Here is a 461,373-nt window from a genome sequence, read left to right as displayed (position 1 = left end):
CGGCAAGCCGGTGCCGTCAGGCGGGTCCGGGCTCAAGGCCTACCGCCGCCAGGTCCAGCTCGTGCTGCAGGACCCGACCAGCGCGCTCAACCCGGCCCACACCGTCTACGAGGCCGTCGCCGAGGGGCCCCGGATCCACGGCCTGCGCGACGAGCGCGCGGTCGTGCACCGGGCCCTGGAGGCCGCCGAACTGCGGCCCGCGGAGAAGTACGCCGACCGGCTCCCGCACGAGCTCTCCGGCGGCCAGCGCCAGCGCGTCGTGATCGCCGGGGCCCTGGCGCTGGAACCGTCCGTGGTGGTGGCCGACGAGCCGGTCGCGTCGCTGGACGCGTCCGTCCGCGGCGAGATCCTCGGGCTGCTGCTGCGGCTGCGCCGCGAGCTCGGCCTGGCCGGCCTGGTGATCACCCACGACCTCGGGCTGGCCTGGAACATCGCCGACCGCGTCGCCGTGATGTACCGCGGCGAGCTCGTCGAAACCGGGACCGTCGAACAGGTCCTGCTCGACCCGCACCACGAGTACACGAAATCCCTGCTGGCCGCCCTGCCCGGCGGCACCGCCCAGCGCCGGACCGCGCAGGCCTGAAACCGCGGTGCCGGGCTCGTCCCACCGAAACCCGGCACTGCGGAAAGGTCACCTCGGCCAGGTGTGTAACCTCCGAACGGAAATGGCGACCACCACCGACCCCGCGCAGACGTCCTCGACCGGACTGGCCGAGCGACTCCTCGTGCCCTCGCGATTCCCGTACCGCACGATCGCGATGGGCACCGTCGGCAGCACGCTGCTCATGCTCGCCGCCTTCGGCGCCGGCGGCATCCTGATCAAGGACCCCGTGCTCGGCCACGGCCCGCTCTCGTGGATCCGCTACGGCCACGGGCGCATGCTCGCCAACGCCGTCCTCTACACCGGCTTCGGCCTCGTGGTGTGGGCGTGGGTCCGGCTCGGCCGCTACGTCCTGCAGGGCCGCGTCGGCAGCCGCCCGATCCTGGTCGCCGCCGGCTGCTGGATGGCGCCGCTGCTCATCTCGCCGCCGCTGTTCACCCGCGACGTCTTCTCCTACCTCGGCCAGGGCGCCCAGCTGCTCTACGGCCTCGACCCGTACGCCAACGGGCCCGCCGAGCTCGACGTGCTGCCGAACGTGGTGCAGAACGTCCACCCGCTCTGGCAGACCACCCCGGCGCCGTACGGGCCGCTGTTCCTGCTGATCTCCAAGGGCGTCGTCGCCGTCTCCGGCGACAACATGATCCTCGGCGTCATCCTGATGCGCCTGGTCCTGCTGGTCGGCCTGGCCGGCACGCTGTGGGCGCTGCCGCGGCTGGTCAAGCACCTCGGCGGCAAGCTCCCGGTCGCGCTGTGGCTCGCGGTGGCCAGCCCGATGATGGTCATCCACCTCTTCGGCGGCCCGCACAACGACCTGATGATGCTCGCGTTCCTCACCATCGGCGTCCTCGCCGCCCTGGAACGCAAGCACGTCCTCGCGGTCGTCCTGGTCACGATCGGCATGCTGATCAAGCCGACCGCGGCGATCGCGCTGCCGTTCATCGTCTGGATGTGGGCCAACCACATGGCGGGCGAGTCGAAGGTCCGCAACTTCCTGCGCGCCGGCGCCGCCTCGGTCGGGCTGTTCCTGCCGGTGTTCGTCGCCGGCACGTGGATCTCGCTGGGGTCGCTCAACCTCGGCTGGTGGTCCGGTCTCAAGGCCCCGCAGCTCATCGCGAACTGGCTCAACATCCCCACCGGCATCGGCGAGGTCTTCTACAACCTCGTGCACCTGGTGGTGGACGTCCAGGTCTCGCCGTTCGTCACGGTCGCCCGCGCGGCGGGCATGCTCCTGCTGGTCGCCTTCGGCGTCCGCCAGTGGTGGCTGGCCCGCGGCGGCGGCCACGAGGCCGTCTACCGCGCCGGCATCTCGCTGCTGGCGGTGGCGATCCTCATGCCGCCGACCCTGCCGTGGTACTTGACCTGGGGTTTCGTGCTGCTGTCGGCGTTCAAGTGGCAGCCCCGCCACCTCGCGGTCGTGGTCGCGGTCGTGGTGTTCGTGACGCTGGTCTACTACCCGACGGGCGAGCAGGCCCTGTACGACTGGTGGTTCATCGCCCTGGTCGTCGTGGCGAGCCTCTACTCGGCGGCGTCCCTGCTGCGCCCGGACCCGCTCGGGCTCATCGACGCCTGGCGCCGCCCGGAGAAGTTCATCCGCGACTAGGCGACCGAATACCGTCGCTGTACCGGGTCTGCCGCGGCTTGTCGTGAGTGTTTAGGAGGGTTAGAACCCTCCTAAACACTCACGACCCGGCCCAGCCGCGCCAGGTGTGGACCAGGGTCGAGACCACCGCGTGCTCTGGCGGACGCTCCGCGTACTGCTCGTACTTCGCCTCCAGCCACGAGATCGGCTCGGCGCGGTCCGCGTCGGTGAGGACCCTCGCCACGCCGTCCGCGCGGGTCCACCACAGGCGTGACCAGTCCTCGTCGTAGCCGTCGGTCAGGAAGCTCACCGACGGGTTCTCCGCGATGTTCGCCAGCCGACGTAGTGCCGTCGTCGACTTCGGCTTGTGGTCCACCGCGAAGACGATCCGGTCGCCGTGCACCGCGAACGTCACCGGGACCAGGTGCGGCACCCCGGCCGCCGACGCCGTCGCGAGCCGCGCGACTCGCGAAGCCGCGAAGCGAGTGCGGGCTTCCGAAGGAGGCAGCCTCATGTCAGCGCCGGGGCGTCGAACGTCAGCGTCCCCAGGTCCGCGTCCAGGGTCACCGGCACACCCAGCGGCAACGTCGGCGACGACGCCACGTGCCCGAACCCGAACTCGCCCACCATCGGCACCCCCAGCGGCCCCAGCCGCTCCAGCAGCAGCGCCTCGACGTCCGCCGGTGCGCCGCACGCCGCCCACGAGCCCAGCACGATCCCGCGGACGCCGGTGAACCAGCCGCTGCGCAGCAGCTGCGTCAGCATCCGGTCCAGCCGGTAGACGCTCTCGGTGACGTCTTCCAGCAGCACGACCGCGTCGCGCGCCGACCCGTGCTCCGGCGTGCCGATGCCGCCCGCCAGCAACGACAGGTTCCCGCCTACGAGCGTCCCCGACGCGCGGCCCGGCACCAGGGTCGAAGCCGCGGTGCCCCGCACGACGAGATTGCGCTCCGGCTCGAACAACGCGCGCCGCAGGTGCTCCACCGCGACGTCGTCGAACAGCACGCTCGCCGGCATCGGGGAGAACAAACTGGACAGTCCCAAGTGGACATCCACCGCCCGGTGCAACGCCGTGACGTCACTCGACCCGGCCAGCACCTTCGGCCCCGCCGCGCGCAACGCCGTCCAGTCGACCAGGTCCAGCATCCGCTGCACGCCGTACCCACCGCGCGCGGCCAGCACGCACCGCACCCCCGGGTCGCACCACGCCTCGGTGAACTCCGCCGCCCGCGCGGCGTCCGAACCGGACAGGTACGGCGGCGACCCCGCCGACGCGCGCACGCACGGCCCGATCCGCAGCTCGACACCCCAGCCGCGCAGCACCGGCAGCGCCTTCTCCAGCAGGTCCGCCGGCACCGGCCCGGCCGGCGCCACCAGGGCGAGCGTGTCGCCCGCCCGCAACCGCGGTGGCCTCATCGCGACAGCTCCAGCCGCGGCACACCCGGCGCCTCGAACCCGAACACCTGGCCGTAGAAGGACAATTCGGCCTCCAGCGCCGCGACGATCGTCTCCGCGCGGCGGAACCCGTGCTGCTCACCGGGGAACCGCTGGTAGGCGTACGGGATCCCGCGCCCGGCCAGGCCGGCGACGAACCGGTCCGCCTGCTCCGGCGGGCAGATCCGGTCCTCCAGGCCCTGCTGGAACAGCACCGGCCCGGCCAGCGCCCCGGCGTTCGCCAGCGGCGACCGGTCCACGTAGCGCTGCCGGTGCGCGGGCAGCGACCCGACCAGGCCCTCCAGGTACCGCGACTCGAAGTCGTGCGTCTCGCCGCCGTCGCCGGTCCACCCGGCGAGGTCCACGATCGGGTACATCACGGTCCCCGCGCGGTAGGTCTTCGTCGTGGTGAGCGACGCCGCCGCGGTGAACCCGCCGGCGCTGCCGCCCCGGACCGCCAGCCGCTCGCCGTCGGCCAGCCCGGCCGCCACCAGCGCCTCGGCCACCGCGACGCAGTCGGCGACGTCGACGACACCCCACTGCTCACGCAGCCGCTCCCGGTAAGCGCGGCCGAAGCCGGTCGAGCCGCCGTAGTTGACGGCCGCGACGGCGAACCCGCGGCTGGTGAAGTACGCGATCTCCAGGTCCAGCACCGGCAGGTGCTGCCCGGTCGGGCCGCCGTGGACGTGCACCAGCAGCGGCGGCACCGCGCCCTCGGGCGCGATGAACTCCGGGTTGGACGGCGGGTAGAGCACCACCGGCACGGTCTCGCCGCCGGTCGTCGTGAAGACCCGCTCGTCCGGCACCGGCACGTGGGCCACCGCCAGCTCCGGCTGCTCGGTCAGGTCGGTGAGCAGGTCCGCGTCGATCGCGTAGTGCACAACGCCGGCCTCGCGGATCGGCCCGGCCGCGATCCCGGCGACGCCGTCGTCGTAGGCGGCGAGCCCGGTGCTCGACCACGCCGTCAGCTGGTGAGCCACGGTCGTCACCGACCCGGCCGCCTCGTCCAGCACGGCCAGCCGGCTCGACGCCAGCACCGCGTGCCGGCCGCCGCCCAGCGGCACGAACCACCGCGCACCCGGCTTCCAGAGCGGCCCGCCCAGCTCCTGCTCCACCGGCGCGAGGTTGGTCAGCGTCCCGTCGAGGCCGACGCGGTGCAGGTTCCACCAGCCGTCCGGGTCCAGCAGCGCCAGCAGCGTGTCCGCCGACTCCCACTCGACCTGGCAGACGGACACGTCCGCGCCGCCCGCGACCACCCGGTGCGGCCCGAACGTCCCGTCTTCGCCCACGGGCGCGACGCACAGCTCGGTGCCGTCCCACGGCATCGCCGGGTGGTCCCAGCCGAACCACGCCGCGTGCCGCCCGTCCGGGGACAGCTTCGCCGCGGTCAGGAAGTGGTGGCTCGCGCCCAGCACCCGCTCGGCGCCGTCGGCCACCGCGATCGCGACCAGTTCGCGTTCGATGTCGGCCGGGCGCTCGCCGACACTGCGCTCGCGCACCGCCCAGACCTCACCGGGCCGGCCCGGTCCGAGGTCGCCGTAACGGACGGCCTGGGGCCGCGCGGGCTCCGGAGTGAGCGCCACCACACCTTCGGGCCGCTGGGCGTACACCCGCTGGTCGGCCCAGTGCGTGAACACCACCACACCGCCGACGGCCACCCACGGCCTCCCGCCGTACTCGTGCAGCCGGTTGCGGACGTTCCACGGCGCCGGGAGCACGTCCTCGGTCCCACCGCCCGGCACCGCGCGCACGAGGGCCACGCGACCCTGCTCACCAGGCCTTGCTTCGGCCCACCACACTTCTTCGCCGACGACGTCGAGCCACTGCGGGCCGCCGCCGGCGGCGGCCACCTCGGCGGCGGTGATGGGCGAGGACCACGTTCCGTACGGGGAGATCGGAGACACCCCCAGAGGCTAGCGGCCCGGGAACGAGGGGCGGCGGATGCCGATCATGCGCCGGTGGCCTAGGGTCGTTGGTGCTATGTCTCGCGTAATCCACGTCTTCCGCCAGCCGGATCGCTTCGTCGCCGGCACCGTCGGCGAGCCCGGCGACCGCACCTTCTACCTCCAGGCCTCGGAGGAAGTGCGGACGATCAGCGTCTCCATCGAAAAACAGCAGGTCGTCGTCCTCGCGGAACGCCTCGGCTCGCTGCTCGAGGAGGTGGCGAGCCGCTTCGGTGCCGACGTGCCCGACGACGCGCCCGACGACCTCGTCGACCTCGAGCCGCTCACGGTGCCGGTCGAGGAGGAGTTCCGCGTCGGCACCATGGGCCTCGGCTGGGACGCCGACAGCAGCGCCGTCGTCATCGAGCTGCTCGCCATCACCGAGGGCGAGGTCGACGAAACGGTCGTGCTGGACGACACCGAAGAGGGCCCGGACGCCGTCCGCGTCTTCCTCACCCCGGCCGCCGCGCGGGCCTTCGCCGAGCGCGCCGACCGCGTCGTCAACGCCGGCCGCAAGCCGTGTCCGCTGTGCGCCGAGCCGCTCGACCCGGCCGGGCACATCTGCCCCCGGCAGAACGGCTACCGGCGCGACACCGACGCCGGCGAAGACTGACCATGGCCGACACGCCGGTGGCACAGCCGGACCCGGCCGACCCGGCGTCGCGTGAGCTCGTCACGCACGGCCGCATCGACGTCGAGGGCCGGCTCGTCGACGCCTCCAACGTCACGCTGTTCTGCGCCATCGAGCTCGACGGCGTCACCGGCACCGTGGTGTACAAGCCGGTGTCGGGGGAGAAGCCGCTGTGGGACTTCCCCGACGGCACGCTCGCCGGCCGCGAGGTCGCCACCGCGATCATCGCCGAGGCCAGCGGCATCGGCGGGATCCCGCCGACCGTGCTGCGCGACGGCCCGTTCGGCCCCGGCATGGTCCAGCTGTGGATCGAGACGACCGAGGACGACCTGGTCGAGGTCCGCGCCCCCGAGGAGCTGCCCGAGGGCTGGCGGGTCGTGCTGCACGCCCACGATCGGTTCGGCGAGCCCGCGGTGCTGGCCCACGCCGACCACCCCGGGCTGCGCGACCTCGCCGTGCTCGACATCGTCGTCAACAACACCGACCGCAAGGGCGGGCACCTGCTGCCCGGCGTCGACGGCCGCGTCTACGGCGTCGACCACGGCATCTGCCTGCACACCGACCCCAAGCTGCGGACCGTGCTCTGGGGCTGGATCGGCGAGCCGGTGCCGCCGGACACCGTCGAGAAGCTGCGGAAGCTGCGCTCGGAGATCGACGGGAAGCTCGGCGAACAGCTGGCCGAGCACATCACCAGGTTCGAGATCCGGGCCCTGGCCGAGCGCACCGACCTGCTGCTCGCGGAAGGCATCTTCCCCGAGCCCGGCGACGACTGGCGCGCGGTTCCCTGGCCCCTGTTCTGATGACGGCGGTCCTCGACGACGCCGCGCGCGCCCGGCTCGTGACCCGCTTCGGCGCGGCCGTGGCCGGCCCGTGGTGCGACGCCCTCCCGGACCTGGTGGCCCGGCTGAGCGCCCGCTGGGGGCTGGAGGTGCGCGAGGCCCGGCCCGGCAACACCGGCCGCACGCTGCTGTGCACCGGCCCCGGCGGTGACCTGCAGGTCCTGAAGCTGACCCCGGACCCCGAGATCGCCCGGCTCGAGGCCGCGGGGCTGCGCGCGTGGACCGGCTGCCCCCGCGCCGTGCAGGTCCTCGACACCGATCTCGACGCCGGCGCCATCCTGCTCGAAGGCCTGGTCCCCGGCACCGAGCTGCGTGGCCGGGACGTCCCGTGGGCCGAGATCGGCGACCTGCTCACCCAGCTGCACGGCGTCGCACCCCCGGCCGGCCTCCCGTCGCTGACCGACCGGGTGACGTTCATGTACGACATCACCGACCGCACCGTTCCCGGTTCGGCGGCCGAGCCTCACCTGACCCGCGAACTGCTGGCCAGGGCCCGGGACCGGGCGCTCTCCCTGGCCGCCACCGGGGGCTCGATCGCGGTCGTGCACGGCGACCTGCACCCCGGCAACGTCCTCGACGCGGGCCCCGGCCGCGGCGTGGTCGCCATCGACCCGCGCCCCAGCGTCGGGGACCCGGCCATGGACGCCGTCGACTGGGCCTTCCTGCCGATGGCGGCGGGCGGCACGATCGACGACGGCATCACCCTGCTCGCGCCGCACGTGCCGCACCTCGACGTCGAGCGCGTCCACGCCTGGTGCGTCGCGCTGGCCCCGCTGCTCGCGCACGGCCCGCTGCGCCGCGGCGAGCACACGCCGTTCACCGACGCCCTGCTGCAGATGGCGCGCTGACCGGCGTGGCGTCACCCACCGGGGTCGCTCCGGCCACTACCTTCGCTGGTCGTGCGCTCCCACTCCTATGACGACGTGCTCGCCGGCCGGCGCCGCAAGAAGGTGCCGGAAGTCCCCGCCGAGCCCGGCCTGGTCGTCGAAGACCCGGCCAGCGGGTTCTGCGGTGCCGTGATCAAGATCGAGTACGGCAACGTCGTGCTCGAAGACGGCAAGGGCCGCCACCGCGTGTTCCCGCTCGAGCCCGCCGGGTTCCTGCTGGAGGGCAAGCCGGTGACGCTCGTGCCGGTCAAGACGGTGCAGGCGCCGGTCAAGCAGGTGTCGGCGTCCGGTTCGGTCAAGGTCCAGGGCCTGCAGGCGCGCGTCGCCCGCGACTCGCGGATCTGGGTCGAGGGCAAGCACGACGCCGAGCTGGTCGAACGCGTCTGGGGCCACGACCTGCGCGTCGAAGGCGTCGTCGTGGAACCGCTCGACGGCGTCGACGTGCTCTCCGACCGGATCGCCGAGTTCGGCACCGGCCCCGGCCGGCGGCTCGGCGTGCTGGTCGACCACCTCGTGCCCGGCAGCAAGGAGTCCCGGCTCGTCGCGGGCGTCCGCGACGAGAACGTGCTGGTCACCGGCCATCCGTACATCGATGTCTGGGAGGCCGTGCGGCCCGGGGCGGTCGGGATCAGGGCGTGGCCGAAGATCCCGCGCGGCACCGAGTGGAAGCAGGGGATCTGCGACGCGCTCGGATGGGGGCAACCTTTCGAAGGCTGGCAACGTGTCCTGAGCGGGGTGAGCAGTTTCCGCGACCTCGAGACCCCGCTCATCGGGGCCGTGGAGCGGCTCATCGACTTCGTCACGGAGCCGACGACGGAGCCGGCTAAAGAAGGCTGAATGTCTGATTTGTCCAAGGTCACGCGTGGGTCACGTCCCGTCACTCCGCCGGTGCTAACCGGCACGATCTGAGAGCATGAAGCCATGGCATGGGCAGTGGTCTGGTTGATCGTCGGCATCGCCCTGATGATCGCGGAAGTCCTCTCCGGCGACTTCGTGCTGATCATGCTCGGCGTCGCCGCGTTGTTCGGTGCGGGCTCCGACGTGCTCACCGGCAACCTGCTGATCGACGCCGTCGTGTTCGCCGTGACCTCGGTCGGGATGCTCGTGCTGGTCCGGCCCGCGCTGAAACGCCGGTTCTTCGCCGGCACCGGCCACCGCACCGGCATCGACGCGCTCATCGGCGCCCGCGCCGTCGTGGTGTCCACAGTGGATTTCGAAGCGGGGCAGGTGAAACTCGCCGGGGACGTCTGGTCCGCGCGCAGCATTTCCGAACAGCACGAGCCGATCGCCCCCGGGACCGCGGTCACCGTGGTCGAGATCGCCGGGGCCACCGCCGTCGTGTCGGCCGAGCTGTGAGCCTCGGCCTGGTGCGCGTGCCCGAAGGCCGGGCCGCGGTGATCGAGCGCCTCGGGCGGTTCCGCACCGTGCTCGGCCCCGGCCGGCACTTCGTGACCCCGTTCGCCGACAGCGTCCGGGCCCGCGTCGACCTCGGCGACCAGATCCTGTCGTGCCCGCCACGGGCCGTCGAAGCGGGTGACGGGCACGAGGTCCTCGTCGGGTTCGAGGTCACCTTCGCCGTCACGGACCCGCGGCTGGCCACCTACGAAATCGGCAACCCGGCCGTCGCGATCGAACAGCTGACCCTGACCGCGCTGCGGCAGGAGACCGGGCTGACGACCGCCGAGCGTGCCGTCGCCGCACCGGAGGACCTGCACCGTACAGTGTGGACGGTCCTGCACGACACCACGGGACGCTGGGGGATCACCACCAAGGAGCTCGAGCTCACGGTGCGTCCGCCCGCGGCACCCGGAACGCCGTCAACCGCGCAAGAATGGTACTAGGTAAGGAGAAGGTCTCTTGGGGACAGCAGCGCTCATAGCCGTCATCGCGGTGGTCCTGTTCGTGATCATCGTGGTGGCCAAGGCGATCATGGTCGTGCCGCAGGCGCAGTCGGCCGTGATCGAGCGGCTGGGCCGGTTCCGCACAGTGGCGTCACCGGGCCTCACCTTCCTGGTTCCGTTCCTGGACAAGGTACGGGCCCGGATCGACCTGCGCGAGCAGGTCGTCTCGTTCCCGCCGCAGCCCGTCATCACCGAGGACAACCTGACGGTGTCGATCGACACCGTCGTGTACTTCCAGGTCACCGACTCGCGTGCCGCGGTCTACGAGATCTCGAACTACATCGTCGGTGTCGAGCAGCTCACCACCACCACGCTCCGCAACGTGGTCGGCGGCATGAGCCTCGAGCAGACGCTGACCTCGCGCGACTCGATCAACACCCAGCTGCGCGGCGTGCTCGACGAGGCGACCGGCCGCTGGGGCATCCGCGTCGGCCGCGTCGAGCTCAAGGCGATCGACCCGCCGCCCTCCATCCAGGACTCGATGGAGAAGCAGATGCGCGCCGACCGTGAGAAGCGCGCCATGATCCTCACCGCGGAAGGTCAGCGGGAGTCCGCGATCAAGACCGCGGAAGGCCAGAAGCAGAGCCAGATCCTCTCGGCCGAAGGTGCCCGCCAGGCCACCATCCTCGCCGCCGAGGCCGAGCGGCAGTCGCGCATCCTGCGGGCGCAGGGTGAACGCGCCGCGCGCTACCTGCAGGCGCAGGGCCAGGCGAAGGCGATCGAGAAGGTGTTCGCCGCGATCAAGGCCGGCCGCCCGACGCCGGAGGTGCTGGCCTACCAGTACCTGCAGACGCTCCCGCAGATGGCGCAGGGCGACGCGAACAAGGTCTGGATGATCCCGAGCGACTACGGCAAGGCCCTCGAAGGCTTCGCCCGCGCGCTCGGCGCTCCGGGCGACGACGGCGTCTTCCGCTACGAGCCGGCGAAGGACGACGACGTCCCGGCCAAGCCCGAGCTCGAGGACGAAGAGGTCGCCGACTGGTTCGAGACGAAGAGCGACCCGAAGGTCGCCGAAGCCGTCGCGGCCGCGGAAGCCGTGGCGCGCCAGGAGGTCCCGGCGCTCGGGGTGCCGAGCAGCGCGCCGCCCGCGCGGCCGCAGATCCCGCGTCCGCAACAGCAGCAGCAAGCTCCCGCGCCGGAGCCCGAGGCGGACGAGGACCGCGGCACCGAGGTGACCCCCGCACCGCCGAAGCAGGCGTCGACACCGCCCGCCGGCCTGCCCCAGCCGCAGTCGCCCCTGCAGTCGCAGCAGCACTCCGGTCCGCCGCAGGGTGGGTCCTACCAGGGCCCGCCGCCGCAGACCCCGCCGCCGGGGCAGTTCGGCGGCCAGCAGCAGAACCCGGGCAGCGGGCCGTTCCCGCAGCAGCCCCCGTTCGGTGGCCCGCGCCGCTGACGTCTGGTCCGTGAAGGCCTCCTTACCGGCTCTTATGGCCGGTAAGGAGGCCTTCGCGGCGTTTCAGGCCCGGCGGTAGACGCTCGCGTCGTCGATGTCGGCGTGTGAACGGTCCTTCAGCCAGATCACGCACACCACCGAGACGATCGCCGACAGCACGATGTAACCCGAGATCGAGTACGGCGTCCCGGTCTGGTGCAGCAGCCACGTCGCCAGAAGCGGCGCCGGCCCGCCCGCGAACACCGACGCCAGCTGGTAGCCCAGGCCCGCGCCGCCGTAACGCAGGTGCGTCGGGAAGCTCTCGCCGATGAGTGCGGCCTGCGGGCCGTACTGCAGGGCGTGCGGGATGAACGACACGACGACGATCACGAACACCAGAGCGTGCCCGCCGCTGGTCAGGATCGCGAAGTAGGGGAACGCGATCAGCCCGGTGAGCACCACCCCGGTCAGGTAGACCTTCTTGCGGCCGTACCGGTCGGACAGCTGCGAGAACAACGGGATCATCAGCAGCTCCAGCGCGGCGCCGACGAGCACCGCGTTGAGCACGAACGTCTTGCTGAAGTCGTGGCGCGCCACGACGTAGATCAGCACGTAGCTGGTGAACAGGTAGAACGGCATCTGCTCGCTGAAGCGCACCCCGGACGAGAGCAGGATCTCGCGCCAGTGCTGGCGGATCGCGTCGAGCACCGGCGTCTTCGCGGTCTCGCCCTTCTCGATGAGCTTGGCGAACATCGGCGTCTCGAGGATCTTCAGCCGGATCACCAGGCCGATCGCGACCAGGATCAGGCTGGCCAGGAACGGCAGCCGCCAGCCCCAGGAGTCGAAGGACGCGGGGGAGAGCGTCGCCGAGAGCAGCGTCATGCCGCCGGTGCCGAGCACCAGCCCGACCGGCACGCCGATCTGCGCGAAACTGCCGAGCAGCCCGCGTTTCTTCTGGTCGCCCCACTCCATCGCGAGCAGCACCGAGCCGCTCCACTCGCCGCCGATCGCGATGCCCTGGACCAGCCGCAGCAGCACCAGGATCAGGGGTGCCGCGAACCCGATCGCCGCCGTCCCGGGCAGCAGCCCGACCACGCCGGAGGAGATGCCCATCAGCAGCAACGTGACGATCAGCGTCGTCTTGCGCCCGATCCGGTCACCCCAGTGCCCGAAGATCGCGGCCCCGACCGGGCGGGCCGCGAAGCCGACCGCGTAGGTCGCGAACGACTGCATCGCCCCGGCGTAGGCGCTCGACGCGGGGAAGAACAGGTGCGGGAAAACCAGGGCGGCCGCGGTGTTGTAGAGGAAGAAGTCGTACCACTCGATGGTCGTGCCGATCGAGCTCGCCAGCGCCGCACGCCGTACTTGCACCCGCCCTGACTTGCTGTCCGGCTCCACCTTGTGAGTGATTCCATTGTCTCCGAGGACCATCTATCAACACCTCCGGTGACCGACGTCACACAACAGTGTGACGGTCCTCGACGAATTCGGCGATCGATGACCGAGAAGTTGTTCAAGCCGTGAAGGACTCCCGGCGCGCGCGAAAACCTCGCGCGGGGTCGATGCCGCGCCGGTTACCTTCACCTCATGGCGCGCCGGGTTATGTACCTCCAGCTCAAGACGGGTTACGACACCGATCGCGGCCCGTCGTGGATTGCGTGGGTCCGGTTCTCCAAGACCTGGCAGACGGCCTACGTCCACGGCCGCACCCTGCGGCGCTGGTGGGGCCTGTCCTCCGCCAACTTCGTCGACGTCGACAGCGGCGAAGAGTTCTGGCTGTCCGGGCCGAAGCGCGATCGGACCGACGGTCGCTACGGCCCCGGCTCGCCGGCGGTCGACGCTGACGCGGCCGGTCCGTACGAGGCGTTCCTCGGTGGGGTGCCGCTGCCGGGCCGGGAGCGCGGCTGAAACTTGCCGAATCGGCAGGTTTGCAGATTCGGCAAGTTTCTGTACCTTGGAGTCATGGACCTCGACACCGGCGGCCTCCGTGAGCGCAAGAAGCAGGAGACGCGCGTCGCGCTGAGCTGGGCGGCCATCCGGCTCACCGTCGAACGGGGGCTGGACAACGTCCGGGTCGAGGACATCGCCGCCGCGGCCGGGGTGTCCACCCGGACCTTCAGCAACTACTTCGGCAGCAAGGGCGAGGCCATCGCGGCCCGGCAGTACGACCGGTCGCGGGCCATCGCGGCCGCGCTGCGCGAGCGGCCGGCCGGGGAGCCGCTCTGGGAGGCCGTCACCCACGCCGTGCTGACCGGGTTCGCGCTCGGCGAGCAGGGGCAGGGACGCGCGCCGGACCAGGCGTGGATCGAGGGCGTCCGGCTGATGGTCGCCGAGCCCGCGCTGCAGGGCGAGATGCACAAGGCGGTGACCGCGGGGGAGGCCGAGTTCGCCCTCGCCGTCGCCGAACGCACCGGCACCGATGCCGCCACGGACGTCTACCCGCAGCTGGTGGCGGCCGTGGTCGGGGCCGCGCACCACGTCGTGATCCAGCAGTGGCTCGGCACCGACCCGCCGCCGTCGATGGAAGCCCTGCTGCGGGACGTGTTCGGCCGGCTCGCCGCCGGCCTGCCCGAACCGCGCTGACCTATCGCACCACCTGGGGCGCCCGGCACCCGCCGGGCGAGTTCGTCATGCCCTTTTCTTTCCACTGCAAGGAGCTTCGCCATGGAAGACGTCGTCATCGCCGGAGCCGGACCCAACGGCCTCATGCTCGCCTGCGAGCTGGCCCTGGCCGGAGTCCACCCGATCGTCCTCGAGGCACTGCCCGAACCGAGCCCGACGCCCCGCGCGAACGGGCTCGTCGGCCAGGTCGTGCGCCTGCTCGACCGCCGCGGCCTGCACGAGCGGCTGGCCGGCCCGATCGGCCCGCCCGTGCCCGCCTTCGTGTTCGGCGCCCTGCGGCTCGACCTCACCCTCGCCGAGCCCAACCCGCTGAACATCCTCCCCGTCCCGCAGCGGCGGATCGAAGCCGCACTCGGTGAGCGCGCGGCCGAACTCGGCGTCGAGATCCGCCGAGGCCACGCCTTGACCGGCCTGACCCAGGACGACGAGCAGGTCACCGTCGAGGTCGCCGGCCCGGACGGGCCCTACGCGCTGACCACGCGGTACGTCGTCGGCGCGGACGGCGGCAAGAGCGTCACCCGCAAGCTCGCCGGGATCGGGTTCCCCGGCGTCACCGACGATCGCACGATCTCCTACAGCGCGAGCGCCACCGTGCCCGCGGACATGATCGACGCCGCGACCGGCGGCCTGCGCGTGCCGGGTCACGGCGTGATCCCGCCGCTGTTCCACTACCGCACCGAACACGGGCTCTTCGTCTACGCGCCGCTGGCCGCGGGCACGGGCGTCACCGCCATCGAGTGGGGCGACGACGCCGAGGACGACGAGGACCGCCCGGTGACCCTCGACGAGGTGCGCGCGAGCGTCCACCGGGTTCTCGGCTTCGACCTGCCGATCGGCCCGCCCGACGGCGACGGCCCGCACCTGCTGCGCCGGCTGAAGGGCCGCAACACCCGGCTCGCCGACCGGTTCCGCGCCGGTCGTGTACTGCTGGTCGGCGACGCGGCGCACGTCCACTCCGCGATCGGCGGGCCCGGGCTCAACCTCGGTCTGCAGGACGCGGTCAACCTCGGCTGGAAGCTCGCCGCCGAGATCGGCGGCCGGGCGCCGGCCGGGCTGCTCGACACCTACGAGGCCGAACGCCGCCCGGTCGCGGAGCGGGTCGTCATGCACTCCCAGGCCCAGTCGGCGCTGATCGCGCCGGGCAGTGACGTCACGGCGCTGCGGGAGCTGTTCGGCGAGCTGCTGCGGCAGCCGAGCACCGTGCAGCACATCGCGGACCTGATGTCCGGCGCCGACATCCGCTACGAGCCGGGCACCGCCCACCCGCTCGACGGCCGCTGGGCCCCGGATCTGGTGCTGGCAAACGGGATCCGCCTCGCCGAGCTGACCAGGACGGCCCGGCCGCTGCTGCTCGACCTGACCCCGGCGGCCTCGCTCGGTGACGAGGTGACCGGCTGGGCCGGCCGCGTCGACGTCGTCACCGGGAAGGCCGGCCAGGAGGCGACCGCGATGCTGATCCGGCCCGACGGGTACGTCGCCTGGGCGACGAGCGCGACGGATCCCGACGACACCGATCGGAAGGCCCTTCGGGCGGCTTTGGAGCGGTGGTTCGGCAGCCCGGTTGACATGTAGGATATCTCCTACGTATTGTCGGGCGCATGCCGGTCAACGACGACGTCTTCGCCGCACTGGCCAGCCCCGCCCGGCGGGAGGTGCTGCGGCTGCTGCTCGACGGCCCGATGGCCGCGGGCGCGATCGCCGAGCGGTTCGAGATGGCCCGGCCCAGCCTCTCGGAACACCTGCGGGTGCTCCGGGAGGCCGGCCTGGTCGACGAACAGCGCCACGGCCGCAACCGCGTCTACCGGCTGGAAGCGGCCCCGCTCGAAGAGGTCGCGGACTGGCTCACCCCGTACGAACGCTTCTGGCGCGGCAAACTCGCCAACCTGCGTGACCTGCTCGACCGGGAAGAGGACCTGTGACCGACGACGACCCGACCGCGATCCACGTCGACCAGTTCTTGGCCCACCCGGCCCGCAAGGTGTGGCGCGCGCTCACCGAACCGGACCTGCTCGAACGCTGGATCAGCATGCCCAACGACATCAAACCCGTGGTGGGGCATCGGTTCCAGCTGCTGGCCGAGCCGGTGCCCGCGGCCGGGTTCGCCGGCGGGCCGGTGGCCTGCGAGGTGCTCGAAGTCGAGCCCGAGCGCAAGCTCAGCATCCGCTGGGGTCCGCAGTGGACGGTCACCTGGCGCCTCGAACCCGAAGGCACCGGCACCCGGCTCTTCCTCAGCCACGAGGGGTTCGACCCCGACGACGAGTTCCAGCGGATGTCCCGGCGGATCATGGGCGGCGGCTGGCGCTCCCACGTGCCGCGGGCCCTGGCCCGGCTGCTGGACACGCTGACCGACGAGGCACAGCTACCATCGGGTGGTGACCCCCGCCGCCGCTGATCCCACCGAGTCGAAGCCGCTGCGAGCCGACGCCCGGCGCAACCGGGCCCGCGTGCTGGAAGCCGCCGAGAGCGTCTTCGCCACCAAGGGCACCGGGGCACCCACCGAAGAGGTCGCGCGCGCCGCGGGGGTCGGCATCGGCACCGTCTTCCGGCACTTCCCGACAAAGGAAGCCCTCCTCGAAGCGGTGCTCTACGCGCGGCTGCAGCGATTCGTCGACGAGGCCGAATCCGTCGTCGCGGCGGAGTCCGGCGACCCGGGTGGCGCGTTCTTCGCGTTCCTGACCAGCTGGATCGAGATGTCGAGCGCCAAGAACGCCTACTTCGAAGCACTCACCGCGGCCGGCGTCACCGTGCCGAAGACGGAGTCCGACATCGGCGCGCGGCTGATCGAGTCGCTCGGCGTGCTGCTCTCGCGGGCACAGGGTGTCGGCGCGGTCCGCGACGACCTCGTCGTCGGCGAGCTGATCACGGTGATCATCGGCACCGCGCGGGCCGCCGAGTACGCCGGCCCGGACGCGCGCCTGCGCGACCGGGCCGTGGCGATCCTCTTCGACGGCCTCCGCCCCCGCGCGTCAGCGGGGGAGCGCGGCTGAGCCGATCGGCTCCAGCGTGGGCCGCTTCGCGGTCATCGTGTCCCCGGACGACTCACCGCGCAGCCGGCGCCGCACCCACGGCACGGCGTGCTCCTGGGCCCACCGGAGGTTCCGGCTGCGGCGCTCGGCGGGGCTGAGCACCTCGCGCGGGCCCAGCACGGCCGCGGTGAGCGGGTGCGTCACGCCGAGGGCGTCGAGCACCGCGATGGCGACCTCGGTGTGGCCGAAAGCGTTGAGGTGCAAGCGATCCGGCGCCCAGCGCCGCCGGTCGCGCAGCTGCCGCATGCCCCACATGTCCACCAGCAGCGCGTCGTGGCGGGCCGCGATACCGCGGACGTGCTCGTTGTAGATCGCGACCCGGCCGCGGATCGTGCGGAACAGCGGGTCCTCGACGCCGTCGACCCCGGTGAACAGCACCAGCCGGGCCCCGGTCGCGCGAATCCGGGCGACGGCGGTCTCGTAGGCGTCCATCAGCGCGTCGATGTCGACCTTGGGCCGCATCAGGTCGTTGCCGCCCGCGTAGAGCGTCACGAGGTCGGGCGCCATGGCCAGGGCCGGCTCGAGCTGCTCGGCGAGCACCTGCCCCATCAGCTTGCCGCGGATGGCGAGGTTGGCGTACCGGAAGCCCGGCTCGTGGGCCGCGAGCTCCTCGGCGGTGCGGTCGGCCCAGCCGCGCACACCGTTGGGAGCGGCCGGATCGTCGTCCCCGACGCCTTCGGTGAACGAGTCCCCCAGTGCTACTAAGCGCTTGCTCATGAGATCCAGTCTAGGCAGCGACGCCGATCACCCGGAGACCCGGTTCCGCTCCGGCGTGGTACGAGACGTCCTTCCTGATGGTCCTCGCCTGTCGCGCGGAACTAGGCCGTGAGCTGCCGGGCGCGGTGGTCGGCGACGTGGACGCGGGTCGCGCAGCGGGTCGAGCAGAAGCGGCGGCGGCCGTTGCGCGAGGTGTCGACGTACGCCGTTTCGCAGCCGTCGCGGCCGCAGATGCCGAGCCGGTCCGGCGCTTCGCAGACCAGGTGGGCCAGGCCGCCGGAGGTGTAGGCGCGGACGCGGCCGACCGGGCCGGCGTCCTCCTCGGAGTAGTGCAGGTGGGGCGGCTTGCCGTCGTGGCTGGTGATGTACGGCCGGCACGCCGACTCCGTGAGCAGCGCGTTGACGAGGTCGACGCGCTCGGCCGGCGTCGCGGCGAACACCGGCCGCAGCCGGGCGGCCCAGGCGCCGATGCGCGCGGCCTCGTCGCCGGTCAGCGCGGCGATGGACATGCCGTTGCCGGCCATCGCGTCGAACAGCTCGCTGGCCGACCCCGCGTTGACCAGGTCGGCGGCGACCTGTGCGGCCGGTCCGCCGTAAGGGTTGAAGTGCACTGAGTCATTACAGCACGATCGGGGGTATGGACACCACCCGCTGCCCCCGCTGCGGCTGGCCGCTCGCCGAACTGCCCGCGGCCCAGCCCGTTTCCCACCGGCTCGAGTACGTGCGCTGCGTCTGCGGCAGCTGGCTCGCGCGCCTCGACGGCGAAGTCGTCGGCGCGACGAAAGGGCAGCTGACCCGGTGAGTCAGAGGTCGAGCACGCCCGCCGCGTTGTCGTCCCACTGGTCGACCCGGCGGATGTACTCGTACAGCGCGCGGCTGCCGCGCACCCACCGGCCCTGGTCGGCGATCGCGAGGTCGTCGGCCCCGGCGCGGCGGGCCTCCGTGGCGAACCCGGACCGCAGGGAGTGCCCGGTCACCGGGTACGGCAGCCCGGCGCGGACGCCGGCCCGGGTGAGGATCTGGTTGACGCCGGTCGTGCTCAGCGCCGGCACGCCGACGTTGCCGTGCCGGTCGACCCGGCGGAACGCGGGCCCGTCGCCGATCCCGGCGCCCGAGCGCCACGCGTGCCACGCCCGGACCGGGTCGGTGTCCGGGCTCTCCCGCCGCGGCACGACCATGTCACCGGTGCTCTTGCCGTGCCGCACGGTGATCGCCAGGCCCCGGTCGTCGACCGGCTCGACGTCGGTGACCAGCAGATTCGCCAGATCCGAGCACCGCGCGGCGATCGGGAACCCGATCAGCAGCATCGCCCGGTCGCGCGCGCCGGCGAGGGTGTCCGGGCAGGCCCGCGACATCGCCCGCAGGTCGGGGAGGGTGACCATGGTGGCCTTGCCGCGACCGAGCTTGACGCCTTCGCGCGCGAGCCGCTGCCGGTAGCCCTTCAACGCCCGCCAGGCCGCCCGGCTCGCCTCGGTGTCGATGACGACCTTGTGGTGCCGCAGCCCGGCGAGCGCGCCGGTGAGCCGCCGTTCGATCGTCGACGGCGCCGCCGGGGCGGCCCGCTCCGGCACCTCGGGTACGACACGTTCGTCCGGGCGCAGCGTCCGCCCGCGTTCGAGCCACACGACGAACCCGGTCAGCGCGCCGATCGACGCCGACAGCGGCGGGATCCCGGCCTCGGCGGTGTAGTCCTGCCACACCTGCCAGTCCTGCGCGTAGGCCTTGAGCGTGTTCGGCGGCCGTTGCCCGTCGACGTGCCGCGTGGCGGCCTCGTCCAGCAGCGCGAGCCGGTCCGCCGGACTCGCGGCGGCCAGGGCCGCGTCGGTCACCGGTTCCAGGTCGCCAGGCACCCGCCGAGGTTACGGGATGTCGATCTCCGCGGGCCGGAGCCCGCGCGGGTCGTCGTGCCATGATCCTGCCGTGACACACTACCTGCTCAGCATCTACCAGCCCGACGGCCCGACCCCGCCGCCGGACGTGCTCGCCGAGGTCACCGGGAAGCTCGACGCGCTCAACGCCGACCTCAAGACCGCCGGGGCCTGGGTGTTCGCCGGGGGACTGCACCCGCCGTCGAACGCCACCGTGGTGCGGGCCGGGGACCCGCTCCGCACCGACGGGCCCTTCGCCGAAGGCCGCGAACACCTCGGCGGGTTCACCATCATCACCGCGCCCGACCTCGACGCCGCCCTGGCGTGGGGCCGCCGGCTCGCCGACGCCGTCGCGCCGCTGCCGGTCGAGGTGCGGCCCTTCGCCGACGGCACATGAGCGTCGAACGCGTCTTCGCCGCCGAGTACGGGCGAGCGGTGTCCGTGCTGGTGCGGGTCTTCGGGAACATCGACATCGCCGAGGAAGCCGTCCAGGACGCGTTCGCCGAAGCCGTCCGGCGGTGGCCGGAGTCCGGGCAGCCACCCAGCCCGGCCGGCTGGATCATCACCACCGCCCGCAACCGGGCCGTCGACCGGCTGCGCCGCGAGTCCGCGCGCGAGGACAAACACGCCCAGGCCGCGCTGCTGCACGCCGAGACCGAGTCCGTCGTAGAGGGCGCCGTGCCCGACGACCGGCTCCGGCTGATCTTCACCTGCTGCCACCCCGCGCTGGCCCCCGCCGCCCAGGTCGCGCTCACCCTGCGGCTGCTCGGCGGCCTGACCACCGCCGAGATCGCGAGCGCGTTCCTGGTCGGCGAGGCCACGATGGCCCAGCGCATCGTCCGCGCGAAGAACAAGATCCGCGACGCCGGCATCCCGTACCGCGTCCCCCAGGACACCGACCTGCCCGACCGGCTGGCGGCAGTGCTGGCCGTGCTCTACCTGATCTTCACCGAGGGCTACACCGCCAGCGCCGGCGCCGACCTGGTCCGCGAAGACCTGTGCCGTGAGGCGATCCGCCTCACCCGGGTCCTCACCGGCCTGCTGCCGGACGAACCCGAGGTCTGGGGCCTGCTCGCGCTGATGCTGCTCGTCGACTCCCGGCGCGGCGCCCGCACCACCGCCGACGGCGACCTCGTCCTCCTGGCCGATCAGGACCGCGCCCGCTGGGACGCGGGCCTGATCGCCGAGGGCCAGGGGATCGTCCGCCGCTGCCTGCGGCGGAACCAGCCGGGCCCGTACCAGATCCAGGCGGCGATCAACGCCGTCCACAGCGACGCCCCCACCGACTGGGCGCAGGTCAAGCAGCTCTACGACCAGCTCCTCGCGCTCACCCCGACTCCGGTGGTGGCGCTGAACCGGGCGATCGCCGTCGCCGAGGTCGAGGGGCCCGCCGCCGGGCTCATCCTGGTCGAGGACCTCGACCTCGGCGGATTCCCGCTCTACCACGCGATCCGAGCGGACCTGCTCGAGCGCCTCGGGCGCCGGCAGGACGCGGTCACGGCGTACACGACGGCGATCGAGCTGACCGGCAACGCCGCGGAAAGAGCGTTGCTGGAACGAAAACTCGCCGCGTGCGGCTAGCGTGTCACCAGCTCCAGCCACGTTCGGCCGGCGGCGTCCAGACGTTCGCCTTCTGCAGGTACGGGAAGACCTCGCCCATCAGCCGGATCTGCTCGGCGTCGTACATCACCGGCAGGAACATGAACCCGCGGACGCCGGTCTCGTGGTGCAGGTCCAGCAGCTGCTCGGCGACCGTCTCCGGCGAGCCGACCAGCACCTTGCTGCCGCACGCGAGACCGATCGTGCGGGCGATGTCGTCGAACTCGCCCTCGTAGTTCTCCTGGTAGGTCTCGCTGCCGCCCATCAGTTCCGTCGCGATGTCGCGGGCGGCGCCCATGTCGAGCGAGTCGCGGACCCACTCGAACTTCTCCTGGGCCTCGGCGTCGGTCCGGCCGAGCAGCACGCCGACCGCGCCGGCCATGTTGACGTCCAGCGGTGACCGCCCGGCCGCTTCGGTGCGCTCGGCGAGCGAGTCGACGGTCTTGCGGACCTTCGAGTAGTCGTCGGGCAGCGGGGTGAACGCGAAGTCGCAGGTGCCCGCGATCAGCTCCTGCCCGGCGGCCGAGACGCCGGCGTTGAACAGGCACGGCCACGGTTGCTGCTCGATGTGCGGGCCGATCAGGCTGCCGCGCAGGTCGTGGTACTCGCCGTGGAACTCGACGTGCTCACCGCGCGCGGCCCACAGCGTCTTGACCGCTTCGACGGCTTCGGTGGTGATCTTGTAGCGCAGGTCGTGGTCGGTGTCGGTGGGCGCGCCGAGGAGCTCGGCCTCCGGCGTCTTCCAGCCGGGCACGATGTTCCAGCCCCAGCGGCCGCCGCTGAGCGCGTCCAGGTTGGCGCCGAGGCGGGCGATGACGCCGGGGGAGAGGTAGCGGGTGTGCATGGTGGTGACGACGCCGATGTGCTGCGTTGCGGCCATCACGACGGGTGCGTAGATCGGCGCCGAGATGTGCGGCTGCGCGTGCCCGATGCGCGCGCTGTTCTCGCCGTGGGTGATGTAGCCGTCGGCGAAGAAGACGTAGTCCATGCCGATGTCCTCGACCCGGCGGGCCAGGTCCATCTGCGTGGCGGGGTCGAGGGCGTCCGGGTTGCGGTCGGCGACCGCCTTGGACGTCGCGGTGGGGGTCGGCGAGCTGAGCCACATGAAACCGAATCGCAGCTGCCCGTCGGGGAGGCGGTCCTTCGTGGTGCCACGGGACATGCGCATCTCCTATCGGATAGTCGTTCTTCTTTCAGGTCAACGGGAAACGCCGAAAATCACTTGGCGTGTTCGAGATCCGCGCGCAGGTATTCGGCGGTGTAGGACTTCTTGTCCTTGAGTAGCTTCTCCGGCGTGCCTTCGAACAGCACCCGGCCACCGTGGCGGCCGGCCTCCGGGCCCAGGTCGATCACCCAGTCCGCGTGCTTGACGACGTCGAGGTCGTGCTCGATCACCACGACCGTGTTGCCGCCGTCCACCAAGCGGTCGAGCAGGTCCAGCAGGTGCCCGATATCGGCCATGTGCAGCCCGGTGGTCGGTTCGTCGAACAGGTAGACGTTGCCGGTCTCGCGCAGCCGGTGCGCGAGCTTGACCCGCTGCCGCTCACCGCCGGACAACGTCGAGAGCGGCTGGCCCAGCGTCAGGTACGACAGCCCGACCTCGGTCAGCAGTTCCAGCTTCTTCGTGATCGGCTCTTCGGTGAAGTAGCCGAGGGCTTCCTCGACGGTCAGCGCGAGCACGTCGACGATGTTCTTGCCCCGCAACGTCTTGTCCAGCACCTCGGGGCGGTAGCGCCGGCCGTCGCAGGCCTCGCAGACGGTCGTCACCGGGTCCATGTAGGCCAGGTCGGTCTCGATGACCCCGCGGCCCTTGCACTCCGGGCAGCCGCCCTCGGAGTTGAAGCTGAACAGCCCCGGCTGCGCGTTGTTGGCCTCGGCGAACAGCTTGCGGATCACGTCCATGACGTCGAGGTAGGTCGCCGGCGTCGACCGCGTCGAAACCCCGATGGCCGACTGGTCGATCATCACCGCGTCCGGGTGCTGCCGGCGGAACGAGCCCGAGATCAGCGTGCTCTTGCCCGAGCCCGCCACCCCGGTGACCACGGTGAGGACGCCGGTGGGGACGTCGACCGACACGTCGTGCAGGTTGTGCAGGTCGGCTTTCTCGATCGGCAGCTGCCCGGTCGGCTCGCGGAAGCCCTCCTTGAGCCCCGGGATGTGCGTCAGGCACTTGCCGGTGAGCGTCGAGGAGCGGCGGAGCTGCTTGACCGTGCCCTCGAACACGACCTCACCGCCGTGCGTGCCCGCGCCGGGGCCCATGTCGACGACGTGGTCGGCGATGTCGATGACGTCGCGGTCGTGCTCGACGACCAGCACCGTGTTGCCCTTGTCCCGCAGCGCGCACAGCAGCTCGTTGAGCCGGTGCACGTCGCGGGGGTGCAGCCCGACGCTCGGCTCGTCGAAGACGTAGGTGAGGTCGGTGAGGCTGCTGCCCAGGTGCTTGACCGTCTTGAGCCGCTGGCCCTCACCGCCCGAGAGCGTCGAGGTCTCCCGGTCGAGGCTGAGGTAACCCAGCCCGATCGACTCGACGCGTTCCAGCGCCGCGAGCGCGCCCGCGAGCACCGACTTCGCCGCCGGGATGTCGATCGCCTTCAGCTCGGCGATCAGCTCGCTGACCTCCAGCGCGCAGTGGTCGGCGATGTTCTTGCCGCTGATCTTCGACGCCAGCGCAGCCTGGTTCAGCCGGCCGCCCTTGCAGACGGCGCACGGGCCGGCGGCGACGATCTTCTCCACCTCGCGGCGGTCGCGCTCCTTGAGCGTGTCGAGGCCGTTCTTGAGGTATCGCCGGTTGAGCTTGACGACGACACCCTCGTACTCGTTCGAGTAGTTCTGCCGTTTGCCCGAGCGGTCCACCCGGAAGCCACCGCCGTGCAGCAGCAGCTCCCATTCCTTCTTCGTGAACTTCTTCAGCGGTTTGTCCGGATCGAACAGTCCGGACTGCGCGTAGAGCTGCCACATGTAGGTGCCGATCGCGAACAGCGGGGAGTCCAGCGCGCCCTCGTTGAGCGTCTTGTCGCGGTCGATCAGCAGGTCCAGGTCCAGCTTGGTGGTCTTGCCCAGGCCCTGGCACTCCTCGCACATGCCCTGCGGGTCGTTGAACGAGTACAGGTTCGACGACCCCGCGCTCGGCTTCCCGTAGCGGGAGAACAGCACACGCAGCATCGCGTGGATCTCGCTCATCGTGCCGACCGTGGAGCGGGCGTTGCCGCCGATCGGCTTCTGGTCCACCACGATCGCCGTCGACAGGTTCGACATCCGTTCCGCGCGCGGGCGTTCGTGCTTGGGCAGCCGGTTGCGGATGAACCAGCTGAAGGTCTCGCTGAGCTGGCGCTGGGACTCGACCGCGATCGTGTCGAACACGATCGACGATTTCCCCGAGCCCGATACGCCGGTGAACACGGTGATCTCGCCCTTGGGGATGCAGAGCGAGACGTTCTTCAGGTTGTTCTCACACGCACCTTCGAGCACGATGTGGCCGCCGGTGCGGCGGGTCTGCCGGTTCGCCATGACCTGCGCCTCCTCGTCCCGGGGCCGAAGCCACGCGACCCGGTGGTCGATCGGACGATTGATTGCCTTCGGGCAATCACTTTACCATCCCGAGTCCGTCACGGCCGGGTGACGGACCGGCGGCAGGTGTATCGCGAGCGCCGTATGGCCTGTGCGCGAACGGAAGATGATATCCTCGGGCTTTCCGATTGCGGTGCGCTTTCCCTCGAAAGCGGAGGTGGGTTATGACCAAGTTCCACGGTTCCCCGACCGCTCCGCCGGGCCCGCCCGGCGAACTCGAGAACGCGTTGTCGTACATGCAATGCGTGCTGGTGGCGCGGCGTACGCGCGCGACGCCGGAGAAGATCACCTGGTCGCAGTACGACGTGCTCGAAACCCTGCGGATCCACGGCCCGCTGACGCCGTCGGCGATCGGCGAGTCCCTGGGCATCTCGCGCCAGAGCACGTCCAAGGTGCTGCGCGTGCTCAAGGACCAGTTCCTGATCGAGCAGGCCTCCCGCGGCACCGACCGGCGCGAGCAGACGACCTCGCTGACCGCCGAGGGCGAAGAGTTCCTCATGCGGGCCGCTCAGGGCCGCCGCGAGACGGCCAAGGTCGCCGGCGTGGCGCTCACATCGGGCGAAGCGCAGCTCTTCGCCGAGCTCTGCCAGAAGGTCGCCGACGCACTGCACTCCACACCCCAGCCTTTCCCGCTTCGCGACGTCTGATCCGCGCGGTCACGCCTGGCCCCCAGACGCTCACGTCCCGTTACGGTTTCCCCGGCCGTGACCGGCTCAAACGCGCTCGCGCCGACGTCACCCCTTGTGCACGCCGGCGCCCGCGTGGCGCCTCTCCGCCGATCGGACCAGTGCGCACCGCTGACCGTCGGCAATCCACATCGGATTCCCGCGCCCGGGTTGCCGTGACCGCAATGGCCGGTACCGTACGCGCGCGAATTCGCGGCGATAAACAATTTCTCGGGTAATCGTTTTCAGGCGATAAAGGCAACGCTGGGTCATTGATATTGCCCGCGGTTGACAGGCTTCCGGGCCGTTTGCATACTGGTTGCTGAAAAGAAATCATCTCGCCTGAATTGATCATTAGTGCCGCTTCCTTGCGGTAAAGGCGATCGCCATCGGCACCGAACAGGGGGATCCATGCCCGTCGACGGGAACCCGGCCGTGCCCGAGCTTGTGCTGCCACGGCTGTTCGAACGCGCCGCCGCGCTGCGTCCACATCGGACGGCGCTGAGCGGTGACGGCCCCGAAGTGTCCTATGCGGACCTCAACGCCCGCGCCAACCGGCTGGCCCGGACGCTGCGCCTGACGCAGGTGCGTGACGGCGCCCCGGCCGGCCTCTACCTGGACCGCTCGGCCGACCTCGTCGTCGCGCTGCTCGCGGTGCTCAAGGCGGGCGGCTGCGTCGTCCCGCTCAACCCGGCCTACCCGGCCAAGATGATCCGCCACATCGTCGAGGAGACCGGCCTGCGCACGGTGGTCCACCAAGGACAGCCGTCGCTGGCGGAGGCGGACCTGCCGGTCCGGCAGGCGCACGTCGCCGACCTGATGAAGGAAAGCGCGTCCCAGGAGGACCACAACCTCGACCAGGCGCCGGCCGCCGAAGACGACGCGTTCGTCCTGTTCACCTCCGGCTCCACCGGCCGGCCCAAGGGCGTCCGGCTCGCCCACCGCGGCCTCGCCCGGCTCGCGGTCGCGGACCCGAAGCTGACGATCACGCCGGACGACTGCCTGGTGCAGCTGGCCGCGTTCTCGTTCGCCGCGTCCGGCAACGAGTTCTGGCTGACCCTGCTCAACGGCGCCGAGCTCGTCCTGCTGCCGCCCGGCCTGCCGTCGCTGTCCGACCTGCGTGACGTGATCACCAAGCACGGCGTGAGCGTGCTGAGCCTGCCTTGTGGACTGTTCAACCTCTTGGTCGACAACGAACTCGACGCCCTGCGGCAGCTGCGCGTGATCATGGTCAGCGGCGACTTCCCGTCCCCGGCGCACCTGGCGACCGCGGCCGAGCACACCACCGCCGCGATCTTCAACGGCTACGGCTGCACCGAGAACTCCGCGATCTCCTCGCTGTACCCGATCACGCCGGCGGTCCGCGACCTCGACCGGGTGCCGGTCGGCAAGCCGCTGACCGGCGTCACGATGGACGTGCTCGACCAGGACCTCAAGCCGTGCCCGCCCGGCGACGTCGGCGAGCTGTGCATCGGCGGCACCGGCGTCGCCAACGGCTACCTGAACCTGCCGGAGGCTCAGGCCGAGAAGTTCGTCGACGGCGGCACCCGCTACCGCACCGGCGACCTCGCCCGGCTCACCCCGGACGGCGACGTCGTCCTGGTCGGCCGGTCCGACAGTCTCGTGAAGATCCGCGGGTTCCGTGTCGAAACCAGCGCCGTGGAACTCGCCCTGAAGTCCTTCGACGACGTCGAGCACGCCGTGGTCAAGGCGTTCGGGAACGAAGCGAACGAAAAGAGCCTCGTCGCGTTCTACACGACGTGGAGCGGGCAGGAAATCGGCACCGGCGAACTGATCGCGCAGCTCGCCGATTCCCTGCCGGAGTACATGATCCCGTCGGACTTCCGCCGGCTCGACGCGATGCCGGCGAACCTCAACGGAAAGATCGACCGGGCCGCACTGCACGACCCGCGCGCCCGTTCGTCGGAAGATCCCCGAGCAGAAAAGGAGCAACGCATGTCGAACCCTCTCGAAACGGTCATTCTCCAGATGTGGCGCGACATCATCGGCAGTGACGACTATTCGGTCACCGACCCGTTCGTCGGGCACGGCGGCAATTCCCTGCACTTCGTGAAGTTCGCTTCCGGCCTGCAGTCGGTCTTCGCGGTCGAGGTCCGGCCCGAGGACGTCTTCCGGCACGGCACCGTCCGCAAGCTTGCCGAGCACGTCGAGTCCCTGCGGGCCGGCGCCGCCGCCAGGTGAGCGGCAGACCGAACCGACGCACGGGGGGCCGCGATGATCGGAGAGGTACTGACACCATGGAGAACCCACTCGAGTCGGTGATCCGCCGGGCCCGTTCCGGCGTCACCGCCGACGGTGTGGCCGGTCACGAGCAGTTCGCCGGGCTGCTCGGTGCGCTGCTGGGGATCACTCTGGGGGCCGAGGACGTCCGGCGCCACGAGGACCCCGCGGACCTGGCCCGGCACATCGACGACCTGCGCGGCGGCCCGCCCGGCCTCACCGCGAGCCACGACAGCGGCCCGGCCCCCGCCTCCTACGGCCAGCGCGGCATCTGGTTCATCGACCAGTACTCGCCGCGGCCGGCGGCCTACAACGCGCCGTTCGTGTTCACCGTCAAGACCCCGCTGGACACCGCCGTGCTGCAGGAGAGCCTGCGGGCCGTGCTGGCCCGGCACGAGATCCTGCGCACGACGTTCACCGCCGACGGCGGCGAGGTCTTCCAGCAGGTCAACCCCGACCCGGCCGCCGACTTCTCGACCGTCGAATTGAGTGTCGAGCGGCCGCTGGACGACGTCGTCGCCGAGGTCGTCGACACCGAGTTCGACCTGGGGAACGGCCCGCTGGTCAAGGTGGTCTGCGCGGCCGAGCCGGACGGGCCGACGCACGTCGTCTGCAGCATCCACCACATCGTCTTCGACGCGGCCTCGGCCGGGGTGTTCCTCACCGAGTGGTTCACCCGCTACCACGCCGCGCTCGCCGGGGACCCGTTCGACGAGGGCCCGGACCGGCCGCAGTACCGCGACTTCGCCCGCCGGCAGCGGGAGACCGTCCGCGACGACAAGCTGGCCGACCTGCTGGGGTACTGGGAAGAGCGGCTCGCCGGGCCGCTGCCGCTGCTGGACCTGCCGACGGACCGGCCGCGGCCGCTGGAGCAGTCGCACCGCGGCGACATCGTCCGGTTCGACCTCCCGCCGGAGCTGACCGAGCGGGTCCGCGCCCTGGCCGCCGACGAAGGCGTCACACTGTTCATGCTGCTGGAAGCCGCGTACGCGGCGTTCCTGCACCGGCACACGCGCCAGGACGACGTCCTGATCGGCAGCCCGGTCTCGCTGCGGGACCTGCCCGAGACGGCCGGGATGCTCGGCTACTTCGTCAACATGGTCGTCTTCCGCCACGGCGTGCGCGGTGACCAGCCGCTGCGGGAGCTGTACGCGCAGGCCGGCACCGAGATCACCGAAGCCCTGCGGCACAAGGACGCGCCGTTCGAGAAGGTCATCGAGCGCGTCAACCCGCCCCGCAGCCCGAGCCACGCACCGGTCTTCCAGACCATGTTCGTGCTGCCGGACTCCGACTGGGCGGCCCTCGACCGGCTCGGCCTGGACGCCGACCTCGACCTCTACGTCAGCCGCAGCTCGAAGTACGACCTCTCGTTGATCGTCGAGCAGGACGGCACGGCGCTGCGCGGGGTGTTCGAGTACGACACGGCGTTGTTCGACCGCGAGACCGTCGAGGAGTTCGGCGACCGGTACGTCCGGCTTCTCGAAGCGCTCGTCGCGAACCCGGGCGGCACCGTCGGTGAGCTGGGGCTGTTGTCGGACGCGCAGGAGCAGGAGGTGCTCGCGTGGTGCGCGCCGCCGGTGGAGGACACCACCCGCCGTCCGGTCGCGGAGCTGTTCGAGACGCAGGCCGCGGTCACCCCGGACGCGCCCGCGCTGGAACACGGCGACCGCGTCCTGACCTACCGCGAGCTCAACGGCCGCGCCAACCGGCTGGCCCGTGACCTGCGGGCGAAGGGCGTCGGACGCGGTGACCGCGTCGGCATCCACGTGCCGCGGTCGCCGGACATGGTCGTCGCGCTGCTGGGTGTCCTGAAGGCGGGCGCGGCGTACGTGCCGGTCGACCCGTCGTACCCGGCCGAGCGGATCGAGTACATGCTCGAGGACTCCGGCGTCGCGCTGGTGCTGGAGTCGGCGGACGCGGAAGCCACCGACGAGACCGATCTGGGGCGGCTGAAGACCGGCGACGACGAGATCTACGTCATCTACACCTCCGGTTCGACCGGGCGTCCCAAGGGCGTCGTGCTCACCGAAGCGACGGTGACCAACCTCGTCGAGTACCAACGCCGGACGTCGCCGATCGGCGCGACCGGGCGGACGTTGCAGTACATGACCTTGTCGTTCGACGTCTCGGTGATGGAGATCCTGGGGACGCTCTGCGCCGGTGGCACGCTCGTGCTGATCGACGAGGACCTGCAGAAGGACCTGCACCGGCTCAGTGGCTTCCTGCGTGACCACCGGATCTCCCGGACCTACCTGCCGTACGTCGCGGTGCAGCAGCTGGCCGCGGTCGCCGAGGACAAGCCGTTCCCGGACCTGGTGGAGGTCGCCTCCGTCGGCGAACAGCTGGTGATCACCCCGCAGATCCGTGCGTTCTTCGCGCGGCGGCCGGAAATCCGGTTCCTGAACATGTACGGGCCGTCCGAGACGCACCTGGCGTCCGCGCACGAGCTGAGCGGCGACCCGGCCGGCTGGCCGGAGGCGCCGTCGATCGGCGGCCCGATCGGGGGCCTGTCGATGCTGGCCCTCGACGACGGCGGCCGGCTCGTCCCGCCCGGGGTGCCGGGGGAGCTGTACCTCGGCGGCGACCTGGTCTCGCCGGGCTACCACGGGCTGCCCGAGCAGACCCGTGAACGGTTCGTGGAGACGCCGTTCGGGCGCCTCTACCGCACCGGCGACCTGGTCCGCTACGACCGGCACGGCGAGTTCGACTACCTCGGGCGCGCCGACACCCAGATCAAGATCCGCGGCTACCGCGTCGAACCGGCCGAGGTCGAAGCGGCGTTGAACGAGCTGCCCGAGGTCAGCGCGTCCGCGGTGGCCCCGGTGACGTTCGGCGCCGGCGACCGCCGCCTGATCGGCTACCTCGTCACCGAACGGGAGCCCGACCCGGTGCGGGTGCGGGCCGCGCTGTCCGGGACGCTGCCGGACTACCTGGTGCCGTCCCACTTCGTGCGGCTCGCCGCGCTGCCGATCGCGCCCAGCGGCAAGATCGACCGCAAGGCACTGCCGGACCTGTTCGACCCGGGCACGACGACCGCGTCGCGGCCACCGGAGACGCCGACCGAGCAGGCCATCGCCGAAGCGTGGACCGACCTGCTGGGCACCGGCGGGGTCGGCCTGGACGAGGACTTCTTCGCCGCGGGCGGCCACTCGATCCTCGCCACCGAGCTGATGTACCGGCTGCGCAAGCGGTTCGACGTCGACGTGCCGCTGCGGGTGCTGTTCGACAACCCGACCGTCGGCGGGATGGCCGCGCGCATCGACGCGCTGCGCTCCGGCGAGGACACCGGCGACCGCGTCGACCTGCGGGCCGACGTCCGGCTGCCGGACCACGTGCGCGTCGCCGAGGGTGCGCCGATGGCCACCGCCGAGGACGTCCTGCTCACCGGCGCGACCGGGTTCCTGGGGATCCACCTGCTGCGCGAGCTGCTCACCGAGACCACCGACCGGGTCCACTGCCTGGTCCGGGCCGCCGACGCCGACGCCGCGTGGGACCGGATCGCCGCGACGGCCGACCGCTACGGCATCGGGAAGTCCCTCGATCGCGACCGCGTCACCGCCGTCCCCGGCGACCTCGCCGCCGAGCGGCTGGGACTGTCCGAAGCGGACTACGACGACCTCGCCCACCGCGTGGGGACCATCCACCACACGGCGGCGCACATCAACTTCGTCGCGCCGTACGCCTCGGTCAAACAGGCCAATGTGGACGGCCTGGCCCGGATCGTCGAGTTCGCCGCGTCCGGGCCGGTCAAGCCGGTGCACTACACCTCCACGGTGGCGGTGTTCTCGCCGAAGCCGCGGTCCGAGGCGATCACCGAGGACGACGTCCCGGACGATTCCGACGACCTCACGATCGGCTACACCCAGAGCAAGTGGGTCGCCGAGGAGGTCGCGCGGCTGGCCCGTGACCGCGGGGTGCCGGTGACGATCTACCGCATCGGCCGGATCGCCGGCGACAGCGAAACGGGGGCGCTGCAGTCCGAGGACTTCCTCTGGCGGCAGGTCAAGAGCTTCCTCGCCCTCGGCGTCGTCCCGCCGCCCGAGGAGCACGACACCGACCTCCTGCCGGTCGACTTCGTCGGCCGCGCGCTGGTCCGGCTGGCGAAGGCCCGTCCGGCGGAGAACGGCACCTGGCACCTGTTCAACCCCGGCATCAAGACCTTCGACGTCGTTTACGAAGCCATTCGCGAGCTGGGTTACCCGCTGCGCGAAATCCCGGTCGAGGAATGGCGCGCGGCGCTGGCCGACCGGGACAACCCGTTGTCCGCGATGGCCCCGCTCTACCAGGAAGGGGCCCTCGACATCGGCGACAACGTCTACGGCAACGAGCGCACCGGGCGCGAGCTCGCCCGGCTGGGCCTGTGCTGGCCGGAGATCACCCCGGCCGTGTTCACGAAAATGATCGGCTATTTCCGTGAAACGGGCGAATTCACCGGCTGACGCCGATTCGTCCCCGTGCTCCCGATATCCGGCTCAAGCAAGGAATGCGTGATGAGGAAGACGCTGCCCGCACGAGCCCGGCCGGTCCTGCACCGCGCCGCCGATCAGTGCGACGAGACTCTGTCCGACTACCCCGCCGCCCAGCAACCCGACTGGCCCGACCCGGCCGAGCTCGCCGGCGTCCGCGACACGCTGTCCGAGCGTGAAGACGTCGTCGGCGCCGCCGAGGTGCTGCAACTGCGGTCCCTGCTGGCCCGCGCCGCCGAAGGCGAGTTCTGCGTGCTTCAAGCGGGTGACTGCGCCGAAGACCCGGCCGACACCGGCGTCCGGGCCGTGGCCCGCAAGATCGGCATGCTCGACACGCTCGCCGAGGTGATGCGGGTCGGCTCCGGTCGCCCGGTCCTCGAGGTCGGCCGGATCGCCGGCCAGTACGCCAAGCCCCGCTCGCAGAACGTCGAGAACGTCGACGGCCACGAGCTGCCCGTCTACCGCGGCCCGATCGTCAACAGCCCCGAACCGACCGCCGAAGCCCGGCGGCCCGACCCCACCCGGATCCTGGACGCGCACGACGCCGCGCTCGGCGTCCGCGCGTCGATCGGGCGCCTCGGCCGGGGTACCGGAGCCGAGCCGGCCGGCCGGATCTGGACCAGTCACGAAGCCCTGCTGCTGGACTACGAGGTCCCGCTGGTGCGCCGGATGCCCGGCGGCCGCAGCTACCTCGCCTCGACGCACTGGCCGTGGATCGGCGAACGCACCCGGCGCTCGGACGGCGCCCACGTGCACCTGCTGTCCACTGTGGTCAACCCGGTGGCGGCGAAGGTGAGCGCGAAGGCGCCGATCGAGGACGTGCTGAAGCTCTGCGGGCAGATCGACCCGTTCCGCACGCCCGGGCGGCTCACGCTGATCCCGCGGTTCGGTGCCGCCCGCATCGGGGAGCTCGCACCGCTGGTGCGGGCGGTGCGCGACGCCGGGCACCCGGTGCTGTGGCTGTGCGACCCGATGCACGGCAACACCGTCGTCGCCGACGACGGGCTCAAGGTCCGCTGGCTCGAGGACATCATGAACGAGCTGCGCCAGTTCGTCCGGATCGTCACCGGCGAGGGCGGCGCGTGCGCCGGGCTGCACATGGAGGCCTCGCCCAGCGAGATCTCCGAATGCCACGGCGCCGGCATCACCGCCGCCCGCGGGCCCGGCTACACGACGCTGTGCGACCCGCGGCTCAACCTCACCCAGGCCGTCGCGCTGACCGCGCACTGGCAGCCCGAGGCGGCCCACGAACTCAGGACGGAGCTGGCGTCATGACCGTGACCCTCGTAACCGGAGCCGGCAGCGGGATCGGCGCCGCCACCGCGACCCTCCTGGCCGAACGCGGCCACACCCTCGCCTTGTTCGACCGCGACGAGGACGCCCTCACCCAGGTCGCGAAACCCCTGCTGGACGACGGCCGCAGCGTCGAGACGCACGTCGTCGACGTCACATCCAGCGCGGAGGTCGACGCCGCCGTCGAGCGCGTCGAGACCGGCTTCGGGCCGATCAGTGGCCTGGCGAACGTCGCCGGGGTGCTGCGGATGGGCCGGGTGGCCGAGCTGTCCGACGAGGACTGGAACGAGACGTTCGCGGTCAACGCGACCGGTGTGTTCCACGTCTGCCGGGCGGTGTCCCGCCGGATGGCGGCGCGCAAGAGCGGCTCGATCGTCACGGTGGCGTCCAACGCCGCGGGGGTGCCGCGCAGCCACATGGCCGCCTACGCCGCGTCGAAGTCCGCCGCGACCAGCCTGACCCACAGCCTCGGCCTGGACCTCGCGCCGCTCGGCATCCGCTGCAACGTCGTCGCGCCCGGCTCGACCGACACGCCGATGCTGCGTTCTATGTGGACGGACGACACCGGGCGGCAGGCCACGGTCGACGGCGACCCGGGCCAGTTCCGCCTCGGCATCCCGCTGGGCCGGATCGGCGTGGCCGAGGACGTCGCCCGCAGCGTCGCGTTCCTGCTGTCGGACGAGGCCCGGCACGTCACCCTCGCCACCCTGCTCGTCGACGGCGGCGCGGCCCTCGGCGCCGTCTGAAGGAGGCCTGATGACCGGCATCACGATCGAACCGTACGACCTGCCCACCACCGTCCCGGCCAGCACCGCGACCTGGCGGCCCCACCCGGGCCGCGCGGCCCTGCTGATCCACGACATGCAGCGCTACTTCCTCGGCTTCTACCCCGAGGACGGCGAACTGCGGCGCACGCTCGTCCGCAACGTCGTCCAGGCACGGGAAACGGCCGACCGGCTGGGCATCCCGGTGTTCTACACCGCCCAGCCCGGCTCGATGACACCCGAGGACCGCGGGCTGCTGCAGGACATCTGGGGCCCGGGCATGAAGGCCACCCCGGCCGACCGGCAGGTGATCGACGAACTCACGCCGACACCGTCGGACGTCGTGCTGACGAAGTGGCGCTACAGCGCGTTCCACCGCACCGACCTGCTCGACCGGCTGCGCGCGGCCGGTCGCGACCAGTTGATCGTCTGCGGGATCTACGCGCACGTCGGCTGCCTGGTCACCGCCGTCGAGGCGTTCACGCACGACATCGAGACGTTCTTCGTCGCCGACGCGGTCGCCGACTTCGGCCCGGACGAGCACCGGCTCGCGGTGGACTACGCGGCCCGCAACTGCGCCGTCGCGACCACCACGGCGGCGCTGGTCGGCGAGCTGGAAGGGGCGGTGGTCACGTGAGTCCCCTGCCCATCCGCGCGGGCTCGCCGTACGCGATCCTGCACCGGCCCGGCAGCGGCCGCGGCGACCAGGTCGAGATCGTCTCCGGCCCGGTCCGCACCGCCGAGCGGCTGGCCGACCTGACCCTGGACGACGGCTCGTGGGAAGGCCGGGGCCGGCACACGAAGCTGGTCCTGCTCCCGTACCGGCAGCTCGCCGAGCGCGGTTACGACTGCCCGGACGACCAGGTCCCGCTGCAGGTGATGGACATCGAGGCCCAGACGACGCTCACCGTCGCCGAGACCCTCGCGGCGCTGCCCGACGGCGTCCCGCCGCTGGAGGACCGCGCGTTCGACCTCGGCGACGACGAGTACGCCCGCACGGTCGAACGGATCCTCGACGACGAGATCGGGGCCGGCGAGGGCGCGAACTTCGTGCTCTCCCGCAGCCTGCGCGGCCGGTTCCCCGGCTTCGACGACGACGTCGCACGGGCGGTCTTCAAGCGCCTGCTGGGTGCGGAAGCCGGGGCGTACTGGACGTTCCTGGTCTTCACCGGCGAGCGCTACCTGCTCGGCAGCACGCCGGAGCAGCACGTCCGGCTGTTCGACCGCACGGTGACGATGAATCCGATCAGCGGCACCTACCGCTACCCCGAGGGCGGCGCCGACGCCGGAGGCCTGCTCGAGTTCCTCCACGACGAGAAGGAAGCCGACGAGCTCTGCATGGTCGTCGACGAGGAACTGAAGATGATGGCCGAGCTGTGCGACCGCGGCATCCGGGTGTCCGGGCCGCGGCTGCGGCGCATGTCGCGGCTGGCCCACACCGAGTACTCCCTGGAGGGCGAGACCGGCCGGCCGCTGACGGAGGTGCTGCGGCACACGCTGCTCGCGCCGACCGTCACCGGCAGCCCGCTGGTCAACGCCTGCCGCGTGATCCGCCGGTACGAACCGAAGGGGCGCGGCTACTACAGCGGCGTCATCGGGCTCGTCGGCAGTGACGACGACGGCCGCCGCTCCCTGGACTCGGCGATCCTCATCCGCACCGCGGACATCTCGCCGGGCGGCGACGTCCGGCTGGCCGCCGGGTCGACGATCGTGCGCGAGTCGGCGCCGCTGTCGGAAGCCGCCGAGACGACGGCGAAGGTGTCGGCCGTCCTGAAGTCGCTCTCCGGCGAAACCCGCGCCGCCACGGCTTCGCCATCGCCGTCGACCTCGTCCGACGAGGTGCGTTCGGCGTTGAAGGCACGCAACGACGGGAAGTCCCGGTTCTGGCTCGACGGCGCCCGGCCCGGCACCGGGTCCCGGGTGCGGATCACCGTCGTCGACGCCGAAGACGCGTTCACCTCGATGCTGGCCTACCAGCTCAAGTCGGTGAACTGCGACGTGACGACCGTGCCGTGGGACGCGGGGGAGTTGCCGGAGAACGATCTGGTGCTGCTCGGCCCCGGGCCGGGCGACCCCAACGACGTCGGCGGCGCGAAGGTCGGCCGGCTGCGCGCGCTGGCCGCGGACCTGCTGCGCGAAGGCCGTCCGCTGGTCGGCGTCTGCCTGGGCCACCAGGTGCTCTGCGCCGAACTCGGGCTGCCCGTCCAGCGGCTCGCGCGGCCCAACCAGGGCCGTCAGGCCCACGTGACGATCGACGGGACCCGCCGCGCGGTCGGGTTCTACAACAGCTTCGCCGCGCGGACGGCCGACGACCGCGTGGCGGTGCCCGGCCGGGCGCCCGCCGACGTCGTCCGCGGGCTCGACGACCAGGTCATCGGCCTGCGCGGGCCGGGACTGGCGACCATCCAGTTCCACGCCGAGTCCTTCCTCACCGAGGACGGTCCGGCGATCCTGCGCGACGTCGTCGACCACGCGACCGAAGGAGGCAGCTCATGACAGCGACCGCCCCGGCGTTCGACCGCGCCCGGCTGAGGACCTTCCTCGGCCACTTCACCACCGGCGTCACCGTGGTGACCTACCGGCGCGGCCCGATGGTGCGCGGCGCGACCGTCAACGCGTTCACGTCGGTGTCGCTGGACCCGCCGCTCGTGCTCGTCTCCCTGGACCGGCGCAGCCGCTCGGTGCAGCACCTCGGCGACGGGCCGTTCGTGGTCAACATCCTCGCCGAGGACCAGCAGGACGTGGCGATGCACTTCGCGGGCAAGCCGCTGGCCGACGACGACGTGCCGTGGGTCGACCTCGACTCGCCGGTGCCGCGGCTGGGCGGCACGGTCGGGCACGTCGAGTGCACCCCGTGGCGCGCCTACGACGGCGGCGACCACGTGCTGCACGTCGGCGAGGTGACCGGCCTCGACCTGGCCGGCGGGCGGCCGCTGCTGTTCTTCGGCGGCGAGTTCCCGCGGCTGGCCGAAGACCCCGAAGCACCGCACTGGTCGTGGTCGCTGGACGACCCGACACCCCAACGATGGGAGGCAGGCAAGTGAGCGAGACGACGACCCGGCCGTTGACCGGGGACGAGTACCTGGAAAGCATCCGCGACGGCCGCGAGATCTGGGCCTACGGCGAACGCGTCGACGACGTGACCAAGCACCCGGCGTTCCGCAACACCGCCCGGATGACCGCGCGGCTGTACGACGCGTTGCACGACCCGGAGAAGCAGGACGTCCTGACCACGCCGACCGACACCGGCAGCGGCGGGTTCACGCACCGGTTCTTCCGCGCGCCGAGGTCCGCACAGGACCTCATCGGCGACCGGGACGCGATCGCCGAGTGGGCCAAGATGAGCTACGGCTGGCTGGGCCGCAGCCCGGACTACAAGGCGAGCTTCCTCGCCACCCTCGGCGTCGACCCGGGTTACTACGGCGAGTTCGAAGGCAACGCGCGCCGCTGGTACGCCGAGGCGCAGGAGAAGGTCCTCTTCTGGAACCACGCGATCATCAACCCGCCCGTCGACCGGCACAAGGCGGCCGACGACGTCGGGGACGTGTTCGTGCACGTCGAGGAGGAGCGCGACGACGGCCTGGTCGTCAGCGGCGCCAAGGTCGTCGCGACCGGTTCGGCGCTGACGCACGGCAACTTCATCGCCCACTACGGGCTGCCGGTGAAGAAGCGCGAGTTCGCGCTGGTGGCGACGCTGCCGATGGACTCGCCGGGGCTGAAGCTCATCTGCCGGCCGTCCTACGCGCTGCAGGCGGACACGACGGGCAGCCCGTTCGACTACCCGCTGTCGAGCCGGCTCGACGAGAACGACACGATCTTCGTGCTCGACAAGGTGAAGATCCCCTGGGAGAACGTGTTCGTCTACGGCGACCAGGCCAAGGCGGCGACGTTCCTGTCGGCGTCGGGGTTCCTGAACCGCTCGACGTTCCACGGCGTGACGCGGCTGGCCGTGAAGCTGGACTTCCTGGCCGGGCTGCTGCTCAAGGGCGTCGACGTCACCGGCACCAAGGACTTCCGCGGCATCCAGACCCGCATCGGCGAGGTCATCGCGTGGCGGAACATGTTCTGGGGCCTGAGCGACGCGATGGCGCTCAACCCGGACCCGTGGAAGGACGGCGCGGTGCTGCCGAAGCTCGACTACGGCATGGCCTACCGCTGGTTCATGACGATCGGCTACCCGCGGGTGCGGGAGATCATCCACCAGGACCTGGGCAGCGCGCTGATCTACCTGAACTCGCACGCCAGCGACTTCCAGAACCCGGAGCTGCGGCCCTACCTGGACAAGTACGTCCGGGGCTCGTCGGGCTACGACGCGGTCGAGCGGGTCAAGCTGATGAAGCTGATCTGGGACTCCGTCGGCACGGAGTTCGCCGGCCGCAACGAGCTCTACGAGCGGAACTTCTCGGGCAACCACGAGAACGTCCGGATCGAGATGCTCACCGCCCAGCAGGCGTCCGGGCAGGTCGACGGCTACAAGGGCTTCGCCGAGCAGTGCCTGGCCGAGTACGACCTCGACGGCTGGACCGCACCGGACCTGATCAACCCCGATCGGCTCTGACGTGAGCCACGACGTGACGGAGGGCCTCCCCGCGGTGCGGGAAGGCCCTCCGGTCGTGCGTCTGTCAGCTGGTTCCTCAGCTTTCGACGAGCATCAGGCAGAACCCGTCGTGGCCGCGGCTGCCGACGGTCTGCACGGTCGTCGCGGTGACGCGCGGCTCGTCGGCCACCAGCTGGTTGAACCGGCGCACGCCCTGCACCGCCGGGTTGGGGCTGTCGGCCTCGATGACGAGCCCGTCGAGCACCACGTTGTCCACGACGATGACGCTGCCCGGGCGAGTCAGCTTCAAGGCCCAGCCGAAGTACTCCGGGATGTTGGCCTTGTCGGCGTCGATGAACACGAGGTCGAACGGCTCGCCGCCCGCCAGCTGCGGCAGGGTGTCGAGCGCCTTGCCGACGCGCAGGTCGACGACGTCGGACAGGCCGGCGTTGTCGATGTTGCGCTGCGCGACCTCGGCGAAGGACGGTTCGGCCTCCAGTGTGGTCAGCGTGCCGCCCGCCGGCAGCGCGCGGGCCAGCCAGATCGCGCTGTAGCCGCCGAACGCACCGATCTCGAGGATGCGGCGCGCGCCGTGGGTGCGGGCGAGCAGGTGGAGGAACTTGCCCTGGTTGGGTGCCACCGCGATCTCCGGCAGCCCGGCCTCGGCACTGGCCTTGGCCGCGAGGTCCAGGGCGGCGTCGTGCTCCACCATCAGGTTCGAGGTGTAGGTGTCGATTTTCGTCCACTGGTCTTCGCTCATGTCTCCCGATGTTACTTGAGGAAGGCGCGCGACTATAGGGATAATGGATTATTTTTCTCGTCAGGTTGATTTCCTGGAGGCAACCACTGTAGTCTCGAAGGAGATCGGGCGGTTGTTTCGCCGCCGCCCCCGATGATCGATCAAGGCCACTCTCCGAGGCGCCGTCTGGGAATGCTTTCCCGGCGCCGGAAGAAAGGATGGCGACATGTCCGAGAACGCCGTGGCGACCCTCGAGTCGCCCCGCCTTGCCCCGCTCCGCGCGGCCGCGTTCCACCACCTGGGGATCCAGACCGCCGATCTCGCCAACTGCGTCTCCTGGTACCAGGAGTTCTTCGGCTGCAAGGAAAACTGGAACCTCGACGAGTTCTCCGAGCTGACCACCAGCCGGCTGCCGGGCATCGTCAAGCTCGTCGAGCTGCGGGCCGGCGGCACCCGGTTCCATCTCTTCGAGCGCGCGGGCGAAGGCAGCGAACCGCCCGAGCCCGGCAACGCGCAATTCCAGCACGTCTGCATGGAGGTCGGCTCGCCGGCGGAAATGTCCGCCTGGCAGCGGCACTGGACCCGGTTGTACGAATCCGGCCGATTCCATTTCACGCGCGACGAACCGGCGACGGAGATCGTCACCGACGACGACGGCGTGCAGAGTTTCTACGCATTCGACGTGAACGGCCTCGAATACGAGTTCACCTGGATTCCGGAGGCCGCGTCATGACCGTTCCCGTGCTGACCGAGGTCCCCGTGCGCGAGGGGTGGGACTTCGGCGACTTCCCCTACGGCCTCGAACCGCTGACCATCCCCGACGCCGGCACCGAGCCCGGCGGCGACGGCCCCTGCTCCCGCTTCGCCGGCCTGTGCACCCACCTGGAGCACATCTCACGCAGCGGCGTGCCGGGCCCGGTCGAGCCCGTCGAGTCGTCCGACCGGCTGTACTGGTTCCGCTGGATCACCGGCCACCAGGTGACGTTCGTGCTGTGGCAGCTCGTCGCCCGCGAGCTGGCCATGGCCGAGCGCGGCGAGCGTGATCGCGAGGCCGCGCTGGCCTCGGCGGCGCTGTTCACCCGCGGCTTCAGCGCGATGCTGCTCTACACCAGCTCGACGCCGATCGACGTCTACCACGAGGTCATCCGGCCGAGCATGTTCCTGCAGCACCGCGGGTTCAGCGGCACGTGGGCGCCGGACTTCGCCCCCGTCCGCGATCTCTACCGCGGCAAGGGCCTGCCCGATGACGACTCGCCCGGCGTCCAGGCCCTGCGCGACGAAGTCGGCTTCTACCAGCGCGTCCACGGCGGGATCGCGGCCAAGCTGGTGCCGAGTGGACGGTCGCTGCTGCAGGACGCGGCGGGCGCGGCCGAGGCGCCGCACCCGGACGTGCTGAGCGTCGTCTACGACAACTACTTCATGACGCTGCGAGCGCCGACGTCGCTGCCGGACGTCGTGGCCCAGCTGCTGCGGCGGCTCAACGCCGTGGCGCTGGACGTCACGCAGAACGGCGTCGACGCGGTGTCCGACGCCGAGGACCCGCCCGCCGAGCTGACCAGTCCCGAGGTCCGCTCCTGCGAGGCCGGGTTCGTCGGTCTCCTCGCCGACGTCGCGGCGTGCGCGGCCGGCTCCCCGGCGGACTGAGCCGTGCGCCACGGCATCGTCCTGCTGCCCGAGCAGCGCTGGTCCGCCGCGCGGGACCGCTGGCGCCGCGCCGAAGAGCTCGGGTTCGACCACGCCTGGACCTACGACCACCTGATGTGGCGCTGGCTGCGCGACGAGACCTGGTTCGGCTGCCTGCCGACGCTCACCGCCGCGGCCGGGGTGACGTCGAAGATGCGGCTCGGCTCGCTCGTCGCCACCCCGACGTTCCGCCACCCGGTGCCCTTCGCCAAGGAGCTGATGACGCTCGACGACATCTCCGACGGGCGGCTGATCTGCGGCGTCGGCTCCGGGGCCGGCGGGTACGACGAGAGCGTCTTCGGCGACGGGCCGGAAGGCAGCCGGGCCGGGCGGTTCGCGGAGTTCCTCGAGCTGACGGACCTGCTGCTGCGCCAGCCGGTGACGTCGTACGAGGGCGAGTACTACCGCTGCGAAGGCGCCCGGATGGTCCCGGGCTGCGTGCAGCGCCCGCGGCTGCCGTTCGCGGTCGCCGCGACCGGCCCGAAGGCGATGGGCCTGGCCGCGCGGTACGCCGAAACGTGGATCACCGCGGGCGCGCCGGGCCGGTTCGACGCGCGGCGCTGGGACCTGGTCGTGCCGGAGCTGAAGGACCAGCTCCGGGCGTTCGAAGACGCCTGTGCCGCGGCGGGCCGCGATCCGGCGTCGGTGGGAAAGCTGCTGGTGACCGGCGCGACCGTCGGGGGTGTGCTGGATTCGGCGCAGTCCTTCCGGGACGCCTCGGGCACGTTCGCCGACCTCGGCTTCACCGACCTCGTCGTGCACTGGCCCCGGCCGTCCGAGCCCTACCACGGGGACGAGCGGGTCCTCGACGAGCTGGACCTGGCCTGAAAGGAGCAGCATGCCCGTGTACGAGATCGTCAACATGTTCGCCGACCACGTCTACGCCGGCAGCGCGCTCGGCGTCGTCCCGCGGGCCGGTGACCTCGACACCGCGGGCATGCAGGCGCTGGCCCGCGAGATCAACCACACCGAGACGGCGTTCGTGCTGCCCCCGACCGGGACCGGCGCCGACTACCGCGTCCGCGTCTTCACACCCGAAGCGGAGTCGCCGTTCGGCGGGCATTCCAGCGTCGGCACGGCGGTGACGCTCGCGCGGCTGGGCCTGGTGCCCGCCGGGCGGGTCGTGCAGGAGTGCGGGCCCAAGCTGCTGCCCCTGGACGTGTCCGCCGAGGCGGGCAAGATCACCGCGAACGACCCCCTGGCCAGCCAAAAGCTGGATGCCGGGGTTCTGCTCGGCGCCGTCGGCCTGCCCGCCTCCGTGGCCGGCGGCGCCCTTCCCGCCGCCTGCGGGTTCGGCCCGGCGTTCCACTTCCTGCCCGTGCGCGCCGACGCCGTCGCGGCGGCGAAGCCCGACTTCGCGCGGATGGCGGCCGCCGACCTCGCCGACGTCCTGGTGTTCAGCTGGGACGCCGCGACGAACACCGCGCACGGCCGCCTGTTCGCGCCCGGCTACGGGATGCCCGAGGACCCGGCCTGCTCGTCGGCCGCGCTCGGTCTGGGCGTCTGGCTCGTCGAAGCGGGGTGGTTCCCGGGAGGCGACTTCACCCTGCGCCAGGGCCGTGAGCAGGGCCGTCCGTCCACTTTGTACTGCTCGGTCCAGGTCGCCGACGGCCGGCCGGTGTCGGCGTCGGTCTCCGGCGCCGTACTGCCCGCGGGCACGGGTGAGCTGGCCGATCCGGACCGCGAGAAGGGAAGCTGACGTGCTCGACCGACCCGAACTGCTCGGCACCCGGGGTGCCGTCTCGTCCACGCACTGGCTCGGCTCCGCCGCCGGGACGGCGATGTTCGACCTGGGCGGCAACGCCTTCGACGCCGCCGTCGCCACGGCGTTCGTCATCCAGGTCGTCGAACCGCACCTCAACGGCCCGGGCGGCGACGTCCCGATCCTGGTGCACGACGGCGCGACCGGCGAGGTCGAGGTGATCTGCGGCCAGGGCCCGATGCCGGAAGCCGCGACGCCCCAGGCGTTCCGCGACCGCGGCGTCGACGCGATCCCCGGCTCCGGCCTGCTCCCGGCGGTCGTGCCCGGCGCGTTCGGCGCGTGGCTGCGGCTGCTGCGCGACCGCGGGCGCCTCGACCTCGGCACCGTCCTCGCCCCGGCGATCGCCTACGCCGAAGACGGGTACCCGCTGCTGCCGAAGGCGGCCGACATGATCGACGTCCTCGCGCCGCTGTTCCGCGAGGAGTGGACCGGCTCCGGCGAGGTGTACCTGCCCGGCGGCCGGTCGCCGAAGCCCGGCGCACGGATCTGCAACAAGCCCCTCGCCGCGACCTACCGGCGGATCGTCGCCGAGGCCGACGCCGCCAAGGGCGGGCGCGAGAACCGGATCGACGCCGCGATCACCGTGTTCTACGAAGGGTTCGTCGCCGAGACGATCGCCGACTTCCTCGCCACGGCCGAGCCGCTCGACTCCACCGGCCGCCGCAACAGCGGCCTGCTCACCGGCGACGACCTGGCCGCGTGGCGACCCACCATCGAGCAAACGGTCAGCGCCGACTACCGCGGCCACACCGTGCACAAGGCGGGCCCGTGGTCGCAGGGCCCGGTGTTCCTCCAGCAGCTGGGGCTGCTCGAAGGCTTTGACCTGGCCGCAATGGACCACGGCGGCGCCGACCACCTCCACACGGTCGTCGAGAGCGCGAAGCTCGCCTTCGCCGACCGCGAGGCCTTCTACGGCGACCCGGCCCACACCGACGTCCCGCTCAAGGAACTCCTGGATCCGGCGTACGCCGCGGCCCGGCGTGAGCTGATCGGCAGGAAGGCGTGCGGTTCATTGCGTCCTGGCATGGACGGCTGGTTCCCGGAACCGCCGCTGCCCGGCGAGCCGGACGCCGACTGGCGCGCCCAGCTCGCCGACGGGATCCCGGCGGTCGTGAAGCTGACCGCGGCCAAGGGCGACACGTGCTGCATCAGCGCGTCGGACCGCGACGGCAACATGGTCGTCGCCACCCCGAGCGGCGGCTGGCTGAAGAGTTCCCCCGTCATCCCCGGCCTCGGCTTCCCGCTCGGCACGCGCGGGCAGATGGCGTTGCTGGACGAGGGCCACCCGAACACGGTCGCGCCGGGCAAGCGCCCGCGGACCACGCTGAGCCCGACCCTGGTCACCAAGGACGGGCGCCCGCACCTGGCGTTCGGCACGCCGGGCGGCGACCAGCAGGACCAGTGGACGCTGAACTTCTTCGTCAGCCACGTCGACGGTGGCCTGCGGCCCCAGGCGGCTGTGGAGCAGCGGGCGTTCCACACCGACCAGGTGCCTTCGTCGTTCGCGCCGCGCTCGGCCCGCCCGAACCGCCTGGTCGTGGAGAACAGCTGCCCGCCGGAGGTGGTCGCGGAGCTGCGGGCGCGCGGCCACGACGTCGCCCTCGCCCCGGACAAGTCCCTGGGCAAGGTCTGCGCGACGGGGTTCGACGGCGACCTCGTCCTGGCCGCGGCGAGCCCGCGCGGGCAGCAGGCCTACGCCGTCGCCCGCTGAGACCGGAGGTGTCGTGGTGAAGTCCGTACTGGAACTGTCCCCGAGCCGGCGTGCGCTGGCCGAAGTCACCGACGAGCTGGGCCGGGGCCGGCCCGCGGTCGTCCACAACGGACGCGAAGCGGTGTTCGTGCTGCCGCTGGCCGAGGTCTCGGCGCCGGGAGTGGCCTTCCTGGTCCGCCACGGCTCGGGTCTGCTGATCGCGGCCCTGCCCCGGAGCCGCTGTGACGACCTTGGCTTGCCGAGGATGTGGGGCGCGTTCGAGCAGCCGTCGGACTACTGCGTCACGGTCGACGCCGCGGACGGCATCACCACGGGCATCTCGGCGACCGACCGCGCGACAACACTCTCGCGGCTGGCCGACCCGTCCGCGGCCCCGGCGGACTTCCAACGGCCGGGGCACGTGATGACCCGCGCGACCCACCCGGACGGCGTCGTCGGCCACGCCGGCTTCCCCGAAGCGGCGGCCGACCTGGCGGACCTGGCCCACTGCGGCCCGGCGGCGGTGTACACGCACATCGTCAGCCCGCTCGACCCGACACGGCTCGCCAAGCCGGAAGAGCTGGACCGGCTGCGCGGCGACTGCGCGTTGCCGGCGGTGAGCTTGGCGATGCTGCGCGGGTTCCGGACCCAGCTGGCTTCAGCCGCGTAGCCGGGCGTTGAGCCGGGCGGCTTGGCGGGTGAGGTGGTCGCGCTCCGGCACGCTGGCCGCCGCCCGGGCGGCGTCGGCGTAGAGCCGGGCCGCGCCCGCCGTGTCGCCGTCGCGCTCGTGGAGGTACGCCGAGACGGCCGTGTAGCGCGGCAGCGCGGGGTCGAGATCCGCCAGCGCCGCGAGGCCGGCGCGGGCGCCGTCGGCCTCGCCGACCGCGACGGCCCGGTTGAGCCGGGCCACCGGGCTGCCGGTGAGACGCACCAGCTCGTCGTACCACTCGACGATCTGCACCCAGTCGGTCTCCTCGGCCGTCTGGGCATCCGCGTGCAGCGCGGCGATGGCCGCCTGGGCCTGGAACTCGCCCAGGCGGTCGCCGGTCAGCGCCGTCTGGAGGATGTCGACGCCCTCGGTGATCAGGCGGGTGTTCCAGCGGCTGCGGTCCTGCTCGGCCAGCGGCACGAGACTGCCGTCGGGCCCGGTCCGCGCGGGACGCCGGGCGTGGTGCAGCAGCATGAGCGCGAGCAGGCCCGCGACCTCTTCGTCGTGGGTCCCGACCGCCAGCTGACGGGTGAGCCGGATCGCCTCGGCGGCCAGGTCGACGTCACCGCCGTAGCCCTCGTTGAAGACGAGGTAGAGCACGCGCAGCACCGTGGTGAGGTCGCCGGTCCGGGTGAGCCGGACGCCCGAGACGGTCTTCTTGGCCCGGCTGATCCGCTGGGCCATGGTCGCTTCCGGCACCAGGTAGGCCTGCGCGATCTGGCGCGTGGTCAGGCCGCCGACCGCGCGCAGCGTGAGCGCGACGGCCGACGCCGGGGTCAGCGACGGGTGCGCGCACAGGAAGTACAGCTGGAGCGTGTCGTCCACGGCCGCACCCGGCTCGGGCGCGGGCTCGTCGTCGACGCGTTCCTCGCGCTGCCGCCGGGACGTCTCGGCGCGGGTGGCGTCGAGGAACTTGCGCCACGCCACGGTGATCAGCCAGCCCTGCGGGTCGCGCGGCACCTCGTCCGGCCACGTGCGCAGTGCCTCGATCAGGGCGTCCTGCACGGCGTCCTCGGCCGCCGCGAAGTCGGCGCCGCGCCGGACGAGGATGCCGAGCACGGTGGGGGTGAGGGTCCGCAGCAGGGCTTCGTCCACGGACGTCACTCCGTGATCGTCGGGGGCGCGGTCAGGAACGGGCGCACCTCGAGCCACTCCTGGATCGGCGTCCCGCCGGCACCCGGCGCGGCGGACAGCTCGCCGGCCAGCTCGAGCGCGCGCTCGTAGCTGTCGACGTCGATGATCGTCCAGCCGGCGATCAGGTCCTTGGTCTCCGCGAACGGCCCGTCAGTGACCGGCGGCCGTCCCTCGCCGTCGGACCGGACGAACGTGCCGTCGGGGGAGAGCGGCCGGTGTTCGACGAACTCGCCGGTGCTCTCGAGCCGGTCGGCGAAGTCCTGCATGTACTGGACGTGGGCCGTGAGCTCCGCCGGCGTCCACTGGTCCATCGGGACGTCGTTGACCGCGGCCGGGGCGCCCCGGTAGTGCTTGAGCAGCAGGTACTTGGTCATGGTGATCTCCTTCGCGAGGTGGTCTTCGGGGTTCAGGCGCTCTGCCGCGCGGCACGTTCGTGCATCAGCTCCTCGACGGCGCTGGGCAGGGTCTGCTCGAAGTCGATGAGCTTCGCCCAGGTCGGGGTCACGACGATCCGGACCATACCGTCGTAGAGGTCACGCACCTCCGCCTCCCACTCGACACGCTGCTCGGGCGTCATCTCGTAGGTGCCGTTCATCTGCAGGTACTCCTCCGGGATGCCGTCGACGACGTCCAGTTCGGCTTGGCCGCGGATGAGCAGGATCTTGGGCGGGTGCACCTCGGTGTCGATCGTGAGGGCGACCGCCGGGTTGACGCGCAGGGCGTGCAGCTTGGGGGCGTTCTTCGGGGTGCAGAGGACGATCTGCGAGCCGGTCCAGGTGAACCCGATCGGGATGGTGCGCGGGGTGCCGTCCTTGGCGACGTAGGCCAGCCGGGTCAGGTCGCGGGCCAGCAGCTCCTGGCTGTACGGGCGGTTCAGGATCTCGGTGATCTCGGTCTGGTGCACGGTTCCTCCAGTGGTCGCTGTCGCCCCTGGGACGGAGCCGGTCCCGCATTCTCGACATCACCGCGGGGGACGGGTCCCGAAATTTTTCGCGGCCCGTCCTAGAGTGCGGCGACTCCAACCGAAGACGGGGGCAGAACATGACTTCCACCAGGCAGGACGGCGACACCTGGGACCTGGCGTCCAGCGTCGGCACCACGGCGACCGCCGCCGCGGCGGCCCGGGCGATCGCGACCCGCGAGGACAGTTCGCTCTTCGCCGACCCGTTCGCCGAACCACTCGTCCGGGCGGTCGGCGTCGACCTGCTCACCCGGCTGGCGTCCGGCGAGCTGCCGCCGGGCGACCTGGTCGAGCAGGTGGCGATCGACGTGGCCAAGGTCCGCGGCAAGTTCTACGACGACTTCTTCCTCGACGCGGCGAACGCGGGCATCACGCAGGCCGTGATCCTGGCTTCGGGGCTGGACTCCCGCGCGTACCGGCTGCCCTGGCCGGCCGGGACCGTGGTGTACGAGCTGGACCAGCCGCAGGTCGTCGAGTTCAAGACCCGCGCACTGGCCGAGCTGGGCGCCAAGCCCACCGCCGACCGGCGAGTGGCCGCAGCCGACCTGCGCGACGACTGGCCGGCCGCCCTGCGCAACGCCGGTTTCGACCCGGCGCGGCCGACCGCGTGGAGCGCCGAAGGCCTGCTGGGCTACCTGCCACCGGAGGCCCAGGACAGCCTGCTGGACACGATCACCGAACTCAGTGCGCCGGGCAGCCGCGTGGCCACCGAAAGCCGCCCCAACCCGAAGCCGGGCGAGGAGGACCGGACGAAGGAGAGCCTGAACCGCGTCTCCGAGCGCTGGCGCGAGAGCGGTTTCGACCCGGGCATGGCCAAGCTGCGCTACTTCGGAGACCGCAACGAGGCGGCGCCCTACCTGGCGGCCCTGGGTTGGGCCCTGTCCGGAAGCACGGTCGGAGACCTGCTGGCCGCCGTCAACCTCCCACCCTTGCGGGAGGACGGCCTACGGCTGGGGAACGTGCGCTACATCAGCGGCACGTTGAACGAGACGCCGAACTAGCACCCACAGCCTTGCCGAGGGGTCGTGAATGTCTAGTCGAGTTCCAGCGGGCTTGCTTTCGGTGACCCACCGGTTCCGGTGCCGGCTGCGGTCTGTGGTTGCCGAGGCTGGTGTGGTTGCCGGGTCTGCCGCGGCTTGTCATCTGTGTTCAGCCGGATCGTGTGGCTGGCGTTCGGCACGCGGCAGTTCCGCACCGTCGCGACAGTCGGCTACTAGCGGACCAGCGTTCGGCCACCTACCGGAACACCGCTGGTCCGCGTCACGCAGGTCCGGCACCCCGCCACCGTAGGCCAACCCCACCGCACCAGAAGTCACACGCGCCACACCGGTACCGGTCGTGAGTGTTTAGGAGGGTTCTAACCCTCCTAAACACTCACGACAAGCCGCGGCAGACCCGATCAGCGCGCGGGGGCGGGTGGGGTGAGTCAGATCGCGCGGCCGTCAGACCCGGTCAGCGCGCGGGGGATGGAACAGATCGCGGCCGCCGTCATCGAGCGGCGCGCGTTGGCCGTCGCGTCGTCCGGCGGCGTGTGCGGGCCCCGGGGAGGGGGGTCCTAGTTTTTGAGAGCCTCTTTGCGCCCCTCCAAGCCTCAAGGCTTCTCCAGGCTCATCTGAGTTTGGATATGTAACCTTATCCGAACTCAAGCATGCTGTTAGTTAGCTTTTGATTTTGAACAGATGTTTCTAGTTCTAATCAGAAGGTTTGATAAAGTCTCCATCATGACGGAAGATGCTGGTCAGGCTCGGGTTTGCGAGTACCGACGGTGTGGGGCGGCTCTGCCGCCCGCCGTGGGCCGGGGGAGCCGGGCGCGGTTCTGCCAGGACGGGAAGACCTGGGGGCGGCGGAACCTCACCTGCCGTGACGCCGAAGCCGTCTTGGCCGACGCCGAGTCCCTGCGTGAGAGCGACACCGCACTTGACGACACGGCCGTCACGGCGTTGTCCGGGCAGGTCGACCGGGTGCTCGAACCGGCCCGCGGGCTCGTCGAGACGCTCACGACGCTGCGCCACCAGCTCGAAGCGACCACCACCACCGCCCTCGCCGAGCGGGACGCCGCTCTGGCCGAGGCCGACGAGCACCGGCTCCAGCGCGGCCGGGCCGACGCCGAAGCCGCCCAGGCTCGCGACGTCGCCGAAGAAGCCGTGCGGCAGGCGGCCGTCGCCGAGAAGGAGAAGACCGCCGCCGGTCGGGAACGGGATCAGGAGCGCGCCGTCCGGAAGGCCGCCGTGCAGGAGCAGCAACGCGCCGAGGGGCAGCTGGCCGCCGTGCGGGATGAGCTCGCCCGCGTCGCCGAGCGGGCCGAGGCTGCTGCGACCCTCGCCGGGGAGCGGGCCACGACCATCGCCACCGTCACCGCCGAACTCGCCGCCACCCGGACCGCGCTCGACGTCGAACGCGGCCGTGGTCAGGACGCCAACGTGCGAGCGGAAGCCGCGACGGCTCGCGCGGAGGCCGCCGAAATCCGAGCAGAAGCCGTCTCACAGAAGCTCGACGCCGCACGCGAGGAGTACGCGAAAGCCCGTCAGGAAGCTGCCGACCGGGCCCAAGCCGACGCGGACCGGACCCTAGCCGACGTCGAACGGCTCCGCGCCGGCTTCGACCAGCGGCTCGCCGAGGTGCAGGCGTCCCACGAGCAGACCGTCCGGTCCATGCACGAGACCACCACGAACCTGGGCGCCGAGCTGCGCACCAGTACCGCCCGGGCCGACGCCGCCGACCACCGGCTGAGCCAGGTCCGGGCAGCCCTGAAGGCCGAAGAAGTCTCAGCAACACTTAAGCAGTTACTTGACCAATGAGCCGAGCGAGCCTAACTTAAGTACATGCTTAACCATGACGAGTCGCTGGACCTCGTGTTCCGCGCTTTGGGGGACCGGACGCGGCGGGCTCTGGTGGAGCGGCTCGTGCGCGGTCCGGCGTCGGTCAGCGAGCTGGCCGCGCCGCTGCCGATGTCGCTCGCCGCCGTCGTGCAGCACCTGCAGGTGCTCGAAACGGCCGGGATCGTGCACTCGGAGAAGGTCGGCCGGGTGCGCACCTGCCGGATCGTGCCGGAGGTGCTGCGCGCCGGCGAGCACTGGCTCGGGCACCAGCGCACCGCGTGGGAGAGCAAGCTCGACCGGCTCGGGGACTTCCTCGAGCCGGGTGACTCGGAAGGAACGTCGTCATGACCGTCACGCACAGCACGTTCACCCTGGAACGCACCTACGCCGCGACACCCGCGCGGGTGTTCGACGCCTGGGCGGACCCCGCCGCCAAGGCCCGCTGGTTCGGCGGGGAAACCCACGCGCTGGACTTCCGCACCGGCGGCAGCGAGGTGACCACGGGCACCGCGCCGAACGGCACCAAGCTCGAAGCGGCCTCGACCTACCACGACATCGTCCCCGACGAGCGGATCGTCTACTCCACCACGCTGACCGGCGGCGACACCCTCGCCACCGTCTCGACGACGACGATCGAGCTGCTCCCCGACGCCGCCGGAACCCGCCTCGTCCTCACCGAGCAGGGCACCTTCCTCGACGGCGCGGAGGAACCCGCCTGGCGCGAGCAGGGCACCGGCGACTGGCTGGACAAGCTGGGCGAGGAGCTGAAGTGACCCCGACGGCGCTGATCGAGTCCCGCGTCGCGGCCGTAGCGGCGAAGGACCTCGACGCACTCCTGGCCTGCTACGCCGAGGACGTCACGTTGTTCGACGCGGTCGGTCCGTTGCGCGACACGGGCCGTGAAGCGGAACGGGCCCGGCTGCGGGAGTGGTTCGGCGCCTACCGATCCCCGATCGAGCTGGACATTCGCGACCTGGACGTCGTCGCCGACGGCGATGTCGCCTTCGCGTCCTACCTGTTCCGCGTGCGCGGCACCATGCTCGACGGAACCGCCGTGGCGATGTGGGTGCGCTCGACTGCCGGGCTCCGCCGCGACGATGATGGCTGGAAGATCGTCCACGAGCACAGCTCGGTCCCGTTCGACGGCGCCACCGGCGAAGCGCTCACCCGGCTGCGGCCCGGGTCCGGTACTGCTGCGGGCTGACGCCGAACTCGCGTTTGAAGGCCGTGCTGAGGGCGAACGCGCTGCCGTAGCCGACCTGGTGGGCGACCGCGCCGATCGTCGCTTCCCGTTGCTGGCGCAGGAAATCCGCGGCCAGCGCGAGCCGCCAGCCGGTCAGGTAGGCCATCGGGGTCTCGCCGACGGTCGTGGCGAACCGGCGGGCCAGCGCGGCCCGGGAGACGCCGGTGTCGGCGGCGAGTTTCGCGACCGTCCACGGCTCGGCCGGCTGGTGCTGCAGCAGCCGCAACGCCTGGCCGACGATCGGGTCGTCGTGCGCGCGGTACCAGGCGGGCGCGCTGGTGTCGGGCCGGTCGAACCACGCCCGCAGCGCCGCGATGAGCAGCAGGTCCAGCAGCCGGTCGAGGACGGCTTCCTGGCCCGGGACGTCCCGGCCGATCTCGCCGGCGAGCAGCCCGACCAGCGGCGTCGGCCAGTCGGTGGCGCGCAGGACGATCAGCACCGGCAGCGCCGCGAGGAGCCGTTTGCTGAGCTCGCCCTCCATGCCGTAGGTGCCGGTCAGCAGCACGACCGGGCCGTCGGTGCCGTGGCCCCAGGTCCGGACGCCGAGGTCGGCGTAGTCGGTGAGGTGCCCGCCGTCGGGCGTGCGGCATTCCTGCCCCGGCATGATGATCGCCTGCGGCGGTGTCCCGGGGTGGTCGGCGACGACGTACGGGTCCGGGCCACGCGCGATCGCGACGTCCCCTTCGCGCAGCTGGACGGCTTCGCCGCCGTCGGGCACGATCCACGCCTCGCCGCGCACCACCGACACGACCGTCAGCGGCGCCCGGTCTTCGATGCGCAGCGACCACGGTGGGGTCAGCACCGACCGCAGCAGGAACGCGCCGTGCGCGCGGGGGCCGTCGAGCAGGGCGGCGAGCGGGTCCATGCGCCTGAGTGTAGACGCTGGAACATGCCATCGAGGCTGTGAACTATGGAGAGTCTCACCGCGGCCCGGTTGACTCACGGCCATGACAACGAACTTCCTTGTGGTGGGCGGCACGGGCAAGACCGGCCGCCGGGTGGCGGACCGGCTGCGCGAGCGGGATCTGCCGGTGCGGATCACGTCCCGGCGGGGCGCGCCGCCGTTCGACTGGGCCGACCGCGCCACCTGGGCGCCGGTGCTCGAGGGCATCGACGCCGTCTACCTGACCTACTACCCCGACCTGGTCGTGCCCGGCGCGGCCGACGACATCCGCGCGTTCACCGAGCTGGCCATCGCCGAGGGCGTCCGGCACCTGGTGCTGCTCTCGGGCCGCGGTGAGGAGGAAGCCGAGGCGTGCGAACGGATCGTCGCTGCGGCCGACATCGGCTGGACCATCCTGCGCTGCAGCTGGTTCGCGCAGAACTTCAGCGAGCACTTCCTGCTCGACGCCGTCCGCGGTGGCGAGATCGCGTTGCCCGCGGGGATGGTGGTCGAGCCGTTCCTCGACGTCCGCGACATCGCCGACGTGGCGGTGAAGGCGCTGACCGAACCCGGCCACACGAGCCGGCTCTACGAGCTGACCGGGCCGCGGCTGCTGACCTTCGCCGACGCCGCCGCGGATATTGCGGCCGCGTCGGGGCGGGATGTCCGCTATGTTCCGGTTTCCGCCGAGGACTACGCCGCCGCGGCCGTCGGCTACGGCGTGCCGGCGGAAGAAGCCGAGGCGCTGACAGAGCTGTTCGCCCGGGTGCTCGACGGGCGCAACGAGTCGGTGACGCACGACGTCGACCGGGTGCTGGGCCGCCCGGCGACGGACTTCGCCGACTTCGCGCGGGACGCGGCGGCGACCGGGGTCTGGGCCCGGTGAAGGGGAAGGTGACACCGATGTCGACGGTGGTTTTGGTGGCCGCGCTGGTCGCGGCCGGGTTGCTCGCGGGGCTGTTCTACGCCTACTCGTGCTCGGTGCTGCCGGGCCTGGCGCGCGGTGACGACAAGACGTTCGTGGAGGCGATGCGCGGGATCAACGTCGCGATCGTCAACCCGGTCTTCATGCTGACGTTCCTGGGCGCGCCGCTGCTGGCAGGGGTGGCGATCTTCCTCAACCCCGGGCCGCGGCCGTGGGTGATCGCGGGGTTCGTGTTCCTGGTGGCGACGCTGGTGATCACCGCGACGCTGAACATCCCGCTCAACAACGCGCTGGAGAACGGCGGTGACGACTACGCGACCTTGCGGGCGCAGTTCGAGACGTCGTGGGTGCGCTGGAACGTGCTGCGCACCCTGGCGAGCACGGCGGGCTTCGGCTGCCTGGTCGCCGCGGTCCTCACCCGCCGTGGCTGACCCCTCGTGAGTGCGTAACAGTGTTAGAACACTGTTACGCACTCACGAGGCACGTCAGTCGGCGAGGCGGAAGAGCAGGTCGGTGACCCACTGCGCGGGGTCGGGTACCTCCAGCGGGTTGGTGCGCAGCACTTCCAGGCGGCAGCCCCATTCCTCGCCGTCGGGTCCTTCGGTGCGATCCCACGTGACGCCCTGCTCCGCGCCCCAGGCCAGCACCGACGAGGTGGCCGCCGCCAGGCCGGCGGGCGCGCCGACGTAGGTGTCGAGGACGTACTTCCCGGCCGGCAGCTCGTCGGTGAACGCCGGTTCCGCCGGGGCGAAGTCGCCCTCGATCGGGACGCCGGCCTCGACGGTGAACCGCATCCCGGGGTGGATGACGCGGTAGCGGAAGAACGGCGCGCCGGCCAGGGCGATCCCCTGCCCGGCCAGCGTGCCGATCAACGGCGGCAGCCGGTCGGCGATCCGCGGGAACTCCGCGACGGCGAGGGTGGCGCGCTCGGCGACGTAGCCCTGGGCGGGCAGGTCCACGACGGACGGCATCAGGCGAACTCCTCGGCCGGGCGGATCGGGCGGACCTCGATACTGCCGTAGGTCGCCGCGGGGTGCTTGGCCGCGATGTCGAGGGCTTCGTCGAGGTCGTCGCAGTCGAGGACGACGTACCCGCCGACCTGCTCCTTGGCCTCGGTGAACGGGCCGTCGGTGAGCAGGACCTCGCCGTCGCGGACGCGGATGGTGGTGGCTTCCGACGGCGGGCGCAGGCCGCCCCCGCCGCGGATCTTGCCGCGGCGGTCCAGGTCTTCACCCCAGCCGTCGCAGCCGTCGTACTGGTGTCCTTCGGCGGTTTCGTCGCCGCAGATCATGAGCAGGTACTGCATTCAACGTCCTTCCAGGACTTCACGCAGGCGCACGGCGAAGGCGGCGGGCTCGGCGAGGAACCCGCCGTGGTTGCCGGGGAACGGCTCGGCGGTCAGGCCGAGGTCGGCGGCGAGGCCCAGGCCGGCTTCGTGGGCGGGCAGCCCGACGGCCTTCTCGCCGACGCCGACGACCAGCCGGGTGGTTACCGCGCGCAGGGCGTCGAGGTCCGGGTCGTAGGCGCCGATGGCCGCCATGAGGTGGCCGAAGAAGTAGGCGAAGTTGCCTTCCATCACCTTCATCCGGGCGAGCTCTTCGGGCGACGGGTCGGTGGGCGGGGTGATGTCGAAGCCGCTCATCTTCGCGAACGCGCCGATGGCGGCGCCGATGCCGTGCTCGCGGTAGATCGCCGGGATGTCGGGGCCGTCGAGCACGCCCGGGCCGAGGTACCGCGTGACCGGCGGCTCGTGCAGGACGACGGTGCGGACCTGGCCGGGGTGGCGCACGACGTGGTTGAGCATGGTGATGGCGCCGCCGCTGTTGGCAAACACTTCAGCCGGCCCGTCGCCGATCTCGGCGAGCAGGCGGTGGACGTCGTCGGCGTGCTCGCGCAGGGTGTGGTCGCCGGGTTCGCCGTCGAGGGGGCTGCGGGAGATGCCGCGGGGGTCGAACGTGACGACGGTGTGGTCCTCGGCCAGCAGCGGCCGGATCGGGGCGAAGCCGGTGGCGTCGGCGGGGCCGCCGGGGATCAGCAGCAGGACGGGGCCGCTGCCGGTGACGTCGTAGGTGATGCGGGCGCCGGGTACGGCGAGGGTGCGGGTGGTCATGGCGTCTCCTCGGATCGGGGTTCGCCTACCCGACGGATGGGATCGGCCGGAACAGACACCGTTTCGGAAATTCTTCGGGTGAGGTAGCTGCGCTCGGCAGCGGTCGTGGCCAAGTCCCGGGCCGTGGCGTACCAGTGTGCGGCCTCGTCGTGGCGGCCCAGCCTGCGGAGGAAGTCGGCGCGGGTGGCCGGCAGCAGGTGGTAGCCCTCGAGCGCCTCGGTCAGCTCGTCGAGGAGGGCGAGCCCGGCGAGAGGGCCGTCGGCCATGCCGACGGCGACGGCCCGGTTGAGTGCGACGATCGCGCTGGGAACGAACTTGCGCAGCTCCCGGTAGAGACCGGCGATCTGTGCCCAGTCGGTGTCGGCGGGTGTGACGGCGGCGGCGTGACAGGCCGCGATGGCGGCCTGGATCTGGTACGGCCCGGGCTGCCGGCGGCGCAACGCCGTCTCCAGCAGCTGCGTGCCTTCGGTGATCAGCGCGGTGTCCCAGCGCGTGCGGTCCTGCTCTTCGAGCGGCACGAGTTCGCCGTCGGGGCCGACGCGGGTGGCGCGGCGGGCGTGTTGCAGCAGCATCAGCGCGAGCAGGCCCAGGACTTCGGGTTCGTCGGGCATCAGCCGGGCCAGGACGCGGCCGAGCCGGACGGCTTCGGCGGCGAGGTCGGGGCGGAGCAGGTCGGGCCCGGCGGTGGCGGAGTAGCCCTCGTTGAACGTCAGGTAGAGCACGCCGAGCACGGCGGCGGTGCGTTCGGGCAGCAGGTGTGCGGGCGGGACGCGGTAGGGGATCCGGGCGTGGCGGATCTTGCGCTTCACCCGCACGAGCCGCTGCGACATCGTCGCTTCCGGGACGAGGAAGGCGCGGGCGATCTCGGCGGTGCTGAGCCCGGCGAGCGTGCGCAGCGCGAGCGCGACCTGGGCTTCGGTGGCCAGCGCCGGGTGGCAGCAGGTGAAGATCAGCCGCAGCCGGTCGTCGGGCACGTCACTGTCGTCGGAGACGTCGGGGTCTTCGGGGATGTGCATGCGGCCGGCCTCCCGGAGCTTGGCGGCGCCGAGGGTCTCGCGCCGGAGCCGGTCGGTGGCGCGGTTGCGCGCGGCGGTGGTGAGCCAGGCGCCGGGCCGCTTCGGGACGCCGTCGCGGGGCCAGGTGCGCAGGGCGAGCGCGAAGGCCTCCTGCGCGCACTCTTCGGCGAGGTCCCAGTCGCCGGTGATCCGGATGAGCGTGGCCACGACCTGGCCCCACTCCTCGCGGAACGCCTCGGCGACCGCAGTCTCGACGTCCACCACCGCTCCTCCCGGTCGCTGTCACCGTCCCGACGAACGGCCCGGCCCCGATTCGACAGCTACCCGGTCGCGGCGGCGTGGCAGGCGCCGAACCCTTCGGCGCGCACGACGATCCGGCCGCCTTCGACGCGGACGGCGGTTTCGGTGGCGTCGCTGACCGCGGTGACACCGGCGGCCGCGGCGAGCGTGCCCGAGGCGTCGCAGACGATCCGCAGCCGCGGCTCCCGGGGCGGCGCCACAGCCTGGTCGAGGCAGCCGCGCAGGTCGGCGACGGCGAGGCGGGTCAGCGGGGCGAGTTCGCCGGGGTCGCTGGTGACGAGCGCGACGGTGACGTCGGCCCCGGTACGGACGGCTTCCTCGAAGGCGGCGGCACGGTGCAGGCCGAGGACCGTGACGACGCCGTCGCCAGGCCGGACGGTCTCGCCGGTGAGCAGGTCGGTCCCGGCGGGCGGGTGCCACGGCTCGTCGACGCGCCGGGGCCGGGAGGTGATCGGCGGTTCGGCCGGCCAGTCGTCGTCGAGGCCCAGCTCCAGGAGCCGCTCACAGGCGGTGACGATGTGGAACGGCTCGCCGAAGCCCGGTGCGGCGGCCGCGAGCTGGCTCGCGCCGTGCAGCGTGGTCAACGCGGCTTCGGCGACGCGCACCAGGCGTCCGCCAGGGCGGAGGCGTTCGAGGGCGAGGCCGAGCAGGATCGCGTCGATCCGCATGAGCTGCGCGAACGGCCGGCGGGTGTGCTCGTCGGCGAGGATCTCCGGCAGCAGGTCGCGGGTGAGCCGGGCGTCCTCGCTGTCGCTGTCGGTGGCCAGGGGGAGCCGGGCGACCCAGGCGCGGGCGAACGCGGCCAGTGCGTCCGACGCGCTGGGGTGCGACGGCGGCGTGGCGGGCCGGGGTGCGTGTTCGGCGAGGTCGGCCAGTACCGCGAAGTACAGAGCGCGTTTGCCGGGGAAGTTGGAGTAGACGGCGCCGCGGGTGAGCTCGGCGCGCTCGGCGATGACGTCGATCTTGGCGTCGCGGAAGCCGCGCCGGGCGAACTCGTCCCGGGCGGCGGAAAGCACCTTCGCGCGGTTGCGCACCTGCGTTTCCGCTCTGCTGAGTCCGGCCATCGTCCTCCTTGCCCCGGTGTTGCCGGTCAAGATACCGTGACCATCCAGATGACAAGACCATCTGATCTTAACATTTGGAGTCCCCGATGATCCCCGAGATCGACCTGACCGACCTCAAGGTGCTCACCGACCCGTTCACCGCCTACGACCAGGCGCGGGAGGCGAGTGCGGTGGCGCGGCTGGTGATCCCCGGCTTCGGCCCGTTCTGGGCGCTGACCCGCTACGCCGAGGCCCGCGCGATGCTGAGCGACCCGCGGTTCGAGGTGAAGCCGGAGAGCTTCATGCGCCCGCCGGGCATCCCCGAGCACTGCCTCGAGTACATGCGGACCATGGCCGAGCAGGACGGCGCCGAGCACCTGCGGCTGCGACGGCTGGTGGCGCCCGCCTTCACCCCGAAGCGAGCCGCGCAGTTCCGCCCCAGGCTGGCGGCCATCACCGGACACCTGCTCGACGAGCTGCCGTCCCATGCCGAGGACGGCGTCGTCGACCTGGTCCCGCACTTCGCCCGGCCGCTGCCGATGGACGTCATCTGCGAGCTGGTCGGCATCCCCGCGGCGGACCGGCCGCGCTGGCGCGAGTACGGCGCCGCGGTCGCCGGCGGGGTGGGCCAGGACTTCCTCGCGGCCATCCCGGTGATCATCGAGGGCGCGAAGGACGTCGTCGCGCGCAGCCGCGCCGAGCCGGGTGACGACCTCATCGGCGACCTCGTCCGCGCCCAGGACGGTGACCGGCTCACCGACACCGAGCTGGTCACCCTGGTCTGGCACCTCATGCTGGCCGGGCAGACGCCGGTCAACCTCATCGCCAACGCCGTCGAAGCCCTGCTCGCGCACCCGGACCAGCTCGCCCTGCTGCGCGCGGATCCGGCGTTGTGGCCGGGCGCGGTCGAGGAGCTGATGCGGTGGTGCAGCCCGCAGCTGCTGACCACGCCGAGGTTCGCGCGCGAGGACGTCGAGATCGACGGCACCCTGATCCGGGCGGGTGAGCGGGTGACCGCGGCGATGGTGGCCGCCGACCGTGACCCGCGGGTGTTCGACGGCGCCGACCGGCTCGACGTCACCCGGTCCGGGCCGGCGCAGCTGGGGTTCTCGCACGGCCCGCACTTCTGCCTGGGCGCGTCGATCGCGCGGGTGCAGGCGGAGGTGGCGCTGTCGGGACTGTTCACGCGGTTCCCGGACCTCGCGCTGGCGGTCGACGACGTGCCGCGCGCGCCCGACGGCGGGACCTGGCGGCCGTCGGCGCTACCGCTGACCCTCTGAGCGGGCGTTGATCAGCGTCTCGATGCCGTCGAGGACGCGGGCGAGGCCGAAGTGGAAGCTGTGGGCGGCGTCGGACGCGGCGTTGTGCGTCTCGCCGGCGGCCTGGCCCACGCGGGAGGCGAGGGGGTAGTTCGCCGCGTCGGCGGCCGGGATGCCGGCCAGCACCGGCGCGGCGCGCGCCCACCACTGCGCGTCGGTCAGGCCACTGGCGCGGACCAGGCGGGCGGCGTCGACCGAGGTGCGCGCGGTGGCGCGGACGAGGCCGTTGACGATGGTGATCACGGAGTCCATCTCGACGTCGTCCAGGCCGATGCCGTCGATCGCGCGCAGCTCGTGCTCGTACCTGGCGAAGGTGTGCGGGCCCAGGACCGAGCGGGTGGTGGCGGCTTCCAGCAGCCAGGGGTGGCGGTGGAAGTGGGCCCAGGCCGCTTCGGCGATGGCGGTCAGCGCCGCGCGCCAGCCGAGGCCGGGTTCGGGGGCCGGCAGCTCGCCACGGGCGTGGTCGATCATCAGCTCGACGAGCTCGTCCCGGCCGGGGACGTAGGTGTAGAGCGACATGGGGGAGACGCCGAGGTGGTCGGCGACGCGGCGGATGGTGACGGCGTCGAGGCTGTCGGCGTCGGCGATCGTGATGCCGGCCTTGACGACGTCGGCCGTGGTCAGCTTGGGTTTCGGGCCGCGTCGCGGTGGCGCGGAGACGCCCCAGAGCAGCTCGATCCCCCGTCGCGGGTCACTGCCGCCGTCGTCCTCGGTGCTCACGCCGTTCATTCTGCCCATTCGATCCCCGTACGTCGTACAGAGTTGTGCTAACCTCTTCTTCGTACACAGTACAGAGTTAAGGGGGAAGATGACTCCGCAGATCCAGGCCGAGGGCCTCCGCAAGCGCTACGGCGCCGCGTACGCCCTCGACGGGTTCGATCTGTCGGTCCCGGCCGGCACGCTGCACGGCCTGCTGGGACCCAACGGCGCGGGCAAGACCACCGCCGTCCGCGTCCTGAGCACGCTCCTGCGGCACGACGACGGCGTCGCGCGCGTGGCCGGCTTTGACGTCGCCACCGAACCGGCGAAGGTCCGGGCGGCGATCGGCGTCGTCGGCCAGCAGACCGCCGTCGACGAACTGCTCTCCGGCCGGCAGAACCTCGTGTTGTTCGGCCGGCTGCACCACCTCGGCCGCCGCGAAGCCACCCGCCGGGCCGACGACCTCCTGGCGCGGTTCGACCTCGCGGACACCGGGTCGAAGCCGGTGTCCGCGTACTCCGGGGGCATGCGGCGACGCCTCGACCTGGCCGCGTCGCTGCTCGCGGCACCGCGAGTGCTGTTCCTCGACGAGCCGACGACCGGGCTGGACCCGCGCAGCCGCATCGAGGTCTGGCGCGCGGTGCGGTCCCTGGTGGCCGACGGCACGACCGTCCTGCTCACCACCCAGTACCTCGAAGAAGCCGACCGGCTGGCCGACCGGATCTCCCTCGTCGAGCACGGCCGCGTCATCGCGGAAGGCAGTCCGGTCGAGCTGAAGGGGTCCCTCGGTGCGACCCGGATCGAGCTGGTCCTGACCGATCCGGACGTCGTGGGCGCGGCGACGGCGTTGCTCGCCCGGGTCACCGGGGCCGAGCCGGTCACCGAGGAGCTGCGGGTGAGCGCGCCGGCGGCGCCGTCGATGCTGATCGACGTCGTGCGCGAGCTGGCGGTGACCGAGCTGGCGTTCGCCGACGTGGCCCTCCGGCACCCGACGCTCGACGAGGTGTTCCTGGAACTGACGGGGGTGACGTGATGACCTGGGCGATCACCGACGGCTGGACGCTGACCCAGCGCTACCTCGCGCACCTGGCCCGGCGCCCGGCCCGGCTCGTCACCGTGGTGGCGTTCCCGATCCTGATGGTGCTGATCTTCGCCTACCTGCTCGGCGGCGGGATGACCGTGCCGGGCGGCGGCTCCTACCGCGAGTTCCTGATGCCGGGGATGTTCGGCATGACCATGGCCTTCGGCCTGTCGGGCACGATGATCGCGGTGCTCGACGACGCCACCAAGGGCGTCACCGACCGCTTCCGGTCGCTGCCGATGGCGCCGTCGGCGGTGCTCACCGGCCGGGTCGCCGCGGACCTCGTCAACGCCGTCCTCGCGCTGGCCGTGCTGGTGGGCTGCGGGTTCGCGGTCGGCTGGCGCCCGCACGGCAGCCTCGGCGAGACGCTGTCCGCGCTCGCGCTGCTGCTCCTGCTGCGGGCCGCGCTGGTGTGGGCCGGGATCTACCTGGGCCTGCTGACCACGGACCCGTCGATGGTGACGCTGGCCCAAACGCTGGAGTTCCCGTTCGGGTTCCTCTCCAGCGCGTTCGTCGCGACCGCGACGATGCCGGCGTGGCTGGGAACCGTGGCCGAGTGGAACCCGTTGTCCTCCACGGTGACAGCGGCGCGGGTCCTGTTCGGCAACCCGGGGGTGGTGGGGACGTCCTGGGTGAGCACGCACCCGGTGGTGATGGCGGTGGTCTGGCCGCTGGTCCTGCTCGCGGTGTTCGTGCCGCTGTCCGTGCGCCGATTCGGGAGGCTGGGGAACTGAACGCCGATTTCCTGCCGGGGGAACCGCCACGAGCGGGCCACCTGGTGCTCGACGACAAGTCATTGTCCATGGTGGACGGTCTGCGGGCGTTGCTCGCGAGCGACGACCCGGAGCCATCCGTCGTGTTCTGGGCGACGGCGGCGAAGGCCGCGCTGCGGCTGGTCGCCGCGGGACGGCTGCTGCCGGGGGTCACCGAGGCCGGGCACGACGCCTGGCGCGTCGGCCCGCTGCAGCCGGCGGAGGCCGCGTGGCTGCGTGACCTGGCCGCCGCGATGCCTGCCGATGACCGGGCGCCGGGGCCGTTGCTGCGGGCTTTCCTCGACGCCGTCGCCGACACGCTGCCCCGCACGCCTGCCGCAGCGAAGGCCGCCGGGACGAAGTTGTTCGCCGCGGTCGCGCCCCAGCGGGCCGACGTCGTCCGGGACTGGGCGGACGAGCTGGCCGCGGGCCTCGACTCGGGCATCCGGGTGTCGTTGCGCGTCGAGGCCCCCGACGGCTTCGACGCCGGCCGCTACCGGGCCGTGGTCCAGGTGCACAGCCTCGCCGATCCCGGGCAGATCGCGGACGCGGCGGAGCTGTGGGAGACGGGCCGGTTCGGGCCGCGGGCCCGCATCGACGTCGTGCTGGCGTTGCGGCGGGGTGCGCAGGTGTGGCCGGCGCTGAGCCCGCTGCTGACCTCGGCCGTCCCGGACGAGCTGGCGCTCGCGGGGGACGACCTCACCGAGCTGGTCGCGGCCGCGGCCCCCCGGCTGACGGCGACCGGGATCGACGTGCACTGGCCCGCCGAGCTGGCCGGTTCGCTCACCGCACGGGCCGTCGTGGCCGCCGGGGACGCCCCGGGTGACCTGCCGTCGTTCTTCGGCGGCGGCCGGGCCCTGGCCTTCGACTGGCAGCTCGCCCTCGGCGACGAGGTCCTGACCGAGGCCGAACTGGACGCCCTCGCCGAGGCGCGCCGCCCGGTGGTGCGGCTGCGCGACCGCTGGGTGCTGATCGACCCGGCGTTCGCGGCGAAGGCCCGCGAGCGGACGCTCAAGCCGCTGACCCCGGTCGACGCGCTCGGCGCCGTGCTGAGCGGCACCACCGAGATCGACGGCGAGCACGTCGAGGTCGTCACCGAAGGCTGGCTGGCCGACCTGCGGGAACGCCTGGCCGCGCCACCGGAACCGCCGGTGCCGCCGTCCGGGCTGGCCGCGTCGCTGCGGGACTACCAGCTGCGCGGGCTGCAGTGGCTGGCCACGGTCACCGAGCTGGGGCTCGGCGGGTGTCTCGCCGACGACATGGGCCTGGGCAAGACGGTCACGCTGATCGCGCTGCACCTGCACCGGGCGGCCGGCCCGACGCTGGTGGTGTGCCCGGCGTCGCTGCTGGGCAACTGGGAACGCGAGATCCGGCGGTTCGCCCCGGGCGTGCCGGTGCGCCGCTTCCACGGCGCGGCCCGGTCGCTCGACGACATCGAGGACATCGGCGGCTTTGTCCTGACGACCTACGGGACGCTGCGGACCGATCCCGCGCCGCTGGCCGGCGTGCGGTGGGGGCTGCTGGTCGCCGACGAGGCCCAGCACGTCAAGAACCACCGCTCCAGCACGGCGAAGGCGTTGCGGCTGGTGCCGGCGTCGGCGCGGGTGGCGTTGACCGGCACGCCGGTGGAGAACACGCTCTCGGAGTTGTGGGCGATCCTCGACTGGACGACGCCGGGGCTGCTGGGGTCGCTCTCGGAGTTCCGGGCGCGCTGGGCGAAGCCGATCGAGGCGGGTGACCCGGTGACGGCGGAGCGGCTCGGAAGGCTGCTGCGGCCGTTCCTGTTGCGGCGCCGCAAGTCCGACCCGGGGATCGCGCCGGAGCTGCCGGCCAAGACCGAGACGGACCGGCCGGTAGCGCTCAGCCCGGAGCAGGTGGCGCTGTACGAGGCGGTCGTGCGGGAGATGATGGCCGACATCGCCGCGAGCGACGGGATGGCGCGGCGTGGGCGGATCGTGAAGCTGCTGACCGCGTTGAAGCAGATCTGCAACCACCCGGCCCAGTACCTCAAGGCACCCGGCGGGCGCTCCGGCAAGCTGGAGCTGCTCGACGAGCTGCTGGACACCATCCTCGCCGAAGGTGGAGCGGTGCTGGTGTTCACCCAGTACGTCGCGATGGCCCGGCTGCTGGAGCAGCACTTGGCCACCCGCGGGATCGGCACGCAGCTGCTGCACGGCGGTACGCCCGTGCCGCGACGCGAGGAGCTGGTCGAGCGCTTCCAGGCCGGCGCGGTGCCGGTGTTCCTGCTGTCGCTCAAGGCGGCCGGCACCGGGCTGAACCTGACGCGCGCCGATCACGTCGTGCACTTCGACCGCTGGTGGAACCCGGCCGTCGAAGACCAGGCGACCGACCGGGCGTACCGGATCGGGCAGACCCGGCCGGTGCAGGTGCACCGGCTCGTCGCCGAGGGCACCGTCGAGGACCGGATCGCGGCGATGCTGCGGGAGAAGCGGGCCCTGGCCGACGCGGTACTGGCCGGGGGCGAGGCGGCGCTGACCGAACTGTCCGACACCGAGCTCGCGGAGCTCGTCGAACTGAGGAGCCGCGGATGAACGACGACCGCGTGCGGGGCTTCCCCGCGTTCGGGACGACCGGGACGCGCGGGCGGTTCGCGACGTCGTGGTGGGGCCGGGCGTGGGTGAGCGCGATGGAGGACACCGCGCTGGACCTGCGGCAGCTCAAGCAGGGCCGCCGGTACGCCGCGGCCGGGCTGGTCGGGCCGATCACGGTGAGCCCGGGCCGGATCGCGGCCGTGGTCGACGACGTGGACGGCGGCCCGTACCGCACCCAGCTGAGCCTGGCGGAGCTGTCCGAAGGGGACTGGGTGCGGTTCCTCGACCGGGTCGCGTCGCGCGCCGGGCACCTGGCGGCGTTGCTGGACCGGGACATGCCGCCGGACCTGGTGGCGGCGGCCGACGACGCCGGCGTCCACCTGCTGCCGGTGATCGGCGACCTCGACCCGGAGTGCGACTGCCCGGGCTGGGAGCTGCCGTGCAAGCACGCGGCGGCGTTGTCGTTCCAGGCGTCGTGGCTGCTGGACGCGGACCCGTTCGTGCTGCTGCTGATGCGCGGCATGGGCGAGCGGGAGATCCGGGAGGAGCTGGAGAGCCGGACCGCGCCCGGCGAAGACGTCTCCGCCGACGTCGACCGGACGCCGGGAGAGCTGCCCGACCTGGCGGAGTTCCGGCCCGCGGGGGCGCCGTCGATCCCGGCGGCGCCCGGGGTGCCCGCCGAGGCGTTCGCGCTGCTGGTGGCCAACGCCGCGACGCAGGCCGGCGCGGCGCTGGCGGGGGAGCCGTGGCCCGGCCGCCGGCAGGACACCGTCCGGCTGGCCGCGCAGTTCCCGGCCACACGGCTGGGTGACGGCCCGGAGTTCGAGCGGGCGGTGGCGGCGTGGACGCACGGCGGCCGTGCCGGGCTCGACGTGCTTGACACAACGTGGACGCCGCCGAAGCCGGTGCTCGCGGCCGCGCGGGCCGCGCTCGCCGACGTCGACCCGGTGTTCGAGCGCAACCACTGCACGCTCGGCGAGACGCAGCTGCGCCTGGACCACCAGGGCCGGTGGCACCCCTACCGCCGCGAAGGCGACGTGTGGTGGCCCGCCGGGCCGCCGGAGACCGACCCCGGTCTGCTGCTGGGCTGAAAAGCGCCGTAATTCCCGGTATCCAGCGCGAACCTCGCTGTCTCCTGTCCCGTGACGGCGGCTTCCGCCGGGCCACTGGGGGTGCGGGCGCGCGGGCTCCTCCCGCGCGCCCGCCCGGTCCGCTTTTGTCGGTGCCCGGCGCTAGCGTGCGCGGCATGGACCTCGCCGCCGATCTGCACCGCTACCTCCAGGACTCGCGGAACAGCCTGCTCGCGTCGCTGGACGGGCTGAGCGAGTACGACGTCCGCCGCCCCATCACGCCGACGGCGACCAACCTGCTGGGCCTGGTCAAGCACCTGGCCGGCGTCGAGTTCGGGTACCTCGGCGACAGCGTGGGCCGCCCCACTCCGGTGCCGCTGCCGTGGGTCGAAGACGCGTCGATCTGGGACAGCGCGGACATGTGGGCCACGGCCGGGCAGACCCACGAGGAGCTGATCACCCTCTACCGCCGGGCGTGGCAGCACTCCGACGAGTCGATCGCCCAGCTGCCCTTGGACGCCCCGGCGTCGGTCTCGTGGTGGCCGGAGGAGCGCCGGCGGACGACGTTCGGCTCCCTGCTGGTGCGCGTCGTGGCCGAGACCGCGCAGCACGCCGGCCACGCGGACATCATCCGGGAGACGATCGACGGCCGCCCGGGCGCCGACCACGACGTCGCCGGCGACGCGGACTGGTGGACCCACCACCTCGCCCGCGTCCAGGAGGCCGCCGACCAGCACGCCCAGCCGGGGTCGTGAGTGGTTAGGGCGGTTAGAACCGCCCTAACCACTCACGACCGGGGTGACCGCGTAGTCCTTGACCGTCATCGAGTCGTGCATCCGCACGCCGCCGGTGTTGAGCTTCGCGATCGCCCGGGTCAGCCCGGCCGGCAACGCCGACACCAGCTGCCCGCCACGCGCGAGCGCCCAGACCCCGGCGCGCGAACCCGGGATCAGGCTCCGGGCCGCGCCGAGCGCGAAGGCCCGGCTCTTGCGGACCAGGTCGCCCATCTCCCGTTCGTAGGCGGCGAACGCCCGCGCGTGGTCACCACCCACCGCGGCCAGCTCGCCGGCCAGGACGTACGCGCCGAGCACGGCGAGGCTGGTGCTGCCGCCGACGGCCGGGCCCGGGCAGTACCCGGCGTCGCCGACCAGGGTGACGCGGCCCTGGGACCAGGTGTCGCGCTGCAGCTGGGTGATCGAGTCGAAGTAGAAGGTGCGCTCGCCGGCCAGTTCGGCCAGCCAGCCGTCGACCTGCGGATGCATCCCGGTGAAAGCTTCCCGGAGCAGTAGCTTCTGCCGCGCGACGTCGCGGTGGTGGTAGTCGAGCGGCTCGTCGCGGCGGAAGAGGAACACCGCGCGGGCCTCGTCCATGTGCCGGGCGCTGTAGATCGCCGCGGTGCGCCCGGCGCCGAGGTGGGCGACGGTCTCACCGTCGAGGCCGAGGGTGCCGGGCAGGGACAGGACGGCGAGGTAGGCGCCGATGAACCGGGTCTGCCCGGCTTCCTCACCGAAGACCAGGCGCCGCACGTTCGAGTGCAGGCCGTCGGCGCCGACGACGACGTCGAACTTGCGAGGCGCGGCGTGGTCGAAGGTCACCGAACCGTCGGGGGAGATGGCGGTGATCGAGTCGCCGAACAGGTACTCGACGTCGTCGCGGCCGGCGTCGTAGTAGATCTCGCTGAGGTCGTCGCGCATGACTTCGACGTGCCGGTCCGAGGTGGCCTGGAAGAGCTTCGCCAGGTCCACCCGGGTCGGCCGGCGCGTGCCTTCCCGGTGCAGCGTCATCCGCGTGGTGCCGGTGGCCAGGGCCTCGACCCGCGGCAGCACGCCCATCCGTTCGGTGATGTCCATGGCCGGGCGGAAGAGGTCGACGGCGTGGCCGCCGGTCTTGCGCAACGCCGGCGCGCGTTCGACGACGGTGACGTCGAAGCCGTACCTGGTGAGCCAATAGGCCAGCACCGGACCCGCGATGCTGGCTCCCTGGACGAGTATCCGCATGAGCACCTCCCTGACTTAACGGTAGGTAAGGTGTACCACGAGTCCTTACCTATCGTTAAGTCAGTTATGCTGGGCCGGTGCCGAAACCCTCCTCCGACACCAAGCAGCGCATCCTGGCCACCGCACGCGACCTGTTCACCCAGCAGGGTGTGCAGCGCACCAGCCTCCAGGACATCGCCGACGTCCTCGGCATCACCAAACCCGCGCTGTACTACCACTTCCAGTCCCGCGAAGACCTGGTGCGCAGCATCGTCCAGCCCCTGCTCGACGACGGCGAGAAGTTCCTGGTCGAGCAGGAAGCCCGGGGCGACGCGCCGGTGCGGGAGCTCATCGAGGGGTTCTTCGACTTCAACTACCGCCACCGCGAAGACGTCATCATGCTGCTCACCGAGACGCCGACCCTGGCCGACCTCGGGCTCATCGACAAGGCCCTGGCCTGGCGCACCCGGCTCACCGAGCTGATCAGCGGCCCCGAACCCACCCTCGAGCAGGCCGCCCGCGCGATCCTCGCCCTCGGCGGCCTGCAGGACGTCTGCATGCAGTTCCCCGACGCCCCCGTCGACGAACTGAAGGCCGCGGCGGTCACTGCGGCCCTCGACGCCCTCGGCCGCTAGCGGACCGCGGCACGCTCGATGATCGCGCCCGTGTCGACGCCGGCCGGCAGCGTGCCGAACGCGATACCCCAGTCACCGCCGAAACGCGACGCGCAGAACGCGTCCGCCACCGCCGGGTCGCCCTGGCGCACCAGCAGCGACCCCTGCAGCACCAGCGCCAGCGACTCCACCAGCCGCCGCGCGCGGTACTCGATCCCGTCCAGGTCGGTCAGCTCCTTGCGCACCCGGTCGACGGCGTCGTCCAGCCGCGCGTCACCCCCGGCGGCCAGCTCGACCTCCTCGAAGAACGCCGCCACCGACTCCGGCTGCCGGCCCATCGCCCGCAGCGCGTCCAGCGCCGCGACGTTGCCCGAGCCCTCCCAGATCGACATCAGCGGCGCCTCGCGGTAGAGCCGCGGCATGCCGGACTCCTCCACGTACCCGTTGCCACCGAAGCACTCCAGCGCCTCCGCCGCGTGCGCCGGCGCCCGCTTGCACACCCAGTACTTCGACACGGCCAGCCCGAGCCGCCGGAACGCCTGCTCCCGCGGGTCGCCGGGCCGGTCGCCCGCGGCCGCGAGCCGCATCGCCACCGTCGTCGCCGCTTCGGACTCCAGCACCAGGTCGGCCAGCACGTTCGCCATCAGCGGCTGGTCGACCAGCGCCTTGCCGAACGCGTAGCGGTGGGTGGCGTGGTGCACCGCGCGCACCGCGCCCAGCCGCATCCCCGACGCGCTGCCGAGCGCGCAGTCGAGGCGGGTGTTGTTGACCATCTCGATGATCGTGCGGACCCCGCGGCCCTCTTCGCCGACGAGCCAGCCGACGGCGTGGTCGTACTCGATCTCCGACGACGCGTTCGACCGGTTGCCCAGCTTGTCCTTCAGCCGCTGCAGCCGGATCGGGTTGAGCGAGCCGTCGGGCAGGACGCGGGGGAGCAGGAAGCACGACAGTCCGCCCGGCGCCTGCGCCAGGGTGAGGAACATGTCGGACATCGGCGCGGAGGTGAACCACTTGTGCCCGACGAGGGTGTAGCTGCCGTCCGCGGACGGCGTCGCCGTGGTGGTGTTCGCGCGGACGTCCGAGCCGCCCTGCTTCTCGGTCATCGACATGCCCGCGATCAGGCCGCGCTTGGACGTCGGCTCCCGCAGCCCGAAGTCGTACTCGGTCGCCGCCAGCAGCGGCTCGTACCGCGCCGCCAGCTCCGGGTTCGCCCGCAGTGCCGGGATCGCCGCGTAGGTCATCGAGATCGGGCAGCTGTGCCCGGCCTCGACCTGGCCCCAGACGAAGAACTTCGCCGCCCGCGCCGCGTGCGCGCCTTCACGCGGGTCACGCCACGGCGTCCCGTGCAGCCCGTGCTCGACCGCGACGGTCATCAGGTCGTGCCAGTGCGGGTGGAACTCGACCTCGTCGATCCGGTGGCCGTAACGGTCGTGGGTGCGCAGCACCGGCTCGTGCTCGTTGACCAGCCGGCCCCAGTCCTGGGCCAGCTCGCTGCCGGCCAGCCGGCCCAGCTCGTGCACCTCGGCCGCGGCCCAGCCCGCCCCGGCCCGCTCGAGGCCGTCCAGCAGCGCCGGATCGGCGGCGACGTCGTGGCCGTTGAGCGGCGGGACCTGGTTGACGACGTCATGCGTGGCGGGCATCGGAACCTCCTAGAGCGCGAAGGACGAACGCGCGCAGAGCGCCGACGTCCTGTTCGTTTCCACTGGTCAACGGGCCGATAAGCACCTCGGCGGCAGCCCCCACGAGCGCGGCCGCGGTGATCCGGCCGTCCTGCGGCGGCAGCGAGCCGTCCCGCACGCCGGCGGCGACGTGCTCGGCGACGACGTCGGTGAACGCGCGCCGGAACTCGAGCCGTTCGGCGTCGATGAGCGCGTCGACCGGCTCGGCCAGCAGGGCGTAAGCCTGCCGGGGAGCCTTCAGGGCGCGCTGGGCGAACGTCTCGAACACGGCCAGCACCCGCTCGGCGGGCTCGTCCAGCCCCGCCGACGCCGCCCGGACCGCCTCGACCTCCCGCGTCACGACCTGCCGGAACACGTGCACGACCAGGTCGGCCTTGGTGGGGAAGTGGCGGTACACACTGCCGACGGCGACGCCGGCCCGCTCGGCGACCGCGGCGACGGAACAGCCGCTGTAGCCGCGCTCGGCCAGCTGCCGCGTCGCGGCGGAGACGATCGTCTCGCGCTGCGCGTCGAGGCGTTCCTGCACCTTCGGGGTGCGGCGGTAGGGCACGTCAAGAAGTGAAGCACTGATTCATTGCTTCAGTCAACGCTCCAAGACGGCCTTCGCGCCCCGGACCTCCGCCTCGACGTCGGCTCGCAGCTTGCGCCGCAGCATCGGCTCGAGCAGCGGGCGCGGCGAAGTCGAACCGGTCGGGGGAGCACGACGTCCACCTGTTCGCCGGGGGTGAGCGCCATCCGCGAGGTGACCTTTGGGCCCGTACCCCGGGAGCCCGAGGCAGGGCCGAGCGGAACCGGAGCCAGGTGACGTCCTCCTCACGGCGGCCCCAGTCGATCGGCCCCAGCTTGTAGGTCGACCCGCCGCGTAACGCCGTGGGTCCATGACCTCGACGAGCCCATCCCACCTCTTCGCCACCCTCTACCGCCGCGGCACCGCCTGGATCACCACCCTGCGGGACCAGGGGAGAGCCGACGTCACCGATCCCGAAGCCACCGCCGCCGTGCTCGTCGCCGCCTGGACCGACCACGCCGTCACGGCCCTCAACCTGCGCTCCTGAGAAACCGTTCCACCGCACCAGGGGAGCGCAGCTCCACGACGTCCACACCGGACTCCGCCAGCACCCGCCGCAACCCCGGCAACGACCGCCGCCGGTACCCCAGCACCCACCACCAGAAGTCCGCCCGCTCCCGGCCCCGCCGCACCGCCCGCCAGACACACCGCACCAGCGAGAAGTTCAGCAACACCACCGTGTCCGCCACCGCCAGCCGCACCTCAAGCACGTCGTACGGCCCGAGATCACCCTCCAGCACCCACCGCGGCCCGGCCACCAGCTCCCGCTGCCGCGTCACCCACTCCACCCGCGACAACCCCGCGAGCCCGGCCGCCCAGAACACCGCGTCCAGCTCCACCACCGGCAACCCGCACACCACGCCGAGCCGCCGCGCGAACGTCGACTTCCCGGCGCCACCACGCCCCAGCACCAGCACCCGCTCCACCCCGCCATCCTCACCCGGACTTGCCCTGGAGCGCACTCCAGCTCCTACGGTCGAAACCATGGGCACCCCTCAGCGCCAGATCGGCTCCGGCTTCGACGCCACCAGCACCACGACGGACGTCCTCCACGGCATCGACCTCACCGGCAAGCTCGCCCTCGTCACCGGCGGCTACTCCGGCATCGGCCTCGAAACCACCCGCGCCCTCGCCGGCGCCGGCGCACACGTCGTCGTCCCGGCCCGCCGCCCCGACGTCGCCCAAGAAGCACTAACCGGCATCACCGGCGCCGAGGTCGGCGAACTCGACCTCGCCGACCTCGACAGCGTCCACACCTTCGCCGACCGCTTCCACGCCACCGGCCGCCGCCTCGACATCGTCATCACCGGCGCCGGCATCATGGCCACCCCCGAAACCCGCGTCGGCCCCGGCTGGGAAGCCCAGTTCGCCACCAACCACCTCGGCCACTTCGCCCTGGTCAACCGCCTCTGGCCCGCCATCACCGACGACGCCCGCGTCATCGCCGTCTCCTCCCGCGGCCACCACTTCTCACCGATCCGCTGGACCGACCCCCACTTCCAGACCGGCTACGACAAGTGGCTCGCCTACGGCCAGGCCAAAACCGCCAACATCCTCTTCGCCGTCCACCTCGACCGCCTCGGCCAAGCCAGGGGAGTGCGCGCCTTCGCCCTGCACCCCGGCTCGATCCTCACCCACCTCACCCGCCACATCCCGCACGACGAACGCGTCGCCCAAGGCTGGATCGACGAAAACGGCACCCCCAGCGCCTACTTCAAGACCCCCGAAGCCGGCGCCGCCACCCAGGTCTGGGCCGCCACCTCACCCCGGCTCGACGGCCTCGGCGGCGTCTACCTCGAAGACTGCGACATCGCCGAACCCGCCCCCGCCGGCGACGGCGTCACCGACGTCGGCCTCCGCCACGGCGTCCGGCCCCACGCCACCGACCCCGCCGAAGCCGACCGCCTCTGGACCCTCTCGGCCGACCTCACCGGCGTCGACGCCTTCGCTACTTCCCGGTGATCACACCCACCGCGATCCCCAGGATCGCCGTGTTGTAGACGAACGACACCACGCTGTGCGTCAGCACCGTGTACCGGATCGGCCGCGCCCGCACCTCCACATCGGACGTCGCGAACGACGTCCCCACCGTGAACGCGAAATACGCGAAGTCCAGCAAATTGGGCCGCTCCGTCGCCGGGAACCGCAACCCCGGCTCCGGCGCGGCCTGGTAGTGCAGGTGCGCATAGCGGTCCGCGTACCCGAAGTGCAGCAGGATCCACGCCGCCAGCACCGCCGGCACCGCACTGATCTGCAGCACCGACGCCATCTCGTCGTCCTCCTCGGCGATCGCGTTCGCCACCAGGATCAACCCACCCGCCGTCATCCCGACCACACTCACCACCAGCGTCGCCGCGAAGTTCCACCGACGCCCCAAAAGACTGTGCAACCACGACGGCTCCACCTCGTCACCCACCAGCCGGTACCGCCGGATCCGCACCCACCGCGACACGATCGCCACCAGCGCGAACACGTCCCACGCCAGCAGGAACACGACGTCCAGCCCGGTGTTCGGCGCGATCAACCACCCCAGCCCCAGCAACACCAGCAGGAACTCCGCGCACCGGTACCAGACCCTCCGCAGCCACCGCATCGCGCGAAACTAACGGCCCCACGCCCCGACGGCACCCGGGATCACCTGGTCAGGTGGCCCGGGGGACCAGCGCGACCAGATACCGGCAGGGGAGCGACCCCGGGTTCTCGAACACCCGGTCCGGCGCGGACCCCAGCTGCAGGCAGTCCCCGGCGTCCAGCTCGTGCACCTCGGCACCCTCCCGCATCCGCAGGTGCCCGGCCAGCACCCAGATCTGCTGGTGCAGGAACGTGCTCGCCCGCAACGGCACCGCCGCACCCGCCGGCAGCTCGATCTCCACCAGCTCCAACGGCCGCCCGGACGCGGGGGAGACCGACCGGCGCCGGTACCCGGAATCCGGATCCACCCACACCGGCTGCTCCGCCGCCCGCACCAACCGCCGCTCGTCACCCTCGGCCCGCGCGATCAGCTCCGTCAGCGTCATCCCCAGCGCGGACGACAGCTTCGCCAGCAACGCCGCCGTCGGCTGGACGTCACCCCGCTCGATCTTCCCGATCATCGCCCGGGACACCCCGGAATCCTCGGCCAGCACGGCGACGGACAGGCCTCGGGACGTCCGCGCCGCGTGCACGGTCGCCGCCAGCCGAAGAGTCAGGGGATCGGTCATCACTTGATACTATACGACTCAATATGGCTACCATAGGAGCCATGAAGGTCCGAGACGCCACACCGGACGACGCAGCCGCCTGCGCCGCCATCTACGCGCCCTACGTCACCGACACGGTGATCTCCTTCGAAACCGAACCACCCGACACCGGAGAAATGACCCGCCGCATCGCCGGCGCGCACGCCTGGCTCGTCCTCGAGGAGGATGGACAGGTACTGGGGTTCGCCTACGCCGGCCCGTTCGCCAAGCGCGCCGCGTACCGGTGGTCGTGCGAGACGAGCATCTACCTGGAACCAGGCCGACGCCGCACAGGCGCCGGGCGCGCGTTGTACGAGGCGTTGTTCAGCAGACTGCGGGAACGCGGATACCGGCGGGCGTTCGCCGGGATGGCGATGCCGAACGACGCGAGCGCCGGGCTGCACCGCGCACTGGGGTTCGAGCCCGCGGGCGTCTACCGCAAGGTGGGCTGGAAGCACGGAGCCTGGCGTGACGTCGCCTGGGTCCAGAAGGACCTCTCGGACGACGAGGGAGCGCCAGATCCCGGTTACTTGACATAATGTACATTATCGGCACTAGGGCGGTGCCCGCGGCGGACACCCAAGAGGGGCGAAAGAAGCCGAACTCGGCGGGGGTTCTTCGTCAGGACGGCTTCTCCTGAGAGAACGGCCGGGAGTGACGCGTCGGTGCCGACGTACGGAGTCTCCTGAGCCTCAGGGGCACGAGGGAGGGCTCCTTGGGACCGCGAGAGACATCCCCTGGAGCCGCGGATCCGATGTCCCGTCACCCGACCGTAAAACGTCACGGTGACGAAACTAGAGTACGCAATGTTAGGCCGAACGCACGTCGTCGGGACTTGGCGGGCTCATCGGGAGCCATCCTCCGGGTCCGCCCTCGGCCAGCTTCAGGCCCGGATGCCCTCAAGCGACAGTCGAACATGTGTGCGTATGCCCCGCGGGCTGTCAGATGAGCCGTCAGAGGGCCTCGAAGGCCGTCAGGCGAGATCCGGGATCCCCCGGGAGCGGATTCCCGTCGATTCCGACATTTCATGCATAATTGCCATTATGCATGAAACTGGACGGGACCCGGTGAGCGGAATTGTCGGTGCCGTACGGTACAAGATCCACCATGAAGGTTTCCGAGGCCCAGCAAGCCTTCTTCGCCGCCCGCCGGCCGCGCAAGGACTCGCCGCACACCACTGACGCCTACCGCCGGGATCTGGCCGGGATCACCACTCTCCTGGTTTCGGAGCTCGGCCGCCCCGCCGAGGACCTGGCGGTCGCCGACCTCACCGGGCAGGCGCTGCGCTCGGTGTTCGGGGTCTTCGCGGACGGGCACGCGAAGAGCTCGGTGCTGCGGGCCTGGTCGACGTGGAACCAGTTCCTGACGTTCTGCGTGGCGGACGGGCTGCTGGCGGGCAACCCGATGGGTGCGGTGGCGCGGCCGCGGACGCCGGCGTTGACGCCGAAACCGTTGCGGGGTGAGGAAACCCCGGAGCAGCTCCTGTCGGCGGCGGCCGCCGGTTCGCGGCGGGCGCGGGACCCGTGGCCGGAGCGGGACGTGCTGGTGATCGCGCTGGGGCTGGTGGCGGGACTACGGGCGGCGGAGATGCGGGCGCTGACGCCGCGGTCGCTGGTGGGGCGCGCCGGTGAGCTGCGGTTGCACGTGAAGGGGAAGGGCAGCCGGGATCGGTCGATCCCGGTGCAGCCGGTGCTGGCGGAGCTGATCGAGCGGTACCGGGAGTCGTGCCGGGTGCGGTTCCCGGGGGTGCGGTCCTCCCCTGGTTCGCCGTTGCTGGTGGACCGCGCGGGCGAGCCGATCGGCCGGGGCGCGCTGGAGTACCTGGTGAAGTCGTGTTACCGGGGCGCGGGTCTGCACGACCGGGTGCCGGTGGGCGCGAACCTGCACGCGTTGCGGCACACGTTCGCGACGCGCTTGGCGGAGGACGGCGCGACGGCATCGGAGATCATGGCGCTGCTGGGTCACGCGAGCTTGGCGACGAGCCAGAACTACATCGAGGCAACGGGCCGAGAGCAACGCGCGGCGGCGGCGAGCAACCGCACGTACCGCGCCCTGGACGGCTTGAGCTGACGGCAGCTCAGGCAGTTTCTGCGGGTGGGGGCTGTCGAGCGAGCCCGGTCAGCTGAGTTCTGCGGACTGTGGGGCATCAACGGCGCGAACGGGCCAGTCGTGCAGGCCGCGCGAACGGCCCGTTCGCGCGTTATCGGGCACGAACGGGCCACTCGTACCACGGTGGGGGCCGCGATCCATGCATGCCTGGAGCAGACAGCGCCTGGCCGACTGTCCCCCGTCAGCTTTCTCCCCGTCAGCTTTCCGACGGGCGGTCGGGAGTTCCCTGTGCGACCGCGCCGAGCCGGGTGCGCCGCTCGGCTCTCTTGAGAGGCACCTCACGGGAGTGGTCTTCGTGTGCGTTACCCCAGCACTCGCTCCCCTGGCCAGGTCCGTGCCATGCCCCCGGTGCGCGGGCGACTCTATCTCGCACGAGCGGTCCATTCACGCCAAGCTGTGTGTGCGAATGGACCGCTCGTGCGCCACATCAGGCGCGAACGGGCCACTTGTGCCATGCCCCGAGGACGCGAACGGCCCTCTCGCACTTAGGCCGGTGCACGAGCGGCCCGTTGGCTCCCTGTCGCACGCGCGAACGGGCCAGTCGCGCCGACCCAGGCGCGAGAGGGCCACTCGCGCTCTGCCCCTACGCGCCAAAGGGCCAGTCGTGACTGCCGTGCACGTGTCCCCTTGAGCGTTGCTCACACGCGAACGGTCACTCGCGCTCGGCTCGGCGCGTGAGAGGGCCAGTCGTGCACGTGTCCGCTTGCGCGTTACCTCACACAAACAGCCACTCGCGCACTGGCCGCCGTGGGTCAGCGGAGTTGTTCGAGGTCCTTGGCTGCTCGGGCGATGTCGGCGGCGAGGCCGCGCAGCTCTCCCGCGTCGGCTCCGTCGTCCGCTGCGGTGACGATGTCCTCGGCGGCGCAGCGGAGCTGGAACAGGCGATCTTGCAGTGCGGCGATCTCCGTGTCGGAGAGCACGACCGCGTCTTCGGGGAGGCCGCTGCGCTGCAGAGCTGTCCGGCGTTCGTAGGCGCGCTGGCGGCAGGACTGACCGCAGTAGCGTCGGCGGCGGCCGACGTTGCCGCCTTCGGGGAGGCGTCGGCCACACCAGCCGCAGTGCTTCGGGGCGCCGCGGCGGGCCGGGGCCAGGTCGTCCACGGGTGGCTGGGCTAGTTCGGCGGCTTCCCTCACCCGGGAGACCCTAGCTGGCCATCGTCTGCTCATGCCGGGGTCATGGCGGAAGTGCACACTTGGGGGATGCGCGCGTCCTTCCCGTACCTGGCCGATCCGCTCCCCCGTGCCTTCGCGCACCGTGGCTGGCACCTCGACGAGCTGGCGGGGCTGGAGAACTCGCTGCCGGCGTTCCAGCGGGCGTTCGCGGAGGGGTACCGGTACATCGAGACGGACGTGCACGCGACGGCGGACGGTGTGGTGGTAGTGCACCACGACACGCACCTGGACCGGACGACGGACGGGTCGGGGGCGATCGCGTCGCAGACGTGGGCGCAGCTGAAGAACGTGAAGGTCGGGGGCAAGGTCGCGCTGTCGCGGCTGGAGGACGTGCTGGAGGAGCTGCCGGAGGCGCGGTTCAACATCGATGTGAAGGTCGATCGGGCGGTGGAGCCGTTCGTGGAGGTGCTGGAGCGGACGGGTGCGCGGGACCGGGTGGCGGCGGCGTCCTTCTCGGACGCGCGGCTGGCGCGGTTGCGGAAGCTGGCGGGGCCGGAGCTGGTGACGGCGGTCGGGCCGCGGTCGGTGCTGGCCCTGTGGGCGCGCGGGAAGCTGCCGTTGCTGCCGCTGGGCGGGCTGGTGCTGGGGGTGATGGCGCAGGTGCCGGTGCGGCAGGGGGCGTTGCGGGTGGTGGACAAGTCGTTCGTGTCGATGGCGGGGCGGTCCGGGATCGAGGTGCACACGTGGACGATCGACGATCCGGCGGAGATGCGGACGCTGCTGGACCTCGGGGTGCACGGGATCGTGACGGACCGGCCGGACCTGCTGCGTGAGGTGCTGATCGAGCGGGGCACCTGGCAGCAGGCGTGACGGGAATTTTGTCCACCTGTTCGCCGGAGTGACCGGTTCGCGCCGGTCTCGCTAGCGTGGGTTTCCGCCCGGTTCCGGGCTTCCTTGGGGAGGGAATCCATGCGAAGACGTGCTGTTGTGCTGCTCTGCGCCGTGCTGGCGTTGCTGGGTCTGGTCGCTGTGCCGGGTGAGGCGGCGGGGCCGCCGCCGAATTCGGAGCCCTACACGGCTCCGGTGGATCAGCCGTTGTCGCTGGACGAGTGTCATGTGGACACGCGGCACGGCTATTACGTGAAGAGCGCCTTCGGGGCGTGCTGGTTCACGGAGCTGAAGTTCGCGCACTACGCGTGCCCGGAGCCGGCGTGCGCGGTGGACGGGACGGCGTCGGCGTACGTGTTCTCGACGCTGAACGTGCTGAAGGACTCGCGGCAGGTGGCGATGGCGCACCGGCTGGTGAACTGGCGGACGGACAACGTGGCGGACACGGCGCGGTTCGGGGTGTCGATCCTGTGCGGGCCGCCGACGGGTGGCGCCGGGTTCTGTGACCGGTCGGTCGTGCCGGTGGTGAAGAGCATCGCGGAGTGGAAGGCGGCGCCCGACGTCACGGAGGTGTTCTCCCTGGACGGCGAGGACCCGCCGGCCACGGGGGCGTCGGCGGCGGTGGCCGCGGAGAAGCGGACGTCCTACATCGTGTCGTCGCGGCTGGTGGCGGAGACGGACGATCGGTTCACGCTGACCGGGTCGTCGATGGGGACGGGTGTGCGGTGCGACGTGGCGCGTCAGTCGGATCCGGCGTACGTGCGGGGTGCGGATTGCGTGCTGCGGACGTGGTTCACGCCGATGTTCGACTTCTCGGCGGGTGAGCTGCCGATCGCGGAGACGGGGCGGTTCGTGCGGGACGTCGCACCGGCCGGGCGGTACGCGGGTTATCCGGGAACGTCGGGTGGGTCGGCCGGGTTCACCGGGCCGCAGAACCGGTTGTTCTACGACGTCGCGGCGCGTGAGGCGCACCGGGTGGCGGCGGAGGCGAGGTGTGCGAGTACGTGGGGGCCGTTCTGGAACCGTCACTCGGGTGGGCTGACCAACGTGTGCGGTGCGTATCCGGTCGACGAGAGCGTGCAGGGTGCTTCGGCGACGTCGTCGTTCACGGTGCGGCCGGTGCTGGACACCGACCACGCGGAGTTCCAGCGGCGGTTCACCCGGTTCCTGGCGGAGAACCACGTGCTGGACGGGGACGGGTACTACTTCTATCCCCTGCCGTGACGTCCGGTCCGGGCCGGGGGCAGCTCCCCCGGCCCGGCGCCGGCGTCAGCGGGGTGGTTTGCCGTTCCAGGCGGCGTCCCAGGTCTTGGGGCCGAGGAGGCCGGAGTCCTTGATGCCGTTGGCGCGCTGGAGGGCGAGGACGGCTTCCTTGGTCTTCTCGAGGTAGCAGCCGGTGCCGGTGAAGCCGTAGCCGAAGGCGTTCATGCGGAGCTGGAACGTCTTGAGCGGGGCGGCGCAGTCGCCGTAGGCGTAGACGACGCCGGGCCAGGCGGGTTTGCCGCTCGGGGGTGGCGGGGTCGGTGCGGGGGCCGGTCCGCCGCCACCGATGTAGGCGGAGTCGGCGTAGCTGGGGACGCGCTTGCTGCGGGCGTCGCCGTCGCCGGAGAGCTTGAGCATGCCGGCGCACTGCCAGGGCTGCCAGCCGCGCATCCGGTAGAGGTAGAGGGCGCGGTAGTCCTGTTCGTGGGCGGCGGCCTGGTCGGGGCGGCCGGCGCCGCCGACGCTGCGCCAGGTGGGGAGGTCGAACTGGTAGGCGCCGTAGTAGCCGTTGCCGGTGTTGGTGGCGTAGCGGCCGCTCGACTCGCACATGCGCAGCTTGGCCCAGGCGCTCGACGCGGGGTCCGCGGAGGCGATGGCGGGAACAGTCAGCTGCAGACCCAAAGCGGCGAAGGCGAGAAGCAAGATTCTCGCCACGGTGCGTCGGCGGTTGTGGATCATGCGAGCACAGTAAGAGGGTGCCCCTTTGACCACAAGAGACACACTGCTAGCACGAGTCTCACACGAAACACCGTTCACCCCGCCGAGCGACACGCCGTGACGCGTCGAATGTGATTGCCACGGAAGTGGCGGATGATCACGGTGCGACGAACCGGACACGGTTTCGTCGAACTTCGGGACCGGCGGCGGTACCGCCCAGTAGTCTCCCCGCTGACCTGGACGTTCTTGACCCTGAGGAGCCGTGGATGACGCTGGCCGGAACGCGCTCGACCAAGCGCGAGCGCTGGGGCTGGTATTTCTACGACTGGGCGAATTCGCCGTTCTATTCGTCGACGACGACGGTGTTCGGCGCGCTCTACATGAGCACGATCGCGGCCGAGGACGCGAAGTCGAACTTCACCCTTAACGGGGACCACGCTTGTGTCGACGCGTCCGGCGCGTCGGACACGCTGCACAACTGCGACGTGAGTTTGTTCGGGCTGCACTTCCCGGCCGGCTCGACGTGGGGTTACCTGCTGTCGGTGGCGACCGTGGTGCAGGTGCTGGTGCTGCCGATCGCGGGCGCGGTGGCGGATCGGAGCCGCAACAAGCGGCGGATCCTGGGCGGGTTCGCGTTCCTGGGCGCGGCCGCGGCGGCGGCGATGTTCTTCATGGCCGGGTCGGACTGGCAGCTGGGTGCGGCGTTGTTCATCGTGGCGAACATCGGGTACGGCGGCTCGCTGGTCGTCTACTACTCGTTCCTGGTGGACATCGGCGGGCCGGACGAGCGGGACGACATCTCGGCGAAGGGCTGGGCGTTCGGGTACCTGGGCGGTGGCCTGGCGCTGGCGTTGCAGCTGGGGTTCTACCTCGGCCACGACGCCTTCGGGGTGTCCAAGGGCACCGCGGTGCAGATCTGCTTCCTGACCTCGGGCCTGTGGTGGGCGTTGTTCACCGTTCCCTCGGTGCGGGCGCTCCCCCGCAACCACACGCCGGTGGATGTCGCGCCGGGGACGTCGGTGCTGCGGGCGGGGTTCGGCGAGCTGCGGCGGACGATCGTCTCGGCGAAGGCGTTCCCGCTGACGCTGGCGTTCCTGGGCAGCTACCTGATCTTCACCGACGGCATCACCACGGTGGTGGCGGTCTCGGCGCAGTACGGCAAGGACGAGCTGCGGTTCGGCGACGAAGTGCTGATCATGACGATCCTGGTGATCCAGTTCGTGGCCTACCTGGGTGGCACGCTGCACGGGCTGGTGGCGCGGCGGTACGGGGCGAAGCGGACGATCCTGGGCAGCCTGGTGCTGTGGATCGTGGTGCTGGTCGGGGCGTACTTCATCCAGCCTGGGAAGGTGGTGCAGTTCTTGGCGGTGGCGGTGGGGATCGGGCTGGTGCTGGGCGGGACGAACGCGCTGTCGCGGTCGCTGTTCAGCCAGATGATCCCGCAGGGCAAGGACGCGCAGTACTACTCGCTCTACGTCGTGGGCGAGCGCGGGACGTCGTGGCTGGGGCCGCTGGTGTTCGCGGGGGTCGGGCAGGCGACGGGGTCGTTCCGGCTGGCGATCGTGGCGCTGGTGATCTTCTTCGTGGCCGGTCTGGTGCTGGTCGCGCTGGTCCCGGTGCGGCGCGCGATCGTGGCGGCGGGCAACCGTCCGCCCGAGGTGCTGTAGTCCCCGATAGGGTCGACTGTCGTGACCTCGCTGAACGACCGGGCCTCCGGCCCCGATCCCACGGACGCGCTGTCGTCGGTTCCCGCGGCCGGTTCGCGCCGCGGGACGCCGCCGGTGGGCCGGCTGAAGTTCTGTTACGGGCCGATGGACTGCGGGAAGTCGACGCTGGCGCTGCAGATCGACCACAACCACGCGCGCCAGGGCAGACGGGGGCTGGTGCTGGTGCGCCACGACCGCTCGGGCGCGCCGCAGATCTCCAGCCGGATCGGGTTGAGCCGGCAGGCGGTGGAGGTCGGTGAGGACACCGACGTGCGTGACCTGGTGCGACAGGAGTGGGCGCGCGGGCAGCACGTGGACTACGTGGTGGTGGACGAGGCGCAGTTCCTCTCCCCCGGGCAGGTCGACCAGCTGGCCGAGCTGGCCGACGAGGTCCAGATCGACGTCTACTGCTTCGGGATCGCGACGGATTTCCGGAGCAAGCTGTTCCCGGGGGCCGCACGTCTGTTCGAACTGGCGGACGAGCTGCAGCCGGTCCAGGTGGAGGTCTTGTGCTGGTGCGGGCTGACCGGGCGGTTCAACGCGCGGGTGCTCGACGGCGAGGTTGTGCGCGAAGGCGATACGGTGGTCGTGGCAGATACCGAACAATCCGTAGTTGAAACTTCAGCTTCAGCACGATTTGAGGCCGAAACGGCTACTTTGCGTTATCAGGTATTGTGTCGTCGCCACTTTCGGGCGGGTGACCTGGGGCCCGTTACCGCTCATCACGGTCAGTTACGGTTGACCTGAGAGATGCCCGAGTAGCCCATCCGGGGGATATCAGCACTAAGAAGGCCGTATTGACGTCACGCCGGAGCGCGAAATGCCTCCTACTAGTGGAAGCTGATCCCGGCGGGTGACGCAGCTCATCGTGAGCAACGACATGGTGAACCGGGAATCCCCGGAGATCCTGAGTCGTTGCATAGGGTGAGCACCACCCTGGCTCCACCCCGGAGCTGACTGAAAGGACCCATCATGGCCGACCGTGTTCTTCGTGGAAGCCGGCTGGGAGCGGTCAGCTACGAGACCGACCGCAACCACGACCTCGCCCCGCGACGCACCGTGCGCTACGCCTGCCCCAAGAACCACGAGTTCGAGGTGCCGTTCTCCGACGACGCCGAGATCCCGACGGTGTGGGAATGCCGGCTGCACGGCAGCGAGTCCGAGATCGTCGATGGCGGGCAGCCCGAGCAGAAGAAGGTCAAGCCGCCGCGGACCCACTGGGACATGCTGCTTGAGCGGCGCACCATCCCCGAGCTCGAGGACCTGCTGAACGAACGTCTCGCCGAGCTGAAGGGCCGCCGGACCTCCCGGTCCGCGTGACCTCTTCGGGACTCGGCTCGTAGCCTGCTCCCACCACAACGGAAAGGCCCCCGCGACCTCCCCCCGCGGGGGCCTTTCGCATGCCCGCACACCGGCTGCCTGGGCCCTTCGGTCGTGAGGGGCACCCTCAGGGACGTACAAGCCCTGAGGGTGCCCCTCACGGCTAACGGCTGAACGGGCCTTCCAGGGCCGCCCACTGCAGGAGCATGATCGTCTTGGCGTCGGCGATCTCCCCCGTGCCCACCATGGCCAGGGCCTCCTTGAACGGCAGCTCGACCACCTCGATGTCCTCCCCCTCCTCCGCGAGCCCGCCGCCGGCGCCGCGCTCAGCCGGGCGGTACGGCGCCGCGTAGCAGTGCAGCCGCTCGGTGACCGAGCCCGGGCTCGTGTAGACGTCGAACACGTGCTCCAGCTCACCGATGCGGACGCCGGTCTCCTCCTGCGCCTCGCGGCGGATGGCCGTCTCGGGGTCCTGGTCGTCCAGGAGCCCGGCCGCGGCCTCCAGCAGCATCCCGTCGGGGTGGTCGTTGACGTAGACCGGGTAACGGAACTGCCGGGTCAGCAGCACCGTGGCGCCCTCGAGGTCGTAGAGCAGCACGGTGGCGCCGTTGCCGCGGTCGTAGGTCTCGCGCTGCTCGGTCGTCCGGTGCCCGTCGCCGTGGTCGTAGACGAACGTCGTGCGGCGCAGCACGTGCCAGCCGGCCGCGAGCAGTTCGACGTCGGTGACGCGCACCCGCGGGTTCCGGTCCAGGTCGCGGCCCGCCCGGTCGAGGCCGGTGCGGCCGCGGTGGTCGGGGACGTCGAGGCCGGGCACGCTTGTCGAAGGGGTCATGCCGCGACCATAATGTGCACGACTCGGAACGAACAAGGAGGATCGTGCATGTTGGTCGGGGAACGCCGCGAGCTGCTGCTGGGCCGGCTGGCCGCCGAGGGCAAGGTGCTGGCCAAAGACGTCGCGGCCGAGCTCGGCGTCTCGGAGGACAGCATCCGCCGTGACCTGCGGGACCTCGCCGCGGCCGGCCTCTGCCAGCGCGTCTACGGCGGGGCGCTGCCCGTCTCCCCCGCCGTCGCCGACTACGCGAGCCGGACGTCGATCGCCGTCGCGGGCAAGGACCGGGTGGCCGCCCTCGCCGCCGGCCTGGTCCGGCCGGGGTCGACGGTCATCCTCGACGGGGGGACCACGTCCCTGGCCGTCACGAAGGCGCTGCCCCGTGACCTGGTGGCGACCGTCGTGACGCACAGCCCGACCGTCGCCGCCGCGTTGCTGGACCACGACGGCATCGAGGTGTTCCTGCTGGGCGGGCGTCTGTTCCGGCACTCCGCGGTCACCTGCGGCGCCGCCGCGGCCGAGGCCGCCCAGGCGATCAGCGCCGACGTCTTCCTGCTCGGCGTCACCGGCGTCCACCCCGAGGCCGGCCTGACCACCGGCGACGCCGAGGAAGCCGCGATGAAGCGGACGCTGGCCCGGCGCGCGGCCGACACGTACGTGCTGGCGAGCGCCGAGAAGCTCGGCGCGGCGTCGCGGTGCGCGGTCTTGCCCTTCGCCGACGTCGCCGGAATCATCACCGACGCCGACGAGACCGATCCGAACGTGCGGAAACTTGCAGAACTCGGCGTCGAGCTGCGGCTCGCCGGCCACTGAGGGGGAACCACATGACCGAGCACCGGGTGAAGTTCGCGGCGCTGTTCGACGCCGAGGTCCGGCCGCACAACGAGCGCTTCCGGGCCGCGGCGGCCGTCACCCGCGGCGAGGACGTCCTGGACGTCGGCTGCGGCACCGGCGAGTCGACGCGGGAGGCCGCTCGGGCGTCGGTGACCGGGACCGTCCTCGGCGTCGACGTCTCGGAGGCGGCGATCGCGACGGCCTCAGAACGCGGAGAAGCCACGTTCGCGGTCGCCGACGCGCAAACGCACCCGTTCCCGGCCGCGCGGTTCGACGTCGCGCTCAGCCGGTTCGGCTCGATGTTCTTCCCCGACCCGCCCGCGGCCTTCAGCAACATCGCGCGCGCCCTGCGGCCCGGCGGGCGTGTGGTGCTGCTCGTCTGGCAGGAGCGCGACCGAAACGAGTGGTACTCCGTGCTCCACGACGCGCTGGCGCCCGGCACGACACCGCCACCCGCCGGATCGCACTTCTCTCTCGGCAATCGGGAGCGCACGCGGGCGCTGCTCGAAGGCGCGGGCTTCACCGGCGTCGAGTTCACCGAAGTGCGCGAACCGGTCTGCTACGGGCCCGACACCGCGACCGCGGTCGAGTTCACCCTCGGCCTCAAGGACGCGAAGGAACTGCTCGCCGGGCGGGACGAAGACGCCGCCGTGGATCGGCTGCGCACGGCGTTCACCGCGCACGAGACCCCCGACGGCGTCTTCCTCGGCTCCAAGGCCTGGATCGTGACGGCGCTCAGCCGCGCTTGAACAGCCGCTTCAGCTGCTGTGTGCGGCGCTGCACGCCCCACGTCGCCACCCGCAGGAACGCCTCGCGGATGATCGAGCCGCTCATCTTCGACTCGCCGATCTCGCGCTCGGTGAACGTGATCGGCACCTCGACGATCTCGAACCCGGCGTCGGCCGTGCGCAGCGTCAGGTCGATCTGGAAGCAGTAGCCGTGCGAGTTGACCTCGTCCAGGGCCAGCTTCTCCAGCACCGGACGCCGGTACGCGCGGAAGCCGGCGGTGATGTCGCGCACGCGCATCCCCAGCGCGAGCTGCGAGTAGACGTTGGCGCCGCGGGAGAGGATCTGCCGGTTGACCGGCCAGTTCACCACGCTGCCGCCGGGCACGTACCGCGAGCCGATGGCCAGGTCGGCGTCGCCGACCGCGTCCAGCAGCCGGGGCAGGTCCTCGGGCGCGTGCGAGCCGTCGGCGTCCATCTCGACGATGGTGTTGTACTCCCGGGCCAGGCCCCACCGGAACCCGGCGATGTAGGCGGCGCCCAGGCCGGACTTCTCCGTCCGGTGGAGCACGTGGACGCGCTCGTTGGCCGCGGCGCGCTCGTCGGCGAGCTCACCGGTCCCGTCCGGGCTGCCGTCGTCCACGACCAGCACGTCCACATCCGGAAGTGCCTTGTGCAGGCGGTCCAGGATCGGCCCGAGGTTCTCCCGCTCGTTGTAGGTCGGGATCACCACCAGCACCGGCTCGATTCCCCGGGCCCCCCGCGGCGCCTGCGACATCCGTGCTCCTCCGATATCCCCGGCGGTCAGTCCGCCGTGTCCCCTGCCGTGCCGGCGCTGCTGCGCCGGGTGCGAAAACGGAGTACGAGCCCGCCGGCCACCCCGGCGATCGCCAGTGCCAGCAACCCGTACTCCGTCCACGCACCGAGTCGATCCGACAGCGTAGTCTGCGTGCGCAGCGGCACGCGCCCGACCAGGGAGTCGGCCGTGAAAAGGCCGGTTGAGCTGGTGATCGTGCCGTCGGGCGCGACGATGGCGCTGACCCCTGAGACGGCGGACACCACGACCGACCGGCTGTGCTCGACCGCCCGCAGCCGCGACATCGCCAGCTGCTGCACGCTCATCTCGCTGTCCCCGTACCAGGCGTTGTTGGTCGGCACGACCAGCAGCTCGGCCCCGTCGCGCACGGCGTCGTGGGCGGGGTAGTCGAACGCGGCCTCGTAGCAGACGAACACCCCGACCTGGGTACCGGCGACGCCCAGGGTCTGGTTGGCGCCGTCGCCCGGGACCATGTCGACGGTCTCCTGGTCCACGAACGGCGTGACGAGCGCGGCGAGCTTGCGGGCGGGCACGTACTCGCCGAAGGGCACCAGCTGCTGCTTGGCGTAGCGCTGCCCGGGCCCGGTGTTCGGGTCCCAGACGATGACGGAGTTCTGGATGTGCCGGTCCGGCAGCACGTAGAGGGCGCCGATCAGGGCCGGGACGCCGAAGTTCGCGACGAGCTGGTCGACCTGCGGGTCCGGGCCGTTGACGGTGGTGGCGCTCTCCGGCCACAGGATCAGGTCCGGCTTCGGGACCTTCCCGGCGCGGATGGCGTCCAGCAGCCGCTGGCTTTCGGCGATGGTGTTGCGGCGCAGCAGGTCCCGCTCGCCCTGCAGCGCGAGGCCGATGTCCGGGGCGTTGCCCTGCACGGTGGCGATGGTGCGCTCGCCGTCCTGGGCGGCGGTCCCGATGGTCGGCCACAGCGCCAGGCCCGCGACGACGGGCAGCACTGTGCCGACGGCGGCCAGGACGTTGCGCCGGGCGCGCAGTGCGGGCCGGAGCGCGGCACGGGTGTCCCAGAGGCGGCCGGCGAGCGCGGCGAGGCAGAAGCCGCTGAAGACGACGGCGAGGCCGACCAGCGGCGCGCCGCCGATGGAGGCGAGCGGCAGGAACGCGCCTTCGGGCTGGCTGAACGCGACCCGGCCCCACGGGAACCCGCCGAAGGGGAACCACGCGCGCGGCGTCTCCATCGCGATGAAGATCAGCGCACCCCACAGCGGCGCGAGCGGCAGCCGGGCCACCAGCGTGATGAGCCCGCCCGCCAGGCCGTAGTAGAGCGCCAGCGCGCCCGACAGGCCGAGCCACGGCCACGGGCCGAAGTCCGGGCCGAGGAAGTCCAGCAGCCAGGTCAGCAGCGGCAGGAAGAAGACGAGCCCGAACGCGAAGCCGTAACCGAACGCACCCCGGAAGCTCCGGCCGCGCAGCACGAGCGCGAACCCGGCGAAGGCGAGCGGGGCGAGCCACCACAGCGGGCGCGGCGCGAAGCTCAGGTAATAGGCGAAACCGGACACCAGCGCGCCGGCCAGCCGCAGCAGCCACTCTCGTGGGAAGCGCCGGGTTCGGGTGGGTTGGTGCGAAGCGCCCGGTTCGGGGTCCGCCACGGTGACTGCCACAGGTGCTGACTCTAGGTGCCCGGCGTGAAGTCGTCGTAGACGACCTCGCCCGCGCGCACCGTGCGCAGGCAGCGCGGCAGCTCCGCACCGGGCTCGAGGCGCGGCAGCGGCGGCACGCCGGCGCGCGGGTCGGTGGACCAGCGCTGCACCCGGGTGTCCGGGGTGGCGACGACGAGGTCGGTCGCGTCCCAGATCGCGTAGTGCGCCGGCGCGCCCGGGGCCAGGCTCCCGGTGATGCCGTCGTTGACGCCGGCGGCGCGGTGCCCGGCCCGGGTGTGCGCGGTGAACGCCGCGCGCGGTGACAGGCCCGCACCCGGCGTCCGGTGGTAGGCGGCCGCGCGGACGCTCGCCCACGGGTCCAGCGGCGTGACGGGCGCGTCGGAGCCGAAGGCGAGCATGACGCCTTCGGCGGCCAGGGCGGAGAACGGGTTGAGCCCGGCCGCGCGGTCGGCGCCCAAGCGTTCGGCGTACATCCCGTCCGTGCCGCCCCACGCGGCGTCGAACAGCGGCTGCATCGAGGCGACGACACCCCAGCCGGCGAGGATCCGGGCCTGCTCGGCCGTGACCATCTCCAGGTGCTCCAGCCGGTGGTGGCTCGCGGCGAGGGCACGCTGGCCGACCTGCTTCTCGGCCAGGCGGAAGCCTTCGACGACCTCGGCGGTCGCGGCGTCGCCGATGACGTGGAACCCGGCCTGCAGCCCGGCTTCGGTGCACGCGGCGAGGTGCTCGCCGATGCGGTGGGCGTCGAGGTAGAGCGCCCCGGAGCCGTGGTGGTCGGCGTAGGGCTCGCTCAGGGCGGCGGTGCGGGAGCCGAGGGCGCCGTCGACGAAGAGGTCGCCGGCCAGCCCGCGCAGGCCCAGTTCGCGGGCGGTGTCGACGGCGCCGAGCTCGCCCCAGTAGCCGACGACCTCGGGCGCGTCCGGGCCGGCGAGGGCCAGGAGCGCGGCGAGGTCGTCGCGGCCGGAGATGTCGGGGCCGGCGCACTCGTGGAGGCTGGCGATGCCCTGTTTCGCGGCTTCGGCAAGGAACGCGCGCTGGGCGCGTTCACGCTGCTCGGGCGTGACGGCGGCGCGCACGGCCGCGCGGACGGCGTGGTGGGCGTCACGGGTCAGCGGGCCGTCGGGCGACCAGCCGTCGGCGCCGCGGGCGGCCGGGGCCAGCTCGACCAGCGCGGTCGAGACGAGGGCGGAGTGGACGTCGACGCGGCTGAGGTAGACCGGGGCGCCGCCGGCGGCGTCGTCGAGTTCGGTGCGGCTGGGCAGCCGCGGGTCGGTCCAGGCGGTCTCGTCCCAGCCGTGGGCCAGCAGGACCTGCCCGGGGACGACGGCGTCGCGGACGGCGGCCAGCAGCCCGGCGCGGTCCCGGACGGCGGTGAGGTCGAGGCCGGTCAGGTGCAGGCCGGTGGCGGTGGCGTGGACGTGCGCGTCGACGAACGCCGGGGCCACGAAGGCGCCGTCCAGGTCGATGGTCTCGGCGCCGGGGTGCAGCGCGCGGGCCGGGCCGTCCTGGCCGGCCCAGACGACGGTGCCGCCGGTGACCGCCATGGCCGTGGCGTCCGGGCCGGCGGGGGTGTAGATGCGCCCGCCGAGCAGGAGCGTGGTGTGTTCGTCCGTCACGCCCTGAGTCTGCTCCGGCCTGCCGACCCCTCCGCCACCTGGGGGAAGATCCGCGAGCATGCAGGAAGATTTACTCCGTGAGAACGTTATGACAGGATATTTTGACGCCTAACCGACGACTGGGAGTACAAGTGACTGCGATCCAGGAACCTGTGACACCTGCCGCCGCCATCGACCAGCCCTACGAGTACGCCCGCGCCGAGCTGGTGGAACCCGACTGGCGCCGCTTCCCCGGCTGGCACGGCGTGACCGACGCGGAGTGGCGTGACGCCCAGTGGCAGCGGGTGCACTGCATCCGCAACGCCAAGCAGCTGCGCGCCCTGATGGGCGACCTGCTGGAGGACCGCTTCTACGACGACCTGGCCGCCGACCAGCGCGAGATGGCGACCATGTCGATGCTGCTGCCGCCGCAGATGATCAACACGATGGCGCCGACGGCGGGCACCGACCCGGCGAAGGTGACCGAGGCGTTCTACCGCGACCCGATCCGCCGCTACATGCTCCCGGTCAAGAGCGACCGCGACACGACGTGGCCGAGCCACCCCCACTCGGAACGCGACTCGCTGCACGAGGCGGAGATGTGGGTCGTCGAGGGCCTCACCCACCGCTACCCGACCAAGGTGCTGGCCGAGATGATCTCGACCTGCCCGCAGTACTGCGGCCACTGCACCCGGATGGACCTCGTCGGCAACTCGACCGAGCAGGTCGAGAAGCACAAGCTGACCCTCAAGCCGGTCGACCGCCAGGACGCGATGATCGCGTACCTCAAGAAAACCCCGGGCGTGCGCGACGTGGTCGTCTCCGGCGGCGACGTCGCCAACGTGCCGTGGCCGCAGCTCGAGTCGTTCCTCATGCGCCTGATGGACATCGAGACGGTCCGCGACATCCGCCTGGCGACCAAGGCCCTGGCCGCGCTGCCGCAGCACTGGCTGCAGCCGAAGGTCGTCGAAGGCCTGGAGCGCGTCGCCGTCACCGCCCAGCGCCGCGGCGTCAACCTGGCGATCCACACCCACGTCAACCACGCCCAGTCGGTGACCCCGCTGGTCGCGGAGGCCGCGCAGACGGCGCTGAACGTCGGCGTCCGCGACGTCCGCAACCAGGGCGTCCTGATGCGTGGCGTCAACGCGACGCCGGCGCAGCTGCTGGACCTGTGCTTCGCACTGCAGGGCGAGGCGAACATCCTGCCGTACTACTTCTACATGTGCGACATGATCCCCAACGCCGAACACTGGCGGGTGTCGGTGCACGAGGCCCAGGAACTGCAGCACGCGATCATGGGCTACCTCCCGGGCTACGCCACGCCGCGCATCGTCTGCGACGTGCCTTACGTCGGGAAGCGCTGGGTACACCAGCTGGCCGACTACGACCGCGAGCTGGGGATTTCCTACTGGACCAAGAACTACCGCACCGGCATCGAACTGGACGACCCGGAGGCGTTGAACCGCCGCTACCCGTACTACGACCCGATCTCGACGCTTCCGGAGGCGGGCCGGACGTGGTGGGCCGGGCAGGCCGGCTGACGCCGCTCACGCGATCGGGACGCGCGCCGGGCTCTCGGCCAGGTGCGCGACCCGGCGCAGGGTGGGGCGGTCGATGATCTCGCCCAGTGCCGCCATGAAGCGGGGCTCGTCCTCGGGTGCGACCACTTCCGCGCACACCTTCGCCACCATCACCATCAGCGTCAACGAGGTCCCGCCCAGGGAGTAGAAGTCGCTGTCCGGGCCGATGTCGCGCTCGGGCAGGCTCAGCGTCGTGGCCCAGATCGCGGCCAGCGCCGATTCGGTCGGGCCCGCCGGTTCGGCCGTGGGGACGTCCGCCGTCGCGAACGGGTCCGGTAGCGCGTGGGCGTCGACCTTGCCGCTGGGCGCCAGCGGGAGGTCGGGCACCGCCACGAACACCAGTGGCACCAGGTGCTTCGGCACCCGGGCGGTCAGGTGGGCCGTGAGGTCGGCCGGTAGCACGTCCCCGGCGCAGACGACGTAGGCGCACGGGACGCGGTCCGTGTCGCCGGGGCGGCTTCGGGCGACGACGGCCGCGCGGCTGATCGCGGGGTGGGTCTCCAGCGCGTGCTCGATCTCCGCGGGTTCGACGCGGTGGCCGAGCACCTTGATCTGGTCGTCGCCGCGGCCGAGGTAGTCCAAGGCGCCCGACGGCAGGACGCGGGCGTGGTCGCCGGTGGCGTACGCGCGGCTGCCGTCGGCCAGGCGCACGAACAGTCGCTCGGTGAGGTCCGGCCGGCCGCGGTAGCCGCGGACGGTCTGCGCGCCGCTCAGGTGGATCGCGCCGACCTCGCCGGCCGGGACGGCGGCGCGCCGGTCGTCGAGCAGGTGCACCGTGACGTTGTCGGCAGGCCGGCCGATGGGGACGGCGGCGCCGAGGTCGGTGGCGGGGTCGTACTCGTGGACGACGCAGCCGACGGTGACCTCGGTCGGCCCGTATTCGTTGATGACGCGGCAGTCCGGCCCGAACGCCGCCCGCGCCGCGGCCGCGGTCCGCACCGCCAGCCGTTCGCCGCCGACGATCGCGAGCCGCACGCCCGGCGCGGTGATCCCGAGCCTGGCGATCAGCTCCAGGTGAGACGGCGTGAGCTTGACCGAGTCGACGCCGCTGTCGCGCAGCATCCGCGTCAGCCCGACGTGGTTGGGCTCCTCGGCGAACACCGCGACGCTGCCGCCGGCGAGCAGCGGCAGCAGGATCGCGGTGATCGGCAGGTCGAAGGCGAGCGAGGTGAACAGCGGGAACCGGGTCGCAGTACCGATCCGGTACTCGCGGATCGCCCACCGCACGTAGTTGACGACGTGCCGGTGCTCGACCTCGACGCCCTTCGGCCGCCCGGTCGACCCGGACGTGTAGATCACGTACGCCAGGTCCTCGGGCGCCACCGGCACTCCCGCAAACGCCGCACGCCGGTCGTCCAGGGTGATTCGCGTGCAGCCGTCGGGCGTGCACGGCCGGTGGGCGTGGGACGCGGGGAGCAGGCACGCGGCCGCCCCGGCGTCGGCGAGCAGGTCGGCCAGCCACGCGTCCGGGTGGTTCGGATCCAGCGGGAGGTAGGCGGCGCCGGCCTTCAGGACGCCCCAGAGCCCGGCGAGGGTGGCCGCGGTGCGCTCGGCGAGCAGGCCGACGAGGTGGCCCGGCCGCACGCCCCGCTCGACCAGGGTGTGCGCCACGGCGTCCGACCGGGCGTCCAGCTCGGCGTAGGTGAGGGTCGTGTCCCCCTCGACGACGGCGACCGCGCCGGGCGTCCGCGCGACTTGGCGGGCGAACAGGCTCACCAGCGTCTCGTCGACCGCTGGGGTGACCGGGCCGCGTAGTTGGGCCTCGGGTGGGGAAAGCGCCTCCGCGATGCCGTCGAGCAGGGCCTCCGCCCGGTCCGCCAGGCCGTCGACGTCGTCGCCGGAGATGATGATCTCGGTGCGCCCGCCGACCTCGACGATCGTGAGCACCGGCGTGATCAGCAGCCCGCACACCGGCAGCGAGTAGACGGTCGTCGCGGTGAAACCGCCGGCCGTGTAGTCGGCCAGCTCGACCAGGCCCAAGTGGCTCAAGGTGAAGGCGGGCCCGGGTTTGCCCTTGACCGCCGTCGTGGTGTCCACAGTGGACAACATGGCGCGCCAGGCCGGGAGCGGCACCCGGTCGAGCAGCCACAGCAGCGCCGGGTGCGGGTAGCCGCTCAGGTGCTGCTCGTCGCCGACCAGCCGCAGGAGCGTCTCCTGCGTCCGCTGCCACGTCGAGCCGGGCGGCACGGGCAGGGTCAGCTGTGAGGTCAGCGGGCCGGTCGAGAAGCCGCCGGGCAGGTGCCGGCGCAGGTCGACCGGGACGATGAACGTCGCGGGGTCGAGGCCGCACAGCTCCGTCAGCGCCGTCGCGATCTTCGCCACCGCGGCCGGGTGCCGGCCGTCGACCGTGCGCCGCCGGAAGAAGTGCCCCCGCGCGGCCAGTGGGGCACGCCCGCGCAACGGCGGCGCCGCCGTGGGCTTGGCCGGTCCGGGGCCGGCACGGGGACCGAGCAGGTGCTGGACGTCGCGCATCGTCGTACGCGCGTCGGGTCCTGTCGGGGCTTCGCCACGCAGCGCGCGGAAGACCTCGCCCGCCCAGAGCAGCGCGCCCTTGCCGTCCATCAGGGAGTGGTGGACGCGGAACACGACGGCCGGGCGCGCGCCGGTGAGCAGGACGACCTCGCTCATCGGCTCACCGCCGGCCCCGGTCAGCGGCCGCTCCAACGCCGGCTCGCCCGCGAACGTCACGCGGTCGACGCGGTCGCCGTCGAGCGTCCGGACCGCCGGGGGCCGGCCGCTGTCGAGCCACCGGCCGCCGCGGCGGGTCAGCCGCGACCCGTGGCAGGTGCGGGCCGCGCGCCCGACCGCGTCGGCCAGCGCCGCCGGGGCCAGGCTCCCGGTGCCCTCGACCACGACCTGGATGCACATCGGCGCGACCGGCGGGGTGGCGAGCAGGAATCGCTCGGAGAAGAAGATCCGCTCGGTCACTGAAGGGTTCCTTCCGGGTCGGCCGGCAGCTCGCCAAGCCAGGTCCGCACGGCCTCGGCCGTCGCCGCGACGTCGCGGCTGCTCAGGGAGAAGTGGTCACCGGCCAAGGTGATCTCGTCGTGCGCGACCGGCCAGCGCGTGTGCCACTCCTCGTCGGCCAGCGGTTCCAGCTCGGGCGGCCCGGCCAGCGCGTCGGTGGGCCGCAGGACCAGGGTCGGCGCGGCGAGCGGGCTCGGCCGCCAGCCCTGCAGCATCAGCGTGTACACCGAGGACGCGGTGATCTTCTCGAAGTCGAGGTCGGCCGAGTCCGGCATGGCCGCGTACTGGTGGCTGAGGAACCGCAGCATCCGCGACGGCACCTCGTCCGGCACGTAGGTGTCGACCAGGACGACGGCCACCGGGATCGTGCCCGTCCGTTCCAGCTCGGCCGCGACGGCGGCGGCCAGCACCCCGCCCGAGGACATCCCGAACAGCGCGAACGGCTTTCCGCCGGCGCACCGGAGCGTGGCCTCGGCGAGCGCGGCCACCAGCACGTCGAACCCGGCCGCAAGGGGCTCGCCCGGTGCGTACCCGGGCGTGACGACCAGCGAAAGGTCGCTGACGCCCCGCAGTTCGTTGGCCAGCCTGCTGAAGTTCAGCACGGCGTCCATCGCCGCCAGCGGCGCGAAGCAGATCAGGTGCGGTCCTTCGTCGCCTTCGGCCAGCCGGACGATCCGCGTCCCGCCGTCGAATCCGGCCGCACTGTCGAAAGTGGACCGTGCGGCGGCCGCGGTGGCGCCCAGCAGCTCCATCTCCCGGCCCTTGCCCTGCTGCAGCAGGGTCCGGTAGATGTCGCCGAACGTGGGCCCGCCGGACGCCGGGGCCGCTGTGGTGTCGACCCGGGACGCCAGCAGGTCCGCCAGGGCGGTGGCGTTTTCGAGGTCGTAGACGACGGTGGCGGGCAGCCGCTGCCCGGTCGCGGTGGCGAGCCGGTTGCGCAGGCCCACCGCCGTCAGCGAATCGAACCCGAGCTCCCGGAACGGCCGGTCCGCGTCGATCGCCTCGATCGAGCGGTAGCCCAGCTCGGCCGCGGCCTCGGTGCGGACGAGCTCGACCAGCACCGCGAGCCGGCCGGCCCGGTCCAGCCCAGCCAGCCGGGTGGTGAGGCCGGTCCCGGCCGCGGCGGCCGTCGCGGTGCGGCGGACGCGCCCGACCAGGCCGCGCAGGATCGGCGCCACCGTCCCGCTCGAGCGGGCCTGGGCCCGCAGCCCGGCGACGTCGATGCCGACCGGCACCACGAGCGGCCGGGGCGCGGTGAGGCCGGCGTCGAACAGCCGCAGGCCCTGCGCGGCGTCCAGTGCCGTCATCCCCGACCGCGCCATCCGCGCGAAGTCGGCTTCGCCGAGGTCGCCGGTCATCCCGCTGGCCTGCGCCCACAGGCCCCACGCCAGCGAGACGGCCGGGTGCCCGGCGGCGCGGCGGCGGGCCGCGAGCGCGTCGAGGAACGTGCTGGCCGCGGCGTAGTTGCCCTGCCCGGCGCTGCCGAGCAGGCCGGACACCGACGAGAACAGCACGAACGCCGTCAGGCCGAGGTCGCGGGTCAGCTCGTCGAGGTGCACCGCCGCGTCGGCCTTCGGGCCGAAGACGGTGTCGATCCGCGCCGGGTCGAGCGCGGTGATCACGCCGTCGTCGAGCACGCCCGCGGCGTGCACCACGCCGGCCAGCGGCGCGTCCGACGGGACCCGGGCGAGCAGGTCCTGCACCTGGTCGCGGTCGCCGACGTCGCACGCCACCACCTCGACGCGCGCCCCCAGCTCCCGCAGCTCGGCGCCGAGGTCCGCACCGCCGCCGCGGCGCGAGACCAGCATCAGGTCGCGGACGCCGTGTTCGGTCACCAGGTGCCGGGCCACGAGCGAGCCCAGCGTGCCGGTGCCGCCGGTGATCAGCACCGTGCCCTTCGGGCCGAACGTGCAGGGGAGGTCGTCGGCGGACTCCGACGTCCCGGCCGCCAGCCGGGGCACGAGCACCCGCTCGTCCCGGACGACGATCTGCCACTCGCCCGCGTCGGTGACCGGCGTGACGACGTCCGGCGGCAGGTCGCCGTCGGTGCCGAGGTCGGCGAGCAGCACGCGGCCGGGGTTCTCCGTCTGCGCCGCGCGCACCAGGCCCCACACGGCCGCCGCGACCGGGTCGGCGGTCTCGGTGGCCACGGCGTTCCGGGTGGTGACGACCAGCCGGGTGTCCTCCCGGGCCGGGTCGGTGAGCACGGTCTGCAGGGTCGTGAGGACGTCGGCGAGCACGGTTCGCACCCGCCGCGGTGTGGGCTCGCCGTCTTCGCCGGCGCCGGGCCGCAGCACCAGCCACGGCGGGGCGCCCGCCTCGGCCAGATCCGCCGGGCCGTCGAGGAAGACGGCGTCCACCGGCGGACCGGCCGGGACCGGCAGCACCGTCCAGTCGATGCCGAAGAGCCCGTCGGTCCCGCGGTCCGGGCCGGTCGTGAGCTGGTCGGGCGAGACGGGCCGGGTCACCAGGGAGCCGACCGAGAGGACCGGTTCGCCCGCGGTGTCGGCGAGGTCGATCGCGACGCCGCCGTCGGCCGGGGTGAGCCGGACGCGGACGGCGCCGGTGGCCGTGGCGTGCACCGCGACACCGGTCCACGCGAACGGCAGCGAGACTTCGCCGCTGTCCCCCGGCGCCAGCATGGGCGCGTGCAGGGCGGCGTCGAGCAGGGCCGGGTGGAAGACGAACCCGCTGCCACCGGCCTGCGGCGGCAGCGTCACTTCGGCGAAGATTTCGTCGCCGCGCGTCCAGGCGGCGGTCAGGCCGCGGAAGGCGGGGCCGTAGTCGTACCCGCGGGCGCCGAGGGTGTCGTACAGCTCGCCCACCTCGATCGCTTGCCCGCCGGTGGGCGGCCACTCACGCAGCCCCGCACCGGCGGGCACCGTGGTCTCGGCGAGCGTCCCGGAGGCGTGCCGGGTCCAGTCCGCGCCGTCGGTCTCGTGCCGCGAGTGGATCACGACGGCCCGGCGGCCGTCCGGTTCCGCGGCCGCGCCGACGACGACGTGGACACGCAGAGCGGTGGTCTCGGGCACCAGCATCGGCGCCTCGATCACCAGCTCTTCCAGCACCGACGCGCCGACCCGGTCGCCGGCTTGAACGGCCAGTTCGACCAGCGCCGCGCCCGGGACCAGGACGACGCCGTGGGCGGCGTGGTCGGCCAGCCACGGGTGCGTGGCCAGTGCGAGCCGCCCGGTCAGGACGACACCGCCGGTGTCCGGGTCCTCGACCGCGGCACCGAGCACCGGGTGCGCGAGCGCCGTCTGACCCAGGCCGGCCGCATCGGTGGCGGCCTGCGGCACCAGCCAGAAGTGCTCGTGCTGGAACGCCGACGTCGGCACGGCCGCGACCGACCCGGTCGCCGGGCTCGCGGGCCACCGGACGGCGACACCGCGGACGAACAGCTCCGCGAGGGACTCCAAGAACCGGCCCCGGTCGCCCTGGCCGCGCTGCAGGGTGCCACACACAACGGCGTCGCGCACTCCCGCGTCGTCCAGGGTCTCCCCCAGCGCCGTGGTCAGGACCGGATGCGGCCCGACCTCGACGAACACCCGGAACCCGCGTTCGGCCAGCGTTCGGGTGGCGTCGGCGAACCGCACCGGGTGACGCATGTTCTCGTACCAGTACCGGGCGTCCAGCTCCTCGCCGTCGGCCCAGTCGCCGGTCGTGGTGGACAGCAGCGGGATCTCGGCGGTGCGCGGCGCGAGGTCCGCCAGCTGCGTGAGGACGCGCTCGCGCAGCGGCTCGACCTGGGCGGTGTGGGCGGCGAAGTCGACGCCTTCCGGCCGCCAGCGCATGATCCCCGCCTTGGCCAACCGGCGCTCGACGGTGTCGATCGCCTCCGAGTCGCCAGAGAGCGTGACCGAGTCGGGCGCGTTCACCGCGGCGATCGACACCCGGTCGGCCAGGTCTCCGAGCAGCGGCTCGACCACGTCGGCCCCGGCCAGCACCGACAGCATGGTGCCGTGCCCGGACAGCTCGTCGCGGATCAGCTTGCTGCGTACGGCAATCACCTTCGCGGCGTCCTCGAGGGACAGCGCCCCGGCGACGCACGCCGCGGCCAGTTCGCCCTGCGAGTGGCCGACCACGGCGTCAGGTCGCACGCCGGCGGACTGCCACAGCGCGGCCAGCGAGACCAGCACCGCCCACGACACCGGCTGGACGACGTCCACGCGGTCCAGGCCCGGCGCACCGGGTGCCCCGGCGATGACGTCGGAGAGCGTCCAGTCGAAGTGCGGTGCGAGGGCGCGTTCGCACTCGGCCATCCGGGCGGCGAACGCGGGCTCGGTGCCGAGCAGGTCGCGGCCCATGCCGGCCCACTGCGTGCCCTGGCCGGGGAAGACCAGCACGGTCCCGCCCGCGGTGGCCGGGACGACGGCCCCGGTGCGCACCCCGGTCACCGACCGGCCGCCGGCGACGCCGCGCAGGCCGTCGATCGCCGTCTCGACGTCGCCGGCCACGACGACCGCGCGGTGGTCCCACGCGGCCCGGCCGGTCAGCAGCGTGCGGGCCACCTCGGGCAGCGACGCGTCTCCGTCGGCGGTCAGGAAGTCGGCCAGGCGCTCGGCTTGCGCGGCCAGGCCGCGGGCCGACCGCGCCGACAGCACCACGGGCACCGCTGTGCCGTCGCCGGCGTCGGCCGGGGCGGGCGGCGGGCCCTGTTCGAGGATGACGTGCGCGTTGGTGCCGGAGACGCCGAACGATGACACGCCTGCGCGGCGCGGACGGCCGGGCTCGGGCCAGGCGACCTCGTCGGTCAGCAGCCGCACGGCACCCGACTCCCAGTCCACTTTGGACGACGGCGTCGTGGCGTGCAGCGTGCGCGGCAGCACGCCGTGCCGCATGGCGAGGATCATCTTGATCACGCCGGCGACGCCCGCGGCGGCCTGGGAGTGGCCGATGTTGGACTTGAGCGAGCCGAGCCAGAGCGGCTCGGCGCGCTCCTGGCCGTAGGTCGCGATGACGGCCTGCGCTTCGATCGGGTCACCGAGCATGGTGCCGGTGCCGTGGGCCTCGACAGCGTCCACTTCGGACGGACGAAGGCCCGCGTTGGCCAGCGCCTGGCGGATCACCGCCTGCTGAGCCGGGCCGTTCGGCGCCGTCAAGCCGTTCGACGCGCCGTCCTGATTCACGGCCGTGCCCTTGACCACGGCCAGGACCGGACGTCCTTCGCGGCGCGCGTCGGACAGCCGCTGCAGCACCACGACGCCGACGCCCTCGGCCCAGCCGGTGCCGTCGGCGTCGTCCGAGAACGACTTGCACCGGCCGTCGGCCGACAGCGCGCCCTGGCGGGAGAACTCGACGAACGTCGACGGCGACGCCATCACCGTCGCGCCACCGGCCAAGGCGACCGAGCACTCGCCGGAGCGCAGCGACTGGGCCGCCAGGTGGATCGCCACCAGCGACGACGAACACGCCGTGTCCACCGTGACCGCCGGGCCCTGCACACCGAGCACGTACGACACCCGGCCCGCGGCGACGCTGCTCGCCGAACCGGTGCCCAGCAGGCCTTCGAGTTCCGCGGACCGGACGCCCGCGCCGTAGCCCTGGTACATCAGGCCGGTGAAGACGCCGACGTCCTGCCCGCGCAGCGACGTCGGGTCGACCCCGGCGCGTTCGAGAGCCTCCCACGACGTCTCCAGCAGCAGCCGCTGCTGCGGGTCCATGGCCAGGGCCTCACGCGGCGAGATGCCGAAGAAGCCGGGGTCGAACAGGCCCGCGTCGTGCAGGAAACCGCCGGAGCGGGTGACCGAGCGGCCCGTCGCGTCCGGGTCGCCGCCGAGCAGCGCCCCTAGGTCCCAGCCGCGGTCCTCGGGGAACGCCGACACGGCGTCGCGGCCCTCGTGGACCAGGTCCCACAGGCCGTCCGGGGTCGCCACGCCGCCGGGCAGCCGCACGCCCATGCCGACGATGACGATCGGGTCGTCGGCGAGTGCGCCGGCCGCGGCCGTCACCACGCGGACGTCGTCCTCGCCGACCAGTTCGCCGAGCAGGTGCCCGGCGAGCGCGGCGGGGTTCGGGAAGTCGAACACGACCGTCGCGGGCAGCGTGACGCCGGTGGCCGTGCTCAGCCGGTTGCGCAGTTCCACCGCGGTCATCGAGTCGAACCCGGCGTCGCGGAACGCCGTCGAGACCGCCATCGGGTCGTTGCCGCCGAGCACGACGGCGGCTTCGGCCCGCACCAGGTCGGTGAGCAGCGTCCGCTGCGCGTCGGCGTCCAGACCGGACAGCCGGGACAGCACGCCGCCGGCCGCCGCGGTCCGGTCCGCCGGGCGGCGGACCTTGCCGACGATCTCGCGCAGGGTCGCCGGCAGCACGCCGGCGCGCGCGTGGCCACGCAGGACCGGCAGGTCCAGCGCGAGCGGTACCAGCACGGCGCGGTCGGCGGACAGTGCGGTGTCGAGGGCGCGCATGCCCTGCTCGGCGTCGATCGCCTTGATGCCCGACCGCGCCATCCGCGCGGTGTCCGCCGCGCCGAGCCCGCCGGTCATGCCGCTGCCCTCGGCGGCCCAGAGGCCCCAGGCCAGCGAGATCGCCGGGTGCCCGGCCGCGCGGCGGCGGGCGGCGAGGGCGTCGAGGAACGCGTTGGCCGCCGAGTAGTTGCCCTGCCCGGCGCTGCCGAGCGTGCCGGCGACGGAGGAGAACAGGACGAACGCCGCCAGGTCCAGGTCGCGGGTCAGCTCGTCGAGGTGGCTCGCCGCGTCGGCCTTCGGGCCGAACACCGTGGCCAGCCGGTCGGGGTCGAGGGTGCCGATCATGCCGTCGTCCAGCACGCCGGCGGTGTGCACGACGGCCGTCAGCGGCGCGTCGGCCGGGACGGCGGCCAGCAGCCCGCGGACCTGGTCGCGGTCGGCGACGTCGCAGGTCACGACGTCGACCCGCGCACCCAGTTCCCGCAGCGACGCGGCCAGTTCGGCCGCGCCGTCGGCGGCGAGCCCGCGCCGGGAGGCGAGCACCAGGCTGCGGATCCCGTGTGCGGCCACGACGTGCCGGGCCACGACCGCGCCCAGCGCGCCGGTGCCGCCGGTGATCACGACCGTGCCCGCCGGATCGAGGGTGGCGACGTCCGTCCGCTCGGCGGCGACGCGGTTCAGGCGCGGGACCCACACGGCGTCCGCGCGCACGGCGATCTGCCACTCCTGCGCCGACGCGGCGCCCGCGAGGACGTCCATCGGCGCGTCCCCGGTGTCGAGGTCGGCCAGCAGTACGCGGCCGGGTTCTTCGGCCTGGGCCGCGCGCACCAGCCCCCACACGGCGGCGAGCACCGGGTCGGCGACGGTCCCGGCCGCGTCGACGGCGCCGTGGGTGACGACGGCGAGCCGCGCGTCCCGCAGGTCCGGGTCGGCCAGGAACGCGCGCAGCACGGCCAGCACGTCGGCGGTCGCCTCATGCAGCGACGTTCCGCCGGCCACGGGCAGGACGTACCAGTCGGCGCCGGTCAGGTCGTCCGGGCCGGCGATGCCGCGCACGACGCCGGGTTCGGCGACGGCCGGTTCGGCCCAGGGGACCCAGTCGAGGCCGAACAGCAGGTCGTCACGCCGCGGCGGGACGACCTGCAGCGGGCGGCTCACCACGGACGCCACCGACAGGACCGGCGCCCCGGTTTCGTCGGTCAGGTCCACCGAAATCCCGGAGGCGGCCGGGGCGACGCGCACGCGCAGGCGGTCCGCGCCCGGCGCGTGCAGCGCGATCCGGTTCCAGGCGAACGGGACGCCGAGGGCGCCGCCGCTCTCGTCCCCGGCGAGGAAACCGGCGTGCAGGGCGGCGTCGAGCAACGCGGGGTGCAGGGTGAACCCGCGCGCCTCAGCCGTCTCGGGCAGGGTCAGTTCCCCGAAGGTCTCCGGGCCGCGGCGCCAGGCGGCGGTCAGCCCCTGGAAGACCGGACCGTAGTCGTAGCCCTGTTCGGCGAGCAGGTCGTAGAAGTCTTCCAGGGCAACGGGTTCCGCGTCCGCGGGCGGCCACGGCGTGGTGTCGGGCAGGGCGGCGGTCACGGTCGGCGTCAGGTAGCCGGTGGCGTGCCGGGTCCATTCGACGTCCACAGCGGACACGTCGTCGGGCCGCGAGTGCACCGCGACCGCGCGGCGGCCGAGGTCGTCGACCTCGGCGACGACGACCCGCAGGTCCAGGGCGCCGGTCTCCGGGACGAGCATCGGCGCCTCGATCACCAGCTCGTCGAGCATCGGGCAGTCGCCGTACGCGCCGGCCCGCAGTGCCAGCTCGACCAGCGCGGCCCCCGGCACCAGCAGCACGCCGCCGACGACGTGGTCGGCCAGCCACGGCTGCAGTTCACGTGAGACGCGGCCGGTCAGCGCGAAGCCGCCGCCCGGGATCTCCACCGCCGCGCCGGCGAGCGGGTGGTCCAGCGCCGCCTGGCCGAGACCGGCGGCGTTGCCGCCGGTGGCCGGGCGCACCCAGTACTCGGTGTGCTGGAACGCCGTGGTGGGCACCGGAACCACGCGCCGCGGCCCCGCGAGCAGCGCGGACGCGTCGACGCCGGCGTCGCGCACGAACAGCTCGGCGAGCGCGGTCACCGCGGTGGCCACCTCGGGCCGGTCGCGCCGGGTCAGCGCGACCGCCGGGGTGCCGGCCGCCGCGACCAGGGCCGACAGCACCGCGTCCGGGCCGAGTTCGAGCACCAGCGCGGGCGAGCGCCCGGCGATGGTGGTGACGACGTCGGCGAACCGCGTCGTCCGGCGCGCCTGGGCCGTCCAGTGGTCCGGGGAGCCCAGGTCGTCGGCGAAGGTGCCGGTCACCGCGGAGACGACCGGGATGGCCGGCGGCTGGTAGCTCAGGGTTTCGGCGACGGCCCGGAACTCGTCGAGCATCGGGTCCATCAGCGCGGAATGGAACGCGTGGCTCACCGTGAGCGCCGACGTCTTGCAGCCCTCGGCGGCGAGCCGGCCGGCGACGGCGTGCACCGGCTCGTGCTCACCGGAGAGCACGACCGACTCGGGCCCGTTGACCGCGGCGATCGAGACGTGCCCGTCGACCGCCTCGATGGCCTTGAGCGCGTCGCCTTCGGTGGCCGCGACGGCGACCATCGCGCCCCCGGCGGGCAGCGCCGACATCAGCCGGCCGCGAGCGGCGACCAGTTTCGCCGCGTCCGCCAGCGAAAGCACCCCGGCGACGTGGGCCGCGGTCAGCTCACCCAGCGAGTGCCCGGCGAGCAGCTTCGGCCGGACGCCCCACGAGCGCACGAGCCGGAACATCGCCACCTCGACGGCGAACAGCCCGGCCTGGGTGAACGCCGTGTCGTCCAGCAGCGCGGCCAGATCGGTGCCCGGCTCGGCGAACACCACGTCCCGCACGGCAGGCCGGCCGTCGAGGTGCGCGTCCAGCGCGGCACAGACCTCGTCGAACGCCTCCGCGTACACCGGGTAGGCGTCGTACAACTCCCGGCCCATCCCGGGCCGCTGCGCGCCCTGACCGGTGAACACGATCCCGACACCCGAGGTCTCGGGATCGACCTCGCCGCGGACGACGCCGGGGCCGTCGACGGCGGTCAGCCCGGCCACCGCGGCGTCGCGGTCACCCGCGAGCACCACGGCCCGGTGTTCCCACACGGCCCGCGACGACAGCAGCGAACCGGCCACAGCCGCGAGGTCGTGCCCCGCCTCCAGGTGCGCGGCGACCCGGGCCGCCTGCGCCGTCAGGCCACGCCGGGAGCGCGCCGACACCACGACCGGGACGATCGCCGGCGCATCCGGCGCCGCCTCGACGACCGCAGCAGGCGCCTGTTCGACGATCACGTGCGCGTTGGTGCCGCTGACCCCGAACGACGACACCGCCGAGCGACGCGGCCGGCCCAGCTCGGGCCACGCCGTCTCTTCGGTGAGCAGCCGCACCGCACCGGCCGTCCAGTCCACTTTGGACGACGGCGTGTCGACGTGCAGCGTCTTCGGCAGCAGCCCGTGCCGCATGGACAGGACCATCTTGATCACCCCGGCCACACCGGCGGCGCCCTGGGTGTGCCCCACGTTGGACTTCAGGGAGCCCAGCCACAACGGCGTTTCCCGGTCCTGGCCGTAGGTCGCGAGCACGGCCTGCGCCTCGATCGGGTCACCGAGCGTGGTGCCGGTGCCGTGCGCCTCGACGGCGTCGACGTCCGCTGCGGCCAGCCCGGCGTCGGCCAGCGCCTGGCGGATGACCGCCTGCTGCGCGGGCCCGTTCGGCGCGGTGAGGCCGTTGGACGCGCCGTCGGAGTTGACCGCGCTCCCCCGGACCACGGCCAGCACCTCACGGCCTTCGCGGCGCGCGTCGGACAGCCGCTGCAGCACCAGCACCCCGACGCCCTCGCCCCACGCGGTGCCGTCGGCGGCCTCGGCGAACGACTTGCACCGGCCGTCGGCGGCCAGCCCGCGCTGGCGGGAGAACCCGATGAACGGGCCCGGGGTGGCCATCACCGTCGCGCCGCCGGCCAGCGCCATCGTGCACTCACCCGAGCGCAGCGCCTGCGCGGCGAGGTGGATCGCCACCAGCGACGACGAGCACGCCGTGTCCACCGTGACCGACGGGCCCTGCACCCCGAGCACGTAGGAGACGCGCCCGGCGGCCGCGCCGCCCGAACCGCCGGTGCCCAGCAGGCCTTCCAGGCCATCGGCCTGGGCGCCCATGCCGTAGTCGTAGTACATCAGGCCGGTGAACACGCCGACCCGCTGCCCGCGCAGCGACGTCGGGTCGATCCCGGCGCGCTCCACGGCCTCCCACGACGTCTCCAGCAGCAGCCGCTGCTGCGGGTCCATCGCCAGGGCTTCCCGCGGCGAGATGCCGAAGAAGGCGGGGTCGAACTGCCCGGCGTCGTGCAGGAAGCCGCCGTGGCGGGTGTAGGTCTTGCCCGCGGCATCCGGATCGGGGTCGTACAGGCTCTCCGCGTCCCAGCCGCGCCCGGACGGGAACTCGGTGATCCCGTCCCCGCCGCGACGCAGCAGGTCCCACAGGTCTTCGGGCGTGGCCACCCCGCCGGGCAGCTTGACGCCGATCCCGACGATGGCGATCGGGTCGTCGGCCGCCGCCGTGCGCACCGCGACCGTGGTGCTGGGGGCTTCGGGAGCCGCGTCGCCGGCCAGCTCACCGTGCAGGTGCTCGGCCAGGACGGCCGGGCTCGGGTAGTCGAACACGACGGTCGCGGGCAACGTCACGCCGGTGGCGGCGGTCAGCCGGTTGCGCAGCTCGACCGCGGTCAGCGAGTCGAATCCGGCGTCGCGGAACGCCTTCGCCACACCGATCCCCGCGCCGCTGCCGAGGACGACGGCGGCTTCGGTGCGCACCAGCTCGGTCAGCGCGGCCAGCTGCCCGGCGGCATCGAGGCCGGCGAGCTCGGCGAGCAGGCCGGTCGACGCCGACGCCGCCTGGGCGGTCCGGCGGCCGCGGCCGGCCACGCCCCAGAGGATCGACGGCAGGACGCCCGAACGGGCGTGCCCGCGCAGCACCGGCAGGTCCAGCGCGACCGGCACGAGCACGGCGTCGTCGGCGGTCAGCGCCGCGTCGAGCAGGCGCAGGCCACGGGCGGCGTCGAGCCGGGTCATGCCGGAGCGGTCGACGCGGGCGTCGTCGGCCTCGCCGAGGCCCGCGGTCATGGTGCTCGCCTCGGCCCACATGCCCCAGGCGAGGGACACGGCCGGGTGCCCGGCGGCGCGGCGGCGGGCGGCCAGCGCGTCGAGGAAGGCGTTGGCCGCGGCGTAGTTGGCCTGCCCGGCGCTGCCGAGCACCCCGGCGACCGAGGAGTACAGGACGAACGCGCTCAGGCCGAGGTCGCGGGTCAGCTCGTCGAGGTATACCGCCGCGTCGGCCTTCGGGCGGAACACGGCGTCGACGCGGGCGGCGTCGAGGGCGTCGAAGGTGCCGTCGTCGAGCACGCCGGCGGTGTGCACCACCGCCGTCAGCGGCGCGGCCGCCGGGGCGTCGGCGAGCAGCGCGCGGACCTGCTCGCGGTCGGCGACGTCACACGCCACCAGCCGCACCTCGGCGCCGAGGTCACGCAGCTCGGCGGCCAGCTCCGCCGCACCGGGCGCGGCCGCGCCGCGCCGCGAGGCCAACAGCAGGCTCCGGACGCCGTGGACCGTCACTAGGTGCCGGGCCACCAGGCCGCCGAGGGTGCCGGAACCGCCGGTGACGAGCACCGTCCCGGCCGGGTCGAACCCGGCGAGCCGGTCGGTGTCCGGGAGCGTCTTTTCCAGGCGGGGCACCAGGATCCGGCCGTCACGGACGGCGAACTGGCTCTCCCCCGCGTCGATCGCCGCAGCGAGCGCGCCGCCGACGGTGTCCTCGGTGTCGGCCAGCACCAGCCGGCCCGGGTTCTCCAGCTGGGCCGAGCGGATCAGGCCCCAGACCGCCGCGGCCGCCGGATCGGCCGGGTGCGTACCGAGCGGGTCGACGGCGCCGTCGGTGACGACGATCAGCCGGGCGCCTCGCCACTTGTCGTCGGCGAGGAACGCCTGGACGGTCTCGAGCACGGTGGTCACCGCGGCCCGGGCGTCGTCGGGGAGCTGCGTGGTGGTCACCGGCAGCAGGAGCAGATCCGCTTCACCCTCGCCCGCCAGGTCGGCGGGGCCGGTGATCGTCTTCGTGGGGACGGCGTTCTGCTCGCCCGCCGCGGGCAGCTCGGTCCAGGAAACCCGGTAGAGGGCGCCGATCCCGGGTCCGGCGTCGAGCTTCGCGGCGGTGACCGGCCGGCTGACCAGCGAGCCCACCGACAGCACCGGCGAGCCCGCCGGGTCGCTCAGCTCCACCGCCATCCCGCCGTCCGCGGCGGGGGTGACGCGGACGCGGACCGTGGTCGCGCCGGTGGCGTGGACGGCGACGCGGTTCCACGCGAAGGGCAGCTCGATCCCGTCGCGCTCGCCCGAGCCCGCGGTGACGAGCGCGGTGTGCAGCGCCGCGTCGAACAGGGCCGGGTGGATCGCGAACCCGTCGTCGGCCGCGGCTTCCGGCAGGACGACCTCGCCGAACAGGTCCGGCCCGTGCGACCAGACGGCGGTCAGGCCCTGGAAAGCCGGCCCGTAGCCGTAACCGTGGTCGGCGAGCGCGGTGTAGAAGCCGTCGAGGTCCAGTGGGAGCGCGCCGTCCGGCGGCCAGACCGCGGGTGCCGCGGCGGCGGCCGGCACGGCGGTGCCGAGGAACCCGGCCGCGTGCCGCGTCCAGCTCGCGTCGCCGGTCTCCGGGCGGGTGTACACCGAAACCGCGCGGCGGCCGGTCGCGTCCAGCTCGCCGACGACGACCTGCAGGCGCAGCACGGCGTCCGCGGGCAGCAGCAGCGGCGCCTCGATGACGAGTTCGTCGAGCACCGGGCAGCCGACGTCGTCGCCCGCGCGGACGGCGAGTTCGACCAGCGCGGTGCCGGGCACGAGCACGACCCCGCCGATGGCGTGGTCGGCCAGCCACGGCTGCAGGGCCCGCGACAACCGGCCCGCCAGCGCGACGCCGTCGGAGCCGGGTGTGTCCAGCACCGCGCCCACGAGCGGGTGCGCGGCCGACGTCAGGCCCAGCGCCGCGGCACTGCCGGACTCCTGGGGCTCCAGCCAGAACCGCCGGTCCTGGAACGCCGTCGTCGGCACCGGGACCAGGGCCCGCGACGCCGGCAGCAGCGCGGTCCAGTCGACGTCCTCGCCGCGGACGAACACCTCGGCCAGCGCGCGGATCGCCGCCGCCACCTCGGGCCGGTCGCGCCGGGTCAGCGCGACCGCGGAAGGGGCGCCGGGCAGCGCACCGGCGAGCCCGCTCAGGACGCCGTCCGGGCCCAGCTCGACCAGCAGCGACCGGCCGGCCAGCGCGTCGACGGCGTCGGCGAACCGCACCGGGCGGCGGACCTGCTCGACCCAGTGTTCGGGCGTGGCGCAGTCGGCGGTGACGGACACCATCGAGACCACCGGGATCGTCGGCGGCCGGTACTCCAGCGTCTCGGCCACGGCCGCGAACTCGGCCAGCATCGGGTCCATCAGCGGCGAGTGGAACGCGTGGCTGACGGTCAACGTCTTCGTGCGGCAGCCGCGGGCCGCGAACGCCTCGGCGACCGCGTGCACGGCGTCGTGCTCACCGGAGATCACCACGGATTCCGGCCCGTTGACGGCGGCCAGCGACACGCGGCCGTCGAGCGCGGCGACGACGTCCTCTTCGGACGCGGCGATCGCGACCATCGCGCCGCCGGCAGGCAGTGCCGACATCAGCCGGCCGCGGGCGGCCACCAGTTTCGCGGCGTCCGCCAGGGACAGCACCCCGGCGACGTGGGCCGCGGTGATCTCGCCCAGCGAGTGGCCCGCGACCGCGCGCGGCCGGACGCCCCACGAGCGGACCAGCGCGAACATCGCCGTCTCGACCGCGAACAGCCCGGCCTGGGTGAACACGGTGTCGTCCAGCAGCGCGGCGAGGTCGGTGCCCGGTTCCGCGAAGACGACGTCGCGGACCGGCGGGTGTTCCGGCAGGTGCCGGTCCAGCTCGGCGCAGGCCGCGTCGAAGGCAGTGGCGAACACCGGGAAGGCCGCGTGGAGTTCCCGGCCCATCCCGGCGCGTTGCGCGCCCTGGCCGGTGAACAGGACCGCGACCCCGGCACCGGCGGGGTCCGCTTCGCCCCGGATGGCGCCGCCTTCGCGCAAGGCGGTCACGGCCTGGCCGGGCTCGTCGGCGAGCACCACGGCGCGGTGTTCCCACGCGGCCCGGGCGGACACGAGTGAACCGGCGACGTCGGTGAGGCGGACGTCCGGCGTCGCGGCCAGGTGGGCCGCCAGCCGTTCGGCCTGTGCGGCAAGACCGGCTTCGGAACGGGCCGAAACGACCAGCGGCACCGGGCCGGCGGGCTCGGCGGGCCGGTCGGCGACCTCGGCGTGCGGCGGCTGTTCGAGGATGACGTGGGCGTTGGTCCCGGAGACGCCGAACGACGACACGGCGGCCCGGCGCGGGTGGCCGGTCTCCGGCCACGGGGTCTGCTCGCCGAGCAGCCGGACCGAACCCGCCGTCCAGTCCACATGGGACGACGGCTCGTCCAGGTGCAGGGTCTTCGGCAGCACGCCGTGCTCGAGAGCCAAGATCATCTTGACCACGCCCGCGACCCCGGACGCGGCCTGGATGTGACCGAGGTTCGACTTCAGCGCGCCGAGCAGCAGCGGCTGGTCGTCGGACCGGTCCTGCCCGTAGGTCGCCAGCAGCGCCTGGGCCTCGATCGGGTCGCCCAGCGTCGTCCCGGTGCCGTGGGCTTCCACGACGTCGACGTCCGATGTGGACAGTCCGGCGTTGGCCAGCGCCTGGCGGATCACGGCCTGCTGCGCGGGACCGTTCGGGGCGGTCAGGCCGTTGGACGCACCGTCGGAGTTGACCGCGGTGCCCTTCACCACCGCCAGCACGCGACGGCCTTCGCGCAGCGCGTCGGACAGGCGCTGGAGCACGACGACCCCGGCGCCCTCACCCCACGCGGTGCCGTCCGCGGCCTCGGCGAACGGCTTGCAACGCCCGTCCGGGGCGAGACCACGCTGGCGCGAGAACTCGACGAACGTCGCCGGGGTCGCCATCACGGTCACACCGCCGGCCAGGGCCATCGAGCACTCACCCGAACGCAGCGCCTGCGCCGCGAAGTGCATCGCCACCAGCGACGACGAACACGCCGTGTCCACCGTGACCGACGGACCCTGCACGCCGAGCACGTACGACACCCGCCCGGCGACGACGCTGGTCGTCGAGCCGGTGCCCAGCAGGCCGTCCAGCCCGGTGGTCCGCGCGCCCAGCCCGTAACCCTGGTAGGCGGCGCCGTGGAAGACGCCGACGTTCTTGCCGCGCAACGAAACCGGTGAGACGCCGGCGCGTTCCAGCGCTTCCCAGGACGTCGTCAGCAGCAGCCGTTGCTGCGGGTCCATGGCGAGGGCCTCGCGCGGCGAGATCCCGAAGAACTCCGGGTCGAACAGCCCGGCGCCGGTCAGGAAGCCGCCGTGGCGGACGTAGGTCTTGCCGGAGGCGTCCGGATCGGCGTCGTAGAGGTCGCCGAGATCCCAGCCGCGGTCGGCGGGGAACGGCGCGATCGCGTCGCCGCCGTCGAGCAGCAGCTCCCACAGGCCTTCGGGGCTGTCGATGCCGCCGGGCAGGCGCAGCGCGGTCCCGACGATGACGATCGGATCGTCGTCGGCAGCGGTCGCGGCCGACGCCACCACGGCGGGCGCGGCGGACCCGACCAGTTCGGCGTGCAGGTGCCCGGCCAGCGCTTCCGGGTTGGGGTAGTCGAAAACGGCCGTGGACGGCAGGTTGACGCCGGTCTTCACGGTGAGCCGGTTACGCAGCTCCACCGCGGTCAGCGAGTCGAACCCGGCGTCGCGGAAGGCCCGCGACGCGCCGACACCCTCGGCGTCGCCGAGCACAACGGCGGCCTCGGCGCGGACCAGGTCGGTCAGCACCGCGAGCTGTTCGGCGGGGTCGAGCCCGGCGAGCCGGTCCGGCAGGCCGCCGGTCGGGTCGCCGTCGCGCGCGGCCCGGCGGACGCCGCCGACCAGGCCGCGGAAGATCGCGGGCAGCACACCGAGCCGGGCGTAGTCGCGCAGGATCGCCGGCTCGAGGACCACCGGGACCAGGGCCGCGCGGTCCGCGCCGAGCGCGCTGTCGAGCAGCCGCATGCCGTGCTCGACGTCCACCGCGCCGATGCCCGAACGGGCCATCCGCGCGGTGTCGGCGGTGTCGAGCCGCCCGCCCATACCGACGCGGGCCCACATGCCCCAGGCGAGCGACACGGCGGCGTGCCCGGCGGCGCGGCGGCGGGTGGCGAGCGCGTCGAGGTAGGTGTTCGCGGCGGCGTAGTTGCCCTGACCGGGACCACCGAGCACACCCGCGGCGGAGGAGAACAGCACGAACGCGGCCAGGCCGAGGTCCCGGGTCAGCTCGTCGAGGTGGGTGGCGGCGTCGACCTTGGGCCGGAACACGCGGTCGACCGCGGCGGCGTCGAGCGAGGTGACGACGCTGTCCTCCAGCACCCCGGCGGTGTGCACGACGGCGGTCAGCGGCGCGGGCAGCCCGGCCAGCAGCGCCCGGACCTGGTCGCGGTCGGCGACGTCGCAGGCCACGATCTCGACGCGGGCGCCCAGGTCTCGCAGCTCCGCGGCGAGTTCCGGCGCGCCGTCGGCGTCCGGGCCACGACGGGACGCGAGCACGACGATGCCGCAGCCGTGGGCGGTGATCAGATGCCGGGCGACGACGGCGCCGAGCGCGCCGGTGCCACCGGTGATCAGCGCGGTGCCGGCCGGATCCAGGGCGACAGCGGGTGGGCCGGTGGTGACCCGGGCCAGCCGCGGCACCCACGTGCCGCTGTCCCGGACGGCGAGCTGCCCCTCACCGGCGGCGACCGCGGCGTCGAGGGTCGCCGTGTCCGGGATCCCGTCGGCGTCGGCGAGCAGGAGACGGTCGGGGTGTTCCGACTGGGCGGAGCGCGCCAGCCCCCACACCGCGGCGGCGACCGGGTCGACGGTCTCGCCGTCCCGGGTGGCGACGGCGTTGCGGGTGAGCAGGACGAGCCGGGTCCCGGCCCAGCGCGGCTCGGTGAGCAGCGTCTGGATCGCTCTGAGCGCGATGTCCACAGTGGACCGGGCGCGTTCGGGTTCGGTGCTGCCGGTACCCGCGGGCACCGGCAGCAGGACGTAGTCCGCGGCCGTGGTCGTCTCGGTGAGTTCGGTGACGACCTGCGACATCGAGTCCGATGCAGCCGCAGGCACGTCGAGGGGTGTCCAGTCGACGCCGAAGAGGACGTCGGTGGGGTGGGTGGCGGCCGCTTCCGTCCGCTGGTGGCGGACCGTGGCGGCGGTGAGCACGGGCAAGCCGTCGGGGTCGGTCAGGTGCAGCGCGACGCCGTCGCCGGCCGGGGTCAGCCGGGCCCGCACCGTGCGCGCGCCGGTGGCGTGGATCGCGACGTCGGTCCAGGCGGCCGGGGTCAGCGGGGCGGTGCCGGGGTCGGTGACGAGCACCGGGTGCAGTGCGGCGGCAAGCAGGGCCGGGTGGATCGCGAAGCCGTCGGTGGACAGCGTTTCGGGCAGGGTGAGTTCGGCGTACAGCTCCGAGCCGCGGCGCCACAGGCCGCGCAGGGCCTCACCGAAGTCGTAGCACCCGGTCAGGTCGACCGGTTCCGCGCCGGACGGCGGCCATTCGCCGGTCGCGGCGGCGGGTGTGGCGACGCCCGTGCCGAGCCGGCCGGTGGCGTGCTTGGTCCAGGACGCGCCGTCGGTGTCGGGCCGGGAGTGGACGCTGACCTCGCGCTTTCCGTCGTCGGCGGCCGCGCCGACGACGATCTGGACACGCCGGACCTCGTTCTCCGGCAACGCGACCGGAGTGTCCACAGTGAACTCACGCAGGGTCGGGCAGCCCACGTGATCACCGGCACGGATCGCCAGTTCGACCAGCGCGGCGGCCGGCAGAACGGTGACATCGGCGACGACGTGGTTGGCCAGCCACGGGTGCAGCGACCGCGAGATCCGGCCGGTCAGCACCACGCCGCCGGTCTCGGGGGCTTCGACGACGGCGCCTAGCAGCGGGTGCCCGGCCGCGGTGAGCCCGGCCGCCGACACGTCGGCGAGGCCGGTGCCGGCGGGCAGCCAGTACGTCCGCTCCTGGAACGCCGTGGCCGGCAGCCGTCGCAACCGGCGCGGCCGCGAGGCGAGCGCGGCCCAGTCGACGTCACCGCCGCGGACGAACACCTCGGCCAGCGCCGTGAGCGCGGACGTCACTTCAGGCCGGTCCCGCCGGGTCAGCGCGACCGCGGCTGGCCCGCTCGGCAGGGCAGCAGCGAGTCCGCTGAGGACGCCATCGGGGCCCAGCTCCAGCAGCACGGGCCGCGGGCCGAGGGCGGCGACCGCGTCGGCGAACCGCACCGGGCGGCGGACCTGCTCGACCCAGTAGTCCGGGGTGGACAGTGCACCGGCGCGGTCGCCGGTCACGGTGGAGGCGACCGGGATGACCGGCTCGGCGTAGGTCAGCCGCGCGGCGACCTCGCGGAAGTCCGCCAGCATCGGGTCCATCAGCGGCGAGTGGAACGCGTGGCTCACCGTCAGGGCCTTCGTGCGGACCCCGCGCGCGGCGAACAGCTCGGCGACGGCGTGCACGGCGTCGTAGTCACCCGAAATCACCACGGACTCCGGGCCGTTGACGGCGGCCAGCGCGACGCGGTCGCCGAGCAGCGGGACCACGTCGCGCTCGGGCGCGGCGATCGCGATCATCGCGCCGCCGGCGGGCAGCGCGGACATCAGCCGGCCGCGGGCCGCGACCAGCGTCGCCGCGTCGGGCAGGGACAGCACGCCGGCGACGTGCGCGGCGGTCAGCTCACCCAGCGAGTGCCCGGCCACGATCTCGGGCCGCACCCCCCAGGTTTCGACGAGCCGCGTCATCGCGACCTCGACCGCGAACAGCCCGGCCTGGGCGAACACGGTGTCATCGAGCAGGGCCGCGAGGTCGCTGCCCGGCTCGGCGAACACGACGTCCCGCACCGGCGGCAGGCCGGTCAGGCCCCGGTCCAGCTCGGCACACACCGCGTCGAACGCCTCGGCGTACGCGGGGAACGCGGCGTACAGCTCCCGGCCCATCCCCGGCCGCTGGGCGCCCTGGCCGGTGAAGAGCACGGCGATACCGGGTGCGGCCGGGTCGGCGACGCCTCGGACCACGCCGGTGCCGTCGAGGGTGCGGAGCCGTCCGGCTGCCTCTTCGACGTCGGTGGCGAGCACGACGGCGCGGTGTTCCCATACCGTGCGCGAGGCGATCAGCGAACCGGCGATGGCGCCGAGATCTGTGCGTCCGGTTAGATGGTCCGCGAGCCGCTTGGCCTGGTCGTTCAGACCGGTTTCCGATCGAGCGGACACCACCAACGGCATCAGTCCGACGCTGGGCTCGTCGTCCACAGTGGATTCGGGAGCGGCTTCGAGGACGACGTGAGCGTTGGTGCCCGAGACTCCGAACGCCGACACCGCCGCGCGACGCGGCCGGTCGAGCGCGGGCCACGGCGTCGGCTCGGTCAGCAGCCGCACGTCGCCGGTCGTCCAGTCCACTTTGGACGACGGCGCGTCGACGTGCAGGGTCTTCGGCAGCACGCCGTGCTTCAGTGCCATGATCATCTTGATCACGCCGGCGACCCCGGCCGCGGCCTGCGTGTGCCCGACGTTGGACTTCAGCGACCCCAGCCAGAGCGGGGTTTCCCGGTTCCGGCCGTAGGTGGCCAGCAGGGCCTGGGCTTCGATGGGGTCGCCCAGGACCGTGCCCGTGCCGTGGGCTTCCACGGCGTCGACGTCCGATGTGGACAGCCCGGCGTTGGCCAGTGCCTGCCGGATGACGCCCTGCTGGGCCCGGCCACTGGGCGCGGTCAGGCCGTTGGAGGCGCCGTCCTGGTTGACGGCGGCGCCCTTGACCACGGCGAGGATCTCGCGGCCTTCGCGGCGCGCGTCGGACAGCCGCTGCAGGACGACGACGCCGGCGCCCTCGGCCCAGCCCGTGCCGTCGGCGGCCTCGGCGAACGACTTGCAGCGGCCGTCGACGCTCAGGCCGCGCTGGCGCGAGAACCCGACGAACACGCCCGGGGTCGCCATCACCGTCACGCCGCCGGCCAGCGCCAGCGAGCACTCGCCCGAGCGCAGCGCCTGGGCGGCCAGGTGGATCGCGACCAGCGACGAGGAGCACGCCGTGTCCAGGGTGACCGACGGCCCTTCGAGGCCCAGCAGGTACGACACGCGCCCGGCCGCGACGCTCGACGCCGTCCCGGTCCCCAGCAAGCCCTCGAGGCCCGGCTCGCACGAGCCGACGCCGTAACCCTGGAAGTACAGGCCGCTGAAGACGCCGACCGGTTGTCCGCGCAGCGATCCCGGGTCGATGCCCGCGTACTCCAGCGCTTCCCACGACGTCGTCAGCAACAGGCGCTGCTGCGGGTCCATGGCGAGGGCTTCGCGCGGCGCGATCCCGAAGAAGCCGGGGTCGAAGTCGCCCGCGTCGTGCAGGAAGCCGCCGGAGCGGGTGTAGGTCGTGCCCTCGACGTCGGCGTCGGGGTTGTAGAGCGCGTCGAGGTCCCAGCCGCGGTCGGCCGGGAACCCCGAAATGGCGTCGCCGCCGGCCTCGAGGAGGTCCCACAGCGATTCGGGGCTGTCCACGCCGCCGGGCAGGCGCAGACCGGCGCCGACGATGACGATCGGGTCGTCGGTGACCGTCACCGCGGCGACCGGGGAGGTGACCACGGTGTCCACGCCGAGGATTTCGGCGTGCAGGTGCTCGGCCAGCGCGGCCGGGTTCGGGTGGTCGAACACGACGGTCGCGGGCAGGGCGACGCCGGTGGCGGTGACCAGCCGGTCGCGCAGTTCGACGGCGGTGAGCGAGTCGAAGCCGACGTCGCGGAAAGCACGCGTCCGGCCGATGGCGTCCTCGCTACCGAGGACGAGCGCGGCCTCCGCACGGACCAGCGTGGTGAGTTCAGCGTGCCGAGCGGCGGCGTCGAGGCCTTCGAGCCGGGCACGCAGCCCGCTGGTGACCGACCGATCAGCGACGATGGCCGCTTCGGCGGCGTCGATGGCGTCCCGCGCGTCGGGCAGCCCACGCAGGAACGGGCTCGGCCGGGCCGCGGTGAAGATCGGAGCGAAGCGGGGCCAGTCCATGGCCGCGACGACCACGGCGGCCCGGTCACCGCGCAGCACGCGGTGCAGCGCGGTCAGGGCCAGGTCGGGTTCCATGGTCAGCACCGCGCGCCGGCGCAGCCGTTCGGTGTCGGCCGCGGTGCCGACAACACCGGTCCCGGCCCACGGCCCCCAGGCGACGGCGAGCGCGGGCTTGCCACGGTCACGACGAGCCTCGGCCAACGCGTCGAGGTAAGCACTGGCGGCGGCGGGCGCGGACTGCCCGGCCGAGCCCCACACGCCGACGACGGAGGAGAACAGCACGAACGCGTCAAGCGGGTGGCCGTCGAGGAGTTCGTCGAGGATCGCGGCACCCTCGACGCGGGCGGCTACGGCCTTACTGAACCCTGCTACGTCGTGGTCGGTCAGCGCGGTCGCATCAGCGGCTGCCCCCGCGGCGTGGACGACCGCGTCGGGCGGGTACTGGGCGATCACGGCGGCGACGGCGTCCCGATCGGTGACGTCGCAGGCCACGGTCGTGACACGGGTGCCGGGCAGGTCCGGCGCGGTGCCGCCCCTGCTGAGCAGCACGAGGTGCTCGGCGCCGGCGTGGGCGAGCCAGCGGGCGACGTGGCCGCCGAGCGCGCCGGAGCCACCGGTGACCAGGACGGTGCCGCGCGGCCGCCAGCCTTCGGTATTGGTGTCCTCAACACGGGCCAGACGACGGGCGAAGGTGCCATTCGCGCGGAGGGCGAGCTGGTCTTCGCCGCCGTCCGCGGTCACCAGGGCGACCGCGCGGGCGGGCAGGTCACCGTCCACTTCGGACGGGAGGTCGAGCAGACCACCCCAGCGGCCCGGGTGTTCCAGCGCCGCCGCCTGGCCGAGGCCCCACAGCTGCGCCGCCCGCGGATCGGGCGCGGTGTCGGCGGGCCCGGTACGCACGGCACCGCGGGTAACGCACCACATCCGCGCGGCGCCCCCGGCATCCGCCAAGGCCTGCACGGCGACGACCAGCTGCTCCGCCCGCCGGGGCAGACACACGACGCCATCGACGGGCCCGGCTTCGGCAATCCGCGCGGCGAGCGTGGCGCGATCCAGGGAGAGTTCAACGACGATGCCGCCGACCGGACGGGCATCGGCAATTCTCGCCGCGCGATCCGGCGGCAGGTCAGCCGCGGCACCGCCCACCGGCACGGCTACCGAGCTGGCTTCCGCAGTCCGCTCGGGAATTTCCGAGGCTAGCGTGGCGCGGTCCGCCGAGAGATCAGCCGCGGCACCACCGAGGCGCTCGGCACCGGCGAGCTGCGTGCGGTCCGCCGAAACACCGGCAGCCGTCCCGGCGAAGGCTGCGGCCAGTGTGCCGTCGTCGTCGGGGTCGACCAGTACCAGCAAGCGGCCGGTCGCGGGACGGGTGGTGGGCTCGGTGATCTCGTCCCAGGTGACCTCGTAAGTCCAGTCTCGGACCGCGGAGTCGTCGCGGCGGGCCGCTCGCCAGCGGGACAGGACCGGGGGGACCGCTGCTAGCGCGGCCTGGTCGTCGGGGGCCAGTACGGGGTCCAGCGTGGCTGCGTCGCCGGTTCGGGCGGCGCGCCAGAAGGCGGCGTCCTCGCCTTGGTCCGGTGTGGCCGTGGGTTCGGCCGTGAGCCAGAAGGGGCGGCGACGGAACGCCGTCGTGGGCAGGCGCACCGGGTGGGCCGGACGGGGCACTATCGCGCCCCACTCGACGGCGGCGCCGCGGACGAACAGCTCGGCCAGAGCGGTCAGAGCGGTAGTGGGCTCGGGACGGTCCCGGCGGGTCAGCGCGACCGCGGGCGGGGCGTCCTCGACGGACTTCGCCATCGCGGTCAAGACGCCGTCCGGGCCGAGTTCCAGCAGCACCGAGACCGGGAGGTCGCCGAAAGCCGAGAGGGCGTCGGCGAAGCGCACGGTTTCGCGCGCCTGGCTGGTCCAGTACTCGGGCGAGCAGAGGTCGGCGGAGAGGGCGCCGGTCACCGCGGAGACGACCGGGATGGCCGGGGTTCGGTAGGTGAGTGTTTCCGCTACTGCGCGGAACTCCTCGAGCATCGGGTCCATCAGTGCCGAGTGGAAGGCGTGGCTCACCGTCAGCGCGCGGGTCCGGTGGCCGCGGGCCGAGAGGGCCTCCGCGGCGGCGCGCACGTCGTCCGCCGGGCCGGACAGCACCACGGCCGTCGGGCCGTTGACGGCGGCGATCTCTACCGGTCCCCCGTGCTCGGCCAGGACGGCGCGGACCTCGGCTTCCGCCGCGGCGACGGCGATCATCGCGCCGCCCGCGGGCAGGGCCGACATGAGCCGGCCGCGGGCGGCGACCAGCTTGGCGGCGTCGGCCGCCGACCACACCCCGGCGACGTACGCCGCGGTCAGCTCGCCTAGCGAGTGCCCGGACACCACGCGCGGACGCACGCCCCACGACTCGGCGAAGCGGTACATCGCCACCTCGACGGCGAACAGAGCGGCCTGCGTGTACGCCGTGTCGTCCAGCAGCCGGGCGAGGTCGGTGCCGGGCTCGGCGAACACCACGTCCCGCAACGAGACGCCGACGTGCGGATCCACGTCGGCGCCAGGCTCGGCGAGCAACGGGACGGCCAGGTGCGGGTCGAGGTCGGCGCAGATGGCGTCGAACGCCGATGCGAACGCCGGGAACGTCTCGTACAGCTCCCGGCCCATTCCGGCGCGATGCGCGCCCTGGCCGGTGAACACGACGCCGACCCCGGCGGAGTCAGCCTCGCCGAGCACGACACCCGGGTGAGACTCACCCGCCGCCAAAGCACGCAGGGCAGCGAGGGGGTCGGCGGCCACCACCACTGCGCGGTGTTCCCACAGCGCCCGCGACGACACCAGGGAACCGGCGACGGCCGCGAGGTCGTCTTGCGAGTCGAGCGCCGTCGCGAGCCGGTCCGCCTGTGCGGCCAGCGCCTGCGGTGAACGCGCCGAGAGCACCAGCGGCACGATCGCCGGCGCAGACGACGTGGGCGCAGGTGGCACAGGGGCCGCCTGCTCCAGGATGACGTGTGCGTTCGTTCCCGACACCCCGAACGACGACACCGCCGCCCGGCGCGGGCGGTCCAGCGCCGGCCACGGTGTCTCCTCGGTCAGCAGCCGCACCGCGCCGGCCGTCCAGTCCACTTGGGACGACGGTGCGTCGACGTGCAGTGTCTTCGGGAGGATGCCGTGCCGAAGGGCCAGGATCATCTTGATCACGCCCGCGACGCCCGCCGCGGCCTGGGCGTGGCCGATGTTGGACTTCAGGGAACCCAGCCACAGCGGGGTTTCCCGGTGCTGACCGTAGGTGGCCAGCAAAGCGTCGGCCTCGATCGGGTCGCCCAGCGCTGTGCCCGTGCCGTGTGCCTCGACCGCGTCGACGTCCACTGTGGACAGCTTGGCCGCCGCGAGGGCCTCGCGGATCACCTCTTCCTGGGCGAGGCCGCTCGGGGCGGTCAGGCCGTTGGACGCGCCGTCCTGGTTCACCGCGGTGGCCCGCACCACGGCCAGGACCTCACGCCCTTCGCGCACCGCGTCGGACAAGCGCTCCAGCACGAGCACGCCGACGCCCTCGGCCCAGCCGGTGCCGTCGGCGGCGTCGGCGAAGGACTTGCAGCGGCCGTCGGCGGCCAGGCCGCGCTGGCGGGAGAACTCCAGGAACACCCCGGGCGTCGCCATCACCGTGGCGCCGCCGGCGAGCGCCAGCCGGCACTCCCCCGCGCGCAGCGACTGGCCCGCGAGGTGCATCGCGACCAACGATGATGAACACGCCGTGTCGACGGTGACGGCCGGACCGCGCAGGCCTAAGACGTACGAGACGCGGCCCGCCGCGACGCTGCCCGCGGAGCCGGTGGCGAGCAGCCCCTCCAGCTCCACGGGCGCCGCACCGCCGCCGTAACCCTGGTAGGACAGCCCGGTGAACACGCCCACACGCTCGCCGCGCAACGTCGTCGGGGCGATGCCGGCGTACTCCAGCGCTTCCCACGACGTCTCCAGCAGCAGGCGCTGCTGCGGGTCCATGGCGAGGGCCTCGCGCGGGGAGATGCCGAAGAACTCCGGGTCGAACGCGGGCGCGTCGGCCAGGAACCCGCCGGAGCGCACGTAGGACTTGCCCGCCGCGTCCGGGTCCGGGTCGTAGATCCCGTCGAGGTCCCAGCCGCGGTCGGCCGGGAACGACGTGATCCCGTCGCCGCCGCGCCGGAGGAACGCCCACAGCCCGGCGGGATCGGTCACCCCGCCCGGCAGCCGCACGCCGATGCCGACCACCGCGATCGGGTCGTCGGCCGCCTCGGCGGTCAGGGCGGCGTTGGCCTTCGTCAGCCGCGCGTTGTCGAGCAGCGCCTTCCGCAGCGCCTCGACGAGCTTGGCATCGGGCGTGCCCACGGGTCCTCCGGTGGTCATGAGTCGGTTCCGTCCAGTGCGAGGCGCACGAGTTCGTCGACGTCCATGCCCGCGATCAGGGCCTCGTCGTCGGGTTCGGGTGCGGGCGGTTCGTCGGGGGCCGGCAGCGCGAGCCGGGTCAGCAGGTGCCCGGCCAGCGCCGTGGCGTCGGCGTAGCTGAAGACCACCGTCGCGGGCAGCGTGAGCCCGGTGGCCGCGGCGAGCTTGTCGCGCAGCTCGACCGCGGTGAGCGAGTCGAGCCCGACGTCCTTGAACGCCCGGAGCACGCCGATCGGCTCGACGCTGCCCAGCACCGCGCCCGCCTCCGCCCGGACCAGCTCGATCAGCACCTCGAGCCGGTCGGCGGCGGGCAGTTCGGCCAGCCGCGACCGCAGGTCCGCACCCGCGCCGGGCTCGGTGCCGACGGTCAGGGCTTCGCGGACCTCGGGCAAGCCGCCGAGCAGCGGGCTCGGCCGGGCCGCGGTGAAGATCGGCGCGAACCGCGGCCAGTCCATCGCCGCCACGACCACCGCCGGCCGGTCCTGCCGCAGCACCCGGCCCAGCGCGGCGAGCGCGGGCCCGGGGGCCATGGTCAGCACGGCCCGGCGGCGCAGCTCCCGCTCGATGTCGCCGTGGCCGGCCATGCCGCCGCCCGACCATGGTCCCCAGGCGACCGCGTGCGCGGCGAGCCCGCGGGCGCGGCGAGCGTGCGCCAAGCCGTCGAGGTAGCTGTTGGCCGCGGCGTAGGCGCCCTGCCCCGCCGAACCCCAGACCCCGGCGATCGAGGAGAACAGCAGGAACGTGTCCAGGGGTCGGTCGCCGAGCAGCTCGTCGAGGATCGCGGCGCCGTCGACCTTGGCCGAGAGCACCTTGGCGACGTCCGCGGCCTCGTAGTCCTCGATCAACGTGGCCTCGCTGTTGACGCCGGCCGCGTGGACGACGGCGTCCGGCGGGTAGGCGGCCAGGACGGCGGCGACGGCGTCGCGGTCGGCGATGTCGCAGGCCACGACGTCGACCCGGGCCCCGGCGTCGGTGAGATCCGCGACCAGGGCCGGTACGCCGGGTGCGGCGTCGCCGGCCCGGCTCAGCAGCACCAGGTGCTCCGCGCCGTTCCCGGCGAGCCAGCGGGCGACGTGCCCGCCGAGCGCCCCGGTCCCGCCGGTGACGAGCACGGTCCCGCGGGGAGTCCACTCCGCGTCGGAATCCGAGGTGTCCGGGGCGCGGTGCAGGCGGCGGGCGAACACACCCGCGGTCCGGACCGCGACCTGGTCCTCGCCGCTGCCGCCGGTCAGCACGGCGACGACGTCGGCCAGCAGCCGGGAGTCCGCGACGGCCGGCACGTCGACCAGCCCGCCCCACAGGTCCGGGTGCTCCAGCCCGGCCACCTGGCCGAGCCCCCAGATCAGCGACGCGCGCGGGGCGACGACGTCGGCGTCCCCGGTGGCGACCGCGGCCCGGGTCAGGGCCCACAGTCGGCCGCCGGCCCCGGTGGCGCGCAGGGCCTGGATCGCCACCACCACCTGCTCGACCCGGTCGGACAGGCACAGCACGCCGTCCACCGCGCCGGCCGCGGTGATCCGGTCGGCCAGCTCGTCGCGGTGCGGCGACAGGACGACGGTCTTCGTGGTCATCCCGGCCGCCGCGAACGTCGCCGTGACGCCGTCTTCGGCCGCGCCGGGGTCGGTCAGCAGCAGCCAGGTACCCACGACGGCCCGGCCGGGCAGCACCCGGTCCCAGCCGATCCGGTAGGTCCACTCGCGCTGCTCGGACTCGGCCCGGCGGGCTTGGCGCCAGCGCGCCAGCAGCGGCAGAGCGGCCGCCCACGCCGCGGCGTCGCCGGTGTCCGCCAGCGACGAGACGTCCCCGGAGTCCACCGCCTGCCAGAACTCAGCGTCGGCCGCGTCGACGACCGTGGTGTCGGCGGGCTTGAGCCAGAAGTGGCGGTGCTGGAACGCGGTCGTCGGCAGCGCCACCGGACGCGGCGGGGCCGGGACGAGCGCGCTCCAGTCGACGTCGATGCCGCGGACGAACAGCTCGGCCAGCGCGGTGCGCGCGGTGTCGGCCTCCGCGTGGTCGCGGCGAGTCAGCGCCACCGCGGGTGCGACGCCGTCGAGGCTGTTGGCCAACGTGCTCAGCACCGTGTCGGGCCCGAGTTCGAGCAGCACCGACAGCGGTCCCATCGCGGTGACGGCGTCGGCGAAGCGCACCGGGCGCCGGGCCTGCTCGGCCCAGTAGCCGGGTGTGCCGAGGTCGTCGGTCACCGTGCCGGTGACGGTCGAGACGACCGGGATCGCGGCGTCCCGGAAGGTCAGCGTCTCGGCGACCGCGCGCAGGTCGTCGAGCACCGGGTCCATCAGCGGCGAGTGGAACGCGTGGCTCACGGTCAGCGCCTTGGTCCGGCGGCCGCGTGCGGCGAACTCCGCTGCGACGGCGTGCACCGCCTCGGCGGCACCGGACACCACGACGGACTCCGGCCCGTTCACCGCGGCGATGGACACGTCGTCACCCAGCACGGCGAGGACGTCGGCCTCGGCGGCCTCGATCGCGACCATCGCGCCACCCGGCGGCAGCGCCGACATCAACCGGCCGCGCGCCGCGACCAGCGTCGCCGCGTCTGCCAGGGAAAACACCCCGGCGACGTGAGCAGCGGTGATCTCGCCCAGCGAGTGCCCGGCGAGCACCTTCGGCCGGACACCCCACGACTCGACGAGCCGGAACATCGCCACCTCGACGGCGAACAACCCGGCCTGGGTGAACAGCGTGCCGTCCATGTCCTCACCGAACACGATTTCCCGCAGGGAAATACCCAGCAACGGATCGAACTGCGCGCACACCGCGTCGAACGCCGCCGCGTACGCCGGGAACGTCTCGTACAGCTCGCGGCCCATGCCCGGCCGCTGCGCGCCCTGCCCGGTGAACAGGATCCCGACGCCGCCGGCGGCGGGATCGATCTCACCGCGGACGACCCCGGTGCCGTCGCGCAGTGCGGCCACGGCCTCGTCCCGGCCCAGCGCCGGGACGACGAGCCGGTGCTCCCACGTCGTCCGGCCGGCCACCAGCGAGCCCGCCGTCGCGGCGAGGTCGGCGCCGTCCTGGAGGAACCCGGCCAGGCGCGCGGCCTGCTCGGTCAACGCACGGGCCGACCGAGCCGACACGACCAGCGGCACCGGCCCGGAAGCCACAGTGGACAATTCGGACACCGCGGGCGCCGCTTCCAGGATGACGTGGGCGTTGGTGCCCGACACCCCGAACGCGGACACGGCGGCCCGGCGCGGCGTCGTGCGCTCCGGCCACGCCGTCTCCGCGGTCACCAGCGACACCGCCCCGGCCGACCAGTCCACCTGCGACGACGGCTCGTCGGCGTGCAACGTCTTCGGCACCAGGCCGTGGCCCAGCGCCAGCACCATCTTCACGACCCCGGCGACACCGGAGGCGGCCTGGGTGTGGCCGAGGTTCGACTTCAGCGCGCCGAGCAGCACGGGCTGTCCGGCGTCGCGCTGTCCGTAGGTCGCCAGCAGGGCCTGGGCCTCGATCGGGTCGCCCAGCGTCGTACCGGTGCCGTGGGCCTCGACGACGTCGACGTCCGAAGTGGACAGACCGGCGTTGGCCAGCGCCTGCCGGATCACGGCCTGCTGCGCGGGGCCGTTGGGGGCGGTCAGGCCGTTGGACGCGCCGTCCTGATTGACGGCCGTTCCCTTCACCACGGCCAGGATCTCGCGGCCGTCGCGCAGCGCGTCGGACTGCCGCTGCAGCACCAGGACGCCGACGCCTTCGGCCCAGCCGGTGCCGTCGGCGGCGTCGGCGAATGCCTTGCAGCGGCCGTCCGCGGACAGCCCGCCCTGCCGGGCGAACTCGGCGAAGACGCCCGGTGACGCCATCACCGTGGCGCCACCCGCCAGCGCCACCGAGCACTCGCCCGAGCGCAGCGACTGGGCCGCGAGGTGCAGGGCCACCAGCGACGACGAACACGCCGTGTCGACGGTGACGGCCGGGCCGCGCAGGCCGAGCACGTAGGACACCCGGCCCGACAGCACGCTCGACGACGTCCCGGTCAGGGCGTATCCCTCGCTGCTGCCGGCACCCTCGTGCAGCCGCGTGCCGTAGTCCTGCGCGGCGGCGCCGGTGAACACGCCGACGTCGTGACCGCGCAGCGAAACCGGGTCGATCCCGGCGCGCTCCAAGGCTTCCCACGACGTCTCGAGCAGCAGCCGCTGCTGCGGGTCCATGGCGAGGGCCTCGCGCGGGGAGATGCCGAAGAACTCCGGGTCGAACAGCCCGGCGTCGTAGAGGAATCCGCCGCGGCGGGCGAACGACCCGGTGGAGCCGACGTCCCAGCCGCGGTCGGCCGGGAACTCCGCGATGGCGTCGCCGCCGCGGCGCAGCAGTTCCCACAGGCCGTCCGGGCTGGTCACGCCACCCGGCAGCCGGACGCCCATGCCCACGATCACGACCGGGTCGTCGGTGCTGATGACGGCGACGGCTGCGTCGGCCGCCGGTTCGGTGCCCGCGAGCCGCGAGCCGAGGTGATCGGCGAGCGCGGCGGGGTTCGGGTGGTCGAACACCAGCGTCGATGGCAGGGCGAGCCCGGTCGCCGTCGCGAGCCGGTTGCGCAGGTCGACGGCGGTCAGCGAGTCGAAGCCGGCGTCGCGGAACGCCCGGGAGACGCCCGGTGCCGCGCCGCCGAGGACCACGGCCGCTTCGGCGCGGACCAGCTCGACCAGCACCTCGCGCCGGCCGGCCGCGTCGAGCCCGGCCAGCCGGGCGGCCAGGCCGGTGCCGGCCGCCGAGGCGGTGGCGCGGACGTGCCCGACGATCTCCCGCAGCAGCGCCGGCACCGGTCCGGTGCGGGCCTGCTGCCGCAGTGCGGCGACGTCGAACACCACCGGCACCACCGCGGGCCGGGTCGTGGCCAGCGCGCTGTCCAGCAGCCGCAGCCCGTGTTCGGCGCCGATCGGTTTCATGCCCGAGCGCGCCAGCCGCGCGGTGTCGGCCGCGGCCAGGTCGCCGGTCATCCCGCTCGCCGGCGCCCACAGGCCCCAGGCGAGCGACGTCGCGGCGTGCCCGGCGGCGCGGCGGCGTTCGGCCAGCGCGTCGAGGAAGGCGTTCGCGGCGGCGTAGTTGCCCTGGCCGAGCCCGCCGAGGGTGCCGGAGGCGGAGGAGAACAGGACGAACGCGGCCAGGTCGCGGTCGCGGGTCAGCTCGTCGAGGTGGACCGCGCCGTCGGCCTTGGGCCGGAACACGGTGTCGATCCGGTCGGCGTCGAGGGCGGCGAGGACGCCGTCGTCGAGCACGCCCGCGGTGTGCACGACCGCCGTCAGTGCCGCGTCGGCCGGGACCCGCGTCAGCAGTGCGCGCACCTGGTCTCGGTCGGCGATGTCGCAGGCGACGACGTCGACCCGGGCGCCGAGCCCGGTCAGCTCGGCCCGCAGGTCTTCCGCGCCGTCGGCGCCGGGGCCACGGCGGGAGACCAGGACCAGGCTGCGGACGCCGTGCGCCGCCACCACGTGCCGGGCCACCAGCGCGCCCAGCGTGCCGGTGCCGCCGGTGATGAGCACGGTGCCCGCCGGGTCGAGTTCAGCCGGCTTGTCGTCGGTGGTGGTACGCCGCAGCCGCGGCACCCAGGCGCGGCCACCGCGGACGGCGACCTGCCCTTCGCCGGCGGCCACCGCGGCCGCGAGACCGGCCTCGTCGTCGAGATCGGCGAGCAACAGCCGGTCCGGGTGTTCCGACTGCGCCGAGCGCACCAGCCCCCACACGGCCGCGGCGACCGGATCGGGCACCTCGTCGGCGACGCTCACGGCGCCGCGCGTCACGACCGCCAGCCGGGCGTCCGCGTAAGCCGATTCGGCCAGGAAGCCTTGCACCTCAAACAGAACGTGCTCCAGCGCCTGCCGCACCCGCTCCGGCTCGGTTCGCGAGGGCGCGCCGGTGTCGACCCGCAGCACGAACCAGTCCGGAACCTCGGCGAGGTCCGCGGCGCCGGTCAGCTCCACCGGGGACACCGCCGGAACCGCGGCCGGTTCGGGCAGCGGGATCCAGTCGAGGGTGTAGAGGCTCGTCTCGCGAGCGGTGGAGTTCGTGAGCTGGATCCGCCGGGTGTGCACCGACCGCGCCGAGAGCACCGGCTCGCCCGCCGGGTCGGTCAGGTCGAGCGCGTGCCCACCGTCCCCTGTGGACACGAGGTGGACGCGGACGGTGGTGGCGCCGGTGGCGTGGACCGTCAGGCCGGTCCAGTCGGCGGCCGCCACCGGGTCCGTCCCGGCGCGGGCCAGCACGACGTGCGTCGCGGCGTCGAGCAGGGCGGGGTGGATCGCGAACCCGGCGGGTTCGACGTCCTCGGGCAGGGTGACCTCGGCGAAGAGGTCCTCGCCGCGGGCCCAGGCCGCTCGCAGGCCGCGCCCGTGGGGGTGGCCCTGAGCGGCGAGGCGGTCGCAGCAGTCGTCGACGTCGAGGGGCTCGGCTCCGGCCGGGGGCCATTCCGGCGTCGACGCCGGACGCGGCGCCGGGTCGGTGCCCAGGGTCGCGGTGGCGTGGCGGGTCCACGCGGTGTCCGTGCCGTCCGGGCGCGAGTGGACCGTGACCGGGCGCTTGCCGGTCTCGTCTGCGGCACCGACCGACACCCGCAGGCGAGCCGGCGCCACGAGCGGGGTTTCGATCCGCAGGTCGTCGACCACCGGGCAGCCGGCGTGGTCGCCCGCCTGGATCACCAGCTCGACGAGCGTGCCGGCGAGCCACGGGTGGGTGGCCGGCGAAACCCGGCCCGTCAAGACGAGCCCGCCCGTCTCCGGGATGTCGACGACCGCGCCGAGCAGCGGGTGCTCAGCGGTCTCCAGCCCGGCCCCCGCGACACCGTCGGCGGCCGCGTGGAGCCAGAAGTGCTTGCGCTGGAACGCCGTCGTGGGCAGCGCCGTCCGGCGCGCCGGGACCAGGCCGGTCCAGTCGACGTCGGCGCCCTCGGCGAACACCTCGGCCATGGACCGGACGAACCGGGCACGGTCGCCCTGGTCACGCCGCAGCGTGCCGGCCACGATCGCGCCGGGCTCACCCAGGGCGTCCTGCACGCCGGTCGTCAGCACCGGGTGCGAGCTGGACTCGACGAACACGCCGAAGCCCTGCTCGCCCAGCGCCTTCACGGCGTCGGCGAATCGGACGGGTTGGCGCAGGTTCCGCAGCCAGTAACCGTCGGCGACCGGCTCGGTGACCCAGCGATCGTCGACTGTGGAGTACCACGGAACCGACGGCGCGAGCTGGACGACGTCGCCGAGCGCGTCGGCCAGCTCGTCGGCGATCCCGGCCACCTGGACGGTGTGGGACGCGTAGTCCACCGGGATCAGCCGGACGCGCACCCCGCGCTCCTCGTAAGCCGAGCGCAGGCCGTTCAACGCCTCGGGTTCGCCCGCCAGGACCGTCGACGACGGCGAGTTCACCGCGGCGATCTCCACGCGGCCGGCCAGGTCTTCGACGTCGTGGGCCGCTTCGTCGCCGGAGATCCCGACGGCGAGCATCGCGCCGTGCCCGGACAGCCGGGCGGCGATCAGCAGGCTGCGCCGGGCCACGATCTTCGCCCCGTCTTCGAGGGACAGCGCGCCGGCGACGACGGCCGCGGCGATCTCGCCCTGCGAGTGCCCGACCACGGCGTCGACCCGCAGGCCGACGGACCGCCACAGCGCCGCGAGCGACACCATGACGGCGAACGACACGGGCTGCACGACGTCGACCCGGTCGAGGGCGTCCCGGTCGCGGACCACGTCGGCGAGCGACCAGCCGACGTGCGGCGCCAGCGCGGCCGCGCACTCGGCCATCCGGGCCGCGAACACCGGCTCGGTGTCCCACAGGTCCGCGCCCATGCCCGGCCACTGCGCACCCTGGCCGGCGAAGACCAGCGCGGTCTTGCCGGGAGTCCGCGCGACGCCGTGGACGACGCCGGGGTCCGGCACGCCGTCACCCAGGCCGCGCAGGCTGTCCGCGGCCTGGGTGACGTCCGTCGCGAGCACCACCGCGCGGTGCTCCCAGAGAGCGCGATCCGACAGCAGCGACGCGGCCACCGCGCCGAGGTCGCCGTGACCGGTGACCCAGTCCGCCAGCGAACGCGCCTCGGCCGCCAGCCCGGCTTCCGACCGGGCCGACACCACGATCGGGAGCACGTCACCGGTGGGCTCGGGCGCGGCAGGCACCTCGGCCGGGTGCTGTTCGAGGATGAGGTGGGCGTTGGTGCCGGAGACGCCGAACGACGAGACACCGGCCCGGCGCGGCCGCCCGGCCTCGGGCCACGGCGTCGTGTCGGTCAGCAGCCGGACGGCGCCGGATTCCCAGTCCACTTTGGACGACGGCGTGTCGACGTGCAGCGTCCGCGGCAGCGTCCCGTGCCGCATGGCGAGGACCATCTTCAGCACACCCGCGACACCCGCGGCGGCCTGCGCGTGCCCGATGTTCGACTTGAGCGAGCCCAGCCACAGCGGCTCGTCGCGCTCCTGGCCGTAGGTCGCGATCAGGGCCTGGGCCTCGATCGGGTCCCCGAGGGTGGTGCCGGTGCCATGCGCCTCGACAGCGTCCACTTCGGACGGCCGCAGGCCCGCGTTGGCCAGCGCCTGACGGATCACCGCCTGCTGGGCCGGGCCGTTGGGGGCGGTCAGGCCGTTGGACGCGCCGTCCTGGTTGACGGCCGTGCCGCGGACGACGGCCAGGATCTCCCGGCCTTCCCGTAGCGCGTCGGACCGCCGTTGCAGCACCACGACGCCGACGCCCTCGGCCCAGCCGGTGCCCCCGGCCGATTCGGCGAACGCGCGGCAACGGCCGTCGCCGGACAGCGCGCCCTGGCGAGCGAACTCGGTGAACATCGACGGCGACGCCATCACCGACGCCCCGCCCGCGAGCGCCACCGAGCACTCGCCGGAGCGCAGCGACTGCGCGGCCAGGTGGATCGCCACCAGCGACGACGAACACGCCGTGTCCACCGTCACCGCGGGACCCTGCACGCCGAGCACGTACGACACGCGGCCCGCGGCGACGCTGCTCGCCGACCCCGTGCCCAGCAGGCCTTCCAGCTCCGCCGACCGCACCCCGGCGCCGTAGCCCTGGTAGGCCAGGCCGGTGAAGACCCCGACGTCTCGCCCGCCCAGGGAGGACGGGTCGATCCCGGCTCGTTCGAGGGCTTCCCACGACGTCTCGAGCAACAGCCGCTGCTGCGGATCCATGGCCAGGGCCTCACGCGGCGAGATGCCGAAGAAGCCGGGGTCGAACGAGCCCGCGTCGTGCAGGAACCCGCCCGAGTGCGGGTGGGTGTCGCCGAGGTCCCAGCCGCGGTCGGCGGGGACCGCCGAGATCGCGTCACGGCCGGTCCGCAGCAGCTCCCACAGCTCGTCCGGGGTCGCGACGCCGCCCGGCAGCCGGACGCCCATGCCGACGATGACGACCGGATCGTCGGTCACGGCGGTGTGCGCCGGGGCCGCCACGGCGGTCGCGCCGAACAGCTCGCCGTCGACGAACCCGGCCAGGGCGCGCGGGGTCGGGTAGTCGAACACGACCGTCGCGGGCAGCCGGACGCCGGTGGCCTTGGTGAGCCGGTTGCGGAGTTCGACCGCGGTCAGCGAGTCGAACCCGGCGTCACGGAACGCCCGGGCGGCGCCGATCCCGCGGCCGCCGCCGAGGACGATCGCGGCTTCGGCGGTGACGAGGTCGGTCAGCGCGGCCAGCCGCTGTTCGGGGTCGAGCCCGGTCAGGCCGGCCAGAACGCCGGTGGCGGGCGCGGCGGTGTGCGCGGTGCGCCGGCCGGGGCCGGCCAGCTCGCGCAGCATCGGGGCCATCGGTCCCGACCGTGCCTGCGCGCGCAGAGCGGGCAGGTCGAGCACCATCGGCACGAGCAGCGCCGCCGGACTGGCCAACGCGGCGTCCAGCAACGCCATGCCATGCGCGGCTTCGACGACACCGAGGCCGGACCGCGCCATGCGGGTCGTGTCGGCCGCCGCGAGGTGCCCGGTCATGCCGCCGTCCTGGCGCCACAGGCCCCAGGCGAGCGACGTCGCGGCGTGCCCCGCGGCGCGCCGGCGCACGGCCAGCGCGTCGAGGAACGTGTTGGCGGCGGCGTAGTTGCCCTGCCCGGGCCCGCCGAGGACGCCGGAGGCGGAGGAGAACAGGACGAACGCGGCCAGGTCGCGGTCGCGGGTGAGCTCGTCGAGATGGACGGCCGCGTCGACCTTGGGCCGGAACACCGTGTCCACGCGCTCGGCGTCGAGGGCGGCGACAACGCCGTCGGCCAGGACCCCGGCGGTGTGGATCACCGCGGTCAACGCCGGTATCCCCGCCAGCAGCGCCCGCACCTGAGCGCGGTCGGCCAGGTCGCACGCGACCACTTCGACGTCGGCGCCGTGCTCCCGCAGTTCCGCGACCAGCTCCGAAGCACCGTCGGCGGCCGGGCCACGGCGGGAAGCGAGAACGACGCTGCGCACGCCGAGGTCGACGACGTGGCGGGCCACGAGCGTGCCGAGCGCGCCGGCGCCGGTGATCAGCACCGTCCCGGCCAGGTCGAGCGTGCGCGGCACGGTGAGGACGTTCTTGCCGACGTGCTGGGCCTGGGCCATGTGCCGGAACGCGGCGACGGCGTCGCGGACGTCCCAGGTGGTGAAGGGCAGCAGCCGCAGCGAACCGGCCTCGAAGAGGTCGACCAGCTTGGCCAGCATCCGCCCGATCAGCGGCGGACCGCCGTCGTAGAGGTCGAACGCCCGGTACATGACGCCGGGGTGGGCGTCGCGGATGTCGGTCTTGCCCATCTCCAGGAACCGGCCGCCGTCGGCCAGCAGCCCCAGCGACGCGTCGACGAACTCCCCCGCCAGGGAGTTCAGCACGACGTCGACCGTGCCGAACGCCGCCGCGAAGTCCAGGGTGCGCGAGTTCGCGATGTGGTCGTCCGGGATGCCCATCCCACGCAGCACCTCGTGCTTACCCGGGCTCGCCGTGGCGAAGACGTCGGCGCCGAGGTGGCGGGCCAGCTGGACGGCGGCCATCCCGACGCCACCGGCGGCCGCGTGGATCAGGATCTTTTCGCCCGGCCGCAGGTCCGCCAGCTCGACCAGGGCGTAGTACGCGGTCAGGAACGCGACCGGCACGGTCGCGGCCGCCTCGGCGGACCACGACTCCGGCACCCGGGCGAGCAGGTCGGCCTCGGTCACCGCGACCGGGCCGAAGCTGTGGCCCATCAGGCCGAACACGCGGTCGCCGGGCTTCAGGCTCGTGACGTCCGGGCCGATGGCCGTGACGACACCGACGCCCTCGGCACCGAGCCGGGCCGTATCGCCCGGGTACAGGCCCAGCGCGGTCAGGACGTCGCGGAAGTTCAGGCCGGCGGCCCGGACGGCGAGCCGGACCTGGCTGCCCGTCAGGGTTTCCGGCAGCTCGGGGTGCGGCAGCAGGGCCAGCGCGTCGAGGGTCTTGCCGCCGGTCGTCGCCAGCGCCCACGACGTGGTCCCGGCGGGCACGGTCAGCTCACCGGCACCCGCCCGCACCAGCCGCGGCACGAGAACCCGGCTGTCACGCAGGGCGAACTGCGTCTCGCCGGTCTCGACGAACGCGGCGATCCCGGGCACGAACTCGGCCGGGGCATCGAGGTCGGCGAGCACGACCCGGTCGGGGTGCTCGGTCTGCGCGGTCCGCACCAGGCCCCAGACGGCCGCGGCGACCGGGTCGACGTCCTCGGTGCCCGTGGCGACGGCGCCGGTCGTGGTGACGACCAGCTTGCTGTCCACTGTGGACGCGTCGGCCAGGAACGCCTGCAGGACGGCGAGGACCGTGCCGACGGCCGTCCGCGCCCGCTCGGGCTCGGACTGCTCGGGAGCACCACTGTCGACCGGCAGCACCAGCCAGGGCGCCGGTTCCGTGACGTCGGCGGCCGTCGTGACGTACCGGACCTCCGCGGGCCGCGTTTCCGCCTGCGGCAACGCCGTCCAGGTGACGGCGAACATCGCGTCGTCACCGGTGGCGGCCGGAGCCTGCATCGGCCGGCTGACCAGCGAACCCAGCGCCAGCACGGGCGCGCCGGTCTGGTCGGCGACGGTCATCGCCACCGAGCCGTCGGGCAGCTCCGAAACGTGGACGCGCACGCTGCGGGCGCCGGTGGCGTGCACCGCGACGCGGTTCCACGCGAACGGCAGCGCGACGGGCGATCCGTCGTCCGGGCCGAGCCCGACCAGCGCCACGTGCAGCATCGCGTCGAGCAGCGCGGGGTGGACGGCGAACCCGGCGGGGTCGGCGATCTCGGGCAGCGTCACCTCGCCGAAGAACTCACGGTCACGCGTCCAGGCCGAGGTCAGGGCCTGGAAGGCCGGCCCGTAGCCGTAGCCGCGCGCGGCGAGGGTGTCGTAGAAGCCGGTCACGTCGACCGGCTGGGCACCGGCGGGCGGCCAAGTGGACAACGGCGTCGCGGGGACGGGTTCGGTGGTCAGCCAGCCGGTCGCGTGCCGGGTCCAGCCGGGTGCACCGTGCTCCGGGCGGGAGTGGACGGCCACCTCGCGGCGGCCGGTCTCGTCGGCCTCGCCGACGATCACCTGCACCCGCAGGGCCGCGGCGCCGGTGAGCACCATCGGCGTCTCGACGACCAGTTCGTCGACGACCGGCACGCCGCACTGGTCGCCCGCCTGGACAGCGAACTCGACCAGGGCCGCCCCGGGGACGAGCACCACGCCGTCGATGGCGTGGTCGGCCAGCCACGGCTGCAGCGCCGTGGACAACCGGCCGGTCAGCACGGCACCGCCGGTGCCGGGGGCCTCCATCGCCGCGGCCAGCAGCGGGTGGTCCAGGGACACCTGGCCGAGGCTCGTGGCGTCGCCGGACGTGACGGGGGCCAGCCAGAACCGGCGGTGCTGGAACGCGGTCGTCGGCAGCGCCACGGCGTGCCGCGGGACCGGGACCAGCGCGGTCCAGTCGACGTCGTTGCCCCGCACGAACAGCTCGGCCAGAGCGGTGACGGCGGTCTCGGCCTCGGGCCGGTCGCGCCGGGTCAGCGCGACACTGGGCGTGTCGACCAGCGACGTGAGAACGCCGTCCGGGCCCAGTTCCAGCAGCACCGAGAGCGGTCCCATCGCGGCGACGGCGTCGGCGAAGCGCACCGGACGGCGCACCTGCTCGACCCAGTACTCCGGAGTGCGCAGGTCGTCGGTGAGCGTGCCGGTGACCATCGACACCACCGGGATCGACGGCGGCCCGTAGGTCAGGGTTTCGGCGACCACGCGGAACGCGTCGAGCATCGGGTCCATCAGCGCGGAGTGGAACGCGTGGCTGACCGTCAGCGCCTTGGTACGGCGACCGCGGCCGACGAACTCCGCCGCGACCGCATGCACCGCATCCGCGGCACCCGAGATGACGACCGAGTCCGGCCCGTTGACGGCGGCGATGGAGACGCCGTCGGTCAACGCGGCCAGCACGTCCGTCTCAGACGCCTCGATGGCGACCATCGCGCCGCCGGGCGGCAGGTCCGACATCAGCCGGCCGCGCGCCGCCACCAGCTTCGCCGCGTCCTCGAGCGATAGCACGCCCGCGACGTGCGCCGCGGTGATCTCGCCGAGCGAGTGCCCGGCCAGGACCTGCGGCCGGACGCCCCACGACTCGGTCAGGCGGAACATCGCCACCTCGACGGCGAACAGCCCGGCCTGCGTGAACAACGTGTCGTCGAGCAACGCCGCGACGGCGGAACCCGCTTCGGCGAACACGACGTCGCGCACCGGGACGGTGTCGCCCAGGCACCGGTCCAGCTCCGCGCACACGGCGTCGAACGCGTCCGCGAACACCGGGAACGTCTCGTACAGCTCGCGGCCCATGCCCGGCCGCTGCGCACCCTGGCCGGTGAACAGCACGCCGACGCCGCTGACGGCGGGATCGACCTCGCCTCGGACGGCGGTCCCGTCACGCAGCCCGGCGAGGGCACTCGCGTGGTCCCGGGCCACGACGACCGCGCGGTGTTCCCACCGGGAGCGCGACGACAGCAGGGAACCGGCGACGGCGGCGAGGTCGGTGCGGTCCGAGAGGAACGCCGCGAGCCGGTCGGCCTGCTCGGTCAACGCCTCCTCGCTGCGCGCGGACAGGACGAGCGGTACGACCGGAACGTCCACATCGGACTCGATTCGGTCGGCGGCAGGCGCCTGTTCCAGGACGACGTGGGCGTTCGTGCCGGAGACGCCGAACGACGACACCGCGGCCCGGCGCGGCGCACCGAGGTCCGGCCACGCGGTTTCCTCGGCGAGCAGCCGTACGGTCCCGGCCGACCAGTCGACCTCGGCCGACGGCTCGTCGGCGTGCAGCGTCCGCGGCAGCACGCCGTGGCCGAGCGCGAGCACCATCTTGATCACGCCCGCGACGCCCGCCGCGGCCTGGGTGTGCCCGATGTTCGACTTCAACGCACCCAGCAGCAGCGGCCGCGTCGCGTCCCGGTCCTGGCCGTAGGTCGCGATCAACGCCTGCGCCTCGATCGGATCGCCCAGCACCGTGCCGGTGCCGTGGGCTTCCACCGCGTCGACGTCCGACGCAGCCAGACCGGCGTTGGCCAGCGCTTGGCGGATCACCGCCTGCTGGGCCGGGCCGTTGGGCGCCGTCAAGCCGTTGGACGCGCCGTCCTGGTTGACCGCGGTGCCCTTGACCACGGCCAGGACCTCACGGCCGTCGCGGACCGCGTCGGACAGTCGTTGCAGCACGAGGACACCGGCGCCTTCGGCCCAGCCCGTGCCGTCGGCGGCCGCGGAGAACGCCTTGCACCGGCCGTCCGCGGACAGCCCGCCCTGGCGGGAGAACTCCACGAACACGCCGGGCGAGGCCATCACCGTCACACCGCCGGCCAGCGCCAGCGAGCACTCACCAGACCGCAGCGACTGCGCCGCCAGGTGCAGCGCGACCAGCGACGACGAGCACGCCGTGTCCACCGTGACGGCCGGGCCGCGCACGCCCAGGACGTACGAGATCCGTCCGGAAAGGACACTCGGTGACGTCCCGGTCAGCGCGAAGCCCTCGCTGTCGCCGAGGGCGCCGCCGTAGCCCTGCGGCGACGCGCCCGCGAACACACCGACGTCCTGCCCGCGCAGCGACTGCGGGTCGATCGCGGCCCGTTCGAGGGCTTCCCACGACGTCTCGAGCAGCAGGCGCTGCTGCGGGTCCATCGCGACGGCTTCGCGCGGCGAGATCCCGAAGAACTCCGGGTCGAACAGGGTGGCGCCGCTCAGGAACCCGCCGGACCGGGTGGTGGAGGGCGTGTCGACGTCCCAGCCGCGGTCGTCCGGGAAGGCGGAGATAGCGTCGCCGCCGCGGCGCAGCAGGTCCCACAGGTTCGCCGGGCTGCCCACCTCGCCCGGCAGCCGGACACCCATGCCGACGATCACGATCGGGTCGTCCGTGGTCACCATCGCGGCGGCCACCGGCGCGGCCTCCTGGACCACGCCGGACAGCTCGGCCAGCAGGAAGTCGGCCAGCGCGCCGGGGTTCGGGTGGTCGAAGACCACGGTGGACGGCAGCGTCAGCCCGGTCGTGGCGGCCAGCCGGTTGCGCAGGTCCACGCCGGTCAGTGAGTCGAAGCCGACGTCGCGGAACGCCCGCGACTCCGGGAGCGGGGTGTCGCCGCCGAGCACGACGGCCGCTTCGGTCCGCACCAGTTCCACGAGCAGCGCGCGCCGGGCGGCGGTGTCGAGGCCGGCCAGCAGCGTCGGCACGCCGGTGACCGCCGCCGTGTTGGTCGCGGTGGCTCGGACGTGCCCGACCACGGTCCGCAGCAGCGGCGAGAGCGCGGCACCCGAGCGGGCCTGGGCCCGCAGCGCCGGGACGTCCAGCAGCATCGGCGCCAGCACGGCACGGGCCGAGCCGAGCGCGAGGTCCAGCGATCGCATGCCCTGCGTCTCGCCGAGCGCCTTCATGCCAGAACGCGCCATCCGCGCGGTGTCGGCGGCGCCGAGGTGCGCGGTCATCCCGCTCGCCGGGGCCCACAGACCCCACGCCAGCGACGTCGCCGCGCGGCCCGCGGCTCGCCGCCGGGTCGCCAGCGCGTCCAGGAACGCGTTCGCGGCGGCGTAGTTGCCCTGTCCCGGGCCGCCGATCAGGCCGGACACCGAGGAGAACAGCACGAACGCGGCCAAGTCGTGGCCGCGGGTCAGCTCGTCGAGGTGGATCGCGCCGTCGGTCTTCGGCCGGAAGACGGTGTCGAGCCGGCCGGCGTCCAGGGCGGCGATGACGCCGTCGTCGAGAAGCCCGGCGAGGTGCAGCACGCCGGTGAGCGGCGCGTCGGCCGGGACGTGCGCCAGCAGCGCGCGGACCTGCTCGCGCTCGGCGACGTCGCAGGCCACGACGTCGACGCGGGCGCCGAGCCCGGTGAGGTCGGCCCGCAGGTCTTCGGCGCCTTCGGCCTCAAGGCCACGACGCGACGACAGCAGCAGGCTGCGCACGCCGTGCTCGGTGACGAGGTGCCGGGCGACGACCGCACCCAGCGTGCCAGTGCCACCCGTGACAAGCACGGTGCCCGCGGGGTCCAGCACCGCCTTGCGCTCGGCTTCGGCGGTGAGCCGGGTCAGGCGCGGCACCCACACGACGTCGTCGCGCACGGCGAGCTGCCACTCGCCGGCGGCGGCCGCACTGGCCAACAGGGCGGCGTCGGTGAGGTCGCGGTCGACGTCGGCCAGCAGGATCCGGCCGGCGTCCTCGGTCTGCGCGGCGCGCACCAGGCCCCACACCGCCGCCGCGACCGGGTCGGCGTCCCCGCCGAGCGGGTCCACCGCGCCGCGGGTCAGCACGGCCAGCCGCGCGTCCGCGAGGTTCGGGTCGGCCAGGAACGCTTGGAGCACCAGCAAAACCTGGCCCGTCGCGGCCCGGATGCCTTCGGGTGTGGCGGGTTCGGCCGGGACGGGCAGCAGGTACCAGTCGGCGGGCTCGGCGAATCCCGCGGCGTCCTGCACGGTCCGCGTGCGCCCGACAGGGGCCGCGACCAGGTCCGGGAGCGCGAGCCAGTCGAGGCCGTACGACGAGTCGGCCGGTTCCGGCCGCACCGCGCGGACGCGGCCGGTCGTCACCGAGGCCACGGACAGCACCGGCTGCCCGGCGAGGTCGGTCAGCTCGGCGGACCAGCCGTCGCCTGCCGGGGTGAGGTGCGCCCGGACGACGGTCGCGCCGGTGGCGTGCAGCGTGACGCCGGTCCACGCGACCGGCAGGTCGCCGCCGATCGCCTGCAGCGCGGTGTCCAGCAACGCCGGGTGCAGCGCGAAGCCTGAGGAGTCGACTGGCTCCGGCAGCGTGACCTCGGCGAACAGCTCGCGGCCGCGGCGCCAGGCGGCCGTGAGGCCTTGGAAGGCCGGGCCGTGCTCGGTGAGAACGTCGACGGCCTGAGCGCCTGACGGCGGCCACTCTTCAGCGGGCGCTGCGGTGGTGAGCGCGGTGGAGAGGATGCCGTTGGCGTGGAACGTCCACGCGGCGTCCTCGGTCTCCGGCCGGGTGTGGACGGCGATCGGGCGTCGTCCGGTGTCGTCAGCGGCTCCGACCACGACCTGGACGCGCAGGGCGCCGTCCTCCGGCAGGACCGCCGCGGAACCGGCGTCGAAGCGTTCCAGGGTCGGGCAGCCGGTGTGGTCGCCGGCCTGGATCGCGAGTTCCACCAGGACCGCGGGCGGGAGCAGGCGCGCGCCGTCGACGACGTACTCGCCGAGCCACGGCTGGCGGGCCGGGCTGAGCCGGCCGGTGAGCACCAGGGTGCCGGTGTCCGGGGTGTCGACGACGGCGCCGAGCAGCGGGTGGCCGGCGTCGACAAGGCCGGCACCGGCCGCGTCGCCGGTGGCCGCCTCGGGCCGCAGCCAGAAGTGCCGGTGCTGGAACGCCGTCGTCGGCATCGCCGAAGACGCGCGGCGGGCCGGCAGGAACCCGGCCCAGGTGAGGTCGACGCCCCGGACGAACACCTCGGCCAGCGACCGGACGAACCGCGCGCGGTCGCCCTGGTCGCGCCGCAGCGTCCCGGCCACGACGACGTCGGTGCCGGCCAGGGTGTCCTGCACGGCGGCGGTCAGCACCGGGTGCGAGCTGGACTCGACGAACACGCCGAAGCCCTGCTCCCCCAGCGCCTTCACGGCGTCGGCGAACCGGACGGGCTGACGCAGGTTGCGCACCCAGTAGCCGGGTTCGAGCGGGCCGGTCACCCACGCACCGTCCACAGTGGAGTACCACGGGATGGCGGGCGCGGCCGGTCCGGTGCCGCTCAGGACGGCGGTCAGCTGCTCGGCGACGCCGGCCACCTGGACGGTGTGCGAGGCGTAGTCCACCGGGATCAGCCGCGTCCGGACGCCACGGGCGTCGTAGCGGTCGCGGACCTCCGCCAGCGCCGCGGGTTCGCCCGCGAGCACCACGGCGGACGGCGAGTTCACCGCGGCCAGCTCGACCCGGCCGTCCCAGGCCGTGAGGTCGACGTCGTCCGCGCCGGTCGCGATCGAGAGCATCCCGCCGTGGCCGGAGAGTTCTTCGCCGATCACCTTGCTGCGCAGCGCCACGATCCGCGCCGCGTCAGCCAGGGACAGTGCGCCGGCCACGCAGGCTGCGGCGATCTCGCCCTGCGAGTGCCCGACGACGGCGTCCACGCGCAACCCGGCCGAACGCCACAGCGCGGCCAGCGACACCATCACCGCCCACGACACGGGCTGCACGACGTCGACCCGGCCGAGGGCCGCGGCGTCCCGGCCGCGCACGACGTCGGACAGGGACCAGTCCACATGTGACGCCAGGGCGGCCTCGCACTCGGCCATCCGCGCGGCGAACACCGGTTCGGTGGCCCACAGGTCCGCGCCCATGCCGGGCCACTGCGCGCCCTGGCCGGGAAAGACCAGCACGGTGCGGCCGGTGTCGGCGCCGGCGACGCCACGCACGACCTCGGGTGCGGTGAGCGCCCGCAACCCGGCCACTGCCTCGGCGGCGTCCGCGGCCACGACGACGGCGCGGTGCTCCCAGCGCGCCCGTGCCGCACCCAGCGAACCGGCCACACCGGCGAAGTCGCCGTCGGCGGCCAGGAATCCGGCCAGCTGATCGGCCTGCGCCGCGAGTCCCGCCTCGGTCCGGGCCGTCACCACGACCGGCGTGACGCCTGGCTCGTCCTCGGCGGCCGGAACGCCCTCGGGGCCCTGCTCCAGGATGATGTGCGCGTTGGTGCCGCTGACGCCGAACGACGACACCGCACCGCGACGCGGGCGGCCCAGCTCGGGCCAGGACGTCTCTTCGGTCAGCAGCGCGACGGACCCGCTCGACCAGTCGACCTTCGCGGACGGCTCGTCGATGTTCAGCGTCTTCGGCAGCACGGCGTGGCCCAGGGCGAGGATCATCTTGATCACGCCGGCGACCCCGGCAGCCGCCTGCGCGTGCCCGATGTTGGACTTCAGCGAGCCCAGCCAGAGCGGGACGTCACGATCACGGCCGTAGGTGGCCAGCAGCGCTTGGGCCTCGATCGGGTCGCCGAGCGCGGTGCCGGTGCCGTGCGCTTCGACGGCGTCGACGTCCGAAGTGGACAGTCCGGCGTTGGCGAGTGCCTGGCGGATCACGGCCTGCTGGGCCGGGCCGCTGGGCGCGGTCAGCCCGTTGGACGCGCCGTCCTGGTTGACGGCGGTGCCCTTGACGACGGCGAGGATCTCGCGGCCGTCGCGGACGGCGTCCGAGAGCCGCTGCAGCACGAGCACGCCGACGCCTTCGGCCCAGCCGGTGCCGTCGGCGGCCGCCGCGAACGGCTTGCAGCGGCCGTCCGGGGACAGCGCGCGCTGGCGGGAGAAGTCCACGAACGGCATGGGCGTGCCCATGATCGCCGCGCCGCCGGCCAGCGCCGTCGTGCACTCGCCCGAGCGCAGCGCCTGCGCGGCGAGGTGGATGGCCACCAGCGACGACGAACATGCCGTGTCGACCGTCATCGCCGGGCCGCGGACGCCGAGGACGTAGGAGACCCGGCCGCTCGCGACGCTGCCGGTGCCGCCGATCGAGAGCAGGCCGTCGAGGTCCGCGTCGCGCGCGCCCTGCCCGTAGTTCTGGTACGAGAGGCCAGTGAAGACGCCGACGTCCTGCCCGCGCAGCGACGTCGGGTCGACGCCCGCCCGCTCCAGGGCCTCCCACGAGGTTTCCAGCAGCAGCCGCTGTTGCGGGTCCATGGCCAGGGCCTCGCGCGGCGAGATGCCGAAGAAGCCCGGGTCGAACAGGGCCGCGTCGCGGAGGAAGCCGCCGGAGCGGGTGTAGGACTTGCCGACCGCGTCGGGGTCGGCGTCGTAGAGGCCGTCGACGTCCCAGCCGCGGTCGGCCGGGAACGCCGAAATCGCGTCGCCGCCGGTGCGCAGCAGCTCCCAGAGGCCGTCCGGGGTGGTGATCCCGCCGGGCAGCCGGACGCCGATGCCGACGATCGCGATGGGCTCGTCGGTCGCCGTGACGGTGGCTTCGGCCGTCGTCACGGGCGCCGGGCCGGTGGTCAGCTCGGCCTCGAGGTGGGCGGCGAGCGCGACCGGGTCGGCGTGGTCGAACACGACGGTCGGGGACAGCGCGAGCCCGGTCACGGCCTGCAGGCGGTCACGCAGCTCCACGGCCGTGAGCGAGTCGAACCCGGTGTCGCGGAACGAGCGCCGCGCGCCGATGCCTTCACCGGCGCCGAGCACGTCGGCGGCTTCGGTGCGCACCAGACCCACCAGCAGCGCCGACCGGGCGTCGGCGTCGAGGCCGGCCAGCCGGGCGCGCAGGTCGTCGGCGGCCGAACCGGCCACCGGGGTGTCCGCGCCGGCGAGGGCCCGCAGGAGCGGGCTGGGGCGCCGGGCGGTGACCAGCGGGACGAACCGCGCCCAGTCGACGGAGGCGATGACCACCGCCGGGCGGTCGTGGCGCAGCGCGTGCGCCAAGGCGGTCAGGGCGAGGTCGGCGTCCAGCATCGGCAGCACACCGCGGCGTGCCCACTCGTCGGCGGAACCGGCGTGCCGGACGTCCGGGCTCGACCACGGGCCCCAGGCCACGGCGAGGGCCGTCCGGCCGCGAGCGCGTCGCGAGTGCGCGAGGGCGTCGAGGAAGCCGGTGTTCGCCGCGGCGGCCCCCTGGCCCGCCGACCCCCACACCCCGGCCACCGAGGAGAAGAGCACGAAGGCGTCGAGGTCGGGCAGGAGTTCGTCGAGCAGCGCGGCAGCCGCGCCGGCCGCGAAGTCCGCCGGGGCGAGGTCGACGGCGGCGGTGACATCGCCGGTGACGGCCGCGGTGTGGACCACCGCGTCCGGCGGGTACTCCGCGAGCAGCGCGGCGACGGCGTCGCGGTCGTCAGGGGCGCAGGCCGCGAAGGTCACCCGGACGCCGTCCGGCATGGCGGGCGGTGTGGCCGCGTCGCCGCGGAAGTCCAGCAGTACCAGGTGTTCCGCGCCGTCGGCGGCGAGGCGTTGGAGGACCGGTGCGGCGACGCCGTCGGTCGCGGTGGTGACCAGGACGGTGCCGCGCGGGGTCCAGCCCGCGCCGGACGGCGCTTCGGGTGCCGGGACCAGGCGGCGGGCGAACACACCGGCTGGGCGGATCGCGAGCTGGTCTTCGGCGGGGGTGCCGGTGAGCACGGCGATCGCTTCGGCCGGGTCGGTGGCGTCGACGATGCCACCCCACAGCTCGGGGTGTTCGAGTGCGACGGTCTGCGCGAGGCCCCAGAGCGCCGCGGCGTGCGGGTCCGGGGCGGGGTCGGTTTCTCCGGTGGTGACGGCGCCGCGGGTGACGCACCAGAGCCGCGCGGTCGTCCCGGTGGCCACCAGCGCGCGCACCGCGGTCACCAGGTCGGCCACGGTGTCTGGCAGGCACACCACGCCGTCGACCGGACCGGCCGCGGCGATTCGCTCGGCCAGGTCGGCCGCGGCCGGGTCGAGGGTGATCGCGTCGAGGGTCGTGTCCGCGCCGGCTAGGACCAGCCAGCGGCCGCTGAGCGGCGAGACTTCGTGGCTGACGGGTTCCCACTCGACCTGGTAGGACCAGGAGCGCACGGCCGACTCGTCCTGCTGGTCCTGCCGCCACCGTGACAGCGCGGCGAAGGCGGTTTCGAGGGCGGCGGGGTCGCCGTGGGTCGCGCTGTTCCCGGCTTCGACGGACTGCCAGAACGGCGCGTCGGCGTCGACGATCCGCGCCGCCGGGGGGTCGGCCCAGAAGCGACGGTGCTGGAACGCCGTGGTGGGCAGCGGCACCACGCGGCGCGGGGCCGGTACGAGCGCGGCCCAGTCGACGTCGTTGCCGCGCACGAACAGTTCGGCCAGCGCGAGGACGGCCGTCTCGGGTTCGGATCGATCCCGCCGGGTCAGCACAACCGCAGGCACGCCGAGGGCGTCGGCGAGCGACGTGAGAACGCCGTCCGGTCCCAGCTCCAGCAGCACCGACAGCGGTCCCATCGCGGTGACGGCGTCGGCGAAGCGCACCGGACGGCGCACCTGCTCGACCCAGTACTCCGGGGAGCGCCAGTCGTCCGTCACGACGGCACCGGTCACGGTGGACACCGCCGGGACCGTGGATTCTTGGTAGGTCAGGGACTCGGCGACCGTGCGCAGTTCGTCGAGCACCGGGTCCATCAGCGGTGAGTGGAACGCGTGACTGACCGTCAACGCCTTGGTCCGGCAGCCGCGGGCGGCGAACTCCGCCGCGACCACGTGCACCGCCTCGGCGGCACCGGAGACGACCACGGCTTGCGGTCCGTTGACCGCCGCGATCGACACCACGCCGTCGAGGGCCGCGAGCACGTCGGCCTCGGCCGCCTCGATCGCGACCATGGCGCCACCCGGCGGCAGGTCGGCCATCAGACGGCCGCGCGCCGCGACCAGCTTCGCCGCGTCGGCCAGGGAAAGCACCCCGGCGACGTGCGCGGCCGTGATCTCCCCCAGCGAATGCCCGGCGACCACCTTCGGCCGCACACCCCACGACGTCACGAGCCGGAACATCGCGACCTCGACCGCGAACAGGCCCGCCTGCGTGAACAGCGTGCCGTCCAGCTCGGTCCCGAACACGATCTCCCGCAGCGAAACCCCCAGCAGCGGGTCGAGTTCCGCGCACACCGCGTCGAACGATTCCGCGAACACCGGGAACGTCTCGTACAGCTCACGGCCCATGCCCGGCCGCTGCGAGCCCTGGCCGGTGAACAGGACACCCACACCGTCCACGGCGGGATCGACCTCACCGCGCACGACACCACGGCGCAGCCCGGCGGACGCGACGGTGCGCAGGCCGTCGAGGGCCCGGTCGCGGTCCGTGGCCACGACGACCGCGCGGTGCTCCCACACCGCGCGCGACGAGACCAGCGCCCCGGCGACGGCGCCGAGATCGGTGTCGAGGGCGGTCAGCAGCCGGTCCGCCTGCTCGGCCAGCGCCCGCTCGCTGCGGGCCGACACGACCAGCGGCACGATCCCGGCCACCGGCTCGGCGTCCACAATGGACTCGACAGGAGGCGCCTGTTCGAGGATGACGTGGGCGTTCGTGCCCGAGACGCCGAACGCCGAGACACCGGCGCGGCGCGGGCCGTCACCCTCGGGCCAGACCGTCTCCTCGGTCAGCAGCCGCACGGTGCCGGCCGACCAGTCCACCTGGGCCGACGGCCGGTCGACGTGCAGGGTCCGCGGCAGGGTGCCGTGGCGCAGGGCGAGGATCATCTTGATCACGCCCGCGACCCCGGCCGCGGCCTGCGTGTGCCCGATGTTCGACTTCAACGCGCCCAGCAGCAGCGGGCGTGACGCGTCCCGGTCCTGGCCGTAGGTCGCGATCAACGCCTGCGCCTCGATCGGGTCACCCAGCACGGTGCCGGTGCCGTGCGCTTCGACCGCGTCCACTTCGGACGGGCGCAGACCGGCGTTCGCCAGGGCTTGGCGGATCACCGCCTGCTGGGCCGGGCCGTTGGGCGCCGTCAAGCCGTTGGACGCACCGTCCTGGTTGACGGCCGTGCCCTTGACCACGGCCAGGATCTCCCGGCCTTCACGCCGGGCGTCGGACTGCCGCTGCAGCACCAGGACACCGATGCCCTCGGCCCAGCCGGTGCCGTCCGCGGTGTCGGAGAACGCCTTGCACCGCGCGTCGGCCGAGAGCCCGCCCTGCCGCGCGAACTCGACGAACACGCCGGGCGAGGCCATCACCGTCACACCACCGGCGAGCGCCAGCGAACACTCACCGGAGCGCAGCGACTGCGCCGCGAGGTGCAGCGCGACCAGCGACGACGAGCACGCCGTGTCGACCGTCAGCGACGGCCCCTGCGCGCCGAGCACGTAGGACACCCGGCCGGAAAGGACACTCGGTGACGTCCCGGTCAGCGCGAAACCCTCGCCGGGCCCGGTCACCTCGTGCAGCCGCGCGCCGTAGTCCTGCCCGGCCGCGCCGGTGAACACGCCGACGTCGCGGCCGCGCACCGAAGCCGGATCGATCCCGGCCCGTTCGAGGGCTTCCCACGACGTCTCCAGCAGCAGCCGCTGCTGCGGGTCCATCGCCACGGCTTCCCGCGGCGAGATCCCGAAGAACTCCGGATCGAACAGGCCGGCGTCGTCGAGGAACCCGCCGAGCCGCGCGAACGACCCGGCCGGGTCCAGGTCCCAGCCGCGGTCGGCCGGGAAGCCCGAAATGGCGTCGCCACCGCGACTCAGCAGGTCCCACAGGTCTTCGGGGCTGGTCACGCCACCCGGCAGCCGGACGCCCATGCCGACAACCACGATCGGGTCGTCGTCGGCGGCCGTCGCGGCTTTCACCGGCGTGGCCGCCGGGGTCACGCCGGACAGCTCGGCGTCCAGGTACCCGCCCAGCGCGCCGGGGTTCGGGTAGTCGAACACCACGGTCGTCGGCAGCACCAGGCCGGTCGCCGCGGCGAGCCGGTTGCGCAGGTCCACGGCGGTCAGCGAGTCGAAGCCGACGTCGCGGAACGCCCGCGACGCGGCCTGCGGTGCGCTGCTGCCGAGCACCGCCGCCGCCTCGGAGCGCACCAGCTCCACGAGCGACGCCCGGCGCGCGGCGGCGTCCAGTCCGGCGAACCGGCTACCCGTGGCGGACCCGGTGTGGGCGTCACGGCGGACGCGGCCGACGATGCCGCGCAGGATCGACGACACCGCTTCGGTGCGGGCTCGCCGGCGCAGGGCCGCGACGTCGAGCACCACGGGCACGACGAGCGGCCGGGACGCCGAGAGTGCGCTGTCGAGCAGGCGCAGACCCTGGTCCGGGTCCAGGGCACCGATGCCGGTGCGGGTCACCCGGGCCAGGTCGGCGTCGCCGAGGTGATCGGTCATGCCGCCGGCCGGGGCCCAGAGGCCCCACGCGAGCGACACGGCGGCCTGCCCGGCCGCGCGGCGGCGAGCGGCGAGCGCGTCGAGGAAGGCGTTGGCCGCGGCGTAGTTGGCCTGGCCCACGGTGCCCAGGACCCCGGCCGCCGAGGAGAACAGGACGAACGCGGTCAGGCCGACGTCGCGGGTCAGCTCGTCGAGGTGGACGGCGGCGTCGACCTTCGGCCGGAACACGACGTCGAGCCGGTCCGCGTCGAGCGCGGTGACGACGCCGTCGTCGAGCACGCCGGCGGTGTGCACGACCGCCGTCAGCGGCGCGTCCGCGGGCACCCGCGCCAGCAGCGCGCGGACCTGCTCGCGGTCGGCGACGTCGCAGGCGACGATCTCGACGCGGGCGCCGAGGGCCCGCAGTTCGTCGCGCAGTTCGGTGGCGCCGTCGGCCGCCGGGCCGCGGCGCGAAGCCAGCACGACGCTGCGCAGCCCGTGGGTGGCGACCAGGTGCCGGGCGGCGAGCGCGCCCAGCAGGCCCGTGCCGCCGGTGATCAGGGCGGTGCCGGCGGGGTCCAGCACCGGTTCCGGCGCCTCGGCGGCGATCGGGACCAGGCGCGGCACCCAGCGGGCGCCGTCGCGGAACGCCACCTGCCACTCGTCGCGGCCGACGAGGTCACCGAGTGACGCCGGGACGCCTTCGGTGTCGGCCAGCAGCAGCCGGCCGGGGTGCTCCGCCTGGGCCGAGCGCACCAGGCCCCACACCGCCGCCGCGACCGGGTCGACGCCGACCGCGTCCCGGGTGGTGACGACCAGCCGGGACGCGCCGAGAGCCGGGTCGTTCAGGAAGGCTTGCAGGACGGCCAAGACATCGCCGACCGCGGAGCGGACCCGCTGCGGTTCGGGCGTGCCGTCGTCGCCGGGCACCGGCAGCACGAGCCAGTCCGCGGCCGGGCCGTCGAGGTCGGCGACGCCGGTGATCGTCCGGACCGAGCCGTCCGGGATGCTCCCCGCTTCGGGCAGGGCGGTCCAGGTGACGCCGTACAGCTCGTCGCCCGCGCGGGCGACGGCCGGACGCACCGACGTGCCGGTCACCGCGGCCAGCGACAGAACGGGGGCGCCGAGTTCGTCGGTCAGTTCGGCCGAAACACCGCCACCGGCGGCCGGGGTGAGCCGGACGCGCACGGCCGTCGCGCCCGCCGCGTGCAGGGTCAGCCCGGTCCACTCGGTGGGCTGGACCGACGCGCCACCGAGGCCGAGCTGCAGCGCCGTCTCGAGCAGCGCCGGGTGGATGGTGAAGCCGCCGGTATCGCCCGGCAGGCGGACCTCGGCGAACACGTCGTCACCCCGGGTCCACAGCGCTGTCACGCCGTCACCGGCGTCCGCCTGTTCGGCACCGGCGGGCGGCCACGGGCCCGGTTCCGTCGACGGCGGGCGGACGTCGTTGCTCAGCACGCCGCTGGCGTGCAGAGTCCACTGTGGACTCCCGGTGTCCGGGCGTGAGTGGACGCTCACGGGCCGGCGGGCCGAGTCGTCCGGTTCCCCGACGACGACCTGGATCCGGACGGTCGTGTCCGGCGGCAGGAGCAGCGGCTCGTGGACGCTCAGCCGGTCGAGCGCGGGCGCGGCGACTTGGTCGCCGGCCCGGATCGCCAGCTCGGCCAGCGTCGAAGCGGGCACCAGCGGCTCATCGGCGAGCCACGGCTGCGCCCGGTGCGACAGCAGGCCGGTCAGCAGGACTCCGCCGCCGGTGGCGGTTTCGACGACGGCCCCGAGCAGCGGGTGGTCTACGGCGCCCTGGCCGAGGCCGGCCGCGTCGCTCACCGTCTCGGGCAGCAGCCAGTAGTGCTCGCGGCGGAACGCGGTGGTCGGCAGGCCGGACAGCGCCGGCCCGGCCGGGACGATGGTGGCGGCGTCGAGCGCGACGCCGCGGACGAACAGCTCGGCGACCGAGCGGACGAACCGGGCCCGGTCGCCCTGGTCGCGTCTCAGGGTGCCACCGGTGACGGCGTCGACGCCGGCCGCCGCGAGGGTGTCCTGGACGCCGGCGGTGAGCACCGGGTGGGAGCTGGACTCGACGAACACGCCGAAGCCCTGCTCCTCCAGCGCCGTCACGGCCTCGGCGAACCGGACGGGCTGCCGGAGGTTGCGGACCCAGTAGTCCGCCGCGACCGGGCCGGTCACCCACTGACTGTCCACAGTGGAATACCAGGGTGTGGTGGGCCGGGTGGCCGCGACGTCGCCGAGGACGTCGAGGAGTTCTTCGGCGATCCCGTCGACCTGGACGGTGTGCGAGGCGTAGTCCACCGGGATCAGCCGAGCGCGGACGTCCCGGCTCTCGTAGGTCTCCTTCAGGGCTGCGAGCGCGGCCGGTTCACCGGCCAGCACGACCGCCGACGGCGAGTTCACCGCGGCGATCTCGACCCGGCCGCCCCAGTCCTCGATGTCCCGGGCGGCTTCGGCACCGGACGTGCCGACGGCCAGCATCCCGCCGTCGCCCGCGAGCCGGTCGCCGATCAGCGCGCTGCGCAGGGTGACGATCCGGGCCGCGTCGGCCAGTGACAGCGCGCCCGCGACGCACGCCGCGGCGATCTCTCCCTGCGAGTGGCCGACCACGGCGTCGACGCGCAGTCCGGTGGACTGCCACAGCGCGGCCAGCGACACCATCACGGCGAACGTGACCGGCTGCACGACGTCGACGCGGTCGAGCGACGGCGCGTCCGGCGCCTGGCGGACGACGTCGGCGAGCGACCAGTCCACGTACGGCGCCAGCGCGCGGTCGCACTCGGCCATCCGCGCCGCGAACACCGGCTCGGAGTCCCACAGCCGCGCACCCATGCCCGGCCACTGGGCCCCCTGGCCGGGGAAGACGAGCGCGACCTTGCCGGAAGCGTCGGCGATCCCGCGCACAACGTCCGGTCCCGGCACGCCTTCGGCGAGATCGCCGAGCCCGGCCCGCACGTCGCCGAGCACGACGGCCCGGTGTTCCCACAGGACCCGCGACGACATCAGGGCACCCGCCACGGCGGCCTCGGCCGGCGCGTCGGGACCGTCGAGGAGCGTGGCGATCCGCCCGGCCTGGGCGGTGAGCGCGTCGGCCGACCGGGCCGAGATCACGAGCGGGACCTGGCGACGTCCGACGCTGCGAGGAGCCTTCACCGGCGGGCCCTGTTCGAGGATGACGTGCGCGTTGGTCCCGGAGACGCCGAACGACGACACCGCCGCGCGACGCGGCCGGTCGGTCTCCGGCCACGGCCTCTGCTCGGTCAGCAGCCGGACGGCACCCGCCGTCCAGTCCACTTTGGACGACGCCGTGTCGGCGTGCAGCGTCTTCGGCAGGACGCCGTGGCGCATCGCGAGGACCATCTTGACCACCCCGGCCACGCCGGCGGCGGCCTGGGCGTGGCCGATGTTGGATTTGAGGGAACCCAGCCACAGCGGGGTTTCCCGGTCCTGGCCGTACGTCGCCAGCAGGGCTTGCGCCTCGATCGGGTCGCCGAGGGTGGTACCGGTGCCGTGGCCTTCGACGGCGTCGACGTCCGATGCGGCCAGCCCGGCCTGGGACAGGGCCTGGCGGATCACCGCTTCCTGGGCCGGTCCGTTCGGCGCGGTCAGGCCGTTGGACGCGCCGTCCTGGTTGACCGCGATCCCCTTGACCACGGCGAGGATCTCGCGGCCGTCGCGCAGCGCGTCGGACCGTCGCTGCAGCACCAGGACGCCGACGCCTTCGGACCAGCCGGTGCCGTCGGCGGACTCGGCGTAGGCCTTGCAGCGGCCGTCGGCGGCGAGCCCGCGCTGGCGGGAGAACTCGACGAACGTCGACGGCGTCGCCATCACCGTCGCCCCGCCGGCCAGCGCCATCGAGCACTCGCCCGACCGCAGGGCCTGCGCAGCGAGGTGCAGCGCCACCAGCGACGACGAACACGCCGTGTCGATCGTGACCGCCGGGCCGCGCAGGCCCAGCACGTAGGACACCCGGCCGGTGGCGACGCTGCCGGTGGACCCGGTCGCGAACAGCCCTTCCAGGCCTTCGGTGCGCGCCCCGGTGCCGTAGTCGTGGTACATCAGGCCGGTGAAGACGCCGACGTCGCGGCCGCGCACCGAAGCGGGCGCGATCCCGGCGTGTTCCAGCGCCTCCCAGGAGGTTTCCAGCAGCAGCCGCTGCTGCGGGTCCATCGCGAGAGCCTCGCGCGGCGAGATGCCGAAGAACTCGGGGTCGAACAACGCCGCGTCGTGGAGGAAGCCGCCGGAGCGGGTGTAGGACTTGCCCGGCACGTCGGGGTCCGGGTCGTAGAGGTCCTCGTCCCAGCCGCGGTCGGCGGGGAACTGCGAGATCGCGTCGCCGCCGCGGGCCAGCAGGTCCCACAGGTCGGCGGGCCCGGCGACGTCGCCGGGCAGCCGGACGCCCATGCCGACGATGACGACCGGGTCGTCCTCGGCGACGGCTTCGGCCGGTGCCGGTTCGGGCACCGCTTCGAGTTCGGCGTACAGCTCGCTGTGCAGGTGCTCGGCGAGGGCGGTGGCGTTGGGGAAGTTGAAGGCGACGGTCGGCGGCAGCCGCACGCCGGTCGCGGCGGTGAGCCGGTTGCGCAGGTCGACCGCGGCCAGGGAGTCGAACCCGGCGTCGCGGAACGCCTGGACCGGCCCGAGGGCCGCGGCGTCACCGAGCGCGCCGCCGGCTTCGGTGAGGACCAGCTGCAGAAGCGCCTCGACGCGCGCGGACGCGTCCAGCTCGACGAGCCGGGGCACCAGGTCGCCGGTACTCGCTTGGACGGTGCGGCGGACCGGACCGGCGAGGTCCCGCAGCAGTGGCGAGACGACCGCGCCGGGCCGGGCGAGGTCGAGGACGGCGGTGACCACCGACGCCTGTGAAGCGCTCGCGGCGGTGTCGAGCATGCGCAGGCCGCGGGCCGGGTCGATCAGGCCGAGGCCCGAGCCGAGGATCCGGGCGGTGTCGGCCGTGCCGAGGGCGCCGTTCATGCCGTCGAGCGCCCAGAGGCCCCAGGCGAGCGAGACGGCCGGGAACCCGGCAGCGCGACGGCGGTGCGCGAGCGCGTCGAGGAAGGTGTTGGCCGCCGCGTAGTTCGCCTGCCCGGCGCCGCCGAGCACGCCCGACACGGACGAGAACAGCACGAACGCGCGCAGGCCGAGGTCGCGAGTCAGCTCGTCGAGGTGAACTGCGGCGTCGGCCTTGGGCCGGAACACGGCGTCAACGCGGGCGGCGTCGAGATCGGTCGCGACGCCGTCGGCGAGGACGCCCGCGGTGTGCACGACCGCGGTCAGCGGCGCATCGGCGGGGACGCTCGCGAGCAGCGCCCGCACCTGCGCGCGGTCGGCGACGTCGGCCGCCACCACGTCGGCTCGGGCGCCGAGGTCACGGAGTTCGTCGCACAGCTCGCGTGCGCCGGGTGCGCCGAGGCCGCGCCGGGAGGCGAGCAACACGCTGCGCGCGCCGTGGACGGTCACCACGTGCCGGGCGACCGCCGCGCCGAGGGCGCCGGTACCGCCGGTGATCAGCACGGTCCCGGCCGGGTCGAGCCACTCGCCGACGGGTTCGGCGGGCAGCGCGGTCAGTCTGGGGACGCGGAATTCGCCGTCGCGCAGGGCCAGCTGCCATTCGCCGCTCTCGATCGCACCGACCGGCAGGGCGGCATCGGCCGCACCGAGGTCCACGAGCGCTACGCGGCCGGGATTCTCGGTGCTGATCGAGCGCACCAGGCCCCAGACGGCCGCCGCAGCCGGGTCGATCGTCTCGTCCGCGACCGCGTTGCGGGTGGTCACCACCAGGGTGGTCGCCGCCCAAGCGGGCTCGGTCAGGAGCGGGCGCGCGACCGCCAAGACCCCGGCGATCGCGGCGCGGGCCCGGTCCGGGTCCGTGGCACCGGCCGGGACCACCGGCAGCACGAGCCACCGCGGCGGGTTCGCCGCCAGGCGCGTCAGGTCCTCAGAGCCCGAGATTGCTTGTACCGCAACGGTTTCCGAAGGGGCTCCGGCGGGCAGCGGGAGCCACTCCACGCCGTGGACGACCTCGGCCGCGCCGGACAGGGTGGCGCGGGCGACGGGACGGCTGATCAGCCCGCCCACCGACGCGACCGGCGCTCCCGACGGGTCGGTGAGGTCGAGCGAGACCGCGCCGTCGTCGGCCGGGGCGAGCCGGACGCGCAGCTCGCGGGCGCCGCCGGCGTGCACGGCGACCCGGCTCCAGGCGAACGGCAGGGCGATGCCGTCGTCGTCGGCCGGGGTTTCGAGGCCGGTCAGGTGCAGGGCGGCGTCGAGCAGCGCCGGGTGGAGCACAAAACCCGCGATGTCGGCCGGTTCCGGGAGTACGACTTCGCCGAACAGCTCCGCGCCGTCGCGCCAGGCGGCCGTCAGACCGCGGAACACCGGGCCGTAGCCGTAGCCGCGCTCGGCGAGGACGTCGTAGAGGTCGTCGAGGGCCACCGGTTCGGCGCCGGCGGGTGGCCAGGCCTCGCCGGAAACCGCCGGGACGGCCACCGCAGGAGCCAGGTAGCCGGAAGCGTGCCGGGTCCACGAGCCGCCCTGGTCGGGCCGGGCGTGGACGGCGACCTCGCGGCGTCCGTCCGCCGCGGCCGCGCCGACGACGACCTGGATCCGCACCGCGGCGGTCTCGGGCACCGGCAGCGGGGCTTCGACGACGAGTTCGTCCAGCACCGGGCAGCCGACGTGGTCGCCCGCCCGGACGGCCCACTCGACCAAGGCCGCGCCGGGGACGACGGCCACGCCGTCGATGCGGTGCTCGGCCAGCCACGGCTGGGCCGCGTGCGACGCCCGTCCGGTCAGCGTGACGCCGCCCGAGGCCGGGTCTTCGACGACGACGCCGAGCACCGGGTGCCGGGCCGCGTCCAGGCCGAAACCGGCGGCGTCGCCGGCGGGTGCCGCGTCGAGCCAGTACCGGCGGCGCTGGAACGCCGTGGTGGGCAACGGAAGCGGCCGCCGGGCGGGCGCGAGCGAAGTCCAGTCGACGTCGTTGCCGCGCACGAACACCTCGGCGAGCGCGGTCAGCGCGGTCTCGGCCTCCGGCCGGTCCCGGCGGGCCAGCGACACGGCGGGCGCGACGTCGTCGAGGGCGTTGGCCAGCGCGCTGAGCACGCCGTCGGGGCCCAGTTCCAGCAGCACCGAGACGTCCGGCATGGCGCGAACGGCGTCGGCGAACCGCACCGGGCGGCGCACCTGCTCGGACCAGTAGTCCGCGGTCAGCGGCTCGCCGGCCATGCCGGTCACCGACGACACCACGGTGAGCGCCGCCGGCCGGTGGGTCAGGGTCCGCGCGACCGCGCGCAGGTCGTCGAGCACCGGGTCCATCAGCGGCGAGTGGAACGCGTGGCTGACGTCGAGGGTCTTGGTCCGCACGCCGCGCTCGGCGAACCCGCCGGCCACCGCGTGCACGGCGGTGGCGTCACCGGAGACGACGACCGCCTCGGGGCCGTTGACGGCCGCGATCGAGACGCCCTCGACCAGCTCGGCGACGACGTCGGCTTCGGGCGCGGCGATGGCGACCATCGCGCCGCCGGTGGGCAGCGCGCCCATCAGGCGGCCGCGGGCGGCGACCAGTTTCGCCGCGTCGGGCAGCGAAAGCACCCCGGCGACGTGCGCCGCGGCCAGCTCGCCCAGCGAGTGGCCCGCGACCGCGACCGGCCGCACGCCCCACGACTCGACCAGCCGGAACATCGCCACTTCGACGGCGAACAAGCCGGCCTGCGCGAACGTGGCATCGTCGAGCGGCCCGTCGAAGACGGCCTCCCGCAGCGGTACCGGGCCGGCCAGGTGGGTGTCCAGTTCGGCGCAGACGTCGTCGAACGCCGTCGCGTAGGCCGGGAACCGCTCGTAGAGGCCCCGGCCCATGCCTGGCCGGTGCGCGCCCTGGCCGGTGAACAGCACCCCGACCCCGCGCCCGGCCGGGTCGGCGACCCCGCGGACGGCCAGGTCACGCAGCCCGGTCACGACGTCATCGCGGCCCCCGGCCACCACGACCGCGCGGTGTTCCCACGCCGACTTGGCCGCGAGGGCACCGGCGGCCGCGGCGAGATCGGTGGCACCGGCCAGGAAGTCCGCGAGCCGGCCGGCCTGCGCCTCGAGCCCGGCCGCCGACCGGGCGGACACCACGACCGGCAGCAGATCCGGCACCGTCGTGTCCACTTCGGACTCAAGAGGCAGGCCCTGTTCGAGCACGACGTGCGCGTTGGTCCCGCTGATCCCGAACGACGAGACGCCCGCGCGCCGCGGCCGTCCGGTGTCCGGCCACGCCGTCTCCTCGGCCAGCAGGCGCACCGCACCGGCCGACCAGTCCACTTTGGACGTCGGGGCGTCGGCGTGCAGCGTCTTCGGCAGCACGCCGTGGCGCATCGAGAGCACCATCTTGATCACGCCCGCGACCCCGGCGGCGGCCTGGGCGTGCCCGATGTTGGACTTGAGGGAACCCAGCCACAGCGGCGTTTCCCGGTCCTGGCCGTACGTCGCCAGCACCGCCTGCGCCTCGATGGGGTCGCCGAGGGTGGTGCCGGTGCCGTGCGCCTCGACGGCGTCGACGTCCGAAGTGGCCAGTCCGGCCGCGGTGAGCGCGTCGCGGATGACCGCTTGCTGGGCCGGGCCGTTGGGTGCGGTGAGACCGTTGGACGCGCCGTCGGAGTTGACCGCCGTCCCGCGGACCATCGCGAGCACCTCACGGCCTTCGCGCCGGGCGTCGGACAGCCGCTGCAGCACCAGTACTCCGACGCCTTCGGCCCAGCCGGTGCCGTCCGCGTCGTCGGCGAAGGACTTGCACCGGCCGTCGGGCGCCAGCCCGCGCTGGCGCGAGAACTCGACGAACGGCATCGGCGACGTCAGCACCGTGACGCCGCCGGCCAGCGCCAGGCCGCATTCGCCGGATCGCAGCGACTGCGCGGCGAGGTGGATCGCCACCAGCGACGACGAGCACGCCGTGTCGACGGTGACCGCCGGGCCGCGCGCGCCGAGGACGTAGGACACCCGCCCGGACAGCACACTCGACGACGTCCCGGTCAGGACGTAACCTTCGCCGCCCGAGGCGGCCGCGCCGGTGCCGTACCCCTGGGCGAGCGCGCCGACGAAGACGCCGGTCCGGCTGCCGCGCAGCGACACCGGGTCGATGCCCGCGCGTTCCAGGGCCTCCCAGGAGGTTTCCAGCAGCAGCCGCTGCTGCGGGTCCATCGCCAAGGCCTCGCGGGCCGAGATGCCGAAGAACCCGGCGTCGAACATCGCGGCGTCGGGCAGGAACCCGCCGTGGCGGGCGTAAGACTTGCCGGGCGCGTCGGGGTCAGGGTCGTAGAGCCCTTCGGGCCAGCCGCGGTCGGCCGGGAACGGCGTCATCGCGTCGCCGCCGCGGCGCAGCAGGTCCCACAGGTCGTCCGGGCCGGCCACGCCGCCGGGCAGCCGGACGCCGATCCCGACGATCACGACCGGGTCGTCGGCGGGCGCCACGGCGATGGCCGGCGCGGCGGTTGCTTCGACCGTGCCGAACAGCTTCTCCAGCAGGTGATCCGCCAGCTCGACCGGGCTGGGGTGGTCGAAGACGGCGGTGGTGGCGAGGGTGACGCCGGCGCGGGCGGCCAGCCGGTTGCGCAGTTCGACGGCCGTCAGCGAGTCGAAACCGACGTCCCGGAACGCCCGCGTCGGGGCGATCGCGCCGCCCCCGCCGAGGATCACGCCGGCCTCGGTGCGGACGAGGTCGATCACCGCGGTCCGCCGGGCGGGGCCGGCCAGGTTCGCGAGCCGGGCGGTGAGGGTCCCGGCGCCGCTGTCGTCCGGGGTGCGCGCGGCGCGGCGGACGCGGCCCACCAGGTCACGCAGCAGCGCCGGCAGCGTGCCGGTGCGGGCCTGCTCGCGCAGGACGCCGAGGTCGGGGGTCACCGCGACCAGCGCGGGACGGGCCGAGCCGAGGGCGACGTCGAGGGCGGCCAAGCCGTCGGCGGTGCCGAGTGCGCCGATGCCGGTGCGGGCCAGCCGGGTGCGGTCGGCGTCGGCGAGGTGGCCGGTCATCCCGCTGGCGTCGGCCCACAGGCCCCAGGCGACCGACACGGCCGCGTGGCCGGCGGCCCGGCGGCGGGCGGCGAGGCCGTCGAGGAACCCGTTGGCGGCGGCGTAGTTGGCCTGCCCGGCCGTGCCGAGCACGCCGGCGACGGACGAGAACAGCACGAAGGCGCTCAGGTCCAGGTCGCGGGTCAGCTCGTCGAGGTGCGCGGCGGCGTCGGCCTTGGGCCGGAACACCGCGTCGACCCGGTCCGCGTCGAGCGTGGCGATGACGCCGTCGTCGAGGACGCCGGCGGCGTGCACGACGGCGGTGAGCGGCGCGTCGGCCGGGACGGCGGCCAGCAGCGCCCGGACGTCGTCGCGCTCGGCGGTGTCACACGCGACGATTTCGACACGGGCGCCGAGGTCGCGCAGGTCCGCGCACAGCTGCGCGGCGCCGTCGGCGGCCGGGCCGCGGCGGGAGGCGAGCAGCACGCTGCGGACGCCGTGCTCCTGCACGAAGTGACGGGCCACCAGCCCGCCGAGGGTGCCGGTACCGCCGGTGACGAGCACGGTGCCGCCCGCGTCGAGCGGCCGCGGAATCGTCAGGACGTTCTTGCCGGTGTGGCGGCCCTGGGCCATGTGCCGGAAGACCTCGGGTGCGCGCCGGATGTCCCACGCGGTCAGCGGGATCAGCCGCAGCGCCCCGGCGCCGAACCGCTCCAGCAGGTCGCCGAGCAGTTCCGCGACCCGCGGCGAATCGAGCTGGATCAGGTCGTAGGCCTGGTAGGCGACCCCGGGGTGCTCGCGGGCGACCTGCCCGGCGTCGCGGATGTCGTTCTTGCCCATCTCCAGGAACCGGCCGCCGCGCGGCAGCAGCCGCAGCGAGGCGTCGACGAACTCGCCGGCCAGCGAGTCCAGCACGACGTCCACGCCGGTGCCGCCGGTGATCGTGAGGAAGCGCTCTTCGAACTCGAGGGTGCGGGAGCTGGCGATGTGGTCGTCGTCGAGGCCCATGTCCCGCAGCAGGGCGTGCTTACCGGGGCTTGCGGTGGCGAACACCTCGGCGCCCAGCAGGCGGGCCACCTGCACGGCGGCCATCCCGACACCGCCCGCGGCCGCGTGCACCAGGACCTTCTCCCCCGCCCGCAGCCCGGCCAGGTCCTGCAGGCCGTAGAGAGCGGTGAGGAACACGACCGGCATCGACGCGGCCTGCTCGAACGTCCACCCGGCGGGCACACGCGCCAACCGACGGGCGTCGGCGACGGCGATCGGGCCGAAGCCGCGGGTGAACAGCCCGAGCACCCGGTCGCCGACGGCGAGATCGGTGACCCCGGGCCCGGTTTCGAGGACGACGCCGGCGCCTTCGCCACCCATCTCCGCCGCACCCCGGCGCATGCCGAGCCCGGCGAGGACATCCCGGAAGTTCAGACCGGCCGCACGCATCCCGACCCGCACCTGCCCGGCGGACAGGGGGTCCGCCAGTTCCGGGCAGGGCAGCAGGGCCAAGCCGTCGAAGGTGCCGGTACCGGTGGTGTCGAGCACCCACGGCACATCACCGGCGGGCGGCGTCAGGTCGGCGGGGCCGGGCCGGGCGAGGCGGGGGACGCGGATTTCGCCGTCACGCAAGGCGAACTGCGGCTCACCGGCTGCGGTGACGACCGGCAGGACGGCCGTGAGCACGTCCGTGGCAGCGGTTTCGAGGTCGGCGAGCACTATCCGGCCCGGGTTCTCCCGCTGCGCGCTCCGGACCAGGCCCCAGACAGCAGCGGCCGCCGGGTCGGGTGCGGCGTCGGCGAGCCCGGTGGCGACGCCGCGCCGGGTGACGACGACCAGGCGCGTGTCCGACGTCTCGGACTCGGCGAGAAAGCGTTGCAGCACCGTGAGAACGGCGTTGACCGCCACACGCGCATCGGCCGGGTCCGGCTCGACCGGGAAGACGAGCCAAGGGGCGGCGACGTCGCTGGCGCCGGTGATGATCTGTACGGCGTCGGCGGGCAGCGGTTCGGCGGTGCCCGCCGGGAGGGCGGGCCAGTCGACCGTGAAGACCGGGTCGGCGCCGGCGGGGGCCGCGCCGATCTGCGTCAGCGGGATCGGCCGGGTGATCAGCGCGCCCACCGAGAGCAGCGGATCGCCCGCCATGTCCGTCAGCGTCACGGCGTGGCCGCCCTCGGCTGGCGTGACGTGGACCCGGGCCGAACCCGCGGCGGTGGCGTGGGCGACAACGTCGTGCCATGCGAACGGCAGGGCGATCTCGCCCTCGGGTGCCGGGCCCGCGGCCAGCAGGGTCGTGTGCAGCGCGGCGTCGAGCAGCGCCGGGTGGATCGCGAACCCGGCCGGGTCGGCCGGCTCCGGCAGCGTCACCTCGGCGAAGTACTCGTCCCCACGCCGCCACGCGGCGGTCAGGCCGCGGAACACCGGGCCGTAGTCGTAACCACGGGTGGCGAGGTCGTCGTAGAAACGTTCCACAGCGAGGAGTTCGGCTCCGGCGGGTGGCCACTCGGCCGGTGCGGGAACCGTCGCCGGTTCGGGGGTCAGGACGCCGGTGGCGTGGCGGGTCCATTCGCGGCCCGGCTCGTCCGGGCGGGAGTGGACGGCCACCTCGCGGCGGCCCGCGTCGTCGGCGGCGCCGACCACTACCTGGACGCGCACCACCGCCGTCGGCGGCAGCGGCAGGGGCGCCTCGACGATCAGCTCGGCCAGTACCGGGCACCGGGTCCACTCGCCGGCCTGGATGGCCAGCTCGGCCAGCGCCGCGCCGGGCACCAGCACGGTCCCCGCCACCGCGTGGTCGGCGAGCCACGGCTGGGCGGCCAGCGACAGCCGGCCGGTCAGCACGACGCCGCCGGTGTCCGGCGTGTCGATCGCCGCGCCCAGCAGCGGGTGCGCGACGACGGTCTGGCCGAGGCTCTCCGGGTCGGTGCCGGTCGAGGCGGGCGCCCAGTAACGCGTGCGCTGGAACGCCGTCGTCGGCAGCGCGGCCCGGCCGGTGCCGGGCAGGAACGGGCGCCAGTCGACGGCCACGCCGCGGACGTGCAGTTCGGCGGCCGAGCGCAGGAACCGCTCGCGATCGCCCTGGTCACGGCGCAGCGTGCCGCCGACCAGCGCGCCGGTCACCCCGGCCCGCTCCAGGCCCTCCTGAATGCTCGACGTCAGCACCGGGTGCGACGAGACTTCGAGGAACACCCGGAAACCGTTGCCCGCCAGCGCGTCGACGGCGTCGGCGAACCCGACCCGGCCACGCAGGTTGCGGAACCAGTAGCCGGGTTCGACCGGGCCGTCGGTCCACGAACCGTCCACTGTGGAGTACCAGGCGATCTCCGGCGCGGTCGCGCCGACGTCGGCCAGCAGCGTGGCGAGTTCCGCCTCCACGGCGTCGACCTGGGACGTGTGCGACGCGTAGTCGACGTCGATCCGGCGCACGCGCACCCCGTGCTCGCGGTACGCGGCCTCGGCCCGGTCCAGCGCGGCCGGTTCACCGGCCAGCACCACCGCGGACGGCGAGTTGACGACGGCGATCTCGACGCCGTCCGGCAGGTCACGGGCCGCGTCCTCGGCGCTCACCGCGACCGACAGCATGCCGCCGCGCCCGGCCAGGCGGGCGGCGATGACCTGGCTGCGCAACGCGACCGTGCGCGCGGCGTCGGCCAGCGACAGCGCGCCCGCGACGCAGGCCGCCGCGATCTCGCCCTGGGAGTGCCCCAGCACGGCGTCCGGCCGGATCCCGCAGGCCCGCCACAGCGCGGCCAGCGACACCATCACCGCGAACGACACCGGCTGCACCACGTCCACCCGGGCCAGCGACGGCGCGCCCGGCGCCTCGCGGACGACGTCGGCCAGCGACCAGTCCACGAACGGTGCCAGCGCAGCCTCGCACTCGGCCATCCGCGCGGCGAACACCGGCTCGGTGTCCCACAACCGCGCGCCCATCCCGGCCCACTGCGCGCCCTGGCCCGGGAACACCCACGCGACCTTGCCCGGCCCGGCCGGATCGGCGGCGCCGGTGACGGCGAACGACGTCGGCTCGCCGGCCGAGACGCCGCGCAGGCCGTCGATCGCGTCCGCGTGCCCGTCGGCGACGACGACGGCCCGGTGCTCCCACCGCGCCCGGGTGCCGAGCAGGGCGTCCGCGACGGCGCCGAGTGCGGGCGCGTCTTCGAGGAGCGTGGCCAACCGACCCGCCTGGGCGGCCAGGCCGGCTTCCGAGCGCGCCGAGACGACCAGCGGAAGTACTCCCGACGGTTCGGTGTCCTCGGCGGGCGACTCGGTGGCCGGTGCCTGTTCGAGGATGACGTGGGCGTTCGTGCCGCTGATGCCGAACGACGAGACGCCCGCACGGCTCGGCCGTCCGGCGTCGGGCCAGCCGGCCGGTTCGCTCAGCAGCCGGACGGCGCCGGCCGACCAGTCCACTTTGGACGACGCCGTCCCGGCGTGGAGGGTCTTCGGCAGCAGCCGGTGCCGCAGGGCGAGGACCATCTTGATCACACCGCCGATGCCGGCGGCGGCCTGGGTGTGCCCGATGTTGGACTTGAGGGAACCCAGCCACAGCGGGGTTTCCCGGTCCCGGCCGTAGGTGGCCAGCAGTGCGTTGGCCTCGATCGGGTCGCCGAGCGTGGTGCCGGTGCCGTGCGCCTCGACGGCGTCGACCTCGGCCGCGGGCACCCCGGCGTCGGCCAGGGCCTGCCCGATCACCTGCTGCTGGGAGGCGCCGCTGGGTGCGGTGAGGCCGTTGGACGCGCCGTCCTGGTTGACCGCCGAACCGCGGACCACAGCCAGGACTTCACGGCCGTCGCGCCGCGCGTCGGACAGCCGCTGCAGCACCAGCACCCCGGCGCCCTCGGCCCAGCCGGTGCCGGCGGCGTCGTCGGCGAACGAGCGGCACCGCCCGTCCGCGGACAGGCCGCCCTGCTTTTCGAACTCGACGAAGACGCCGGGTGACGCCATTACCGTGGCGCCGCCGGCCAGGGCGAGCGAGCACTCCCCCGCCCGCAGCGCGCGGACGGCGAGGTGCAGCGCCACCAGCGAAGACGAGCAGGCGGTGTCGACGCTGATCGCCGGCCCGCGCGTGCCCAGGACGTAGGAGACGCGCCCGGACAGCACGCTCAGCGACGTCCCGGTCAGGCCGTACCCGCCGGTGTCGCCGGAGCTTTCGTGCAGCCGGGTGCCGTAGTCCTGCGCCATGCCGCCGAGGAAGACGCCGGTCGGGCTGTCCCGCAGCGTCGTCGGGTCGATGCCGGCGCGCTCCAGGGCCTCCCACGACGTCTCGAGCAGCAGCCGCTGCTGCGGGTCCATGGCGAGGGCCTCGCGCGGCGAGATGCGGAAGAACGCGGCGTCGAAGTCGCCGGCGTCGTGCAGGAAGCCGCCGCCGCGGCCGGTGGCCAGGACTTCGGCGCTCCAGCCGCGGTCGGCCGGCATGGCCGACACCGCGTCGGCGCCGTCGCGCAGCAGGGTCCAGAAGGACTCGGGCGAGTCGATGCCGCCCGGGTAACGGCAGCCGATGCCCACGATGACGATCGGATCCTCGTCGTCGCGGGGCTGGGTCTCGGGTTCGACGGCGGCCGCTTCGACGTCGGGCTGAAGGAACGCGCCGAGCCGCGCCGGTGTGGGGTGGTCGAACAGGACGCTGCTGGTCAGGGCGCGGCCGCTCGCGGCGCTGAGCCGGCCGGCGAACTCGACGAGCGTGGCGGAGTCGAACCCCAGCTCCTTGAAGGTGGCCGCCGGTTCCAGACTGTCCACATCGGACATCCCGAGCACGGCCGCGCACTCCCGCCGCACCAGCGCGCGGAGGTCCCGCTGCGGCTCGGCGGGCTCGTCGAACTCCTCGGGTTCGACGGCCGTCGCGGCGACGCGCGGGGTGTCGTCGATCCAGTAGCGCTCGCGCTGGAACGCGTACGTCGGCAGCGCGATCCGGGTGGCGCCCGGGTACACGGCCGCCCAGTCGAGGTGCCCGCCCGCGGCGTACAGCTCCGCCATCGACGTCGCGAAGCGCGTCAGGCCGCCCTGGTCGCGGCGCAGCGTGCCGACCGAGACCAGCGGGACGCCGGCCGCCTGCGCGATGTCGCGGACGTTCCCGAGCAGCGCCGGGTGCGGGCTGACCTCGACGAACTCCGTGAAGCCGTCCTGGCACAACGCCGTGACGGCGCCGAAGAAGTCGACGGTCGCCCGCGAGTTGCGGTACCAGTAGGTCGTGTCCAGCCCGGCGGTGTCCAGGGGGCCGCCGGTCACGGTGGAGTAGAAGCGCAGAGGCGAACTGCGCGGGTGCAGCTCGCCGAGCGCGGCGACCAGCGGCGCCTCGATGCGTTCGACCAGCGGCGAATGCGAGGCGTAGTCGACCTTCAGCCGCCGCAGCCGGATGTCTTGGCCGTCCCAGGCCGCCATCAGCTCGTCGAGCGCCTCGGTTTCGCCGGACACGATGACCGACGCGGGCCCGTTGACCGCGCCGATCGACAGCCGGCCCATCCAGCGCTCGATCCGTTCGCGCACGACGTCGACGGGCAGCGCCACCGACACCATGCCGCCGACGCCGCGCATCACCTCCGACGCGACCCGGCCGCGGGCCGCCACGATGCGGGCGGCCTCGTCCAGGGACATCGCGCCGGCCACGCAGGCCGCCGCCAGCTCGCCCTGCGAGTGCCCGACGACCGCGTCCGGCTCGACGCCGTGCGCACGCCACAACGCCGCGAGGGAGACCATGACGGCCCACATCACCGGCTGGTTGACGGCCGAGTCGGCCATCGACGGCGCGCCCGGCTCGTCCCGCAGCACGGCGAGCGCGGAGAACCCGGTCAGCGGCGCCAGCACGCGGTCGCAGTCGGCCAGCGACTCGGCGAACGCGGGCGCGGTGTCGAGCAGCTCCACGGCCATCCCGGCCCACTGGGTGCCCTGGCCGGGGAAGACGAACACGGTCCGCCCGCGGGCCGCCCGGCCCGGTTCGGCGACGGCGCGCACGCAGTCCGTCGTCGGCCGGTCTTCGGCGACCGCGCGCAGGGCGTCGGTCAACTCGGCCGTCCCGGTGCCGACGACCGCGGCCCGGACGCCCAGCGAAGCCCGCGTCGTGGCCAGCGAGAACCCGACGTCGGCGACGGACGCGTCCGGGTGGGCGTCGAGGTGCTCGGCCAGCCGGGCCGCCTGATCGCGCAGCGCGGGCTCGGAGTGCCCGGACAACGGCCACAGCACCGGCCCGGCCGCATCGGCGGCAGGCTCGGTGTCGGGTACTTCGCCGGCGCCGAGGACGACGTGGGCGTTGGTGCCGCCGACGCCGAACGACGAGACGCCGGCCAGGACGGCGTCGCGGTCCGAAGGCCACGGCATCGTCTCCCGGACGACCCGCAGGTTCGCCTCGGCGAAGGGGATTTCCGGGTTGGGGCGCGCGAAGTTGAGGCTGGCGGGCAGGACGTGCCGGTCGACCGCGAGCGCGGTCTTGAGCAGCCCGACCATGCCGGCGGCGCCTTCAAGATGGCCGACGTTGGTCTTCGCCGAGCCGATCCACAGCGGCTCGGTCCGCCCGGCGCCGTGGACCGTGCCGAGCGCGCCGGCTTCGATCGGGTCGCCGACGCGGGTGCCGGTGCCGTGCAGCTCCACGTACTGGACGGCCGCGGGCGCCACTCCGGCGCGGCGGCAGGCCGCGGCCAGCACGCGTTCCTGGGTTTCGCGGCCGGGGGTGGTGAGCCCGTCGGTCGGGCCGTCGTTGTTGACGGCGCTGCCGCGGACGACGCAGTAGACGTGGTCGCCGTCGCGCCGCGCGGCGGCCAGGGGCTTGAGCACGACGACTCCGCCGCCCTCACCACGGACGATGCCGTTGGCGCGGTCGTCGAAGACGAAGCAGCGCCCGTCCGGCGACAGCGCGCCGAGCGCGGCGACGGCCTGCGTGCTTTCGGCGGCCAGGTTCAGCTGCACGCCACCGACCAGCGCGGATTCGCAGTCACCGGCCCGGATGGCGGTGCACGCGAGGTGGACGGCGACGAGTGCCGACGACTGCCCGGTGTCGACGGCCATGCTCGGGCCGGTGAACCCGAACCGGTGCGAGACGCGGTTGGCGATGATGGCGCGGTTCGCACCGGTCATCGCGTAGTGCCCGACGGGCCCGCCGGCGCGGTGGTGCAGGATCGAGTAGTCGTCCGAGGTGACGCCGATGTAGACGCCGATCTCGTGCCCGCGCAGTGCATCGGGCGCGAACCGGGCGTCTTCGAGGGCTTCCCAGCCGAGTTCGAGGATCAGCCGCTGCTGCGGGTCCATCTCGCGCGCTTCCCGCGGCGAGACGGCGAACAGCCGCGCGTCGAACCGGTCGACGTCGGGCAGGTAGCCGCCCCGGCGTGGCAGCCCGGGCCCGTCGGGGTAGTGCCGGCCGGCGGGCACGTCGCCGACGGCGTCGACACCGTCGCGCAGCAGGTCCCAGAACCGCGCGGGACTTCCGGCGCCGGGGAGCCGGCAGGCGAGGCCCACCACCGCGATCGGCTGGGGATCCCCGGAGAGGGTTTCGGACACGGTGCCACCAGCCCGGCTCAATGCGTCTCCCGTTGCTCACCTGCACGCCTGCTCATCGCAGAGGTCGAGGTAAAGGATCGGCTGATCGAGGCCGGGAAAACCGCAGTCTTGCCCGCGTGGGAACGTCCGGAAAGCTACGAGTGCACGACGACCGGGAAGCCCGGGGAGATGAGGGAGGCCGTCTCGGTGGCCGCGGCGAGGATCTCGTCGTCGGTCAGGTCGAGCCCGTGCGAGCCCATGACCGCGAGGTTGACGCTCATCATCGCCATCCTGATCTTGAGCCGGTCCAGCTCCGACGCGCCCGGCTCGGCCAGCAGCGACGAGATCTTCTGCAGGCGGTCCAGCGCGCCGCCGTGGTCGGGCTTGAGGTCGCGCAGCGCGGCCTGGTTGGCGATGGCGAACCGGGCGAAGCCGAGGCCGTCGTCCATGATGAGGCCGAACCAGCCGGCCGCTATCCTGGCCGAGCGCTCCGGCGAGTGCGGCTGCCCCTCGGCCCATTCGATGAGCGCGTCGAGCGTGGTCAGCCGGTCTTCGAACAGGCTGCGGACGATCGCTTCCTTGCTTTCGAAGTGGTAGTACAACGCGGCCTTGGTGATGTCGAGCTGCTCGGCGATCTGCCGCAACGACGTGGCCTCGTAGCCGTGCACGGTGAACAGGTCCAGCGCGACGCGCCGGATTTCGGCGCGCCGGTCGCCCGCTGCCTTGCGTTGCTGCGCCATGGGCGTGGCTCTCCTGGTTGCTCGATCGATCCGCGGGTCCATGATAACCCGTTGCTTACCTTCCGGCCGGTCAGTACTCTCACTACTGACCGGCCGGAAAGTAAGTTGACCATCCCGTGAAGGATCCCGCCCCATGACGACAGAGACCACCGGCGAGGCCGCCCCGCCCGACACCGCGGCCGCGGCCACGGCGCCCGCCCAGTTCACCCACCGGCAGATCATGGTCACCATGAGCGGCCTGGTCATCGCGATGCTCCTGGCGATGCTGGACAACATGATCGTCGCCCCGGCGCTGCCCACGATCGTCGGCGACCTCGGCGGCCTGAGCCACCTCGCCTGGGTGACGACCGGTTACATCCTCGCCTCGACGGCGTCCACCCCGATCTGGGGCAAGCTCGGCGACCTCTTCGGGCGGCGCATCGTCTTCGTCTCGTCGGTCGTGGTGTTCCTCGCGGGCTCGGCGCTGGCCGGGATGTCGCAGAACATGGGCGAGCTGGTCGCCTTCCGCGCCGTGCAGGGCCTCGGCGCCGGCGGCCTGATGGTCGGCGTGCTGTCGATCATCGGCGAGATGATCCCGCCGCGGGAACGCAGCAAGTACATGGGCCTGATGATGGCCGTCATGCCGGTCGCGATGATCGGCGGCCCGCTGGCCGGCGGCTTCATCACCGACAACTTCTCCTGGCGCTGGGCCTTCTACGTCAACCTGCCGCTCGGCGCGGTCGCACTGGTGGTCTGCTGGCTCACCCTCGCCAAGCTCCCCCGCGGCACCGGCAAGGCGCGCATCGACTGGCTCGGCGCCGGCCTGCTGACCGTGTGGATCACCACGCTCGTCCTGATCACCAGCTGGGGCGGCACGCAGTACGACTGGGCGTCACCGCAGATCCTCGGCCTCGCCGTGGTGACCGTGGCCGCGTTCATCGCCTTCGTGATCGTGCAGCGCCGGGTGGCCGAGCCGATCATGCCGCTGCGGGTGTTCGGCAACGTCAACTTCACCCTCTCCGGCGGGCTGGCGTTCATCTCCGGCTTCGCGATGTTCGGCGCGGTCACGTTCCTGCCGCAGTTCCAGCAGTTCGTGCAGGGCTCGTCGGCGACCAACAGCGGGCTGCTGCTGATGCCGATGATGATCGCGGCCATGGTCGTCTCCCTGGCCAGTGGCGCGATCATCAGCAAGACCGGGCGCTACAAGATCTTCCCGATCATCGGCGGCATCCTGCTCACCGCGGCGCTCGCCCTGTTCGCGACCCTGGACATCGACACGTCGAAGACGACGACCGCGATCTACATGGTCGTGCTCGGCGCCGGGATGGGCTGCCTGATGCAGACGTCCACGCTGATCGCGCAGAACAGCATCGAACTGCGTGACATCGGCGCGGGCACGGGCGCGGCGACCTTCCTGCGCAACATGGGCAGCTCGCTCGGGGTGGCGCTGCTGGGCGCGATCTACACCAGCTCGCTGAGCACGTCCCTCACCGGGGGCGCCGGCTTCTCCGCGAGCGGCAACCAGATGACCCCCGCCATCCTGCACAAGCTGCCCGAAGCCGCGCAGCACATGTTCAAGGTCGCCGTCACCGACAGCCTGGGCACGATGTTCATCGTGGCCGCCTCGGTCGCGGCGGCGGGCATCGTCATCGCGTTCTTCGTCCGCCAGATCCCGCTGCGGGGCCGCGCTCCCGCCGAGACGGCGCTCCAGGAAGTCTGACGACTCGGTGAGCGTTCCGATCGGAACGCTCACCGAGTCCGTCCGTCATCGCAGCTTCGTCGGCGGTGTGGTGCCGGTCCGTTCGTCGCCGTAGCTCAGCCAGGTGCCGATCGGAGCACGCTGACCGACGCCCGGACGGCTGTAGTCGCACACGCCGCCTGGGAACGCCGCCCGCAGCCGGGTCCGCTCCGCTGTCGTGAAGGTGACCGGGTAGTCGCGGAAGTTCAGCGGCTGGAGCCGGCACTTCAGCACGTCGAGGGACAGGCTCTCCCCCGCGACCATCCGGGTGTTGGCCGCCACCGGATACTGCGCGCCGCACTGGCCGCTCGCCGGGTACGTCAGCTTCTCGGTGATCCGCGACGTGGCGGAGAGGTAACACCCGTCGCCGAGATCGCCCGGCCGGTTTGCCAGCACCTTCTGCTGGTGGCTCCGGTGTGAGCCGTCGGCGTCGATCGCGGTGAGCCAGCGGTCCATCGCGTCGAGCTCGTAGACACTGGCGGCCGCCGCTTCGGCGCCGGTGGCGTGGTTTTCGATGATGACCTGGTTGCCCGCGGTGCCGTTGGCCCGCAGAAGCCGTTGCCGCATCACGTAAGACCACTCGGTGGTGTGGATGTCGTTGCCGAACCCGGCCAGGTCGAGATCGGTCCGCTGGTCGATGATCGGCGTCTCCCGCAAGCCCTGCGACGCCGAGTTCACGAGGTCGTCCGCGTACACCGTGTTGAGTGCCTTCGGGTCGGCAGCGATCCGCTGCGCCACGGGCTTTCCGGTGTAGTCGAGGCCGCCGATCGCGGCGTTGAGGTCCACGAACTGCGCCGCGGTGATCGTCCCGGCCTTCAACGCGGCCAAGCCGTACTGCACCCCGGTGGTGTCCAGCGGGCTGCGCACGAACCCGGTCTTCGGGTCACGGCCGATCTGGTTGGCCAGCTGCTCGTTCGAGTTGCACTTCACGCCGCGCGGGTTGGTGACCGGATCCCAGCGTGCCGCGACCGGGATGGCCGCGTTGCAGCTGTCGGTCGCGGTGGCGCGGCTGGCGAAGGTCTGGTCCCAGGAGACGCAGGTGTCGTAGCTGGTGAAGCCGGCGACGGCCTGTTTCTGCGCCGCGGTGAACGACGCGCCCGCCCCGGCGAAGTACCGGTCCAGCAGGCGGCAGTCCGACACCGGGCCGCCGGTGCTCAGCGGGTCCGGGAACGAGACGCCGGGGATGATGCCGTCGACGATGCCGGGGTAGTTCTCGGCGATGTCGTACTGCTGGATCGCCCCGCCCGAGCCACCCCAGCCGATGGTGTGGGCGACCGGGCCGTAGGTCTCGACGAAGTGCTCCTTGACCATCATCGCCGCTTCGGCGGAGATGATCGGGCTGCAGTTGTTGTCGAGCACGTTCAGGCTCGACGACGTGACCGCGTAACCCTGGGCCAGGAACAGGTCGTTGACGACCCCGCCGGTCGAGTTGCCCTGGTGGTAACCCGCGTTGCAGCCGCCGCCGAAGGTGTAGACCAGCTTCCCGTTCCAGCTCTTGTCCGGCGCGACGGGCGACGGCGCGCCGTCGTAGAGCGCCGCCATCTCGTAGACGGCGCGGTCGATCGTGCCGCGCTCGACGCGGACGACGTACGGCACCGCGTGCCCGCCGACCGTGGCCGTCGCGAGGTCCGCGGGCCGGGTCGCCGGGTCCGCCAGCGGCGCGAACGCCCCGGCGGTGGTCTTGTACTGGTAGCTCACCTGGGTCGGCGCGCTGCACAACGGCTGGGACGCCGCGGGCAGGCCGAACGCCTGGGTCTCGCAGTAGAACGGGCGCTGCTGCGAGCCGGAGAAGACGGGCCCGGTGATCGGATGGTTCGTGACACGCAGGCTCGCCCGCTGGTCCGGACCGTGCCCGGTCGTCCGGGCGCTCAGGTCGTTGGCCCCGTCGCGCAGGCCGGTGACCAGGCCGAGCAGGCTGCCGTCCGGCTGGGCGTGGAAGCTCGAGGTGACGTCGTGGCCGTTGTCGCTCACGGTGACCCGCGCCCTCGCCGGCGGGACGACCTTGACCAGCACCTGTCCCCCGCTGACGAGCGCGGGCCGCGGGTTCGACACCGTCTCGATCGTCAGCTGCCGCCCGGGCGGAGCGCCGGCCACCGCGGTCGCGGTCCCCATCAGGAGGACGGGTGCGGTCAGGGCCGCCACCACGACGGATGAGCGCAAAGTACGGTTGGCCACCAGACACCCCGCTCGCTTGTGGCATCGCGTCATCGCGACACCGGGCAGCTGCCGGTATAGCACCTGCGGCCCGGCCGGAACAACATCCGGTATCCGTTGTGGAAGAACCGAAAAGTCCGGTTCGGACGCTGGGACCGGCACCCGGGCGAGCGGTCCGGGGCCTTCGCCGACCGGTACCCGAACCGGCCCGGCGGTGGGGGCCGCATCGCCCGAGCGGACTAATTGCCTGGTGGAAGGGGGTAAAGCTGATTGACCCGCCGCACCGTTGGGTACTTCTGCGGCACAGCGAAACCCACCGGCCGCGGCGCCTTTCGCCGGATTGCCGCACGCCTCGCCCACCCGGAGACCATCATGAACGACTCAGGAGCTTGGCACGACCAGTTGCAGCGTCAGCAGGAAGCGATCCAGCGCAAGCGCCGGGAAACCGCCACGACCGGCACCGTCACCCCCACCCGGTGACGGCGGTCAGTCCACAAAGGAGTATCGGCCCGAGGCCCGCCTTTCCCCGTCCGCAGCGGGGTTCAGGCGGGCCTCGTTCATGGCGGCCCGAGTGATCCGGCAGGTCACCGCAGGCCGGCGGTCGGGCCCAGCAGCTCGGTGAACACCGTGATCGCGCGGTCGATGGCGTCGTCGTCGACTCCGGCGTGGGTGACCGCGCGGATGCGGTCGGTGCCCAGCTCCTCCACCTTGATGCCGCGGCGGCGGGCCGCCTCGATCAGGGTGCGGGTGGTGTAGCGGTCGTCGCGGACCTTGAAGAACACCATGTTCGTCAGCGGCGGGCCCGGGTCCAGCCGGACGCCCGGGACGCGCGAGAGGCCACGGGCCAGGCGGGCTGCGCGGGCGTGGTCGTCGGCCAGGCGCTCGGTCATCTCCGTGAGTGCGACGATGCCGCAGGCCGCGATCATCCCGGCCTGGCGCATGCCGCCGCCGAGCATCTTGCGCATCCGGCGGGCCGCCGCGATCGTCACGCGGTCGCCGACCAGCACCGAGCCGATCGGCGCGCAGAGACCCTTCGACAGGCAGATCTGCACGGTGTCGGCGTGCTTGGCGATCTCCGCCGCGCTGACGCCCAGCGCCACCGCGGCGTTGAACAGCCGGGCGCCGTCGAGGTGCAGGGCGACGCCGTGCGACCGGATCAGCCGCGACACCTCGCTCAGGTAGTCCAGCTGCAGCGGCAGCCCGCCGCAGCGGTTCTGCGGTGTCTCCAGGCTCAGCACCGCCGGCGGCGCGATCTGCGGGTCGCTGCGGTCGACCGCGAGCGCCTCGGCGATGGCGGCCGGGTCGATGGTGCCGTCGGCGAGGTTGGGCAGCGGGTCGTAGACGATGCCGCCGCACAGCGACGCGCCGCCCGCTTCGTAGACGTAGACGTCGGACTCGTGGCCGACGATCGCCTTGCCGCCGCGCGGGCAGTGGGCCAGCAACGCGGTCAGGTTGGCCATCGTGCCGCTCGGCATCAGGCAGCCGGCCTGCTTGCCGAGCAGCTCGGCCGAGAGCTGTTCGAGGCGGTCCACGGTCGGGTCCTCGCCGTAGACGTCGTCGCCGAGCGGGGCGCGGGCGACCGCCTCCAGCATGGCCGGGGTGGGCAGGGTGAAGGTGTCGCTGCGGAGTTCGACGTGCGTGCCCTGGGCGGGCACGGCTTCCGGGCGCAGGGTCGCGAGGTCGTCGGCGAAGGTCGTCACAACAGGCTCCTAAGAGGTCAGCGGGTGGCCATGCGGTCGCGGAGGCTCCGCGGGCGCATGTCGGTCCAGACGGCGTCGATGTGGGCGAGGCACTCGTCACGCGGGCCGGTGACGCCGGCGCTCAGCCAGCCGGGCGGCAGGTCGCGGCCGGCGGGCCAGATCGAGTACTGGTCCTCGTCGTTGCGGACGACGGTGAACGTCATGACGTGCTCCGGGTGTCGATGAGCGAGCGGACGGCGTCGTCGAGGCCGATCTCGGCCTGGCTCCAGCGCCAGCGGCGTTCCTCGACGGCGGCGCGGATGCGGGCGAACGCCGTCTCGGCCTCGGTGACGGCGGCGAGCACGGAGTCCCGCGCCGGGCCGCCACCGTGGGCCGCGTGCTGGGCGACCTCGGCCGGGTCGAGCGCCGCGAGGACGTGCTCGGGCTGCCCGGCCAGCCGCGTCCGGGCGATTTCGTGCAGCGGCAGCCCGGCGTCGAGGGCCTCCTTGGCGATGGCGCCGACCTCGTGGTGCGCCTGCCGGAACGGCATCCCGGCGTCGACGAGCCGCTCGGCCAGGTGGGTGGCCGCGGTCTGGCCGTCGACGGCGCGTTCGTACATCCGCTCGGGCACCGGTTCGGCGCCTTCGACGACCAGTCGCAGCAGGACGACCGCGTCGGTGGCCGCTTCGAGCGCCGACCACGCCGGGGCGACGGCTTCGGTGCCGACGGCGATGGCGTTGGTGAACCGCGCGGTGGCCATCGCGCTCGCCGACGCGGTGAACGCGCCGAGCGGCGCCAGCGCCCGGCCCTGGACGTGCTCCAGCAGGAACGGGTTGCGCTTCTGCGGCATCATCGAGCTGGACCCGACGACGTCGTCGGCCAGCCGCAGCAGCCCGGCCTCGGCGCTGGTCCAGGCCTGCAGGTCGTGCGAGACGCGGCAGAGCAGCACCCCGAGCACGGTGGCCGCGGACAGCTGCCGCAGCACCAGGTCCCGCGACGCGACGGCGTGCAGCGAGTTCGCCAGCGGCGCCGCGAACCCGAGCAACGCCGTGGTGCGGTGCTGGTCGACCGGCAGCGACGTTCCGCCGACCGCGCCCGCGCCGAGCGGGTTCTGGTCGAGCTCCGCGCCGGCCTGCCACAGCCCTTCGACGTCGCGCACCAGCGCGCTCGCCACCCCGGCCAGGTAGTGGCCGTAGGTGATCGGCACCGCGGGCTGGTGGTGGGTGTAGGCGGGCATGGTGACGCCGGCCCAGCGCCGCGCGCGTTCCAGCAGGGCGCGGCCGAGGGCGTCGGACTCGGCGAGCAGCCGCTCGTGCGGTTCCCGCAGCCGCAGCCGCACGACGGTGGCGTTGAGGTCGTTGCGGGACCGTCCACTGTGGAGGATCCCGCCGACTTCGGCGCCGAGGGTGTCGATCAGGTAGGACTCGTAGGCGAGGTACCGGCCGCGGGGCGCGGGGACCTCGTGCAGCGGCGCGAACCGGTGCGCCCGCAGGTCTTCGATGCCGGCGAGGAGCTCGGCGGCGCGGCCGGCGTCGACGATGCCGCGTTCGGCGAGCATCACGACGTGGGCGCGGTCGACCTGGCTGATCAGGCCGAGCTCGGCGGCGACCGGGTCCGCCGCGGGGGCGGTGTCGCGGTCGAAGAGGATCTCCCGCGCCGCGGCGGCGACCGGGCTGCTCAGCCGTCCGGTGCCACTGCTGCTCGGTGCCGGTCGTGAGTGGTAATGCGGGTCAGAACCCGCATTACCACTCACGAGGCCGCTGGAGGCGATGGTCATCGGGGTGCTCCTTCCGGGGTTTCCGGGTGGGGTGCGGGACCGTCCGGGTCCCGTTCGTCGCCCGCGCGGTCGGCGTGGGCTTCGGCGGTCTGCGCGACGGTGGCGATCAGGAACCGCAGCGTCATCGGGTTTCTCCTCGGGGGATCAGGGCGGCGCGCAACCGGTTCAGCCCCGCCACCGCGGCCGCGCGGCCGGCGCGGGGCCGGTCCGCGACGGCCAGCACGTACCCGGCCCGGTCGCGGTAGTCCCGGGCCGGGCGGACGACGGTGCCGTCCGGCCGGGACAGCCGGGCTTCCACCACTCCGGGCACGGCGCCGGCTTCGGCGACCGCGTCCCCCGCCGCGACCACCGACGCCGACGACGCGGTCAGGAACCGCAGCGAGGCGCACACCCGCCGGTCCGGCCGCAGGTGCGGGTCGTCCCCCAGCACCGCCGCCACCTGCGCCGCCACCAGGTCGACGCCGGTGGCCGCGCGGACCAGTTCCGGGATCATCCCGCCCGCCAGGCGGGGGTTGACCTCCATCAGCCGCGGGCCGTCCGGCGTGAGCCGGATTTCGACGTGCGCGGCCCCGAACCCGAGGCCTAGCGCGGCCACCGCGGCCCGTGCGGTGTCGGCCAGCGCGGTCTCGTCCGCGGGTGGCAGCGCGGCCGGGGCGTCGTGGCCGACCTCGACGAAGAACGGCGCCGGCCCGAGGTGCTTGCGGACGATCGCCACGACGACGTCGCCGAACAGCTCGACCGAGTACTCCGGCCCGCTCGCGTACGGCTCCACCAGCACCTGCGCCGGCACCGGCAGGCCGCGTTCGTTGTGGGTCACCGAAAGCAGCGCCGCCGCCTGGGAGGCCACCGATTCGGGTGTCTCGCACCGCAGCACCCCGACGCTGCCCGAGCCCTCGGCCGGCTTGAGCACCACGGGGAACTCGGTGGCCGCCGCGACGGCCGCGGCCACCGACGTCACGACCGTGCACTTCGGGGCCATCGCCGCCAGCGCGGCCCGCTGGTGCGCCTTGTTGCGGCAGTCGGTGACGGCGTCCGGGTCCGGGCCGGGCAGGTCCAGCTTCGCCGCGATCCGCGCCGCGACCGGGATGAAGTACTCCGAGCTGGTCGTCACCCCGGCTGGTTCGCCGATGTCGGCGGCGAGGACCGCGCACGGGTCGGCCGTGTCGCACTGGACGACGCGGACGCCGTCCTCGGCCGCGTACGGGTAGCGGTGGGGGTCGGCCGCCGCCAGCACCGGCTCGTAGCCGAGCTCGCGGGCGCGGCGGGCGAACAGCCGGCCGGTGCCGGTGGTGTTGCTTTCGACGAGCAGCAGGGTGCGCATCACGCCGCCACGTCGGGAACCAGGCGGCGCCGGCCCCAGTTCAGCCAGCTCCACGAGCCGCCGGGCTCGGTGGGGGCGACGACCTCGTACGGCTCGGCCGCGCCCGGGTGGGCCAGGCCCTGGGCTCGCAGCCAGTCGTCGGAGTAGACGGTGTCCTGGTAGCGGTAACCCTCGTCCGGCAGCAGCGCGACGACGGTGGCGTCCGGGTGCTGCCGCGACCACCAGTCGGCCACCTTGAAGGACGCGCCGCTGGTCGGGCCCATGAACAGGCAGTGCCGCGCGTACAGCTCGCGGGTCGCGGCGAACGCCTCCGCGGCGCCGATCCAGTGCACCTGGTCGTAGCTTTCGTGCGCGACGTTGGGCGGCACCAGGCTGTTGCCGAGCCCGCGCAGCACGCGCGGGCCGTCGGGCTGGCCGAAGATCGCGCTGCGCTGGGTGTCGACGCCGATCAGGTTCAGCTCGGGGGCGAGCATCCGCAGGAACGAGCTGGTGCCGGACGTCGACCCGCCGGAGCCGACCGCGCCGACCAGGCAGTCCGGCACGCCGATCGTCTCGGCGAGCTGCTCGGCGACCAGCGCGTAGGACGCCGGGTTGTCGGGATTGCTGTACTGGCCCGGCACCCAGTGGTTCGGGTACTCCGCGCGCAGCTCCTCCAGCCGGTCGAGCCGGGCGCGCTGGAACCCGCCGACCGGGCTGGGCTTCGGGCAGATCTCGACGCGGGCGCCGAGGTGCTCGAGCCGGCGCTTCAGCGGCGCGTCGATCGCCGGGTCGCCGACGATCGTGAGCGGGTAGCCGCGCAGGCGGCAGACCATCGCGAGGCCGAGGCCGAAGGTGCCCGACGACGTCTCGAGCACAGTGGTGCCGGGGCCCACTTCGCCGCGTTCCTCGGCGCGGTCGAGCATGAACCGGGCGGGCAGCAGCTTCATCAGGCCGAAGGCGGCGACGTGGAAGCCGGGCCGGATGCGGATGATCCGGGGCAGCTCGGTGGCTTCCACGACGGACCGGCTGACAGCGTGGCTGAGGGGAGCGGCAAGGGTCATCGGACTCACCTTTCGGTTTCGAACTGCCAGGTTTCGGTCACGTCGAGCCGGGTCGCGGCGAACTCCAGCCGGGCCGGGGTTTCGCCGTCGGCCGCGTCGAAGATCAGGCCGGCGACGTCGCCGCTGTGTGCGACCTGCACGCCGGCGGCCCCGGCGGCGCGGGCGACGGCGAGGATGTCGTCCAGCCCCGGGATGGGCAGGTGGCGCTGGTTGAGCAGGGTGCTGGCGGTGGCCACGCGGCCGAGCAGCCGCGCGTCGCCGTCGCCGATGGCTCGCCGCAGCAGGCCGCGCAGCGGGCGGAACGCCTCGATCTCCCAGGACGTGTAGCGCGCGGGCGGGAGTTCCAGGGTGTCGACGCCGCGGCCGCCCGGGCTGGTGCCGAAGCCCAGCACGGCCAGCGGCATCAGCTCGCCGAGGTCTTCGATCGGCTCGCCCTCGCGGTGCGCGAAGACCACCGCGCGGCCGCCGTACATCAGGGAGTCGGACGCGGTTTCGGCTTCGACGGCGAGTGCGCCGACCTCGGCCGGGGTGAGCCGGCGGCCGGTCGCGGCGAGCACCGCGCCGATCGCCGACGTCACGTCCGCCGTCGACGACCCGAACCCGCGGCAGAGCGGGATGTCGCTGGTGATGTCGAGCAGCCCGCCCGGAACCGGGTGCCCGAGCCGGGCCAGGGTCAGGTCGGCGGCGCGGCGGGCCTTGCTGCGCCACGCGGGCCGCACGGTCGTGCCGGTGTCCTCGGTGGGCAGGAACGTCGCGCGGGTGCTGTAGAGCGGGCACGGCAGCGTGACCAGGCCGCGGCGCAGCTTGTCGCCGGTGACGAAGACCCCTTGCAGGATCTCGCCGTGGTGGGCGTCGACGCGGAAGCTGCCCGCGCGGGGGTCGGTACTGTGCTGATCGTTACCAATCCGACCACGGTCACGGCCGAATGGTTTTGTAGCAACGGTTACGTGGCGCGCGAGGGTCGGCCTACCTTTGGTCGGACTGGTAACAGGGGCGGGGGCCGGTGCGGCGACCGCGAGGTCCTCGGTCATGGCGTTCTCCTTCACTCGTCGGCGGTCACGGCCAGCCCGGCCAGCACGGCCGCCGCCAGCTCCGCCACGTGCGGCGGTTCGACCATGTCCCAGTGGTGCCCCGAAACCGGCGTCACCGTCAGCTCGCCGCGCGTGCGGGCGCGCCAGCTCTCCGGGCGCACCTCCGGGCGGCCCTTCACCGGGTGGGTGCCGGTGGAGGTGATCAGGTGGATGCCGGTGTCGACGACCGCGCGGCAGCGGTAGGCCTCGACCGCGTCCTTGCCGGCCAGGTAGACCCGGGCCATCTGCTCGACCACGGCGTTGCCCGCGACTTCGGAGACCATGCCGCGGTCTCGAGCCTCGGCGAGCATCTCGTCCAAGGTGTCAGTGCTTGCCGCGCCCGGCTTGAGCTTCAGGATCGCCTCGCCGAACCAGGCCAGCGGGTCGCTGGTGTCGATGTCGGGCAGCGGGTTGCCGTAGTCGTCGACGCCGAGGACGGTCGCGTCGATGACGCACAGGTGCTCGACCGCGCGACCCGCTTTTTCCAGCTGCGCGGCCATTTCGAAGGCCACCGACCCGCCCTGCGACCAGCCGGCGAGCCGGATCGGGCGGTCCCCGGCGACCGGCAGGAGGTCGGCGACGAACCGGGCGGCCAGCTCTTCGATGGTGTGGACCGGGTCTTCGCCGGGTGCGAAGCCGGGGGCCTGCAGGCCGAACACCGGCAGCGCCGGGTCCAGCTCGGCGACCAGCTGCAGGTAGGGGAACGGGCTGCCCGCGGTGGGCGGCAGCAGGAACAGCGGCGCGACGCCGGTGCGGCCGGGCGAGAGCGGCACGACCAGTCCCCCGCCGCTGTCCCCGGCGCGGATGTGGTCGGCCAGCGCCCGCACGGTCGGCGCGCGGAACACCTCGGCCAGCCCGACGGTGGCGCCCAGTTCGGCCTTGATCCGGTCGACCAGCACCACGGCCAGGAGCGAGTGCCCGCCGACCGCGAAGAAGCCGTCGGTGACGCCGACGCGGCGGCTGAGCAGGTCCTCCCACAGCTTCGCGAGCGCCATCTCCAGCTCGTCGCGCGGCAGGACGCCGGACGTCGAGACCGGTGTGGCGTCCGGCGCGGGAAGGGCGACGCGGTCGATCTTGCCGTTGGACGTCAGCGGCAGCGTGTCCAGCGTGGTCAGGGTCGACGGGACCATGTACTCCGGCAGCCGCTCGGACAGGTGGGCCCGCAGCGCGTCGGCGTCCACTGTGGACGGTGCGACGTACCCGGCGAGGTCGCCGTCGCGGACCACGGCGACCGCTTCGGTGACGCCGGGGCCGCCGACCAGCGCGGCCTCGATCTCGCCCAGCTCGATGCGGTAGCCGCGGACCTTGACCTGGTGGTCGGTGCGGCCGACGAACTCCAGCCGCCCGTCCGGCAGGTACCGGGCCAGGTCACCGCTGCGGTAGAGGCGGCCCGGGCCGAACGGGTTGGGCACGTACTTGGCCGCCGTCAGCCCCGGGCTGCCGGCGAAGCCGCGGGCGACCCCGGCGCCGCCCGCGTACAGCTCGCCGGTGACGCCGACCGGGACCAGGCGCAGGTGCTCGTCGAGCAGGTAGACCTCGGTGTTCCAGATCGGCCGGCCGACCGAGATCGGCGTGCTGACGCACTCGGCGGCGGGCAGCAGGTTGATCACGTTGGCCACGGACGTCTCGGTGTGGCCGTACTCGTTGGCCACGACGACGTCCGGTGCGTTCTCGCGCCAGAACTCCAGGGCCTCGGCGGTGAGCTGCTCGCCGCCGACGACCAGGTGCGCGGCCGCGGCCGCCGCCTCGGGTTCCAGACAGCGGCGCAGCGGTTCGAGGTGGGCCGGGGTGAGCTTGACGAAGCTGAACTTCCGGCCGCTGGACAGCACGTCCGCCAGGCCGGCGACCGGGTGTTCGTCCTCCGGGACCAGCGTCACGGTCGTGCCGCACAGCAGCGGCAGGAACAGGCCGGTGACGGTGAGGTCGAAGGCGAGCGAGGAGTGCACGGGCGCGCCGTCGCCCTCGTCGGCGCGGTAGGCCTGGCGGCACCAGTCGAGGTAGTGCAGCACGCCGCGGTGGCTGATCATCACGCCCTTGGGCCGGCCGGTGGAGCCGGAGGTGTAAATGACGTAGGCGAGGTTCTCCGGGTCGACGACCGGGTCCTGCCACGGCGCCGGGTCGTCGGCCACGGCCTCGTCCGCGAAGACGACCACCTCGCCGAGGTTCTCGTCGGCGTACCGGCGGGTGGTGACGAGCACGCGGGCGCCGGCCTGGCGGAGCATGTACTCCTTGCGGTCCTGCGGGTAGGCCGGGTCGAGCGGGATGTAGTGGCCGCCGGTCTTGAGGACGGCCAGCAGCACCGGCAGCAGCAGCGGGCCGCGCTCGCAGAGGACGCCGACCGGGGTTTCCACGCCGACGCCCTCGGCGCGCAGCCGCTGGGCCAGCCGGGTCGCGCGGGCCTCCACCTCGGCGTAGGTCAGCTCGACCGCACCGCAGCGGACGGCGATCGCGTCCGGGTTGGACAGCGCCTGTTCGGCGATCCGGCCGTGCAGGGTGCCGCGCAGGTAGGGCTCGGCGGTGGCGTTCCAGGTGTCCAGGAGCAGCGTGCGCTCGTCGGCGCCGAGGACGTCCACTTCGGACAGCCGGGCGGCGGGGCGGGCGGCCAGCTCGGTGAAGAGGCGGACGAAGTGCTCACCCATCCGCGCCATCCGGACCTGGTCGAACAGCGCCGTCGCGTACTCCAGCACGCCGGCCACGGAGCCGTCGGCCTGGCGGACGAAGGAGATCATCAGGTCGAACTTCGCCGTCGACGACTCCTGGTCCACCGACGACACCGTGAGGTCGCCGAGTGCGGCTTCGCCTTCGGAGGCGTCGTAGACGGCGAACATCACCTGGACGACCGGGGTGTGCGCGAGGTCGCGTTCCGGGGCGAGCTCCTGGACGAGCCGTTCGAAGGGCAGGTCCTCGTGGGACTGGTCGGCCAGCCGCGCCACCTTGACGCGCTCGGCCAGCGTCGCGAAGTCCGGGTCGCCGGAAAGGTCGCCGCGGGCGACGACGGTGTTCACGAAGAACCCGACCATGTGCTCCAGCTCGGCCCGCGACCGGCCGGCGACCGGAGTGCCGACGGCGATGTCCTCGCGGCCGGTGTGCCGGCCCAGCACCACGTACGCGGCGGCGAGCAGCGTCATGAACGGCGTCGCGCCGACGGCTTTGCCCTGGTTCAGCACGGCTTCCGCCGCGGGTGCGGGGATGGTGAACCGGACCGACGCGCCGTGGTGGTCGCGGGTGGCCGGACGCGGCCGGTCCGCCGGCAGCTCGAGCGTCTCCAGGCCGGCGAGCCGGTCCTTCCAGTAGGCGAGGTCGGCGTCGTGGACGTCCAGCCGGGACTGCTCCCAGACGGCGAAGTCCGCATAGGACAGTGCGATCGGCGGCAGTTCGGCGCCGGTGTAGAGCTTGCGCAGGTCGTCGAGGAGGACCGGCAGGGACCAGCCGTCGCAGGCGATGTGGTGGACGTTGAGCGCCAGTACGTGCCGCTGCGGCGTCTCGCGGACCAGCATGGCGCGGAACACCGGGCCGTTGGCCAGGTGGAACGGGCGGCCGACGTACTCCGCGAGCACCGCGTCGACGTCGCCTTCGACCACCGGCAGCTCGACCGGGGCCGGGGCGCCGATCACCTGACGCGGCTTGTTGTCCTCGGCGACGTAGGTGGTGCGCAGGATCTCGTGCCGCGCCACCAGGGCGTCGAGGGCGCGCTGCAGTGCGTCGACGTCGAGGTCGCCGTCGAGGCGGAGCAGGAGCGGCACGGCGTACTCGGCGCTGTCCGGGTCGAGGCGGTCGAGGAACCACAGCCGCTGCTGGCCCGCCGACAGTGGCAGCGGGACGTCGCGGTCGGCGCGGCCGAAGGTGCGGACCGGCGCGGTGGTGCGTCCACGCAGCCGCCGGGCGAGCACCGCGGCCCGCAGCCGGGCCGCCCGATCGGCGTCAACAGCGTCGCCGGCGGGGCGGGTGTCGAACGTGGTCATGCGCTGGCCTCCTCGGTGAGGGAGTCGAGGAGCTCCTGCTCGGACATGCCGGCGAGCTCGGCCTCGATCTCGGTGTGGACCACCGCGGCGAGCGCGGTGACCGTGGTGGTCTGGAAGAGCACGGGCAGGGAGAGGTCCACCCCGAACGCGGCCTGCAGCCGCATGCGGACCTTGGCGGCGAGCACGGAGTGCCCGCCCAGTGCGAAGAAGTCGTCGCCGAGCCCGACGCGGGGCACGCCGAGCACCTCGGCCCAGATGTCGGCGATCAGCTGCTCCTCGGGACTGCTGGGGGCGACGTAGTCCGCCGTCTCCTCGGCCGGTTCGGGCAGCGCGGCCCGGTCGAGCTTGCCGCTGGCGTTGACCGGTAGCGCGTCGAGCACGACGAACGCGGACGGCACCAGGTGCTCCGGCAGGCGCTGGGCCAGGAAGGTCCGCAGGTCCGCCGTGCTCACCTCGCCGACGACGTACGCGACCAGGCGCTTCTGTCCGGCTGGGTCGGGTTTGGCCAGCACCACCGCGGCCGTGAGGGCCGGGTGGGCCCGCAGCGCGGACTCGACTTCGCCGAGTTCGATGCGGAAGCCGCGGATCTTGACCTGGTCGTCGGTCCGGCCGAGGAACTCCAGGTCCCCGGCGCGGGTGCGGCGGACGAGGTCGCCGGTGCGGTACATCCGCCCACCGGCCGGGTTCGCGACGAACCTGCTCGCGGTGAGCCCCGGACGGCCGAGGTACCCGCGGGCCAGGCCGGGGCTGGCGACGTACAGCTCCCCCGCGACGCCTGGTGGCACCGGCTGGAGCCGGTCGTCCAGCACGTACGCCTGGGTGTGCTTGAGTGCACGGCCGATGGTCACCTGCCGGCCCGGCACCAGCGGTTCGCTGACCGTGGAGACGACCGTGGCTTCGGTCGGGCCGTACATGTTGAGCATCCGGCGGCCCGGTGCCCACTTCGCGACCAGCTCGGGCGGGCAGACGTCGCCGCCGACGACGACCGTGCGGAAGTCCGGCAGGTCCGGGTCCTCGACGGTGGCCAGGGCCGCGGGCGGGATCAGCGCGTGCGTGACGTGTCCTTCGGCGAGGACGTCCCGCAGCTGGTCACCGAGCAGCGGCCCCGGCGGCGTGACGACGAGTGCGGCGCCGGTCATCAGGGAGGCGCACAGTTCCAGCACCGAGGCGTCGAAGCTCGGCGACACGTACTGCAGCACCCGGTCCCCCGGGCCGACCTGGTAGGCGTCGATGGTGTTGGCCACCAGCGTGCCGAGGCCGGCGTGGCTGACGACGACGCCCTTCGGCCGTCCGGTGGAGCCCGACGTGTAGATCACGTACGCCGCGTTCTCCGGCTTGACCTCGACGTCCAGCGGACCGTCGTCCATTGTGGACTCCGGCAGCTCGCGGAGCGTGAGCACCGGGTCGGCGTCGTCGAGCATGTATCGGATGCGCTCCTCCGGGTAGCTCGGGTCGACCGGGAGGAACGCGGCTCCGGTCTTGACGACCGCGAGCTGCGCCACGACCAGGTCGGCCGAGCGCGGCAGCAGCAGCGCGACCACCGTCTCCGGAGCGGCACCGCGAGCCTGCAGCACGCGGGCCACGCGGTTGGCCGCCGCGTCCAGTTCGGCGTAGGTGAGCGAGTCCGGTCCGGCCACCACGGCCAGAGCTTCTGGATCGCGTCGCACCTGGGCTTCGATCAACCCCGCGAACGTCCCGCCGGGAGCGGTGCCGTCGAGCGGGGTGACCTCGGCCGCGTCGAGCATCGTGACTCGATCCACCGGGCGTTGCGGCTCGGCGGCGAACCCGGTCAGGAGCCGGACGTACCGCTCGGCGAACGCGGCGACCGTCTCCTCGTCGAACAGCGCGACGGGGTATTCGAGGACACCGTCGACCGCGCCGGAAGGCTGCTCGCGCAGCACCATGGCGAGGTCGAACTTGGCCGCGCCGGTCTCGACGCCCAGGGGCTCGCAGTCGAGATCGCCAAGTTCCCAGCCGCCCTCGGACACCGTCTGCAGCGCGAACATCAGCTGCACCAGGGGGTTGCGGCTCGGGTCGCGCTCGGGCCGGAGTTCGGCGACGACGCGGTCGAACGGGACTTCCTGGTGGCTGAAGGAGTTCAACGCCGTCTCGCGGACGCGTTCCACGAGTTCGGTGAAGCCGGGTGAGCCCGTCAGGTCCGCGCGCAGGGCGAGCGTGTTGACGAACTGGCCGATCAGCCGTTCGGTGTCCGGGTGGTCGCGGCCGGCGACCGGGCTGCCGATCGCGAACTCGCGCAGGCCGGTGTGGCGGGAGACGAGGACCTGGAACCCGGCCAGCAGCGTCATGAACAGGCTCGCCCGGGCTTCCGCGCCCAGCTCGCCAAGCCGGGTGGCCAGCTCCGCCGGGACGCTGAACTCGTACCGTGCGCCACGCGGGTCGCGCACCGCCGGCCGGGGCCGGTCGGCGGGCAGCTGGACGACCTGCGGGACTCCGGCGAGCTGCGTCCGCCAGAACTCGACGTCCGCTTCGGTGGGCTGGGACCAGGTCGCGACGTCGGCGTACTGCACCGGCAGCGGCGCCAGGTCGACGCCCGCGTAGAGGTCGCGCAGTTCCTCGGCGAGGATGCCTTCGGACCAGCCGTCGAGCACGATGTGGTGGGCCGACAACACGAGCACGTGGTCGTGCTCGGCCAGGCGTCCGAGCGCCGCCGAGAACACCGGTCCGGTGGCGAGGTCGATGGGCCGCGCCGCCAGGAACGGCTCGACCGCGTCGATGTCGGTGACCGGCAGCGGGACCGGACCGGCGGGGTCGACGACCTGCTTGGGCTCGCCGTCCACTTCGACGAACCGAGTCCTGAGGATCTCGTGCCTTCCGACTAGGTTGGTCAGGGCCGCTGCGAGGGCGTCGACGTCCAGGGTGCCGCGCAGGCGGACCGCGTTGGGCACCAGGTATTCCGCGCTCGACGGCGCCATCCGGTCGGCCAGCCACATGCCGACCTGGACACCCGCGAGGGGCGCGGGGCCGTCGGGTCGCTTGGGGATGGCCTGGAACTCGCGGCGGGTGGCGCGGGCGACGGCGTCGGCGAGTTCCGCGACCGTGGGCGAGTCGAAGATCAGCCGGATCGGGATGTCCGCCGAGAGCCGCTTGCGGAGTTCGGCGACCACCCGCACGCCGAGCAGGGAGTGCCCGCCCAGGTCGAAGAAGTTGTCGTCCGCACCGACCCGCTCGATGCCGAGGACGTTCTGCAGGACTGCTGCGACCAGCTCCGCGACCGGGCCTTCCGGAGGCCGGTACTCGGCGCCGGCCGCGGCGGGCGCGGGCAGCGCCTTGCGGTCGATCTTGCCGCTGGTGGTGGTCGGGAACTCCGGCAGGACACTCAGCGCCGTCGGCACGAGGTAGACGGGCAGCCGCTCGCGTAGCTGCTCGCGGATCTCGGCTTCGGTGAGCGTGACGCCGGCCTGCGCGGTGACGTACCCGGCGAGGCGCTTGTCGCCCGGCGACGGCTGCCACACCGTCACGGCGGCCTCGCGCACCCCGGGCAGTTCCAGGAGCACCTGCTCGACCTCGCCGGGCTCGACGCGGATGCCGCGGATCTTGACCTGCGAGTCCTGCCGGCCGAGGAAGGTCAGCGCGCCGTCGGGGGTGCGCAGGCCGCGGTCGCCGGTGCGGTAGAGCCGCTCGCCGGGGACGAACGGGCTGGCCAGGAACGCCGCCGCCGTCTTGCCCGGGTTGCCGAGGTAACCGCGGGCCAGGCCGACGCCGCCGATGAAGAGGTCACCGGGGACGCCGACCGGGACCGGCCGGAGGTGCTCGTCGAGGACGTGGATCTGGTTGTTCGCGATCGGCGACCCGACGCTCACCGAGCCCGCGCCGTCGAGGTCGGACCGGAGGCACTCGCGCATGGTCGAGTCGATCGACACCTCGGTGGCGCCCCACTGGTTGTGCAGGGTCGCGTTCTCGCCGAGGCGGTCGAAGAACAGCTTCAGCAGTTCCGGCTGCAGTGCCTCGCCGCTGGTGATGACGTTGCGCAGCGGCTTGAGGGCCGCGCGGTCGGCCGGGGTCAGCTGCTCCAGGAACAGCGTTAGCATGCTCGGTACGAACTGCAGGTTCGACACCTGGTGCTTCACGGCGCCTTCGAGGATCGCGGCCGGGTCGCGGTGCAGGCCCGGCGGGATCAAGGCAACACGGCCGCCGACGATGAGCGGCCACAGGCATTCCACGGCCGCGTCGTCGAACACGAGCGTCGTCTTCTGCAGCACGCCCTCGCCCGGCTGGAGGCGGTAGGTGTCCTGGTGCCAGCGCAGCCGGTTGACCCAGCCGCGGTGGGTGCTGGCGACGCCCTTGGGCTTACCGGTGGAGCCGGAGGTGTAGTAGATCGAGACCAGATTGTCCGGGTGGGTGGTGTCTGCCAGGTGCTTTGCTTCACCATCCACATCGGACACTTCAAGGAAGACGACCTCGCTGTCCTGGGGCGTCGACGCGCCCGCGTTGACCAGGCAGACCGGCGAGTTGGCGTCGCCGAGGATGCCGAGGACACGCGGTTCGGGCGCGTCGGTCTCGATCGGGACGAATGCGCCGCCGGCCTTGAGGATGGCGACCAGGCCGACGATCAGGTCGATCGAGCGGTCCATCCGCAGCCCGACCGGGACGTCCGGGCCGACACCGTGCTGGACCAGCCGCGCCGCGAGGACTCCGGCCCGACGCTCCAGTTCGGCGTAGTCGATGTGCTCGTCCAGGTACTCGACGGCGACCGCGTCCGGCGTCTGCGCGGCCTGCTGCGAGATGAGGTGGTGCAGGCAGACGTCCTCGTCGTAGGCCACGACCGTGTCGTTGACGCCGTTGATCAGGTGCTCGCGTTCGGTCGTGCCGAGGAGGTCCAGCTCGCCGACCGGGGTTTCCGGCGCGTCGGCGATCCGTTGCAGGAGTGTCGTGAAGTGGCCGGCCAGCCGCTCGATCGTGGTGGTGTCGAACAGCGCGGTCGGGTACTCGAAGATGCCGGTGAGGGCGCCGTCGGCGTCCTGGGCGAGGGCGAGTTCGAGGTCGAACTTGCTGACCCGGGTGTCGACGGCCAGCCGCTCGACGTCCAGGCCCGGCAGCGCCCACCCGGCTTCGTCGTTGTTCTGCAACGCGAACACGATCTGCACCAACGGAGTGCGGGTGAGGTCGCGTTGCGGGCGCAGGAGTTCGACGATCCGGTCGAACGGGACGTCGTCGTGGTCGAACGCGGCCAGCGTGCTGGTGCGGACGCGGGTCAGCAGCTCGGTGAACGCCGGGTCGCCGGTCAGGTCCGCGCGCAGCGGCACGGTGTTGACGAAGTGCCCGACCAGGGCCTCGGTCTGCGGGTGGCTGCGGCCGGACACCGGGGTGCCGATCGCGAAGTCCCGCATGGCCGTGTACCGGCCGATGAGCACCTCGAACGCGGCCAGCACGGTCATGAACAGGCTCGCGCCGTGCCCGGCACCGAGCGCCGCCAGCCGGCCGACGACCTCCGCCGGCACGTGCACCGGCGTCTTGGCACCGGCGATCTCCCGCACGAGCGGCCGGGGCCGGTCGGCGGGCAGCTCCGCGACGTGCGGCATCCCGTCGAGGGCCTCCCGCCAGAAGGCGAGCCCGGCTTCGTCGGACGCGGCGGCCTGCCACGCGGCGACGTCGCCGAACTGCACCGGCAGCGCGGCCGGCCGGCTCCCGGCGTAGTGGTCACGCAGCTCGGCGGCCAGCACACCCATGGACCAGCCGTCGGCGACGATGTGGTGCAGGCACAGGACCAGCACGTGCTCGGTAGCCGACACCCGGCCGAGCGCGGCGCGGAACACCGGACCGTTTTCGATGTCGAGCGGCGTGTCCACCTGGGACCGGACGAACGCCTCGACGTCGGTCACGTCGGAGACGGGAAGCGGCATCGGCCGCACCGGCTCGACGACCTGGGCGGGCTCGCCCTCCTGCTCGACGAACCGGCTGCGCAGCACCTCGTGCCGCGCCACCAGCGCCGACAGTGCGTCGGTGAGGGCCTCGACGTCGAGGTCGCCCTCGATCCGCAGCGCCAACGGCACCAGGTACTCGGCCGACCCGGGAGCGAGCCGTTCGGCGAACCAGAGGCCGCGCTGCACCGGCGACAGCGGCGTGCGTGCCGACCGGTCCCGGGCCGGGATCGGCTCGAAGTCCACTGTGGACGCTTCCGGCACCAGCCGGGCCAGCGACGCGATCGTGGGCGCCTCGAACAGGGCGCGCACGCCCAGCCGGACGCCGAACTCGGTGCGCATCCGGCCGGTCACCTTGGCCGCCAGCAGCGAGTGGCCGCCCAAGGCGAAGAAGTTGTCCTCCACACTCGGTTCCGGGATGCCGAGGACGTCGGCCCAGATCGCGGCCAGCGTGCTCTCGGTGGCCGTCCGGGGCGCGACGTGCCCGGCGCTGATCCGGCGCGGTGCGGGCAGGGCGGCCTTGTCGAGCTTGCCGTTGGCCGTCCGGGGCAGTGCTTCCAAGGGCACGATCGCCGACGGGACCAGGTGGTCCGGCAGCTGCGCGGCGGCGTACTCGGCGACCGCGGCCGGGTCTGCGGTGCCGACGACGTAGGCGACCAGGAGCCCGTCGCGGGCCACCACGGCGGCCTGCGTGACGCCGTCGTACCGGGCCAGCACCGCCTGGACCTCGCCGGGTTCGACGCGGAAGCCGCGGATCTTGACCTGGTCGTCGGCGCGGCCGGCGTACTCCAGCACGCCGTCGCCGTTCCACCGGGCGAGGTCGCCCGTGCGGTACAGCCGCTCCCCCGCGCCGAACGGCGACGCGACGAACCGCTCGGCGGTCGCGCCGGGCTGCCCGAGGTACCCGTGGGCGGTGCCGACGCCGGCCAGGTACAGCTCGCCGACCACACCGGCGGGCGTGGGCTGCAAAAGCGTGTCGAGGACGAAGGCGTGCTTGCCGGTGAGCGGCCGCCCGATCGGGACCGGGCCGTCGACCGCCGTGACGGCGTGGAAGGTGCTGAAGCCCATGGTCTCGGCCGGGCCGTAGCCGTTGATCACCGCGACCTGCGGGTACGAGCGCAGCACCTTCGCCAGGTGCGCGGGTGACGCCGCCTCACCGCCGGTCATCGCGCGGCGGACCGTCGCGAACACCGCCGGGTGCTCGTCGACCAGGAAGTTGAACAGGCTGGCCGAGACGTCCAGGACCGTGACGTCGTGCTCGAGAACCAGGTCCTCGATCAGCGCCGGGTCGGGGCGCTGGCCGGGCTGCAGCACGACCTGGCCGCCGGCCATCAGCGGGCCGAGCAGCTGGGTGCCGAACGCGTCCCACGAGACCGGCGCGCACTGCAGCCAGACGTCGTCCGGGCCGAATCCGGCGTAGTCCTGGCCGGTGAGCGTGCCGGCGACCGCGCGGTGCGGGGCCGCGACGGCCTTGGGGACGCCGGTGGAGCCGGAGGTGAACATGACGACGGCGAGGTCGTCCGGGCTGCCGGGCAGGCCGAGGACACTGCCGTCGCGGACGGCGATGGCGGCCGCGTCGGCGACGACGTCGATCCGGCGCCAGGGCAGCTCCCGTCCGTCGGTGAGCACGAGCGCGGCCGACGTCCGGCGCAGCGCCCCGACCAGGCGGTCGGCCGGGAAGTCCGTGTCCAGCACGGTGTAGGCCGCGCCGGTCTTGAGGACGGCGAGCAGCGCGACGGCCAGCCGCGGGGTGCGGCCGATGTGGACGCCGACCAGGTCACCGCGGCGGACGCCCTCGGCGACGAGGTGCCGGGCCAGCCGGTTGGCCTCGGTGTCGAGGTCCCGGTAGGTCATGCGCGAACCCTCGAAGACGAGCGCGGTCGCGTCCGGCGCCCACGCGGCCTGCCGCTCGACCAGCTCGTGCAGCCGCATCGCGGGAGCGGTCACCTCGGTGGTGCCCTGCGCCAGAAGCCCGGCGCGCTCGTCGGCGGTGAGCAGGTCGAGGGCGGTCACCGGGACGTCCGGAGTGGACACGGCGGCGGTCAGGAACCGGGCGAACCTGGCTGCGATCGCCTCCGCCGTCGAGGCGTCGAACAGGTCGGCCGCGTACTCCAGCTGGCCGGTCAGCCCGGCCGGGGTGCCGTCGGTGGCGCGGTTCTCCTCGATGCCCGCGGTGAGGTCGAACTTCGCGACGTCACGCTGGACCGTGACGGCCTCGGCGGCCAGGCCGGGCAGCCGCAGTTCCCCGGCGACGTTGTTCTGCAGCACCAGCATCACCTGGAACAGCGGGTGCCGCGACGCCGACCGGGCCGGGTTCAGCTCCTCGACGACCCTCTCGAACGGGACGTCGGCGTGGGCCAGCGCGGCGAGGCCGGTGTCGCGGACGCGGTCCAGGAGCTGCCGGAACGTCGGCTGCCCGGAGACGTCGGTGCGCAGCACCAGGGTGTTGACGAAGAACCCGGCCAGGTCGTCGAGCGAAGTGTCGCCGCGGCCGGCGACGACGGCGCCGAGCGGGACGTCGTCCCCGGCACCGAGCCGTGAGAGCAGCGCGGCGAACCCGGCCTGCAGAGCCATGAACAGCGTCGCTCCGGTGCCCCGGGCCAGGTCGGCCAACGCCGCGTGGACGTCGGCGCCGAGCGCGAAGTCCACGGCACCGCCGCGGTGGCTGGCGACGGCCGGGCGGACCCGGTCGGCGGGCAGGGCCACCTCTTCGGGGGCTCCGGCGAGTGTGGAGCGCCAGAAGGCGAGCTGCCCGGCCAGCTCGGCCTCGTCGAGGACGTCGCGCTGCCAGAGCGTGTAGTCCGCGTACTGGACCGGCAGCGGCGCCCAGCCCGGAGCTTCACCGGTGAGGCGGGCGGCGTAGGCCGTCGACAGGTCACGCAGCATCGGCGCGGCGGACCAGCCGTCGCTGGCGATGTGGTGCAGGACCAGCAGCAGGACGTGGTCGTCGGCGGCGATCTCGACGAGGTGGGCCCGCAGCGGCAGCTCGGTCCGCAGGTCGAAGACGTGCGACGCGGCCGCCGAGAGCACACCCGGCAGGTCGTCCTCAGTGGACTGTGTGAACGTCCATGGCACCGAAGGCGCGGTCAGGATCTCCTGCCACGGCTCACCTTCGTGCGACGGGAAGACCGTGCGCAGCGCTTCGTGCCGCTCGACAACATCAGCCAACGCGGCCTGCAGGGCGATGACGTCGAGGGAGCCGCGCAGCCGCAGGGCACGGGGGACGTCGTAGCCGGCGTTGGCCTCTTCGGCCTGGTCGACGAACCACAGCCGCTGCTGTGCGAACGACAGCGGGAGCCGTTCGGGACGGTCGCGGCGGGTCACCGGCGGCCGCGCCGGGGCGGCGTCCCCGAGCACCTCGGCGAGCCCGGCGACGGCGGGCGTCCGGAACAGGTCCCGGATGCCCAGCTCGACGCCGAGGACGGCGCGGACGCGGCCGATCAGCCGGGCGGCCAGCAGCGAGTGGCCGCCGAGGTCGAAGAACCCGTCGTCGACGCCGACCTCGGGCAGCCCGAGCACCTCGGCGAACAGTCCACAGAGGACGTTCTCGGTGACGGTCCGCGGGCGCCTGGACGACGTCGCTGTGAAGTCCGGTGCGGGCAGGGCGCGGCGGTCGAGCTTGCCGTTGGCCGTCCGGGGCAGCTCGGCCAGGGGCACGATCGCCGAGGGCACCAGGTAGTCCGGCAGCCGCTCGCCCACGTACGCCCGCAGCGCGGCGGGTTTGGCGTCGCCGACGACGTAGCCGATGAGCCGGCCGTCGCGGACGACGACCGCGGCCTGCTCGACGCCGTCGTGGCGGGCCAGCACGGCCTGCACCTCGCCGGGCTCGACGCGGAAGCCGCGGACCTTCACCTGGTCGTCGGCGCGGCCGACGTACTCGAGGACGCCGTCGGCGGTCCACCGCACCAGGTCGCCGGTGCGGTACATCCGCTCCCCCGCCGTGAACGGGTTCGCGACGAACCGCTCGGCGGTGGCGCCGGGGAGGCCGCGGTAGCCGTCGGCGAGGCCGTGGCCCGACAGGTACAGCTCACCCGTGACGCCGGGGGCGGCGAGGGCGAGGTGCGTGTCGAGGACGTAGGCGCGCTTGCTGGCGACCGGGCGGCCGATCGGGATGGCCGGGCCGCCGAGGTCGGCGGCGGTGATCAGGTGGAACGTCGTGTAGCCCATGCTCTCGGCGGGGCCGTAGCCGTTGATCAGCGCGACGTCCGGGTGCTCGCGCAGCGCCTTGGTCACGTGGGCGACGGACGCCGGCTCGCCGCCGGTCATCGCCCGGCGCAGCACGCCGAAGACCTGGGGCTCCTGGTCGAGCAGGTAGTTGAACAGGCTCGCCGAGGCGTGCAGCACGGTGACGCCGTGCTCGACGACGAGCGCGGCGATCCGCTCGGGCTCGGGGTTCTGGCCGGGCTGAAGGACCGTGCGGCCGCCGTAGAGCAGCGCGCCGAACAGCTGCAGCGCAAAACCGTCCCACGAGACCGGGGCGCACTGGAGCCACACCTGGCCGGCGTCGAAGGTCGCGTAGCCCTGGCCCATCGTGGCGACGACCCCGCGGTGCGACGTCGCGACGCCCTTGGGCACGCCGGTCGAGCCGGAGGTGAACATGACGCAGGCCAGGTCGGCCGGGGTCAGCTCGACGTCCGGGTTCGTGGTGTCGGAGTGGCTCGGCGCGGTCGTCAGCACGCGCTTGACGCGGGCCTGTTCGGTGACCGCGGCCAGGCGCTCGGCCGGGTAGCTCGGGTCGAGCAGGGTGTAGGCGGCACCGGACTTGAGGACGCCGAGCACCGTGACGGCGAAGTCGAAGCCGCGGTCCAGCAGGACACCGACGACCTCGCCTCGCTGGACGCCGTCGTCGATGAGGTGGTGGGCGACCTGGTTGGCGCGGGCGTTCAGCTCGCCGTAGGTCATCGAGGCGCCGTCGAACAGGATCGCGACGGCGTCGGGGTCCTGCCGTTCGACGATGGTGTGCAGGCAGTCCTGTGGCGTCGGAGCCAGGTCGAGCGCGTGGCCCGACGTCAGCACGAGGTCGCGGTCGGCGGCCGTGAGCACGTCGAACGCCGCGACCGAGGTCGTGGGCGCGTCGGCGATCTGCTCCAGCAGCCGGACGAACGCGCCGGCCAGCCGCTCGGCGGTGGCGGCGTCGAACAACGCGGTCGCGTACTCGAAGGCGCCGGTGATCCCCCCGCCGTTGCCGCGTTCCTCCAGGGCGGCGGTGAGGTCGAACTTGGCGACCGCGCGGTCCACCTCGTACGGCTCGACGTCCACACCGGACAGTTCCGGCGCGGCGCTGTCCTGCTGCAGCACCAGCATCACCTGGAACAACGGGTGCCGCGACGCCGACCGGGCCGGGTTCAGCTCCTCGACCAGGCGATCGAACGGGACGTCATCGTGCTCGAACGCACTCAGGTCGGCTTCCCGGACGCGGTCCAGCAGCTCGGTGAACGCCGGAGCGCCACTGACGTCGGTGCGCAGGACGAGGGTGTTGACGAAGAACCCGACGAGGTCGTCGAGCGCCGGGTCGGTGCGACCGGCGACCGGGGTGCCGATCGGGACGTCGTCCCCGGCGCCGAAGCGCGCCAGCAGCGTGGCGAGGGCGGCCTGCAGGACCATGAACAGCGTCGCGCGCCGCCCGGCCGCCAGCTCCAGGAGCCGCGTGTGCAGCTCGGCCGGGATCGTGACGGCCGCGGCCCCGCCGGCGTGGTCCGCGGTGGCGGGCCGGACGCGGTCGTAGGGCAGGGCCAGTTCCTCGGGCAGACCGGCCAGTGCGTCCGTCCAGTACGCGACGTCGCTGTCGAGTTCTCGTTGCCACAGCGTGTAGTCCGCGTACTGCACGGGCAGCGGCACCCACTCCGGAGCGCGGCCGTCGAGCCGAGCCGCGTAGGCGTCGGCCAAGTCGCGCAGCAGCACCGGGATCGACCAGCCGTCCCCGGCGATGTGGTGGGTCAGCACGAGCAGGACGTGCTCGTCGCCCTCGCTGAACAGCCACGAGCGCACCGGCGGCGCGGCGGCCAGGTCGAACGGGGTGCGTGCGGCCTCGGCGACCGAGCCGGTGCCGACCTCGAACGGGACCCGGAACGAGTCGAGGACCACCTGGTACGGCCCGGATTCGTCCTCGGCGTAAAGGGTGCGCAGGGCTTCGTGGCGACCGGCCACATCGGACAGTGCGGCGGCGAGGGCGGAGGCGTCGACGTCGCCGCGCAGGCGCAGGGCGATCGGCATGTGGTAGGCCGTGTCGTCGACGTCGAGGCGGGCGAGGAACCACAGCCGTTCCTGCCCGGCGGCCAGCGGCAGCCGCGCCGGCCGCGGCCGGACGGTGATGGCCGGGCGCGCCACGACGGCGTCACCGAGGCTGTCGCTCAGCCCGGCCACGGTCGGGTTCGCGAACAGGGCCCGCACGGTGACGTCGAGGCGGAGCGCCGCCCGGATCCGCCCGGCGAGGCGGGTGGCGAGCAGCGAATGCCCGCCCAGGTCGAAGAAGCCGTCGTCGATGCCGACCTCGGGCACGCCGAGGACCTCGGCGAACAGCTCGCACAGCGCGTGCTCACGGGCGTTGCGCGGCACCCGGCCGGTAACGCTCTCCACGGCCGGCGCGGGCAGGGCCTTGCGGTCGAGCTTGCCGTTCGGGGTCCGCGGCAGCTCGTCGAGCAGCACGAACGCCGACGGCACCATGTACCCGGGCAGGGCGGCCGCGACGTGCCGTCGCAGGTCGTCGACGTCGGCGGCGCCCACGACGTAGGCGACCAGCCGCTTGTCGCCGGGTCGGTCCTCGCGGACGACGACGGCGCGCAGCGCGACGGCCGAGTGCGTGGCCAGCACGGCCTCGATCTCGCCCAGCTCGATGCGGAAGCCGCGGATCTTGACCTGGTGGTCGACGCGGCCGAGGAACCGGATCTCGCCGTCGCGGCGGCGGGCGACCAGGTCGCCGGTGCGGTACATCCGTTCGCCGGTCGCGAAGGGGTTGGCGACGAAGCGGTCGGCGGTCAGGTCGGGGCGGCCGAGGTAGCCGCGGACGACGCCGTCGCCGGCGATGTACAGCTCGCCCGGCACGCCCGGCGGCACCGGCCGCAGCGCGCGGTCCAGGACGTAGACCTGGGTGTTGGCGATCGCGGTGCCGATGGTCGGCGAGCCGTCGCCGACGCGGGCGGTGGTGGACCAGATGGTGGTCTCGGTGGGGCCGTACATGTTGGTGACCGACGCGGCCCGCGCCCGCAGCGCGACGGCGAGGTCGTCGGGCAGGGCTTCGCCGCCGACCAGGACGTGCACGGCGGTCAGGTCGACGGGCTCGGCCAGCAGCGCGTGGAAGAGGCTCGGTGTCGCCTGGAGCAGCGTGACGCCGTCCTCGGCGAGCGCGGCCAGGGCGCGGCTGTCGCGGACGGTGTCCCGTCCGGCGAGCACCACGGTCGCTCCGGCCAGCAGGGGCGCGAAGATCTCCAGCCCGGCGATGTCGAACCCGACGGTCGTGACGGCCAGCAGCCGGTCGCCTTGCGTGATGCCGAAGCGGTCCACCATGTCCAGCAGGAAGTTGAGCAGCGGCCGCCGGGGCACAACGACACCCTTGGGGCGGCCGGTCGAGCCGGACGTGAAGATCACGTACGCCGGGCTGTCCGGAGACGCGGTCTGCAGCGGGTTGCACGCCGTCCCGATCTCCGCCTCGGCCAGCAGGACGTGGCGGGCCGGGTCGCCGGGCACCGCGCCCGCCTCGGTCACGAGCACGAGCGCCGGGTCGGCGTCTTCGAGCATCGCGGCGAGCCGGTCGGCCGGGTAGTCGAGGTCGAGCGCGAGGTAGCCGGCGCCGGTCTTGAGGACGGCGAGCATCGCGACGATCAGCTTTTCGTCGCGCGGCAGGGCCAGGGCGACATACCGCTCGGGGCCGGCGCCGCGCTCGGCGAGGAATCGGGCGATCCGGTTGGCCTGGGCGTTCAGCTCGCCGTAGGTCAGCGTCACCGCGCCGAACTCCAGCGCAGGCGCGTCCGGCGTGCGGGCCGCCTGGGCCTCGAACAGCTCGATCACCGACGTGTCCGGCAACGGCGTCTCGGCGGGCGCCTGCAGGAGGTCCACGCGCTCGGCGTCCGAGAGCAGGTCCAACCCGGACACCGGGACGGCGGGCGCGGCGACGGCGGCGGCGAGCAGGCGGGTGAACCGCTCGGCGAGGTCGGCGGCGGTGCCGGCGTCGAACAGGTCGGTCGCGTACTCCAGGAAGCCGCCGATGCCGGCCGGGGCACCGTCGGGGCCGGTGCTCTCCTCCAGGTTCAGCGTCAGGTCGAACTTCGCGGTCGCGGTGGCCACCGGGACGTCGGCCGCGGTCGCGCCGGGCAGCGCGAGGTTGGCCGCGACGTTGTTCTGCAGCGCCAGCATCACCTGGAACAGCGGGTGCCGCGCGGTCGAGCGGGCCGGGTTGAGGCGTTCGACGACGCGCTCGAAGGGGACGTCGCCGTGGTCGAAGGCTTCGAGGGCGGCCTCGCGGACCCGGCCGACCAGGGCGGCGAAGCTCGGGTCGCCAGTGAGGTCGGTGCGCAGCACGAGGGTGTTGACGAAGAAGCCGACGAGGTCGTCGAGCGCGGCGTCCGGCCGGCCCGCGGACGGGGTGCCGACCGCGACGTCGTCGCCGGCGCCGAGCCGGGACAGCAGGGCCGCGAACCCGGCCTGCAGCACCATGAACAGCGTCGCGTGCTCGTCGCGGGCCACGTCGAGGAGGCGGGCGTGCAGGTCCGCGTCGAGGGTCACCGGGAGGGTGGCGCCGCGGTGGGTCGCGACGGGCGGCCGCGGGTGGTCGAAGGGCAGGTTGGTCTCGTCGGGGAGTCCGGCGAGGGCCTCGGCCCAGTAGTCGGCGGTGTCGGTCAGGTCCTGCTGCCACAGCGCGAAGTCCGCGTACTGCACCGGCAACGGCGCCCAACCGGGAGCTTCCCCGCCGGTGCGGGCCGCGTAGGCGGTGGACAGGTCGCGCAGCAGCGGGGCGAGGGACCAGCCGTCGCTCGCGATGTGGTGGGTGACGATGACCAGGACGTGGTCGTCGGCGGCGTGGCGCAGCAGCGCGGCGCGCACCGGGAGGTCGGTGGCCAGGTCGAACTCGCGGGCGGCGAACTCGTCGACGTCCGCCACGTCTTCGAACCAGGGCAGCTCGGTGAGCGCGCGGATCTCCTGGCGAGGGACGCCGTCGGTGTTCGGGAACACCGTCCGCAGCGACTCGTGGCGCTCGAGGACGTCGGCGAACGCGGCCCGCAGCGCGGGGACGTCGAGCGGGCCGGTCAGGCGAAGCGCGCGAGGCACGTTGTAGGCCGCTCCGGCGGCGTCGAGCTGCTCGACGAACCACAGGCTGCGCTGCGCCGCGGACAGCGGCAGCACCTCCGGCCGCGGCCGGACGGTGACGGCCGGGCGAGCGGCGCGAGCGGTGTCGAGCACGGTCGCCAGCGCGGCGACGGTCGGGGCGCGGAAGACGTCCGCGACGCCGATCCGGGCACCCAGCACCGAACCGATCCGGGCGACGAGCCGGGCGGCGAGCAGCGAGTGGCCGCCGAGGGTGAAGAACCCGTCGTCGACGCCGACGGTTTCGACGTCGAGGACGTCGGCGAAGAGGCCGCAGAGGACTTCTTCACGCGGGGTGCGCGGCGCGCGGCTCGTGCTCGTGTGCGCGGGGGCGGGCAGGGCCCGATGGTCGAGCTTTCCGTTGGGTGTCAAGGGAAGGGCGGGCAGCAGCACGAACGCCGACGGCACGAGGTGCTCGGGCAGCCGCTCGGCCAGGTACCCGCGGAAGTCGGCCGGCTCGCCGACGACGTAGGCGACCAGGAGCTTCTGGCCCGGCCGGTCCTCGCGGAGGACGACGGCGGATTCGGTGACGGCCGGGTGGGTACCGAGCGCGGTCCGGATCTCCCCCGGCTCGACGCGGAACCCGCGGATCTTGACCTGCTCGTCGGCGCGGCCGACGTACTCCAGGACGCCGTCGGCGCGGCGGCGCACGAGGTCGCCGGTGCGGTACATCCGCTCCCCCGCCGCGAACGGGCTCGCGATGAACCGGACGGCGGTGAGGTCCGGACGGCCGACGTAGCCGTCGGCGATGCCGGCGCCCGCGGCGTACAGCTCGCCGACGACGCCGGGCGCGACCGGCCGCAGCCGCTCGTCCAGGACGTGGGCGCGCTTGCCGTGCAGCGGCACGCCGATCGGGATCGGCGCCCCGGTGAGGTCGGCCGCCGTGATCCGGTGGCAGCTGACGAAGATCATGTTCTCGACCGGGCCGTAGGCGTTGGTGACCGTGAGGTCGGGGAACGTCGTCAGCGCCTTGGTGATGTGGGCGACCGAGGCGACCTCGCCGCCGGTGTAGACGTCGCTGACCTGCGCGAACACCGCCGGGTACTCGTCGAGCAGGAAGTTGAGCAGGCTGGCCGAGGCGAACATCGTGGTGACGCCGTGGCGCTCGACGAGCTCGGCGATGAGCGCGGGCTCGGGCTTCGGGCCGGGCTGCAGCACGCACGCGGCGCCGCTGAGCAGCGCGCCGAACAGCTCGAACGCGAAGGCGTCCCAGGAGACGGGCGCGGTCTGCAGCCAGACAGCACCCCCGTAGCCCTGGCCGAGAATGGTCGTGGCGACGGCTTCGTGCGAGGCGATGACACCCTTCGGCGTGCCGGTGGAGCCCGAGGTGAACATGACGCAAGCCGGTCCGGTGACGGGCACGGCGATGCCGGGGGCGGTCACCGTGGCGTCCACAGTGGACAGGTCGTCGAGCACCAGGGGCGCGTCGACCTGCTCGGCCAGCAGCTGACGGCGTTCGGCGGGGAACGACGGGTCGAGCAGCGTGTAGCCGCAGCCGGCCTTGAGCACGCCGAGGATCGCGGCGATGAGGTCCGGGCCGCGGTCGAGGCAGATCGCGACGATCCGGCCGGCCGGGACGTCCGTCAGGAGCGCGGCGACGCCGTTGGTGCGGGCGTCCAGCTCGGCGTAGGTGACGATCCGGTCCTCGAACAGCAGCGCGGTGCGGTCCGGGGTGCGGCGAGCGTGGCCTTCGACGACCTCGTGCAGGGTGACGCTCGCGGCGGCGGGCCGGGTCATGCCGCCCGCGACGGCCTGGGCGGTCTCGATGGCGTCGAGCAGGTCGAGGTCGCCGATCCGGACGTCCGGGGTCGCGGCGACGGCGGTCAGGACGCGCAGCAGCCGGAAGGCCAGGGTGGCGGCGGTGGCGCGGTCGAACAGGTCGCTCGCGTATTCGAGGAGACCGGTCAGCTCGCCGTCGCGTTCCTCGAAGATCGCGGCCAGGTCGAACTTCGCGTAGCCGATGTCGACGCGCTCGCCGGTCGCGCGCACGCCGGGCAGGTCCAGTTCGGCGGCGAGGTTGTTCTGCAGCACCAGCAGGACCTGGAACAGCGGGTGGCGGCCGAGCGAGCGGGCGGGGTTCAGCTCTTCGACGACGCGTTCGAAGGGCACTTCGGCGTGTTCGAACGCGGCCAGGCACGTCTCGCGGGCCCGGGCGAGCAGCTCACGGAACGTCGGGTCGCCGCCCGTCCCGGTGCGCAGCACGACGGTGTTGACGAAGAACCCGACCAGGTCGTCAAGGGCGGCGTCACCACGGCCGGCAACCGGCGAGCCGACGGGGACGTCGTCGCCGGCGCCGAGGCGGGTCAGCAGCGCGGCGAAGGCGGCCTGCAGCACCATGAACAGCGTCGCGCCGGACTCGGCGGCCAGCTCGGTGAGCTTGGCGCGCACCTCGGCGGGGACGTCCATCGGGACGACGCCGCCGCGGTGGCTCGCCACCGGCGGGCGGGGCCGGTCGGCGGGCAGCGGCAGTTCCTCGGGCAGGCCGGCGAGCGTGTCACGCCAGTACGCGAGGTCGTTGTCGACGGGCAGTTCCTGTTGCCACAGCGTGTAGTCCGCGTACTGGACGGGCAGCGGTGCCCACGCCGGGGTTTCGTGGCGAGTGCGGGCGGTGTAGGCCTCGCCGACCTGGCGCAGCAGGGGCGCCATCGACCAGCCGTCGCAGGCGATGTGGTGCACGACCAGCAGCAGCACCGACGTCTTCCCGGGGAGGGTGAACAGCGCGGCGCGGATCGGAAGTTCCCGAGCGAGGTCGAAGCTCGCTTCGGTGGCGGTGCGCAGGTCGGCGGCGAGAGTGTCCTCTGTGGACTCCGCGAACGTCCACGGGACGTCTCCGGCGGGCCGGATCTGCTGCACGGGCTCGTCGCAGTGGCTGTCGAACACCGTCCGCAGGGCTTCGTGGCGGGCGACGACGTCGGCGACGGCGAGGCGCAGCACGTCGGCGTCGACCGGGCCGTCGAGGCGGACGGCCTGCGGGACGTGGTAGCCGGCGTTCCAGGTGTCGGCCTGGTCGAGGAACCACAACCGGCGCTGGGCCGAGGACAGCGGCATCGGCTCGGGACGCCGGCGCGGGGTCAGCGGCAGGCGGGCGGGCGCGGCGGTTTCGAGGAGTCCGGCCAGCTCGGCGGGGGTCGGCGCGCGGAAGACGTCGCCGATCGCGGCCTCGACGCCGAGCGTCGCGCGGATCCGGGAGACGAGCTTCGCGGCGAGCAGCGAGTGGCCGCCGAGGGCGAGGAAGCCGTCGTCGATGCCGACGCCGTCGACGCCGAGGATTTCGGAGAACAGCGTGCACAGCGCGGCTTCCCGCGGGGTGCGCGGGGCGCGGCCGGTGCGGGACACCGTCCAGTCGGGGGCGGGCAGGGCCTTGCGGTCGAGCTTGCCGCTCGGGGTCAGCGGCAGTTCGGCGAGCACGACGAACGCGGCGGGCACCATGTACGCGGGCAGGTCCACGGCCAGGGCCGTCCGCAGGTTCTCGACGTTCGGGGTGCCGCCGTCGGGGACGACGTAGCCGACGAGGCGCTGGTCGCCTTCGCGGTCTTCGCGGGCCAGGACGCACGAGCCGCCGACGCCGGGCTGGCGGTCGAGCACGGTCTCGATCTCGCCCAGCTCGACGCGCAAGCCGCGGATCTTGACCTGGTGGTCGGTGCGGCCGAGGTAGAGCAGGGCGCCGTCGTCGGTCCAGCGGGCGAGGTCGCCGGTGCGGTACATCCGCTCCCCCGGCACGAACGGGTTCGCGATGAAGCGTTCGGCGGTCAGGCCGGGCCGGCGGTGGTAGCCGCGGGCGAGCTGGATCCCGGCGAGGTACAGCTCTCCCGCGTCGCCGGGCGCGACCGGCCGCAGCTGCGCGTCCAAGACATAAGTCTGCGTGTTCCACACGGGCCGGCCGATCGGGACCGGGCCGCCGTCGGCGCGGCACGCCCAGGACGTGACGTCGACCGAGGCTTCGGTGGGGCCGTACAGGTTGTGCAGCTCGACGCCGGGCAGGACGGCGAAGAACCGGGCCTGCAGTTCGGCGGGCAGGGCTTCGCCGCTGCACAGCACGCGGCGCAGGCCGGTGCAGCCGGCCGCGGCCGGGTCGAGCAGGAACGCCTGCAGCATCGACGGGACGAAGTGCAGGGTCGTGATGCGTTCGGCGCGGATCAGCTGGGCCAGGTAGGCGGGGTCGCGGTGGCCGCCGGGGCGCGCGACGACGAGCGTGGCGCCGGTCAGCAGCGGCCAGAAGAACTCCCAGACCGAGACGTCGAAGCTGGACGGCGTCTTCTGCAGCACGCGGTCTTCGGTGGTGAGGCCGTATTCGGCCTGCGTCCAGGCGAGCCGGTTGACGATCCCCTCGTGCGGCACCAGCACGCCCTTGGGGCGCCCGGTCGAGCCGGAGGTGTAGATGGCGTAGGCGAGATCCTGCGCAGTCGTCGTGGTTTCCGGCTCGGTGGCCGGGAACGCGGCGAGGTCGGCGTCGTCGAGGAAGCTCTGGGTCAGGACGACGGGGGCGGCGCTGTCGGCGACCATGAAGGCCAGCCGGTCGGCCGGGTAGTCGGGGTCGAGCGGGACGTAGGCGCCGCCGGCCTTGAGCACCCCGAGCAGGGCGGTGACCAGGTCGAAGGAGCGGTCGACGCAGACGCCGGTGAGGACGCCGGGGCCGACGCCGCGGCCGATCAGGAGGTGCGCGAGGCGGTTGGCCCGCTCGTGGAGGGCGCGGTAGGTGAGGGTTTCGCCCTCGAAGACCAACGCCGTCGCGTCCGGGGTGCGGGCCGCCTGCTCGGTGAGCAGCCGGGTGAGCGTGCGGCCCGCCTCCGGGACGTCGGTGGTGGTGTCGTTCCAGGCCGCCAGCAGCTGCCGGGTGTCGTGCTTCACGTAGATCAGCTCCAGTTCGAATCTGCCGGCGGGGAGGGGGTCAGCGCATCGAGGCGACGAGGCTCGCCGGGCGCAGGTCGGTCCAGTGCGTCTCGACGTACTCGAGGCAGGCGGCGCGGGTGTCTTCGCCGTGCACGGTCCGCCAGCCGGCCGGGACGTCCACAGTGGACGGCCAGAGCGAGTGCTGGTTCTCGGCGTTGACAAGGACCAGGAAGGTGCCGTTCTCGTCTTCGAAGGGGTTGCTCATGACTTCTTCTCCTCTGTGAGTGCGGCCCGGCCGAGTGCCGGGGTGGCGACGAGCAGGGCGAACGCGACGAGCGCGACCGCGGCGTGGGCGAACATGGTGAGCGGGACGCCGAGCGTCTCGACCAGCAGGCCGATCAGGAGGTTGCCGATCGGGGTGGCGGCCAGGGTGAACAGCGCGAGGATCGACATGACCCGGCCGCGCATCTCCGGCGCTGACCACCGCTGGGCCAGTGACACCAGGACCAGCGCGGTGAGCCCGGCGACCAGGCCGAGTGCGAAGAACGCGGCGATGCTGACGGCCAGGGACCCGGTGGCGAGCAGGGCCAGGCAGCCGACCTGGGCGCCGAGCCCGCACGTCGCCAGCAGCCCGGCGCGTTCGCGGGGCGGCCACTTGACGGAGACGATGAAGGCCAGTGACGCGCCGAGCGTCATCGCGGTGAGCAGCCAGCCGGCGCCTTTCTGGCCGCCGAGCAGGACGAGCCCGAGGTTGATCGGCCCGGCGCCACTGAGCTCGAGCAGGCCGGTGACGATCATGGCGGTGCGCAGCGCGGGCCGGACGGCGACGTAGCGGCAGCCTTCACCGACGTCCTTGAGGAGCTGCTTGACCTTGACGCGTTCGCGGGGCTGCGCCGGGGCGAGGGTCTTGGTGTTCCCGGCGGCGACGGCGGAGACGAGGAAGCTGACCCCGTTGACAACGGCGACGGTGACGAGCCCGCCGAGCCCGGCCAGCCACGACCCGAGCGCCCCACCGGCGGCCTGCCCGCCACGGACGGCGGCGAGGTAGACGGCATTGCCTCGCACGAGGTGCTCGGGCGGCAGCAGGTTGGGCCGCAGCGCATCGGAGGCCGGGATGAAGAAGGCACTCGCGACGGCCATGACAACGATCAGCCCGGTCAGCAGCGGCAGCGAAGGCCCGGCGAACAGCACACAGACGGCCCCGGTGACCATGGCTCCGGCCCGCACCAGATCGGTGGTGATCAGCACCCGCCGAGGTCCGGTCCGATCGGCGACCGCGCCCCCGACCAGCAGGGTCAGCACCTTGGGCAGCGACCCGAGCGCGAGCACAAGCCCCGCGACCGCAGGCCCGGCGGCCCCGACCAGGGTGACGGAGAGAGCGATCAGCCAGACGGCATCCCCGAAGGAGGACAACCCCATGGCGAGCACGAGCCCAAGAAAAGGAGCAGGCAGCGCAGCCCGCGACTGCTGCGGCTCGACAACGGCGGTCATGCCAGACCCCCGCTCGGTGCCAGGGGTCGTGAGTGGTTAGTAGGGTTAGAACCCGACTTACCACTCACGACAAGCCGCGGCAGACCCGCAAACCGGGCGCTCACGACAACACCTGCTCACGGACCTGGGTCGCCTCGTCCGGGAACCACACGTCATCCCGGGTCAGCGCGTCCGCGCGGTACTGGCCCAGCGCGCTCACCAGCAGCCGCAGTTCCAGCGCCAAAGCCTCGACGAACCGGACCAGGCCCTCACGCGGGTCGGTGTCCACCGCCAGCAGCGCTGCCCGGCCGAGACCCGCCGCGCGGGCGCCCAGGGCCAGGACCTTCGCCACCCGGGTGCCCTCCCACATTCGGCCGGACGTCAGCAGACAACCGGCCGGCGCGCCGATCCGCGACAGGCACTCGGCCAGAGGAAGTCCGACGCCGAGGAACGCCGTCGGCGCCCAGCCCGTGCCGCCCTCCGCGCCGTCCACCGTCACCGCGTCGGCGCCGGCCGCCCAGGCGACCGTGGCCGCCGAGGCGACGTCACGTCCGGGGAGCAGCTTCACCCACACGCCGGCGCGCGGGAAGTTGTTGCGCATCAAGCGGATCTGCTGACGCAGGATCTCCGGGGTGAACGTCCCGGGGCTGCTGCTGCGCAGCACACCGTCGCCCAGCGTGAGGTCCACTGTGTACTGCTCGGCGAGCCGGTCCGCCGCCGCCGCGTCGACCAGGGTCATTCCGCCGAGGCCGGGCTTCGCGCCCTGGCCCACCTTCAGCTCGAACGCCAGCCGCCCCGAGTCCAGCAGCGGCGCCGCCGACGGGTCCGAATACACCAGGTTCCAGACTTCGGCGTCGGCGTCTTCCGTGCTCTGCTGCACGACGACGCCGCCGAGACCGTCCGGGACCGCGTCGCCGTAGGCCCGCAGGCGCTCCAGCAGCGTGCCCGCCGCGGCGCCGCCCGTGCGGCCGTGGCCGTGGACCGGGACGACGTTCTCGCCGACCACCATCGGGATGCCGAGCCGCGCGGCCTGCGCACTCGCCGCCGCGCCGAGCCCGGCGCCCGCCACCTGCGTCGACCCGAACGCCGAGAGGTACAGCGGCAGCGCCGAGGCGAACCCGCCGATGACGGTGTCCAGCTCGACGTCGCCGTAGAGCGGCTCGCGGCCCAGCTCGATCAGCTTCTCCAGCCGTCGCGGCATGAACACCGGCGGCACCAGCCGAGCCGACTCCAAAGAATCACCCGAAACGCCCGCGGAGAAACCGAACAACGTCGTCCCGTACTCGGCCGCGGGCGGGAACACCGCCTCGGCACCCAGCCGGGCGCGCGCCCGGACGTCGTCCTCGGGGAAGCCCCCGGCGTGCAGCGCGGTCACGGGGACACCACGCCCGGCAGCTTCGGGAACGCCGTGGCCTGCCACACCGCGTCGAGGCCGGCGACGTAGCGGGTGAACCGCTGGATGCCCAAGCCGAACCCGGCGCTGCCCGGGATGCCTTCGCGGACGAGGTCGAGGTACCAGGCGTACTTGGCCGGGTTCTCCCCCGTCTCGCGCATCCGCGTGACGATCCGGCCGTACTCGTGCTCGCGCTCGCTGCCGCTGCACAGCTCGCCGTAGCCCTCCGGCGCGATCAGGTCGAAGTTGCGCAGGATCCCCGGCTCCGACGTGGATTCGCGGTCGTAGAACCCGCGCGAGCCCTTGGGGTAGTCGACGAGGAAGAACGGCCGGGCGTGCTTCTCCGACAGGATCGCCTCGCCCGCCCAGTCGATCTCGGCGTCGGCGCTCTGCGGGTGCCCGAGCTCGCGCAGGGTCTCGACGGCGGTCGTGTGCGACAGCCGGCCGAACGCGCCGCCGAGCAGGTCGGCGAACGCGCCCGAGTCGCGGCCGAGGGCTTCCAGCACGTCGCCGGCGTCGTCGACGACCCGGCGCACCACGTGGGCGACGAGGTCCTGCAGCAGGTCGAGGACATCGTCGCGGGACGCGCCGGAGACCTCGACGTCGAGCTGGTGGAACTCGGCGAGGTGGCGGCTGGTGCTGGCCGTCTCCAGCGGTTCGAGCCGGACGTTCGGGGCGACGTAGAAGATCTTGTCGAAGCCCAGCAGCGAGGCCTGCTTGTAGAGGATCGCGCTGGTCATCAGCTTGTAGCGGTGGCCGTAGTAGTCGATGTCCACCTGCTTCGCGCCGCGGCCGCCCGGGTCGGTGACCGGCCCGATGACCGGGGGCAGCAGCTCGACGAAGCCGCGGCCGCCGAGGAACGCGCGGGCCTCGGTGAGCATCCGGTGCTGCAGCCGCAGCACGTGCTTGGTCGTGTCCGAGGTCAGGTGCGTCCGCGGGTCCGGCGGCACGGCGGAATCGGTGTACTCCATGGCGATTTCACTCCCAGCTGGTCGGCAGAGGTGGTTCAGGCGCGGGCGGGTTCGGTGCTCGGGCCCGGCAGGACGGGATCGAGCCGCCGCCGGTGGTAGGACAGGTCGGCGAGCATCCGGGTCGCGCTGACCCGGTCGCGGCTGCGGCGGCCGCCGAGCGCGGCGGGCAGCGGCATCCGCCCGGTGTGCCACCACTGCAGGCGGCCTTCGTCGTCGAGCACGCAGCGGGTTTCGTTGCCGTTGTCGGGGTGCAGGCAGTACGGGACGTCGAGCAGGCCGCGTTCGAACGCCGCCGGCAGCGCCTCGGCGATCGTCGGGGCCAGCGAGCGCACCTCGTCGACGAGCAGGCGGGCCTGCAGGTAGACCTCGGTGTCCCCGGACGGCGGCCGGCCGGGCGCGGGCTGGTCGAGGGCGGTGGCGTGGGCCAGCCGCAGCGCGTCGACGTTCTCCTCGACGGTCGGGATCCGGTGGGCCTCGGCGGTGGTCTTGACGATCAGCCGCTCGGTGCCGGTGCGCACGGCCAGCCGCACGCTCTCGGCCAGCAGCTCCCGTGCCCCGGCGGGGGTTTCCGGGAACAGGCCCATGTAGGTGTAGAGGACGATATGGAAGTCCACGCCTGCCAGTTCTTCGGCGCACAGCCGCCGCATCGCCCACAGCGCTTCGGCGTCCTGGTCGGGGCTGGTCTGCTGGGCGTAGCTGGCGGACACGCTGCGGACGCCGTGTTCGGCGAAGAACAGGCACTCCAGCACCGAAAGCGCCACGAGCAGTCCGGGCGGGCACAGCTGCCCGAGCATGCAGCCGCCGAAGCTCTCCAGGTGGCAGAGCACGCCGCGGTCGGCCTGGGCCGCGAGCAGCGTCGCCGACCGGGACCAGGACGCCGTCGCGGTGCGCAGCGGCACGCTGCTGTAGGGCAGGCAGTAGGACACCGGGCCGCCTTCGGAGGCGTCCAGGCCGGCTTCGAGCATCGCGGCGAAGATGTCCTCGGGCTGCGGCGAACCGTGGCGCACCTGGACCGGGAACCGCGGGCCGAAGAGCCCGTCGAGCAGTTCGGTGGTGACGCCGGTGCCGAGCGCGACGAGCGGGTAGCCGTTGAGCTGGACGCCGGATTCGAGCGACATCGCGGCGAGGTCGTGCTGCCCGGTGCGGGTGTAGCTGTCGAGCGTCACGGTGCCGACGGCCGGCACCCCGGCCCCGGCGACCGCGTGCAGCCCGCGGCGCATCATGGCGGGGTCCGAGAACCCCATCCGCGGCTGGACGAGCAGCGTCCGGCTGCGGCGGTGCTCGGCCACGAAGCTGCTGAACACCGACCGGGCAGCGCTCACCGCAACGTCCGGACGTTCGCGGCGACGAACTCGCGGAAGGACTCGATGGCCTGGCCGGAGTCGCCGGCGCCGACGTGGAACACCGCGTCGTAGCCCAGGGCCAGCAGTTCGGCCCGCAGCTCGCTGTTGGCGTCGCCGCGGACGCCGAGCTTGCCGCCGATGACGGCGGGCAGCCCGGTCAGCTCGGGGTCGGCGCGCAGGGCGGAGATCACCCGGGCGCCGTCGACGTGGCCGTGGCCGTTGATGGTGCTGATCACCAGGCAGTCCGGCCGCTCGTCGCGGCAGGCGGCCAGCAGCCGCTCGACCGGGACGCAGGCGCCGAGGTTGAGCACCTCGTGGCCCATCTCCTCCATGATCAGCTGGAGGGCGACGAGGTTCCACATGTGCGAGTCGGACTGGACGCTGGAGAGGACGAACTTGAGCGGTCGCCGTCCGGCCACGCCGGGCCGGTCGGGGTGCTGCTCGATCTGGAAGGTGGTCATCGTGCGCTCGCTCCCTTGAGTTCGGGGAACGTCCGCGGCGCGGCGGGGTGCGGCCACGAACTTCTCGAGACGAATAGTCATCGCCGGCGGCCCGGCGCACATGGGTGCCGCGTCCCCGCATTCCGGCGGCGCCGCGAACCCCCATGACCGCCTCGCGCGTGGGCGTCGCACTCGCGCGCGCGAGTGCGGAACCCGGTGCGCCGGGGTGACCCACGTGGGTGGTGTACCGCGTCCGTTCGGGGCTTGTTGCCGCTTCACGCCCCCATGCGGCCCGCCCGCCGAACGGCGCAACCGCCACGTCCGTCCGGCCCAATCAGGGGTTCCGTGACCAGGCGTTTTCCCGGCGGTGCCCCTATGAGCCCCCAGTACGCCCCCATACGGCGCCGGAATGCGGGCGTAGCACCCCCATGTAACCCCGGTCACCCGCTGGCATGCTCGATCTCGTGATTCCCCCGCAGCCGAACCCGGCGACGACGACGCTTCCGCCCACCTGGTGGGCGGCGGGCCTGACCCCGCGTGAGCGGCGGTCCGACGGCCTCCGCCCCGCGTGGGTGGACTTCGCCGAGACCGCGCTCGCTTCGGCGGCACCGGCCGCGCCGGTGTCCGGCCCGACCTGGCGCACGGCGTTCGCGTCCGTGTTCCACCCGTTCGTCGGCGCGGTCCGCGCCGCGATCGCCGACGCCGCAGCGGGTGCGCCCGCCGTCGACGTCGTCTCGGTCGCGGACGGCTGTGCCGCGCAGCTGGGCCACCAGCTCGCCGGGCTCGCCGCCCGCACGCTGGTGCTGGAGCTGGGCCGGGCCCGCCGCGCGGGCCGGCTCGCCGGGGAGACCGGGGAAGAACGTTTCGCCGACTTCGTCCGCCAGGCCGGCACCACCGCCGGGCTCACGGATCTGCTGCACCGCTACCCGGTGCTCGCGCGGCTCGCCGCGCAGGCCGGGCTGTACGCGATCGAGTCGGCCACGGAGCTGCTCGGCCGGTACGCCACCGACCGCGACGCGCTGGCCGGGCTCATCGGCACCGCCGCCCTCGGCCGGCTGGCCGAGATCACCGGCGGCACCGGTGACGCGCACCAGCGCGGCCGCTCGGTGCGCGAACTGCGCTTCGACGGTGGCGACCGGGTCGTCTACAAGCCGCGGCCGCTGGGCCTGCACGCGGCGTTCACCGATGTCGTCGCCTGGCTCAACCCGCGTGTCCCCGGCCTGGAGCTGGAGACCGTCGACGTCCTGGTCCGGCCCGGGTACGGCTGGCTGCGGTTCGTCGAGCACCGGCCGTGCGCGGACCTGACCGAGGTCGACCGCTTCTACCGCCGCCAGGGCGTGCTGCTGGCTCTGCTGCACGCGCTCGACGGCACCGACGTGCACTTCGAGAACATCATCGCGGCCGGTGACCAGCCGGTGCTGATCGACATCGAGACGCTGTTCCAGCCCCTGCTGGCCGCGGAAGAGGCGAACGCGGATCCGGCGTCGACGCTGCTGGCCCGCTCGGTGCACCGCACGATGCTGCTGCCGCAGATGATCGTCGGCGAGCACGGCGCGGTCGACATCTCCGGCCTCGGCGGCGGCCGCGTCACCACCCCGGCGCTCGAGCGCGTCGACTGGCTGGAGCCGGGCACCGACCGGATGCGGCTGGCCCGCGTCCCCGGCGGCCCCGGCGCCGGCGTCAACCGGCCCACCCTCGGCGGGGTCGACGTCGAACCCGCCGAACACGGTGCCGCGCTGCTGGCCGGGTTCCGCGCCGGCTACGACACCATCGCCGACGGCGCGGCCGAGCTGGCTTCCCTGCTGGAGCGCTGCGCGGCACACAAGATCCGCGTCCTTGTCCGCCCGACCAGCTTCTACGCCCGGATGCTCGACGAGACGACGCACCCGTCGCTGCTGGCCGACGCGGCCGAGCGCGACGAGGCGTTCGCGCTGCTGCACGACGACAGCACCGACGAAGTCCGCCGTGGCCTGATCGCCGCCGAGCTCACCGACCTGTGGGCCGGTGACGTCCCGATGTTCAGCGGCGAGCCCGGCTCGGCCGACCTGTGGGACGCCGAAGGCAAGCGGCTGCCCGACATGCTGAGCGCGACGCCGCTGGCGTCGGTGCTGGCGAAGATCGCCGGGATGACCACGATCGACCGCCGTGACCAGGAGTGGCTGATCTCCGCCGCGCTGGCCACCCGCCCGGCCGAGGAGACCCACGCCGGCACCGGCGTCACCGACGGCGTCCTGCCGAGCAAGAGCCCCGAGCCCGCGCACCTGCTCTCGGCCGCGTGCGGCATCGCCGACGCCATCATCGCCCGCGCGTCCTCGGGCGGCGGCCGGGTCAACTGGGTCGGGCTGGAGCTGGTCGACGAGAAGTACTGGGCCGTGCTGCCGATGGGCGCCGGGCTCGGCGAGGGCTACACCGGCGTCGCGCTGTTCCTGGCCCAGCTCGCGGAGCTGACCGGCATCGACCGCTACCACGACCTGGCCGGGAAAGCCCTGGCCGGACTGCCGTGGCTGGTCTCGGAACTGGAAGCCGACCCGGAGCTCGCGGAGGCGGCCGGCTGCGGCGGCCTGCTCGGGCTCGGCGGTGTCGCCTACGCGCTGGCCCGGCTCGCGCGGCTGCTCGCCCGGCCCGACCTGCTGGACCTGGCCGCCCGGACCGTCGCCGTGATGCCGGGCGCGACGCCGGCGACGTCACCGCGGTTCACCACCGGTCTCGCCGGTGGCCTGGTCGCGCTGCGGTCGGTCGCCGCCCAGACCGGGCTCGCGAGCGCGGCCCTGCTGGCCGACGCCTACGCCACCGAGCTCGCCGGCCGCTCCATCGACCCCGACCTGGCCGACCCCGGGTTCGCGCACGGCGCGGCCGGCGTCGACTGGGCCCTGCTCGGGCACCCGCGTGAGACGGCGACCCTGCCGCCCGCGACCGCGGCGACCGGGCACGGCTGGTGCTCCGGCCTGGCCGGGCAGGTCCTCGCCTACGCCGGTGACCCGGGCGTTCTCGGTGGTCTCGACGAGCAGGTCCGGCGCCTGGCCGCCCAGGACCCGCTGCGCGACCTGAGCCTGTGCCACGGCGAAACCGGCATCACCGACGTGCTCGGCGTCCTGGCCGAGAACGGCCACGCCGGGGCCGCCGCCGCAGTGGAGCGCCGGACCGGGCAGCTGCTGACCGCCGTCGAACAGGACGGCGCGCGCTGCGGCACCCCGGACGCCGTGCCTTCGCCGGGCCTGCTGACCGGCCTGGCCGGGATCGGCTACGGCCTGCTGCGCCTGGGCTTCGGCCCGCGCGTCCCGTCCGCGCTGCTCCTGCAACCCCCGACTCGCTGACCGCCCCGCCCCACCTGCACGAGGAGAACCGCACGATGCCCGAAATCACCGCCGAGACCGTCGAAGCCACCGTCGGCGCCCTGGTGCTCCCGCGCGCGAACCGCGCCGGCGCGCGCAACCAGGCGCTGGCCGGGGCGCGGCCCCGGTTGTCCGGGATCACAGTGGAGACGCTCGGTGATCCCACCGTCGTCACCAACGGCACTTTCGCCCTCTGACCGTCCGTCCTTCCCGCACCGCCAGTACTACCGAGAGTGGAGACACCCGCATGACCGAGCACGACACCGCCGCCATCGACAACCCGATCGGCGACTTGACCCTCCCGTCGTCGGCCCGCACCGGCGCCCGCAACCACGCACTGTCGGGACGGGCCCCGAGGGCTTCGATGAATTCGCTCACCACGTTCGACGTCACGGTCGTCACCGGGGGTTTCACCGAATAGTGAGACACCGGCCCGCCGGTATTTCGACGGGCATCCGGAAGTGATCCGTCCGGCTATAGTCCCCGCTCATGGGCATCCGTTCGACGCGCCTCATCGGGCGGGACAGGGAGCTCGGCGCACTGTCCCAGGCTCTGGAGAAGGCCCGCACCGACCACGGTGGGGCCTTCTTCCTTGTCGGCGAAGGCGGGATCGGGAAGTCCCGGCTCGCCGCGGACGTCGCCGCGCGGGCGCTGGCGACCGGGATGCCGGTGCTGCGCGGGCGGGCCAGCTCGATCGGGCCGATGGTGCCGTTCCGGCCGCTAGCCGAAGCCCTGCTGTCGCACTTCCGCGGCGGGCACCCGCCCGCCGCGCCGGAGCTCGACCCGCTGGTGCCGGTGCTGGCCCGGCTCGTGCCGGACTGGTACCGCGGTGACCGCCCGCACGACAACGGCTCGCTGATGGTGCTGGCCGAGGCCGTGTTCCGGCTGCTGTCGGTCGCCGGGCGCGCCGAGGGCTGCCTGATCGTGCTGGAGGACCTGCACAACGCCGACGCCGAGACGTTGTTCATCGTCGAGTACCTGGTGGACAACCTCGCGTCGGGCAAGGTGATGCTGATCGGCACCCTGCGCAACGAGCCCGGCGAGGCGCTGCGGCTGGCCACGGCGGCGTCGCAACGGTCGTCGAGCCGCACCTTCGAGCTGACCCGGCTGGACGCCGCCCGCACGCGCGAGTTCGCGGCGGCGTGCCTGGAGACCGAGCCGGACGCGGTCCCGGCCGCCGTCGCGAACCTGCTGTGGCAGAACAGCGAAGGCGTCCCGTTCGTCGTCGAGGAGCTGCTGCACGGGATGCTCGGCGATGGCTTGCTCGTGGGCGGGCCGGGCGGCTGGCAGGTGGTCGGCGAGCTGCAGGCCCGGGTGCCCGAGGCGTTGATCAGCAGCATCGCCGCCCGGGTCGACGCGCTCGGTTCGGACGGCGAGACGCTGCTGTCGGTGGCCGCGGTGCTCGGGCGGCGGTTCCCGCTGTCGGTGGTGCAGGCGGTGACCGACATGGACGACCGGATGCTGCACAACCACATCAGCGCGAGCGTCGCCGCGCACCTCGTCACCACCGACGAGACCACGCCCGGCTGGTACGCCTTCCGGCACCCGCTCACCGCCGAGGCCCTGCTGTCGCGGCTGGTGCCCTCGACGAAGGCGAACCTGGCGCGCAAGGCCGCCGACGCCGTCGAGCTGCTGCACCCGGGCCTGCCCGGGGAGCTGTGCGCGCTGGCCGCGTCGCTGCGGCTGACCGCGATGGACCACCCCGGCGCCGGCCGGCTGTTCGCCGAAGCCGGCCGCCGCGCGCGTGACGGCGGGGCCGCCGACACCGCCGTGACCATGCTGACCCGCGCCGTCGAGCTGCTGGCCGCGGCGGGGACCGAGGACCGGGCCGACGCGCTGGAGGCGTTGCTGCACGCGCTCGGGCAGACCGGGCAGTTCGACCGGGCCGTGGAGTTCTCCGCGCGCTTCGCCGAGCTGGGCCGCCTGGAGCGGGCGGTCGACCTGCACATCCAGCTGGCCTGGGCGGCCTACATCGCCGGGCGGCACGACGAGTGCCTCAACCAGATCGAGCAGGCCCGTGCCCCGCTGGGCGACGAGATGGCCGAGGAGCAGCGGGCGGCCGTCGACGCCGTCGAAGCGACGCTGTGGCTCGACGTCCCCGGCCCGGCCCACACCGAACGCGCCCGGAAGCTCGCCGACCAGGCGTGGCAGGTCGCCGAACGCGCCGGGGTGCCGTTCGTGTCGTGCCAGGCGCTGCAGGTGCTCGGCATGGTGGCGCTGGAGACCGATCTCGCGGAGGCCGAGCGCTACCTGCAGCTGGCGCGGCGGCTCGCGGAGCGCCACCAGCTGACGCACCTGCGGACCCAGGTGCTGGTCCGCCTCGGCGGGCACCGGATGCTGGCCGAGGGCGACGTCCGGACGTTCGACCTGGCCCGCGCGGAAGCCCAGCGGACCGGGGCGATCACGCTGACCTGCGCGGTCGACGCGAGCCGCGCGGTGCACGCGGTGATGCGCGGCGAGTTCGAGCACGCGGACCGGATCCTGGCCGAGAACCTCGCCGTCCTCGGGCGGCTGCGGCTGGTCGCGCTGCTGCAGTACACGCACATGACGCGCGCGATGGTCGCCGCGCACCAGGCGGACCGGGCGCGGATGGAGCTGGCGCTGGACGACTTCCGCGCCGAAGGCGGCGGGACGGCGCAGGAGATGGTGCTCAGCGTCGGGCTGGCCCAGGTGTTCTGCTCGCTGCTGGAGGAGGACGCCGACCGCGCGCGCCGGGAGCTGGCGCAGGTGATGGCGCTGGAGGAGCGGCAGCCGAGCCGCTTCCACCTGGCGGGCCAGCACGGCCTGCGGCTGCTGGTCGAAGCCCTCGACGGGATCGAGACGGAGCCGGGTGAGCCGCGGGCGGCGGTGAGCGGGATGCGCTGGAACCGCCAGTTCGTCCTGCTGGGCGAGGCGGTCCGGCACGGCCGCGCGGGCGAGGCGGACCTGGCCGACGCGGCCCTGGCGAAGGCGGTGGACGCGGCGGCGTTGTTCCCGGTCAGCCGGCACCTGGGCCTGCGCATGGTGGCGGAGTCCGCCGCGGCCGACGGCTGGGGCGACCCGGTGACGTGGCTGAAGGAGGCCGAGGAGTACTTCCACCAGGCGGGCATCTCGGCGGTGGCGAGCGCGTGCCGGGGCCTGCTGCGCAAGATCGGCGCCCCGGTGGGCCAGCGCCGCGAGGGCACCGACCGCCTCCCGGCCGACCTGCGTTCGGCCGGGGTGACGGTCCGCGAGTACGAGGTGCTGCAGCTGCTGGCGGACAACATGGGCAACAAGGACATCGCCCGCCGGCTGCACATCTCGCCACGCACGGTGGAGAAGCACGTGGCGAGTCTGATGGCGAAGTCGAACCTGCAGAACCGCACGGCCTTGACGGAGTACGCGTCGCGGTCGAGGTAGTCCTCAGCCGCCGTGGGTGGAGTCGCTCTGGTAGGTCGTGTACGTGTACGGGTTGTCCAGGACCTTCGTCTGCGGGACGTCCGGGTTCATGCCCTGGCGCCAGGCTTCCTCGCCCAGTTGTGCGCGCAGGTAGTCCACTGTGGACTCCACTTCGCGGCGGACCGCCGGCAGGTCGACGCCCACCAGGGCGCCGTCGCGTTTCACGATGCGGCCGTCGACCAGGACCGTGTGGACGTCGGCGCGCTGGGCCTGGAACGCCACGTGGCCGTACGGGTTCAGCAGCGGGAACGACACCGGCGACGCGTCGTTCTTCAACAGCACCACGTCCGCCTTCTTGCCGACCTCGAGGCTGCCCAGATCGGCCGAGCGCCCCAGGGCCGTCGCGCCGCCGCGGGTGGCCCACTCCACGACCTGCTCGGCGCGCAACGCCGCGTGCGTCACGGTTTCGCCCAGCTTGTGGGCCTCCAGGTGCTCGCGGGAGCGGTCCGCGCCGAGGGTCGAGCGCATCGCCGAGAACAGGTCGCCGCTCCACCAGACCGACGTGTCCATCGACAGCGACACCGGGATGCCGTACGCGCGCAGCGCCCAGGTGGGCGGGTAGCCCTGGCCCGCGCTCTGCTCGCTCTCGGTCGACACCGACACCGAGCCGCCGGTGGCCGCGATGCGGTGGTAGGAGTCGGCCGAGAGGGACGCGCTGTGGACGTAGACCGTCTCCGGCGTCATGAAGCCGTTCTCGTACATCAGCCGGATGCCGTCGTCGCCGGTCGCGCCCCAGACGCCCGCGTGGGTCGTCACCGGCACGCCCAGCTCGCGCGCCACCTCGAAGGCGGCCTTCTCCGGGAACGCCGGGTCGCCGGTGACGTCGAAGGCGAGCTGGAAGCCCAGGTCGCCGCCGGTGCGGCGGGTGACGAAGTCGCGGAACTCCGGCGTGCCCGTCCAGGTGGCCGGGGAGTCCTGGATGTTGCCGTAGGCCAGCACGAACCGGCCGGGCACGGATTCGAGCGCGTCGGCCGCGGCGTCGGCGTGCTGGGTGGTCTGCAGGCCGTGGGACCAGTCCACAGTGGTCGTGACGCCCGCTTCGAGCGCTTCCCACGCGCCGAGCAGGTTGCCCGCGTGGATGTCTTCGGGGCGGAACACCTTGCCCCACTCCAGGTAGTACCAGACGAAGTACTGGGTGAGCGTCCAGTCGGCGCCGTAGCCGCGCATGGCCGTCTGCCACATGTGGCGGTGGGTGTCGATCATGCCCGGCATGACGATCCCGTCGGTCGCGTCGATCTCGACGGCTCCCGGCGGGGCTTCCAGCGCGGGGCCGATCGCGGCGATCCGGTCGCCGGTGACCAGGACGTCGGCGCCGGTGAGGACCCGGCGGGTGTCGTCGAGGGTCAGGACCGTGCCGCCGCGCAGGAGGACCGGCCGGCCGTCGGTGGGCTGCGTCATCGCTGCCTCGTTCTCCACGCACTTCTGCGTACACTCGTCCGCTGGACGGACATGGGGTGGGCGCAGTCACTTTTGCCCAGTGCCGCGCCGGTGTCAATCCCCGCCGCTACGCTGCCGGTGAGGGTTACCGCAGAGGGAGGTCGCGCATGCCACGCGAGGGAACCGGTCCCGACTTCATCGAGGCGCTCGCCCGCGGGCTCGAGGTGATCACGGCGTTCCGCCCGCACCAGCAGGCCATGACGCTGGCCGAGGTGGCCACGGCCACGAGCCTGGCCCGCCCGACCGCGCGGCGGATCCTGCTGACCCTCGAAGAGCTCGGGTACGTCCGTTCCGACGGCCGCGGCTTCGCCCTGACGCCCCGGGTGCTCGACCTCGGCGTCGCCTACGTGCGCTCGGCGGGCCTGTGGGACGTCGCCCGCCCGCACCTGGAACGCCTGGTCGCGCGCACGAACGAGTCGTGCTCGATCGCCCAGCTCGACGGCTCCGACATCGTCTACGTGGCCCGCGTGGCCGTGCCGAAGATCGTCGGGCTCAGCGTCCAGATCGGCACGCGGTTCCCGGCGCTGCCGACGTCGCTGGGCAAGGTGCAGCTCGCCGCCCTGCCCCTCGACGCGCTGGAGGCCGTGCTGGCCGAGCCGACCCGCTCCGGGCTGGTCGCGCGCTGGCAGCCGGACCGGGCCGAGCGCGACGCCGAGCTGCGCGAGGTCCGGGCCCGCGGCTGGGCGCTCACCGACGAGCAGCTCACGCTGGGCATCCGCTCGGTCGCCGCGCCGCTGCGGGACGGCTCCGGCCGGGTGATCGCCGGCGTCAACGTCAACTGCCACGCCGCCGAGACGTCCGTCGAGCGGCTGCTGGAGCACCACCTGCCGCTGCTGCTGCAGACCGCCGGGGACATCAGCGCCGACTTCGCCCGGCTCGCCGACGTCCCGCACGTGACGGTCCCGGCGTCTTGACCGCCGTGAGCCACTCCCCCAAACTGAGCGGACATACGTCCGACTGACGGACACGAAGGTGAGGTTCGGGTGGACAACAGCGCCGCCGGTCCGTTGACCGGGCTGCTGGTCGCGGACTTCTCCCGGGTGCTCGCCGGGCCGTACGCCACGATGCTGCTGGCCGACCTGGGCGCCGAGGTCGTCAAGGTCGAAGGCCCGCAGGGTGACGAGACCCGCACGTGGATGCCACCGGTGCGCGGCGACGTCTCCACCTACTACCTCGGCATCAACCGCGGGAAGCGCTCCATCGCCCTGGACCTGCGCGACGAGGCCGACGCGGTGGTCGCCCGCGAGCTGGCGGCCCGCGCGGACATCCTGATCGAGAACTTCAAGCCGGGCGGGCTGGCCAAGTACGGCCTCGACTACGCGAGCGTGCAAGCCGCCAACCCGGGATCGGTGTACGCGTCGATCAGCGGGTTCGGCTCGGGCGAGGGCCGGCACGTGCCCGGCTACGACCTGATGGTGCAGGCGATCTCCGGGCTGATGAGCCTCACCGGCGACCCGGACGGCCCGCCCTACCGCGCCGGGATCTCGGTGTTCGACGTGATGGCCGGCAACCACGCCGTGATCGGCATCCTGGCCGCGCTGCGCCACCGCGACGCGACCGGCGAAGGCCAGCACGTCGAGGTCAACCTGCTGTCCTCGGCGCTGACCGGCCTGGTCAACCACAGTTCCGCCTACGCCGCCGGGGGCGTGGTGCCGTACCGGATGGGCAACGCCCACCCGAGCGTCTTCCCGTACGAGCCGCTGCCCACCGCGGACAACGACCTGATCGTCGCCGCGGCCAACGACGGCCAGTTCCGCCGGCTCTGCGAAGTCCTCGACCTGCCCGACGTCCCGGACGACCCGCGCTTCGCCCGCAACGCCGACCGCACGAAGAACCGCGAAGAGCTCCGGCCGCTGCTCATCGAGCGGCTCGCCACCCGCGGCGCGGTCGAGTGGTTCGAAGCCTTGACGAAGGTCGGCGTGCCGTGCGGGCCGATCAACACCATCGACGGCGGTTTCGCGATGGCCGAACGCTTCGGCCTCGACCCGATCGTCGAAGTCGGCGACGGTGACCGCGCGGTGCCGACCACCCGCCACCCGATCCGCTTCTCCGCCACCCCCGCCGCCTACCGGCTGCCGCCGCCGGAGCTGGACGAGCACGGCGCCGAACTGCGGGAATGGCTGACGAGTCCCCGGGAGGACGACGATGGCTGACCTGCCGGCGTACGAGACGGCGCTCGGCGCGTCGAGCCGCGACAAGATCACCCTGCTCGGCCAGGACCTCGCCCGGGACGTGATGGGCGAGGTCGGCTTCGGCGAGCTGGCGTTCTGGCTCGCCACGCAACGACGTCCGAGCAAGAGCGAGACGCGCGTCTTCGAAGCGGTCCTGGCCGCGCTCGCCGACCACGGCTTCACTCCGACCGCGATCGTCACCCGGCTGACCTACCTCTCGGCCCCCGACTCGATCCAGGGCGCGCTCGCCGCGGGCCTGCTCGGCGGCGGGTCGCGCTTCCTCGGCGTCACCGAGGACTGCGGCCGGTTCCTCCACGACGTCCTCGGCACCGTCGACAACCCGCCAGCCGACGATGCCGGGTGGGACGCACTCGCGTCGACGACCGTCGAAAGCATGCGCGCACAACGGAAGTTCGTGCCCGGGCTCGGGCACCACGTGCACAAGGACGGCGACCCGCGCACCGCGCGGCTGTTCGAGATCGCCGCCGAAGAAGGCCTGCGCGGCCCGCACCTGGAGCTGTTCGCGGCGATCGGCCGCGTGCACCCCCAGGTGCTGGGCAAGACGCTGCCGCTCAACGGCGCGGGCGTCTGCGGCGCGGCGCTGGCCGACCTGGGCCTGCCGCTGGAGCTGCTGCGCGGGTTCGCGTTGCTGGCCCGCACCGCCGGGTTGATCGGGCAGCTCGCCGAGGAGTTGCGCCATCCCGTCGCGAACGACATCTTCCTGTCGGTGGACCTGAACAACCGGTCCGTCGCCCCGGATCCGGAAGTCTGAGAGGAACGCCGATGCAGCTGGTCACCGAGGACAACATCACCGAGCTCGCCGCGCGGCGCTGGTCGAGCGCGCACGATCCGCGGACCGCGGAGCTCATGTCGGCGCTCGTGCGGCACCTGCACGCCTTCGCCCGCGAAGTCCGGTTGAGCGAGACCGAGTGGATGGCCGCGATGCGGTGGCTCACCGAGACCGGGCAGATCAGCGACGAGAAGCGCGAGGAGTTCATCCTCGCCTCCGACGTGCTGGGCCTGAGCATGCTGGTCGTGCAGATGAACCACGCGTTCGACGCGAAGGCGACGCCGGCGACGGTGCTGGGCCCGTTCCACATCGACGGCTCACCGGAGAAGGAGTTCGGCGGCGACATGTCCGACGGCCTCCCGGGCGCGCCGCTCTACATCACCGGCACGGTCACCGGCCTCGACGGCTCCCCCGTCGGCGGCGCGGTCCTCGACGTCTGGCAGGCCGACGAGGAAGGCGCGTACGAGTCGCAGATCCCCGGCATCGACGAGGCCCGGCTGCGCGCGAAGTACACCACCCGCGCCGACGGGTCGTACTGCCTGCGCACGATCGCGCCGAAGGGGTACTCGATCCCGATGGACGGCCCGGTCGGCGAGCTGATCGGCGGCACCGACATCAGCCACTACCGGCCGGCGCACGTGCACTTCCTGATCAACGCCGCCGGCTACGAGCCGCTGATCACGCACCTGTTCCAGGAGGGCGCCGAGTACCTCGACAGCGACGTCGTGTTCGGCACCAAGCAGGAGCTGGTCGTCACGTTCGAGCCGCGCGAGGCCGGCCCGACCCCGGACGGCGGGCACAGCGACGGGCCGTGGATCGAAGCCCGCTACGACTTCGTGCTGCAGCCCGCGTAGCGCCTCCCGTGAGGGGCACCCTCATAGCCCTGAGGGTGCCCTTCACGGCTGATCAGCGCCCGTAACCCTCGGCGGCCAGGACCTTCCCCATCTGCTCGTAGGCCGCGGGGTCGTCGGGCGCGATCGTGGCGAGCCCGTCGACGTAGCGGTTGTACATGCAGAACGCGGCCGCGATCAGCACGGTGTCGTGCAGTTCGAGGTCCGTCGCGTCCTGGGCCCGCGCCGCGGCGACGAGCTCGTCGGTGACGTTGCGGCCGGTCTCCCGCACGGCCAGCGCGATCCGCAGCAGCGCTTTGAGCTTCTCCGACACCGGCGCGTCGTCGACCCCGGCGCACGCCGCGTCGACCACCGCGCGGCCGCCGTCGATGGTCTCGGCCGCGGTGGCGGCGTGACTGCCGGTGCAGAAGCGGCATTCGTTGCCGTTCGACACGACCGTCGCGATCAGCTCGCGCTCGCCGACCGTCAGGCTGCTCGGCCCGCGCAGGAGCGTCTGGGCCAGGAGGTTGAGCGGGACCGCGGTCTCGGGCCGGTAGGCCATCAGCGACCGGATCCCGGGCAGCTCCGGGTCGAGCGGGATGTGGGGCATGGGTGTTCCTCCTCGCGAGCGGAAGATCCAGTCTTTCCGGCGAAGGGGCCCGCGCCAACCTCCACTTTGCCCAGTGGTGCTGCGGCCGAACGGCTCCGGTCCTCCCCGCGGGCAGGTGCGGGGAGGACCGGAGCCGCCTTCTCAGCCGAGGGTGACGTCGTCGGTGTAGACCGACCCCTGGCCGTACCAGCCGTGGACGTAGATCGTCACCGCGCCCGACGCACCGGTCGTGAACGGCACCGACAGCTGCGTCCAGCCGCTGCTCGAGGTCCAGGTGCTGGCGGTCGCGCCGCCCCGGACGCCGAGGTAGGCGTAGCTGCCCTGCACCCACGCCTTGAGCGTGTACGCGTGGTTCGGCGCGAGGGTGATGTTCTGCGCGGCCTCACCGGTCGACGACGCCGTGGCCGTCACCTGCAGGGCCTTGGTGCCCGAGTGCGCGGGCGAGGCGACGACCGAGTCGCCCGCACCGACCCACGGGCTCAGCGCGCCGGTCTCGAACCCGCCGTTGACGACCGAGCCGGTCGGCACGGTGCCGTTGACGGTGAGGGTGAAGGTCGCGCTGTGGCTGCCGGAAGTTCCGGCGCCGGCCACGGTCAGCGGGTAGACGCCGGGGACCGCGGCCGAGGTCGTGGCGACCGACAGCGTCGCGCTGCCGCCCGCGGTGACCGAGCCGGGGCTGACCGACGCGGTGACGCCGGCGGGTGCGCCGGAGACCGAGAGGGCCACGGACTGGGCGGCGCCGGAGGTGACGGCGGTGGTGACCGTCGCCGAGGTGGAGGCGCCCGGGTTCACCGCGGCCGAGGCCGGGTTCGCGGCGAGGGAGAAGTCGTTGCCGGGCACGGTCGTGCCGCCGGTGAACGGCTCGAAGGCGTGGCTGAAGAACCACTGGGACTGGCTGATGCCGGAGCAGTTGTCCGCCGCCGCCCCGCCCGGGCAGCCGCCGTTGTCCCGCTGCAGCGCCCAGAAGGACAGCTCGTTGATGCCCTTGGACACGGCCCAGTTGTAGACGGTGGCCGCGTCGGCGGTCGTGAACGTCTCGGCGGGGCCGAAGTCGTCGACGCCGATCATCTCGGTGATCCCGACACTCGCCCACAGCTGGGCCTGGGTCTTGCCCGGGTAGAGCGCCGCGAGCTGGGAGACCAGGCCGGTGGCCGAGGTCTGGGTGTCGGTGGCCATCTCGTGGGCGGCGTTGTCGTAGTAGTCGAAGGTCATCATGTTGACGACGTCGACGCGGGTGCCGTTGGTGACGGCGTTGCGCAGCACGGCGAGACCGCTGTCGGCCAGGCCGCGGGTGGTCGTGGGCAGGGTGTAGGAGATCTGCAGCGGCCGGCCGGAGGCGGCGGCCCAGTCCTGGACCTTCTTGATGGCCTTGTTGCGGCGGTCGATGCCGGCTGAATTGGTGAGCGAGTTGTCCTCGATGTCCATGTCGAGGCGCGGGACGTCGTAGGTGGTGATCACCGACTCGTAGGCCGCGGCGATCGAGTCGACGTTGGTGCAGCTGTCGGCGATCTCGGTCCCGGTGTTGTCGGCGGTGTAGCCGCCGAAGGACGGGATGACGTCGCCGCCGCGCGAGCGGATGGTGGTGATGTCGGAGCCGAAGGTGGCACTCGAGATCGGCATCCCGGAGTCACCGTTCCAGTAGACGGTGCACTGCCCCTTGGTGGCGGCCTGGATGAACGCCATGGTCAGGTGCTTGGCCCCGGACGCCTGCGCGAGCGCGGCCGGGCTTTCGCCGGTCCACGCCTCGAAGTAGGGGGCGAAGACGTGCGAGGGCAGCGGCGTGGCGGCCTGGGCGGTCCCGGCCGCGGCGACCAGCGAACCGGCGGAAAATGCCGCCAGGGCAAGAGAAACGGACAATCGGGAGAAAGGTCTGCGTCGACGCACGAGCGCTCCAAAGCCGGCGGGGAGCCGTGCTGCGGCGTCGCACGGCGGGAACGTCCCCAGGATTGGATCAGACCAATCCAGGAGTCAAGGTCTAGACCACTAAACCGGCCGGATGGCCGTACTGGTTGCACCCGCCCTTTCGACACCTTCGACCACAGCGGGTGAGCAACGATCGTGACAAAGACGTTCCGTCTCCTGGGGTGGGCCGGTAGCGTGCGCCTCCATGCGGGTGATGTGGGGGAAGATCGAACAACTCAGAGTGACCATGCCGTGGCGTGCGGCACCGAGAGCCGCGCTCACCAGTCCCCTGACGCTGATCGTGGCGGCGGTGACCTCGCTGCTCGCGTGCTTCCTCGGCACCGCCGCGGTCCTGCAGGCCTCCGCGGCCGGCGGCGCGGCCGTCACCTACCAGACCGGCATCGTCTGCCCGGACGCCTACGGCCCGGTCTTCGGCAAGGGCAACATCCCCGTCGAGACCATCCCCGCGGTCACCGCCGCCGTCCAGCGCCACGCCCCCGCCCACGGCTTCGGCACCCCGATCGTCGGCCAGTACACCAACGTCCTGCTCGGCACCCAGTTCAACGGCGACCCGCACTACAAGATCCGCCTCGGCTACCGCGACCAAGCCGGGCTCGACCACCTCACCCTGCAGCAGGGCACCCGCGCACCCGGCCTGTGGCTCGGCAACGTCGTCGCCGACGGCGAACACATCGGCCTCGGCGCCCGCCCCAGCGTCCAGGGCACTCCGTTGCCGCCCGTCACCGGCATCTACCGCGACCTGCTCGACCCGCCGCCGCGCTGGTGGTGCTCCCAGCAGTCCGGCGCCGTCGTGGACCGGCTGGCCAACGACCCCATCGACTCGATCGTCTTCGCCACCGACCGTGCGAGTTTCGACAACGCCGTCCACGCCCTCGGCCTGCCGACCATGCAGTACTTCCACATCTCGTTCTACGTCCCGCCACCCACCACCCTCAGCGGCGCCGAAGACCTCCTGCGGCGCTCCCAGGACCTGGTCGCCGACGTCCGCACGGACCTCACCGCCCAGGGCCTCGGCTCCGCCGTCGCCGCCGACGTCCCGACCTTCGAACGCTCGGTGACGATCGCCCGCCAGGCCCAGGACAACGTGTTCGTCTCGATCCTGCCGCTCGCGGTGATCAGCGTGCTCGTCGGCTGCGCGGGCCTCGGCAGCGTCGCCCTGCAGTGGTACCAGCGCCGCCACGCCCAGCTGCGCCTGCTCTCCGCTCGCGGCAGCGGCCCCGGCGCCCTCGGCTGGCTCGCCATCGCCGAACTCGGCCTGCCGATCCTGCTCGGCGGCGCCGCCGGCGCGGTCGCCGCCCGCCTCCTGCTCGGCGTCTACGGACCACCCGGCACCCCCGACGCCGACGCCGAACTGCGCGCCGGCATCGTCGCCGCGGCCGTGCTGCTGCTCTCCATGACGCTGCTCGCCCTCGTCGTCGCCGTGCGGGCGCACCGCGAGTTCGAACTCGGCCGGGTACGCCGCAAGGGCAACCGGGCCCGGCTGCTCGCCTACTTCCCGTGGGAACTCGCGACCGCGGGCATGGCCTGGCTCGGCTGGACCCGCCTGGCCGGCTACAGCGCCGGCTCACGCCTCGGAAATCCATTACCCCAGGTCGACCCGCTCGCCCTGACCTACCCGGTGTTCGTCGTCCTGACCGTCGGGCTGCTGACCGCACGGCTGGCGTGGCTCGCCCTGCACGCCTCCCACCGCGCCCGCTTCTGGTCCCACCCGGCCCTGCAGCTGGCCATCCGCCGGCTGGCCGGCGCCCGCGCCCCGGTGACCGGCGTGCTCGTCATCGGCACCCTCGCCATCGGCACCCTGGCCACCGGGATCGGCATCGCCGACGGCCAGGAGGACGCCCTCGCCACCAAATCGGCGATCTTCGTCGGCAGCGACGCCCGCCTCGACACCGACAGCCCGATCGGCATGGGCACCGTCGCCATGCCCGCCGCCCTGGCCGGCACCAGCACCATCGTCGGCGAGCTCACCGGCACCGGCAGCGTCGTGCTGGTGATCGACCCCGCGACGTTCGCCAACGCCGCCGCACTCGACCGCGTCCCCGTCGACGACCTCGACGCGCTCCTGCGGAAGATCTCCCAGCCGGACCCGCACGGCACCCCCGCGATCCGGGTCGGGCACCGCGACGGCCAGTCCACCCACCTGCCCGGCGGCCTCCCCGACGCCGTGTCCGCGGGCGACCTGCCGGTGTTCCCGATGATCGGCACCTCACCCGGCTACGTCGTGTCCCGCACCGCACTGAGCCACGCCCAGCTCGACGGCATCCCCAAGTGGAGCGTCCTGACCAAAACCGCGATGGCCGACGCCACCACCGCGCTCCGCTCGGCCGGCGTCTACATCCCCAACCGCGTCAGCCGCGAATCCGCACTGGACGGCCTCCCGTTCTTCGTCGTCTCGTGGACGTTCTCCTTCGTGGCCCTGCTCGGCGCCGTCCTCGGCCTGGTCGCGATCCTCGCGCTGCTCGTCGCCGTCGAAGTCCGGCGAAGGCAGAACGCCCTCGCCGGCGCCCTCGTGCTGCGGATGGGCATGCGGCCACGGACCCTGCTCGCCAGCCACCTCATGGAACTCGGCGCCCTCAGCGGGCTCGCCATCGTCGTCGGCGTGGTCTGTGGGATCTCCGTCGCGGGCCTCTCGGTGCCGCGGTTCGACCCCGCGACGTTCCTCGCCCCCCGCTCCGAGCTACCCGACCCACTGCCGTTCGTGCTGACCGTGCTGGCCGTCGGCGTGCTCGTGGTGGGCCTGGCCGGCTGGATCGCGGTGCGCTCGGTGCGCACCGCCCGGACCGCGGAGCTGATCCGTGCCTGAAAAACCGATCTTCCAGCTCCGCGGCATCGGCGTCGACTACCAGACACCCGCCGGCATCGTCACCGGCGTCGACGACGTCAGCATCGACGTCCCCGCCCGCGGCATGACCGTCCTCGCCGGCCCGTCCGGCTCCGGAAAATCCACCCTCCTGCGCGTCCTCGGGCTGTTCGAACAACCCGCCCGCGGCACCCTGACGTTCCAGGGCGCCGACGTCCGCAAGCTCAAACACCGCGAACGACGCGCCCTCCGGCGCCACCACCTGGGCCTGGTGTTCCAGAACCCCTCCGACAACCTGCTCGGCTACCTCTCGGTCGCCGACAACCTCCGCGCCGCCGCCGAAGCCGCCGGCACCCACTGCCGCCCCGACGACATCCTCGCCCAGCTCGGCCTGCACGACACCGGCGGCTGGAAGATCTCCGCCCTCTCCGGCGGCCAGCAGCAACGGCTCGCCTTCGGCTGCGTCCTCGCGGCCCGCTCGACGGTCATCCTCGCCGACGAACCGACCTCCCAGCTCGACGAAGCCTCGGCCGACCTCGTCCTCGACACCCTGCAATACCTGGTGGACCAGGACTTCGCGGTCCTGGTGGCCTCACACGACGAACGCCTCATCGACCTCGGCGCCCGGATCGCCCGCCTCCACAAGGGCGCCCTCGAAGGCATCGAAGAACGGGAGCCGCGGCCGTGACCGCCGAAACCGCACCGTCCATGCTCGAAGCCGTCGGCCTGCGCCGCAGCTTCGCCCACCCCAGCGGCGACATCGAAGTCCTGCGCGGCCTCGAACTGCGCGTCGCCGCCGGCGAACTCGTCACCGTCTCCGGCCGATCCGGCTCCGGCAAAAGCGCACTGCTGGCCCTGCTCTGCGGGTTCGACTCCCCCGACTCTGGCTGCGTGCTCCTCGACGGCGTCCCCATCAGCGGCGCACCACCGTGGCACACCTGCGCGGTCCTGCCCCAGGCCCTCGGCCTCGCCAACGAACTCACCATCGCCGAAAACGTCGCCCTGCCCCTGCGGCTGCGCTCCGACATCCCCCGCCCGTCCCGCCAGGTCATCCAGGACCGCGTCACCGACCTGCTCGACGAACTCGGCATCGGCGACCTCGGCGACCGCTACCCCCTCGAAGTGTCCTTCGGCCAGCAACAACGCGTCGCCCTGGCCCGCGCCGTCGCCGGCCGCCCCCGGATCCTGCTCACCGACGAACCCACCGCCCACCTCGACGGCGGCAGCACCCCCCGCGTCCTGAAGCTGCTACGCCGTTGCGCGGCGGAAGGCGCGGCCGTCATCGTCGCCACCCACGACGACGAAGTCCACCGCATAGCCGACCGCCGCGTCCGCCTCCTCGACGGCGTCCTCACCGCCCTGCTCGACTGAAGTCCGTGAATGGCACATCGAGGGACTCAGAGTCCCTCGATGTGCCATTCACGGCTTACGCCAAGGCGGTCGAACGGCTCACGTCCTCCCACGCGGCCAAATCCGCCGCCAACACCTCGTGGTGACCCCGGATCGCCTCGACGGCGTCCGCGCCCAGCGCCAGCCGCAACGGGGCGTCCTCACTCGCCACAGCCCGCACGATCGCCGCCGCGGCCTTCGCCGGATCACCCGGCTGCGTGCCGTCCATGCCCTCGACCGCACCACGCGTCCCCGACGTCGACACCGCGTAGGCGTCGATCGTGCGGGAACGGTGCATCCGGTCACCACCGAACTCGGTGCGGAACGCCCCCGGCTCGACGATCAGCACCCGCACCCCGAACGGCGCCACCTCCGCCGCGAGCGCCTCCGAGAGCCCCTCCAACGCGAACTTCGCCGCGCAGTACGCCCCGAACCCCGGCATCGACAGCTGCCCACCCATCGAACTGATCTGCACGACCGTCCCGCTGCCCTGCGCCCGCAGGTGCGGCACCACGGCCTTCGTCACCTCGACCGCGCCGAAGAACATCACCTCCATCAACCCGCGCAGCTCCGCCATCGTCAGCTCCTCGACCGCGCCGACCGAACCGTTGCCGGCGTTGTTCACCACGACGTCGATCCGCCCGAACGTCTCCAGCGCCGTCTTCACCGCCGCGTCGACCTGACCGGCGTCGGTGACGTCCAACGCCGCCGTCCGGACCCTGTCGCCACCCGCCACTTCCAGGTCCTTCAAGGTTTCCGGCCGCCGGGCGGTGGCCAGCACCCGATCGCCGGCCGCGAGAGCGGCCAGCGCCACCTCCCGGCCGAAGCCGGAAGAGCAGCCCGTGATCAGCCAGACGCGGCCGTCGGTGTTCGTCATCTCCGTGGTCCTCCCAGTACGTTTCCTCCGTCCATCCTGCGGAAGATCACGCACACGGCGCCAACACCGATCACCTGGCACAGCTACAGTCAAAACCTGTGACCCCCGAGCTGCGGCAACTGCGCTACTTCGTCGCCGTCGCCGACGAAACCAGCTTCACCCGCGCCGCCACCGGCCTGCACATCGCCCAGCAATCCCTCTCCCAGCAGATCACCGTCCTCGAACGCACCCTCGGCGCCCGACTGTTCGACCGCGACGCCCGCGGCACCCGCCTCACCGCCGTCGGCGCACTCTTCCTGCCCGAAGCCCGCGCGGTACTCGCCCGAGCCGACGACGCCGTCGCGACCCTCGGCCGCGCCGTCCGCGGCGAAATCGGCACCATCCGGCTCGCCTTCCTCACCACCACCGCCAACTACCTGCTGCCACCCATCGTCCGCGCGGCCCGCGAACGATTCCCCGCCCTCGAGGTCCACACCGCCGAAGCAGCCATCGCCGACCTCGTCGACGGCCTCCGCGAACGCCGCTTCGACCTGGCCTTCACCCGCCCACCCCTCGTCGACGACCTCACCTCACGGACCCTCATGACCGAAGAGGTCTGCGCCGTCCTCCCCCAAGACCACCCACTGGCCACCCGCACGGCACTCACCCTCGCCGACCTCGCCGACGAACCCTGGGTCCTCACCCCACGCAGCAGCTGGGAACCCTGGCACCGCAGCTACGACGACGACTTCGCCACCGCCGGCTACACCCCCCACGTCGTCCAGCGCGCCCCCACCGTCCAAGGACTGCTCGGCCTCGTCGCCGCCGGAGTCGGCGTCACCCGGCTGACCCGCTCCTCCCACAGCCTCCGCCGCACCGGCGTCGCCTTCGTCCCCCTCACCGGCGACATCGCCCGAACCGAACTCGTCTGGCTGCCCACCAACGACAACCCCGCCCGGCACACCATCACCGACGTCGCCACCGAACTCGCCGCCACCACCGACCTCACCCAAGCCGGCTAGCAAGTGCCCGCGAAAGTAACTGCCGCACGCAGCGACCGGAACTTTCCCAGGTGAGACCGCGACTCTGTGACCCGTGACGCACGGTGTCCGACGACCGGGCCGATCACCTGATCCGTAGAATCAGCCGTGATGCGACGACTTCGGTGGTACTGGGGGGCGCTGGTCCTCGTCAGCGTGGCCCTCCTCGTGGGTTTCTTCGCCTTCTTCGGCTCCGAAAGCCAACCCGGACAACCCCAACCCCGCCAAGGCCCGCCCGGCACCGGCCCGCTCACCGTCGTCGCCATGGGCGACAGCACCGCCTCCGGCGAAGGCGCCGGCCAGTACACACCCACCACCAACGGCCAGGGCGGCGACTGGTGCCACCGCTCCCCCAACGCCTTCGTCGAAAAGATTGCCGTCCCCGGCATCACCGCCCACGTCAACCTCGCCTGCTCCGGCGCCCCCGCCGAACAGGTCGCTCTCGGCGGCGTCAAGCAGTGGACCGAAGGCTCACAAGCACAACAGCTCGCCGCCCTGGTCAAGGACCACCGCGTCGCCGCCGTCGTGATCGCCGTCGGCGCCAACGACGACCCCAAGTTCTCCAACCAGGTCACCGACTGCTTCAAAGCGTGGTTCGACCCGGGCGGCCCGCCGTGCAGCACAGCACTCAAGCAGAGCTGGCAGTCCAAAGTGGACGCCATGGTCCCGAAGGTCGCCGCCGCCGTCTCCGACGTCAAGAAAGTACTGGCCCAGGCCGGTTACGTACCCGCGGACTACCAGCTGATCCTGCAGTCCTACGCCGCCCCGATCGGCCCCGACGTCCCCGAAGACCTGCGCAGCCTCAACGGCTGCCCGTTCCGGGTCGAAGACCTGCGCTGGATCTCCCAGACCGGCATCGGCGTCCTGTCCTCCGGCATCAAAACGGCCGCCCGGCAGACCGGCGCCCGGTTCCTGGACCTCGCCAAGGCCGGCGTGCAGCACGAAGCGTGCAGCGGCGGCGCCAACCCCGCGACGGAATGGTTCACCCGCCTGACGCTCCAGCTCGCCGACCTCGGCCAAGCCGACCGGGCGGGCCACGCGCTGCAGGAGTCGTTCCACCCCAACGCCGCCGGCCACACCGCGATCGCCAACTGCCTCACGGAGTTCATGGCCACCCGCGAGGGCAACGCCTCCTGCCTCGCGGGCGCGGACGGCAAGCTCCACGCGGCCCCGGAGGTCGTCGCCCGCTGACCTTCCCTGCTCTTGAGCAGGGTTGAGTCGTGCCGTCTGCACTTACTGGACCGCAAGGTCTTTCACTATCGCCCCGCGGTATAGGGCGTTATACACTTAAAGATCGAGGGCGGCTCGCAGTGCGATGTCGATGCGCTCTTGGACCTCCTGGTCGATCTCCGCGAGGCGCTCGTCGAACCACGGGCGGTAGAGCCGCGTGAGGTTGAGCGTCGACACCCAGTAGCGGGCGTCGATCGCCACGCCGAGGATGTCCTGGGGGTCGCGGTCGAGCAGTTCGGTGCCGAGCAGCCAGGGGCGCTCGGACTCGTTCACCCCGTCCGAGGACAGCAGCACGACCGTGCGCTGCCGGGCCGGATCGGTCGGGGGGTGGTACGTCCAGACTTCACCCCTGCGCACGCAGATCCTTTTCCGCCGCGGTGCGCTCGGCCTCGTCGAAGTCCGCGACGGCCGGTTCCGGCTTCTGCGGGGTGTAGCCCGTGCGTACCGCCTCGCGCCTGGCCGCCTTCGACAGCCAGGACGAGACCGAGATCCCGTGTGCTTTCGCGGCGCGTTCGGCGAAGTCCAAGGCGCCGCTGTCCAGCGAAAGAGTCACCTTACGTGTTGCCATACCTTTTACCGTACCAGTCCCCCGGTACCCGGCTACCTGCCCGGTGTCAGAACGTAGGCGAACGTCCCTCGAACGGCGTAGAGAGGACTACCGTGGTGCGAGTGGACACCTTGGCGGCCTCCCGGATCCGGCGCAGCAGGTCCTCCAGCGCCAGCGGCGACTGGACGCGCACCAGCAGGATGTAGGACTCGTCGCCGGCGACCGAGTAGCAGGACTCGATCTCCTTGATGTGCTGGATCCGCTGCGGGTAGTCGTCGGGCGCGCCGGGGTCGTTGGGCGTCAGCGAGATCAGGGCCGTCAGCGGCAGCCCGATCTGCTCGCCGTCGAGCCGCGCGGTGTACCCGAGGATGACCCCGCGCTGCTCGAGGCGGCGCACCCGCTGGTGCACCGCCGACACCGAAAGCCCGACGCGTTCGGCGAGGTCGGTGAAGCTGCGGCGCCCGTCGGCCGCGAGTTCCTCGACGATCGACTGGTCGAGCGGCTCCAGGCCACCGGTGGTCATGCGTCCAGCACGACGAGTTCGTGCGGCCGGTTGTTGACGGACTCGACGCCGTCCGCGGTGACGATCACGATGTCCTCGATGCGGGCGCCCCAGCGGCCCGCCTGGTAGATGCCCGGCTCGACGCTGAAGGCCATGCCCGGCTCCAGCGGCAGCGTGTTGCCCGCGATGATGTAGGGCTCCTCGTGCACGTCCAGGCCGATGCCGTGCCCGGTGCGGTGGATGAAGTACTCGCCGAACCCGGCCTCGGTGATGACGTCGCGCGCGGCGGCGTCGACCGCCTCGGCCGTGACCCCCGGCTTCACCGCGGCGACCGAGGCGGCCTGGGCGCGCTGCAGCACGGCGTAGGTCTCGGCGACGTCGGCGTCGCGCGGCGCGCCGACCGAGTAGGTGCGGGTGGAGTCGGAGTTGTAGCCGGCCGGCAGCGGCCCGCCGATGTCGACGACCACGACGTCACCCCGGTTGATGACGCGGTCGGAGACGTCGTGGTGCGGGCTGGCGCCGTTCGGGCCGGAACCGACGATCACGAAGTCCGCCCGGACGTGGCCCTCCTCGACGATCGCCGCGGTGATGTCCGCGCCGACCTCGGCCTCGGTGCGGCCCGGGCGCAGCCACTCGTGGACGCGGGCGTGCACGCGGTCGATGGCCGCGCCGGCCTCCCGCAGCGACGCGATCTCGGCGGCGTCCTTGCGCATCCGCAGCTCGCGCACGACCGGGCCGGCGAGGGTCTGCTCGGCCTCGCCGAGCGCCGCGCGCAGGGCCAGCACGTGCAGGGCCGGGGTGAAGTCGCTGACCGCGACGCGGCCGGCCTTGCCGAGCCGGTCGGCCACCAGCTTGTACGGGTCGTCACCGTCCACCCAGGTCAGCAGTTCGACGCCGAGCTCGTCGGTCGGCACGTCGGCGTAACCGGGCGCTTCCAGCTTCGGCACGACCAGCGCGGGTGTGCCGTCGGCGGGGACGACGAGGGTGGTGAGGCGCTCGAACGAGCCGCCGGCCTGGCCGATCAGGTAGCGCAGGTCGGAACCGGGCGCGATCAGCAGGGCGTCGGTGTCCGCGGCGGCCGCGGCGGTGCGGGCACGGTCCAGGCGGGCGCGCAGGGCTGCGGCGTCGGGGGCGGGCGTGTGGAGGGAACGGCGCGACATGGGGCGAGCCTAGCCGGGCCGCCCGGGTGATCCATCCGCCCGGTGGTGCGACATGCCGGAGCCACCTCCGACCGTGCTGGGTGGCGCGTGGCATGCCGGTCGGCGGCGCCGGGGCGTGGCAGGCTGTACGCGTGACCGGACCCCTTGCGCTGCTCGACTCCGCGAGCCTCTACTTCCGCTCGTTCTTCGCCCTGCCCGACTCGATGCGCGCCGACGACGGCACCCAGGTGAACGCCGTGCGCGGGTTCACCGACACGATCGCGCGGATCCTCACCGACCGGCGCCCCTCGCGGCTGGTGTGCTGCATGGACGCGGACTGGCGGCCGAAGTTCCGGACCGACCTGCTGCCCAGCTACAAGGCCCACCGGGTGGCCCAGGAGACCACGGGCCAGGCGCCCGACGTCGAAGTGGTGCCCGACACCCTGACCCCGCAGGTGCCGATCATCCTCGACGTCCTCGAGGCGTTCGGCTTCGCCACCGCGGAGGCGGCCGGCTACGAGGCCGACGACGTCATCGGCGCGCTGGCCCACCGCGAGAAGAAGGACGCGGTCGAGGTCATCACCGGCGACCGCGACCTGTTCCAGCTGGTGCGCGACGAGCCGACCCCGACGTTGGTCGTCTACGTCGGCAAGGGCTGGGCGAAGGCGGAGGCGCTCGGCCCCGACGAGATCGCCGAGCGCTACAGCGTCCCCCGCGAGAGCGCCGGCCCCGCCTACGCGGACATGTCCATGATGCGCGGCGACCCCTCGGACGGGCTGCCCGGCGTCGCCGGGATCGGCGAGAAGACCGCGGCGAAGCTGATCACCGAGTTCGGCTCCCTCGACGCGCTCCTGAAGGCCGCGGCGGCGAGCGACTCCCGCGTCCCGTTGAAGACGCGGCTGCGGCTGGCCGACGCCGCCGACTACCTGGCCGTCGCGCCGACGGTGGTCCGGGTCGCGGTCGACGCGCCGGTGGAGCAGTCGCGCCCGGACAAGGTCCCGGCCACGCCGGCCGACCCGGACCGCGTCGCCGAGCTGGCCGAGCGCTGGAACCTCGGCAAGTCCGTGGACCGGCTCATCGAGGCCCTGCCCGGTTCTTAGAAGGGCGTCCCGCACCACGGCGCGGTGACCGTGGTGAACAGCTCGTCCGCCCGGGCCGTCGCCGCCGGGTCGTGGACCGTGATCCGGCCCGCTTCGGCCAGCGCGGACGCGCTCCACTCCCCCAGGTAGAGCATGGCCAGGGTGTCGACGTCCAGGCTCAGGTGCGCGGCGGCCTCGGTGCGGCGGGCGCCGTCCGGACCGACCTCGTAGTGCCCGGTGTTCGCCGTCAGCTGCCGGTCGGTCACAACGAGGACCACCGGGGCGGCGTCGCGGTAGGTACGCGCGTCCAGCGCGGTGCCGACGTCGATCAGGCGCAGCCACAGGTCGTCCTCGACCTCGGCCGTGCGGGCGTGCCGGTGGTCGGCCATCATCGCCGCCAGCGGCTCGTCGACCGGGCGGAACCGGGCGCGGACCCCCGAAACCAGGTCCACCGACAGCAGGAACCGCCAGAGCGCGACGCGCGCGGCGGTGTCGGCCGCGTGCAGGTCGCGCACCTTCAGCACCGCGCCCTCGTCCGGTGCCTCGAGGGTGCGGCGGTTCACGGTGCCGTACACGGCGAAGCCGTCGTCCCCGTCCGGTCCACTGTGGACGACCACGACGTGGTCCCCGGCCGGACCGACGAGCCGGTCGTGCGAGAACGCCCACCACCCCGGCGGGCGGCCCATCATGCCGGCCCGGTGCAGCCCGATCCGCTGGTACAGCGAGGGAATCTCCTTGACGGCCTCGTCCGGGGTGAGCATCCGGACCCGCCCGGCGACCGGCAGGCGTTCGTGCAGGCGCGCGGCGGGCCGCGGGATCCAGGCCGTCTTGCCGAGCGTCGCGGAGCCGTAACCGGCGCGGCCGTAGATGGTCGGCTCGCTCGCGTGCAACGCGGCCAGCGGCAGGCCGCGCGCGGCGACGTCGGCCAGCTGCGTGGCCATCAGCGCGCTGAACACCCCACGGCGGGTCCAGTCGGCGCGCACGCCCACCCCGTCGACCGCCGCGACGCCGAGCGTGCGCCCGCCCGGCACGGCGATCTCCGTCTCGTAGGAGCTCGTGATGCCGATCGGGGTCTCGCCGTCGAACGCGGCGAACTTGTGCACCGCCGGCCAGGACTCCCCGTAGCGGGACCAGTCTTCGTCGCCGATCCGGTTGCTGTGCAGCGAGCGACCCAGCAGGTCGAACGTGCTGCGGCGCTCGGCTTCGGTGATGGGGCGGACGTCGAAGGTGGTCATGCGCCCGATCATGCCGGGACACCCACGACGCGGCATCCCCTTTTAGCGCAGGCCGTCAGCCCGGCGGATCGACGCGGTAGCGGCCGTCCGCGTCGAGCACGGTGATCGGGACCCGCTTCGCCGTCCCCCCGATCTGGGCCGTGCAGACGAACGCGCGCCCGGCGCTGACGGGCTGACCGACCGGGCAGCTCACACCGCCGACGTCGGCGATGTGGAAGCTCTCGACGAGGATCTTCCGGACGCCGTCGCGGACCGCGACCGGGTCGAGCACCTTCACCGGCGCACTCGTGGAGGCCGGCGTGCTGCGGCTCGGCAGCACCGGCGCCGGGACCGACGCGGTGCAGCCCGCGAGCACGCAGCACAGCCCGAGGAACGCGAGGAAACGCCTGGTCACGGTGCTCACCCCCGGCGGTGCGGACTCAGAAGAAGCTACCGCACCAGGACTGGACGCGCGTGCTGAACAGGACGTCGGCGGCCGCGGGGGCGGCCGGGTCGCGGACCTCGATCCGGCCGGCGTCGGCGAGCGCCGAGGCGCGCCAGGTGCCGAGGTAGAGCATCGCGAGCGTGGTGACGTCGAGGGCGAGCGCGGCCGGTCCCCCGGTGCGCTCGGCGCCGTCCGGCGTGATCCGGTAGGTGCCGGAGTTGGCCGGCAGCAACGGATCGGTGACCTCGACGACGACCGGGGCGGCGTGGCCGTACTCGCGGGCGGCCAAGGCCCTCGGGACGTCGACGAGCCGCAGCCAGTGCTCGTCCTCGACGCGGTCGACGTTGCCCTGGCGGTGATCGGCCAGGATCAGCTCGACCGGCTCGTCCAGCGGCCGTTCCTCGGCGACGATCCGGTCCACCAGGTCGATGCCGAGCAGGAACCGCCACAACCCGGCCAGCGCGGCCGGCGTGCCGGCGAACATGTCCGGCACCTCCAGGGTCTTGGTCCACGGGTGGGCCTGCAGGCCGCCGACGACGTAGAGGGCGTAACCGTCGGGCCCGTCCGGGCCGTGGTGCACGAGCGCCTTCACCGGATCGGTGCTGCGGCGGAGGTGGTTCTCGTAGAGCCGCCACAGCACCTCCGGGCGGGTCATCATCCCGGGCCGGTGCTCGACGCGCTCGTAGACGCCCGGCAGGGCCGCGACGGCGTCGTCCAGCTCCAGCAGCTCGACCTCGCCCGCGGCGGGCGCGTCCGGCCGCACCCGCGCGCGGTGCCGGTCGACGCTGTAGGTCCGGCTGCGCGTCGCCAAGCCGTAGCCGTACCGGCCGTAGATGAGCGCCTCGGACGCGAGCAGGTTCGCGAACACCACCCCGCGCGCGGCGAAGTCCGCCAGCTGAGCGGACATCATGGCCCGCAGCACGCCGCGGCGCGTCCGATCGGCGCGGACACCGACGCCCGTCACGCCGGCCATCGGCAGCCGGGCGCCACCCGGCACCGTCAGCTCGGCGTCGAAAGCCCGGGCGGTACCGATGAAATCCGGGTCGAACACCCCGATCGTGCCGCCGGACTGGTAGGCGCGCGCGGCACGTTCCCAGTCCTTGTCGTCGGACGGCGGCACGTGCACGGTGGCGCGGAAGAGGGTGCTCGCGGCGCGGTGCTCGTCGTCGCGCAGCGTCCGGATCTCGAAGTCGGTCATCCCCGGATCATCTCCGGAGACGGCGGAGTCCGGCCACCGCAATTCGCGGCGACCGGACTCGGCCGGACGTCAAACGCTACTTGGTGGCGGGCGGGGACACCTCGTAGTTGCCCCCGTCACCCTTCACCGTGATCGGGATCTGCTGCGGCTTGCCGCCGATCGTGGCGGTGCACTCGAACTTCGCACCGTCCTCGACCTTCTGCTCGGCCGGGCAGGTCACGCCGGTGACGCCGTCGATCTTGTACGTGTCGGACAGCAGCTTCTGCACGTCCGTCTGCATCTGGGTGTTGTTGAAGACCTGCGTCTTGAAGAACCCGGGCGCGACGAAACCGAGGATGCCGACCACCGCGACCACCACGACCAGCACCACGATGCCGATCAGCAGGCCCTTCTTCGACTTCGCCGGCTTCTCCCCTTCGGGAGCCGCGGCGCCGCCGGGGAACTGCTGCTGGCCGTAGTCGTACTGGCCCTGCCCCCCGGGTGGCTGCTGCCCGTACCCGGGCTGCGCCTGCGGCCCGCTTTGCGGGTACTGCCCACCGGGCGGCTGCTGGCCGTACCCCGGCTGCGCCTGCGGGCCGCTCTGCGGATACCCGCCACCGGGCTGCTGCCCGTACGGCGGTGGCTGCTGGCCCCACTGCGGCTGCTGCGGCGGGGTGTACCCGCCGGGCTGCTGACCCCACTGCTGCGGCTGCTGGGGTTGCTGCGGCTGACCCCACTGCTGCTGGTTGGGGTCGTACGGCGGCTGCTGCGGCTGCTGCTGGCCCCACTGAGGCTGTTCCTGCGGGCCGCTCGGCGGGTACGCGCCGCCCGGCTGCTGCCCGTACTGGGGCTGCTGTGGGTCGTTGCCGCCATACGGCGTGCTCATCGTCTGCCTCCGCCTGCTTCGTTCATCTCATGCCCAGCCCGATATCGCCGCCGAGCCGCGTACGCACGGTTCGTGGCCGATCCAACCACAGGTCCGGGCCCAGCACACGCGACCACGCTCTCCTGCCGCACCGAGGCGGACCAAGCCTCACACCGAGCTCACGCCGCACCCGCGGCGACCACACCGCGCCGCAGCGCCTTGACCGCCTCGGCCGCCGTCGCGCCCACCGGATCCGCCCGGCCCAGCACGTCCCGGATCTGGTCGAGCAGGTCGATCACCTGACGCGACCAGCGCACGAAGTCACCCGCCGACAGCTCCTGCCCGTTCGCCTCAGCCGCCGTGAGCACCTTCTCCAGTGACTCGCCGCGCGCCCACCGGTAGACCGGCCACGCGAACCCGGCGTCGGGCTCCCGCGTGCGGTCGAGCCGGTGCCGCCGCTCGTCCTCGGTCAGCTCCACCCACAGCCGCGCCGTCTCCTCCCACGCCTCGGGCACCGCACCACCGGGCAGCCGCGGCTCCCCCGCCGTGTCCCGCCGGGCCTCGAACACCAGCGTCGAGACGACGGCGGCGAGCTCGGCCGGGCCGAGCTTCTCCCACACGCCGTTGCGGATGCACTCCGCGGCCAGCAGATCCGACTCGCTGTAGAGCCGGGTCAGCCGGCGGCCGTGCTCGGTGACGCGGTCCTCGCCGTCACCCGCGGACTCCGGCCCCAAGTAGCCGCGCTCCCCCAGCAACGCGAGGATCCGGTCGAACGCGCGGGCCAGCGAGTGCGTCGTCGCCGCGACCTTCCGCTCCAGCTGCTCGGTTTCCCCGGTCAGCCGCTGGTACCGCTCCACCCAGCGCAGGTTCGCCTCCCGCTCGGCCAGCCCGTGGCACGGGTGCGCCCGCAACGCCCGCCGCAGCGCCGCCAGCTCACCGTCCTCATTGGCCCCCGCGCGCCGCTTCTGCCTGCCGGGCAAGGAAATCCCGGCACCACGCAACGTCGTGGCGATGTCCCGGCGGGTCTTGGGCGAGCGCAGCTCGATGTGCTTGGGCAGCTTGATCCGGCCCAGCGCCTCGACCGGCGCCGGGAAGTCCGCCACCGACAACGGCCCCGACCACCGGTCCTCGGTCACCACGACCGGCCGCGGCTCGCGGATCGGGTCGAGCCCGGGATCCACGACCACGGCGAGCCCGGCCCGCCGGCCCGCGGGCACCGCGATGACGTCACCCTTGCGCAGCTTCTCCAGCGAATCCGCCGTGTCCGCGCGCCGCACGGTGGTGTTCTGCCGCGACAGGGCCTTCTCCCGCGCCGACATCTTCGCGCGCAGCTCGACGTACTCGAGCATCTCGTCGAAGTCGCCGGTCACGGCGTTGGTGTAGCCCTTCAGGGCTTCCTTGTTCCGCTCGATCCGGCGGGCCAGGCCGACCACCGACCGGTCGGCCTGGAACTGCGCGAACGACTGCTCCAGCAGGTCACGCGCCTGCGCCGCACCGACCTGGGCGACCAGGTTCACCGCCATGTTGTAACCCGGCCGGAACGACGACCGCAGCGGGTAGGTCCGCGTCGATGCGAGCCCGGCGACCTGCTTCGGGTCGACCCCCGGCTGCCACGAGACCACGGCGTGGCCTTCGACGTCGATGCCCCGGCGCCCGGCCCGGCCGGTGAGCTGGGTGTACTCCCCCGGCGTCAGCTCGACGTGCGCCTCGCCGTTGTACTTCACCAGCCGTTCGAGCACGACGGTGCGAGCGGGCATGTTGATGCCGAGCGCCAGCGTCTCGGTGGCGAACACCGCCTTCACCAGACCGCGGACGAACAGCTCCTCCACCGTCTCCTTGAACGCCGGCAGCAACCCGGCGTGGTGCCCGGCGATCCCCCGCTCGAGCGCCTCTCGCCACTCCCAGTAACCGAGCACCCCGAGATCGCCCTCGGGCAGCCCGGACGTGCGCTCGTCGATGATCCGGCGGATCTCCTCGACCTCGTCGGGCCCGTTGAGCCGCAACCCCGCCCGGACGCACTGCGTGACCGCGGCCTCGCAGCCCGCCCGGGAGAAGATGAACACGATCGCCGGCAGCAACCCGGCCCGATCCAGCTGCTCCACGACCTCGACGCGCGACGGCGGCCGGAACCGCGGCATCCGCGGACCGCCCCGCCGCGCCCCTCGCGGACCGTGGAACCCCGCCGGCGCGTACTGGCGGCCGATCTCCTCGGTGCGGCGCAGCAGGGTCGGGTTGATGCGCAGCTCGGCGTTCGGGCCGTGGACGTCTTCCCCGGCGAACAGGTCCAGCAGCCGGTTGCCGACCAGCATGTGCTGCCACAGCGGCACCGGCCGGTGCTCGTCCACCACGACGGTGGTGTCCCCGCGGACCTCGACCAGCCACTCGCCGAACTCCTCGGCGTTGCTCACGGTCGCCGACAACCCGACCACCCGGACGTGCTCGGGCAGGTGCAGGATCACCTCTTCCCACACCGCGCCCCGGAACCGGTCGGCGAGGTAGTGGACCTCGTCCATCACGACGTACCCGAGGTCGGTGATCGTCGAGGACCCGGCGTAGAGCATGTTCCGCAGCACCTCGGTGGTCATCACGACCACCTGCGCGTTGCCGTTGATCGAGGTGTCCCCGGTCAGCAGGCCCACCGCGTCCGACCCGTACCGGGCCACCAGGTCGCCGTACTTCTGGTTCGACAACGCCTTGATCGGCGTGGTGTAGAAGCACTTGCGCCCCTCGGCCATGGCCAGGTGCACGGCGAACTCGCCGACGATCGTCTTGCCGGCCCCGGTGGGCGCGCAGACGAGCACGCCGTGGCCGCCCTCGAGGGCCTCGCACCCACGGATCTGGAAGTCGTCGAACTCGAAGGAGGATTCCGCCGCGAAGCGGGTCAGCTGAGGGTGCTTCCCCCGGCGCGCGGAGGCCGCATAGGCCTCGGCCGGGGAAGGAGAAGGGCTACTGGCCACTCCGTCAGGGTTCCACACACCACCGACAGTTTGCACGCGGCGTGACCAACGGCGTGGCGTGACGTGGTCATCCGGTCCCCTGTCATTGCTCGTTTGGTTCTTCGTGCGCGGGCTGGAGGCCCGCAGTCACCCGCGCCGTATAGGTCGTTATACACTCAAGTTTGCCGGGATCACGAGGGAACCGGTCCGGTGGTTTCGCCGTCGGAGCGGCGATGAGGAGGACGTCGTGACCGCACCCTGTCCGAGCTGTGGGCAGCTGGACCAGGTCCAGCACGTGCCCGCGGTCTACTACGGCGGGCACTCCTACTACCGCGGCCAGGGCCCCACGGTCGCCGTGCCGGCCGGTGACGGCGTCATCTACACCAGCGGCCAGGTCTCCGGAGTGACCGTCACCGGGGTCGCGCGGGCGCTCGATCCGTTCCCGCCCCGGCGCCGCGCCGGCGGGCTCGTCGCGGGCGTGGTGCTGCTCCTGATGGTGGGGAGCTGCTTCCTGTGGCTGCCGTTCTCCGCGGTCGACGACCCTCCCCCGGGCGGCGCCGGCGGGCTGGTGCTGGGGTTCGCGCTGCTCGCGCTGCCGTCGGTGTGCGTGTTCGGGGGCGCCGGGACGCTGATCTGGCTCTACGTCCGGCGGGTGCGGGAGTACCGGCGACGGCGGGCCGGGATCCCGGCGGCGCAGGCGCTGTGGGAGCAGGGGTGGTTCTGCCACCGCTGTGGCGGCGTCTACCTGGCGCAGGGGCCGTTGATGGCGCCCGCGCGGTTCCGGGAGCTGGTCGGCGAGGCCGGGGGCTACTGAGTTAGTTCACTAAGCCAGAACCGTCAGCGCGCCGGGGACGCAGGTGACCGTCACCGGGACCGTGCCCTGGGGCTCGCCGTCGGCGTAGGCGGGCCAGGTGTTGCCCGTCAGGGTCACCGAGCGGGCCCGGAGCGTGCGGACCGCGGGGTGGGTGACGTGGTTGCCCGTGCGCAGGCCCGGGAGCATCCGGATGAGGCCGCGGCGGGTCGCGTGGCCGATGACCGTGACGTCGAAGACGCCGTCCTCGGGGTCGGCCGTCGGGCAGATCGGGACGCCGCCGCCGTAGAAGCGGGTGTTGCCGATGGCCACCAGGGTCGCGTCGAGCTCCAGGCGTTCGGTGCCGGTGTCGACGACCACCGGGCGGGACCGGAACGCGGCCAGCTCGGCGAGGATCGCCACGTCGTAGCGGCGCGGGCCGGACGGCCAGCGCATCCGGTTGGCGCGTTCGTTGACGCTCGCGTCGAACCCCGCGCAGAGCACCGTCGCGAACCAGGTCTCGCCGGCGCGGCCCAGGTCGATCCGCCGTCGCGCGCCGGACTTCAGGGCCGCCACCAGGGCGTCGACCGCGGCCATGGCCTCACCGGGGACGCCGAGGGCGCGGGCGAAGTCGTTGCCGGTGCCGGCCGGGACGAGACCGAGCGCGACGTCGTGGTTCGCGCAGAACTGGACGCCCTGGTGGGCCGCGCCGTCGCCGCCGAGGACGATCAGGACGTCGAGACCCGCGTCGTGCGACGTCCGCATCAGCTCACGGGACTCCTCGACGGAGTTGGCCACGAGGACGTCGAGGCGGTCGACGGCGGTGCGGAGCCGTGCGGCGACCGTGTCCGCGATCCGGGCAGCGGCGCCGTGCCCCGAGGCCGGGTGCACGGCGAGCGCGGCGTGGATCCCCACTACGTGATGTCGTCGGTGCCGGCGGACCGGCCACCGGAGGCGGTCGGCGTGGAGGGCTCGTCGTCGACCTTGCTCGGCGTGTAGTCGAACGGCGCGGCTTCGTCGTCGGCCAGCTTGTCCCAGCCCTCTTCGGACCGAAGCTGATCCTTCTTGCGGTCGTGGAAGCGCGACATCTGGATCGAGATCTCGAACAGCACGGTCAGCGCGGCGGCCAGCCCGAGCATCGAGAACGGGTCCGAGCCAGGGGTGGCGAAGGCGGCGAAGACGAACAGCGCGAACACGATGCCGCGGCGCCACTTCTTGAGCTGGACGTACTTGACCACGCCGACGCGGTTGAGCATGACCACCAGCAGCGGCAGCTCGAAGCTGATGCCGAAGATGACCAGCAGCGACAGCATGAACGAGATGTACTTGTCCGCGGTCAGCGCGGTGATGAACTCGCCCTGGCCGAAGCCCATCAGCAGCTGCAGCGCGTGCGGGAACAGGATGTAGGCGAGCACCGCGCCGGAGGCGAACAGCACCGAAGCGAACGACACGAACGTCAGCGCGTACTTGCGTTCCTTGGAGTACAGGCCCGGCGCGATGAACGCCCAGATCTGGTAGAGCCAGGCCGGGGCCAGCAGGACCGCACCGGCGGCGACGCCGACCTTGATCTGGATCATGAACGCTTCGAACGGCACCGTCTGCAGCAGCTGGCAGCCCTGGGCGCCGTTGAGCCGCCGGTCCGCCGGGATCGCGCAGTACGGCGCCTTCATGATCTCGCCGAGCGACGGGACCGGCCCCAGCTTGGTGCTGAACCAGATGAACCCGAAGATGCCGCCGATGACGACGGCGAGCAGGGCGAAGCCGAGCCGGCGGCGGAACTCGTAGATGTGCTCGATGAGCGTCATCGTGCCGTCGGGGTTGGCGCGGCGGCTGCGCTTGCGCCGCTTCGTGCCGCGCTTCTCCCCGTTCCCGGAGGCGGGTTCCGCCACTGGAGTTTCCGTTCTCGTCGGTGTCCTTCGGAGCGCGCCGGGCTCGACGCGCTCCGTGGACCAGGGACCGGTGGTGGACTACCCGCTCAGCTGGCGTTCTTCTGCTCGGCGGCGGGCGCCTGCTGCTGCTGCTTCTTCAGCTCGTCGAGCTGCCGCTGCAGGTCGGCGACCTGCTGGTCGGTGGCCGACGGGGCGGCGGGCACGACGGGCGTGACCGGGATCTGCCGGGTCTCGACCGGCTCGGCGTCTTCGTGCGCCGCCGCCTTGTGCTCGCCGGTGAGGTCCTTGGTCTCGGCCTTGAAGATCTTCATGGACTTGCCGATGGACCGGGCCGCGTCGGGAAGCCTCTTGGCCCCGAACAACAGCACGACGACGAGCACCAGGATGATCAAATGCCACGGCTGCAATCCGTTCAGCATGGTGGCCTCCTATCTGCGTCTGGTAGGGATGTTACTGGTTTTCCGGCTTGCGGCGGCGCTGCGCGAAAGCGACGCGCAGCGCTGCCGACCGGGCGCGGACGAGTCCGGCCCGGTCCTGGGTGTTCGTAGCCACCATGCTCGCGGTCTGCTTGAACCCACGCAAGACCCGCGCGGTGCGCACCAGCAGGAGCACGAGCAGCAGGAGGCCGACGGCGGCGAGCACGATAGTGGGCAGGTACGGCACGCGGTCAGCCTAGTGGTCGCAGGTTGACGGAAGGTGACGGGCTCGGGCCACCGCGTCGGCGGCGCGGCGGCCGACGTCGGAGGCCAGGTCGGCCGGGCTCTCGACCAGCGCTTCCCCGCTCAGGCCCAGCACGAGGCGCACCATCCAGGACTGGTCGGCGTAGCGCATCCGGATCCGCAGGCGGCCGCCGTCGAGCTCGTCGAGCTCTTCGCAGGGGTAGTACTCGGCTACCCAGCGTGCGTCCGGGTCGAGGACCAGGACGGCCTCCCGCTGATCGGGACGCTCGCGGAAGACACCGTCGGAGATGTCGGTCGGGTGGGCGTGCGCCGGCGGCCGGGACGGCTCGTCGAGCACGGTCAGCTCGTCGATCCGGTCCAGCCGGAACAGCCGGACGCCCTCGGCGCGGCGGCACCAGGCCTCCAGGTACCCGACGGCCTGCACGATGAGCACCCGCATCGGGTCGACCGTGCGCTCGGTGACCTGGTCCTTCGACGCGGTGTAGTAGCGGATCCGCATCGCCTTGCCTGCCTGCAGCGCCCGGGCGACCTCCTCGCGGGTCCGCGCGGTCTTCTTGCCCTCGCGCACGCCGCCGCCGACGACCACCCCGGCCGGCTGGGCCTGCCCGGCGGCGGACTCGATCTTGGCGATGGCGCGGCGGACGGCGTCGCCGTCGACCACGCCCGGGGTCTCCCCCAGCGCCCGCAGCGCGACCAGCAGGGCGGTCGCCTCGCCGCCGGTGAGCCGCAGCGGCCGGTTCATCCCGGCGTCGTGGGTGACGACGATCGTGTCACCCTCGAAGGACAGGTCGATCAGGTCGCCGGGGCCGTAGCCGGGCAGCCCGCACATCCAGAGCAGCTCGAGGTCCTTGCGCAGCTGCTTCGGCGTGACGTCGAAGTCCTGCGCCGCCTCGTCCACGCGGATGCCGGGCCGGGCCAGCAGGTAGGGCACGAGCGCCAGGAGCCGGGGCATCCGGTCGCCGGAGCCGCTCATCGGACACTCCCCTGCTGCTGCCGGGCGACGACGGCTTCCAGCCGGTCCTGGACGGTCTTGGCGAGGACGTCGGGCTCCAGCACGACGACGTCCGGGCCCTGGGCGGTGATCCAGTCGGCGGCCGACTCCGGGAAGTAGAGGCCGATCTCGACGAGGTCGCCCTCCTGGCCGTCGACGCTGGAGCGCCCGATGACGGTGCCGCGGCGGCGGACCCCGGCGGCGCGGCCGTCGGCGACCCACAGGCGCGCGGTGGTGACCGGGGCGGGTTCGGACGCGCCGCTGGTGGCCGACACCAGCTGCAGCAGGTTGACGCCTTCGGGCCGCTGCACGGCGCCGGGCTTCCCGACGGGCCGGACCTGGCCGGTGACGCGGGAGAGCCGGAAGCAGCGGGTGGCGCCGCGGTCGCGGTCGTGCCCGACGACGTACCAGCGGGCCTTCCACGACACCACGCCCCACGGTTCGAGGGTGCGCATGATGCGTTCCGGCGAGCCGCTGCGGCGGTATTCGAAGCGCACGGCCTGGCCGTTCTGGACCGCCGCGAGCAGCGGCCCGAACGCCGGTTCGGCGCGCACGCGGGGCTCGACGACGGTCGGGGCCTGGTCGTCGACCTCCAAGCCGGCGGCGCGCAGCTTCACCAGTGCGCCCTGGGCCTGCCCGGTGAGCTCCGGCGAGTCCCACAGCCGGGACGCCAGCGCGACCGCGGCGGCTTCGTCGGGGGCGAGGTCGATCTCGCCGAGCTCGTAGTCGCGGCGGGCGATGCGGTAGCCCTCGATGGCGTCGAAGGCGGAGTTGCGGCCGGTTTCCAGCGGGATGCCGAGCTCGCGCAGCTCGGTCTTGTCCCGCTCGAACATCCGGAAGTAGGCGTCGTCGCTGGCCGCGTCGCCGTATCCGGGCACGATGCCGCGAATCCGCTCGGCGGTGAGGAACTGCCGGGTGGACAGGAGGGCCAGCACCAGATTGACCAGCCGTTCGGCGCGTGCGGTGGACACCCGGTAGAGACTAGCCCGCGCCGCCCGGCCCGATCGTGAGGTCCGGTGTACGCGCGTCGTAACCGGCGCGGGCGGTGCTGACCTCGTCGAAGTTGGCCTCGGCCCAGTCCTTGAACGCCGACATCAGCGCGCGCAGGCTTTCGCCAAGCGGCGTAAGGGAATAGTCGACGCGAACGGGCACCGACGGGGTCACCTCGCGGTGCAGCAGGCCGTCGCGTTCGAGCACCCGCAGGGTCTGCGTGAGCATCTTCTGGCTCACCCCGGCGATGCGCCGCGAAAGGTCGCTGTAGCGCATCGGGCCGTCACCGAGCGCCACCAGGACGAGGCTGACCCACTTGCCGGCGATCTCGTCGAGCAGCTTCCGGGTCGGGCAGGCGGCGAGATAGGCGTCGTAGGCGGCCTTCTCGGCTTGCCGCAGCTGTTCCGCCGTGCGCGTGGGCACCGGGCGAACCTCCTGGTACGTGAGGAACCTGCGAGTACGTACTTCCCGATGGAGAGTAGCTCCCCATACGTTCGCGGGGAAGGTCCGACCCGTGAAGGAGCGAAAGATGCGTGCGATGGTGGTCCACCGGTTCGGCGGTCCCGAAGTGCTGGAGCCCGTCGACGTCCCGGCGCCGGTGCCGGGCCCCGGTCAGGTGCGGATCCGGGTGGCGGCGGCCGCGGTCAACCCGGTCGACGCCGCGACCCGGTCCGGGCTGCTCACCGAGGCCGGGATCATCCCGCCGCGGGACGTGCTCGGCCTGGGCTGGGACGTCGCCGGCGAGGTCGACGCCGTCGGCGCGGGCACCGGCTTCCGGGTGGGCGACGCGGTGATCGGGCTGCGCGACCGGCTCGCGACGCCGCTCGGCGCATACGCCGAGCAGATCGTGCTCGACGCGGCCGCCGTCGCCGCCGCGCCGGCCGGCGTCTCCCCCGCCGAGGCGGCGACGCTGCCGCTCAACGCCCTGACCGCGGCGCAGGCCCTGGACCTCGTCGGCACCACCGGGACGCTGCTGGTCACCGGCGCGGCGGGCGCGGTCGGCGGCTACGCCGTCGCCCTGGCCCACGCCCGAAAGCTGCGGGTGGTCGCGGTGGCCGGAGCCGCCGACGAAGCGCAGGTGAGGGCGTTCGGCGCGGACGAGTTCGTGCCGCGCGGGCCGGCGCTGGGCGACCGCGTGCGCGCGCTGGTACCCGGCGGGGTGGACGCCGTCCTCGACACCGCGCTGCTCGGGCTGGACGCGCTGGACGCGGTCCGCGGCGGCGGCGAGTTCGTCGCCTTCGCCGCGGGCGCCGCGCCGATCCCGCTGCGCGGCGTCCGGGTCCGCGGTGTCTGGATCCGCGCCGACGGCACTCGCCTGGCCGAGCTGGCCCGGCTGGCCGCCGAGGGTGTCCTCCCCCTGCGCGTCGCGGACGTCCTGCCGCTGGCGGACGCGCGGTCCGCCCACGAACGGCTGACCGCGGGCGGGCTGCGCGGCCGTCTCGTGCTGACGCCGTGAATCCTCCCTAGCCTGGGGACATGGATGATCGTGTTCTCCTCGTCACCGGCGCCTCCCGCGGGCTGGGTGCCGCGACCGCCCGGCTGGCCGCATCGGCCGGCTTCAAGGTCGCGCTCGTGGCGCGCAAGGCGGCCGATGCGGCCCTCGCGGCCGAGCTGGGCGAAGACCGGGCGCTGGCGCTGGGCGCCGACGTCGCGGACTGGCCGGCCATCTCCGGAGCGGTCACCGAGACCGTGCGGAGGTTCGGCCGGCTCGACGCGGCCTTCGCCAACGCCGGGATCGGCGTCGGGACGTCGTTCTTCGGCACCGCCGACCCCGACCCGACGGCGTGGGAGGAGATGGTCCGCGTCAACGTGCTGGGCGCGGCCTACACCGCCCGCGCGGCCCTGCCCGCCCTTGCGGAATCGACCGGGCACCTGCTGATCACCGGCTCGGTCGCCGGCCGCTACATCCGCAACGCGAGCCTGTACTCGGTGACGAAGTGGGCGGTGACGGGCATGGCGGGGGCGATCCGCGAGGAGGCCGTCGGCACCGGCGTGCGCGTCACGCTGGTCCAGCCGGGCATCACCGACACCGGCATCCTCAGCGACGAGCAGCGCAAGAAGCCGAAGCTGGAGCCGGCCGACATCGCCCGGGCCGTGCTCTACGCGCTGCAGCAGCCACCGCACGTGGACGTCAACGAGATCATGGTCCGCCCGACCGGGCAGGTGCGCTAGCCCAGCCGCGCGACGCGGCCCTTGCTGCCGCTCGCCCAGCAGCTGCCGAACGCGGTGCAGTCCACGCTGTCGAAGCTGCCGGTGTCGAACGACGTCCAGTGCCGCCCGCCGTCGGGGCTGAGGTCGCTGCCGCCGGGGCCGACGGCCAGGACCGTGCCGCCGCGCCAGGCCAGCCCGGAGCGGTACCCGGCGGGGTACTGCGCCGGGGTGCGCCAGGTGCGGCCGCGGTCGTTCGACAGCGCGACGGCGGGGCCGGGCGCGGTCGGTGCGGCGAAGTCGCCGCCGATGGCGACGCCCTGCCACGGGGTGCGGAAGGCGAGGGCGAACACGCCGGCCGACGGGCTGCTCGGCAACGGCGTGTCCGACGCCGTCCAGTGGCGGCCGCCATCACCGGAGTGCAGGACGCGGGCCGTGGCGCCGCCGCCGGTGGCCAGCCAGGCGTCGAACGGGCCCGCGGTGGTGACGCACTGGCCGCTGGCGGCGAACCCGGCCTCCCCGGGCAGCGCGGGCGGGAAGCCGCTGTCGGGGACCTGCCGCCAGCTGCGGCCGCCGTCGACGGTGGCCTGCATCCGGAACTTCCCGTCCACCGGGTCGCTCATCGCGAGCCCGCGCCACGGGTCGAAGAAGGCGAGGCAGTCGTAGAACGCGGCGGCGTCGGTGTTCTGGAACGTCTGGCGCCAGTGCGCGCCGGCGTCGTCGGTCCGGTAGACGCGGGAGTCGGTGCCGGGGCCGATCGACAGGATCACGGCGTGGTCGGCGTCGAAGGCCTCGATGTCGCGGAACTCGAGGGTGCCGGTGCCGGGCGGGCCGACGGACCGCCAGCTCCGGCCGCCGTCGACGGTGCGCAGGACCGTGCCTTGGGTCCCGCTGACCCAGGCCACCCGGGAGCTGACCGCGGACAGGCCGCGGAACTGGGCGGTGACGCCGGTGGCGCTCAGCTCCCACTTCGGCAGGTGCCCTGTGGCCGACGCGGGCACAGCCAGTGCGACCAGGAGACCGAGGACGAGAAGCACCGCACGCAGCACACGCATGGGCAGATCCTGCCGCACCCGCCCGCCGACTTTCGTAGGGTCAAAAGCCGTGAAGGCCTCCTTGCCGGCCATAAGAGCCGGTAAGGAGGCCTTCACGGCTTCGGGCTAGAGCGAGCTGATCAGGCGTTCGACGCGCTCGTCGACCGAGCGGAACGGGTCCTTGCACAGCACGGTGCGCTGAGCCTGGTCGTTGAGCTTCAGGTGCACCCAGTCGACGGTGAAGTCGCGCCCGGCGGCCTGGGCGGCGGCGATGAAGTCGCCGCGCAGCTTGGCCCGGGTGGTCTGCGGCGGGGTGTCCTTGGCGGCCTCGATCTCGCCGTCGTCGGTGACCCGGCGGACCAGGCCCTTGCGCTGGAGCAGGTCGAAGATGCCCCGGCCACGGCGGATGTCGTGGTAGGCCAGGTCGAGCTGGGCGATGCGCGGGCTGGACAGGTCCATGTCGTGCTTGTGCCGGTAGCGCTCGACCAGCCGGTGCTTGATCGCCCAGTCGATCTCGGTGTCGATCTTGCCGAAGTCCTGCTGCTCGACCGCGTCCAGCGCCCGGCCCCACAGCTCGATGACCCGGTCGTTCGCCGGGCTGGAGCCGTTGTCCTGGAGGTGCTGGACCGCGCGGGCGTAGTACTCGCGCTGGATGTCCAGCGCCGAGGCCTCGCGGCCGCCGGCGAGGCGCACCTGGCGCCGGCCGGTGAGGTCGTGGCTGATCTCGCGGATCGCCCGGATCGGGTTGTCCAGCGTGAAGTCGCGGAACTGGACACCGGCCTCGATCATCTCGAGCACCAGGTTCGCCGACCCGACCTTGAGCATCGTCGTCGGCTCGGCCATGTTCGAGTCGCCCACGATGACGTGCAGGCGCCGGTAGCGCTCGGCGTCGGCGTGCGGCTCGTCGCGGGTGTTGATGATCGGGCGCGACCGGGTCGTCGCGCTCGAGACGCCTTCCCAGATGTGTTCCGCACGCTGGGAGAGGCAGTAGACCGCGCCGCGCGGGGTCTGCAGCACCTTGCCGGCGCCGCAGATGAGCTGCCGGGTCACCAGGAACGGAAGCAGGACGTCCGCGATCCGGGAGAACTCACCCGCGCGGGTCACCAGGTAGTTCTCGTGACAGCCGTACGAGTTGCCCGCCGAGTCGGTGTTGTTCTTGAACAGGAAGATGTCGCCGCCGATGCCCTCGTCCGCCAGCCGCCGCTCGGCGTCGACCAGCAGGTCCTCGAGGATCCGCTCACCGGCCTTGTCGTGCGTGACGAGCTGGACCAGGTCGTCGCACTCCGCCGTCGCGTACTCGGGGTGCGAGCCGACGTCGAGGTAGAGCCGGGAGCCGTTCGACAGGAAAACGTTCGAAGAACGGCCCCACGAGACGACCCGCCGGAAGAGGTAGCGTGCCACCTCGTCGGGCGAGAGCCTGCGCTGGCCGTGGAATGTGCACGTGACCCCGAACTCGGTCTCGATGCCAAAGATCCGCCGCTGCATTCCACCAGAGTAAGCGCTGCACCCCCCTCGACGGTGGGCCGTTCGGGCGTCGACACGCCCCCAGTAGGCCACAGACGGTGAAAAGCCCCCGAATCAGGCACGATTGGAGCACATCCCTTGACGTCGCGCGGAAGGCGGACCTCTTGTCACACCAGCTCATCCGGGCGTTCCGGCGGGTCGGCCGGACCGACCGCGCCCTGATGCGCCGCAGCGCCCGCTTGCCGGCCACGAAAGCCGACGACGCGCTGATGGCCCTGTCCCGGTCGGCGAACAAGTCCCGCCTCTGGTGGGTGGTCGCCGGGGGGCTGGCGGTCCGCGCGGGCGCGACCCGTCGCGGCGCCCTGCGCGGCGTGGTCGCCATCGCCGGTGCGAGCGCCGCCGCGAACCTGATCGGCAAACCGCTCTTCCCCCGCCGGCGCCCGGCCGAAGAAGAGATGCCGATGCACCGCCGCCTGCGGAAACGCCCGACGTCGTCGTCGTTCCCCTCCGGCCACTCCGCCTCCGCGGCGGCCTTCGCGACGGCGGTGGCCATGGAGTCCCCGCGCGCCGGGCTCGTCGTCGCGCCGCTCGCGCTCGCGGTCGCCTACTCACGCGTCCACACGGGCGTGCACTGGCCCTCCGACGTCGGCGTCGGCCTCGCCATCGGCACCGGCGTGGGCCTGGCGACCCGGCACTGGTGGCCGCTGCACGACGACATCCCGGGCCGCTCCGCCCACGACGCCCACGCCCCGGAGATGGTCGACGGCGACGACATGCTCGTGCTGGTCAACCCGCATTCCGGGGTGAACGGGCAGGACCCGACCGCCGACGTCCGCTTCGCCTGGCCGAAGGCCGAGATCCTCTACCCCGACTTCGAGCAGGACCTGCGGGGCCAGCTCGAGGCCGAGATCGACGCCCGCGGCACCATCCGCGCCCTCGGCGTCGCGGGTGGTGACGGGACCGTCGCGGCGGTCGCCTCGGTCGCCGCCGAGCGGGACCTGCCGCTCGCCCTGATCCCGGCCGGCACGCTGAACCACTTCGCCCGCGACATCGGCGTCCGCTCGATGCCCGACGCCGACGCGGCCACCGAGGTCGGCAACGCCGTCGGCATCGACCTCGGCGAGGTCGGGGTCGAAGGGCCCGACGGCCCGGCGCACCGCTGGTTCGTCAACACCGCGAGCCTCGGCGGCTACCCGGAGATGGTCCGGCTGCGCGAGAAGCTGCAGGAAAAGCACCCGAAGTGGCCCTCGGCCGCGATCGCGCTGACCCGCACGCTGCGCAACGCCAAGCCGCTGACCGTCCGGCTCAACGGCAAGCTCACCCAGGTCTGGCTGCTGTTCGTGGGCAACGGCACGTACGCGCCGAAGGGGTTCGCCCCCAGCAGGCGGCCCGCCCTCGACACCGGCCTGCTCGACGTCCGCTACCTGCGCGCCGACCTGCCGTACTCCCGCGCCCGGTTCCTGCTGGCCATGGTCACCCGCAGCCTCGCGGCCAGCCACGTCTACCAGGAGCTCGACGTCGCCGAGCTGGACGTCGAGCTGCTCGACGGCCACCGCCGCGTCGCCACCGACGGCGAGGTCGGCCCGCTCGGCAACCGGTTCCGCTTCAAGTCCCGCCCCAGCGCACTCACCATCTACCGTCTTTAATCTGCGTTTACTTTCTCTCAACGAACCCACAGCGTCCCCTGGCTAGCGTCAAGATCGAGATGCGGGCCCTCCTGCCCGCAGCCAGGGGACGAGTGGGGTTTCGATGCGGTGGCACGCGGCGTGGTGCGGATGACCCCGCAGGTCGCGGTGGATCCGGTGCTGCCGGGCGACATCACCGCCCGCGCCCGTGACCTCGGGCCGTTCGAGTCGCCGTTCATCTGGCTCGCCTTCGCCACCGCCGCGGTCGCGGTGCTCGCCGCCGTGATCGCGCTCGCGCACCGGCGCCGCCTCCGCCGCTGGGGGTTCACCGCCTTCGGCGTCCTCCTGCTGCTGGCGGCGGTCACGGCGGTGAACAGCTACGTCGGGTACGTGCGCACCTCCGACGACCTCGCCCGCCTGCTCCAGCGCGGCCCCGGCGTCGTCAACCTGGCCGGCCGCCTGCTCGACGACGACCGGGAAGCCCCGGAGTCCGAGTCCGAGCCGGCGCCCCACGGCGGCAGCGGCGTCGCGGCCGCCGGCCAGAAGATCGACGTCGTCCCGCTGCCCGACCCCGCGCACGGCGTGCCGTCGGGCAGCAACTACGTCATCCTGCCGGCCGGCTACGGCGACCCGGCCAACGCCGGCCGCCGCTACCCCGTCGTCTACCTGATCCACGGCTACCCGTTCGGCGGCCCGCGCGACTGGCTGACCTCCGGCGACGCGCCCGGCACCCTCCAGGCCCTGCAGCAGGCCAACGTCATCGCCCCGATGATCGTGGTCAGCGTGGACATGACCGCCGGCGTCCCCAGCACCGACTGGGAGTGCCTCGACGTCCCGGGCGGCCCGCAACTGGAGACCTACCTCGCCCGCACCGTCGTCCCGGCGATCGACAGCCGCTACCGGACGCTGGCCGACCGCGCCCACCGCGCCCTCGGCGGCATGTCCGGCGGCGGCTTCGGCGCGCTCAACATCGGGCTGCACCACGTCCACGAGTTCGCCACCCTGGTCATCGCCCTGCCCTACGACGACCTCAACGACTCCGTCGGCGTCCTCGGCGGCGACCAGGCGGCCATCGCCGCCAACACCCCGCGCCGCTACCTGCCGACGATGAAGTTCCCCGCCCCGATCTCGGTGATGCTGGCCGTCGGCACCGGCGCGCCCACCGACGTCACGACCGCCCACCGCATCGCCGACGCCCTGCACGCCCGCGGCCAGGAGGCGGTCGTCCACGCCGAACGCGGCTTCAACCACACGTGGCACACCGCCCGGGCCACGCTGCCGTACCTGCTGGCCTTCGCCGACCAGACCTTCCGGCAGCCGTCCGCGGCGTCCTGAAGGCCGGGACGGGTCCCGGCACACCCAGTCGACCTGCCGGTGGCTGCTGGACGGGAGCGTCGCCTTCGTCCTCGTGCTCACCGCCCTCTTCGGCTCCGGCGCCACCTGACCGCGGACGCGAAAACGGGGCGTGGTCACCGACCACGCCCCGTTTCGTACGAACTATTCGCCTTCGGGCTTCTCCGGCTCGTCACCCTGGGGGTCCGGCACCGGCAGCAGCGCGTCCAGCGCCGTTCCCGTCAGGCGGCGGAACGCGCGCCGCGGGCGGTCGCGGTCCAGGACCGCCACCTCCAGCTTGATCGGCGGGTCCGTCTCGCCGTTGCCGTTGGCCGACGCACTCGCCGCCGCCGACGAGGACGAAGAGGACGACGACGAACCGGCCGACGACGTCGTCGTCGCGGCGGGCTGGATCGGCGTGCGCAACGCCGTCACCGCCACGCCGAGGGCCGCCTGCAGGTCCAGACCGTCTTCGAACGTCTCCTTCAGCTTCGTGACGATCTTGTCGGCCTGGCCGCCCATCACGATGAACTGCGGCTCGTCGAAGATCGAGCCGTCGTAGGTCAGCCGGTACAGCTGGTCCTCCGCCGCGCTCGCCCCGACCTCCGCGACGCAGACCTCGACCTCGAACGGCTTCAGCTGCTCGGTGAAGATGCTGCCCAGCGTCGCCGCGTACGCGTTCGCCAGCGCCCGCGCGCTCACGTCACGCCGGTCGTACTGGTAGCCCTTGAGGTCCGCGTGCCGGATCCCGGCGACCCGCAGGTTCTCGAACTCGCTGTAGCGCCCGACGGCGGCGAAGCCGATCCGGTCGTAGATCTCGGACACCTTGTGCAGCGTCGCCGACGGGTTCTCCGCCACGAACAGCACGCCGCCCGCGTACTTCAGCACCACCACGCTCCGGCCGCGCGCGATGCCCTTGCGCGCCAGCTCGGAACGCTCCCGCATCAGCTGCTCGGGAGAGGCATACAACGGCATCGTCACGGTGTGCGCTCCAGGTCTTTCGGTGTTCCATCGTTCACTGGTTCAGCTCCGGCCCGCGTCAGGACAGCCGACGCTGCTGGCGCTCGATCCGCCCGGCGATCACGGCCTCCGCCACGGCGGCGGTCTCCGACTCCGGCAGCTGCACGGCGCCGTGCTCGGCGGTGATCGTCACGACGGACGGGAAGATCCGGCGCACCAGGTCCGGCAGGCCCGAAGCGGTGTCGTCGTCCGCCGCGTCGTACAGCGCCTCGACAGCCACCCGCGTGGCGTTCTCGACGTCGGCGTCCGGGTCGTGCAGCTTCTTGAGCGCGGATTTCGCGAACAGCGAACCCGAGCCGATCCCGGCGTAGCCGCCGTTCTCCTCGTAGCGCCCGCCCGCGGCGTCGTACGAGACGATCCGGCCGGCGTGCCGCGCGTCCTCGGCCTCCAGGTCGTACCCGACGAAGAGCGGGATCGCGGCCAGCCCGGCCATCGCCATCTCGAGGTTCGCCTTGACCATCCCGGCCAGCTTGTTCGTCTTGCCGTCCAGCGACAGCGAAACGCCCTCGATCTTCTCGTAGTGCGCGAGCTCCACGGCGTAGAGGCGCACCATCTCCACGGCCAGCCCGGCCGTGCCCGCGATGCCCACCGCCGAGTACTCGTCGGTGACGTGCACCTTCTCCATGTCGCGGCTCGCGATCAGGTTCCCCGACGTCGCCCGCCGGTCACCCGCGATCAGCACTCCGCTCGCGAAGGTCAGCGCGACGATCGTCGTCCCGTGCGGCACGCCCAGGTCGCCCGCACCACCGGACATCCGGCGCTCCGGAAGCAGTTCCGGCGCCTGCACCCGCAGGAAGTCGGAAAACGACGACGTCGCCGACGAGAAGTATGCCCCCGGCAGAGCGGGACCCGAGATGCCCCTGGTGTTGTCCATACGTGCTCAAAAATCCCATCTGTGCGGGCCTTGGCGGCCGTGGCCCCGCGTTCGGCGACCCCGGCCCGCACGGACCACGGTCACCACCACGCGGAGCCTCCGGCCGCCGGCTGAACGGTCGGCAAGGGCGCGAACGCCCGAGCGGCTACTCGCCGCCCTTCTGGACGTAGGCCCGGACGAAGTCCTCGGCGTTCTCCTCCAGCACGTCGTCGATCTCGTCGAGGATCGTGTCGACGTCCTCGCCGAGCTTCTCGCGCCGCTCCTGACCCGCCGCGCCGGTGTCGTCGAACTCCTCGTCGGAGTCGCCGCCGCCGTGCTTTTCGATCTTTTCCTGGGCCATCTCGCCTCCCGGTGTGGCTGATGTTTCCTAGCCTACCCAGCGACCCCGACATTCGGGGTCACCGCCGCGATCCGCGTGCGTACCGCCTAGTCCGAACCGGTGAGTGCCTCCACCAGCTCCTCCGCCGTCGCCGCGTTGTCCAGCAGCTTGCCGACGTGCGCCTTGGTCCCGCGCAACGGCTCCAGCGTCGGGATCCGCACCAGCGACTCCTTGCCGACGTCGAAGATGACCGAATCCCAGGACGCCGCCGCGATCGAGCTCGCGTACTTCTCCAGCGCCCGGCCCCGGAAGTAGGCCCGCGTGTCCGACGGCGGCGTCGTGACGGCGGCCAGCACCTCTTCCTCGGTCACCAGCCGCTTCATCGAGCCCCGCGTGACCAGCCGGTTGTACAGGCCCTTAGCCAGCCGCACGTCCGAGTACTGCAGGTCCACCAGGCGCAGCCGCGGCGCGCCCCAGGCGAGGCTGTCCCGCTGGCGGTACCCCTCCAGCAGCCGCAGCTTCGCCGGCCAGTCCAGCCGGTCCGCGCACTCCTGCGGGTCCCGCGCCAGCGCGTCCAGGATCTCGCCCCAGACCCGCAGCACCTCCTTGGCGGCCTCGTCCGCGCCCGTGCGCTCCAGGTTCTGCGAAGCGATCTCGTGGTAGGCGAACTGCAGGTCCAGGCCGGTGTACTTCTTGCCGTTGGCCAGCGACACCTGCGCCTTGAGCGTCGGGTCGTGGCTGATCTGGTGCACGGCCTTGACCGGCTCGTCCAGCTTCAGGTCGTCGAACCGGATGCCGGACTCGATCAGGTCGAGCACCAGGGCCGTCGTGCCGACCTTGAGGTAGGTCGAGTACTCGGACATGTTGGCGTCGCCGATGATGACGTGCAGCCGCCGGTACTTGTCCGCGTCCGCGTGCGGCTCGTCGCGGGTGTTGATGATCCCGCGCTTCAGCGTCGTCTCCAGGCCGACCTCGACCTCGATGTAGTCCGCACGCTGGGAGAGCTGGAACCCGGCCTCTTCGCTCTGCTGCCCGATCCCGACCCGGCCCGACCCGGTGAAGACCTGCCGCGACACGAAGAACGGCGTCAGCCCGGCGATGATGGCGGTGAACGGCGTCGAGCGCGCGCACAGGTAGTTCTCGTGCGTGCCGTAGCTGGCGCCCTTGCCGTCGACGTTGTTCTTGTACAGCTGGAGCGGGGGCTGCCCGGGCACGGACGCGGCCTTCAGCGCCGCCTCCTCCATCACCCGTTCGCCGGCCTTGTCCCAGATGACCGCGTCACGCGCGTTCGTCACCTCGGGCGCCGAGTACTCCGGGTGCGCGTGGTCGACGTACAGCCGCGCGCCGTTGGTCAGGATGACGTTCGCCGCACCCAGGTCCTCGACGTCCGGGTCGTGCCCCGGCCCGCCCGGGCCGGTCAGGTCGAACCCGCGCGCGTCCCGCAAGGGGGACTCCACCTCGTAGTCCCACCGGGCCCGCCGCGCTCGCGGGATGTCGGCCGCGGCCGCGTAGGCCAGCACGACCTGGGTCGAGGTGAGTACCGGGTTCGCCGTCGCGTCGCCCGGCACCGAGATGCCGTACTCGACTTCGGTTCCCATGATCCGCCGCATGTCCACCACCCTACGGGGTAGGCCTAGTGGAACGATGCACCCATGCCAGGCAGTGACGAACTCGTTGCCCTCTATGACCAGGCCGGCTCCGTCGTCGGCTCGACGCTCCGGAGTCGCCTCCGCAGCGAGGGCCTGTGGCACGCCGCCGGCGTCGTGCTGGTCCGTTCGGGTGACGGAAACGCGGTCTACGTGCACCTCCGGACCCCCACGAAGGACGTGTTCCCGTCCACCTGGGACTGCTGGGCGGGCGGAGTCGTCGCCGCCGGCGAGTCACCGGTCGAGTGCGCTCGCCGTGAACTGGCCGAAGAGCTCGGCGTCCACGGGGTGGAACCCGTTCCGCTGTTCACGAAGGTGTACGACGACGGCCGCAACCGCTGCCACAACTTCGCCTTCGAGGTCCGCTGGGACGGCCCGATCCACCACCAGGGCGAAGAGATCGTCGAAGGCCGCTGGCTCCCGCTCGACGAGCTGCGCGCCTGGGTCGACGACCCGGCACCGGCACTCCCGTTCATCCCCGACGGCCGCGAAGGCGTCCAGGAGTGGTTCCGCCGCTACTGCTGAGCCGCCGGCGCCGTCAGCTTCGCCGCCATCGCGGGCAGCAGGCGCTTCGCCGCGTCGATCGCCCGCGACTCCGTGCTCGCCGAAACGGTCAGCCCGGACACGAGCGTGCCCCGCGCCAGCAGCACGGTGCACGTCTTGCCGTCGCACCAGGCCCGCTGACGCTCGACGCCCGCCTGGGCCGGGACGTCCACGGTGTGGCCGGTGCACTGCGCGTCCGCCACGATGTCGCCGGCCGAGCCGTCCGGGTAGGCGACGACCCGGTGCCGCAGCACCGAACCGCTCGGGTACCGCCAGCTCGCGGTCCGGCTGGTCGCCGACACGTCGTCCGTCAGGCAGCCCGACGCCGCGCCCGAGCCGGGCTGCACACCCTCTTCGGCGACGTCCTGATCGGACAGCAGCGCCCGCTCCGCGAGCAGTCCGGGGTCCGGCGCCGCCTGGGTGACCGGAGCCGCCTTCGGGGCCGGCGCCAGGGCTTCCGGCGTGGGCGCCGACAGCGTGGCCGACGGGACCGGATCGTCGTAGTACGTCTCGAGGTTGTTCGGGTCGGGGCCGTCGCAGCCCGTGAGGCCGACCAACGCGACCGCGGCCAACGCAACCACCTGGCGATGACGCACCTGCTCCGGCCCTCCCGTAGTCCGACTGTGACTGCGCAGAGTAGTGCAGCCGGTCAGTCCCAGCCCAAAGAGGACCGGTGTCGCCAGTAGTCCCCCGCATCCTCCGCCAGCCCGGCCAGCGCGGCTTCCTCCTCGGTGCTCAGGGAAAGCATGGTGGCGCGCAGGTTCGCCTCGAGCTGCGGCGCGCTCGCCGGGCCGATGACCGCCGCGCCGGCCCAGTCGTTCGCCAGCACCGCCGCCACGGCGACCGCGTCCGGGCCGGTCCCGTGCGCGGCGGCGATGTCGAGCAGCACCCGCGGCGCCTCGACCGCCAGCCGGCCGTTGGCCAGGGTTTCCTTGACCAGCACCCGCTTCCCGGCGGCGTGTGCCGCGGCCAGCGCGGGTCCCGCCGACGGCTCCAGGAGGTTCCACGTCGACTGCACCGACGAGAACACCGGCCGTCCGGCCACTTCCAGTGCGAACGCCCGCTCGATCGCGGCCGCCTGCGCCGGCCCCGACGTCGAGAACCCGACCGCGACGCCGTTCGCCGCGAGCTCCGCCAGCGCCTCGATCAGCGGCTCGTCGGTGAACAGCGGACTGTCCACAGTGAGCGAATGGACCTGGTAGAGGCTGACCCGGTCCCCCAGCAGCGCCAGGGTTTCCGCCCACTGCGCGGCGAACCGCGTCGCCGAGTGCTCCTTCACCTCGTGCACCTCGGCGTCGAGCCGCCAGCCGCCGACGTAGGCGTAACCCCACTTGCTGGAGACGACGACGTCGTGGTGCCCGCGCTCGTCGAGCCAGCCGGCGAGGAACTCCTCCGAACGCCCGTAGGACCGGGCGACGTCGACGTTGCGGATCCCCGCGGCGTAGGCGCCGTCGAGCACCGTGAACGTCGCGGCCCGCATCGACGCGACGTCCCGCACGGCCGGCAGCGCCCCGTCCCGGCCCAGGTTGATGTACGCGGGCCGGCCCAGCGCCGCCAGGCCGAGCGCGATGCGATCCACGCGATCCATGGGCGTACTCATCCGTTCTGCTTGTGCCGGAGGATGGCGAGCCACTGGCCGGCGGTCTGGGCCTGGCGGTGGAGCTTCTCGAGGCGGGCGGCCGGGGCGCGGACGTAGCCCTTGCCGAAGACCGGCGCGATCTGGCGCAGGCTGGCGCCCCCTTCGCGGGCGGCGAGCAGGGCCCAGTCGGAGGCGTCGGCGCAGGCCGCGGAGGCGCGGCGCAGCTCGCCGAGGATGTCGATGAGCTCCTGGGGGCCCACCTCCCCCGCTTCGACGGTGGCGGCGGTCGTCTCCAGCCAGGCCATGACGTCGGCTTCGGTGATGGGCGCGCGCGGCCGCCCGGTTTCTTCGCTCACAGCCGTGAAGTATAGGTCGTTATACGCCGAGGTCCGGGGACCACGCGCCGATGTCGCATCGGAGTGTCGCGATGTGATCTACCATCGGAGAGGTGACGACGCGCGCCGAGGCCCCGCCGGAGGTCGAGCAGCTGCTCGACGTGTTCAAGGCGCTCGCGAACCCGGTGCGGCTGCGGATCCTCGGCTGGCTGCGGGATCCGGAGAAGAACTTCCTCGAGCAGCGCGGGGCGATGGTGGTCGATGAAGGGGTGTGCGTGACGCACATCCAGGAGAAGGCGGGCCTGGCCCAGTCGACCGTCTCGGCCTACATGGCGTCGCTGCAGCGCGCCGGGCTGGTCCGCGCGACGCGGCTCGGGAAGTGGACGCACTACCGCCGTGACGAAGAGCGGATCGCCCGGATCGTCGAGGTCCTCGGCCACTCGCTCTGACCACTCCCCTCCCCCGATGAGTTCCCGACGGTTGACTCATATCGAAGTTCTGCGATACTTCGATGCATGAGCGCGATCGACAACATGCCCCTGGGGCGCTACGGGATCTGGACGTTCGACTTCGAGGACCAGCCGGCGAGCCTGGCCCGCGACACCGCGCAGGAGCTGGAAGACCTCGGCTGGCGGGCGGTCTGGATCCCCGAGCGCGACGGCCGGGAAGCCCTCACCCACGCCGGTTTCCTGCTCGCCTCGACCCGGCGCCTGGCCGTCGTCAACGGGATCGCCCAGATCTGGTCCCGTGAGCCGCGGTGGACGCGCGGCGCGGCCCTGCTGCTGGCCGACGCCTACCCGGACCGCCACCTGCTCGGTCTCGGCTTCGGCGCCGGGCGCCCCGGCACGACCAGCCCGCTGCGGGCGATGAACGACTACCTCGACGCCCTGGACACGGCCACCAACGCCAATCCCGCGGCCGCCGCGCCGATGCGGCGCGTCCTGGCCGCGTACGGCCCGAAGATGCTCGAACTGGCCCGCGACCGCTCGGCCGGCGCGCACACCTACCACGTGACGCCGCGGCACACGGCGCAGGCGCGCGAGATCCTGGGCGAGCGCCCGTTCCTCGGCGTCGAGCACGCTGTCCTCTTCGAGACCGATCCGGCGCGGGCGCGCGAGATCGCCCGGGAGCACCTGCACCCGTACCTGACGCAGCGGTACAACGTGGCCAAGTTCCTGCGGCTCGGCTACACCGAAGCCGACATCGACGGCGGCCGCGGCAGTGACCGGATCGTCGACGACCTGGTGTTCTGGGGCGACCTCGACACGATCGCCTGCCGGCTGGAGGAGCACCTCGACGCGGGCGCCGACCACGTCGGCGTCCAGGTCGTCGGGATCGAGCCCGGGCAGTCCGCGCTGCCGCACTGGCGGCGGCTGGCCGAGGCGCTGCTACCCGTCGGCGTCGTCGCGTAGCCCGAACCGCGCGGTGCAGTGCCAGACGCGCTTGAGGGTCTGCGGATCGTGCGTGCCGGCCCGCACGGCGTCGCCGATGACGCGGGCGTCGAGCCACCCGTGTTCGGCGATCTCCTCGCCGGCCCGCACGACGTCCTCGCCGCGGAAGTCCGCGTGCTCGGCGAGCACCGCGACGGACAGCCGGAAACCGTGGTGCCACGACGTCGGGAACGGCAGCGCGGCAGCCGCCGCCTCGACGTCGGTCCCCCGGAACGCCGGGTCCAGCACCAGGGCCGCGACGTCGGTGTCCAGCCGGAGCGGGCCGTGCACGTGAGCCTCGACGTAGTCGTCGAGGACGTCCGCCGGCGCCGCGTCGGCGAGGGCCACCAGTGGCATGTGGCCGGCTGTGCCGAAGTCGGCGGGCTCACTGAAGCTGTCCGGGTAGCAGAAAGTCGTCCGCCGCAGCACGTCGCGCTTCAGCCGGAAGTGGGCCGAGCCGAACCGGACCGAGCCGCCGGCCGCGCGGCGGCGGTGGTTCAGCGCGCCGTACTTGGGTCGCCCCGACGGCGGCCCGTCGTCGTAGGCGCCGCCGAAGATCCGGTGCTCCCAGCGCCAGCGGTCACCGCCCGGGTGGGCGGTCAAGCCGCCGTTGCTCGTGCCGGTCTCGAACTGCGAGCGGTAGACGCCGTCGGCGGCCAGGTGCCGCAGCAGCGGCACCCCGCCCACCAGCCGGTCCGGGTGGAAGTGCACGGTGACGTCCAGGTCCGCGGCGAGCGGCGGCCCCGACACCAGGCCGGCGACGTGCGCGAGCGCCCGCGTCCACGGCGGTTCTTCGTCGTTCGTAGCCCCCACGGGCTTGATCCTACCCCGGCGGTATAGGTCGTTATACACACGACGACGTCCGAAAATCGCTGGCTCCGGCGGCGGTCGCCCGGCTTGACTGCGCGTCATGGGTTTCGGGGTCACGGTGCGGTTCGGGTTGCTCGCGGCCGTGTGGGGCGCGAGCTTCCTGTTCATCAAGGTGGGCCTCGACGGCCTCTCCCCCGCTCAGGTCGCGCTGGCCCGGGTTTCGCTGGGCGCGCTGGCGCTGGCCGCGGTGCTGCTGGTCCGCCGCCGGGCACTCCCCCGCGATCTCGCGCTGTGGGGCCACCTCGTCGTCGTGTCGGTGCTGCTGTGCGTGGTGCCGTTCCTGCTGTTCTCGTGGGCGGAACAGTACATTTCGTCCGGTTTGGCCAGCATCTTCAACGCGACGACGCCGCTGATCACGATGCTGCTGGCTGCGGCGGCGCTGCCCGAGGAGCGGTTCACGCCGCCGCGGGTGCTCGGGCTGCTGCTCGGGTTCCTGGGCGTGCTCACGATCGTCGGGGTGTGGCACGGCGTCGACGTGTCGCACCAGCTGACCACGCAGCTCGCCTGTCTCGGCGCCACCACGTGTTACGGCGCGTGCTTCGTCTACATGCGCCGGTTCGTCTCGCCGCGCGGGGCGGACCCGGTCGTCGTCGCGTTCGGGCAGACGGCGTCGGCGACGGTCATCCTCGGCCTGCTGGCGCCGGCGATCGCGGTGACGCCGATCCACCCGACGTTGCCGGTCGTGCTGAGCATGGTGGCGCTCGGCGTCTTCGGCACGGGCCTGGCTTATGTCTGGAACGTCCGGATCATCGCGGCCTGGGGCGCGGCGAACGCGTCGGCGGTGACCTACCTCACACCGGTCGTCGGCGTGCTGCTGGGCGTGGCGGTGCTGGACGAACCGGTGAGCTGGAACCAGCCCGTCGGCGCGATCCTGGTGGTGCTGGGCATTCTCGCCGCGCACGGCCGGCTGCGCGTCCGCCGCAGGGCCGGGTCACCGGCGCCCGAAGCGGAACTGGTCCGGGACTGACCCCGGACACGCCGGTGGGGCGGTCGCCGCGGCGACCGCCCCACCGGGTGTTCGTTCTCTACAGGTACTGACCGGTGTTCGTGGCGGTGTCGATCGCCCGCCCCGAGTCCGTGTTCTTTCCGGTGACGAGCGTGCGGATGTACACGATCCGCTCGCCCTTCTTGCCGGAGATCCGGGCCCAGTCGTCCGGGTTGGTGGTGTTCGGCAGGTCCTCGTTCTCCGCGAACTCGTCGACGATCGCGTCCAGCAGGTGCTGCACGCGCAGGCCGGGCTGGTTGGTCTCCAGCACGGACTTGATCGCCGACTTCTTCGCCCGGTCCACGATGTTCTGGATCATCGCGCCCGAGTTGAAGTCGCGGAAGTACAGGACTTCCTTGTCCCCGTTGGCGTAGGTCACCTCGAGGAACCGGTTCTCGTCGCTCTCCTCGTACATGCGCTCGACGGTGTGCTGGATCATCGCGTCGAACGTCGCCTTGGCGTCGCCGCCGAACTCGGCGAGGTCGTCCGCGTGGATCGGCAGGCCTTCGGCCAGGTACTTGGAGAAGATGTCCTTCGCGCCTTCGGCGTCCGGACGCTCGATCTTGATCTTGACGTCGAGCCGGCCCGGCCGCAGGATCGCCGGGTCGATCATGTCCTCACGGTTCGAGGCACCGATGACGATGACGTTTTCCAAGCCTTCGACACCGTCGATCTCGGAGAGCAGCTGCGGGACGATCGTGGTCTCCACATCGGACGAAACGCCCGATCCACGGGTCCGGAAGATCGAGTCCATCTCGTCGAAGAACACGATCACCGGGGTGCCCTCGGAGGCCTTCTCCCGCGCCCGCTGGAAGATCAAGCGGATGTGCCGCTCGGTCTCCCCGACGAACTTGTTGAGCAGCTCGGGACCCTTGATGTTCAGGAAGTAGGACTTCCCGTCCTCGTTGTCGCCCCGCGCCGCCGCCACCTTCTTGGCCAGCGAGTTCGCGACCGCCTTGGCGATGAGCGTCTTGCCGCAGCCCGGCGGGCCGTAGAGCAGGACGCCCTTCGGCGGGCGCAGCTGGTACTCCTGGTAGAGGTCGGCGTGCAGGAACGGCAGTTCGACCGCGTCCCTGATCTGCTCGATCTGCCGGGTGAGGCCACCGATGTCCTCGTAGCGGACGTCGGGCACCTCCTCCAGCACCAGGTCTTCGACTTCCGCCTTCGGCACGCGCTCGTACGCGTAACCGGCCTTGGAGTCGACCAGGAGCGAGTCGCCGGGCTTCAGCGGCTGCTCCGCCAGCAGATCGGAGAGCAGCACAACCCGCTCTTCGTCCGCGTGCCCGACCACGAGCGCACGAGGGCTGGCGCCCTCGACGTCCGGTGCGAGCACCTCGCGCAACGCGCACACCTCGCCGGTGCGCTCGAAGTCGCCGCCCTCGACCACGGTCAGGGCTTCGTTGAGGCGCAGCGCCTGGCCGCGTCGCAACGACGAAATCTCCACCGCGGGCGAAACCGACACCCGCATCTTCCGGCCGGCCGTGAACACGTCCACCGTGTTGTCCTCGTACGACGTGACGAACACGCCGTACCCGGACGGTGGCTGGGCCAGCCGGTCGACCTCTTCACGGAGAGCGAGGAGCTGTCCTCGCGCTTCGCGCAGGGTTTCGACCAGTTTGGTGTTCCGCTCGGTGAGCTGGCTCACCCTTTCCGACGCCTCAGCGAGCCGCTGTTCGAGAACGCGGTTCTGCCTCGGCGAGTCGGTCAGCTTGCGGCGCAGCAGCGCCACTTCCTCTTCGAGAAAGCGGATCTGCCTTGCCTGCTCGTCCGCCGTCGTCCCAGCTCCGGATGTTGCTGAAGGGTCGGCCTCCTCGCGCCGACCTCCGGGAAGGTCATGATGCATCGGGCACCTCCTCGGAGTGCTTTTCATTCCACGGTACCGGCGATCACCGACAAGAAAAGGCCTTTCCGCATCACAAGATCGGCGCGTCGCGGTTTCTTCACCTGGTCCAGCACGGACATTCCTGCAGCACAAGGGGCCATTTGTGTGCCGTGACACGGGGTCGGAACGGGGTCTTCCGGAGCTGGACGAACCAAGCACGCAGGGAGTACCCCGTCCCCGGGAGGCCCAACCGTGCCGAAGCCGGGCATTTCCGGCCAGTTGCGCCCTAACCGCGCGGCGAGCACGCGCGGTGACTAGCATCGGGCCGACGCGGCCACCGGATGGCCGAATCTCGTCGTGGGAACGCTAGGGGGCATCACACATGACCTACCCGCCGCAGCAACCGGGCGGCTACGGCCAGCAGCCCGGCGGCTACGGGCAGCAGCCCGGGCCCTACGGTCAGCAGCCGGGCGGCTACCCCCAGAGCGGACCCCAGTCCCAGCCGGGCTACGGCGGCACGCAGCAGTTCGGCCAGCCGGATCCCTACGGCCAGCAGCCGCAGCAGGGCGGTTACCCGCCCCAGCCGGGCGCTCAGCCCCCGTACGGCGGGCAGCAGGACCAGTGGGGCCAGCAGCAGCCGGGCGGGTACGACCCGAACCAGCAGAACTATGGCGGCTACGACCCGTACGGCGGCGGTGGCGGCGGCTTCGGTGACGGGCCGCCGCCCAAGAAGAAGAAAACCGGGCTCATCATCGGCATCGCCGTGGGCGCGGTCATCGTCGTCGGCGGTGGCGTGACGGCGCTGGTGCTGGCCCTCAACGGGGACGACAGCACCACGGCCGCGCCGCCGGCGAGCAGCAGCTCCCCCGCGCCGACGTCGGCGCCGAAGACCACCCCGAAGAAGAGCACCACGCCGAGCAGCCCGTCGACGAAGACCACGAAGCCGGTCGGCGGCCCCGCCCCCGGCGGCAAGCCCAGCTCGCAGGAGCTGTTCGCCTCGACGATCGACGCGTACAACGCGGGTGACGAGAAGGCGCTCGGCGACGTCATCTGCCGCAGCGTCTACGAAGGCACGACCGGCCAGATCCCCAAGGTGACGGTGAAGCTCACCGAAGACCCGAAGGACGTCGGCGACAAGTCCACGGTCCGCTACTCGGCCACCGACGGCGCGGCGACCAAGGTCGGCACGATGTCGGCGGCCAAGGAGTCCGGTCTCTGGTGCCTGTCCAACGTCAAGGCGGACGGCTCGTGAGGCCGCGCCGGCGGTGAACCGCGCGCTCACCGCCGGGCTCGTGCTGGCCGGCGTGGCGGTCGTGGGTGTCGTGCTGGGACTGCTGCTCGTGGCGCCGTCCGGCAGCACGCCCCCGCCGTCGGCCACGCCGCCCGCGCCGGCCCGCACGTCCACGGCCCCGCCCCCGGACGCCGTCGACGCGGCGGCGGTGAAGGTGCTGGCCGACGCGATCGTCGCCGCGATCTCCCGGCACGACTCGGCGGCGTTCGGCGAGCTCACCTGCCGCCCGCAGACCACCGAGGCCCTGGCCGGGCTGCAGCGGACGTGGGACGCGGCGGGCGAGGTGAAGGCGAGCCTGCCGAAACCCCCGGAACTGCGCGGCGAGTCGGCGACGGCGGTGGTGCACGTCGAGGCCGCGGGCGGCACGAAGGACACCCCGTTCCCGCTGCACAAGGAGAGCGGGAAGTGGTGCGTGCCGGGCTAGCTCAGCCCTTGCCCTTGGCCGGGCGCCGCGACACGCGCGGGGAGACGGTGCCGTCCGCCAGCCGGCGCGCCGTCAGCAGGAACGCCGTGTGCGCCACCATGCGGTGGTCGGGGCGGACCGCCAGGCCGACCACGTGCCACGGCCGCATCAGCGTCTCCCACGACTCCGGCTCGGTCCAGCACTGCTGCTCGCGCAACGACTCCGTGACGCGCGAAAGCTGCGTGACCGTCGCGACGTAGACCGTCAGCACGCCGCCGGGGACGAGGTGCGCGGCGACGTTCGGGAGCTGGTCCCACGGGGCCAGCATGTCCAGCACGACCCGGTCGACCTCGCCCTCGTGCGTGGCCAGGTCCGCGACCGTGAGCGTCCAGTTCGCCGGCTTCTCGCCGAAGAACTTCACGACGTTGTGCTCGGCGTGCACCGCGTGGTCGTCGCGGATCTCGTACGAGCTCACCTGCCCGGCCGGGCCGACCGCGCGCAGCAGCGAGCACGTCAGCGCGCCGGAACCGGCGCCCGCCTCGAGCACCCGCGCGCCCGGGAAGATGTCGCCCCACATGACGATCTGGGCGGCGTCCTTCGGGTAGATCACCTGCGCGCCGCGGGGCATCGAGAGCACGTAGTCCGGCAGCAGCGGGCGCAGCGCCAGGTACGTCGAGCCGCCCACCGAAGTCACGACCGAGCCTTCGGGACGGCCGATGAGGTCGTCGTGGGCGAGGCCGCCGCGGTGGGTGTGGTACTCACCGCCGTCGGCCAGCGTCAGGGTGTAGTGCCGCCCCTTCGAGTCGGTCAACTGCACCCGATCACCCGCACGAAACGGTCCGCTGACCGACAACACTTCCTCCAGTACCCCGAATGGCCTCTTGCCGTTTGACCGACGACAGATCTTCGCAGGCCGCCCGGGCCGCGGGGTCAGCGGGTACGGCGGTTCAGCGCGGCGCGCAGGTCGTCCCGGCGCAACACGCCCGCCGGGCGGCCTTCGTCGTCGACCACGAGGAACTGCCACGCCGGGGTCTCGCGGACCCGCTCGACGATCTCCTCCCCCGGCTCGGAGGCCAGCAGGACGGTCTCGGCGCGGATCGGCTCGGCCGCCAGTTCGGCCGGCGCGTGCGGTGACGTGCTCGCCAGCCGCTCCGCCGCGCCCTCGTCCAGCAGCCCGGCCGCGACGCCGTCCGCGCGGACCAGCACCACGCCCCGGCCCGCCGACGCGGCCAGCGCGTCCGACACCGGGCTCTCCGCCGGCAGCTGCAGCACGGGCCGGACCAGCTCGCCCAGCACCAGGCCCTCGGGCCAGCCACGCCGCCGTTCGGCGGCCAGTTCGGACCGCGCGCCGAGGATGACGAACCACGCCGTGACGACGCAGACACCGAGGCGCAGCCAGCGGTCGGGGCTGGCCGTCGCGAGGCCCCACAGGGCCCACACGAGCAGTCCCGCCGCCACGACCGCGCCGCCGCCCACCGCAGCGCGGGTGCCCTTGGCGCGGATGCCGGTGGCCGCCCAGACGCCGGCGCGGACCAGCCGGCCGCCGTCGAGCGGGAGGCCGGGCAGGAGGTTGAAGACACCGACGGCGAGGTTCGCCACGGAACATTCGGCGATCAGCAGCCAGACCGCGCCGCCCGGCGGCACGGCGAACATCAGCAGCCCGCAGAACCCGCCCAGCACCAGCGACACCGCCGGGCCGGCCGCGGCCACCAGGCCTTCGTCGCTCGGCCGTTTCGGCGTGCGGGCGACCTCGGACAGGCCGCCGAGGAGGAACAAGCGCAGGCGGCGCACCGGGATGCCCAGCCGCAATGCGACCAGGCAGTGGCCGAGCTCGTGGGCGAGCACCGACAACCCCAGCAGCAGCGCGAACGCCGCGGCCAGCAGCCACGACATCAGCGTCGAGACGTCCGGGAGCAGCCGCCCGACCAGCGGCGCGTACAGGACGACGACGATCAGCGAGCCGATCCACCAGGACGGCGCCAGCAGCACCGGGACACCGGCGACGCGGAACAGCACGAGGCCGCCGCCGTCCCCGAGGACGGCCTGCCGGGAGCCCCCGGTGCCCTGCTCACTGGTCGCGGCCATGCCGCAGAGCCTAGAGCCCCCGGTGTCAGGAGCGGGTGATCCGGCCCCGCCCGCGACCGGGTCGTGTAACCGGCGACCCGACCCTCCAGGTACGCGAACCGACTGCCCGGGCACGCGAACCGACCGTCCGGGTACGCGAGTTCGCCGTACGGGTACCGGTGCCGGGCGTTGCGGTCGCCGGAACTGTCGGACCCCGGCGTTACGCTCTGCCCATGCCCGACGCCGACACTGTCACCACGGACCCGCCCACCCCCATGGACGCCGCGGACTCCGCCGTCGCCACGCGGGTGCGGCGGCGGCCCGCGTTGTCGCCGTCCCGGGCCAGTGACTTCAAGCAGTGCCCGCTGCTCTACCGGTTCCGCGCGGTCGACCGGCTGCCGGAGGTCCCGACGAAGGCCCAGCTGCGCGGCACGCTCGTCCACTCGGTACTGGAACGGCTCTTCGCGCTGCCCGCCGGCGAACGGGTGCCGCCGAAGGCCCGCGAACTGCTGGGCCCGGCGTGGACCGAGCTGTCCGAGGACCGTCCGGAGTGGACCGAGCTGTTCGACGCCGCGAAGCCGGACGACCACGCCGACTGGCTGCGGTCGGCCGAGAAGCTGCTGGACGCCTACTTCGGCCTCGAAGACCCGCGGCGGCTCGAACCGGAGGCCTGCGAGCTGCACGTCGAGATCGAGCTCGGCTCGGGCGTGCTGCTGCGCGGCTACATCGACCGCGTCGACGTCGCGCCCACCGGCGAGATCCGGGTCGTCGACTACAAGACCGGCGCCGCGCCGCGGGAAATCGGCGAAGCCAAGGCGATGTTCCAGATGAAGTTCTACGCCGTGGTGCTGTGGCGGCTGCGCGGGATCGTGCCGCGCCAGCTGAAGCTGATGTACCTGACCGACGGCCAGTCGCTGGCCTACACCCCGGACGAGGCCGAGCTGATCCGCTTCGAGCGGACCCTGGAAGCCATCTGGCAGGCCATCCTCAAGGCGGGCAAGACCGGCGACTTCCGGCCGAACAAGAGCAAGCTGTGCAACTGGTGCGACCACCAGGCGCACTGCCCCGAGTACGGCGGCACCCCACCGGCCTACCCCGGCTGGCCGGAACCCGACGCCGGCGAAGAGACGCCGCTGGACCGGGCCGACTGATGGCCGACGCGTTCTACGTCCCCCACGGCGAGGGCCGGTTCACCGCGACCGCGCACACGGCCGGGCCGTGGACCCCGGACTCCCAGCACTTCGGGCCGCCGTCGGCGCTGCTGGTCCGGGCGCTCGAAAACGTCGAACCGCACCACCCCGCGGAGCTCGCGCGGGTGACCGTCGAGATCCTCGGCCCGGCGCCGGTGACCGAGCTGCTGGTGCGCGCCCGGGTGGAGCGGCCCGGCCGGTCGGTGGAACTGCTGCAGGCCGAGCTGGCGACGAGCGAGCGGGTCGTCGCGCGCGCGTCGGCGTGGCGCATCGCGACGTCCGACACCGCGGCGGTGAGCACCGACGGCGGCCCGCTGCTGCCGGCACCGGACACCGTGGCGGAGTCGGCCTGGCCGGAAGGCTGGAACGGCGGCTACCTCGACGCGCTGGAGTGGCGCGCGGTCCGCGGCGGCATGGACGTGCCCGGCTCGGCCGCGGTGTGGGCCCGCCAGCGCGTCCCGCTGGTCGACGGCGAGGAGCCGAGCGGGCTGCAGCGGCTGTTCGCGGTCGCCGACTCCGGCAACGGCGTGTCCAACTACCTCGACCCGCGGCAGTGGTGGTTCATCAACTCCGAGCTCACCGTGCACCTGCGCCGGCCGCCTGCGGGCGAGTGGATCGGCCTCGACGCCGTCACGCTGGTCGGCAAGCACGGCGTCGGCACGGCGACGAGCATCCTGCACGACGGCGACGGTCCGGTGGCCACCGGCGCGCAGGCGCTGATGGTGCGTCCGCGACAGGCCGGGGGCGGATAGCCAACCACAACGGGCCCGCATCCAATAACCTTCGCGGAACGACCGACATGAGGAGCGCTCCGGCATGCAGATCACCTCGGTGGTCAACCAGAAGGGCGGGGTCGGCAAGACCTCGCTGAGCGTCGGCACCGCGGCGGCCTTGGCCGAGCGCGGCCGGCGGGTGCTGCTGGTCGACCTCGACCCGCAGGGCCACGCGACGACCGAGATGCTCGGCCTGGCCGAGGTCCGCGGGGACGCGCCGACCCTGGCGAAAGCCCTGGCCAAGAAGTGGAAGGGGCCGATCGAAGATCTCGTCGTGCCGCATCCGCGCAGCAACCTCGGCCGCGGCGGCGCGCTCGACGTCATCCCGACGTCGCCGGGGATGTTCGACCTGATCCGGCGGCTCGACTCGTTCCGTGTGCCGGGCTGGCAGCTGGCCCGGGTCATCCAGTTCGCCAACTACGACCACTGCATCATCGACTGCCCGCCGGCACTCGACGTGCTGACGAACAACGCGCTGGCGGCGTCACACGGGATACTGGTCCCGGTGCAGCCGGACAAGACGAGCATCCGCGCGCTGCGGCTGCTGGCGGATCAGGTGCGCTACGTCGAGCAGACCGTCGGCCGGCAGCCGCTGTCGTGGTTCGGGCTGGTGCCGAGCCTCTACCGGCGGCCGATCTCGCACTACGCGGCCGCGGCGCTGCAGGAGATGTACGAGTTCGGCATCCCGATGCTGTCGCACCTGCCGCTGGGCGTGGTGATGAACGAGGCCGCCGCCCACGGCGTCCCGGTGACGACCTACGCCCCGGAAACGCTGCAGGCGCTGTCGTTCCGCGAGATCGCGGGCACGCTCGACACCTACCTGGAGCAGAACTCGGCGCCCGCGGTGATCCCGGCCGACGAGGAGTTCGTCTTCGAGGACTTCATCTCCGAGGTCTCGGTGGCCCGCAACGCCAACGACAACGGCGTCCGCAAGGGCCTCTACGACCTGCTGCCCAAGAAACCGCACCGCCCCCGCTGACCCCGTCGTGAGTGTTCAGGGCGGTTCTAACCGCCCTGAACACTCACGAGGGGCCGCGGCAGACTCAGAGGCGGCAGGACCGGATGTCCGAGGCCAGGATCGCCTTCGCGCCCACCTCGGCCAGTTCGTCCATGACGCGGTTGACGTCCTTGCGCGAGACCATCGCGCGCACCGCCACCCAGTCGTCGTCGGCGAGCGGGGCCACCGTCGGCGACTCCAGGCCCGGCGTGATGGCGATGGCGCGCTCGACGAGCGTCCGCGGGCAGTCGTAGTCCAGCATCAGGTACTGCTGGGCGAACACGACCCCGCGCAGCCGCGCCGCGAGCTGGCTCTTCGCCTTGCTCTGCTCGGTGCCCTTGCGCTGCAGCAGCACGGCTTCCGACACGCAGATCGGGTCGCCGAAGGCCACCAGGTTGTTCTGGCGCAGCGAGCGGCCGGACTCGACGACGTCGGCGATCGCGTCCGCGACCCCGAGCTGGATCGAGATTTCGACCGCGCCGTCGAGGCGGATCACCTCGGCGGTGACACCGTGGCGGGCGAGGTCCTCGCGCACCAGCCGCGGGTACGACGTGGCGAGCCGCTTGCCCTGCAGGTCGGCCGGCTTCCAGTCCTGGCCCGCCGGGGCCGCGTAGCGGAACGTTGAGCCGCCGAAACCGAGGGCCTGGATCTCCTCGACCGGCGCGCCCGAGTCGAGCGCGAGGTCGCGGCCGGTGATACCGAGGTCGAGGTCGCCGGAGCCGACGTAGATCGCGATGTCCTTGGGGCGCAGGAAGAAGAACTCGACCTCGTTGACCGTGTCGAGGATCGTCAGGTCGCGCTGCTCATGCCGCTTCCGGTAGCCCGCCTCGCCGAGCATCTCCGTCGCCGTGGCGGCGAGGGCTCCCTTGTTCGGCACGGCAACACGCAGCATTTCGCTTTTCTCCTCGTTCAGCGAGCGGTGGACCACCCGTCACAGGTAGCGGTAGACGTCCTCGGTCGACAGACCGCGGCCGAGCATCAGCACCTGCAGCCGGTACAGCAGCTGGGAGATCTCCTCGGCGAGCCGGTCGTCGGACTCGTGCTCGGCGGCGATCCACACCTCGCCGGCTTCCTCCAGCACCTTCTTGCCTTGGGCGTGCACTCCGGCGTCCAGGGCGGCGACGGTGCCGGACCCGTCGGGACGGGTACGCGCGCGCTCGGCAAGCTCCGCGAACAGCTCATCGAAGGTCTTCACGGTCTGCAGATCCTTCCACCCCGGCCGGGGTGACGCCGCCCCGGGCCGGTCCCGGTGCCGCCGATGTCACACCTCCGTGGACATCGGCTCCCGAAGGGTGGGATCGACGCTGGTCAGAAGCGGGCTTCGTGCTCCTGTTCGAAGTCCAGCAAGTAACGCTTCCGTTCGAGGCCACCGCCGTAGCCGGTCAGCGAACCACTCGCGCCGACGACGCGGTGGCAGGGAACGATGATGCTGACCGGGTTCTTGCCGTTGGCCAGCCCGACCGCGCGCGACGCCGTGGGCTGCCCCAGCCGGTCGGCCAGCTCGCCGTAGGAAGTGGTGCTGCCGTAGGGGATGTCCCGCAGCGCGGCCCAGACCCGTTGCTGGAACGGCGTGCCGACGAAGGTGAGCGGCACCTCGAACTCGTGGCGCTGCCCGGCGAAGTACTCCTTCAGCTCGGTTTCGGCCCGCACGAAGATCTTCGCGCCCGGATCGGGTTCGCCGAACGTGAGCTCGTCCGGGCGGTGGCGCTGCTGGACCATGTACAGCCCGCAGAGCGCGTCGCCCTGGGCGACGAGGGTGAGCGGGCCGCACGGGCTGTCCACCACCGTGTGGGAACGCATGATTCTCCTGTCGTGGGTGGGTCAGGCGGCGGGCATGCGGTTGATGGCGTGGTCGCCGGTGGCCCACAGGTGCTGCGTGGCGTACGCGCGCCACGGGCGCCACGCCGCGGACCGCGCGACGACGGCCGCCGGGCCGCCGAGGCCGAGCGTCTCCGCCGCGTACTTGATGCCGAGGTCGGTGGGCAGGAACGCGTCCGGGTCGCCGAGCGAGCGCATCGCGATGCTCTCGACGGTCCACGGCCCGAAGCCGGGCAACGCGGTCAGCGCGGCGCGGGTCCCGGCCCAGTCGCTGCCCGCGCCGAGGTCGAGGCCGCCGCCGGTCAGCGCCTCGACCAGGGCGAGCAGCGTGCGACGGCGGCTGCGCGGCATGGCGAGCATCTCCGGGTCGAGGTCGGCCAGCGCCTCGGGAGACGGGAAGAGGTGCGTCAGGCCGCCTTCGGGGTCTTCGATCGGGGTGCCGTGCGCGACGACGAGCCGGGCGGCGTGGGTGCGCGCGGCGGCCGTCGACACCTGCTGGCCGAGCACCGCGCGGACGGCGAACTCGGCGCCGTCGACCGTGCGCGGGACGCGCCGGCCCGGCGCGGCCGCGACCAGCGGGGCCAGCAGCGGGTCGGTGGCGAGCTGGTCGTCGACGGCTTCCGGGTCCGCGTCGAGGTCGAGCAGACGGCGGCAGCGGCTGGTGGCGGCCGGGAGGTCGCGCAGGTCGGACAGGGTCAATCGGCAGGCGATGTGACCGGCGGCGGAGTCTCCGGGACGCAGCGCGACGACGCCGTGCCCACGTGGCAGCCGCAGCGTGCGGCGGTAGGCGCCGTCGCGCCACTCTTCCACGCCCGGAACGCCGGTGGCCACCAGGTGCCCGAACAGGTTGTCCGGGCAGAGCGGCTTGCGGAACGGCAGCCGCAGCTCGATCGCCCCGGCCGCGGCGCCCGGCTTGCTCTTGGCCCGGGTGCGCAGCTCGGTCGGCGAGAGGGCGAACACCTCGCGGACGGTGTCGTTGAACGTCCGGATGCTGCCGAACCCGGCGGCCAGGGCCAGCTCGGTCATCGGCAGCGTGGTCGTCGCGATGAGCGTCCGCGCGGTCTGCGCGCGCTGGGCCCGGGCCAGGGCCAGCGGCCCGGCGCCGAGTTCCGCCAGTACCTGGCGCTCGACCTGCCGGACGCTGTAGCCGAGGCGGGCGGCGAGGCCGCGGACGCCCTCGGTGTCGACGACGCCGTCGGCGATCAGCCGCATCGCCCGGGCGACGAGGTCCGCGCGCTCGTTCCACAGCGGCGAGCCCGGGCTGGCGTCCGGGCGGCAGCGCTTGCACGCCCGGAAGCCGGCCTGCTGGGCGGCCGCCGCGCTCGGGTAGAAGGTCATGTTCCGCGGTTTGGGCGGCACCACCGGGCAGCTGGGCCGGCAGTAGATCCGGGTCGTCACGACCGCCGTGAAGAACCACCCGTCGAACCGGGCGTCCTTCGCCTGCACGGCCCGCACGCACCGCTCGAAGTCCTCGTGCACGCCCCCAGCATCGCCGAGTCCGCGCGCCCCGGCTAGCGGAAAAGCGACATGGGGGTGCTCAGCCGAGCAGAGCCGTCAGCGCCCGCGCGTCGACACCCACGAGCGTGTCGCGGAAGACGCGCCGCTCCCCCGGCTCGACGTCGACGTCGTTCGGGATCACCAGCACCGTGCAGCCGGCGGCGACCGCCGACGCCGTGCCCGGCGGCGAGTCCTCGATCGCGACACAGCGCCCGGGCGCGACGCCGAGCAGCTCGGCGGCCTTGAGGTACGGGCGCGGGTGCGGCTTGTTGAACCCCTCGACCTCGTCACCGCACACGGAGACGTCGAAGAACTCGCGGCCGATGGTGTTCAGCGCCAGCTCGGTCAGGTCACGCTCGGTGGAGGTGACCAGGGCCGAACGCAGGCCCGCCGCGCGCACGGCGGCCAGCACTTCGCGGGCGCCGGGGCGCCACGGCAGCGCGTCGTCGAACAGCCCGGCCGTGCGGCGCCGGATCAGCACGCCCGCTTCGACGATCGCCTCCGGCGTCACCTCGCGGCCGGCGACCTCGAGCAGGCAGGCGGCCGTGTCGTCCATGTTGGACCCGACGAGCGTCATCCGCGTCTCTTCGGAAAGCTTGCCCCCGAGGGCTTCCGCCGTCTCGTACAACGCGACGTCCCACAGCTTCTCGGAATCGACCAGTGTTCCGTCCATGTCGAACAACACGGCGTCGAGACCGTCCACAGTGGATCCTCTCCGGGGTCGGGTGGTGAAGTGCCGGGGTTTCCGCTCCGGGCGCGGTCCCCGCACTCCACGGTAGCCGAGCCGGGAGAACTCCTCGACGGCCAACGGGGCGGCTGAGGCGCCCGCCACACCGCCGTGGGGAAGGCCGGTGGTGCGCCGTCCGGACGGGTGACGCCGGTAAACGGCGGCGACAGGCCGCCGGACGTGCTGAACAGCCTGGGCCCGGTGGTCGTAGGCTGGTCCGGTGAGTGAGCCCGTCGACGAGACCCCGCGGCCGCCTGGCGACCGCCCCGAACCCTCCCGGCCCTTGATGGTGGTCGCCTTCGAAGGCTGGAACGACGCAGGTGACGCGGCCAGCCGCGCCGTGGAGCACCTGCAGCTCAACTGGGACGCCACACCACTGGCCGAGCTGGAACCGGACGACTACTACGACTTCCAGGTCAGCAGGCCCACGGTCCGCATGGTCGACGGCGTCACCCGCCGCGTCGACTGGCCGACGACGACGTTGTCGGTGTGCCGCCCCGACGGGTTCGACCGCGACGTGGTCCTCGTGCAGGGCCCCGAGCCGAACATGCGCTGGCGCGCCTTCTGCGCCGAACTGCTCGAGCACATCCAGCAGCTGGACGTCGCGACCGTGGTGACACTGGGCGCGCTGCTCGCCGACACGGCGCACACCCGGCCCGTCCCGGTCACCGGGACGGCGTACGACAAGGACACCGCGTCGCTCTACGGGCTCGACCTGAACAACTACCAGGGCCCGACCGGCATCGTCGGGATCCTGCAGGACTACTGCGTCCAGGCCGGCATCCCGGCCGTCTCGATCTGGGCCGCGGTGCCGCACTACGTGTCGCACCCGCCGTCCCCGAAGGCGACGCTGGCGCTGCTGCACAAGCTGGAGGACATCCTCGACGTCGAGATCCCGCTGGGCGCGCTGCCGGAGCAGTCCGAGGAGTGGCAGCGCACGGTCAGCGAGATGGCCGACGAGGACGAAGAGATCAGCGAGTACGTCCGCGGGCTCGAGGAGCGCGGCGACGCGCAGACCGAGGTCGCGGAGCAGGACGTCAGCGGCGACAAGATCGCCGCCGAGTTCGAGCGCTACCTGCGCCGCCGCGGCCGCGGCGGCAACGGCGGCCAGGAAGGCTTCGGCCTCCGCTGAGTCACTTGAACCAGGTCACTTGAGCCAGCTGGTGGCGAACGCCCGGGCGGGGTTCGCCACCAGCATGGCCGTGACGACGTCGCCGCCGAGCACCTTGGTGAGCCGCGGAGCGAGCGTCGAGAGCAGGTAGGACGCCCCTGGCTGCCGCCGGGCCGCGGCGGTCGTCGTGTCGCCGCCCAGCAGGATCTGCCCGCCGTGGCCGGTCTCGACGAGCGCTTCCAGGCCGTCGAAGAGCTGCCAGTCGGTGGCGTGGTTGGCCCGGGACGGGCCGTCGAACCCGAGGAAGACGCCGGTCTCGGCGATCTCACGCTGGATGCGCACGTCGGGGTTGCGGTTGAGGTGCCCGAGGATCACGCTCTCCGGCGGCACGTCCAGCTGCTCGCACAGCAGGTGGACCGTCTCGAGCGGCGCGGTCCCGAGCTCCAGGTGCACGGCGATCGTGGCCCCCGTCTCCTGGTGGGCGACCGCGGCGGCGGTCATCGTCAGCCGCGCGTGGGAGTCGATCGAGTGGAACGCGCCGGCGACCTTGACCAGCCCGGCGCGCGGGCCGGTGCGCGGCTCGTCCGGCAGGTCGGCGGGCTGGGTGCCCTCGGCCAGGTCGGCGACGAACTCGCGCACGAGGTCGTCGATCACCCGGTCGAGGACGGCCGGGTCGTAGTGCTCCGCGCGGTGCAGGCCGGTGGCCGCGACCACGTGCACACCGAGCTCCTGTGACATCCAGGCGAGCTCCCGGGTCCGGCGCGTGAGGCCGTACGGCGTCCACTGGACGAGCGCCGAGCCGCCTCGCACCTTGAACTCGAGGAGCGCTTCGGTGGCGGCGGTCGGGTCGTCCAGCTCCTGGCCCGGCAGCAGCTTCGAGGCGAAGAAGAGGTGGTCGTGCGCGTTCGTCACGCCCAGCTCGGCCGGATCGATGTCACCCAGCACCGTCCGGACCTGCGGGTCAGCGGTCATGCCGTCGAGTGTAACGACTGACCCGTTACAATGCGAGCATGCCCGACGACCACGCCTTCCGCTTCGACAGCGGCGCCCCCTGGCTTGACCTCATGGCCACCCGCGGCCGCCACTTCGGGGCGAGCCCGGTGGAACGGATGCCGACGCGGGACCGGCTGGCCGAGTGGCTCGCCGAAGTCGGGCTGGCACCCCTCGCCCGGGTCACGGACGCCGACGTCGACGCGGCGCACCGGCTGCGCGAAGCGGTGCGCGAACTGGCGCTCGGCGCGGTCGACGGGGTCGCGCCGCGAGCCGATCAGGTGCGGGCGCTGACGGCGTTCTTCCGGGCCGAGCCGATGCACCTGGCCACGCTCGACCGGCTCCACCGCAGTGCCCCGGCGACGGTGGCCGACGCCTTGAGCAGGCTCGCGCTGCAGGCGGCCGACTGGCTCACCGGCCCCCTGCGCGCCGACCTGCGTGCCTGCCCGGAGCAGGACTGCCGGGGCGTGTTCGCCGACCCGGGCGGGCGACGCCGCTGGTGCCCGTCCCCGGCGTGCGCCAGCCGCGGCCGCGTCCGCGCACTCAGGGAGCGCCGCCGCGCCGAGTCCTGACGACTGCACCCGCGCCGGTCCGCGCGACCGACCGGAGGTCGCCGACCGAAACCGCGATCGCGCTGACCCGGCCCGACGTGGCAACCTCGATCAGGGCGCAGGCCGAGGTGTCCGTCCGAGGCGAGGACGTCGACGGAACCCGCACGGCGCCGGAACCGGCCCCGCTCGTTCGGGTGAACCCGGATGCGGAGGTCGTAACTCCGGAACACTTTCTCGGCGAAAGTGCGGCCTCGCGGCGGGGTCAGGAGGGCCAGAGTATGCGGCGCATCGGCACCGCGCCCCGGGCGCGCTTGCGCCACTCGCGCGGGTAGCCCAGTGAGACCTCTTCGAAGCGGACGCCGTCGGCTTCGGTGGTGCGCGGGATGTGCAGGTGGCCGTACACCGCGATCTCCGCGCGGTAGCGCAGGTGCCAGTCCTCGGTCTTGGTCGAACCGCACCACAACGCGAACTCCGGCCAGTACAGCGGCGCGGTCGGGTGGCGGTGCAGCGGCCAGTGCGACATCAGGATCGTGCCGTGGTCCTGGGGGATCGCGTCGAGCCGCTCGGTGCTGATCTTCAGCCGGTCGGCGCACCAGGCCTGGCGGCTGGGGTACGGGTCCGGGTGCAGGAAGTACTCGTCGGTGCAGACCACGCCGGCCTCGCGGGCCTGGCGCAGCGCCTCCTCCAGCGACTTGCCCTCCGCCGCCGGGGTCCGCCAGCTGTAGTCGTAGAGCAGGAACAGCGGCGCGATCGTCAGCGGCCGCGAACCGTGCTGCCACACCGGGTACTCGTCCTCGGGGGTGAGGACGCCGATCTCGCGGCACCCCTCGACGAGGTGCTCGTAGCGCGCTTGGCCGCGCAGCTGGCACTCGTCGGTCTTCGTGGTCCACAGCTCGTGGTTGCCCGGCACCCAGACGACCTTCGCGAACCGCTCGCGCAACGTCTTCAGCGTCGCGATCGTGACGTCGGCCCGCTCGGCGACGTCGCCCGCCACGAGCAGCCAGTCTTCGGGCGTCTCGGGCACGACGGAGTCGAGGATCGGGCCGTTGCCCTCGTGGGTCACGTGGAGGTCGCTGGTGGCGAAGAGGTGCGGCACCCCTCCACCGTAGCCACCACCGTTTCCCCGACGTCCCCGAACCGGGTGATTCGGCGGGTTTTCCGCACGAGCACCAGGACGCCGGCGAGGACGTAGACCCCGGCCTGGACGTCCAGCAGCACCGCGGGCCCGGTCGTCGCGACCAGGGTCCCGGCCGCCAGCGCGCCGATGGTGCTGAACGTCGCCATGACGGCGAACGTCGTGCTCAGCACCCGGCCCGCCCGCTCCGGCGCGACCGCGCTCTGGATCTCCGACAGCACGCCGGCGCCGACGACCACGCCGGGGGCGCCCACCAGCACGAACAGCCCCACGTAGACGCCCAGCGCGGTCGTCGCCAGCGCCAGGTTCCAGATCACCGCGGAGACCAGGCCCAGCACGATCGAGCCCCAGCCCAGCAGCCTGGCCGGCGCCACCCGGCGCGCCACGGTCGCGATGGCGAAGCCTGCCGCGAGCCCGCCGACCGCCTGTACACCGCGCAGCAGGCCCACGTCGGCCTCGCTGCCGCCGAGCACCTGCAGCACGAACACCACGAACAGCACCAGGAACATGCCCTGGGCCAGCGAGGTGAGCACCACGGCGAGCCCGGTCCGCCACAACCGGCGGTTGTGCGTCAGTTCCCGCAGCCCGTCCAGCCACGCCTGCACCACCGGTTCGGGTGCCGCGGCCGGCACGGGCGCGCTCACCCGGCGGAACGGCTTCGCCAGCAGCCCCGCGGCGATGACCAGCACGATCAGGTAGCCGGTGATGACGTCCGCGAGTCCCCCGAAGCCCAGCAGCGCGCCCCCGGCCCAGCCGCCGGCCAGCCGGGCGACGCTGCCGTTCACGCTCATCAGCCCGTTCGCGCCGGTGACCTCCTCGACGCCGACCAGCTCCGGGACCAGCGCGTTGCGCGCCGGCTCGAACACCGACGCGAGCGCCGCCTGCGCGGCCATCACCGCGTACACGACGGCGATCCCCGGCTCGGCCAGCAGCGGCAGCGCGACGACGGCGAGGCCGCAGCAGACGCCGAACAGCACCGCCCGCCGGTTCCAGCGGTCGGCGACCACGCCGGCGACCGGGCTGAGCAGGACCGCGGGCAGCAGGCCGAGCACGATGCTCAGCGCCGTCGACGCCGCGGACCCGGTGCGCTGGAAGACGTAGACCGGCAGCGCGACCTGCAGCATCCACTCGGCCGTCTCGCCGAAGAACGCGGCCACCCACAACCGCGCGAACGCGGGTACCCCCAGCAGCTGCTTCATTCCTCCGCCTTCCCCGAGTGTTCGATGCGCGGGAACGCGCGCACGCCGACGTGCACCGGGCGCGCGCCGGGCGGCGCGTCCGTCCGAATCGCGCTGACGAAGGGCCGGACCAGGGCGTCGATCGCGTGCGAGAGCCGGGTCAGCTCCTCCGGCGTGACGCGCAGCGAGTAGCTGCTCAGCCCGGCCACGGACCGCCACGCCGGGTCGAGGTCGTCCAGCGAGTCGAGGTAGCGCTGGGTCAGCTCCTGCTCGTTGGCGAGGCTCGCGCCGACCACCCCGAGCTGGGCCGCCCGGCGGACCGGATCGTCGTCGATGTCGCCGAGGTCGAGCCCGACCTGCCGGGCCCGCCACGGGCGCTCCCGGCCGTCTTCGGCGTCCGCCCGCTCGACCAGGCCGTACTGCGCGAGCTGCCGCAGGTGCCAGCTGCAGTTGGACGCGGTCGACCCGACGGCCTCCGCGCACTCGCTCGCGGTGCGCGGCCCGACGGAGGTCAGGTGGTGCAGCAGCGCCGACCGCAGCGGGTGCGACAGCGCCCGCAGCAGTTCGACGTCCTCGACCCGCTTGCGCGGCGGCAGCTCGGCCATCGGTCACCTATCTGAAAGGATCGTTTCGAAAGTATTCTTTCATAGTTGATCCCGCCTGCGGGTTTGTCAACCGGCTCCGCTATCGTTCGCCGGGCAGCGACTGCGCGAAGCAGTGACTGCGTCGTCACCGAACCTGGGATGGATGTTGCCCGACCAGCGCGAACTCGCCACTGCCGCCGCCCTCGCCCTCCCCCGGTTCGTGGGGTCGACCGCGCTCTTCCACGCCGCGGTCGCCGAGCGGATGGCCGTCACGCCCACCGAGCTGCACTGCCTGCACCTGCTCCACGGCGGCGTCAGCGACTCCCCGACCGAGCTCGCCCGGCTGCTGGGCATGACCACCGGCGCGTTCACCCGGCTGCTCGACCGGATGGCGCTGCACCGGCTCGCCGAGCGCGCGCCCGACCCCGCCGACCGGCGCCGGCTCGTCGTCCGGCCGCTGCCCGACCGGATGGCCGAGCTCGCGGAGCTGTACGCGCCGATGGCCCGGTTCGTCGGCGAGCGCCTCGCCCACCTGGACCGGCGCCAGCTCACCGCCCTGCTCGGGTTCCTCACGGACGGCACCGCCGCGGCCGAACGCTCGACCACGCAGCTGCCGGATGTGACCCAGGCCATATCGAGTTGACTAACTCTACAGTCGTTGCGTTAACCTGGCTCCACTATGAAGAACTGATCGCGCCCATCCCGCTTCCGAGGCGGCACCCGGTCGAGCCGACGCTCCCGCGTGCCACGACGCCCGGCGGGATATCCGCATCTTCTCCTCCGGGCTCGGTGATCGCGCATGTCCACCCCCATTTTTCCGTTGCTGGCCAAAGATGTCGTCTTCGGCTACGGCACCCGTGTGGTGCTCGACGGCGTCTCGCTGACCGCGTCCGCCGGCCAGCGCCTCGGCCTGGTCGGTGAGAACGGCACCGGCAAGTCCACCCTGCTGCGGCTGCTCGCCGGGCTCGAAGAACCCCGCTCCGGCGAGGTCCTGCGCGGTCCGGACGTCGGGTTCCTGCTGCAGGAACTGCCCTTCGCCATGGACGCGACGTTCGCCGACGTCGTCGACGACGCGCTCGCCGAGATCCGCGCCGCCACGGTCCGGCTCGACGAGCTGACCACGGCGATGACCGCGCGGCCCGACGACGCGGCCGTGCTCGACGAGTACGGCCGGGTCCTGGAATGGGCGCAGGCCCACGACCTCTGGGACGCCGACCGCCGCGCGAAGCTCGTCTGCGACGGGCTCGGCCTCGGCGGCATCGAGCCGGACCGGCGCCTCGGCACGATGTCCGGCGGGCAGCGCTCGCGGCTCGGGCTGGCCGCGCTGCTGATCCGGCGGCCGGAGACGCTGCTGCTGGACGAGCCGACCAACCACCTCGACGACGCCGCGATGGAGTTCCTGGAACGCCACCTCGCGGAGCTGACCGGGGTCGTGGTGCTGTCCTCGCACGACCGCGTCTTCCTCGACGCGGTGTGCACGGACATCGTCGACCTCGACCCGGCCGCGGCCGACAGCCAGGCCGGTGGCGCCGTCCGCTACGGCGGCAGCTACACCGACTACCTCGGGCACAAGAAGGCCGAGCGGGCGCGCTGGGAGCAGCGCTTCGCCGACGAGCAGGAGGAACTGAAGGAGCTGCGCGAAACGGTCGCCGTCACCGCGCGGAACGTCGCCTACGGCCGGGCGCCCCGGGACAACGACAAGTTCATCCACCACTTCAAGGGCGCCCGCGTCCAGAAGACGATCTCACGGCGGGTGCGCGACGCCGAGCAGCGGCTCGAGCACCTCGAACGCGACCAGGTGCGCAAACCCCCGGCACCACTGCGGTTCCGGGCCGCGCTCACCGGCCGTTCGGCGGGCGACGGCCCGGCGATCTCGGTGCGGGAGCTGGACGTCCCGGGCCGGCTGCACCTGCCGCGCCTCGACGTCGACGGCTCGGCCCGGCTGCTCGTCACCGGCGGGAACGGCGCCGGGAAGTCGACGCTCCTGTCCGTCCTCGCGGGACAGCTGACGCCGGCGGGCGGCACGGTCCACTTCGGACACGGGGTGCGCGTCGGCCTGCTGGAGCAGGACGTCGTGTTCCCGGACCCGGCGCGGACCGCGCACCAGGTGTACCGCGACGCGCTCGGCGAGGACGCTCCCCCGCTGAGCCGGCTGGGCCTGCTGGCGTCCCGCGACCTGGGGCTGCCCGTCGGCGCGCTTTCGGTCGGTCAGCGCCGCCGGCTGGCGCTGGCGGTCCTGCTCGCCGAACCGCCGGACGTGCTGCTGCTGGACGAGCCGACGAACCACGTTTCGCTGACCCTGGCGGAAGAGCTGTTCGCCGCGCTCGACACGGCACCGGGCGCCGTCGTCATCGCGTCCCACGACCGCTGGCTGCGCCGGGACTGGGCGGGCGACCACCTGGAGCTGACCGCCGGCCACCCCGCCGCAGTATAGAGCGTTATACACAGTTCGTGAATGCCACATTGAGGGACACTATGTCCCTCAATGTGGCATTCACGGCATTAGAGGATGATGCCGAGCAGGGCGTCGACCGCGATGCGGATCAGGCCGGGGGCCGCGGGGTCGGTGCCGTCACGGCGGAGGGCCTCGTTGGCCCACGCGTCGATCGCGGCGAGGGCCTTCGGCGTGTCGAGGTCGTCGGAGAGGTGGTCGCGCAGCCGTGTGATCGTGTCCTCGGCGGCCGGGCCGGTCGCGAGGGAGACGGCCTCGCGCCAGCGGGCCAGCCGCGTCTGGGCCTCGGCGAGCAGGGAGTCCGACCACGGGCGGTCGCCCCGGTAGTGGCCGGCGAACAGGGCCAGCCGGATCGCGCCCGGGTCGACCTTGTCGGCGCGCAGCCGCGAGACGAACACCAGGTTCCCGCGCGACTTGGACATCTTCTCGCCGTCGAGGCCGATCATGCCCGCGTGCACGTAGTGGCGGGCGAACTGGCCGTCCTTGGCCACCGCCTCGGCGTGCGCCGCGCTGTACTCGTGGTGCGGGAAGATCAGGTCGGAGCCGCCGCCCTGGAGGTCGAAGCCGAGGCCGAGGCGGTTGACGGCGATCGCGCTGCACTCGATGTGCCAGCCCGGGCGGCCCGCGCCGAGCTCGGACTCCCACGACGGCTCACCCTCGCGGGCGACCCGCCACAGCAGCGCGTCCAGCGGGTGACGCTTGCCGACCCGGTCGGGGTCGCCGCCACGCTCGGCGAAGAGCTTCGCCATGGTCTCGGCGTCGTAGTTGGACTCGTAGCCGAACTTCCCGGTCGCCGTGTGGTCGAAGTACACGTCCGGGTGGTCGGCGTCGTCGGCCCGGTACGCGCTGCCGTTGGCCAGCAGCTTCGCGATCACCTCGACGATCTCCGGGATGCTCTCCACCGCGCCGACGAACTGCTTCGGCGGGATCACACGCAGCGCGGTCATGTCCTCGCGGAACAGCGCCGTCTCGCGCATGCCCAGCACGACCCAGTCGTCCTGGTCGCGCGCGGCCCGCTCCAGCAGCGGCTCGTCGATGTCCGTGACGTTCTGCACGTAGTGGACGTCGTGCCCGTTGTCCCGCCAGATCCGGTTCACCAGGTCGAAGGCGAGGTACGTCGCGGCGTGCCCGAGGTGCGTGGCGTCGTAGGGCGTGATGCCGCAGACGTACATCCGGGCGGTGGCGCCGGGTGCGGTCGGGCGGATCTGCCCGGTGGCCGTGTCGTGGAGCCGCAGCGGGCGGGGGGTGCCGGGGATGCGGGGCACGTCGACCGATGACCAAGTCTGCATACCCTCGACTGTAAGCGTTCCTCCCGCCACCCTCCCGCCCGGTGGGACACGTCCCCCACCCGGGGCAGTGCTAGCCCCGGCGCACGGCGTTCGCCCTGATGGCGTCGCGGACGAACGCGCCGGCGCCTGAGCGCTGCTCGTCCTCCCGGACCAGGAAGCCCAGCTGCACCGGTTCGGTGACGTACAGCTCACCGATCCGTTGCTGGGTCTCGTACGAGCACTCCCCCATCGCCCGGCCGAGCATCACCCGGTGCTCCTCGGCCAGGTCCATGGCCTCGGCGCTGTCCGGCGCGGCACCGGCGTCGAGGACGGCGTTCAGCCGGCCCACCCACTCCTGCCGCGCCGCTTCGCCCGCGGCCAAGTCCTCCTTGGACAGTGCCGGCGCGCCCCGCCACTCGGGCGTGCTCCCCCAGCGCTGCGCCGCTTCCTCCGCGTAACCGTCCGGCTCCTGGAAGCCACCGAACACTTCGAACTTCTCCTCGGGCGTCAACGCGTTGCCCATGGCTCTCGCCTCCATCACACGATCGACGGCCGCGACCATCCGCCCCAGCTCGCCCATCCGCGCCACCAGCAGCTCCCGCTGCCGTTCGAGGTGCGCGTCGGCGTCGATGCCGGGGTCGTCGACGAGGGTCGCGATCGTCTCGAGGGGAAACCCGAGCTCCCGGTAGAACAGGATGCGCTGCAGCCGGTCGAGGTCGTCGTCGCCGTAGCTGCGGTACCCCGACGCCGTCCGCCCGCTCGGGCGGAGCAGGCCGATCTCGTCGTAGTGGTGCAGCGTCCGGACGGTGACCCCGGCGAGTGCGGCGACCTTGCCCACGGGATGCCCCATCGTTTCCCCTCCTCTGCGGCCGGTGTGGCCCTTGCCCGGACCACGGTGGTGCCTCACGCGACGTCAGGGTCAAGCGTCACCCTTCCGTAGCCCGCCCCGCGCCGCCCGCGCGGTTAACCTGACTCGGGTGAAGGCCGAGGTGACGCTGGGTGTCGCGGGTGCGGTGATCGCCTTGGTCGCGGCGCTCATCGCGTACCTGCGGCTGCGCCGGACCCCGGCCCGCGACCGGCCTTCGCCCGCGGTCACCCGGCTCGTCCTCGGCGACCTCCCCCGTGCACCGCTCTCGGCGGTGCGCCGCGGCCCGCTGCTGGCCCGGATCGACGACGCCTTCGACGGCGGCGGGTTCTGCGTCCTGCTCGGCGGGCGCGGGGCCGGCAAGACCCACCTCGCCGCCGCGTACGCCCACGCGGCCGCCACCGACGGGCGGTCCACGGTGGTCTGGATCAGCGCCGAGGATCCCGCGAACATCGTCCGGGCGTACGCCGAACTGGCCCGCCGGGCCGGGCAGGCCGACGCCGTCGTCGACGCCGAAGCCGCCGCGCGCACCGGGATGGCGTGGCTGGACACCGTCGAGCGGCCGGTCGTCGTGTTCGACAACGCGACCGATCCCGACGCGCTCAACCGGTGGCTGCCCGCCCGCGCCCGCGTGCTCGTCACGAGCACCGTGCAGGCCTTCGAGATCCTCGGCGGCACCGTCGCGGTCGGCGGGTTCGACGAGGACGAGGCCGTCGGCTTCCTGTGCGCGAGGTCGGGCCGGGAACCCGATGAGGCCGCGGCCGGCGTCGTGCGCGAGCTGGGCGGCCTGCCGCTGGCGCTCGCCCAGGCCGGCGGGGTCATCCGGCGGCAGCGCCTCACGTTCGCGACCTACCTGGAGCGGCTGTCGCACGCGCCGCTCAACGCGCTGCTGGAGCGGGTGCCCGGCGAGGGGTGCCCCGCTCGCGTCGAGGACACGGCGCTGGAGTCGCTGCGGGCGGTGACGGCCCGCGACGGACGGGCGCGGGCGATCGCGGAGTTCGTCGCCCTCCTCGCGCCCCGGGGCGTCCGGCGCGAGCTGGCGCACCGGCTCGGCCCCGATCCGGTCGCCGTCGACGCCGCGCTCGGGGCCCTGACCGGCGCCTCCATCGCCGGCTTCGACGTCAGCGGCGAGATCGTCACCATGCACCGGCTCACCCAGCGGGCCGTCCTGAGCCGGCTGCACGCCGAGGAACGCCTGGCGGCCACCCTGGACCGGGCCTTCGACGCGCTCGAGCAGGAAACCGGGGGCTCGGACGAGAGCGACGGCTCCGCACCCGACGACCTGGCCGAGCACGTCGGCGCGGTGTGGCGGACCTTCCGCGCGCTGCCGTCGGTCGAGCTGACGCCGCGGCTCGAGCGGATCCTGCGGCTGCGGCGCTGGTCGGTGGGCCACCTCGCGGCGGCGGGCGCCCTCGCCGAAGCGCGGGCGCTGGGGCGGGAGGTGCTGGCCGACCACGACGCCTACCTGCTGGCCGGGCACGCCGACGTCGACCGCGCGGTGCGATCGCTGCGGCTGGTCTGCGTCCGCGGTGAACGGACCGGCGAAGCGGTGGCCCTTTCCGAGCGGCTCGTCGAGCGCCGGACCCGGTGGTACGGCGAGGACGACGTGCGCACGCTCGGCGCCCGCAATTCACTCGGCTACGACCACGAGTGCCACGGGCAGCTCGACCGGGCGATCGCCGTGCACCGCGGCAACCTCGCCGACGTGGTTCGGGTGGCCGGGCCCGACCACCAGACGGCGCTCCATGCCCGGGTCAACCTCGGCAGCGCGCTCCGGTCGGCCGGTGAGCTCGCGGCGGCGGTGCCGGTGTTCGAGGAGAACCTGCGGGAGAACGTCCGGGTGCACGGGCCGGATCACCCGTCGACGGTCAACGCGCGGGGCGAGCTGGCCCGCACCTACGTCCGGTGCGGGCGGGTCACCGAAGGGATCGCGCTGCACGAGGAGAACGCGGCCCGGACCGACACGCCGTGGTGGGGGCAGTACCGGGCGGCCGCCTACCAGGCCGCCGGCCGCCACGGCGACGCGATCGGGCTCCTGCGGCGGCTGCGCGACACCGCCGAGCGCGAGCAGCCCGCGGACAGCCTCGAAACGGTACGGGTGCGGCTCTTCCTGGCCCGGGCGCTGCTGGACGCCGGGAAGACCCGGGAGGCGCTGGAGCTGTTCGAGCGCACGGCCGGCGACCGGACCCGGCTGCTCGGCCCGGACCACACGGGCACGCTCAACGCCCGGCGCAACCTCGGCCTGGCGTTGGCGCGGGCCGGCAAGCCGGGCCCGGCACGCGAGACGCTCACCGCCGTCACCGCCGACTACCAGCGGGTGCTCGGACCGGCGCACCCGTACAGCCGGCAGGCCGGGAGCGACCTCGCCGGGCTGACGGCGCCGGTCCGGCACCGCCGGGTGCGCCGCTAACCGTTAGCGGCGCCGGGTGCGCAGGTAGTCGCCCACCACCGCCGCGCCCAGGCCGTCCAGGTCCGGGGCCACCACCCGGCCGCCCGAGCGGCGGGCGATGACGTCCACGAACGCCGTCAGCCGCGGGTCGTCGCCCAGCCGGAACACCGTCACCGACGCGCCCAGCTTGGCCAGTCGGTCCACTTCGGACAGTGTCTTGTGGAGGGTCTGCGGCTGCGGCGGGTAGTCGAAGACGGCCTCGCCGTCCGGTTCCAGGTGCGCGGTCGGCTCGCCGTCGGTGACCATCAGGACCACCGGCTGGGCGTCGGGATGACGGCGCAGGTGGCGCCCGGCCAGCAGCAGCGCGTGGTGCGCGTTGGTGCCCTGCTCCCACGCGCCCTCCAGCCCGACCAGCTCCGGCAGCTCCATCGACGTCGCGTAGCGGCCGAAGGTGATCAGCTGCAGCGCGTCGTTGCGGAACCGGGTGGTGATCAGCTGGTGCAGCGCCAGTGCGGTGCGCTTCATCGGCAGCCAGCGGCCCTCCGAGACCATCGACCACGACGTGTCGACCAGCAGCGCCACCGCGGCCCGGGACCGGTGCTCGGTCTCGACCACTTCGACGTCCTCGACGTCCAGCCGGACCGCGGACTCCCCCACCGACACCGAGCGCAGCACGGCGTTGCGGATCGTCCGCGGCACGTCCCAGGGCTGCATGTCCCCGAACCGCCACGGCCGTGACGCGCCGGTCGGCTCGCCCGCGGCGCCCGCCGACTCGGTCTCGCGGTCGCCGGACTTGCCGCGCAGCGCGTTCACGATGTCCGACAGCGCCGTCTCGCCCAGGCGCCGCAACGCCTTGGGCGACAACCGGAGCGACCCGTCGGCGGCGCGTTCGAACAGGCCCTGGCGGCGCAGCTCACGCTCCAGTTCGGACAGTCGCCGCGCGTCGACGCCGGCGTCCTTGCCGAGCTGGCTCTCGAGCGCTTCCAGGTCGATGTCGTCCAGGCTCGCGCCGGGGTAGGACTGGCCCAGCTGCTCGGCCAGCGCGTCCAGCTCGGCGAGGTCGGCCATCGCCTGGGCGCCTTCACCCATGCCGAGCGGGTTCTTGCCGCGGAAGCGTTCCGACGACGTCCAGTCCTCGCCCGGCCGGGCCGCGCGCAGCTGGGCGTCCAAGTTGGACAGTTGCTGCGCGAGACGCGGGTCGCCGAAGGCCTGCTGGGTCAGTTCGGCCAGCTCCGCGCGTTGCTCGGCGGACATCGAGTTGAGCATCCGCTGGGCCGCGGCGGACCGGGCCGCGAGGGCGTCGATCAGCTCCTCGACGTTCTGCGGGTTCTCCGGGAAGTACTCGCCGTGCTTGCCCATGAAGTCGTCGAAGCGCTCTTGGATGTCCTCGGCGCCCTGGGCATGCGCCGAGAGGAGATCGTTGAGATCCGAGAGCATCTCGTTGATCCGCTCGACGTCCTCGGGCCCGGCGTTCTGCAGCGCCTGCTTCATGCCCTGGAACCGGGACTCCATCAGCTCCTGGCCGAGCAGGTCCCGGATCTTCTGGTAGTTCTCCCGGCCCTGTTCGGAGCGCCAGTCGTACTCGGACAGCTCGTTGACGGCCGCGGCCGTGCCGGGCGGCAGGGCGTCCAGCTGGGCCTCGCGGAAGCGGGCGTCGTCGTCCGGGTCGGGGAACAGCTCGCGGCGTTCGGCCTCGAGGGCGTCCTGCAGGAGGCGCTGGACCTCCTGCAGGGTGCCGTCGAGGTTGTTGCGCCGCTGGATCTGCGAGCGGCGCTGCCACAGGCGCCGGGTCAGCTCGTCGAGCCCCGAGGTGCGGTCGGTGCCCCGGCGCAGCAGCTCCTCCAGCGCGGCGCGCGGCGACGAGCCGGCCATCACGTCGCGGCCGATCTCGTCGAGCGCGTCGTGCAGGTCGGCCGGCGGCGCGAGCGGGTCCGGCCCGTCGTGGAACGGGCCGTAGGAGTAGCCGTCGGGGAGCGGGACCGCGGTCATCGGCCGTAGACGGTGGTCGTGTCGTCGGAGTCCTTGGCGAGCCGCCGGGCCAGGAACAGCGATTCGAGGGCGAGTTCGACGGCGGCCGCGATCCGGCCGGCGGGTTCGTCGGGCGAGACCCCGGCGCGCGCGGCGACCTCGTGCAGCACCGGCAGTTCCGGCAGCGCCTTGAGGACGTCCTCGCCCGGTACGCGCTCGCCGGTGGCGACGAGGTGGCCGTCGGCGACCGCGTCGGCCAGCGGGCGCAGGTCGAGGCCGGCGAAGCGCTCGCGGGCGGTCTCGGCGATCGCCCGGCGCAGCAGGTGCACGAGGTGCTCGACCTCGCGGCCCTCCTCGCCCGGCTCGAACTCGATCTTGCCGCGCAGCACCGACGGCACCGCGTCGAGGTCGACCGGCCGGGCCACGGCGGGTTCCTCACCGGTCAGCGCCGAGCGGCGCAGGGCCGCGGCCGCGACGGTCTCGGCCGCCGCGACGGCGAACCGCGCGGAAACACCGGAGCGCTGGTCGATGACCGGCGACTCGCGGAGGTTCCGGACGAAGCGGGCGATGACCTCCAGCAGCGGCTCGCCCACTTCCGCGACGAGGTGGGCCTCCTGCCGGACGACGGCGACCTCGGACTCGACGTCCAGCGGGTAGTGCGTGCGGATCTCGGCGCCGAAGCGGTCCTTCAGCGGGGTGATGATCCGGCCGCGGTTGGTGTAGTCCTCGGGGTTCGCGGTGGCGACGAGCAGGACGTCCAGGGGCAGCCGCAGCGTGTAGCCGCGGACCTGGATGTCGCGCTCCTCCATCACGTTGAGCAGCGCGACCTGGATGCGCTCGGCGAGGTCGGGCAGCTCGTTGATGGCGACGATGCCGCGGTGGGCGCGCGGGACCAGGCCGAAGTGGATGGTCTCGGGGTCGCCCAGGCTGCGGCCTTCGGCGACCTTCACCGGGTCGACGTCGCCGATCAGGTCGCCGACCGAGGTGTCCGGCGTGGCCAGCTTCTCGGTGTAGCGCTCGGAGCGGTGGCGCCAGGCCACGGGCAGGTCGTCGCCGAGCTCGGCCGCGCGCCGCAGCGACGCGGGCGTGATCGGCTGCAGCGGGTGCTCGCCCAGCTCGGAGCCCTCGATGACGGGCGTCCACTCGTCGAGGAGCCCGGAGAGGGTGCGGAGCAGGCGGGTCTTGCCCTGGCCGCGCTCGCCGAGCAGGACGACGTCGTGGCCGGCCAGCAGCGCGCGTTCGAGCTGCGGCAGCACCGTGCGGGAGAACCCGACGATGCCCGGCCAGGCGTCGACCCCCGTGCGGAGGGCGGTCAGCAGGTTGTCGTGGATCTCTTGCGCGATGGGCCGCGGCTCGTACCCGGCCGCGCGCAGGGCCCCGGCGGTGCGGGGAAGATCGTCTGGAACTACGTTCACCCGTTCGACGCTACTGCCGGATCGGCGGCCCGTCGATGTGGAGCGACTCCAGCGTGGGCGCACTGCCGGGTTGCGGAGCGGCCCGGTAAAATAGGGCGTCGTGTGCCGACCCAGTGCGACCTTCGCCGTCTGGTCCAGCGCGTGGCTGAACGGAGCCGCCGCGTCCGACGATGTGCTCGACGCCCTGCTCGCGTGGGGTGAGGCGCACGACGTCGTCGCCGCCGACGCGGCCGCCGCGGAGGCGTTCGAGCTCCCGCTGGCCTTCAACCGCGCGGCCACCCCGGTCCAGTTGCTGATGGCCCTGCGTTCGCAGGGAGCGAAAAGCATGCGGCTGGTCCTCCCCGTCCCGGGTGATGTCCGGGGCCTCGGGGGCGGCGGCCCGTTCACCGAGGCGGCGTTGCGCGCCGGTGACGCGGTGGTGCTGCCCGAACTCGGCTACGGGATCGTGCCGGAGCCGGTCGCCGAGGGCCTGATGCGCTGGACGGTGTTCTCGCTCGTCCCCCTGGCCGCCCCGCCGGAGTACGTCGCGCTGGGCGAGGCCGAGCACGGCCTGACCGACGCGATCCGCGCGAGCGCCGGCGCGCTCCAGACGTTGAACGTCGCCAGCGACCGGCCGGGAGTGCGCGCGGAACTGTCGGCCCACCTGCGTTCCCGCCCGGACGTCGACTGGCCGGCGGGCACACCCGGCCGCGCGCTGCGGGTGCTGCAACGCGCCGAGGAGATCGCGGCGATCCTGGTGATCGCCCAGACGGACGACCCGGGCGGCGCCCTGTCGGCGTCGGCGTCGAACCTGCGGGCCCAGGCCCTGCGGCCGCTGTCGGACGCCGTGCGGATCGCTCGCTGCGCCGCCGTCAACGAGGCCGTGCGGGTCTTCGCGGAGCAGACCGCACGCGAAGGCTGACGTCTCAGCGGTTCGTGTCGGCCGTGATGTGCTCGAACAGACCCGGCCGGATACGGGTGCGCACGCCTTCGGCCCACGGCTCGGCCAGCTCCTCGACGTCGAGGGCGGCCGCGGTGTTGAGCAGCATGCCGAAGGCCAGGAACGACTTCACCGTCACCGGGTCGAGGCCCGTCGGATCGGCGACGGTGTCCCACATGCGGGCGAACCGCGTCCGGACCAGATCGCGGACTTCGCTGTCGCCGCACGCGGCGAAGCCCTGAAGCTGCAGCAAGAGCGTTGTCCGGTCGGTAAGGGACTCGTAGTAGCGCGCGCCCATCCGCGTCAGCGCGGCCAAGCCCTCGGTGCCCTCGGCCGCGGCGGCCATGCCGTCGCTGAACCGGTCGAAGGCCGCGCCGACCAGCTCCAGGAACAGCGCCTTCTTGGTCCCGAACATCCGGAACACGTAGGCCTGTGTGATGCCCGCTTCGTGCGCTATCGCGTCGACCGAGGCGCCGTGGAGCCCGTGGTTCGCGAACTCCCCCGCCGCGATCCCCAGTACCTGGGTCCGTCGTTCCGTTCCGCTCATGCGTGTGGCCACGGCGCCTAAGTTACCAGTTACTAACTACTAACTGATACCGTGGCAGCCATGGTCGAGGACACCTGGGCCGCGCTGGCCGACCAGTTCGCCGACGGCGCTTACCCCACTGTGAAGGGGCGCGTGCGCACCTACGTCATCCACCGGCAGCTGCTGGAGCACCTCCCGGCCCCGCCGGCCCGGGTACTCGACGTCGGCGGCGGCGCGGGACACCAGTCGCTCCCGCTGGCCCGCGCCGGTTACGACGTCACGCTGCTCGACCCGTCACCCGCGATGCTGGACAAGGCCCGGCAGCGGCTGCCGGAGGACGTGACGTTCGTGGAGGCCGACGGCGCGGACGCCGTCGAGGCGGTCGGCGGCAGGCAGTTCGACGCCGTGTTGTGCCACGGCGTGCTCGGCTACCTGGCGGACCCGGAACCCGTGCTCGACCAGCTGTGCCGGTGCGCCGCTCCCGGTGGGCTCGTCTCGATCATGGCGGGCAACGCCGACGCCGCCGCGGTGCGCCCGGCCATGGAGCGGCGGTGGGAGGACGCGCTGGCGGCGTTCGACACCCGCGCCGAGATCGGCGTGCTGGGCCTGCCGACCCGCGCCGACACCGTCGACGAACTCAGCGAGTCACTGCGCCGCCGCGGCGTGGAACCCGTGCAGTGGTACGGAGTCTGGCTGTTCGTCGACTGGCTCGACCTCAGCGGCGCCGACCTGGATCCGGCCGACACCGAACGCGTGGCCGCGGTCGAACTGGAAGCCGGCCGGCGGGACCCTTACCGCCGGCTCAGCCGCGTCTTCCACCTGGTGGGGCGCAAAACCTAACGGCCGGGGCGCTTCGCGGGCTCGCAGCAGCCGATCGCGCACGGCGCGCCGTTGACCGTGCAGCCGCCCGCCGGGAACGGCGACAGCTTGCGCGGCGCCACGTCGTGCGTGTGCTCGCGGATCAGCTCCACCACCAGCTCGGCGAACCGCGGGTCGCTGCCCGCCGTCGCCGCGCGGGCGAACGCCATGCCGTGCTCCGCCGCGCGTTCGGCCGCTTCGTTGTCCAGGTCCCAGATCACCTCGAGGTGGTCCGAGACGAACCCGAGCGGCGAGACGACCACTCCGGGCACTCCCGAAGCGTGCAGCGCGTCGATGTGGTCGACGATGTCCGGCTCCAGCCACGGCACCTGCGGCGGCCCGGACCGCGACTGCCAGACGACGTCGTAGGTCTCGACGCCGGCTTCGGCCGCGACGAGCCGAGCGGCTTCGGCGATCTGGCGCGAGTAACGACGGCCGCCCTCGGCCGGCGGGCCGGACGCCTTGTCCGCGCTGTCCGGCACCGAGTGCGCGGTGAAGACGGTGCGGGTGCCCGGCACGTTCCCCAGCGACGCGTGGGCGGCGCGGACGCCGTCGGCGATCGCCGAGACGAACAGCGGGTGGTCGAAGAACTGGCGCAGTTTCACCATTTCGGGGGCATTTTCGCCGACCGCGGCGCGAGCGCGTTCGATGTCCTCGTCGTACTGGCGGCAGGCCGAGTAGCCGCCGTACGCGCTCGTGGGGAAGACCAGGATCCGCTGCGCGCCGGCCGCCGTCAGCTCGCTCAGGGTCGCTTCGACCATCGGGTGCCAGTTGCGGTTGCCGAAGTGCACCGGCAGGTCGACACCGGCGGCCGCGAGCTGCTTCTCGACCGCGGCGATGGCGTCGCGGTTCAGCTTGTTGATCGGCGAGACCCCGCCGAAGTGCTGGTAGTGCTCGGCGACCTCCAGGAGCCGCTCACGCGGCACCCCCCGGCCCCGGGTGACGTTCTCGAGGAACGGCATGACGTCGTCAGGCCCTTCCGGACCGCCGAACGAAAGCCACAGCAACGCGTCGTATCCCACCTCGGTCATCTTGCCGCTGTGGCGCCCCGCACGCTGACGCGGGCTGGTTATGAATCGACCAGTCCAAAACCCTGGTACGGTGATCCCATGGCCAGGCCACGGGAGTTCGACGAGTCCGCCGCCGTCGACAGCGCGATGCACGCGTTCTGGGAGCACGGCTACGAGGCGACGTCGACGCAGGACCTGTGCGACGCCACCGGGCTGGGCCGCAGCAGCGTCTACAACACCTTCACCAGCAAGAAAGCCCTGTTCGAGCGGTCGCTGACGCACTACACCGACAGCCAGCTCACGGCCCGGCAAGCACTCCTCGAGGGCCCGGGCACGGCCGCCGAACGGCTCACCGCGCTCTTCACCACGACCATCGACGCCGAACTCGAGCGCGACCGCCGCGGCTGCCTGGTCGTGAACACCCTCGCCGAGCTCGGGATGCCGGACGACGGCATCGGCGCCGCCCTGCGCAGCGACACCGAGCGGAACCTGGCGATGCTCGGCCAGTGCGCCCGGGAAGGCGTGCTCGACGGCAGCCTGCTCCCCGGCCGGGATCCGGCCGACGTCGCGCAGTTCGTCCTCAACACCGTCACCGGCCTGAAGGTGATGTCCCGGCGCGGCACCAGCCGCGAGGCGATGTACGCCGTCGCCGATCTCGCCCTGTCCGCGCTCGTCGCCTGAGCCCCGGACCTCTTTCGACAACAGCATGCCCACGTTTTGTACTGACCAATACACAACCAAGGAGGACCCGTGCCCCTGGCCGTCTTCGTCCTCGGGCTCAGCGTGTTCGCGCTGGGCACGTCCGAGTTCATGATCACCGGCCTGCTCCCCGGCATGGCCACCGACCTCGGCGTGAGCATCCCCGACGCCGGCCTGCTGATCTCCGCGTTCGCCATCGGCATGGTGATCGGCGCGCCCCTGCTGGCGATCACCACGCTGCGGCTCCCCCGCCGCCGGACCCTGCTGGTGCTGCTCGCGGTCTTCCTCGGGGCGCACGTCGTGGGCGCGCTCGCCACCGGGTACGCGCTGCTGTTCGCGACGCGGGTCGTCGCCGCGCTCGCCTGCGCGGGCTTCTGGGCCGTCGGCGTGGCCACGACGATCGCGCTGGTGCCGGTCGAGCGGCGCGGCCGCGCGATGGCGGTGCTGGTCGGCGGGCTGACCGTGGCGAACGTCGCCGGGGTGCCCGCGGGCACGGTCATCGGGCAGCACGCGGGCTGGCGGACGGCGTTCTGGGCGGTCGCGGCGGTGACGCTGCTGGCGGCGGCCGGCGTCGCCGCGCTGGTGCCCGAAACGACCGGCGGCGGGATGAGCGTCCGGTCCGAGCTGCGGCTCTACCGGCGCGGCCGGGTCTGGCTCGCGCTCGGCGTGATCGCCTTGTGCCAGGCCATGATCTTCGCCGCGTTCAGCTACCTCGCGCCCCTGCTGACCGAGACGGACGGCCTGCCGGAATCCTGGGTCCCGGGCGTCCTCGCGCTGTTCGGCGTCGGCGCGCTCATCGGCATCACGGCCGGCGGGCGGCTGGCCGACCGGCACCCGTTCGCCACGCTCTACAGCTGCGTCGCGCTCGCGCTGGCGGCCCTGCTCGTGCTGGCCCTGACGACCGACGCGGCGGTCGCCGTCGCGGCCGTGCTCGTCTTCGGCGCCGCCGGGTTCGGTGCCAACCCGGCGCTGAACGTGCGCACCTACGCCGTGGCCGGGAACGCCCCGACACTCGTGGGCGCCAGCACGACGGCGGCGTTCAACGTCGGCAACACCGCCGGGCCGTGGCTGGGCGGCGTCGCGATCGGCGCCGGGCTGGGCTTCCCGAGCGTCGCGTGGACGGGCATCGCCCTCGGCGCGGCGACGGTCGTCGCCCTCACGATCGCGGCCGCCGTCCAGCGCGCCGACGACCGCCGCCCGGTCCCGGTCGCGGCCTGAAAAGCCGTGAAGGCCTCCTTCCCGGCCATAAGAGCCGGTAAGGAGGCCTTCACGGACAACGATCAGATACCGAGGGCGTGAACTCCGCCGTCGACCATGATCATCGAGCCGGTCGTGGCCGGCAGCCAGTCCGACAGCAGCGCGCAGACGCTCTTCGCCGTCGGGTCCGGGTCCGAGCTGTCCCAGCCGAGCGGCGCGCGGTCGCCCCAGCCGTCTTCGAGGTCCGAGAAGCCCGGGATCGACTTCGCGGCCATCGTCTTCATCGGGCCGGCGCTGACCAGGTTGACGCGGATGCCCTGCGGGCCCAGTTCCTTGGCCAGGTAGCGGTTGACCGACTCCAGCGCGGCCTTCGCGACGCCCATCCAGTTGTAGACCGGCCACGCGACCCGGGCGTCGAAGTCCATGCCGACGATCGACGAACCGCGGCCCAGCAGCGGCAGGCACGCCTTCGACAGCGACATGAACGAGTACGCCGAGACGTCCACGGCGACCTTGACGTCTTCCGCGGGAGCGTCCATGAACGGCGCGCCGAGGCAGCTCTGCGGGGCGAAGCCGATGGAGTGCAGCACGCCGTCGAGGCCGTCGACGTGCTCCCGGACGTTGTCCGCGAGACCGGCCAGGTGCTCCTGGTTGGTGACGTCGAGCTCGATCACCGGGGCCGGCTCGGGCAGCCGCTTCGCGATGGTCTTGACCAGCGACATGCGGCCGAAGCCGGTCAGGACCACCCTCGCACCCTCCTGCTGCGCGATCTTGGCCGCGTGGAAGGCGAGCGAGGCGTCGGTGATGATGCCGGTGATCAGCAGGCGCTTGCCTTCGAGCAGTCCGGGCACAGGTCCTCCAAGTCTTGTTCGGGTGTGAAGCGAGGTCAGTGGCCGAGGCCGAGGCCGCCGTCGACGGGCAGCACCGCGCCGTTGACGTAACCGGCGTCGTCCGAGGCCAGGTACCGCACGGCGGCGGCGATCTCCGACGGCTCGGCGTACCGGCCGGAGGGCACCTGCGCGAGGATCTGCTTCTTGCGGTCCTCGGGCAGGTCGTCGGTCATGTCGGTGCGCACGAACCCGGGCGCGATGACGTTCGAGGTGATGTTGCGGGAGCCGAGCTCACGGGCCAGCGAGCGCGCGAAGCCGACCAGGCCCGCCTTGCTCGCCGCGTAGTTCGCCTGGCCCGCGGAACCGGAGAGGCCGACCACCGAGGAGATGAAGACGAACCGGCCCCACTTGCCGCGAAGCATGCCGCGCGAGGCGCGCTTGGCGACCCGGTAGGCGCCGGTCAGGTTCGCATTGATGACCCGCTCGAACTGGTCGTCGCTCATCCGCATGAGCAGGGTGTCGTCCGTCAGGCCGGCGTTCGACACGAGCACCTCGACCGGGCCCTGGTGTTCCTCGACGAGCTTGAACGCCGCGTCGATCTGCTCGGTGTCGGTGACGTCCGCCTGCACCCCGAAGAGCCCTTCGGGAGCCCCGGACCCGCGGTGCGTGACGGCGACCTGGTGGCCCTGTTCGGCGAGATCCCGGGCGATCGCCAGACCGATGCCCCGGTTGCCCCCGGTGACCAAGACCGACCGTCCCACAGCGTTCTCCCTCTTTCGACCGTGCGTGAGTGACGGCAAGAGGCTATCGGCAGGCCGCTCCGGGCGCGCAGCCACGCCCGCCATACCTGCAGGTAACCGCCGTCATCGGAGCCGGGTGTCGGCAACACCACACGACAGGCGCGCGCTCCGGCCAGCGGAACGTGAGTGCGGCGGGCGGGTACCGGCCGGTAGGTCGACGGAGCGTGACGTCGCGGCCGCCGGTGCGTTGTTGCTTACACTTTCCGCGACAGTGCGACGCAGACCACAGCGCGAGCCTTCAGCACCGCCGCGCGACCGGGCTCGGCGCGATGCCGCGCTCGTGCCGGTAGACGACCTCGCAGCGTGGGCACTGGTGTGGGGCGCCGCGTGCCCGGCGTTCCGACAGCACCGCGAACGTCACCACGCCCTCGGCACCGCACATCATCGACAAAGGCTCGCCAGGCACCGGGATGCCGCGCACCCACGTCCGGTGCCACAGCCCGTCGATCACGGGATGGATCGCATCAGGATCGATGTGAATCACTGCGGACACGACTTCTCCCTGGCGGTGCGGCATGTCTGTAACACCGCCAGCACAGCGAGTGAGATGAAGTCGCTGCTCGGCATGGTCGAGACCGGCCGGCGCACGGCTTCGGTCGACCTGATCGAGGCGTACGAGCACGTCCTGGGGGTCGACATGTGGCGCAAGGACATCACGCACTCGAACCTGCTGATCGTCGACAAGGCAAGCCGGGCGGCGCTGCTCGCCGGGGTCGAACGTGGCGACCCCGGTCCCCTGCGGAACACGCCGACGGCGCACCGGACCGACGTCAGCTTGGGCAGCGTCGTCTCCGGGAAAGCCGCCGACTGGTTCCGGAGATGGGCCGTCGAGGGTGATACCGCGACGCTGCGGACCAACTCGGTGAGCGTGATCGCGAAGCTGCCGGGCCAGGAGAACGCCGACCTGGTCGTGCACGTGCTGGAGAACGATCCGAAGGTGCGACGCTTGATCGTCGCGAGCGAGATCTCGCGGCTGACCCAGCTCGACTGGACGGTCGCGCTCCAGGGCGCCGACGACCCGACGACGATCCCCGAGCCGCGGAAGCTCGCGCCGAAGCTGGCCAAGGGTGCGATCGACCCGAAGGGCACCGAGGCGCGCTGGGCGTGCACCTACCTGTTGTCGCGGATGGTGCCCGTCCTGGGCCGGTAGCCCGGCCCGGGCGATGCGCGGATGTGTCCTAAGCGGGTGTAAGGAACCCTCCTCCGGCCTTGCTGGTCGTCTCGCGGTTGGTCACCGTGAGTCGCAACACAGGAGGTCGACGATGACTACCCGGATCAACGGCACCGGCGCCGCGGGCGTGAGCGAGAAGCGCGTGATCGGCAACGTGCTGCGCGGCTCGATCGGCAATCTGGTCGAGTGGTACGACTGGTACGCCTACGCGGCGTTCACCACCTACTTCGCCAAGTCCTTCTTCCCCACCAGCGACACGACGGCGGCGTTCCTCGGGACCGCCGCGGTGTTCGCCGTCGGGTTCCTCATGCGGCCGCTCGGCGGCTGGATGCTCGGGCGGTTCGCCGACCGGTTCGGCCGGCGCCGCGCGCTGGTGCTGTCGGTGACGCTCATGGCGGGCGGGTCGCTGCTGATCGCCGTCACCCCCGGCTACCAGACGATCGGGATCGCCGCGCCGATCCTGCTGCTCGTCGCGCGGCTGATCCAGGGACTCTCGGTCGGCGGCGAGTACTCCACCTCGGCGACCTACCTGTCCGAAGTGGCCACTCCCGGCAAGCGCGGCTTCTACTCCAGCTTCCAGTACGTGACGCTCTACGGCGGCCAGCTGCTGGCGCTCGGGCTGCAGCTGATCCTGCAGGCGCTGCTGACCGAGCAGCAGCTGACGGCGTGGGGCTGGCGGATCGCGTTCGGCGTCGGCACCGTCGCCGCGCTCAGCGTGATGTGGCTGCGCCGCGGCATGGACGAGTCCGAGAGCTTCACCAAGGAGGCCGGCCAGGCCTCCGGGGAACGCGGCACGTTGCGCGCGCTCGCCAAGTACCCCAAGGAGATCGCGCTCGTCGTCGGCCTCACCCTGGGCGGCACCGTGGCGTTCTACACCTTCGCCACCTACAGCCAGAAGTTCCTCGAGAACACCGCCCACATCCCGCGCCGCACGGTCACGATCATCCTGTTCTCGGCGATCCTGCTGGCGGCGATCCTGCAGCCGGTCGCGGGCAAGCTCTCCGACCGGATCGGCCGCCGTCCGCTGCTGCTGTTCTTCGGCATCGCGGGCACGCTGCTCACCGTCCCGATCATGACGATCATGGGCTCGACGCGGAACCCGGTCGGCGCGTTCTTCCTCGTGCTGGCGGGGCTGGTGGTCGTCGCCGGGTACACCTCGATCAACGCGATCGTGAAGGCCGAGCTGTTCCCGACGAAGATCCGCGCCATCGGCGTCGGCCTGCCGTACGCGCTGACCGTCGCGATCTTCGGCGGCACCGCCGAGCTGATCGCGCAGGCGCTGAAGAGCGCCGGGCACGAGTCGGTGTTCTTCTTCTACGTCGCGGGCTGCGTCCTGGTTTCCCTCGTCGTCTACGGCACAATGCGGGAGACCTCGAAGAGCTCGGAGCTGGAGGAACGACCCGATCCGGTGGCCGCGGGCGAACGCTGAGAAAGGGATGGCCGTGCGCGTGCTCCTCGTCGAAGACGACGCCGGGGTCGCCGGCGCGCTCGCCGAGTCGCTGCACGCGCGCGGCCATCCGGTCACCAGCGTCGGCCGCGGCGCCGACGCCCTGCACCGCCACCGCGACGCCGACCTCGTCCTGCTCGACCTGGGCCTGCCCGACATCGACGGCCTCGACGTGCTGCGCAAGATCCGCGCGGTCTCGCCGGTGCCGGTCATCGTCCTGACGGCCCGCGGTGACGAACGCTCGGTCGTGCGCGGCCTGCGCCTCGGCGCGGACGACTACCTCACGAAACCCGTGCGGCTCGCGGAACTGCTGGCCCGGATGGACGCCGTCGTGCGGCGCGCGGTCGCCCGGGACGCCCCGGCCGGCGACGTCGTGCACGTCGAGGACGTCGAGATCGACCTGGCCGCCCGCCGGGTGCGGGTGGCCGGCACTGACGTCGCGCTGACCACCAAGGAGTTCGAGATCCTGGCGGTCCTCGCCACCCGCCTCGGCACCGCGGTCAGCCGCCAGCAGCTGATGGACGAGGTCTGGGGCGACGCCTACCTCGCCGTCTCGCGCTCGCTCGACGTCCACCTCACCGGGCTGCGCGCGAAGCTCGACCGGCCGGGCCTGCTCACCACGATCCGCGGCTTCGGCTACCGGCTCGGCCGGGACTGAGCCGTGCGCACGCGCCTGCTGGTGGTCCTGGTCGCCTTGGCGCTGGCGGTGGTGGCCGCGTTCGCCGTGCCGCTGCTGCTCTCCACGGCCGAGCAGCGCACCCAGGAGCTGGTCATCTCCCGCACCGCCGACGTCGACCGCTTCGTCGTGCTGGCCCAGCAGGCCGTCGACACCCGCGATCCGGCCGCGCTGGCCGCCGACGCGACGCGCTACGCGGACCTGTACGGCGAAGGCGTGGTCATCGTCGACGCGCGGCGCCTGCCGCTGGTGCAGGCGGGCGGGCTGACCGCGACCGACCCCGCCGTGCACGCGCTGGTCGAGGCGACCATGCGCAACGAGCCCGGCCCGCGCGTCGACCGGCTCGGGCCGCTCTCGACCGAACCGGCGTACTTCGCGCGGCCGGTCGGTACCGGGACCCGGGTGGCCGGCGTCGTCGTGCTGCGGGCGTCGGTGACGGCGGCCGCCGCGGACGTCGCCGCCCGCTGGGGCACCATCGCCGCCGGCGCGTTGCTGGTCGCCGTCGTGTTCGTGCTGCTCGCCGTGCTCCTGGCCCGGTGGATGGTGCGGCCGCTGCACGAGCTGGAGACCGGCGTGCTGGCCGTCGCCGCCGGGCACCGCGCGCACGTCCCGGAACGCGCCGGGCCGCGGGAGCTGCGGTCGCTGGCCGGTGAGGTCAACCGGATGTCCGAGGCCGTGCTGGAGGCCGCCGACCAGCAGCACCGACTGGTCGCCGACGCGTCGCACCAGCTGCGCAACCCGATGGCCGCGCTGCGCCTGCGCGTCGATTCCCTGGCGGGCCAAGCGGAAGGCGCCACCTACCGGGCGACCGTGGCCGAGGTCGAACGCCTCGAGAAGCTGCTGGACGGCCTGCTCGCGCTCGCTCTCGCCGAAAGCACCGCGACCCGCGTGGCGGCCGGGGCCGCGGACGAGCCGTGCGACCTCGCGTCCGTGCTCGCCGAGCGCGTCGACGCCTGGCGCCCGGCCGCCGACGACGCCGGGGCGGCGCTCGTCCCGCCGCCGGGGCACGACGAGCCGGTGACCGTCCGCTGCCCGGAGGGCGAGCTCGCGCAGATCCTGGATGTGTTGCTGGACAACGCCGTCCACTACGCGGGCCGCGGCGCGAAGATCACCACGGACTGGGAGGCCGGCGCCGAAACGGCGACGCTGGTGGTCCGCGACGACGGCCCCGGACTGTCCACTGAGGACCGGGCCCGGGCGACGGAACGGTTCTGGCGCGCCGGCGGCGAAGGCGCCCCGCGCGGAACCGGGCTCGGTCTCGCCATCGCGCACCAGCAGGTGCGCACCCGCGGCGGCGTCCTCGAACTGCGCCAGGCCGAACCGCACGGCCTCGAAGCCCGCGTCACGCTGCCGCTCGCGCAGGAGGGGCCATGACGATCACCCGGCGCACCGCCCTGCTCGGCGGCCTCGGCCTCGCCCTGGCCGGGTGTTCGTCGTCCGGTTACGCCGGTCCCGAGCGGGCGCTCACCATCGCCGCCGGCGAGCGCGGCGGTTTCTACCTCGCCTTCGCCGAGCTGCTGGCGGCGGAACTGAGCCGCGCCGAACCGCGGCTGCACGCCACCGCCGTGCCGACCGAGGCGAGCGTCGCCAACGTCGACCTCGTGCGCGGCGGCCGGGCCGATCTCGGGCTGGTGCTGGCCGACGTCGCGCAGACGGCGCTCGGCGGCGGCGCGCCGTTCACCGCGAAGGTGCCGCTGCTCGCGCTCGGCCGCGTCTACGAGAACTACCTGCAGCTCGTGGTGCGCGCGGACGGGCCCGCGCACCGGCTCGCCGACCTGGCCGGCCGCCCGGTGTCGCTGGGCGCGGGCGGCTCCGGCGCGGCGCAGCTGGGCGAGCGGCTGTTCGCCCGGGCCGGAGTCGTCGTCGACGCCCGGCACCTGCTGTTCGACGACGCCGTCCACGCGCTGGCCGACCGGCGGATCGACGCGATGCTGTGGTCCGGCGGCGTGCCGACGCCGAAGCTCGCAGACCTCACCCGCTCGACGCCGATCGCGCTGCTGCCCCTCGACGCGCTGGTCCCCGCGCTGCGCACGACCTACGGGCCGGTGTACGACCAGGTCCAGGTCCCCGAAGGCGCCTACCGCGGCGTCGGCGCGCTCGGCACGATCGGCGTCGCGAACCTGCTGGTCTGCTCCCCCGCCCTCCCCGACGACGTCGCCGCGGCAGTGGTCCGGCTCCTGGTCGAACGGGCCACGGACCTGGTGCCCGCGGAAGCCGTCGGCACGCAGTTCCTGGACGTCCGGACGCTGATCGGCACCCAGCCGGTGCCGCTGCAGCCCGGCGCGGCCACGGCGTACCGCGTGCTGCACGGCTGAACCCGCTCGCTAGATTGGCGCGGTGACCGAACCCCGCCGGCCGATCGTCGAAATGCCGCTGCGCGTGCGCTACCACGAATGCGACGGCCAGGGCATCGTGTTCAACGCCCACTACATGGCCTATGTGGACATGTGCGCGTTCGAGGCGGAGAAGGCCCTCTTCGGCTCCCACGACGAGTTCCTCGCGCACCGCACGGACGTCGTGGTCGCGGAGGCGAACCTGAAGTTCCGCGCACCGGCCCGCTACGACGAGGAACTGGTCGTGTCGCAGTTCATCGTCCGCCTCGGGACGACGTCGATGGTCCACGACTTCGAGATCCGCCGCGGCGGCGCGCTGATCAGCGAGGCGACCCTGCGGTACGTGTTCGTCGACCCGGCGACGATCCGCCCGGCCGCGCCGCCGGACGCCGTCCGCAAGCAGTACGCCGCGTTCCTGGCCGAGGGCTGAGCCGGTGTTCCGCGTTCTGTTCTACCACCCCGAAATCCCGCCCAACACCGGCAACGCGATCCGCCTCGCAGCCAACACCGGCTGCGAGCTGCACCTGGTCGAGCCGCTCGGGTTCACCCTGGAGGACAAGCAGCTGCGCCGCGCCGGGCTCGACTACCACGACCTCGCGCGGGTCCGGGTGCACGCGGACCTCGACGCGGCGTGGCAGGCGCTGCTGCCGGCGAACGTCTACGCGTTCAGCGCGTCCGCCACCCGGCTGCACACCGACGTCGCCTACACCCCCGGCGACGTCCTGCTGTTCGGGCCGGAGTCGGTCGGGCTGCCCGCCGACGTCCAGCAGGCGCCCGAGGTGACCGACCGGGTGCGGCTGCCGATGCTGCCGACCAGCCGCTCGCTCAACCTCGCCAACACCGCGGCGATCGCGATCTACGAGGCCTGGCGGCAGAACGGGTTCGCCGTTCCGGAGGCCTGACCGGCGTCCGGTAGGTTCGCCCGGTGCGACAGCAATTCCTGGGGGCGCTCATCGGCGCCGCGTTCGGTGCCGTGTTCGTCCTGGTCAACTCCGGTGACCCGCTGCCGGCCGTGGCCGGCTGGGTCCTGCGCGGCCTCGCCGTCGTCGCGCTGGCCGCCGTGGTGGTCGTCGGGTTCCGCGCGGGCGAGCGCCCCACGCTGGCGGACCGGCCGATGTTCGGGCCGAGCTACCGGGTGATCGTCATCGGCGAAGTGGTGCTGCTGATCGCCGGGTTCTTCGTGCTCAGCCTGCTCGACGCGCCGGTGCAGGCCAACGTCGCGTGGATCGCCACGATCGTCGGGCTGCACTTCGTGGCGCTGGCCTCGGCGTGGAAGACGCGCTCGATCCTCGTCGTCGGCGCGGTCCTGACGGTGCTCGGCGTCGTGGGCCTGGCGCTGCTCGGGACGGCGGCGCTGCCGTGGGTCCCGTTCGTCAGCGGCACGCTCTCCGGCGTCACCCTCCTGGCGGGGAGCCTGTACGGCGTCCGCCGCGCCTGAAAGGCGGCACTTTCACGTGAAAGTGCCGCCTCCGCTCAGGGGAGCCGCTGGCCGTAGAACAGGCTCGCCGCGGCGCCCAGCATCAGGATCAGCGTCCCGACGGCCAGCCACGGCTTGCTCGCGTCGGCGTCCTTGATCTCGTAGCCGATCTGCTCGCCGAGGTCGCCGTAGACCTTCTTCAGCTCTTCCGCGCTGGCCGCCTTGTAGAACTCTCCGCCGGACAGGCGCGCGATCTCGCGCAGCGACTCGTCGTCGACGCTCACCGGCTGGGCTTTGCCCTCGATATCGACCGAGCCGTGCGTGGTGCCGAAGGAGATCGACGAGATCGGCACGCCGGCCTGCTTCGCCGCCTGCGCCGCGGTGTAGCCGCCGCGGGCCGCGTACAGGTCCTCCGGGACGGTCTGCTTGCCGTCGGACATCAGCACTATGCGCGCCGGCGGCGGTCCGTCGGCGCCACCCACGACGCTGGAGAAGCTCTCCACCGACTGCAGGGCCGCGAAGATGCCCTCACCGGTGGCCGTGGACTGCGCCAGCTTCAGGTTGTCGATCGCCTTGATGACGCCGTTGCGGTCGGTGGTCGGGTTGACCAGCACCGTCGCCGTGCCCGCGAAGGAGATCAGCCCCAGGTTGATCCCCGGGGTCATGTTCTGCGCGAACTGCGTCGCCGCGTCCTGGGCCGCCTTCAGCCGCGTCGGCGCGACGTCGGTGGCCTCCATCGACAGCGACACGTCGATCACCAGCATCACGGTCGCCCGGTTGCGCGGCACCTTCTGCTCGGCGGTCGGCCCGGCCAGCGCCACGGTCAGCAGCAGCAGCGACAGCACGATCAGCACCGCCGGCACGTGCCGGACCCAGCCCTGGCTCTTCGGCGCGACCTTCTCCAGCAGCTCCAGGTTCGCGAACCGCATGGTCCGCTTCCGGCGCGCCCGCTGGGCCAGGACGTACCCGACGGCGACCGCGGCCACGGCGATCAGCAGCAGGAACCACCAGGGCGCGGTGAACCCCGTCAAGCTCACGCGACACCCCCGGACCAGCGCCGCTTGCGGGCGACGACGAACCGGACCATGTCGGCGATCCAGTCGGCGTCGGTGCGCAGCGTCAGGTGCGCCGCACCCGCGCGCCGCAGGCCGGCCGCCACCGTCTGCCGGTGGGCGTGGGCCGCGGCCCCGAACTCCTTGCGCAGCAAGGCCGAAGCGTGCACTTCGCGCTGTTTCCCTGTCTCCGGGTCGGCCAGCACGACGGTGCCCACCTCGGGCAGGTCGATGTCGCGCGGGTCGAGGACTTCGATCGCGATCAGTTCGTGGCGCCCGCCGAGCGCCCGCAGCGGCCGCTCCCAGGTCGGCTCGCCCAGGAAGTCGGAGATCACCACGGCCAGGCCCCGGCGGCGCGGCGGCCGGCGCAACGCCTCCAACGCGTCGGCGAAGTCACCCCGGGTGCCTTCGGGCGCGCGCGGCGTCGCGGCGATCTTGCGGACCAGGCCGCGGGCGTGCGCGAGGCCGCCGCGCGCGGGGACGCGGGTGGTCTCGGCGCCGTTGGACAGCAGCGCGCCGATCCGGTTGCCGCCGCCCCCGGTCAGGTGCGCGACCGCCGCGACCGCGCAGACCACCAGGTCCCGCTTCTCGCACAGCGCCGTGCCGAAGTCGAGGCTCGCCGACAGGTCGGCGACCACCCAGGTCTCCAGCTCGCGGTCGGCCACCGTCTCGCGGATGTGCGGGGTGGTGGTGCGGGCGGTGACGGCCCAGTCCATCCGGCGCACGTCGTCGCCGGGCTGGTACGGCCGCGCCTCGCCGGGCTCCGACCCCGGCCCCGGCACCAGGCCGAGGTGGTTGCCCTGCAGCAGGCCGTCGAGCCGGCGGCGGACGTCGAGCTCCAGCGTGCGGAGCCCGGCCTCCAGCCGGTCGCCGCGCAGGACCGGCGGGGCCCACGAAGGGCGCTCGCCCTTCTCGTTCTTCGCCATCGCCGGGTTACCTGACCGGCGCGCCCGCCGGGACCGGGCCGCCCTGCCCGGCCCCGCCCTGCGGCCGGGCCGAGACCTGCGGCAACGGCACGGTCTGCAGCACGCGGGTGATGATGTGGTCGATGGGGACGCCGTCGGCGAGGGCGTCGTAGGACAGCACGAGCCGGTGGCGCAGCACGTCCGGCACGACGTCGACGACGTCCTGCGGCAGCACGTAGTCGCGGCCGCGGACCAGGGCCAGCGCCCGCGAGGCGGCGATGATGCCGAGGCTGGCGCGCGGCGAGGCGCCGTAGGACACCCAGCCGGCGACGTCGGCGAGGCCGTGGTCGTTCGGCGTGCGGGTGGTCAGCACGAGCCGCACGACGTAGTCGACCAGCGCGTGGTGCACGAAGACCTGCGCGGCGACGCCCTGGAGGCGGACGAGCTCGCCCGGGCTGAGCACCTCGTGCGGGGTGGGCGGCGTGACGCCCATCCGGTAGATGATCTCGCGCTCCTCCTCGGCGGAGGGGTACTCGACGAGGATCTTGAACAGGAACCGGTCACGCTGCGCTTCCGGCAGCGGGTACACGCCCTCGTTCTCGATCGGGTTCTGCGTGGCGAGCACGAGGAACGGGTCCGGCATCGGGAACGTCTGGCCGCCGATCGACACGTGCCGCTCGGCCATCACCTCGAGCATCGCCGACTGCACCTTCGCCGGCGCGCGGTTGATCTCGTCGGCGAGCACGAAGTTGGCCACGACCGGGCCGAGCTCGACGTCGAACCGCTCGGCGCCCTGGCGGTAGATCCGGGTGCCGAGGATGTCGGCCGGCACCAGGTCCGGGGTGAACTGCACGCGCGAGAACGAGCCCCCGACGACCCGCGCGAACGTCTCGACGGCCAGCGTCTTCGCGACACCGGGCACGCCTTCGAGCAGCAGGTGGCCCTTGGCCAGCAGGCCGACCAGCATCCGCTCGACCAGGCGGTCCTGGCCGACGATGATCCGCTTGACCTCGAACACGGTCCGCTCCAGCAACTGGGCGTCCCGCGCCGGCGTGGCGGGCTGCTGCCCGTTCCCGCCCTCGGCGTAGCCGGGCTCGGTCACTCTGCCTCCTTGTTGAGTCCGTGCGCCGCCCCCGCGACGTTGATCACGCGGTGCGACCGTACTGCGTCCCCCGGTCGTCCGTCCGTCCGGCACGCGGACGCACGGGCAGGCCCGTGAGGGTAGCCAACACGGTGCCCGGTGTGACATCTGTGAAGCACCGGCTCAGGACAACCGGTCCAGGTCCTCGGGGGTGTCGATGTCGTCGGCCTCCCCCGGCTCGGCCGGGACGTCCACGATGTCCAGCGCGCCGAGCGTCCGGCGCAGGGCCGCGTTCTCCGGGTGCTCGGGCAGCGCGGCCCGCAGCGCCGGCACCCGCCAGACGCCGAGCAGCCACTGGCGGGCCCCCGCCGCGTCGACCAGGACCGCACCATCGGCACTGTCGGCGCCGCCGACCGCGGCCACCAGGCGGTCCACTGTGGACCGGCGGACGCCGGGCAGATCGGCGGCGAGCACGGCGACCGCTTCGACGTCCTCGGGCACGAAGAGGAGCCCGGCGGCGACCGCGGCCACCGGCCCGGTGCCCGGCACGGGCTCGCGGGTCCACACGACGTCGAAACCGGGCCGTCGCGGGCCGACCGCGATCACCCGTTCGGCGCCCTCGAGGGCGTGGATGGCGCGGGTCAGCAACGGTTTTCCGCCCACGTTCAGGGCCGGCTTGTCCACACCGGACAGTCTGCGGGCCGACCCGCCGGCCACCACGATCCCCGCGTACCGCACCCCGGGACCCTAGCGGCCCAGCACGAGGTAGGAGAAGCCCAGCACACCGCGGTAGTCCCCGACGTACTGCCGCAGCCGTTCGCCGAGCCAGGCGCGCACCTCGGACGCCCGCGGGTCGGCCGGATGGGCCAGCACCCACTCCTGCCACGCGGCCCGCGACGTCGACTCGAAGTCGTCCCATTCGAGCTGGTCCGCGACGCTCAGGTGGAGCACCTGCCAGCCCGCGGCACCGGCGGCGGCGAGCAGGTCCGGCAAGGTCAGGACGTCCTCGCCGAAGATCCCGACCGCGGCCGGGGCCGGCGGCGCGGCCCAGAAGCCGTCGCCGTAGAGCAGCCGTCCGCCGGGCGGGACCACCGTCGCGAGGCGCTCCAGCGCGGCCCGGGACGAGCCGAAGGCGTGCGAAGCGCCGACGCAGAACACCCGCTCGGCCGGGGTTTCCCAGGTCGCGGCATCCGCCTCGACGAACTCGACGTCGCGGCCCGCGGCCGCCACCCGCCCACGTTCGAGGCCGGTGACGTCGGTGTCGACGCCGACCCCGCGCAGGCCGGGCGTCCGGGCGACGGCCCGCAGCAGCAGCTCGCCCCAGCCGCAGCCGAGGTCGGTCACCGTCCCGGTGAGCGCCATGCGGTCGTGCAGCAGCTCGGCGTGCGCTTCGGACAGCGGCGTGTTCCAGCGCATCCGGGTGCGCCGCAGCGCGTTCAGTTCGTCGTCCACCGGGCGATCCTGGGCCGCGACGCTGCTGCCGTCGAGCGAGTTTCGGCGATACTCGACGCGTGACCTACACCGTCGAACCGCGCGTCGACGCCTACATCGACGCCCTGCCCGAGTGGCAGCAGGCGATCTGCCGCGAGGTCCGCGAGCTCGTCCACGCGGCGGATCCCGAGGTGACCGAGACGATCAAGCGCACCCGCCAGCCGTACGTCGTGCTGGACGGCAACATCTGCGCGCTGCTCGCGGCGAAGGACCACGTCAACGTCTTCGTCTACGACGGCGGCATCGTGCCCGACCCGGACGGCATCATCACCGCCGGGCACGGCAACAAGACCGCGCGGACGGTCGCCTTCCGCCGCGGCGAGCCGATCAACGCACCCGCGCTCACCGCGATGTTCCGGCAGATCATCGCGAACAACCGGGCCGGCGGCTGGCGCAAGCTGAAGCGCGACGCCTGAGTCAGCCGACCAGGCGCGTCGCGTACGGCATGATCCCGCCGTAGCGCACCGGGGCGATCCGGACGCGGAGCCCGGACTGCGGGGCCTCGACCATCTGCCCGCCGCCGAGGTAGAGCGCGACGTGGTGGATGCCGCCCGCGCCGCCGTAGAACAGCATGTCGCCGCGGCGCATCTGCGACAGCGGGACCCGGCGGCCGGACGTGTACTGGTAGCCGCTGTAGTGCGACAGCGACCGGACCCCGGCGAAGGCGTAGATCATCAGGCCGGAGCAGTCGAAGCCGATCTTGTTGTAGTCGCCGTAGCGGTCGGCGACGCCGCCGTCGCGGATGCCGCGGGTCGGGCCGCTCGCGTTGCCGCCGCCCCAGGCGTAGGGCATGCCGAGCTTGGACAGCGCCCGGGCGATCACGGCCTCGATCGACGCGCCGGCCGGGGCCGACGGGCGGGACCCGGCGGACGGGCGGCCACCGCCGCCACCGCCGGACGACGCGAGCGCGGCCTGCCGGGCGCGCTCGTCGTCCTCGCGCTGCTTCTGCGCGAGCCAGTCCTGGTAGCGCTGGCGCTGCCCCTGCAGGCCGTTGACCTTGGCCTGCGCGGTGTAGAGCTGCTGCTCGACGCTCGACTTGTTGGCTTCGAGGGCCGAGTTCTGCGTCTGCTGGTTGTCCTGCGCGCTGACGGCGGCGTTCTGCGCGGCGTCGGCGCCGTTCTTCGCCTGGCGCGCGGCGTCCTGCTTCTGCTGGGCGATCTCGGCGGCCTTGCGGGCCGCGGAATCCTTGTTCGACTTCTCGGTCTGCGCCTGCTGGAGCCGGTCGAGGGCGTTGAGCCGGTCGCCGCCGACGGCGTCGAGCAGCTGCGCGCGGGCCAGCATGTCCTTCGGGCTGTCGGCGCTCAGGTACGCCGAGAGCGAGCCGACCGTGCTGCCCTGCTGGAAGCTCGCGGCGGCGAACGACTTCAGGTCGGTGCGCGCCTTCTCGATCGCCCCGGCCGCCGCGTCCGCCTCGGTCCGGGCGGCCTTCGCGTCGTTCTCGGCCTGCGCCGCCGCGTCCTGGGCGGTCTGCAGGTCGACCAGCGCCTTGTTGGCCTCTTCCTGCTTCAGCTCGACGTCGTCCTGCAGCTGCGACAGCTTCTGCTCGGCCTGGGCCAGCTGGTTGGTCAGCCGGCCGACCTCGCCGGCCTTGGCGTTCGCCTGGGCCTTGCTGGAGTTGAGGTCCGAGTCGCTGGGGTTGGGCGGCGGCGGGGGCGCCGCCAAGCCCGTGCCCCCCGCGCCGAACAAGATCACCAAGGCCAGGGTGCTCACGGTCAGTCCACGGCGCCCGCTCGGCACACACCAGCCCCTGCGCCGTTCCGGCACGACCGCCACCTCCGCTCACCTGCGCACATCGCGCGTCACTGCAGTCACACCACTATCACAAGCCTCAGCGGAAACTTACACACCGTAGGCACCAATTCCCCTTATTGAGGGACCCCTTGTGCGGATGGCGCAGCCCACACCGCGTGTCGTCTTGAACCCCAAACAGGACACGCGTACTGTTTGAGGCACCGCGAGGTGTGCCATCCCGCAGCCGGTCCTACGGTGGGGGTGCGCAAGACTCGCGTCCGCCTCGTGCGGACCCTGCACGACCCCGAGCACGACACCCGAACTGACCGAACCTGACCCGGGACTCGACCGCCGCACCGGCGCGGAAGTCCATGCCACTGGAGTTAGACGTGACCGCACCTGCCAGCAAGGACAGCTTCGGCGCCAAAGACACGCTGAAGGTCGGCGACGCCTCGTACGAGGTGTTCCGCCTGAACAAGGTCGAGGGCGCCGAGCGCCTGCCGTACAGCCTGAAGATCCTGCTCGAGAACCTGCTGCGCACCGAGGACGGCGCGAACATCACCGCCGACCACATCCGCGCGCTGGGCTCGTGGGACCCGAACGCCGACCCCTCCATCGAGATCCAGTTCACGCCCGCCCGCGTGATCATGCAGGACTTCACCGGCGTCCCCTGCGTCGTCGACCTCGCCACCATGCGCGAAGCGGTCACGGACCTCGGCGGCGACCCCGACAAGGTGAACCCGCTCGCCCCGGCCGAGCTGGTCATCGACCACTCGGTGATCATCGACGTCTTCGGCACCCCCGACGCCTTCGAGCGCAACGTCGAGATCGAGTACGAGCGCAACCGCGAGCGCTACCAGTTCCTGCGCTGGGGCCAGGGCGCCTTCGACGAGTTCAAGGTCGTCCCGCCGGGCACCGGCATCGTGCACCAGGTCAACATCGAGCACCTCGCGCGCACGGTGATGTCCCGCAACGGGCAGGCCTACCCCGACTCCTGCGTCGGCACCGACTCGCACACCACCATGGTCAACGGCCTGGGCGTGCTGGGCTGGGGCGTCGGCGGCATCGAGGCCGAGGCCGCCATGCTGGGCCAGCCGGTCTCGATGCTGATCCCGCGCGTCGTCGGCTTCAAGCTGACCGGCGAGATCCCCACCGGCGTCACCGCGACCGACGTCGTGCTGACCATCACCGAGATGCTGCGCCGCCACGGCGTGGTCTCCAAGTTCGTCGAGTTCTACGGCGACGGCGTGAGCGCGGTGCCGCTGGCCAACCGCGCCACCATCGGCAACATGAGCCCGGAGTTCGGCTCCACCGCGGCGATCTTCCCGATCGACGAGGAGACCGTCCGCTACCTCAAGCTGACCGGCCGCTCCGCCGAGCAGGTCGCCCTGGTCGAGGCCTACGCCAAGGAGCAGGGCCTCTGGCACGACGCGTCCCACGAGCCGCAGTTCTCCGAGTACATCGAGCTGGACCTCTCGACGGTCGTCCCGTCGATCGCCGGCCCGAAGCGCCCGCAGGACCGCATCGAGCTGACCGACGCGAAGTCGTCGTTCCGCAAGTCGGTGCACGACTACGTCGACGGCGAAGACACCACCCCGCACACCAAGGTCGACGAAGCCTCGGAAGAGTCCTTCCCGGCCAGCGACGCGCCGTCGCTGTCGTTCGCCGAGGACGACGCCGCGCCGGTGATCGTCTCCGCCGCGAACGGCGCCTCGGGCCGCCCGACCAAGCCGGTCAAGGTCTCGACGTCCGACCGCGGCGAGTTCGTGCTCGACCACGGCGCCGTCGTGATCGCCTCGATCACCTCGTGCACCAACACCTCGAACCCGTCGGTCATGCTCGGTGCCGCGCTGCTCGCGCGCAACGCCGTGGACAAGGGCCTCGCGGTGAAGCCGTGGGTCAAGACGTCGATGGCGCCGGGCTCGCAGGTCGTCACCGACTACTACAACAAGGCCGGGCTCTGGCCGTACCTGGAGAAGCTGGGCTACCACCTGGTCGGCTACGGCTGCACCACGTGCATCGGCAACTCCGGCCCGCTCTCGGACGAGATCTCCGCGGCGATCCAGGAGAACGACCTCACCGCGGTCTCGGTGCTCTCGGGCAACCGGAACTTCGAAGGCCGGATCAACCCCGACGTCAAGATGAACTACCTGGCGTCGCCGCCGCTGGTCATCGCCTACGCGCTGGCCGGGACGATGGACTTCGACTTCGCGAACCAGCCGCTGGGCCAGGCCACCGACGGCACCGACGTGTTCCTCAAGGACATCTGGCCGACGCCGCAGGAGATCCAGGAGACCATCGACTCCTCGATCACGCAGGAGATGTTCACCAAGGACTACGCCGACGTCTTCGACGGCGGCGACCGCTGGAAGGCGCTGCCCACCCCCGAAGGCAAGACCTTCGAGTGGGACGCCGAGTCCACCTACGTCCGGAAGCCCCCGTACTTCGAGGGCATGCAGGCCGAGCCGGCGCCGGTCACCGACATCTCCGGCGCGCGCGTGCTGGCGAAGCTGGGCGACTCGGTCACGACCGACCACATCTCCCCCGCCGGCGCGATCAAGCCGGGCACCCCGGCCGCGCAGTACCTGACCGAGCACGGCGTGGAGAAGAAGGACTTCAACTCCTACGGCTCGCGGCGCGGCAACCACGAGGTGATGATCCGCGGCACCTTCGCGAACATCCGGCTGCGCAACCAGCTCCTGGACGACGTGCAGGGTGGCTACACCCGCGACTTCACCCAGGACGACGCCCCGCAGGCGTTCATCTACGACGCGGCGCAGAACTACGCGGCGGCCGGCACGCCGCTGGTCGTGCTGGGCGGCAAGGAGTACGGCTCGGGCTCGTCGCGCGACTGGGCGGCCAAGGGCACTTCGCTGCTGGGCGTGCGCGCGGTGATCACCGAGTCGTTCGAGCGCATCCACCGGTCGAACCTGATCGGCATGGGCGTCATCCCGCTGCAGTTCCCGCAGGGCGAGTCGGCGGCGTCGCTGAAGCTGGACGGCACCGAGACGTTCGACATCTCGGGCATCACCAAGCTGAACGACGGCGAGACCCCGCGCACCGTGCACGTCACGGCGACCCGCACCGACGGCACGAAGGTGGAGTTCGAGGCGGACGTCCGCATCGACACCCCGGGTGAGGCGGACTACTACCGCAACGGCGGCATCCTGCAGTACGTGCTGCGGAAGATGACGAACGCGTAAGGGTTCCTCGCTTGCCGAAAAGGCCTCCTCGCCGGTCCCGGCGGGGAGGCCTTTTCGGTACGGTGGCGGGCATGGGGGAACGCATCGAGCTCGCCGACGGCCACCTGTCCTACGAGGAACGCGGCGAAGGCCCGCCGGTGGTGTTCCTGCACGCGGGCGGGATGACCCGCGCGATGTGGGAGCGGCAGTTCACCCGCTTCGCCGGTGCGCACCGGCGGATCCGCTACGACGCCCGCGGCAGCGGCGGCTCGTCGGACCCGTCGGGTCCCTTCTCCCACCGCGAGGACCTGAAGCAGCTGCTCGACGCCTTGGCCGTGGAACGCCCGGTGCTGGTCGGCTGCTCACTCGGCAGCCGGGTGTTCCTCGACTTCGCGCTGGCCTATCCCGATCGGGCGGCGGGGCTGTTCCTCAGCTCGCCGGGGATCAGCGGAATGGAGTTCCAGGACCCATTCGTGCTGCGCCTGCTGGCCGAGGCGGGCGAGGCGGCCCGGTCGGGCGACGGCGCCGCGGTCCTGGAGTGCGTCCTGCGGTTGTGGGTCGACGGCCCGCACCGCACGCCCGCCGAGGTGGACCCGGCGGTCCGGCGGCTGTGCCGGGACATGCTGACCGACAACTTCGGCCAGGGCCACGGCGCCCCCGATCCGGGCACCGAACTGGGCGCGATCGGCCGGGTCGCGGAGATCCGCACCCGCACGCTCGTCGTGACCGGCGACCTGGACGCCACGGACATCTTCGCGGTGGCCGACCTGCTGGAGCGCGAAGCCCCGCACGCGCGCCGGGTCCGGGTACCCGGCGCCGCGCACATGGTGAACCTCGACCAACCCGACCGGTTCGGCGAGCTGCTCGAAGAGTTCCTCGCCTAAGCGGGCACGGCTTCCCAGCGCACGCTGGACACCGCAGGCTCCATCTGGGCGTCGTCGCGCCGGTCGGCGGCCAGCTCGGCGCGGACCTCGGCCGTGCGATCCTCCGGACGGTCCGTGCTCAGCACCGACAAGAGGCGGAAGTCCCTGCGCGCCAACGCTTGTACCAGCAAGGCCCGCACGCACGCCGGGTCCGGGTACCCGGCGCCGCGCACATGGTGAACCTCGACCAACCCGGCCGGTTCGGCGCACTGCTCGAAGAGTTCCTCGCCTAAGCGGGCACGGCTTCCCAGCGCACGCTCGACACCGCGGGCTCCAGCGACAGCCGGGACACCGCGGACTCCATCTGCGCGTCGTCCCGCTGATCGGCGGCCAGCTCGGCACGCACCTCGACCGTGCGATCCTCCGGACGGTCCGTGCTCAGCACCGACAAGAGGCGGAAGTCCGTGCGCGCCAAGGCTTGTACGAGCAACGCGCGGACGTGGGCCTCGGAGTCGTCGCGGGTGACGGCCTGGAACTCGTAGCGGGCCGGGGTTTCGTCGCCCGAGTCCGGGCGGCGGTCGACGACGCGGCCGAGCGGGCGCAGCACCACGTTCACCCCGACCACGACCGCCGTCCCGGCCAGGGCCACCGCGTACAACCCCGATCCGGCAAGGGATCCCACGGCGGCCGAGCACCACAGCGTCGCGGCGGTGTTGAGGCCGCGGACGTTGAGGCCGTCGCGCATGATCACGCCGGCACCGAGGAACCCGATGCCGGAGACGATCTGCGCGGCCACCCGCGTCGGGTCGGCGTCACCGCTGCCGGACAGGCCGCCGAAACCGTGGGCGGACAGCAGGACGAACAAGGTCGCGCCGACCGCGACGAGGGCGTTGGTGCGCAGCCCGGCCATCCGGGCGCGGAACTGGCGCTCGAACCCGATGACGGCGCCGAGGCCGACGCCGGTGCCCACGCGCAGCAGCATTTCGAAGGTGGTCATGATCCGGCTCTTTTCCGGCGTGCGCGCACTGCCGGACAGAAGGCGGCCGGACGTCAGCCCAGCCGGAAACCCCCGGTGAGCGCGCGCCCGGCCGTCCGATGACTGTCCGCTGGCATGTGCCGCTCACCTCGCTTCCGTACTAGTGATGATCAACCTGAGCCAGGTTAGCCGGTCCCGCGGCCCGGGTGCGGGCCGCGGGACCGGGCTCACACTCAGAAGGGCTGGACGTTCGGCTGGAACACCTGGCCGTTCGCCGGCACCGTCAGGTCGGTCAGGTACGCCGCCACGGCCTGGTCGACGCCGAGGGCGTCACCGAGGATGCAGTGGCCGAACGCGTCGACCGACAGCAGCCGGGAGTTGCCCAGCTCGGCCGCCATCTGCTGGCCGAACTTGTACCGCGTCGCGGGGTCGTAGTAGTTGCTGACCACGACGACCGGGACGTCGGTCTTCGCCTGCCACGGACCGCGGTAGACGTCCGGCTTCTTCGCCGGCCACACCGGGCAGCCCGCCGTGTCGGCGAAGGCCTGGTAGCGGCCGAAGGTGCGCGACTCGCGCTCCCACTTGGCGGCGATGTCCGGCACCTGGTCCTGCTTGATCTTGAACGGCTTGTCGGAGCAGTTGACGGCGAAGTACGAGTCGTCGCTGGTGTAGGGGCTGTCCGGGTTCTGGTCAGCGAGCCCCTGCTTGCCCTTCACGATCAGCTTGAGCTGCCGGGCCTGCAGGGTCTGGGCCTGCGCGCCCGCCGGGTGGATCGTGTCGTAGAGCGCCTGCAGGTCCTCGGCCAGGCCGGGGAACGCCGACGGCGAGTACAGGATGCTCGACACCGAACCGGTGAACGCGTTGATGTCGACCGAGCCGCCGCCGGGGACGGTGATCGGCTGCTTGCGCAGGTACTCGCGCAGCTCGTCGAACTTCGCCCGCGGGGTGCCCGAGCTGAACGCGCACTTCGCGGCGGCCTCGGCGCACTTCTTCAGGAAGCCGTCGAGCGAGACCTCGAAGCCCTGCGCCCGCTGGCGGTCGTACTCGACGCCGTCCTTGGTGCGCAGCTGCGGGTCGACGTTGCCGTCGATCACGATCGCGCGGGACTGCTTCGGGAACATCGCCGCGTAGGTCGAGCCGATGAGCGTGCCGTAGGAGAAGCCGACGTAGGTCAGCTTCCGGTCACCGACCGCCGCGCGCAGCGTGTCGACGTCCCGCACGACGTCCTTCGTGGACATGTGGTTCAGCAGCGAACCGGCGTTGTTCTTGCAGAACTGGCCGTAGTCGCGGTAGCTGGCGAGCGTGCCGGAGATCTCGGCGCGGCTCAGCGGCACCGGGACCTGGGCGCCGAAGATCTCGTCCGCGTCCTCCTGCGTGGTGAAGCAGCGCAGCGGGTTGCTCTGCCCGACCCCGCGCGGGTCGAAGCCGATCAGGTCGAAGCGGTCGAGCACCGGCGGCTGGAAGTAGTACTGGCCGCTGATCGGCATCCGCAGGCCCGAGCCGCCGGGACCACCGGGGTTGAGGAACAGCGAGCCGATCCGCGCGTCCGGGGTGCGGGCGGCGCGCTTGAGCAGGGCGATGTCGATCGTGCCCAGCGACGCGTTGTCGTGGTCGATCGGCACCCGGTAGCGCGCGCAGCTGTAGAACTTCACCTGGTCCGCGGGCACCCCGGCGAGGGTCGCGGCCGAGCAGGTCCCCCAGGCGACCGGCGCCGTGGCGCCGACGACCGCCGGCTTGACGGCTGCTTCCGGCGCGGCGACGGCGGTGCCCGCCGTGCCGGCCAGTCCCATCCCGGCCACCAGCGCCCCCACCAGCGCGAACGAGCGCACCCGGCCCCTTGTGGATCTCCGCACGACGTTTCCTCCCTAGGTCACGCACTCGCCGCGCGGTCGAGACGTCACGGCGCGTTACCCGGGAGAGACTGGCACAAACCGGTGAAAGCCGTCACCGTCCAAAAGGATGGTGCGAATCTATCGAGCCACCCGATTGAGGACGAAAACCGGCAACGGCCGCGCGGCCTCCTCCCGCTCCATCGCGTACCCCGGCCAGAACTCGAGCAGCTCACGCCACATTTCCGCGTACTCCGCGCCGGTCAGCTCGCGCGCGACGACGGCGACCGGCCGCCCGGCGAGCGCGACCTCGGCCTTCGGGTCGGCCCGCAGGTTGAGCGTCCAGGCCGGGTCGTGCGGGCGGCCCCAGTTGGACCCGGTGAGCACGAGGTCGTCGCCGTGCGGGAAGTAGAGCAGGTTCGTGCTGCGGGGCAGCCCGCTCTTGCGGCCGGTCGTCGTCAGGCGCAGGGACGGCAGCCCGGCGAGCGCCACGAGGCTCACCCGGCCGCCGAACACCCGGTGCAGTTTCTTGTCCGCCCAGACGACGAAGCCGGCCGAGCGCATCAGCCACGGCTTCGTGCCCAGGGCCCGGGCCAGCGCCCGGAGAGGATTAGCCACGCACAGATCTTGCCAGGCTCACCCCGAACCGCTGCTGGGAGTCGGTCCACCACTGGTCGAGGGCGAACCCGGCGGCGGCCAGCTCGGCCTCGACGCCGCCGGGGCGGAACTTGGCCGAGATCTCCGTGCGGATGTGCTCCCCGGCGGCGAACCGGACGGTGAGGTCCGCGCCCGGGATCCCGACGGTCAGCTCGCGGCGGGCGCGCAGCCGCATCTCGACCCACTCGTGCTCGGCGTCCCAGTGCGAGACGTGCTCGAACTCGTCGAGGTCGAAGTTCGCGCCCAGCCGGGCGTTGAGCACCCGCAGCACGTTCATGTCGAACTCGGCGGTGACGCCCGCGGCGTCGTCGTAGGCCCGCTCCAGCGTCTCGGCGTCCTTCACCAGGTCCGTGCCGAGCAGCAGCCACTCCCCCTCGTCGAGGACCTCCCGCACCGACCGGAGGAACGTCGCGCGCTCGGCGGGCAGGAAGTTGCCGATCGTGCCGCCGAGGAAGGCAACCACCCGCGGCCCGTCACCGGGGAGCAGATCGAGGTGCTGGGTGAAGTCGCCGACGACCCCCCGGACCTCCAGGCCCGGGTAGTCCGCGGAGATCGACCGGGCGGCGTCGGCGAGCGCCGATTCGGAGACGTCGAGCGGGACGAACGTCGCCAGCGTGCCGTGCCGGGTGAGGGCGTCGAGCAGCAGCCGGGTCTTCTCGCTCGACCCGGACCCGAGCTCGACGAGGGTGTGCGCGCCGGTCAGCTCCGCGACGTCGCCGGCGTGCGCGGCCAGCACCTCACGCTCGCTGCGCGTCGGGTAGTACTCCGGCAGCTGGGTGATCTTCTCGAACAGCTCGCTGCCCTCGGCGTCGTAGAACCACTTGGGCGGCAGCCACTTCTGCTCGGCGGTGAGCCCGGCGACGACGTCGGCGCGCAGCTCCTCGGTGACGGCGTCACCGGAGCGGTGGTGGTCGAGATCGGGTTCGGTCATCGGAGAGTGCCTTCCAGGGTCAGGGGAAGCAGGTCGACGCCGGCGGCGGTGGCGCGCACGGCGTGGTGGTCCGGGACGGCTTTCCAGCGCGGGTCGCCGTCGACGGGTTCGGACGCCAGCAGCACGCCCGCCGGGGTTTCCAGCAGGGACAGCGAGTGCGTCCAGGCGGTGCCGATCAGCGTTTCGCCGTCGGTGAGCAGGAAGTTGAGCCGGGAGCCGGGCGCGGCCGCCTCGACGGCGCTGGTCAGCCAGGCCACCGCCGACAGCGGGTCTTCCCCGGCCGCGAGCCGGGCCCGCAGCAGGACCCAGAGCACGACCGAGTCCGTCGGCGCCTCCAGCGTCAGCAGCTCGGTGACCGGCAGGGTCTTGGCCAGTTCGGCCAGCGAGTCCGGGAAGCCGCGGACGACGCCGTTGTGGCTGAACAGCCACCGGCCCGTGGTGAACGGGGCCGCGGCCGCCTCGGTCACCGGCATGCCGGTGGTGCCGTTGCGAGCCGCGGCGACGAACGCGTGGGTGGTGACCGCCGCGGCCAGCGGCGGCAGCGCCTCGTCCGTCCACAGTGGAGTCGAGCGGCGGTGCCGCAGCGGCAGTGCGCCGTCGGCGCCGTGGCCGGGGCCGAGGTACCAGCCCAGCCCGAAGCCGTCGGCGTTCACGGTGCCGCCGCCCCGCATGTCCGCCGGTGCGTAGGCCTGCACCAGCAGCGAATGCGGCGCGCGAAAAACCGCCTCGGCGGGCGAAACGGGCGCGCCGAGGTAGGCGAGATGCCTGCACATGGCGCCTAACCCTCGCCCGGGCCCGCGTCGCGGGCGGTGCGGAAGCCGGCGAAGATCTGCCGCCGGATCGGGTAGTCCCAGTTGCGGAACGTGCCCCGGATCGCCGCGGCGTCCGTGCCGAACGAGCCGCCGCGCAGCACCTTGTACTCCGGCCCGAAGAACACCTCCGAGTACTCCTGGTACGGGAACGCGGCGAAGCCCGGGTAGCCGTGCAGGTCGGTGCTCGTCCACTCCCAGACGTCGCCGATCAGCTGGTGCACGCCGGTGGGCGACGCGCCGGCCGGGTACGCGCCCGCGGGCGCCGGGCGCAGGTGGCGCTGGCCCAGGTTGGCGTGCTCGGCGCCCGGTTCCTCGTCACCCCACGGGAAACGGCGCGACCGGCCGCTCGCCGGGTCGAACCGCGCGGCCTTCTCCCACTCGGCCTCGGTCGGCAGCCGCCGCCCGGCCCACGCCGCGTACGCCTCGGCCTCGAAGAACGAGACGTGCACGACCGGTTCGGCGGCCGTGATCCGCTCGTAGACCCCGAACCGGGTGCGCCACCAGCCGTCCTGCTCCCGCTTCCAGAACCGCGGCGCGGTGATGCCGCTTCCGGTGCGGTAGGCCCAGCCCGCCGGGCTCCACCAGCGCTCGTCGTCGTAGCCGCCGCTGTCCAGGAACCCGGCGTAGGCCCCGGAAGTCACCGGCGTGGTGTCCATCCAGTACGCGTCGACGGCGATCTCGTGCGCCGGGCGCTCGTTGTCCAGCGCCCACGGCTCGGCCGACGTGCCCATCGTGAACGCGCCGCCGGGCACCAGGACCTCGGCGGGCAGGGTGCCCGGCCGCGCGGGCGGCGGCTCGGGCGCGTGCAGCACCGGGTCGCCCTGGCGCAGCTGGTGGGTGGCCAGCATGGTCTCGTCGTGCTGCTGCTCGTGCTGGGTCACCATGCCGAACGCGAAGGCCTGCTCGGTGAGCCGGCGGCCGCCCAGCGGCACCCGCTCCAGCACGTCGAACGCCTTCTCGCGCACTTCGCGGACGTAGCTGCGGGCCTCGGCCGGGCTGAGCAGCGGCAGCGCCGGCCGGTCGGCGCGGGCGTGCTGGAAGGCGTCGTAGATGTCGTCGATGTCCGGGCGCAGCGGCTCCCGGCCGCCGACGTCGCGGACCAGCCACAGCTCCTCCTGGCTGCCGATGTGCGCCAGGTCCCAGACCAGCGGCGACATCAGCTTGGAGTGCTGGCGGATCAGGTCCTCGTCGTCGACCGCGTCGGTCAGCGCGTCGCTGCGCGCCCGGGCGCGGGTCAGTGCCTCGGCCGCGCGGGCACGCAGCTCCTCCGCGCCCAGGTCCTTCGACTCCGTGGTGGTCATGCTTCGCTCCTCGATCGGTACGCGCGCCCCTGCACGCTCTCGCAGATCTCGGTTACGGATTCCGCTGTCAGCCCGGTGTGGCCCAGCTCGGCGCAGCCGAGGTCGGCCAGCGCGGCCGCGACGGCCGCCAGGTCCGGGTCGGCCAGGCCGCGGCACGCGGCCGTGGCCCACCGGTCCGCCACCCGCTCGCACAGGTCGCGGACCCTGTCCACTGTGGACGGCCGGGCGAGCAGCGCGGTGACCAGCGCGGCCGGCGCCAGCCACTCGTCCGGCGGTTGCGCGTCGAGGTACCGGATCTCCAGGTACCCCTGCGGGCGGACGGGGGTGAACATCGTCGTGAGGTGGTAGTCGAGGTCCGCCTCGGTGGGTTTCGGCAGCAGCGCCGCCGGGCCCCGGCCCTCGATCCAGCCGGCGAAGGTCAGCCCCTCCGGCGCGTCCCACGGGCGGTCTTCCCGGGGCAGTGCCATCAGCGGGGTGTCCATCATGCGCGCGCCCCACGACGCCCCCGGGTCCCCCGCGACGCGCGCCGTGCGCGTGCGGACGGCCTCGGTGTCGTGCACCGCGAGCCAGCGGGCGGACGCGAACCCCGTGTCACGCCCGGCGTGGACGCGGGAGTTGGCGAACAGGGCGAGCAGCGGCGGGCCCATGGCGTGCGCGGCCGCCCAGCGGGCCGCGTGGTGCTCGGCCTCCCCGGCGTCGACGCAGACCTGCAGGCCGGCGGTGCTGCACATCATCGTGAGGCCACCGGGCCCGATCGGCGCGAACCGGCGTTCCATCGCCGCGTAGCGCGGCGTGTCCAGCAGCCGGCGCGGCGCGCGGTGCGCGTCGATGCCGGAGTCACCGAACCGGAGGCCGTGGGAGGCGAGAAGTTCACCCAGGTGGCGGAGATCGGCCGAGACGACTGCGTCGAGGTCGCGCAGCGTGGCCTGGGGATGAGCGGAGATTTCGACCTGACCCCCGGGCTCGAGGCTCACTGGTGAACCTGCCGGGAGCGGCGTGGCGGGGCTGTCGGGGCGCAGTGTCCGCGGGGTGTGCGGGCCCAGTGCCGTGGCGAGGAGGTCGGGATCGAGCGGTCTGGCCGGGTCGTCGGCGTGGTGCACGGTGAACTCCAGCTCGACGCCGGTCAGGCGCGGCGGGCCGTGCTTGAAGCACACCGATGCCACGTACGCCTCCCCGGCCGCGCGGTCCGCCAGGACCCGCGCGGTGCGGTTCGACGCACTACCCGACTTCTCGGGGAATTCGTGCACCGTAGACGCTTCTGTCATGTCAATCCTGTCCCGTGTGGTGGAACTTTCTCGACATCGGACGCTACACGCGGGGTACGACAAAAACAGGGTTGATCCTGCCCTTCAGGACAGGGTCACCACTCCGTAAGAAGTCCCGGATCAGGGCAAAGCGGATTCCGTGCCCAGCCCCAGTTCGGCGGCCGAGGCCCGGACGGCGTCGATCACCAGGTGCAACGCCGGACGGCGGAACGCGGTGCGCCGGTAGGCGATCGACACCGTTCGGAGCAACGGCGTCGTGAGCGTCACGACGTCGATCCCGGGCGGGCGCAGCAGGCGCAGGCCGAGGTCGGAGACGAGGGTGATGCCCAGCCCGGCGCCGACCATGGCCATCGCCGTGGACTGCTCCTCGACCTCGTGGTTGATCTTCGGGGCGAACCCGTGGCGCCGGCACGCCGTGCGCATCGCCCGGCCGAAGTGCGACTTCGGGCTGGCCAGGATCCAGGGGTGCTCGGCGAGGTCGTCGAGCGACGCCGAGCCCGCGGGCACCGCACCGCGCGGCACCGCCGCGTGGAGGCGTTCGACGGCCACGACGGCCCGTTCCAGGCCCGCGTCCCAGGGCATCGGCGCGTCGGAGTAGTCGATGACGAAGGACAGGTCGAGCACGCCGTCGCGGACCGCCTCGGCGGTGTCCTCCGGCGCCAGCTCCCGGGTCCGGACCTCGATGCCCGGGTGCGAACCGGCCAGCGTCGTCAGCGCGGTCGGGAGCAGGCCGGAGGCCACCGAGGCCCACACTCCGGCCGTCAGCCGGACGGTCCGGGCGTCCTGCGCCTCCTCCAGGGCGAGCGTGGCCCGCTCCACCGAGCCGAGGATCTCCTCGGCGTGCTCGGTGAGCAGTTTGCCCAGTTCGGTGAGCTGGACCCGCCGGCCCAGCCGTTCGAACAGCTTGGCCCCGACGTCCCGTTCCAGCTGCGCGAGCTGCTGCGACACCGCCGAAGCGGTGTAGTGCAGGGCCGCCGCGGCAGCCGTCACGGTGCCCCGGCGGTGCAGCTCGCGGAGCATCTTCAGCCGATGCAACGAAAGCTCCATGCACCAAACCTAAACGAGATCGTGCAGTAGCGTTAAATGGACGCGAAGGCCACCCGGGGCGCAGGCTCGTGGTGGCGGTCACGAGGCCGCCCCGACTTCCCCGGAGGTGAGTGGCCTGATGATCCCCCGCAACGCCGAGCCGCTGATGCGACTGTCGTGGACCGACCCCCTCACCGGCGCGAACGGCTACCTGGTCGTGCACAGCCTGGTCTCCGGCGTCGCCACCGGCGGCACCCGGATGCGGGCCGGCTGCACCATGGGCGAGGTCGAGGACCTCGCCCGGGGCATGGCCAACAAGACCGCGACCTTCAACCTGCCGGTCGGCGGCGCGAAGGGCGGCATCGACTTCGACCCGAAGGACCCGCGCGCCTTCGGCGTCCTGACGCGCTTCTGCTCGTTCCTCCGGCCGTGGCTGGACGCCCACTGGGTGACCGCGGAAGACCTCGGCGTCCCGCAGCACCTGATCGACGCGGTGTTCGCCGACCTCGGGCTGGAGCAGTCGTTCCACGCCGCGATCGGCCGGTCGGCCGATCCGGAGCGCACCCTGCGCCGGGTGCAGGCCGGCCTCAACGCCCCGGTGCCCGGCGGGCTGCTGCTCGGCGACGTCGTCGGCGGCTACGGCGTGGCGCAGGCGTGCCTCGGCGTCGCGTCGGCGTGGGACTGGGACGTGCGCGAGACGACCGTGGCGATCCAGGGCATCGGCACCATGGGCGGCGGCGCAGCCTGGTACCTGCACGAAGCGGGCATGAAGGTCGTCGCGGTCGCCGACGCGGCGGGCACGCTCTACGCACCCGACGGCCTCGACATCCCGGCGCTGCTCGACCTGCGCGACCGCTTCGGCGAGGTCGACCGCAAGCGGCTGCCCGCCGGGATCAAGCTGCTCCCCCGCGACGCCGTCGTCTCGACCGACGCGGACATCTTCGTGCCGGCGGCGATCTCCTACGCGCTGCGGCCGGACAACGAGAACCTGGTCAAGGCCAAGGTCGTCATCGAGGCGGCCAACGCGGCCACGACGCCGGAGGCCGAAGCGGCGCTCTCGGCGCGCGGGGTGGCCGTCGTGCCGGACTTCGTGGCCAACGCCGGTGCCGCGGCGTGGGCGTGGTGGCTGCTGCTGGGCGAGGTCGGCGCGGACCCGGCCGACTCGTTCCTGCGGCTGCGCACCGAGATGCAGTCCAAGGTGGCGCTCCTGCTGGCGGAGTGGAACATGGACCGGCTGCCGCTGCGCGTCACCGGGCTGAAGCTGGTGGAGGCCAACCGGGCCGCGCGCGCCGAAGCGGCGCTCACGCCCGAGGGCGAGCCGGCGCTGCTCATCCCGTGAGCCGGGGTCCGCGCGGCGCCTCGACCGGGGCGCCGCGCGGGCACCTCAGCCCGCGAACCGGTCGGTCGCGCCGACCAAGACGTCCTGCATCGTCTTGGCCGACGTGGTGTGCCCGACGTTGTCGAGCATGACCAGCTCGCTGGCCGGCCAGCCGTGGTGCAGCAGCCACGGCGTGCCGGTGATGTTGCTCGTGTCGAGTACGCCCTGCGCGAGCACTGCCGGGACGTCCGCGAGCTTGCCCAAATTCGCCAGGATCTCGCCGTCGGGCAGGAATGCCCGGTTGCTGAAGTAGTGCGTGACGATCCGGGCGAAGCACAGCCGGTACGCCGGGTCCGCGAAGACGTCGTGCGGCGGGACGCCCGGGAGCATGGCGTCTTCCCAGGCGCACCAGTCGGCGGCCGCCTGGTGGTGGACCGCGGGGTCCGGGTCCAGCAGCAGGCGGTTGTAGGCCGCGGAGAGGTCGCCGTCGCGCTCGGCCTCCGGGACGCCGTCGCGGAACTTCGCGAAGCCCTCGGGGAAGTACGCGCCGAGGCCGCGGATGAGCATCTCGATCTCGAGGAAGCGGTCGGTCGCGAGGCCCATCAGGACCAGCTCGCTCACCCGGTCGGTGTGGCGCAGCGCGTAGGTCAGGCTCAGGACCGAGCCCCAGGAACCGCCGAACAGCAGCCACTTCCCGATGCCGAGCCGGGTGCGGAGCAGTTCGAAGTCCGCAACCAGGTGGTCGGTGGTGTTGGCGGAGAGGTCGGCGACCGCGGCGCCGGCGTGCGGGGTGCTGCGGCCGCAGCCGCGCTGGTCGACGAGCACGACCCGGTACTTCGCCGGGTCGAAGTACCGGCGCAGGTTCGTCGAACAGCCCGAGCCGGGCCCGCCGTGCACGACCAGCGCCGGCTTGCCGTCGGGGTTCCCGCAGGTCTCCCAGTAGATCTCGTGCCCGTCGCCGACGTCGAGCAGGCCGTGCTCGTACGGTTCGATCTCGGGGTACAGCCCAGCCATCAGCGCGTCCTTCCACCGGAATACAACAGCGCTGTCACATTAGCGCCGGGCGATGGTTTCGCGCGCTGCCATTTCGGATCAGCTCAGTTCAGGGAGCCGGCCAGCTCGGTGAGGGTGTCGGCCAGCTCGCGCGGGCCGGCCGGGCCGATGTGGATGACCTCGTCGTCACCGGCGCCGGAGGTGTAGCTGAGGTAGCGGCCCCAGTCCGTGTCGGCGTAGTGCAGCGGCTGCCGCAGACAGGTGTGGCGGCCGACGTCGTCACGGCGTCCGACGTAGAGCTCGCCACTGCCGGTGACCGGCCGCTGGACCAGGCTGACGACGTCGGCGATCGCCGGGGACAGCGGGTAGGCGTCCTGACCACGGCGGGCGGCGTCGGCCAGGTCCGCCACCCGGACGGTGCGCGGGTTGCCACCGCCGGGCCCGACCGGCGGCAGCTGCTCGACGAGCGACTCGGCGAGCCGGTTCCGGTCGATCTCCTGGACGCCGACGTGCGCGCCGTCGGAGACCGCGAGAATCGCTTGCAGCCCCTTCGCGGCGGCGAGCACGCCGTAGGTCTGGCCGCCGGCGCCGACCCAGCCGTAGCACTCCCGCGCCGGCGTCACCAGCAGCGGAAGCCAGTCGAGGAAGTCGAACGACGCCCGCCCGCGCGCGTCGACCAGCCCGGCCTCCGCGAGCGCGGCGTCGATCCGGTGGTCGGCCTCGTCACGCTCCTCGTCCGAGAGCCACAGGGGCTCCGGACGCAGGGTGATGTGCAACTGACCGACCTGCTCACGCTCGGCCAGTGCGGCCAGCGCCTCGACCGGAACGTCCACCCGGCCTGTTGCCACGTCCACCTCGTTTTACTCGCCGATGACCGGCGGACTGGTCCGCTGGTCGGTGCCGAAGATCGCGTCCGGGTCCGCTTCGATCAGGAAGTCCGGCCGCTGGTGCTCATCATCTTCCTCACCCTCGCCGCGCCGCCCACCGGCACCCATCGGCCCCATCTGCCCGGACCGCCCGCCAGCCGACCGAGCCGCGGCCGCCTCCGCGGCGGCGGCGTTGCCGAGACTGCCCATGCCGGAGCCGCGCCCGCTGCCGAGCCCGCGCTCCCCCGCCGCACCGGAACCACTGCCGGTGCTACCGCTGCCGCTACCGGTCCCACCGCTGCCGGAGCCGCCGATCGGGCGGCCGCTGGAGTCGAGAAGCCGTCCGCCCGCGGAACCGCTGCTGGGACCGCGCCCGCCAGGACCGGTTCCCGTGCCGGAGCCGCCGGGTTCGCCGAAGGTGTTGGAGTAGTTCTGACCACCGCCGCCCCCACCGGTGCCGGTCGGGTAGAAGTCGACCCCACCCGTCCCGGGCGGCGTCTTGCCGGGCCGGTCGCCCGTCTGCTGTCCGGTGGGCAGCCGGCCGGGCAGGTTGGTGCCGGGGGTGCCCGTCGTGCCGGTGCCGGTCGTATGAGTGGTGTCGGTGCCGCCGGTCCCGCCCGTGCCACCAGTCCCGCCCGTGCCACCGGTTCCCCCAGTGCCGCCGGTCCCTCCCGTGCCACCAGTGCCGCCGGTCCCGCCGGAGTGCGTGGTGTCGACGCTGGTGGTCGAGGTGTGGTCGTCACCCCCACCGGGATGATCCGGCGTCCAGTTGTGCCCATCGATGATCGGCGGCTTGATCCGCCCGGGCGTCTGCGGCGTGTTCACGGCAATCGTGGCACCGTCGGACTCGAGCACGCCGTAGTCCGTCGGAAGAACGGCTTTGGTGCCGCTGGTGGCGCTGCTGTACTGGTCCATCACGCGGACGTTGGTCTCATTGGCCGCGTTGTACTTCGCGATGCCGGTTTGGTAGTCGTTGACTTCGTCCTGCGCCATGAACGGCCCGGCGATCGGAATGGCGGCCTTGAGCCCCACGGACCACGGACTGGGCTTGTCCGGCTTGGGCGGAATCTCGACGACGGCGTTGTTCGAGTTTTCGAACACGTCCGCCTGCGTGTCGACCGAGGCCTTGGTCATGTCGAGCGGCATCGCGGTCTCGGCGAAGGCCTGCTCGAGCGGTCCGGCTCCGGCGTTGGCGGCGTCGGCGGCGCTCCCGGTCCACGCCTGCTTCATCCGCTCCTGCAGCGACTTGATGCCCTGCGCGCGGTCCATGTAGGCCGAAGAGAGCTTCTCCACCGACTCGGACATCTGCCGGAGTCCTTCGGTGTCCCCCTGTTTGAAGTTGTCGTAGATCTGCTTGCCGTCCACTCGTCAAGCCCCCTTGAGTGTTTTGACCGTTCCGGCCGCGACGCGTTGCGCTGCGTCGCAAGAATCCTGTTGCCCCTCGTAGCCTTCCGCGAAAACGGAGACCGCCAGGTCGTCGGCGATTCCGACCGCCATGGTGCAGTTTCCGGCCGCCCTGCGGTCGCGGGTGTCGAAGTACAGCGCGGGGTAACCGTCGACTTCCGGGGCCGGTTCGAGGAACTTGATCAGAGCTCCGGAACGGTCGTGGGCAGCCTGGATGCCGGCCAATCCGCCGGCCCCCTGGTCGCGGTTGCCCGTCCCGAGGATGACCAGCACGCTGAGTCCGTCGCCCCTGATCTTCCACCCGCAACTGGGGCCTGACTGCCCTTCGGGAGTGGCATCGCCCGGCCGCGGCTCGCCCGGTTCGGTGTACCGCAGCTGGGTCAGAACGTCGGCCGGGACGAGGCCGCACGGGTCGCCCACGTACTTGGTCGCGTCCAGCGGAGTGGTGACTTTCGGGGCATCCGCGGTCGGGCTCGGCTCCCCGGACGACGCCGGAGAGAACGACGTGTCCGCGGGGTTGGCGGTGCCACCGGTTGTCGACGTGCAAGCCGAAGCGAACGCGCACAAGCACAGGGCGACCACGCCGAGGACACTCGCTTCGGCGAACTTCGGCAGCCTCACGTCGCCTGCCCGAACGTTCCGGACATGCCCTGGTCCGTCGCGACGGTCTTCGTCTGCGCTTCCTTCAGCTTCTTGATGTACCCCTGCACGTACTTGCGCATGGAATCGTTCTGCGTCTGCAGCGAGGTGACCGACTCGAAGGTGGTCGTCTCGTAGCTGCCGCTGGCGGGGTCCTGGCCGGGCGCCACCGAGGCGTTCACCAGCGTGTCGATCGTGCGACCGTCGTCGATGATCTTGTCCAGCTCGTCTTCCCAGAGGCTGATCACCGAGGCGAGCTCTTCCGGTTCCATCTTGAACTGGCCGCCACCGCCGCCCCCACCGCCGTAGACGCGACCGCCCTCGCCCAGGATGTCGCCACCCCAGACCGCCTGCGCCGCCTGTCCGGCTTCGCCGATGATCACGCCCCGCACCTTCCCCTCAGCTCACCCACCGTGATGGTGCAAAGACTAGCCAACCGTCTCATTCCGTGTCAGCGAATCGCCGCAACCTTCCGACGTCGGGAGCCTTCGGGTGGTTCCCGGGCACTCCGGGTCACAAGACGTACGTACGGATTGCGAGATGCCGGTCCGCGGTGCCAGGATTCGAGGATGCCACGCGTAAGCCAGGATCACCTCGACGCAAGACGGCGCCAGATCCTCGACGGCTCGCGGGTGTGCTTCGCGCGCTACGGCTACGAAGGTGCCACAGTCCGGCGCCTCGAGGAAGCCACCGGACTCTCCCGCGGCGCCATCTTCCACCACTTCCGCGACAAGGAGTCGCTCTTCCTCGCCCTCGCCGAGGACGACGCCATCCGGATGGCCGACGTCGTCGCCGAGCAGGGGCTCGTCCAGGTCATGCGTGACCTGCTGGCCGGCGACGGCGAGCACCCCGCCGACTGGCTCGGCACCCGCTTGGAAGTCTCACGGCGGCTGCGCACCGATCCGGAGTTCCGCGCCCGCTGGGCCGAGCGCTCCGAACAGCTCACCACCGCGACCCGGCTGCGGCTGCTGCGCCAGCGTGAGGCCGGGAACCTGCGTGACGACGTCGACGTCGACGTCCTCACCGCCTTCCTCGAGCTCGTCCTCGAAGGACTCGTCTCGCACCTGGCGATGGGCCTGCCGGGCGCCGGCCTCGGCCCGGTGCTCGACCTCGTCGAGGAGACGGTGCGGCGGCACCGGCCCGGCACCACCTGAGCAGCCGTGTTCCCATGGACCGCGTGGATCTCCTCGAGGCACACGGCCAGGCCATCCGGGCGTTCGGCGACGCCGCGCAGGCCGTCGGCGACGACGCCTGGGGCCGCCGGACGCCGTGCACCGCGTGGACGGTCCGCGACCTCGTGAACCACCTCGTCGCCGAGCAGCTCTGGGCGCCGTCGCTGCTCGCGGGCGCCACGCTCGACGACGTCGGCGACCGCTTCGACGGCGACGTCCTCGGCGAAGACCCGGCCGGTGCCTGGGACGCGGCCGCCGAGGGCGCGCGGGAGGCCTTCCTCGACGACGGCGTCCTCGAACGCACCGTCCACCTGTCCTACGGCCTGGTCCCCGCCCGCGAGTACGGCTGGCAGATGACGATCGACGCCGCCGTGCACAGCTGGGACCTCGCGACCGCGCTCGGCCTGCCCAGCCCGGTCACCGAGCCGCTGGCCGAGCGCCTGATCGACGTCGTGCGCCCGTGGGTGGACGAGTGGCAGGGGCTCGGCCTGTTCGACCCGCCCGTCGCGGTCCGCCGCGGCGCCGGCTCCACGGCCCGGCTCGTCGGTCTGCTGGGGCGCCGGCCGAGGTGAGCGCGCCGACACACCGATGTGCCCGCACCGCACGGCGGGGACACGTTAAGATTGTCCAGATAATCGCAGTACACGCCGATTTCCCGCTAGGAGTGACCGTTTCGTGCGCGCAGCGCAGTCACCCGGTGACAGTACCGGGCCGGGTGACCGACCCGGCTGTCCGATAGGTTCGCCCACCGCCACCTCGGCGGGTGCGGAATGATGCAGATCCTCTTCGCCGTCCTCGGCGTCCTCGTCTTCGTCCTGCTGACGGTCGGCACCGGACTCGCCGTCGCGGCCGAGTTCTCCCTGACCGCGCTGGAACGCAGCACGGTCGACGCCAACGTCCGCCAGGTCGGCGACCGCCGCGCGCTGACCGTGCAGAAGGCCCACCGGACGCTGTCGTTTCAGCTGTCCGGCGCCCAGGTCGCGATCACCCTGACCACGCTCATCACCGGTTACCTGGCCGAGCCGCTGATCGGCGAGCTCGTCCGGCCGCTGCTGACCGGCGTCGGGCTGCCCACGGCGTTCGCCGCGGGTGCGTCGATCGTGCTCGCCCTGGTCATCGCCACCTCGCTGTCGATGATCCTCGGCGAGATGGTGCCGAAGAACCTGGCGATCGCCCGGCCGCTGCCGACCGCTCGCGCGGTCACCGGCTACCACTCGCGCTTCTCCGCGCTGTTCCGCTGGCTCATCACGCTGATGAACAACAGCGCGAACTTCCTGGTGCGCAAGTTCGGCGTCGAGCCGCAGGAGGAACTGCGGTCCGCGCGGTCACCCCAGGAGCTGGGCTCGATCGTGCGGTCGAGCGCCGAGAGCGGCACGCTCGACACGTCGACCGCGGAGCTGCTGGACCGGTCGCTGCGGTTCGGCGAGCGCACCGCGGAGGAGCTGATGACCCCGCGCGTGCAGCTGGAGGCGCTCACCGTGGACGACACGATCGAGGACCTCATCGCCATCTCCAGCCGCACCGGGTTCTCGCGGTTCCCGGTGCACGCCGAGGACCTCGACGACGTCCGCGGCGCGGTGCACGTGAAGCAGGCCTTCGCCGTGCCCGCCGCCGAGCGCAAGAAGGTGCCGATCGGCTCGGTCATGCGGCCGGTGCCGACCGTGCCGGAGTCCCTGCCGGGTGACGACCTGCTCGACCGCCTGCGCGACTCGCGGTTCCAGCTGGCGATCGTCGTCGACGAGTACGGCGGCACGGCCGGGCTCGTGACGCTGGAAGACGTCGTCGAGGAGATCATCGGCGACGTCCGCGACGAGCACGACGACCGCGAAGCCCCCGCGTCGCAGCAGGTCGGCACCGACAGCTGGCTGGTGTCCGGGCAGCTGCGGCCCGACGAGGTCACCGACGTCACCGGGTTCCGGATGCCGGACGGCGACTACGAGACCATCGCCGGGCTGATCCTCGAACGGCTGGGCAAGATCCCCGCCGAGGGCGACGCCGCCGAGGTCGACGGCTGGCGGCTCACCGTGACCACGATGGACCGCCACCGCGTCGCCGAGGTCGAAGTGGCCCCGGTCCGCGAAGCCGAGCCGGCCGAAGAGGCCGCCGAAAGCGAGGTGGTCTCGTGAGCGACTGGCTGAACATCGCCCTCGTGGTGTTCCTGCTGCTGCTCAACGCCTTCTTCGTGGGCGCGGAGTTCACGCTCATCTCCTCGCGGCGCGACCGGCTCGAAGCGCTGCTGGAGCAGGGCAAGACGCGCGCGAAGATCGTGATCAACGCGAGCAAGCACGTGTCGCTGATGCTGGCCGGCGCGCAGCTGGGCATCACCATCTGCTCGCTGCTGCTCGGCCGCCTCGGCGAACCCGCTGTCGCGCACCGGCTCTCGGCGTTCTTCGACCTGCTGGGCCTGCCCGAAGGCCTGCTGCACCCGATCTCGTTCGCGATCGCGCTGGCCTTCATCACGGTGCTGCACGTGCTGATCGGCGAGATGGTGCCGAAGAACCTCGCCATCGCCGAACCGGAGAAGCTCGCGCTCTGGCTGGTGCCGGTGCACGTCGGCTGGGTCAAGATCGCGAACCCGTTCATCTGGCTGCTGAACTTCGTCGCGAACTCGCTGCTGCGCGCGGTGAAGGTCGAGCCGAAGGACGAGCTGGAGACGGCTTACACCTCCGACGAGCTGGCCGAGCTGCTCAGCGAGTCGCGCCGGGAGGGCCTGATCGACCAGTCCGAGCACCGGCGACTCACCCAGACGCTGTCCTCGGTGCAGAAGACGGTGTCCGACGTGCTGGTGCCGACGGCCGACCTGACGACCCTGCCGTGCGCGCCGACCCTCGGCGACGTCGAGCGGGTGGTGTCCTCGACCGGCTTCTCGCGCTTCCCGGTGTGCACCGACGACGGGCGCCTGACGGGCTACATCCACGTCAAGGACGTCCTGGACCTGGCCGGCGAGGACCCGGCGACGATGGTGCCGGCGTCGAAGACGCGGCCGCTGACCGAGCTGCGGGCCGACGCCCGGCTGGACGTCGCGCTCTCGGCGATGCGCAAGGAGGGCAGCCACCTGGCGCGGGCGCTCGACACCACCGGCAACGCGGTGGGCGTCGTCGCGCTCGAGGACCTCGTCGAGGAGTACGTGGGCACCGTGCGCGACGGCACCCACGTGGGCGCATGACCGCGGTCGACGTGCTCGCCGAACCGGACTGGCTGGCCCGGGAGGCGGCGCACGCCGACCGGGTGCGCCGGTGGACGGTCCCGCACCAGGACCGCAAGTCCCGGGGTGAGAAGCACCCGGTGCTGGACTTCCTGTTCACCTACTACTCGCACCGGCCGGGCCACCTCGAACGCTGGCAGCCGGGCCCCGGCGTCGCGCTCGCCGGGCCCGCGGCGCGGCGCTTCCTCGACCGGAAGGGCTACGTCGAGACGAGCGACGGCGTCGTCCTCGACCCGGCCGGGTTCACCGAGCGCAAGGCGAAGACGGCGGAGTTCGTGCTCGGTCTGCTCAGCGCGACGGCGTCCCGCGCGCCCCGGCTGAGCTGCTTCGGGCTGCACGAGTGGGCGATGGTCTACCGCGAGCCGGCGGATTCCGTGCGCCACGACCAGGTCCCGCTGCGGCTCGGGTCGACGGGCACCGACGCGGTCGTCGAGTCGCTGGACATCCGCTGCGGGCACTTCGACGCGTTCCGGTTCTTCACCCCGCCGGCGCGGCCCCGCAACGAGCTGGAGCCGACGCGGGCGACGCAGGTCACCCTCGAGCAGCCGGGCTGCCTGCACGCGAACATGGACTTGTTCAAATGGGCGTACAAGCTCGACCCGTTCGTGCCCGCGGAGCTCGTGGCCGACTGTTTCGAGCTCGCGGCCGAGATCCGGGAGCTGGACATGCGGGCGAGCCCGTACGACCTCGCGGCTCTCGGCTACCCGCCCGTGCGGATCGAGACCGCCGAGGGACGGGCCGAGTACGCTCGCGCGCAGGCCGGGTTCGCCCGCCGCTCGGCACCCTTGCGTGCTCGCCTGATCGCGCACTGCAATAGCCTGGTCAGCCCAGCCGGGCGGCCTCCGCGAGCGTGACACAACTGTGAGTTAGATTATTCCCGGCCCGTTGCTCACCTGTTAGGGTGATAACGGTTTGATTGCATAGCAGCGCGTGCTTGACGTGCTCTTTAGGCCGAAAGGATGACGATGGGGCGACACGCCCGGCCCGACGAGCCGGTGCCACACCCGCTGGACCGCGCCGGGGCGAAGCGTCCCCCCGTCGAGGGTCCGGGTGCCGTCCCGCAGCGTCCGAACCAGGCCGAGCCCCCCACGTCCCGACGGACCGGGCGCGGCGAGTCCGCCGGTGCCGGCCGGCCGGGCCGGCGCGCTCCCCGTGCCGCCGGCCCCACCGAGACCACCACCGTCATCCCGGCCACCGGCGCCACCCCCGCTCCCTCCCCGGCCTCCGGCCAGAGCGAAGATTCCGGGTGGTTCCGCAAGCCGACCGAGGATTCCGGAGCGTTCCGGACCGCCGGGCGGACCGAGGCCCCCGGTGCCCCGCGCGCGCCCCGCCGCGGCGAGAACACCGGCACCTTCCGCAGTGAGACCCCCGAGCCGCCGCGTCCCCCCGGCCGCGGCGAGGATTCGGGCCGGTTCCGCACCGCTGGCCGCCGCGGCAAGAACAGCGCCCCCGCTCCCGATGGAACGGAAGTGCCCGAGGCTCCCGGCGTCGCCCGCCGAGGCGAGGACTCCGGCATGTTCCGCACCGCTGGCCGCCGCGGAAAGAACAGCACCCCCGCTCCCGATGGAACGGAAGTGCCCGAGGCTCCCGGCGTCGCCCGCCGAGGCGAAGACTCCGGCATGTTCCGCGCCGCCACTCGCGGTGGCAAGAACAACACCCCCGCTCCCGATGGAACGGAAGCACCCGAGAACCCCGGCGGCACCCGCCGCGGCGAAGACTCCGGCATGTTCCGCGCCGCCACCCGCCGCGGCCAGAACACGGCCCCCGAGACCGCAGCACCCGAGCCGACCGACGGCACCCGCCGCGGCGAGGAATCCGGGACCTTTCGCGCGGCCCGTCGTGGAGAGAACACCGGTTCCTTCCGCGCCGCCGGCCGGTCCGAGACCAACGGCACCTCCCGCGTCCCCGGCCGGAGCGAGAGCACCGGGCCGCCCCGGAGTGACGACACCGGCTCGCACCGGACCGCCGCCCGGAGCGAGGACACCGGCACCCAGCGGACCCTCGGCAAGGTCGCCGAGGCGACCGGCTCGCACCGCATCGTCGGCAAGAAGGCCCCGCGTCGCAAGATCGCGGGCTGGCCGATCGCCTGTCTCGTGCTCGCCGCCCTCATCGGGCTCGGCATCGTCGGCTGGAACTGGGCCGACAGCGAGCTCAACAGCCGCGCCGAGGCCCAGGCCGCCAGCTGCTCCAGCGGCACGTCGCACATGCGCGTGATCGTCACCCCGAGCGTGCAGAAGCCGCTGGCCGCCGCGGCCGACCGCTGGAACCAGGCCGCCACCGTCGTCCACGGCCAGTGCGTGAACGTGACGATCGAGGCCAAGCCCTCGGCGCAGGTGCTCGACGCGCTGGTCGGCCGGGCCAACCTGGACTCGATCGGCGGGCTGCCCACCGCGTGGCTGCCCGAGTCGACGTACTGGATCAGCGAGCTGACCACCAAGAGGCCCGAGATGATCGGCTCGCCCGCCCAGTCGGTCGCCACCGCGCGGTCGGCGGACTACCCGTTCGTCGGGCTGACCGGGCCGGGCATCGACGACACCCTGCTGCGCGCGGCCCAGACGTTCCGCGAGTACCTCGAGCAGCCCGCCCAGCAGGCCGACTTCACCGCCGCCGGGATCAAGACCGCCTGATCCTCAGGCCGGGCCGACGCGCGTGCCGTTGTCGAGCTCGGCCAGCACGGCCAGGTCGTCGTCGGCCAGCTCGAAGTCGAACACCTCGAAGTGCTCCCGGGTCCGGGTCGTGGTGGCCGAAGCCGCCACCGCGACCGTGCCGCCCTGCAGGTGCCACCGCAGGACGATCTGGGCCGGGGTCTTGCCGTACTTCGCCGCCAGCGCGGTGACCGTCTCGTCGGACAGCAGCGCGCTGTTCGCCGCCGGGCTCGACGCGCCGGTCAGGATGCCGTGCGCGTCGTGGAACTCCCGCAGCGGCAGCTGCTGCAGCCACGGGTGCAGCTCGACCAGGTTGACCGCCGGGACGGTGCCGGTGGCGTCGATCAGCCGGCGCAGCTCGGCCGCGCTGAACCCCGCCACGCCGATCGCGCGGGCCCGGCCGTCGGCGCGCAACCGGGACAGCGCACGCCAGGTGTCGGTGAACGCGCCGTTCGTGCCGGCCACCAGGATCAGGTCGACGCGGTCGGCCTGCAGGCCGGCCAGCACCTGGTCGGCCGCGCGGCGGGCGGCGTCGTACCCCTGCACGGGCACCTTGACGCTGACGAACACGTCCTCGCGCGGCACGTCCGACGCGGCGAGGACCGCGCCCACGGCCTCCTCGGTGCCCGGTGCGGTGTCGATGCCGCGGTGGCCGGTGTCGAGGGCGATGCGGACGGCGCGGCCGGTCTCGGAGGCGCTCAGGCCGGTGACGCCGAACAGCAGCTGGGGGATGCGGACTCCGTCGGACAGGGCTAGCGAAGGCGGAACGGCCATCAACCGGTGATCCTCACTTCGGGTGCTGCGCGGGGATCTCCATCATTCCACCCGGGTCGACCGCTCGCGCAGGTACGCGGCCGTCGCCGGGTCGGCCGGGAAGAACGACTCGATCACCAGCTCCGCCACGGTGACGTCCAGCGGGGTGCCGAACGTGGCGACCGTGCTGAAGAACGTCAGGTCGGTGCCCTCGTGGCGGAAGATCAGCGGCACGAAGATGTCACCCGGTCCGGGGACCTCCACCTCGGGCACCGGCTGGTCGCAGGGGTAGCCGCGCAGCTCGGCCAGCAGGTCGGCGAGGCCGGTGTCCGCGGTCTGGCCGACCTGGCGCCGCAGCCGGCCGAGCAGGTGGGCGCGCCACTCCCCCAGGTTCCGGATGTGCGGCGCCATGCCCCGCGGGTGCAGGGTCGCGCGCAGCACGTTGGCCGTCAGTTCGGGCGCCACCCCGGCGACGAACAGGCCGGTGGCGGCGTTGGCGTCGACGAGGTTCCAGTTCCGGTCCACGACGGCGGCCGGGTACGGCTCGTGCCCGGCGAGCAGCTGCCGCACGGCCTGGCGGACGGCGGTCATCTCGGGATCCCCCAGCGCGCTCTCGGTGTAGGCGGGCGCGAACCCGGCGGCGAGCAGCAGCCGGTTGCGGTCCCGCAGCGGAACGTCGAGGTGCTCCCCGAGCCGCAGCACCATGTCCCGGCTCGGCCGCGACCGCCCGGTCTCCACGAAGCTGAGGTGGCGGGTGGAGATGTCGGCGGAGATCGCCAGGTCGAGCTGGCTGATCCGCCGCCGGTCGCGCCATTCCCGCAGAAGCTCACCCACCGGCCGCTGCCGCGCGGCCGCCTGCACCGAAGTCGTCACGGGACCGACGCTACGACGATCACCGCGGCGCGGCCATTACTTCGGAGGTAATGGCTCGATGTGCGCTCCGGGCGGACACCAGCGCTGCCTGCGTGACACCGGGCGGTTAACCGGCGACGGCCACCTCTTCGAGCGCGGCCGACGGCTCGTCGCCGCGGGCCGTCGCGGCATTACCTCGCGCGTAATCGACGCGCCGCCGCCCGGGCGCCACAGTGGATCTCAGCGACGGACGACGACAACCCGTTGTCCCCCAACGAAAGGGAGCATCCCATGACCGACGTGCGGACCATTGTGGAGCAGTACATCGCCGTGTGGAACGAAACCGACGAGAACAAGCGCAGGGCGCTCATCGCCGACGTCTTCACCGAGGGTGCCGGCTACACCGATCCGCTCGGCGCCGTCCGGGGGCACGACGGGATCGACCGGTTCGTGGCCGGGGCGCAGGCGCAGTTCGGCGGGCTCACCTTCAGCCTGCCCGCCGAGCCCGACGCCCACCACGACCTCGCGCGGTTCCAGTGGTACCTCGGGACCCCCGGCGCCGAGCCGGTCGCGATCGGGTTCGACGTCGTGGAACTCGAAGACGGCAAGATCGCCGGCGTCCACGGCTTCCTCGACAAGATGCCCGGCTGAACGCGCGCAAAGGGCGGGCTCCCCCGCGAGGAGGAGCCCGCCCGGCACGGCTCAGCTCTTGAGCGCGCCCCGCCAGCGGACGGTCGGGCGCAGCTTGTCCATGTTCACGCGGTGCTTGTTCGCCCCGACGATATCGAACATCGACTCGATGAGCGTGTCCGACAGCAGGTGCGGCTCCAGGCCGAGGCCGACCAGCCCGGTGTGCTTCACGTTGTAGTAGTGCTCCGGGGCCTCGGTCCGCGGGTTCTCCAGCTGCTCGATCTGCACCGGGCCGGGGAAGCGCTCGGCGACGAGGTCGGCGATGGCGGCGACCGACATGCTCTCGGTCATCTGGTTGAAGACGCGGAACTCGCCCGCCTCGGCCGGGTTCTCCACGGCGAGGCGGATGCACTCCACCGTGTCGCGGATGTCGATCAGGCCGCGGGTCTGGGCGCCCTTGCCGTACACCGTCAGCGGCTGCCCCAGCACCGCCTGGATGACGAACCGGTTGAGCACCGTGCCGAACACCGCGTCGTAGTCGAAGCGGGTGGCCAGGCGCGGGTCCAGCGCGGTCTGCGGGGTCCGCTGGCCGTACACGACGCCCTGGTTGAGGTCCGTGGCCCGCAGCCCCCAGGCGCGGCACGTGAACTCGATGTTGTGCGAGTCGTGGACCTTCGTCAGGTGGTAGAACGAACCGGGCCGTTTCGGGAACAGCACGCGGTCCTTGCGGCCGTTGTGCTCGAGGTCGAGCCAGCCTTCTTCGATGTCGACGTTCGGCGTGCCGTATTCACCCATCGTGCCCAGTTTGACCAAGTGGATCGACGGGTTGATTTCGGCGATCGCGTACAGCAGGTTCAGGTTGCCGACCACATTGTTGTGCTGCGTGTACACCGCGTGTTCGCGGTCGATCATCGAATAGGGCGCGGACCGCTGCTCGGCGTAGTGGACGACGGCGTCGGGCGCGAAGTCGCGGACGGCGTCGAAGAGGAAGTCCGCGTCGAGCAGGTCACCTTCGTAGCTGGTGATGCGCCGTCCGGACACCTCCTCCCACGCGGCGATCCGGTCCGGGAGCGTGTCGATCGGGACCAGGCTTTCGACACCGAGCTCGACGTCATAGCCACGGCGGGCCATATTGTCGAGAACGGCCACCTCGTGGCCTTTGTCCGATAAGTGCAACGCGGTGGGCCAGCCCAGATAACCGTCACCGCCGAGAACCAGCACTCGCATTGTGCCGCCTTTCCTGCTCGTTTACGCGGCAAGCATGCTGATTCCACTCAGTAGCAGAGGCTTGCAAGAACCCGACGCTATCGATCACGTGCTGATGAGCACCTGGCAATGAGCTGTGAATCTCCTATGCATAGGGGGGTCGGACGGCGGCGCGCGCGACCCGCGGGGAGGATGGGGGCATGACGACCGTAACCGGCGATGTGCGCCAGCGCACAGCGGAGACACCGACGCGACGCCGGGGCTGGGCCCGGCTGGGCCGCGCCGCGGTGACGTCGGTCGCCGCCACGGTCCTCAGCCAGGTCGTCCTGCTCGCCGTGCTCGCTACTGGCGGCGTCCCGGTGCTGGCCAGCACGCTCGCCTGGGCCGCCGGCGCGGTGCTGAACTTCGTCGTCACCCGCCGCTGGGTGTGGGGCCGCACCGGCCGCCCCCGCGTGCGCCGCGAGCTGCTCCCCTACCTCGGCGTGATCGGCCTGGGCGGCCTCGCCTCGGTCGGCCTGACGACCCTGGCCGGCTCGCTGCTGACCCCGCTGAACCTGCCGCACGTGTGGTGGGTCGTGCTGGTCGACGGCGCGTACGTCGCCAGCTACGCGCTGGTGTTCGTCGTGAAGTTCACGCTGCTCGACCGCCTCGTGTTCGGCCGCGGCGCAGGACTTAGCCCCGCCACCACGTCCTCGTCGTAACTGGCGGGTCGGTCCGGTCCCCGGCACCAACCCCGTGTCGTCCCACTGATCACGCGTGTCGACCCTGCGATCACGCGCGTCGTCCATCGGAGTAAGCGTGCCGTCCGGCCGGCACCGTGATCAGAACGCCGACACTCGTGATCAGAGAGTCGACACGCGTGATCGAAGGGACGACACGCTGGGCTGAACACCGTTCGACCGTGCCGTGACCAGTGGCTACGCGCTCGTGTTCACCCTGCTCGACCGGCCCGTCTTCCGGCCGCGGCGCAGGACGTAGCCCCGCCACCACGTCCCCGTCATGACCCTCGCGTAGTTGGCGCCGTAGACGACGCTGCCGCCCTTCTTGCTCTTGCCCGCCTTGCGCAGCCGCATGCTCATCGGCAGCTCCACGACCCGTGAGCCGCGCGCGGTGACGCCCAGCAGGAGTTCCGACGACTGGTACTGCGGCTCGTTCAGCGGGACCGAACAGGCCAGGTCGGCGCGCATCGCCCGGAAGCCGAACGACGTGTCCGTGATCCGCCGCCGGGTCAGCACCGACGCCAGCACCGCGAACACCCGGACGCCGAGCCAGCGGACGCGGCTGTCCGCCTCCTCGTGGCCCAGGCGGCGGGAGCCGGTGACGAAGTCCGCCGTGCCGTCGACGACCGGGCCGACCAGGGCTTCGAGCTCGCTGTTGTCGTACTGGCCGTCCGCGTCGGTGGTCACGATGTACTCGGCGCCGGAAGCCGCCGCGAGGTGGTAGCCGAGGCGCAGCGCGGCACCCTGACCGCGGTTGCGCGGTGCGACGCAGACGTACGCGCCGTGGTCCTCGGCGATGGCGGCTGTGTCGTCCGTGCCGCCGTCGACGACGACGAGCACGTCCACCGGCCGGCCCAGGCACTCGTCCGGCATCTTCTCCAGCACCCCGCCGATGCCGCCCGCCTCGTTGTAGGCGGCGATGACCACGACCAGCGACGACAGCCGCAGGTCGGGGTGGCGGCCGCGGAAGTCGTCGAGCGCACCCGTGTCGACGTCGTCGGGGAAAGCGGCCAGGCGCTTGCGGCTCGCCGAGGTCAACGCCGTGAAGCCGAGCGCGCCCGCGACGGGCAGCAGCACGAGCGCCGGGATCTGGTAGCGCCACGAGAACTGGAACACGGCCGAGGCGAACAGCAGGACCAGCCCGCTCGTCGACGCCAGCAGCGCGCCCGCCCGCGCCGCGTCCACCGGCCGTTTCCGCCGGACGACCGTCAGCAGCCCGAGGAGCGCGCCGATGCCGAGCACCGCGCCCGGGACGTAGCCGCCGTTGAGCTGGTAGTCGCGCAGGAAGGCGGCCAGTGGCTCGTCGACGCTCGCGACGACGCCGTCGTTCTGCTGCGTGACCAGGTCGATCAGGGACTGGTCGGCCCACTGCGGATACGTGAGCTGGAACTGCCAGCGGTCCAGCGGGACGTCGGTCGGGTCCTGCTCGCGGGCCCAGGCGAAGCTCTTGGCGAAGTCGTCCAGCACCGCGCCCGCGACGTCGCCGGGCTGGGCCTTGAGCACCTCGATCGCGAACTGGTGCGCGAGCGCCGCCTTGTCCGCGCCGGGCGGCAGCGGGCCGGGCCAGTTCGGGTCGAGGTCGGCGTGCGTGTAGTTGTCCACGAGCCGCGTCTCGCGCGGTTCGGCCGGGCAGAACACCTGCAGTTCGGGCGCCAGGTGCAGGTTCGCGCAGTCGGCGACGGCGGCGGCGCGGCCGTAGAGCATGTTCCCCGACGGCCCGGTCAGGCCCCACTTGCCGGTCTCGGCGTGCACCCGCGCGGAGTACGGCAGGATGACGACGAGGATGCCCAGCAGGCCCACGCCCGCGCGGCGCCAGCCCGCCCAGTGCCGCCACGCGCCCCCGGCGGCGACCAGGTAGACCAGCAGCGGCAGGGCCAGCGAGATCCCGATCAGCCGCACCAGCACGGCGAACCCGACGAGCAGGCCCGCGATCCCGGCGCGCTGCCAGCCGGGGGCGCCGCGGCCGAGCAGCACCCACAGCAGCCCGAGCAGCACCGCCTCGAAGACGACCTCGGACATGATGTTCTGCTCGATCTGCAGCTGGTAGGCGTCGAGCAGCACCGGGACCGCGGCGAGCGCGGCGACCCACGGGCGGCCGCCGAGGCGCAGCACAAGCGCGTAGACGCCGATCGCGATCAGCAGGCCGCCGATGTGCTGCACCGCCGCGACCCACGCCAGGCCGCCGACCGCCAGCAGCGGCCGCAGCACCAGGTCGTAGCCGATCGGGTCGAGCTGGTCGGCGCGCAGCGCGTGCAGGTTGTCGACGTAGCGGAACGAGTCGATGTAGAGCAGGGCCGGCCGGTAGGCGAGCCAGGTGAGCACCCGCAGGGCGATCGCGGGGAGCAGCAGCAGGAGCAGGAGCCAGTGGCGGCGGAGGAAACCGGACACGCCCGCGGTCACTCCGTCGCGTTCGGACGCTCGAGACCGGAGAAGTACTTCCACGCCGTGGCGAGCCCGTCGGTCAGCGACGTCGACGGCCGGTAGCCGATGGTCTCCGCGCTCCCCGAGACGTCGACGACCACCGCGGGCATCTCCCCCGCCGGCGCCTCGACGTGCTCCACCGGCAGCTCGGCGCCGGTCACCTCGCGCACGGCTTCGACCATCTCCAGCACCGAAACCGACTTCCCAGCACCGACGATCGCGGTGCCGGAGTAGCCGCTGCCGACGGCGAGGGTGATGGCGTTGACGACGTCGTCGACGTGCACGAGGTCGCGCCGCTGCTGCCCGTCGCCGTAGACGCGGACGCCGGTGCCGGTCAGCGCCGCGCGCATCATCCGCGGCACGAAACTGTCCTTGTGGGACATTCCCGGGCCGTAGACGTTGGTGAACCGCAAGGCACACGTCGTCATCCCGTACGCGCCCGCGTAGCCGGACAGCAGCATTTCGCACGCCGCCTTGGTGGCGCCGTAGGGCGTCAACGGCCGCGGCGGCAGGTCCGGCGTGATGGTCGCGCCGCCGACGTTGCCGATCACGGCGTTCGTCGACGCGAGCACGAAGCCCGGCACTTCGAGGCGCCGGGCCAGTTCCAGCAGTTCCTGCGTCACGAGGACGTTGTCGGCGAAGGTCTGCTCCGGCAGTTCGACCGAGCGCAGCACGGAAGTCAGCGCGGCGAGGTGCACGATGGCCGCCGTTTCCGACGTCACGGCCTCTTCGCGGACGGCGGCGTCGAGCAGCTCGCCGGTCACCACGCTGACGCCGTCCAGCTCGTCGGGGAACGGGACCCGGTCGACGACGGTCACCGGGACGCCCCGCTCGCGGAAGGCGCGCACGACGGCGCGGCCGATGAAGCCGCTGCCCCCGGTCACGACCACGGACGTCCGATCCGGACCACTGCCACTCGCCATGGCGCCAACCTACCTCCCGCTCCTGTGAGGCCGGCGCAAGCCCGGACCTAGGCGAACGCCTCCGGCGGCGGGCACGAGCAGACCAGGTTCCGGTCGCCTGCCGCGCCGTCGATGCGGCGGACCGGCGGCCAGATCTTCGCGCCGCCCGGCCCGGCCGGGAACACCGCCGTCTCACGGCTGTAGGGGCGATCCCACTCGCCCGTGACGCAGCGCGCGGTGTGCGGCGCGTGCCGCAGCGGCGAGTCCGCCAGGGCCCACTCCCCCGCCGCGACGCGGTCGATCTCGCCGCGGATCGCGATCATCGCCGCGCAGAAGCGGTCCAGCTCGGCCAGGTTCTCGCTCTCGGTCGGCTCCACCATGAGCGTGCCCGGGACGGGGAACGACATCGTCGGCGCGTGCAGCCCGTAGTCCGCCAGCCGCTTGGCGACGTCGTCGACCGTGACGCCGGTGGCCTTCGTCAGCGGCCGCAGGTCGAGGACGCACTCGTGGGCGACAAGGCCTTCGTGGCCGGCATAGAGCACCGGGTAGTGCTCACCGAGCCGCCGCGCGACGTAGTTCGCGTTCGCCACGGCCACCAGCGTCGCCCGGCGCAGTCCGTCGGCGCCCATCATCCGGACGTAGGCCCACGAGATCGGCAGGATCGACGCGCTGCCCCACGGCGCCGCGCTGACCGGGCCGACGCCGGTCGCCGGGCCGGCCGCGGGCTGCAGCGGGTGGTTCGGCAGGAACGGCGCGAGGTGCGCGCGGACGCCGATCGGGCCGACCCCCGGCCCGCCACCGCCGTGCGGGACGCAGAACGTCTTGTGCAGGTTGAGGTGCGAGACGTCGGCGCCGAACCGGCCGTACTGCGCCACGCCGATGAGCGCGTTGAGGTTGGCGCCGTCGACGTACACCTGGCCGCCCGCGTCGTGCACGAGCGCGCAGACCTCGCCGACAGTGTCCTCGTAGACCCCGTGCGTCGACGGGTAAGTGATCATGATCGCCGCGAGATCGGCGCGGTGCTCGTCCACTGTGGACTTCAAGTGCGCGAGGTCGATGTCGCCGCTGTCGTCGCACCGGATGACGACCACGCGCATGCCCGCCATCACGGCACTGGCGGCGTTGGTGCCGTGCGCGCTGGCCGGGATCAGGCAGACGTCGCGCTCGCCCTCGCCGCGCGAGCGGTGGTGGGCGCGGATGGCCAGCAGCCCGGCGAACTCGCCCTGGCTGCCGGCGTTGGGCTGCAGGGAAACCGCGTCGTAGCCGGTGATCCGGGCCAGCCAGGCTTCGAGGTCCGCGATGACCGTCAGCAGGCCGGCCGCGTCCTCGGCCGGGGCGAACGGGTGCAGCCCGGCGAACTCCGGCCAGGTGACGGGCTCCATCTCCGCCGCGGCGTTGAGCTTCATCGTGCAGGAGCCGAGCGGGATCATGCTGCGGTCGAGCGCGACGTCCTTGTCCGACAGCTCCCGCAGGTAGCGCAGCAACGCGGTTTCGGAGCGGTGGGCGTGGAACACCGGGTGGGTGAGGAAGCCGCTCGTGCGCCGCAGCGGCGCCGGGAGCGCGTCCGCCGTGTCCTCGTCCAGGCCGTCCACATCGGACACCGAGACACCGAAGGCCTTCCACACCAGCGAAAGCCGTTCGCGGGCGGTCGTCTCGTCGCAGGCGACGCCGACGTGGTCGTCGTCGATCCGCCGCAGGTTCACGCCGAGGTCGCGGGCCGCCGCGACGACCGCCGCCGCGCGACCCGGTACCGCCGCGGTGACGGTGTCGAAGAACTCGCCGTGCACGACCTCGACGCCGCCCTCGCAGAGGCCGGCCGCGAGCACGGTCGCCATCCGGTGGGCGCGCAGCGCGATCGCGCGCAGGCCGTCGGGGCCGTGGTGGACCGCGTACATCGAGGCCATCACGGCGAGCAGGACCTGCGCGGTGCAGATGTTCGACGTCGCCTTCTCGCGGCGGATGTGCTGTTCCCGGGTCTGCAGTGCCAACCGGTACGCCGGGGCGCCGTCTTCGTCCTTCGAGACGCCGACCAGCCGGCCGGGCAACTGCCGCTCCAAGCCTTGACGCACCGCCAGGTAAGCCGCGTGTGGGCCGCCGAAGCCCATCGGGACGCCGAACCGCTGGGTCGAGCCGATCGCGACGTCGGCGCCGAGCTCACCGGGCGGCCGCAGCAGCGTCAGGGACAGCGGGTCCGCGGCGACGATCACCGCCGCGCCGTGCTTCTTCGCGTCGGCGATGGTGAAGTCGAACTCGCGGACCGCGCCGGACGCGCCCGGGCAGGACAGCAGGACGCCGAAGAAGTCGCCGCCGAGGCCGAGCCCGGTCAGCCCCTGGGACAGGTCTTCGACGACCAGCTCGATGCCCAGCGGCTCGGCGCGGGTCCGGAGCACGGCGAGGGTCTGGGGCAGGGTGTCTTCGTCGACGACGAACCGGTTGGACGCCGACTTGCCGGCGCGGCGCACGAGCGTCATCGCCTCGGCGGCCGCGGTGGCCTCGTCGAGCAGGGACGCGTTCGCGACGGGCAGGCCGGTCAGGTCGGCGACCATGGTCTGGAAGTTGAGGAGCGCTTCGAGCCGTCCCTGCGAGATTTCCGGCTGGTAGGGCGTGTACGCGGTGTACCAGGCCGGGTTCTCGAGGACGTTGCGGCGGATCACCGGCGGGGTCACGGTGTCGTGGTAGCCGAGGCCGATCATCTGGGCCATCGGCCGGTTCCGCGCGGCCAGCGCCCGCAGTTCGGCGAGCGCCTGGGCTTCGGTGGCGGGCGGCGGCAGGTCGAGGGGCGCGGCGGACGCGCGCAGCGACCCGGGCACGGCCCGCTCGGCGAGCTCGTCGAGCGAGGCGACGCCGATGACGTCGAGGATCGTGCGGAGTTCCGCCGGCCCGGGCCCGATGTGCCGGTCGGCGAAGGGAAAGCCCTGTTCCAGGGAGGCGAGTGACGGCTGCACGATGGCCTCCCGAGGACGGCGGACCTGGACAGCATCCGCGAAAACGCTGTCGAGGAACCCTCCCCACTCTGTCCGTACCCATTTCTGGGCGCCTGAGAGTTTCGCCCGAGGTTGAGCCGGGCTTGCACCTTCGGCGGGGCCATCAGGTTGTGTCCTGACGACCCGCTTTCCAGAGGCGTCTAGACCGCGCGGTCCAGGGTGCCTGAGAGGTTCCGGGGAGGACTTGCTCCTTCGGCGCCGGACTCGAGGTTGTGGTCCGGACTCTCCCGCGCGGTTTCGTCGACTGCGTGGATCACTTTACTCCCGCCGCCGCGGAGATGATCACCCGGTACGGCGGGCGTTGCGGCGCTGGGTCAGCTCGTCCGGCTCGTGCGCTTCGACGATGCCGCCGTCGGCGCGTTCGGCCGGGAACTCGTGGATGGTGCCGCTGATTTCCTGCATCGCGCCGCTGACCGCGATGCCGAACACGCCCTGGCCGCCCTGGAGCAGATCGACGATCTCCTCCGGCGAGGTGCATTCGTAGACCGTGGTGCCGTCGGAGAACAGCGTGACCTTGGCGAGGTCACGGACCCCGCGGACGGACAGGTGGTCGACCGCGACCCGGATGTTCTGCAGCGAGACCCCGGTGTCCAGCAGCCGCTTGACCACCTTCAGGACCAGGATGTCCTTGAACGAGTACAGCCGCTGGGAGCCGGAGCCGTGCGCGGTGCGGATGCTGGGCGCGATCAGTTTCGTGCGAGCCCAGTAGTCGAGCTGACGGTAGGTGATCCCGGCGATCTGGCACGCGGCCGGACCCCGGTAGCCGACGAGCTCGTCGGGCAGCGAGTCATCGGGGAACAGTTCACCCTGCTCGCCAGCCGCGAACCGAACAGGCTGCTTCTCGGAACCAGCCTCGACCACGCAAGCCTCCCCTCGCCCGACCAGGCGGCCGGCGAATGACAGCCGGACAGGACCCAGAGCGGGACCCACCGGAGATCAACCGCCACGATCCGGCCCCAGACCGTGAATCACATCGTGGCGATTTACCTCCTCCGACGGTAAGCGCCCAGGCAAGGCCGGTCAACGCGACGCGCGGCAAGCCTCAACGGTCGGATGAGCGTTTGAGCCGTTCGCCGTACCCGGGAGGCAGTGGTTCAAACCTCCTGGACACTTTTACTCAGCCGTGTTAATTTTTACTCATGCAAGTAAAGACCGAACTCATGGCCGAGATGGGCCTCAGCGTGACCGAGGCCGCCCGCCGCGCGCAGATCCTCGGCGCGACGATCGGCGTCATCAACGACCTCGGCTACCGCAAGGCCACGTTCGCCAAGATCCGCGAACGCGCCGGGCTGAGCAGTACCCGGATGATCTCCTACCACTTCACCAACAAGGCCGGGCTGATGCAGGCGGTGCTCAGCACGGTCGTCGAGACGAAGAACGAGTTCCTCAAGGAGCGCACCGGCGGCGACCTGGACCCGGCCGACCGCGCCGGCTACCTGCGGGCGCACATCGAGACGTCGATCGCGTTCCTGCGGGCGTACCCGGACTGCGTGCGGGTGCTGACGGAGATGGCCGCCAACACCGACGACGCCGAAGGCTGGGTGATGACGAAGGTCCTGGTCGACGACCTGCGGGTGCACGGCCTGGCCCGTCAGCTCAAGCAGGGCCAGGCCGAGGGCACGTTCGGCGCGTTCACGCCCGAGGTGATGGCGATGTCGATCGCCCAGGCGATCGACGGCGTGGCGGCGGCCTACGCGGCCGACCCCGCGCTGGACCTGGAGCTCTACGGCCGCGAGGTCGCGGACACGTTCGTCAGGGCCACCGCACCCTGAGCTGTGAGGGCCCGGTCGAGGCGCTCTTCGAGCCGGGCCTTCGGCTGCGCGCCCACGACGGTCAGGACGGGCTCACCGGCGCGGAACAGGATCATCGTCGGCAGTGACATCACCTGGTACGCCCGGGTCGTCTCCGGGTTCTCGTCGGAGTTGATCTTGCGCACCGACAGCGTGCCGGCGCGCTCGCGGGCCAGCTCGGCCAGCACCGGCGCGATCATCCGGCACGGCGGGCACCAGGTGGCCCAGAACTCGACCAGCACCGGGACGTCACTGCCGAGCACCTCGGCGGTGAACGTCGCATCCGTGACTTCGGCGACTTCGGGGACTTCGGCGACTTCGGGGACTTCGGGGACTTCGGGGATTCCGGACATGGCTGAGCTCCTTCAGAGACGTTCGGGGACGACGCACGGATCGGGGGCGCAGCCGGGGTCCTGCCTGGCCAGCGCGTCGGCGAGCTTCCCGGCGAGGTCGGCGCGGATCGCGCCGAGGCGGGCGAGGACGGCGTCGGCCTCCGCGAGCTTGCGCCGGTACATCTCGATCGAGCTCGGGCAGGCGTCGCCGGTCTCGTGGCCGCTGCGCAGGCAGTCGACGAACGGCCGGGTCTCGTCGAGGGACAGGCCGACGGTCTGCAGCTTCAGGATCTCCGTGACCAGCTGGAGGTCGTCCTCGTCGTACTCGCGGTAGCCGTTGGCCGCGCGACGGGCCGCGAGGAGGCCCTGGTCCTCGTAAAAGCGAAGCGCACGGGTAGTGGTACCCGTGCGCTTGGCCAGCTCTCCGATCCGCATGCCTCGACGGTAGACGTTGACGTCGGCGTCAAGGCAAGCCGCGGCACCCGTTATGTATCGGCGCCGCGGAAGTCTTCCGGGGAGACCGAGTCGAGGAACTCGCGGAACTTCTCGACCTCGTCCTCCTGCTCGTCCGGGATGATCAGGCCGGCCTCTTCCAGCACCGCGTCCACGGCGTGGATGGGGACGCCGATCCGCAGGGCCAGCGCGACCGAGTCGCTCGGCCGGGCGGACACCCGGATGTCTCCGTCGAACACGAGCTCGGCGAAGAACGTGCCTTCCTTGAGGTCGGTGATCACGACCTGCTCCAGCTCGCGGCCCAACGCCCCGATGACCTCTTTGAGCAGGTCATGGGTGAGCGGGCGGGCGGGGCGGACCCCTTGCTGCTCCAACGCGATGGCGGTCGCTTCGACCGAGCCGATCCAGATCGGCAGGTACCGTTCGCCCTCGGTCTCCCGCAGCAACAAGATCGGCTGATTCGCGGGCAGCTCGACCCGCACACCGACGACGCGCATTTCGCTCATCGGGCTTCGCCTCCCTCTCGTGCACACGGGCTTCAGCGCTGGAACCGCCTCGCGCCGTTCACTACCGACGCTACCCGTCATCCGTGCGCTGTGCTCGCTGTCGGACACTCTCGGCTCGCCTACCGCAAACCGTTGTTCTCACGGTACGGCATGAGGTGCCGAACATTCAGTCATTGACATGGGACCGCAAAGAGGATCTCACCGTCCCGTTACGCCTCAACACCCCGTGGCGCCACGGATTCCGGCCTTCACGAGGAGCGTGTGCAGGGTCACCGACAGTGCCGCGAGCTCTCGCACCACCTCGTCGGCCCGTGCTTTGGCCTCCGGGTCACGATGCCGGTACACCGGGGTCACGATCTGCTCCAGCAGGCCGACCTCGCGGTCGGCCGCGGCGCGGAAGGCACGCAGGTGTCTCGGCTCGATACCGAATTCGGTCATCGCCTTCACCGTGCGCGCGACCAGCACCGCGTCCGGGTCGAAGAACCCCGCGGGACCGGACCGGACCAGGCCGTACTGCTGCAGCTCGGCCAGCTCCGCCGCGTCGATGCCGGCCTGTTCCAGGAGCTCCTCCTGGGTCAGGCGCAGCTCCCGGCCGGCGGCGAAGTCGTCCGCCACCGGCAGGCCCACGTTGTCGGCGACCCCGTCGATCGGCACCAGACGGCGTGGTGGGCGCGGCACGGCCGCGGCGGGCTCGGCACCCGAGTCCGCCGCGTCCAGCTGCTCCTTGATGACCTTCAACGGGAGGTAGTGATCCCGCTGGGCGGCCAGGACGAACTTGAGCCGCTCCACGTCCGCCGCGGCGAACTGCCGGTAACCCGAGGGCGTCCGGCCCGGTTGGACCAGGCCTTCCGCCTCGAGGAACCGGATCTTGGAGATGGTGACGTCGGGGAAGTCGTGGCGCAGCTGCGCCAGAACCGCCCCGATGCTCAACCCGTCCCGTTGTGGCCGCCCGGCCGCCGTCACTGCGCCCCCTGGCCCCCGTGCCCCGGGCCGGTCAGGAAGACCAGGCGGAACTTCCCGATCTGGACCTCGTCGCCGCCGGCGAGGACGGCCTGGTCGACCGGCTCGCGGTTGACGTAGGTGCCGTTGAGGCTGCCGACGTCGATGACGACGAACTCCCCGCCCTCACGGCGGAACTCGGCGTGCCGCCGCGAGACCGTGACGTCGTCCAGGAAGATGTCGCTGTCCGGGTGACGCCCGGCGCTGGTGGTGTCGCGGTCGAGCAGGAAGCGCGAGCCCGCGTTCGGGCCCCGCTTCACAACCAGTAGCGCCGAACCCGCGGGCAGGGCGTCGACGCCCTGGACCGGGGCTTCGGCGGCCGGGGCGGGCTCGTGGCCTTCGGCTTCGGCCAGGAAGTCGGCCCGGAAGACAGAGGTCCGCTCCGGAGACTGCTCCGGGGGAACGCCGCCCGGCCCGTCGTTCGTGCTCACCTGAGCTCTCCTCCACACATGCTGTGTTACCAGTACTTCAAGAACGTGTAGCTGCCAACGTACCGTGCCTGATCGCTTCTCCGGGCCCCGGTACCGGCGAACCGTGAGCAGATCGCTCCCATCGGCCGGATTCCGAGGTCGGACGGGGTTTCAGCCCTTGATCAAAGCGCCGTACGCCTCGGCTTCGAGCAGCGCTTCGAGCGCCGACGGGTCCTCGAGCCGGATCTCGATCAGCCAGCCCTCGCCGTAGGGGTCGCTGTTGATCAGCTCGGGCGAGTCGGCGACGGCGTTGTTGACGGCGACGATCTCGCCGTCGACCGGCGCGAACAGCTCCGAGACGCTCTTGGTCGACTCGACCTCGCCGAAGACGTCGCCCGCGCCGACGTGGCGGCCGGCCTCGGGCAGGTCGACGAACACGACGTCGCCGAGCTGGTCCTGCGCGTACTCGGTGATGCCGATCCGGACGAGGGTGTCCTCGCCGCGGGTCGCGACCCACTCGTGTTCCTCGGTGTAGCGAAGCTCTTCAGGAACGGACACCGCCGGTCCCCTTTCATGCCCTCACTGGCGAAATGTGCTGGGCGAAGTCTTACACCCACACGGCGCAGCCGCCCGGAACGACCCGGCGGAACGGTCGCGCTCAGTCGTCGCCGGCCCCGCGCAGCGCGGTGCGCGCCTGCACGACGTAGAGGACGCCGGACCAGACGTAGAGGACGCCGCCCCAGATCGTGAAGGCGTAGCCGATCGGCCGGGCGATCGCGGCGATGTCCGAGCCACCCTGGGTGAGCAGCAGGAACGGGAAGGCGTACATCAGGACGAAGGTCGCGCCCTTGCCGATGTAGGTGACCTCGGGCGGGGCGAAGCCGCGGCGGCGCAGCGTCAGGACGCACACGCCGAGCACGGCCTCGCGGACCAGCAGCGGCACCACGACCCACCACGGGATGATCTCGCGGAGCAGGAACGCCACGAGCGTCGCCAGGATGTAGAGCCGGTCGGCGGCCGGGTCGAGCAGCGAGCCGAGCCGCGACATCTGGTTGAGCCAGCGGGCCAGCTTGCCGTCGAGCCAGTCGGTGAGCGCGCCGAACATCAGCACCGCGAGCGCCCAGCCGTCCTCCTTCGGGCCGAGCAGCAGCCAGAGGAAGACCGGCACGCCGGCCAGCCGCAGCAGCGACAGCATGTTGGGGACGTTGAAGGCCTGTCGCAGCAGCGACGGCTCGGCGCTCGGGGTGTTCGCTTGAGCTGGTTCGGGTGCGGCTGTGCTCACTCGCCCACCCTAGAGCTCACGGCTCAGCACGCGCGGCGGTGGCTCCAGCCGCGTCGCTGCAGTTCGGCGCTGCTCAGCGCCTCGGGACGGCCGCGGCCGTCGGTGCCCACCCAGCGGGCCCGGCCGGGCCGGGACTCGAGGACGTAGGGGCGGCCGCAGCACCAGATGACGGTGTTGGGGACGGTCGGCGGGCGGGACGGTTCTTCGGTGCTGGTGACGGCGTTCATCGCTCTCACGGGGTCGGGGCGCGGTTGTCGGGGACGGGAAGCTCGCCGGCTTCCACCTCGATCGTCGGCAGTCCGGGCCGGGTTGTTAACGGCCGCGGCGGGAATTAGACCGATCGATTCTTGATGGCAGCCTTGTGTATCGGAGCGTGAACAGGAGGTTAACCGTCCATTGTGGACACACAAACGGGAGCCACCGGACACGCCCGCCACCCGGCTGGAGTAATCTCCGGCACACCCCTGGGCGCGTCGATCCACGGGGCCCCGGCCCGGATGGGCCAGAACGACCTGGCCGGCCCGACCGGGGAGGAAGGATCGCGGTGCCCCACCCGACCACCACGAGGATGTGGCGGCCGTTGCTCGCGGCCTGCCTCGCCGTGCCCGCGCTCGCCGCCTGTTCCGGCGACCCGGCCCCGTCCGCCGCTCCCCCGCCGCAGGCGTCGACGTCCGCCGCTCCGGCGTCCACGACGGCCGGGACGCCGCCACCGCCGCCCGCCACGAGCGGCTCGTCCGCGCCCGGCCCGGCGTCGAAGCCGGCCGCCGTGCCGCCGACCGTTCCCGGCGCGTGCGGCACCATCACCGCGGCCAGCGGGCTGACCCTCTACGTCTTCGACAGCGGTTCGTCCGGCGTCAGCTGCGTCGCGGCGACCCAGCTGGTCACCGACTTCCACCGCAAGATCGCCGGGCGCCAGGGCGCCGGCTCGAACGACGCGGTCAACGAGACGGTGAACGGCTGGCTGTGCACCTCCGGGCCGCCCGCCGCACAAGGCGGCACCACCTGCACCAAGGGCGAGCAGACGGTGTTCGCCGCCGTCGTCCCGTCCGAATGAGTTCCCGTCCCGTCCGCTTCTGAAGGGCCCATGAAGACACTCGCCTACCCCCTGCTGCTCGTCGCCGCGACCGCCGCTCTGGCGGGGTGCGGCGGCACCGACCCGGCGCCCGCGGCGCCGTCCGCCTCGAGCGCGGTCCCGGCCGAGGCGGCCGCGGCGGCGTCCACGGCGCCGGGCGTGCCGTGCGGTGACGTCACCGGATCGGGCGGCGCCAAGACGGCGGTCGTCGCGCACGGCAAGGTCGACTGCGCCGCGGCGACGACGCTGCTGAAGGACTACTTCACGAAGCTGACCCCGGCCGAGGCGGCCTCGGCCGACGGCCCGGGCCCCGTCGTCCTCGACGAATGGACGTGCGGCAGCGGCGCGAACGACCCGGTGACGGTGTGCTCGACCGAAGACGGCCGCCAGATCGAGGGCACCCGGAGCTGACGGCCCCCGGGCTCAGCCCTTGAGGTCCGGGAAGTCCTCCTCGCGGAACTCCGTGCCCGCGCCGCGCGCCGGGTCGCTCTCCCGGCCGCGCAGCTCGACGCGGCGGATCTTGCCCGAGATCGTCTTCGGCAGGTCGGCGAACTCGAGCCGCCGGATCCGCTTGTACGGCGCCAGGTGCTCGCGGCAGTACGCCAGGATCGCCTTCGCCGTGTCCGCCGTCGGCTCGTGGCCGGCGGCCAGCACGACGTAGGCCTTCGGCACCGCGAGCCGGATCGGGTCGGGGGCCGGGACGACCGCCGCTTCGGCGACCGCCTCGTGCTCGATGAGCACGCTCTCCAGCTCGAACGGCGAGATCCGGTAGTCCGACGCCTTGAAGACGTCGTCGGTGCGCCCGACGTAGGTGATGTAGCCGCGTTCGTCGATCGAACCGACGTCACCGGTGTGGTAGAAGCCGTTCGAGAACGCCGTCGAGGTGCGCTCGTCGTCGCCGGCGTAGCCCGTCATCAGGCCCACCGGCCGGTGGTCGAGGTCGAGGCAGATCTCGCCCTCCTGCGCGCGTTCGCCGCTGACCGGGTCGACCAGCGCCACGACGAACCCGGGCAGCGGGCGGCCCATCGAGCCCGGCACGACGTCCTGGCCCGGCGTGTTGGCGATCTGGACGCTGCTCTCGGTCTGGCCGAAGCCGTCCCGGATCGTGATGCCCCAGGCCTTCTCGACCTGGTCGATCACCTCGGGGTTCAGCGGCTCGCCCGCGCCGACGACCTTCTTCGGCGGCGTCTTCAGCGCCGTCAGGTCGGCCTGGATGAGCATCCGCCAGACCGTCGGCGGCGCGCAGAAGCTCGTGATGCCGCAGCGGTCCATCTGGGCCATCAGCGCGCCCGCGTCGAACCGGGTGTAGTTGTAGAGGAACACCGTCGCCTCGGCGTTCCACGGCGCGAAGACGTTGCTCCACGCGTGTTTCGCCCAGCCCGGCGAGGAGATGTTGAGGTGGACGTCGCCCGGCTCCAGGCCGATCCAGTACATCGTGGACAGGTGCCCCACCGGGTACGACACCTGCGTGTGCTGCACCAGTTTCGGCTTCGCCGTGGTGCCGGAGGTGAAGTACAGCAGCAGCGGGTCGGCGGCCTTCGTCGGACCGTCCGGGGCGAACTCGGGCGACTCGGCGAACGCGGTCGCGTACGGGTGCCAGCCCTCGACCGGCTCCCCCACCGCGATCCGGGTGTAGTCGCCGGCGACGCCGGTGAACTTCTCCGTGTCCGCCGAGCGGATCACGACGTGCTTGGCCGCGCCGCGCTCGACGCGGTCGGTCAGGTCGGCCGGGCCGAGCAGGGTGGACGCCGGGATGATCACCGCGCCGAGCTTGATCGCGGCGAGGATCGTCTCCCACAGCTCACCTTGGTTGCCCAGCATGAGGATGAGCCGGTCGCCGCGGCGCACGCCGAGGCCGCGCAGCCAGTTCGCCACCTGGTTGGACCGGCCCGACATCTCGGGGTAGGTCCAGCGGTTCTCGGTGCCGTCCTCCTCGACGATCCACAACGCCAGCCGCTCGGCGTTGTCCGGATCGTGGGCCACGACGTCAAACCAGTCGATCGCCCAGTTGAAGTGGTCGAACTCCGGCCAGGCGAAGTCGCGGTACGCCGTGTCGTAGTCCTCGCGGTGCTGCTGCAGGTAGTCCCGCGCCACGCGGAACGCGTGGTGGACTTCCGAAGCGCCGTTGCTCACCCTGCTGCCTCCTTCTTGCTACTCGCCCGTGAACTCCGGCTTGCGACGCTCCATGAAGGCCTGCACCGCCTCGCCGAGGTCCTTGCTGGGCAGGAACGCCGAGTTCCACGCCGCGACGTACCGGAGGCCGTCGGCGACCTGGCGCTCGGTGTTCGCCGCCAGTACCTGCTTCGTACCCTGCACCACGAGCGGCGGGTTCGCAGCTATCTCACCGGCCAGTTCCCGCGCGGCCTTCAGCAGCGCGTCCTGGTCCGGGTAGACGTCGTTGACGAGGCCGATCTTCTCGGCGCGGGCGGCGTCGATGTCCTTGCCGGTCAGCGCCAGCTCGCGGACGTGGCCCTCGCCGATGATCGGGGCGAGCCGCTGGAGGCTGCCGATGTCGGCGACGATCGCGACCCGCACCTCGCGGACGCTGAACTTCGCGTCCGCGCTGGCCAGCCGGATGTCGGCCGCCGTGACTACGTCGACGCCGCCGCCGATGCACCAGCCGGAGACGGCCGCGATGACCGGTTTGCGGCATTCGGCGATGGAGCTGACGGCGGCCTGCAGCCGCCGGACCTCGGTGTGGAACTCGCTGCGCGGGCCGGCCAGCGCGTCGCCCGCCAGCAGCGGCGCCCAGCCGCCCATCATCGCGGGCAGGTCGAGGCCGTAGGAGAAGTGCGCGCCGCTGCCGGTCAGCACCACGGCCCTGACCTGCGGGTCCGCGTCGAGGGCGCCCATCACCAGCGGCAGCTCGCGCCAGAAGTCCGGGCCCATCGCGTTGCCCTTCGAAGGGCCGAGGAGCGTCACTTCGGCGACGTGGCCTTCGATGTCGACCTTGAGGGAGACGAGGTCGGGCAGACTGTCAGCAGTAGCGGTCATGAGGTCATCTTGACCCATCCCCGCGACCACCCGCCATTGGCACGGTGTCAATTGAACTGTGATCCCGTGCGGTCCGCCACTGTGCCAACGTGGTCAGGGGATGCTTTCCTGGAGGAAGGTGACCACGACACGGGGAGGACGGTGGGACATGAGCCCGGCCAGCAGCGCGACCCTGATCGAGCCGGAGCCCCCGGCCCCGCCCGCACGGCGTTCGTCCCGCCCGATCGAGCTCACCGGCTCGTTCGACCACGAGGGGCACCGGCTCTGGTACACCGAGTTCGGCAGCGGCGACAAGGTCGTCGTGCTGACCCACGGCATCATGCTCACCCGCCGGATGCACGCGCCCCTCGCGCGGCGGCTGGCCCGCGCCGGGTTCCGGGTGGTCACGCTGGACCTGCTCGGCCACGGCGACTCGGACCGGCCGACCGAGTCGTGGCTGTACTCGATGCCGTCGTTCGCCGAGCAGACCCTGGCGCTGCTGGACCACCTCGAGGTCTCCGCCGCCGTGATCGGCGGGACGTCGCTGGGCGCGAACGTCTCGCTCGAGGTCGCGGTGTCGGCCCCCGAGCGGGCGCGTGGGCTGATCGTCGAGATGCCGGTGCTGGACAACGCGATCGTCGCGGGCCTGTTCACGTTCGCGCCGCTGCTGATGGCGGCCCGGTTCCTGCCGGTGACGGTGCAGGCGGTGGCCTTCGGGGCCTCGCTGGTCCCGCACGGCAACCAGTGGGTCGACGTCATCACCGACACGCTCTCGCAGCGCCCGGCCCCGATGGCGGCCCTGCTGCACGGGGTCCTGTTCGGCCGGATCGCGCCGCCGAAGTCGGTGCGCCGCAAGATCACGACCCGCGCCCTGGTGATCGGCCACCAGGGCGACCCGATCCACCCGTTCGGTGACGCCGACACCCTGGCCGTCGACATGCCGGACGCGGAGTTCGTCCAGGCCCGCAGCCCGGTCGAGCTGAGGTTCGACCCGACCCGCCTGTCGGACGCGATCCGCGACTTCGCCGCGAGCTGCTACGAGGACTGAGGCTCGGGTCGTGAGTGGTAATGAGGGTTAGAACCCGCATTACCACTCACGAGGGCCGCGGCAGACCCGCCACCGGGCCGATCACGATCACCGCGGGCGGGCGGACTCCCGACGCCGCCGCGTCGGTGACCACCGTGTCCAATGTGGACCGCAGGGCGCGCTGGGTGCGCATCGTGCCGTCTTCGACGATCGCGACCGGGGTGTCGGCCGGGCGGCCGCCGTCGAGCAGGGCCTTGGCGAACTGCGGGAGCCGCTCGACGCCCATCATCAGGACGATCGTGCCGCGCATGCGGGCCAGCAGGTCCCAGTCGACCAGCGAGCGGTCGTCGCCCGGGGCGACGTGGCCCGAGACGACCACCACCTCGTGGGCGACGCCGCGGTGGGTCACCGGGACGTCGGCGACCGCCGGGACCGCGAACGCGCTGGTGATGCCCGGGACCATCGTCACCGGGACACCGGCTTCGGCGCAGGCCAGCACCTCCTCGAAGCCGCGGCCGAACAGGTACGGGTCGCCGCCCTTGAGGCGGACGACGAACTTGCCCTCCTTCGCGCGGTCGATGAGCGTGCTGTTGATGACGTCCTGGCTGGCCGCGCGGCCGTACGGGATCTTCGCCGCGTCGACGATCTCCACCTCGGGCGCGAGTTCGTCGAGCAGCTCGCGGGGCGCCAGCCGGTCGACGACCACGACGTCGGCGCGCGCGAGCAGCCGGCGGCCGCGGACCGTGATCAGCTCCGGGTCGCCCGGGCCGCCGCCGACCAGCGCGACGCCGGGCAGGGTGCCGTCCGGGTGCGGGCGGCGGCCGTCTTCGACCGTGCCCGCGTGCAGGCCGTCCAGGATCGAGTCGCGGACCGCGGCCGAGCGCAGGGGCTCACCGCCGGAGAGGACGCCGACCAGCAGCCCGCCGTGGCGCCCGGACGCCGGGGTCACGGCGCTGCCGGACTCGCCCTCGTCCGCGCGGACGCAGAACACGCGCTCGCGCTCGGCCTCGGCGCAGATCGCCGCGTTGACCTCGGCGTCGTCCGTGCAGGCCAGCGCGTACCAGGCGTCTTTCAGGTCGCCTTCGGCGTAGCGGCGTTCGTGCCAGACCAGCTCACCCGCGTCCACCATGCCCTGCACCGACGGCGTCGTGTGCGGGGACACCAGTTCCACGCGCGCGCCCGCGCGGATGAGCCGGGGCAGCCGGCGCTGGGCCACGGAACCGCCGCCGAACATCACGACGCGGCGGCCCGTCAGCTGGAGGCCGGAGAGGTAGTGCGGGTCGTCCATTCGCGGGAGTTTATTGACGGTGTGGGTCAGCACCAGCCGGGCGTGCGAAGAGTCACCGTTCGAGCAGTGTGAGCAGATCGGTGTTGCCGAACATCTTGGCCGTGTCGATCGCGGACGGCTGCCCGGCGCGCGGGTCGGCGCCGCCGTCGAGCAGGGCGCGCACGACGGCCGGCTCGTTCTTGAAGACGGCGCCCGCCAGCGGGCTCTGGCCGCGGTCGTTCTCGCGGTTCGGGTCGGCGCCGCGCTCGATCAGCGCGGCGACCGTCGCGGCGTGGCCGTGGTAGGCGGCCAGCATGACCAGCGAGTCGCCGCTGTCGTTGGTGAGGTTCGCCGGGATTCCCCGGTCGACGTACGCGGCCAGTTCCGCGGTCCGGCCCTCGCGTGCGAACCCGAAGATCCTGGCCCACAGCGCCAGCATCTCCGGGGTGATCTCGTCGTCACTCATGCGGTGAGGCTCTCACGAAACCCGGAACACCGGCCCGCGCGCGACGAACGGCAGCCGGGCGCCCCGGGGCACCAGGTACGCATGCTCGCGCCGCGGCCGGACGTGGTCGCACAGCGCGTCGGTGATGATCAGGATCGGGCCGTCCGGCGGGAAGTCCGGCGCGCGCTGCAGCAGGTCGACGCCGGGCTGCAGGATCGTGCCGCCGCGCCCGCGCACCTTGACCCGCCCCGCGATGTCCTCGACGGCGAGGTAGCCGGCGTCGTAGGCGACGGCGTCGCAGAACACCACCCGCGCCGCCGGGACGTCGCGCGCGGCGGCGTACGACGCGATCGCGCCCAGCGCCTTGCCGAGCAGCTCGACGTCCATCGAGCCGGACGTGTCGAGGACGACGCCGAAGGTGACGCGCCGGTCGAGCTGCTCGGGCCGCACCTTGCCGGGCCGCGGGATGTCGGGCGTCGACGACTGCCGGCGCGACGCCCGCGCGTAGCTGCGCACCGGCAGCTCGACGCGGACGTGCTCGTCGAACCAGCGGGCGAGCTGCGCGTCCCACGGCAGCGGCGGGTGCTCCAGGGCCCGGATCTCCTGCTCCAGCCCGGCCGGCAGCAACCCGCGGCCCTGGTTGTGGTGGTAGGTCAGGCCCTGGGTGAGCGCGCGGCGGTAGAACTCGTCGAGGTCGACGCCCTGCACGCGGTCCGTCCACGGCATCGGCCGCGGCTCGGCGCGCCGGGACGACCGGCGCTGTGTCGCTTCGGGCTGTGTGAGCCAGTCGCCCAGGACGTCACCGGCTTCCCGGCTGCCCAGGGTCTGCAGCTTGCGGGCGCGCCGGAGGTCCGTGGTGAGCGTGTCGTAGACCGACTCGGCGGACAGGCCCGTCAGCTGCGGGTCGTGCAGGGCGTCCTCGGGCAGCACGCCGACGCCCATCGCGACGAGCCAGCCGTTGATCACGTAGTCGCAGGCGACGTTCCACAGGTACGGGTCGCGGCCGAGCGCGCGGCGGTCGTGGCGCAGCGCGGCGTGCAGCATCTCGTGCGCCAGCACGAACCGCCATTCCTCGGCGGTCAGCGGCGCGTGCGGGTTGACGTAGATCTCGCCGTGCTCGGCGTCGACCGCGGCCACGGCGATGTCCCAGGCCCGGACGACCTCGGCGTCGGCGATCAGGGTGAAACCCGCGGCCATCGCGCCGAGCAGCGGGAACGACGAGGTGAACCACGCGAGCGCGCGGTCCCACTCCCCCAGCGCCCGCCGGTGGCGGGTCTGGCCACGCGCGTCCGCGGCGCGTTCCATCGCCTCGGTGGCCGAGGCGATCAGGCCGCGCGCGAACCGCTCGGTCCACGGCTCCGGCTTGCCGTTGTACTGGACGTGCCAGCGGCTCTGAGGCGGGCCGAGCCGCAGGCACGGCCGCGCGCCGCCGGTGCCGAGCCCCGTGAACGCGCCGGGGACGCCGGTTTCACGCCACGCGTGGGTCAACGAGAGTTCGTCGCCGCCCGGGAGTTCCGGGAGCAGCACGGTGGGTTCGCCGACGTGGACCGCCTCGGCGAACCGGTGGACGGCCACGCAGCAGGCGGCGCCGTAGGACGCGTCGATCTCGCGGCCGGGCGTCACGGCCTCGGCGTCGGTCAGCGTCTCCTCGTCGAGGTGGCCGAGGCCGAGGTGCAGCAGCAGGTGGGCGAAGACCCACGCCCACTCCGCGGGCTCGGCGTCGCGGGCGCGGTTGGCCGTGATCACCCCGCGCTCGCTGACGACGGCCCAGCTGCCGACGCCGGTCAGGCTCTGCGTGCCGAGGCTCGCGCCGCGCGTCAGGTGGTCGAGCACGGTGTGCTCGCGGGCCAGTGCCCAGCCCGCGTCGATCGCCTTGGTCCGGCGTTCACGGCGCTTGGCCTCGGCCTGCGCGGTGCTCACGCGCGCGCGTCCACGAGCCGCGGCAGGTCGCGGGCGGCCTCGACCAGGAACCACGACGGCAGCCGCGGGTGGCCCGCCTCGTCGTCGGCGATGACCAGCTGGGCCATCTCCAGGGAGATCTCGGCCAGTTCGACGAGCAGGCTCTTCGCGCGGAACGCGAACTGGCGCACCGCGCCCGACGCGTGCCGCTTGTCCGCGGGCAGGTCCTTGACCAGCCGGGCGCGGAACGTCTCGGCCAGGAAGTACAGCAGGTCACGATCGCCGGGCTCGGCGGGCCAGCGGGCGTCGCCCTTGAGGATCGCTTCGAGGTCGAAGGCGTGCCGGGCGACCTTGAGGTACGCGCGGAACGAGCCGGCGTGCTGCGGGGTGAGCGTCGCGTAGGCCAGCAGCGCGATCGTCTCGTCTCCGGCGGCGTCGCCGTAGGAGTGCAGCAGGTCCGAGAGCATGTGCCAGGACCGCGGCGTCGAAAACGGCTCTTCGGTCTTCGGCGGCGGGCTCCACAGGTGGTCCGGGCGCTGGGTCAGGTAGTCGACGACCGACGGGTGGATGTCGTGGCCCGTCGCCCAGGTCAGCCAGTCGGCGGGCGAGGCGCGCAGGTGCACGTGGACGAGCCGGTTGACCAGCGCGGACGCCATCGGGCGCGCGAGGGCCTGGTCGGTGGCGCGGTTGCCGGCGCCGATCACGACCGAGCCCGCCGGCAGCTCGTACGAGCCGATCCGGCGGTCGAGGATGAGCGAGTAGAACGCCTTCTGGACGTCGGGCGCGGCGGCGTTCAGCTCGTCGAGGAACAGGCAGTACGGCTCGTCGCGGGCGATCTGCTCCGGCGGGCAGAACCGGCTGCGGCCGTCGACGATCTGCGGGACGCCGATCAGGTCCTCCGGCGCGAGCTGGGTACCGAGCAGCGAGACGCAGTCGAGACCGAGCGACGCCGCGAATTCCCGCACCAGGGACGACTTCCCGATACCGGGCGCGCCCCACAGGAACACCGGCCGCACGACGGCGGCGGCGAGCAGGACTTCGGGCAGCTGGGCGGGCGTGACCGTGAGCTGGGCGTGCACTACGCGGACCTCCTGATGTCAGGACATCCCGTGTGACGCCCCCTTTCGCAGGCTCATGATCGCGCGCCGCCCAGCCGAGCGCACCTGGTTTTCAGCTGGCGCGTCCCGAAGCGGGGTAAGGCAGCAGAGCCATCTCCCGCGCGTTCTTGATCGCCGTGGCGACCTGTTTCTGTTGCTGCGGCGTCAACCCCGTCACCCGGCGGGCGCGGATCTTGCCGCGGTCGGAGACGAACTTCCGCAGCAGGTCGACGTCCTTCCAGTCCACGTGGGTGATCCGGTGCGCGTGCAGCAGGTTCACCTTGCGCTTGCCCGGGCGGTCCCGGGTCGGCTTCGGCATCCGGCTCACCAGCTCGACTTCGTGACGCCGGGCAGCTCGCCGTGGTGGGCGGCCTGGCGCATCTTCACCCGGGACAGCCCGAACTTGCGCAGGTACCCGCGCGGGCGGCCGTCGGCCACGTCCCGGTTGCGGATCCGCGTCGGGCTCGCGTCGCGCGGCAGCTTCTGCAACGCGACGACCGCCGCTCCCCTGTCGTCGGCGGACGACGACGGCGACGCGATGACGGCCTTGAGCGCGCGACGGCGTTCGACGTACCGGGCCGCGATCACCTTCCGCTGCTCGTTCTTCGCGATCTTCGACTTCTTCGCCATCAGCGCTCTTCCTTGAACTCGACGTGCTTGCGCGCGACCGGGTCGTACTTGCGCAGGACCATCCGGTCCGGGTTGTTGCGGCGGTTCTTCTTCGTGACGTACGTGAAGCCGGTCCCCGCGGTCGACCGCAGCTTGACGACCGGCCGGATGTCGGTGCTCTTCGCCATCAGAACTTCATCCCCTTCGCCTTCAATTCGGCCACGACGGCCTCGATCCCGCGCTTGTCGATCGTCTTCATCCCCTTGACGGAGACGCGCAGCCGCACCCAGCGGCGCTCGCCGGGCACGAAGTAGCGGCGGTTCTGCAGGTTCGGCTCCCACCGCCGGGACGTACGGCGGTGCGAGTGCGAGACCTGCTTGCCGTACCCCGGCTTGCGGCCGGTGACCTGGCACACGGCGGACACGGACCCTCCCGAGTTGATAGTGGTTGTCGTTTTCATCTACTCTACGCACCGTACCCCGCCCGTATTCCTGGAGCCCATGTGACCCACCCACCCCGCGTCCCGCTCGTCCTCGTCAGCGGTCTCGCCCCGGGACCGAACGCCGAACTCGCCGAGCTGCTGCGCGTCGCCGAGCCCGGCACCGCCGTCGTCCACCACGACCTGCGCGACATCCACTCCGGCGTCGTCCGCCGCCGCCTGCGCCTGGAGCAGCGCGACCAGCTGACCGTCCTCGAACTGGCGCACGGCTGCGTGTCCTGCACCCTGCGCGAGGACCTGCTCCCGCTGCTGCGGCGGCTGGCCCGGATGCCGCAGGTGCGCCGGATCGTCGTCCGGCTCGACGAGGCGATGGAGCCCGAGCCGGTCAGCTGGGCGATCCGCAACGTCCTGGTCGGCGACCACCCGGTGCACGACGACGTCGACCTGCGCGCGGTGCTCACGGTCGTCGGCTGCGCGACCTGGCTCGCCGACGCGACCGGCGACGACGCCCTGGCCGAGCGAAACCTGCAGGCCAGCCCGGAGGACGACCGGACCGTCGCGCAGGTGGCGCTGTCCCAGGTCGAGTTCGCCGACGTCCTCGTGCTGGCCGGCGCGGCGACCGACGCGTGGGGCGCGGCCAAGGCGTCCGCCGTCCTCGACCGCGTCGCGCCGTCGACCCCGCGGGTCGAGCTGAGCCGCGTGGACGGGCACAGCGTGCTCGACGCCGTCCCGGCCGACGCGCGGCGCGGCGAGGTCACCGACATGCACGGCGCCCTGCTGCGCGGCCAGCCGCCGCTGCACGCCGACTGCGGCATCGGCCTGGTCACCTTCACCGCCGAGCGGCCGTTCCACCCGCAGCGGCTGCACGACGCGCTCGACGTCCTGCTCGACGGCGTCGTCCGCACCCGCGGCCGGGCCTGGGTGGCGAGCCAGCCGGACGTCGCGTTCTGGATCGAGTCGGCCGGCGGCGGGCTGGGCATCGGGCACGCTGGGCCGTGGCTCGCCTCGCCGGACGGTCCGGAGTGGACGGACGTCTCCCCCGAGCGCCGCACCCTGGCGTCGCTGCGCTGGCACCCGGCGCACGGCGACCGCGCGCAGGAGCTCGTCGTGGTGACGGACCAGACAACGCCCGACGAGATCGACGCGGCCCTGCGCGGCGCTCTACTGACTGACGAGGAACTGACAGCCGGCCCCGAGGCCTGGGAGCGCTACCCCGATCCGTTCGGGGACTGGCACGAAGAACCCTGCGAAGACACCGAACCCGACCCGGCGCGGCACGACGCGACCGCGGCGAACCGAAAGGAAGACCAGTGAAACCAGGCATCCACCCCGATTACCACCCCGTGGTCTTCAAGGACTCGTCCACCGGCGACGCGTTCCTGACCCGCTCCACCGCCACGTCGGACAAGACGATCGAGTGGTCCGACGGGCAGACCTATCCCCTGGTGACGGTCGACATCAGCGCGTGGTCGCACCCGTTCTGGACCGGCACCCAGCGGATCATGGACAGCGCCGGCCAGGTCGAGAAGTTCCACCGCCGCTACGGGAAGCGGGGTACGCGCTGATGGCCGTCCCCAAGCGGAAGAAGTCACGCAGCAACACGCGCGCCCGGCGGTCCCAGTGGAAGGCCGCCGCGGTGGACCTGGTCCCGATCAAGGTCGACGGCGAGACGAAGCTCGTCCCCCGCCGGCTGATCCGCCACTTCCACGCGTGAGCGTCCCGGTCACCGTGCTGTCGGGCTTCCTCGGCGCGGGCAAGACGACACTGCTCAACCACATCCTCGCCAACCGCGACGGCCTGCGGGTGGCGGTGATCGTCAACGACATGAGCGAGGTCAACATCGACGCCGCGCTCGTCCGCTCCCAGGAGCGCCTCGTCGAGCTGACCAACGGGTGCATCTGCTGCACCCTGCGGGAAGACCTCCTCGACGAGGTGGCGGCGCTGTGCGCGGACGACCGGTTCGACCACGTGCTCATCGAGTCGAGCGGGATCTCCGAGCCGATGCCGGTGGCCGCGACGTTCACGTTCCTGGACGAGGTGGCCCGCCTCGACACCATGGTGACGGTCGTCGACGCGGCCAACTTCGCCCGCGAGCTGGCCGCCGGCGACTCCCTCGTGGAGCGCCGGCTGGACCAGTACGCCGGCGACGAGCGGACCGTCAGTGACCTGCTGATGGACCAGGTCGAGTTCGCGGATGTGCTGCTGCTGAACAAGACCGACCTCGTGTCGCCGGACGAGGCCGCACTGCTGGTGGCGGTGCTCCGCCGGCTCAACCCGGCGGCCGACGTCGTGACGAGCAGCTTCGGGAAGGTGCCCCTCGGCCGGGTCTTCGGCACCGGCCGCTACGACGTCCTGCGCGCGCAGGAGGCACCGGGCTGGGTCGCCGAGCTGAACGGCGACCACGTGCCGGAGACCGAGGAGTACGGCATCTCGAGCGTGGTGTTCCGCGCGTCCCGGGCCTTCGACCCGCCGCGCCTGTGGGACTTCGTCGCCCGTCGGCTCGACTCGGGCGAGTTCGGGACGGTGTTGCGCTCCAAGGGGTTCTTCACGCTGGCTTCCCGGCCCGGGGTGACCGGCCTGTGGTCCCAGGCCGGAACGGTGGCGCGGTTCGAGCCCCAGGGCGTCGCGCCGGAGCCGAAGCAGGAGCTGGTGTTCATCGGCGTCGACCTGGCGGGCGACGCGCTGCTGGGCGCGCTGCGGGAGTGCCTGGGTGACGTGGCGAGCGGCCCGGACCCGTTCCCGGAGTGGGAACCCGTCCACGTCCACTGAGCCTTCTGCCGCGGCTTGTCGTGAGTGGTAAGTAGGGTTCTAACCCTCCTAAACACTCACGACGAGGCGGGCGAGGCGGCGGCCGGGGCGTCAGTGGTCGTCGTAGTGGTCTTCGTGCGGGGCGTGGCGGTGGCCGTCGTGGAGGTAGTCGACGTGCTCGCCGTGCGGGACCGCCACGTGGCCGCAGCCTTCGCCGTGGGTGTGGTCGTGGCCGGTGTGCGGCACGTGGCCGGCGATCTCGCACTCGTCGAAGTGCCCGTCGTGCGCGCGGTGCAGGTGCCCCTCGTGCGCGTAGTCGACGTGGTCGCCGTGCGGGACCGCGGCGTGCCCGCAGCCTTCGGCGTGGACGTGGTCGTGGCCTGCGTGCTCGACGTGCGGGATCGTCATCGGCGGTTCCTCCGGGGAATGCGTTCGGCTGCATATGTCCACTTCGGACGCTAACACCGGGTGACCGCGATGACCGGGCGAAAGCTCCCGGCTCACCCGATAGGTCCGAGTTGATCAACCCAGGTTTATCAGTCTAGGTTGACGAACGTGACGGACGAGGAGCTGCTCCAGGCGAGCACCGACCTGCGCGTCGCCCTGGGCCGGCTGGTCCGGCGGCTGCGTCAGGGCTACGTCGTCGGCGAACTGACCCTGCCCGAACGCTCGGTGCTCTCGCGGCTCGACCGGGAAGGCCCGGCCACGCCCGGGTGCCTCGCCGACCTCGAACGGGTCAAGCCGCAGGCCATGGGCGTCACGCTCGCCGGGCTGGTCGAACGCGGCCTCGTCGAGCGCCGCAAGGACGACAGCGACGGCCGCAAGGTCCTCATGTCGGTGACCGACGCCGGCGTCCGGCTGCTCACCGACCGGCGGTCGGTGACCACCGAGCGGATGGCCACCGCGCTGGCCGAGCGGTTCACCGCGGCCGAGCAGCGCAAGCTGATCGCCGCGATCCCGCTGGTCGAGCGGCTGGCGGACGCGCTGTGACCGGCACCGGAACCCAGGCGGACCGCTACAAGTGGGTCGCGCTGTCGAACACCACGCTCGGCGTGCTGATGTCCGCGCTCGACGGCTCGATCGTGATCATCTCGCTGCCCGCGATCTTCCGCGGCATCGGCCTCGATCCCCTCGCCCCGGGCAACATCGGCTACCTGCTCTGGATGATCCTCGGCTACCTGCTGGTGCAGGCCGTGCTGGTGGTGACGCTCGGCCGGCTCGGCGACATGTTCGGCCGGGTCAAGATGTACAACCTCGGCTTCGTCGTCTTCAGCGTCGCCTCGGTGGCGTTGTCGTTCGACCCGTTCCACGCCGGCGGCGGCGCGTTGTGGCTGATCGGCTGGCGGGTGGTGCAGGCCGTCGGCGGGTCGATGCTGACGGCCAACTCCGCGGCCATCCTCACCGACGCCTTCCCCACCGAACAACGCGGCATGGCGCTGGGCGTCAACCAGATCACCGCGCTGGCCGGGCAGTTCCTCGGCCTGGTCGTCGGCGGGCTGCTCGCCGAGATCGACTGGCGCGCGGTGTTCTGGGTGAGCGTGCCGTTCGGGCTGCTCGGCACGATCTGGTCGATCCGCAGCCTCCGCGAGGTCGGCACGCCGAAGCGCGCGAAGGTCGACTGGGGCGGCAACATCACCTTCGCCGCCGGCACCGCGATCCTGCTCGCCGCGATCACCTACGGCATCCAGCCCTACGGCGGCGCCGCGACCGGCTGGGGCAACCCGCTGGTGCTGGGCGGCATCGGCACCGGGGTGCTGCTGCTCGTGGCGTTCGGCCTCATCGAGACCCGCGTCGCCGCGCCGATGTTCCACCTCGGGCTGTTCCGGATCCGCGCGTTCGCCGCGGGCAACATCGCCGCGTTGCTGACGTCGGTGGCGCGGGGTGGCATGCAGTTCATGCTCATCATCTGGCTGCAGGGCATCTGGTTGCCGCTGCACGGCTACGACTACGAGCGGACGCCGTTGTGGGCGGGCATCTACATGCTGCCGCTGACGGTCGGGTTCCTCCTCGCCGGCCCGGTGTCCGGGTACCTGTCCGACCGGTTCGGCGCCCGGCTCTTCTCCACCGGCGGGCTGCTGCTGGTCGCGGCGACGTTCCTGGGCCTGCTGGCGCTGCCGGTGAACTTCCCGTACCCGGCGTTCGCCGCGCTGCTCGTGGTCAGCGGCATCGGCCAGGGCATGTTCTCCGCGCCGAACACCTCGGCGATCATGAGCAGCGTCCCGACCGAGCAACGCGGCGTCGCCTCCGGCATGCGGGCGACGTTCCAGAACTCCGGGACGTCGCTCTCGATCGGCGTGTTCTTCTCGCTGATGATCGCCGGGCTCGCCGGGTCGCTGCCGCAGACGCTCACCAGCGGCCTGCAGGCCCACGGCGTCGCGGCGAACGTCGCCGACGGCGTCGCCCAGCTGCCGCCGGTGAGCACGCTCTTCGCGGCGTTCCTCGGCAGCAACCCGGTGGGGCACCTGCTCGGCCCGGACGTCCTCGCCGGACTGGCGCCGGCCGACCGGGCGACGCTGACCGGCGGGGACTTCTTCCCGCAGCTGATCTCCGGGCCGTTCCACCACGGCCTCGTGATCGTGTTCACCGCCGCCGCGGTGATGGCCGTCGTCGCCGCGGTGGCGTCGGCCTCGCGCGGCGCCCGTTATTTCCACCAGACCCCCGAACCCCAGACCCTCGAAGCACCGAAGGAGAACCGATGACCGACGAACTCATCGCCGGAACCGTCACCATCACCGGGAACGGCGGCGACGAGATCGAGGCCTACGCGGCCAGGCCCACCGACGCCGCGACGCGCGGCGGGGTCGTGGTGATCCACCACATGCCCGGCTACGACGCGTCGACGAAGGAGATGGTGCGCCGCTTCGCCGCCGAGGGCTACAACGCGATCTGCCCCAACCTCTACACCCGCGAGGCACCGGGCGCGGACCCGGACGACGCGGCCGCCACCGTCCGCGCGGCCGGCGGCGTCCCGGACGACCGCCTGGTAGGCGACGTCTCGGGTGCGGCCGACTACCTGAAGGCCCTGGAGAACGCGAACGGCCGCGTCGGGGTCATCGGGCACTGCTCGGGCGGGCGGCAGGCGTTCCTCGTCGGCTGCTCGATCGACGTCGACGCGGCGGTGGACTGCTACGGCGCGTTCGTCGTCAACGACCCGCCGGAGGCCATGAAGTTCATGAAGCCGTTGCTGGGCAAGGCTTCGGAGCTGTCCTGCCCGCTGCTGGGCATCTTCGGCGCCGACGACAAGTTCCCGAGCCCGGACGAGGTCGCCGTGCTGGCGGCGGAGCTGGAGAAGCTCGGCAAGGAGCACGAGTTCCACACGTACGCGGACGCCGGCCACGCGTTCTTCGCCGTCGACCGGCCGAGCTACCGGCCGGAAGCCGCGAAGGACGGCTGGGAACGCATCCTCGACTTCTACGCCCGCACGCTCAGCGCCTGAGAGGACCCGCCATGTGCACCTACCTCACCGAGAAGTTCGCCCTCGAAGGCAGCGGCAAGGGCGCCCGCGGCTGGTTCCGCCTGAACGAGGGCACGGTCTACGTCGACCACCCGGTCCACGCGCCGTACGCGCACACGGTCAACATCGACTTCCGCAACCCGGACCTGGGCGCGTCGGCCCGCGTCGCCCTGGAGCTGACGGAAGAAGACGCCCTGGCCCTGGCGGACGCGATCGTCGCCGCGGTCAAGTCCGCCCCCGCGGGCCTGGCCTCCCGCAACCAGTAGCCCCAAAGCCGTGAAGGCCTCCTTACCGGCTATAAGAGCCGGTAAGGAGGCCTTCACGGCTTTCAAGGCGTGTAGAGGGCGCCCAGGAACTCCAGGAGGAGGCGTTCGCGCAGGGGTGCGGGCGCCGTGGCGAGGAGCGCGTTGATCGGCGCCATCCGCTCCGGGAGGCCGGAGGCGCCGCCTAGGCCTGCGGCGGCCAGGAGGCCCGCGAACTGTTCCGACGTCAGGGTCGCTGGGTCCAGGGCGGCGACGAACTCCGCCACCGCCGGGTCGATCAGCACCGGGCCTGACGCGCGGGCCGCGTCCACCGACGCGGCCAGGTCCGTGAGGAATTCCTTCTCGCTGCCGTTGTTGGCCGCCGTGACCGTGAGGTGCAGGTTCGCCGGGGACGCCTCATGAGCGAACTGCGGCTGGACGTACCAGCCGCGCGTCTTCATCTCGTCGGCCACCGTGAACAGGTCGAAACCGTCGTCGCCGGTGAACGCGATCAGCGTCGACACCGGGTCACCGAGGATCCGCAGGCCCGCGATCTCGGCAACCCCGGCCCGGATCCGCGACACCGCTTCGCGCGTCGAAGCGGCCAGCTGAAGGTAGCCGTCGTCGCCCAGGTGGCGGACCACCGCCCACGCCGCGGCCAGGGGGCCGCCCGAGCGGGTGCTCTGGATCGTCGTGTTCAGCATCGTGTAACCCGGCCAGCCCGCGCTCGCGAAGTAGTGCGTCCGCCGCAGCTCCGCCGACGCGTGCAGCAGCACCGACGTCCCCTTCGGGCAATACGCGTACTTGTGCAGGTCCACCGAGATGCTCGTGACGCCCGGGACGCGGAAGTCGAACGGCGCGACGTCGGCGCCGAGGCGGGCGAAGTACGGCAGGACCCAGCCGCCGATGCAGGCGTCGACGTGCATCCGGACGCCCCGGGCAGCCGCCGCGGCCGCGATCTCGGCGATCGGGTCGAGGACGCCGTGGGCGTACGACGGCGCGCTCGCCACCACCAGCACCGTCGAGTCGTCGATCGCGGCAGCCATCGCGGCCGGGTCCGCGCGGAACGTCACGGGGTCGACCGGGACGTCGATCCGGCGCAGCCCGAACAGGTGCGCGGCCTTGTGGAACGCCGCGTGCGCGGTGGTCGGCAGCACGATCGACGGCGCGGCGATCTCCGGGTGCGCGTCACGCGCGGCGAGCACCGAGAGCAGGCACGACTCCGTGCCGCCCGACGTCACCGAGCCGACGACGCCCGGGACGTCGCCGAGCAGCCGGGACGCCGCCGCGACGAGGTCGTTCTCCATGCGCAGCAGGCTGGGGAACGCCGTCGGGTCGAGGCCGTTGGCCGACGACGCCAGCGCGTGCGCGGCGGCCCCCAGGGAGTCCACTTCGGACAGTCCGCTGTCGTAGACGTAGGCCAGCGTGCGGCCGCCGTGCGTCGGCAGGTCACCGGCGCGCAGTTCCCGCAGCGCCGCGAGGACGTCCTCAGGCGGGTTCATGACGCGGCTCCAGCGGTTCCCGGGGCTCCAGCACCGAACGCCGCAGCAGCGGCAGGGCCAGCGCGATCAGCACGCCGGGGATGATCGACGAGCCGAGCAGGATCGCGACGATCGCGCTGTGCGGCTGGTCGGTCGTCGCGTCGGTGCTCGAGACGTACCCGCCGAACGCCAGGATCGCGCTCCACAGCCCGGCGCCCAGCGCGAGGCCGAGCGTCTCCCCCGCGGTCCACACGCCGGCCGCGATCCCCGCGCGGGTCTCGCCGGTGCGCTCCTCCTCGGCCGTGATCAGGTCCGGGAGGATGGCCAGCGGGAACACCGAGATCCCCGCGTAGCCGACGCCGCAGAGCGCGACGAACACGAGGATGACCACCAGCGGCAGCGACTGGGCGAGGATCAGGCCCAGCAGGCCGATCGCGAACGCCGCCGTGGCGATGCGGAAGCCGTTGAGCTTGCCGACACGGGCGCCGAGACGCGGCCACAGCGGCATCGTCAGCAGCGCCGGGCCGACGAAAATCACGAAGATCACCGTGCCGTAGCCCTCGCTGCCGAGGATGCGCTGGGCGAAGAACGGGATGGCCGCCAGCACCGTGCCGATGCCGAGCGCCTGGATGAAGTACGTGCCCAGCAGCCAGCGGAACGGCCGCCACCGCGCGATGGTCCGCGAGAGGTCCTTGAAGCTCACCGTGTTCGGCCGCAGCGACCCGACCGGCGCGCCCTTGAGCCCGAAGTAGACCAGCAGCGTCGCGGCCAGCACGATCAGCCCGATCACGATGGCCATCACGCGGTAGCCGGCGACCCCGCCGATGCCGGAGGTGATCGCCGGGGCGCCGCCGCCGCAGATCAGGATCGTCACGGCCAGCACGCCGATGCGCACGCTGGTGAGCTTCGTCCGCTCGTCGGCGGACTCGGTCAGCTCGGCCGGCAGCGCGTTGAACGGCACCTGGAACACCGCGTACGCGGTCGCGCAGGCGGTGAACAGGATCGCCACGTACAGCGCGTCCGGCAACGGCGACCCGAAGCCCGGGTGGGCGAACATCAGCGCGAAGAGGATCGAGACGCCGATGCCGCCGATCAGCAGGAACCGGCGCCGGCTGCCGGTCTTCAGCAGGTTCGCGTCGGACATCCGCCCGGCGATCGGGTTGAACAGCACGTCCCAGGCCTTCGGGACGAACACGATGACACCCGCCGCGGCGGCGGGCACGGCCATCGTGTCGGTGAGGTACTTGACCAGGATCAGGCCGGGGACCGTGCCGAAGGACCCGGTGACGAACGAGCCGAGCGAATACCTGAACCGCGTCCGGCCGGACAGCGTCGTCATGGTCCTCCTCGAAAAGCGGATTCCGATGAGGCGATCAGTAGTGGATCTCGGCCAGCACCGGGTAGTGGTCGGAGGGAATCGTGCCACCGTCGTAATGCACCAGCTGTACCGGCCCGACCTCGGCGCGTCGCAGCGAGCCGACGTAGTCCAGCGAATCGCGGTAGGTGGCCGGGACGGACTTCGCCGCGTCCGGGTTGGTGACGGCGTCGAAGCTGTACTCCCCCGCTCCCGCGGTGCGCAGTGTCCCGCCGAGCACGGCCTCGCCCTGCTCGGACTGGGAGCGGCCCAGTGCGTCACGGCGGCCCTGCCCGGCCCAGTACTCGATGTTGAGGTCGCCGGCGATCGCGACCGGGTCCGCCGCCGGGACGTGCGCGGCGGCGAGGTCGCGCAGCTCGCCGAGCTGCGCCATGCGGATCTGGTGCGCCTTCGGCAGGGTGTCGGGGGCTTCGTCGGCCTGCAGGTGTGTGCCGGCCAGCCAGAGCGCCTTGCCGTGGGCGAAGATCCGGACCAGCGCCGCGCCCTTGTTGGACAGGTAGTCCGCGGTGCCGGAGTAGGAGTTGCGGTAGACGAGCTGGTGCTTCTCGGTGATCGGGTACTTGCTCAGCACCGTGACGCCGCCGTTGACGACGATCGGCGAGTTCGAGCAGTTACCGCTCACGGACGTCCAGCCCGGCGACGTCGAGCAGGACTGCCCGACCAGCGGCGTCTGGAACGGGTAGGCGTCGATGAGCCGGTCGCGCAGCCCCTCGGCCTGGGAGCTGAAGGCTTCTTCGAGCACGACGACGTCGGCGGCCTTCGCCCGGATGACGCGTTCGGCGGCCTGGGCCCTGGCTTCCTTGTCCGACGTGTTCGGGTTGGCGATCCACGGCAGCTGCCACAGGTTGAAGCTCAGGACGGACACGCTCGCGGGCGCGGCCTGAGCGGGCGCGGTGAGCAGAGCGAGAGCAGCGCAGACGACAGCGGCGAGAATGGCGGTTCTCCGCACGACAGCGGTCCTTTCAGGAGGTTCAGGAGACGACGAAGGCGCGGGAGGTCCCGCTGAGCTGGGCGATGGCGCCGGTCAGGCCGTGCTTCCAGGCTCCGAAGTGGACGACGCGGAACTTGCCGACCGGCGTGTTCGCCGGGATGTCCCAGGTGACCTCGGCGCGCGACTCGGACACGAACGTGCGGGTCCAGCGGAACTTCGTCGCCCAGTCGCCGTCGTCGGCGTAGCGGACCCAGCGGCCGTCGACGTACCGCTGGATCTCCAGGAACGTGCCGTCGCGACGCAGGTCGTTCTTCGGGTGGCCGGTCACGAAGGCGACCGAGACCTGGTCGCCCCGCCGGTAGCTGCTCTTGGCGTCGGTGACGACGTCACCGAAGCTCTTCAGCAGCGGCGCGCTGTCGAAGACGACGCCGGGCTGGAAGTTGACGAGCTTGCCGCGCAGGTCACGCGGGACCGGCCCGTGCGGGACTGACGAGCCTGCCTTCATCGCCGCGGCGAGCTTCCCGAACTCCTGCTGGTACGCGGGCAGCGTGTAGCGGCCGAAGAGCGTCGACGCGCCCTCGTACTGCTGCGAGTCGTACTCCTCCGGCGTCGTGACGTACTGGCTGTAGGCGTTGGAGTAGCCCTGCATCAGGACGTTCTCCAGCGGGACGCCGAGTTCGGCGGCGACCGTCTGCCGGATCCGCAGGCCGGCCACGATCGTGTACTCGGCGGGCCCGGCGACCAGGTGCAGCTGGCCGATCCGGACGATCTGCAGCGGCAGCACCTCGGGCGCCCACGGGTAGGGCTTCATCGCGCCGAACGGCACGGCGACGACCTTCGGCGCCTGCGCGTCGGCGAGGGCCTGCGGGATCGGCGCGTCGGTGCCGCCGAGCCAGTCGATGAACGGGTTCTTGACGCCCTCGGGCAGCGGCAGGCCGGGGCCGTCTTCGGTGCTGCCCGCCAGCATCGAGACGCCGATGGCCGCGGTGCACGTCCGGTGCGGACGGCCGTCCGGGGTGAACCTCGGGTCGACGTCGACGGCGGACATGTCCACGTAGGTCATCCGGTGGTCGACGCCGCCGGTGACGGACTCGCTCGCGGCGTCGAACGCGCGTTTCGCCGCCTGGAACTGGAGTTCGCCGATGCGCTGGGTGTTCTGGAACTCCGTCTCGGGCGTGCCCGGCTGGAGGTTGAGGTTCGGCGTCATGTCGCCGGAGTTGGTCTGGGCGAACGCGGCGACGAACCCCGGCGGGCCGTCGAGGTAGCGGACGCCGGCGTGGTCGTGCTCCCACGTGTAGGCGGCGTAGCCCTTGTTGTCGCTGCTGATCAGGTGGTTGCCGTTGCTCATCGACGTGCCGTGCGTGGCGAACCAGGTGATCGCGCCGACGTCCTTGCCGCCCTGCCGGAACCGCAGCACGGTGACGGCCGGGTCGATCGAGAGCGGGAAGTGGCCCTTGTCCGGGTTCAGCTCGAAGGCGACCCTCGATCGGTTGGCACTCGCCTCGGTCAGCTCGGTGCGGCCGAGCGTCAGTTCGCCGGGCGCGAGGGTGTCGTGCGCGTGGCCGATGGCCTCGACGATCCCGGCGACCACGGCGTCGTAGGTCTGCTGCTGGAAGCCGAGGATCGACAGGTCGTAGGCCGCGTAGTGCGAGTCGCCGCCGCACGCCGAGTGCGTGTGGGTGGCGTTGAGCAGCACGTTCCGCTCGGTGTAGGTGTTCCCGTACTTCCGCGCCAGCTCACGCAGGACGCCCTGGTGGACGGACTGGAACAGCGCGCCCAGCTCGGCGGTGACGAAGACGATCCGGTTGGTCCCGTCGTCCACGACGTACGCGCGGGCCCGGGTCCGCAGGTGGATACCGGCCGTCTGCTGCTGTGGCAACGAGTAGCCCATCATGCCGTTCTCGGCGGCGGGCCCGGTGACGTCGCCGAGCCCGACGCCGACCCGGAGCGCGGCCTCGGCGGCCGCGGCCGGTCTGGCGACCGCGGTGGCGAAGGGCAGAGCGGCGAAGGGCAGCGCGGCGGCTCCGGCCAGGACGTGACGACGACTCACCCGCATACGATCTCCCGACTAACGTGAACGTGATTCGCGTTAGTTCGGGACCGTACGTGACCCCCGCCACCTCGGCAACCCGGCAGAAGTGCCGCCACGGAAAGCCGTGAAGGCCTCCTTCCCGGCCGTAAGAGCCGGGAAGGAGGCCTTCACGGCTTTCAGCCCAGGGCGTCGGCGATCTTCTCCAGGGTCGCCGCGTCGCCGCGCAGCAGCAGCTGCGTGACCACCGTGTCTTCCCACGCCTTCAGCTCTTCGCGGATTTTCGCCGCCGGCCCGACCAGGGAGGTGTCCTCCACCAGGGACGTCGGGATCGCCGCGACGGCCTCCTCCTTGCGGCCCGCGAGGTACAGCTCCTGGACCTTGTCCGCGACGTCCTCGTAGCCCAGCCGCGCGAAGACGTCGTGGTGGAAGTTCACGCTCTTCGCGCCCATGCCGCCGATGTAGAGCGCGAGCGACGGCTTGATCCAGCTCGCCGCTTCCTCGACGTCGTCGTGGACGATCACCGGGACCGACGCGGGCACCTCGAACGTCTCCAGCGTGTGCCGGGCGCCCGGGCGCGCGAAGCCCTCTTCGAGTGCGGCCTTGTAGAAGTCGTTGCTCTTGGGCGAAAAGAACAGCGGGAGCCAGCCGTCGCAGATCTCGGCGGAGAGGGCGACGTTCTTCGGGCCCTCCGCGGCCAGGTGGATCGGGACGTCGGCGCGCAGCGGGTGCACGGTCGGCTTGAGCGCCTTGCCCAGCCCGGCGCCGCCCTTCAAGGGGAGCTGGAAGTGCTGGCCGTCGAGCGTCACGGGCGCCTCACGGGCCAGCACCTGCCGCACGATGTCGATGTACTCGCGGGTGCGCGCCAGCGGCTTCGGGTACGGCTGGCCGTACCAGCCCTCGACGACCTGCGGGCCGGACGCGCCGAGCCCGAGCACGAACCGGCCGCCCGACAGGTGGTCCAGGGTCAGCGCGCTCATCGCCGTCGCCGTCGGGGTGCGCGCGGCCATCTGCACGATGTTCGTGCCGAGCCGGATCCGGCTGGTCGACGAGCCCCACCAGGCCAGCGGCGTGAACGCGTCCGAGCCGTAGGCCTCCGCCGTCCACACCGAGTCGAAACCGAGCTCCTCGGCCTTGAGGACCGCCTCCAGCGCACCCGGGGTGGGCCCGCTGCCCCAGTACCCGACGTGGAATCCCAGCTTCACGAAGACCTCCTAGACGTTCGGCGCGTAGTGCTCGGGTTTGCCGCGCTCGGACAGCGGCGGCAGGTTCCTGGGTGGAGTCTCGACCACGGCGGCGTCCGGAGCCACCTCACCGCGGACGCGGCGCCAGCCGGCCCGGGCCCGCGGGTGGTAACGCCGGTCGTGCGGCACGAGCTTGAACACGGCGTTGATCAGCTTCCCCACCCGGCGGTGGCGGCGCGCGTCGCGCTCGGACCAGCGCAGGCCGAGCCGGTCGCGGATCTCGCGGTCGTACAGCCCGGTCGTCAGCCAGACGAAGTTGCGCGCGACCAGCACGCTCACCGGCCGCCAGAGCGCGTCCGGCAGCCAGGGCAGGAACGGCGGCTTCGCGATCCCGGCGAGGTCGAGGACGTCCCGGGTGGCCTTGTTGTCCTCCAGGACGTCGGCGCACATGTGCTTCCAGTAGCGCTGGAAGTCCTCCCAGCTCTCCGGCACCGGCCGCATCGTCATGTCGTACATCCGCCACCACGTGACGTGCTCGTCGAACAGCCGCCGCTTCTCGGCCTCGCCGATGCCGCCCATGAAGTGGTCGGCGATGAGGATCGTGCTGACGAAGAACGTCGAGTGCGCCCAGTAGTAGGTGTCGGGGTCGAGCGCGTGATAACGACGGCCCAGCGCGTCGATCCCCTTGATCCGGTCGTGGTAACCACGGACTTCCAGCGCGGTCCGGTGCGCGCGCGGGCCGTCGTAGACGACCCCGCCGATCGGGTAGAGCGAGCGGAAGAGTCGCTGCCAGCGCTCCTCGAAGAACCGCGAGTGCTGCTCGACGCCGGCACCGAGGCCCGGGTGCATGTTCTGCATCGACCCGGCCCACAACGCGATCAGCAGGCCACGCCAGTCGCCGAAGTACTTCCAGGTCAGCGAGTCAGACCCGAGCGGTTGCGGGTTCATCGGCAGCTCCTCGTCGAGTCTCAACTGACTACGGCTGTTGTCAGGCTAGAATCTGACAACACACGTAGTCAACTGAGGAGCGGATATGCCGGGCCGGACCTGGGCGGGCACGACGCTGGACGACCGGAAGGCGCTCCGGCGCGAGCAGCTCGTCGCCGCGGGCCTCGCGCTGCTGGGCACCGAGGGCTCGGCCGCCACCAGCGTGCGCGCGGTCTGCCGGCACGCGAAGCTCACCGAGCGTTACTTCTACGAGAGCTTCGCCGACCGCGAGGAGCTCGTCGCGGCGGTCTACGAGCACGTCGGCGAGCAGGCGCGCCAGGCCCTGGTCGACGCGGTGCGGGACGCGCCGAGCGCTATCTCGCGTGCCGAGAACGCCGTGCGCGCGTTCGTCGAGCTGATCGTCGACGACCCCCGCAAGGGCCGGGTCCTGCTGCTGGCCCCGCTGACCGACCCCGCGCTCACCCGGCGCGGCCTGCACCTGCTGCCGGTGTTCACCGCCGTCGTCGGCGAGCAGCTCTCCCGCGGCGACGAGACCGAACGGCAGCTGGTCGCCGTCGGGCTGGTCGGCGCGCTCAGCAACGTTTTCATCGCCTACCTCGACGGCTCGCTGAAGGTCTCGCGCGAGCGGCTCGTCGCGCACTGCGTGAAACTCGTGCTCGGCGCCGACGACCTGGCCCGCTGACGCCACCGGCCTCACCTCCGCCCGCTGACAGTCCCGCGAAGATCGGGCACACTCAACCCATGCGTACCGCTGGGCGGAACGACGGCGCGAGCGGCGACGGCCTCGTCGCCGCCCGGCTCGCCGCGCTCCTCGAAGCTTTCCGGCCGGGCGACGAGTCACTCGGCGTGTCCGAACTGGCCCGGCGGACCGGGCTGGCGAAGACGACCGTCCACCGCCTCGTCGGCCACCTCGCCGACACCGGCCTGCTGACGCGCGAGGACGGCGCCGTGCGGCTCGGGCTGCGGCTGTTCGAAATCGGCCAACTGGCCTCGCCCCGGAGAGGACTGGTCGAAGCGGCCCGGCCGTACCTCGCCGATCTCCGGGAGGCGACGCGCAACACCGTCCACCTCGCGATCCTGGAGGGCACCGAAGTCGTCTACCTCGACGTCCTGCGCGGGCCGGACGCGCCGACGCTGCCCTCGCGCATCGGCGGCCGGTTCCCCGCGCACGCCACCGGCGTCGGCAAGGCGATCCTCGCGTTTTCCGCGGAATCCGTCGTGAACAAGGTCATCGACGCCGGATTGCCCAGAATGAGCCCGAAGACGATCACCGCGCCCGGGCTGCTGCGCCGTCAGCTCACCCGGATCCGCGAAGACGGGATCGCGTTGGAACGTGAGGAATCGGGCGTCGGCGTGGTGTGCGCGGCCAGCCCGCTGCTCGACGCGCGCGGCGTCGCGGTCGCGGCCGTGTCGATTTCGGGCTGGGCCAACCGGATGCGGACCGAACGGGTTGCTCCCGCCGTCCGCACGGTCGCACTGGCGTTGACCCGGACGCTGTCGGCCTCCACAGCGGACAGTCGGAAATAATCTTGCAGGACAAGGCTTTTTGATCTCCGCGAAGATCTCTAGGCCGTCCGGATGACGTGACCTCCCCGAGCTGTACGGGCCATCCGCGGCGACTACGATCCGTCCAATGGCCCAGCACAGCTGGGGGACGACGTTCTCGGGCCGCTCCCCCGCGACCCTTTCCGAGCAGCCCGGCACGCGTGCCTCGGCCGCGCACCGCCTGCTGTCCCTCGACATCGTGCTGGCGCTGCTGGCCCTGGCCGGCGGCCTCCGCGTGCTCTACCTGGCCGCCACCGCACCGGCCCTGCCGTCCGAGGCGGCGACCGTCGCCCACGCGTACGCGCTCGGCCACCTCACGCCGTTCACCGACGCGGGCGGCGCCGGGCTCAGCCGGTTCGGCTGGCTGCAGCTGTCCGCCTACACGATGGTCTCCGACGCGTTCGGCCGCTCGGCCACGGCGCTGGCGGCGGTCCGCGAGACGATGCTCGTGGCGGCCGTCATCGGCACGGTCCTGCTCTGGTTCCTGGCCCGCCGCCTCGGCCTGACGCGCTGGGCGGCCACGGCCGCGGTGCTGCTGGTCGCCGTGTCACCGCTGGCCCTGGGCCTGCAGCGGCTGGTCGTCGTCGAGCACCTGGCGGCGGTGTGGGCGCTGGGCGCACTGGTGCTGATCACCACCCCCGAGGCCAAGGTCCGCCACGACGTCATGGCCGCGGTGTGCCTGCTCGCGGCCGTGCTCACCTCACCGCTGGCCCTGTTCCTGCTGCCCGCCGCCGGCTGGCTGCTCATCCGCCGGTCGCCGGTCCGGGCGGCGCTGGTGGGCGTGCTGCTCAACCTCGGGCTGGGTGTCGCGTTCGGCCCGGCCGCCGCCGTGCTGCGGCCCCACCTCGCCGCCGCGAGCCGCCCGTCCGTCGCCGACTGGGTCGCCCTGGACCCGGCGTGGGCGGTGCTGTCGGCCTTCGCGCTCGTCGCCGCGCTGGCCGTCGCCGCGCTGCGGCCGTTCGCTGTGTCGGGCCTGCTGCTCGTGGCGATGCTGCTCGTCCCGGGCGTGCCCGACACGGCGGTGCTCGCGTTGCTGCTGCCGGTGACCCCGCTGCTGGTGGCCGGGATCGCCCAGGCCGTCACCCGGCAGCGCCGGGCCGCGCACCACGCGTCGGGCGGCAGCCGGACCGGGCTCGTGGTGGCCGCGACCGCCTTCGTCCTGGTGGTCGGCGTCGGCTGGGCGTACGGGTTCACCGAGCTGAAGCCGGCCCCCGACCGCAGCGGACCACTGACCGACGCCCAGGGATGGTTGCGGGACAACGCTTCCGGCGCCCGGCTGCTCGTCGACGACGCGGCCTGGGCCGAGCTCGCGAACGCGGGCTGGCCCACCGGGATGATGGCCGCGCCCGCCGCGTGCGCGGCCGTCTGCCCGACCGCCGAGTGGGCGGTCTTCGCCGGGGACGGCGCCGAGCTCCGGCAGCGCTACCCCGCCCTCGACAGCGCTCTGACCGACGCCGGGACGGTGGCCGTGTTCGGCTCCGGCGACCAGCGAGTCACGGTGTCCCGCCTCGACCTGCCTCCGGCCGACCCCGGCGCGTCGTCGGAGGACTCGGCCCGGGCCCACGCCGGGGCCGCGCTGGCCGCGTCCACCCGGCTCGCCGTCAGCCCGGACGCCGCCGCCGAGCTGCGCGCGGGCCGCGTCGATCCCCGGCTCATCGCCACGATCGCCGCGCTGGCCGCCCTGCAGCCGGTGCGGATCACGGCGTTCCCCGAAGTCCCCGGCGAAGAATCCGCCGGACAGCCCCGCCGCCGCGTGCAGTTCGCCGGCGGCGAGGACGGCGTGGCCGCCTTCTACACCGGCCAGCGCGACCTGTTCCGCCCCTCGTCCGTCGCCCGGACCCGCGACGGCGTGCTCGTCACCTACCCGTTGTTCGCACCCTCGGGACTGCTCGTCCCGTTCTCCTCTCCCTGAATCCCCTCGAAAGGTCCTGTCATGCGCACCAGGCTCCTGCTCAGACCCGCCGGGCTGATCGCCGCGGCCCTGCTGATCGGCGCGCTGACGCCCCTGCCCGCGTCGGCCGCCGCCACCACACCCGGTCCGGGCGTCGGCTGGATCCGGGTCGGGCACCTGTCCCCGAAGGTGCCGCCCGTCGACATCTACTTCGCGCCGTTCGGGCAGGCCGAGAAGGTCGTCATCCGCAAGGCCGGCTACGGCGCGGTCACCCCGTACTCCTCGCTCGCCCCCGGCAAGTACACCCTCTCGATGCGCGCGGCCGACGCCGCCTCGACCACCCCGCCCGCGCTGACGGCCACCATCGACGTCGCCGAGCGCAACGCCTACTCCCTGCTGGTCTTCGCGAACGGCCCGGACGGCACGCTGCACGGCCAGCTCGTCACCGACGACCTGACCCCGCCCGGGCCGGGCCAGGGCCGGGTCCGCGTCGTCGAGGGGTCGGCGGCCATCGCGCCGGTCACCGTCGACGGCCCGCAGGGCATGGCGATCGCCAAGGACGCGGCCTACGGCATGACGTCCAACTACGTCGACGTCCCGCAGGGGCGCTGGCCGCTGCAGCTGAGCGGCGGCTCGGTGAAGTCGACCGCCGACGTCGACGTCAAGGCCGGGACGTCCACGACGCTGCTGGTCACCGAGGACGCCGGGGCGCTCAAGGCGAACCCGATCTCCGACGGCGCGTCGCTGCCCGACCCGCCGAAGTTCGGCGTCGAGACCGGCGGTGGCGGCACGGCGCCGATGTCCACCGGCTCGCCTATCTGGCCGGCGGCGTCGGTCGTCGCGCTCCTGGCCGCGCTCGCGGCGTGGCCGGTGCTGCGACGGCGCCGGGCGGCCCGTGCGCGCTGAGCTCGGCGCGCTGCTCGTCGCGGCGCTGGTGGTCGCGGGCTGCTCCACGGCGGCCCCGGCCACCCCGCCGCCGACGGTGACCTCGTCCGCCACCCCGGCGGCCGCGGCCGGCCCGCAGCCGCTGCCGACGGCCCCGGAAGTCCGCCCGGTGCACCTGCGGATCCCGGCGATCGCCGTCGACGCGCCCGCGCTCGTCCCGCTCGGGCTCGGCCCCGACCACCAGCTCGAGGCGCCCGCGAAGTTCGAGGACGTCGGCTGGTACGCCGCCGGCCCGGTGCCGGGTGACCCCGGCCCCGCGGTGATCGCCGCGCACGTCGACTCACGCGCCGGCCCGGCACCGTTCTTCCGGCTGCGCGACCTCAAGGGCGGCGACGAAGTGTTCGTCACCCGCTCCGACGGCCAGGAGACGCGGTTCGTCGTGGACCGCGTCCAGCGTTACCCGAAGAACGCCTTCCCCACCGACGCGGTCTACGGCCCCGCACCGGGCAGCGCCCTGCGGCTCATCACCTGCGGCGGCAGCTTCGACGCGGCCAAACGCTCCTACCGCGACAACATCGTCGTCTACGCCTCGACCAGCTGGAGCTAGGCGCTGCCGGAGTGAGTCTGCTCGATGGGCTTCGTGATCCAGGTGGTTCCTGGCGGTGCGGGCGGGTCGCCCTCGTACCGGGGTTGTACTCGGGCGGGCCGCCCGTGCCGTCAGGGGCCGCCTGGGCGCGAAGACCGCGAGCAGGCTTGCTCCGGTAGCGCCTAAAGCGCGGCCACGTTGCGTTCCGGGTGGGACGGGCGGTGCAGCGCCTCGACGCCGGCCAGCAGGCCGCGCCGGGCCAGCTCCGGCCGGACGCCGTCGCCGAACCAGTACGCCTCCTCCAGGTGCGGGTAGCCGGACAGCACGAACTCGCTGACGCCGACCGAGTGGTACTCCTCGATCAGGTCGGCGACCTCGCTGTGGCTGCCCACCAGCGCCGTGCCCGCGCCGCCGCGGACCAGGCCGACGCCCGCCCACAGGTTCGGGTGGATCTCCAGGCCGCGGACGCCGCCGTCGGTGCGGCCGCCGTGCAGCGCGACCATCCGCTGCTGCCCGACGGACTCGCTCGCGGCCAGCTGCGCCTGCGCCTTCGCGACCTGCTCCGGGCTCAGCGCGTCCAGCAGCTTCTGCGCCTCCGCCCACGCCTCGGCCGACGTGTCGCGCGAGATCGTGTGCAGCCGGACGCCGAACCGGATGTCCCGGTCCCCCGCCAGCGCCTTGACCTTCGCGATCTTCTCGGCCACCTGCGCGGGCGGCTCGCCCCAGGTCAGGTAGACGTCGGCGTGCTTCGCCGCGACCGGCAGCGCGGCCGGGGACGAGCCGCCGAAGTAGATCGGCGGCGCCGGGTCCGGCGCGGCCAGCGTCGTCGCGCCTTCGACCTTCAGGTGCTCGCCTTCGAAGGTGAACGGCTTCCCCGACCACACGCCGCGGACGATCGTCAGGAACTCGTCGGTGCGCGCGTACCGGGCGTCGTGGTCGTGCCAGTCACCGAACCGGCGCTGCTCGACCGCGTCGCCGCCGGTGACGATGTTCAGCAGCACCCGGCCTTCCGAGAGCCGCTGGAACGTCCCGGCCATCTGCGCGGCCAGCGTCGGCGAGATGACGCCGGGCCGGAACGCGACCAGGAACTTCAGCTTGGTCGTCTCGCGGATCAGCGCGGCCGTGGTCAGCCAGGCGTCCTCGCACCAAGTGCCGGTCGGCGTCAGCACCCCCTCGAAGCCCTGCCGCTCGGCCGCACGGGCCACCTGGGCGAGGTAGTCGAGATCGGGGTCGCGCTGCGCCGCCGGACCGGCGGACCGGTTGGCGTGGAAGCGTTCCACGATCGTGCGGCCGTCGCCGCTGGTGGGCAGGAACCAGTGCAGCTTGATGCTCATCCGTTGCTCCTCGGCGTCTTCTGGGCCGTCTCCAGGTCAGGGCCGAACCGCCGGTCGGCGTACGCGGCGAAGTCCACCTTCCCCGGCAGAGTCTTGTCGTCGGTGAACGCGTCCGCGAGCTGTTGCTCCGATTTCACGATCGAGTCGTCCAGCGGAGCCGGCAGGTCCCGGCCGGCGTCGACGGCCTTCTGCGCCACCTCGAGCTTCAGCCCGGTCTCCTTCGCCCACGCCGCCGCCCATTCCGGACGGTGCGCGTCGGCCCACTTCTGCGCCTTGACCACGCGGACCACGAAGTCGCGGATGGCCGAGTTCTTGCCGGGGTCGGCCAGCGCCGCGGTGCTCGCGGTCTGGAAGCTCAGGCCGTTGGACGCGCCCCGGCCGTCGGCGAGCACCCGCGCCTTGGCCTCGATCTGGGCCTGCGCGGTGTAGGGGTCCCAGATCGCCCACGCGTCGATCGTGTGCTGGGTGAACGCGGCGTAGGCCTCGGCCGGCTGCAGGAACGTCACCTTGATGTCCTTGGTCGACAGTCCGGCGTTGTGCAGCGTGTTCAGCAGCTGGCCGTGGGCGGAACTGCCCTTGGCGACGCCGACCGTCTTGCCCTTCAGCGATGCGACGTCCTTCAGCGGCGAGTCGTCCGGGACGAGGATCGCCTCGCGTTCGACGTTGCTCTTCGAGACGCTCACGACGGCGATCTTCGCCTTCGCGGCGGCGGCGAAGATCGGCGGCGTGTTGCCGACGCGGCCGATGTCGATCGCGCCCGCCGACGCCGCCTCGAGCAGCGGCGGCCCGGAGGTGAACGTCGACCACTCGATCTTGTACGGCAGGTTGTCGAGCCCCTTCGCCGCGGTGAGCAGCGACTTCACGCCGCCCTTCTGGTCGCCCACCTTGAGCGTCACCTTCGCCAGGTCGGCCGCGCTCACCGCCTGCGGCACCGCGGCCGGCCCGGGGTTCGCGCCGGTGGCCGAGCCGCACCCGGCCAGCACCAGTGCCGCCGCGACGACGGCAATTCCCTTATACAGGCGCATCTTCGGTCACTCCCAGGTCCGCCAGCACGCGGCGGCGGACGTCGATGTGGTCGGCGGGGTTGCGCGGCCGGGAGCCGCCCGGCCGGTGTTCGGCGATGATGCGGCCGCCGTCGAGGACGAGGACCCGGTCGGCGAGCAGCAGGGCTTCGTCGACGTCGTGGGTCACCAGCAGCACACCCGGCAGGTGCCGGCGCCAGAGGTCTTCGACCAGCCGGTGCATGGCGATCCGGGTGAGCGCGTCGAGGGCGCCGAACGGCTCGTCGAGCAGCAGCAGGTCCGGCTCGCGCACCAGCGCGCGGGCCAGCGACACGCGCTGGGCCTCACCACCGGAGAGCGTCAGCGGCCAGTCGTCGGCGTGCTCGGCGAGGTGGACCTCGGCGAGCGCTTTGTCGGCCAGCGCCCGGTTGCGGGACTTCGAGACGCCGTCCTGGCGCAGGCCGAGGACGACGTTGCGCCAGACCTTGCGCCACGGCAGCAGCCTCGGTTGCTGGAACGCGACCGAGACGGTGCCGTGGACGTCGGCCTGCCCTTCGACGGCGCCGTCGAGGCCGGCCAGCACCCGCAGGAGCGTCGACTTGCCGGAGCCGCTGCGGCCCAGCAGGGCGACGAACTCGCCGCGGCCGATGGTGAGGTCGAGTCCACTGAGGACGGTCCGGTCGCCGAACCGCTTGGTCAGGTTCGCGACGTCCGCTACCGGGTTCGCCACCGCAGCACCTTCCGTTCCAGCAGCCGGACCAGCGCGTCGGTGACCAGGCCGAGCAGGGCGTAGAGGATCAGGCCGACGACCACGACGTCGGTGCGCAGGAACTCCCGCGCGTTGTTGATGAGGTAACCGACGCCGGCGTCGGCGTTGACCGTCTCGCCGACGATCAGCGCGAGCCACGCCAGGCCGAGCGACTGCCGCAGCCCGACGAGCGCCTGCGGCAGCGCGCCGGGCAGCACGACGTGCCAGAGCCGTTCCGCGCGGCTGAACCCGAGCGCGCGGGAGGCTTCGACGAGGTTCGGGTCGGCGCCGCGGATTCCCGAGTGGACGTTCAGGTAGAGCGGGAAGGCCACGCCGAGCGCGACCAGCACGATCTTCGTTTCCTCGCCGATGCCGAACCACAGGATGAACAGCGGGATCAGGCCGAGGAACGGCAGCGTGCGCAGCATCTGCACCGGCGGGTCGACGAGCGCTTCGCCCCAGCGCGACAGCCCGGAGACGATGCCGAGGACGACCCCGACGATCGCGCCGATGGCGAACCCGGCGCCGACGCGGCCGAGCGACACGACGAACGCGTCGCCGAGTTCGCCGCTGCGCGCCACTTCCACGCCGGCCTGCAGGACCGTCCACGGTGAACTGAGCTTGTCGGGCGGCAGCAGGCCGGTGCCGCTGGCGATCTGCCAGACGGCGACCAGCACCACCGGGCTGATCCAGCGCCGCAGGTCGGGGCGGCGCCGGGTGGGTGTCTTGCGGGGCGGCCCTTCGGCGGCCGGTTCGGCGCGCGCCAGCACGCCCGTGGTGGAAATCGACACGGATTTCTCCCGGGAACTTCGGTATTCGGGCTTTCGCGCAGGGCTCAGGCGAACGGACACACCGCGCTCGCCTGCCGCCGGAGATCGACGTGCCGGCGGCGCACGAGAAGCGCGTCCTGTTGCATGGTCCCGAGCTTCGAGCCACGAACGGGTGAAGTCAATCCGTGGACGCCCGGTCTCAGTGAGTGAAATCCGGGCGTTCCAGTGCGTGGAACGACGGCGTCAGCCGCCGAACATGACCTTCCACTCGTCGAGCGAGCGCGGCCGGTAGACGAAGTTGGTGCGCTTCACTTCCGACAGCGCGGCCGACGCTTCGGCCGAGTACTGGTGGCCCGGGTAGACGACGGGGTCGCCCGCCAGCCCGGCGAGGGCCTGCAGGCTGCGGTAGATCTCCTCGGCGTCCCCGCCCGGGAAGTCGGTGCGGCCGCAGCCTTCGAGGAACAGCGTGTCGCCGGAGACGAGCTTGTCCTCGACGAGGAAGCACTGGCTGCCCGGCGTGTGCCCGGGCGTGTGCAGCAGCCGGATCGGGATGGACCCGACCTCGAGGACGTCGTCGTGGTCGTGTGCGCGCAGGTCGGTCGCCGACACGCCGGTGACCCGCCGCACCCACTCGGTCTCGGCGCCGTTGACGTGGATCGGCACCTGCTCGACGGCGAGCAGCTCGGCGATCCCGGGCAGTGAGAACCCCATCATCTCGCCACCGACGTGGTCCGGGTGGTGGTGCGTCGCGAGCACGCCGGTGAGCCGCATCCCGTCGGCGGCGAGCACGTCCAGCAGATCCCGCACGGCGTAGGCCGGGTCGACGATCACCGCGTCACCGGTCTCGCGGTCGCCGATCAGGTAGGCGAAGTTCACCATCTGCGTGGCCACCGGGTCCCCGACCGCGAAGTCGCGGCCGGCCAGGAGCTGCCGGAAGTAGAGCCGATCCGTCATGGGCCCACCCTACGGGGTCGGTCCGCGGCCCTTCCGAAGCCGATCAACCGAACATCAAGCGCAGCTCAACCGACCGAGGCGCCGGAACCCACTGGCACCAGCGAAAGCCCACGGCATTCCGCGACAACGGCAACACACCGACGCCAACCCGCGTGTCACCCTGCTTTCATTCGCCCACCTCCCCGTCGGCCAACTCGCGCAGGACGTCCAGGTGCCCCACGTGCCGCGCCGTCTCCTGGACCACGTGCGCCACCACCCACCGCACGGTGAACTCCGACCGCCGTCTCGTGCGGTCGTCCGGGCCGAGGCCGCTCAGCGCCTTCTCCACCCGTGCCCACTCCGCCTTGTACGCCGCGACCACCGACGCCGGGGTGTCGTCCTCGGTCAGGTCCCAGCTCGGGTCCGGGGAGCCCGCCCACAACGACGGCAGGTCCGCGCCGCCCGCCTCGATGGCCAGCCACCAGCGTTCGACCGCGGTCAGGTGCTTCACCACGCCCAGCACGCTCAGCCGGGGAGACGTCGGCAGCGGCGTCGCGGCGGCGGTCGCGCGGCTCAGCCCGGCGACCTTGTTCACTGCCGTGGCGCGCAGGAACTGCAGGAAGTCCAGCTGCAGGCGCAGCTCCTCCCAAGCCAGGCGGGCGGGCCAGGACCGGCGGGTCTTCGAACTCGTGTTCGACATGAACGCAACCTAGCGCGAGGGTCCGACAATTTCCGGGGACCGTGCCAGACTCGTGATCATGAGCCCCGACGCACCGCACGCACAGCGCCCCCGCCCGCGGCGGCCATAGGGTGGGCGACATGTGGTGGGGACTCCTGTGCGCCTTGGGCGCGGCGTGCGCGTACGGCGTCGCTTCGGTGATGCAGTCGGTCGCCGCGCGCGCGACCGACACCGGGGCCGACGGCCTCGACCCGAAACTGCTCGTGCGCGTGCTCGGCCAGTGGAAGTTCGTGCTCGGCCTCTCGCTGGACGTACTGGGGTTCGTCGCGCAGATCGTCGCCCTGCACGTCCTGCCGCTGTTCGTCGTGCAGGCCGCGCTCGCGGCCAGCCTCGCCGTGACCGCCGTCGCCGCGCGGTTCCTCGGCGTCCGGCTGGGCAAACGGGAGTGGGGCGCGATCGTCGTCGTGTGCGCCGGCCTGGGCCTGCTCGGCGCGGCCGCCGAAAGCGAGGGCTCCGACCCGGTCGGGCTCGGGTTCCGGCTGGTGCTGATCGGCGCGGTCGTCGTGCTGGCCGGCGCCGGGATCGTCGCCGGGAAGGCGAACCGCCGGGTGCGGACGCCGGCGCTCGGGCTGGTCGCCGGGCTGTGCTTCGGCGTCGTCGCGATCGCCGGGCGGATCATCCCCAGCCTCGCGCCGCTCGACCTGCTCAAGGACCCGGCCACCTACACGGTCGCGGTCGCGGGCGGGATGGCAATGCTGTTCTACGCGACGGCGTTGCAGCGCGGCAGCGTCACGACGTCGACCGCGATGATGGTGCTGGGCGAGACGGTGTTCCCGTCGCTGGTCGGCGTGCTGGTGCTCGGCGACCGCACCCGGCCCGGGTTCGTGGTGGTCGCGCTCGCCGGGTTCGTCCTGGCCGTCGCCGCCGCGCTCGCGCTGGCCCGGTTCGGGGAACCGGCAACGGATCCCGTAGCAGCCGCGAACTGAACTGAGACGAAGCCGACCGTTTCCCCGCACGTTCTTTACTTAGACTAGCCTTACCTATCCCACGACAGGACAGGGAGGCGCGGGTGAGCACGACCGGACGGGAAGTCCTCCGCCGTTCGATCGCCGGGCAACGCAGGTCGGTGGCGCTCGCGTCGGCGCTGACCGCGTGCCACCAGGGCGGTGAGGCGCTGGTCCCGGTGGTGATCGGCGTCGTGATCGACCAGGCCGTGGCGGGCGGCTCGGTCTGGACCCTGCTGCTGTGGCTGGCGGTGCTGGGCGTGCTCTTCGCCGGCCTGTCGACCAGCTACCGGCTCGGCGCCCGCTCCGGCGAGCGCGCCGCGGAACGCGCTGCCCACGACCTGCGCCTCGACCTCGGCCGCCGCGTGCTGCACCCCGGCGGCGGTGCCGAAGCCGGCAACCTCGCGGGCGAGCTGGTGAGCATCGGGACGTCGGACGCGAAGCGCGTCGGCCAGCTCAACGGCGTGCTGCCCTTCGGTGTCGCCGGGCTGGCCGGGCTGCTGGTCAGCGCCGTCGTGCTGCTCACCATGTCGATCCCGCTCGGGCTGCTGGTGCTGCTCGGCACGCCGCCGATGCTGTACCTCGCGCACCTCATCGGAAAGCCGCTCGAACGCCGCAGCGAGGCCGAGCAGGAGCGCTCCGCCTTCGCCTCCGGGATCGCGACGGACCTCGTCGCCGGCCTGCGTGTGCTCAAGGGCGTCGGCGCCGAGCGCGCGGCCGTCGACCGCTACCGCCGGACCAGCCAGGACTCGCTGAAGGCGACGCTGCGCGCGGCCCGCGCCCAGGCCTGGCACAACGGCGCGCTGCTCGCGCTCACCGGCATCTTCATCGCGCTGGTCGCGCTCGTCGGCGGCAACCTCGCCGCGGCGGGCGACATCACCATCGGCGACCTGGTCGCCGCGGTCGGGCTCGCCCAGTACCTGATCACGCCGTTCTCGATCTTCGCGTGGGTCAACGGCGAGCTCGCCCAGGGCCGGGCGTCGGCCGGGCGGATCGCCGACGTCCTCAACGCGCCGCCCGCGGTCGGCGAGGGCACCGCGACGCTGCCGGAGCCGGCGGCCGGGCACGTGCGGCTGTCCGCGCTGAGCCGCGGCGCGCTGCGCGACGTCGATTTCGAAGCCCGGCCGGGGGAACTGCTCGGCGTGGTCGCCACCGACCCGGCCGCCGCGACCGACCTGCTCGACTGCCTCGGCCGCGCCGCGGACCCCGCCACCGGGTCGGTGTCGGTCGACTCGGTCGACCTGTCCACTGTGGACCCGCGGCGGATCCGGGAGGTCGTGCTGGTCGCCGCGCACGACGCGGACCTGTTCGCGGGCACCGTGGCCGAGAACGTCGAGCCCGGCCCCCGCGTCGCCGAAGCGATGACCGCGGCCGCCGTCGACGAGGTGGCCAGCGCGCTGCCCGACGGCGTCGCGACCGCCGTCAGCGAACGCGGGAGATCGCTTTCCGGCGGGCAACGCCAGCGCGTCGCCCTCGCGCGGGCGCTGGCCGTCGACGCGCCGGTGCTCGTGCTGCACGACCCGACGACCGCCGTCGACACCGTCACCGAGGCCCGCATCGCCGCGGGCCTGGCGCAGCTGCGACGCGGCCGCACGACCATCCTCGTGACCACCAGCCCGGCCCTGCTCGCCGCGACCGACCGGGTCGTGCTGCTCGACGACGGGCGCATCGCCTGCCAGGGCAGTCATGCCGAGCTGGCCGGCCGGGCCGACTACCGGGCGGCGGTGCTGTCATGACCCGTGAACTCCTCCCCGTGGCCGACGGGCGGCGCATCCGCGCCGTCGTCGGCGAGCTGATCGGCCGCTCCAAGGGCCGCGCCGCGGCGGCGTTCACCATGCTGGTCGCGGCCACCGCGATCGGCCTGCTGACCGCTCCCCTGCTCGGCCGGGTCGTCGACCTGGTCGCGTCGAAGCAGCCGGCGACCGAGCTCGTCACGCCGGTGGTCGCGCTGGTGCTCGTCGCGCTGGCGCAGGCGGTCGCCACCGCGCTCGGTGTGTCGATGGTGTCGCGTCTCGGCGAGACGATCCTGGCCGAGCTGCGGGAACGCTTCGTCGAGCGGGCCCTCGGCCTGCCGCTCGAACAGCTGGAACGCGCCGGCTCCGGCGATCTCACCGCCCGCGTGACGAACGACGTCTCCGTGGTCGCGGAGGGCGTCCGGGAGGCGCTGCCCGAGCTGGGCCGTTCGGTGCTGACGGTGGTCCTCACCCTCGGCGCGCTGGCCGTGCTCGACTGGCGGTTCTTCCTGGCCGCGCTGATCGCCGTGCCGATCCAGCTCTGGACGGTGCGCTGGTACGTCCCGCGCGCGAAGCCGTTGTACGCCAGCCAACGCGAGGCCGTCGGCGCGCAACAGCAGCAGCTGCTGGACACCATCGGCGGCGCGAAGACCGTCCGCGCGTTCAGCATGGGCGACGCGCACATCGAGCGGGTGCGCAAGCGCTCCGACAGCGCCGTCGAGCTGGCGCTGCGCGGGATCCGCCTGGTGACGCGGTTCTACGCGCGGCTCAACCTCGCCGAGTTCGTCGGCCTGTCCGCGATCCTGGCGATGGGCTTCCTGCTGGTCGGCGCGGACGCGGTCACGGTCGGCGTCGCGACGGCGGCAGCCCTGTACTTCCACAGCCTGTTCGGCCCGATCACGACGGCGCTGGCGCTGGTCGACGACGCCCAGGCGGCCGCGGCCAGTCTCGCGCGCCTGATCGGCGTCGCCGACCTGCCCGCCGAGGCCCAGCCCGCGCAGCCGGGGCGGCCACTCGACGCGTCGGTGAAGACCGCGGGCGCGGGTTATTCCTATGTGGACGGTCACCCGGTCCTGCGCGAGATCGACCTCGGTGTCGCCCCCGGCGAGCGGGTGGCGCTGGTCGGCGCGAGCGGCGCCGGGAAGACGACGCTGGCCAAGCTGATCGCCGGGATCCACCGGCCGGGCTCGGGTTCGGTCACGCTCGGCGGCGTCCCCCTGGACGAATTGGGCCCGGAGGCGACCCGCCGGACCGTCGCGTTGATCAGCCAGGAGGTCCACGTCTTCGCCGGCCCGCTGGCCGAGGACCTGCGCCTGGCGCGGCCGTCGGCGTCCGACGACGACCTGCGGGCCGCTCTGACCAAGGTGGGGGCGCTGACCTGGGCGGAGGCGCTGCCGGAGGGCCTCGCGACGGTCGTCGGCGAAGGCGGCCACCAGCTGACGGTGACGCAGGCGCAGCAGCTCGCTCTGGTCCGGCTGGTGCTGGCGGACCCGCCGATCGCGATCCTCGACGAGGCCACGGCGGAGGCGGGCAGCGCGGGCTCCCGCGTCCTGGAGTCGGCGGCCGCGGCGGCCCTGGAAGGCCGCACGGCACTGGTGGTCGCCCACCGCCTCACCCAGGCGGCGGCGTCCGACCGCATCGTGGTCCTGGACGCGGGCGCGGTCGTCGAGTCGGGCACCCACGACGAGCTGGTGGCCGCGGACGGCCAGTACGCCAAGCTCTGGGCGGCCTGGTCCGGCCAGCGCGCCTGACGACGCCCGTCAGGCGCTTGTCAGGCGGTTGTCACGGCGGCTTCGGTCAGCGCGTCCAGGACAGCGGCGACGGCCGGCGGGTCGGGCGGGTCGCCGTAGGTCGCGGCGTGGATCCGGCGGCGGAACCCGGTGAGCTCGGTCGTGTGGACGTCCGCCCGGCGGTGCGCCCGCAGCGCGAGGCCGGGCAGGATGGCGACCCCGATCCCGGCGGCGACCAGGGACTGCACGACGACCATGTCGTCGCTGAACGAGCCGATCCGCGGGGTGAAGGCGTCCCGGCGGCACACGGCGTCCAGTTCGGCTCGGCACTGGGCACACCCGCCGATCCAGGCGGAGTCGCGGTGGTTCGCGAGACTGTCGCCAGGGTGGCGGCTGACGAGGTGGATCGTGTCGTCAGCGAGGTGCCGGAGCCGGAAGCCCTCCTCCGGCACCGGAACGTCGCCGTGGCCGAAGACGAGGGCGACGTCGATCTCGCCGTGCCTCAGCAGTTGCCGCGCCTCGACCGGGTGCCGGTCGAACAGGCTCAGCTCGAGTCCCGGGTGGGCCCGGGCCAGCAAGCCGGCCGCCGCCGGCACGATCGTGCCGAGAGCGGAGGCGTTGGCGGCCAGACGGACCTTTCCGGCCTGCAGCCCTGCCTGGGCGGCCAGCTCGCTGGTCGCCGCGTCGACCCGACCGACGATCTCGGCGGCCCGGTCGGCCAGCAACCGCCCTTCCGGTGTCAGCCGGATTCCCCGACCGACCCGCTGGACGAGCTTGACGCCGGTGGTCACCTCCAGCCGGGCCAGGTGGTGGCTCACGGACGGCTGCGAATAGTGCAGCTCCCGCGCGGCTTCGGTGACCGACCCGTGCCGGGCCACCGCGGCCAGGACCTTGAGGTGGACCAGGTTGAGCATTCATCAAGGATATCAATGGGTCCAGCGCGATTCTGGCATTGGACGTCATGCGTCCGCTCGCCCATGCTGGTGTTCACGCAACGGAAGAGAGAGCGATGACCACAGCGGACGGCAAGGTGACGTGCGACCTCACGATCTCGGTCGACGGGTTCGCGGCCGGGCTCAACCAGACCGAGGAGCGCCCGTTCGGCGACGACGGCGGCGACGGCTGGGGCGACAAGCTGCACGCCTGGTTCTCCGAAGGTCCCGAAGAGCACCCGGCCGAGTTCGCCAGGATGCTGACGGCGAAGGCGTTCATCATGGGGCGCAACATGTTCGGCCCGGTGCGCGGCGAGTGGGACCGGCCGTGGCGGGGCTGGTGGGGTGACGACCCGCCGTACCACGGCCCGGTCTTCGTGCTCACCCACCACCCGCGCGATCCGCAGCCGATGGCGGGCGGGACCACGTTCCACTTCGTCACCGACGGCATCGGTGCCGCGTTCGAGCGCGCCCGCGAAGCGGCCGGGGACGGGGGTATCTCCATCCACGGTGGCGCGACCACCGTCAACCAGTACCTCGCCGCGGGCCTGATCGACGAGCTGCGGATCCACGTCGCGCCGTTCACGCTCGGCGCCGGCACCCGGCTGTTCGAGGGCGTCCCGCCGCTGAACCTCGAGCAGGTGGAAGTGCGCGCGGCGGGCTCCGTCACGCACCTGACCTACCGCGTGCTGCGCTGACGAAACACGACACGCCGGGAGCCATCGCGGCTCCCGGCGTGTCGTTGTGGGGAAGGGTCAGTTGTCCATGGCGTCGGCCAGGGACTTGGGGCGCATGTCCGTCCAGTTCGCTTCCACGTGGTCCAGGCATTCCTGGCGAGCAGAAGGGCCGAACGTGACGCTCCAGCCGGCCGGGACGTCGACGGACTCGGGCCACAGGCTGTGCTGGTTCTCGGCGTTGACCAGGACCAGGTACGTGCCTTCGGGGTCTTCGAACGGGTTGGTCACGGTGCGCCTCCTCAGGCGGTGATGTCGGTGCGGGCGCCCTTCACGACGTCGGCCAGCTTCTGGATGACCGGGGCCGCGAGCACCGGGTTGAACCGCGGCTCGGTCGACCAGTCGGCGAGCTGGCTCGCCTTGACCGCGGGCAGCTGCGCCCACGTCGGGATCGCCGCCAGCTGCTGGCGGGACAGGGCGAAGGTGCGGCTGTCGCTGAGGATCAGGTCGGCCGGGTACTTGCCGGCCTGCTCCCAGCTGAGCGTCTCGAAGTAGTCGTCCGCGCCGGCGCCGTTGATGATGTCCAGGCCCAGGTCGCGGTAGTACGCGAGGTCGGCGAAGAACTCCGGCTTGCAGACGTAGAGGTTGTCCTTGTCGCTGGACACCACGAGCACCTTCAGGCCGGGCTTCGACTTGATCGCGGCCTTCAGGTCGTCGGACGCCTTCTGGAAGTCGTCCTTGCCCTTCTTGATCGCGTCGGAGTTCGCGTCGCCGCCGAGGGCCACGGCGAGCTGCTCGTAGCGCTCGATCACCTTGGGCAGCGTGACCTTGTACTCCGACAACGCGACGATCGGCGCGATCGCCTGGACCTTGGTGCCGAGGTCGTCCTTCAGCACCCACAGGTCGGTCGGCTTGGTGCCGGTGAGGCCGGTGACGACCAGGTCCGGCTTCAGCGCGGCGAACTTCTCCATGCTGAAGTCGTCCCACGCGTTGCCGATCGAGGTGACGGCGTTCAGGTCGATGTTGCCGGCCTGGATCTCCTTGGCGCCGTCGGCCGTCTTCTGCGGGCCGAAGACGCCGATCGGGCGGACGCCGTAGTCCCAGAGCGCGGCGGCCGAGCTGGCGTAGGCCACGACGCGCGACGGGCGCTGGTCGCGCGCCGCCTTCTGGTTGCGGTCGTCGGTGAACTCCCACGGCCCGGACGCGGCGGCCGCCGGCTTGTCGTCACTGCTGCCGCAGGCGGTGAGCGCCGCGGCCGCGGCGAGACCGCCGGTCCCGATCAGGAATCCACGCCGGGTGAGACCGGCACCGCCTTGAAACACCGACATGAGAACCTCTCGCCAAACCTTTAGGGTAGGCACACCTTATTTAGGCGAGCCTGTCTAACGCAACCGCCGTGGCCTACCTGTGTCCACGCCCACCTGCGTCACTTCCGACCGGACAACTGGGCTTCCGCGCCAGGAACCGGCTCCGCGGGGTCGTGTCCCAGGTGGACCTGGCGGTTGTCGGCGTCGACGTGCACCACCCGCGGCCGGTGCCCGGCGCGCTCGGTCTCGTGGACCTGGGCGTAGGTGATGATGATGACCAGGTCGCCGGGGTGCACCAGGTGCGCGGCCGCGCCGTTGATCCCGATCACGCCGGTGCCGGGCTCGCCGGTGATCGCGTAGGTCTCCAGGCGGGCGCCGTTGGTGATGTCGACGATCTGGACCTGCTCGCCTTCGACGATGTCCGCGGCGGCCATCAGGTCCGCGTCGATGGTCAGGGAGCCGACGTAGTGCAGGTCGGCCTGGGTCACCGTGGCGCGGTGGATCTTGGCGTTCATCAGGGTGCGGTGCATCAGTTTCCTCGCGTCTCGGTCTGTGTCTCGGTCAGCAGCGCGGCCAGCCCGGCCGCGGTGGGGGTGCGGAAGAACTCGGCGATCGGGAGCTCGGTCCCGGTCCGTTCGGTGATCCGGTTGCGCAGGACCACCAGCAGCATCGAATGGCCGCCGAGGGCGAACAGGTCGTCGTCGGCACCGACCGTGCCGACGTCCAGGACCTCCGCGAACACCTCGCAGAGGGTCTTCTCCAGTGGCGTTTCCGGGGCCCGGCCGCGGGCCTCCAGCTCCGGCACCGGCAGGGCCGTCTTGTCGAGCTTCCCGTTGCGCGTCACGGGGAACGTGTCCAGCGGGACGATCGCCGCGGGCACCATGTACTCCGGCAGCGTGCGGGCCACGAACTCCCGCAGCCGCCGCGGATCCGCGGACGCCGGTGTCGTGTACGCGACCAGCCGCTTGTCCCCCGGCCGGTCCTCGCGGACGATCACGAGCGCCTGGCCGACGTCGTCGTGCCGGGTCAGCGCCGTCTCGATCTCGCCCGGCTCGATCCGGAAGCCGCGGACCTTCACCTGGTCGTCGGTGCGGCCGAGGTACTCGAGCTGGCCGTCCGGGCGCCAGCGCACCAGGTCGCCGGTGCGGTACATCCGCTCCCCCGGCGGCCCGAACGGGTCCGCGACGAACCGGTCCGCGGTGAGCGCGGGCCGGTCGTGGTAACCGCGGGCGAGCCCCGCGCCGGCCAAGTACAGCTCGCCGGGCACGCCGGCCGGGACCGGGGTGAGCCCGCCGTCGAGGACGTAGGCCCGGGCGTTGTGCACCGGACGGCCGACCACCGGCCGCTCGCTGTCCGCGACCCGGCCGACCAGGGCGTCCACGGTGGCCTCCGTCGGGCCGTAGAGGTTGTACGCCTCGGTGCCCGGGAACGACCGCAGCTCTTCCCACAGCGACTGGGAAACCGCCTCACCACCGACGCCGACGACGCCCAGGGCGCACGAACCGTCCTCGACCACCCCGGCCGCCGCCAGCTGCGCGAAGTGCGACGGCGTCAGCTCGAGGAAGTCGAGGCCGCGCTCGCGCACCACCGCGGCGAGCCGGTCCGGGTCGCGGCGGGTGTCGTCGTCGACGACGTGCACCTCGTGGCCGTCGAGCATCCACAGCTGCGGCTGCCAGGACGCGTCGAAGAAGAACGCCCACGCGTGCCCGACCCGCAGCGCCCGTCCACCCGCTGCGGCGACCGCCGGGCGGTAGAGCGTCTCGCGGTGGCTGTGGAACAGGTTCACCAGGCCGGAGTGCGGGATGACGACGCCCTTGGGCTTGCCCGTCGAACCGGAGGTGTAGAGCACGTACGCCGGGTTCGCCGGCGACGGCGGGACCAGCGCCGCGGCACTGTCCACAATGTCCTCAAGCAAGTCCTCGACGAACAACACCCGCTCCCCCGGGATGCGAGACCCGAGAGATCGGCTGGTCAGGACCAGCGCCGCACCGGAGTCGGCGAGGACCGCCGCGATCCGGTCCGCCGGCTGGTCCGGGTCCACCGGCAGGTACGCCGCGCCCGACTTGAACACGCCGAAGATCGCCTCGACGACCGCCGCCGAGCGGGGCAGCACCAGGGCCACCACCTGCTCGGGCCCGGCACCGTGCGCTGTCAGCCGGCGAGCCAGCCGGTCGGTCCGCGCGGCGAACTCGCGGAAGGTGACGCTCTCGTGCGCGTCGCTCAGCGCCGTCGCGTCCGGGGTCGCCGCCACCTGCGCGGCCAGCCGGTCGACGACCGTCGGCGCCGCCGTGGTCACCGGCGCGCCGGTACCCCACTCACCGAGGATCCGTTGCCGCTCAAGCGGTTCCAGGACGTCGATCCGGCTCAGCGGCCGGTCCGGGTCGGCGACGACGGCGCTCATCAGCCGCACCAGGCGCTCGGTGAGCGTCCGGGCGGTCGGCTCGTCGAACAGGTCGAGGCTGAACTCGAGGTCACCCTCGATGCCGTCGGGCGTTTCGACCAGGTCGAAGGACAGGTCGAACTTCGCCTGCCGCAGCCCGGTGTCGCGGTAGGCCGCGTCGAGCCCGAGCAGCTTTTCCGGCTCGGAACCCGAGTGGTAGACCGCGAGCATGACCTGGAACAGCGGGTGCCGGGCCAGGGACCGGGCCGGGTTGAGCAGCTCGACGAGGTGCTCGAACGGCAGGTCCTGGTGGGCGTACGCGGCCAGGTCGGCCTCGCGGATCCGGGCGAGCAGTTCGCGGAACGTCGGGTCGCCCTCGGTGTCCGTGCGCAGCACGAGCGTGTTGACGAAGAACCCGGCCAGGTCCTCCAGGGCGTGGTCCATCCGGCCGGCCACCGGGGTGCCGAGCGGGATGTCGGTGCCCGCGCCGAGCCGGGTCAGCAACGCGGCCAGCGCCGCCTGCAGGACCATGAACGTGCTGGTGTCGCTGCCGTGGGCGAGGTCGCGCAGGCCGCGGTGCACCTCGCCGGACACGGTGAACGGCACCGCCGCGCCGCGGTTGGTCGAGCGCGCCGGGCGGGGCCGGTCCGCCGGGAGGGCCAGCTCGTCCGGGATGCCGGCGAGGGTGTCGCGCCAGAACGCCGCTTGCCGGCCGAGCAGGCTGTCCGGGTCGTCGGCACGGCCGAACATCTCTCGCTGCCACAGCGTGTAGTCGGCGTACTGCACCGGCAACGGCGTCCACTGTGGACGCTCACCGCGCTGCCGGGCGGCGTAGGCGGTGTCGAGGTCGCGCTTCAGCGGCGGGAGCGACCAGCCGTCGCCCGCGATGTGGTGCACCAGCAGCACGAACACGTGCCGTTCCGGCCCGACGGAGACGAGCGTGGCCCGCGCCGGGATCTCGGCGTCGAGGGTGAAGCAGTACGACGCCGCCGCGGCGACGCTGTCCGCGAGGCCCGCGTCGGCCACCGTCTCGGTGACCAGCACCGGGTGGGCGCGTTCGTCGCCGGCGTCCAGCACGATCTGCCGCGGCGTGCCGTGGTCCTCGGCGAGGACCGTCCGGAGGATTTCGTGGCGGGCCACGACGTCGCCGAGGGCCGCCCGCAGCGCGTGGGCGTCGACGGGTCCGGTCAGCTCCCACGCCCACGGGATGTTGTAGGTCGCGGACAGGCCGTCCAGGCGATCGAGGAACCACAGGCGCTGCTGGGCGAACGACAGCGGCAGGACCTCCGGCCGCGACACCGGCACCAGCGCCGGACGGCTGCTGCGGCCGGGATCGAGCAGCTCGGCGAGGCGGGCCGGGGTCGGCGCGTCGAACACCGCCCGGATCGGCACTTCGACGCCGAGCAGCGCGCGGATGCGGCTGACCAGGCGCGTCGCCAGCAGCGAGTGGCCGCCGAGGGTGAAGAAGCCGTCGTCCGGGCCGACCGATCCGACGCCGAGGACGTCGGCGAACAGCTCGCACAGCGCCTGTTCGGCCGGAGTCCGCGCGGCGCGGCCGGTGGTGCGGGCCTCCGGGGCCGGGAGGGCGCGGCGGTCGAGCTTGCCGTTGGCGTTCACCGGCAGTTCCGGCAGCACGACGATCGCCGACGGCACGAGGTACTCCGGCAGCCGCGCGGCGACCAGGGTCCGCAGCGCCACCGGGTCGGGGCGGTCGCCCACGACGTAGGCCACGAGGCGGTTCTCGCGGGCGATCACGACCGCGCGGGCCACCGACGGGTCGGCCGTCAGCACGGCTTCGACCTCGCCCGGCTCGACGCGGAAGCCGCGGATCTTGATCTGCTGATCGGCGCGGCCGAGGAACTCCAGCGCGCCGTCCGGACGCCGCCGGACCAGGTCGCCGGTGCGGTACATCCGCTCCCCCGGTTCGCCGAACGGATCCGCCAGGAACCGTTCCGCGGTCAGGGCCGGGCGGCCGAGGTAACCGCGGGCCAGCCCGGCCCCAGCCAGGTACAGCTCGCCCCGCACGCCCGGCGGCACCGGCCGCAGCGCGGCGTCGAGGACGTAGGCGCGGGTGTTCGCGACGGGCCGTCCGATGGCGACCGGACCGCAGACCTGCGCCAGGCTGTCGCCCGCGACCTCCGAGCAGCCGTACAGGTTGACCAGCTTCGCCGACGGCCACCGCCGGGCCACCTTCTCGGCGAGGGCACCGGAAAGTGGCTCGCCACTGGTGATCCAGGTGGTCACCGAGTCGAACGCGCTGTCGGAGACGTTCTCCACGAAGCTGTCGAGGAGGCTCGGCACCACGGTCAGGATCTGGGCGCCGCTGCGTCGCACGAACTCGGCGAGGGCGTGCGGATCCGTGGCCGTGACGTCGTCGGCGAGGACCACCGGGTCACCCGCGACGAGCCCGCCGAGCAGCTCGGTCGAGCCGTCGATGAACGTCAGCGCGCTCTTGGCCACGCGCACGCCCGGGGCGAGGTCCCGGCCCCAGTGCAGCCGGTTGGCCAGCGCCAGCTGGGTGCCCGCGACCGCCTTCGGCCGTCCGGTCGAGCCGGACGTGAAGATCACGTACGCCGGGTTGTCCGGCCTGATCTCCGGCCACGCGGCCGGTTCCGCCGCGGTCTCGTCGGGCCGCACCAGGCGGTCGCCGAACCCGTCGTGCGCGACGACCAGGTGCGGTGCCGCGTCGGTGAGCATCAGCTCGACGCGCTCGGCCGGGTGATTCAGGTCCAGCGGGAGGTAGGCGGCGCCGGTCTTCAGGACCGCCAGGAGCGCGGTCACCAGCTGCACCGACCGCGGGAGCGCGACGGCCACGACCTGCTCCGGCCCGGCGCCCCGCGAGAGCAGCGCCCGGGCGAACGCCGTCGCCCGGGCGTCCAGGTCGGCGTAGGTCAGGTGCTGCGTGCCGAAGATCAGCGCCGTGGCGTCCGGGGTGCGGGCCACCTGGGCGGCGAACAGCCCGGCCGTCGTCTCGGCCGGGAGTGGCGTGGCGATCTCGGCGTGGCCGAGCTGCTCGTGCTCGGCGTCGGTGAGCAGGTCGATCGCGCCGATCCGGGTGTCCGGGTCGGCGACGGCCGCGCGCAGCAACGCGCGCAGCCGCCCGAGGATCGCTTCGACGCCGGAGCGATCGAAGACGTCGCTGTTGTACTCGGCGGTGCCGCGGATCCCGGTCTGGTTGCCGGGCCGCTCGCCGACGAAGAGCGTCAGGTCGGCGCGGGCGGTGCCGGTGCGGACCGGCTCCTCCTCCACGGTCAGGCCCGGCAGCCCGAGGTCGGCGACGGCGTTGTTCTGCCAGGCGAGCATCGTCTGGAAGAGCGGCGCGTACGCCAGCGAGCGGACCGGGTTGAGCACCTCCACCAGGCGTTCGAACGGGACGTCCTGGTGCGCGTACGCGTCCAGGCTGCGGTCGCGCACCCGCGCGACCAGGTCGCGGAACGACGGGTCGCCGTCGGTGCCGACGCGCAGGACCAGGGTGTTGACGAAGAACCCGACGAGGTCGTCGAGGGCCTGGTCGGTGCGGCCGGCGATGGACGTGCCGATCGGGACGTCGGTGCCCGCGCCGAGCCGCGTCAGGACGGCGGTGAGGCCGGCGTGCACGACCATGAACACGCTGGCGCCGCACGCGCGGGCCAGGTCGACGAGTCCGCTGTGGAGGTCGGCGTCCCAGCCGAAAGAGAACTGTTCGCCCTGGTAGGACGTTTCCGCCGGGTGCGGCCGGTCGGTCGGCAGCTCGATGCGTTCCGGCAGGTCCGCGAGGGTCTCGCGCCAGTAGGCCAGCTGCGGTTCGATGACCTGCTCGCCGAGGACGTCGCGCTGCCACAGCGTGTAGTCCGCGTACTGCACCGGCAATGGCGTCCACTCGGGACGTTCGCCGGCGCGGCGGGCGGTGTAAGCCGTGGCGAGGTCACGCCACAGCGGCGCGGTCGACCAGCCGTCCGAGGCGATGTGGTGGAAGACCAGCGCCAGGACGTGTTCACGGGCGCCCAGCCGCAGCAGCTCCGCGCGCAACGGGACTTCCGACTCCAGCTCGAACACCGTCCGGGCCACTTCGGACACCGCGTCGGCGAGGTTCGCCTCGGTGACGTCGCGTGTGTGCAGCGGGATCTCGACGTCGTCGAGGATCAGCTGGCGGGCTTCGCCGTCGATCTCCGGGAACACGGTCCGCAGGGCTTCGTGCCGCTCGACGACGTCGGACAGCGCGGCCTGCAGGGCGGTGACGTCGAGGTCGCCGGTGAGGCGGACCGCGGTCGGCATGTTGTACGTCGCCGACGGACCTTCCAGCCGGTGCAGGAACCACAGCCGCTGCTGGGCGAACGACAGCGGCAAGAGGTCGGGCCGCGGGTCGGCGCGCACGAGGGCGGGCCGGGCGACCGACGAGTCCAGTGTGGACAGCAGGGCGGCGAGCCCGGCCACGGTCGGCGTCTCGAACACCGACCGCACCTGCAGCTCGACGCCGAACACCGCGCGCAGCCGCGCGACCAGCCGCGTCGCCATCAGCGAGTGGCCGCCGAGGGCGAAGAAGTCGTCGTCGACGCCGATGGCGACAGTGTTGACTACCTCGGCGAAGAGGCCGCACAGGACTTCCTCGACCGGGGTCCGCGGGGCGCGTCCGGCGGTGGCTTCCTGCTTGTCCGGGCTCGGCAGGCCGCGGCGGTCGAGCTTGCCGGAGGCGAGCAGCGGCAGCCGGTCCAGCACGACGAACGCCGAGGGCACCATGTACTGCGGCAGCCGGTCGCGGACGTGCGCTCGCAGCGCCGCCACCAGCGCACTCGTGTCACGCCGGCCCGCCGGGTGATTGCCCAGGGTGCCCAGCGCGGCTCGCACCGGGCGGGTGCGATGGATCCGCACCGGGTCGCCGGTGGTGAACACAACCTCCAGCGCGCCCTCCTGCGCGGTGACCGTCGGGTACACCCGATAACCCAGACGTGCGCCCAGTTCCTGCAGCGTCTCGGGGTCCACACCGGACGGCTCACCGTCCAAAGCGGACAACGCCGCGTCCGCGTCGCCCGCGGCCAGCGCGGCGACGGCGGCCAGCTCACCGGACAGGCGCGCGTTCGGCACGCCGGTGACGCGCAGCCGGGCCGGCCCCTCGGCCAGCAGCCGCTCCAGCTCGGTGACGGACTCGAACGCGACGACCTGCTCGTCGACCGGGGCCGGCTTGGGCGCCTTCCGCAGGACGACGTCGTAGCGGTGCCGGGTCAGCTCGTTGTGCGCGTGGCCGCGCTTGAACCACAGGTCGACGTCGTCGAAGCCGTCCAGCTCGCGGGCCACCGCGGTGAAGAAGTCGGGGTCGAGGACGAGTTCGCCGTCGCGGGCGACGGCCTGGTCGACCGCGGCGACGGTCCGGCGGCCGTGCCGCAGCTCGGTCGCCGTGCGGAACGCCCGCAGTGAGCGCAGGTTCCGGATGTCGCCGAGGAAGAGCACCCCGCCGGGCCGGACGCGCGCGGCGGCGGTCCGGATGACCTCGGCGAGGTAGTCGACGCTCGGGAAGTACTGCGCGACGGAGTTGACGATCACGGTGTCGAACGGCTCGTCCGGCAGCTCGCCGAGGTCGTGTGCGGGCCGGGCCGCGACGTGCACCTTGCCCGCCAGGTCGGGCCGTCCGGCCAGCTCGCGGCGCAGGTTGGCGATCGCCTTCTCGGACAGGTCGACGCCCCAGTACGCCTCGGCGTCCGGCGCGATCCGGGAGAGAATGAGCCCACTGCCGACGCCGATTTCGAGCACGCGCTTCGGCCGCAGCGCCTGGATGCGCTCGATCGTCGCCGCGTGCCACTCGCGCATCTCGCCGAGGGGGATCTCCGAGCCGTCGTAACTGGAGTTCCACCCGGTGAAGTTCTCCTCCAGGCCGCCGGACGCGGCGTCGTCGAAGACGTTCTCGTGCAGTTCGCGCCACTCGCCGACGTGGTCCAGCTCGGCTTCTTCGTCGCGGCTCGCGGCCGGGACGGCGTAGGCGATGAGCCGCCCGTCCTGGGCCAGCACGACGGACTGCGCGACGGCCGGGTGCTCGGTGATGACGGCTTCGATCTCACCCGGTTCGATGCGGTAGCCGCGGATCTTGACCTGGTCGTCGGCGCGCCCCAGGAAGACGAGACGCCCGTCCGGCAGCCATTTCACCAGGTCACCGGTGCGGTAAAGCCGTCCGCCCGAACCGAACGGGTCCGCGACGAACCGCTCCGACGTCAGCCCGGCGCGGCCCAGGTACCCGCGGGCCAGGCCGGAGCCGGCGAGGTACAGCTCCCCCACCACGCCCGGCGGGACCGGCCGCAGTCCGGCGTCGAGGACGTACGCCCGCGTCCCCGGGTCAGGGGTGCCGATGGGCACGACGGTCGCGTCGGCGAGTTCGACCGGGTCGCTCTCGCCGAGCGTCGAGTTCGTGGTCGCCTCGGTCGGGCCGTAGGCGTTGAACATCCGCCGGCCCGGCGCCCAGCGCCGGATCAGCTCCGGCGACACGCGCTCGGTGCCCGCGAGCAGGACGCTGTCACGTGGCAGCTCGCAGTCCGCCGGCATCGCGTCGAGCAGCGCGGGCGGGAGGATCATGAAGTCCGCGCCGTGCTCGTGCGCGTACTCGGTCAGCGCGGGCCCGGCGACCCGGCGCTCGGCCGGGACGACGATCAGGCGGCCGCCGGAGAGCAGGCCGAGACAGAGGTCCCAGAACGCGACGTCGAAGCTCGGCGACGCGAACTGCAGCACCCGGCTGTGCGGGCCGATCCCGAACCGCTCGACCTGCGTCGCGACGAGCTTCGCGACGCCGGAGTGCTGCAGCACAACACCCTTGGGGCGGCCGGACGAGCCGGACGTGTAGATCACGTACGCCGCGTTCTCGGGTATCACCGCCACGGCCGGGTCCACAGTGGACATCGAAGTGAGCGCCGGGTCGTCCTGGAAGACGCGCGGCACGTCGGCGGGCAGCTTGCCGTCGATCTCCCGCGTGGTCACCACGCACACCGGCTTGGCGTCGGAGACCATGAACGCGATCCGGTCGCCCGGGTAGTCGACGTCGACCGGCAGGTAGGCGGCACCCGCCTTGAGCACGGCCAGCTCCGCGACGATCATCTCGACCGACCGCGGCACGGCCAGCGCGACAACCTTCTCGAGCCCGGCCCCGCGCTCGACCAGCAGGTGAGCGAGCTGGTTGGCTCGCGCGTCGAGTTCGGCGTAGGTCAGCTCGACGTCCTCGAAGACGAGGGCGACGGCATCCGGAGCCTCGGCGACACGGCGAGCGAACATCCCGGGGAACGTCTCCGTGCCCGCGGGTTCGAGGCTGCCCGCCCACTGGGTCAGCACCAGGTCGCGCTCGTCGCCTTCGAGGAGGTCCAGGGCGCCGACCGCGCGGTCGGGCTCGGCCAGGGCCGCGCGCAGCAGGACCTCGAGACGGCGCAGGATGGCGTCGGCACCCGGGTGGTCGAAGACGTCCGCGTTGAACTCCAGGACGCCGTCGATTCCGGCGTCCCGCTCGGTGAGCGAAATCGAGAGGTCGAACTTCGACGTCCCGGTGGTCACCGGGATCTCGGTGACGGTCAGACCGGGCAGGGTGACCTCGGCGCGCGTGTTGTTCTGCCCGGCGATCATCACCTGGAACAGCGGGTGGTACGACAGCGACCGCGCCGGGTTGAGGAGCTCGACCAGGCGCTCGAACGGGACGTCCTGGTGGGCGTACGCGTCGAGGTTGCGCTCGCGGACGCGGCCGACCAGGTCGCGGAACGACGGCTCGCCCGCGGTGTCGACGCGCAGCACCAGAGTGTTGACGAAGAACCCGACGAGGTCGTCGAGGGCCTGGTCGGTGCGCCCGGCGATGGGTGAGCCGATCGGGACGTCCGGGCCCGCGCCCAGCCGCGTCAGCAGCGCGGCGAGGGCCGCGTGCACGACCATGAACACACTGGCGCCGCACTCGCGGGCCACAGTGGACAGTCCGCTGTGGAGGTCGGCGTCCCAGGTGAAGGTGTGCAGTTCGCCACGGAAGGTCGCGGTGGACGGGTGCGGCCGGTCGAGGGGCAGCTCGATCCGGTCGGGCAGGCCGTCGAGGGTGTCGCGCCAGTAGTCGAGCTGGGCGGACAGGACGCTGTCCGGGTCGTCCTCGCGGCCGAGCAGGTTCTGCTGCCACAGCGTGTAGTCCGCGTACTGCACCGGCAACGGCGTCCACCCGGGACGCTCGCCGGCGCGGCGGGCGGTGTAGGCCGTCGCGAGGTCACGCCACAGGGGCGCCATCGACCAGCCGTCGGAGGCGATGTGGTGGAACACGAGGGCCAGCACGTGCTCGCCGTCGTCGAGTCGCAGCAGTTCCGCGCGCATCGGCGCGTGCTGTTCGAGGTCGAACGAGCCCCGGACGAGACCGGTCAGGGCGCTGTCGAGGTCGGTCACCTCACGGACCGGCAGGTCGACCGCGGACGGCGGGAGGATGTCCTGGTACGGCACGCCGTCGTGCTGCGGGAACCGGGTCCGCAGCGCCTCGTGGCGCTCGACCACATCGGACAGTGCGGCTCGCAGAGCGTCGACGTCCAGGTCGCCGTCGAGGCGCATGATCAGCGGCACGTTGTAGGTGGCCGACGGGCCTTCGAGGTGGTACAGGAACCACAGCCGCTGCTGGGCGCCCGACAGCGGCACCAGCGCCGGGCGCTCCACCGGGACCAGCGGTGGCCGGGCGGGTCCGCTGCCGGCGGAGATCAGCTCGGCCAGGCCCGCGGCGGTCGGCGTCTCGAACACCGACCGGACTTCCAGTTCGGCGTTCAGGGTCGTGCGGATGCGGGCGATGAGCCGGGTGGCCAGCAGCGAGTGGCCGCCGAGGGCGAAGAAGCTGTCGTCCGGGCCGACCCGCGGCAGGCCGAGGACGTCGGCGAACAGCTCACACAGCTGCCGCTCGACGGGCGTGCGCGGCTCGCGATCGGACGTCGGCGCCACAGGGTCGGGCGAAGGCAGGGCGCGGCGGTCGAGCTTGCCGTTGGCCGTCACCGGGAGCGCGTCGAGCACGACGATCGCCGACGGAACCATGTGCTCGGGCAGGCTCTCGGCGGCCAGCGCGCGGAGGTCGGCGGACAGGGTGCTGATCCGGCGGAAGCGGCCGGGGTTGCCGGTGTAGGCCAGCAGCGGCTCCGATCCGGGCCGGAAGGCACCGGCGACCGAGCCGGTCGTGAACACGACGTCGACCGAGCCGTCGCCTTCGGCCGACCAGGTGACGGCCGTGGTGTAGCCGTGGGCGTCACCCAGGTCGTACCAGTCCTGCGGGTTGACGCCGTCGGTGGTGCGCCCGTTCGGCACGCCGTTGATCCGGACACCACCGTCGAGCACGACGTCGTCCACCGAGGACACTTCGTTGCCCCAGGTCAGGACTTCAACCGTCGGCGCTTCGACGGGCGACGTGTGGAGCACGACGTCGTAGCGGAACTGGGTGAGTTCGTTGACCCCACGCCCGCGCTTGACGCGGATGTCCGCGGTGACGCCCTCAAGCCCGGCGAAGAACTCCGGAGCGACCAGGAGTTCCTTCTCCCGCAACAGCGCCTGCTCGACGTCTCCCCCGCGCTGCCGGGCGACCTCGGTGTGGAACGCGCGGACCTGACGCAGGTCGCGGACGTCGCCGACGAACACGGTCCCGCCCGGCGCGAGGAGACCGAGCGCCTTCCGCAGCACATCGACCAAGTACGTCCCGCTGGGGAAGTACTGGACGACGGAGTTGAGCACGATCGTGTCGAAGTACCCGGTCGGCAGGCCGGAGACGTCGGCGGCGTCGCCGGTGCGCAGCTCGACGTAGTCCGCGAGCGCGGGGTCGGCCGCGACCCGGTCGCCGAGGGACGCGATGACCTCGGCCGAGAAGTCCGTGCCCCAGTACGACTCGCAGTGCGGGGCCAGCTCGGTCAGCAGCAGGCCGGTGCCGACGCCGAGTTCCAGCACGCGCCGCGGCCGCGTCTCGCGGATCCGCGAGACGATGGCGTCGCGCCACTCCCGCATCTCGTCGCGCGGAATCGGCTCGCCGGTGTAGCTGGAGTTCCAGCCTTCGAACTCGTCGGTGGCACCGGAGTACATCGAGTCGTACAGCTCGCGCCACTCGCCGACCTGCTCGGTCTCGTCCGTGGCCGACGCGGGGGTTTCGGCGGGCACGACGTACCCGACCAGCCGGACGTCGCCCGGCCGGTCCTCCCGGGCGACGACGACGGCGTGGGCGACGTCGTCGTGCGCGGCGAGCGTCGCGGCGATCTCACCGGGCTCGACGCGGAAGCCGCGGATCTTGATCTGCTCGTCGCCGCGGCCGAGGAACTCGCACACGCCGTCGGCGCGGAACCGGGCGACGTCACCGGTGCGGTACATCCGCTCCCCCGGCTCGAACGGCGAGGCGACGAACCGCTCCGCGCTCAACCCGGGACGTCCCAGGTAGCCGCGGGCGAGCTGGACCCCGGCGAGGTACAGCTCACCGGGCGTGCCCGGAGGGACCGGCCGCAGTGCCACGTCGAGGACGTACGTGCGGGTGTTCCACACCGGACGTCCGATCGGGACGGTCGTCTCGTCGGGCGAGGTGCGCCAGGACGTGACGTCGACCGAGGCTTCGGTGGGGCCGTAGAGGTTGTGCAGCTCGGCGGCCAGGACCTGCCCGAACCGCGCGACGGCCTCGGGCGGCAGCGCCTCACCACTGCACAGGACCCGCCGCAGGCTCGTGCACTCCGCCGCGGCCGGCTCCTGCAGGAAGACCTGGAGCATCGACGGGACGAAGTGGACGGTCGTGACCTCGTGTTCGCGGATCAGCCGCGCGAGATAGGCCGGGTCCTTGTGGCCGTCGGGCCGGGCCACGACCTCGGTGGCGCCGGTGAGCAGCGGCCAGAGGAACTCCCAGACCGAGACGTCGAAGCTGGACGGCGTCTTCTGCAGCACCCGGTCGTCGCCGGTCAGGCCGTATTCGTGCTGCATCCACAGCAGTCGGTTGACGATGCCCGCGTGCGGCACGACGACGCCCTTGGGCCGGCCCGTCGAGCCGGAGGTGTAGATGACGTAGGCCGGGTTCTCCGGCCGGAGCGCGACGTCCGGGGCCTTGGCCGGGAACCCGGCCGCCGTCACGGGCTCGTCCAAGAGCAGCGCGCCGGGGACAGCGGTCTCCGTCGTGGCCAGCACCAGGGTCGGCTGGGCGTCTTCGAGCATGAAGGCGATCCGCTCGGCCGGGTAGCCGGGGTCGAGCGGCAGGTAGGCGGCGCCCGCCTTGAGCACGGCGAGGATGGCCGTGACCAGGTGCGTCGAGCGCGGGAGTGCGAGCGCGACCACCTTCTCGGGTCCCGCGCCGCGTGCGACGAGGGCCTGGGCCAGGCGGTTCGACGCGGCGTCCAGCTCGGCGTAGGTGAGCCGGTCGTTCTCGAAGACCAGGGCCGGGTGGTCCGGCGTCCGCGCGACCTGCGCGGCGAACAGCTCGGGCACGGTGACCGCGGGGACGTCCTCGACGGCGCCGGACCAGACGGCGTCCAGTCCGTCGCGCTCCGCCTCGGTGAGCACGTCCAGCGAACCGAGCCGGCGGTCCGGGGCCGAGACCACCTGGCGCAGCAGGACTTCCAGGCGCGCGAGCAGCGCGTCCACAGTGGAGCGGTCGAAGACCTCGGCGTTGAACTCGGCCTGGCCGGTGATGCCGTCGGCGTGCTCCGTGAGTGAGACCCAGAGGTCGAACTTCGCGGTGCCGGTGCCGACAGGCTGCTCGGTCACCGTCAGCCCGGGCAGCTCGACGCCGGAGCCGGGGGTGTTCTGCCAGGCCAGCATGGTCTGGAACAGCGGGTGGTGCGCCAGTGACCGCGCCGGGTTGAGCGCCTCGACGAGCCGCTCGAAGGGGACGTCCTGGTGGGCGTACGCGTCGAGGCTGCGCTCCCGGACGCGTGCGACGAGGTCGCGGAACGTCGGGTCGCCACCGGTGTCGACGCGCAGGACGAGGGTGTTGACGAAGAAGCCGACGAGGTCGTCGAGGGCCTGGTCGGACCGGCCGGCGATGGGCGTGCCGATCGGGATGTCGGTGCCGCCGCCGAGCCGCGACAGCAGCGCGGTCAGGCCCGCGTGGACGACCATGAACGGGCTGGCGCCGCACGCCCGCGCGAGGTCGCCGAGCCCGGCCTGGAGGCCGGCGTCCCAGGCGAAGGTGAAGAACCCGCCGCGGTAGGCGGACACCGCCGGGTGCGGCCGGTCGAGCGGGAGGCTGATCCGCTCGGGCAGGTCGCGCAGGGTCGCGCGCCAGTAGTCGAGCTGGGCGGTCTCTTCGGTGGCGAGGAGTTCGCGTTGCCAGAGGGTGTAGTCGGCGTACTGCACCGGCAACGGCGTCCACTGTGGATCTTCGCCCTGCCGGCGGGCGCCGTACGCCGTGGCGATGTCGCGCCACAGCGGCGACAGCGACCAGCCGTCGGCGGCGATGTGGTGCACGACGAGCACGAGGACGTGCCGGCGCGGGTCGATCGTCAGCAGCTCGGCGCGGACCGGCACCCCGGCGCCGAGGTCGAAGACCTCGCGCACGAGAGCGTCCACAGTGGAGTCCACCGCGGACTCGGCGATCGTCCGCACTACCAGGTCGACCTCGCCGTCGGGCAGAACGTGCTGGTAGGCCACGCCGTCCGCGACGGGGAACACCGTCCGCAGTGCTTCGTGGCGGCCGAGGACGTCGTGCAACGCGGTCCGCAGCGCCTCGACGTCCAGCTCACCGGACAGCCGCATGACGAGCGGGACGTTGTAGGTCGCCGACCCGCCTTCGAGACCGTGCAGGAACCACAGCCGTTGCTGCGCGAACGACAGCGGGAGCCGCTCCGGCCGTTCCTCGAAGCGTTCGAGCGGACGCCGTTCGGTGCCCGACGCGGCACCGGCCAGGAGGTCCGCGAGGGCGGCCACGGTCGGCGCGTCGAAGACCGCGCGCACCGGGATGTCGGCGCCGACGGCCGCGCGGATCCGCTGGATCAGCCGCGTGGCCATCAAGGAATGCCCGCCGAGGGCGAAGAAGTCGTCGTCCGGGCCGACCCGCGGCACGCCGAGGACGTCGGCGAACAGCTCGCACAGCAGCTGCTCGACGGGGTTGCGCGGCGCGCGGCCCGGCCCGGCGGTGAACCGCTCCGGCGCCGGGAGGGCCTTGCGGTCGAGCTTGCCGGAGGCCAAGACCGGCAGCTTGTCGAGCACGACGAACGCCGTGGGCACCATGTACTGCGGCAGCCGGTCCCGCACGTGCGACCGCAGCGACGCGACCAGTGCGCCGGTCTCGTGCCGGGCGGCCGGGTTGTTGGCGTACGACGCCGGGGCCCCCGTGCTCCGCACCGGCCGGTAGGCCACATCCGGTGCCGACCGGCTGAAGACGGCCTCCAGCTCGCCGGCCGACGCGGGCGTGACCGCGACGCGGTAGCCGGCCCGCTCGGCGAGCCGGTGCAGGTCCTCCGGGTCGACGCCGTCACGCACGTCCAAGGCCCGCACCGCCGCCGGGTCGCCTTCGTCGAGGGCGCGAACGGCGGCCAGCTCGCCGGACAGCCGCGCGTCCGGCACGCCGGTGACGCGCAGCCGCTCCGGCGTCTCGGCGGTCAGGAACCCGGCCACCGCGGCGAGATCGCCGAACGCGATGACCTGCTCCTCGGCCGGCGACGGCCGTGGCGCCTTGCGCAGGACGACGTCGTAGCGGTGCCGCGTCAGCTCGTTGTGCGCGCCGCCGCGCTTGACCCACAGGTCGACGTCCTCGAAGCCGTCGAGCCCGCGGGCGAGGGCCGGGAAGAAGTCGGGATCGAGGACGAGTTCGCCTTCGCGGGCGATCGCCTGGTCCACGGCGGCGACGTCGCCGCGGTCGTGCCGCAGCTCGACGGCGGTGCGGAACGCGCGCAGCGAGCGCAGGTTGCGGATGTCGCCGAGGAAGATCGTGCCACCCGGGGCGAGGCGCCCGGCAGCGGTCCGGACGACGTCGGCGAGGTAGTTCGCGCTCGGGAAGTACTGGGCGACCGAGTTGACGATCACCGTGTCGAACGGCTCGTCCGGCAGCTCGCCGAGGTCGTGCGCGGGCCGCGCGGCGAGGTGAACCTTGCCCGCCAGCTCCGGCATCGCGGCGACCTCGCACCGCACGTTCTCGACGGCGCTCTCGGAAAGGTCGACGCCCCAGTAGGTTTCGGCGTCCGGCGCGATCCGGGAGAGGATGAGCCCGCTGCCGACGCCGATCTCGAGGACCCGCTTCGGCCGCAGCGCGCGGATGCGCTCGATGGTCGCCGCGTGCCACTCGCGCATCTCGCCGAGAGGGATGTCGGAGCCGTCGTAGCTGGAGTTCCAGCCGGCGAAGTTCTCCTCGATGCCGGTGGAGCCGGCGAGCATCTCTTCGTGGACGTCGTGCCACTCGGCGACGTGGCCCTGCTCGGCCGCGCGGTCCGGGACCGGCACGGCGTAGGCGACGAGCTGCCCGTCCTGCGCGACGACGACGGACTGGCCGACGCGCGGGTGCTCGGCCAGCACGGACTCGATCTCGCCGAGTTCGATGCGGTAGCCGCGGATCTTGACCTGGTCGTCGGCCCGGCCCAGGAACACGAGACGGCCGTCCGGGAGCCATTTCACGAGGTCACCGGTGCGGTAGAGCCGTCCACCCGAGCCGAACGGGTCGGCCACGAACCGTTCCGACGTCAGCGCGGCCCGGCCGAGGTAGCCACGCGCCAAGCCGGAGCCGGCGAGGTACAGCTCCCCCACGACGCCGATCGGGACCGGCGCGAGGAACGCGTCGAGCACGTACGCGCGGGTGCCGGGGTCCGGGACGCCGATCGGGACGGCCGAGCCCGGCGTGATCTCCGGGTCGCAGAGGCCGAGCGTCGAGTTGGTCGTGGCCTCGGTCGGGCCGTAGGCGTTGAACATCCGGCGGCCCGGCGCCCACCGCCGGACCAGTTCGGGTGAGACGCGCTCGGTGCCGGCGAGCAGGACGCTGTCGCGCGGGAGGTCGCAGTCTTCGGGGAACTCGGCGAGCAGCGCGGGCGGCAGGATCATGAAGTCGACGCCGTGCGCGTTCGCGTAGTCGGCCAGCTCCGGGCCGGGGACGCGCCGCTCGGCCGGGACGACCACCAGCCGTCCGCCCGACAGCAGCCCGAGGCAGAGGTCCCAGAATGCGACGTCGAAACTCGGCGACGCGAACTGCAGCACCCGGCTCCGCGGACCGATCCCGAACCGCTGGGTCTGGGTCGCGACCAGCTTCGCGACACCCGCGTGGGACACGACAACACCCTTGGGACGACCGGTCGAGCCCGAGGTGTAGATGACGTAGGCCGCGTTGGCCGGGACGATCGCCGCGCCCGGGTCCGTCGCCGGCGCGTCGGCCAGGGACGTCTCGTCGAGCAGGAGGACGTCGCCGTCGAAGCGGTCGGCCAGTTCGCTCGTGGTCACCACGCACACCGGGCCGGCGTCGGCGACCATGAACGTGATCCGCTCGGCCGGGTAGTCCTGGTCGAGCGGCAGGTAGGCGGCGCCGGCCTTGAGGACGGCCAGCTCCGCCACGATCATCTCGACCGACCGCGGCACGGCCAGCGCGACCACTCGCTCGGGCCCGGCGCCGCGGCCGATGAGGACGTGCGCGAGCCGGTTCGCCCGCGCGTCCAGCTCGGCGTAGGTGATCTCGACGTCCTCGAAGACCAGCGCGACGGAGCCTGGCGCCTCACGGACGCGGGCGGCGAACAGCTCCGGCAGCGTCGACAGCGGCGTGTCGAGGTCGGTGGCGTTCCAGTCGTCGAGCATCCGGCGCAGTTCCGGCTCCGGCACCAGGTCGAGCCGCGCGACCGGCCACTGTGGACGTTCCAGCGCGGCGACGAGGAGGTGTTCGAGGTGGCCGAGCATGCGGTCCACAGTGGACTCGTCGAGGACGTCGCCGCGGTAGCGCGCCTCGAGGACGCCGTCACCGAGATCGACCACCAGGTCGAGCGGCAAGGTCGTCTCGGCCGCGAAGCCGACGTTGACCAGCACCGAGCCGCCACGGCCGTGTTCGGGCTGCAGCTCGCCGACCAGGTCGTCGAACGGCACCTCGTGCGCCAGGGCCTCCTCGCGAGCCGCCCGCACGCGCGAGACGACGTCGTCGAAGCCGGGCGCGCCGGCCAGGTCGACGCGCAGCGGAACCAGTGAGCCGATGCCGAGCACGACGTCGGCCGTGCCGGTGTACCGGTGCAGCAGGACGACGAAGGCCGACAGCACGAGCAGGTCCGCGTCCTCACCCAGTGACAGCGGCAGCTCCCGGGTCAGCCGATCGCGCGGCGCCGCCGGCTCCGCGGGGTAGGGCCGGTCGACCGGCAGCGGCAGTTCCTTCGGCGCCGACGCGAGGCGATCACGCCAGAACCCGAGGTCCGCGACCTGCTGCACAGCGTCACCGTTGCTCACCGGTAGACCAGCCTCCCGCTGCTTGCGGCGCCCCGAACGGGGCGCGAACTTAGGTGAACCTAACAAACCGAGGGTGAGGATGCACTCCTGTACCATCGGTTAGCCTTACCTAAAATTGGTACCAGTCGGAGGTGCGGTGCGAACAGACCCCGGAGGTATCGCTCTCACGCGACGCCCGCCACACACGGGCCGCGCGATCGGGTTCCTCGCCGCCCTCGCGGTCCTCGTTCTGCTGTGCCTGCTGAGCATCTGGCTGGGGTCGAAGGAGATCTCGTTCGGCGCCGTCTGGCAGGTGCTGTGGCACAACGACGGCTCCGCCGACGCCGTGATCATCCACAGTGTCCGGATGCCGCGGACGCTCCTCGCGGTGCTGGTGGGCGCCGGTCTCGGGCTCGCGGGCTGCGTGATGCAGGCGCTGACCCGCAACCCGCTGGCCGACCCGGGCCTGCTCGGCGTCAGCGCCGGGGCCGCGTTCGCCATCGTGTTCTCGATCACCGTGCTCGGCGTCAGCTCGGCCTACGGCTACATCTGGTTCGCCTTCGCCGGTGCGCTGGCCGCGACGACCGTCGTCTACTTCCTCGGCACCCGCGGCCGTGCCGGGTCGAGCCCGGTCAAGCTCGCGCTCGCCGGCGCCGCCGTCACGGCGTTGCTCGCCTCGTTCACCAGCGCGATGGTGCTGTCGGACCCGGTGGCGCTCAACCGCTACCGCTTCTGGTCGGCGGGCTCGCTGGCCGGCGTCGACAGCAGCGCGCTGCTGCAGGTCCTGCCGTTCCTCGTGATCGGCGTGGTGCTGGCGATCGCGAGCGGCCCGGCGCTGAACAGCCTCGCCCTCGGCGACGACGTCGCGATCGCGCTGGGCCGCAAGCTCGGCCCGCTGCGGCTGCGCGGTGCGCTCGCGATCACGTTGCTGACCGGTGCGGCCGTCGCCGTCGCCGGGCCGATCGTCTTCCTCGGCCTGATCGTCCCGCACGCGGTGCGGTTCGTCATCGGCCCGGACCACCGCTGGCTGCTGCCCTACACCGCGGTGCTCGCGCCGTGCCTGCTGCTGGCCGCCGACATCCTCGGCCGGATCCTGGCGCGGCCCAGCGAGATCCGGGCCGGCGTGATCGTCGCGTTCCTCGGCGCGCCGTTCTTCATCTACCTGGTTCGCCGGCGCAAGCTCGTGGAGACCTGACATGGCCTTGCTCCAAGCGCGACGCACCTTCCGGCTCACGACACCGCCGGTGTCGGGCCGGTTCCGGCCGCGGCTGCTGATCGTCTGCCTCGTGCTCGCCGTGCTGACGTTCGTGCTGTTCTGCGTCGGCATGACGATCGGCGACGTCCCGATGAGCGTGTCCGACGTCCTGTCCGGCCTCTTCGGCGGCAGCGACAGCGGAAACGGCTACATCGTGCAGGAACTGCGCCTGCCCCGGGCACTCACCGGGCTGCTGGCCGGGATCGCGTTCGGCGCGTCCGGCGCCGTGTTCCAGACCATCACGCGCAACCCGCTGGCCAGCCCGGACATGATCGGCATCAACGCGGGCGCGGCCACCGCCGTCGTCGCCGGGATCGCGTTCGGCTTCGGCGGCGGGCTCGGCACGACGACGCTGGGCCTGTTCGGCGGGCTGTTCACGGCGGTGCTGGTGTACGCGCTCGCCTGGCGGCGCGGCACCACCGGCTACCGGATCCTGCTGGTGGGCATCGGAATCTTCGCGATGTGCACCAGCCTGACCGACTACCTGCTCAGCCGCGCGCAGATCACCGAGGCGCAGGCGGCGATCGGCTGGATGGTCGGCAACCTCGCCAACCGCGGCTGGGAGCACGTCATCCCGTTGCTGGGCGCGCTGTGCGTGCTGCTGCCGGTGGTGCTGGCGCTGTCGCGGTGGATGAGCACGCTGCTGCTCGGCGACGAGGTCGCGGCCGGGCTCGGCACACCGGTGCAGCCGGTGCGGCTGGGCCTGCTGCTCTCCGGCGCCGGCCTGGTCGCGTTCGCGACGGCGTCCGCGGGCCCGATCTCGTTCGTCGCCCTGACGGCACCGCAGATCGCGCAACGGCTCGCGCGGCTCTCGTCGCCGCCGATCACGGCGTCCGCGCTCACCGGCGCGGTCGTGGTGCTGGGCAGCGACATCATCGCGCGCGAGATCACCGCGTCTGCGCTGCCGGTCGGCATCGTCACCGGCATCCTCGGCGCCCCGCTCCTGCTCTGGCTGCTGGCCAGGGCCAACCGATCCGGTTCCGGAGGCTGACACATGACATCCGACGCCCCCTCGCTGCGGGTGGAGCAGCTCCGGGTCGCCTACGACGACCGGGTGGTCATCGACGGCCTCGACCTCGACATCCCGCCGGGTGAGATCACGGCGATCATCGGCGCCAACGCCTGCGGGAAGTCGACGCTGCTGCGCACCCTGGCCCGGCTGCTGACGCCGAAAGCGGGCGGGGTGTACCTCGACGGCCGGTCGATCCACGACCTGCCGACCCGCGAGGTCGCCCAGCGCCTCGGCATCCTCCCGCAGTCGCCGGTGGCGCCGGAGGGCATGACGGTGGCCGACCTCGTCGGCCGCGGCCGCGCCCCGCACCAGAGCTGGTGGCGCCAGTGGTCCACTTCGGACGAAGGCGCGGTGCGGGCCGCTCTGGCGGCCACCGAGCTGACCGACCTGGCCGACCGGCCGGTCGACGAGCTGTCCGGCGGGCAGCGCCAGCGCGCGTGGATCGCGATGGCCGTCGCGCAGGGCACGCCGGTGCTGCTGCTGGACGAGCCGACGACCTACCTCGACCTGGCGCACCAGATCGACGTGCTCGACCTGGTCGTCGACCTCAACCGCGACGAGGGCCGCACGGTCGTGATGGTGCTGCACGACCTCCCCCAGGCGTGCCGCTACGCCGACCACGTCATCGCCATGAAGGCCGGCCGGATCGTGGCGGCGGGCAAGCCCGTCGAGGTGATCACCGAGGAGCTGGTCGAGGAGGTCTTCGACGTCCGCTGCCAGGTGACCCCGGACCCGATCAGCGGCACGCCGATGGTGATCCCGATCAGCCGTCACCACCCGGCACCGCTCTCCTGAAAAGCCGTGAAGGCCTCCTTCCCGGCTCTTATGGCCGGGAAGGAGGCCTTCACGGCTTTCGGGGATTCCCGGGTGACAGGACGGCGGCCGGCGCGCTAGCCTCGGCGTGTTCTGGCCCCTCCTCGGTTCCGGACGTCACGTCCCCGAGGACCGTCCGGCCACTCCCCTCCAGGAAGCAGAGCCATGTTCGTGCTGCCCGAAATCACCACCGGATCCGAGCGTCTCCTGCTGGAGGCGACGATGGACCGCAACCGCCGCGCGGTCGCCGACACCGCGCGCGGCCTGTCCGACACCGACGTCCGGACGCGGCTCGTCGCGTCGTCGACCACGCCGATCGGCCTCGTCAAGCACGCCGCGATGGCCGAACGCCGCTGGTTCCAGCTCCTGCTGCTGGGCCTCGACGAGGCCGGCTGCGACGGGCCCACGACCCCCGGCGACGCCAGTTTCGTCGTCGCCGACAGCGAAACCCTCGACGACGTGATCGCCGAGTTCGAGCGGGCCGCCGCACGCTCACGCGAGATCGCGGCCCGCTTCGACCTCGACGACACCTGGACCCACGACGTCCTCGGCGAGGTCAACCTCCGGTTCGTCTACCTGCTGCTGATCGAGGACTTCGCCCGCCACGCCGGGCACGGCGACATCCTCCGGGAGCAGCTCACCGCGCGCTGACCGCGTACTCCCCCTCCGGCGCAGCGACCACCCGGCGGTCCACAATGGACTGCAGGATCTCGCCCACCCGCACCGCGGTGTTGGACAGCAGCGACGACGTGATGCCGTGCGTGTGCTCGGTCCCGCCCTGCAGGTAGATGCCGCCGCGCAGGGCGGGTTCCGTGGTGATCCGGTAGTCGCGCTCGACGCGCAGCCGGCCCTCATCGTCCCGCGCGCACTGCGGACCCAGCTCGCCGAGCAGCGGCGTCGGGTCGGCGGGGCGGTAGCCGGTCGCGTAGACGACGGCGTCGGCCGCCAGCACCGTGCGCTCGCCCGTCGTGAGCGACTCGACCGTCGCCGAGACGGCCGCGCCGGTGTCGGTCACCTCGACCGGGCGGGAGACGTTGAACAGCCGCAGCCGCTCCACGCCCAGCACCTTCTCGCGGTAGACGCGGCGGTAGAGCTCGTCGATCAGCTCGACGTCGACGGCGGAGTAGTTCGTCGCGCCGTGGTAGCGCATCAGGCGGTCCTTGACCGGCTCACCCGCGCCGTAGAACTGGTCGACGGCCTCCGGGTCGAAGATCCGGTTGGCGAACGAGCTGTCGTCGGCCGGGCTGTAGCCGTAGCGCGCGAACACCGCGCAGATCTCGGTGTGCGGGAACTCGTCGTGCAGCAGGGCCGCGACTTCGGCGGCGCTCTGCCCGGCGCCGACCACGACGAACCGCTTCGGCTCGGTGCCGCGCAGGCGTTCGACGCGGAAGAGCAGCTCGCTGTTGTGCCAGATCCGCTCGCCCGCGGTGACGCCTTCGGGCAGCTGCGCCCGCAACCCGGTGCCCATGACCAGGTTCCGGGCCCGCAGCGACGTGCCGTCGGAGATCTGGACGTCGAAGAACTCGACCTCCGCACCGTCGTAGACCGGCTTCACGGACACGACTTCGGTGCCGTACGAGACGACGTCGTCGACCTTCGCCGCCGCCCACTCGAAGTAGTCGTGGAACTCGACCCGCAGCGGGAACAGGTTCTTGTGGTTGATGAAGTCCACCAGCCGCCCGGCGGCGTGCAGGTAGTTGAGGAAGCTGAACTCGCTGGTCGGGTTCCGCATGGTGACCAGGTCCTTGAGGAACGAGACCTGCATCGTCGCGGTGTCGATCAGCATCCCGCGGTGCCAGCCGAAGCGGGGTTGCCGCTCCAGGAAGTGCGCGGTCACCGGCTTCCCCGCGCCGGCGTTGTGCTCGGCCAGCGCGATCGCGAGGGCCAGGTTCGAAGGTCCGAAACCCACCCCGACGACGTCGTAGATCGGGACCTGTTCGCCGGCCTCTGCAGTCATGTCGCTCCCTCGCACACTCCGGTAACGTTCAGGGAACCCTAACCTAACTTAGGCGAGCCTCGCCTAGTACGTTCGTGGTGATGTTCGTCCCCCGACTACGGAAAGGCATTCTCGAATGCGCGTGGCGATGTTCGGCTACCAGACCTGGGGGCACCGGACCCTCCAAGCGCTCATCGACGCGGGCCACGAGGTCGCGCTGGTGGTCACCCACCCGAAGAGCGACCACGCGTACGAGCGGATCTGGGCCGACTCCGTCGCCGATCTCGCCGAGGCGAACGGCATCCGCGTCCTGCTGCGCAACCGCCCGGACGACGACGAGCTGCTGGCCGAGCTGAAGACGGCCGAGCTCGACCTGATCGTGGCGAACAACTGGCGCACGTGGCTGCCGCCGGAGATCTTCGACCTGCCGCGCCACGGCACCCTCAACATCCACGACTCGCTGCTGCCGTCCTACGCCGGGTTCTCCCCGCTGATCTGGGCGCTGGTCAACGGCGAGCCCGAGGTCGGCGTCACCGCCCACATGATGGACGGCGAGCTGGACGCGGGCGACATCGTCCTGCAGCGCGCGATCCCGGTCGGCCCGGCCGACACGACGACGGACCTGTTCCACCGCACGGTCGACCTCATCGCGCCGATCACGGCCGAGGCGATCCAGCTCATCGAGACCGGCTACACGCCGGTGCCGCAGGACCGGTCGAAGGCCAGCTTCTTCCACAAGCGCGCCGCGCGCGACAGTCTCATCGACTGGACGTGGCCGGTCGAGGACATCGAGCGCCTGGTGCGCGCCCAGTCCGACCCGTACCCGAACGCGTTCGCCTACCACCGCGGCCAGGAGCTGCGCATCACGAAGGCGTCGGTCTCGCAGGGCCACTACGGCGGCACACCGGGCCGCATCTTCATCAAGGAAGCCGACGGCGTGGTGATCGTGGCGGGCCCGGAAGCCCGCCGCGGCCGGTCCCCCGGCCTGCTGGTGGAACGAGTCCGCACGGCGGACGGCACGGAACTCCCGGCGGCCGACTACTTCACGACCATGGGCGGCTACCTGACCGACCGCCCCTGAGACGCCGAGTGGTGCTGTTGGCGGATCCGTGGCGAGGCGCCGGTGAGCGGTCTGCCGCGGCTGGTCGTGAGTGTTTAGGGCGGTTCTAACCGCCCTAAACACTCACGAGGGCCGTGGCAGACCGCGGAGGCTGGATTCGCCGACAGCGACCGGCGGCGCGGCAAAGGACTAGCGCAGCGGCACAACGCCGTCGGTCAGAGTCCCCGCGATCCGGCGGTGAACGGGGTGTTCCCGCGGCGCGGCCACGCCGTACACGGCCGCCAGCACCTCGGCGAGGTCGGTCAGCAGGTCGGGCCCGGACAGCTCCGGTGGCCCGTAGATCCGGCCGGGGGGCTTGAAGAACAGGCGGCACGGCACGTCCTCGCCCGGGCCGAGGGCGGGCTGCCGGTAGTCGACGGCCAGTTCGCGGCAGCCGACGCGGAGGAACGGGGCGCAGTCGGTGCCGGGGCCGAGTTCGGCGTACCAGCCGCGGATCTCGGGCCGGTCGGCGAGCAGCCGCTGTTCGAGCCGGGCGACGAGCGCCGGGAACCGGCCCGAACCGCGGAGGGGGGCCGCGAACGTGACGTAGCCCAGCAGCGCGGCCGCGGTCAGCGTGTGGAACGACGCCATCCCCGACGGCTCCGGGTCGGCCGGGGCCGCGCGCAACGCCCACAGGTGGTAGTCCTGCTCGGCGACCGCGTGCCGGAACTCGTCCTCGCCGACGGCGGTGGGGCCGGGCGGGAACGCACCCTGGTAGACCGCCAGGGTGCCGGCGAAGTCCCGGTCGTCCGGGCCGGTCACCGCGTGGACGTCGAGCGGCCGGGCGGCCTCGCGACCGGTGTAGCGGTCCAGCGGCAGCCGGCCGACGTCGTCCCGCGCGCTCAGGTGCGCGGCCATGCGCCGGTACTCGGGCGAGTCCTCGGGACGGTCGATCCGCATGGCCAGCCGCAGGTATTCCCGGACGACGAGGGTGATCGCGGCGGCCGGGACGCGATCCCGCCAGGCCGCCGACAGCGGTTTGCAGATCAGGATCAGCCCGGTCACCGGAGCTTGCCCCGGCGACAGAGCGGGCTGCCGGTAAGGGAAGTCGAGGCCGGCGTAGCCGTACCGGTGCCAGATCAGCGCCCGCGCGACCGGGTCGAGGTTGTCGGCGAGTGCCGACACCGCCCGGGGATCGTTCATCTCGGCCACTACGCCGGCGAGTTCGCGCCCGCCGCCGGCGGCGTCGGCGGCCAAGACCGCTTCGATGTGATCCATCAGGGCCCGGCCGACGCCCCGGCCGCGCACGTCGGGCGAAACGAGCAGGTACTCGATCACCCCCGTGGCGGGTTCGGCCAGGTAGTCCGCGATCACCGCGCCGGCCAGCAGCTCGCCGTCGAAGGCGAGGACGATGTGGTAGTTGTTCTCGCCGTACCAGCCGTGTCCCTTCAGCCGCAGGTAGCCGGCCATGTTCTCCAGCGACTCGCGTTCGTCCGGATCGGGGAACAAGCTGACGTAAAGGGTCCCGTGGAACCCGGCCAGCACGGAGAGGTCGTCCGGGGCGCCGGTGAGCTCGCGGAAGGTGATCACTGCCGGCTGTCTCCGCTGATCGTGCCGAGCAGCCGCTGGAAGTCCCGCGAGCCGAGCGCCGGTTCCCCGGGAACGAGGAAGCCGGACTTCTGCAGCAGTTCGAGCTTGCCGTGGCGCTCGCTGACGTACGCGGCCTTGTGCGCCAGGCTGTCGAGGTTGTACCCGATCGCGTCGACGTTGGTCAGGTCCGTGTGCTCCCACAGCAGGTAGCAGTCGCCCAGCCGTGGCGGCTGGTCCTCCGGGGCGTCGTCGGTGGCCCACCAGCACTGCCAGACGTAGGCGGAGTAGTAGTCCGGGATCTCGAGCAGCGGGTCGAGCCGGTGCTGCTCGGAATCCAGCAGCAGGCAGTAGTCGAACTCGCCCTGCCACCGCTCGGCCGCGGCGCCCAGCGCCGGGTTGCGCGTCATCAGGTGGGACCGGTGGCAGAGCAGCGCGGTGACCTCGGCCTTGAGCGCGCCGACCCCGCGTTCCCGGAACATCGGCATGATCCCGCTGCGGATGGCCCGGCCCTTCTCACCGACCGCGGCCACGAGGATCGAGTTCGCCTCGTCGCCCCGGCCGAGCTGGCCCAGGAAGAACCGGGACCGGTCCGGCCCGTCCTCGCTCGTGAAGTCCCACGACGGCGCCCACTCCTCGAACCCCGCGTAGGTCCACTGCTGGATTCCGTTGCCGTGCACCGGATCCGAGCCGCCCCTGGCGCGTTCCCACCAGCCGGCGTTGAGCAGCACGGCGGGCGAGAACACGCCGGTGACGCGCACCGGCTCGGGGTGCCGCGGCGGCCGGGACGACGGACCGAGCCGGGCCCGGAGCTGGTCGACGTCCAGCACTTTGGGCAGCCGGTCCCGGCGAGGCACCGACGACGGTGTACCGCCGACGAAGTCGGTCGTGTGGAGCACCTTCTGCAGCAGCAAGGTCAGCGGGTCCGCGATCTCGGCCCGGATGATGTCGGCGATCAGCCCTGGCCGGTAAGGGATCCCCACGCCGATCGAAAGGGGGCCGAGCTTGCCCGATATATGCCACAGGGACTCGGTGTCCGAAACGCCGCCCCGATTGACCGCCATGTCTCCGCCCATCCGCTCGCTCGCCGAACGGGTGGTAGGTCGGCGGCGTACTGGGCACCGTTACATCGGCTGTCGGTACTGGATCAACCGAGGATCTTGACCATGGTGTCGGCGTCCGCGGAACCCGCTCCCACGACTTCGTAGCCCTCCGCGAGGTACAGCCGCCGGGCGAAGTTCTTCCGCTCGACGCTGAGGCTGATCCGCTCGACGCCCGCCGTGCGGGCCCGGTCCTCGGCGGCCCGCAGGAGCGCGCGGCCGACACCCCGGCCGCGCCAGGCGGCCACCACGCCGATCGACAACTCCGGGGCGTCGGCGGCGACGAACCCGTACCCCGGGTCGTCGGCCGTGAAGAACCGCAGCCACGCCGCGCCGACGCGTTCGCCGTCCGCCTCGGCGACCACGCCCAGGTCGTCCGGCCGCGGCCACCCGGCGACGTAGTGCGCGGTGTCGGGGGCCAGCAACACCCGGCGGCGGCTCTTCTTCTTCCACTCCGGCGACCAGTTGACGGCCGCCACGAGCATGTCGGTCAGGAAGCCGGCGTCGTCGCGAGTCGCCTCGCGGAGGTTCACAGCTCGCGGACCTTGCCGCCGGTCACCTCGAAGCGGCGGGTGACGTGCACGGCGTCGAGCATCCGGCGGTCGTGCGTCACCAGCAGCAGCGTGCCCGGGTAGCGGTCCAGGGCCGCCTCGAGCTGCTCGATCGCGGGCAGGTCCAGGTGGTTGGTCGGCTCGTCGAGCACCAGCAGGTTGACGCCGCGGGCCTGCAGCAGCGCCAGCGCCGCGCGGGTGCGCTCCCCCGGCGACAGCGTCGCGGCGGACCGCAGCACGTGCGCGGCCTTGAGCCCGAACTTCGCCAGCAACGTCCGGACGTCGGCGTCGGGCAGCTCCGGCACTTCACGCGCGAAGGCGTCCGCGAGCGGGCCGTCGCCGAGGAACAGCTTGCGCGCCTGGTCGACCTCGCCGACCACGACGCCCGAGCCGAGCGCCGCATCGCCTTCGTCCGGGGACAGCCGGCCGAGCATCAGCGCCAGCAGCGTCGACTTCCCGGCGCCGTTCGCGCCGGTGATGGCGACCTTGTCCGCCCAGTCCACCTGCAGGTCGACCGGCCCGAGGGTGAACCCGCCCCGGCGGACGACCGCGCCGCGCAGGGTCGCGACCACCGCGCCCGCCCGCGGGGCCGCGGCGATCTCCATCCGCAGCTCCCACTCCTTGCGCGGCTCGTCGACGACGTCCAGGCGCTCGATCATCCGCTCGGTCTGCCGCGCCTTCGACGCCTGCTTCTCCGTGGCCTCGCTGCGGAACTTGCGGCCGATCTTGTCGTTGTCGGGCGCCTTCCGGCGGGCGTTCTTGACGCCCTTCTCCATCCAGCCCCGCTGCATCCGCCCGCGGGCCTCGAGCGCGGCCTTCGTGCCGGCGAACTCGTCGTAGTCCTCGCGGGCGTGCCGCCGCGCGACCTCGCGCTCCTCCAGGTAGGCGTCGTACCCGCCGCCGTAGGTGTTGACCTGCTGCTGCGCCAGGTCCAGCTCGACGACGCGGTCGACCGTGCGGGCCAGGAACTCGCGGTCGTGGCTGACCAGCACAGTGGCCGAGCGCAGGCCGGTGACGAACCGCTCCAGCCGGGCGAGGCCGTCCAGGTCGAGGTCGTTGGTCGGCTCGTCGAGCAGGAAGACGTCGTAGCGGCTCAGCAGCAGCGACGCCAGCCCGGCGCGCGCGGCCTGGCCACCGGAGAGCGACGTCATCAGCTGGTCCAGGTCGATGGCCAGCCCGAGGTCGGCGGCCACCTCCGCGGCGCGGTCGTCGAGGTCGGCGCCGCCGAGGGCGAGCCACCGGTCGAGCGCGGTCGCGTACTGGTCGTCCGAGCCGTCCTCGCCCGCGGTGAGCGCCTCGGTGGCCACGTCGAGGTCCGCTTGCGCCGCCGAGACGCCGGTGCGGCGCGCCAGGAACGCCCGCACCGACTCGCCTTCGCGGCGTTCGGGCTCCTGCGGCAGGTGCCCGACGGTGGCGGTCGGCGGGTTCAGCCGCACCTCGCCGTCGTCCGGGCGGGCCAGGCCGGCCAGGGTCCGCAGCAGCGTCGACTTGCCGGCGCCGTTGACGCCGACCAGGCCGACGACGTCGCCGGGCGCGACGACCAGGTCCAGACCGGAGAAGAGGGTGCGATCGCCGTGGCCCGCGGCCAGGTCCTTCGCGACGAGAGTTGCGCTCATGAGGTAGCCGAGTCTACGGGCACGTGGTGAACTGTCAGATCAAGGTCAATGACACCGCCTGTGTGTGTCCGGTGGCGCTTTGATCACTCAGTGTGGGTAACCTGTTCGGTTGTCGATACCCCGCAGCAGTGAGGTCGGTGAACACAGAATGGGCGAGCCCGCTTCCCCGGTCACCCTCGGCCGAAGGCCGAAGGCGAGGGAAGGCCGCGCGTCGGCGCCACGGCCGACGGTCAGCCGCCGTCGCGAGGTGAGCCACGCGAGCGCGCGTTCGCTCCTGATGACCGTGCTCGGCGAGTACGCGCTCCCCCGCGACAAGCCGGTCTGGACGTCGATGCTGGTCGAGGTCCTCGGGATCCTCGACATCGAGGAGAAGTCTGCGCGGCAGGCGCTGGCCCGCTCCGCCGCCGAGGGCTGGGTCGTCTCCGAGCGCGTCGGCCGCCGGGTGCGGTGGTCGCTGACGCCGCCGGGGCGCCGGCTGCTGACCGAGGGCGCCGACCGGATCTACGCGTTCGGCCGCGAGGCCCGCCCGTGGAACGGGCAGTGGCTGATGCTGATCGTGTCCGTGCCGGAGGCCAAGCGCGACCTGCGCCACCGGCTGCGCACGCGCCTGACCTGGGCGGGCTTCGGCTCGCCGGTCGCCGGCGTCTGGGTCAGCCCGGACCTGAGCCGCCAGCGCGAGGCCCAGCAGATCGTCACCGACCTGGGTCTCGAAGCGCAGGCCATGTCGTTCACGTCGACCTACGGCGAGGTCGGCGAGCAGGAGACGATGGTCGCCCGATCGTGGGACCTCACCGAGCTGAAGGACCGCTACGAGGACTTCATCGACCGCTTCACCGGCCTGAACCCGACCGGCGGCCGCGCGGTGCTGCGGGCGCAGACCGAGCTCGTGCACGAGTGGCGGCGGTTCCCGTTCCTCGACCCGCAGCTGCCCGCCGAGCTCCTGCCGGCGAAGTGGAGCGGGACGAAAGCCGGGGAGCTGTTCCATCACATACACGTCGACTGGCGCCCCGACGCCCAGCAGTATTGGGACGACATCGTCGAAGCCGAAGAAGCAGGGTGAGCATGACTGACCAGGTCCGCCTCGACCGTGACGGCGGGCTCGCCGTCCTGACCATCGACGCGCCGCCGTTGAACCTCTACACGGCTTCCCTGCAGGCCGACCTCGCCGCCGCCATCGGCTCGCTGGAGGACACCCCCGCCCGGGCGCTGCTGATCCGCGCCGAGGGCAAGATCGTCAGCGGCGGCGTGGACGTCTCGCTGTTCGACGCCCAGGGCTCGCCCGCCGAGGCGAAGGTGCTGTTCGACGAGATGCTCGCGGTGCCGGACCGGATCGCCGCGCTGCCGTTCCCCACCGTGTTCGCCGCCCACGGCCTGTGCCTGACCTGGGCGTTCGAGGTCGCGGTGGCCTGCGACCTCATCCTGGCCGCCTCGCGCGCGAAGTTCGGGCTGGTCGAGAAGGTCGTCGGGCTGACGCCGACCATGGGCGGCACCCAACGGCTCGCCGCGCGGGCGGGCGTCGGGCGCGCCAAGGAGTTCGTGATGACCGGCGACACCTACGACGCGGCGACGATGGAGCGCTGGAACGTCGTCAACCGCGTCCTGCCGGACGAGGGCTTCGACGCCGCGGCCCGCGCGTTCGCCCAGCGGCTGGCCGACGGCCCGACCCGCGCCCACGCGGCGACCAAGCGCGTCCTGGACCACTTCGCCGCGGGCGGCGTCCCGGAGGCCAACGCGCACATCACGACGATCGCGGCGGAGCTGTTCGAGACCGAGGACCTCCGGGGCGCCGTGAAGTCGTTCCTCGCGGACGGCCCGGGCAAGGCGACGTTCTCCGGACGTTAACAGTCCGTTCGGACAACGGTTTCCGCCGTTCGGGCGTGCGCGGATCGTCCCGCTCCGGGCTACATTCGAATTTGGTCTAGACCACCACATTCGTCTGCTTCGTGTCGCTTGGAGAACCGCCATGAGACGCACGCCCGCACGACTACGCTCCGCGCTCGCCGCACTGCTGATAGCAGCAGGCGGCGTCGCGGCGCTGGCCCCGCCCGCCGCCGCGGCCGGTTCGCTGACCGCCGCACTCGCCCTGAGCGGCACGACCGGCACCTACACCGTCACCAACGCCGGAACCGCCTCGGTCAGCAACTGGGCGATCACCTTCACGCTGCCCGCCGGCGTCACCGCCAGCACCGGCGACAACGCCACGGTGACCCAGAACGGCACCCAGGTCACGCTGACCCCGGCGTACTACATCGCGACGCTGGCGCCGGGCCGCAGCACCTACCCGTACAACCCGACGTTCCGGCTCAGCGCGGCCGCGACCCCGACTCAGTGCCGCGTCGACAACGCCAACTGCGACGGGTCACCGGACACGCCACCCGGCGCGCCCGCGAACTTGCGGCTGGTCGCGAAGACGACGACCACGGCCGCGGTGGCCTGGAACGCGTCGACGGCCGGCTCGCTGCCGGTCACCGGCTACGACGTCTACCGGGACGGGACGCTCGCCACGTCCGTCACCGGCACCAGCGCCACGATCAGCGGGCTGACGCCGAACACGGCGTACTCGTTCACCGTGAAGGCCAAGGACGCCAAGGGCACGGCGTCGCCGGCGAGTGCGGCGCTGGCCGTCACCACCAACAACCCGGCCAACGACACGCAGGCACCCACGGTGCCCAGCGGTCTGCGGTCGACGTCGGCCGACGCGGCTTCGGTGTCGCTCACGTGGACCGCGTCCACCGACAACACCGGCGTCGTCAGCTACGACGTCTACCGCGGGAGCACCCTGGCGACGACGGTCACCACGACCGCCGCCGTCGTCACCGGCCTGTCACCGTCCACTTCGTACACGTTCACGGTGCGCGCCCGGGACGGCTACGACAACGTGTCGGCGCCGAGCGCCGCCGTCACCGCGAAGACCGGCGACATCGTCTCGGGCTACGCGAAGGTCGGCTACTTCGTGCAGTGGGGCATCTACGGGCGCCAGTACTTCGTCAAGAACCTCGAGACGACCGGCGCGGCCGCGAAGCTGACGCACCTGCTGTACGCGTTCGAGAACATCGACCCGGTGAACCTGACCTGCCTCTCCGGCGTCACGAAGGGCACCACGGCGAACCCGCAGGACCCGAGCCAGGGCGACGGCGCCGGTGACGCCGAGGCCGACTACTCACGGCCGTTCGCGGCGGCCCAGTCGGTCGACGGCGTGGCCGACACCGGCTGGGAAGCGTTGCGCGGCAACTTCAACCAGCTCAAGAAGCTCAAGGCGAAGCACCCGAACCTGAAGGTGCTGGTCTCCCTGGGCGGCTGGACGTACTCGAAGTACTTCTCCGACGTCGCGGCCACCGACGCGTCGCGCAAGAAGTTCGTCTCGTCGTGCGTCGACACCTGGATCAAGGGCAACCTGGCGTCCTACGGCGGCGCCGGCGGCCCGGGCACCGCGGCCGGGCTCTTCGACGGCATCGACATCGACTGGGAGTGGCCCGCCAGCGCCGACGGCCACCCCGGCAACCACTGGAGCCCGAACGACAAGAACAACCTGACCGCGTTGATGGCCGAGTTCCGCACGCAGCTCGACGCGTACGGCGCGACCACCGGCAAGCGGTACCAGCTGCAGGCCTTCACCCCGGCGGACCCGGCCAAGGTCGCGGCCGGGTGGGACCTGTCGAAGATCTTCGGCTACCTCGACGTCGCGAACGTGCAGGGGTACGACTTCCACGGGTCGGGCAGCGACAACTCGTGGGAGCCGAACCGCACCGGCCACCAGGGCAACCTGTACGCCGACGCGGACGACCCGTACAACTTCCACTTCAGCGCCGAGGCGGCGATCAACGCGTACACGAACGCGGGCGTCGATCCACGGCGGCTGACGCTCGGCTTGGCCTTCTACGGCCGCGGCTGGCAGGGCGTCGCCGCGGGCGGGAAGAACGGCGAGTGGCAGTCGGCGACCGGCGCGGCGCCGGGGCAGTTCCCCGAGGAGGCCGGCACGCGCGGGTATTCGAACCTCCTCGCGAGCGTCCCCGGGTGCACGGTCTACCACGACACAGCGGCCGTCGCGACGTCCTGCTACACGGGCAACGGCGGCCAGTGGTGGACGTTCGACGACGCGTGGTCGATCGGGCTGAAGACCACCTGGCTCAAGTCCCGCGGCCTGCTCGGCGTGATGGCGTGGGAGATGTCGGGTGACACCGGGGCGCTGATGAACGCGGTCAGCGCGGGTCTCGGTTAACGGAACGGCTATTCAGCCCGCTGAACGGAAATCGTCTTCCGTTCAGCGGGCTGAACATTTCGCTCTTTCTTTCCTTCACGACACGAAGAAAGGCATTGCCCGCTCTTGACTGACGGTGGTCTGGACCATAAAACTGTCGGGACAGCGCGCTGGTGATCCACCTCACATCGTCGTCCCGAGGAGAGCCATGTCCGCATCCCGCTGGAGGAAAGTCGTCACGCTCGCCGCCGCCGTCCCGCTCGCACTGGGCCTGGTCGCCACCCCGGCACCCGCGGCGCCGGCCACGTTCACCCACCCGGGTGTGCTGGTCAGCCGGCCGCAGCTGGACTTCGCGAAGGCACAGGTGAACGCCGGCGCCCAGCCGTGGAAAGCCGCTTACGACCAAGCCAAAGCGAGCACGTACGCATCGCTTTCGCGCACGCCGAAACCGCGGTCGGTCGTCGAATGCGGCCCGTACTCGGACCCGAACCTCGGCTGCACCGATGAGCGGGAAGACGCGATCGCGGCGTACACGGACGCGCTGATCTGGTACATCTCGGGCGACGCCCGCTACGCGCAGAAGGCGATCGCCCTGATGGACGCGTGGTCGGCGACGATCACCAACCACACCAACAGCAACGCGCCCCTGCAGACGGGCTGGGCGGGCTCGTCGTGGCCCCGCGCGGCGGAGATCATCAAGTACACGTACACGAGCTGGCCGAACTCGGGCCGGTTCGGCACGATGCTGCGCAACGTCTACCTGAACAAAATCATCAACGGCAGCAACAGCAACGGCAACTGGGAACTGTCCATGATGGAGGCCGCGGTGGGCATCTCGGTCTTCCTGGAGGACAAGACGAACTACGACAAGGCGGTAACCCGCTACCGCAACCGCGTCGCGGCGTACGTCTACCTCACTTCCGACGGCGCCCTGCCGAAGACGGTCCCGGGCAGCGGCCTGTCCACACGCGACCAGATCGTGGGCTACTGGCAGGGCCAGGGCACGTTCGTGGACGGCCTCACACAGGAGACATGCCGCGACTTCGTCCACACGGGCTACGGCATAGCGGCGATCGCGGACGTGGCGGAGACCCTGCGCATCCAGGGCCAGGACGTCTACGGAACCGACGTCGGCGAGCGCCTGCGCCAAGCACTGGGCTTCCAGTCGAAGTACGAACTGGACACGGCGGTCCCGTCCTGGCTCTGCGGCGGCAGCGTGAAGCGAGGCCTGGGCCCGGTGACGGAGGTGGGCTTCAACGCGCTGCACGGCCGCCTGGGCATCGCGATGGCCAACACGCAGACCCTGACGGAGAGCAAGCGCCCGGCGGGCACGAACGCGTTGTTCGTCGCGTGGCAGACGCTGACCCACGCGAACAACCCAGCGTGACCTGACCCTTGCCCGCCTGCCTCTGCTTTGCCCTGGATCTTTGGGTTTCCGCAGGTCAGGCGGGCAAGGCACCCTGGTTACAGAGCCGTTTCGAGGGCGCGCTAGAGTACTCACACGCACTGAGAAGTGCGGGTCCGGGCTGTGGCGCAGTTTGGTAGCGCACTTGACTGGGGGTCAAGGGGTCGCAGGTTCGAATCCTGTCAGCCCGACCGGATCAGCCACGTTCACGCAGGTGGACGTGGCTTTTTTCATTCCCGAGGTAGCTCCGGACGCGACTCAGCCCCGGGGCTGCCCACATTCTGCCCACATGCCCCGGGGCTGATCATCACGCCGCCATGCTCGCCAGCGCCTGAGTACGTCGAGCGTCGAGCACGTCCGCTACCTCATCGAGGCGGTCCGGGAAGAGGTGCCCGTACACGTTGAGGGTCATGGCCGCGTCAGCGTGCCCGAGCATCTGCTGAACGACCTTCACGTCCGCGCCAGCCGCGATGGCGAGGGAGGCCGCAGTGTGCCGCAGCTTGTGCGGGGTGAGCCCGGCGACACCGAGGTCAGCGGCCTTGAGTGCCGCGTTGAACTCCCGGACGCGCCAGTTGTTCGCCCGCAGCGACTGACCCCGCCCTGTCGTGAACAGCAGGTCGTCGGACTGCCGGCCGGTCACCAGCGGACGCAGCACCGGCACAAGCGACGCCGGAAAAGAGACGGTTCTCTTCTTCCCGGTCTTCGGTGGCCCCTCGTGCTGCACCCCACCGACCTCGAAGAACGTCACGGCGACCCGGATGCGCCGCTTGGCGAGGTCCAAGCGCCCGACCCGCAGCGATGCCGCCTCACCCCACCGAAGGCCGGTGTAGGCCAGCAGCAAGATGAGTGCGCGGTTGATCTCGGAGCCCGCCGTTGGTCGGTCATACTTCGTGCGGAGGACGGCAGCAGAGTCAGCGAGCGTCTCCACCTGTTCGTAAGTGAGGTAGACGTGTTCCGCGTCCGGACGCACCGGCAGCTTGACCCCGCGCGCCGGGTTGACCAGGATGCGACGCGGCACGCACCAGTCGAGCACCATCGAAAACACGCGGTACGCATGCCGAGCCTGCGAGGGCCCGAGACCACTCCCGCCCTTGTCCTTCGACTTCAGCAGGTCGGCCACCCACAGCGCCACGTCTTCGCGGTGGATCGCATTGAGCGGCCGGCCGCCCCATTTGACGTTGACGTGGTTGTCGAGGAGACCTCGGTACTTCCACCACGTCGACTGGCGCAGGTCGTGGCGGCTTTCGAGCCACTTCTCCCCCATCTCGGCAAAGGTCACCTTCGACGACTTCGGATCCACATAGGACCCACCACGAAGGCTGTCTTCGAGCTCCGTCCGGCGCGCCTCTGCCTTGTCCTTGTTCGGCGCCGTCTCGGACCGGAGCTTGCCGGTCACGTCGTAGTAGCGGACCTCCCAGCGGGCCGGTGGTCGTCGCCCAGCCGCCTTCGCTTTCGTCACGGCCTCGCGATGCGCCGCCTTCTTCAGTCGGTCGTACACCCACGCACGAGCCATCAGCAGGCCGCCTGTCCGTCGATCCAGGTGTCGACGTCGGACGGCCGGTAGCGGACGTACTTGCCGACGCGGAAACCTGCCGGGCCTTTGCCGGTCTTGCGCCACTGGTAGAGCGTGTTCACCGGGACCTGGAGGTAAGAGGACAGATCTTCAATACTGAGCAGCCGGTCATTCATGGTCGTTTTCCTTGCTGTACTTGAGTTTTCGGTCGTCTCGGATGCGTTCGGCGATGCCTGCGGCGAGTTCGCGTTCCGCGTCGTCGCGGTAGCCGGAGCCGTCAAAGGCCCAGTCGTTGACCACGGCGATCGAGTCGGCGCGGTCGTCCAGACCCAGCCGTTCGAGGGTTTCGGCGAGCCGGAAAGCCCGGCGGTCACCGCGGATGGCCTTGAACGTCGTGGAGTAGGCCAGCGACTTGGTGAGGAAGTGGCCCCGGAACGCGAGCATGTGCGCCCACCGGCGGAGCTTCAGGTCCTCGAACGCTGGCAGGTCCCCGAGGTCCCAGGCGGTTTGGATGATGCGGCGGTGGTGCGCGGTCACCTTCAGGTGATCGATGTCGAGCTGGGAGCGGATCGGCCGGTCGGCGGCTTCGCTCTTGCCGGTGCCCTTGGTGGCGTACTTCGCGATGTACGCGGCCAGTCGGGCTTCGGAGATCTGGCCGTTGTCGTCTTCCAGCTCGGCCGAGGCGGCGGGTTCGATGCGGCGGACGTCGACCTGCGCGCCCCAGGTGACCGGCAACTCTGTCCCGTCCGGGTAGGCAGCGGGCACGAGCACGGCCCCAGCGGCCGCGTACACGGCGTCTTCCAGCAGATCCGGGTGAGCCCACCGGGGAGCGGGTGACACCGCGCCCTCGGGGCCATCCAGGCGGACCACGGCGTGGAAGTGCACGAGCCCGCGCCGCTGGTATTCGGCGACCTTGCCGTAAGAGAGCCGGGCCTGTTCGGTGAACTCGCGAGCCTTGAGCCCGGCGCGTTTGGCGATCTCCCGGCGCAGCCGCGTCGTGAAGCGCTGCCACAGGACCCCGGCGTGCGCCTGCCAGATCACCGACCCGACGTAGTCGTAGGTCTCCGGGTCCAGTGGAGCGCCGATGCGGGTGTCGTCGTCGTGGTGGTACTCCCCGCACCCGCACGGCCGACGCTTCCCGGACTTCGTGGTGTGGGCGGTGTGGACGGGGCCGAAGGACGGGGCGGTGAGGGTGACGAATGCGCGGGGCCGGTCGCCGACTGTGGTGGGGATGCCCTTGTGGCCGCCGATGAGCCCGGCGCGGATGAGGTGGAAGGCGTCGGCGGCGTAGCGGTCGGAGCAGGCCGGGCAGACCCCGGAGCGGCGGTTGCCGCACGGGGCGAAGATGTCGCCGCCGTGGTGGTGCAGGACAGCGCCGGTGGTGGCGTCCTGGAGCTGGTGCGCCCCGGAGAGCCGGATGGGGCGGGCGCAGCCGTTGACGGCGCGGACTTTGGCTCGCCAGTTCTGGTAGTCCAGGGCCTTCACGCGGGCGGCGAGACGGTCTTCCAACGTCAGCATGTCGGAGCCTTTCGGTTGGCGGGCATGAGAACGGCGTGGGAACCCGGGCCGGGTTGGTGGCCGGGCTCCCGCGCCGTGCGGGTGTGCCGTGTACGGAGGCGGGCTACTTGGTGATGTGCAGGTCGTACGCGGCGTCCGCCACGCGCCGCATTTCCGCCGCTTCCTCTTCGTGGATGCGGGCCATCTCGCCGGCCACTTCGGACAGGCGGAGCAGCGCCTCACGGTTGCGGCCGCCGGTCTCGTTGATGACCGACTTGTTCGCAGTATCGAAGTCCTCCTGCAGGCGGACGAGTCTGTCCAGGTTGGACGTCGCTTTCGTCACGGGTGTGTCCTTCCGGTGGGGTCAGGCGGTGAGGTCGTGCAGGATCTGCGCTGCCATCGGTTCCGGGACGCGCACGACGCGGCGGATCTCCTCGATCGTCAGCTCGCGCCCTTCGCTGCGGGCGGTCTCGGCCACGGTGTTGATCCGGCTGGTCAGCTCGGCCGGGAGCTTGAGTCGAGGCCGGGCCGGCGTGACCACGGTGGCCGGCGGCGGGGCCGCGTGCGTCACGACGTCGGTGCGGGAGGCGGTCACTGCGACCGGCTCGGGCTCCGCAGCGGCCTGTGGGATAGCTGGGCTCTCCGGGGCCGGGGTGCGGCGCATGAGGAGCTTGACGACCACGAGGAACCCGAGTGCCGGCATCGCGGCCACCAGCCAGCCAGCCGGGGTGGGTTCGGCGAGCGCGACCTGTGCAGCCATCTGCACGCCGAACCCGGCCACCAACACGGCCAGCGGGAACGTGACCTTGCGGGAACCTGCGCCGGCACGGTGGTCACGCTGGATCTCGAACCCGGCCACGATGACGATGCCCTCGATCACCACGGCGTCGGCCCAGGCGATCCAGCCGACCTGTCCGTGGTGGACGGCCCAGTCGTGAGTGTGGGTGAACCCGGCCGCCGCGCCGATGCTCCCGAGGACCACGGCGACCAGGACCCGGACGACGTCCACCAGCCGACGAGTCTTGTTCGAACTATCCGCAGTGGACATGACGAGTCTCCTTTCAGGACGGTTAGGACTTCGGGAACATCCCGCAGTCGAGCGCGATGCCGGCGAGGCGCCGGAACTCGGCGGCCTCTTCTTCGTGGATGCCGGCGATCTCGTCGGCCAGTTCGGACAGCCGCATGAACGCGGTGTGGCCGTGGTCGTCGGCGTTCTCGCCCTTGCGGCAGGTGTCGAGGAACTCCTCCTGCAGCTCGTGCAGCTTGCGCATGTTCGCGTGGGTGTCGGTCACGGCGTGCCTCCGAAGGGTGCGAGGTTGGACCAGCGCTGGAGCATGTCCCGGCCGCGTCGGGTCAGCCGAAGCGGCAGGACGGGTTTGCGGACGACGCCGTGCAGGCACGAGATCGTTTCGCGGGCCGGGCTGCGTTCGATGTAGCCGATGGACACCAGGTGCATCACCACGTCGTCGTCCTGGGCGGCCCGGCAGTGGCCCTCACCGTCGAGGACCATCACGCGGTCGGTGTCATCCAGCAGCCCGTATCGACCGTCGCGGACTTCGGCGAGCACGTCCTTGGCCACCAGCGGGTTCCCGGGTGAGCCGAGCGGCTTGCGACGTCCCCGTGCCGGAGGGCACGCGCGGCCGGTGGTCGGTGCCGGCGTCGGGGCGGGGGTGCCGAACAGGCCGAGCTGTCCGGGGTCGGCGCGCCGCGTCATCGGATGCGCTCCCGTCCGACGTCGCCGAACTCGCGGTTGCGGAACTCGGTCACCCCGAGCACCATCCCGAGCCCGACGCAGCCGAACACGGCCGCGACGATCCAGAACAGCACCGACCAGCCCTGTCCGAGATGGATCAGGTAGAGCACGAGCGCGGCCGGGACGCCGTATTTGGCGTAGAGCCAGGCTCGCCACACGTAGAAACCGAGACGCCACATGGTCAGTCCTCCTCATCGGGTCGGTGGTTCGGGCAGAACACGAGCTGTTCGCAGGTCCAGCGCCACCCGGGCTCCCGGGTCAGGTACTGGCCGAGTTCGGTCCAGTCGGCGAAGCGCATCCGCTCGTCGTCGGAGAACTCGCCGCACACGACGCAGCGGGCGTAGTAGGCGACGCTGTACTCGCCGATGAGCACCAGATCCCCCGGCTCCCGCAGGACCGACGCCCAGGTCACGGCGTCCTCGCGAGAGGAGTACAGGCGCTCGCTCAGCGGCTCCAGGCCCCGGTTGGTCGACTTCTGGATCTTGAAGTGCGGGGCGTGCACGACGGCCGGGTAGTTGATCGCGGCCATCACGCCACCACCGAGAGTCCGGTGACCGGCCGGACGGAGCGGATGAAGGTGATCAGTTCGTCGATCTCGCGGTCGTCGACGTAGGCGGCACGGACGCGCTGCGGGACACGGGTGCGCTGCCGCACGACGTAGCCGATGCCGGCGGTGTCCGGGACGTTCGGGATCTCATCCGCCAGCGCGCCCCGCAGCCGGGCGCCGTCACCGAGAACCATGTCCACGTGCGACTGTGCGGTGACCCGCAGGCAAATCCGGGTCGGGAACAGCTCCCGAACCGGGACCGTGTCCTTAGTCGGCTCCTGCACGAGCGCGGTCATCCCGTGCCCGGTCGCGCGGCCCTGCGAACCCACAATGGCGAGCTGCTTGCGCAGGTTCCGGGCGATCGAGCCGTCGCCGTAGGCCAGCAACGCGCCGATCTCGTCGATGATCAGCAGGTTGAGCGGCGTCTCCCGCGAGATCGTGATCTTGCGGGTGCCGGTCGCGGCGAACTGCTGCTGCACGGAGCGGAGATCGTTGACGTAGTCGTCGACCAGCTCGGCGCAGTCTTGCTCGTTGTCGGCGTAGCGGTGGGCGACACCGCCGTCGGCGAACTTGCGGAACTCCAGTTGCTTCGGGTCGCAGACCCACAACCGGACCAGCCCGTCGCGGATCAGCGGAGCCAAGCCTCGCAGCATCGACATCACGATCGAGTTCTTGCCCGCCCCGGTCGCGCCGGCCACGAAGACGTGCGTGCCGGCGACCTTGAGGCGCCAGTCGGTGCCGTATTCGGTGTCGCCGACGTAGATGTCGTTCACGTCGACCGCGTCCACCGTGTCGGGCATCTCCGGGGCCGGGATGGTCTCGGTGAACGGCTCGGACCGTTCGATGATCAACGCGACGTAGCCGGGCTTCGGGTGCTCGAACGCGATCCGCTGCACCTTCAGCGTGTCGGCGAGCCGTTCGAGGTTCTCCTCGATCGAGCGGCGAGCCTGCCCGCGCGCCAGGGCCAGCGTGACGACGTCCACCGACGGGGAGAACGAACGCAGCCGGGTGATGCGCGGGAACAGGTCCTCGCCGGTCTTGCGGTCGGTGACGTACATGTCGCACGCCCGCAGTGCCCGGGTGAAGCGCGGCCCGAGGTAGGCCGACCAGCGGCGGCGCCAGGCCCGAAGCCGCGGGGCCGCGTAGTGGTCGAAGGTGTCCGGGTGCGCGCGGTACCAGCAGAGCAGGGCGCCGGCCGTTCCGCCCGTGATCCCGCCGGTGGCGCTCCAGCCGAGCTCGAGCCCGGTCCCGACGATGGCGCCCGGTCCTACGGTGGCGCCGGGGTGGCGCAGCAGCCACTTGAGCGCCTTGATTTCGGTCCCGATCTTGCGGGACGACTTGGGGGTGTTCATGGGTTGGTGGTCCTCTCGTGCAGCACGAGACCGGCCCCGCGTCCCGTGATGGGAGGTGGCGGGGCCGGTCTCGTGCGAAACGGATCATGTGCGGTTGATCAGGACTGGATGGCGGTCCGAGCGTCGATCAGCTCGGTGGTGAGCGTGCCCATCGCGCGGGCCATGCGGTCGTGCGCGGCCTTGAAGCCGTTCTTGTGCAGCGGCATCCCGCGCATCGACTCCTTGAGCTGGGTGAGCGTGGAACCGAGGTCATCGACGACCCGGTCGACCTGGTGTGCCATGTCAGAACCTCCAGTCCCGCGAGACCAGCTCGGCCTCGTGCTTCTTGCCGAGCACGCGCATCCGGTCCAGTTCGTCGAACGCCTTGGTGCGCAGTGCCTTGAGTTCGTCCTTCGTGGCGATGGTCCAGGATTCGGTCATCGCGCCGTCGTCGTAGCGGTCGATGAGCTTGTCGACCTCGCCGAGGACTTCGGCGACCATGTCCATGTTGGACACGAACGTGGCGTAACGCTGCTGCGCCCGCCGGTTGAGTGCCGCGATCTGCATTCGGCTCTACCCTTCGCGTGTCGTAGCGACCAGGCCGGCCGCCGAAGTGAGGTCCGCTGCCAGGAAGCGCACCGCGTTCCCGACCGCGACCTTGATCTCCGGATCAGGTTCGGAGGCGACGAACGCGCGGTACGCGTCGTTGGCCGCCGTGATGATCGCCTGGATTTCCGGCATGTCAGTCTCCGTTCCGGATCACGTGCTGTGCGTGCTTCAGGCCCTCGCAGAAACCGGCCTGCCATCCCATGTCCTCGGTCGGTTCCGTGAGCGCGGCGGCCCGTTCCCGCTCCAGCCGAGCCGCGAGCATCCGGATCACCGTGCCGACCTTCACCGGGCGGCTCACCGTCCGGCCCTCCACGCCAGCGCCAGCCCCGAGACCAGCGCAAGCACCCCGAACACCGGGGCCGCGACCAACAGCAGCCCGACCAGCACGAGCCACACCAAGTACGTGAACACTGCCTTTCCTCCCTACATCTCCCACTGAGCGCCGCACACGGTGCACGTGGCAATCCGTGTCGGCGAAAGCCAGAAACTTGCCGAGCAGACGTGATCAGCCATCGCTAACCCCGCCTCGGGCCGTGCGGGTCATACGACGACAACCCACCCCGAACCGCGTTCATCCCACCCATTCGCCTCTCCTCTCCACTCGTGAACATCCGTGGTGAAACCCCAGGACTCCCGGACGAACAAGCCCGGCCGGGAATCGAGGCGCGCCACCACAAACAGCGCGTATTTAGGCATGGATCGGCCCACTCTGTATTTGTCAAAGAACAAGAAGTGCCCTTGCCCGACTCGAAAACGGGCAGCCAACCGACTTGGGAAGGGCTCCAGGGTGGTGAAGACGCGACAGCCGGGGAGGTAGCCGCGCGAACCGGTCACCCACCGGTCATGAGGTCAGGATCAGGCGGCGCGCTGCGCAGCACCCGCCCCGACAGGCTTGAGACCCATGGCCTTGAACCACAGACCCGAGCCGCTGATCCGGCCGTCATCCCCGGTGGTCTGCCACGTGTTGAGGACCGGGTCGATCAACTCGACGTAGGAGCCCTCCTCGAACCCCTCCCCCGGGTCCGCCGCGAGCGTCACCTTGATCTCTTCACCCTTCCCCGGCCGGCGCCCCTCCACCTGACGCGGCTTCGCGAACAGCATCACCACGAACGCCTGGTTCCCCTCGCGGTCCACCGCCGGGACCATCTCCCCCTTGACCTCGCGCATCTTCATGATCGGCGCCTCCGTGACCATGAACCGGTAACCCGAGCTGACGAACGGGATGTCCTGCATGCCCAAACCTCCTGGTCAAGACCTCCGGTGTAGACCCCCTAAACACCAGAAGCAAGCTGTTATCAGTCATCGTTGAGGGGGTCTAAACACGAAGGTACGCCGCCCTCGCCACAGGTGTCAAGGGGGTCTAAACTCTTCCTGCATGGAGGCCGAGAGCGAGTTCGACAGCGTCCGCAGTGACCCGGACCCGATCCGTCGCGGGCAAAGGGCATCCGCGCTGCTCGTCGTGTACCAGCAGCGGGCGACCGAGCTGGCCCGCCTCCGCAAAGAGGCCATCGAGGAAGCTCACCGGCTACGCGGGATGAGCTATACGGAGATCGCGGCGGCTCTCGGCATCACGAAGGGCCGAGTCACGCAGATCCGGTCAACCGCCCCCGGACCCGAGCGCGCATTCTTCGGCGTTGGCCCCGTCGCGATCGGCGTGCCTTGGCGCTACCAGACCACGGACCGCGAGCGGCCTCTCATCGCTGCCGAAGATGCACAGACCGGCGAACAGCTCGAACGTCTCGTCGAGAGTCTGTCGCTAGCGGTGACCCGCTTCCAGATCGAGCCGGACCGCGAAGCGTTGCCCGACGGCGATGCCATTGTCGTCTGCGGACCGAAGTCGGCCCCGGTGGCGGCGAATCTCATGGAGCGCGACCCCGTCCTCAGCATGATCAAGGATGCCGGCCGTTGGTGGATCGAGCACGAGCAGACCGGCGACCGGTACTGCTCCCCCGCTGACGACGACCCGGCCGAGTCCGCAGACATCGCGTACGTCGCCCGACACCAGATCGGAGGCCGGACCATCTTGCACGTCGCCGGCATCCACGGGATCGGCTCACTGGGCGCCACGCACTACTTGACTGGCCACCTCGCCGAACTGTTCAGCGAGACCCGTGAGCGGGAGTGCTCTTTCATCGTGCGCGCGACGTACGACGGACTCGCGATCACGGGGAGCGAACTCGCAGCCGGCCCGTTCAGGTGGTGAGTCGCATGCAGGTATCCACCGCGCAGCTCCCCCACATCGACGCAAGCGACGACAAGATCTTCGTCACGCCCAATGCCGTCATCGTCCTGGATGGAGCGTCAGCCTTCCGACCGGTGCCTGTCCCTGCGTCCGTCTACGCCGCCGATCTCGGGCAGCGGATTGCCCGGGCCTTGGACGAACACCCGGACATCGATCTCCGAGCAGCCGTGCGCAGCGCGATCGAGGCGACCACGAGCAAGCTCGGACTTCGGCCGGGAGACTCACCGTCGAGCACCGTGACGATTCTCCGCCGGCGGGGTGAGCAGGTCGACGTGTTCGCCCTTGGAGACAGCGTCGCAGTCCTCCCCGGTGGCATCGTGACCGATCCGCGTATCGATGACCTAGACCTCGAACCCAGGCGCGCCTACCGCGAAAGACTTGCGTCGGGAACCGGTTACGACGACACCCATCAGGCCCTACTCCGCGAACTCCAGACTCAGCAGACTGCCCGCCGGAACACCACACGGGGCTACTGGATTGCGGAAGCCGACCCGGACGCGGCCGACCATGCCGTCATAGCCGAGTACGCCGTCGAACGCGTTCCATGGGCGGTACTGGCTACCGATGGTGCCTACGACACGATCACGCACCTGGGTCTCGATGACTGGCCGAAGGTGTCTCAAGCGGACAGTGCCCAACTGGCCGACATCCTGGAGCAGTGCCAGTCCTGGGAGGACGAAGTCGACCCAGACGCCGTCGTACTCCCCCGCGCCAAGCAGCACGACGACAAGGCCATCGCGGCGGTCGACCTTCGCGCGTAGTCGGCGACGGACGTTGTGTTCAGAGTTTCTTTTCTTGTTCAAGGCGGCCCCTCCGGGGCCGCGCCGCTATCGGCCGGCACGCGCGGGGCCCGCCTCCGGCACCCACGCGACCGGCCGGCGGCCGCACCGGGGGCCGTAGCTCAAGAAGAAGAGAATGTCCTCGCCGGACGGGCAGGTCTCCGAGATGGCCGGGTCGAGCGCGGCAGTCGCGTCCGTGTGCGGCCAAACGGCATCTCGACGACCTCCCGGAGGGCTATCATGCCGTGTCAAGGGGGCAGCCGGACAGGCAGGCGGCGGTTAAGCGGAATGCCCCCTTGACACGGCATGATCGGGCTACGCCAGGTCGACGAGATGCCGAAAGGCCACCCACTAGCAGAAATAGGCAACGGTCACCAGGCCGTCAGGTATCGTCGACGCATGCCAACTCAGATTCCCTTGTGGGTAACACTGGTTCTAGCGATAATCGCAATCATGGGGCCCATAGGTGGCGCGTTGATAGGCGGGATGATCACCGCTCGTCGCGATGATCGACGCTGGGAACGCGAGCTGGAACGCGAAGAAGCGCGCTGGCAGCGTGAAACCGAGCGCGAAGAGGCTCGCCGTGAGCGGGAAATCAAGCGCGAAGACCACAGATACTGGCTTGAACTTCGCGCAACTACATATACCGAGGTAATCGTACATTGGCGGAAATTTACCTATGTCGGACACGGCATTGTCGCCGTTCTGAAATTGGCTGCAAAGAAGGGAGTTCAGCCAGAAATGAAGGAACGTTACAGCGCCCTAAAGGAGGCCGAGGGCGAGCTTAGAGACGCACTGGCCAAGTCTGAGCTCTACTCAACACTGAAAATGCATATCATGTCCATTGATGCTAGAACCTCAGCTTCAAACTTCCGCAGGTCTGTCAGTGAAACTGATACAGCCTTGATAAAGTCGCAAGACGCAAGCGACAATCTCGCAGAGACTATTGCAAACCTAGATAAATGCAACAAGGAACAAGTCGAGTTTGCGCGTGCAATCAAGAATGAGCTTGAAACTCCTAATGGAACTTATTAAAAAATCCGCAAATTTCACCGGTTCGACAACGGGTAAGCGTGTGGGCCACCAGCGGCAGCCCATATGCTGCCTGTGTGACACCGGTGAAGCACCACCAACGACCATGGTCAAGGACTCACATCTTTCCTGTGCGGCGGATGGACGGGCTGCCCACATTCTGCCCACATGGCACCAGCGAGCGACGACAAGTGATCATGACCAACGACCTAGATCGTGCCTGCACAACGGCGATATCCGATCGACTGCGCAGGTCCTCGAACCGGCGAGTAAGTGCAAGGGGTCGCAGGTTCGAATCCTGTCAGCCCGACCGGATCGGCCACCTTTACGCAGGTAGAGGTGGCCTTTTTCATGTCCGCGCTCGTTTCAGCCGTCGTCGGCGTGCTCCGCGCGGCGGCCCGAGGGAGGCCGCCGCCCCATGAGTTTTGATCTCTACATCTGGCGGGAACCGCACCCGATCACCGATGAGCGCGCCGCCGAGGTTTGCCGGCAGCTCGGGGACGGCCGCGACGACGTGGTCGATCCCGACAGCCGGGTCTTGGCTTTCCGCGACGAGTTGGCCGGCCACTTTCCCGACCTGGAAAGCCTCAGTGTCAACGAGCTCGAGTCCTCGCCCTGGGCCATGAGCCCGGATGCGACGTCGCGTCGGGTGGTTCTCTGCATGAGCTGGTCCCGTCTCGATGGGGCCGTGTCGTTCGTCCTCGAGCTCGCCGGCCGGCACGGTCTGGTCTGCTTCGACCCGCAGAGCCAGCGGGTCCACAACCCCAAGACCGCCGCAGCCGGCGGTCTGCGGCTGCAGTGCTGTGACGGCAGCCGGATCGACGATCCCAGCCGGGACGATCTCCACCTGCACCTTCGCCGGCTCTCCGCGGAGAACTGGCACGCCACCCTGGAACGCCGGCCTGGCTGGTTCGTGCAGGTCGGCATCGGCCAGTACGCCGGGAACGTGCCCCCGGGGAAGTTCGCGGTGGAGTACCGGGAGGGCGAACCCGATCTGCACTACCGCGTCCTCGTCGACACCCTCGACGAGGTCATGGCCGTCTTCGACGGATTCGCCGTCGGTGACGAGGTTTGGAAGACGACCCATCCCTGGGCGAAATACTGACGCCTGGCGCGCCATCGACGTTGCCGGACGTCAAACAGCACGCGGGATCCGTGCGACCGCGTCCAACTGTCGCGACGACTCAACCGGGAGCGGGGGTCGGGCGTGTGGGGTGCAGGGAACCGCGCGGCTGAAGACGCGTGGTGGATGGGGGGACACGAAATGACCAAGATCGCCGCGACGTTGCTGGCCGTCATCGCTCTGGGACTGGGGCTTGCTCCTGCTGCTACCGCTCAGGAAGGCGCAAGTCTCGAGGTCTATCCGACCGAGGTGCGACCCGGGGCCATCTTCGGGACCGGTATCCGCGGCGTGTGCGAGACCTACTCGGACGTCACCTCGGACGGGTTCGCCGCACCCGTTCAGCTGGTCGGGGATCCCGACGAATTGTGGGCGACCGGCGACGCCGTTCGCACGCCGGGGACCTACACCGTGACCGCCACCTGTGATTCCGAGGTCTTGACCACCACCTTCACGGTCCTTCCCCACCAGCCGCCGTCCTGGTGGCTCTCCCCGATCGACGTGCAGCCCGGCGGGGAGATCTGGGGTGGGTCGGACATCATCAGCGGGTGCCCCGGCGGGCCGGTCGGGCCCGTTACTTCGCCCGGCTTCGCCGCTCCGCTGCAATTCACCACGGGTGGGAACTTCGGGCGATTCAGCGGGAAGACCACCGCCGGCGCTACTCCCGGGACCTACACCGCGACCCTGCAGTGCGCCGGCACGCCGATCATCGGCACGCTGCACTTCACGGTGGCCGCCGGCTGATCCGGCTCGTTGTGTGCCGCAGGCCGCCGTCGGGCGGCTTGCGGCTCACTCGCCGAGAAACGTTCCCATGCCGACTGACGGGGTCATTCCCCAGAGCAGAATCTCTTTGCGTCCAGGGTGCTTGCCGCCGCGCATTGCGAAACGCGTCAGGCGTGGCCTGACAAGGTCAGTGAACCCAGGAACGACGACGTCCAGTCCGAAAGTTCCTCCAGGCGGGACATCAAGCCCTCGATTTCCGCCCAGCGGCGGTGTTCGCGCTCCAGGTCCGGGACCAGGGAGTCGCCTACCAACAGCAGTAACGTGGCTGTCTCGTACGCCACGTCCGCCAGCTGCAGGAACGGGCGGTACTCCGGCTCCGTCCCTGTGCCGTGGCAGGACGCCCACGAGCGGGCGGCGTGGCCGGTGAGGCGGCAGGTCTCCTCGATCGTCGCGCGCAGGGTGGAGCGGCGGGATGTCGGCGATGGTTCCAGCAGCGGGGCTATGTTCCAGGCCACCGACAGCAGGCAGCACCCCGCGTCGTCCATCGAGTTGTTCATCACGCGACGTACTTTGCTCAGCGACGCGCACACGCAAGGCGTTGCGACTCGCCCTTTCACCCCATCGTGTGGGAAGTTGACCCGGCCGTGAGCATCGGGATCGAGATGAAGTCCGCCAGTGCTTGCTGGCCTGCCGCGTTCGCGTGGATTCCGTCGCCGTTGTCGTACGCCGGGTTGATGCTGTTCGGCTTCAGGGGGTCCTTCAGGACCTCGTCGAAGTCGAGGATGCCCGTGCACAGGCCGCCGCAGTTGTTCCAGCGTTCTACGAACAGCGCTATCTCGTGGCGATCCAGGTTGTTCTTGTCGCTGTAGCCCGGTCGTGGGGTGCTCGGGGTGACGTAGATGGCGATGCCTGCCGCGCGGAGGCGGGCGAAGACCGCTCGGTAGCTGTCCAGGACCGCCGTCGCGTCGCAGCCGTACGCCAGGTCGTTCGTTCCGTAGTAGTAGATCACCGACTTGACGCCGTGCAGGGCCAGGACGTCTCGGTCCAGGCGGCTCGCGGCGTCCAGGCCGACTACACCCGGCGGGATGTTCGGGCACGTAGGAGCGCTCGTCGTTCCCGAGACTCCCGCGTTGGCGACGGCCAGGCCCGAACCGGCGGCTCGACGCGCCAGGTCGTCCGTCCAGCGGCGGTCGGCGCCCAGCTGGGTGCAGCCGGGGCCGCAGTTCGTGCTGCCTATTCCGTCGACCACCGAGCTGCCGAACGGGACCACCGTGCCCTTCAGCGCCGTGTTGTGCACGTCCACCGCGCTGACGACGTAAGTGGAGCCCACCGTCTGCGCGAATGCCGAACCGCCGGCGTCACCAGTGTGGTCCCCCGCGCCGGCAGCCGTCAGGAAGTTGTCGCGCAGGGCCGCGCCGTGGCGGCCGACCACCGCCGACCCCGGTACCGACATGCTCACGGCCAGGTTCGTGTCCGGCTTGGTGGTCAGGCGCAGCTCGTCGCTCCACGCCTCTCCCCCGGCCGGGATGGTGACGGCGCGGGCGCCTGCGAAGGTGAGGTCGCGGGGCGCGGTCACCGCCGCTCCACCCGCGCTCACGCCCGCCGTGGCGTGGGCCACCGACAGCGGGCCCGTGCCGAACGTGTTCTGCAGGCGGACGCGGATCGCGTCGCCGCCCTGGCTCAGGTGGGTGATCATCCGCAGGGACTGCGCGTTCAACGGGGTGTCCGCGCGGCCGTCCTGCGACTGGGCCCACGAGGTGAACCACGCCTGTCCGGCTCCCGCGGCGACCGGCGCCGCCGCGAACGCCAGGGCCGAAACCGCCGCCAGAACCGCCACCTTGCCGCGCACAGGCACCTCCGTAGTCCACAAAGGACGAAACGAAAACCGTGACAGTACCGAGAATAGGGAGCCGCCCCCGCGCGGACAACAGCGCGGGGGCGGTCCTGTCCGATCTTGTCAGCCGGCGGCGCGCTCGATCAGGTCGGCGATCGCGACGGGCTGGGACGCCAGCGACGCGTGCCCGGACTCGAGCTCGATCGTCTCGCGGGCGCCGATGCGGGCGGCCATGCGGCGCTGGTTGTCCGGGGCGATCATCCGGTCCTGGGCCGAAACCTGGTACCAGGACGGCTTCTGCTTCCACGCCGGGTCCGTCACCGGGTCGCCGAACGTCGAGCCGACCGGCGCCTTCTGCGTGACGGCCATGACCCGGGCCTCGTCCTCGGGCAGGTCCTGGCAGAAGCTCTCGTGGAACTTGTCCTGCGCGATCCACAGGTAGCCGTCGGAGTCCGGCGCGATGTTCGCGCCGCCCGGGGCGTCGTGGCCCTCGCTGACCGTCGCCAGGCTCTCCCCCGCGTCGGGCGCGAACGCCGCGACGTACACCAGGCCCGTCACGTTCGGCAGCGTCCCGGCCTCGGTGATGACGGCGCCGCCGTACGAGTGACCGACCAGCAGCACGGGCCCGTCGACCTGCGCGACCATCTGCCGGGTGCGGGCCGCGTCGGCGGCCAGCGACGTCAGCGGGTTCTCGACCGCGTGGAGCGCCCCGAATCCGCGCTTGTCCAGCTCTCCGATGACCTTCGCCCAGTGCGCGGCGCCACCCCAGAAGCCGTGGACCAGCACCACCGTCGGCTTGGCAGACATGATGGGGTTTCCTCCTCGATCAGGCGCGCCGGGTCCGCTCGTGCGGACTCGCTCGCGCATACTGCCTTCGCAGCCTATGAGGAGGTTCGAGCAAGAACCATGGCCCAGAGACCGGAAAACTTTGCCGATTCACCGCCGCTGCCCGCGTACGGCGAGCAGGACGCGCTCTCCGACGTCCTGCAGGCCATCCACCTGCAAGGCGGCGACGTGCGCCGGCACACCGACGTCGTCGAGCGCTATCCCGCCGGGACGCGGTCGCTGCACCTCGTGGGGGCGGGGCGGGTCCGCCTCGACGTCGAGGGCGAGGCGCCTGTCGAGCTGAACCACGGCGACATGGCGCTGCTCGCCCGCGGTGACGCGCACGTCGTCCGCCCGGCGCCGGTCGCGGACTGGGTGACCGGCGAGTTCCTCGTCGAAACCGTGGTCGCCGCGCCGCTGCTCGGTGTTCTCCCCGCGGCGATCGTGATCCGCGGCGACGCCGGGACGGCGGCGTGGCTCCCGCTGAGCCGGGACCTGCTCCTGTCCGAGGTCACCCGGCCCGAGCCCGGCGCCCGCGTGATGGTGTCGCGGCTGCTCGACCTGCTCTTCATCCGCTCGCTGCGGACGTGGGCGGCCTCCGGCGACGCGGTGCACCCCGGCTGGCTGACCGCGGCGATGGACCCGGCGCTCGGGCCCGCGCTCACGGCGATCCACCGCGACCCCGGGCGTGACTGGCCGGTCGACGAGCTGGCCCGGCTGACGTCGCTGTCGCGCTCGGCCTTCGCGGCCCGGTTCGCCGAGTCCGTCGGCGAGCCGCCCGGGGCGTACGTCCAGCGGCGACGGCTGGACCACGCGGCCCGCCTGCTGCGCTCGACGGGCGAGCCGGCAGGGCGGATCGCGGCCCGCGTCGGCTACGCCTCGGAGGCCGCGTTCAGCCGGGCCTTCTCCCGCGCGTACGGGAGTTCGCCCCGGGCCTGGCGCGGCGCCGCCGGTTCCGGTTCGATGGACCGATGAGCAAGGTGAAACTGCGGGCCGTGCGTGACACCGTAAAGCCGGACGGCGCCCTCTTCGGCGACCCCCACGAGACGCCGGACGGGACGACGGTCATCCCGGTGAGCAACCCGGTCGGGGTGTTCGTGATCCACGACGGCCACGTCAAGTGGGAAGCCGCGGTCGACACCACCCGCGTCCTCCTGATCGGGGCCATGACCGGCCTGATGGCCGCGACGCTCGGCACCCTCGCCGTGCTGCGCAAGCCGCCGTGGCCGGACGTCGTCATCCGGAGGACGCGCTAGGCCGCCTGACCCTTCGCCAGCGCTTCGACGCGGCCGATCGGGCCGTTGTAGTAGTTCTGGTCGCCCGGCAGGCCGCCGCCGCGGGCGAACTGCCAGATGCTCTGCTTGTCCCAGCCGGCCGGCAGCTCGCCGACGTCCGCGCCGTACCGGGCCAGCCAGAGCGGGTTCGTGTTCCCGAACCCGTTCGCGTTGCCGGTGCAGGTCTTCCACCACGCCGTGCTGGTGTAGATCAGCGCGCTGCGGTGCGCTTTCGCGAGGTAGGTGCGGGTGAAGTCGGCGATCCAGGCCGTCATGTCGGCCGGGTTCTTGCCGTAACAGACGTCGCCGTACGGGTTGTACTCGATGTCCAGGGCGCCCGGCAGCGTCGTGCCGTCGCCGCGCCAGCCGCCGCCGTTCGCGATGAAGTACTCCGCCTGCTGGGCGCCGCTGGAGACGTCGGGGCGCGCGAAGTGGTACGCGCCGCGGATCAGGCCCGCCGCGTGCGCGCCGTTGTACTGCTGGGTGTACTGCGGGTTGACGAACCCGGTGCCCTCGGTCGCCTTGACGTAGGTGAACTTCGCCCCGCCGGCGGCCGTGGCGCCCCAGTCGACCGGACCCGTGTGCCCGCTCACGTCGTGCCCGAGCGTCTGGTCGGCGACGTCGGCGCGGGAGGTGAGCGGGCTCCCGTGGACGCCTTCGTGCGCTTCGATCTGCGTGCCCGCGAAGTTCGTGTCCGCGTGCGAGTAGTCCGGAGCGGCGTGCGCCGGTGGCACGACGACCACCGACGCGAACGCCGCGAGCGCGCCCGCCCCGGCCAGCTTCGCCAGGGGTCCGGGAACGGTTCGGCTCATCTGGGCTCCGATCTCGGTACGGCCGTACGGTGCTGGACCCATGCTGCACGCCCGTACCGGTCCCCGCGAGACTTCTGTCACCCGTCGGAGTGATCTCGGTCCTCAGAGCTCGGTCGTGATGATGGCCTCCACCAGGACTTCTCCCGTCCGGGTCAATTCCACTTTCCCCGCCCCGGAATCCAGCCGGACGAGGCCGCGATCGGCCAGGGAGCGGAACTTGCCGAGCCACGGTTCCGCGAAGAGCGACCGCCCGGGGAACCGCGAAGCGTGCACGGAATCGCGCAACGGCTGCAACGTCGTCAGCGCCATCTTCACCGCCCGCGCCTCCTGCCCGTCGGGCGTGAACCGCGTCGCCGACCCCAGCGGGATCCGGCCGGCTTCGACGGTTTCGATGTAGCGCTTGGAGTTCACGTCGGTGATCGCCTCCGACGCGCGGCAGCTCGAACTGCCGCCGAGCCCGATCGCGACCTCGGCCTCCTGCTTCTCCTGGTCGACCATGATGGACTTCCACTTCTCCGGCCCGAGGCCGTCGCGCGCGAAGTACATCGTGGGGTGCTCGGTGTAGTTCGCCGCGCGGAGGCCGTCGGTGAGCAGTTCCCGCATCTGGTACTGCTCGCCGAGCGTCGGCCAGCGGTGGCCGTCGCGGACCAGCTTGTCCCGGTAGGACGGCAGCTGCCACGCGGCGGGCTTCTCCCCCGTGACGCTGGTGCGGGTGTCGCTGTAGGAGGCCAGGTGCAGCTTGGTGCACACGACGGCGGTGATCTCGTTCTCCAGCACGACGTCCAGGTCCCGGCGGACGCTGTCGAGGGTCTGGTCGAGCAGGCCGTACATCAGGTCGATGCTGACCCATTCGAAGCCGAGGCGCTGCGCGTTGCGGACGAAGTCGACGCACATCCGCGCCGAGTGCTCGCGCCCGCACAGCTCGAGCACGTGGTCGTCGAACGACTGGACGCCGCTGGACAGCTTGGTGCAGCCCAGGTCCCGCAGCAGCTCGAGCTTCGCCGGCGTGAACGTGCTGGGATCGCCTTCGAACCGGATGGTCGTGTCCGCGGTGAACCCGAACTCTTCCCGGTAGAAGTCCAGCAGCCGCCGGATCTCCGGTTCCGGCAGCAGCGACGGCGTGCCGCCGAAGACGTTGAACTCGCCGACCTCGGCGCCCGCCAGGTTCGGGACGGCGTCCAGCCACATGCGCGCTTCGCGGATGTTCAGGTCGACCCAGTGCTTCGCCTTCTCGTACGTGACCTCGGGTTTGCCCTTCACCAGCACCACCGGGTACTGGCAGAACCGGCAGCGGTAGGCGCACGTCGGGATGTAGGACCACAGGTGGATCGGGGCGCTGGACGCGAGTTGCGCGTCCAGGTCGCGAAGGAAGTCCGCCGGCGCGTAGCCGGGGACGTTGCCCGGGAACACGTGCGCCCCGAACGGGTCCTCCTGCACGTAGTCGAGCAGGTGCCGGTTTTCGGGCGCCTCCAGGACGTCGAGCACCGCGGGGCGCGGCCACGCGGGGTCGAGACCGTGCAGTGAGCCGATCGCCTCTTCGTAGGCGAGTGTCATCAGAACACCCCTCCGTTGCCGAAGTAGTTGTGCGCTTCTCCGGATTCCCGGTCTTCGCAGTAGTAGTGGACGAACTCCGCGAACCGCTCCGGCGGAACGTCCGCGAAACACGGTGGCAGCGGCGGCGGGACGCCGATGTCCTCGCCGACGTGCTTGCGCAGGCACGCGAACAGCTCGTCGGCGAACTCCAGGTACAGCCGGTACGACGGCGTCTTGTACGCGTGGATCGGCGTGAAGTCGACGACGCGCATCCCGGCGCGGATCTCGGCGATCCGCTCGCCCAGCCGCGCGGCCAGGTCCGCGCCGAAGAACCCGATGACGGCGTCGTCCTCCAGCAGGGCCGGGGTCAGCAGCACCGGCAGGATGGTGTTCTTCGGCGTGAAGTCCTTGATGGAGAACTCCCACGCCTGCAGGGCTTCCGCCTCGGTCAGGTCGGTTTCCACGGCCGGCGCGGAGGGGCGGATGTCGCGCATGACGATGGTGCCGCCGGAGCCGTAGGCGCGGCCGGCGATGACCTCGTCGATGGCGTGGTCGACGCGCCGCGGGTTGATCTCGACGCGCGAGCGCGGCGCGTACGTGATCGCGTCGCCCCCGCCGGCGACCTTGATCCCGAAGTCCCAGTCGTCGGAGAGGTGGCTGACGAACTTGCCGTCCTGCAGCTGGTAGAAGATCTCGATGCCGCCGGCGCGCTCGTAAGCGTCGCGCTCGACCGCGAAGCCCTTGCCGTCGGGGAAGCCGCCGAACAGCGAGAACGTCACGGCGCGGCAGCGCAGCGTCCGCTGGATCGCGTCCCAGAGCCGCGGCCGGCCGGTGAAGTGGTCCGCGTTGTAGTAGTAGTCGCAGACGCCGATCGAAGCCTTGGTCGTCTCCATCGCGTCCAGGAGCTCGCTCAGCCAGTGGGCGTCGACCTGGCAGTCGGCGTCGGCGGAGACCAGGTAGAACCGCTGCGCCGGATCGGTGTCGGGCCGGTTCCGGCTGCGCGCGGCGGCGAAGTCCATACCCGCGCGGCGCGCGCACGAGACGCCCTGCTCGGGCTCGTGGATCACGTGGACCGCCAGGTCCGGGTGCGCGGCCGCGAACTCGCGGGCGAGCGCGACGGTGTCGTCGGTCGAGTTGTTGTCGACCAGGACGACTTCGTAGCTGTCCTTGTCCAGCGCCTGCTGGTCGTACAGCGTCCGCAGGACCGACCGCAGGTTCGCGGCCTCGTTGTACACCGGCAGCACGACGCTCAGCCGCGTCCCGGCGCCCATCGGCGGCGGGTACAGCCGGTCGACCAGGTCGTCGACGACCTGGGTGCCGAAGCGCGCCCGCCCGAGATCCTGGTTCACCCGCACCACTTCCGCTCGTTTCCCCTCGTCGGTGATCAGTTCGGCCACTTCGCGCGCGAACGCCGCGTCCGGCAGGTCGCGGGCCCGGATGTCCAGCACCGGCGCCCGGAACCCGGCGCTGCCGTAAACGGCGTTATACAGCTCGTACCCGCTGGTCACGTACGGCGTCCCGGAGGCGATCGCCTCGCTGACCGGGTTGCCGTAGCTCTCGTAGTCGTAGGAGGTCAGGAAGGACACGACGCTCGCGTGCGCCAGGAGGTCCCGCACGGAGTAGCGGCCGGGTGTGGTCGTGTCGTACGGCGTCAGCCAGCCGCCGAAGACGACGCGGTCGCGCACCCCGAGCCGGTCGGCCAGCCGGGTGAGGTGGACGTACTCGGCAGGTGCTTCTTCGACGTCGCCGGCCACGAACAGCCACGCGTCCGGCAGCAGCGCCAGCAGGTGCAGGTCCCGGTCGACGCGCTTCTGCGGGATGATCCGCGTGATCCGGGCCAATAGCGGAGCGTCCTCGGGGATCCCGTGGTCGCGCTTGAAGCCCGCGTTGCGCGCGTCGATCTCCGCCGTGGCGATGGGGAACGTGTTGGGCAGGACGTCGAGGTTACGCAGGCCCGGCACCCACTCGAGGGTCCGCGCCCGTGCTTGTTCGTGCAGCGCGAAGTAGTGGACGTACGGCGAGTTCCGCGGCGCCGGGGTCTCGCGGTACGGGAACCGGCCGTACTTGGCGATCCCCGGTTCGCTCTGCCACATCAGGTCGTGGTCGCGCCAGAACACGAACCGGCCGAGCCGGTGCCGCGCGCCGTAGCGGTCGATCGCGCGGTAGAGGGCCTCGGTGTAGGTGGGGTTCTCCGGCAGCGTCCCGTTCTCGACCATCACCATCGTGACGCCGAGGCGTTCCCAGGTGGCGGTGATCCGGTCGGCCAGCTCGCCGGCGATCCGGTCGATCTCCGGCCGCAGCGCCGCGCCGGCCTCCCGTTGGACGACCTCGGTGAGCACCCGTTCGACGAACGGCCGGTCGTAGCCGCGGACCTGCTCGACGCCGTCGATCCGGTCGAGGACGACCCACTCCGGCAGCAGCCCGGCCTCGTCACGGTAGGGCCGGAAGAACGCGCCCTTGTCGGCCTTGATGTCGTAGCCGAGATCGAGGTGGACGCGGTGGCCGCGGGCGGAGAGCCGGGCCGCCGTCTTGAGGAACTCGACCACCACCCCGGACAGCGGAGTTCCGTCGAAGGACACGCCCCAGAGCACTGACATCGATGACGGGCTCCCGTTCTCGACTGCGGTGTCCGCTCCACCCTACGTGGCCCGGTCACCGAAACGCCGCGCGAACAGACAGCGCTTTCCCGGCGGCGAGGCGGTTGACCGGGCCCGCCCGGGCCGGCTTCGGCCGGGTGCGCCGGCTCGGCTGGGCCGCCGCGTACGACGTCGTCTTCGACGGCCCGGCGTGGCCGTGGCGGCCCACGGCCGTCCCCGCCGGGCTCGTTCTCCTCGGGGTGGCCGGGGTCGCGCTCGTGGTCCGGCGGAGGCGTCGGATGAAGTGACCTAAAACGATTTACACATTTGGCCACCGGACAAGCACGGACGATCGCCGCTGCACCCGGTGGAGTATTGCGGTTGCGTGATCCTCTGATTACAGTCACATATCACACTGGATTGAAACGTTTTAACGATCCACAGCCCCGTCCCCGTCATCCAGGAGCCGCAATGCCGCGATCCCAGCTCTGGCGCGCGACCACCACCACCGCCCTCGCCGCGACCCTGGTGCTCTCCGGCGCCGCCGCTCCCCCGGCGGGCGCCGCGCCCCCACCGGACATCTCCGGGGCGCACTGGATCTGGTACCCCGAGGGTGACGCGCGGGTGTCCGCCCCGGCCGCGACCCGGTACTTCCGCACCACGTTCACCGTCGCCACCGGCGCGGTCAGCGACGCCCGGTTCACCGTGACCGGCGACGACACCGCCGACGTCTGGCTCAACGGCAAGCCCCTCGCGTCCTCGGCCCGCGTCACCGACTCCTGGAAGACGGGGCTGCCGGTCGACCTGCGGCCCGCGCTCGTCCCCGGCGTCAACACCCTCGCCGTCGCCGTCCGCAACGCCGGCGGCCCGGCCGGGCTGCTCGGCCGGCTGCACGTCGCGACCGCGTCGGGCACCACCGACCTGACCACCGGAGCGGGCTGGAAGAGCGCGCAGACCGCACCGGAAGGCTGGGAGCAGCCCGGCTTCGCCGACGGGTCCTGGCCCGCGGCCGCGGATCTCGGCGCTTACGGCGCGGCACCCTGGGGCGCCGGCGTCACCACGCCGGACTCCACCGCCGCGGCCCCCCTTTCCGTGGCGAGCGCGACGGTCGGCACCCGGGTCAACCCGATCGGCGTCGACCCGGCGCAGGCGCGGTTCGGCTGGAAGCTGACGTCGTCGACGTCGCAGCAGCGGCAGTCGGCCTACCAGATCGTGGTGTCCGCCAACGGATCCGACGTCTGGGACAGCGGGCAGGTCGCGTCCGGGCAGCAGGCCGACGTCGCGTACGGCGGGCCTGCGCTCGGCTCGCTGACGGCCTACACCTGGCGCGTCCGGGTCTGGGACGCCCAGGGCCGCGCGAGCGGCTGGAGCCCGGTGCAGCGGTTCGAAACGGCGTTGCGCGCCCCGGCGACTGAGTGGGCCGGCGCGTTCATCGGGCGCTCGGCGGCCGGCCCGGACCTCGCCGGCGCGAGCTGGGTCTGGTACCCGGAGGGCGACCCGGCCGGCGGCATCCCGCCGGCGACCCGGTACTTCCGCAAGACCGTGCAGCTGAGCGCGGCGCCGTCGAAGGCCACGCTCGTCGTGACCGGCGACGACACCGCGACCGTGTGGGTCAACGGCACCCAGGTCAGTTCGTCGCCGCGCTCCACCGACTCGTGGAAGCAGGCCGCCGTCGTCGACGTCGGCTCCCTGCTCACGACCGGCGCGAACGTCATCGCGATCAGCAGCGAGAACACCACGCAGAGCCCGGCCGGGATGATCGCCAAGCTCACCGTCACCGGTGGGCCGACGGTCGTCACCGACGCGTCCTGGAAGGCGAACCAGACCGGGCCGTCCGGCTGGCAGCAGCGCACGTTCGACGACAGCGCCTGGACCGCGGCGCGGGCGCTGACCGCGTACGGCACCGGGCCGTGGGCGTCCAACGTCGTCGTTGCGTCGCCCGCTCCCCTGCTGCGCAAGAGCTTCACCGTCAGCAAGCCGGTCGCCAGCGCCCGGCTGCTCACCACCGCGCTCGGCCTGCAGGAGACCCGGCTCAACGGGACCAAGGTCGGCGGCGAGGTCCTCGAACCCGGCTGGACCGACTACACGAAACGGCTGCAGTACCGGGTTTCCGACGTCACCGGCCAGATCCGCCAGGGTGACAACGCGATCGGCGCGCTGCTGGGCAACGGCTGGTACTCCGGCAGCATCGGCATCGCCGGCAGCCAGCGCTACGGCACCAAGCCGTGGTACTCGGCGCAGCTGCGGCTGACCTACACCGACGGCACCAGCTCGACCGTCGCCACCGACGGCACCTGGAAGACCGGCGACGGCCCGATCCGCGCCGACGACCTCTACCAGGGCGAAAACTACGACGCGCGGCTCGCCGTCACCGGCTGGGACCAGCCCGGCTTCAACGACAGCGCGTGGCAGGCGCCCGGCGTGCGCACCGACGCCAAGCCGAACCTGGTGGCCCAGGTGGACAACGGCGTCACCGTGCAGCAGGAGTTCCACCCGGTCGCCATCACCCAGCCCAAGCCGGGCGTGTGGGTCGCCGACATGGGCCAGAACTTCGGCGGCGTTGACCGGCTTTCGGTGACCGGACCGGCGGGGACCACGGTGACGCTGCGGCACGCCGAGGTGCTCAACCCCGACGGCACGATCTACACCGACAACCTCCGGGCCGCGCAGGCGACCGACCGGTTCACCCTCGCGGGCACGGGCGGCGTCGAGACGTACGAACCGCGCTTCACCGTGCACGGCTACCGGTACGTCGAGCTGACCGGGCTGCCCTCCGCGCCGACCGCGACCACGGTCACCGGCCGCGCGATGTGGACGACCGGCGCGCAGACCGGCACGTTCACGTCGTCGAACACCATGGTGAACCAGTTGCAGCACAACATCCTCTGGGGTGAGCGCTCCAACATGCTGTCGGTGCCGAGCGACTGCCCGCAGCGCGACGAGCGGCTGGGCTGGACCGGCGACATCGGGATCTTCGCCGGGACGTCGACGTTCAACCTGGACGTCGCGAACTTCCTCGGCAAGTTCAGCGACGACCTGACCGACGCCCAGCACGCCGACGGCTCGTTCACCGACGTCGCGCCGGGGGTGCTCGACGGTTCGGGCACGGCGGGCTGGGGCGACGCGGGCGTCATCGTGCCCTACACCCTGTGGCAGCGCTACGGCGACACCGGCGTGATCAACGAGCACTTCGCCGCCATGGTCAAGTGGGTCGAGTACCTGCGCTCGACGTCCGGCGCGGACCTGATCCGCGACCACCAGACGTTCGGGGACTGGCTCAACGTCAACGACAACACCGCGCAGGACCTGATCTCGACGGCGTTCTTCGCGTACTCGTCGCGGCTGGTCTCGCGGATGGCGGCGGCCACCGGGCACACCGCGGAGGCGACGAAGTACGGGACGCTCGCCGACCAGATCGCCGCGGCGTTCGCGAACAAGTTCTCGGCGGCGGACGGCACGGTCGGCGCGAACACGCAGACCGGGTACGTCCTGGCGCTGGCGTTCGGGCTGCTGCCGGCGGCACGGGTGCAGCCCGCGGCCGACAAGCTCGCGGCGAAGGTCGCGGCGAGCGGTGGCCACCTCAGCGTCGGCTTCCTCGGCGTCGAGAACCTGCTGCCGGTGCTGGCCGCCCACGGGCACGCCGACGTCGCGTACCAGGTGCTGCTGCAGCCCGGGTTCCCCGGCTGGGGCTACATGATCGGCCGCGGGGCGACGACGATCTGGGAACGCTGGGACGGCATCAAGACCGACGGTTCGTTCAACGATCCCGGGATGAACTCGTTCAACCACTACGGTCTCGGCTCGGTCGGCGACTTCCTGTACCGCTCGGTCGGCGGCCTGTCGCCGGCGGCGCCGGGGTACGCGGCGCTGGACATCGCGCCTCGCCCGGGCGGCGGCCTGACGTCGGCGAAGGCCACGTACGAGACGCCGTTCGGCGGCGCGGTCAGCGACTGGTCGATCAGCGGCGGCACGCTCACCCTGCGGGTGACGGTCCCGGCGGGCGCTTCGGCGACCGTCCGGGTCCCGACGTCGCAGACCGGCGCCGTGAACGCGCCGGCCGAGGCGGTGCCTTCGGCGGCGGGGACGTACTTCGTGCCCGCCGGGTCGTACGTGTTCACCGCGCCCGCGTGAGCCCGCGGGCCGGTGCCGTCGCTGTCCGCGGCGGCACCGGCCCGTTAGGGTCGGGTGCGTGGACCTGCCCGGCTACTGGCTCCGGCGGCCGGCCGCGCCGACGTCGGAATCGCTGCGCGCCCGGTTCGACGCCCTGCTGGACGAAGCGCTCGCGGCCGGCCCGGAACACCCGATCGACTACCGGCTCGACGCGCCGAAGTGGCAGTTCCTGTGCCACGCCGCCGACCGCGGCGACCACGTGCTGCACGGCTCGGGCCGGCCCGGCATCACGGAGTTCACCCCACGCCGGCCGCCCGACATGACCGAGTTCGGCAGCCGGCTCGCGGTCTTCGCGGCCGCGGACGGTATCTGGCCGATGTTCTACGCCGTCCTCGACCGCGACAGCGGGCCGGTGTCGATGTGCAACGGCTGTGCGCGCGTGGGCGGTGAAGCGCGGTACCACTTCTCCATCAGCGCGCCCGCGCTGGCGCGGCAGCCGTGGCGGAGCGGCACGGTGTACCTCCTGCCGGCCGCCACCTTCGACCTGGAGCCGCCGACCGGCGAAGCCCGCTCGATGCAGGCCGCCAGCCCGGTGCCGGTGCGGCCGCTCGCCAAGCTCACGGTCGAGCCGGCCGACTTCCCGTTCCGGGACGACGTCCACGGCCACGACGACGCGGAACTGACCGCGCGGGCGAAGGCCGATCCGGACGGCTTCCCGTGGCACGTCCCGGCGTCGTGACCGGGCTACTGCCGCAGTGCCAGGTTCAGGGCGTCGCCGGCGTGGTCGAGGCAGTCCCCGCAGATCACCGCGTCGCGGGGCACGCAGCGCACGCGGACCAGCGGTCGGCGGAAGCCGAGGAACGTGCGGCGCTCACGGCGGCTGCAGAACTCGCAGACCGGCGCCTGCGGTGAACTGACCGCTTCGAAGGTCTCGCCGGCCTCGTTCGGGCGCTCCTCGCGGTCGCGCACCACCCACAGACCGGCCTGCACGCAATCCACGCAGATCGGGCCCGACGGACCGGGCACGCGGGTGTCCCGCGGTCGCGGGGGCCGCCCGCAGAACCGGCAGGGTGCGGTCAGCCGTCCGGCACCGTTCGTCGTCACACAGCCTCCTCGGCGGTTGCCCGGCCCACGCTACCCGGCTTCTGGAGCCGGCCGTCCTGTTCGGACCCGGCACACGTCCGGGTGGCGTGACGGCCCTCACGTCACCCGGATGGCTCAGAAAAGGTGTACGTCGGCGCTGAGCGGGTAGCCATGTAGCAAGGCCCTCGTGGCGACAGGCCGATCCGGAAATGTCGCCTGACGAAAGGTGCAGCCCGTGAACGACAAGATCGAGAACAAGGGTGAAGAGCTGAAGGGCCGGGCCAAGGAGGCCGTCGGCGACGCCACCGGCAACGAGCAGTGGCAGGCCGAAGGCAAGGCCGACCAGGCCAAGGGCTCCCTCAAGCAGGCCGGCGAGAAGATCAAGGACGCCATCAAGGGCGTCAAGGACTGACCTGAGGTTTTCGCGACCGCCGCACCCCGGCTTCCGGGGTGCGGCGGTTTGCTGTCCGGACCCACAGTGCTGTCCGGACCCGCAGTGCTGTCCGGACCCACAGTGCTGTCCGCCGTGCGCCAGGATGATCAGGGCAGTGCGCGCGGCGAGGGGTTGGTGTGGTGAAAGGCCTGATCAAGAGCGTCGGGATACTCGGGTTCGTCGTGGTCGTCGTCGGCGCGACGGCGGGCATCGGGGTGGCGGTCGGCCTCGGGAACACCGTGGTCCTGGCCGGGCTCACGGCGTTGTTCTGCTTCATCGCCGCCACGGGCGGGCCGCTGCGGTCCGACCTCGTGCTGCTCGCCTGCTACGCGCCCCTCGTGGTCGCCGGCGTGGCCGGTCCGCGGTTGCTGGGCGCGGTGTCGGACGTCGCCGCGATCGCGCTGCTCACCATCGTCGTGTTCGTCGCCGCCCTGCTGCCGGCGCTCGGGTCGCGGTTCGTCACGGTCGGGCTCGGCCTGGGGATGGCGTCGGTGTTCGGCTACGGCTTCCAGCTGACCGGCACCGCGAGCGCCGGGCAGATCATCGGCGCGCCCGCGCTCGCCGTCGGCGTGGCGATCGTGCTGCGGCTCCTGCTCGGCGTCGGCGACCCCGGCAAGCCCACCCGGGAGGCACTCGCCGACGCGCTCGCGGGCGGTGGTCAGGACACCGCCGAACGTGCCGTGCGGCTGTGGCTGGCCGACCGGCCGCGGAAGTGGCAGACCCGCGTGCTGGGCGCCGGTGTGCGGGCCCGCGCCACGGCCGCGATCCTCGACGACCGGCGGCGGGCCCTCGGCGAAGACCAGGCGGGCGCGCTGCGCACGATCCTCGACGCGGCGGACGCGGAGCTGGCCGTCCTCGCCGACGCCGTCCGCGCCAAGGATGCCCCGGACGACCTGCCCGCGGCCGAGCGGCCGGACCCCGGTGCCGGGCTGCCCGGCGAAACGCGGCGGCTCGTCGACGAGCTGTGGTCCGGCGTCGACGCGGTCCGCGACGCCGTGCTCACCCGCGACGAGTCCGTTGTGGACATCCCGCGCGCGGCCGTGCGGGCGGCGCTGCGCCACGAGGCCGAAGGCGCGCTCTCCTGGCGTTCCGCGCAGCTGCGGCACGCCGTGCGCTGCGCGATCGGGATGCTGCTCGCCCTGGTCGTCGCGCGGTTCCGGCCGGGCGACCCGCTCACCGTGTCGTTCCTGATGACGACGTTCGCCGTGCTGCAGCCGGAGTGGCGGGACACGCTGAGCAAGGCGTGGCAGCGCGTCGGTGGCGCCCTGGGCGGCGCGGTCGTGCTGGCGCTGGTGCTGTGGCTGCTGCCGCCCGGCGCGCTGCTGCCGCTCGCGCTGGTGGCGCTGCTGGCCGGGTTCCCGCTGATGCGGAGCCGGCCGACGGTGTTCAACGGGTGCATGGTGCTCATGAGCGTCGGGATGAACTCGGCGACGAAGCACCTCGACGCGCGGACGTTGCTGGTGGAGTACGTGCTGCTGATGGTGCTGGCCGTCGTGATCGCGCTGCTGTTCGGCTTCGCCGCCGTGCCGGGGGTGCGGAAGCCGTCCCTGGCCGAGCGGTTCGCCGAGGCCGTGGACACGACCCGGGCGTTGCTCGCCGAGGTCGCGGGGGCGCTGGACGGCGCACCGCGCGCGCGGCTCGCACCGCGGTTCCGGGCCGCGGCCCGCGCTCAGCAGGACCTGCGGGCGCCGGAACCGGGGAGCAAGCCGCCCGAGCCCGGTCAGCAGGCCGCGCTGGACGCGGCCGCGGAAGGACTGCGCGGGCTCGCGGCGTCGGCGGGGGCGTTGCTCCTGCGCGGTGGCCCGACGCCGATGGCCGAGTTCACCTCGACGGCCGCGCTCGCGCTGGGCGGCGCGCCGATCACGGCCCCCGACGCGCCGCTCGACGAGGAGCAGCGCCTGGTGGCCGACACCGTGATCGCGGACGTCCTGCGCGTCCGCCACGCCGCCCCGGCCCTCGGCGGCTAGGCGGTGTCCTACAAGTCAAGCTCGCGGTCTTCGCGCCCAGGCGGCCCCTGACGGCACGGGCGGGATCACCCGAGTACGGCCCAGTACGAGGGTGACCCGCCCGCGCCGCCAGGAACCACCTGGATCACGAAGCCCATCGAGCAGACTTGCAGGACACCGCCTAGGCCATCCGCTCCACGGCGTCCTTCGCGTCCTTGAGCCCCACGCCCGTGTGCTCGCGGTAGGCCTTGATCGCCTGGATCTTCTTGCCCTCCAGCAGGAACTGCCGCACGTCGGGCAGGTCGGCGAGCTGCGGCTGAGCCGGCTCCGCGACGGCGACGCCGAGGTGCCCGGCGATGGCGTCCAGCCTCAGTTCCATCCGGGCGAGGCGGCGCTCGAGGCGGTTGATCCGGCGGTCGTTGGCCGAGGCGCCCAGGGCGACGGCCGCGACGAGCACGACGACGGCCAGCAGCGTGTAGTCCATGGTGGACATCGTACGGAGCCGCGCCGGGCCGCGTGGAGCTTTCAGCCCGCCGAGTGGAAGGCCGTGGCCGCCAGGGCGATCCACTCGGGATTGTCCCACTCCGGCCAGCGGGCCCGCGCGTCCGCGTCGACCTTCGCCGCCGTCTCCGCAGCGGACGCGCCGGCGGTCTTCAGCCGCGTCACCTCGGCTTGGACGTGCTCCAGGTAACCGCGGATCTCGTGCAGCAGCGTGACGTCGGCGATTTCGCCGTGCCCGGGGACCACCACCTCCGGGTTCAGCTCCGCCAGGCCATCGAGCACGGCGATCCAGCGGGTGCCGTCGAAATCGGTGTCGTGCGGCGGGAAGTACGGCGCCATCGGGAACATCCGCGTCTCCGCGAGGTCGCCGGTGAACAGCACGCGGCCGTCGACGAGCACCGTCTGGTCGCCCGCGCTGTGCGCCGGGCCCCACTCCCGCAGCACCACCCGGTGGCCGCCGAGGTCGAGCTCCGCCCGGCCCTCGTAGACGACGTCCGGGTCGACGAAGGTGACGCCGTCCAGCTCGGCGGCGATGGCGGGGCCGAGGCCGCTGAACATCCGGACGTACCCGGCGCCCTTGCGGGCCAGCTCGTCGCGCTGCGCGCGGTTGGCGACGATCGTCGCCGCGCCCGCGAACACCTCCGCGCCGAAGCCGTGCTCCGGGTGGAAGTGCGTTGTCGTCAGGTACAGCGGCCGTCCCTTGGCGAGCTGCTTCGCTTGCGCCAGCACGTATTCACCGTTGCGCCGGCCGAGGCCGGTGTCGACGACCAGCGTCGCCCGGTCGCCGACGACGAAGCCGATGTTGGGCACGAGCGGCACCCGGTTGTCGCGCAGGACGAAGACGCCGTCGGCCACCTCGACCGGCTCACCGCCCACGATCGGCGGCGCCGCCTTCGTCACATCGGGCAGGTCTGCGGTCATGTCCGGGCTCCCATCTGATCGGTGTTCAGTTGCTGATCTGAACATAGTACAGATTCTGAGCGGTGTTAAGATCGACGTCATGACCCGGGAGCGGTACCACCACGGAGACCTGCGCGGCGCGCTGCTCGACGGCGCCGAAGCGCTGGTCCGCGAGCGCGGGGCCGACGGCTGGAGCCTGCGGGAGGCGACGGTGCGGATCGGGGTCAGCCCGAGCGCCGCCTACCACCACTTCGCGTCGCGGGACGCGCTGGTCCGCGCGTTGTCGGACCGGCTGGTCGCCCGGCTGGGTGAACGCATGAGCCGGGCCGCCGCCCGCGCGCGGGGCGGCCCGCGGCACCGGCTCGTCGCGGCCGCGCGCGACTACGTCCGCTGGGCGATCGAGGATCCCGCGGTCGCCGGGCTGATCTTCGCGGCGCACCGCGCCGAACCCGGCGAGCCGGTCTCGCCGCACCCGCACGACGTCTTCGCGGCCGAACTCGACCGGCTGGCCGCAGAAGGCGGTTTGCCCGCGTCGGCGCGGCCCGGGGCGGAGATCGTCGTCTGGTCGGCGATGCACGGCCTGGCCACGCTCCTGGTCGACGGCCTCGTCCGGTTCGACGGCCCGCGGGCGATCGACCGCCAGGCCGAGCGGCTGATCGGGGCGGTGCTGACCGGACTGGAGCAGGAGCCCGAACCGTCGTCCCCGTGGCCGCTCTCCCGGACTTCGCACACCGAGCGGAAAGCACGCGAAAATGTCGGTGGTCCCGCTTAGAGTGGTCGCGACCAAGCTCCGGGAGGGACCATGACCACACTCACCGACCGTCCGAACACCGCGCTGCTCGTCGTCGACGTGCAGAACGGCGTGCTGCGGGAAGCCCACGACCGGGAGGCCGTCGTCGCCAACATCGCGGCGCTGGTGGACAAAGCGCGCTCGGCCGGCGTCGACGTCGTGTGGGTGCAGCACACCAGCGACGAGCTGCCGCGCGACAGCGAGACGTGGCAGTACATCCCGGAGCTCGTCCGCCGCGACGCGGAACCGCTGGTGCACAAGACGTACGGCGATTCGTTCGAGGCCACCGACCTCGAGGCCGTGCTGGCCTCACGGGGTATCGGCAGGCTGGTGGTCGCGGGCGCGCAGACCGACGCGTGCATCCGCTCGACCCTGCACGGCGCGATCGTCCGCGGCTATGACGCGACGCTGGTCGCCGACGCGCACACGACCGAAGACCTGTCGGCCTACGGCGCGCCGGTGCCCGGGCAGGTCATCGCGCACACGAACCTGTACTGGCAGTACCAGACAGCGCCGGGCCGGACCGCGGGCACGCTGAAGACCGAGGAGGTGGACTTCGGGGTGAAGGCAGCAGTCTGACGCGGCTCGGTCTGACGCGCGCGGCGGCTTTCCCTCACTCGCGCTCGAAGCCGTAGGCGCGCTCCACCTTGGCGACCTCGATGCGGTAGTCCGCGTACCACTGCTCCCGGCCCCGCCGTTGGGCCTCGAGGTGCTCCGGGTGCTGTTTCCACGCCGCGATCGACTCCGCGTCGCGGTAGTACAGCACCGTCAGCTCGCGGCCGTCGGCGTCGGTCGTGGACTCGCGGCCCAGGTAGCCCGGCTGGGCCCGGCCCAGCTCGGTCATGCGGTCGTCCATCGCCGCGTAACCGTCGAGGTGGTCGGCGTCCAGCTTGCTGCTGACGATCACGGCGTAGTACGGCGGTTCGGGTCTGGTGAAGGAGGACACCCGCGGAGCCTAGGCGCCGGAAATCCCGCGCCCAACCGGTTTTCCGGCCGCGCGCAGGTGGTCCCGCAGGGCCCGCGCCACCCGGGACATCAGGACCTCCGCCTCGGGCTGGAGCACGGCCGGGACCCGGGACTCGGTGAGGGCGACGACGCCGAACGCGCGGCCGTCGGCGTGCTCGACGACGCCCGCTTCGTGCCGCAGGTTCAGCAGGGTGCCGGTCTTCGACGACCACTTCGACGCGTCCGTGGCGAAGTCGGGGGTCAAGCGGTGCCGCAGGACGTTGAGGCCCATCAGCTCCCGGACGCCGGCCGCCACCGCGGGGTCGATCTTCGACGGCGTCCACAGGGCCTGCAGCAGGTCGAGCAGCGCCCGCGCGGACGCGGAGTTCGCGCGGGTGACGTCGAGCTGCGCGAGCCGGTGGCCCTGGCCCGCCGTGGCCGCGCCGATGGCCAGTGCGTGGGCCAGGTCGACGTCGCCGGACTCGAAGCGCTCGGCCGGGGTGTCGATGAGGTCGCGCATCAGGTGGCGCACGGCGATGCCGGGCACGCCCCAGTCGTCCAGCACCCGGGTGACCTCGGCCGGCGGGGTCAGCTCGAACAGGACGTCGGCCGCGGCGCCGTCGCTCAGGGAGGTGCTCAGGTAGACCAGGTCGTCGACGGCGACGCGGGCCGGGTGGCGGAACCGCGTCAGGCCGATCGGGCCGGGGGTGGTGACGCCGCCGGGCTCGACCTCCACCTGGGTGGCGCCGTCGAGCTCGCCCCGGCGGATCCGCTCCAGGGTCACCGCCGCGAGCGGGACCTTGACCAGCGACGCGATCGGGAACACCCGGTCCGGGTCGATCCCCAGCTCCTGCCCGGACGCCAGGTCGCGGACCAGGAACGAGCCGTGGAGCCCACCGTCGGCCAGGTCGGCCCGCAGCTCCCGGACCAGCGTTTCGGTGCTCAACCCCGCCCCCTCAGATCCCGGCGGCGCCGAGACATCGCCCGACCGCCGCCCACAGCCCGGTGCGCAGCCGGTCGGCGTCCTCCCCCAGCGCGGCGGTGACGTCGAAGCCGCGCGCGAGGTCGATCTCCCCGATCGGCCGCCACTGTAGCCCGAGGTCGGCGGCCTGCGCGGCCGAGCACAGCAGCAGGTCCGCCGAGCCGAAGACGTCGGCCGCCGCCGAGGTCAGCGACGCGGCCACGGCGACCTGGGCGGGCTGCAGGCCCACGGCGTCGCGGGTCCGCAGCACGCGGTCGCGCACGTGCGGGACGTCGTCCTCGGGCTGCAGCCAGACGCGCCGCCGCGCGCCACCCGAGCGGCCGGCGCGCAGGGTCTCCAGGTGTACGACCGTCGCCGGCGGCGTCGCCACGCCGGCCAGGCCCAGCGGGACGGCCCACGCGCCCTCCTCGGCCGGGACCGCGACGAGCGCGGCGCGCACCTCCTGGGTGCGGACGAGCTCGGCCCGCTCCCCCGGCGCCGCCGCGCGGAACTCCAGGTGGACCTCCAGCGCGCGGGCTTCGGCGGCGAGTTCGGCGAGGTCCCGGACACCGCACGTGTCGGGGACGGCCACCCGCATCGGCCGCAGCCGCGCGCGCCGGGCGTCGTGTTCCATCGCCTCGGCCAGCCGGACCAGGCGTTTCGCCGGGGGCAGCATGTCGCGGCCGAACGGGGTGAGCGTCGCCCGGCGGGTCGACCGGTCGAAGAGCCGCTCGCCGAGGTGGCGTTCGAGCGCGGCGATGCGGCGGCTGGCGACCGGCTGCGGGATGCGCGCGAGCGCCGCGCCCGCGGTGAAGCTCCCCGCCTCGCTCACGCTCACGAACGCTCTGCAGCCGCCGACCAGGTCCACAACCACACTCTATGCGATTGTGGCATCAAACCCTTTATTTCCGTCTTGGACAGCATGGACGGACGCGGCGAGACTGCGGTAGCCGATCAAGACCGAAAGGATGTGCCGTGTCGTTCCCCCACGTCAGGAGGGCCGCGGTCGCCGCGATGGTGCTCGTCGCGCTGACCGCCTGCGCCGCTCCGGAAGCCGCACCCGCGGCGCCCACGCCGTCGTCCCGGCCGGCTTCACCGCAGGTCGTGCCGCAACCGGACTTCGCGCCGCTCGAAGCCCAGTTCGACGCCCGGCTCGGCGTCTACGCGGTCGACACCGGCACCGGCCGCGAAGTCACGCGCCACGCCGACGACCGCTTCGGGTACGCCTCGACGCACAAGGCGTTCTCCGCGGGCGCGGTCCTGCAGCGCACCAGCCTGCCGGGGCTCGAGAAGGTGCTCAAGTACACCAAGGCCGACCTGCAGGAATACTCGCCGGTCACCGAGAAGCACGTCGACACCGGCATCTCCCTGCGCGACGCGATGGACGCCGCCCTGCGCTACAGCGACAACACCGCCGCCAACCTGCTGTTCCGCGAGCTCGGCGGACCGGCCGGGCTCGGCGCCGCGCTGCGCGGGATCGGCGACACGACCACCCACGTCGACCGGACCGAGCCCGGGCTCAACGACCTCGCGCCCGGCGACATCCGCGACACCAGCACCCCGCGCGCCATGGCC

The 461,373-nt window shown here is 72.6% G+C and carries 362 protein-coding genes, 1 tRNA gene and 1 riboswitch (2 of these 364 only partly in view); of the genes, 164 read left to right on the top strand and 199 right to left on the bottom strand.

Features of this window, described 5'->3' with window-relative positions:
* Positions 1 to 583 carry the 3' end of an ABC transporter ATP-binding protein gene (locus tag OHS58_RS13260; RefSeq protein ID WP_326949575.1) on the top strand. The gene continues 1,067 nt to the left of window position 1, outside the view, so 583 of the gene's 1,650 nt are visible here — the last part of the coding sequence; its start codon lies off the left edge, out of view; its stop codon occupies positions 581 to 583.
* Positions 584 to 665: 82 nt separating this feature from the next.
* A complete protein-coding gene (gene mptB / locus OHS58_RS13255; protein WP_247051740.1) occupies positions 666 to 2,201 on the top strand; it encodes a polyprenol phosphomannose-dependent alpha 1,6 mannosyltransferase MptB in 1,536 nt (511 codons plus the stop codon).
* Positions 2,202 to 2,280: 79 nt separating this feature from the next.
* Here mptB and OHS58_RS13250 read toward each other — a convergent pair whose 3' ends face one another.
* From OHS58_RS13250 to OHS58_RS13240, 3 genes are read right to left on the bottom strand one after another with little or no spacing between them, the layout of a single operon-like run.
* Entirely contained in the window at positions 2,281 to 2,694 is a 414-nt protein-coding gene (locus OHS58_RS13250) for a TIGR03668 family PPOX class F420-dependent oxidoreductase (protein ID WP_328648407.1), read from the bottom strand.
* Positions 2,691 to 3,596 (bottom strand): S66 peptidase family protein, encoded by a 906-nt coding sequence (locus OHS58_RS13245; RefSeq protein ID WP_326953324.1) that lies wholly within the window; start codon positions 3,594 to 3,596, stop codon positions 2,691 to 2,693. Before OHS58_RS13245 ends, OHS58_RS13250 begins: the two co-directional genes overlap by 4 nt.
* On the bottom strand, positions 3,593 to 5,518 hold the full coding sequence (locus OHS58_RS13240; protein WP_328648406.1) for a prolyl oligopeptidase family serine peptidase: 1,926 nt from the start codon (positions 5,516 to 5,518) through the stop codon (positions 3,593 to 3,595). The genes OHS58_RS13245 and OHS58_RS13240 overlap by 4 nt, the downstream gene beginning before the upstream one ends.
* A 76-nt stretch (positions 5,519 to 5,594) precedes the next feature.
* Here OHS58_RS13240 and OHS58_RS13235 point away from each other — a divergent pair, with 76 nt between their 5' ends.
* From OHS58_RS13235 to OHS58_RS13205, 7 genes are all read left to right on the top strand, one after another.
* Complete coding sequence (locus OHS58_RS13235) at positions 5,595 to 6,170, top strand: DUF3090 domain-containing protein (protein WP_326949580.1); 576 nt, start codon at positions 5,595 to 5,597, stop codon at positions 6,168 to 6,170.
* A gap of 2 nt (positions 6,171 to 6,172) precedes the next feature.
* Positions 6,173 to 6,988, top strand: a complete 816-nt coding sequence (locus OHS58_RS13230; RefSeq protein WP_328648405.1) for an SCO1664 family protein — start codon at positions 6,173 to 6,175, stop codon at positions 6,986 to 6,988.
* Complete coding sequence (locus OHS58_RS13225) at positions 6,988 to 7,875, top strand: aminoglycoside phosphotransferase family protein (protein WP_328648404.1); 888 nt, start codon at positions 6,988 to 6,990, stop codon at positions 7,873 to 7,875. Before OHS58_RS13230 ends, OHS58_RS13225 begins: the two co-directional genes overlap by 1 nt.
* 51 nt (positions 7,876 to 7,926) lie before the next feature.
* Complete coding sequence (locus OHS58_RS13220; RefSeq protein ID WP_328648403.1) at positions 7,927 to 8,751, top strand: DUF3097 domain-containing protein; 825 nt, start codon at positions 7,927 to 7,929, stop codon at positions 8,749 to 8,751.
* 84 nt (positions 8,752 to 8,835) lie between these two features.
* On the top strand, positions 8,836 to 9,270 hold the full coding sequence (locus OHS58_RS13215) for an NfeD family protein (protein ID WP_247051749.1): 435 nt from the start codon (positions 8,836 to 8,838) through the stop codon (positions 9,268 to 9,270).
* A gap of 11 nt (positions 9,271 to 9,281) precedes the next feature.
* The gene (locus OHS58_RS13210) at positions 9,282 to 9,755 is read left to right on the top strand and encodes an SPFH domain-containing protein (RefSeq protein ID WP_328648402.1); all 474 of its coding nucleotides are present in this window, start codon (positions 9,282 to 9,284) and stop codon (positions 9,753 to 9,755) included.
* 88 nt (positions 9,756 to 9,843) lie between these two features.
* Entirely contained in the window at positions 9,844 to 11,208 is a 1,365-nt protein-coding gene (locus tag OHS58_RS13205; protein WP_328649802.1) for an SPFH domain-containing protein, read from the top strand.
* 63 nt (positions 11,209 to 11,271) lie between these two features.
* On the opposite strand, the gene OHS58_RS13200 is transcribed toward OHS58_RS13205, so the two are convergent.
* Positions 11,272 to 12,618 (bottom strand): MFS transporter, encoded by a 1,347-nt coding sequence (locus OHS58_RS13200; RefSeq protein WP_326949586.1) that lies wholly within the window; start codon positions 12,616 to 12,618, stop codon positions 11,272 to 11,274.
* Between the two features lie 156 nt (positions 12,619 to 12,774).
* On the opposite strand from OHS58_RS13200, the gene OHS58_RS13195 reads away from it, so the two are divergent.
* The 6 genes from OHS58_RS13195 (at position 12,775) to OHS58_RS13170 (ending at position 16,796) form a co-directional block, all read left to right on the top strand.
* Positions 12,775 to 13,095 (top strand): hypothetical protein, encoded by a 321-nt coding sequence (locus OHS58_RS13195; RefSeq protein WP_326949587.1) that lies wholly within the window; start codon positions 12,775 to 12,777, stop codon positions 13,093 to 13,095.
* Positions 13,096 to 13,149: 54 nt separating this feature from the next.
* Complete coding sequence (locus tag OHS58_RS13190; RefSeq protein ID WP_326953318.1) at positions 13,150 to 13,770, top strand: acyl-CoA-like ligand-binding transcription factor; 621 nt, start codon at positions 13,150 to 13,152, stop codon at positions 13,768 to 13,770.
* An 81-nt stretch (positions 13,771 to 13,851) separates the two neighbouring features.
* Positions 13,852 to 15,381 carry an FAD-dependent monooxygenase gene (locus OHS58_RS13185; protein WP_328648401.1) on the top strand — a complete coding sequence of 510 codons (1,530 nt, stop codon included), beginning with the start codon at positions 13,852 to 13,854 and terminating at the stop codon, positions 15,379 to 15,381.
* A 26-nt stretch (positions 15,382 to 15,407) separates the two neighbouring features.
* Entirely contained in the window at positions 15,408 to 15,728 is a 321-nt protein-coding gene (locus tag OHS58_RS13180; protein WP_326953316.1) for a metalloregulator ArsR/SmtB family transcription factor, read from the top strand.
* Positions 15,725 to 16,201: an SRPBCC family protein gene (locus OHS58_RS13175; protein ID WP_326949590.1), complete on the top strand. Its 477-nt coding sequence runs from the start codon at positions 15,725 to 15,727 to the stop codon at positions 16,199 to 16,201. Before OHS58_RS13180 ends, OHS58_RS13175 begins: the two co-directional genes overlap by 4 nt.
* A complete protein-coding gene (locus OHS58_RS13170) occupies positions 16,182 to 16,796 on the top strand; it encodes a TetR/AcrR family transcriptional regulator (protein ID WP_328648400.1) in 615 nt (204 codons plus the stop codon). The genes OHS58_RS13175 and OHS58_RS13170 overlap by 20 nt, the downstream gene beginning before the upstream one ends.
* Here the strand turns inward: OHS58_RS13170 and OHS58_RS13165 are convergent.
* Both OHS58_RS13165 and OHS58_RS13160 read right to left on the bottom strand, forming a co-directional pair.
* Complete coding sequence (locus OHS58_RS13165; protein WP_326949592.1) at positions 16,776 to 17,552, bottom strand: SGNH/GDSL hydrolase family protein; 777 nt, start codon at positions 17,550 to 17,552, stop codon at positions 16,776 to 16,778. The genes OHS58_RS13170 and OHS58_RS13165 overlap by 21 nt on opposite strands.
* 101 nt (positions 17,553 to 17,653) lie before the next feature.
* Positions 17,654 to 18,163, bottom strand: a complete 510-nt coding sequence (locus OHS58_RS13160) for a CGNR zinc finger domain-containing protein (protein ID WP_328648399.1) — start codon at positions 18,161 to 18,163, stop codon at positions 17,654 to 17,656.
* 26 nt (positions 18,164 to 18,189) lie between these two features.
* On the opposite strand from OHS58_RS13160, the gene OHS58_RS13155 reads away from it, so the two are divergent.
* Positions 18,190 to 18,354: a hypothetical protein gene (locus tag OHS58_RS13155; RefSeq protein WP_328648398.1), complete on the top strand. Its 165-nt coding sequence runs from the start codon at positions 18,190 to 18,192 to the stop codon at positions 18,352 to 18,354.
* A gap of 1 nt (position 18,355) precedes the next feature.
* Here the strand turns inward: OHS58_RS13155 and OHS58_RS13150 are convergent, their stop codons facing one another.
* The gene (locus tag OHS58_RS13150; RefSeq protein ID WP_328648397.1) at positions 18,356 to 19,402 is read right to left on the bottom strand and encodes a site-specific integrase; all 1,047 of its coding nucleotides are present in this window, start codon (positions 19,400 to 19,402) and stop codon (positions 18,356 to 18,358) included.
* A 70-nt stretch (positions 19,403 to 19,472) separates the two neighbouring features.
* Between OHS58_RS13150 and OHS58_RS13145 the strand changes: the two genes are divergently transcribed.
* Positions 19,473 to 19,817, top strand: coding sequence for a YciI family protein (locus OHS58_RS13145; protein ID WP_328648396.1), 345 nt, complete (start codon positions 19,473 to 19,475; stop codon positions 19,815 to 19,817).
* A complete protein-coding gene (locus OHS58_RS13140; protein ID WP_328648395.1) occupies positions 19,814 to 21,001 on the top strand; it encodes an RNA polymerase sigma factor in 1,188 nt (395 codons plus the stop codon). Before OHS58_RS13145 ends, OHS58_RS13140 begins: the two co-directional genes overlap by 4 nt.
* A gap of 4 nt (positions 21,002 to 21,005) precedes the next feature.
* Here OHS58_RS13140 and OHS58_RS13135 read toward each other — a convergent pair whose 3' ends face one another.
* Positions 21,006 to 22,181: an LLM class flavin-dependent oxidoreductase gene (locus OHS58_RS13135; protein WP_326949596.1), complete on the bottom strand. Its 1,176-nt coding sequence runs from the start codon at positions 22,179 to 22,181 to the stop codon at positions 21,006 to 21,008.
* 56 nt (positions 22,182 to 22,237) lie between these two features.
* Entirely contained in the window at positions 22,238 to 24,526 is a 2,289-nt protein-coding gene (locus OHS58_RS13130; RefSeq protein WP_328648394.1) for an excinuclease ABC subunit UvrA, read from the bottom strand.
* Positions 24,527 to 24,750: 224 nt separating this feature from the next.
* Between OHS58_RS13130 and OHS58_RS13125 the strand changes: the two genes are divergently transcribed.
* The 9 genes from OHS58_RS13125 to OHS58_RS13085 all read left to right on the top strand — a co-directional run bounded on the left by OHS58_RS13125 (position 24,751) and on the right by OHS58_RS13085 (position 38,573).
* A complete protein-coding gene (locus OHS58_RS13125; protein WP_247051767.1) occupies positions 24,751 to 25,233 on the top strand; it encodes a MarR family winged helix-turn-helix transcriptional regulator in 483 nt (160 codons plus the stop codon).
* A gap of 429 nt (positions 25,234 to 25,662) precedes the next feature.
* Positions 25,663 to 27,453, top strand: a complete 1,791-nt coding sequence (locus tag OHS58_RS13120) for a non-ribosomal peptide synthetase (protein ID WP_328648393.1) — start codon at positions 25,663 to 25,665, stop codon at positions 27,451 to 27,453.
* A 56-nt stretch (positions 27,454 to 27,509) separates the two neighbouring features.
* Entirely contained in the window at positions 27,510 to 31,931 is a 4,422-nt protein-coding gene (locus OHS58_RS13115; protein ID WP_328648392.1) for a non-ribosomal peptide synthetase family protein, read from the top strand.
* A 51-nt stretch (positions 31,932 to 31,982) separates the two neighbouring features.
* Entirely contained in the window at positions 31,983 to 33,233 is a 1,251-nt protein-coding gene (locus tag OHS58_RS13110; RefSeq protein ID WP_326949600.1) for a 3-deoxy-7-phosphoheptulonate synthase, read from the top strand.
* Complete coding sequence (locus OHS58_RS13105) at positions 33,230 to 33,997, top strand: 2,3-dihydro-2,3-dihydroxybenzoate dehydrogenase (protein ID WP_328648391.1); 768 nt, start codon at positions 33,230 to 33,232, stop codon at positions 33,995 to 33,997. The genes OHS58_RS13110 and OHS58_RS13105 overlap by 4 nt, the downstream gene beginning before the upstream one ends.
* Before the next feature lie 10 nt (positions 33,998 to 34,007).
* Entirely contained in the window at positions 34,008 to 34,652 is a 645-nt protein-coding gene (locus tag OHS58_RS13100; protein WP_326949602.1) for an isochorismatase family protein, read from the top strand.
* Positions 34,649 to 36,511: an anthranilate synthase family protein gene (locus OHS58_RS13095; RefSeq protein WP_328648390.1), complete on the top strand. Its 1,863-nt coding sequence runs from the start codon at positions 34,649 to 34,651 to the stop codon at positions 36,509 to 36,511. The genes OHS58_RS13100 and OHS58_RS13095 overlap by 4 nt, the downstream gene beginning before the upstream one ends.
* On the top strand, positions 36,508 to 37,059 hold the full coding sequence (locus tag OHS58_RS13090) for a flavin reductase family protein (RefSeq protein ID WP_326953304.1): 552 nt from the start codon (positions 36,508 to 36,510) through the stop codon (positions 37,057 to 37,059). Before OHS58_RS13095 ends, OHS58_RS13090 begins: the two co-directional genes overlap by 4 nt.
* Positions 37,041 to 38,573, top strand: a complete 1,533-nt coding sequence (locus tag OHS58_RS13085) for a 4-hydroxyphenylacetate 3-hydroxylase family protein (protein WP_371827526.1) — start codon at positions 37,041 to 37,043, stop codon at positions 38,571 to 38,573. Before OHS58_RS13090 ends, OHS58_RS13085 begins: the two co-directional genes overlap by 19 nt.
* Positions 38,574 to 38,649: 76 nt before the next feature.
* Here OHS58_RS13085 and OHS58_RS13080 read toward each other — a convergent pair whose 3' ends face one another.
* Complete coding sequence (locus OHS58_RS13080; protein WP_326949605.1) at positions 38,650 to 39,312, bottom strand: O-methyltransferase; 663 nt, start codon at positions 39,310 to 39,312, stop codon at positions 38,650 to 38,652.
* A gap of 220 nt (positions 39,313 to 39,532) precedes the next feature.
* On the opposite strand from OHS58_RS13080, the gene OHS58_RS13075 reads away from it, so the two are divergent.
* From OHS58_RS13075 to OHS58_RS13050, 6 genes are read left to right on the top strand one after another with little or no spacing between them, the layout of a single operon-like run.
* Positions 39,533 to 40,024 (top strand): VOC family protein, encoded by a 492-nt coding sequence (locus tag OHS58_RS13075; protein ID WP_328648389.1) that lies wholly within the window; start codon positions 39,533 to 39,535, stop codon positions 40,022 to 40,024.
* Positions 40,021 to 40,935, top strand: coding sequence for a hypothetical protein (locus tag OHS58_RS13070; RefSeq protein WP_328648388.1), 915 nt, complete (start codon positions 40,021 to 40,023; stop codon positions 40,933 to 40,935). Before OHS58_RS13075 ends, OHS58_RS13070 begins: the two co-directional genes overlap by 4 nt.
* A 3-nt stretch (positions 40,936 to 40,938) precedes the next feature.
* A complete protein-coding gene (locus OHS58_RS13065) occupies positions 40,939 to 41,802 on the top strand; it encodes an LLM class flavin-dependent oxidoreductase (protein WP_328648387.1) in 864 nt (287 codons plus the stop codon).
* Positions 41,803 to 41,812: 10 nt separating this feature from the next.
* On the top strand, positions 41,813 to 42,673 hold the full coding sequence (locus OHS58_RS13060) for a PhzF family phenazine biosynthesis protein (RefSeq protein ID WP_328648386.1): 861 nt from the start codon (positions 41,813 to 41,815) through the stop codon (positions 42,671 to 42,673).
* 1 nt (position 42,674) lies between these two features.
* Positions 42,675 to 44,447, top strand: a complete 1,773-nt coding sequence (locus OHS58_RS13055; RefSeq protein WP_328648385.1) for a gamma-glutamyltransferase family protein — start codon at positions 42,675 to 42,677, stop codon at positions 44,445 to 44,447.
* Between the two features lie 16 nt (positions 44,448 to 44,463).
* Positions 44,464 to 45,096: a 3,4-dihydroxy-2-butanone-4-phosphate synthase gene (locus tag OHS58_RS13050; RefSeq protein ID WP_328648384.1), complete on the top strand. Its 633-nt coding sequence runs from the start codon at positions 44,464 to 44,466 to the stop codon at positions 45,094 to 45,096.
* Here the strand turns inward: OHS58_RS13050 and OHS58_RS13045 are convergent.
* Genes OHS58_RS13045 through OHS58_RS13035 form a run of 3 tightly spaced genes read right to left on the bottom strand, consistent with a single transcriptional unit; the run spans position 45,085 to position 47,173 of the window.
* Positions 45,085 to 46,230, bottom strand: a complete 1,146-nt coding sequence (locus OHS58_RS13045; RefSeq protein WP_328649801.1) for an RNA polymerase sigma factor — start codon at positions 46,228 to 46,230, stop codon at positions 45,085 to 45,087. The two genes, OHS58_RS13050 and OHS58_RS13045, sit on opposite strands and share 12 nt — an antisense overlap.
* Before the next feature lie 5 nt (positions 46,231 to 46,235).
* The gene (locus tag OHS58_RS13040) at positions 46,236 to 46,643 is read right to left on the bottom strand and encodes a YciI family protein (RefSeq protein ID WP_247051783.1); all 408 of its coding nucleotides are present in this window, start codon (positions 46,641 to 46,643) and stop codon (positions 46,236 to 46,238) included.
* 32 nt (positions 46,644 to 46,675) lie between these two features.
* Complete coding sequence (locus tag OHS58_RS13035) at positions 46,676 to 47,173, bottom strand: pyridoxamine 5'-phosphate oxidase family protein (protein ID WP_328648383.1); 498 nt, start codon at positions 47,171 to 47,173, stop codon at positions 46,676 to 46,678.
* Between the two features lie 137 nt (positions 47,174 to 47,310).
* Here OHS58_RS13035 and OHS58_RS13030 point away from each other — a divergent pair, with 137 nt between their 5' ends.
* The 5 genes from OHS58_RS13030 (at position 47,311) to OHS58_RS13010 (ending at position 51,253) form a co-directional block, all read left to right on the top strand.
* Positions 47,311 to 48,231 carry a class I SAM-dependent methyltransferase gene (locus OHS58_RS13030; protein WP_328648382.1) on the top strand — a complete coding sequence of 307 codons (921 nt, stop codon included), beginning with the start codon at positions 47,311 to 47,313 and terminating at the stop codon, positions 48,229 to 48,231.
* A gap of 876 nt (positions 48,232 to 49,107) precedes the next feature.
* Positions 49,108 to 50,028 (top strand): hypothetical protein, encoded by a 921-nt coding sequence (locus tag OHS58_RS13025; protein ID WP_328648381.1) that lies wholly within the window; start codon positions 49,108 to 49,110, stop codon positions 50,026 to 50,028.
* Positions 50,029 to 50,052: 24 nt separating this feature from the next.
* On the top strand, positions 50,053 to 50,397 hold the full coding sequence (locus OHS58_RS13020; RefSeq protein WP_326949616.1) for an ArsR/SmtB family transcription factor: 345 nt from the start codon (positions 50,053 to 50,055) through the stop codon (positions 50,395 to 50,397).
* The gene (locus tag OHS58_RS13015) at positions 50,394 to 50,822 is read left to right on the top strand and encodes an SRPBCC family protein (RefSeq protein WP_247051788.1); all 429 of its coding nucleotides are present in this window, start codon (positions 50,394 to 50,396) and stop codon (positions 50,820 to 50,822) included. The genes OHS58_RS13020 and OHS58_RS13015 overlap by 4 nt, the downstream gene beginning before the upstream one ends.
* Positions 50,819 to 51,253, top strand: a complete 435-nt coding sequence (locus OHS58_RS13010; RefSeq protein ID WP_326949617.1) for a YybH family protein — start codon at positions 50,819 to 50,821, stop codon at positions 51,251 to 51,253. The genes OHS58_RS13015 and OHS58_RS13010 overlap by 4 nt, the downstream gene beginning before the upstream one ends.
* Here the strand turns inward: OHS58_RS13010 and OHS58_RS13005 are convergent.
* Positions 51,213 to 52,157 (bottom strand): AraC family transcriptional regulator, encoded by a 945-nt coding sequence (locus OHS58_RS13005; RefSeq protein ID WP_328648380.1) that lies wholly within the window; start codon positions 52,155 to 52,157, stop codon positions 51,213 to 51,215. The two genes, OHS58_RS13010 and OHS58_RS13005, sit on opposite strands and share 41 nt — an antisense overlap.
* A gap of 82 nt (positions 52,158 to 52,239) precedes the next feature.
* Here OHS58_RS13005 and OHS58_RS13000 point away from each other — a divergent pair, with 82 nt between their 5' ends.
* The gene (locus OHS58_RS13000; RefSeq protein WP_328648379.1) at positions 52,240 to 53,061 is read left to right on the top strand and encodes an NAD(P)H-binding protein; all 822 of its coding nucleotides are present in this window, start codon (positions 52,240 to 52,242) and stop codon (positions 53,059 to 53,061) included.
* Between the two features lie 17 nt (positions 53,062 to 53,078).
* A complete protein-coding gene (locus OHS58_RS12995; protein ID WP_328648378.1) occupies positions 53,079 to 53,531 on the top strand; it encodes an anthrone oxygenase family protein in 453 nt (150 codons plus the stop codon).
* Between the two features lie 54 nt (positions 53,532 to 53,585).
* On the opposite strand, the gene OHS58_RS12990 is transcribed toward OHS58_RS12995, so the two are convergent.
* From OHS58_RS12990 to OHS58_RS12970, 5 genes are read right to left on the bottom strand one after another with little or no spacing between them, the layout of a single operon-like run.
* Positions 53,586 to 54,071 carry a GyrI-like domain-containing protein gene (locus OHS58_RS12990; protein WP_328648377.1) on the bottom strand — a complete coding sequence of 162 codons (486 nt, stop codon included), beginning with the start codon at positions 54,069 to 54,071 and terminating at the stop codon, positions 53,586 to 53,588.
* Complete coding sequence (locus OHS58_RS12985) at positions 54,071 to 54,406, bottom strand: YciI family protein (RefSeq protein ID WP_328648376.1); 336 nt, start codon at positions 54,404 to 54,406, stop codon at positions 54,071 to 54,073. Before OHS58_RS12985 ends, OHS58_RS12990 begins: the two co-directional genes overlap by 1 nt.
* Positions 54,407 to 55,210, bottom strand: coding sequence for an alpha/beta fold hydrolase (locus OHS58_RS12980; RefSeq protein ID WP_328648375.1), 804 nt, complete (start codon positions 55,208 to 55,210; stop codon positions 54,407 to 54,409). It abuts the gene before it with no gap.
* A complete protein-coding gene (locus tag OHS58_RS12975) occupies positions 55,207 to 56,487 on the bottom strand; it encodes an RNA polymerase sigma factor (RefSeq protein ID WP_328648374.1) in 1,281 nt (426 codons plus the stop codon). Before OHS58_RS12975 ends, OHS58_RS12980 begins: the two co-directional genes overlap by 4 nt.
* Before the next feature lie 59 nt (positions 56,488 to 56,546).
* Positions 56,547 to 57,590 carry a TetR/AcrR family transcriptional regulator gene (locus tag OHS58_RS12970; RefSeq protein WP_328648373.1) on the bottom strand — a complete coding sequence of 348 codons (1,044 nt, stop codon included), beginning with the start codon at positions 57,588 to 57,590 and terminating at the stop codon, positions 56,547 to 56,549.
* 86 nt (positions 57,591 to 57,676) lie between these two features.
* Between OHS58_RS12970 and OHS58_RS12965 the strand changes: the two genes are divergently transcribed.
* Positions 57,677 to 58,849 (top strand): cytochrome P450 family protein, encoded by a 1,173-nt coding sequence (locus OHS58_RS12965; protein ID WP_328648372.1) that lies wholly within the window; start codon positions 57,677 to 57,679, stop codon positions 58,847 to 58,849.
* On the opposite strand, the gene OHS58_RS12960 is transcribed toward OHS58_RS12965, so the two are convergent.
* Complete coding sequence (locus OHS58_RS12960; protein WP_328648371.1) at positions 58,832 to 59,617, bottom strand: TetR/AcrR family transcriptional regulator; 786 nt, start codon at positions 59,615 to 59,617, stop codon at positions 58,832 to 58,834. The two genes, OHS58_RS12965 and OHS58_RS12960, sit on opposite strands and share 18 nt — an antisense overlap.
* Positions 59,618 to 59,696: 79 nt before the next feature.
* On the opposite strand from OHS58_RS12960, the gene OHS58_RS12955 reads away from it, so the two are divergent.
* From OHS58_RS12955 to OHS58_RS12935, 5 genes are all read left to right on the top strand, one after another.
* Entirely contained in the window at positions 59,697 to 60,620 is a 924-nt protein-coding gene (locus OHS58_RS12955; protein ID WP_328648370.1) for an ATP-binding cassette domain-containing protein, read from the top strand.
* Positions 60,620 to 61,402 carry an ABC transporter permease gene (locus OHS58_RS12950; protein ID WP_328648369.1) on the top strand — a complete coding sequence of 261 codons (783 nt, stop codon included), beginning with the start codon at positions 60,620 to 60,622 and terminating at the stop codon, positions 61,400 to 61,402. Before OHS58_RS12955 ends, OHS58_RS12950 begins: the two co-directional genes overlap by 1 nt.
* A gap of 68 nt (positions 61,403 to 61,470) precedes the next feature.
* Positions 61,471 to 63,972 (top strand): DEAD/DEAH box helicase, encoded by a 2,502-nt coding sequence (locus OHS58_RS12945; RefSeq protein WP_328648368.1) that lies wholly within the window; start codon positions 61,471 to 61,473, stop codon positions 63,970 to 63,972.
* Positions 63,969 to 65,063 (top strand): SWIM zinc finger family protein, encoded by a 1,095-nt coding sequence (locus OHS58_RS12940; RefSeq protein WP_328648367.1) that lies wholly within the window; start codon positions 63,969 to 63,971, stop codon positions 65,061 to 65,063. The genes OHS58_RS12945 and OHS58_RS12940 overlap by 4 nt, the downstream gene beginning before the upstream one ends.
* A 155-nt stretch (positions 65,064 to 65,218) precedes the next feature.
* Entirely contained in the window at positions 65,219 to 65,797 is a 579-nt protein-coding gene (locus OHS58_RS12935) for a DinB family protein (RefSeq protein ID WP_328648366.1), read from the top strand.
* 24 nt (positions 65,798 to 65,821) lie between these two features.
* Here the strand turns inward: OHS58_RS12935 and OHS58_RS12930 are convergent, their stop codons facing one another.
* Positions 65,822 to 67,039, bottom strand: a complete 1,218-nt coding sequence (locus OHS58_RS12930; protein ID WP_328648365.1) for an FAD-dependent monooxygenase — start codon at positions 67,037 to 67,039, stop codon at positions 65,822 to 65,824.
* A gap of 77 nt (positions 67,040 to 67,116) precedes the next feature.
* Here OHS58_RS12930 and OHS58_RS12925 point away from each other — a divergent pair, with 77 nt between their 5' ends.
* Positions 67,117 to 67,653, top strand: coding sequence for a TetR/AcrR family transcriptional regulator (locus tag OHS58_RS12925; protein ID WP_326949634.1), 537 nt, complete (start codon positions 67,117 to 67,119; stop codon positions 67,651 to 67,653).
* Here the strand turns inward: OHS58_RS12925 and OHS58_RS12920 are convergent.
* Together OHS58_RS12920 and OHS58_RS12915 are read right to left on the bottom strand one after the other, a co-directional pair.
* Entirely contained in the window at positions 67,650 to 69,272 is a 1,623-nt protein-coding gene (locus OHS58_RS12920; protein WP_328648364.1) for an acyl-CoA dehydrogenase family protein, read from the bottom strand. The genes OHS58_RS12925 and OHS58_RS12920 overlap by 4 nt on opposite strands.
* The gene (locus OHS58_RS12915) at positions 69,256 to 69,861 is read right to left on the bottom strand and encodes a TetR/AcrR family transcriptional regulator (RefSeq protein ID WP_326949636.1); all 606 of its coding nucleotides are present in this window, start codon (positions 69,859 to 69,861) and stop codon (positions 69,256 to 69,258) included. The genes OHS58_RS12920 and OHS58_RS12915 overlap by 17 nt, the downstream gene beginning before the upstream one ends.
* A 328-nt stretch (positions 69,862 to 70,189) precedes the next feature.
* Here OHS58_RS12915 and OHS58_RS12910 point away from each other — a divergent pair, with 328 nt between their 5' ends.
* The gene (locus OHS58_RS12910) at positions 70,190 to 70,366 is read left to right on the top strand and encodes a hypothetical protein (RefSeq protein ID WP_328648363.1); all 177 of its coding nucleotides are present in this window, start codon (positions 70,190 to 70,192) and stop codon (positions 70,364 to 70,366) included.
* On the opposite strand, the gene OHS58_RS12905 is transcribed toward OHS58_RS12910, so the two are convergent.
* Positions 70,350 to 70,805 (bottom strand): DNA topology modulation protein FlaR, encoded by a 456-nt coding sequence (locus OHS58_RS12905; RefSeq protein WP_328648362.1) that lies wholly within the window; start codon positions 70,803 to 70,805, stop codon positions 70,350 to 70,352. The genes OHS58_RS12910 and OHS58_RS12905 overlap by 17 nt on opposite strands.
* Before the next feature lie 58 nt (positions 70,806 to 70,863).
* On the opposite strand from OHS58_RS12905, the gene OHS58_RS12900 reads away from it, so the two are divergent.
* On the top strand, positions 70,864 to 71,841 hold the full coding sequence (locus OHS58_RS12900; RefSeq protein ID WP_328648361.1) for an SDR family NAD(P)-dependent oxidoreductase: 978 nt from the start codon (positions 70,864 to 70,866) through the stop codon (positions 71,839 to 71,841).
* On the opposite strand, the gene OHS58_RS12895 is transcribed toward OHS58_RS12900, so the two are convergent.
* Positions 71,828 to 72,472 (bottom strand): DUF1345 domain-containing protein, encoded by a 645-nt coding sequence (locus OHS58_RS12895; protein ID WP_328648360.1) that lies wholly within the window; start codon positions 72,470 to 72,472, stop codon positions 71,828 to 71,830. The genes OHS58_RS12900 and OHS58_RS12895 overlap by 14 nt on opposite strands.
* Before the next feature lie 49 nt (positions 72,473 to 72,521).
* The gene (locus tag OHS58_RS12890) at positions 72,522 to 73,079 is read right to left on the bottom strand and encodes a helix-turn-helix domain-containing protein (RefSeq protein WP_326949639.1); all 558 of its coding nucleotides are present in this window, start codon (positions 73,077 to 73,079) and stop codon (positions 72,522 to 72,524) included.
* 41 nt (positions 73,080 to 73,120) lie between these two features.
* Between OHS58_RS12890 and OHS58_RS12885 the strand changes: the two genes are divergently transcribed.
* Together OHS58_RS12885 and OHS58_RS12880 are read left to right on the top strand one after the other, a co-directional pair.
* Complete coding sequence (locus OHS58_RS12885) at positions 73,121 to 73,636, top strand: GNAT family N-acetyltransferase (protein ID WP_328648359.1); 516 nt, start codon at positions 73,121 to 73,123, stop codon at positions 73,634 to 73,636.
* A 568-nt stretch (positions 73,637 to 74,204) separates the two neighbouring features.
* Positions 74,205 to 75,167: a tyrosine-type recombinase/integrase gene (locus OHS58_RS12880; protein ID WP_247051816.1), complete on the top strand. Its 963-nt coding sequence runs from the start codon at positions 74,205 to 74,207 to the stop codon at positions 75,165 to 75,167.
* Positions 75,168 to 75,958: 791 nt separating this feature from the next.
* Here the strand turns inward: OHS58_RS12880 and OHS58_RS12875 are convergent.
* The gene (locus tag OHS58_RS12875; RefSeq protein ID WP_326949640.1) at positions 75,959 to 76,339 is read right to left on the bottom strand and encodes a hypothetical protein; all 381 of its coding nucleotides are present in this window, start codon (positions 76,337 to 76,339) and stop codon (positions 75,959 to 75,961) included.
* 66 nt (positions 76,340 to 76,405) lie between these two features.
* Here OHS58_RS12875 and OHS58_RS12870 point away from each other — a divergent pair, with 66 nt between their 5' ends.
* Both OHS58_RS12870 and OHS58_RS12865 read left to right on the top strand, forming a co-directional pair.
* Positions 76,406 to 77,188: a glycerophosphodiester phosphodiesterase gene (locus OHS58_RS12870; RefSeq protein WP_328648358.1), complete on the top strand. Its 783-nt coding sequence runs from the start codon at positions 76,406 to 76,408 to the stop codon at positions 77,186 to 77,188.
* 99 nt (positions 77,189 to 77,287) lie between these two features.
* Complete coding sequence (locus tag OHS58_RS12865) at positions 77,288 to 78,430, top strand: hypothetical protein (RefSeq protein ID WP_328648357.1); 1,143 nt, start codon at positions 77,288 to 77,290, stop codon at positions 78,428 to 78,430.
* Positions 78,431 to 78,475: 45 nt separating this feature from the next.
* On the opposite strand, the gene OHS58_RS12860 is transcribed toward OHS58_RS12865, so the two are convergent.
* Positions 78,476 to 79,147, bottom strand: coding sequence for a transglycosylase family protein (locus tag OHS58_RS12860; RefSeq protein WP_328648356.1), 672 nt, complete (start codon positions 79,145 to 79,147; stop codon positions 78,476 to 78,478).
* A 245-nt stretch (positions 79,148 to 79,392) separates the two neighbouring features.
* Here OHS58_RS12860 and OHS58_RS12855 point away from each other — a divergent pair, with 245 nt between their 5' ends.
* From OHS58_RS12855 to OHS58_RS12845, 3 genes are all read left to right on the top strand, one after another.
* Positions 79,393 to 80,793, top strand: a complete 1,401-nt coding sequence (locus OHS58_RS12855) for an MFS transporter (RefSeq protein WP_328648355.1) — start codon at positions 79,393 to 79,395, stop codon at positions 80,791 to 80,793.
* A 21-nt stretch (positions 80,794 to 80,814) separates the two neighbouring features.
* The gene (locus OHS58_RS12850) at positions 80,815 to 81,579 is read left to right on the top strand and encodes a thymidine kinase (RefSeq protein ID WP_247051822.1); all 765 of its coding nucleotides are present in this window, start codon (positions 80,815 to 80,817) and stop codon (positions 81,577 to 81,579) included.
* Between the two features lie 225 nt (positions 81,580 to 81,804).
* A complete protein-coding gene (locus OHS58_RS12845; RefSeq protein ID WP_003081521.1) occupies positions 81,805 to 82,152 on the top strand; it encodes an RNA polymerase-binding protein RbpA in 348 nt (115 codons plus the stop codon).
* A 163-nt stretch (positions 82,153 to 82,315) separates the two neighbouring features.
* Here OHS58_RS12845 and OHS58_RS12840 read toward each other — a convergent pair whose 3' ends face one another.
* Positions 82,316 to 82,984: an NUDIX domain-containing protein gene (locus tag OHS58_RS12840; protein ID WP_328648354.1), complete on the bottom strand. Its 669-nt coding sequence runs from the start codon at positions 82,982 to 82,984 to the stop codon at positions 82,316 to 82,318.
* A gap of 48 nt (positions 82,985 to 83,032) precedes the next feature.
* On the opposite strand from OHS58_RS12840, the gene OHS58_RS12835 reads away from it, so the two are divergent.
* The gene (locus OHS58_RS12835; protein WP_328648353.1) at positions 83,033 to 83,794 is read left to right on the top strand and encodes a DeoR/GlpR family DNA-binding transcription regulator; all 762 of its coding nucleotides are present in this window, start codon (positions 83,033 to 83,035) and stop codon (positions 83,792 to 83,794) included.
* Between the two features lie 11 nt (positions 83,795 to 83,805).
* A complete protein-coding gene (locus tag OHS58_RS12830; protein ID WP_328648352.1) occupies positions 83,806 to 84,564 on the top strand; it encodes a class I SAM-dependent methyltransferase in 759 nt (252 codons plus the stop codon).
* Here the strand turns inward: OHS58_RS12830 and OHS58_RS12825 are convergent.
* Genes OHS58_RS12825 through OHS58_RS12815 form a run of 3 tightly spaced genes read right to left on the bottom strand, consistent with a single transcriptional unit; the run spans position 84,551 to position 88,589 of the window.
* Complete coding sequence (locus OHS58_RS12825) at positions 84,551 to 85,318, bottom strand: polyprenol monophosphomannose synthase (protein WP_326949648.1); 768 nt, start codon at positions 85,316 to 85,318, stop codon at positions 84,551 to 84,553. The genes OHS58_RS12830 and OHS58_RS12825 overlap by 14 nt on opposite strands.
* 26 nt (positions 85,319 to 85,344) lie before the next feature.
* Positions 85,345 to 86,973, bottom strand: coding sequence for an apolipoprotein N-acyltransferase (gene lnt, locus OHS58_RS12820; protein WP_328648351.1), 1,629 nt, complete (start codon positions 86,971 to 86,973; stop codon positions 85,345 to 85,347).
* Between the two features lie 11 nt (positions 86,974 to 86,984).
* Positions 86,985 to 88,589 (bottom strand): amidohydrolase, encoded by a 1,605-nt coding sequence (locus tag OHS58_RS12815; RefSeq protein WP_328648350.1) that lies wholly within the window; start codon positions 88,587 to 88,589, stop codon positions 86,985 to 86,987.
* 131 nt (positions 88,590 to 88,720) lie between these two features.
* Here OHS58_RS12815 and OHS58_RS12810 point away from each other — a divergent pair, with 131 nt between their 5' ends.
* Entirely contained in the window at positions 88,721 to 90,109 is a 1,389-nt protein-coding gene (locus tag OHS58_RS12810; RefSeq protein WP_328648349.1) for a KamA family radical SAM protein, read from the top strand.
* Between the two features lie 6 nt (positions 90,110 to 90,115).
* Here the strand turns inward: OHS58_RS12810 and OHS58_RS12805 are convergent, their stop codons facing one another.
* From OHS58_RS12805 to OHS58_RS12775, 4 genes are all read right to left on the bottom strand, one after another.
* The gene (locus OHS58_RS12805; protein ID WP_328648348.1) at positions 90,116 to 93,076 is read right to left on the bottom strand and encodes a non-ribosomal peptide synthetase; all 2,961 of its coding nucleotides are present in this window, start codon (positions 93,074 to 93,076) and stop codon (positions 90,116 to 90,118) included.
* Positions 93,073 to 119,031, bottom strand: a complete 25,959-nt coding sequence (locus OHS58_RS12800; RefSeq protein WP_442875531.1) for a type I polyketide synthase — start codon at positions 119,029 to 119,031, stop codon at positions 93,073 to 93,075. Before OHS58_RS12800 ends, OHS58_RS12805 begins: the two co-directional genes overlap by 4 nt.
* A gap of 14 nt (positions 119,032 to 119,045) precedes the next feature.
* Positions 119,046 to 162,692, bottom strand: a complete 43,647-nt coding sequence (locus tag OHS58_RS12780) for a type I polyketide synthase (protein ID WP_328648347.1) — start codon at positions 162,690 to 162,692, stop codon at positions 119,046 to 119,048.
* Between the two features lie 134 nt (positions 162,693 to 162,826).
* Positions 162,827 to 163,411: a TetR/AcrR family transcriptional regulator gene (locus tag OHS58_RS12775; protein WP_326953261.1), complete on the bottom strand. Its 585-nt coding sequence runs from the start codon at positions 163,409 to 163,411 to the stop codon at positions 162,827 to 162,829.
* Positions 163,412 to 163,544: 133 nt separating this feature from the next.
* Between OHS58_RS12775 and OHS58_RS12770 the strand changes: the two genes are divergently transcribed.
* The gene (locus OHS58_RS12770; RefSeq protein WP_328648346.1) at positions 163,545 to 165,110 is read left to right on the top strand and encodes an MDR family MFS transporter; all 1,566 of its coding nucleotides are present in this window, start codon (positions 163,545 to 163,547) and stop codon (positions 165,108 to 165,110) included.
* 45 nt (positions 165,111 to 165,155) lie between these two features.
* Here OHS58_RS12770 and OHS58_RS12765 read toward each other — a convergent pair whose 3' ends face one another.
* Positions 165,156 to 167,240, bottom strand: coding sequence for a DUF6351 family protein (locus OHS58_RS12765; protein ID WP_328648345.1), 2,085 nt, complete (start codon positions 167,238 to 167,240; stop codon positions 165,156 to 165,158).
* Positions 167,241 to 167,552: 312 nt separating this feature from the next.
* Between OHS58_RS12765 and OHS58_RS12760 the strand changes: the two genes are divergently transcribed.
* Positions 167,553 to 167,762 carry a hypothetical protein gene (locus OHS58_RS12760; protein ID WP_326949658.1) on the top strand — a complete coding sequence of 70 codons (210 nt, stop codon included), beginning with the start codon at positions 167,553 to 167,555 and terminating at the stop codon, positions 167,760 to 167,762.
* 104 nt (positions 167,763 to 167,866) lie between these two features.
* Here OHS58_RS12760 and OHS58_RS12755 read toward each other — a convergent pair whose 3' ends face one another.
* From OHS58_RS12755 to OHS58_RS12685, 15 genes are all read right to left on the bottom strand, one after another.
* Positions 167,867 to 168,982: a GntG family PLP-dependent aldolase gene (locus tag OHS58_RS12755; RefSeq protein WP_328648344.1), complete on the bottom strand. Its 1,116-nt coding sequence runs from the start codon at positions 168,980 to 168,982 to the stop codon at positions 167,867 to 167,869.
* A 17-nt stretch (positions 168,983 to 168,999) separates the two neighbouring features.
* Positions 169,000 to 169,185, bottom strand: coding sequence for an MbtH family protein (locus tag OHS58_RS12750; RefSeq protein ID WP_326953257.1), 186 nt, complete (start codon positions 169,183 to 169,185; stop codon positions 169,000 to 169,002).
* Positions 169,182 to 170,738: an argininosuccinate lyase gene (locus OHS58_RS12745; protein ID WP_328648343.1), complete on the bottom strand. Its 1,557-nt coding sequence runs from the start codon at positions 170,736 to 170,738 to the stop codon at positions 169,182 to 169,184. The genes OHS58_RS12750 and OHS58_RS12745 overlap by 4 nt, the downstream gene beginning before the upstream one ends.
* Positions 170,735 to 170,863: a hypothetical protein gene (locus OHS58_RS12740; RefSeq protein WP_256474751.1), complete on the bottom strand. Its 129-nt coding sequence runs from the start codon at positions 170,861 to 170,863 to the stop codon at positions 170,735 to 170,737. Before OHS58_RS12740 ends, OHS58_RS12745 begins: the two co-directional genes overlap by 4 nt.
* Positions 170,860 to 172,059: an ATP-grasp domain-containing protein gene (locus OHS58_RS12735; protein ID WP_328649799.1), complete on the bottom strand. Its 1,200-nt coding sequence runs from the start codon at positions 172,057 to 172,059 to the stop codon at positions 170,860 to 170,862. Before OHS58_RS12735 ends, OHS58_RS12740 begins: the two co-directional genes overlap by 4 nt.
* Positions 172,059 to 173,099 carry a pyridoxal-phosphate dependent enzyme gene (locus tag OHS58_RS12730; RefSeq protein ID WP_328648342.1) on the bottom strand — a complete coding sequence of 347 codons (1,041 nt, stop codon included), beginning with the start codon at positions 173,097 to 173,099 and terminating at the stop codon, positions 172,059 to 172,061. The genes OHS58_RS12735 and OHS58_RS12730 overlap by 1 nt, the downstream gene beginning before the upstream one ends.
* Before the next feature lie 5 nt (positions 173,100 to 173,104).
* Positions 173,105 to 174,130, bottom strand: coding sequence for a GHMP family kinase ATP-binding protein (locus OHS58_RS12725; RefSeq protein ID WP_328648341.1), 1,026 nt, complete (start codon positions 174,128 to 174,130; stop codon positions 173,105 to 173,107).
* An 11-nt stretch (positions 174,131 to 174,141) separates the two neighbouring features.
* Positions 174,142 to 178,131, bottom strand: a complete 3,990-nt coding sequence (locus OHS58_RS12720; RefSeq protein ID WP_328648340.1) for a non-ribosomal peptide synthetase — start codon at positions 178,129 to 178,131, stop codon at positions 174,142 to 174,144.
* Positions 178,128 to 198,155 (bottom strand): non-ribosomal peptide synthase/polyketide synthase, encoded by a 20,028-nt coding sequence (locus OHS58_RS12715; protein ID WP_328648339.1) that lies wholly within the window; start codon positions 198,153 to 198,155, stop codon positions 178,128 to 178,130. The genes OHS58_RS12720 and OHS58_RS12715 overlap by 4 nt, the downstream gene beginning before the upstream one ends.
* Before the next feature lie 40 nt (positions 198,156 to 198,195).
* Positions 198,196 to 198,402, bottom strand: coding sequence for an MbtH family protein (locus OHS58_RS12710; RefSeq protein ID WP_247051842.1), 207 nt, complete (start codon positions 198,400 to 198,402; stop codon positions 198,196 to 198,198).
* A complete protein-coding gene (locus tag OHS58_RS12705) occupies positions 198,399 to 199,628 on the bottom strand; it encodes an MFS transporter (RefSeq protein WP_328648338.1) in 1,230 nt (409 codons plus the stop codon). The genes OHS58_RS12710 and OHS58_RS12705 overlap by 4 nt, the downstream gene beginning before the upstream one ends.
* A gap of 100 nt (positions 199,629 to 199,728) precedes the next feature.
* Complete coding sequence (locus tag OHS58_RS12700) at positions 199,729 to 200,982, bottom strand: glutamate synthase-related protein (RefSeq protein WP_328648337.1); 1,254 nt, start codon at positions 200,980 to 200,982, stop codon at positions 199,729 to 199,731.
* Positions 200,979 to 201,971, bottom strand: coding sequence for an asparagine synthetase A (locus OHS58_RS12695; RefSeq protein ID WP_328648336.1), 993 nt, complete (start codon positions 201,969 to 201,971; stop codon positions 200,979 to 200,981). Before OHS58_RS12695 ends, OHS58_RS12700 begins: the two co-directional genes overlap by 4 nt.
* 35 nt (positions 201,972 to 202,006) lie before the next feature.
* Positions 202,007 to 203,293 carry a methylaspartate mutase gene (locus tag OHS58_RS12690; RefSeq protein WP_328648335.1) on the bottom strand — a complete coding sequence of 429 codons (1,287 nt, stop codon included), beginning with the start codon at positions 203,291 to 203,293 and terminating at the stop codon, positions 202,007 to 202,009.
* Positions 203,290 to 203,775 carry a cobalamin B12-binding domain-containing protein gene (locus OHS58_RS12685; protein WP_247051847.1) on the bottom strand — a complete coding sequence of 162 codons (486 nt, stop codon included), beginning with the start codon at positions 203,773 to 203,775 and terminating at the stop codon, positions 203,290 to 203,292. The genes OHS58_RS12690 and OHS58_RS12685 overlap by 4 nt, the downstream gene beginning before the upstream one ends.
* Positions 203,776 to 204,218: 443 nt before the next feature.
* Here OHS58_RS12685 and OHS58_RS12680 point away from each other — a divergent pair, with 443 nt between their 5' ends.
* The 4 genes from OHS58_RS12680 to OHS58_RS12665 all read left to right on the top strand — a co-directional run bounded on the left by OHS58_RS12680 (position 204,219) and on the right by OHS58_RS12665 (position 210,464).
* Positions 204,219 to 207,068 carry a type 2 lanthipeptide synthetase LanM family protein gene (locus tag OHS58_RS12680; protein WP_328648334.1) on the top strand — a complete coding sequence of 950 codons (2,850 nt, stop codon included), beginning with the start codon at positions 204,219 to 204,221 and terminating at the stop codon, positions 207,066 to 207,068.
* Positions 207,069 to 207,103: 35 nt separating this feature from the next.
* Positions 207,104 to 207,283, top strand: coding sequence for a hypothetical protein (locus OHS58_RS12675; RefSeq protein WP_328648333.1), 180 nt, complete (start codon positions 207,104 to 207,106; stop codon positions 207,281 to 207,283).
* A 50-nt stretch (positions 207,284 to 207,333) separates the two neighbouring features.
* The gene (locus OHS58_RS12670; protein WP_326949672.1) at positions 207,334 to 207,507 is read left to right on the top strand and encodes a hypothetical protein; all 174 of its coding nucleotides are present in this window, start codon (positions 207,334 to 207,336) and stop codon (positions 207,505 to 207,507) included.
* A 68-nt stretch (positions 207,508 to 207,575) separates the two neighbouring features.
* Positions 207,576 to 210,464 (top strand): helix-turn-helix transcriptional regulator, encoded by a 2,889-nt coding sequence (locus OHS58_RS12665; RefSeq protein WP_326949673.1) that lies wholly within the window; start codon positions 207,576 to 207,578, stop codon positions 210,462 to 210,464.
* A gap of 3 nt (positions 210,465 to 210,467) precedes the next feature.
* Here the strand turns inward: OHS58_RS12665 and OHS58_RS12660 are convergent, their stop codons facing one another.
* The gene (locus OHS58_RS12660) at positions 210,468 to 211,901 is read right to left on the bottom strand and encodes an amidohydrolase family protein (RefSeq protein WP_328648332.1); all 1,434 of its coding nucleotides are present in this window, start codon (positions 211,899 to 211,901) and stop codon (positions 210,468 to 210,470) included.
* Between the two features lie 146 nt (positions 211,902 to 212,047).
* Between OHS58_RS12660 and OHS58_RS12655 the strand changes: the two genes are divergently transcribed.
* The 4 genes from OHS58_RS12655 (at position 212,048) to OHS58_RS12640 (ending at position 215,755) form a co-directional block, all read left to right on the top strand.
* Positions 212,048 to 212,854, top strand: a complete 807-nt coding sequence (locus OHS58_RS12655) for an IclR family transcriptional regulator domain-containing protein (protein WP_326949675.1) — start codon at positions 212,048 to 212,050, stop codon at positions 212,852 to 212,854.
* A gap of 69 nt (positions 212,855 to 212,923) precedes the next feature.
* On the top strand, positions 212,924 to 214,093 hold the full coding sequence (locus OHS58_RS12650) for a CaiB/BaiF CoA transferase family protein (protein WP_328648331.1): 1,170 nt from the start codon (positions 212,924 to 212,926) through the stop codon (positions 214,091 to 214,093).
* Positions 214,086 to 214,883 carry a citryl-CoA lyase gene (locus OHS58_RS12645; RefSeq protein WP_328648330.1) on the top strand — a complete coding sequence of 266 codons (798 nt, stop codon included), beginning with the start codon at positions 214,086 to 214,088 and terminating at the stop codon, positions 214,881 to 214,883. Before OHS58_RS12650 ends, OHS58_RS12645 begins: the two co-directional genes overlap by 8 nt.
* 11 nt (positions 214,884 to 214,894) lie before the next feature.
* The gene (locus tag OHS58_RS12640; RefSeq protein WP_328648329.1) at positions 214,895 to 215,755 is read left to right on the top strand and encodes a dioxygenase family protein; all 861 of its coding nucleotides are present in this window, start codon (positions 214,895 to 214,897) and stop codon (positions 215,753 to 215,755) included.
* Positions 215,756 to 215,807: 52 nt separating this feature from the next.
* On the opposite strand, the gene OHS58_RS12635 is transcribed toward OHS58_RS12640, so the two are convergent.
* Together OHS58_RS12635 and OHS58_RS12630 are read right to left on the bottom strand one after the other, a co-directional pair.
* A complete protein-coding gene (locus OHS58_RS12635; RefSeq protein WP_326953242.1) occupies positions 215,808 to 216,341 on the bottom strand; it encodes a carboxymuconolactone decarboxylase family protein in 534 nt (177 codons plus the stop codon).
* Positions 216,342 to 216,482: 141 nt separating this feature from the next.
* Positions 216,483 to 218,198, bottom strand: coding sequence for a glycosyl hydrolase family 18 protein (locus OHS58_RS12630; protein ID WP_326953241.1), 1,716 nt, complete (start codon positions 218,196 to 218,198; stop codon positions 216,483 to 216,485).
* Positions 218,199 to 218,490: 292 nt separating this feature from the next.
* Here OHS58_RS12630 and OHS58_RS12625 point away from each other — a divergent pair, with 292 nt between their 5' ends.
* The 3 genes from OHS58_RS12625 to OHS58_RS12615 are packed head-to-tail and all read left to right on the top strand — an operon-like array spanning position 218,491 to position 222,435.
* On the top strand, positions 218,491 to 221,067 hold the full coding sequence (locus tag OHS58_RS12625) for an FtsX-like permease family protein (RefSeq protein ID WP_328648328.1): 2,577 nt from the start codon (positions 218,491 to 218,493) through the stop codon (positions 221,065 to 221,067).
* The gene (locus tag OHS58_RS12620) at positions 221,060 to 221,752 is read left to right on the top strand and encodes an ABC transporter ATP-binding protein (RefSeq protein WP_326953240.1); all 693 of its coding nucleotides are present in this window, start codon (positions 221,060 to 221,062) and stop codon (positions 221,750 to 221,752) included. The genes OHS58_RS12625 and OHS58_RS12620 overlap by 8 nt, the downstream gene beginning before the upstream one ends.
* Before the next feature lie 20 nt (positions 221,753 to 221,772).
* Positions 221,773 to 222,435 (top strand): ABC transporter ATP-binding protein, encoded by a 663-nt coding sequence (locus OHS58_RS12615; protein WP_247064298.1) that lies wholly within the window; start codon positions 221,773 to 221,775, stop codon positions 222,433 to 222,435.
* Positions 222,436 to 222,490: 55 nt separating this feature from the next.
* Here the strand turns inward: OHS58_RS12615 and OHS58_RS12610 are convergent, their stop codons facing one another.
* Positions 222,491 to 223,330: an oxidoreductase gene (locus OHS58_RS12610; RefSeq protein WP_326949682.1), complete on the bottom strand. Its 840-nt coding sequence runs from the start codon at positions 223,328 to 223,330 to the stop codon at positions 222,491 to 222,493.
* A gap of 98 nt (positions 223,331 to 223,428) precedes the next feature.
* Between OHS58_RS12610 and OHS58_RS12605 the strand changes: the two genes are divergently transcribed.
* Together OHS58_RS12605 and OHS58_RS12600 are read left to right on the top strand one after the other, a co-directional pair.
* The gene (locus OHS58_RS12605; protein WP_328648327.1) at positions 223,429 to 224,331 is read left to right on the top strand and encodes a LysR family transcriptional regulator; all 903 of its coding nucleotides are present in this window, start codon (positions 223,429 to 223,431) and stop codon (positions 224,329 to 224,331) included.
* 129 nt (positions 224,332 to 224,460) lie between these two features.
* Positions 224,461 to 225,540 carry a GDSL-type esterase/lipase family protein gene (locus tag OHS58_RS12600; protein ID WP_328648326.1) on the top strand — a complete coding sequence of 360 codons (1,080 nt, stop codon included), beginning with the start codon at positions 224,461 to 224,463 and terminating at the stop codon, positions 225,538 to 225,540.
* Between the two features lie 96 nt (positions 225,541 to 225,636).
* On the opposite strand, the gene OHS58_RS12595 is transcribed toward OHS58_RS12600, so the two are convergent.
* Genes OHS58_RS12595 through OHS58_RS12580 form a run of 4 tightly spaced genes read right to left on the bottom strand, consistent with a single transcriptional unit; the run spans position 225,637 to position 227,788 of the window.
* Positions 225,637 to 225,936 carry a hypothetical protein gene (locus OHS58_RS12595; RefSeq protein WP_247051866.1) on the bottom strand — a complete coding sequence of 100 codons (300 nt, stop codon included), beginning with the start codon at positions 225,934 to 225,936 and terminating at the stop codon, positions 225,637 to 225,639.
* A complete protein-coding gene (locus OHS58_RS12590) occupies positions 225,923 to 226,147 on the bottom strand; it encodes a hypothetical protein (RefSeq protein WP_247051867.1) in 225 nt (74 codons plus the stop codon). The genes OHS58_RS12595 and OHS58_RS12590 overlap by 14 nt, the downstream gene beginning before the upstream one ends.
* Before the next feature lie 46 nt (positions 226,148 to 226,193).
* Entirely contained in the window at positions 226,194 to 226,649 is a 456-nt protein-coding gene (locus OHS58_RS12585; protein WP_247051868.1) for an Lrp/AsnC family transcriptional regulator, read from the bottom strand.
* Entirely contained in the window at positions 226,646 to 227,788 is a 1,143-nt protein-coding gene (locus tag OHS58_RS12580; protein WP_326953236.1) for a M24 family metallopeptidase, read from the bottom strand. The genes OHS58_RS12585 and OHS58_RS12580 overlap by 4 nt, the downstream gene beginning before the upstream one ends.
* A gap of 131 nt (positions 227,789 to 227,919) precedes the next feature.
* Between OHS58_RS12580 and OHS58_RS12575 the strand changes: the two genes are divergently transcribed.
* The gene (locus OHS58_RS12575; RefSeq protein WP_326949687.1) at positions 227,920 to 228,867 is read left to right on the top strand and encodes a 5'-3' exonuclease; all 948 of its coding nucleotides are present in this window, start codon (positions 227,920 to 227,922) and stop codon (positions 228,865 to 228,867) included.
* Here the strand turns inward: OHS58_RS12575 and OHS58_RS12570 are convergent.
* The 5 genes from OHS58_RS12570 to OHS58_RS12550 all read right to left on the bottom strand — a co-directional run bounded on the left by OHS58_RS12570 (position 228,864) and on the right by OHS58_RS12550 (position 235,504).
* Complete coding sequence (locus OHS58_RS12570; protein ID WP_328648325.1) at positions 228,864 to 230,081, bottom strand: GNAT family N-acetyltransferase; 1,218 nt, start codon at positions 230,079 to 230,081, stop codon at positions 228,864 to 228,866. The two genes, OHS58_RS12575 and OHS58_RS12570, sit on opposite strands and share 4 nt — an antisense overlap.
* A 55-nt stretch (positions 230,082 to 230,136) precedes the next feature.
* Positions 230,137 to 230,475 (bottom strand): DUF4333 domain-containing protein, encoded by a 339-nt coding sequence (locus tag OHS58_RS12565; protein WP_328648324.1) that lies wholly within the window; start codon positions 230,473 to 230,475, stop codon positions 230,137 to 230,139.
* Between the two features lie 25 nt (positions 230,476 to 230,500).
* Positions 230,501 to 231,703 (bottom strand): GNAT family N-acetyltransferase, encoded by a 1,203-nt coding sequence (locus OHS58_RS12560; RefSeq protein ID WP_326949690.1) that lies wholly within the window; start codon positions 231,701 to 231,703, stop codon positions 230,501 to 230,503.
* Positions 231,704 to 231,779: 76 nt separating this feature from the next.
* Positions 231,780 to 232,568 carry a DUF4333 domain-containing protein gene (locus OHS58_RS12555; protein ID WP_328648323.1) on the bottom strand — a complete coding sequence of 263 codons (789 nt, stop codon included), beginning with the start codon at positions 232,566 to 232,568 and terminating at the stop codon, positions 231,780 to 231,782.
* A 158-nt stretch (positions 232,569 to 232,726) separates the two neighbouring features.
* On the bottom strand, positions 232,727 to 235,504 hold the full coding sequence (locus OHS58_RS12550) for a DEAD/DEAH box helicase (RefSeq protein ID WP_328648322.1): 2,778 nt from the start codon (positions 235,502 to 235,504) through the stop codon (positions 232,727 to 232,729).
* Between the two features lie 226 nt (positions 235,505 to 235,730).
* Here OHS58_RS12550 and OHS58_RS12545 point away from each other — a divergent pair, with 226 nt between their 5' ends.
* Positions 235,731 to 236,297, top strand: coding sequence for a hypothetical protein (locus OHS58_RS12545; protein WP_328648321.1), 567 nt, complete (start codon positions 235,731 to 235,733; stop codon positions 236,295 to 236,297).
* A 9-nt stretch (positions 236,298 to 236,306) separates the two neighbouring features.
* Here the strand turns inward: OHS58_RS12545 and OHS58_RS12540 are convergent, their stop codons facing one another.
* The 7 genes from OHS58_RS12540 to OHS58_RS12510 form a co-directional block, all read right to left on the bottom strand.
* Positions 236,307 to 237,188, bottom strand: a complete 882-nt coding sequence (locus OHS58_RS12540) for a diacylglycerol/lipid kinase family protein (protein ID WP_328648320.1) — start codon at positions 237,186 to 237,188, stop codon at positions 236,307 to 236,309.
* Positions 237,188 to 238,162 carry a twin-arginine translocase subunit TatC gene (gene tatC, locus OHS58_RS12535; protein ID WP_326949695.1) on the bottom strand — a complete coding sequence of 325 codons (975 nt, stop codon included), beginning with the start codon at positions 238,160 to 238,162 and terminating at the stop codon, positions 237,188 to 237,190. Before tatC ends, OHS58_RS12540 begins: the two co-directional genes overlap by 1 nt.
* Before the next feature lie 86 nt (positions 238,163 to 238,248).
* Positions 238,249 to 238,581 (bottom strand): Sec-independent protein translocase subunit TatA, encoded by a 333-nt coding sequence (gene tatA / locus OHS58_RS12530; protein ID WP_326949696.1) that lies wholly within the window; start codon positions 238,579 to 238,581, stop codon positions 238,249 to 238,251.
* Positions 238,582 to 238,612: 31 nt separating this feature from the next.
* Positions 238,613 to 238,825, bottom strand: coding sequence for a bacteriophage holin (locus tag OHS58_RS12525; protein ID WP_247051880.1), 213 nt, complete (start codon positions 238,823 to 238,825; stop codon positions 238,613 to 238,615).
* A gap of 9 nt (positions 238,826 to 238,834) precedes the next feature.
* Positions 238,835 to 239,815, bottom strand: coding sequence for a helix-turn-helix transcriptional regulator (locus OHS58_RS12520; RefSeq protein ID WP_247051881.1), 981 nt, complete (start codon positions 239,813 to 239,815; stop codon positions 238,835 to 238,837).
* Complete coding sequence (locus OHS58_RS12515) at positions 239,812 to 240,804, bottom strand: helix-turn-helix transcriptional regulator (protein ID WP_247051882.1); 993 nt, start codon at positions 240,802 to 240,804, stop codon at positions 239,812 to 239,814. Before OHS58_RS12515 ends, OHS58_RS12520 begins: the two co-directional genes overlap by 4 nt.
* A 10-nt stretch (positions 240,805 to 240,814) precedes the next feature.
* Positions 240,815 to 241,246, bottom strand: a complete 432-nt coding sequence (locus tag OHS58_RS12510; RefSeq protein ID WP_326949697.1) for a winged helix-turn-helix transcriptional regulator — start codon at positions 241,244 to 241,246, stop codon at positions 240,815 to 240,817.
* Positions 241,247 to 241,352: 106 nt separating this feature from the next.
* Between OHS58_RS12510 and OHS58_RS12505 the strand changes: the two genes are divergently transcribed.
* Together OHS58_RS12505 and OHS58_RS12500 are read left to right on the top strand one after the other, a co-directional pair.
* Positions 241,353 to 242,279 (top strand): NADP-dependent oxidoreductase, encoded by a 927-nt coding sequence (locus OHS58_RS12505; protein WP_328648319.1) that lies wholly within the window; start codon positions 241,353 to 241,355, stop codon positions 242,277 to 242,279.
* A gap of 20 nt (positions 242,280 to 242,299) precedes the next feature.
* A complete protein-coding gene (locus tag OHS58_RS12500) occupies positions 242,300 to 242,995 on the top strand; it encodes an SDR family oxidoreductase (RefSeq protein WP_328648318.1) in 696 nt (231 codons plus the stop codon).
* Here OHS58_RS12500 and OHS58_RS12495 read toward each other — a convergent pair.
* Together OHS58_RS12495 and pafA are read right to left on the bottom strand one after the other, a co-directional pair.
* A complete protein-coding gene (locus OHS58_RS12495) occupies positions 242,992 to 244,017 on the bottom strand; it encodes a WD40/YVTN/BNR-like repeat-containing protein (RefSeq protein ID WP_328649798.1) in 1,026 nt (341 codons plus the stop codon). The genes OHS58_RS12500 and OHS58_RS12495 overlap by 4 nt on opposite strands.
* A gap of 114 nt (positions 244,018 to 244,131) precedes the next feature.
* On the bottom strand, positions 244,132 to 245,490 hold the full coding sequence (gene pafA / locus OHS58_RS12490) for a Pup--protein ligase (protein WP_247051886.1): 1,359 nt from the start codon (positions 245,488 to 245,490) through the stop codon (positions 244,132 to 244,134).
* A 143-nt stretch (positions 245,491 to 245,633) separates the two neighbouring features.
* Between pafA and OHS58_RS12485 the strand changes: the two genes are divergently transcribed.
* Together OHS58_RS12485 and OHS58_RS12480 are read left to right on the top strand one after the other, a co-directional pair.
* Positions 245,634 to 247,115, top strand: coding sequence for a bifunctional phosphatase PAP2/diacylglycerol kinase family protein (locus OHS58_RS12485; protein WP_326949700.1), 1,482 nt, complete (start codon positions 245,634 to 245,636; stop codon positions 247,113 to 247,115).
* A gap of 129 nt (positions 247,116 to 247,244) precedes the next feature.
* A complete protein-coding gene (locus OHS58_RS12480; RefSeq protein ID WP_328648317.1) occupies positions 247,245 to 248,429 on the top strand; it encodes an alpha/beta hydrolase in 1,185 nt (394 codons plus the stop codon).
* Between the two features lie 162 nt (positions 248,430 to 248,591).
* Here the strand turns inward: OHS58_RS12480 and prcA are convergent, their stop codons facing one another.
* The 4 genes from prcA to dop all read right to left on the bottom strand — a co-directional run bounded on the left by prcA (position 248,592) and on the right by dop (position 252,249).
* Complete coding sequence (gene prcA / locus OHS58_RS12475) at positions 248,592 to 249,407, bottom strand: proteasome subunit alpha (protein ID WP_328648316.1); 816 nt, start codon at positions 249,405 to 249,407, stop codon at positions 248,592 to 248,594.
* Between the two features lie 58 nt (positions 249,408 to 249,465).
* Positions 249,466 to 250,320 (bottom strand): proteasome subunit beta, encoded by an 855-nt coding sequence (gene prcB / locus OHS58_RS12470; RefSeq protein ID WP_247051889.1) that lies wholly within the window; start codon positions 250,318 to 250,320, stop codon positions 249,466 to 249,468.
* A gap of 145 nt (positions 250,321 to 250,465) precedes the next feature.
* Positions 250,466 to 250,660, bottom strand: a complete 195-nt coding sequence (locus tag OHS58_RS12465; protein ID WP_013226725.1) for a ubiquitin-like protein Pup — start codon at positions 250,658 to 250,660, stop codon at positions 250,466 to 250,468.
* 86 nt (positions 250,661 to 250,746) lie between these two features.
* The gene (dop, locus tag OHS58_RS12460; RefSeq protein ID WP_326949704.1) at positions 250,747 to 252,249 is read right to left on the bottom strand and encodes a depupylase/deamidase Dop; all 1,503 of its coding nucleotides are present in this window, start codon (positions 252,247 to 252,249) and stop codon (positions 250,747 to 250,749) included.
* A 42-nt stretch (positions 252,250 to 252,291) separates the two neighbouring features.
* On the opposite strand from dop, the gene OHS58_RS12455 reads away from it, so the two are divergent.
* Entirely contained in the window at positions 252,292 to 252,810 is a 519-nt protein-coding gene (locus OHS58_RS12455; protein WP_328648315.1) for an NUDIX domain-containing protein, read from the top strand.
* Here OHS58_RS12455 and OHS58_RS12450 read toward each other — a convergent pair.
* From OHS58_RS12450 to OHS58_RS12440, 3 genes are all read right to left on the bottom strand, one after another.
* Positions 252,801 to 253,409 (bottom strand): hypothetical protein, encoded by a 609-nt coding sequence (locus tag OHS58_RS12450; RefSeq protein ID WP_328648314.1) that lies wholly within the window; start codon positions 253,407 to 253,409, stop codon positions 252,801 to 252,803. The two genes, OHS58_RS12455 and OHS58_RS12450, sit on opposite strands and share 10 nt — an antisense overlap.
* A 68-nt stretch (positions 253,410 to 253,477) precedes the next feature.
* The gene (locus OHS58_RS12445; RefSeq protein WP_328648313.1) at positions 253,478 to 254,416 is read right to left on the bottom strand and encodes an aldo/keto reductase; all 939 of its coding nucleotides are present in this window, start codon (positions 254,414 to 254,416) and stop codon (positions 253,478 to 253,480) included.
* Positions 254,417 to 254,424: 8 nt separating this feature from the next.
* Positions 254,425 to 254,763, bottom strand: coding sequence for a hypothetical protein (locus OHS58_RS12440; RefSeq protein WP_247051894.1), 339 nt, complete (start codon positions 254,761 to 254,763; stop codon positions 254,425 to 254,427).
* A 92-nt stretch (positions 254,764 to 254,855) separates the two neighbouring features.
* Here OHS58_RS12440 and OHS58_RS12435 point away from each other — a divergent pair, with 92 nt between their 5' ends.
* Positions 254,856 to 255,191, top strand: coding sequence for an ArsR/SmtB family transcription factor (locus OHS58_RS12435; protein WP_326949708.1), 336 nt, complete (start codon positions 254,856 to 254,858; stop codon positions 255,189 to 255,191).
* 66 nt (positions 255,192 to 255,257) lie between these two features.
* A complete protein-coding gene (locus tag OHS58_RS12430) occupies positions 255,258 to 256,154 on the top strand; it encodes a TIGR03620 family F420-dependent LLM class oxidoreductase (protein WP_328648312.1) in 897 nt (298 codons plus the stop codon).
* On the opposite strand, the gene OHS58_RS12425 is transcribed toward OHS58_RS12430, so the two are convergent.
* The gene (locus OHS58_RS12425; protein ID WP_328648311.1) at positions 256,131 to 256,985 is read right to left on the bottom strand and encodes a DUF3626 domain-containing protein; all 855 of its coding nucleotides are present in this window, start codon (positions 256,983 to 256,985) and stop codon (positions 256,131 to 256,133) included. The genes OHS58_RS12430 and OHS58_RS12425 overlap by 24 nt on opposite strands.
* 97 nt (positions 256,986 to 257,082) lie before the next feature.
* On the opposite strand from OHS58_RS12425, the gene OHS58_RS12420 reads away from it, so the two are divergent.
* Positions 257,083 to 258,009, top strand: coding sequence for a DMT family transporter (locus OHS58_RS12420; RefSeq protein WP_328648310.1), 927 nt, complete (start codon positions 257,083 to 257,085; stop codon positions 258,007 to 258,009).
* Positions 258,010 to 258,067: 58 nt separating this feature from the next.
* Here OHS58_RS12420 and arc read toward each other — a convergent pair whose 3' ends face one another.
* Positions 258,068 to 259,870, bottom strand: coding sequence for a proteasome ATPase (gene arc / locus OHS58_RS12415; RefSeq protein ID WP_247051898.1), 1,803 nt, complete (start codon positions 259,868 to 259,870; stop codon positions 258,068 to 258,070).
* Between the two features lie 361 nt (positions 259,871 to 260,231).
* Between arc and OHS58_RS12410 the strand changes: the two genes are divergently transcribed.
* Both OHS58_RS12410 and OHS58_RS12405 read left to right on the top strand, forming a co-directional pair.
* A complete protein-coding gene (locus OHS58_RS12410; RefSeq protein WP_247051899.1) occupies positions 260,232 to 261,101 on the top strand; it encodes a hypothetical protein in 870 nt (289 codons plus the stop codon).
* Positions 261,102 to 261,114: 13 nt separating this feature from the next.
* Positions 261,115 to 261,564 carry a hypothetical protein gene (locus tag OHS58_RS12405; RefSeq protein ID WP_247051900.1) on the top strand — a complete coding sequence of 150 codons (450 nt, stop codon included), beginning with the start codon at positions 261,115 to 261,117 and terminating at the stop codon, positions 261,562 to 261,564.
* A 1-nt stretch (position 261,565) separates the two neighbouring features.
* Here OHS58_RS12405 and OHS58_RS12400 read toward each other — a convergent pair whose 3' ends face one another.
* The gene (locus tag OHS58_RS12400; protein ID WP_326949713.1) at positions 261,566 to 262,396 is read right to left on the bottom strand and encodes a tRNA (adenine-N1)-methyltransferase; all 831 of its coding nucleotides are present in this window, start codon (positions 262,394 to 262,396) and stop codon (positions 261,566 to 261,568) included.
* Between the two features lie 77 nt (positions 262,397 to 262,473).
* Positions 262,474 to 263,628, bottom strand: coding sequence for a site-2 protease family protein (locus tag OHS58_RS12395; protein ID WP_326949714.1), 1,155 nt, complete (start codon positions 263,626 to 263,628; stop codon positions 262,474 to 262,476).
* A gap of 212 nt (positions 263,629 to 263,840) precedes the next feature.
* Here OHS58_RS12395 and OHS58_RS12390 point away from each other — a divergent pair, with 212 nt between their 5' ends.
* The 3 genes from OHS58_RS12390 to OHS58_RS12380 all read left to right on the top strand — a co-directional run bounded on the left by OHS58_RS12390 (position 263,841) and on the right by OHS58_RS12380 (position 266,549).
* The gene (locus OHS58_RS12390) at positions 263,841 to 264,758 is read left to right on the top strand and encodes a RecB family exonuclease (RefSeq protein WP_326949715.1); all 918 of its coding nucleotides are present in this window, start codon (positions 263,841 to 263,843) and stop codon (positions 264,756 to 264,758) included.
* On the top strand, positions 264,758 to 265,549 hold the full coding sequence (locus tag OHS58_RS12385; protein ID WP_247051904.1) for a thioesterase family protein: 792 nt from the start codon (positions 264,758 to 264,760) through the stop codon (positions 265,547 to 265,549). The genes OHS58_RS12390 and OHS58_RS12385 overlap by 1 nt, the downstream gene beginning before the upstream one ends.
* Positions 265,550 to 265,613: 64 nt before the next feature.
* Positions 265,614 to 266,549, top strand: coding sequence for a ParA family protein (locus OHS58_RS12380; protein WP_328455011.1), 936 nt, complete (start codon positions 265,614 to 265,616; stop codon positions 266,547 to 266,549).
* A gap of 64 nt (positions 266,550 to 266,613) precedes the next feature.
* Here OHS58_RS12380 and hisG read toward each other — a convergent pair whose 3' ends face one another.
* The 5 genes from hisG to OHS58_RS12355 form a co-directional block, all read right to left on the bottom strand.
* Positions 266,614 to 267,459, bottom strand: a complete 846-nt coding sequence (hisG, locus tag OHS58_RS12375; protein WP_326949716.1) for an ATP phosphoribosyltransferase — start codon at positions 267,457 to 267,459, stop codon at positions 266,614 to 266,616.
* A gap of 39 nt (positions 267,460 to 267,498) precedes the next feature.
* Positions 267,499 to 267,762 carry a phosphoribosyl-ATP diphosphatase gene (locus OHS58_RS12370; protein WP_247051907.1) on the bottom strand — a complete coding sequence of 88 codons (264 nt, stop codon included), beginning with the start codon at positions 267,760 to 267,762 and terminating at the stop codon, positions 267,499 to 267,501.
* A gap of 113 nt (positions 267,763 to 267,875) precedes the next feature.
* Positions 267,876 to 268,367, bottom strand: coding sequence for a methylated-DNA--[protein]-cysteine S-methyltransferase (locus tag OHS58_RS12365; RefSeq protein ID WP_326953218.1), 492 nt, complete (start codon positions 268,365 to 268,367; stop codon positions 267,876 to 267,878).
* A 21-nt stretch (positions 268,368 to 268,388) separates the two neighbouring features.
* Positions 268,389 to 269,864 (bottom strand): AlkA N-terminal domain-containing protein, encoded by a 1,476-nt coding sequence (locus tag OHS58_RS12360; RefSeq protein WP_328648309.1) that lies wholly within the window; start codon positions 269,862 to 269,864, stop codon positions 268,389 to 268,391.
* A 58-nt stretch (positions 269,865 to 269,922) separates the two neighbouring features.
* On the bottom strand, positions 269,923 to 270,555 hold the full coding sequence (locus OHS58_RS12355) for an HAD family hydrolase (RefSeq protein WP_247064304.1): 633 nt from the start codon (positions 270,553 to 270,555) through the stop codon (positions 269,923 to 269,925).
* Positions 270,556 to 270,829: 274 nt separating this feature from the next.
* On the opposite strand from OHS58_RS12355, the gene OHS58_RS12350 reads away from it, so the two are divergent.
* Positions 270,830 to 271,741 (top strand): PAC2 family protein, encoded by a 912-nt coding sequence (locus OHS58_RS12350; RefSeq protein ID WP_247051910.1) that lies wholly within the window; start codon positions 270,830 to 270,832, stop codon positions 271,739 to 271,741.
* Between the two features lie 15 nt (positions 271,742 to 271,756).
* Here OHS58_RS12350 and OHS58_RS12345 read toward each other — a convergent pair whose 3' ends face one another.
* Complete coding sequence (locus OHS58_RS12345) at positions 271,757 to 272,692, bottom strand: phosphotriesterase family protein (RefSeq protein WP_328648308.1); 936 nt, start codon at positions 272,690 to 272,692, stop codon at positions 271,757 to 271,759.
* 38 nt (positions 272,693 to 272,730) lie between these two features.
* On the opposite strand from OHS58_RS12345, the gene OHS58_RS12340 reads away from it, so the two are divergent.
* Positions 272,731 to 273,282, top strand: coding sequence for a CGNR zinc finger domain-containing protein (locus OHS58_RS12340; RefSeq protein ID WP_328648307.1), 552 nt, complete (start codon positions 272,731 to 272,733; stop codon positions 273,280 to 273,282).
* A gap of 241 nt (positions 273,283 to 273,523) precedes the next feature.
* Here the strand turns inward: OHS58_RS12340 and OHS58_RS12335 are convergent, their stop codons facing one another.
* Genes OHS58_RS12335 through OHS58_RS12325 form a run of 3 tightly spaced genes read right to left on the bottom strand, consistent with a single transcriptional unit; the run spans position 273,524 to position 276,179 of the window.
* Positions 273,524 to 274,357, bottom strand: a complete 834-nt coding sequence (locus OHS58_RS12335; protein ID WP_326949721.1) for a metallophosphoesterase family protein — start codon at positions 274,355 to 274,357, stop codon at positions 273,524 to 273,526.
* Positions 274,321 to 275,595: an MFS transporter gene (locus tag OHS58_RS12330; RefSeq protein WP_328648306.1), complete on the bottom strand. Its 1,275-nt coding sequence runs from the start codon at positions 275,593 to 275,595 to the stop codon at positions 274,321 to 274,323. Before OHS58_RS12330 ends, OHS58_RS12335 begins: the two co-directional genes overlap by 37 nt.
* Complete coding sequence (locus tag OHS58_RS12325) at positions 275,592 to 276,179, bottom strand: ArsR/SmtB family transcription factor (RefSeq protein ID WP_328648305.1); 588 nt, start codon at positions 276,177 to 276,179, stop codon at positions 275,592 to 275,594. Before OHS58_RS12325 ends, OHS58_RS12330 begins: the two co-directional genes overlap by 4 nt.
* A gap of 145 nt (positions 276,180 to 276,324) precedes the next feature.
* Here OHS58_RS12325 and OHS58_RS12320 point away from each other — a divergent pair, with 145 nt between their 5' ends.
* Together OHS58_RS12320 and OHS58_RS12315 are read left to right on the top strand one after the other, a co-directional pair.
* On the top strand, positions 276,325 to 276,801 hold the full coding sequence (locus OHS58_RS12320; protein ID WP_326951542.1) for a MarR family winged helix-turn-helix transcriptional regulator: 477 nt from the start codon (positions 276,325 to 276,327) through the stop codon (positions 276,799 to 276,801).
* 156 nt (positions 276,802 to 276,957) lie between these two features.
* Entirely contained in the window at positions 276,958 to 278,592 is a 1,635-nt protein-coding gene (locus OHS58_RS12315; RefSeq protein ID WP_328648304.1) for an ABC-F family ATP-binding cassette domain-containing protein, read from the top strand.
* 68 nt (positions 278,593 to 278,660) lie between these two features.
* Here OHS58_RS12315 and mshC read toward each other — a convergent pair whose 3' ends face one another.
* A complete protein-coding gene (mshC, locus tag OHS58_RS12310) occupies positions 278,661 to 279,899 on the bottom strand; it encodes a cysteine--1-D-myo-inosityl 2-amino-2-deoxy-alpha-D-glucopyranoside ligase (RefSeq protein ID WP_328648303.1) in 1,239 nt (412 codons plus the stop codon).
* 70 nt (positions 279,900 to 279,969) lie between these two features.
* Positions 279,970 to 280,728 (bottom strand): MerR family transcriptional regulator, encoded by a 759-nt coding sequence (locus OHS58_RS12305; RefSeq protein WP_326949726.1) that lies wholly within the window; start codon positions 280,726 to 280,728, stop codon positions 279,970 to 279,972.
* Positions 280,729 to 280,855: 127 nt separating this feature from the next.
* Here OHS58_RS12305 and OHS58_RS12300 point away from each other — a divergent pair, with 127 nt between their 5' ends.
* Positions 280,856 to 283,153, top strand: coding sequence for a tetratricopeptide repeat protein (locus OHS58_RS12300; RefSeq protein WP_328648302.1), 2,298 nt, complete (start codon positions 280,856 to 280,858; stop codon positions 283,151 to 283,153).
* 3 nt (positions 283,154 to 283,156) lie between these two features.
* Here OHS58_RS12300 and OHS58_RS12295 read toward each other — a convergent pair whose 3' ends face one another.
* Positions 283,157 to 285,121, bottom strand: coding sequence for a VWA domain-containing protein (locus tag OHS58_RS12295; protein ID WP_326949728.1), 1,965 nt, complete (start codon positions 285,119 to 285,121; stop codon positions 283,157 to 283,159).
* A complete protein-coding gene (locus OHS58_RS12290) occupies positions 285,118 to 286,515 on the bottom strand; it encodes an ATP-binding protein (RefSeq protein ID WP_247051922.1) in 1,398 nt (465 codons plus the stop codon). The genes OHS58_RS12295 and OHS58_RS12290 overlap by 4 nt, the downstream gene beginning before the upstream one ends.
* Before the next feature lie 100 nt (positions 286,516 to 286,615).
* Here OHS58_RS12290 and OHS58_RS12285 point away from each other — a divergent pair, with 100 nt between their 5' ends.
* Positions 286,616 to 287,416, top strand: coding sequence for a hypothetical protein (locus tag OHS58_RS12285; protein WP_326949729.1), 801 nt, complete (start codon positions 286,616 to 286,618; stop codon positions 287,414 to 287,416).
* 4 nt (positions 287,417 to 287,420) lie between these two features.
* Here OHS58_RS12285 and OHS58_RS12280 read toward each other — a convergent pair whose 3' ends face one another.
* Positions 287,421 to 287,993, bottom strand: coding sequence for a TetR/AcrR family transcriptional regulator (locus OHS58_RS12280; protein WP_328648301.1), 573 nt, complete (start codon positions 287,991 to 287,993; stop codon positions 287,421 to 287,423).
* Positions 287,994 to 288,041: 48 nt separating this feature from the next.
* On the opposite strand from OHS58_RS12280, the gene OHS58_RS12275 reads away from it, so the two are divergent.
* Positions 288,042 to 288,800 (top strand): methyltransferase domain-containing protein, encoded by a 759-nt coding sequence (locus OHS58_RS12275; protein WP_328648300.1) that lies wholly within the window; start codon positions 288,042 to 288,044, stop codon positions 288,798 to 288,800.
* On the opposite strand, the gene OHS58_RS12270 is transcribed toward OHS58_RS12275, so the two are convergent.
* Positions 288,797 to 289,840: a ferrochelatase gene (locus tag OHS58_RS12270; protein ID WP_328649797.1), complete on the bottom strand. Its 1,044-nt coding sequence runs from the start codon at positions 289,838 to 289,840 to the stop codon at positions 288,797 to 288,799. The two genes, OHS58_RS12275 and OHS58_RS12270, sit on opposite strands and share 4 nt — an antisense overlap.
* Positions 289,841 to 289,927: 87 nt before the next feature.
* Here OHS58_RS12270 and OHS58_RS12265 point away from each other — a divergent pair, with 87 nt between their 5' ends.
* Together OHS58_RS12265 and OHS58_RS12260 are read left to right on the top strand one after the other, a co-directional pair.
* Positions 289,928 to 290,509, top strand: coding sequence for a TetR/AcrR family transcriptional regulator (locus tag OHS58_RS12265; protein WP_328648299.1), 582 nt, complete (start codon positions 289,928 to 289,930; stop codon positions 290,507 to 290,509).
* Between the two features lie 69 nt (positions 290,510 to 290,578).
* Entirely contained in the window at positions 290,579 to 291,745 is a 1,167-nt protein-coding gene (locus OHS58_RS12260) for a Cmx/CmrA family chloramphenicol efflux MFS transporter (RefSeq protein ID WP_328648298.1), read from the top strand.
* Positions 291,746 to 291,807: 62 nt separating this feature from the next.
* Here the strand turns inward: OHS58_RS12260 and fabI are convergent, their stop codons facing one another.
* The 3 genes from fabI to OHS58_RS12245 all read right to left on the bottom strand — a co-directional run bounded on the left by fabI (position 291,808) and on the right by OHS58_RS12245 (position 293,847).
* Positions 291,808 to 292,575 carry an enoyl-ACP reductase FabI gene (fabI, locus tag OHS58_RS12255; RefSeq protein WP_328648297.1) on the bottom strand — a complete coding sequence of 256 codons (768 nt, stop codon included), beginning with the start codon at positions 292,573 to 292,575 and terminating at the stop codon, positions 291,808 to 291,810.
* 35 nt (positions 292,576 to 292,610) lie between these two features.
* Positions 292,611 to 293,315 carry a beta-ketoacyl-ACP reductase gene (locus tag OHS58_RS12250; RefSeq protein WP_326949734.1) on the bottom strand — a complete coding sequence of 235 codons (705 nt, stop codon included), beginning with the start codon at positions 293,313 to 293,315 and terminating at the stop codon, positions 292,611 to 292,613.
* Between the two features lie 277 nt (positions 293,316 to 293,592).
* Positions 293,593 to 293,847, bottom strand: a complete 255-nt coding sequence (locus OHS58_RS12245; RefSeq protein WP_328648296.1) for a hypothetical protein — start codon at positions 293,845 to 293,847, stop codon at positions 293,593 to 293,595.
* Positions 293,848 to 293,901: 54 nt separating this feature from the next.
* On the opposite strand from OHS58_RS12245, the gene OHS58_RS12240 reads away from it, so the two are divergent.
* The 8 genes from OHS58_RS12240 to OHS58_RS12205 all read left to right on the top strand — a co-directional run bounded on the left by OHS58_RS12240 (position 293,902) and on the right by OHS58_RS12205 (position 300,419).
* Entirely contained in the window at positions 293,902 to 294,504 is a 603-nt protein-coding gene (locus tag OHS58_RS12240) for an XRE family transcriptional regulator (RefSeq protein WP_328648295.1), read from the top strand.
* A gap of 112 nt (positions 294,505 to 294,616) precedes the next feature.
* Complete coding sequence (locus OHS58_RS12235; RefSeq protein WP_328648294.1) at positions 294,617 to 295,954, top strand: MFS transporter; 1,338 nt, start codon at positions 294,617 to 294,619, stop codon at positions 295,952 to 295,954.
* 7 nt (positions 295,955 to 295,961) lie between these two features.
* On the top strand, positions 295,962 to 296,630 hold the full coding sequence (locus tag OHS58_RS12230; protein ID WP_328648293.1) for a response regulator transcription factor: 669 nt from the start codon (positions 295,962 to 295,964) through the stop codon (positions 296,628 to 296,630).
* 3 nt (positions 296,631 to 296,633) lie between these two features.
* A complete protein-coding gene (locus OHS58_RS12225; RefSeq protein ID WP_328648292.1) occupies positions 296,634 to 298,022 on the top strand; it encodes a sensor histidine kinase in 1,389 nt (462 codons plus the stop codon).
* Positions 298,019 to 298,963 carry a TAXI family TRAP transporter solute-binding subunit gene (locus tag OHS58_RS12220; protein WP_328648291.1) on the top strand — a complete coding sequence of 315 codons (945 nt, stop codon included), beginning with the start codon at positions 298,019 to 298,021 and terminating at the stop codon, positions 298,961 to 298,963. Before OHS58_RS12225 ends, OHS58_RS12220 begins: the two co-directional genes overlap by 4 nt.
* A 22-nt stretch (positions 298,964 to 298,985) precedes the next feature.
* On the top strand, positions 298,986 to 299,411 hold the full coding sequence (locus tag OHS58_RS12215) for an acyl-CoA thioesterase (protein WP_326949741.1): 426 nt from the start codon (positions 298,986 to 298,988) through the stop codon (positions 299,409 to 299,411).
* Positions 299,412 to 299,415: 4 nt separating this feature from the next.
* Positions 299,416 to 299,883, top strand: coding sequence for a tRNA (cytidine(34)-2'-O)-methyltransferase (locus OHS58_RS12210; protein ID WP_326949742.1), 468 nt, complete (start codon positions 299,416 to 299,418; stop codon positions 299,881 to 299,883).
* 23 nt (positions 299,884 to 299,906) lie between these two features.
* A complete protein-coding gene (locus tag OHS58_RS12205; RefSeq protein WP_328648290.1) occupies positions 299,907 to 300,419 on the top strand; it encodes a hypothetical protein in 513 nt (170 codons plus the stop codon).
* A 35-nt stretch (positions 300,420 to 300,454) separates the two neighbouring features.
* On the opposite strand, the gene OHS58_RS12200 is transcribed toward OHS58_RS12205, so the two are convergent.
* The 5 genes from OHS58_RS12200 to OHS58_RS12180 form a co-directional block, all read right to left on the bottom strand.
* A complete protein-coding gene (locus OHS58_RS12200) occupies positions 300,455 to 301,435 on the bottom strand; it encodes a VWA domain-containing protein (protein ID WP_328648289.1) in 981 nt (326 codons plus the stop codon).
* The gene (locus OHS58_RS12195) at positions 301,432 to 302,376 is read right to left on the bottom strand and encodes a DUF58 domain-containing protein (protein ID WP_326949744.1); all 945 of its coding nucleotides are present in this window, start codon (positions 302,374 to 302,376) and stop codon (positions 301,432 to 301,434) included. Before OHS58_RS12195 ends, OHS58_RS12200 begins: the two co-directional genes overlap by 4 nt.
* 7 nt (positions 302,377 to 302,383) lie before the next feature.
* Complete coding sequence (locus tag OHS58_RS12190) at positions 302,384 to 303,457, bottom strand: AAA family ATPase (RefSeq protein ID WP_247051938.1); 1,074 nt, start codon at positions 303,455 to 303,457, stop codon at positions 302,384 to 302,386.
* 162 nt (positions 303,458 to 303,619) lie between these two features.
* Entirely contained in the window at positions 303,620 to 304,174 is a 555-nt protein-coding gene (gene mobA / locus OHS58_RS12185) for a molybdenum cofactor guanylyltransferase (RefSeq protein ID WP_326949745.1), read from the bottom strand.
* 9 nt (positions 304,175 to 304,183) lie between these two features.
* Positions 304,184 to 304,888 (bottom strand): SAM-dependent methyltransferase, encoded by a 705-nt coding sequence (locus OHS58_RS12180; RefSeq protein WP_328648288.1) that lies wholly within the window; start codon positions 304,886 to 304,888, stop codon positions 304,184 to 304,186.
* A gap of 59 nt (positions 304,889 to 304,947) precedes the next feature.
* Between OHS58_RS12180 and OHS58_RS12175 the strand changes: the two genes are divergently transcribed.
* Complete coding sequence (locus tag OHS58_RS12175) at positions 304,948 to 305,343, top strand: DUF1801 domain-containing protein (RefSeq protein ID WP_328648287.1); 396 nt, start codon at positions 304,948 to 304,950, stop codon at positions 305,341 to 305,343.
* Position 305,344: 1 nt separating this feature from the next.
* Here the strand turns inward: OHS58_RS12175 and OHS58_RS12170 are convergent, their stop codons facing one another.
* A complete protein-coding gene (locus tag OHS58_RS12170) occupies positions 305,345 to 306,664 on the bottom strand; it encodes an NlpC/P60 family protein (RefSeq protein ID WP_326960242.1) in 1,320 nt (439 codons plus the stop codon).
* Between the two features lie 383 nt (positions 306,665 to 307,047).
* Between OHS58_RS12170 and OHS58_RS12165 the strand changes: the two genes are divergently transcribed.
* Together OHS58_RS12165 and OHS58_RS12160 are read left to right on the top strand one after the other, a co-directional pair.
* Positions 307,048 to 309,861 carry an aconitate hydratase gene (locus OHS58_RS12165; protein WP_326953191.1) on the top strand — a complete coding sequence of 938 codons (2,814 nt, stop codon included), beginning with the start codon at positions 307,048 to 307,050 and terminating at the stop codon, positions 309,859 to 309,861.
* A gap of 71 nt (positions 309,862 to 309,932) precedes the next feature.
* The gene (locus tag OHS58_RS12160; RefSeq protein ID WP_328648286.1) at positions 309,933 to 310,724 is read left to right on the top strand and encodes an alpha/beta fold hydrolase; all 792 of its coding nucleotides are present in this window, start codon (positions 309,933 to 309,935) and stop codon (positions 310,722 to 310,724) included.
* Here the strand turns inward: OHS58_RS12160 and OHS58_RS12155 are convergent.
* The 9 genes from OHS58_RS12155 to OHS58_RS12115 all read right to left on the bottom strand — a co-directional run bounded on the left by OHS58_RS12155 (position 310,721) and on the right by OHS58_RS12115 (position 319,521).
* Positions 310,721 to 310,936: a hypothetical protein gene (locus OHS58_RS12155; RefSeq protein ID WP_328648285.1), complete on the bottom strand. Its 216-nt coding sequence runs from the start codon at positions 310,934 to 310,936 to the stop codon at positions 310,721 to 310,723. The two genes, OHS58_RS12160 and OHS58_RS12155, sit on opposite strands and share 4 nt — an antisense overlap.
* Before the next feature lie 56 nt (positions 310,937 to 310,992).
* On the bottom strand, positions 310,993 to 311,700 hold the full coding sequence (locus tag OHS58_RS12150) for an MgtC/SapB family protein (RefSeq protein ID WP_326949750.1): 708 nt from the start codon (positions 311,698 to 311,700) through the stop codon (positions 310,993 to 310,995).
* A 212-nt stretch (positions 311,701 to 311,912) separates the two neighbouring features.
* Complete coding sequence (locus OHS58_RS12145) at positions 311,913 to 313,508, bottom strand: alpha/beta hydrolase (protein WP_328649796.1); 1,596 nt, start codon at positions 313,506 to 313,508, stop codon at positions 311,913 to 311,915.
* A 141-nt stretch (positions 313,509 to 313,649) separates the two neighbouring features.
* Positions 313,650 to 314,072 carry a nitroreductase family deazaflavin-dependent oxidoreductase gene (locus tag OHS58_RS12140; protein WP_328649795.1) on the bottom strand — a complete coding sequence of 141 codons (423 nt, stop codon included), beginning with the start codon at positions 314,070 to 314,072 and terminating at the stop codon, positions 313,650 to 313,652.
* Positions 314,073 to 314,118: 46 nt separating this feature from the next.
* Positions 314,119 to 315,096 (bottom strand): L-histidine N(alpha)-methyltransferase, encoded by a 978-nt coding sequence (gene egtD / locus OHS58_RS12135; RefSeq protein WP_328648284.1) that lies wholly within the window; start codon positions 315,094 to 315,096, stop codon positions 314,119 to 314,121.
* The gene (egtC, locus tag OHS58_RS12130; protein WP_326949752.1) at positions 315,093 to 315,869 is read right to left on the bottom strand and encodes an ergothioneine biosynthesis protein EgtC; all 777 of its coding nucleotides are present in this window, start codon (positions 315,867 to 315,869) and stop codon (positions 315,093 to 315,095) included. The genes egtD and egtC overlap by 4 nt, the downstream gene beginning before the upstream one ends.
* A 5-nt stretch (positions 315,870 to 315,874) precedes the next feature.
* Positions 315,875 to 317,209, bottom strand: a complete 1,335-nt coding sequence (gene egtB / locus OHS58_RS12125) for an ergothioneine biosynthesis protein EgtB (protein WP_328648283.1) — start codon at positions 317,207 to 317,209, stop codon at positions 315,875 to 315,877.
* Positions 317,206 to 318,474: a glutamate-cysteine ligase family protein gene (locus OHS58_RS12120; protein ID WP_328648282.1), complete on the bottom strand. Its 1,269-nt coding sequence runs from the start codon at positions 318,472 to 318,474 to the stop codon at positions 317,206 to 317,208. Before OHS58_RS12120 ends, egtB begins: the two co-directional genes overlap by 4 nt.
* A 120-nt stretch (positions 318,475 to 318,594) precedes the next feature.
* A complete protein-coding gene (locus tag OHS58_RS12115) occupies positions 318,595 to 319,521 on the bottom strand; it encodes a LysR family transcriptional regulator (RefSeq protein WP_247051949.1) in 927 nt (308 codons plus the stop codon).
* A gap of 118 nt (positions 319,522 to 319,639) precedes the next feature.
* Here OHS58_RS12115 and OHS58_RS12110 point away from each other — a divergent pair, with 118 nt between their 5' ends.
* Positions 319,640 to 320,839, top strand: coding sequence for a Glu/Leu/Phe/Val dehydrogenase dimerization domain-containing protein (locus OHS58_RS12110; protein WP_328648281.1), 1,200 nt, complete (start codon positions 319,640 to 319,642; stop codon positions 320,837 to 320,839).
* Between the two features lie 45 nt (positions 320,840 to 320,884).
* Here the strand turns inward: OHS58_RS12110 and pip are convergent, their stop codons facing one another.
* From pip to OHS58_RS12085, 5 genes are all read right to left on the bottom strand, one after another.
* Positions 320,885 to 321,832, bottom strand: a complete 948-nt coding sequence (pip, locus tag OHS58_RS12105) for a prolyl aminopeptidase (protein WP_328648280.1) — start codon at positions 321,830 to 321,832, stop codon at positions 320,885 to 320,887.
* A gap of 83 nt (positions 321,833 to 321,915) precedes the next feature.
* Positions 321,916 to 322,644 (bottom strand): ESX secretion-associated protein EspG, encoded by a 729-nt coding sequence (locus OHS58_RS12100; protein ID WP_247064315.1) that lies wholly within the window; start codon positions 322,642 to 322,644, stop codon positions 321,916 to 321,918.
* A 27-nt stretch (positions 322,645 to 322,671) separates the two neighbouring features.
* Positions 322,672 to 324,042 carry a WXG100 family type VII secretion target gene (locus OHS58_RS12095; protein ID WP_328648279.1) on the bottom strand — a complete coding sequence of 457 codons (1,371 nt, stop codon included), beginning with the start codon at positions 324,040 to 324,042 and terminating at the stop codon, positions 322,672 to 322,674.
* 3 nt (positions 324,043 to 324,045) lie between these two features.
* Positions 324,046 to 324,702: a DUF3558 domain-containing protein gene (locus OHS58_RS12090; RefSeq protein ID WP_328648278.1), complete on the bottom strand. Its 657-nt coding sequence runs from the start codon at positions 324,700 to 324,702 to the stop codon at positions 324,046 to 324,048.
* Complete coding sequence (locus OHS58_RS12085; RefSeq protein ID WP_247051954.1) at positions 324,699 to 325,103, bottom strand: hypothetical protein; 405 nt, start codon at positions 325,101 to 325,103, stop codon at positions 324,699 to 324,701. Before OHS58_RS12085 ends, OHS58_RS12090 begins: the two co-directional genes overlap by 4 nt.
* Before the next feature lie 186 nt (positions 325,104 to 325,289).
* On the opposite strand from OHS58_RS12085, the gene OHS58_RS12080 reads away from it, so the two are divergent.
* From OHS58_RS12080 to OHS58_RS12055, 6 genes are all read left to right on the top strand, one after another.
* Positions 325,290 to 325,874 carry a TetR/AcrR family transcriptional regulator gene (locus OHS58_RS12080; RefSeq protein ID WP_247051955.1) on the top strand — a complete coding sequence of 195 codons (585 nt, stop codon included), beginning with the start codon at positions 325,290 to 325,292 and terminating at the stop codon, positions 325,872 to 325,874.
* A 14-nt stretch (positions 325,875 to 325,888) separates the two neighbouring features.
* The gene (locus OHS58_RS12075; RefSeq protein ID WP_442875530.1) at positions 325,889 to 326,464 is read left to right on the top strand and encodes a TIGR03086 family metal-binding protein; all 576 of its coding nucleotides are present in this window, start codon (positions 325,889 to 325,891) and stop codon (positions 326,462 to 326,464) included.
* 198 nt (positions 326,465 to 326,662) lie between these two features.
* Positions 326,663 to 328,018, top strand: a complete 1,356-nt coding sequence (locus tag OHS58_RS12070) for a hemolysin family protein (RefSeq protein WP_326953176.1) — start codon at positions 326,663 to 326,665, stop codon at positions 328,016 to 328,018.
* On the top strand, positions 328,015 to 329,058 hold the full coding sequence (locus OHS58_RS12065) for a hemolysin family protein (RefSeq protein ID WP_247051958.1): 1,044 nt from the start codon (positions 328,015 to 328,017) through the stop codon (positions 329,056 to 329,058). The genes OHS58_RS12070 and OHS58_RS12065 overlap by 4 nt, the downstream gene beginning before the upstream one ends.
* A complete protein-coding gene (locus OHS58_RS12060; protein WP_326953175.1) occupies positions 329,055 to 329,951 on the top strand; it encodes a 3-methyladenine DNA glycosylase in 897 nt (298 codons plus the stop codon). The genes OHS58_RS12065 and OHS58_RS12060 overlap by 4 nt, the downstream gene beginning before the upstream one ends.
* A gap of 720 nt (positions 329,952 to 330,671) precedes the next feature.
* Positions 330,672 to 331,724, top strand: coding sequence for a hypothetical protein (locus OHS58_RS12055; protein ID WP_328648276.1), 1,053 nt, complete (start codon positions 330,672 to 330,674; stop codon positions 331,722 to 331,724).
* Positions 331,725 to 331,727: 3 nt separating this feature from the next.
* Here the strand turns inward: OHS58_RS12055 and OHS58_RS12050 are convergent, their stop codons facing one another.
* Together OHS58_RS12050 and OHS58_RS12045 are read right to left on the bottom strand one after the other, a co-directional pair.
* Positions 331,728 to 332,516, bottom strand: coding sequence for an aldo/keto reductase (locus tag OHS58_RS12050; protein WP_326949763.1), 789 nt, complete (start codon positions 332,514 to 332,516; stop codon positions 331,728 to 331,730).
* A gap of 42 nt (positions 332,517 to 332,558) precedes the next feature.
* The gene (locus OHS58_RS12045) at positions 332,559 to 333,356 is read right to left on the bottom strand and encodes a helix-turn-helix domain-containing protein (RefSeq protein ID WP_442875561.1); all 798 of its coding nucleotides are present in this window, start codon (positions 333,354 to 333,356) and stop codon (positions 332,559 to 332,561) included.
* 282 nt (positions 333,357 to 333,638) lie between these two features.
* Here OHS58_RS12045 and OHS58_RS12040 point away from each other — a divergent pair, with 282 nt between their 5' ends.
* A complete protein-coding gene (locus OHS58_RS12040; RefSeq protein WP_328648274.1) occupies positions 333,639 to 333,998 on the top strand; it encodes a nuclear transport factor 2 family protein in 360 nt (119 codons plus the stop codon).
* A gap of 51 nt (positions 333,999 to 334,049) precedes the next feature.
* On the opposite strand, the gene OHS58_RS12035 is transcribed toward OHS58_RS12040, so the two are convergent.
* Positions 334,050 to 335,204 carry an NAD-dependent epimerase/dehydratase family protein gene (locus tag OHS58_RS12035; protein WP_328648273.1) on the bottom strand — a complete coding sequence of 385 codons (1,155 nt, stop codon included), beginning with the start codon at positions 335,202 to 335,204 and terminating at the stop codon, positions 334,050 to 334,052.
* 179 nt (positions 335,205 to 335,383) lie between these two features.
* Between OHS58_RS12035 and OHS58_RS12030 the strand changes: the two genes are divergently transcribed.
* Positions 335,384 to 335,884 carry a GtrA family protein gene (locus tag OHS58_RS12030; RefSeq protein ID WP_328648272.1) on the top strand — a complete coding sequence of 167 codons (501 nt, stop codon included), beginning with the start codon at positions 335,384 to 335,386 and terminating at the stop codon, positions 335,882 to 335,884.
* Between the two features lie 216 nt (positions 335,885 to 336,100).
* On the opposite strand, the gene OHS58_RS12025 is transcribed toward OHS58_RS12030, so the two are convergent.
* The 4 genes from OHS58_RS12025 to OHS58_RS12010 all read right to left on the bottom strand — a co-directional run bounded on the left by OHS58_RS12025 (position 336,101) and on the right by OHS58_RS12010 (position 343,070).
* Positions 336,101 to 338,290, bottom strand: coding sequence for a glycosyltransferase family 2 protein (locus OHS58_RS12025; RefSeq protein WP_328648271.1), 2,190 nt, complete (start codon positions 338,288 to 338,290; stop codon positions 336,101 to 336,103).
* Positions 338,291 to 338,298: 8 nt separating this feature from the next.
* Positions 338,299 to 339,246 (bottom strand): NAD-dependent epimerase/dehydratase family protein, encoded by a 948-nt coding sequence (locus tag OHS58_RS12020; protein WP_328648270.1) that lies wholly within the window; start codon positions 339,244 to 339,246, stop codon positions 338,299 to 338,301.
* A 47-nt stretch (positions 339,247 to 339,293) separates the two neighbouring features.
* Positions 339,294 to 342,170 (bottom strand): aminomethyl-transferring glycine dehydrogenase, encoded by a 2,877-nt coding sequence (gene gcvP, locus OHS58_RS12015; protein ID WP_328648269.1) that lies wholly within the window; start codon positions 342,168 to 342,170, stop codon positions 339,294 to 339,296.
* A gap of 179 nt (positions 342,171 to 342,349) precedes the next feature.
* Positions 342,350 to 342,449: riboswitch (glycine riboswitch) on the bottom strand.
* Positions 342,450 to 342,491: 42 nt separating this feature from the next.
* The gene (locus tag OHS58_RS12010; protein WP_305879333.1) at positions 342,492 to 343,070 is read right to left on the bottom strand and encodes a MerR family transcriptional regulator; all 579 of its coding nucleotides are present in this window, start codon (positions 343,068 to 343,070) and stop codon (positions 342,492 to 342,494) included.
* Positions 343,071 to 343,348: 278 nt separating this feature from the next.
* Between OHS58_RS12010 and OHS58_RS12005 the strand changes: the two genes are divergently transcribed.
* Positions 343,349 to 343,981 carry a TetR/AcrR family transcriptional regulator gene (locus OHS58_RS12005; RefSeq protein ID WP_247051969.1) on the top strand — a complete coding sequence of 211 codons (633 nt, stop codon included), beginning with the start codon at positions 343,349 to 343,351 and terminating at the stop codon, positions 343,979 to 343,981.
* On the opposite strand, the gene trxA is transcribed toward OHS58_RS12005, so the two are convergent.
* The 8 genes from trxA to OHS58_RS11965 all read right to left on the bottom strand — a co-directional run bounded on the left by trxA (position 343,933) and on the right by OHS58_RS11965 (position 348,208).
* Positions 343,933 to 344,352, bottom strand: coding sequence for a thioredoxin (gene trxA / locus OHS58_RS12000; RefSeq protein ID WP_328648268.1), 420 nt, complete (start codon positions 344,350 to 344,352; stop codon positions 343,933 to 343,935). The genes OHS58_RS12005 and trxA overlap by 49 nt on opposite strands.
* Positions 344,353 to 344,364: 12 nt before the next feature.
* The gene (locus tag OHS58_RS11995; protein ID WP_328648267.1) at positions 344,365 to 344,766 is read right to left on the bottom strand and encodes a MerR family transcriptional regulator; all 402 of its coding nucleotides are present in this window, start codon (positions 344,764 to 344,766) and stop codon (positions 344,365 to 344,367) included.
* A 50-nt stretch (positions 344,767 to 344,816) separates the two neighbouring features.
* A complete protein-coding gene (locus tag OHS58_RS11990) occupies positions 344,817 to 345,290 on the bottom strand; it encodes a bifunctional nuclease family protein (RefSeq protein WP_009078856.1) in 474 nt (157 codons plus the stop codon).
* Positions 345,291 to 345,506: 216 nt separating this feature from the next.
* Positions 345,507 to 346,253, bottom strand: coding sequence for a transcriptional regulator FtsR (gene ftsR / locus OHS58_RS11985; protein ID WP_328648266.1), 747 nt, complete (start codon positions 346,251 to 346,253; stop codon positions 345,507 to 345,509).
* Positions 346,250 to 346,720 (bottom strand): glycogen accumulation regulator GarA, encoded by a 471-nt coding sequence (gene garA / locus OHS58_RS11980; RefSeq protein ID WP_247051972.1) that lies wholly within the window; start codon positions 346,718 to 346,720, stop codon positions 346,250 to 346,252. The genes ftsR and garA overlap by 4 nt, the downstream gene beginning before the upstream one ends.
* Positions 346,721 to 346,870: 150 nt before the next feature.
* The gene (gene gcvH / locus OHS58_RS11975) at positions 346,871 to 347,257 is read right to left on the bottom strand and encodes a glycine cleavage system protein GcvH (protein ID WP_247051973.1); all 387 of its coding nucleotides are present in this window, start codon (positions 347,255 to 347,257) and stop codon (positions 346,871 to 346,873) included.
* Positions 347,258 to 347,357: 100 nt separating this feature from the next.
* Positions 347,358 to 347,981: a CDP-alcohol phosphatidyltransferase family protein gene (locus tag OHS58_RS11970; RefSeq protein ID WP_247051974.1), complete on the bottom strand. Its 624-nt coding sequence runs from the start codon at positions 347,979 to 347,981 to the stop codon at positions 347,358 to 347,360.
* 23 nt (positions 347,982 to 348,004) lie between these two features.
* On the bottom strand, positions 348,005 to 348,208 hold the full coding sequence (locus tag OHS58_RS11965) for a hypothetical protein (protein ID WP_247051975.1): 204 nt from the start codon (positions 348,206 to 348,208) through the stop codon (positions 348,005 to 348,007).
* Between the two features lie 317 nt (positions 348,209 to 348,525).
* Between OHS58_RS11965 and OHS58_RS11960 the strand changes: the two genes are divergently transcribed.
* Positions 348,526 to 349,035, top strand: coding sequence for a hypothetical protein (locus OHS58_RS11960; protein WP_328648265.1), 510 nt, complete (start codon positions 348,526 to 348,528; stop codon positions 349,033 to 349,035).
* 30 nt (positions 349,036 to 349,065) lie between these two features.
* Positions 349,066 to 349,464, top strand: a complete 399-nt coding sequence (locus OHS58_RS11955; RefSeq protein ID WP_328648264.1) for a hypothetical protein — start codon at positions 349,066 to 349,068, stop codon at positions 349,462 to 349,464.
* A 12-nt stretch (positions 349,465 to 349,476) separates the two neighbouring features.
* On the opposite strand, the gene OHS58_RS11950 is transcribed toward OHS58_RS11955, so the two are convergent.
* Together OHS58_RS11950 and OHS58_RS11945 are read right to left on the bottom strand one after the other, a co-directional pair.
* Entirely contained in the window at positions 349,477 to 351,186 is a 1,710-nt protein-coding gene (locus tag OHS58_RS11950; RefSeq protein ID WP_328648263.1) for an AMP-binding protein, read from the bottom strand.
* 18 nt (positions 351,187 to 351,204) lie between these two features.
* The gene (locus tag OHS58_RS11945; RefSeq protein WP_326949777.1) at positions 351,205 to 352,047 is read right to left on the bottom strand and encodes a crotonase/enoyl-CoA hydratase family protein; all 843 of its coding nucleotides are present in this window, start codon (positions 352,045 to 352,047) and stop codon (positions 351,205 to 351,207) included.
* A gap of 148 nt (positions 352,048 to 352,195) precedes the next feature.
* Here OHS58_RS11945 and OHS58_RS11940 point away from each other — a divergent pair, with 148 nt between their 5' ends.
* A complete protein-coding gene (locus OHS58_RS11940; protein ID WP_326949778.1) occupies positions 352,196 to 353,074 on the top strand; it encodes an alpha/beta fold hydrolase in 879 nt (292 codons plus the stop codon).
* A 46-nt stretch (positions 353,075 to 353,120) separates the two neighbouring features.
* Here the strand turns inward: OHS58_RS11940 and cobA are convergent, their stop codons facing one another.
* The 8 genes from cobA to rpmB all read right to left on the bottom strand — a co-directional run bounded on the left by cobA (position 353,121) and on the right by rpmB (position 358,794).
* Complete coding sequence (gene cobA / locus OHS58_RS11935; protein WP_328648262.1) at positions 353,121 to 354,341, bottom strand: uroporphyrinogen-III C-methyltransferase; 1,221 nt, start codon at positions 354,339 to 354,341, stop codon at positions 353,121 to 353,123.
* 52 nt (positions 354,342 to 354,393) lie between these two features.
* Positions 354,394 to 354,786, bottom strand: coding sequence for an ankyrin repeat domain-containing protein (locus OHS58_RS11930; protein WP_328648261.1), 393 nt, complete (start codon positions 354,784 to 354,786; stop codon positions 354,394 to 354,396).
* 12 nt (positions 354,787 to 354,798) lie between these two features.
* Entirely contained in the window at positions 354,799 to 356,685 is a 1,887-nt protein-coding gene (locus OHS58_RS11925; protein ID WP_328648260.1) for a vWA domain-containing protein, read from the bottom strand.
* Positions 356,682 to 357,743 (bottom strand): ATP-binding protein, encoded by a 1,062-nt coding sequence (locus OHS58_RS11920; protein ID WP_328648259.1) that lies wholly within the window; start codon positions 357,741 to 357,743, stop codon positions 356,682 to 356,684. The genes OHS58_RS11925 and OHS58_RS11920 overlap by 4 nt, the downstream gene beginning before the upstream one ends.
* Positions 357,744 to 357,834: 91 nt before the next feature.
* Positions 357,835 to 358,089 (bottom strand): 30S ribosomal protein S18, encoded by a 255-nt coding sequence (gene rpsR, locus OHS58_RS11915; protein ID WP_326949783.1) that lies wholly within the window; start codon positions 358,087 to 358,089, stop codon positions 357,835 to 357,837.
* Entirely contained in the window at positions 358,086 to 358,391 is a 306-nt protein-coding gene (rpsN, locus tag OHS58_RS11910; protein ID WP_328648258.1) for a 30S ribosomal protein S14, read from the bottom strand. Before rpsN ends, rpsR begins: the two co-directional genes overlap by 4 nt.
* A complete protein-coding gene (gene rpmG, locus OHS58_RS11905) occupies positions 358,391 to 358,558 on the bottom strand; it encodes a 50S ribosomal protein L33 (RefSeq protein WP_326949785.1) in 168 nt (55 codons plus the stop codon). Before rpmG ends, rpsN begins: the two co-directional genes overlap by 1 nt.
* Positions 358,558 to 358,794: a 50S ribosomal protein L28 gene (rpmB, locus tag OHS58_RS11900; RefSeq protein WP_326949786.1), complete on the bottom strand. Its 237-nt coding sequence runs from the start codon at positions 358,792 to 358,794 to the stop codon at positions 358,558 to 358,560. The genes rpmG and rpmB overlap by 1 nt, the downstream gene beginning before the upstream one ends.
* A gap of 78 nt (positions 358,795 to 358,872) precedes the next feature.
* On the opposite strand from rpmB, the gene mrf reads away from it, so the two are divergent.
* From mrf to OHS58_RS11880, 4 genes are read left to right on the top strand one after another with little or no spacing between them, the layout of a single operon-like run.
* Positions 358,873 to 360,123 (top strand): ribosome hibernation factor-recruiting GTPase MRF, encoded by a 1,251-nt coding sequence (gene mrf / locus OHS58_RS11895; protein WP_328648257.1) that lies wholly within the window; start codon positions 358,873 to 358,875, stop codon positions 360,121 to 360,123.
* On the top strand, positions 360,120 to 360,374 hold the full coding sequence (locus tag OHS58_RS11890) for a type B 50S ribosomal protein L31 (RefSeq protein ID WP_247051989.1): 255 nt from the start codon (positions 360,120 to 360,122) through the stop codon (positions 360,372 to 360,374). The genes mrf and OHS58_RS11890 overlap by 4 nt, the downstream gene beginning before the upstream one ends.
* Positions 360,374 to 360,523, top strand: a complete 150-nt coding sequence (gene rpmF, locus OHS58_RS11885; protein WP_326949788.1) for a 50S ribosomal protein L32 — start codon at positions 360,374 to 360,376, stop codon at positions 360,521 to 360,523. The genes OHS58_RS11890 and rpmF overlap by 1 nt, the downstream gene beginning before the upstream one ends.
* A complete protein-coding gene (locus OHS58_RS11880) occupies positions 360,520 to 361,578 on the top strand; it encodes a GTP-binding protein (RefSeq protein ID WP_328648256.1) in 1,059 nt (352 codons plus the stop codon). Before rpmF ends, OHS58_RS11880 begins: the two co-directional genes overlap by 4 nt.
* A gap of 90 nt (positions 361,579 to 361,668) precedes the next feature.
* Here OHS58_RS11880 and OHS58_RS11875 read toward each other — a convergent pair whose 3' ends face one another.
* On the bottom strand, positions 361,669 to 361,965 hold the full coding sequence (locus OHS58_RS11875; protein WP_247051992.1) for a hypothetical protein: 297 nt from the start codon (positions 361,963 to 361,965) through the stop codon (positions 361,669 to 361,671).
* Positions 361,966 to 362,112: 147 nt separating this feature from the next.
* On the opposite strand from OHS58_RS11875, the gene OHS58_RS11870 reads away from it, so the two are divergent.
* The 4 genes from OHS58_RS11870 to OHS58_RS11855 are packed head-to-tail and all read left to right on the top strand — an operon-like array spanning position 362,113 to position 365,277.
* Complete coding sequence (locus tag OHS58_RS11870) at positions 362,113 to 362,547, top strand: MarR family winged helix-turn-helix transcriptional regulator (protein WP_326949791.1); 435 nt, start codon at positions 362,113 to 362,115, stop codon at positions 362,545 to 362,547.
* A complete protein-coding gene (locus OHS58_RS11865) occupies positions 362,544 to 364,256 on the top strand; it encodes an MFS transporter (protein ID WP_328648255.1) in 1,713 nt (570 codons plus the stop codon). Before OHS58_RS11870 ends, OHS58_RS11865 begins: the two co-directional genes overlap by 4 nt.
* On the top strand, positions 364,253 to 364,993 hold the full coding sequence (locus OHS58_RS11860) for a dienelactone hydrolase family protein (RefSeq protein WP_247051994.1): 741 nt from the start codon (positions 364,253 to 364,255) through the stop codon (positions 364,991 to 364,993). Before OHS58_RS11865 ends, OHS58_RS11860 begins: the two co-directional genes overlap by 4 nt.
* An 11-nt stretch (positions 364,994 to 365,004) precedes the next feature.
* Positions 365,005 to 365,277, top strand: a complete 273-nt coding sequence (locus OHS58_RS11855; protein WP_326949793.1) for a DUF6295 family protein — start codon at positions 365,005 to 365,007, stop codon at positions 365,275 to 365,277.
* Between the two features lie 62 nt (positions 365,278 to 365,339).
* Here OHS58_RS11855 and OHS58_RS11850 read toward each other — a convergent pair whose 3' ends face one another.
* The 6 genes from OHS58_RS11850 to OHS58_RS11825 all read right to left on the bottom strand — a co-directional run bounded on the left by OHS58_RS11850 (position 365,340) and on the right by OHS58_RS11825 (position 373,201).
* Positions 365,340 to 366,755 (bottom strand): pyridoxal phosphate-dependent decarboxylase family protein, encoded by a 1,416-nt coding sequence (locus OHS58_RS11850; RefSeq protein WP_328648254.1) that lies wholly within the window; start codon positions 366,753 to 366,755, stop codon positions 365,340 to 365,342.
* Entirely contained in the window at positions 366,742 to 368,073 is a 1,332-nt protein-coding gene (locus OHS58_RS11845) for an MFS transporter (RefSeq protein WP_328648253.1), read from the bottom strand. The genes OHS58_RS11850 and OHS58_RS11845 overlap by 14 nt, the downstream gene beginning before the upstream one ends.
* A 34-nt stretch (positions 368,074 to 368,107) precedes the next feature.
* On the bottom strand, positions 368,108 to 369,058 hold the full coding sequence (locus OHS58_RS11840; RefSeq protein ID WP_328648252.1) for a sphingomyelin phosphodiesterase: 951 nt from the start codon (positions 369,056 to 369,058) through the stop codon (positions 368,108 to 368,110).
* A 22-nt stretch (positions 369,059 to 369,080) separates the two neighbouring features.
* Entirely contained in the window at positions 369,081 to 371,096 is a 2,016-nt protein-coding gene (locus OHS58_RS11835; protein ID WP_328648251.1) for a neutral/alkaline ceramidase, read from the bottom strand.
* A gap of 152 nt (positions 371,097 to 371,248) precedes the next feature.
* Positions 371,249 to 372,274: an LLM class F420-dependent oxidoreductase gene (locus OHS58_RS11830; protein WP_328648250.1), complete on the bottom strand. Its 1,026-nt coding sequence runs from the start codon at positions 372,272 to 372,274 to the stop codon at positions 371,249 to 371,251.
* A 9-nt stretch (positions 372,275 to 372,283) separates the two neighbouring features.
* On the bottom strand, positions 372,284 to 373,201 hold the full coding sequence (locus tag OHS58_RS11825; protein ID WP_328648249.1) for an oxygenase MpaB family protein: 918 nt from the start codon (positions 373,199 to 373,201) through the stop codon (positions 372,284 to 372,286).
* An 85-nt stretch (positions 373,202 to 373,286) separates the two neighbouring features.
* On the opposite strand from OHS58_RS11825, the gene OHS58_RS11820 reads away from it, so the two are divergent.
* The 5 genes from OHS58_RS11820 to OHS58_RS11800 all read left to right on the top strand — a co-directional run bounded on the left by OHS58_RS11820 (position 373,287) and on the right by OHS58_RS11800 (position 378,129).
* A complete protein-coding gene (locus OHS58_RS11820; RefSeq protein ID WP_328648248.1) occupies positions 373,287 to 373,883 on the top strand; it encodes a TetR/AcrR family transcriptional regulator in 597 nt (198 codons plus the stop codon).
* 59 nt (positions 373,884 to 373,942) lie between these two features.
* The gene (locus OHS58_RS11815; RefSeq protein WP_326953147.1) at positions 373,943 to 374,728 is read left to right on the top strand and encodes an IclR family transcriptional regulator; all 786 of its coding nucleotides are present in this window, start codon (positions 373,943 to 373,945) and stop codon (positions 374,726 to 374,728) included.
* Between the two features lie 106 nt (positions 374,729 to 374,834).
* Positions 374,835 to 376,658 carry a glycosyl transferase gene (locus OHS58_RS11810; protein WP_328648247.1) on the top strand — a complete coding sequence of 608 codons (1,824 nt, stop codon included), beginning with the start codon at positions 374,835 to 374,837 and terminating at the stop codon, positions 376,656 to 376,658.
* A gap of 21 nt (positions 376,659 to 376,679) precedes the next feature.
* Positions 376,680 to 377,543 carry a DUF4397 domain-containing protein gene (locus OHS58_RS11805; RefSeq protein ID WP_326949801.1) on the top strand — a complete coding sequence of 288 codons (864 nt, stop codon included), beginning with the start codon at positions 376,680 to 376,682 and terminating at the stop codon, positions 377,541 to 377,543.
* Positions 377,533 to 378,129, top strand: a complete 597-nt coding sequence (locus OHS58_RS11800) for a class F sortase (RefSeq protein WP_247052006.1) — start codon at positions 377,533 to 377,535, stop codon at positions 378,127 to 378,129. The genes OHS58_RS11805 and OHS58_RS11800 overlap by 11 nt, the downstream gene beginning before the upstream one ends.
* Before the next feature lie 161 nt (positions 378,130 to 378,290).
* Here the strand turns inward: OHS58_RS11800 and OHS58_RS11795 are convergent, their stop codons facing one another.
* From OHS58_RS11795 to OHS58_RS11770, 7 genes are all read right to left on the bottom strand, one after another.
* On the bottom strand, positions 378,291 to 379,442 hold the full coding sequence (locus tag OHS58_RS11795) for an LLM class flavin-dependent oxidoreductase (protein WP_328648246.1): 1,152 nt from the start codon (positions 379,440 to 379,442) through the stop codon (positions 378,291 to 378,293).
* Positions 379,439 to 380,467, bottom strand: coding sequence for an ABC transporter substrate-binding protein (locus OHS58_RS11790; RefSeq protein ID WP_326953144.1), 1,029 nt, complete (start codon positions 380,465 to 380,467; stop codon positions 379,439 to 379,441). Before OHS58_RS11790 ends, OHS58_RS11795 begins: the two co-directional genes overlap by 4 nt.
* Positions 380,454 to 381,173, bottom strand: coding sequence for an ABC transporter ATP-binding protein (locus OHS58_RS11785; RefSeq protein ID WP_247052009.1), 720 nt, complete (start codon positions 381,171 to 381,173; stop codon positions 380,454 to 380,456). The genes OHS58_RS11790 and OHS58_RS11785 overlap by 14 nt, the downstream gene beginning before the upstream one ends.
* On the bottom strand, positions 381,158 to 381,982 hold the full coding sequence (locus tag OHS58_RS11780) for an ABC transporter permease (RefSeq protein ID WP_247052010.1): 825 nt from the start codon (positions 381,980 to 381,982) through the stop codon (positions 381,158 to 381,160). Before OHS58_RS11780 ends, OHS58_RS11785 begins: the two co-directional genes overlap by 16 nt.
* A gap of 44 nt (positions 381,983 to 382,026) precedes the next feature.
* Positions 382,027 to 382,107, bottom strand: a complete 81-nt coding sequence (locus OHS58_RS48730; RefSeq protein ID WP_410625167.1) for a putative leader peptide — start codon at positions 382,105 to 382,107, stop codon at positions 382,027 to 382,029.
* Positions 382,108 to 382,204: 97 nt separating this feature from the next.
* On the bottom strand, positions 382,205 to 382,915 hold the full coding sequence (locus tag OHS58_RS11775; RefSeq protein WP_326949806.1) for an MBL fold metallo-hydrolase: 711 nt from the start codon (positions 382,913 to 382,915) through the stop codon (positions 382,205 to 382,207).
* 166 nt (positions 382,916 to 383,081) lie between these two features.
* A complete protein-coding gene (locus OHS58_RS11770) occupies positions 383,082 to 383,594 on the bottom strand; it encodes a DinB family protein (RefSeq protein WP_247052012.1) in 513 nt (170 codons plus the stop codon).
* A 119-nt stretch (positions 383,595 to 383,713) separates the two neighbouring features.
* Here OHS58_RS11770 and OHS58_RS11765 point away from each other — a divergent pair, with 119 nt between their 5' ends.
* From OHS58_RS11765 to OHS58_RS11755, 3 genes are all read left to right on the top strand, one after another.
* Positions 383,714 to 384,559: a hypothetical protein gene (locus OHS58_RS11765; protein ID WP_326949807.1), complete on the top strand. Its 846-nt coding sequence runs from the start codon at positions 383,714 to 383,716 to the stop codon at positions 384,557 to 384,559.
* Between the two features lie 83 nt (positions 384,560 to 384,642).
* Positions 384,643 to 386,313 carry an ABC transporter ATP-binding protein gene (locus OHS58_RS11760; protein ID WP_326949808.1) on the top strand — a complete coding sequence of 557 codons (1,671 nt, stop codon included), beginning with the start codon at positions 384,643 to 384,645 and terminating at the stop codon, positions 386,311 to 386,313.
* Positions 386,310 to 388,061 carry an ABC transporter ATP-binding protein gene (locus OHS58_RS11755; protein ID WP_326949809.1) on the top strand — a complete coding sequence of 584 codons (1,752 nt, stop codon included), beginning with the start codon at positions 386,310 to 386,312 and terminating at the stop codon, positions 388,059 to 388,061. Before OHS58_RS11760 ends, OHS58_RS11755 begins: the two co-directional genes overlap by 4 nt.
* Positions 388,062 to 388,081: 20 nt before the next feature.
* On the opposite strand, the gene OHS58_RS11750 is transcribed toward OHS58_RS11755, so the two are convergent.
* A complete protein-coding gene (locus OHS58_RS11750; protein WP_328648245.1) occupies positions 388,082 to 388,954 on the bottom strand; it encodes a LysR family transcriptional regulator in 873 nt (290 codons plus the stop codon).
* Positions 388,955 to 389,049: 95 nt separating this feature from the next.
* Here OHS58_RS11750 and OHS58_RS11745 point away from each other — a divergent pair, with 95 nt between their 5' ends.
* Complete coding sequence (locus OHS58_RS11745; RefSeq protein ID WP_326949811.1) at positions 389,050 to 389,670, top strand: dihydrofolate reductase family protein; 621 nt, start codon at positions 389,050 to 389,052, stop codon at positions 389,668 to 389,670.
* 57 nt (positions 389,671 to 389,727) lie between these two features.
* On the opposite strand, the gene OHS58_RS11740 is transcribed toward OHS58_RS11745, so the two are convergent.
* The 4 genes from OHS58_RS11740 to OHS58_RS11725 form a co-directional block, all read right to left on the bottom strand.
* A complete protein-coding gene (locus OHS58_RS11740) occupies positions 389,728 to 389,937 on the bottom strand; it encodes an MbtH family protein (RefSeq protein WP_328648244.1) in 210 nt (69 codons plus the stop codon).
* A gap of 11 nt (positions 389,938 to 389,948) precedes the next feature.
* Entirely contained in the window at positions 389,949 to 390,974 is a 1,026-nt protein-coding gene (locus tag OHS58_RS11735; RefSeq protein ID WP_328648243.1) for an ABC transporter substrate-binding protein, read from the bottom strand.
* 98 nt (positions 390,975 to 391,072) lie between these two features.
* Entirely contained in the window at positions 391,073 to 391,483 is a 411-nt protein-coding gene (gene panD, locus OHS58_RS11730) for an aspartate 1-decarboxylase (protein WP_326949814.1), read from the bottom strand.
* Positions 391,483 to 409,638 carry a non-ribosomal peptide synthase/polyketide synthase gene (locus OHS58_RS11725; RefSeq protein WP_442875529.1) on the bottom strand — a complete coding sequence of 6,052 codons (18,156 nt, stop codon included), beginning with the start codon at positions 409,636 to 409,638 and terminating at the stop codon, positions 391,483 to 391,485. Before OHS58_RS11725 ends, panD begins: the two co-directional genes overlap by 1 nt.
* Positions 409,639 to 409,774: 136 nt before the next feature.
* On the opposite strand from OHS58_RS11725, the gene OHS58_RS11720 reads away from it, so the two are divergent.
* The 4 genes from OHS58_RS11720 (at position 409,775) to OHS58_RS11705 (ending at position 413,348) form a co-directional block, all read left to right on the top strand.
* Complete coding sequence (locus OHS58_RS11720) at positions 409,775 to 410,812, top strand: FecCD family ABC transporter permease (RefSeq protein WP_326953136.1); 1,038 nt, start codon at positions 409,775 to 409,777, stop codon at positions 410,810 to 410,812.
* A 1-nt stretch (position 410,813) separates the two neighbouring features.
* Positions 410,814 to 411,863 carry a FecCD family ABC transporter permease gene (locus tag OHS58_RS11715; RefSeq protein WP_326953135.1) on the top strand — a complete coding sequence of 350 codons (1,050 nt, stop codon included), beginning with the start codon at positions 410,814 to 410,816 and terminating at the stop codon, positions 411,861 to 411,863.
* A 3-nt stretch (positions 411,864 to 411,866) separates the two neighbouring features.
* Positions 411,867 to 412,679 carry an ABC transporter ATP-binding protein gene (locus OHS58_RS11710; RefSeq protein ID WP_326953134.1) on the top strand — a complete coding sequence of 271 codons (813 nt, stop codon included), beginning with the start codon at positions 411,867 to 411,869 and terminating at the stop codon, positions 412,677 to 412,679.
* Between the two features lie 183 nt (positions 412,680 to 412,862).
* Positions 412,863 to 413,348, top strand: a complete 486-nt coding sequence (locus tag OHS58_RS11705; protein ID WP_326953133.1) for a DinB family protein — start codon at positions 412,863 to 412,865, stop codon at positions 413,346 to 413,348.
* On the opposite strand, the gene OHS58_RS11700 is transcribed toward OHS58_RS11705, so the two are convergent.
* Complete coding sequence (locus OHS58_RS11700; protein WP_328648241.1) at positions 413,335 to 414,654, bottom strand: lysine N(6)-hydroxylase/L-ornithine N(5)-oxygenase family protein; 1,320 nt, start codon at positions 414,652 to 414,654, stop codon at positions 413,335 to 413,337. The two genes, OHS58_RS11705 and OHS58_RS11700, sit on opposite strands and share 14 nt — an antisense overlap.
* 115 nt (positions 414,655 to 414,769) lie before the next feature.
* On the opposite strand from OHS58_RS11700, the gene OHS58_RS11695 reads away from it, so the two are divergent.
* Positions 414,770 to 415,714, top strand: a complete 945-nt coding sequence (locus OHS58_RS11695) for a methionyl-tRNA formyltransferase (RefSeq protein WP_328648240.1) — start codon at positions 414,770 to 414,772, stop codon at positions 415,712 to 415,714.
* A gap of 168 nt (positions 415,715 to 415,882) precedes the next feature.
* On the opposite strand, the gene OHS58_RS11690 is transcribed toward OHS58_RS11695, so the two are convergent.
* The 4 genes from OHS58_RS11690 to OHS58_RS11675 all read right to left on the bottom strand — a co-directional run bounded on the left by OHS58_RS11690 (position 415,883) and on the right by OHS58_RS11675 (position 420,526).
* A complete protein-coding gene (locus OHS58_RS11690; RefSeq protein ID WP_328648239.1) occupies positions 415,883 to 417,262 on the bottom strand; it encodes a GNAT family N-acetyltransferase in 1,380 nt (459 codons plus the stop codon).
* Complete coding sequence (locus OHS58_RS11685) at positions 417,259 to 418,242, bottom strand: hypothetical protein (RefSeq protein ID WP_326949823.1); 984 nt, start codon at positions 418,240 to 418,242, stop codon at positions 417,259 to 417,261. The genes OHS58_RS11690 and OHS58_RS11685 overlap by 4 nt, the downstream gene beginning before the upstream one ends.
* Before the next feature lie 164 nt (positions 418,243 to 418,406).
* Positions 418,407 to 418,892: a GNAT family N-acetyltransferase gene (locus OHS58_RS11680; protein WP_328648238.1), complete on the bottom strand. Its 486-nt coding sequence runs from the start codon at positions 418,890 to 418,892 to the stop codon at positions 418,407 to 418,409.
* On the bottom strand, positions 418,889 to 420,526 hold the full coding sequence (locus OHS58_RS11675; protein ID WP_328648237.1) for an ABC-F family ATP-binding cassette domain-containing protein: 1,638 nt from the start codon (positions 420,524 to 420,526) through the stop codon (positions 418,889 to 418,891). Before OHS58_RS11675 ends, OHS58_RS11680 begins: the two co-directional genes overlap by 4 nt.
* A 148-nt stretch (positions 420,527 to 420,674) precedes the next feature.
* Here OHS58_RS11675 and OHS58_RS11670 point away from each other — a divergent pair, with 148 nt between their 5' ends.
* From OHS58_RS11670 to OHS58_RS11650, 5 genes are all read left to right on the top strand, one after another.
* Positions 420,675 to 421,586 carry a PaaX family transcriptional regulator gene (locus OHS58_RS11670; protein ID WP_256474818.1) on the top strand — a complete coding sequence of 304 codons (912 nt, stop codon included), beginning with the start codon at positions 420,675 to 420,677 and terminating at the stop codon, positions 421,584 to 421,586.
* A gap of 2 nt (positions 421,587 to 421,588) precedes the next feature.
* Complete coding sequence (locus tag OHS58_RS11665) at positions 421,589 to 422,368, top strand: enoyl-CoA hydratase/isomerase family protein (protein ID WP_328648236.1); 780 nt, start codon at positions 421,589 to 421,591, stop codon at positions 422,366 to 422,368.
* A 121-nt stretch (positions 422,369 to 422,489) separates the two neighbouring features.
* Positions 422,490 to 424,745, top strand: coding sequence for a glycosyl hydrolase family 18 protein (locus OHS58_RS11660; RefSeq protein ID WP_328648235.1), 2,256 nt, complete (start codon positions 422,490 to 422,492; stop codon positions 424,743 to 424,745).
* Between the two features lie 187 nt (positions 424,746 to 424,932).
* Positions 424,933 to 426,111 carry an alginate lyase family protein gene (locus OHS58_RS11655; protein ID WP_328648234.1) on the top strand — a complete coding sequence of 393 codons (1,179 nt, stop codon included), beginning with the start codon at positions 424,933 to 424,935 and terminating at the stop codon, positions 426,109 to 426,111.
* 135 nt (positions 426,112 to 426,246) lie between these two features.
* Positions 426,247 to 426,320: transfer RNA gene (locus OHS58_RS11650), tRNA-Pro, on the top strand.
* A gap of 116 nt (positions 426,321 to 426,436) precedes the next feature.
* On the opposite strand, the gene OHS58_RS11645 is transcribed toward OHS58_RS11650, so the two are convergent.
* The 15 genes from OHS58_RS11645 to OHS58_RS11575 form a co-directional block, all read right to left on the bottom strand.
* The gene (locus OHS58_RS11645) at positions 426,437 to 427,627 is read right to left on the bottom strand and encodes a tyrosine-type recombinase/integrase (RefSeq protein WP_328454725.1); all 1,191 of its coding nucleotides are present in this window, start codon (positions 427,625 to 427,627) and stop codon (positions 426,437 to 426,439) included.
* Positions 427,628 to 427,641: 14 nt separating this feature from the next.
* Complete coding sequence (locus tag OHS58_RS11640; protein ID WP_247052035.1) at positions 427,642 to 427,818, bottom strand: helix-turn-helix transcriptional regulator; 177 nt, start codon at positions 427,816 to 427,818, stop codon at positions 427,642 to 427,644.
* Positions 427,811 to 429,160, bottom strand: coding sequence for a replication initiator (locus OHS58_RS11635; protein ID WP_328648233.1), 1,350 nt, complete (start codon positions 429,158 to 429,160; stop codon positions 427,811 to 427,813). The genes OHS58_RS11640 and OHS58_RS11635 overlap by 8 nt, the downstream gene beginning before the upstream one ends.
* Positions 429,161 to 429,263: 103 nt before the next feature.
* The gene (locus OHS58_RS11630) at positions 429,264 to 429,482 is read right to left on the bottom strand and encodes a hypothetical protein (protein WP_328454720.1); all 219 of its coding nucleotides are present in this window, start codon (positions 429,480 to 429,482) and stop codon (positions 429,264 to 429,266) included.
* Between the two features lie 21 nt (positions 429,483 to 429,503).
* Complete coding sequence (locus OHS58_RS11625) at positions 429,504 to 430,187, bottom strand: DUF2637 domain-containing protein (RefSeq protein WP_328648232.1); 684 nt, start codon at positions 430,185 to 430,187, stop codon at positions 429,504 to 429,506.
* Between the two features lie 22 nt (positions 430,188 to 430,209).
* Positions 430,210 to 430,431, bottom strand: a complete 222-nt coding sequence (locus OHS58_RS11620) for a hypothetical protein (protein ID WP_328454717.1) — start codon at positions 430,429 to 430,431, stop codon at positions 430,210 to 430,212.
* Positions 430,428 to 430,853, bottom strand: coding sequence for a hypothetical protein (locus OHS58_RS11615; protein WP_328648231.1), 426 nt, complete (start codon positions 430,851 to 430,853; stop codon positions 430,428 to 430,430). The genes OHS58_RS11620 and OHS58_RS11615 overlap by 4 nt, the downstream gene beginning before the upstream one ends.
* A complete protein-coding gene (locus OHS58_RS11610; RefSeq protein WP_328648230.1) occupies positions 430,850 to 431,071 on the bottom strand; it encodes a hypothetical protein in 222 nt (73 codons plus the stop codon). Before OHS58_RS11610 ends, OHS58_RS11615 begins: the two co-directional genes overlap by 4 nt.
* A 2-nt stretch (positions 431,072 to 431,073) precedes the next feature.
* A complete protein-coding gene (locus OHS58_RS11605) occupies positions 431,074 to 431,421 on the bottom strand; it encodes a hypothetical protein (RefSeq protein ID WP_328648229.1) in 348 nt (115 codons plus the stop codon).
* Positions 431,421 to 432,791, bottom strand: coding sequence for an FtsK/SpoIIIE domain-containing protein (locus OHS58_RS11600; RefSeq protein ID WP_328648228.1), 1,371 nt, complete (start codon positions 432,789 to 432,791; stop codon positions 431,421 to 431,423). The genes OHS58_RS11605 and OHS58_RS11600 overlap by 1 nt, the downstream gene beginning before the upstream one ends.
* 98 nt (positions 432,792 to 432,889) lie before the next feature.
* The gene (locus OHS58_RS11595; RefSeq protein ID WP_328454707.1) at positions 432,890 to 433,072 is read right to left on the bottom strand and encodes a hypothetical protein; all 183 of its coding nucleotides are present in this window, start codon (positions 433,070 to 433,072) and stop codon (positions 432,890 to 432,892) included.
* A gap of 1 nt (position 433,073) precedes the next feature.
* Positions 433,074 to 433,337: a hypothetical protein gene (locus OHS58_RS11590; protein ID WP_328454705.1), complete on the bottom strand. Its 264-nt coding sequence runs from the start codon at positions 433,335 to 433,337 to the stop codon at positions 433,074 to 433,076.
* Between the two features lie 6 nt (positions 433,338 to 433,343).
* Entirely contained in the window at positions 433,344 to 433,511 is a 168-nt protein-coding gene (locus OHS58_RS11585) for a hypothetical protein (protein ID WP_328454703.1), read from the bottom strand.
* Between the two features lies 1 nt (position 433,512).
* On the bottom strand, positions 433,513 to 433,677 hold the full coding sequence (locus tag OHS58_RS11580; RefSeq protein ID WP_328648227.1) for a hypothetical protein: 165 nt from the start codon (positions 433,675 to 433,677) through the stop codon (positions 433,513 to 433,515).
* 557 nt (positions 433,678 to 434,234) lie between these two features.
* The gene (locus tag OHS58_RS11575; protein WP_328454699.1) at positions 434,235 to 434,612 is read right to left on the bottom strand and encodes a hypothetical protein; all 378 of its coding nucleotides are present in this window, start codon (positions 434,610 to 434,612) and stop codon (positions 434,235 to 434,237) included.
* 142 nt (positions 434,613 to 434,754) lie between these two features.
* Between OHS58_RS11575 and OHS58_RS11570 the strand changes: the two genes are divergently transcribed.
* From OHS58_RS11570 to OHS58_RS11550, 5 genes are all read left to right on the top strand, one after another.
* Entirely contained in the window at positions 434,755 to 435,582 is an 828-nt protein-coding gene (locus OHS58_RS11570; protein WP_328454697.1) for a hypothetical protein, read from the top strand.
* Positions 435,583 to 435,587: 5 nt separating this feature from the next.
* Positions 435,588 to 436,382, top strand: a complete 795-nt coding sequence (locus OHS58_RS11565) for a hypothetical protein (RefSeq protein WP_328454695.1) — start codon at positions 435,588 to 435,590, stop codon at positions 436,380 to 436,382.
* A 417-nt stretch (positions 436,383 to 436,799) separates the two neighbouring features.
* Positions 436,800 to 437,435 carry a hypothetical protein gene (locus OHS58_RS11560; RefSeq protein ID WP_328454693.1) on the top strand — a complete coding sequence of 212 codons (636 nt, stop codon included), beginning with the start codon at positions 436,800 to 436,802 and terminating at the stop codon, positions 437,433 to 437,435.
* A gap of 415 nt (positions 437,436 to 437,850) precedes the next feature.
* Positions 437,851 to 438,537, top strand: coding sequence for a hypothetical protein (locus OHS58_RS11555; RefSeq protein ID WP_328648226.1), 687 nt, complete (start codon positions 437,851 to 437,853; stop codon positions 438,535 to 438,537).
* Positions 438,538 to 438,696: 159 nt separating this feature from the next.
* Positions 438,697 to 439,296 (top strand): hypothetical protein, encoded by a 600-nt coding sequence (locus OHS58_RS11550; RefSeq protein WP_328648225.1) that lies wholly within the window; start codon positions 438,697 to 438,699, stop codon positions 439,294 to 439,296.
* A gap of 146 nt (positions 439,297 to 439,442) precedes the next feature.
* Here the strand turns inward: OHS58_RS11550 and OHS58_RS11545 are convergent, their stop codons facing one another.
* The 3 genes from OHS58_RS11545 to OHS58_RS11535 all read right to left on the bottom strand — a co-directional run bounded on the left by OHS58_RS11545 (position 439,443) and on the right by OHS58_RS11535 (position 441,916).
* Complete coding sequence (locus OHS58_RS11545) at positions 439,443 to 439,832, bottom strand: hypothetical protein (protein WP_328649794.1); 390 nt, start codon at positions 439,830 to 439,832, stop codon at positions 439,443 to 439,445.
* A gap of 56 nt (positions 439,833 to 439,888) precedes the next feature.
* Positions 439,889 to 441,124 carry a GDSL-type esterase/lipase family protein gene (locus OHS58_RS11540; protein WP_328648224.1) on the bottom strand — a complete coding sequence of 412 codons (1,236 nt, stop codon included), beginning with the start codon at positions 441,122 to 441,124 and terminating at the stop codon, positions 439,889 to 439,891.
* A 108-nt stretch (positions 441,125 to 441,232) separates the two neighbouring features.
* Entirely contained in the window at positions 441,233 to 441,916 is a 684-nt protein-coding gene (locus OHS58_RS11535) for an alpha/beta hydrolase (RefSeq protein ID WP_328648223.1), read from the bottom strand.
* Between the two features lie 99 nt (positions 441,917 to 442,015).
* Between OHS58_RS11535 and OHS58_RS11530 the strand changes: the two genes are divergently transcribed.
* Together OHS58_RS11530 and OHS58_RS11525 are read left to right on the top strand one after the other, a co-directional pair.
* Positions 442,016 to 442,909 carry an AraC family transcriptional regulator gene (locus tag OHS58_RS11530; protein WP_328648222.1) on the top strand — a complete coding sequence of 298 codons (894 nt, stop codon included), beginning with the start codon at positions 442,016 to 442,018 and terminating at the stop codon, positions 442,907 to 442,909.
* A gap of 20 nt (positions 442,910 to 442,929) precedes the next feature.
* The gene (locus tag OHS58_RS11525; protein WP_328648221.1) at positions 442,930 to 443,190 is read left to right on the top strand and encodes a hypothetical protein; all 261 of its coding nucleotides are present in this window, start codon (positions 442,930 to 442,932) and stop codon (positions 443,188 to 443,190) included.
* On the opposite strand, the gene OHS58_RS11520 is transcribed toward OHS58_RS11525, so the two are convergent.
* The 3 genes from OHS58_RS11520 to OHS58_RS11510 form a co-directional block, all read right to left on the bottom strand.
* On the bottom strand, positions 443,187 to 444,020 hold the full coding sequence (locus OHS58_RS11520) for a lysozyme (RefSeq protein ID WP_328648220.1): 834 nt from the start codon (positions 444,018 to 444,020) through the stop codon (positions 443,187 to 443,189). The genes OHS58_RS11525 and OHS58_RS11520 overlap by 4 nt on opposite strands.
* 102 nt (positions 444,021 to 444,122) lie before the next feature.
* On the bottom strand, positions 444,123 to 445,574 hold the full coding sequence (locus OHS58_RS11515; RefSeq protein ID WP_328648219.1) for a radical SAM protein: 1,452 nt from the start codon (positions 445,572 to 445,574) through the stop codon (positions 444,123 to 444,125).
* Positions 445,574 to 448,150, bottom strand: coding sequence for a glycosyltransferase (locus OHS58_RS11510; protein WP_328648218.1), 2,577 nt, complete (start codon positions 448,148 to 448,150; stop codon positions 445,574 to 445,576). The genes OHS58_RS11515 and OHS58_RS11510 overlap by 1 nt, the downstream gene beginning before the upstream one ends.
* Positions 448,151 to 448,254: 104 nt before the next feature.
* Between OHS58_RS11510 and OHS58_RS11505 the strand changes: the two genes are divergently transcribed.
* The 3 genes from OHS58_RS11505 (at position 448,255) to OHS58_RS11495 (ending at position 452,978) form a co-directional block, all read left to right on the top strand.
* Positions 448,255 to 448,437: a hypothetical protein gene (locus tag OHS58_RS11505; RefSeq protein ID WP_328648217.1), complete on the top strand. Its 183-nt coding sequence runs from the start codon at positions 448,255 to 448,257 to the stop codon at positions 448,435 to 448,437.
* Between the two features lie 163 nt (positions 448,438 to 448,600).
* Positions 448,601 to 452,260: a family 78 glycoside hydrolase catalytic domain gene (locus tag OHS58_RS11500; RefSeq protein WP_328648216.1), complete on the top strand. Its 3,660-nt coding sequence runs from the start codon at positions 448,601 to 448,603 to the stop codon at positions 452,258 to 452,260.
* 58 nt (positions 452,261 to 452,318) lie between these two features.
* Positions 452,319 to 452,978 carry a hypothetical protein gene (locus tag OHS58_RS11495; RefSeq protein WP_328648215.1) on the top strand — a complete coding sequence of 220 codons (660 nt, stop codon included), beginning with the start codon at positions 452,319 to 452,321 and terminating at the stop codon, positions 452,976 to 452,978.
* Between the two features lie 5 nt (positions 452,979 to 452,983).
* Here the strand turns inward: OHS58_RS11495 and OHS58_RS11490 are convergent, their stop codons facing one another.
* On the bottom strand, positions 452,984 to 453,343 hold the full coding sequence (locus OHS58_RS11490; protein ID WP_328648214.1) for a hypothetical protein: 360 nt from the start codon (positions 453,341 to 453,343) through the stop codon (positions 452,984 to 452,986).
* Between the two features lie 214 nt (positions 453,344 to 453,557).
* Between OHS58_RS11490 and OHS58_RS11485 the strand changes: the two genes are divergently transcribed.
* Entirely contained in the window at positions 453,558 to 453,734 is a 177-nt protein-coding gene (locus OHS58_RS11485) for a CsbD family protein (RefSeq protein ID WP_247052075.1), read from the top strand.
* 158 nt (positions 453,735 to 453,892) lie between these two features.
* Entirely contained in the window at positions 453,893 to 455,722 is a 1,830-nt protein-coding gene (locus tag OHS58_RS11480; protein WP_328648213.1) for an FUSC family protein, read from the top strand.
* A 160-nt stretch (positions 455,723 to 455,882) separates the two neighbouring features.
* Here OHS58_RS11480 and OHS58_RS11475 read toward each other — a convergent pair whose 3' ends face one another.
* Positions 455,883 to 456,185: a ribosomal protein L7/L12 gene (locus tag OHS58_RS11475; protein WP_328648212.1), complete on the bottom strand. Its 303-nt coding sequence runs from the start codon at positions 456,183 to 456,185 to the stop codon at positions 455,883 to 455,885.
* A 41-nt stretch (positions 456,186 to 456,226) separates the two neighbouring features.
* Positions 456,227 to 457,123 carry an MBL fold metallo-hydrolase gene (locus OHS58_RS11470; protein WP_328648211.1) on the bottom strand — a complete coding sequence of 299 codons (897 nt, stop codon included), beginning with the start codon at positions 457,121 to 457,123 and terminating at the stop codon, positions 456,227 to 456,229.
* A 79-nt stretch (positions 457,124 to 457,202) separates the two neighbouring features.
* Between OHS58_RS11470 and OHS58_RS11465 the strand changes: the two genes are divergently transcribed.
* On the top strand, positions 457,203 to 457,874 hold the full coding sequence (locus tag OHS58_RS11465) for a TetR/AcrR family transcriptional regulator (protein WP_328648210.1): 672 nt from the start codon (positions 457,203 to 457,205) through the stop codon (positions 457,872 to 457,874).
* Positions 457,875 to 457,904: 30 nt separating this feature from the next.
* The gene (locus OHS58_RS11460; protein WP_328648209.1) at positions 457,905 to 458,471 is read left to right on the top strand and encodes a cysteine hydrolase family protein; all 567 of its coding nucleotides are present in this window, start codon (positions 457,905 to 457,907) and stop codon (positions 458,469 to 458,471) included.
* A 34-nt stretch (positions 458,472 to 458,505) separates the two neighbouring features.
* Here OHS58_RS11460 and OHS58_RS11455 read toward each other — a convergent pair whose 3' ends face one another.
* From OHS58_RS11455 to OHS58_RS11445, 3 genes are read right to left on the bottom strand one after another with little or no spacing between them, the layout of a single operon-like run.
* Entirely contained in the window at positions 458,506 to 458,838 is a 333-nt protein-coding gene (locus tag OHS58_RS11455; protein WP_326949862.1) for an antibiotic biosynthesis monooxygenase family protein, read from the bottom strand.
* A 9-nt stretch (positions 458,839 to 458,847) separates the two neighbouring features.
* The gene (locus OHS58_RS11450; protein ID WP_328648208.1) at positions 458,848 to 459,783 is read right to left on the bottom strand and encodes a serine hydrolase; all 936 of its coding nucleotides are present in this window, start codon (positions 459,781 to 459,783) and stop codon (positions 458,848 to 458,850) included.
* Positions 459,784 to 459,793: 10 nt separating this feature from the next.
* Positions 459,794 to 460,672, bottom strand: a complete 879-nt coding sequence (locus OHS58_RS11445) for a LysR family transcriptional regulator (protein WP_328648207.1) — start codon at positions 460,670 to 460,672, stop codon at positions 459,794 to 459,796.
* Between the two features lie 140 nt (positions 460,673 to 460,812).
* Here OHS58_RS11445 and bla point away from each other — a divergent pair, with 140 nt between their 5' ends.
* Positions 460,813 to 461,373, top strand: the 5' portion of a protein-coding gene (gene bla, locus OHS58_RS11440) for a class A beta-lactamase (protein WP_442792334.1). Its footprint extends 309 nt past the window's final position; 561 of the gene's 870 nt are visible here — the first part of the coding sequence; its start codon is at positions 460,813 to 460,815; its stop codon lies off the right edge, out of view.

The organism is Amycolatopsis sp. NBC_00348 (genome assembly GCF_036114655.1).
Classification (GTDB): Bacteria; Actinomycetota; Actinomycetes; order Mycobacteriales; family Pseudonocardiaceae; genus Amycolatopsis.
The sequence above is the reverse complement of the archived record's forward strand: the minus strand, read 5'-3'. Positions and strand labels throughout refer to the sequence as shown.

Excerpts from the sequence above, each read along its gene's own strand:
- OHS58_RS11845 (WP_328648253.1), bottom strand. The coding sequence starts at position 368,073 with ATGACGACGCTGTCCGGCCGGACGCGGTTCAGGTATTCGCTCGGCTCG.
- OHS58_RS12020 (WP_328648270.1), bottom strand. The coding sequence starts at position 339,246 with ATGGCGAGTGGCAGTGGTCCGGATCGGACGTCCGTGGTCGTGACCGGG.
- OHS58_RS12395 (WP_326949714.1), bottom strand. The coding sequence starts at position 263,628 with ATGGCCGCGACCAGTGAGCAGGGCACCGGGGGCTCCCGGCAGGCCGTC.
- OHS58_RS12890 (WP_326949639.1), bottom strand. The coding sequence starts at position 73,079 with ATGACCGATCCCCTGACTCTTCGGCTGGCGGCGACCGTGCACGCGGCG.
- OHS58_RS12645 (WP_328648330.1), top strand. The coding sequence starts at position 214,086 with ATGGCTGACCTGCCGGCGTACGAGACGGCGCTCGGCGCGTCGAGCCGC.
- OHS58_RS12960 (WP_328648371.1), bottom strand. The coding sequence starts at position 59,617 with ATGAACGGCGTGAGCACCGAGGACGACGGCGGCAGTGACCCGCGACGG.
- OHS58_RS12140 (WP_328649795.1), bottom strand. The coding sequence starts at position 314,072 with ATGCGCTCGGCCGGCTTCGTCGTCTGGGCGGACAAGAAACTGCACCGG.
- OHS58_RS13205 (WP_328649802.1), top strand. The coding sequence starts at position 9,844 with ATGGTCGTGCCGCAGGCGCAGTCGGCCGTGATCGAGCGGCTGGGCCGG.
- OHS58_RS11615 (WP_328648231.1), bottom strand. The coding sequence starts at position 430,853 with ATGACGCGGCGCGCCGACCCCGGACAGCTCGGCCTGTTCGGCACCCCC.
- OHS58_RS12985 (WP_328648376.1), bottom strand. The coding sequence starts at position 54,406 with ATGCAGTACCTGCTCATGATCTGCGGCGACGAAACCGCCGAAGGACAC.
- OHS58_RS12030 (WP_328648272.1), top strand. The coding sequence starts at position 335,384 with ATGACGACCGTAACCGGCGATGTGCGCCAGCGCACAGCGGAGACACCG.
- OHS58_RS12365 (WP_326953218.1), bottom strand. The coding sequence starts at position 268,367 with ATGCGTTCCCACACGGTGGTGGACAGCCCGTGCGGCCCGCTCACCCTC.
- OHS58_RS12035 (WP_328648273.1), bottom strand. The coding sequence starts at position 335,204 with ATGCGAGTGCTGGTTCTCGGCGGTGACGGTTATCTGGGCTGGCCCACC.
- OHS58_RS11595 (WP_328454707.1), bottom strand. The coding sequence starts at position 433,072 with ATGGCACACCAGGTCGACCGGGTCGTCGATGACCTCGGTTCCACGCTC.
- OHS58_RS13195 (WP_326949587.1), top strand. The coding sequence starts at position 12,775 with ATGGCGCGCCGGGTTATGTACCTCCAGCTCAAGACGGGTTACGACACC.
- OHS58_RS12735 (WP_328649799.1), bottom strand. The coding sequence starts at position 172,059 with ATGCGCACCCTGCTGCTCGTCGAAAGCAACACCACCGGCACCGGCCGG.
- OHS58_RS11600 (WP_328648228.1), bottom strand. The coding sequence starts at position 432,791 with ATGAACACCCCCAAGTCGTCCCGCAAGATCGGGACCGAAATCAAGGCG.
- OHS58_RS11990 (WP_009078856.1), bottom strand. The coding sequence starts at position 345,290 with ATGAGCGAAATGCGCGTCGTCGGTGTGCGGGTCGAGCTGCCCGCGAAT.
- OHS58_RS12070 (WP_326953176.1), top strand. The coding sequence starts at position 326,663 with ATGATGCAGATCCTCTTCGCCGTCCTCGGCGTCCTCGTCTTCGTCCTG.
- OHS58_RS11550 (WP_328648225.1), top strand. The coding sequence starts at position 438,697 with ATGACCAAGATCGCCGCGACGTTGCTGGCCGTCATCGCTCTGGGACTG.
- OHS58_RS11700 (WP_328648241.1), bottom strand. The coding sequence starts at position 414,654 with ATGACTGCAGAGGCCGGCGAACAGGTCCCGATCTACGACGTCGTCGGG.
- OHS58_RS12195 (WP_326949744.1), bottom strand. The coding sequence starts at position 302,376 with ATGGCGAAGAACGAGAAGGGCGAGCGCCCTTCGTGGGCCCCGCCGGTC.
- OHS58_RS12910 (WP_328648363.1), top strand. The coding sequence starts at position 70,190 with ATGACCTCGACGAGCCCATCCCACCTCTTCGCCACCCTCTACCGCCGC.
- OHS58_RS48730 (WP_410625167.1), bottom strand. The coding sequence starts at position 382,107 with ATGCAACAGGACGCGCTTCTCGTGCGCCGCCGGCACGTCGATCTCCGG.
- OHS58_RS12160 (WP_328648286.1), top strand. The coding sequence starts at position 309,933 with ATGGGGGAACGCATCGAGCTCGCCGACGGCCACCTGTCCTACGAGGAA.
- OHS58_RS12340 (WP_328648307.1), top strand. The coding sequence starts at position 272,731 with ATGCCCGACGACCACGCCTTCCGCTTCGACAGCGGCGCCCCCTGGCTT.
- OHS58_RS12305 (WP_326949726.1), bottom strand. The coding sequence starts at position 280,728 with ATGGGGCATCCCGTGGGCAAGGTCGCCGCACTCGCCGGGGTCACCGTC.
- OHS58_RS11570 (WP_328454697.1), top strand. The coding sequence starts at position 434,755 with ATGGAGGCCGAGAGCGAGTTCGACAGCGTCCGCAGTGACCCGGACCCG.
- OHS58_RS12720 (WP_328648340.1), bottom strand. The coding sequence starts at position 178,131 with ATGACCACGTTCGACACCCGCCCCGCCGGCGACGCTGTTGACGCCGAT.
- OHS58_RS12885 (WP_328648359.1), top strand. The coding sequence starts at position 73,121 with ATGAAGGTCCGAGACGCCACACCGGACGACGCAGCCGCCTGCGCCGCC.
- OHS58_RS12865 (WP_328648357.1), top strand. The coding sequence starts at position 77,288 with ATGCGAAGACGTGCTGTTGTGCTGCTCTGCGCCGTGCTGGCGTTGCTG.
- OHS58_RS12665 (WP_326949673.1), top strand. The coding sequence starts at position 207,576 with ATGGGCATCCGTTCGACGCGCCTCATCGGGCGGGACAGGGAGCTCGGC.
- OHS58_RS13180 (WP_326953316.1), top strand. The coding sequence starts at position 15,408 with ATGCCGGTCAACGACGACGTCTTCGCCGCACTGGCCAGCCCCGCCCGG.
- OHS58_RS13230 (WP_328648405.1), top strand. The coding sequence starts at position 6,173 with ATGGCCGACACGCCGGTGGCACAGCCGGACCCGGCCGACCCGGCGTCG.
- OHS58_RS13185 (WP_328648401.1), top strand. The coding sequence starts at position 13,852 with ATGGAAGACGTCGTCATCGCCGGAGCCGGACCCAACGGCCTCATGCTC.
- OHS58_RS11820 (WP_328648248.1), top strand. The coding sequence starts at position 373,287 with ATGCCGGGCCGGACCTGGGCGGGCACGACGCTGGACGACCGGAAGGCG.
- OHS58_RS13085 (WP_371827526.1), top strand. The coding sequence starts at position 37,041 with ATGGGAGGCAGGCAAGTGAGCGAGACGACGACCCGGCCGTTGACCGGG.
- OHS58_RS12855 (WP_328648355.1), top strand. The coding sequence starts at position 79,393 with ATGACGCTGGCCGGAACGCGCTCGACCAAGCGCGAGCGCTGGGGCTGG.
- OHS58_RS13155 (WP_328648398.1), top strand. The coding sequence starts at position 18,190 with ATGGACACCACCCGCTGCCCCCGCTGCGGCTGGCCGCTCGCCGAACTG.
- OHS58_RS11940 (WP_326949778.1), top strand. The coding sequence starts at position 352,196 with ATGAGCCCGGCCAGCAGCGCGACCCTGATCGAGCCGGAGCCCCCGGCC.
- OHS58_RS12655 (WP_326949675.1), top strand. The coding sequence starts at position 212,048 with ATGCCACGCGAGGGAACCGGTCCCGACTTCATCGAGGCGCTCGCCCGC.
- OHS58_RS11790 (WP_326953144.1), bottom strand. The coding sequence starts at position 380,467 with ATGCGCCTGTATAAGGGAATTGCCGTCGTCGCGGCGGCACTGGTGCTG.
- OHS58_RS11625 (WP_328648232.1), bottom strand. The coding sequence starts at position 430,187 with ATGTCCACTGCGGATAGTTCGAACAAGACTCGTCGGCTGGTGGACGTC.
- OHS58_RS11930 (WP_328648261.1), bottom strand. The coding sequence starts at position 354,786 with ATGAGTGACGACGAGATCACCCCGGAGATGCTGGCGCTGTGGGCCAGG.
- rpsN (WP_328648258.1), bottom strand. The coding sequence starts at position 358,391 with ATGGCGAAGAAGTCGAAGATCGCGAAGAACGAGCAGCGGAAGGTGATC.
- OHS58_RS12825 (WP_326949648.1), bottom strand. The coding sequence starts at position 85,318 with ATGTCGCAGGCGCCGCGGGGGGCCCGGGGAATCGAGCCGGTGCTGGTG.
- OHS58_RS11755 (WP_326949809.1), top strand. The coding sequence starts at position 386,310 with ATGACCCGTGAACTCCTCCCCGTGGCCGACGGGCGGCGCATCCGCGCC.
- OHS58_RS12725 (WP_328648341.1), bottom strand. The coding sequence starts at position 174,130 with ATGACCGAGGACCTCGCGGTCGCCGCACCGGCCCCCGCCCCTGTTACC.
- OHS58_RS12895 (WP_328648360.1), bottom strand. The coding sequence starts at position 72,472 with ATGCGGTGGCTGCGGAGGGTCTGGTACCGGTGCGCGGAGTTCCTGCTG.
- OHS58_RS12080 (WP_247051955.1), top strand. The coding sequence starts at position 325,290 with ATGCCACGCGTAAGCCAGGATCACCTCGACGCAAGACGGCGCCAGATC.
- OHS58_RS13110 (WP_326949600.1), top strand. The coding sequence starts at position 31,983 with ATGAGGAAGACGCTGCCCGCACGAGCCCGGCCGGTCCTGCACCGCGCC.
- OHS58_RS12570 (WP_328648325.1), bottom strand. The coding sequence starts at position 230,081 with ATGACCACCTTCGACGTCCGCCCCATCACCGAAGCCGAGCGCCGCAGC.
- OHS58_RS12745 (WP_328648343.1), bottom strand. The coding sequence starts at position 170,738 with ATGACCATCGCCTCCAGCGGCCTCGTGAGTGGTAATGCGGGTTCTGAC.
- OHS58_RS12995 (WP_328648378.1), top strand. The coding sequence starts at position 53,079 with ATGTCGACGGTGGTTTTGGTGGCCGCGCTGGTCGCGGCCGGGTTGCTC.
- OHS58_RS12295 (WP_326949728.1), bottom strand. The coding sequence starts at position 285,121 with ATGACCGCGGTCCCGCTCCCCGACGGCTACTCCTACGGCCCGTTCCAC.
- OHS58_RS11850 (WP_328648254.1), bottom strand. The coding sequence starts at position 366,755 with ATGAACCCGCCTGAGGACGTCCTCGCGGCGCTGCGGGAACTGCGCGCC.
- OHS58_RS12920 (WP_328648364.1), bottom strand. The coding sequence starts at position 69,272 with ATGCCCGCCACGCATGACGTCGTCAACCAGGTCCCGCCGCTCAACGGC.
- dop (WP_326949704.1), bottom strand. The coding sequence starts at position 252,249 with ATGCGGCGGATCATGGGAACCGAAGTCGAGTACGGCATCTCGGTGCCG.
- trxA (WP_328648268.1), bottom strand. The coding sequence starts at position 344,352 with ATGTCCGGAATCCCCGAAGTCCCCGAAGTCCCCGAAGTCGCCGAAGTC.
- OHS58_RS13235 (WP_326949580.1), top strand. The coding sequence starts at position 5,595 with ATGTCTCGCGTAATCCACGTCTTCCGCCAGCCGGATCGCTTCGTCGCC.
- pip (WP_328648280.1), bottom strand. The coding sequence starts at position 321,832 with ATGGCTGGGCTGTACCCCGAGATCGAACCGTACGAGCACGGCCTGCTC.
- OHS58_RS12555 (WP_328648323.1), bottom strand. The coding sequence starts at position 232,568 with ATGAGCACGCCGTATGGCGGCAACGACCCACAGCAGCCCCAGTACGGG.
- OHS58_RS11465 (WP_328648210.1), top strand. The coding sequence starts at position 457,203 with ATGACCCGGGAGCGGTACCACCACGGAGACCTGCGCGGCGCGCTGCTC.
- OHS58_RS12740 (WP_256474751.1), bottom strand. The coding sequence starts at position 170,863 with ATGACGCTGCGGTTCCTGATCGCCACCGTCGCGCAGACCGCCGAAGCC.
- OHS58_RS13190 (WP_326953318.1), top strand. The coding sequence starts at position 13,150 with ATGGACCTCGACACCGGCGGCCTCCGTGAGCGCAAGAAGCAGGAGACG.
- OHS58_RS11475 (WP_328648212.1), bottom strand. The coding sequence starts at position 456,185 with ATGGACTACACGCTGCTGGCCGTCGTCGTGCTCGTCGCGGCCGTCGCC.
- pafA (WP_247051886.1), bottom strand. The coding sequence starts at position 245,490 with ATGCAGCGGCGGATCTTTGGCATCGAGACCGAGTTCGGGGTCACGTGC.
- OHS58_RS13080 (WP_326949605.1), bottom strand. The coding sequence starts at position 39,312 with ATGAGCGAAGACCAGTGGACGAAAATCGACACCTACACCTCGAACCTG.
- OHS58_RS11640 (WP_247052035.1), bottom strand. The coding sequence starts at position 427,818 with ATGAATGACCGGCTGCTCAGTATTGAAGATCTGTCCTCTTACCTCCAG.
- OHS58_RS12235 (WP_328648294.1), top strand. The coding sequence starts at position 294,617 with ATGACTACCCGGATCAACGGCACCGGCGCCGCGGGCGTGAGCGAGAAG.
- OHS58_RS11965 (WP_247051975.1), bottom strand. The coding sequence starts at position 348,208 with ATGAACGCCGTCACCAGCACCGAAGAACCGTCCCGCCCGCCGACCGTC.
- OHS58_RS12385 (WP_247051904.1), top strand. The coding sequence starts at position 264,758 with ATGGCCGACGCGTTCTACGTCCCCCACGGCGAGGGCCGGTTCACCGCG.
- OHS58_RS12750 (WP_326953257.1), bottom strand. The coding sequence starts at position 169,185 with ATGACGTTCACCGTCGTCCGCAACGACGAGGACCAGTACTCGATCTGG.
- OHS58_RS12390 (WP_326949715.1), top strand. The coding sequence starts at position 263,841 with ATGCCCGACGCCGACACTGTCACCACGGACCCGCCCACCCCCATGGAC.
- OHS58_RS11875 (WP_247051992.1), bottom strand. The coding sequence starts at position 361,965 with ATGACGATCCCGCACGTCGAGCACGCAGGCCACGACCACGTCCACGCC.
- OHS58_RS13000 (WP_328648379.1), top strand. The coding sequence starts at position 52,240 with ATGACAACGAACTTCCTTGTGGTGGGCGGCACGGGCAAGACCGGCCGC.
- OHS58_RS12445 (WP_328648313.1), bottom strand. The coding sequence starts at position 254,416 with ATGGATCGCGTGGATCGCATCGCGCTCGGCCTGGCGGCGCTGGGCCGG.
- OHS58_RS12670 (WP_326949672.1), top strand. The coding sequence starts at position 207,334 with ATGACCGAGCACGACACCGCCGCCATCGACAACCCGATCGGCGACTTG.
- OHS58_RS12455 (WP_328648315.1), top strand. The coding sequence starts at position 252,292 with ATGCCAGGCAGTGACGAACTCGTTGCCCTCTATGACCAGGCCGGCTCC.
- OHS58_RS12115 (WP_247051949.1), bottom strand. The coding sequence starts at position 319,521 with ATGGAGCTTTCGTTGCATCGGCTGAAGATGCTCCGCGAGCTGCACCGC.
- OHS58_RS13115 (WP_328648392.1), top strand. The coding sequence starts at position 27,510 with ATGGAGAACCCACTCGAGTCGGTGATCCGCCGGGCCCGTTCCGGCGTC.
- OHS58_RS11660 (WP_328648235.1), top strand. The coding sequence starts at position 422,490 with ATGAGACGCACGCCCGCACGACTACGCTCCGCGCTCGCCGCACTGCTG.
- arc (WP_247051898.1), bottom strand. The coding sequence starts at position 259,870 with ATGCATCATGACCTTCCCGGAGGTCGGCGCGAGGAGGCCGACCCTTCA.
- OHS58_RS11560 (WP_328454693.1), top strand. The coding sequence starts at position 436,800 with ATGCCAACTCAGATTCCCTTGTGGGTAACACTGGTTCTAGCGATAATC.
- OHS58_RS11715 (WP_326953135.1), top strand. The coding sequence starts at position 410,814 with ATGGCCTTGCTCCAAGCGCGACGCACCTTCCGGCTCACGACACCGCCG.
- OHS58_RS12465 (WP_013226725.1), bottom strand. The coding sequence starts at position 250,660 with ATGGCCCAGGAAAAGATCGAAAAGCACGGCGGCGGCGACTCCGACGAG.
- OHS58_RS12315 (WP_328648304.1), top strand. The coding sequence starts at position 276,958 with ATGTCCACCCCCATTTTTCCGTTGCTGGCCAAAGATGTCGTCTTCGGC.
- OHS58_RS11835 (WP_328648251.1), bottom strand. The coding sequence starts at position 371,096 with ATGCGGGTGAGTCGTCGTCACGTCCTGGCCGGAGCCGCCGCGCTGCCC.
- OHS58_RS11745 (WP_326949811.1), top strand. The coding sequence starts at position 389,050 with ATGACCACAGCGGACGGCAAGGTGACGTGCGACCTCACGATCTCGGTC.
- OHS58_RS11665 (WP_328648236.1), top strand. The coding sequence starts at position 421,589 with ATGACTGACCAGGTCCGCCTCGACCGTGACGGCGGGCTCGCCGTCCTG.
- OHS58_RS12230 (WP_328648293.1), top strand. The coding sequence starts at position 295,962 with ATGGCCGTGCGCGTGCTCCTCGTCGAAGACGACGCCGGGGTCGCCGGC.
- OHS58_RS12955 (WP_328648370.1), top strand. The coding sequence starts at position 59,697 with ATGACTCCGCAGATCCAGGCCGAGGGCCTCCGCAAGCGCTACGGCGCC.
- tatA (WP_326949696.1), bottom strand. The coding sequence starts at position 238,581 with ATGCTGAACGGATTGCAGCCGTGGCATTTGATCATCCTGGTGCTCGTC.
- hisG (WP_326949716.1), bottom strand. The coding sequence starts at position 267,459 with ATGCTGCGTGTTGCCGTGCCGAACAAGGGAGCCCTCGCCGCCACGGCG.
- OHS58_RS13140 (WP_328648395.1), top strand. The coding sequence starts at position 19,814 with ATGAGCGTCGAACGCGTCTTCGCCGCCGAGTACGGGCGAGCGGTGTCC.
- OHS58_RS12075 (WP_442875530.1), top strand. The coding sequence starts at position 325,889 with ATGGACCGCGTGGATCTCCTCGAGGCACACGGCCAGGCCATCCGGGCG.
- OHS58_RS12615 (WP_247064298.1), top strand. The coding sequence starts at position 221,773 with ATGCTCGAAGCCGTCGGCCTGCGCCGCAGCTTCGCCCACCCCAGCGGC.
- OHS58_RS11530 (WP_328648222.1), top strand. The coding sequence starts at position 442,016 with ATGGCCCAGAGACCGGAAAACTTTGCCGATTCACCGCCGCTGCCCGCG.
- OHS58_RS13060 (WP_328648386.1), top strand. The coding sequence starts at position 41,813 with ATGCCCGTGTACGAGATCGTCAACATGTTCGCCGACCACGTCTACGCC.
- OHS58_RS11515 (WP_328648219.1), bottom strand. The coding sequence starts at position 445,574 with ATGACACTCGCCTACGAAGAGGCGATCGGCTCACTGCACGGTCTCGAC.
- OHS58_RS11605 (WP_328648229.1), bottom strand. The coding sequence starts at position 431,421 with ATGGCCGCGATCAACTACCCGGCCGTCGTGCACGCCCCGCACTTCAAG.
- OHS58_RS12040 (WP_328648274.1), top strand. The coding sequence starts at position 333,639 with ATGACCGACGTGCGGACCATTGTGGAGCAGTACATCGCCGTGTGGAAC.
- OHS58_RS12330 (WP_328648306.1), bottom strand. The coding sequence starts at position 275,595 with ATGAAGCAGCTGCTGGGGGTACCCGCGTTCGCGCGGTTGTGGGTGGCC.
- OHS58_RS11770 (WP_247052012.1), bottom strand. The coding sequence starts at position 383,594 with ATGTCGAACACGAGTTCGAAGACCCGCCGGTCCTGGCCCGCCCGCCTG.
- OHS58_RS12770 (WP_328648346.1), top strand. The coding sequence starts at position 163,545 with ATGACGACAGAGACCACCGGCGAGGCCGCCCCGCCCGACACCGCGGCC.
- panD (WP_326949814.1), bottom strand. The coding sequence starts at position 391,483 with ATGCACCGCACCCTGATGAACGCCAAGATCCACCGCGCCACGGTGACC.
- OHS58_RS12870 (WP_328648358.1), top strand. The coding sequence starts at position 76,406 with ATGCGCGCGTCCTTCCCGTACCTGGCCGATCCGCTCCCCCGTGCCTTC.
- OHS58_RS11510 (WP_328648218.1), bottom strand. The coding sequence starts at position 448,150 with ATGTCAGTGCTCTGGGGCGTGTCCTTCGACGGAACTCCGCTGTCCGGG.
- mshC (WP_328648303.1), bottom strand. The coding sequence starts at position 279,899 with ATGCAGACTTGGTCATCGGTCGACGTGCCCCGCATCCCCGGCACCCCC.
- OHS58_RS13200 (WP_326949586.1), bottom strand. The coding sequence starts at position 12,618 with ATGGTCCTCGGAGACAATGGAATCACTCACAAGGTGGAGCCGGACAGC.
- OHS58_RS12935 (WP_328648366.1), top strand. The coding sequence starts at position 65,219 with ATGGACCTCGCCGCCGATCTGCACCGCTACCTCCAGGACTCGCGGAAC.
- OHS58_RS13100 (WP_326949602.1), top strand. The coding sequence starts at position 34,008 with ATGACCGGCATCACGATCGAACCGTACGACCTGCCCACCACCGTCCCG.
- OHS58_RS13020 (WP_326949616.1), top strand. The coding sequence starts at position 50,053 with ATGCTTAACCATGACGAGTCGCTGGACCTCGTGTTCCGCGCTTTGGGG.
- OHS58_RS11565 (WP_328454695.1), top strand. The coding sequence starts at position 435,588 with ATGCAGGTATCCACCGCGCAGCTCCCCCACATCGACGCAAGCGACGAC.
- OHS58_RS11710 (WP_326953134.1), top strand. The coding sequence starts at position 411,867 with ATGACATCCGACGCCCCCTCGCTGCGGGTGGAGCAGCTCCGGGTCGCC.
- prcB (WP_247051889.1), bottom strand. The coding sequence starts at position 250,320 with ATGGACAACACCAGGGGCATCTCGGGTCCCGCTCTGCCGGGGGCATAC.
- OHS58_RS11995 (WP_328648267.1), bottom strand. The coding sequence starts at position 344,766 with ATGCGGATCGGAGAGCTGGCCAAGCGCACGGGTACCACTACCCGTGCG.
- OHS58_RS13250 (WP_328648407.1), bottom strand. The coding sequence starts at position 2,694 with ATGAGGCTGCCTCCTTCGGAAGCCCGCACTCGCTTCGCGGCTTCGCGA.
- OHS58_RS12560 (WP_326949690.1), bottom strand. The coding sequence starts at position 231,703 with ATGACCGACTTCGAGATCCGGACGCTGCGCGACGACGAGCACCGCGCC.
- OHS58_RS11765 (WP_326949807.1), top strand. The coding sequence starts at position 383,714 with ATGTGGTGGGGACTCCTGTGCGCCTTGGGCGCGGCGTGCGCGTACGGC.
- OHS58_RS12585 (WP_247051868.1), bottom strand. The coding sequence starts at position 226,649 with ATGACCACCGGTGGCCTGGAGCCGCTCGACCAGTCGATCGTCGAGGAA.
- OHS58_RS12120 (WP_328648282.1), bottom strand. The coding sequence starts at position 318,474 with ATGACAGAAGCGTCTACGGTGCACGAATTCCCCGAGAAGTCGGGTAGT.
- OHS58_RS11585 (WP_328454703.1), bottom strand. The coding sequence starts at position 433,511 with ATGCCGGAAATCCAGGCGATCATCACGGCGGCCAACGACGCGTACCGC.
- OHS58_RS11695 (WP_328648240.1), top strand. The coding sequence starts at position 414,770 with ATGCGCGTGGCGATGTTCGGCTACCAGACCTGGGGGCACCGGACCCTC.
- OHS58_RS12830 (WP_328648352.1), top strand. The coding sequence starts at position 83,806 with ATGACCGAGCACCGGGTGAAGTTCGCGGCGCTGTTCGACGCCGAGGTC.
- OHS58_RS11775 (WP_326949806.1), bottom strand. The coding sequence starts at position 382,915 with ATGACGGATCGGCTCTACTTCCGGCAGCTCCTGGCCGGCCGCGACTTC.
- OHS58_RS12625 (WP_328648328.1), top strand. The coding sequence starts at position 218,491 with ATGCCGTGGCGTGCGGCACCGAGAGCCGCGCTCACCAGTCCCCTGACG.
- OHS58_RS12845 (WP_003081521.1), top strand. The coding sequence starts at position 81,805 with ATGGCCGACCGTGTTCTTCGTGGAAGCCGGCTGGGAGCGGTCAGCTAC.
- OHS58_RS12325 (WP_328648305.1), bottom strand. The coding sequence starts at position 276,179 with ATGGCCGAGCTGCCGCCGCGCAAGCGGGTCGAGGACGTCGAACTGCTG.
- OHS58_RS11635 (WP_328648233.1), bottom strand. The coding sequence starts at position 429,160 with ATGCTGACGTTGGAAGACCGTCTCGCCGCCCGCGTGAAGGCCCTGGAC.
- OHS58_RS12275 (WP_328648300.1), top strand. The coding sequence starts at position 288,042 with ATGGTCGAGGACACCTGGGCCGCGCTGGCCGACCAGTTCGCCGACGGC.
- OHS58_RS12520 (WP_247051881.1), bottom strand. The coding sequence starts at position 239,815 with ATGAGCGGCTCCGGCGACCGGATGCCCCGGCTCCTGGCGCTCGTGCCC.
- OHS58_RS12590 (WP_247051867.1), bottom strand. The coding sequence starts at position 226,147 with ATGGCAACACGTAAGGTGACTCTTTCGCTGGACAGCGGCGCCTTGGAC.
- OHS58_RS11555 (WP_328648226.1), top strand. The coding sequence starts at position 437,851 with ATGAGTTTTGATCTCTACATCTGGCGGGAACCGCACCCGATCACCGAT.
- rpmF (WP_326949788.1), top strand. The coding sequence starts at position 360,374 with ATGGCCGTCCCCAAGCGGAAGAAGTCACGCAGCAACACGCGCGCCCGG.
- OHS58_RS11855 (WP_326949793.1), top strand. The coding sequence starts at position 365,005 with ATGTGCACCTACCTCACCGAGAAGTTCGCCCTCGAAGGCAGCGGCAAG.
- OHS58_RS11610 (WP_328648230.1), bottom strand. The coding sequence starts at position 431,071 with ATGTGGCGTCTCGGTTTCTACGTGTGGCGAGCCTGGCTCTACGCCAAA.
- OHS58_RS13015 (WP_247051788.1), top strand. The coding sequence starts at position 50,394 with ATGACCGTCACGCACAGCACGTTCACCCTGGAACGCACCTACGCCGCG.
- OHS58_RS11535 (WP_328648223.1), bottom strand. The coding sequence starts at position 441,916 with ATGTCTGCCAAGCCGACGGTGGTGCTGGTCCACGGCTTCTGGGGTGGC.
- OHS58_RS12705 (WP_328648338.1), bottom strand. The coding sequence starts at position 199,628 with ATGACCGCCGTTGTCGAGCCGCAGCAGTCGCGGGCTGCGCTGCCTGCT.
- OHS58_RS13030 (WP_328648382.1), top strand. The coding sequence starts at position 47,311 with ATGACTTCCACCAGGCAGGACGGCGACACCTGGGACCTGGCGTCCAGC.
- OHS58_RS11655 (WP_328648234.1), top strand. The coding sequence starts at position 424,933 with ATGTCCGCATCCCGCTGGAGGAAAGTCGTCACGCTCGCCGCCGCCGTC.
- OHS58_RS11795 (WP_328648246.1), bottom strand. The coding sequence starts at position 379,442 with ATGAGCATCAAGCTGCACTGGTTCCTGCCCACCAGCGGCGACGGCCGC.
- OHS58_RS12635 (WP_326953242.1), bottom strand. The coding sequence starts at position 216,341 with ATGCCCCACATCCCGCTCGACCCGGAGCTGCCCGGGATCCGGTCGCTG.
- OHS58_RS12355 (WP_247064304.1), bottom strand. The coding sequence starts at position 270,555 with ATGGACGGAACACTGGTCGATTCCGAGAAGCTGTGGGACGTCGCGTTG.
- OHS58_RS12965 (WP_328648372.1), top strand. The coding sequence starts at position 57,677 with ATGATCCCCGAGATCGACCTGACCGACCTCAAGGTGCTCACCGACCCG.
- OHS58_RS11670 (WP_256474818.1), top strand. The coding sequence starts at position 420,675 with ATGGGCGAGCCCGCTTCCCCGGTCACCCTCGGCCGAAGGCCGAAGGCG.
- OHS58_RS11545 (WP_328649794.1), bottom strand. The coding sequence starts at position 439,832 with ATGAACAACTCGATGGACGACGCGGGGTGCTGCCTGCTGTCGGTGGCC.
- OHS58_RS12150 (WP_326949750.1), bottom strand. The coding sequence starts at position 311,700 with ATGACCACCTTCGAAATGCTGCTGCGCGTGGGCACCGGCGTCGGCCTC.
- OHS58_RS12610 (WP_326949682.1), bottom strand. The coding sequence starts at position 223,330 with ATGACGAACACCGACGGCCGCGTCTGGCTGATCACGGGCTGCTCTTCC.
- OHS58_RS12990 (WP_328648377.1), bottom strand. The coding sequence starts at position 54,071 with ATGCCGTCCGTCGTGGACCTGCCCGCCCAGGGCTACGTCGCCGAGCGC.
- OHS58_RS12900 (WP_328648361.1), top strand. The coding sequence starts at position 70,864 with ATGGGCACCCCTCAGCGCCAGATCGGCTCCGGCTTCGACGCCACCAGC.
- OHS58_RS12640 (WP_328648329.1), top strand. The coding sequence starts at position 214,895 with ATGCAGCTGGTCACCGAGGACAACATCACCGAGCTCGCCGCGCGGCGC.
- OHS58_RS12765 (WP_328648345.1), bottom strand. The coding sequence starts at position 167,240 with ATGGGGACCGCGACCGCGGTGGCCGGCGCTCCGCCCGGGCGGCAGCTG.
- OHS58_RS11575 (WP_328454699.1), bottom strand. The coding sequence starts at position 434,612 with ATGCAGGACATCCCGTTCGTCAGCTCGGGTTACCGGTTCATGGTCACG.
- OHS58_RS13165 (WP_326949592.1), bottom strand. The coding sequence starts at position 17,552 with ATGAGCAAGCGCTTAGTAGCACTGGGGGACTCGTTCACCGAAGGCGTC.
- egtB (WP_328648283.1), bottom strand. The coding sequence starts at position 317,209 with ATGACCACCACGGAGTCGAAGGACCTGGGCGCGGAGGAGCTGCGTGCC.
- OHS58_RS12380 (WP_328455011.1), top strand. The coding sequence starts at position 265,614 with ATGCAGATCACCTCGGTGGTCAACCAGAAGGGCGGGGTCGGCAAGACC.
- OHS58_RS11520 (WP_328648220.1), bottom strand. The coding sequence starts at position 444,020 with ATGAGCCGAACCGTTCCCGGACCCCTGGCGAAGCTGGCCGGGGCGGGC.
- OHS58_RS12860 (WP_328648356.1), bottom strand. The coding sequence starts at position 79,147 with ATGATCCACAACCGCCGACGCACCGTGGCGAGAATCTTGCTTCTCGCC.
- OHS58_RS11470 (WP_328648211.1), bottom strand. The coding sequence starts at position 457,123 with ATGACCGCAGACCTGCCCGATGTGACGAAGGCGGCGCCGCCGATCGTG.
- OHS58_RS11750 (WP_328648245.1), bottom strand. The coding sequence starts at position 388,954 with ATGCTCAACCTGGTCCACCTCAAGGTCCTGGCCGCGGTGGCCCGGCAC.
- OHS58_RS13215 (WP_247051749.1), top strand. The coding sequence starts at position 8,836 with ATGGCATGGGCAGTGGTCTGGTTGATCGTCGGCATCGCCCTGATGATC.
- OHS58_RS11945 (WP_326949777.1), bottom strand. The coding sequence starts at position 352,047 with ATGACCGCTACTGCTGACAGTCTGCCCGACCTCGTCTCCCTCAAGGTC.
- OHS58_RS12945 (WP_328648368.1), top strand. The coding sequence starts at position 61,471 with ATGGTGGACGGTCTGCGGGCGTTGCTCGCGAGCGACGACCCGGAGCCA.
- OHS58_RS11815 (WP_326953147.1), top strand. The coding sequence starts at position 373,943 with ATGCGTACCGCTGGGCGGAACGACGGCGCGAGCGGCGACGGCCTCGTC.
- OHS58_RS11500 (WP_328648216.1), top strand. The coding sequence starts at position 448,601 with ATGCCGCGATCCCAGCTCTGGCGCGCGACCACCACCACCGCCCTCGCC.
- OHS58_RS13120 (WP_328648393.1), top strand. The coding sequence starts at position 25,663 with ATGCCCGTCGACGGGAACCCGGCCGTGCCCGAGCTTGTGCTGCCACGG.
- OHS58_RS12005 (WP_247051969.1), top strand. The coding sequence starts at position 343,349 with ATGCAAGTAAAGACCGAACTCATGGCCGAGATGGGCCTCAGCGTGACC.
- OHS58_RS11810 (WP_328648247.1), top strand. The coding sequence starts at position 374,835 with ATGGCCCAGCACAGCTGGGGGACGACGTTCTCGGGCCGCTCCCCCGCG.
- OHS58_RS13245 (WP_326953324.1), bottom strand. The coding sequence starts at position 3,596 with ATGAGGCCACCGCGGTTGCGGGCGGGCGACACGCTCGCCCTGGTGGCG.
- OHS58_RS13070 (WP_328648388.1), top strand. The coding sequence starts at position 40,021 with ATGACCGTTCCCGTGCTGACCGAGGTCCCCGTGCGCGAGGGGTGGGAC.
- OHS58_RS12730 (WP_328648342.1), bottom strand. The coding sequence starts at position 173,099 with ATGACCCTTGCCGCTCCCCTCAGCCACGCTGTCAGCCGGTCCGTCGTG.
- OHS58_RS13135 (WP_326949596.1), bottom strand. The coding sequence starts at position 22,181 with ATGTCCCGTGGCACCACGAAGGACCGCCTCCCCGACGGGCAGCTGCGA.
- OHS58_RS12240 (WP_328648295.1), top strand. The coding sequence starts at position 293,902 with ATGAAGTCGCTGCTCGGCATGGTCGAGACCGGCCGGCGCACGGCTTCG.
- OHS58_RS12050 (WP_326949763.1), bottom strand. The coding sequence starts at position 332,516 with ATGGCCGTTCCGCCTTCGCTAGCCCTGTCCGACGGAGTCCGCATCCCC.
- OHS58_RS12420 (WP_328648310.1), top strand. The coding sequence starts at position 257,083 with ATGGGTTTCGGGGTCACGGTGCGGTTCGGGTTGCTCGCGGCCGTGTGG.
- OHS58_RS13105 (WP_328648391.1), top strand. The coding sequence starts at position 33,230 with ATGACCGTGACCCTCGTAACCGGAGCCGGCAGCGGGATCGGCGCCGCC.
- OHS58_RS12500 (WP_328648318.1), top strand. The coding sequence starts at position 242,300 with ATGGATGATCGTGTTCTCCTCGTCACCGGCGCCTCCCGCGGGCTGGGT.
- OHS58_RS12660 (WP_328648332.1), bottom strand. The coding sequence starts at position 211,901 with ATGACGCAGCCCACCGACGGCCGGCCGGTCCTCCTGCGCGGCGGCACG.
- OHS58_RS12775 (WP_326953261.1), bottom strand. The coding sequence starts at position 163,411 with ATGGCGCAGCAACGCAAGGCAGCGGGCGACCGGCGCGCCGAAATCCGG.
- OHS58_RS12480 (WP_328648317.1), top strand. The coding sequence starts at position 247,245 with ATGACCCCGCAGGTCGCGGTGGATCCGGTGCTGCCGGGCGACATCACC.
- OHS58_RS12980 (WP_328648375.1), bottom strand. The coding sequence starts at position 55,210 with ATGACCACCCGCACCCTCGCCGTACCCGGCGCCCGCATCACCTACGAC.
- OHS58_RS12430 (WP_328648312.1), top strand. The coding sequence starts at position 255,258 with ATGAGCGCGATCGACAACATGCCCCTGGGGCGCTACGGGATCTGGACG.
- OHS58_RS13225 (WP_328648404.1), top strand. The coding sequence starts at position 6,988 with ATGACGGCGGTCCTCGACGACGCCGCGCGCGCCCGGCTCGTGACCCGC.
- cobA (WP_328648262.1), bottom strand. The coding sequence starts at position 354,341 with ATGGACGACCCGCACTACCTCTCCGGCCTCCAGCTGACGGGCCGCCGC.
- OHS58_RS13090 (WP_326953304.1), top strand. The coding sequence starts at position 36,508 with ATGACAGCGACCGCCCCGGCGTTCGACCGCGCCCGGCTGAGGACCTTC.
- OHS58_RS12505 (WP_328648319.1), top strand. The coding sequence starts at position 241,353 with ATGCGTGCGATGGTGGTCCACCGGTTCGGCGGTCCCGAAGTGCTGGAG.
- OHS58_RS11825 (WP_328648249.1), bottom strand. The coding sequence starts at position 373,201 with ATGAACCCGCAACCGCTCGGGTCTGACTCGCTGACCTGGAAGTACTTC.
- egtC (WP_326949752.1), bottom strand. The coding sequence starts at position 315,869 with ATGTGCAGGCATCTCGCCTACCTCGGCGCGCCCGTTTCGCCCGCCGAG.
- OHS58_RS13125 (WP_247051767.1), top strand. The coding sequence starts at position 24,751 with ATGACCAAGTTCCACGGTTCCCCGACCGCTCCGCCGGGCCCGCCCGGC.
- OHS58_RS12970 (WP_328648373.1), bottom strand. The coding sequence starts at position 57,590 with ATGGCCGGACTCAGCAGAGCGGAAACGCAGGTGCGCAACCGCGCGAAG.
- OHS58_RS11860 (WP_247051994.1), top strand. The coding sequence starts at position 364,253 with ATGACCGACGAACTCATCGCCGGAACCGTCACCATCACCGGGAACGGC.
- OHS58_RS13130 (WP_328648394.1), bottom strand. The coding sequence starts at position 24,526 with ATGGCGAACCGGCAGACCCGCCGCACCGGCGGCCACATCGTGCTCGAA.
- OHS58_RS12580 (WP_326953236.1), bottom strand. The coding sequence starts at position 227,788 with ATGTCGCGCCGTTCCCTCCACACGCCCGCCCCCGACGCCGCAGCCCTG.
- OHS58_RS12880 (WP_247051816.1), top strand. The coding sequence starts at position 74,205 with ATGAAGGTTTCCGAGGCCCAGCAAGCCTTCTTCGCCGCCCGCCGGCCG.
- OHS58_RS13005 (WP_328648380.1), bottom strand. The coding sequence starts at position 52,157 with ATGGACCCGCTCGCCGCCCTGCTCGACGGCCCCCGCGCGCACGGCGCG.
- OHS58_RS12110 (WP_328648281.1), top strand. The coding sequence starts at position 319,640 with ATGATCCCCCGCAACGCCGAGCCGCTGATGCGACTGTCGTGGACCGAC.
- OHS58_RS12265 (WP_328648299.1), top strand. The coding sequence starts at position 289,928 with ATGGCCAGGCCACGGGAGTTCGACGAGTCCGCCGCCGTCGACAGCGCG.
- OHS58_RS13040 (WP_247051783.1), bottom strand. The coding sequence starts at position 46,643 with ATGACCAAGTACCTGCTGCTCAAGCACTACCGGGGCGCCCCGGCCGCG.
- OHS58_RS12710 (WP_247051842.1), bottom strand. The coding sequence starts at position 198,402 with ATGAGCAACCCCTTCGAAGACGAGAACGGCACCTTCCTGGTCCTTGTC.
- OHS58_RS12060 (WP_326953175.1), top strand. The coding sequence starts at position 329,055 with ATGACCGCGGTCGACGTGCTCGCCGAACCGGACTGGCTGGCCCGGGAG.
- OHS58_RS12600 (WP_328648326.1), top strand. The coding sequence starts at position 224,461 with ATGCGACGACTTCGGTGGTACTGGGGGGCGCTGGTCCTCGTCAGCGTG.
- OHS58_RS11590 (WP_328454705.1), bottom strand. The coding sequence starts at position 433,337 with ATGCAGATCGCGGCACTCAACCGGCGGGCGCAGCAGCGTTACGCCACG.
- OHS58_RS12220 (WP_328648291.1), top strand. The coding sequence starts at position 298,019 with ATGACGATCACCCGGCGCACCGCCCTGCTCGGCGGCCTCGGCCTCGCC.
- OHS58_RS12840 (WP_328648354.1), bottom strand. The coding sequence starts at position 82,984 with ATGACCCCTTCGACAAGCGTGCCCGGCCTCGACGTCCCCGACCACCGC.
- OHS58_RS11460 (WP_328648209.1), top strand. The coding sequence starts at position 457,905 with ATGACCACACTCACCGACCGTCCGAACACCGCGCTGCTCGTCGTCGAC.
- OHS58_RS12345 (WP_328648308.1), bottom strand. The coding sequence starts at position 272,692 with ATGACCGCTGACCCGCAGGTCCGGACGGTGCTGGGTGACATCGATCCG.
- OHS58_RS12940 (WP_328648367.1), top strand. The coding sequence starts at position 63,969 with ATGAACGACGACCGCGTGCGGGGCTTCCCCGCGTTCGGGACGACCGGG.
- OHS58_RS11955 (WP_328648264.1), top strand. The coding sequence starts at position 349,066 with ATGAAGACACTCGCCTACCCCCTGCTGCTCGTCGCCGCGACCGCCGCT.
- mptB (WP_247051740.1), top strand. The coding sequence starts at position 666 with ATGGCGACCACCACCGACCCCGCGCAGACGTCCTCGACCGGACTGGCC.
- OHS58_RS11705 (WP_326953133.1), top strand. The coding sequence starts at position 412,863 with ATGTTCGTGCTGCCCGAAATCACCACCGGATCCGAGCGTCTCCTGCTG.
- rpmG (WP_326949785.1), bottom strand. The coding sequence starts at position 358,558 with ATGGCGAAGAGCACCGACATCCGGCCGGTCGTCAAGCTGCGGTCGACC.
- OHS58_RS12685 (WP_247051847.1), bottom strand. The coding sequence starts at position 203,775 with ATGACCACCTTCCAGATCGAGCAGCACCCCGACCGGCCCGGCGTGGCC.
- OHS58_RS12950 (WP_328648369.1), top strand. The coding sequence starts at position 60,620 with ATGACCTGGGCGATCACCGACGGCTGGACGCTGACCCAGCGCTACCTC.
- OHS58_RS11735 (WP_328648243.1), bottom strand. The coding sequence starts at position 390,974 with ATGTCGGTGTTTCAAGGCGGTGCCGGTCTCACCCGGCGTGGATTCCTG.
- OHS58_RS12835 (WP_328648353.1), top strand. The coding sequence starts at position 83,033 with ATGTTGGTCGGGGAACGCCGCGAGCTGCTGCTGGGCCGGCTGGCCGCC.
- OHS58_RS12410 (WP_247051899.1), top strand. The coding sequence starts at position 260,232 with ATGACCTACCCGCCGCAGCAACCGGGCGGCTACGGCCAGCAGCCCGGC.
- OHS58_RS11805 (WP_326949801.1), top strand. The coding sequence starts at position 376,680 with ATGCGCACCAGGCTCCTGCTCAGACCCGCCGGGCTGATCGCCGCGGCC.
- OHS58_RS12675 (WP_328648333.1), top strand. The coding sequence starts at position 207,104 with ATGCCCGAAATCACCGCCGAGACCGTCGAAGCCACCGTCGGCGCCCTG.
- OHS58_RS12930 (WP_328648365.1), bottom strand. The coding sequence starts at position 67,039 with ATGCGGATACTCGTCCAGGGAGCCAGCATCGCGGGTCCGGTGCTGGCC.
- egtD (WP_328648284.1), bottom strand. The coding sequence starts at position 315,096 with ATGACCGAACCCGATCTCGACCACCACCGCTCCGGTGACGCCGTCACC.
- OHS58_RS11675 (WP_328648237.1), bottom strand. The coding sequence starts at position 420,526 with ATGAGCGCAACTCTCGTCGCGAAGGACCTGGCCGCGGGCCACGGCGAT.
- OHS58_RS12695 (WP_328648336.1), bottom strand. The coding sequence starts at position 201,971 with ATGGAGTACACCGATTCCGCCGTGCCGCCGGACCCGCGGACGCACCTG.